A 438,836-nucleotide genomic window follows, 5' to 3' on the forward strand; every position below is an offset into this window, starting at 1 on the left:
GGTCGCTGATCTCGGCATCCGGCGCGAGCATGCCGCGCTTGATCGCCTTGCGCCGCACCGCTTCCAGTGGCACCCCGGCGCCGTCATCGCGAATGTCGAAAACGATGTCGCCGCCCTCGCGGGACAGGTCCAGGCTTATCGTGCCCTGCGCCGGTTTGCCCGCCGCCAGCCGCACCTCGGCGGACTCCAGACCATGATCGACGGCATTGCGCAGCATGTGTTCCAGCGGCGCAGCCATGCGCTCCAGCACATTGCGATCCATCTCGCCTTCGGCGTTGCCGACGACAAACGCGACGTCTTTGTTCAGCTCTTCAGCGACCTGGCGGACGATGCGTTTCAGGCGCGGCAACATGCGCTCGAACGGCACCATGCGCGTACGCATCAGGCCTTCCTGCAATTCGGTGTTGATGCGGCCCTGTTGCTGCAACAGGTTCTCGGCGTCGTGATTACGGCGGTCGAGGGTTTCCTTGAGGTCGAGCAAGTCAGAGGCGGATTCGAACAGCGCCCGCGACAGTTGCTGCAACTGCGAATGGCGGTCCATTTCCAGCGGATCGAATTCTTCATAGCCGAGACGTTCGGCATCGACTTGCTGGCGGCTGAGAATCCGCCCCTGAGTTTCAGTGTCGAGGCGGCGCAACTGATTGCGCATCCGTTCGATGGTGGTTTCCATCTCGTTCAGCGCGATCTGCGCGTCGTTGACCTGCTGTTCGATACGGCCACGGAAGATCGAGGTTTCCCCGGCCAGATTGACCAACTCATCGAGCAGTTCGGCGGAGACTTTGACCATGTCCGCGCCAGCGTCGGCAGCTGGCGGCGCAACGTCAGTCTTGACCGGCACAGGTAGCACTGGCGGCGTTTCTACCGTCACCGGATGGCTGAAATTCTGGATCGCATTGATCAGCCGATCAGCCGGCGGACACGGTTGCCCGGCGCGCACGCCATCGAGCATTTGCGCCAAGCGATCATGCCCGCGCTGCACCAGCGCAAACAGCTCCGCCGACGGCTGCAAAGCGCCGCTGGAAAGACTTTCGTAAAGGTATTCCAGCTCATGCGCGAGGTCGCCGATCGGGCCGATCTCGACCATCCGCGCGCCACCCTTGAGGGTGTGCAGATCGCGCAGCAGGGTTTCCACTTCCTGACGATTGCCCGGCTCGGCCTGCCAGCGCAGCAGCGCGGCGCCGGAGTTTTCGATGATGTCGAAACCTTCTTCGAGGAAGATTTCCAGCAACTCGGGATCGTGGCCAGCGCTGTCGTGCCCGGCTGTTGCTGGCGGAGTTTCGGCAACATTCTGGCCTTGGCGGACCTGACGGATAACGTCGATCAGATCCTGTGCCGGGGTCAGTGGCTGATGCTGTTGCAGTTGTTCAAGCAGCAGCGCCAAACGCTCATGACTCTTGAGCAACAAGCGCCCCAAGCTTTCGCTGTAGTTGTAGCGACGATCCACCAAGCCTTCGTAAAAGCTTTCCAGCTCCTGAGCCAGATCGCCAATGGCCTCGACTTCGGCCATCCGCGCGCCGCCCTTGAGGGTGTGCAAATCGCGCTGCAACGAGGACAGCGGCGCGGCATTGTCCGGGTCGCTCAACCAGCGCTGCAAGGCCTGGCCTGAGCTGTCGAGAATATCGACCGCTTCTTCAAGGAAGATCCCGACAATCTCGTCATCGTGTTCAAGCGCCGTTGCCTTTTGCTGCAACTCAGCGGTGGCGCTGCCCAGTTCACGGATGCTCAGGGTGCGGCTGCCATCGCTGCGAATCAGGCCCATGGACGATGGGTCGAGGCTCTGATCGAGCAGATCATGCAACGCCCGAATCCGCTCTGGCTGCGGCGTGACTTCCTGCCCGGCGGCCAGTTCGTCGAGCATGTTGATCAGCGCTTCGTGGGCGTTCTGCGCTTCCTGGAAAAACTGCTCGCTGACCGCCAGGCTGCTTTCTTCCACGGCGCCGTAGAGATCGAGCAAGGCTTCGCACAACACATCCACCGGCAGCAAATCCGCCAAATGCGCGCCTTCGCCAAGGGTGGTCAGTTCATCCAGCAAGGCGCTGAGTTCCTGACGCTCGCCGGGGTGTTGCTGCCAGCGCTGTAGCAGGCTCTCAGCATCCAGCAGGATGTCCATGCCTTGAGCGAGGAAGTTATTGATCAGTTGCGGATCGCGCTTGATCCGCAGGCCGGTATTGGGCGCATCGAGGATCGAGGCCAGACGCTCGGCGAGCAGGGTTTCCGAGCGCTTGATCAGCGACTGCGCACCGACAATCGGCGCCAGCGGATCATGCTTGAGCTGACGCAGGCCGACACGGAACAGGCCCTCGGCTTCAAGTAGCAACTCCACTTCGTCGAGGTCCAGCGGCAACTGGTGCGCCTTGAACTCGCGGGCCAGTTGATCGAGCGGTGCAGCGAGTTCGGCAATCGGCAATACGCCGGCCATCGACGCACTGCCCTTGAGCGTGTGCAAAGCGCGCTGCAGTTCGTCGCTGGCCTGCAGCGGCACATGCTCGGCGGCCTGATCGAGAAAGCGGTTGAGGCTGGCGAGGTGGGTCTCGGCTTCTTTGCGGAAGATTTCCAGCAACAGCGGATCGAGCGCCGCGACATCGTCCACGTCTTCGGCGGCCAATGGCTCGTCACCTTTGGCCAAGGCGTGAGCACGGGCCGCGAGCTGATCGACATCGCCGCGCTGGCGCTGGTTACTAGTGGCGAATTCGCTGATCAACTCGGGCAGCAACAGCACGGTGTCGGTCAGCACTTGCTGCACCACTGAGCCCGGTTCGACACTTTGTTCGAGCACACGGTTGAGCAGGTTTTCCACCGCCCAGGCCAGTTCACCGAGGATCAGCGCGCGGACCATGCGCCCGCTGCCTTTCAAGGTGTGGAAGGCGCGGCGCAGTTCGGTCAGCGCATCACGATCCTGCGGATTGGCCGACCAGCGCGGCAGGTATTCGTGGAGAACTTCGAGGACCTCGTCGGTCTCTTCGAGGAACACCTCGCGCAGCTCATCGTCGACCGGTTCTTCATCGGCCGGCGGCGGCATCAGGCTGCCGGGGGTGATCAGCGCTGGCGGGTTGAGCGCCGAAACCGGGCTGGCCAGAACATCGGCCAGCGACTGCACGGTTTCCGGGTCATCGAGCGCTTGCATGTCCTGCATCACCAGCGCTTCGCTGGGGCTGAGCACGTCTTCGAGCACGGGCACATGCGGCTCATTTGGAATGAAACCCAGACTCGCAAGGGACTTCTGCGCGACATCCAGCAACTGCTCGCTCGGCGCCTGCGGATCGTCGCTCAGACGTTCGAGGTAATACTCGAGGCTGCTGATGACATCGGCCAGATGATCCAGCTCTTCCCAACCCGGTTCGTGCGGATCAAGCAACAGATGCTCACGGATAAACCCGTTGCACGCCTCGACCAGACTTGCCGCGCGGCTCAACGGAATCATCGCCAGTGCCCCGCGCACCTGGGTCAGCAGCGCCGGCAACGGTTGCAGATGCTGGCGATCCCAATCGGCGTCGATGTAGTCGACGATCATGTCCTTGGCCTGTTGCAGGCAGATGCGCGCTTCCTTGATCACGATCTGATGGATCTGCGTCAGGTCGGTGGTCGGCAGGCGCGAATCTTCCGGGCTTTCCGGCTCGACGGTGCCGACCATCCCGGCCAGCGTCGCTTCGACGTAAAGCAGCGCACCGGCAACGTCCATGAGGATCGCGTCATTCGGTTCGCGCTGGCCCTGGGCGAGGCTTAGCACGACAGCTAATTGATCGATGATCACTTTGCGCGGCTGGCCGAAACCGAGCACCGCGAGGGTGTCGGCAATCTGTCGCAGCGGTGCGAGCAGGCTTTCCAGATCCGAGGTGTGCTGACGGTCGCTACGCACGAACAGGTCGAGGCGCTCCTTGACCCGCACCAGTTCTTCACACAACGCCGACAGCACCGAGCGCATCGCATCGCGGTCGGGGCCGGCCAGGCGCGCGCGTTCTTCGTCGACCATCGCGCTGTCGGGCAACGCGTCGTCCAGGGAGTAGCGATCTTTCATGGTCAGCATCTGCCCGGTGGGATGTTCGGCTTTGGCAATATAGAACAACAGGCTTTTCAGCAGCTCGGCAGGCGCCGGCTGATTGAGGCCAGCCATGCCCTGATCGAGCAGGCGTTTGAGTTCTTTGTCGGCGTCCTTGAACAGGCTGCGCAGCGCCGGGCTGTTGGCGATCACGCCCTCGCGCATGCCTTCGACCAGCGCCGAGGCGACTTGCCACAGCGGGCTCAGCGGCGAATCACCGCTCAGCGCTTCGAGGCGGGTGAAGACTTTGGCCAGATAACCGAGGTGGGTCTGGTCATCCTGTTCACGCAGCAAACCGACCAAAGCCATTTGCAGCATCTGGCGTAATTTGCGCAGTACGTTCGGCAGTTCTGCCGGCTCCAGCAGTGCCAACGCTTCTGCGTTTAGCGGTGCCAGTTCGGGCAATTGCGGGCTGAACAGGCTGGTTTCCGAGAGCAGGCTTTCGCCACGGGCGCTGCGCAGATCGTTGATCAGCGGCAGCACCACCAACGGCAAATCTCTCCGGGCGCTCTGCACGCGGTCGAGGTAAATCGGCAATTGCCCAAGGGCTTGCAGCAACAGGTGCAGGGCTTCGTCGCGATGGCTGACGCGCTCGTGCTGCAAGGCTTCGACCAGATGTTCCATTTCTTCGGCGAGCAAGGCTGCGCCGTAGAACTCGACCATCTGCAAACTGCCGTGGACCTGATGGATGTAATCCAGGCACTCGTCCAGCCCGGGAAAGGCTTGCGGGTCGTCGAGCACGGCTTCAATTGCTTGATGCGCCTGTTTCAGCGTTTCGGCAATTTCGCCTTTGACCCATTCGAGGGCCACATAGTCGTGCCGATCACCCATAACCACTCCACTCACGCTTTATCTGTCGCCGCCGGCAAGGTGAAACCGGACACCGAACGCCGTAGCTGACTGGCCATTTTCGTCAGGTTGCCGATGCTCTCGGCGGTGGCCGTGGAGCCGGACGAGGTCTGCGAGGTGATCTGCTGGATCACGTTCATCGTCAGCGAGATCTGCCCGGCCGAAGTCGTCTGCTGCTGCGCTGCGTTGGAGATGCTTTGAATCAGCGCCGCGAGGGTCTTCGACACGCCTTCGATTTCTTCCAGGGCCACACCGGCATCCTGCGCCAGTCGCGCGCCACGCACCACCTCGGTAGTGGTTTGTTCCATCGAGATGACCGCTTCGTTGGTGTCGGTCTGAATCGCCCGCACCAGGGTTTCGATCTGCCGTGTGGCGGCGGACGAGCGTTCGGCCAGCCGCTGCACTTCATCGGCGACCACGGCGAAACCGCGCCCGGCATCACCGGCCATCGACGCCTGAATCGCCGCGTTGAGGGCGAGGATGTTGGTCTGGTCGGCGATGTCGTCGATCAGGCTGACGATGTCACCGATTTCCTGCGACGACTCGCCGAGACGCTTGATGCGTTTGGCGGTGTCCTGAATCTGTTCGCGAATGTTGTCCATGCCGTGGATGGTGTTGTGCACCACCTCGTTGCCCTTGTTGGCGATTTCCACCGAACGCTCCGCTACCGCAGAAGACTCGGCGGCGTTGGCCGAGACCTGATCGATGGATTCGGCCATGTCGCTGATCGCGGTCGAGGCTTCGGAAATCTGCTGGGCCTGATGCTCCGAAGCCTGGGCCAGATGCATGGCGGTGGCCTGGGTTTCCTGCACCGCTGCGGCGACCTGGCCGGCGGTAAGGTTGATGGTGGCGACCAGATCGCGCAACTGATCGACGGAATAGTTGATCGAGTCGGCGATGGTGCCGGTGAAGTCTTCCGTCACCGAAGCGGTCACGGTGAGGTCGCCGTCGGCGAGGTCTTCGATTTCATCGAGCAGACGCATGATCGCGTTCTGGTTGCGCTCGTTCTTCTCGGCGGTTTCGCGCAACTGGCGATTTGTTTCGCGAACCATGACCAGACCGATGAGGATGATTGAGGCCAGCGCCAGCAAACCGAGGACGTAACCGCCGATGGTGTCAGTATTGCGCCCACCGGCAAGGTTCTCGAAGCGAGTGGCCAAGTGCGAGGCTTCGTCGAGCAGGGTTTGCGAGAGGCTGAAGATATTGCTCGCCGATTCACGGACCTTGAACAGCTCCGGCGATGTTTCGAGGATTTCATCCACCGAGCCGGAGACAAACTGGAACAGTTCGGAAATCTCACTCAGACGCGCGCGGGCGTCGCGGTCTTCGACCTGGCTGATTTTCAGGGTCGGGTTGCCTTGCAGCATGCCATTGAGCACTTGGCCGAAGCGGGTGGCGTCGCGGCCAAAGGCATCGGCGGCTTGCTGGGAGTTTTCGTCGCCGGCGAGCACGGTGTTGACCGCGCCGAGGATACGTTCGGCGAGCAGCGATTGACGCTGGGCCATCGCCACTTGCGTGGCTGGGGCGCCACGCTGGAGGAGGATTTCGACGACTTTTTCGTATTCGATCTGCAACTGCGGCACGGTTTCGGCCAGCGTCGCGGCGACCTGATGCAGCGACAGCACGGTCTGCTCGCTGGAAAGAATCGCGTCGGTGTTTTTCAGCAGGCGCTCCCAGTCGAGCTGCACGGCGCGCATTTCCGGGCGCACGGTGGCCGGGGCGGGAGGCAGGCCGGTGGCCGGGTCGCCCTTTTTCAGGTAACCCCAGCGCTGGGCGAAATCGTTGCGCGCATCGCTGAGCAACTTGAACGCGGCAGCCTTGCCAGCGGCGGCTTCGGTGGCGTTCTTGGCAATGCGTTGCGAGAGCACGCGCAGCTCACCGGCGTGGCCGATGTACTGTTTGTCGTAGTTCGCTTGGGTGTTGAGGTACGCGAAGTTGGCGAACAGCAGCATGATGAACACGATCAGTGCGATGAACAGCACGATGATCTGCGAGCGACTGCGCGATCCTTCCGCCGGCTTGCCTGTTTTTGCTTTTGTCATCGGTCCTCGCCCTTAACCCACACCTTTGAGGCCTGCTGCAATCCCTGTGGGAGCGAGCCTGCTCGCGAAAGCGCTGGGTCAGCCAATATTTATCTTGCCTGACACGCCCTCTTCGCGAGCAGGCTCGCTCCCACAGGGGACGGTGTTGAATCTGTTATATCGCAACGCTCATGAACACCGGGGATTTGGCCAGCGCAAACAGGCTGAACACCCGCCAGTTCTGCTCGCGCCGGAAATAGCCTTTGACGAACTCGGCCTTCGAGCCCTGGCGTTTGCTGATCGATAGCGGTTCAAAGCTGTTCTGCTCAAAGTGCTGCAGGCCGATGACTTCATCGACCATCAGCCCGGCAAACACATCGCCATGCTCGACCACCAATACCCGCCGCTGTTTACGCAACGGCGACAGTTCATGGCCGAAGAAACCGCACAGATCCATGATCGGCAGCAACCGCCCGCGCAGGTTAGCCACGCCTTTGACCCACGGCTTGACCCCGGGTAACTGGGTAAATCGCGGTTCATGCAGCACTTCGCTGACTTCGCCCATCGGCGCCACATACCAATGCTCGCCGAGGCGAAAGCCGATGCCGCTCCAGCGATCCTGGCGCGCCGGTTGCGACGGCAGGTCCGCCGCCAGCAAGCGGCAGCGCTGGTCGATCTGCCAGAGCAGTTCGAACGCGGTCAGCGATTCGCTCATGGTTGCGCGATCAGCCTTTGAGCACGTTGTTCAGGGTCTTGATCAGGGTGTCTTCGTCGACCGGTTTGGTCAGGTAATCCTTGGCGCCCTGGCGGGTGCCCCAGACCTTGTCGGTTTCCTGATCCTTGGTGGTAATGATGATCACCGGGATATGTCCGGTTTCCGGGTCTTTGGTCAGCTGACGGGTCGCCTGGAAACCATTGAGGCCGGGCATGACGATGTCCATCAGTACCGCGTCGGGTTTTTCCTGCCGAGCCAGAGCCACGCCGTCGGCGCCGTTTTCGGCCTTCAACACTTCATGGCCGTGCTTTTCGAGCATGCCGGTGAGTTTGTACATTTCAGTCGGCGAATCATCGACGATCAGGATACGTGCCATGGTTTTCCCCATTTTCTTGTCGACGCGCGGCCCGCTGGCCGCGTATCTCTGTACGTGTCTTACTGCGGCAAAACGGCGGCGAAGCCCGGAACATGGGCCTGAATCGCGTTGAGCAGTTCTTCCTTGCTGAAAGGCTTGGTCAAAAATTGATCAGAACCGACAATCCGCCCCTTGGCCTTGTCGAACAGCCCGTCACGCGATGACAGCATGATCACCGGTGTGGCCTTGAACGCGCTGTTGTTCTTGATTAAAGCGCAGGTCTGATAACCATCCAGACGCGGCATCATGATGTCGACAAAAATGATCCCGGGATGGTTGTCGGCGATCTTCGCCAGAGCGTCGAAACCGTCGATCGCCGTGATCACTTCGCAACCGACATTCTTCAACAATGTTTCGGCGGTGCGACGAATCGTTTTCGAGTCGTCGATCACCATGACCTTCAAGGCGCTGGACTGCTGTTCCATAAGAGGGCTCTACCGTCGCCTTTGCGAATCAATTTGTCCGTTTTGCGGTTATCAATGGCTCGAAACCCTTGATGCTCAAGGGCCAGCACGCTACGCCAGCCTTTTTAGCACAGTCTCCAGATGCAATCTATCGACGGGTTTTTCCTTGACCGAAAACCCGCCCGGCGCCACTCTGGCGGCACTTTTTCAATACCGATCCGGTAGCCAATTTTCGAGGAAAACCCAATGAGCGTTCGCGTCGGGATTGTCATGGACCCTATCGCCAGCATCTCCTATAAAAAGGATAGCTCGCTGGCCATGCTGCTGGCCGCGCAGAAGCGTGGCTGGGAACTGTTCTATATGGAGCAGCGCGACCTGTATCAGGGCGAAGGTCAGGCCCGGGCGCGCATGAAGCCGCTGAAAGTCTTTGCCAACCCGGAAAAATGGTTCGAACTGGACGCCGAACAGGACAACCTGCTGAGCGATCTGGACGTGATCCTGATGCGCAAGGATCCGCCGTTCGACATGGAGTTCGTCTACTCCACCTACCTGCTCGAACAGGCCGAAACCGCTGGCGTGCTGGTGGTGAACAAACCGCAGAGCCTGCGCGACTGCAATGAAAAACTGTTCGCCACGCTGTTCCCGCAGTGCACGCCGCCAACCATCGTCAGCCGTCGCGCTGACGTGCTGCGTGAGTTCGCCGCGAAACACGGTGACGTGATCCTCAAGCCGCTGGACGGCATGGGCGGTACTTCGATTTTCCGTCACCGTGCCGGTGACCCGAACCTGTCGGTGATTCTGGAAACCCTGACCGCCCTCGGTGGCCAGCAGATCATGGGCCAGGCCTACCTGCCGGCGATCAAGGACGGTGACAAACGCATCCTGATGATCGACGGCGAGCCGGTGGATTACTGCCTGGCACGGATTCCGGCGCAGGGCGAAACCCGTGGCAACCTGGCTGCCGGTGGCCGTGGTGAAGCGCGCCCGCTGACCGACAAGGATCGCTGGATCGCCGCGCAGGTCGGCCCGACGTTGCGTGAGAAAGGCCTGCTGTTCGTTGGCCTCGATGTGATCGGCGAAAGCCTCACCGAAATCAACGTCACCAGCCCGACCTGCATCCGTGAAATCGACAATGCGTTTGGCACTGATATCGGCGGCATGCTGATGGACGCCATCGCCAAGAAGCTGCAAGCCGCCGGCAAAAAGCCACAAGCTTGATGCACGTCACATGCAGTCTGTCGCTTGAAGCGTGAAGCCCAAGGCGTGAAACCAACATTGCGTTATCATGCGCAGCCTCTGAAAAACGCGATGTTGGTTTTCTTGTCATGACCCTCCCGTCCGATCTGCCCGCAGAACTCGCCCACCGTGGCGTGCGCCCGGCCGATCGCCTCGGTTTTACCCTGTTTCTCGCGGCGCTGATCCATTTGGCGCTGCTGCTCGGCGTCGGCTTCACGATGGTCGAGCCCAAGCAAATCAGCAAAACCCTGGAAATCACCCTCGCCACCTTCAAGAGCGAAAAGAAGCCGGAGAAGGCTGACTTTCTCGCTCAACAGCATCAGGAAGGCAGCGGCACGCTGGACAAGAAGGCGATTCCGAAGACCACTGAGGTGGCGCCGTTCCAGGACAATCAGGTCAAAAAAGTCACCCCGCCACCGGCCGCCAAACCGCAAGTGCAGGAAGCCGCACCCAAAGCTGCGGTGACCACCGTCGCGCCGAAACCTAAAAAAGCGCCGACCAAGAAAGAAGAAGCCAAAACCGAAGTCAAACCGACAGTCGACGCGCCGGAGTTCGACAGCTCACAGCTGTCCAGCGACATCGCCAGTCTTGAAGCCGAACTGGCCAAGGAACAACAGCTGTACGCCAAGCGCCCGCGCATCCACCGTTTGAGCGCGGCGTCGACCATGCGCGACAAGGGCGCCTGGTACAAAGACGACTGGCGCAAGAAGGTCGAGCGCATCGGCAACCTCAATTACCCCGAAGAAGCACGGCGCAAGCAGATCTACGGCAATCTGCGCCTGATGGTTTCGATCAATCGCGACGGTTCGCTGTATGAAGTGCTGGTGCTGGAATCGTCCGGCCAGCCACTGCTGGATCAGGCGGCGCAGCGCATTGTCCGACTGGCGGCACCGTTTGCGCCGTTTACCGGGGACTTGTCGGATATCGATCGTCTGGAAATCATTCGCACCTGGAAATTTGCCCGGGGCGACAAGCTCTCAAGCAACTGACACTCCTACAATGGATCTGTGTTGCTGTCAGCATCTCCAGCTTGTCAGTTTGCCCCCGAACGCCACACTAGCGCACATGAAAAACGTCAGCCCCAGCTACCTCAAGCATCAATTCCTGATCGCCATGCCACACATGGCCGACCCGAACTTTGCCCACACCTTGACCTACATCGTCGAGCACACGGCCAATGGCGCTATGGGGATTGTGGTCAACCGGCCGCAAGAGCTGAATCTGGCCGACATCCTTGAGCAATTACGTCCGGACATTGACCCGCCAGCACTCTGCCAGCATGTGCCGATCTTCATTGGCGGCCCGGTGCAGACCGATCGCGGTTTTGTTCTGCACCCGGCGGGCAAGACCTTTCTGGCCACCGCGCAATTGGAGGGTGATCTGGCCCTCTCGACCTCGCAGGACGTGCTGTTCGCCATCGCTGACGGCGTCGGCCCAGCAAAAAGCCTGATTGCCCTCGGTTACGCCGGTTGGGAAGCCGGGCAACTGGAAGCGGAACTCGCCGACAACGCCTGGCTGAACTGCCCGTATGACGCCGACATCCTGTTCAATACCAGCAGCGAATTGCGTCTGGAAGCGGCGGCCCGGCACCTGGGGATCAACCTCAGCCTGCTGACCAGCCAGGCAGGTCACGCCTGATGGCCCTGCGCCTGATTCTCGGCTTCGACTACGGCACCAAACAGATCGGCGTCGCGGTCGGCCAGGTGATTACCGGCCAGGCTCGTGAGCTGTGCACCTTGAAGGCACAGAACGGCGTGCCGGACTGGAACCAGGTCGAAGCCCTTATAAAAGAATGGAAACCCGATGCCGTTGTTGTCGGACTGCCGCTGAACATGGACGGCACCCCGAGCGACATGTGCGTACGCGCGGAAAAGTTTGCCCGCCGCCTCAATGGCCGCTTCAATCTGCCCTTCTATACCCACGACGAACGCCTGACCACGTTTGAAGCCAAAGGCGAGCGACTGGCCCGTGGCGGTCAGAAAGGCAGTTACCGCGACAACCCGGTGGACGCCATCGCCGCCGCTCTGCTGTTGCAGGGCTGGCTCGATGAAAACACTGCATTGTTTGAATCCTGACAAGCGCTTCGGCGCTTTTCTTTTGAGTGAAAAACCGAGTCGCGTCCGAGGACCCGACTCGCCCCCAACAAGGAGCAACCATGAGCCTGCCAAATCCCGCCGATCTGATCAGCCAGATGGCGACCCGCCTCAAGGCGCACCTTGCCCAGCGTGAAATCACTGAACCGCGTTACATCGGCATTCGCACCGGCGGCATCTGGGTCGCGCAGGCCTTGCTCAAGGAACTGGGCAGCGATGCGCCACTGGGCACGCTGGATGTGTCCTTTTACCGCGACGACTTCAGCCAGAACGGCCTGCACCCGCAAGTGCGCCCGTCCGCCCTGCCCTTCGAGATCGAAGGCCAGCATCTGGTGCTGATCGACGACGTATTGATGAGCGGCCGCACCATCCGCGCCGCCATGAACGAATTGTTCGACTACGGCCGCCCGGCCAGCGTGACCCTGGTCTGCCTGCTGGACCTCGACGCCGGCGAGCTGCCGATCCGCCCGAACGTGGTTGGCGCGACGCTGTCGCTGGCCGCACATGAACGGGTGAAGCTGTCCGGCCCCGAGCCGCTGACGCTCGAACTGCAAGACTTCAACCTTTAATCCGCCCTATTGAGAGTCCCCTTCGCGATGACGCCTCTAGATACCAAGCGCCCGCTGCAGCTCAATGATCAGGGCCAGCTGCGCCACTTCCTCTCGCTCGACGGCCTGCGCCGCGAGTTGCTGACGGAAATCCTCGACACCGCCGACTCGTTCCTCGAAGTCGGTGCCCGGGCGGTGAAGAAAGTCCCGTTGCTGCGCGGCAAAACCGTGTGCAACGTGTTCTTCGAAAACTCCACGCGCACCCGCACCACCTTCGAACTGGCGGCCCAGCGGCTGTCGGCAGACGTAATTACCCTGAACGTGTCGACCTCGTCGGCGAGTAAAGGTGAAACCCTACTCGACACCCTGCGCAACCTCGAAGCCATGGCCGCCGACATGTTCGTCGTACGCCACGGTGATTCCGGCGCCGCGCACTTCATCGCCGAACATGTATGCCCGCAAGTGGCAATCATCAACGGCGGCGACGGCCGTCACGCCCACCCGACGCAGGGCATGCTCGACATGCTCACCATCCGTCGGCACAAGGGCGGTTTCGAAAACCTCTCGGTGGCCATCGTTGGCGACATCCTGCACTCGCGGGTTGCGCGCTCGAACATGCTCGCGCTGAAGACCCTCGGCTGCCCGGACATCCGCGTGATTGCGCCGAAGACCCTGCTGCCGATCGGCATCGAGCAATACGGCGTGAAGGTCTACACCGACATGACCGAAGGCCTGAAAGACGTCGACGTGGTGATCATGTTGCGCCTGCAGCGTGAACGCATGACCGGCGGCCTGTTGCCGAGCGAAGGTGAGTTCTACCGACTGTTCGGCCTGACCACCGCGCGTCTGGCCGGGGCCAAACCCGATTGCATCGTCATGCACCCGGGGCCGATCAACCGGGGGGTGGAAATCGAGTCCGCAGTGGCCGACGGCCCGCACTCGGTGATCCTCAATCAGGTGACCTACGGCATCGCAATTCGTATGGCTGTGTTGTCCATGGCCATGAGCGGGCAAACCGCGCAGCGTCAATTCGAGCAGGAGAACGCCCAGTGAAGCTCAGCATTCTCGGCGCACGCGTCATCGATCCAAGCAGCGGCCTGGATCAAATCACCGACATTCACGTTGAAGCCTGCAAGATCGTCGCCCTCGGCGCGGCCCCGGCCGGTTTCAGCGCAGTAGAAACCATCGACGCCCAAGGCCTCGTCGCCGCTCCAGGCCTCGTCGACCTCAACGTTGCCCTGCGCGAGCCGGGCTACAGCCGCAAAGGTTCGATCATCAGCGAAACCCGCGCTGCTGCGGCCGGTGGCGTGACCAGCCTGTGCTGCCCGCCAAAGACCAAACCGGTGCTCGACACCTCGGCCGTGGCCGAGCTGATCCTCGATCGCGCTCGCGAGGCCGGCAACACCAAGGTGTTCCCGATCGGCGCGCTGAGCAAAGGCCTGGACGGCGAGCAACTGGCCGAACTGGTGGCGCTGCGCGACGCTGGTTGCGTGGCGTTCGGCAACGGTCTGGAGAGCTTCCGCAACACCCGCACCCTGTGCCGAGCACTGGAATACGCGGCGACCTTCGACCTGACGGTGATCTTCAATTCGCAGGATCACGACTTGGCTGAAGGTGGCTTGGCTCACGAAGGCGCTGTCGCCAGTTTCCTCGGCTTACCGGGGATTCCAGAAACCGCTGAAACCGTGGCCCTTGCCCGTGACCTGCTGCTGGTTGAGCAGACCGGCGTACGTGCGCATTTCAGTCAGTTGACCAGTGCTCGCGGTGTTGCCCTGATTGCTCAGGCTCAGGCCCGTGGTTTGAAGGTGACGGCGGATGTCGCGCTGTATCAGTTGATTCTGACTGATGAAGCGCTGATCGACTTCAGCAGCCTGTACCACGTGCAACCGCCGCTGCGTACGCGTGCTGACCGTGATGGCCTGCGTGCAGCGGTGAAGTCCGGTGTGGTCTCGGCGATTTCCAGCCATCACCAGCCGCACGAACGCGACGCCAAACTGGCGCCGTTCGGCGCGACCGAGCCGGGCATCAGCAGTGTTGAACTGTTGCTGCCGCTGGCGATGACGCTGGTTGAGGATGGGTTGCTGGATCTGCCGACCTTGCTGGCGCGTCTGAGTGCAGGCCCGGCTGAAGCGTTGCGTCTGCCGGCCGGCAAACTGGCGGTAGGTGGTGCGGCGGATATCGTGTTGTTCGATCCGCAGGCTTCGACGGTGGCCGGTGAGAACTGGTTGTCGAAGGGTGAGAACTGCCCGTTCATTGGGCACACTTTGCCGGGTGTGGTTCGTTACACCTTGGTGGATGGGCGGATCAGCCACCAGGCTTGATACCGGGTTGCCCCCAATCGCTGGCAAGCCAGCTCCCACAAGGTCTTGCGCTATCTTTGGGTTAGCGCAAAAACCTGTGGGAGCTGGCTTGCCAGCGATGGCTTACTGGAAGGCGCCTCTGCCTTCGGCGTTGCGTACGGATACCTGATCATTCAGCGTCCAGAAGTCATACAGCACCCCCAGAAAGAACAACCCGCCTGTCAGCAGATAGATCAGTCCACTGATCCACTTGCCCTGATACATCCGGTGCACGCCCAGCGCGCCAAGGAACGTCAGCAGAATCCACGCCACGTTGTACTCGATCGGCCCTGCGGTAAAACGCAGATCCGCCTCGCGATCCATTGCCGGGATCAAGAACAGATCGATCAGCCAGCCAATACCCAGCAAACCGAAGGTGAAAAACCAGATCGTCCCGGTCACCGGCTTGCCGTAATAGAAGCGGTGAGCACCGGTAAAACCGAAAATCCACAGCAGATAACCGATGATTTTGCTGTGCGTATCTTGCTGCTGAACAAATTGTTGATAGGGGTTCATGAAGACCTCGATTCACACGATAGATAAATATTCTTGAATTCTTTGTGACTTTTTTACAGGTAGCCGACGTACGGCAAATGTTACCGTTGCTACCGTCAAAGCCTTATAGCACCTGACTTCTGTCCGACAATTGCGTCCATTTGCCGCTTATTTGGTTCCGTTGGCCTCCAACTGAATCGACCAACGGACTCGGAATGAAAAAAAACTCTGTTATAAAGTTGCGCGCTATCACTAAAGAGCCACGCCTAATGCGACCATTTTTCAAGACATGGCTAACCATCTGCCTATTAATGCCACTGGCCGCCCACGCCACCAATCGTGAGCAACGTCTTCCCAACGTTAACGGCTTTACCCCTAAATCCCATGCTTCGGCTCCATCGAGCAAAAGCAGCAAAAGCAAAACCACCACGCTGAGCAGCAAGAGCCACAGCAAGCTGGTGCCACCGATGGCGAGCAAGGAAAGCAGCAATGTGCTGAGCCGTGCGGTGAACGTCCTCGGTACCCCTTATCGTTGGGGCGGCAGCAGCCCAAGTAAAGGTTTTGATTGCAGCGGTCTGGTGAAATACGCGTTCAACGACGCTACGTTCGACCTGCCACGCACCTCCAACGCCATGGCCAGCGGTCACGGCGAGAAAGTCGAGCGCAAGGATCTGAAGCCGGGCGACCTGATTTTCTTCAACATCAAGAGCCGTCGGGTCAACCATGTAGCCATCTACTTGGGCAACGACCGCTTTATCCACGCGCCACGTCGTGGCAAAGCGGTGAGCATCGATACGCTGAACAAGCCGTACTGGCAGCAGCATTACGTGGTTGCCAAGCGTGTGTTGCCGAAAGAGCAAAACCAGATGCGCGTGGTTCAGCGCTAACACCATACCGATCGTTCCCATTCTCCGCGTGGGAACGATCACTCCCTCAGAAATTATCCGGCGTCCGCGCCTTCTCCCGCGCATGCTCGCGGCTGATCAAGCCCTTGGTCAGCAGATCCTTCAGGCACATGTCCAGTGTCTGCATGCCCAACGACCCACCCGTCTGAATCGCCGAATACATCTGCGCCACCTTGTCCTCACGGATCAGGTTACGGATCGCCGACGTGCCCAGCATGATCTCGTGCGCCGCCACCCGCCCGCCGCCGATCTTCTTGATCAACGTCTGCGAGACCACCGCCAGCAACGACTCGGACAGCATCGAACGCACCATCGACTTCTCGTCACCGGGGAACACGTCGACCACGCGGTCGATGGTTTTCGCCGCCGAGGTGGTGTGCAGCGTGCCGAATACCAAGTGCCCGGTTTCGGCAGCGGTCAGCGCCAGGCGAATGGTTTCCAGGTCACGCATCTCGCCGACCAGAATCACGTCCGGGTCTTCACGCAGTGCCGAGCGCAACGCAGTGGCGAAACTGCGGGTATCACGGTGGACTTCACGCTGATTGATCAGGCATTTGCGCGATTCGTGAACAAACTCGATCGGATCTTCGATAGTCAGGATGTGGTGATGCCGGTGGGTATTGAGGTAATCGATCATCGCCGCCAGCGTGGTTGATTTGCCGGAACCGGTCGGCCCGGTGACCAGCACCAGACCGCGCGGCGCATCGGTAATCTTGCGGAAGACGTCGCCCATGGCGAGGTCTTCCATGCTCAGCACTTTCGACGGAATGGTACGGAATACGGCGCCTGCGCCACGGTTCTGGTTGAAAGCGTTGACGCGGAAACGCGCCACACCCGGCACTTCGAAGGAAAAGTCGGTTTCCAGATGTTTCTCGAAGTCGACCCGCTGGGTGTCGTTCATGATGTCGTAGATCAGTTCGTGCACTTGCTTGTGATCCAGCGCCGGCAGATTGATCCGCCGCACATCGCCATCGACACGGATCATCGGCGGCAGACCGGCCGACAGGTGCAGGTCGGAAGCGCCTTGTTTGGCGCTGAAGGCCAGCAGTTCAGTGATATCCATAGCGCTCCTCAATTCCAGTAGAATGCCGCGAACCTTCCGACCGCTGGCGCCTCTTGATGTCCACGATAGCAGACAACATCCAACTGGTTAGTTCGCGCATCCAGGCAGCGGTAACAGCTGCAAACCGCGCTGAAAACAGCGTCCAGTTGCTCGCGGTCAGCAAGACCAAACCCGCCCAGGCCCTGCGCGAAGCATATGCCGCCGGCCTGCGTGACTTTGGCGAGAACTACCTGCAGGAAGCCTTGGGCAAACAGCTCGAACTGGCTGACCTGCCCTTGATCTGGCACTTCATCGGCCCCATTCAATCGAACAAGACTCGCGCCATCGCCGAGCATTTCGACTGGGTGCATTCCGTGGATCGCCTGAAAATCGCTCAACGCTTGTCCGAACAGCGCCCGGCTGAACTGCCGCCGCTGAACATCTGCGTTCAGGTCAATGTCAGCGGCGAAGCCAGTAAATCCGGCTGCACTCCGGCTGACCTGCCGGCATTGGCCGCCGCGATCAGCGCACTGCCGCGCCTGAAACTGCGCGGCCTGATGGCGATTCCCGAGCCGACCGACGACCGCGCCGAGCAAGACGCGGCCTTCGCCGCCGTGCAGAAATTGCAGGCGAGCCTTGATCTGCCGCTCGACACACTTTCCATGGGCATGAGCCACGACCTTGAGTCGGCCATCGCCCAAGGCGCCACCTGGGTTCGTATCGGTACGGCCCTGTTTGGCGCCCGCGACTATTCCCAATCTTGAACGTTTCCAGATAAGGACCACACATGAGCAACACACGTATTGCGTTTATCGGTGCGGGCAACATGGCGGCCAGTCTGATTGGCGGCCTGCGCGCCAAGGGGCTGGAAGCCGGGCAGATCCGTGCCAGCGACCCGGGTGAAGAAACCCGCGCCAAGGTCAGTGCCGAACACGGCATCGAAACCTTCGCCGATAACGCTCAGGCCATCGACGGCGTCGATGTGATCGTACTGGCGGTCAAGCCGCAGGCAATGAAAACCGTGTGCGAAGCGATTCGCCCAAGCCTGAAACCCAATCAATTGGTGGTTTCGATTGCTGCCGGTATCACCTGCGCCAGCATGACTGCGTGGCTCGGCGAGCAGCCGATCGTGCGCTGCATGCCCAACACCCCGGCGCTGCTGCGCCAAGGCGTCAGCGGTTTGTACGCGACCAGCGAAGTGACCGCCGAGCAACGCCAGCAAGCCGAAGAGCTGCTGTCCGCCGTCGGCATCGCCTTGTGGCTGAAGGAAGAACAGCAACTGGACGCCGTGACCGCTGTGTCAGGTTCCGGCCCTGCCTATTTCTTCCTGCTGATCGAAGCCATGACCGCCGCCGGCGTCAAACTCGGCCTGCCGAAAGACATCGCAGAACAACTGACCCTGCAGACCGCACTGGGCGCCGCGCATATGGCCGTCTCCAGCGACGTTGACGCCGCCGAACTGCGCCGCCGCGTGACTTCGCCAAACGGCACCACGGAAGCTGCAATCAAATCATTCCAGGCCAATGGCTTTGAAGCACTGGTCGAAACCGCACTCGGCGCCGCCGCGCACCGCTCGGCCGAAATGGCCGAACAACTGGGCAAATAAGGAGCCTTACATGATTGGATTGAATACCGCAGCGGTTTACGTGCTGCAAACCCTCGGCAGTCTGTACCTGCTGATCGTGCTGCTGCGTTTCGTACTGCAACTGGTGCGGGCGAACTTCTACAACCCGCTGTGCCAGTTCATCGTCAAAGCGACCCAGCCACTGCTCAAACCACTGCGCCGGATCATTCCGAGCCTGTTTGGTCTGGACATGTCGTCGCTGGTGCTGGCGATTCTGGTGCAACTGGCGCTGATGGCGTTGACCCTGCTGCTGACTTACGGCACCACCGGTAACCCGCTGCAACTGTTTATCTGGTCGCTGATCGGCGTGACCGCGCTGTTCCTGAAGATCTTCTTCTTCGCCCTGATCATCAGCGTGATTCTGTCGTGGGTTGCACCGGGCAGCCACAATCCGGGTGCTGAGCTGGTCAACCAGATCTGCGAGCCGGCGCTGGCGCCGTTCCGCAAAATCCTGCCAAACCTTGGCGGTCTGGATCTGTCGCCGATCTTCGCCTTCCTCGCGCTGAAGCTGATCGACATGCTGGTGATCAACAATCTGGCGGCGATGACGATGATGCCGGAAATCCTCCGTCTGCTGATGTGAGCTGGTTTCGATGGGACGGTGACGACTTGATCCTCGAGTGTCACCTGCAACCGGCAGCCCGCAGCGATGACTTCGCCGGGCTGCATGGGGATCGCCTGAAGATTCGTCTGACTGCACCGCCGGTTGAGGGCAAGGCCAATGCTTATCTGATGGGCTTTCTGGCCAAGGCGTTTGGGGTGTCCAAAAGCCAAGTCAGTTTGCTCAGTGGCGAGTTGAACCGGCAGAAGCGAGTGAAGATCTGCTCGCCGAAGAAGTTGCCGGATTTGCCTGACCTAATGCGCTGATCGTTCCCACGCTCCGCGTGGGAATGCATCCCGGGACGCTCCGCGTCCCCTGCCGAAGCGGACGCCGAGCGTCCAATGAGGCATTCCCACGCAGAGCGTGGGAACGAGCGCAGGTAGTTGCTTGCCGCTAACCCCCCCGGTCTTTAGACTTACGCCTCATTTCAACGAGAGCAGGGTCGATGCCAGCTGCCTTTCCCCCGATTCTGTTGGTCTGGTGACGCCGCAAACGGCGCACTTCAGCGAACCTCTGGCCTTGGCCTGTGGCCGTTCGCTGCCCGCTTATGACCTGATCTACGAAACCTACGGCACGCTCAACGCACAGGCGAGCAACGCCGTGCTGATCTGCCACGCCTTGTCCGGCCATCACCACGCCGCCGGCTATCACAGCCCCGACGACCGCAAACCCGGTTGGTGGGACAGTTGCATCGGCCCCGGCAAACCGATCGACACCAGCAAGTTCTTCGTGGTTAGTCTGAATAATCTGGGCGGCTGCAACGGCTCCACCGGCCCCAGCAGCATTAACCCGGAGACCGGCAAGCCATTCGGTGCCGACTTCCCGGTGCTGACCGTGGAGGACTGGGTACACAGCCAGGCGCGCCTGGCCGACCTGCTCGGCATCGGCCAGTGGGCGGCCGTCATCGGCGGTAGCCTCGGCGGCATGCAGGCATTGCAATGGACCATCACTTACCCGGACCGCGTGCGCCATTGTCTGGCTATCGCCTCGGCGCCAAAACTGTCGGCGCAGAACATCGCCTTCAACGAAGTTGCGCGTCAGGCGATCCTCACCGACCCGGAATTCCACGGCGGTTCGTTCCAGGAAGCCGGCGTGATCCCCAAACGCGGCTTGATGCTGGCGCGCATGGTCGGGCACATCACTTATCTGTCCGACGATTCCATGGGCGAGAAATTCGGCCGTGGCCTCAAGAGCGAGAAGCTCAACTACGACTTCCACAGCGTCGAGTTCCAGGTCGAAAGCTACCTGCGTTATCAGGGCGAAGAGTTCTCCGGACGCTTCGACGCCAACACCTATCTGTTGATGACCAAGGCGCTGGATTACTTCGATCCGGCAGCGAACTTCGACGATAACCTGGCGAAAACCTTTGAAAACGCCACGGCCAAGTTCTGCGTGATGTCGTTCACCACCGACTGGCGCTTCTCCCCTGCCCGCTCGCGGGAACTGGTGGATGCACTGATGGCGGCGCGCAAAGACGTCAGCTATCTGGAAATCGACGCACCGCAGGGCCACGACGCCTTCCTGATTCCGATCCCGCGCTATTTGCAGGCGTTCGGCAATTACATGAACCGCATCACGCTGTGAGAAAGCCATGAGAGCAGATCTGGAAATCATCCAGGAATGGATCCCCGCCGGCAGCCGCGTCCTCGACCTCGGTTGCGGTGACGGCGAGCTGCTGACCTGGCTGCGCGACAACAAGAACGTCACCGGTTATGGCCTGGAAAACGACTCCGACAACATCGCCCAGTGCGTGGCCAAAGGCGTCAACGTCATCGAACAGGATCTGGACAAGGGGCTGGGCAACTTCGCCAGCAACAGTTTCGACATCGTCGTCATGACCCAGGCCCTGCAAGCTGTGCATTACCCGGACAAGATCCTCGACGAAATGCTCCGGGTCGGCCGTCAGTGCATCATCACCTTCCCGAACTTCGGGCACTGGCGCTGCCGCTGGTACCTGGCAAGCAAAGGCCGCATGCCGGTGTCCGAGTTTCTGCCGTACACCTGGTACAACACACCGAACATTCACTTCTGCACCTTCGAAGACTTTGAAGAACTTTGCCGCGAACGTGATGCGAAGGTCATTGATCGGCTTGCCGTGGATCAACAGCACCGCCACGGGTGGGCCAGTAAGCTATGGCCTAATCTGTTAGGTGAGATCGGTATCTACCGCGTCAGCAGCCCGCAGCTTGCAGACCACAAAGTCGCGGTCTGAATCCCGTCATTTCGAGGAGCACGATCATGGGTCGTTTAGCGTTGTTGTTATTGACTGCCTGCCTGAGCGCCAGCGCCATGGCGGCCGACGTCATCAAGGGCGAACGCAAGGAAACCTTCGGCGATGTCACGGTGCACTACAACACTTTCAACTCGACGTTTCTGACGCCGGACATCGCCAAGGCGGCTGAACTGATTCGCAGCAAAAATCAGGGCGTGATCAATGTCTCGGTGATCAAGGACGGCAAACCGCTGGTCGCCAATGTCACCGGCACGGTCAAAGACCTGACCAGCCAGAGCGTGCCGCTGAATTTCAAGCAAGTCACCGAGCAGGGTGCGATCTACTACATCGCCCAGTACCCGGTGCCTCAGCAGGAAACCCGCACCTTTGAAATCAAGGTGCAGAACGGCGACAAGATCAACACCATCAATTTCAACCAAGAACTCTTTCCCGGCGAATGATGAACATCAAGCAGCTCGTACTGGCCAGCCATAACGCCGGCAAACTCAAAGAACTCCAGGCCATGCTCGGCGAATCGGTGCAACTGCGCTCGATTGGCGAGTGGAGCAAGGTCGAGCCGGAAGAAACCGGTCTGTCGTTCGTCGAGAACGCGATCCTCAAGGCACGCAACGCCGCACGCATTTCCGGGTTGCCGGCGCTGGCCGACGATTCCGGTCTGGCGGTGGATTTCCTTGGCGGTGCGCCAGGCATCTATTCGGCGCGCTATGCCGACGGCAAGGGCGATGCGGCGAACAATGCCAAATTGCTCGATGCACTGAAAGATGTACCGGAAGCCGAGCGCGGTGCGCAGTTCGTTTGCGTGCTGGCGCTGGTGCGTCACGCTGACGATCCGTTGCCGATTCTCTGCGAAGGCCTGTGGCACGGACGGATACTGAGCGCTGCCAGCGGCGAGCACGGTTTCGGTTATGACCCGCTGTTCTGGGTGCCGGAGCGTGATGTGTCCAGCGCCGAACTGAGTCCGGCCGACAAGAACCAGATCAGCCACCGCGCCCGTGCAATGGATCTGCTGCGCCAGCGTCTGGGCCTGAAATGACCGGTGATTCTTCTGCGTCGTCGCTGATTGTCGGCGGCGCCGCCTCTTCGCCTCGGGCGCCGTTGCCGACGCTGCCGCCCCTGGCGCTGTACATCCACATCCCGTGGTGTGTGCGCAAATGTCCGTATTGCGATTTCAACTCACACACCGCCAGCCCGGTTTTGCCGGAGCAGGAATACGTTGATGCGCTGTTGGCCGATCTCGATCAGGACCTGCACGCCGTGTACGGTCGTGAAATCAGTTCGATCTTCTTTGGTGGCGGCACGCCGAGCCTGTTCAGCGCCGAAGCCCTCGGGCGGCTGCTGGAAGGCGTCGAACAGCGCATTCCGTTTGCCCACGACATCGAAATCACTCTGGAAGCCAACCCCGGGACCTTCGAGCAAGAGAAGTTCGTCGCCTACCGCAAGCTGGGGATCAATCGCCTGTCGATCGGCATCCAGAGCTTCCAGCAAGAAAAGCTCAAGGCGCTGGGGCGGATTCACAACGGTGACGAAGCGGTGCGTGCGGCCGGCATGGCACGTCAGGCCGGGTTCGATAACTTCAATCTCGACTTGATGCACGGTTTGCCCGACCAGTCGCTGGACGATGCCTTGAGCGACCTGCGCCAGGCCATCGCACTGAATCCGACGCACATTTCCTGGTATCAACTGACGCTGGAGCCGAACACCGTGTTCTGGAACCAGCCGCCGGTGCTGCCGGAAGATGACACGCTGTGGGACATTCAAGAGGCCGGGCAAGCGCTGCTGGCGGAACACGGTTATGCGCAATACGAAGTGTCGGCTTATGCCCAGGCGGGCCGGCCGGCGCGGCACAACCTCAATTACTGGAGTTTTGGCGACTTCATCGGCATTGGCGCGGGTGCGCATGGCAAGCTCAGCCACCCGGACGGACGCATCGTTCGCACCTGGAAAACCCGTTTGCCGAAGGACTATCTCAACCCGGCAAAAAGCTTTCAAGCCGGCGAGAAAGCGCTGACCAACGACGAGATGCCGTTCGAGTTTCTGATGAACGCTTTGCGCCTGACCGCAGGCGTCGAATCGCACCTGTATCCTGAGCGCACCGGGCTGTCGCTGGAAAGCCTCGCTGAAGGCCGGGCCGCGGCAGAACAAAGCGGTCTGTTGCAGGTCGAACCGTCACGTCTGGCGGCCACCGAGCGCGGACAGTTGTTCCTCAACGACTTGCTGCAACAATTTCTGAACTGACTTCAGTGCTAAGGGAAAACGCATGGATTTGATACTCGACCTGCTCGCCACCGTCTCCCGCTGGAGCCGCAGCAACCTATCGGAAATCGCTCTGGCCCTGGTGGGCTGCCTGCTGGTGCTGTTCGGCGCCGACTTCAAAGGCTGGGTCGAGCAACGCCTGGGCAGCATCGCCGGCGCCCTGCGCGTGCCACTGATGGCCCTACTGTGCGTGATCGGCAGCGGCGCCGCGCTGATCTACGCCACGCCGTGGGTGATCAAGGGTTTGAGCCAGTTCAACAACTACAGCCTGGCGCCTGTGTTGCTGGTAGTCCTCGTCCTCATCGGCGTAGTCGCCGACCGCCGCTGACTCCGCAAACGCCCCAAAACAACTGTGGGAGCGAGCCTGCTCGCGAAGGCGTCTTAACATCCAACAACATCGTTGATTGTCAGACCGCTTTCGCGAGCAGGCTCGCTCCCACTATTGGGCCTTGGTTCAATGATTCTTCGATAAGCGGCTCTGCGCCTGAAGGATCGCCTTGAGGCCAACGGAATCCTTGCAGCCCAGCGCTATCGCTTTATCGAAGTGTTCGATATTGCCGCTGTCGCGCATATCGCTGCCGTTCACACGAGTCAACGCGAGTATGTAGTAGGCCTCAGCCCGAAACTGGTCTTCGGACAATACCAAGCCAGCTGCGCGGGCTCGCATGGCGGCCATCGGCCCGACCTTGCCGGCAGGCGCCCCGTTTTCTTCGAAACACAGCGAACGTTTGGCCTGCAACGGATAGTCGTCAGCATGCGCATCAGGCTTGAGCAGCAACTGCTCGAGAGACTGCAAGAATTTCAAATGATCAGGATTTTGCGCATCAAATCGTTCATACGCTTTGTCGCACAAATGGTAATAGCCCACCGCAGCCGCTAACACCCCATCATCCATGGCCTGCTGATAAAGACCACAGGTCTGTAAGCGCGTCTGCTCGGAAAACATCGGGTTGTCCTGCAGGCTGGCCAAAAAATAGGTGGCCAGCGTGTGCCCGCCGCCCGACGCATGCTTGAGGTTGTCCACAAGAGCCTCGAGATCACCTTCGGCAACGCGCAACTGTTCAGGGGTGTATTGCACGCTTTCCCCGGCGGCCTCACGCTTGATCCGGTCATTGGCGTCGCGCTCGATCTTTGCCGCCGTTCTCTGCGCACTCGCGAAGTATTCCTCGGGACTGACTACCCGTTCGCACGCTGCGCAACAAATGAGACCCAGAACCAGCGTGCAGGCAAAAATGGCTTTCAAGATTTGTCTTCCTTTACAAATGGGGGCCTCGAGCTGTCGGCGGATCATAGCCAAACTTGAGCAAACTCCAGAAACAACTGAGCTGCGGCACGCTGCGATCTTTGATCTTCAAAATCAAGATCAAAGATCGCAGCGTGCCGCAGCTCCTACAGGGGTGTTGCGTGATGCTTAAGCGAGTTTTTCGAACTTCAGGTCCCACACGCCATGGCCCAGTCGTTCGCCGCGGCGTTCGAACTTGGTGATCGGGCGTTCGGCCGGGCGTGGTACGCACTTGCCGTCTTCGGCGAGGTTGCGGTAGCCCGGGGCGACGTTCATCACTTCCAGCATGTACTCGGCGTACGGTTCCCAGTCGGTGGCCATGTGCAGAATGCCGCCAACCTTCAACTTGCTGCGCACTAGCTCAGCGAACGAGGCCTGAACGATACGGCGCTTGTGGTGACGGCTCTTGTGCCACGGATCCGGGAAGAACAGCATCAGGCGATCGAGACTGTTGTCGGCGATGCAGCGGTTGAGCACTTCGATCGCGTCGCAATCATAGACCCGCAGGTTGGTCAGGCCCTGAGTCAGCACGCCATTGAGCAGCGCGCCAACACCCGGACGGTGAACCTCAACGCCGATGAAGTCCTGATCCGGCGCGGCCGCAGCCATTTCCAGCAGCGAGTGGCCCATGCCGAAACCGATCTCCAGCGAGCGCGGTGCCGAACGGCCGAACACTTGATCGTAATCCACCGGGGTGTCGGCCAGCGGCAGCACGTAAAGCGGCGCGCCCTGATCCAGGCCGCGTTGCTGGCCTTCGGTCATGCGCCCGGCGCGCATCACGAAGCTCTTGATGCGGCGGTGTTGGCGCTCGTCGCCCTCTTCCGTCTGGACAGGCGTGTCGTTCGATTCAGTCATCAATGGCTCTTACTTGATCAGACCATCCAGCGGCGAAGAGGCGCTGGCATAGAGTTTTTTCGGCATACGGCCAGCGAGGTAGGCCAGACGGCCTGCAACGATGGCGTGTTTCATGGCTTCAGCCATCATCACCGGCTGCTGGGCGTGGGCGATGGCCGAGTTCATCAGCACCGCATCGCAACCCAGTTCCATGGCGATGGTCGCATCGGACGCAGTGCCGACACCGGCATCGACCAGCACAGGGATTTTGGCTTCTTCGAGGATGATCTGCAGGTTGTACGGGTTGCAGATCCCCAGACCGGAACCGATCAGACCGGCCAGCGGCATGACCGCGATGCAGCCGATTTCCGCCAGTTGGCGGGCGATGATCGGGTCATCGCTGGTGTACACCATCACGTCGAAGCCTTCCTTGACCAGCGTTTCCGCGGCCTTGAGGGTTTCGATGACGTTAGGGAACAGGGTCTTCTGGTCGGCCAGTACTTCCAGCTTCACCAGGTTGTGGCCATCGAGCAGCTCACGGGCCAGGCGGCAGGTGCGCACAGCTTCGATGGCGTCGTAACAACCGGCGGTGTTCGGCAGGAAGGTGTAGCGCTCCGGCGACAGCACGTCGAGCAGGTTCGGCTCGCCTTCGATCTGGCCCAGGTTGGTGCGGCGCACGGCGAAGGTGACGACCTCGGCACCCGAGGCTTCGATGGCCTGACGGGTTTCTTCCATGTCACGGTACTTGCCGGTACCGACCAGCAAACGCGACTGGTAAGTACGACCGGCCAGCACAAAAGGCTTGTCGCTACGAACGATGCTCATGGGGAATCCTCTTTAGGAGTGAGGGTCTTGCAGAATTCTGTGCCCTTGCGGGGCGGGCGATCAGCCGCCGCCGATGGCGTGCACCACTTCAACGTTGTCGCCGTCGTTGAGCGTGGTGTCGGCATGCTGGCTGCGCGGGACGATATCCAGATTGAGTTCGACTGCCACCCGGCGTCCGGTCAGTTCCAGACGGGTGATCAGGCCCGCAACGGTTTCACCGTCGGGCAGTTCAAGGGATTCACCGTTCAACTGAATGCGCATGCGTAACGCCGCCATCATTTTTAGGGGCTGGCATTCTAGCCCGATCATGACCTAAAGGTCAGCACCAAGCGTCAAGCGGTTGGTTGCAAGCGCCAGGCGGCGAGGCCCAGGCATAGCCAGCCAATCAGGAACGCCAGGCCACCAAACGGGGTGATGATGCCGAGCTTGCTGATGCCGGTGGTGGTCAGCACGTACAGGCTGCCGGAGAACAGCAGGATGCCAATGGTGAATGACACGCCGGCCCAAGTGACCAGTCGACCCTGAATCTGTGTGGCCAGCAGCGCCACACCAAACAGCGCCAAGGTGTGCACCAATTGATAGGTGACGCCGGTATGGAAGATCGCCAGATACTCGGGTGTCAGACGGTTTTTCAGGCCATGGGCGGCGAATGCACCCAAGGCGACCCCGGTGAAACCGAAAAAAGCGGCCAGCATCAAAAAGCCACGCAGCATTGGGAACTCCAGTCAGACGCGATCGGCAGGGTCTGTATAATGGCCCGCTCCACCGGTTCGGCCAAGCCATCTCTATGCTGCGTACTATTTTCCGTCGTCTCACGAAGGCCCTGCTCTGGTTCGCCGGCGGCAGCGTCTTGCTGGTGCTGGTGTTTCGCTTCGTGCCGCCGCCGGGTACGGCGTTGATGGTCGAACGCAAGATCGAGTCCTGGGTCGACGGTGAGCCAATTGACCTGCAACGCACGTGGAAGCCGTGGGACGAGATCTCCGACGACCTCAAAGTCGCGGTCATGGCCGGTGAGGATCAGAAGTTTCCCGAGCATTGGGGTTTTGATTTCAGTGCGATCCAGGCTGCATTGGCCCACAACGAGCTTGGCGGCTCGATTCGCGGCGCCAGCACTTTGAGCCAGCAGGTGTCGAAAAACCTGTTTCTGTGGGCCGGTCGCAGCTATCTGCGTAAAGGCCTGGAGGCGTGGTTTACTGCGCTGATCGAGGTGTTCTGGCCCAAGCAGCGGATTCTTGAGGTGTATCTCAACAGCGTCGAGTGGGATGACGGGGTGTTTGGCGCCGAAGCCGCAGCCCGCCATCACTTTGGTGTGAGCGCGAAGTCGTTGTCACGGCAGCAGGCGAGTTATCTGGCGGCTGTTCTGCCCAATCCGCGTGTCTGGAGTGCCAGCCATCCGACCGCTTATGTCTCGCGGCGGGCCGGGTGGATTCGGCAGCAGATGAGTCAGTTGGGTGGGGATAATTATCTGTTGGGGCTCAACGATTCGCGCCGGGCACCGTGGTCGCGATAACACCGAGGATCTAAATGTAGGAGTGAGCCTGCTCGCGATAGCGGTACATCAGTGACGGCAATGCTGACTGTCACACCGCTATCGCGAGCAGGCTCACTCCTACATTGGTTTTGTGTGAAGCCAGAAATGAAAACGCCCCGATCATCGCTGATCGGGGCGTTTTTTATTGCCTGCTCGCCGGTTATGCGGCGATCGACAACTTGAGCTTGTTCATCGCGCTCTTCTCGAGTTGACGGATCCGCTCGGCCGACACGTTGTACTTCTGCGCCAGATCATGCAGCGTGGCTTTCTCTTCTGCCAGCCAGCGCTGGTAGAGGATGTCGCGGCTACGTTCGTCCAGCACTTCCAGCGCTTCGTGCAGGTTGTGGTTGGAGTTGTCGCTCCAATCGGCATCTTCCAGTTGACGCGCCGGGTCGTACCGGTGGTCTTCCAGGTAGTTGGCCGGCGATTGAAAAGCGCTGTCATCGTCGGCTTCAGCAGCCGGGTCGAAGGCCATGTCGTGGCCGGTCAGGCGACTTTCCATCTCGCGCACTTCACGCGGTTCAACGCCGAGGCTTTCCGCCACACGGTGGACTTCCTCGTTGTTCAGCCACGCCAGACGTTTCTTCTGGCTGCGCAGGTTGAAGAACAGCTTGCGCTGGGCCTTGGTGGTCGCGACTTTCACAATGCGCCAGTTGCGCAGGATGAACTCGTGAATTTCCGCCTTGATCCAGTGCACAGCGAACGACACCAGACGCACACCCATTTCCGGGTTGAAGCGCTTCACGGCCTTCATCAGGCCGACGTTACCTTCCTGGATCAGGTCAGCCTGAGCCAGACCGTAGCCGGAATAACTACGGGCGATATGTACAACAAAACGCAGGTGGGCGAGCACCATCTGCCGAGCCGCCCCCAAATCCTGCTCATAGTAGAGACTCTCGGCCAGTTCACGCTCCTGCTCCGGCGTCAGCAATGGAATGCTGTTGACGGTGTGCACGTAGGCTTCCAGGTTCGCACCCGGAACCAACGCATACGCAGGTTGCAAAGAATTGGTCATGCGAAAAAACCTCCCACTTACATACTCGTGCTTCTCAGCACTGCGAAAAATTGACCGGGAACTCAAATACAAGTTCCCAAAAAACCGCGAGGTCAATCACGCGCAAAAAAGATTCTACTTCGGCGCCAGCTCCCTGAGATGGCGTGCGACTGCAATCCATGCACCGATATAACCCAACAGCACCGCGCCAAGCAAGAGCGACAGACCGTCGGCAACTGGCACTCCGGCCAGAGCGAAATCACTGCCGTACAAACCGGCCAGCCCAACCACCGCATCGTTCAGCCAGTTCAGGCCGAACGCCAAGACGCCCCAGGACAATAGCCCCGCACCGAAGCCATACAACGCCCCCATATAAAGGAAAGGGCGACGCACATAACTGTCAGTGCCGCCGACGAGTTTAATCACTTCTATCTCGGTGCGGCGGTTTTCAATATGAAGACGAATGGTATTGCCTATCACCAAAAGTAATGCAGAAACCAAAAGCACCGTCAGACCGAAGACAAAACGATCGCCAAGCTTGAGGATGGCGGCCAGACGCTCGACCCAGACTAGATCAAGTTGCGCCTGTTGTACCTTGGGCAATTCGGAAAGTTTTTGTCTTAATGCTTCCAGCGTCGGCTTGTCGACCTCATTCGGGGTGACCAGCACCACGCCCGGCAACGGGTTCTCCGGCAGCTCGCGTAGGGCTTCACCCAACCCGGATTGCTGCTGAAACTCTTCCAGCGCCTGATCGCGGCCGACATATTCAGCATCCGCTACGCCGGGCATGCCTTTGATCTGCTCGCGCAACGACTCGCCCTGCTGCGGACTGGCGTCGAGTTGCAGATACAGCGAAATCTGCGCTGCACGCTGCCACGAACCGCCAAGACGCTCGACGTTGTTGAGCAACAGGGACAAGCCCATTGGCAGACTCAGCGCGACCGCCATCACCATGCAGGTGAAGAAGCTGCCGATCGGCTGCTTGCCGAGACGACGCAGGCTGTCGAGCAGACTGGCGCGATGGCTTTCGACCCAGGCACGGAACAGTGTGGCGAAGTCCGGGCCATCGTCTTCGTCGTGTTTTTTCTTCTTCGGTGGTTGCGGATCGGCGGCTTTCGGCGCCACACGTTCGGAAACCTTCGGACTGCGTGTCGCACTCATTCTCCGGCCTCCCCGTCGCCGATCAATCGGCCGCGTTGCAGGGTCAGCATGCGGTGACGCATGCGCGCGATCAGCGCCAGGTCGTGACTGGCGATCAGCACACTGGTGCCCAGACGATTGATGTCTTCGAACACGCCCATGATTTCAGCCGCCAGACGCGGGTCGAGGTTACCGGTGGGTTCGTCCGCCAGCAGCAAGGCCGGACGGTGCACGATGGCGCGAGCAATGCCGACACGCTGTTGCTGACCGGTGGACAGGTCGCCCGGATACAGATCGGTTTTATCCGACAGCGCCACGCGCTCCAGCGCCGAATCGACACGCTTGGCGATTTCGACCTTGGACAAGCCAAGAATCTGCAGCGGCAAGGCGACGTTGTTGAACACCGTGCGATCAAACAGCAACTGGTGGTTCTGGAACACCACGCCGATCTGCCGACGCAGGAACGGAATCTGCGCGTTGCTGATGGTGCTCAGGTCTTGCCCAGCCAGCAGCAGTTTGCCGCTGGTCGGACGCTCCATCGCCAGCAACAGGCGCAACAACGTGGATTTACCGGCGCCGGAGTGACCGGTGACAAACAAGAACTCGCCACGACGGACTCGAAAGCTCAGCTCATGCAAGCCGACGTGACCGTTCGGGTAGCGTTTACCGACCTGTTCGAAACGAATCATGAACGCTCCCGCTCGGCAAACAGTGCCTGGACAAAGGGTTCGGCTTCAAAAGTGCGTAAGTCGTCGATGCCTTCACCGACGCCGATGTAGCGGATCGGCAAGCCGAACTGCTTGGCCAGGGCGAAAATCACGCCGCCCTTGGCAGTGCCGTCGAGCTTGGTCAGCGCCAGACCGGTCAGTTCGACGGTCTGGTTGAATTGCTTGGCCTGGTTGATCGCGTTCTGGCCAGTACCGGCGTCGAGCACCAGCAGCACTTCGTGCGGCGCGTCGGCGTCGAGCTTGCCAATGACGCGGCGAACCTTTTTCAGTTCTTCCATCAGGTTGTCTTTGGTGTGCAGACGACCGGCGGTGTCGGCGATCAATACGTCAATGCCACGGGCCTTGGCAGCCTGCACGGCGTCGAAAATCACCGAGGCCGAGTCGGCGCCGGTGTGCTGGGCGATGACCGGAATCTTGTTGCGCTCGCCCCAGACCTGCAATTGCTCCACGGCAGCGGCGCGGAAGGTGTCACCGGCGGCGAGCATGACTTTCTTGCCTTCCAGTTGCAGCTTCTTCGCCAGTTTGCCGATGGTGGTGGTCTTGCCGGCGCCGTTGACGCCAACCACCAGAATCACGAACGGCTTGTTCTGCGAAACGATTTTCAGCGGTTGTTCGACCGGCTTGAGCATCGCTGCCAGTTCGGCCTGCAGGGATTTGTACAGCGCGTCGGCGTCGGCCAGCTCTTTGCGGGCGACCTTCTGGGTCAGGCGCTGGATGATCTGCGTGGTAGCTTCGACGCCGACGTCAGCGGTGAGCAGACGGGTTTCGAGGTCATCGAGCAGGTCGTCATCAATGGTTTTGCGGCCGAGGAACAAGCTGGCCATGCCCTCGCCGATGCTGGCGCTGGTTTTCGACAGGCCTTGTTTGAGACGGGCGAAGAAACCGGCTTTGGTTTCTTCGGTGCGCGGGGCTTCGACTGGGGACTCGGTAACCACTTCAACCGGCACAACTGGCGCAGCGACGACCGGTGCAGGTGCAGGCTGTTGAACGACCGGAGCAACAAACGCCGGCGCAACAGGCTCAGCAACAACCGGCGCAGGCTCGACAACCGGCTCAACCACAGGCGCCCGAGCCACTTCGGGCACCAACGCAGCAGGCGCTGGAATTTCCGGGGTGATGTGTGGCGCAGCTTCTTCAACCAACGCCACCGGCTCTTCCGCCACCGGCAAGGTCAGCCACGGTTCAGCTGCAGGAGTCAGCGGTAGTTCAGCCGCCACAGGCGCTTCAGGCTCTGGCTCAGGCTCAACCGGTTGCAACACCGGCTCGGCAATCGGCAGCACAATCGGTGCCGGCTCTTCTTCTATGACTGGAGCCGGCGCCGGCGCAGGCGCTGGCTCAGGAATCACCGGCGGCTGTTCGACGACGGGTTCCTGCGGTTTCTTACGCAGCCATCCGAACAGGCTTTTCTTCTCGCCAGCCGCAGCTGGGGTCTTCTTGTCGTCGTTGGAACCAAACATGGAGGACGGCTATCTCACGGTAGCGACGCGCCATAAGGGCGCCCCGGCAAATAAATATTCGATGCAGAACAGACTGTGTTTCATCCAGCTTGTTCACGCGCAACATTTTGTCGAGGCGCCAGCGGCACCTCAAAGAATCGTATAAACGAAGGACTAAACCGGCAAATTCGGCGAAAAAGCGAAGTTTAGTCGATAAACTGTAGCTTTCTGCCGCAAACCCATTCAGCCAGATCAGGTCTGAAAACCTGATAGGCGTGGTCGCCGGTAAAACGGATCAGTATCCTAGCACCCTCTCGCCCGCCGACGCTAAGACCAAGCGGGCAGCCCAACAGGTTAAAAAACGAATGAATGCTCTAGCCCGCCGCGCTGCAGGCCTGCTGCTCAGCACAGTCTGCCTGCCCCTTTCGGCCCTGGCGGCCGACCCGCAACCGACCCACGAATTCACCCTCGACAACGGCCTCAAGGTCGTCGTGCGCGAAGACCATCGCGCACCGGTGGTGGTGTCGCAGGTCTGGTACAAGGTCGGCTCCAGCTACGAAACCCCGGGCCAGACCGGTCTGTCCCACGCGCTTGAGCACATGATGTTCAAGGGCAGTGAAAAAGTCGGTCCCGGCGAAGCCTCGCTGATCCTGCGTGACCTCGGCGCCGAAGAGAACGCCTTCACCAGCGACGATTTCACCGCTTATTACCAGGTACTGGCCCGCGACCGTCTGGGCGTCGCCTTCGAACTGGAAGCCGACCGCATGGCCAATCTGCGCCTGCCGGCCGACGAGTTCGCCAAGGAGATCGAAGTCATCAAGGAAGAGCGCCGCTTGCGCACCGATGACAAGCCGATGTCCAAGGCCTACGAGCGCTACAAGGCCATGGCTTACCCGGCCAGCGGCTACCACACGCCAACCATTGGCTGGATGGCCGACCTCGACCGCATGAAGGTTGAAGAGCTGCGCCACTGGTACCAATCCTGGTACGTGCCGAACAACGCCACACTCGTCGTAGTCGGCGACGTGACCCCGGACGAAGTGAAAACCCTCGCCCAACGCTACTTCGGCCCAATCGCCAAACGCGACGTGCCGCCCGCGAAAAAACCGCTGGAGCTGGCCGAACCCGGCGAACGCCAGATCACCCTGCACGTGCAGACGCAATTGCCTAGCATGATGCTCGGTTTCAACGTACCAAGCATTGCCACGGCTGAAGACAAACGCTCGGTCAACGCCTTGCGCCTGATCTCGGCGTTGCTCGACGGCGGTTACAGCGGGCGCATCCCGACGCAACTGGAGCGCGGCGAAGAGCTGGTCTCCGGCGGTTCGTCGAGCTACGACGCCTATACCCGTGGCGACAGTCTGTTCACCCTGTCGGCAACCCCGAACACCCAGAAGAAAAAGACTATCGCGCAAGCCGAGGCCGGTCTGTGGAAACTGCTGGAACAGCTGAAAACCACCGCGCCGTCCGCTGAAGAACTGGAGCGCGTGCGAGCACAAGTGATTGCCGGTCTGGTCTTCGAACGTGACTCGATCACCAGTCAGGCCACCGCCATCGGTCAACTCGAGACCGTCGGTCTGTCGTGGAAACTGATGGACACCGAACTGGCCGATCTGGAAAGCGTGACCCCGCAAGACATTCAGAACGCCGCCAAGCTGTATTTCACCCGCGAACGTCTCAGCGTCGCCCACGTCCTGCCACTGGAGACGACTCATGAGTAAGCGCAAATCCCCACGCCTGCTACTCGGCCTGATTGCCGTGGCGGTGATCGGCTCTGCCGCGCTCTACCTGTCGCCTGGCGCTGACAGCAATGCCAGCGAAGCCCTCGACAACGCCAAGACCAGCCAGAAGCTGCAATCACTGACCGAACTCGACGGCAAGGCCCCGGCCAGCCGCAAACTCGACGTGCAAACCTGGAACACCGCCGAAGGCGCCAAAGTATTGTTCGTCGAAGCCCATGAGCTGCCGATGTTCGACATGCGCCTGATCTTCGCCGCTGGCAGCAGCCAGGACGGCAGCGCTTCGGGCTTGGCAGTGCTGACCAACGCCATGCTCAACGAAGGTGTCGCCGGCAAAGACGTCGGCGCCATCGCGCAAGGCTTCGAAGGCCTCGGTGCGGATTTCGGCAACGGTGCTTTCAAGGACATGGCGCTGGCTTCTCTACGCAGCTTGAGTGCCACCGACAAGCGTGAACCGGCGCTGAAGCTGTTTTCGGAAGTGGTTGGCAAACCGACCTTCCCGGCCGATTCGTTCGCACGCATCAAGAACCAGCTGCTCGCCGGTTTCGAATACCAGAAACAGAACCCCGGCAAACTCGCCAGCCTTGAGCTGATGAAGCGCTTGTACGGCGATCACCCGTACGCGCATTCGAGTGACGGTAACCCGCAGAGCGTGCCGAAGATCACCCTCGCGCAGTTGCGTGAGTTCCACGCCAAGGCCTACGCCGCTGGCAACGTGGTGATCGCGCTGGTCGGCGACCTGTCGCGGGCGGATGCCGAGGCGATTGCCAATCAGGTCTCTTCTGCCCTGCCCAAAGGCCCGGCGCTGGCGAAAATCGCTCAGCCGCAGGAACCGAAGGCCAGCATCAACCACATCGAATTCCCGTCGAAGCAGACCAACCTGATGCTCGCGCAACTGGGCATCGACCGTGATGACCCGGATTACGCGGCGCTGTCGATGGGCAACCAGATCCTCGGTGGCGGCGGTTTCGGCACACGCCTGATGAGCGAAGTGCGTGAAAAACGTGGCCTGACTTACGGCGTATATTCGGGTTTCAGCCCGATGCAGGCTCGTGGCCCGTTCATGATCAATCTGCAGACTCGCGCGGAAATGAGCGAAGGCACCCTGAAACTGGTGCAGGACGTGCTTGCCGATTACCTGAAAACCGGGCCGACGCAGAAGGAACTCGACGACGCCAAACGCGAACTGGCCGGCAGTTTCCCGCTGTCCACCGCGAGCAACGCCGATATCGTCGGCCAACTCGGCGCGATGGGCTTCTATAATCTGCCGCTGAGCTATCTGGACGACTTCATGCGTCAGTCGCAAAGCCTGACCGTGGAACAAGTCCGCGACGCCCTGAACAAACACCTGAGCACGGACAAAATGGTCATCGTCACCGCTGGCCCGACCGTGCCGCAAAAGCCGTTACCGGCCCCATCTGATAAACCTGCCGAGCAACCGCTCGGGGTTCCGGAGCACTAATGGCTACCCGATCGCCTAAAAAACCTGCGCAAAACGTCCATAACGGTGTGAACCAGTTGCGCATCATTGGCGGCCAATGGCGCAGCCGCAAGCTGAGCTTCCCCGACGCACCGGGCCTGCGCCCGACGCCGGATCGCGTGCGTGAAACCTTGTTCAACTGGCTCGCACCGTACGTTGAAGGGGCCAAGGTGCTTGATCCGTTCGCCGGCAGTGGCGCGCTGTTTCTCGAAGCGCTGTCCCGTGGCGCGGCCATGGGTCAGGCGCTGGATGCCAGCAACATTGCCGTGTCCAGCCTGAAAGAACACCTCGGCACCCTGCGCTGCACCAACGGCCAGGTACAGACCGCCGACGCCCTGCGTTATCTGGAAACCCAGACCGCAACTCCGTTCGATCTGGTATTCCTCGACCCGCCGTTCAACCAGAACCTGCTGCCTGCCGTCTGCACCTTGCTCGAAGAGCGCCAGTGGCTGGCGCCGGACTCGTGGATCTACACTGAAAGCGAAACGGCGCCATCGACGCTGGGCCTGCCGGGCAACTGGCGCCTGCATCGCGAGCAGAAATCCGGCCGGGTTTACTACGCGCTGTGGCAACGTACGGCAGAGATCGCCGGTTAACCGACCGGTCTGAATAAGCGGCGCCCCTTCCAACAGGGTCGCCGCTCTGCATCGAGAACCATCGTGTCCACCTCTTCAGAACGCTTCAACCCCGCCTTCGGCCTCGGCAATCCGCACCTGCAAACCTTGTGGGGGCCGCTGTGGCGCAAAACCGTACATATCGAGCGTGAACGCGAACGCCTGTGGCTTGAGGATGGCGACTTTCTCGATCTCGACTGGCACGGCCCGCACACCGCCGATGCACCACTGGTGCTGGTATTGCACGGTCTGACCGGGTCCTCCAATTCGCCTTATGTAGCGGGCATCCAGAAGTCACTGGCTGATCAAGGCTGGGCCAGTGTTGCGTTGAACTGGCGCGGCTGCTCTGGCGAACCGAATTTGCTGCCGCGCAGCTATCACTCCGGCGCCAGCGAAGACCTCGCCGAAACCATCAGACATCTGCGCGCCAAACGACCGCTGGCACCGCTGTATGCCGTCGGCTACTCCCTGGGCGGCAACGTGCTGCTCAAACACCTCGGGGAAACCGGCAGCGCCAGCGGCGTGCTCGGCGCCGTAGCGGTATCAGTGCCGTTTCGCCTCGATCAATGCGCCGACCGCATCGGCCAGGGATTTTCCAAGGTCTATCAGGCGCACTTCATGCGCGAGATGGTCGCCTACATCAAGAACAAGCAGCGGCAGTTTCAACACGACGGGCGTGAAGAAGGACTCGCCGCGCTGGCCGCCCTCGGCTCGCTGGAAAACATGCGCACCTTTTGGGATTTCGATGGCCGGGTAACCGCGCCGTTGCACGGGTTCGAGGATGCCGAGGATTACTATCGTCGCGCCTCAAGCCGCTATTTCCTCGGCGAGATCCGCACGCAGACCCTGATCATTCAGGCGGCGGACGATCCGTTCGTGTTCCCCCACAGTTTGCCGCAGGTCAATGAGCTGTCGCCGTCGACCGCTTTCGAACTGCAGGCGCGTGGTGGGCATGTCGGCTTTGTCGACGGCTCGCTGCGTCAGCCCGGCTACTATCTGGAACGACGCATCCCGCAGTGGCTGGCGCGCGTGCCCGCATGAGCGATCAGGGCGAGTCGATCCGCTTCTGGCAAACCGCGCCGCTGGCCGGGGTCGAGTTGCTGTCGGCGCGCTACATCGAGCATCGCTTCGCCCCGCATGTGCATGACGGCTATGTGATCGGCATGATCATGGCCGGCGCCCAGCGTTATCGCTATCGCGGCGCCGAGCACCTGGCGGGCAGCGGCACGCTGGTACTGATCAATCCGGACGAGCTGCACACCGGGCACAAGGGCACCGAGGACGGCTGGCTGTACCGGGCGTTTTATCCCGATACCGCGCAAATCGTTTCGCTGCTGGATGAGCTGGAGCTGTCCACCAGCAACCTGCCGGCGTTCGGCGCCACGTTGTATCGCGATGCGGATCTGGTCAACGGCTTTGCGCAGTTGCACCGCTTGCTCGAAAGCCCGACCACCGCGTTGCAACAGCAGACGGTGTGGCGCGAGATGATGTTGCGGCTGTTGCAGCGCCATGCGGCAGTGCCGGTGCCCGGTCGAGCGGGTAAAGAACACCGCGCGGTGCGGTTGGGCAAAGAACTGCTGCACGCGCAACTGGCGGCGCCGCCATCGCTGGAAGAGCTCGCAGCGGCGGTGAATCTGTCGCCCTTCCATTTCGCCCGAGTATTCCGTCGCGCCACCGGCATGCCGCCGCACACATGGCTGATGCAGCAACGCATCGCCCAGGCTCGCGCACTTCTGCAACACGGCTGCTTGCCGGTGGAAGTCGCCACGCAACTGGGATTTGCCGATCAGAGCCATTTGAGCCGGCAGTTCAAGCAGGCTTATGGTGTCGGGCCCGCCGCTTACCGTAGCGCCCGGATGGAAAGCTAAAAGATCGCAGCCTTCGGCAGCTCCTACAGGGAAATGCATTCCAATGTAGGAGCTGCCGAAGGCTGCGATCTTTTGATCTTATTCGCCGGTGGCGATGCCGCGAGCCGGTTCGTTGATCCACTCACTCCACGACCCGGCGTACAACGCCGCCAACGGATAACCCGCCAGACACAACGCAAACAGGTTGTGACACGCCGTCACGCCGGATCCGCAATACGCAACCAGATCCGCTGGCGAACGCTCACCGATCTTGGCGGCAAAACGCTGCTTGAGTTGATCCGCCGGCAGGAATCGCCCATCGCTGCCGAGGTTGTCGGTGAACACCGCGCATTGCGCACCGGGAATATGCCCGGCAACCGGATCAATCGGCTCGACCTCACCTTTGAAACGCGGCAAAGCCCGGGCATCGATCAACGTCAGCGCCGGTTGACCAAGCCGCTGTTGCAGTTGCTCGGCGCTGAGCAGCAGGCGGGTGTCCGGCTGGCCAATGAAATTGCCACGGGTATCCGTCGGCGCATCCAGGCTCAGCGGCAGCCCCGCCGCATGCCACGCCTTGAGCCCACCATCGAGAATGAACACGCCATCGCGCTTACCCAGCCACGCCAGCAACCACCAGGCCCGCGCCGCGTAGGCACCGGGACCGTCGTCGTACAAAACCACGTCGCTGTCGTTGTTGATGCCCCAAGCCTGCAGCCGCTCAATAAACGCCGCCGGCTCGGGCAACGGGTGACGGCCAGTCACGCCTTTGACCACTTTACCGCTGAGGTCACGCTCAAGATCGGCAAAGCTCGCCCCGGCAATGTGCCCCTCGGCATAGCTGCGCTGACCGTAGACCGAGTCTTCGAGGGCAAAACGACAATCGAGAATCACCAGCCCTGGCTGCCCCTTGCGGGCATCCAGTGCTTCGGGGCTGATCAGTTGCGCAATCGGCATAACAGGCTCCTGGGGGATTTCAACAGAACGGTTTATTTCACGTCTTCGAGGGCCTGGGCCAGCGGCACGTAGAACTCCTCGAACAACGCATTGACCTCGTCACGCGCCTGCTCGGTGACAAACCCGGCTTCCAGCACCAGCACCTGATACACGCCACGTTTAATGGCTTGCTCACTGAGGTGGTTGGAGTTTTCGCGGGTGGTGCACAGGAAGCGCACCCAGGACGTCAGGATGATCCAGGCATTGAGGGTCAGGGATTCGATCTGCACGCGATCCATATCAAGGATCCCGGCGGCAACAAAACCTTCGTAAATCGCCGCGCCTTGAATCACGCAGCGCTGGGAAAAGCGCCGATAGCGGGCGGCCAGTTCCGGATCGCTGTCGAGCAGATGCTCCAGATCGCGGTGCAGAAAGCGGTAGCGCCACATCGCCGAGAGCAATTCCTTGAGATAGAAACGCTTGTCCTCGACCGTCGCCGCGCGCCCCTGCGGCGGGCGCAGAAAGCTGTCCACGAGGCTTTCGTACTCACTGAACAACACGGCGATGATCGCCTGCTTGTTGGGGAAGTGGTAGTACAGGTTGCCCGGAGAAATCTCCATGTGGGCGGCAATATGATTGGTGCTGATGCTGCGCTCGCCCTGCTGATTGAACAGTTCAAGGCTGTTCAGCACGATACGCTCGCTGGTTTTTATTCGTGGGGCCATGGCTTGAGCTTTAATTCAGAGTGCGTTGGGGAGCATCTTACGACCTAACCGGAAATGGATAAAACACTGCCGTGCAAGGAAGTCATTTGACTTTCTAGAGCATAGACTCTAAAAAGTTCATCACTACAATAAATCCGGAGCAGACCATGACTGCCGACGTTGCTTACCTGCAAACGCTGCAACAACCGCTGGCCGAACTGGACCGGTTGTTCGAGGCGCAGCGGGCTGCGTATGCCGCCACTCCGATGCCGCCCGCCGCCCAGCGCCAGCAATGGCTCAAGGCCCTGAGTGATTTGCTCAGCAACGAGCGTAAGGCCTTGATCGAGGCGATCAGCTCCGATTTCAGCCATCGCAGTGCCGACGAAACCTTACTCGCCGAACTGATGCCGAGCCTGCACGGCATTCATTACGCCAGCCGCCACCTCAAGGGCTGGATGAAAGCCTCGCGGCGCAAGGTTGGTGTGGCGTTCCAGCCGGCCTCGGCGAAAGTGGTCTATCAACCATTGGGCGTGGTCGGCGTCATCGTGCCGTGGAACTACCCGTTGTATCTGGCCGTCGGCCCACTGGTCGGCGCCTTGGCGGCGGGTAACCGGGTGATGCTCAAACTCAGTGAATCAACCCCAGCCACCGGCTTGCTGATGAAAGAGTTGCTGGCGCGAATTTTCCCCGAAGACCTGGTCTGCGTGGTGCTCGGTGAAGCCGACATCGGCGTGGCGTTTTCCCGTTTGCGCTTCGATCACTTGCTGTTCACCGGCGCCACCAGCATCGGCAAACACGTGATGCGCGCCGCCGCCGAAAACCTCACCCCGGTGACACTGGAACTGGGCGGCAAATCGCCGGCCATCGTCTCCCGCGACGTACCGCTCAAGGATGCCGCCGAGCGCATCGCCTTCGGCAAAACCCTCAACGCCGGCCAGACCTGCGTTGCCCCGGATTACGTGCTGGTGCCGGAAGACCGGGTCGGTGCTTTTGTCGAAGCCTATCGCCAGGCGGTGCAGGGTTTTTACCCGACACTCACCGACAATCCGGACTACACGGCGATCATCAACGAACGCCAACTGGCGCGGCTCAACGGCTATGTAAGCGACGCCACCAGCAAGGGCGCGCTGTTGATTCCGCTGTTCGAGCAGGGCCAGGGCCGACGCATGCCGCACAGTGTGCTGCTGAATGTCAGCGATGAGATGACGGTGATGCAGGACGAAATCTTCGGCCCGCTGCTGCCGATCGTGCCGTATCAGGATCTGGAGCAGGCATTTGCTTACATCAATCAGCGGCCACGTCCTCTGGCTCTTTACTACTTTGGCTACGACAAACGCGAACAGAACCGTGTGCTGCACGAAACCCATTCCGGCGGCGTGTGCCTGAACGACACGCTGCTGCATGTGGCTCAGGACGATATGCCGTTCGGCGGCATCGGCGCTTCCGGCATGGGCCACTACCACGGTCACGAAGGCTTCCTGACCTTCAGCAAAGCCAAAGGCGTGTTGATTAAACAGCGCTTCAACGCGGCCAGGCTAATTTATCCGCCCTACGGCAAATCGATTCAGAAACTGATCCAGAAGCTGTTCATTCGCTAAACCTTCGTCACCGCCGGGTAATAAAAATAATGCACCCAAGCCTGACCGAAACACCTGCACTGTCGCGCCGTGGCCTGCTGAAATTCAGCCTCGGCGCCACGGTGTTTCTCGCCACCGCCGGACTCGGCGCCAGCCTCAGCGGCTGTTCGTCGAGCGTCGCGGCCAACGGTTTTGTGTCGTTGCGTGACGGCGACCTGCTTTTTCTGCGCGCGCTGATTCCGGTGATGCTCGACGGCGCCGTGGCAACCGAGAGGATGCCGAGCGCGGTTGATGGCACGCTCAAGTCGCTGGACTACAGCCTCGATCACCTGTCGCCAGAAATGCTCAAGCTCACCCGGCAACTGTTCGACGTCCTCGGCATGGCGGTGACGCGCGGGCCACTCACCGGGATCTGGGGCAGTTGGGAAAATGCCAGTCCCGAAGCGATGCGGCATTTTCTTGATCGTTGGGAGAACAGCTCGTTAAGCCTGCTGCGCATGGGGCATAGCTCGTTGCAGCAGATGGTGATGATGGCTTGGTATACCCGCGCAGAATCGTGGGCGCATTGCGGTTATCCCGGCCCGCCTACCGTTTGAGGTCCGCGTCGCGCCCTTCGCGAGCAGGTTCGCTCCCACAGGGAAATGCATTTCAAATGTGAGAGCGAGCCTGCTCGCGAAGAGGTCGGCCGCCACACCGCCGCATCCAAAAAAAATAAAGAGAACCTGATCGATGCCCGTACCCGACCCGTTCCGCGAAGGCCTCGCCCGAGGCTGGAAAACCTACAACGGCGCACAGCTGAGCGACGACCTCACCCTTGAAGCCGACGTCGCTATCATCGGCAGCGGCGCCGGTGGCGGCACCACGGCAGAAATCCTCAGCGCCGCCGGCTACAAAGTGTTGCTGATCGAAGAAGGCCCGCTGAAAACCAGCTCCGACTTCAAAATGCTCGAAGACAAGGCCTACAGCAGCCTTTATCAGGAAGGCATCGGGCGCATGAGCAAGGACGGCGCGATCACCATTCTTCAGGGCCGCGCTGTCGGCGGCACAACGCTGATCAACTGGACCTCGAGCTTTCGCACCCCAGAGCCGACCCTCGAGCACTGGGCCAAGGAACACAACGTCAAAGGTCACAGCCCTGCCGAGATGGCGCCGTGGTTCGAGAAAATGGAGCAGCGCCTCGGCGTCGCCCCGTGGATGGTGCCACCCAACGCCAACAACGACGTGATCCGTAAAGGCTGCGAGCAACTTGGCTATAGCTGGCACGTGATCCCACGTAACGTGCGCGGCTGCTGGAACCTCGGCTATTGCGGCATGGGCTGTCCGACCAATGCCAAACAATCGATGATGGTTACGACCATTCCGGCGACATTGGAAATGGGCGGCGAACTGCTTTATCTGGCCCGCGCGGAGAAGCTGCTGATCAACGGCGACAAGGTCACTGGCCTGCAATGCGTGGCGATGGACGAACGTTGCGTCGCGCCGACCGGACGCAAAATCACGGTCAAGGCGCGGCATTACGTGCTGGCCGGCGGCGGCATCAACAGCCCGGCGCTGCTGCTGCGTTCGGATGCTGCGGACCCACATAAAACCCTGGGAAAACGTACCTTCCTGCACCCGGTGAACATGTCCGCAGCGCGCTTCGACGAAGTCATCAACCCGTTTTACGGGGCACCGCAGTCGATCTACTCCGACCATTTCCAGTGGAAGGACGGCACCAGCGGGCCGATGGCCTTCAAACTCGAAGTGCCGCCGTTGCACCCGGCCTTGGCTGCCACCTTGCTCGGCGGTTTTGGCGCAGAGAGCGCGCAACATATGGCAGACCTGCCGCACACCCACGCCATGCTGGCCTTGCTGCGTGACGGTTTTCACCCGGACAGCACGGGCGGCACCGTCGAGTTGCGTGGCGATGGTTCGCCGGTGCTCGACTATCAGGTTTCACCTTACGCCTGGGAAGGCCTGCGCCGGGCCTTTCACGTCATGGCCGAAATCCAGTTTGCCGGCGGTGCAAATGCGGTGATGCCGATGCACGCCGACGCCCGTTACGTGAAAACCCTGGCCGAGGCCCGCACGCTGATCGATGGTTTGAGCCTTGAGCTGTACCGCACGCGTCTGGGCAGCGCGCATGTCATGGGCGGTTGCGCGATGGGCGAAGAGCCGAAAAGCGCAGTCACCGACAGTCTCGGCCGGCATCATCAACTGGCTAATCTGTCGATTCACGACGGCTCGCTGTTCCCTACCAGCATCGGCGCCAACCCGCAGCTATCGGTGTATGGCCTGACCGCGCAACTGGCGACTTCCCTCGCCGATCGGCTGAGAAATCCGTGAAAAAACCAATTAATTGCCTCGTCTATAGTGCTTTCTTACCCAACAGGCGACTTGGCCGACCGGGACGGCTGCGATACCATCCGACTCCCCAACGGACTCCCGCCAGGACGACGCGATGAACCGAGTGTTGTACCCAGGTACCTTCGACCCTATTACCAAGGGCCATGGCGATCTGGTCGAACGCGCCTCGCGCCTGTTCGACCACGTGATTATTGCAGTCGCTGCCAGCCCGAAGAAAAACCCGCTGTTCCCGCTGGAACAACGGGTAGAACTGGCTCGCGAAGTCACCAAACACCTGCCGAACGTGGAAGTGGTCGGTTTCTCGACACTGCTGGCGCATTTCGCCAAAGAGCAGAACGCCAACGTGTTCCTGCGCGGTCTGCGTGCGGTGTCGGACTTCGAATACGAATTCCAGCTGGCCAACATGAACCGTCAGTTGGCCCCGGATGTGGAGAGCCTGTTTCTCACGCCGTCCGAGCGTTATTCGTTCATTTCCTCGACGCTCGTGCGGGAAATTGCCGCGCTGGGCGGCGATATCAGCAAGTTCGTCCACCCGGCCGTGGCTGATGCGTTGACCCTACGCTTCAAGAAGTAGGAGCTGCCGAAGGCTGTGATCTTTTGCTTTTAAAAGATTGCAGTCTCGTGCCCTTGATCGCAGCCGCGTGCACTGCGCTCGCCAATGCGGCACAATTGCGCGCATTGATTTATAGCGCCCGGGCCTGCCGCCCCGGCTGGAGTTAGCATGTCCCTGATCATCACCGACGATTGCATCAACTGCGACGTCTGCGAACCCGAGTGCCCGAACGCCGCCATCTCCCAAGGCGAAGAGATCTACGTGATCGACCCGAACCTGTGCACCCAGTGCGTCGGCCACTACGACGAACCACAATGCCAGCAGGTCTGTCCGGTGGATTGCATTCCGCTGGACGAGGCGCATCCGGAGACTGAAGAACAGTTGATGGAGAAATACCGCAAGATTACCGGCAAGGCCTGATTCGATAGTTTTATAGCGATCTTTCGGGCCTCTTCGCGAGCAGGCTCGCTCCCACATTGGATTTGCGTCGCTCACAAATCCCCTGTGGGAGCGAGCCTGCTCGCGAAAGGGCCATTAGCTGCTCCGCAAATCCCTGATCAGCTTACTCGCGCTGCTCAAAACCCTCCCCGATACACCCCAGGCACCGCACAAAAGCGGCTTTAGCCGGATCAACTACCAGCGCCTGCCCGGCATCGCCCACCCCGCCGCCCAGTGCGGTAAACGGCAACGACACGACGAACGCCCCCGCACCGATCACCGTCGCCACCACCAATAAAGGTCGGGCAATCAGCAAGTCGCCGATCATCGCGTAGGCCGGTGGATTCTGGATGGTGTAACGCGGATCGCCGCTGCCGTTTTCCGTGGCCTGAACCGCCAGACTGGAACACAGCAGCAGCGTAATAACGAGGGTTTGCAAGGATTTCATGGCACGATCCTTCGGGCTAAACAGTGAGACCACTCACTATAGACCGTAGGACTTTTTCAGCCTGTTGCCTCAGGTCTGGCAGCGCGGGCAGAACACACTGGCACGCTGGCCGAGCTTCACCTCACGCAAACCGGTACCGCAGACCTTGCAGTGTTCACCGCCACGGCCGTAGACAAACAGTTCCTGCTGGAAATACCCCGGTTGGCCGTCGCCGCCAATGAAATCGCGCAGCGTCGTACCTCCGCGCTCGATGGCAGCGGCCAGAATGCGTTTGATCTCGATCGCCAGCTTCAGATAGCGCCCCCGGGAAATGCCTCCGGCCTCGCGGCGCGGATCGATCCCGGCGGCGAACAGCGCTTCGGTCGCGTAGATATTGCCGACCCCGACCACCACCGCGTTGTCCATGATGAACGGTTTGACCGCCATCGAACGTCCCCGCGACAGCTGAAACAAACGCTCGCCATCGAACAGATCAGTCAGCGGCTCCGGGCCGAGGCGAATCAGCAGTTCGTGATTGAGTGGATCATTGCTCCACAACATCGCGCCGAACCGTCGCGGGTCGGTGTAACGCAGCGCCAGCCCTGACTCCAGCTCGATGTCGACGTGTTCGTGTTTGAGCGCCGGCAAACCGGCTTCGACCAGACGCAAATTGCCCGACATGCCCAAATGGCTGATCAACGTACCGACCTCGGCGTTGATCAGCAGGTACTTGGCGCGGCGCTCGACCAGCACGATGCGCTGCCCCGACAGGCGCACATCGAGGTCTTCGGGGATCGGCCAGCGCAACCTCCGATCGCGAACAATCACCCGACTGACACGTTGGCCTTCCAGGTGCGGGGCAATCCCGCGACGGGTGGTTTCGACTTCTGGCAGTTCAGGCATAGCGTCCTCGAATCAATGCGCGCCGAGGTCGCGGATCGTTTGTTTGAGGGTTTCGAAGTCGTAATCCGACAGTCCTACGTAATCGAGTACCAACGGCCCGACGGCGTTCCATTCGGAATCTTCTGTCTGGTTGCCCAGCACGCGGTAAGACGCACAAATGTGCTCGGCCATCTTCAGGATCGCCAGCAGGTTTTTCAGCTGACTGTTGCGCGACGACTCATCGCTGAAGATCGCCAGGGCATTGTGGTGGTTGGCGATCGCCGCGCTGACATGCTCCGGCAGGCGCCAGGACTTGGCGGTGTAGTAGCCGACCACTGCATGGTTGGTATTGAACTCGCTGTTTTCCGTGTCCACTACGCGACATTCGGCGCTAGCGTTGGCGTAAGCCTTTTCCAGAACCGTCATGTAATTGGGGAACCGTTGCAGCATCAACGGCACGCCGCAATCGTGGAACAGACCCAAGGCATACGCCTCATCGCCGGCCTGAGTGCCGATACGCTTGGCCAGCGTCAGGCACGTCATCGCCACGTCCTGGGCGGTGTCCCAGAAACGGTTGAGCGTAACGATGGTGTCGTCGTTCATCTCGCCTTTGATCGACTGCGCGTTGATCAGGTTGATGATCGAGCGGCTGCCCAACAGATTCACCGCGCGTTGAATCGAGGTGATCTTGTTGCTCAGACCGTAATACGGCGAGTTGACGATTTTCAGCAGCGAGCCGGACAGACCGGGATCCTGAGCGATCAGCTTGGCGATCACCTCCAGGTCCGGGTCGGGCATGTACTGCTCCATTTGCAGATCCACCATGATCTGCGGTTGCGCCGGCACGCTGATGCCTTGCAGCGATTGTTGAATCTGTTCGGTGGTCAGCTCTTGGGACATAAGTACACACTCTGGGACAGGCGGCGATTCTAACCTCTAAAAACCGCGAGACGACACACCAGTGGGCAATTGTCAGGAACTTTCATTAACGCCCAGGCTTCGGAATCTGTAATGCCCAACGGGTCACACCGGCCCATTGCGGCGGCAAACTCCCACAGACTCAGGAGCTTATCGATGGCCACTTCCCTCAACGGCAAACGCGTCGCCATTTTGGTAACAGACGGTTTCGAACAGGTCGAACTGACCGGTCCCAAGCAGGCACTGGAGCAAGCCGGCGCGCAAGTCGACATCCTTTCCGCCGAGGCCGGCAAGGTCAGAGGCTGGAACCACGATAAACCGGCGGATGACTTCAAGGTCGACCAGACCTTCCAGGGCGCCAGCAGCGAGCAGTACGACGCGATCGTCCTGCCGGGCGGCGTACAGAACTCCGATACCATCCGCATCGATCAGGATGCCCAGCATCTGGTCAAGACCGGCGCCTCTGCCGGCAAACCGATTGCGGTGATCTGCCATGGCGGATGGCTGCTGATTTCCGCCGGGCTGGTCAACGGCAAGACCATGACCAGCTACAAGACACTCAAGGATGACCTGGTGAATGCCGGGGCCAACTGGGTCGATAAAGAAGTGGTCAAGGATGGTCACCTGATCAGCAGCCGTCAGCCGGATGATATTCCGGCGTTCAGCAAGGAGTTGATCAACGCACTGTCTGCGTAGCATTCACAACTGCCTTCGCAAGCAAGTCGAATCGTCGCTCCCACATTGATCTTGTGTCAGTCACAAATCCCCTGTGGGAGCGGGCCTGCTCGCGAAGAGGCCATCAGCGTTTCATCGCTCATCAAACCCGGCACAAGTCGCAACACGCTATACTCCCGCTCTTTTTTCCGGAGCGACGTCATGTCCCTGCCTAGCTTGCGCCTCAAAGCCAACGCCGACCGTCGCCTGCGCGCCGGTCACCTGTGGGTCTACAGCAACGAAATCGATGTAGCCGCCACCCCGCTGCACGGCTTCAATGCCGGCGACCAGGCCATCCTCGAAGCCGCTGGCGGCAAGCCGTTGGGCATCGTGGCGATGAGCCCGAACAACCTGATCTGCGCCCGCCTGCTGTCGCGCGATATTAAAGTTGCGCTGGACAAATCGCTGCTGGTGCACCGTCTGAACGTGGCCCTGTCACTGCGCGAGCGCCTGTTCGACAAACCGTTCTACCGTCTGGTCTACGGCGACTCCGACCTGTTGCCAGGCCTGGTCGTTGACCGTTTCGGTGACATTCTTGTGGTGCAGATCGCCTCGGCGACCATGGAAGCGCACAAAGATGACGTGATCGCGGCCCTGACCCAAGTGCTCAAGCCAAGCGGCATCCTGTTCAAGAACGACTCCGCAGCCCGTGATGCCGAAGGCCTCAACCGCTACGTCGAAACCGTGTTCGGCCTGGTGCCGGAGTGGGTGGCGCTGGAAGAGAACGGCGTGAAGTTCGAAGCCCCGGTCATTCAGGGTCAGAAAACCGGCTGGTTCTACGACCACCGCATGAACCGTGCACGCCTGGCCCCTTACGCCAAAGGCAAACGCGTCCTCGACCTCTATAGCTACATCGGTGGCTGGGGCGTGCAGGCTGCTGCGTTCGGCGCCAGCGAAGTGTTCTGCGTCGACGCCTCGGCTTTCGCCCTCGACGGCGTTGAGCGCAATGCCGCGCTGAATGGTTTCGCCGACAAGATGACCTGCATCGAAGGCGACGTCTTCGAAGCCTTGAAAGAGCTGAAAGCCAGCGAAGAGCGCTTCGACGTGATCGTGGCCGACCCGCCAGCGTTCATCAAACGCAAGAAAGACATGAAAAACGGCGAAGGCGCCTACCGTCGCCTGAACGAGCAAGCCATGCGCCTGCTCAACAAGGACGGCATCCTGGTCAGCGCGTCGTGCTCGATGCACCTGCCGGAAGATGACCTGCAGAACATCCTGCTGACCAGCGCCCGTCACCTGGATCGCAACATCCAGTTGCTCGAGCGGGGCGGCCAGGGTCCGGATCACCCGGTGCACCCTGCCATCGCCGAAACGCGCTACATCAAGAGCATCACCTGCCGCCTGCTGCCCAACAGCTGATTTTTTGCGGATAACGGGGAGCCAGCAGGCTCCCCGTTTTGGTTTCTGGCATCGCCCTTCCCTTCGCTATCTCCCTGGACTTCCTACAATTATATTCCCGCAGACATGCAGGACATTTCCTTACGCCTTTTAATTACTGAAACTTACCCTACAAGTTTATTTCCAGCTAAAGATTGCTCCGACAAAATTACTGGAAATTTCCTACCTAATATCCCCTTGCCAATCATCCATTACAAACTATTATGAAGTTGTCACCACGAGGTGACTTCAACTATCAATGAACAAGGAGTTCACATCATGAAAAGTATTTCTCTGGAAAGTAAAAAAATCGCAAACCTGGCTTTTCTGGTTGCCCCTAAAGCCCGCTAAGTAAGTCAGGACGCTGGGGAGTGCCGGCAACCCAGCGTCCTTTTGACTTCTTCCAGAGTGAAACGATTAATATGCACATCAATCCTTACTTGTTTATATTGCCGCGCCCGACCGGACAAGTTGTATGGAATTACAAAAACCATACACAACACGAGCTTGACCTGAACTATGCAACTCGCCTTGCGCAACTAATCAACAACCCTCAACTGTTCGACGCGCACAACATAATAGACACACAACTATTGTGCGCAGACATTCTTACCGTTTCAAAAATAGACAATCCGCCATGGGGCTGGGATGAGCTGTCGAAGATTTATCACATCGGCACACAAAATATTCCCTGCGAACATACCCCACAGAATATTCACGAGTGGTCCAGGCAATATCTGGCGCACTGCAACGAAGTACTGGCCACCCCACAGCCTGCTACAGACCGCCCGACGCCAGCACCCGAACAGCGTATCGCCCTGCCTGCGCCGTGCGCTTTGAACAACGACAGTTTGGGAAATGTTCTGCTCCAGCGCAAAACCTGCCGTTCCTATACAGGTGCAGCGATAACGCTGAAGGACGTCGGCACCCTGCTTTACCTTTCCCTCGGTTATCTCCATGAACGAGACAATGATCGCGACGACAGCATCGCCCAAGGACTAAGCGCACGGCGAAGCAGTCCTTCCGCGGGGGGCCTGAACGCTTGCGAAGGCTTCCTCCTGGTGCAGAACGTCGATGGCCTGGAACCGGGCATCTATGCCTATCATCCGGCCGACCACACCCTGAGCCGGATCAATCCGCTGCCTCAACCAGCGCTGGGCCAATTGCTCGGCGGTCAGCACTTCATCAACAACCTGCCGCTGGGATTGTTCATCACCGCCCGTTTTGACCGGCTCTGGTGGAAGTACGAACACTCGCGGGCCTATCGCATGGCCTTCGTTGAAGCGGGCCACTTGTCGCAAACCTTTCAACTGGTCGCCACGGCACTGGGTCTCAACACCTGGCTGACCGGCGCATTTGCCGACCAGCAGGTCGAAGCACTGCTCAATCTCGAGGGCAGCGCTGAACAACCGCTGTTCTTTGTTGGCTGTGGACAAAGCGACGGGCAAGTGATGTGCCACGAAATGCGCGAGCTGTTGCGCGAGGGACAGGCATGACCCTGTCGATGGCCGACCCTGATCAAGCGCCGGTGTCCTGGGCGCTCAAATTTACCTTGGGAGACTGGGAAAGCCGGGCCTCGGTGCGCAGCAGTACCCATGACTATCAATTGCCCGACGATGTGCCGCTGCAACTGCAAACCCGCCACTGGTTCCCGCCGGCATTTCTGCCTTATCTGGCACATCCGGCCATCCAAGCGGCGGGGTGCGACGTACAGCATCGACTGGCAGCCAACCATCTGGTGCATTTTCTCGATTACACCACCTTGCTTGAACACCGCATCGTCAATCGTGCAGTGGAAGTCATCGTGCACCGGGAACTGCCCCTTTACGTGCCTCTGCCGATGAAGCACGCCGCGCTGCAGCTCTACACCGACGAGGGTTATCACGCGCTGTTCTCCAATCGTCTCGCCGAACAGATCGCCGCGTTCTACGGGTTCACCGGACGTCCGACGATTCCGAAGCGTATCAGCCGCCTCAACGCACTGATCGCCCGCACCCCGGAAAACAATCGGCCACTGGCATGGTTTCTGCTCGGCTTCGTCTCGGAAACCATCATTGCCCGCGAGCTGCTGGACGTCTGCCGCGACAGCCTGGTGTCCAGCGTCAACGACATGCTGCGCGACCACCTGACTGACGAAGCCCGCCACAGCCGCTACTTCAGCGAGGTGTTCCATTATTTCTGGCTGTCGATGAACAGCCGCCAGCGTGCGTTTGTGAGCCGGACACTGCTGGAGATCATCGGGATTTTTTTCGAGGCCGACGAACGTTGGCTGCAACAGAGCCTGCGAGGGGCAGGCATCGCCGACAGTGACGTGAAACAAATCGTCGGCGGCATGGCAACGGTGCAAGCCAACCGGGCCCGTGCACGATCAGGCGCCATCGCAACGCTGGACGCACTACGCAAGGCCGGTTTTTTCGCACTTCCCCAGAACCAGAAACTTTTCGCCAAGGCAGGACTGATCGATGGATAAAGGACAATCCGTGGCAACCACAAGGCAGCGCCGCGCCGCTGTCAGCCTATTGCTGGCCATGGTGCTGCTGGGTGTGTTTCCACTGGACGTGCTGCTGCCCTCCTTCCCGGCAATGGCGACGCACTTTCTCCGTTCACCGGCAGACATCGCACTGTCCATCAGCCTGTTCGCCGTGGGGATCGCGTTTGCCCAGCTCTTGATCGGCCCCCTCTCGGACGTGATCGGGCGCAAGGGCCTGTTACTCGCCGGCATGAGCGTATCGATGCTGGGTGCGTTCGGTTGCGTGATGACCTCCGATTACACGCTATTCCTGGTATTTCGGGTGATGCAGGCCTTGGGCTGTGGATGTTTCGTGCTGTCGCAGGCACTGGTGCAGGATCTGTTCGAAGGTGAAGAGCGCGACCGGTTACGGATCCTGATGGTCACGGCGACCGGGATATTCATTTCGGTATCGCCGCTGGCCGGGACTTTTCTCCAGGCGACACTTGGTTGGCGCGGCAGCTTCTGGGTCTTTTGCGCACTGTCCGCCATGGTGCTGATCAAGGCCTGGCTGTTTTTACCGAGCAGCCGTCCGGCCTCAGGTGGTTCGCCGACCGGCTTCTTTCAATCCTACCGACGCGTGTTGGGCGACTTCGAGTTTGTCGGCTACTGGCTGATTTCGGCGTTTGCCTTCGCCTGCCACTTCTCGTTCATCGTGATTTCGCCGCTGATTTTCATGGACCAACTGCAACTCGCGCCTTACGACTTTTCGCTGATCCTGCTGGTTTACGGTGCGGCGTATGTTGTCGGCGGGATCATCGCCGCGGTACTCAATCGACGCATCACGCCGGTTCAGCAAATCTTCACCGGGCTGAGCCTGATACTGCTGTCGGGACTGGCAATGCTGTACCTGGCAGCCAATCATGTGTTGGCACCGGCCACGGTGTTGATCCCGATGCTGATTTGCACCGCTGGCACCACCATTGCCCGCCCCGCCGCTACCTCTCGGGCCATGGGCCTGTTTCCTGAAAACGCCGGCACATCGGCCTCGGCGGGCAGTACGATCATCTTTATTTGTGGCGGCCTGATCAGCGCATTGATCAGCCTCAGTCCGGCCAATCTGCAATTGACGCTGGGCTACAGCTTTGTCCTGCTGAGCGCGATCGCGCTGGTGCTCAACAACCGGCTCAGCCGTCGCGCGAAAAACCTTGAAGGCAACGTCATGGCGCAGACCGGCGGTGATTAAACCCGCCAGTCGTCATCCCATACACGCCGTCTGCACTGGAACAACGCTTTGCGCCATTCCCTCCAGACGCCAGCGGTGTAGAATCGGCTGATTCATCGCCATTCATCCCCCGGCGGGTTTATGAGCTCAGGCTGAGACCAGCGGCGATCCCGCAACGTCATCGGCAACTTCACGAACACACGGCCATTTCTGAGTGTTCCAGACGTCAATAGAAGCTCACTCCCCTTTGATACCTGATTAGCCGCCCGGAGTGCTCCATGCCAGATTACCGCTCGAAAACATCCACCCACGGCCGCAACATGGCCGGTGCCCGCGCACTGTGGCGCGCCACGGGGATGAAAGATGACGACTTCAAAAAGCCGATCATCGCCATTGCCAACTCATTTACCCAGTTCGTACCGGGCCACGTGCACCTGAAGGACCTCGGTCAACTGGTCGCCCGTGAAATCGAACGCGCCGGTGGCGTGGCCAAGGAATTCAACACCATCGCCGTGGATGACGGCATCGCCATGGGCCACGACGGCATGCTGTATTCGCTGCCGAGTCGCGAAATCATCGCCGACTCCGTCGAGTACATGGTCAACGCCCACTGCGCCGACGCCATCGTCTGCATCTCCAACTGCGACAAGATCACCCCGGGCATGCTGATGGCTGCCTTGCGCCTGAACATTCCGGTGATCTTCGTTTCCGGCGGCCCGATGGAAGCCGGCAAGACCAAACTCGCTTCCCACGGCCTCGACCTTGTCGATGCCATGGTGATCGCCGCCGACGCCAGCGCTTCTGACGAGAAAGTCGCTGAGTACGAGCGCAGCGCCTGTCCGACCTGCGGTTCGTGCTCCGGCATGTTCACCGCCAACTCGATGAACTGCCTGACCGAAGCACTGGGTCTGGCATTGCCCGGCAACGGTTCGACCCTCGCCACCCACAGCGACCGCGAACAACTGTTCCTGCAGGCCGGCCGCACCATCGTCGAGCTGTGCAAACGCTACTACGGCGAGAACGATGAGTCGGTATTGCCGCGCAACATCGCCAACTTCAAGGCGTTCGAGAACGCGATGATGCTCGACATCGCCATGGGCGGTTCGACCAATACCATCCTGCACTTGCTCGCTGCCGCTCAGGAAGCCGAGATCGATTTCGACCTGCGCGACATCGACCGTCTCTCGCGCAGCGTTCCGCAACTGTGCAAAGTGGCGCCGAACATCCAGAAGTACCACATGGAAGACGTGCACCGCGCTGGCGGTATCTTCAGCATCCTCGGTTCGCTGGCCCGTGGTGGTCTGCTGCACACCGACCTGCCGACTGTGCACAGCCGCAGCATGGAAGAAGCCATCGCCAAGTGGGACATCACCCAGACCGACGATGAAGCCGTGCACCACTTCTTCAAGGCCGGCCCTGCCGGTATTCCGACACAGACGGCGTTCAGCCAGTCGACCCGTTGGGAAACCCTCGATGACGACCGTGAGAACGGCTGCATCCGCAGCTTCGAGCACGCCTATTCGCAAGAAGGTGGCCTGGCCGTGCTGTACGGCAACATCGCCCTCGACGGCTGTGTGGTGAAAACTGCCGGTGTCGATGAGTCGATCCACGTCTTCGAAGGCAACGCGAAGATCTTTGAAAGCCAGGACAGCGCCGTACGCGGCATCCTCGCGGACGAAGTGAAGGCAGGCGACATCGTCATCATTCGCTACGAAGGCCCGAAAGGCGGCCCGGGCATGCAGGAAATGCTCTACCCGACGTCGTACCTGAAATCCAAAGGCCTGGGCAAAGCCTGCGCACTGCTCACCGACGGTCGTTTCTCCGGCGGCACGTCGGGTCTGTCCATCGGCCACGCTTCGCCAGAAGCAGCAGCCGGCGGCGCGATCGGCCTGGTACAGGACGGCGACAAGGTGCTGATCGACATTCCGAACCGCTCGATCAACCTGTTGGTCAGCGACGAAGAACTGGCTGCACGCCGCGCCGAGCAGGACAAGAAAGGCTGGAAACCGGTCGAGATCCGTCCACGCAAAGTGACCACCGCTCTCAAGGCCTACGCCCTGCTGGCGACCAGTGCCGACAAGGGTGCTGTGCGTAACAAAGCGATGCTCGACGGGCTGTAAGCGTCAAATCGCGGCAACAAAAATGCCCCGCCAAGTGCGGGGCATTTTTTGATCGTTCCCACGCTCTGCGTGGGAATGTCTCAAGGGACGCGGAGCGTCCAGTGACGCGGAGCGTCACGGGCTGCATTCCCACGCAGAGCATGGGAACGATCAACTAACACTACGCTTTCGCGAGCAGGCTCGCTCCCACATTGGATCGGTGTGGCTTACTGAATCTCTTCTGGCTTAACGATCACCCAGTTCTTGTCCGCCGTCACCGGCAACCCTTCTTTCGCCTGCGCCGCCGCATGCTTGGCCATCATGCCGTTGATTTGCGTCATGTACTTGTCCTTGCGGTTGACCCACAAGTGAATCCCGCCCTTGGCCACATCGACATCGTGAAACAGCATGTAACCGTCGCTGGTCGGCGTATCGCCACCGACCAATACCGGTTTTTTCCACTCGTCGATGTAAGTGAGGATCGCCGCGTGCTTGCCGGCCATCCACGTTGCCGGGGTCCACAGATACGGGGTCAGTTCGAGGCCAAGGTTGGCCTTCTCGTCATATTTGCCGGCGGTGATCTGCTTGCGTGCAGTGGTCAGTTCGTTGGTCTCGCGGTTCTTCAGCAGGGTGGTCACGCCGATGACGTTTTGCGGTTTGACGTTGTAGCCATACTTCGGATCCGCCGCGACCATGCGCACCAGCTCTTCAGAGGCGGCGGTCATCACGTAGACCTCAATGCCGTTCTCCATCAGCTTGTTGTACAGCTCTTGCTGGCCGGTGAAGATCTTCGGCGGATTGACGTCGAGTTTCTTGACCACATCGCCTTCGTAATAAGTCGCTGGCACCGGCTTGCCCGAAGCCATCAGCTCATCGACGTAGCCTTTGAGTTCCTTGAGGGTGAAACCGGAGAACACCTGCGCCACCCACGGGTAGCAGACCATGTCGTCGACTTCGCAGAGGCGGTAGTAGTAACTGAACAGGCTTTCCTTGTGGTCGGCGGTGTCCTTGAACGGCATCAGTTTCAGGGAAGGGTCGAGTTTGTCGCGGGTGATCAGGCCCTTGTTTTCCATGAACGGCAGCAACGACTCTTCGAGATCGTAGCGGTAACTGGTGTTGTCCATGTCGAACACCGCGTAGTTACCTTTGTTGGCATTGGCGGCGATCATCGCATCCAGCGCTTTGGCCTGATCGGCCGGCCAGTGTTTCAGGTCGGTGGCGAACGCCTGAGTGGCCAGACCCATGCCCACAGCCAGTGCGACAGCCAGAAATTTCGGTGCGAACTTCATAAGCCTCTTCTCCCTGATTCAAAGAAATCGACGCTAACAAATATGTGTGACAGTACTCGTCTGTCAGCGACCGCCCGCGTCCCTGTTTGCGCCAGATGCATTGCCGAGAGCGACACGGGCTTATTCCAAAAACGACGGACGCCCTAAGATTTCGGTATTAAATCATTGCAAATCAAGCTGTTAGGCTTGCCGGTTCGCAGCAGCCCCGGAAGGCTGTTGGCACAGTCTTTCCTGGAGATCTCATGAATCTACCGTTGATTCTCAACCTGCTGGTGTTCCTCGCCCTGCTCTTCGGTCTGGCGCAAACCCGCCACACCACGTGGAGTCTGGCGAAAAAAGTCCTGCTCGCACTGGTGCTCGGCGTGGCGTTCGGCGTAGCTCTGCACACCGTTTACGGTGCCGGTAACCCGGTGCTGAAAGCGTCGATCGGCTGGTTCGATCTGGTCGGCAACGGCTACGTGCAGTTGCTGCAAATGATCGTCATCCCGCTGGTGTTCGCCTCGATCCTCAGCGCCGTGGCGCGTCTGCACAACGCCTCGTCGCTGGGCAAGATCAGCTTCCTGACCATCGGTACCCTGCTGTTCACCACCGCGATTGCGGCGCTGATCGGCATCGGCCTGACCAACCTGTTCGGCCTTACCGCTGAAGGTCTGGTCGCTGGCACTCAGGAAATGGCCCGTCTGCAAACCATTCAGACCGACTACGCCGGCAAGGTCGCCGACCTGAATGTGCCGCAACTGCTGCTGTCGTTCATCCCGCAAAACCCGTTTGCCGACCTGGCGCGGGCCAAGCCGACCTCGATCATCAGCGTGGTGATTTTCGCCGCGTTCCTCGGGGTCGCAGCGCTGCAACTGCTCAAGGATGACGTCGAGAAAGGTCAGAAAGTGATCAATGCCATCGACACCCTGCAAGCCTGGGTGATGCGTCTGGTGCGTCTGGTGATGAAACTGACCCCGTACGGCGTGCTGGCGCTGATGACCAAAGTGGTCGCCGGTTCCAACCTGCAAGACATCATCAAACTCGGCAGTTTCGTCGTAGTCTCGTACCTCGGTCTGGGCCTGATGTTTGTCGTGCACGGTTTGCTGGTATCGGCGGCCGGGATCAACCCGCTGCGTTTCTTCCGCAAGATCTGGCCGGTGCTGACGTTCGCGTTCACCAGCCGCTCCAGCGCGGCGAGCATTCCGCTGAGCATTGAAGCGCAGACCCGGCGTCTGGGGATTCCGCAATCGGTGGCGAGTTTTGCCGCATCGTTCGGTGCGACGATTGGCCAAAACGGCTGCGCCGGTCTGTACCCGGCGATGTTGGCGGTGATGGTTGCGCCGACCGTTGGCATCAACCCGCTGGATCCGCTGTGGATCGCGACGCTGGTGGCGATTGTAACGTTGAGTTCGGCGGGTGTGGCCGGTGTGGGTGGCGGCGCGACGTTCGCGGCGCTGATCGTGCTGCCGGCGATGGGCTTGCCGGTTTCGCTGGTGGCGTTGCTGATTTCGGTTGAGCCACTGATTGATATGGGCCGCACGGCGCTGAACGTGAGTGGTTCGATTACCGCTGGGGCGATTACCAGTCAGGTGATGCAGCAGACCGATAAAGAACTGCTGGATGCTGATGAGCATGCGGAGCTAGCTCAGGCCTGATTAGCGCCTGAAGGACCGCTATCGCTGGCAAGCCAGCTCCCACAATGTTTTGTGGTGAACACAGATTTTGTGAACACCTCAAGACCTGTGGGAGCTGGCTTGCCAGCGATGCTTTTAAGCCTTTTCCCAGACTTCGAAGTTGTATGCGGGTTTATCTTCAACCGCCGGGTTTTCAACGTTCGACACCAGTTTCCACTGGTTCAAATCAAACTCCGGAAACCACGCATCACCCTCCGGGCTCAACGCCACGCGAGTCAGATACAGACGATCCGCCTGCGCCAGCCCTTGCGCATACAACTGCGCACCACCGATCAGCATCAGCTCATCGACGCCCTGCTCCTTCGCCCATTCTTCGGCGCGAACCACGGCCGCTTCCAGCGACGGATAAACTTCCGCACCTTCGAGCACCAGATTGGCCTGACGGCTGACCACGATGTTCAAGCGCCCCGGCAGTGGCCTGCCGAGCGAATCCCAGGTCTTGCGACCCATGATGATCGGCTTGCCCAAGGTCGTAGCCTTGAAGTATTTGAAGTCCCCCGGCAGGTGCCAGGGCATGCTGTTGTCGACGCCGATCACGCGGTTTTCACCGAGGGCTGCGATCAGGCTGAGGGGGAGTGATTTAGTCATGCCGGCGAGGATACCAGAGCCGCGCTTACCCCGATAAGCGCCACAGCGGTTATGCTCAGCGCTCATTTAAGCGACGGGACGCCGCGTGACTGAACTGACTCCACTGCAAAACCTCTGGCTGACCGAGACCGTGCGCCTGCGCGAAGAACACGCAGGCCCCTTGGAAGATCTGGAAGCCAACCGACTGGCGCGCACGGCCGGCGGCGATCTGCCGAGCCGCATTCAACGCCGGGCTTTATGGCTGGCCGAGCGTGACGGGCTGACGGCAGCCCTCAAACACTGGCTGCAAGGCGCGCGTCTGGCGCTGGTGCTAATGGCGCTACTGGCCTGCGTCACTGGCGCAGGCATGGCATTTTCTGCGCTCGGCGACGGCACACGAGCGGTCAATATTTTCTGGGCGCTGGGCACCTTGCTCGGGGTCAATCTGATCCTCCTGCTGAGCTGGGCGCTGGGTCTGCTTTTCGCTGGCGAACACGGAGCAGCGCTCGGCCGCCTGTGGCTGTGGCTCAGCGAAAAATTTGCCCGGGACGCCAAGGCCGCGCAGTTACCCCCCGCATTACTGGTCTTGCTGCAACGCCACAAACTCAATCGCTGGGCGATTGGCACGCTGGTCAATGGCCTGTGGCTGCTGATCATGTTCAGCGCGCTAAGCATGCTGATATTGATGATGGCCACTCGGCAATATGACTTCATCTGGGAAAGCACGCTGCTGGGCGCAGACTTCTTCGCGGCACTGACTGATGCGTTGACGGTCATTCCCCATGCGCTGGGCTGGAGTGCGCCGAGCGTGGACATGATTCGCGTGACGCTGGACACCGATTACAACCGCGTCCTGGTTCGCCAGATGTGGGCGATATGGCTGGTCGGCGCGGTGCTGATCTATGGCGTGCTACCCCGTCTGCTGCTGATGCTGTTCTGCCGTTGGCGCTGGAAGCGTGGTCGGGATCGCTTGCGTCTGGACTTGAACCTGCCCGGCTACGCGCAACTGCGCGAACGTCTGATGCCAACCAGCGAACGCCTCGGCGTCAACGATCCGGAGCCGGCACAATTGCACCGCGTCGAAAGCGCCGTCGGCGAATTCGCCAGTGAAGGCGCATTGCTGGTGGCCATCGAACTTGACGAACAACGCCCATGGCCGCCCGCGCTGCCAAAGAATGTCAGCAACGCCGGCATCCTCGACAGCCGCGAATCACGCCACAAACTCCTCGATCAACTCAGCCGTTTTCCACCGGCACGTCTGGCGATTGCCTGCGACCCACGGCGCTCGCCGGATCGCGGCAGCCTCGCCTTGATCGCTGAACTAGCGCGCAGCGCGGGCGAGACTCGCGTGTGGCTGCTGCAAGCGCCGCCGGGCGAAGCACTGGATGCCGAGCGCCTCGGCGACTGGCACACCGCGCTGCAACAGCTGGATCTGCCGTTTGCCGATTGCGCGCCGTTGAACTGGCTGGAGAGTGGCCATGACTGATGCCTGGAAAGCGCCGCTGAAACTCGCGGTGGTCGGCCACACCAACGTCGGCAAAACCTCGCTGCTACGCACGCTGACCCGCGATGTCGGCTTCGGCGAAGTCTCCCATCGCCCGAGCACCACGCGGCATGTCGAAGGTGCGCGGTTGTCGGTGGACGGCGAGCCGTTACTCGACCTCTACGACACGCCTGGCCTGGAAGATGCGATCGCTCTGCTGGATTTTCTCGAACGACTGGAGCGGCCCGGCGAACGCCTCGATGGCCCGGCGCGGCTGGCGCGGTTTCTCGACGGCAGCGAAGCGCGCCAGCGTTTCGAGCAGGAGGCGAAAGTGCTACGGCAACTGCTTGCTTCCGACGCCGGTTTGTATGTGATCGACGCCCGCGAACCGGTGTTGGCCAAGTATCGCGATGAGCTGGAAGTACTCGCCAGTTGCGGCAAACCGCTGCTGCCGGTACTGAATTTTGTCAGCAGCGCCAACCATCGCGAGCCGGATTGGCGTGAGGCTTTGGCGCGGCTCGGACTGCATGCGCTTGTGCGTTTCGACAGTGTGGCGCCGCCGGAGGATGGCGAGCGACGGCTGTACGAAAGTCTCGCGTTGTTGCTGGAGAATGCTCGGCCACAATTGGAGCGGTTGATTGCCGATCAGCAGGCTCAGCGCCTTGCCCGTCAGCAAAGTGCGGCGCGATTGATTGCTGAATTGTTGATCGACTGCGCCGCGTGTCGGCGCAGTGTGGTCAGTGAAGCCGAGCAGGAACAGCAGGCGATCAGTGAACTGCGCAAAGCTGTGCGCCAGCGTGAGCAGAAGTGTGTTGAGGCGCTGCTCAAGCTGTATGCGTTCCGCCCGCAAGATGCGGCGGCGAGTGATTTGCCGCTGCTGGATGGACGTTGGGGCGATGATTTGTTCAACCCTGAGACCTTAAAGCAACTCGGCGTGCGCGTGGGTGGCGGCATTGCTGCCGGTGCGGCGGCGGGGGCTGGCGTGGATTTGCTGGTTGGCGGGATTACCCTCGGCGCTGCGGCGTTGGCTGGGGCGATTGCCGGTGGTGCGCTGCAGACGGCGCGTAGTTATGGCAGTCGCTTGCTGGGCAAGATCAAAGGGCAGCGTGAGCTGACGGTGGATGACGGGGTGTTGCGGCTGCTGGCGTTGCGTCAGCGGCAGTTGGTGTTGGCGCTGGATCAGCGTGGGCATGCGGCGATGGACAGCATTCAGGTGGCAACACCGCAGGACAAGACCTGGCGCGAGGGCAAGTTGCCGGAGGCATTGAGCAAGGCGCGGGCGCATCCGCAGTGGTCGTCGCTCAATCCGCAGGCGAAATTGAATCAAGCGGAAAGGCAGGAGCAGATTGAGGCGTTGGTGGGGAAGGTGCTTGAGCTGTAGACGCCGACCCTCACCCCAGCCCTCTCCCAGAGGGAAAGGGAGCTGACCGTGTTGTTCTTCCGTCATACGTCGACCTGAGATATCCAGTCGAACTCAGGTTTGAAAGGCATGAAAATCGGCTCCCTCTCCCTCCGGGAGAGGGCTGGGGTGAGGGCGACAATCACACAGTAGACAACAATCTCGCAGCCTTACGCTTCAAAACCCCAAGATCCATCACCGGCACCGCCATCTCCTTGGCCAGCTCATCCCACTGGCGCATCCGCAGACTGACCGCACACAACGGATCCCGCGCAAACTCATCAGCCTCAGCCTCCGTCATCACCCCGCCCTGATACGCCAGCGTCCGCCGACTCGCCTCACTCAGCCGATCAAAATACCCCGGCTCACGCAACGTCAGATACCGCTTGGCCTGCACGTGATATTCCACCAGCCGCGCCATGCGCTCGCTGAACCCGGCCTCACGCAAATAGTCCGCACCCAGCCGTTCATGACTGACCACGCCATACCCGCCCATGTTTTCCGCGCCCTCGGCACACAGGTGGCCGATGTCATGGAAGAACGCCGCCAGCACCACTTCGTCATCGAAGCCTTCGGCCATCGCCAACTCAGCGGCCTGGGACATGTGCTCGATCTGCGACACCGGCTCGCCGATGTAATCGCTAGTGCCATAGCGTTCATACAAGCCGAACACCCGGGCGACGACTTGCTCGTGACCTGTCATCAATCTTCCTCCAGCAACTGCGCGATATTGCGCTCCGCCAACGCCGGGCCGACGCTCATGCCGACGCCGGTGTGCATCAGCGCCACACTCAACCCGGGTGCCGGGCGCAGGAACGAGAACGGCCCCGGCCCCCGGGAACCATAGACGCCCTGCCAGCGCTCGACCACTTGCACCTTGCAGCCCAGCGTCTGCTCGGCCAGTTCGAGCATCCAGTTGTCCACTTGCTCGGCGTTGAACGGGGAAGGATCGCTGCCGTAATGGTGCGAGTCGCCGATGATCAGCTCGCCGTACGGCGTCGGGCTGATCAGCAGGTGAATACCGTTGTCGTGCAGGTGCGGTTGCTCATGGAGGATTTGCGCCTGCACCGCCGCCGCTTCCGGCAGATCGGCGAAGGCGCCGTAATGCACGCAGCTGAGGCCGGTGAGCAAGGCGTGTTGCAGATTCAGTTCGGTCTGCGGTTTGGCGCGGAGCATTTGCAGGCGGCAGATTTGCGGGTCGAGTGCGGCAATCGGCTCGGCCAGCAAAGTCTGATAATCGTGGCCGGAGCAGACGATAATCTGCTTCGCCGTGAAGCTGCCGACGGTGCTGTGCAGACGCCCCGGTTCGACGTCGCGCACCAGCGTGGAGAAATGAAACTCCACACCAAGGTCGCGGCGCAGATAATCGATCAGTGCCGGAATCGCTTCGCGCGAATACAGCTGTTGATCGTCCATGCCGTGCAAAGCGGCACGGTGGTGGCTGAACTGACCGTGATACAGATCGCGCAAGGCAGCGCCGCGCAGCAACTGAATGTTGTAACCGTGTTCCACGGCGCGACCGTTGCAGAAGGCTTCGAGCAGATGTTCTTCGGCTTCAGTGCGGGCGAGCAGATAGGAACCGTTGCGCTTGATTTGCAAACCGGCGAGCTGCGCCCAGCCACCCCATATTTCGCGACTGGCTTTGGCCAGCTCGAGCATTGGGCCCGGCGGTTGGCCGGTGACCAAGGCTTGGCCGAAGTTGCGCACCGAGGCGCCCAGCGGCGTGGCGGTGCGTTCGAAGACGGCGACCTTGAGACCGCGTTTGGCGGCGGCGTAGGCGTGGGACAGGCCCAGAATGCCGGCGCCGACGATCAGCAAGTCTTGTTGTTGTGTCATGAAGCTACCTCAATGATCGTTCCCACGCTCTGCGTGGGAATGCAGCCAAGGACGCTCTGCGTCCATAGTGACGCGGAGCGTCACGGGATTCATTCCCACGCGGAGCGTGGGAACGATCGGCAACGGTTACTTGGCGGCGACTTTCTCGGACTTGCCGTCATAGCGCTTGCGCCATTCAGTGAGGATCTCGTCGCGATTCTTCGACGCCCAGGCAAAGTCGTTCTTGATCAGGCGCTGCTCGTAATCCGCCGGCAATTCGGTCTGCGGCTTGGCGATCCCTGGCTGCGCGAGGACAGCGAAGTTCTCCTTGTACAGATCCATCGCCTCAGCACTCGCCGAGAAGTCAGCCAGCTTCTTGGCTGCCTCTTCATGCGGCGTACCTTTGATCACCGCCGTCGCTTCGATCTCCCAACCCAGGCCTTCCTTCGGCAGGATGATGTCCAGCGGTGCGCCCTGACGCTTGAGCTGTACCGCCGGGTATTCAAAGGAAATACCAATCGGGAATTCCCCCGCCGCTGCCAGTTTGCAAGGCTTGGAACCGGAGTGAACGTACTGGCCGATGTTCTGGTGCAGACCGTCCATATAGGCCCAGCCCTGCTTCTCGCCGAAGGTTTGCAGCCAGGCGCTGACGTCGAGGAAACCGGTGCCGGACGACGCCGGGTTGGGCATGACGATCTTGCCCTTGTACTCAGGCTTGGTCAGATCCTGCCAGCTCACGGGCTTGCTCAGGCCCTGCTTCTCGGCCTCGACGGTGTTGAAGCAAATGGTCGCGGCCCAGACGTCCATGCCGACCCAGGCTGGCGGGTTAGCGGCGTCACGGTAGTTCGCGCCGATCTTGCCGAGGTCCTTTGGCGCGTAGCTCTGCAGCATGCCTTGCTGATCGAGGATCGCCAGACTGGAAGCCGCCAGGCCCCAAACCGCGTCAGCCTGCGGACGGGCCTTTTCGGCGAGCAGTTTGGCGGTGATGATCCCGGTGGAATCACGCACCCATTTGATCTCGACGTCCGGGTTGGCCTTTTCGAAGGCTTCTTTGTAGGACTTCAGTTGCTCGGCCTCGAGGGCGGTGTACACCGTCAACTCGGTTTTTGCCGCGAAGGCATTCAGGCTAAAAGTAGCGAGCACAGCAGCGGCCAGGGCCATAGGCTTGAACATGATCGTTTTCCTGTAAGTGAGTTGAATCAGTGACCGGGCGCGGTTTGCCGCCAGGCTTGAGAACGGCGCAGCAAGCCGCGCGAAGCCCACGCCAGCAGCAAGGACACGCCCGCCGAGGTGAACAGAATCAGGGTCGACATCGCCGCCGCACCGCCAACGTTGCCGGCGTCATCCATGTTCAGCACCGCGACCGCCGCGAGGATGGTGTCGGGGCTGTAAAGGAAGATCGCCGCCGACACGGTGGTCATCGCCGAGACGAACAGGTAGCGCACAATGTCCAGCAGCGCCGGCAGGCAGATCGGCAGGGTGACGCGCAGGTAGTGGCGATACAGCGGCGCCTTCAGCGACAGCGCTGCCGCCTCGAACTCGGCGTCGAGTTGGCGCAGCGCGGTGGTCGCGGTCATTTGTGCGGTGGTCAGGTAGTGCGCAATCGTGCAGACGATCAGCAGCGTCATCGTCCCGTAGAGCACATGCAGAGGGTTACCCGTGAGGTTGAAGAAGAAGACGTAACCCAGACCGAGCACCAGCCCTGGCACCGCCATCGGCACAAAACTGAGCATGCGCAAGGTCAGATTGAGGCCTCGCTGAGTGCGGGTTTTCTCCATCAGGTAAGCGCCGGTGAAAATCAGCACGCTGCCGATCAACGCCGTGCCCAAAGCCATCTTCAAACTGTTGCTGTAGGCCAGCCAGCCACCGCCAGCGGTTTCGTTGAACTGGTAATGGTTGAGTGACAGCGACAGGTTGTACGGCCAGAACTTCACCAGCGAGGAAAACACCGCCATGCCGAACACCAGAATCAACGCGGCGCTGATCAGCAAAACAATCGCCAGATAGCAGCCATCGCGCACTTTCGACGGTGCCGGTTTGAACACCTGTGCACGCCCGCTCATGGAATCGCCGTGTCGCCGACGCAACCACGCATCGACGCCGAAGCTGAACAGCGCCGGCAGCAACAGCACCATGCCAATCAACGCGCCGCGACCGAACTGCTGTTGGCCGACCACGGCTTTGTAAGCTTCCAGCGCCAGCACTTGATAGTCGCCACCGACCACCACCGGCACGCCGAAATCGGTGATGGTCAGGGTGAACACCAGACAGAACGCGGCAAACACCGCTTGGCGAGTGGCCGGCCAGGTGATGCTGCGGAAAGCCTTGGCGGGACTGGCGCCCATGCTCGACGCCGCATCGAACAAGCGCGCATCGGCCAGCGACAATGCCGAGAGCAGAATCATCAGCGCATGCGGGAAGGTGTAAATCACCTCACCCAGCACAATCCCCCAGAATCCATAGATGTTGTCCGAGAGCAGCCCGCGCAACATGCCTTGGTTGCCGAACAGATAGACCAGCGCAATCCCCGGCAGCATCGACGGCGCCATCAGCGGCAGCAGGGAAATCCCGCGCCAGATGCCTTTCGCCGGAATCAGCGTGCGTTGCAGCGCGTAGGCAAACAGGTAGGCCAGCGGTACGACGATGGCCGCGACGCTGAGGGAAACTTTCAGGCTGTTGCCGAGCAGCCAGTGGAAATTCTCGCTGCTCACCAACTCCTTCGCCGCGAGCCAGCCACCGCCCTGCCCGGCTTCACTGCTGAAGCCGCGCCAGAAGATCGCCAGCAACGGCAGCAACACCGCGACGCCGAGCAACAGCAGCAAGACAACTTTGCCGCCGACGACAAAAATGCGGTCGCCGATCTCGGCTTTCGAAGTCTGGCGCACCTGCTTGTGCGGTAGCGGCAGCGCGAGATTGCTGTTCATCAGGCAAACACCTGCAGGCTGCGCGGCGGCAAGGCGACCATGATTTGCTGGGCGCCGAGGCGCGGCATGGCTTCCGGGGCGAGTTCGGCGAGCAAGGCGTGGCCGGGCAACTGATCGAGTTCGAAGCTCATGCGGCAGCGGTTGCCGAGGAAGGTGATCTCGCGGACTTTGGCCGGGAACAGGTTTTCCTCATGCACCAGCGGATTGACGTTGATCGCTTCCGGGCGGCAGAACAGTCGGCCCGAGGCGCCGCTCACACTGCCATCCGCCAGACGCACATCCATCCCGCCAACCCTGGCGTGGCTGGCGCTGCTGCGCTGGAACGGCAGCCAGTTACCCTGGCCGACAAACTCGGCCACGAACGGCGTGGCCGGGCGGTTGTAGATTTCCTGCGGCGTGGCGTACTGCTCGACGCGGCCGTTGTTCATCACGGCGATGCGGTCGGCCATCAGCATGGCTTCGTCCTGATTGTGCGTGACCATCAGCGTGGTGATGCCGAGGTTGCGTTGCAGTTGGCGCAGCTCGGTGCACAGATGCTCGCGGACGCGGGCGTCGAGGGCGGACATCGGTTCGTCGAGCAACAGCAGCGACGGTGCCGGCGCCAGAGCGCGGGCCAGCGCGACGCGTTGCTGCTGGCCGCCGGACAATTGGCCGGGGTACTTTTTCTCGCTGCCGGTGAGGCCGACCAGTTCGAGCATCTGGCCGACGCGCTGGCGCACTTCGTCGCGCCCGCTGCCAGCAAGGCCGTAGGCAATATTCGCCTCGACGGTCAGATTGGGGAACAGTGCGTAGGACTGGAACAGAATCCCGTAGTCGCGGGCTTGCGGGGCGAGGTGCGAGACATCGCGATCGCCGAGGTACAACTCGCCGCTGTCCTGCTTTTCCAGACCGGCGATGCAACGCAGCAACGTGGTCTTGCCGCAGCCCGACGGGCCGAGCAGGCACACCAACTCACCGGCGGCGACGTCGAGGGACACATTATCCAGCGCGGTGAAAGCGCCGAAGCGTTTCTGTACGCCGCGCACTTTCATCGGCGCACCGGGGTTGGTCAGGGCAGTTGCGATGGCAGGATTCATGGACAGACCTCATCAAGCAGATGAGGCCAATCCTAGAGTTGTAATGCGTCCGTCATGTGGCAGTGAGGCAAAAACTGGTGATAGTGGTATTCGGGGATTTTGGTTCACTACCGATCGTTCCCACGCTCTGCGTGGGAATGCCTCATCGGACGCTCCGCGTTCGGCTCTTGGGACGCAGAGCGTCCCGGGCTGCATTCCCACGCTGAGCGTGGGAACGATCATTACGCAGGGGACATTTCCTGCGCCAACCCAAGAAACGCCGCCGGCAACCGCGCGCCCTTGCGCTCTTTCAGGCAATAGAGATATTCGGGAATTTGCGGCGCATTTTCGATCGTCAGCACGCGCAACTGCGGGTCATGCGGCACTTCCTGGCGGGCAATGATACTGATGCCGATATTGCGCAACACCGCCTCACGGATAGACTCACGACTACCAATCTCCAGCAACGGCCCGAAGCTCACCCCGGCACTCGCGAGCAACTCTTCCGTCAGCCGCCGTGTGGTTGAACCGGATTCACGCATCAACAACGTATGCCCGGCCAGCGCACTCAACGCCACATGCTCCTGCGCCGCCAGCGGATGATTGCGATGCACCGCCAGCACCAGCGGATCAGTGCCCAACACCCGACGAATCAACCGCGCGTCATCGAGCAATTGCGACGACGCGGCGATGTCCACGCGGTAATCCTCCAGCGCTTCCAGCACTTGCTGCGAGTTGCCGATTTCCACCGACACTTCCACTTGCGGCAGGCGCTCGCGAAAGGTCTTCACCAGATCGAGGATGTAATACGGTGCCGTCGCCGCGATGCGCAAAGTGCCCTGCACCTGACCGCTGTTGCGCAGGAAGAACTCGATGTCGGCCTCCTGCTGCAACAGTGTTTTGACCATCGGCAGCAACCGCGCGCCTTCATCACTGACACTCAGGCGTCGACCGCCGCGATAAAACAACTCCACCGAATACTGGCTCTCCAGATTGCGGATCTGCGTGGTCACGGTCGGTTGGCTGAGGCCGAGTTTTTTCGCCGCCAGCGTGATGCTGCCCAGGCGAGCGACCATGTAAAACGCTTTCAGCTCGGCACTCAGCACAACCTTTCCTCATCTATTTGCGCAGCAGGCGCAAACCGTTGAACACCACCAACAGGCTCACGCCCATGTCGGCGAACACCGCCATCCACATGGTGGCGACTCCGGCGAAGGTTACCCCAAGAAAGATAGCTTTGATCACCAGTGCCAACGCGATGTTCTGTTTCAGGATGCTCGCGGTATTGCGCGACAGGCTGATGAACGCCGGGATTTTGCGCAGATCGTCGTCCATCAGGGCGACATCGGCGGTTTCGATAGCAGTGTCGGTACCAGCAGCGGCCATGGCGAAACCGATCTCGGCGCGGGCCAGTGCCGGCGCGTCATTGATGCCGTCGCCGACCATGCCAACTCGCCGGCCTTGTGCATAAAGGTCTTCGATGGCTTGCAGTTTGTCGGTCGGCAGCAAGTCGCCACGGGCCTCGTCGATGCCGACCTGCGCAGCAATCGCCTGGGCGGTGTGAACGTTGTCGCCGGTGAGCATCAGGGTTTTCACCCCAAGTTCGTGCAACTGACGGATCGCTTCGCGGCTGGATTCCTTGACGGTATCGGCCACAGCGAACAGAGCCAGTGGGCCAGAGCCGTCAAGCAGCAACACCACTGACTTACCCTGTTTCTCCAGCGCGAAGAGTTTTTCTTCCAGTGCGGGCGAGCATAGGCCCAACTCTTCGACCAAGCGATGGTTGCCCAAGTGGTAGGTCTGACCGTTGATTTCACCTTTGACGCCACGCCCGCCCAGTGCTTCGAAGTTATCCACACTCAGCGCAGCGAAGTTTTTATCCACAGCGGCATTGGCGATGGCCAGCGACACCGGGTGATCGGAACGACCGGCCAACGCCGCGGCGATGGCCGGCGCCGTGGCATCGGCAGTTGGATCGAGGGACAGGTAATCGGTCTGCACCGGTTTGCCGTGGGTAATCGTCCCGGTTTTATCCAGCGCCAGATAATCGAGCTTGAAACCGCCCTCCAGGTACACGCCGCCCTTGACCAGAATGCCTTTGCGCGCCGCTGCCGCGAGGCCGCTGACGATGGTCACCGGGGTGGAAATCACCAGTGCACATGGGCACGCGACCACCAGCAACACCAACGCGCGGTAGATCCAGTCGAACCACACGGCGCCCATGAACAGCGGCGGAATGATCGCCACGGCCAAGGCAAACACGAACACCACGGGCGTGTAGATTTTCGAAAATTGATCGACGAAGCGCTGGGTCGGTGCGCGCGCACCTTGGGCCTGTTCGACGGCGTGAATGATGCGCGCCAGAGTCGAATTGTTCGCCGCTGCGGTCACCGTGTATTCCAGCGAACCGGCCTGATTGATGGTGCCAGCAAAGACTTTGTCACCGACGGTTTTCTCTACCGGCAGGCTCTCACCGGTGATCGGCGCTTGATCGATGGTCGAACTGCCGCTGGCCACTTCGCCGTCCAGCGCAATGCGCTCGCCCGGCTTCACCCGCACGCGGGCGCCGAGTTCGACGCTTTTCACGTCCTGCTCAATCCAGCTGCCGTCAGCCTGCAACACCGTGGCTTGCTCCGGCGTCATCTGCATCAAACCGCTGATCGCATTGCGCGCACGGTCCAGCGAGCGCGCTTCGATCAGCTCGGCGACGGTGAACAGGAACATCACCATCGCCGCTTCCGGCCACTGGCCGATGAGGATCGCACCGGTCACGGCGATGCTCATCAGTGCGTTGATGTTGAGGTTGCGGTTCTTCAGGGCGATCCAGCCCTTTTTATAGGTGGTCAGGCCACCGCTGAGGATCGACACCAGCGCGATGATCGCCACCACCCAGGTTGGTGCGGCGTTGGTGAAGTGGATGACTTCGGCGGCAAGCGCGCCGACACCGGACAACGCCAGCGGCCACCAGTGTTTTTTCACTGGCGCCGGGGCTGGCGCTTCGACGCCCGCCTCCAACGGCTCGGCGTGCATGCCGAGGGATTTGATCGCCTCGGTGATGGGCTCGGTGCCCGGCAGATTGTGAGTCACGCCGAGCACACGGTTGATCAGGTTGAATTCCAGTTGCTGCACACCGGCGAGTTTGCCGAGCTTGTTCTGAATCAGCGTCTGCTCGGTCGGGCAGTCCATCGCCTCGATGCGGAAACTGCTCAGTCGCGCATCGGCGCTGGTTTTCTCGCTCAGTTGCACCAACGCAGGCGCGGCAGCTGTCGACGAGCAGCAGGAATCTTCGTGCGAATGAACCGGTGCCGGGGCTGCAACTTTCGGCCCGCAGCATGAATCGCCGCCATGGGAATGTTTATGCACAGGCTGCAATTTATGACTGTGATCGTGTCCGTCGCCGGGCTTGTGGGTGTGCTGGGAATCGCTCATTGGTCGCGTCCATGAAGGTGCCTGTTGCCAAGTAAAGACCCTGTAGCCACTATAGGGTCAAGCACCCTTTTGGAGATTGTCGTCATGAAGATCGGAGAACTGGCCAAACTCACCGACTGCGCCGTGGAAACCATCCGCTACTACGAGCGCGAAAACCTCCTGCCGGAACCGGCTCGCAGCGACGGCAACTACCGCGTCTACACCCAGGCCCACGCCGAACGCCTGACCTTCATCCGCAACTGCCGCACCCTCGACATGACCCTCGAAGAAATCCGCAGCCTGCTCGCCTTGCGCGACAGTCCGCAAGACCAGTGCGAAAGCGTCAATGCGCTGATCGACGAGCACATTCAGCATGTGAAGGCGCGGATTGATGGGTTGCTGGCGTTGCAGACGCAACTGCTCGACCTGCGCCAACGTTGTGGAGAAGGGCCGATGGCCGATCAATGCGGGATTTTGCAGCGGCTGGAAGTGAGTGGCGGGGTTGTCGCGACGGAAGTTGAACACTCCCACGTAGGCCGCAGCCACGGCCACTGACGTTGGCGCTCGTTCCCATGCTCCGCGTGGGAATGCCGCCATGGACGCTCCGCGTCCTAAGTGACGCGGAGCGTCACGGGATTCATTCCCACGCAGAGCGTGGGAACGATCCTGCTGACTAGACCGCCATTGGCGCGGTCATCGGCGCGTGATGCTCATAGCCTTCCAGCGAGAAATCGCTCGGCTCGACCATCTCCAGCCATTCCGGCTGATACACGCCAGTCTTGGCAAACTCCGGCACACGATCCGAGATCTTCAGCTTAGGCATGGCGAACGGCTCGCGCTTGAGCTGTTCGTTGAGCATGTCCAGGTGATTCTCGTAGACGTGCGCATCACCGATGAAATAGGTGAACCAGCGCGGCGTGTAGCCGGTCAGGCGACCGATCAGGCTCAGCAGCGCGGCGCCTTCGGTGAGGTTGAACGGCGTGCCCAGACCCAGGTCGTTGGAGCGGATATACAGGGTCAGGGAGATCTCTTTGGTCTCGACATTCGGATGGAACTGGTACAGCAGGTGGCACGGCGGCAGGGCCATTTCATCCAGCTGCGCGACGTTCCAGCCGTGGAACAGAATACGGCGGCTACCCGGATCGTTGATGATCGTATCGACGCACTGGCGCACCTGGTCGATGGCTTTGTACAGCACCACGTAGGCCTGGCCGTCTTCTTCGCCCTGAGCAATCTGCTTGTAGCCGTTGCTCAGCGTTTGTTCGATGGCGGCGGTGTTGCTCAGCGGGATCTGCTTGTACGCCGGCCACTTGCGCCATTGCACGCCGTAGATTTCGCCGAGGTCGTCGTCGCCCTGGCGGAACGGGTTGGCCAGCCACTGCGCGTTTTCGTTGGCGTTCTGGTCCCAGACCTTGCAGCCCAGCGCCCGGAATTCAGCGGCGTTGTTCACGCCACGCAAAAATCCGCACATCTCGCCGATGGCCGATTTGAAGGCCATTTTGCGCGTGGTGATCGCCGGAAAACCTTCCTGCAGATCGAAACGCAGCATCGCACCCGGGAAGCTGATGGTGTTGATACCGGTGCGGTTGGCCTGTTTGGTGCCGTTCTGAATGACGTGCGAGACCAGTTCGAGATATTGCTTCATGAGTTACCTGTGTCCTTTGAGCCCCGGCGTCGCGCGCCGGGGTTCGTAGTTTAAGCCGTCGGTGCGAGCGGTGCTGCCGGCGCGCGACGATAGGCCAGCCAGATCAGGAACAGCCCGCCAACGATCATCGGCACGCAGAGCACCTGGCCCATGGTCAGCCAGTTCCAGGCCAAGTAGCCCAGTTGCGCATCCGGCACGCGGACGAACTCGACGATGAAACGGAAGATGCCGTAGAACAGCGCGAACATGCCGGAAACGGCCATGGTCGGACGCGGTTTGCGCGAGAAAATCCACAGGATCAGGAACAGCGCCACGCCTTCCAGCGCGAACTGATACAGCTGCGACGGGTGACGCGGCAGTTGCGCCGGATCGCTGAACGGCGGGAAGACCATCGCCCACGGCACGTCGGTGGCTTTACCCCACAACTCGGCGTTGATGAAGTTACCGATGCGCCCAGCACCCAGGCCGATCGGCACCATTGGTGCGACGAAGTCCATCAACTGGAAGAACGACTTGCCGTTACGCTTGCCGAACCACAAGGCTGCGAGCATTACGCCAATGAACCCGCCGTGGAACGACATGCCGCCCTTCCACACTTCGAAAATCAGCGTCGGGTTGGCCAGGTAGGCACTCAGATCGTAGAACAGCACGTAACCCAGACGTCCGCCGACGATCACGCCCATCGACATCCAGAAGACCATGTCGGAGAGTTTCTCCTTGGTCCAGGTCGGGTCGAAACGGTTGAGCCGGCGCGACGCCAGCAGCCACGCACCGCCGATGCCGATCAGGTACATCAGACCGTACCAGTGGATTTTCAGCGGACCGATGGCCAGGGCCACCGGGTCGATCTGCGGGTAAGGCAGCATTGCGACTCCTCGTTAGAGTTGAAACCAAAATTCCCGGGCGACGCTGCCACCTCAGGATTAAGCCAGGATTGCGACGCGGTTAAAGCAGGAAGCTCAGACCCACGCTGAACAGCAAAGCGGCGAACAGCCGTTTCAGCAAGCGCGGCGACAATCTGTGCGCCAAACGCGCGCCGATGCGGGCGAAGACCATGCTGGTCAGGGCGATGCCCAGCAGCGCCGGTAAATAAACAAAACCGAGACTATGCGGTGGCAACAACGGATCGTGCCACCCCAGAATCATGAAACTTAATGCACTGACAAGGGCGATCGGCAGACCGCAGGCCGATGAGGTTGCCACGGCTTGCTGCATCGGCACGCTGCGCCAGGTCAGGAACGGCACGGTCAGCGAACCGCCGCCCACGCCAAAAATCGCCGAGGCCCAACCGATCACACTGCCGGCCACGGTCAGACCGAGTTTACCCGGCACCGTTCGGCTGGCCTTGGGTTTAATGTCCAGCGCCAGTTGCACCGAGATGATCAAGGCAAACACGCCGATGATCTTTTGCAGGTGCGGCCCGGAAATCGCTTCCGCAGTCAGCGCGCCGAAACCTGCACCGAGCAGAATGCCGACGGCCATCCACATGAAGATCGGCCAGCGCACTGCGCCTCGACGGTGATGCTCACGCACGGCGTTGACCGAGGTGAAGATGATCGTCGCCAGCGACGTCCCGACCGCCAGATGGGTGAGGATCGACTGATCAAAGCCCTGCAAGGTGAAACTGAACACCAGCACCGGCACGATGATGATCCCGCCGCCAACCCCGAACAGCCCGGCCAGCACGCCCGCACAGGCGCCCAGCGCCAGATAGAGCAGAAATTCCATGACCGTCTCCCCAGACCGCATCCGCAAAACCGGAGCGGCATGGTAACGGATGCACACCCTTTGGCTCCACTGGCGATGGATGCACGGACGCCGGATGCGTAGAGTGAGCAAAACACACACAAGGACCACCTTATGTGCCTGATTGTTTTCGCCTGGCGCCCGGGCCATGCCCAGCCGCTGATCGTCGCGGCCAACCGTGACGAGTTCTACGCCCGGCCAAGCCTGCCACTGGCGCCATGGCCAGAAGCGCCGCATGTGCATGCCGGACGTGATCTTGAGGCCGGCGGGAGTTGGCTGGGGATTGGCGCCAACGGACGCTTTGCCGCGCTGACCAATATCCGCGATCCGCATCAACCGCCAGCGCGCAAGTCACGGGGTGAGTTGGTGGCGCGATTTCTCACCGACGATGCGTCGATTGATGATTATTTGAGCGATGTGGTCGGACGTGCGCCGGAATATGCCGGGTTTAATCTGCTGCTCGGCAACAGCCATGAGCTGTGGCACTTCAATGCGCGGATGTCGGAACCAGTAATGCTGGATTCAGGTGTTTACGGACTGTCGAATGCCGGGCTGGATACGCCGTGGCCGAAGTTGCTCAAGGCCAAGGCTGCGTTGAGTGCAGTGCTGGATGATCCGCAGCCTGAGCGCTTGATGGAGCTGCTGGGCGATGCGCAGACCGCGCCGTTTGCCGAGTTGCCGGATACTGGGGTGGGTCTGGCGACGGAGTCATTGTTATCGAGCGTGTTTATCGCCAGCCAGAGTTACGGGACGCGGGCGAGTACGGCGTTGATTGTGCAGGCGGATGGGGCGCGGCGGATGGTGGAGCGGAGTTTTGGGCCGTATGGCGGGCATTTGGGTGAAGTGGAAATAACAGCTTAAAAGCCAACCCTCACCCCAGCCCTCTCCCAAAGGGAGAGGGGGCCGACCGAGGTGTCTTGAGCCATGCATCGACCTGAAAGACCGAGTTGATTATGGATTCAACACGCACTTTCAAGTCGGTGTGAATCGATTATGGATTCAACACAGCACTTCCAGCCCGGTGCGGTTCGATTATGGATTCAGCACAACACCTCAAGTCGGTTTGAATCGATTATGGATCCAGCAAAGCACTTTCAGGTCGGCGGAGTTCTGCAGCATCCCCCAATCAGTCCCCTCTCCCTCCGGGAGAGGGCTAGGGTGAGTGATCTGGTCAAACGATACTGGACACGGTTATAGGGTTTAGGTCATTTCTCATGCTGCCAAGGCTTCCATTGCTACCGGAGTCCGATATCCGTTGTAACTGTGCAGCCTGATCCGATTGTAATAGTGGGTCAGGTAGCGCAACACATCGGTGCTGGCTTCGTCTTCGTTTCGGTAACCAGCCTTGGGTATCCATTCAGATTTCAAACTGCCAAAGAAACGTTCCATCGGAGCGTTATCCCAGCAGTTTCCCCGTCGACTCATGCTTTGTTTTATGCGCATGTCCGCCAGCGTTTCACGAAACACTTTACTGCTGTAATGACAGCCCTGATCCGAATGGAACATTAGGTTTTCAGGGCGTCCTCGCGACTCGAAAGCCATCTTTAACGCTCGACAGGTCAGAGCTGAATCCGGACTTCTGGACATCGCCCAGCCGACGATGCGGCGGGCATGCAGATCAAGTACAGCAGCCAGATAAACCCAGTAAGTACCGGCCCAAATGTAAGTCACGTCGCCACACCACACTCGATTGGGGGCCTCGACATTGAATTTACGCTCCAAATGATTGGGGGCGTATTGCGCCTCCGCACCGCTGGGTTTGTACCGATGCCTGCGCCGTTGCTGGCTCTTCAAACCGAGCTCGCGCATCAGGCTACGAGCCATGTAACGACCTACCGACTCTTTTTCGTTACACAGCGCTTTTGACAGGCTGCGCGCGCCCATTGAGCCGCGACTTTGCTCATGTAATTCGGCAGCCTTGATCTTTAGGCGATCGCGCCCGACATGCACTTTCGCCCGCTGTTTCAGACGCTCGTAATAACTGCTGCGGTTGATGCCAAACACGCCACACAACTCGGATCTTGGATATTGCTCGCTTAACTCCTCGACCAGCCTTACCGATCGAGGGAATCCGACATCAAGAGAGCTGTAGCCTTTTTTAAAATTTCCTTCTCGCGCTCAATCCGTCGAATTGTTGCTTCCAGTTCTTGGATGCGTTGTTGGTCAACGGTCATGGCCTTGGACTTCTCAGGCGTCTTGCCGCTGCGCTCCGCACGCAGTTGTTCAACCCAGCGGCGCAGAGCTGTAGGGCCCACGCCCATTGCTTCACAGGCTTCACTCACCGAATAGTCTTTATCCAAAACCAGGCAAGCCGCATCCCGTTTGAAATCTGTTGAAAAATATCGTCTGGTCAAATCACACCTCATCGTTGGGCGTAGATTAACGCCCTTTAGGGGTGTCCAGAATCATTAAGCCAGATCAGAGGGGCTTTTGATCTTCAGAGGGCCTTGACCACCGCCGGCGGATGCATCTTCGACAACCCAAGGTTCTTCAGCGCCAATTGCAGCGAGCTGTGGATAACTTGCGGATTGTCGATGGTCATCAGCTCCGCCAGCAATTCCTGAGCCTTGCTCAGATTGACCTGACGCAGCATCCACTTCACCTTCGGCAAGTTGGTGGCGTTCATCGACAAACTGTCAAAACCCATCGCCATCAACAGCACTGCCGCCGCCGGATCACCGGCCATTTCGCCGCAGATACTCACCGGTTTACCTTCGGCATGGGCATCGCGTACCACGGTTTGCAGGGCTTGCAGCACCGCCGGATGCAGGTAGTCGTAGAGATCGGCCACACGCGGGTTGTTACGGTCGACCGCCAGCAAATACTGGGTCAAGTCGTTGGAACCGACGGACAGGAAGTCGACCATCCGCGCCAGCTCCTTGGTCTGGTACACCGCTGCCGGGATCTCGATCATCACGCCGATCGGCGGCATCGGCACGTCGGTGCCTTCGTCGCGCACTTCACCCCAGGCCCGGTGGATCAGGTGCAGGGCTTCTTCGAGTTCGTGGGTGCCGGAGATCATCGGCAGCAGAATCCGCAGGTTGTTCAGGCCTTCGCTGGCCTTGAGCATCGCGCGGGTCTGCACCAGGAAGATTTCAGGGTGGTCGAGAGTCACACGAATGCCGCGCCAGCCGAGGAACGGGTTGTCTTCCTTGATCGGGAAGTACGACAGCGACTTGTCACCGCCGATGTCGAGGCTGCGCATGGTCACCGGTTGCGGGTGGAACGCGGCGAGTTGCTCGCGGTAGATCGCCAGTTGTTCCTTCTCGCTCGGGAAGCGCTGGTTGATCATGAACGGCACTTCGGTGCGGTACAGGCCGACACCTTCGGCGCCACGCTTCTGCGCCCGCGCCACATCGGCCAGCAGGCCGGTGTTGACCCACAGCGGCATGCGGTGGCCATCGAGGGTCACGCACGGTAGGTCGCGCAGGGTGTCGAGGCCCAGCGCCAGTTGTTTCTCTTCTTCGACGACTTCGGCGAACTGCTTGCGCAGCACTTCGCTCGGGTTGGTGTAGACCTCGCCGCGTGTGCCATCGACGATCATTTCGATGCCGTCGACCTTGGCGTACGGCAGGTCGACCAGACCCATCACCGTCGGAATGCCCATGGCCCGGGCGAGAATCGCGACGTGCGAGTTACCCGAGCCGAGTACCGAAACCAGACCGACCAGCGTGCCTTCCGGCACCTCGCCGAGCATCGCCGGCGTCAGCTCTTCGCTGACCAGAATGGTTTTTTCCGGATAGACCAGGTTCTGCTGTCGCTCTTCCTGCAAGTAGGCGAGCAGGCGGCGACCGAGGTCTTTGACGTCCGACGCACGCTCACGCAGGTAGGCGTCGTCCATCAGTTCGAAACGGTTGACGTGCTCAGTGACCACCTGACGCAGCGCGCCCTGCGCCCACTGGCCAGTCTTGATCACGGTGGTGATTTCGCTGCCCAGCGAGGCATCGTCGAGCATCATCAGGTAGACGTCGAACAGTGCGCGCTCTTCCGGACGCAGTTGGGTCGCGAGTTTGGCGGACAACGCGCGCATGTCGGCGCGCACGCCTTCGATGGCGGTCTTGAACAGCGCCAGTTCGGCATTGATGTCGGTGATGGTCTTGTCCGGCACCACGTCGAGATCGGCCGGCGGCAGCATGACCACCGCAGTACCGACTGCGGCCCCCGGCGAACCCGGCACGCCGACGAACTTGGCTTCCTGAATGCCTTTGCCCTGACGGCCCAGACCACGGATCGAACCGGTGGCTTCGGCGTGGGCGATAACGCCTGCAAGCTGTGCGCTCATGGTCACGAGGAAGGCTTCTTCACCTTCGTCGAACTGGCGGCGTTCTTTTTGTTGGATAACCAACACGCCGACGACGCGGCGGTGGTGAATGATCGGTGCACCGAGGAACGAGGCGTAACGTTCTTCACCGGTTTCGGCGAAGTAACGGTAGCGCGGATGATCCGCAGCGTTTTCGAGGTTCAGGGGTTCTTCACGCGTGCCGACCAGACCGACCAGACCTTCGTTGGGTGCCATGCTGACCTTGCCGATCGAGCGCTTGTTCAAGCCCTCGGTGGCCATCAGGACGAAGCGGTTGGTCTCGGGATCAAGCAGGTAGACCGAGCAGACCTGGCTGCCCATGGCCTCTTTGACGCGCAACACAATAATCCCCAACGCCGCCTTGAGATCCTTGGCGGAGTTAACTTCCTGGACGATCTTGCGCAGCGTATTGAGCATGGCTCGGGGTCGAACTCCGTCGTCAGTCGCGCGCTAAAAGGCGCGGGGCAAGCTCTTTGAGGGCGCGGCGATACACCTCGCGCTTGAATGTCACCACCTGGCCCAACGGATACCAATAGCTGACCCAGCGCCAGCCATCGAACTCCGGTTTACCGGTCAAATCCATCCGCACCCGCTGCTCGTTGGAGATCAGGCGCAGGAGAAACCATTTCTGTTTCTGGCCGATGCACAGCGGTTGGCTGTGCGTACGCACCAGACGTTGCGGCAAACGATAGCGCAACCAGCCCCGGGTACAGGCCAGTATTTCAACATCTTCACGTTCCAGGCCAACTTCTTCGTTCAGCTCGCGGTACAAGGCGTCTTCCGGCGTCTCTTCAGGGTTGATTCCCCCTTGCGGAAACTGCCAGGCATCTTGATTGATACGGCGAGCCCATAGCACCTGGCCGGCGTCATTCGTCAGAATGATCCCGACATTGGGGCGGAAACCATCGGGGTCGATCACGGCAACAACCTCGCAAACGCATGTCGCCGCATTGTTCCACAAAGGTTGATAAGGCGGCAACGAGGCTTCCTACCTTATGTGCACTCTTGTGAAAAGACCGTATTCTTGTCGCCTTTTTACTGACTTTTCAGCGGGTAACTGCAATGCGCCTGGCTCTATTCGATTTGGACAACACCCTTCTGGGCGGCGACAGCGATCACGCCTGGGGCGACTATCTGTGTGAACGCGGCTTCCTCGACCCAATTGCGTACAAGGCTCGCAACGACGAGTTTTATCAGGATTACCTGGCCGGCAAACTGGATAACGCCGCGTACCTGAACTTCTGCCTGGAGATCCTCGGCCGCACCGAAATGGCCGTGCTTGAGCAATGGCACAACGATTACATGCGCGACTGCATTGAGCCGATCGTATTGCCGAAGGCGCTGGAACTGCTGAAAAAACACCGGGACGCCGGCGACAAACTGGTGATCATCACCGCGACCAACCGCTTCGTCACCGCGCCGATTGCTGTGCGCCTGGGCGTTGAAACCCTGATCGCAACCGAGTGTGAAATGGTTGATGGCCGTTATAGCGGGCGCAGCACCGACATTCCGTGCTTTCGCGAGGGCAAGGTGACGCGGCTGAATCGTTGGCTGGAAGAGACCGGGTATTCGCTGGAAGGCAGCTATTTCTATAGCGATTCGATGAATGATTTGCCGTTGCTGGAGCAGGTGGCGAATCCGGTCGCGGTTGATCCGGATCCGAATTTGCGCGCTGAAGCCGAAAAACGCGGCTGGCCGGTAATGACTCTGCGCGACTGATGACGCCATCGCTGGCAAGCCAGCTCCCACAGGTTTCTCGGTCGTCCACATAATCTGTGTTCACCGAAAATCCCTGTGGGAGCTGGCTTGCCAGCGATTTGGGTCGACTCGGCCTCAAGCCTTAAACAGGCTTGGCCCCCATCAACCCCGCAATGGCAAGAAACCCGACGCCGCTGACAATCGCCAGGGCCAGATTGAATTTCCAGTTGCCAACCCCCGTTGTCCACAGCCGATTAAGCCGCACCAGCAGCCAGACCGCACTGAACGTGGCCACGGCATAAATCACGCTGGACCCCAAAATCCACAACTGCCCCAATGGCCAGCCAATCAGGTGCACCAGCCACCAGCCGGTGAAAGGCATGCTGAGCATACCGATCAGCATCAAACACCAGATAAACAGCCAGGGACGCTGCATCGTGCTGGCCGGCCCTTCGCTGCGATTACGCCAGGTCAGGGCGGCAAGCCCCAGCCCGCTCGCGAGTATGACCACGGTCGCCGCGACGTGAAGGACTTTCAGGGTGGTCAGGGTTTCCATGTATTTCTCTTCCTTGGGCCATGCCCATCAGCGTAGCCGCTCAGCCAAGAAACAGCTGATAGGCCGGGTTTTCGCTTTCATCCCAGTACGGGTAACCGATTTCCTCAAGCGCCGCCGGCACCAGATGACGCTCGTCGTGCGGTACTTGCAGACCGGCGACCACGCGACCATCGGCAGCGCCGTGGTTGCGGTAGTGGAACATCGAGATGTTCCAGCGCCCACCGAGCTTATTGAGGAAATTGAACAGCGCGCCCGGACGCTCCGGGAACTCGAAGCGGAACACCACTTCATCAATCACGTGCGCCGCGTGGCCGCCGACCATGTGGCGGATGTGCAGCTTGGCCAGTTCGTTGTCGGTCAGGTCGAGCACCGGGAAACCCTGCTCGGTCAGGCTCGCCAGCAATGCGCTGCGCGGGTCGTTTTCCGGGTGGGTCTGCACACCAACGAAGATGTGCGCTTCGCTACCGGTGTTATAGCGATAGTTGAATTCAGTGATCTGGCGCTTGCCGATCGCTTCGCAGAACGCCTTGAAGCTGCCGGCCTTCTCGGGGATGGTCACGGCGATTATCGCTTCGCGGCCTTCACCCAGCTCGGCGCGTTCGGCGACGTGGCGCAAGCGATCGAAGTTGACGTTGGCGCCGGAGTCGATGGCCACGAAGGTCTGGCCGCTGACGCCACGCAACTCGACGTATTTCTTGATCCCGGCCACGCCCAATGCGCCGGCAGGTTCGGTGATCGAGCGGGTATCGTCGTAGATATCCTTGATAGCCGCACAGATCTCGTCAGTGCTGACGGTGATCACTTCATCGACGTAGTCTTTGCAGATATCGAAGGTGTGCTGGCCGATCTGCGCCACCGCCACGCCGTCGGCGAAGATGCCCACGGTCGGCAGCACCACACGCTCACCGGCGGCCATCGCCGCTTGCAGGCAGTTGGAGTCGTCCGGCTCGACACCGATGACTTTGATGTCCGGGCGCAGGTATTTCACGTAGGCAGCGATGCCGGCGATCAGGCCGCCGCCGCCGACCGGAACGAAAATCGCGTCCAGTGGCTGCGGGTGCTGGCGCAGAATTTCCATCGCCACGGTGCCCTGCCCGGCAATGGTGTGCGGATCATCGTACGGGTGGATGTAGACGTAGCCTTTTTCATCGACCAGTTTCAGCGAGTACGCCAGAGCTTCCGGGAACGAGTCACCGTGCAGCACTACTTTGCCGCCACGCGAGCGCACGCCTTCGACTTTGATCTCGGGGGTGGTCTTGGGCATGACGATGGTGGCTTTGACGCCCAGCACTTTCGCCGCCAGGGCCAGACCTTGCGCATGGTTGCCCGCCGACGCAGTGACCACGCCACGGGCACGCTCTTCGTCAGTCAGCTGGGTGAGTTTGTTGTAGGCGCCGCGAATCTTGAACGAGAACACTGGCTGCAAGTCTTCGCGCTTGAGCCAGATGTCATTGCCCAGCCGCTCGGAGAGCTGGCGAGCGTTCTGCAACGGGGTTTCTACGGCAACGTCATAAACGCGCGAGGTGAGGATCTTTTTGACGTACTGTTCGAGCATCGGAAAGCATCACTGGCGATTGGGCGGGACCAACGAGTCTAACCCGGCTTTCAGCCGGACGACCACACGAATCCAGAGGTTTTAGCCTCGCTTGCGGCTATAATGCCGGCCTTTCCGTTCTCACCTTGCCCGCTTCCGGAGCCCGCATGACCCAGGATCAACTCAAACAGGCAGTGGCTCAGGCCGCCGTCGACTTCATCCTTCCGAAACTCGACGACAAGAGCATCGTCGGGGTCGGCACCGGCTCCACCGCCAACTGCTTCATCGACGCCCTGGCCCAGCACAAGGGCGCCTTCGATGGCGCGGTGGCCAGTTCCGAAGCCACTGCCGCGCGCCTCAAGGGTCACGGGATTCCGGTGTATGAGCTGAACACCGTCAGCGACCTGGAGTTCTACGTCGACGGCGCCGATGAAAGCGACGCGCACCTGAACCTGATCAAGGGCGGCGGCGCAGCGCTGACCCGCGAGAAGATCGTTGCAGCCGTGGCCAAGACCTTCATCTGCATCGCCGACGCCAGCAAACTGGTGCCGGTGCTGGGCGAGTTCCCGCTGCCGGTCGAAGTGATCCCGATGGCCCGCAGCCACGTCGCGCGCCAATTGGTGAAACTGGGCGGCGACCCGGTGTACCGCGAAGGCGTTTTGACCGATAACGGCAACATCATTCTGGATGTGTTCAACCTGCAGATCACCAACCCGGTGGAGCTGGAAGCGCAGATCAATGCGATTGTCGGTGTGGTCACCAACGGCTTGTTCGCGGCGCGTCCGGCGGACCTGTTGCTGCTGGGTACTAGCGAAGGCGTGAAAACCCTGAAGGCTGAGTAATCCCAGACTGCCCGCAATTAATGGGCAGACGAATAAACCTGTGGGAGCGAGCCTGCTCGCGAAAGCGCCAGTTCAGCCAACATTTTCATTGGCTGACACGACGCCTTCGCGAGCAGGCTCGCTCCCACAGTGTTTTGTGGTGTTGGTTAGTTCGGGGTTGGCTTTTTGAAGACGTAAAACAGGTTCGGCTCGCTCACCAGATACAACGTCCCGTCATCATCCATCGCAATGCCTTCGGCCTGCGGCACGGTTTTCTTCAAACCCTGCCGGCCGCCACTGATGGACATCGTACTCAACGGGCGCCCGCCGACATCGAGCTCCAGAATCAGCCGCGACTCATCCGACAGTGCCAGCAAATGCCCGCTGCGCTCGTCGTACTGCAAACTCGACAGATCGCGCACAAACATCCCGGCGTCACGCTTGGGATCGTTGATCACATGCACCGCGTAGGACTTCTCCGGATTGAAGTGCGGAAAGCCGTGCACTTCGTAGATCAGCATCGGATTGCGCTCTTTCGCGACAAACAGGCGCTTGCCCACCGAGTCATACGCCAGGCCTTCAAAACCTTTGTTGCTGGCCATATGCACACCGAGGGTCATCTGCTCGGCGTCCGCCGCGTCGAGGAATGTGGTGCCTGCCTCCAAGTGAATCTTGATCAGCCGCTGCTGACGCTCATCAGTGATCACGTAGGTGTCGGCGCTGATGTACTCGACGGCTTCGGGATCGCCAAAACCAATCAGGGCAATGCGCCGCAGGATCTTGCCTTCAAGCGACAGTTCGACCAGCTCGGAATTCTTGTTGGTCACAGTGAACAGGCTTTTGCGCACTGGATCGAAGGTCAGCGCCGAAACATCGTCGTCCAGCCCGTCAATCACCCGCGCCTCAATCTCGACGCGATACTGATCCAGCCCAATCGACTCGCTACTCTGCGGTTGCCACAGAGTGTGCAAGTTGAACCAGGCGCGCTCGAACAGCCGCATGTATTGGCCGATCGCGAGCAATGCGATCAGGGCAATCACCGACAGGATGATAATCAGGGGTTTGGGACGGGCAAGTCGACGCATTCGGATGAGCTCGGGATCAAAACAGGCGGATGAAATATCACGCCCGTCTGAACTGAAGCTTAATGGCCACTTGCCTCAAACCACAAGCCAACCCGTGTAGGAGCTGCCGCAGGCTGCGATCTTTTGATCTTGCTGTTCATAAGATCAAGAGATCGCAGCCTTCGGCAGCTCCTACATTGGAATCTGTAAAGGCTGCTATTTCTGTTTCTCGAAGCGATAGAACAGGTTGGGCTCGCTGACCATATACAACGTGCCCGCCTCGTCCATGGTCACGCCTTCGGCGCGCGGGATGGTGTTTTTCAGACCGTTGAAGCCGCCAAGCAGGGTCATGAAGCTGACCTGCTCGCCCTTCTCGTCCAGCTCCAGCAGCAGATGCGAGTCGGCGGACAGCACGAGTGTGTGTTGAGTGCGCGGGTCAATCGCCAAAGCCGAGAGGTTGCGAATATCCAGTTCATCACTGACGAGTTTTTGCTTGTCGCCCTTGAGGGTCTGGCTGCCATCGCTTTTCCAGGTGAACAGCGCTGGTGGCCGCTCCTCGCCCAGCAACAGCTGCTGATTGCGAGCGTCCCAAGTGATGGCTTCGAAGGCTTTGTTCTGGTCTTTCGACGGACCTAGATCGTATTTCGGGAAATCTGCGATGTTCAATTCGCGGGTATCGGCGTCGACCTTGACGATCGACAGCATGTGCTGACGCTCATCGACGATGGCCATCAGGCCGTTTTCCATCATCGTCAGGCCTTCCGGATTGCTCCAGCCCACCAGCGGCATCTTGCGCAGCACATCACCTTGCAAGGTCAGTTCGGCGAGAAACGGGTTTTTACCCATCACCGAAAACAGCGTTTTGGTCTGCGGGTTGTACGCCAGATCCGAAGCCTCGTCCTTCTCCATCCCTTTTAGCGGTTTGGCATCGATGACCACCCGATAGTCCGGCAGCCAGATACTTTCCTTCTGCCCGGCCTGGCTTTCGAAACGCTCTTGCAGCCAGAGCACACCGCGATCATCCCAATGCATGGCAAACGCCACGGCATAAGCGGCGGCAATCACCAGCAACAGCCAGACATACCAACGCAAGGCAAAACGTGAACGGCGGGTGGGTTTGAGCTGAGTTTGAGATGACATCGAGGGACGCGTTCCGAAAATTCAGGCTATGGGTAATAGCACAAAGAGGCCGGCTCAGACGCCAGAATGAGAGGAATTATCCGTACAGGATGTGAAAAAAACGGCAAATGGCGGGATTGCCCTGCGCCATTGTGGGAGAGATCACAAAACCCTGTAGGAGTGAGCCTGCTCGCGATGGCGTCAGGTCAGTCGAAACAATCGCTGACTGACAGACCGCTATCGCGAGCAGGCTCACTCCTACAAGGGGACCGCGTTAAATCAGCGCACGCTGCTGTTGAAGCTGCTCGCGCCGACCAGTTCGAGGACGATGTCATCGCCAACGTTCAGCGGGCCGACGCCCACTGGCGTGCCGGTGAGGATCACGTCACCGGCCTGCAGCGAGAAGCAGCCGGCCATGTGCTGGATCATCGGCACGATCGGGTTGAGCATCGCGCTGCTGTTGCCGTCCTGACGCACTTCGCCGTTGATGGTCAGGCGAATGCCGATGTCGGTCAGGTCAGCAAAGGTGCTGCCGACCACGAACGGGGCGATCACCGCCGCACCGTCGAACGATTTGGCGATTTCCCACGGCAAACCCTTGGCTTTCAGCTCGGCCTGTTTGTCGCGCAGGGTCAGATCGAGCGCCGGGGCGAAACCGGAAATGGCATCGAGCACTTCTTCACGGCTCGGTTTGGTCGACAACGGTTTGCCGATCAACACGGCGATTTCCGCTTCGTAGTGCACCGAACCGCGTTCGGTCGGAATGCTGAAACCGCCTTCCAGCGGCACCACACAACTGCCCGGCTTGATGAACAGCAACGGCTCGGTAGGCACCGGATTGTCCAGTTCCTTGGCGTGTTCGGCGTAATTGCGGCCAATGCACACGACTTTCCCGATCGGGAAGTGAATGCGCGTACCGTCGACGTACTGGTGCTGATAGCTCATTTACCGACTCCTGCCTTCATTGATTCAAGGGATTGCCAATCAAACCGCGAAGATCTTGCCCGGGTTCATGATGCCGTTCGGGTCGAACACCGCTTTCACCGCTTTCATGTACTCGATCTCGACCGGAGAGCGGCTGTAGGTCAAGTAATCGCGCTTTGTCATGCCCACGCCGTGCTCGGCGGAGATCGAACCGTTGTACTTCTCGACGGTTTCGAACACCCACTTGTTGACGGTCGCGCATTTGGCGAAGAACTCGTCCTTGCTCAGGTTATCCGGCTTGAGAATGTTCAAGTGCAGGTTGCCGTCGCCGATGTGGCCGAACCAGACGATTTCGAAGTCCGGATAGTGTTCGCCGACGATCGCGTCGATTTCCTTCAGGAACGCTGGCACTTTCGACACGGTGACCGAGATGTCGTTCTTGTACGGCGTCCAGTGCGAGATGGTTTCGGAGATGTACTCGCGCAGCTTCCACAGATTCTGCAGCTGGGTTTCACTCTGGCTCATCACACCGTCCAGCACCCAGCCCTGTTCGACGCAGTGTTCGAAGGTTTCCAGTGCGCTGTTGGCCACTTCTTCGGTGGTAGCTTCGAATTCCAGCAATGCATAGAACGGGCAGTCGGTCTCGAACGGCGCCGGCACGTCGCCACGGCCCATGACTTTGGCCAGGGCCTTGTCGGAGAAGAATTCGAACGCGGTCAGGTCGAGCTTGCCCTGGAAAGCGTGTAGCACCGGCATGATCGAGTCGAAATCGGCGGTGCCGAGGACCATCGCGGTGAGGTTTTTCGGCGCACGATCCAGACGCATGGTCGCTTCGACGACGAAACCGAGGGTGCCTTCAGCGCCGATGAACAGCTGACGCAGGTCGTAACCGGTGGCGTTCTTGATCAGGTCTTTGTTCAGTTCCAGCACATCGCCCTTGCCGGTGACGACTTTCATGCCGGCCACCCAGTTGCGTGTCATGCCGTAGCGAATCACCTTGATTCCGCCGGCATTGGTGCCGATATTGCCGCCAATCTGACTGGAACCTGCCGAGGCGAAGTCGACCGGGTAGTACAAGCCTTTTTCTTCGGCAACGTTCTGCAAATGCTCGGTGACCACGCCCGGCTGACACACGGCAGTGCGATCGGTGAGGTTCACGTCGAGAATCTGATTCATGTAGTCGAAGGAGACGACCACTTCGCCGTTGGCCGCCACCGCAGCGGCGGAAAGCCCGGTGCGCCCGCCCGACGGCACCAGCGCAATCTTGTGGGTGTTGGCCCAACGCACCACGGCCTGCACTTGCTCGATGGTCTTGGGAAACACGATGGCGCTTGGCGCCGGGGCGAAGTGCTTGGTCCAATCCTTGCCGTACGCATTCAGGGAGTCGGCGTCGGTCAGGACCTTGCCAGGCTCGACCAGGGTCTTCAGTTCATCAATCAGGGCAGGATTGGTCATCGACAGAACTCTCGAACAATTCATGGTCATCCTGAGAACGCTTCACGTCGCAGGAATGAGTGTTTAGCGGGGAGGCTATGCTAGCATACCGACCCCGCAGGCCAGTGCCCAAGGCCAGTTCTGCGGTAACGGCTTTCCTGCCGTTTGGGTCAGCTCCAGGCTGCTCCCCTCCCTGCCATTTTTCTCCGGGATACAGGTTTACGCAGATGAGCAAGACTTCTCTCGATAAGAGCAAGATCAAGTTCCTTCTTCTCGAAGGCGTCCACCAATCGGCTGTCGACGTCCTCAAGGCGGCGGGCTACACCAGCATCGAATACCTGACAGGTTCCTTGCCGGAAGCCCAGCTCAAGGAAAAGATCGCTGACGCTCACTTCATCGGCATTCGTTCGCGCACCCAACTGACCGAAGAGATCTTCGATCACGCGAAGAAGCTGGTAGCGGTCGGCTGTTTCTGCATCGGCACCAACCAGGTTGACCTGAGTGCTGCCCGCGAGCGCGGTATCGCCGTGTTCAACGCGCCATACTCCAACACCCGCTCCGTTGCCGAGCTGGTGCTGGCCGAAGCGATCCTGCTGCTGCGCGGCATCCCTGAGAAAAACGCTTCCTGCCACCGTGGCGGCTGGATCAAGTCCGCAGCCAACTCCTTCGAGATCCGTGGCAAGAAACTCGGCATCGTCGGCTACGGCTCGATCGGTACGCAGCTGTCGGTTCTGGCTGAAGGTCTGGGCATGCAGGTGTATTTCTACGACACCGTGACCAAGCTGCCGCTGGGCAACGCGACTCAGATCGGTAGCCTGACCGAGCTGCTGGGCATGTCCGACATCGTCACCCTGCACGTTCCGGAAACCGCTGCGACCCAGTGGATGATCGGCGAGAAGGAAATCCGCGCCATCAAGAAGGGCGGCATCCTGATCAACGCGGCGCGCGGCACCGTGGTCGAACTGGAAGCCCTGGCGGACGCGATCAAGGACAAGCACCTGATCGGCGCGGCCATCGACGTGTTCCCGGTGGAGCCACGCTCCAACGACGAAGAGTTCGAAAGCCCGCTGCGTGGCCTCGACAACGTGATCCTGACCCCGCACATCGGTGGTTCGACCGCCGAAGCGCAAGCCAACATTGGTCTGGAAGTGGCAGAGAAACTGGTCAAGTACAGCGACAACGGTACCTCCGTTTCGTCGGTGAACTTCCCGGAAGTGGCCCTGCCGGCTCACCCTGGCAAGCACCGCCTGCTGCACATCCACGAGAACATCCCGGGTGTGATGAGCGAGATCAACAAGGTCTTCGCCGAAAACGGCATCAACATTTCCGGTCAGTTCCTGCAGACCAACGAGAAGGTTGGCTACGTGGTGATCGACGTCGACGCCGAGTACTCGGATCTGGCGCAAGAGAAGCTGCAGCACATCAACGGCACTATCCGTAGCCGCGTGTTGTTCTGATCAAGCGTTGAGCGACAAAAAAAGGGAGCCTTCGGGCTCCCTTTTTCATGCACGCCGAAACGTTATTCGACGTTGACGGTGATTTTCTTCGAGACGATTGGCGGATCGAATGCCATGTGGCCGCTGTCGCCAAGTTCCAACTGCAAGGTGTGTTTGCCCGGGGCGAGCTTGATGTCAGCCTGGGTCTGCGCCTTGCCGAAGTGCATATGGTTGGCATCGGTAGGGACGACCGAACCGGCAGGAACAATTTCCTTGGCGTCGATCAGCAGGTGATGGTGACCGGTGTTCTTGGTGACGTCACCGGCCGGCGCCAGTGCGATGCCCTTGGTACCGAATTTGACGGTGAAGGTCTGCGAAACCGTGGCCCCGTCTTCGGGAGAAACGATGAACACTTCGGCGCCCTTCGGGGCCGGAGTAGCCGCACTGGCCAGCACCGAAACACCCATCAGCACACCCGCCAGCGCTGCACGTGACATAAAGCTTTTCATTTTCTTCTCCAGTTTTTCCGTAAAATCCGCAGGGTCATGACAACTTCATGACCATTCGTTGTCGAAGGCACTCGACAACCATAGCAAAGCGAGCCTCACTCAGAGCGTCGCGATAATGATTTCAAAGGAGTGACCATGCGCTTTCTGCCTGGCCTGATCTGCCTGCTACCCCTTCTGAGCCCTTTGGCTCATGCCGAACTGATTGATGACGTCAACGACCGTGGCGAGCTGCGCATAGCCCTTGAGGCTAATACACCGCCCTTCAATTTCAAGGAAGGCGACACACTCACGGGGTTCGAGGTCGAGCTTGGGCAACTGCTGGCCCGGGAGTTGGATGTACGCGCCGATTTCATCGTCACCGACGAGGCTGACCTGCTCCAGGGTGTTGAAAGCGGCAAGTACGACGTTGCGCTCAACCACATAGCACTGACACCCGAACTCAAGGATCGTTTCGACTTCAGCGAGCCTTACGGCAACGTCGATTCACAGTTGCTGGCGAAGAAGGATGAGCAGCCACGGCCGATGGTGCTGGTGCAGGCGTTGACGGAAGAGAAGCCGAAAGCGGCAGCGCCGGTGGATTTGGCGATTCCGTTCCAGAAGGGTAATCCGGCGTTTCAGGCCAGTCTTGCGAGCGCGATGGAGCGGATCAAGGCGGATGGACGTTTGGCGGCGCTGACTGAGAAGTGGTTGAAACCTTAAAGCCCCTCACCCTGGCCCTCTCCCAGAAAGAGAGGGGACTGATTGGGGGATGCTTTAGAGGTACGCCGACCTGGGATTGCTATACCGAATCCGAAATCGACTGGTCATGGCTTTGTCGAAGCCATAATCGATCAGTCATGGCTGTGTCGAATCCATAGTCGATAAGGTCTTTCAGGTCGATGAATAACGCCAGACACTTCGGTCGGCCCCCTCTCCCTCGGGGAGAGGGCTGGGGTGAGGGCAACGATTCAGGATCAATCCAAAGCAGCCAGAGCCACCGCCGCTAGCGGCAGTTCAACTTCACTGAAGACCTGCACACCATGACGCTTGAGCAATGCTGCCGTCACGCCTTCGCCACTGACCTTCACGCCACTGAACGTCCCGTCGTAAGTCAGCAAATTCCCGCAAGAAGGACTATTGGCCTTGAGCACCGCCACCCGAATGCCATGCTTCTGAACTAACGCCAGCGCCTGCCACGCGCCATCCAGAAACTGCGCACTGACATCCTCGCCTTCGGTGGTCATGACCGAGGCAATGCCATCCAGCACTTCACCACCCTGCCCCCCCGGAATCTCCGCCGCCGCCCGTGGCGTCGGCAAACCGCCCGCAACCTCAGGACACAACGGCACCACACGCCCTTCAACAATCCACTGCTCGAGCAAATCAAACGGCCCGCTCGCGCCACCGTCGTAACGCACACGATGGCCCAACAGGCAGCGGCTGACCAGAATCTTTTCCATCTCAGAACGGCTCGTTGCCACGGCGGCGGAACCAGCCGGTCAGCGACAAGCGCTCGCGGTGCGCTGGCAGCACTTCATGAGGTACCTCACCAGAGAGAAACACCACCAGACACCCGCCAGTAGGCTGCACGTCGTGCACGCGCTCATCATTCAGGTACATGCGCAACTGACCGCCATCCTCCGGCAGCCACGCGTCATTGAGGTAGACCACCACCGAGACCATGCGCTTGTCATCGTCGCGAAAACGGTCGACATGCCTGCGATAAAAAGCGCCAGGCGGATACAAGGCAAAGTGGCACTCAAAGTCCTCAAGACCAAGAAACAGGCCTCGGTTGAGCGCCTCGCGCAGGCTCTCCATCAGGTTCAGATAACGGTCGCTGGCATCGGCCTGCCCCGGATCGATCCACTGGATGTGGTCACCACGAATCCCCTCGCGGATCTCCGAAAACGGCCCACGCCCCACCGCCGCCGGCGCCAGTTCACCCTCGGCCTCACGTTTGCGGCACTCGGCCGCCAGCTCGCGGGTCAAACCGGCGGGCAGGAATATGTTCTGCTGCGACCAGCCGTGTTCGGCCAGGTCATCGACAATGCGTAACAGCAGTGGGTGTTCAGAGGATATTTGCATGGCGCGCATAGTATGTCGGCGGCAAGAAATCCGACAGAGCCACGCGGCGGCTTGCTACGAATTCTCGACAAGTACCGGCACCGCACGGAGAATAGTCCGCTGCTGACAGGAGTCCCTATGCGCCGTTTGCTTTTTTCACTGTTGATGTTCTGCGTTTTGCCCGCCTGGGCGGACGGCCACGATCAGTTGTACAAGGTCGCCGGCTGGCCAGATCAACGTGCGCATTTCAACGATGCCCTGACGGCCGCACAGCAGCGCTATCAGAACAGCCTGCCGCCCGCGGTGTTCCAGGCCTTGGTCAACAACAGCAACCAGCGCTTTGCTCCGCAGGCCGTGGATCAACGTGCCGAAGCGCAGTTACGGCAGAAACTCGCCGACCCTAAACCGGCCCTGACCTTCTTCCAATCACCACTGGGCAAGAAAATCGTCGCTGCCGAACTGCTCGCGACCCGCCGCGATCAATTGGCGAAAAATGCCAAGGGTCTGCCAAAGATGCAGGCCAGCGACAGCCGCCTGCTGATCATCGGTCACCTCGCGCAAGCCTTGCCGGCGCGAGAAGCCGGCGCCGAAGTCAGCCTGGCGATTGCTGGTGTGGCGGCGGACAGCTTGAGTTCGATGATCCCGGGGCTGCTCGGTGGTGGTCAGGCGCAAGGCATGCTCAATGGTCAGCGCCAGCGCTTGATGGATCAGATTGGCGCGGACATCAACAACACGTTGCTCTACGTCTATCGCGACTTATCGGATGAAGAACTGGAAGAGTTTGCGACGTTTGCTGAATCGGCTGAGGGCAAGGCGTATTACCAGGCGGCGCTGGCGGCGATTCGGGCAGGACTTGCGGTCGGGCAATGATCTTTAGCGCCTGACCGGCCGCCTTCGTCGGAACGCCGCCCGGAGCCGGCTCGCGAAGAGGCCCTCACAGGCGCTAAAGATTCCGGCCTCTGATCCGCTTGCTCAAGAACTCGAAATACTCCTCACGCATCTCCGCCGTTTCATTCGCCAGATGATGCCGCGCCTCGGCCAATAGCAGAATCTGCGGTCGATCAAACTTCCACTTCATCACCTGCAAATTGTGTTGCCAGTCCACCGTCATATCCGCCTGCCCCTGAATGATCAGCGGCCGTCGCGGACTTTTTTTCGCGTGCTCGACGCGGATGATCCAGCGTGACAGCGCGCCCACCCATTTGGTCGGCAAGCGCCGTGGCTGCAACGGATCGGCCTGGAGAAACGGCAGGAAATCCGGGTCATTGGAATTTTCGCTGAAGCGTCGCGTGACGCCTCTGACAAACGGCCTGAGCAGGTAATAACTCAGCTGCGACCAACCCCACGCCCGAGGCCGCACCAGTGGCGCCATCAAAATCACCTGGCCTTGCGCCGGGCTGTTTTCGCCATGGTTGAGCAAGTGATCGACGACAATTGCCCCGCCGGTGCTCTGCCCAAACAAATGCCACGGCTGCGGCAACGCGATCGACTGCGCCTCGGCGAACAACGCTTGCAGGACATCCTGGTACTCAGAGAAATCGCGAATGCTCGCGCGCGGCCCGCTCGACAAGCCATGACCCGGCAAGTCGCAGGCGATCACGGCGAAATCCTGGTCCAGCGCCCACTCGATTACATGCCGGTACAGCCCGACGTGATCGTAGTAACCGTGCAGCAGAAACAGCGTCGCCTTGACCTTTTCCGGCCACCAGCAATGGCTGACCACTTCATAGCCATCGACCTCGAAACGGCCCATGCCACGCCAGACATCACGATGGGGAAAGTCGGTCTGGTAGAAGCGCTGGTAGGCCTTGCCCTCGTCCGACAACGGCTGCCACTCGGCCAAAGGCTTGAGGCTGGCGCGGATTTGATCGGGGTCGAAAGTGGCAGGCATGCGGGAATTCCAAAGCGGTAAACAGACTTTATCGGCCTGCGATATTCATCTGTCGGAGCAAGCATGGCAAGCTAGCCCACCTCTTCTGGAACGAAAACCATGCGTTCGCCCTACCGCACCGCACTGTTTGCCAGCCTGCTCGCGCTGATTTGCGCCGGGGTGCTGTGGGCGGCGTATGACTGGTTTCAGGGGCGTTATCTGCGTGCGTTCAGCGAACACACGGCGGTGTTTTCCGGTGATCCGCTGCGCCTGCCGGACAACCTCGCCGGTCCCGGCAAGATTCGCCTGGTACATTTCTGGGACCCGGCCTGCCCGTGCAACGTCGGCAATCAACAGCACCTGACCGAGATGGTCGAGCGGTTTGGCGCTAAAGGCGTGGAGTTCTTCGCCGTGCAGAAAACCGGCAGTCACGGTCAGTTGCCCGCGACCCTCAGCAGTCTGAAAACCATCACGATATTGCCCGGCTCCGAACAGGTTCCGGCCAGCCCGGCCGTGGCGATCTGGGATCGCAGCGGCAAACTGGCGTACTTCGGCCCGTACAGTGAAGGCCTGACCTGCAATTCCAGCAACAGCTTTATCGAACCGATTTTGAATGCCCTGACGGAGGATCGCCCGGTCAATGCCACGCACACCCTGGCGGTCGGTTGTTATTGCCCGTGGCCGGTGGAAACGCCGTAAGGCATTCCGGACTTTTCAAGGACAGCGCTGCACGGCACAGAAGGTCTGTGCTAATTGTTTGCAGCCCGACGGGCGGCATTCCCGCATGCACAAGGAGTCACCATGAAGCGCGTGTTCACCGTACTTGGCTTGCTCATCGTTGTTCTGCTTGCCGGCGTCGGCTGGTATGTCTACAGCAAACAACCCACACGCCAGGGCCAGGTTGAACTGCGCAACCTGCAAGGTTCGGTGATCGTGCGCTATGACGAGCGGGGCGTGCCACACCTGCGCGCCGAGAACGAAACCGACCTCTACCGCGCCCTCGGCTATGTGCATGCCCAGGATCGCCTGTTCCAGATGGAAGCCATGCGCCGCCTCGCCCGTGGCGAACTGGCCGAAGTGCTCGGGCCGAAACTGCTCGACACCGACAAACTCTTCCGCAGCCTGCGCATCCGCGAACGCGCGGCCAGTTACGTCGCCAGTCTCGATAAACAGTCACCGGCGTGGAAGGGCCTGCAAGCCTATCTGGATGGCATTAACCAATATCAGGACACCCACGCCGCACCGATCGAGTTTGACGTGCTGGGCATCCCCAAACGACCGTTCACGGCAGAAGACAGCATCAGCGTCGCCGGCTATATGGCCTACAGCTTTGCGGCGGCGTTTCGCACCGAGCCGTTGCTGACCTATGTGCGCGATCAACTCGGCGCTGATTACCTCAAGGTCTTCGATCTCGACTGGCAACCAAACGGTGTGCTGGCCAACGGTCACGCCAAACCTGCGCCGGTCCTCGCCGCCGGCGACTGGAAAGACCTCAACGCCCTCGCCCGCCTCAGCGAACAGGCGCTGATCGACCAAGGCCTGCCGCAGTTCGAAGGCAGCAACGCCTGGGTCATCGCCGGCAGCCGCAGCCAGAGTGGCAAGCCACTGCTGGCGGGTGATCCGCACATTCGCTTTTCGGTGCCGTCTGTGTGGTACGAGGCGCATTTGTCGGCGCCGGGCTTCGAGCTGTACGGCCATCATCAGGCGCTGGTGCCGTTCGCGTTTCTGGGACACAACCTGGATTTCGGCTGGAGCCTGACCATGTTCCAGAACGACGATCTGGACCTGATCGCCGAGAAGGTCAATCCGGATAACCCGAATCAGGTCTGGTATCGCGGCCAGTGGACCGACATGGTCGTCACCCAACAGCAGATCAATGTAAAGGGCCAGCCGCCGGTCACCCTCACCCTGCGCCAATCGCCCCACGGCCCGATCGTCAATGATGCCCTCGGCACCGCTGCCGGCAAAACGCCGATCGCCATGTGGTGGGCCTTCCTCGAAACGCCGAACCCGATCCTCGAAGGCTTCTACCAGCTCAACCGCGCCGACACCCTGGCCAAGGCCCGCACCGCTGCCGCGAAAGTGCAGGCACCGGGGCTGAACCTGGTTTACGCCAACGCCAAGGGCGATATCGCCTGGTGGGCCTCGGCGCTGCTGCCCAAGCGCCCCGCTGGGGTGAGGCCGGAATTCATTCTCGACGGCAGCAGCAATCAGGCGGACAAGGACGGGTTCTACCCGTTCAGCGCCAACCCGCAGGAAGAGAACCCGGCACGCGGCTACATCGTCTCGGCCAACTTCCAGCCGCTGTCGCCGACCGGCATGGAGATTCCCGGTTACTACAACCTTGCCGATCGCGGGCAGCAACTCAATCGCCAGCTCAGCGACAAGAGCGTGAAGTGGACCAACGAGGCCAATCAGAAACTGCAATTGGGCACGGCGACCGGTTATGGCCCGCGCTTGCTCGCTCCGTTGCTGCCAGTATTGCGTGAAGTCGTCAGCGATCCGGCGCAGTTGAAACTGGTCGAGCAACTGACGCAGTGGCCGGGCGACTATCCGCTGGATTCGGTCAGTGCGACGGTGTTCAACCAGTTCCTCTACGACCTGGCCGATGCGGCGATGCGTGATGAGTTGGGCAATGATTTTTTCGACACGCTGCTGGCGACGCGAGTGATCGATGCGGCGCTGCCGAAGCTGGCGGCGAACGCCGATTCACCGTGGTGGGATAACCGCAACACGCCGAACAAGGAGACCCGCGCCGATGTCGTGCGCGCGGCGTGGCAGGCGAGCATGCAGCACCTGAAGCTGACCCTCGGCGATAACTCTGCCGAGTGGAAATGGGGCACTGCGCACACGCTGACTCACGGCCATCCGTTGGGACAGCAGAAGCCGTTGGAGCGGATTTTCAATGTCGGGCCGTTTGCGGCGCCGGGCAGTCATGAAGTGCCGAACAACCTGTCGGCGAAGATCGGGCCTGCGCCTTGGCCGGTGACTTATGGGCCGTCGACGCGGCGCTTGGTGGATTTTGCCGATCCTGCACACGGCCTGACGATCAACCCGGTCGGGCAGAGCGGTGTGCCGTTCGACAGCCACTATGACGATCAGGCTGAGGCGTATGTCGACGGGATTTATGTGCAGGCGCATTTCAATGCCGAAGAGGTGACGGCGAATACGCGCAGTACGTTGAAGCTGTTGCCGATGCGGGCACCTTAAAAGCCCCTCACCCTAGCCCTCCCGAAACGTCGGACCGCCCAGAGGTAGAGGGGACTGATTGGGGGATGCTCAAGGCTTACAGCGACCTGACACTGCTTTACCGAATCCATAATCGCTAAGGTCTTTCAGGTCGATGTATCACGCCAGACACTGCGGTCGGCCCCCTCCCCCTCTGGGAGAGGGCTGGGGTGAGGGTGAGGGTCAAACCATCACCGCAAAATTCAGCCGAAACTGCTGCGGCGTAACCCCCAGCCGGCGATTGAACACACTGCGCATGTGCTGCGCATCGCGAAACCCGCACTGATACGCCACAGTCTTCAACGGTGCCGCCGTGCTTTCCAGCATCACCCGCGCCGCATCCACTCGCGCCCGTTCGACAAACTCCGCCGGGGTGACCTTGGCTTCCCGGGCAAACACCCGCGAGAAATTGCGCGCACTCATGCTCGCCGCATTGGCCAGATCGGCAATCGTCAGATCGCCCGTGAGATTGGCCAGCACATACAACTGCACCAGCGCCACCGCCGAGGTCGGCTCCGCGTGCGGTGTGAGGAACGGGCTGAACTGCGATTGCCCACCGGAACGCTGGGTGAACACCACCAGACGCTTGGCCACGCTCAGCGCCACTTCAGCGCCATGATCCCGCGCCAGCAGGTACAGCGACAGATCAATCCCCGCCGTGACCCCGGCCGAGGTGTAGAGCGTGCCGTCCTCGACATACAAGCGATCCGCTTCGACCTGCGTCGTCGGACACAACTGCGCCAACGCGACGGCGTCGTTCCAGTGCGTGGTGACGGTGCGCCCGTCCAGCAAACCGGCCCGGGCCAGCATGAACGCGCCGTTGCAGATCGAACCGAAGCGCTGCGCCCGTGCACAGGCCTCACGCAGCCAACCGTCGAACGTCGCGCCGAAATCCATGAAGGGTAATTGCGGCCCACCGGCGACCAGCAGCAGATCGTAGGCGTCGAGTGCTTCGCTGAAATGCCGATGGGCATTCAGGGTCAAACCGTTGGAACAGGCCATCGGCCCTTGCTCGATGCCGATTACTTCGAGCCGATAGTGATTCTCGGGCGCCAGGAAGCGATTGGCCTCGGCGAACACATCCATCGGGCCGCTGACGTCCAGCGACTGCACGCCTGCGAACACCACAATGGCGACGGTTTTGCTCATGGAGGTGAAGCTCCTTTGGGTCTCTGAGCCGAGTTGGCACGATTTGCAGGTGGATTGGCAAGGATCGCTGCCATGCATCGATTGTCCGCTTCCAGCGCCGGGAACAGACTTTCCCCATCAGCGCCACAACGGCGTTTCAGTGAGGAAACTTGCCATGACCACAACCATCGCCGGCATCAAAATCCCTGACAGCGCCCTCGCCCGGGCCACCACCGAATACATCCGCGACATCGAATCCGACCTGCTCTACCACCACTCGCGCCGGGTATTTCTGTTCGGCGCGTTGAGCGGCGAGCGCCAGCAACTGGCTTATAACCCGGAGCTGCTGTACGTCGGCGCAATGTTCCATGACCTCGGTCTGGTCGAAGGTCACCGCAGTGATGATGAGCGCTTCGAAGTGGACGGTGCCAACGCAGCGGCGGCGTTTCTCAAACCGTACGGGTTGAGCGATGACGACATCGAACAGGTGTGGCTGTCGATTGCCCTGCACACCACGCCGGGCGTGCCGAAGCATCTGCGCCCGACCGTAGCGCTGGTCACCGCTGGTGTGGAAATGGATGTACTGGGGATGGATTACGCAGCGTTCAGCACTGTGCAGCGCGAAGCGGTGGTGCATGCGCACCCGCGTGGGGACGGTTTCAAGGAGTGCATTATCTGCGCGTTTGCCGATGGCTTGCGGCATCGTCCGCAGACGACGTTTGGCAATGTGAAGACTGATGTCCTGAAGGATCAGCAGCCGGGGTTCAAGCCGATGAACTTTGTTGAAGTCATCCGCCAATCTCCCTGGACGGCATAAATCCCATTGTAGGAGTGAGCCTGCTCGCGATAGCGGTGTGTCAGCTGAAAACTTCCTGGCCGATACACCGCTATCGCGAGCACGCTCACTCCTACATTTGAATTTGGGTTGGCCTCTAGGTGGAGGCCAACCCGATATTGCTTACGCCGCTTCCGGCGCCGGGGCGCGACGCACGTCCGGCTGCTTCCACGAATCGGCTGCGCTTTCTTCGATGGCTTGCTGGATGGCTTTCTTGCGCGCTTCTTCGGCACGGCGGCTGAAGAACCAGACCATGAAGGTCACGATCGATACCGCGAGCAAAATCAGGCTCGCCACGGCGTTGATCTCAGGCTTCACACCCAGACGCACTGCCGAGAACACTTCCATCGGCAAGGTCGTCGAACCAGGACCCGAGACGAAGCTCGCCAGTACCAGGTCATCCAGCGACAGCGCGAACGACATCATGCCGCCCGCCGCCAGCGATGGCGCGATCATCGGGATGGTGATCAGGAAGAACACCTTCCACGGTCGTGCACCGAGGTCCATGGCCGCTTCTTCGATCGACAGGTCCAGCTCACGCAGACGCGCCGACACCACCACCGCCACATACGCCGCACAGAACGTGGTGTGAGCGATCCAGATGGTGACGATGCCACGTTCCTGCGGCCAGCCGATCATCTGCGCCATGGCCACGAACAGCAGCAACAGCGACAGACCGGTGATCACTTCCGGCATCACCAACGGCGCTGTGACCAGACCGCCGAACAGCGTGCGGCCCTTGAAGCGGGTGATACGGGTCAGCACGAACGCTGCCAGCGTACCCAGCGCCACCGCGGCGACCGCGGTGTAGCAGGCGATTTCCAGCGAGCGCAGCACCGAGCCCATCAGTTGCGTGTTGTCGAGCAGGCCGACGTACCACTTGATCGACCAGCCGCCCCACACCGTCACCAATTTCGAGGCGTTGAACGAGTAGATCACCAGGATCAGCATCGGCAGGTAGATAAACAACAAACCCAGAACCAGCATCAGGCTGGAGAAACGGAAGCGCTTCATTCTTTACCCTCCATTTCCTTGGCCTGACTGCGGTTGAACAGGATGATCGGCACAATCAGGATCGCCAGCATCACCACCGCCAGCGCGGACGCCACCGGCCAGTCACGGTTGTTGAAGAACTCTTGCCACAGCACCTTGCCGATCATCAGGGTTTCCGGACCGCCAAGCAGTTCCGGGATCACGAACTCACCGACCACGGGGATAAACACCAGCATGCAGCCGGCAATGATGCCGTTCTTGGACAGCGGAATAGTGATCTTCCAGAAGCTGTTGAAAGTACTCGAGCCGAGGTCCGAAGCCGCTTCGAGCAGACTGTTGTCGTGCTTCACCAGATTGGCGTACAGCGGCAGGATCATGAACGGCAGGTACGAATAAACGACGCCGATGTACACCGCGAGGTTGGTGTTGAGGATCTGCAGCGGCTCGTCGATCAAGCCCATGCTCATCAGGAAACCGTTGAGCAGACCGTTGTTGCTGAGGATGCCCATCCACGCGTAAACGCGGATCAGGATTGCGGTCCAGGTCGGCATCATGATCAGCAATACCAACACCGTTTGCAGCTCTTTACGGGCGGTGGCGATGGCGTAGGCCATCGGGTAGCCGATCAGCAGACAGAGGACGGTGCTGATGAACGCCATCTTCAACGAGCCGAGGTAAGCGGCGATGTACAACTCGTCGCCCGCCAGCATCGCGTAGTTGCCCAGGTTCAGCAGCAGTTGCAGCTTCTGCTCGGCGTAGGTGTAAATCTCGGTGTACGGCGGAATGGCCACGTCGGCTTCGGCGAAACTGATCTTCAGGACGATGAAGAACGGCAGCATGAAGAACAGAAAAAGCCAGATGAACGGAACCCCGATGACCAGTTGCCGGCCATTGGGGATTATTCGGTTGATGCGGCGTTTGAATTTGCGCATGTTCATGAGCGGAGTACCACGCCGCTGTCGTCTTCCCACCACACGTAGACCTGATCGCCCCAGGTCGGACGCGCGCCGCGACGTTCGGCGTTGGCGACGAACGACTGCACCAGTTTGCCGCTCGGCAATTCGACGTAGAACACCGAGTGCCCGCCGAGGTAGGCGATGTCGTGCACCTTGCCGCTGGACCAGTTGTACTCGCAGGTCGGCTGGTCGGCGGTGACCAGCAGCTTCTCCGGACGGATCGCGTAGGTCACGGACTTGTCTTGCACCGAGGTGCTGATGCCATGGCCAACGTAGATCTGCCGATCGAGATCCTTACAGGTGATGGTCGCGTGGCCTTCGGCGTCGTCGATCACTTCACCTTCGAAGATGTTGACGTTACCGATGAATTCGCAGACCAGACGGCTGGTCGGGGTTTCGTAGATGTCGATCGGGCTGCCGATCTGGGCGATCCAGCCCAGGTGCATGATCGCGATGCGCTCGGCCATGGTCATGGCCTCTTCCTGGTCGTGGGTCACCATCACGCAAGTCACGCCGACGCGCTCGATGATTTCCACCAGTTCCAGCTGCATCTGCGAACGCAGTTTCTTGTCCAGTGCGCCCATCGGCTCATCGAGCAGCAGCAACTTCGGCCGCTTGGCCAGCGAACGTGCCAGCGCCACACGCTGACGCTGACCGCCCGACAATTGATGCGGCTTGCGCTTGGCGTACTGGCTCATCTGCACCAGCTTGAGCATCTCGGCTACACGGTCGTCGACCTCGGTCTTGTGAATCTTGTCCTGCTGCAGGCCGAAGGCGATGTTCTGCGCCACGGTCATGTGCGGGAACAAGGCGTACGACTGGAACATCATGTTGATCGGACGTTCGTACGGTGGCATGTCGGTGATGTCGACGCCGTCGAGGAAAATCCGCCCCTCCGTGGGCCGTTCGAACCCTGCCAGCATCCGCAGCAGAGTGGATTTGCCCGATCCCGAACCGCCGAGCAAGGCGAAGATCTCGCCCTTCTTGATTTCCAGGGACACATCGTCCACGGCAATCGTCTCGTCGAACTTCTTCGTGACCCGGTCGATTTTGACCAACACCTGTTTCGGTGTCTGGTCGCCCTCGAGGGCTTTCTTATAGGCGCCGGAGGCAACTGCCATTTACGAAACTCCCAGAAAAAAACAATGCAGTTCGCCCCGCAAGGCGAACCCAGGATAGTGTGTGCCTTACATCCCCGACTTGACCTTGGTCCAGCTGCGGGTCATCAGACGCTGAATGTTCGGTGGCAACTCGGTCGATACGTAGGCCTTGTCGATAACGGCCTGCGGTGGATACACCGACGCATCGGTGCGGATGGATTGCTCCATCAACTTGTCCGAACCCGGGTTGGGGTTGGCGTAACCGACGTAATCACTGACCTGAGCGATCACCTCAGGTTTCAGCAGATAGTTGATGAAGGCATGGGCCTGCTTCACGTTCGACGAATCCTTGGGGATTGCCAGCATGTCGAACCACAATGCGCCACCCTCTTTCGGCACCGTGTAGGCGATGTTCACGCCCTTCTTGGCTTCGGCTGCGCGGTTCTTCGCCTGGAAGATATCGCCGGAGAAACCGATGGCCACACAGATGTCGCCGTTGGCCAGATCACCGATGTATTTCGACGAGTGGAAGTAGGTCACGTAAGGACGCACCGCGAGCAATTTGTCGGTGGCTTTTTCGTAGTCCTTCGGATTGGTGCTGTTGGCATTCAGGCCCAGATAGTTGAGCACGGTCGGCATCATTTCATCCGCCGAATCGAGGAATGCCACGCCGCAGCTTTGCAGCTTCTTGATGTTCTCAGGCTCGAACAAAACGCCCCACGAATCGATCTTGTCGACACCCAGTACAGCCTTCACTTTATCGACGTTGTAACCAATGCCGTTGGTGCCCCACAGGTACGGCACGGCGTACAGGTTGCCCGGATCGTTCTGCTCCAGACGCTTGAGCAGCGCCGGGTCGAGATTGGCGTAGTTCGGCAGTTGCGCACGGTCAAGCTTCTGGAACGCCCCCGCCTTGATCTGCTTGCCGAGGAAGTGGTTCGACGGCACGACCACGTCGTAACCGGTACGCCCGGCCAGTAGCTTGCCTTCCAGGGTTTCGTTGGAATCGAAGACGTCGTAGACCGGTTTGATCCCGGTTTCTTTCTGGAAATCGGCCAGCGTGGTCTCGCCGATGTAATCGGACCAGTTATAAATATGCACCGTACCGGCGGCCTGGGCTCCGACAGCGATCGTCAGGCCGGCAGTGGCCAGCAGGGCTTTGCGCAAAGAAGAAAAAATAGGCAAGTGGAGGTCCTCTAAATTAGTTGGGCCCAAGTTGCCCCGCGCTGCATGACAGCCATGGCTGCCCGGCAACAAAACCGGCGCGCAACTTACCCTCGAAAAACCGTTCCTGCAAAACTTCCTGTCATTTAATTAATCCGCTGGCCGCCCTCGCGGGGACGACGGCCAGCGGTTGTTGCGTCAAACCGGCTTATTTACCGGATTTGATCTTGGTCCAGCTGCGAGTGATCAGGCGCAGGGTCGCTGCATCCAGATCGCTGATCGCGTAGAGCTGTTTCTTCACTTCAGCCGACGGGTAGATGCTCGGATCGCTGGTGATGTCCTTGTCCACCAGTGGCGTGGCAGCTTTGTTGCCGTTCGGGAAACGCACGGCGTTGGTGATGCCGGCCATCACTTGCGGCTCAAGCAGGTAGTTCATGAACTTGTAGGCGGCTTCGACGTTTTCGGCATCCTTGGGAATGGCGACCATGTCGTAGAACGTGCCAGCACCTTCTTTTGGAATGGTGTAGGCCAGCTTGACCTTGTCTCCGGCTTCCTGGGCGCGGGTCTTGGATTGTTCTAGGTCACCCGAGTAACCGACGGCAACGCAGATGTTGCCGTTGGCCAGGTCGGAGATGTACTTGGAGGAATGGAAGTAGGCAACCGAAGGACGAATCTTCAGGAACAAGTCTTCGGCGGCTTTCAGGTCAGCCTTGTCCTTGCTGTTGGTCGGCTTGCCCAGATAGTGCAACGCCGCCGGAATCATTTCGGTCGGTGCGTCGAGGAAGCTTACGCCGCAGCTTTTGAGCTTCTCGATGTTTTCAGGCTTGAACACCACGTCCCAGGAATCGATTTTGTCGATGCCCAGCGCTGCCTTGACCTTGGCCGGGTTGTAGCCGATGCCGATCGAGCCCCACATGTACGGGAACGCGTGCTTGTTGCCTTGGTCGCTGGCATCGCCAACAGCCTTGAGCAGGTCTTCGTCGAGGTTCTTCCAGTTTGGCAGCTTGGACTTGTCCAGCTCCTGGTAAACACCGGCCTTGATCTGCTTGGCGAGGAAGTTATTGGAAGGCACCACAATGTCGTAACCGGACTTGCCGGCCAGCAGCTTGGCTTCCAGGGTTTCGTTGCTGTCGAAGACGTCATAGACGACTTTGATCCCGGTGGCTTTTTCGAAGTTGGCCACAGTGTCCGGGGCGATGTAGTCGGACCAGTTGTAGACGTGCAACACCTTGTCGTCCGCCTGAGCCGCAGCCGCCATGACTCCCATCAGGGACATGGCGAGCAGAGTCTTGCCAGCGAGCTTTTTGCCTAATGCCTTCATGCGTTAATGCTCCAAATTTTTCTTTTTTGAACCACTTTGTTCAGCGGCCGAACCCGGACAACTGGAACCGCGGCTAGTCTGGCAAGATCCGAGGCGGTCTTTCAAGAAAAGACCAGCCTTTCTGACAGCTTTGAGCGCGAGCGCCACGGCTCCCCCGCTCAAAGCCTAGCACTTAGCCCTGCAACGCACTGAGGGTCAGGTCCAGACACTTGCGTGCCTTTGTAACCAGCTCATCGATCTCGGCTTTGCTGATCACCAGCGGCGGCGCGATGATCATGGTGTCGCCCACAGCGCGCATGATCAGGCCGTTGTCGAAGCAGAACTGGCGGCAGATCATGCCGACGCCCTTGCCTTCATAACGCTTGCGCGTGGCCTTGTCCTGCACCAGCTCGATCGCGCCCAACAGACCGACTCCGCGAACTTCACCCACCAACGGGTGATCGTTCAGTTCCCGCAGACGTTTCTGCAAATACGGTGCCGTTTCGTTGTGCGCGTTCTCGATAATTTTTTCGTCGCGCAGGATGCGGATGTTTTCCAGGCCCACTGCTGCTGCCACCGGGTGACCGGAGTAGGTGAAGCCGTGGTTGAAATCGCCACCTTCGTTGAGCACCGCAACAACGGAGTCACGGACAATCAGGCCGCCCATCGGGATATAACCGGAGGTCAGGCCTTTGGCGATGGTCATCATGTCGGGCGCAAGGTCGTAGAAATCGCTACCGAACCACTCACCGGTACGGCCGAAACCGCAAATCACTTCGTCTGCCACGAACAGGATGTCGTACTTGGCGAGGATTTCCTTGATGCGCGGCCAGTAGCTGTCTGGCGGAATGATCACGCCGCCGGCGCCCTGGATCGGCTCGGCAATAAAGGCACCGACGTTGTCGACGCCGACTTCGAGAATCTTTTCTTCCAGCTGGTTGGCCGCCCAGATACCGAACTCTTCCGGGGACATGTCGCCACCCTCGGCGAACCAGTACGGCTGCGCGATATGAACGATGCCCGGGATCGGCAAGTCGCCTTGTTCGTGCATATAAGTCATGCCACCGAGACTCGCGCCGGCCACGGTCGAACCGTGATAACCGTTCTTGCGGCTGATGATGACTTTCTTGTTTGGCTGGCCTTTGATCGCCCAGTAGTGGCGGACCATGCGCAGCATGGTGTCGTTGCCTTCGGAGCCGGAACCGGTGAAGAACACATGGTTCATGCCTTCCGGCGCCACGTCGGCGATTGCCTTGGCCAGTTCCAGCGCTGGCGGGTGCGCGGTCTGGAAGAACAGGTTGTAGTACGGCAGTTCGCGCATCTGTTTGGCGGCCGCGTCGGCCAGCTCATCGCGACCATAACCGATGGCCACACACCACAGACCGGCCATGCCGTCGAGAATCTTGTTGCCTTCGCTGTCCCACAGGTAAACGCCCTTGGCGTTGGTGATGATCCGCGGGCCTTTCTCTTTCAGCTGCTTGAAGTCGCTGAACGGGGCCAGGTGGTGATCATTGCTGAGTGCTTGCCACTCGCGGGTTTGCGGGTTGTTGCTGGTCATGCCAATTCTCCTTGTTATCGGTGAAGGCGCGGCTGCTGCCAGCCGCGCCTGGCGTATCAGACGGCGAAGAGCAGGTACTCACGCTCCCAGGAACTGATCACGCGCTTGAAGTTTTCATGCTCGGCCCGTTTTACCGCGACGTAGCCAGTGATGAAGGTTTTGCCCAGGTACTTCTCGATGGTCGCGCTGTTTTCCATACGTTCCAGCGCGTCTTCGATGGTCAGTGGCAGGCGCAGGTTGCGGCGCTCATAACCACGGCCCACCACCGGCGCGCTCGGGTTGAGGCCTTCGACCATGCCGATGTAGCCGCAGAGCAGGCTCGCGGCAATCGCCAGGTACGGGTTGGCGTCCGCGCCCGGCAAGCGGTTTTCCACACGGCGGTTCTGCGGGCCGGCATCCGGTACGCGCAGGCCAACGGTGCGGTTCTCTTCGCCCCACTCCACGTTCACCGGTGCCGAGGTATCCGGCAGAAAGCGGCGGAACGAGTTGACGTTCGGCGCGAACAGCGGCAGCAATTCCGGGATCAATTTCTGCAAACCACCGATGTGGTGCAGGAACAACTGGCTCATGGTCCCGTCTTCATTAGAGAAGACGTTTTTGCCGGTCTCGATGTCAATGATGCTCTGGTGCAAGTGCATCGCACTGCCCGGCTCGCCGGTCATCGGCTTGGCCATAAAGGTGGCGGCCACGTCGTGCTTGAGCGCGGCTTCGCGCATGGTGCGCTTGAACACCAGGATCTGGTCGGCCAGCGACAGTGCGTCACCGTGACGGAAGTTGATTTCCATCTGCGCCGTGCCGTCTTCGTGGATCAGCGTGTCGAGGTCCAGCTCCTGCAGTTCGCACCAGTCGTAGACGTCTTCGAACAGCGGATCGAATTCGTTCGCCGCTTCAATGGAGAACGACTGACGACCGATTTCCGGACGGCCCGAACGGCCAATCGGCGGCTGCAACGGATAATCAGGGTCGTCGCTGCGCTTGGTCAGGTAGAACTCCATTTCCGGCGCGACGATCGGCTGCCAGCCCTTGTCGGCATAGAGCTTCAGAACTTTCTTGAGGACGTTGCGCGGCGACAGCTCGATCGGGTTGCCTTGCTTGTCGTAGGTGTCGTGGATCACTTGAGCAGTTGGCTCGATGGCCCACGGCACCAGGTACACGGCGTTCTGGTCGGGACGGCAGATCATGTCGATGTCGGCCGGGTCGAGCAGTTCGTAATAGATGTCGTCTTCGACGTAGTCGCCGGTCACTGTCTGCAACAGCACGCTCTCGGGCAGGCGCATGCCTTTTTCGGCGATGAACTTGTTGGTCGGCGAGATCTTGCCCCGGGTGATACCGGTCAAGTCGGCGATCATGCATTCGACTTCTGTGATCTTGTGGTCTTTCAACCAATCGGTGAGCTGGTCGAGGTTGTTACTCATAAATGCCTCTGGGCTGAGTCTCCTGACAGGATGTCAGGCAAAGTTTGACGCTTTGAGCGTCGCGTTAAAGGGGGGCTTGCTCGCGCAGTGCCGGCTTACGCCTGGCACCGCGCATAGACAATGAAAGAGGAGCTTACCTGCCCTTTACGCTGGCGTTGCATTTCCTGTGCACACTCAAGGCGTGCAGAATCACGAGCACGGCTGGGGAAGCCGCACAGGCTTTGGAAGTGAAAGCGATCTATATTGAAAGGAGACGCCATAAACAGGATGCTTTCCCATACGTCCAGAATATCGGACGCTGGCACTTGAACGGCCATGGACGGGAACATCGTCGCTAACGGGCGAACCATGCTGGCTGCGCTACCGACGGATTGGTCGCCACTGATGTGATGAGCATGCAGACCGGACTGTTGCGAGCAGTCGGTGATGCCGATTAACGGCAGGCGAGACATGAAGCACCCCGGTATTATTGCTGTTATGGGTTTGATCGGAGCTTAGCCTTGTTCATTTTTTTACACAACACCCCGTAAAAAATACAACACGGCCTGCTCAAGCCCGCGGGTGCCAAGCGCCACAAGGACTAAAAACCGCCCAAAAGTGCCCCATAAATGCCCTTGCAGCGCTTTTTTAGGGCAAAAAAGGCCTCGCTTGACTTCGGCAGGCCGTTCGGGTTGACTGAAACCAGAAAAGATCAATGATTGATATTTTTAACAACAAAGGTGTTGCATCATGTCGGTACCCCCGCGTGCCGTTCAGCTTAACGAAGCGAACGCGTTCCTTAAGGAACATCCTGAGGTTCTGTACGTTGACCTTCTGATTGCGGATATGAATGGTGTGGTGCGCGGCAAGCGCATTGAACGCACCAGCCTCCACAAGGTTTACGAGAAAGGCATCAACCTGCCGGCCTCTCTATTTGCTCTGGATATCAACGGTTCGACGGTGGAAAGCACCGGCCTGGGCCTGGACATCGGCGACGCCGATCGCATCTGCTATCCAATCCCCGATACCCTGTGCAACGAGCCATGGCAAAAGCGCCCGACCGCGCAACTGTTGATGACCATGCACGAACTCGAAGGCGACCCGTTCTTCGCCGATCCGCGCGAAGTGCTCCGTCAAGTTGTTGCAAAGTTTGACGAACTGGGCCTGACCATTTGCGCCGCATTTGAACTCGAGTTCTACCTGATCGACCAGGAAAACGTGAACGGCCGTCCTCAGCCGCCACGCTCGCCGATCTCCGGCAAACGCCCGCACTCGACGCAGGTCTACCTGATCGACGACCTCGACGAATACGTCGACTGCCTCCAGGACATTCTGGAAGGCGCCAAAGAGCAAGGCATTCCGGCCGACGCCATCGTCAAGGAAAGTGCCCCGGCGCAGTTCGAAGTGAACCTGCACCACGTAGCCGACCCGATCAAGGCCTGCGACTACGCGGTACTGCTCAAGCGCCTGATCAAGAACATCGCCTACGACCATGAAATGGACACCACCTTCATGGCCAAGCCGTACCCGGGCCAGGCAGGTAATGGTCTGCACGTACACATCTCGATTCTGGATAAAGAAGGCAAAAACATTTTTGCCAGCGAGGATCCCGAGCAGAACGCCGCGCTGCGTCACGCGATCGGCGGTGTGCTCGAGACCCTGCCCGCGCAGATGGCTTTCCTCTGCCCGAACGTCAACTCGTACCGTCGTTTCGGCGCACAGTTCTACGTGCCGAACTCGCCGTGCTGGGGTCTGGACAACCGCACCGTGGCGATTCGCGTACCGACCGGCTCGTCCGATGCCGTACGTATCGAGCACCGCGTCGCCGGTGCCGACGCCAACCCGTACCTGTTAATGGCTTCTGTATTGGCCGGTGTGCATCACGGTCTGACCAACAAGATCGAACCGGGTGCGCCTGTCGAAGGCAACAGCTACGAGCAGAACGAACAAAGCCTGCCGAACAACTTGCGCGATGCCCTGCGTGAGCTGGACGACAGCGAGGTGATGGCCAAGTACATCGATCCGAAATACATCGATATCTTCGTCGCCTGCAAGGAAAGCGAGCTGGAGGAGTTCGAACACTCCATCTCTGACCTTGAGTACAACTGGTATCTGCATACCGTTTAAGCGGTTGTAGCTTCAGGGAAAACGCCGTTGGCTAATTCAGTCAACGGCGTTTTTTTATGGCCGCCTGCGGCGGTTCGCGAGCAGGCTCGCTCCCACAGTTGATCTCCAGTGAACATGAATGCTGTGTATACAAAGCTCCCCTGTGGGAGCGAGCTTGCTCCGGGCGGCGTTCCGACGAAAGCGGTCGACAAGACAACACACAAGCCGGCTCGTACAATGCCCGCTGCCCCGCAGGAGACTTCCATGACGCGACCCGCCCCCGTCCGCAAACCCCGTGCCCGCAGTCAGGCGCGCATCGATTCGATACTCGACGCCGCGCGCACGCTGCTGGCCGCCGAGGGTGTGGCGAGTCTGTCGATCTACAGCGTCGCCGAGCGCGCGCAGATTCCGCCCTCCTCCGTGTACCACTTCTTCGCCAGCGTCCCGGCATTGCTCGAAGCGCTGACGGCAGATGTCCACGCCGCGTTTCGCGCCTGCCTGCAAGCGCCGATCGATCACGAAGCTTTGCGTGACTGGCGTGATCTGTCGCGGTTGGTCGAGCAGCGGATGCTGGAGATCTACGACGAAGACGCCGCCGCACGGCAGTTGATCCTCGCGCAGCACGGCCTGACCGAAGTCACCCAGGCTGACCGTCAGCACGACATCGAACTGGGCGACCTGATGCACAAGCTGTTCGATCATCACTTCGAATTGCCGAGGCTGCCGGAAGATGTCGATGTGTTTGCTTTAGCGATGGAGTTGGGTGACCGGGTTTATGCGCGTTCGGTGCAGCAGCACGGGCAGATCACGCCGCGCATGGCCGAGGAAGGGATGCGCGTGTTTGATGCTTATATCGGCCTGTATCTGCCACCGTATCTTCCCAAGCGCTGAGCCATGATCGTTCCCACGCTCTGCGTGGGAATGCAGCCCGTGACGCTCCGCGTCACTGGACGCGGAGCGTCCCAAGAGGCATTCCCACGCGGAGCATGGGAACGATCGCCAGGCACAAAAAACCCCGAAGGGCTCACGCTCTCCGGGGTTGTTTTTTACTCACCGACTTACAGCTTGGCGATCGACACCTCGGTGGATTTCACAAAGGCGATCACTTCGCTGCCGACCACCAGTTCCAGCTCCTTGACCGAGCGGGTGGTGATCACCGAAGTGACGATGCCGGAAGCGGTCTGCACGTCGATTTCCGACAGCACGTCACCGAGGACGATTTCCTTGATCGAGCCTTTGAACTGGTTACGGACGTTGATGGCTTTGATAGTCATGGCAATGATTCCTGTCGTTTGCTTGAGTTATTGAGCCCAACGCAGTTGCGTAGGCAGTGGTGAAACAGGTTCCGGCGCCGGCGGTTCGCCGGGCAGGGAGAGAACACGGTTAAGCACTTCGGTTTCCAGCGCCGCCAGTCGGTGCGAACCACGCACTCGCGGCCGCGGCAGTTCGACATGCAGATCGAGGCCCACTTCGCCGTCCTCGATCAGAATCACCCGGTCGGCAATCGCCACCGCTTCACTGACGTCGTGGGTCACCAGCAGCACGGTGAAGCCGTGTTGCTGCCAGAGACGCTCGATCAGTTGCTGCATTTCAATGCGGGTCAGTGCGTCCAGTGCGCCGAGCGGTTCGTCGAGCAGCAGCAGACGCGGTTGATGGATCAGCGCCCGCGCCAGTGCAACGCGCTGCTTCTGTCCGCCAGATAACGCTGCCGGCCACTCATTGGCACGATCCGCCAGACCCACCGCTTCCAGCGCCTCTAACGCTTGCGGGCGCCAGTTGCCTTTAAGACCGAGACCAACGTTGTCGATGATCTTTTTCCACGGCAGCAGACGTGCTTCCTGGAACATCAATCGGGTGTCTTCCCGCGCATCGCTGAGCGGCGCAGAACCGGCCAGCAAGTCGCCGCCAGTCGGCTGATCAAGCCCAGCGAGCAAACGCAGCAAGGTACTTTTGCCACAGCCACTGCGCCCGACCACGGCGACAAACTGCCCAGCCGGAATATGCAGATCGATGTCACGCAACACCTTCCGCGGGCCGAAGGTTTTCTGCAGGTTGCGCACCGCCAGCGGAATCCCGCGCAGCAGGCGTGGAGGTTGTTGAGCGGTCATGCCGCACCTCCTTTGGCAACCTGATACGCCGGGTGCCAGCGCAACCACACACGCTCAAGTCCTCGGGCCGCAAGGTCAGCGAGTTTGCCGAGCACCGCGTAAAGCAGGATCGCCAGCACCACCACGTCGGTCTGCAGGAACTCGCGAGCGTTCATCGCCAGATAGCCGATGCCCGAGCTGGCCGAAATGGTTTCGGCGACGATCAGCGTCAGCCACATAAAGCCCAGGGCGAAGCGCACGCCGACCAGAATCGAAGGCAGCGCACCCGGCAGAATCACCTGCCAGAACAGGCTGAAACCGCTCAGGCCATAACTGTGCGCCATCTCCACCAGCGCCGGATCGACGTTGCGGATGCCGTGATAGGTATTCAGGTAAATCGGGAACAACGTGCCCAGCGCCACCAGAAAAATCTTCGCCGACTCGTCGATGCCGAACCAGAGGATCACCAGCGGAATCAGTGCCAGGTGCGGCACGTTGCGGATCATCTGCACCGAACTGTCGAGCAGGCGTTCGCCCCACTTCGACAGACCGGTGATGAAACCCAAGGCAAGACCGATGCTGCCGCCGATGGTGAAACCGAGGGCCGCGCGCCAGCCGCTGATGGCCAGGTGCGTCCAGATTTCACCGCTGCGCACCAGACTCACGCCGGCTTCGATCACCGCCACCGGTGCCGGCAGGATCCGTGTCGACAACCAACCAGCCGACACCGACAACTGCCACACCGCCAGCAACAACACCGGCAACGCCCAGGGCGCGAGGCTGTGGATGATTTTCTTCATGGCGCGCCTCAGCTCTGCGACGCGGCTTTGGGAAGAATGTCGTTGGCGACCATCTCGCCGAACGGGCTGACATAACCGGCGCTTTTCGGTAGTTCCGGACGCTCGATGTCGAGGTGCGGGAACAGCAGTTCGGCGACGCGATACGACTCTTCGAGGTGTGGATAACCGGAGAAGATGAAGGTATCGATACCCAGATCGGCGTATTCCTTCACGCGTGCGGCCACGGTCGGGCCATCGCCAACCAACGCGGTACCGGCACCGCCGCGCACCAGACCGACGCCGGCCCACAGGTTAGGGCTGACTTCGAGGTTGTCGCGACTGCCGCCGTGCAATGCGGCCATGCGTTGCTGGCCGACCGAATCAAATCGCGCCAGGGAAGCCTGGGCACGAGCAATGGTGTCGTCGTCCAGATGCGAGATCAGCCGATCCGCCGCTTGCCAGGCTTCAGCATTGGTTTCGCGAACGATCACATGCAGACGAATGCCGAAGCGCACGGTGCGTCCGAGCTTGGCGGCTTTGGCACGTACCTGTTCGATTTTCTCTGCCACTGCTGCGGGCGGCTCGCCCCACGTCAGAACCATTTCAACCTGTTCGGCAGCGAGATCCTGCGCCGCTTCCGAGGAGCCACCAAAGTACAGCGGCGGACGCGGTTGCTGGATCGGCGGATAGAGCAACTTCGCGCCTTTCACGCTGATGTGCTGACCGTCGTAATCCACGGTTTCGCCTTCCAGCACACGACGCCAGATGCGGGTGAATTCCACCGAAGCCTGATAGCGTTCTTCGTGGCTGAGGAACAGACCGTCGCCGGCCAATTCTTCCGGGTCACCACCAGTGACCAGATTGAACAGCGCACGCCCGCCGGACAGACGATCCAGCGTGGCTGCCTGTCGCGCCGCCACCGTCGGGGAAATGATCCCGGGGCGCAGAGCCACGAGGAACTTCAGACGCTGGGTCACCGGGATCAGCGACGCTGCCACCAGCCACGAGTCTTCGCAAGAGCGGCCGGTGGGGATCAGCACACCGCCAAAGCCCAGACGATCCGCCGCTTGCGCGACCTGTTGCAGATAACCGTGGTCGACGGCGCGAGCGCCTTCGGCGGTGCCAAGGTAATGGCCGTCGCCGTGGGTAGGCAGGAACCAGAAGATATTGAGGCTCATGGAGTGGTCTCCTTAGGAATTCGAATTACTGCGCTTTAGCCACAGCGGCCGGCGGTGTCCAGATCACATCCTTGATGCTCAGCGGCTTGGGAATCAGCTTGAGCTGGAAGAACGTGTCCGCGATTTTCTGCTGCGCGGCGACCACTTCCGGGGTCAGGAACAGCGCGCCGTAGCCCTGGCGCTTGACCGAGGTCAGGGTGATGTCCGCCGGCAGACCGAGCAGTGGCGCAACCTGTTGGGTCACGTCTTCAGGGTTGGCTTTGGACCACTCGCCAACGGCGCGCACTTCTTCCACGAGGGTCTTGATCACCTCGGGATTTTTCTGTGCGTAAGGCTTGGTCGCGAGGTAGAACTGGTGGTTGTCGACGATGCCTTTGCCGTCACGCAGGGTGTGCGCTTGCAGTTGTTTCTCGGCCGCAGCCTGATACGGATCCCAGATGACCCAGGCGTCGACGCTGCCACGTTCGAACGCAGCGCGAGCATCGGCCGGCGGTAGGAATACGGTTTGAATGTCGGTGTATTTGAGGCCGGCGTCTTCCAGTGCGCGCACCAGCAGGTAGTGCACGTTGGAACCTTTGTTCAGGGCGACTTTCTTGCCCTTGAGATCAGCTACCGATTTGATCGGCGAGTCTTTCGGCACAAGGATCGCTTCGCTGTTCGGCGCTGGCGGTTCGTAGGCAACGTAAAGCAGATCGGCGCCGGCCGCCTGAGCGAAGACGGGCGGGGTTTCGCCGGTGACACCGAAGTCGATCGAGCCGACGTTCAGGCCTTCCAACAGTTGCGGGCCACCGGGGAACTCAGTCCATTGCACGTCGACGCCTTGAGCGGCCAGACGTTTTTCCAAAGTGCCCTTGGCTTTGAGCAGCACCAGCGTGCCGTATTTCTGATAACCGATGCGAAGGGTCTCGGCTTGAGCTTGAGTGATGGCGCCGAAGGTGACAGCCGCAGCAAACAGAGCGACCAGACCACGACGCAAAAATACAGTGCGCATAGCGCTCTCCTTTTTGCTGTTGGGTTTTGGCTGCACCTGCTTGACCGTTAGCGGCGAAGTAAGGTGAGTTACATCAAATGCGGGTGTGGCTTAAATGCTCCAGCGAGCACTCAACAAACGTTCGTTCAACAGGCCCGGTTCCAGCGGTTTCGGCCGGCGGGCCATGGCGCCGACAAACTGATCCAGCGCTTCATGCAGTCGCTGCTCCAGCGCCGGTGCCAGTTGTGCTGCGGCACTGCCTTCGCCGTAAGCGATCTGGCTGTCCTCGGCGAAAATCCCTTGGAGCATTTCCTGGGCTTTCAGCGCGGACAACACAGGCTTGAGCGCGTAATCGACCACCAGCATGTGGGCGATGCTGCCGCCGGTGGCCATTGGCAAAACAATCTTGTGGTTCAGGGCACGCTCCGGGAGCAGATCCAGCAACGTCTTCAACGCGCCGGAAAACGAAGCCTTGTACACCGGCGTGGCGATCAACAGGCCGTCGGCGTTTTCGATCTGTTGCAGCAGGTCGAGCACCTTCGGGCTGTCGAAGCGGGCGTGAAGCAAATCTTCGGCCGGGAAGTCCCGCACCTGATAACTCACCACTTCCACCCCTTGCGCCTGCAACCAGCGTTGCGAGCGTTCCAGCAGCACCCCGGAACGGGAGCGCAGGCTGGGACTGCCACCGAGTGAGACGACCAGCATTGAGACAATTCCTTAAGCGTTTCAGGCGATTCGCGGGTTGCAATCTCGCTTCGATGGAGTGACCTTACCAGCTGATTTATATATCCATAAATCATATTTATTCATTTGGTTATGCATTTTGGAGATATGCGATTCGCTTTGTTTCGGGCGAAAAAAAAGGCCGTCGAAACGGCCTGAAATCCCCTGCTTAGTAGCTACCACTGATCGTTCCCACGCTCTGCGTGGGAATGAATCCATGGACGCTCCGCGTCCACTGTGACGCGGAGCGTCACGGGCGGCATTCCCACGCAGAGCGTGGGAACGATCTGCCCGGTGAGATCACTTGTTCGGCTGCGGCGTCAGGCGCAGGTACGGTTTCACCGCGCGATAACCCTTCGGAAAGCGCTGCTTGATCTCTTCCTCATCCTTGAGCGACGGCACGATCACCACCTCCTCACCGTCCTGCCAGTTGGCCGGGGTGGCTACCTTGTAGTTGTCGGTGAGCTGCAGCGAATCGATCACCCGCAGAATCTCGTGGAAATTACGCCCGGTGCTTGCCGGGTAGGTGATGGTCAGGCGAATCTTCTTGTTCGGATCGATCACGAACAGCGAACGCACGGTCAGCGTGTCGTTTGCGTTCGGATGGATCAGGTCATACAGATCCGAAACCTTGCGATCGGCATCGGCGAGGATCGGGAAGTTGACGATGGTGTTCTGGGTTTCGTTGATGTCTTCGATCCACTTGTGGTGCGAATCCACCGGGTCGACCGACAGCGCGATGGCTTTGACGCCGCGCTTGCTGAACTCATCCTTGAGCTTGGCGGTGAAGCCCAGCTCAGTGGTGCACACCGGAGTAAAGTCCGCCGGGTGGGAGAACAGCACGCCCCAGCTATCGCCCAGCCATTCGTGGAAACGAATCTTGCCGGCGCTGGAATCCTGTTCGAAATCGGGGGCGATGTCGCCGAGTCTGAGGCTCATGGTGCTGCTCCTGATGAGTTGTTCGAGACCTCAACTGTAGCCCGTGATTTGCCATCATGAAAAAGAATAAATAATGAGATATCTAGATCATAAGTGAATATTAAACATCTGTTCACTGGACGCTGGCAGGCATCCCGACGAATATCGGTCGCAAGGTTCGAGAAGGCCTTGAGTTGCTGTAAAGAGGGAAATCGGGGATGGCTTACGGGGGTGGGCCTGACTCGAAAACGCAAAAGCCCCGTCCGGCGCGATGCCGGACGGGGCTTTTTTACATCAGCGAATCGAGGCGCGCTATTACAGCAGCGGGATCGAGTAGCTGACGATCAGGCGGTTTTCATCCTGGTCGCGCTGACCTGGGATGTCGTTGCGCCACATGGCGTTTTTCCACATCACGCCAACGTTTTTCAGCGGGCCTTCTGGTACGACGTAACCGATGGTCAGGTCGCGTTCCCACTCGGAACGGCCGGTCGCGTTGGTGCTGACTTGGCGGTCGCCGACTTTACCGGTGGTGTCGATGTTATCGCCACGCAGGTAAACCACACCGGCGGTCAGGCCAGGTACGCCAACTTTGGCGAAGTCGTACGAGTAGCGAGCTTGCCAGGTACGCTCGCCAGCGCGGGCGAATTTGGCAATCTGCATGTCGGTAGTGATGTAAGCCGACGAGCCGTCACCCTGGTTCAGCCAAGGGAAGTCGCTGTTGCCGTTGCTGACCTGATAACCGCCACCGAAGGTGTGACCTTCAACGGTGTACAGGAACAAGCCGCTGTACAGGTTGTTGTCGACTTTACCTTTGGTGATGCCAGTGCCGTAGTCACCGGTGGTGTAATAGGCAGGGTCGTTACCGTTGGCGCCATCGTCACGGCTGTTGAAGTAACGGAAGTCAGACTTCAACACACCCGGGCCGATTGCCCAGTTGTGCACCAGACCGAGGAAGTGCTGCTTGTAGTAATCCTGCAAGTTGCCGTAGTAGTACTGGGCAGTCAGGTCTTTGGTGATTTTGTAGTCACCACCACCGTAGATGAACTTGTTGCTGTCACGACCGGCAGCGGTGTGAGCGTTGGAGCCAGCAATCGACAACTCTTCGTTGTTGCTGGAGTTACGGCCCTTGGCGTGCTCGATTTGACCAGCAACCAGCGTCAGATCCTTGATCTCATTGGAAGTGATCTGGCCACCCTGGAAGGTTTGCGGCAGAAGACGACCGTCGTTGGTCACGATAACCGGCAGTTTTGGCTGCAGAGTGCCGAGCTTCAGTTCAGTCTGGGAGATCTTGGCTTTGGCCGTCAGACCCAGGCTGGAGAAGTCATTAACCGCTTTACCGTTGGATTCGCTTGGGAAAACGGTGCCGCCGTAGGAGGTCTTCGAGGCGCCGTTGGTGCCGCCACCCGAATCCAGACGCACGCCCAACAGACCGATAGCGTCGATACCGAAGCCTACGGTGCCTTGGGTGTAGCCGGAGATGAAGCGCAGATCGAAGCCTTGGCCCCATTCTTCTTGCTTGTTCTGAGCGCCGGCAGCCTTGGTATCGCCATCACGGTTGTCAGTGTTGATGTAGAAGTTACGCAGCCCCAAAGTAGCTTTGCTGTCTTCGATGAAACCGGCGGCGCCTGCCTGCTGCGCCATAACCCCTACGGCCACAGCCAGGGCCAAGGTGGACTTGTTCATGTAAAGCTCCTCTCGTTTCTAATTCTTGTGTTCCTGGCCCTGGGTCTGATGCCCTGGGTCCTAAGATGCGCGATTAGCGCCAGACCGTGACTGACAAGTCAATCGTAACCTTGTGTGTCTACGACCAAGGTCTAATCGCAGTGATTTGGTCCGTGCAGAGTAAAGATTTCCTGATAAACCCAAAAAGAATTTATTCATTCTTTTTCATACCATTTCGGAATATGGCCAGTATCTTGCCACCTCCGCCGGGAAACAGCGTATCGGCGACTAAGCTCATTCCTAAATGGTATTTGTTGGCCTTTTTTTATATCGATTAGCTTTGGCGCAACCGCAATTCGTCAAACCCTATCGAAAAGGCGACGCCATGATGGCCAAACGCGCACTATCTAGTCAATTTGTTACAGTTTGTGTGTCGGCGATGATTAGTTTTTCCGCCCATGCCGCCAACCTCACCGTCGGCTATCAAACCGGTATCGACCCGAGCAAAGTCCCCCAAGCCGACGGCGTCTACGAGAAAACCATCGGCGAGAAAATCGACTGGCGCCGCTTCAACAGTGGCCCGGAAGTTGTGACAGCCATTGCTTCCGGTGATGTGCAGATCGGCAACCTTGGCTCCAGCCCGTTGGCCGCTGCCGCTTCGCGCAATCTGCCGATTGTGGCGTTCATCGTTTCGGCACAGATCAATGCCGCCGAAGCCTTGGTGGTGCGCAATGGCAGCGGCATTAACACACCGCAGGATCTGGTCGGCAAAACCATCGCCACACCTTTCGTCTCCACCTCACACTACAGCTTGCTCGGCGCCCTCAAGCACTGGGGCCTGGACGCCTCGAAAGTCAAAGTGGTGAACCTGCAACCTGCAGAAATCGCTGCCGCGTGGAAACGTGGGGATATCGATGGTGCGTTTGTCTGGTCGCCGGCGCTTGGGGAAATTCGCAAGACCGGCAAGACCCTGACCGATGCGGCGCAAGTGGGCCAATGGGGCGCGCCGACCTTCGAGGTCTGGGTCGCGCGCAAGGACTTCGCCGAGAAGCATCCTGACGTTGTCGCGAAGTTCGCCAAGGTTACGCTGGATTCATTTGCCGATTACGCGGCGCATAAAGACAGCTGGACGGCTGACTCGGTGCCGGTACAGAAAATCGCCAAACTGACCGGTGCCAATGCCGCTGATGTGCCGGAATTGCTCGCAGGGTCGGCGTTCCCGGACGCCAAGGCGCAGCAAACCACGGCGCTGCTGGATGGCGGCACGGCGAAAGCGATTGGCGAGACGGCGAAGTTTTTGAAGGAGCAGGGCAAGGTTGAAACGGTGCTGCCGGATTATTCGCCGTATGTCAGCGCGAAGTTTGTGGCGCAATAAAAGCTTCGCGAGCAGGTCGAATCGTCGCACCGTCGCTCCCACAGGAGTGGGAGCGAGCCTGCTCGCGAATGGAGCAACTCGGTTAAAGGGTTTTTTCGAAGATTTTCGAATTGCGCTGGAAGTTGTACAACGAAGCCCGCGCCGCTGGTAGGCGTTCAACGCTGCTTGGCTCGAACCCACGCTCACGGAACCAGTGCGCGGTGCGTGTGGTGAGGACGAACAGCGTCTTCAAACCTTGCGCCCGCGCACGGGTTTCAATGCGCTCCAGCAGTTCATCACCGCGACCGCCATGGCGGTACTCCGGGTTCACCGCCAGGCACGCCAGCTCACCGGCATCGGAATCGGCAATCTGATACAGCGCCGCGCAGGCGATGATCATGCCTTCACGCTCGACCACGCTGAACTGCTCGATCTCACGCTCCAGCACTTCGCGCGAACGACGCACCAGAATCCCCTGCTCTTCCAGCGGGCTGATCAAGTCGAGCAAACCGCCGACGTCTTCAATCGCCGCCTCACGCACCAGTTCGAATTGCTCTTGCGCGACCAGCGTACCGCCACCGTCACGGGTGAACAGCTCGGTCAGCAGCGCGCCGTCTTCGGCGTAACTGACGATATGGCTGCGCGCCACGCCGCCACGGCAAGCCTCGGCAGCGGCATCCAGAAGCTCTGCCTGATAGTTGCTGCTGCCCAGACGCTGTAAATGCGCCGGCACTTGCTGTGGACGCAACTCACGCACCAGTTTGCCGTTCTCGTCGATCAGACCGAGATCAGCACCGAACAGCAGCAGCTTGTCAGCGCCCAGGTCGATAGCGGCGCGGGTGGCGACGTCTTCGCAGGCGAGGTTGAAGATTTCACCGGTCGGCGAGTAGCCCAAAGGCGACAGCAACACGATCGAACGCTCGTCGAGCAGGCGATTGATGCCCTTGCGGTCGACCCGGCGCACTTCGCCGGTGTGGTGATAGTCGACGCCTTCCAGCACACCGATCGGCCGCGCGGTAACGAGGTTGCCGCTGGCCACGCGCAGACGCGAGCCCTGCATCGGCGACGAAGCCATGTCCATCGACAGGCGCGCTTCGATGGCAATGCGCAATTGGCCGACTGCATCGATCACACATTCCAGGGTTGCGGCATCGGTGATGCGCATGCCGTGGTGGTAATGCGGGGTCAGGCCACGGGCGGCGAGGCGGGTTTCAATCTGCGGGCGCGAACCGTGCACCAGCACCAGGCGCACGCCGAGGCTGTGCAGCAGGACGATGTCGTGGACGATGTTGCCGAAATTCGGATGCTCCACGCCGTCGCCAGGCAGCATGACGACGAAGGTGCAGTCGCGGTGGGCATTGATGTAAGGAGACGCGTGACGAAGCCAATTGACGTATTCGGGCATGAACCTGGGCCTGTAATAAATAGCAGCCGAAAAAGGGGCGAAACGGAAAACGCACAGCGGGCTGATGGTTATCGTCGGAACAGGCTTGGCGACACGCGTGCTCTCCTCATGAATACGGGTTGGATTCCCACTAATTTAACGACTTGCCCCTGTAGGAGTTGCCGCAGGCTGCGATCTTTTGATCTTCTGAAACAAAAGCAAAAGATCGCAGCCTTCGGCAGCTCCTACAAGGGATGCGTTCAATTCTTCAGGCAGTAATGTTCAATCAGTTGCCGTAATAGATGCACGGTAGGCTGCAAACGTGACATTTCAAGGTACTCGCCGGGCTGATGCGCACAGGCAATGTCACCGGGGCCAAGCACGATGGTTTCGCAACCAAGGCGCTGAAGATAAGGCGCTTCGGTGCCGAACGCTACTGCTTCGGCGCAGTGGCCGGTGAGCTTTTCGGCGATGCGCACCAGTTCGGCATCTTCAGACTGCTCGAACGACGGCACTTCCGGGAACAAAGGTTTGTAGTCGATCTTCACCTGATGCCGCTCAGCCACCGGGTTGAGTTTGCGCAGAATCTCCGCACGCAGGACTTTCGGGTCCATACCCGGCAATGGCCGCAGATCGAACTCCAGCGAACACTGGCCGCAGATACGGTTGGGATTGTCGCCGCCGTGGATGCAGCCGAAGTTCATCGTCGGTTGCGGCACGCTGAACTGCGGATTGTTGAATTCACGCTGCCACAGCAGACGCAGGCCGCGCAGTTCGCCGATCGCATCGTGCATGGCTTCGAGCGCGCTATGGCCCAGACGCGGATCCGACGAATGGCCGCTCTGCCCGAGAATGTCGATGCGCTCCATCATGATGCCTTTGTGCATGCGGATCGGTTTGAGCCCGGTCGGCTCGCCGATCACCGCTGCGCGGCCGATTGGACGCCCGGCCTCGGCCAATGCGCGGGCACCGGACATCGAGCTTTCTTCATCGCAAGTGGCGAGGATCAACAGCGGTTGTTTGAACGGTTGCTCAAGCAGCGGTTGCACCGCTTCGATGATCAACGCGAAGAAGCCCTTCATGTCGCAACTGCCCAAGCCGACCCAACGGCCATCGACTTCAGTCAGCTTCAGCGGATTGGTCTGCCACAACGCATCGTCGTACGGCACCGTGTCGCTGTGTCCGGCCAGCACCAGCCCGCCGGGGCCGCTGCCGAAACTGGCGAGCAGATTGAATTTGCCGGGGCTGACCTGCTGGATATCGCAATTGAAACCCAGGTCGCCCAGCCAGCCGGCGAGCAAATCGATCACCGCGCGGTTGGATTGGTCGAGGTTCGGTTGGGTACAGCTGACCGATGGCGCGGCGATCAGCGCAGCGAACTGGTCTTGCATGGACGGCAAAGGCATCGCTGACTCCAACTCCCGATTTGAAGTCCATCATAGAACCATCCGGCGTCAGGAATAAACCGTCGCAGGGCGTAGGACGAATCAGTCCTGTACACTGCACGGCCTTGGCAGCCACATATTCCCCGGCTGCGCTCCCGATCCTGGATTTTCCGGCCATGCAGAAAGAAACCGAAATCAAACTCCGCGTCAGCCGCGAAACCCTCGCCGCCCTGCGCGAGCACCCGTTACTGAAAAAACGCAACAAAAGTGGCTGGGAACGCCGTGAGTTGATGAACCAGTACTTCGACACCCCCGAGCGCGATCTGGCCCAGGCCAAAGTCGCCCTGCGCCTGCGCAAGGACGGTGACGAAGTGATTCAGACCCTCAAGACCCGAGGCCAGAGCGTTGCTGGTCTGTCCGAACGCAATGAATACGACTGGAAGTTGCCGAAAGCCAAGCTCGACGTGAAAAAACTCGACGGCGAATGCTGGCCCGAGTCGCTGGCCGAGCTGGACAAGAAAACCCTGAAGCCGATCTTCACCACCGACTTCGTCCGCGAGCGCGCCGAAATCGCCTGGGGCCGTGGCAAGACCAAAGTGGTCATCGAAGCCGCGCTGGATCTCGGTCACGTTGTGGTAGGCAAGCAGAAAGAAGAAATCTGCGAGCTGGAACTGGAGCTGCGCGAAGGCGAGCCTGCCGCGCTGCTGGAACTGGCCGCCGAACTGGCTGAAACCCTGGCGTTGATGCCGTGTGACATCAGCAAGGCTGAGCGCGGCTACCGTCTATACGACGCCAACAGCTACTCGTTGAGCCTGCCGGCGCCGGAGCTGACCCCGGAAACCCAACTCGACGACGCCTTCGCCGCGCTGAGCTGGCATTTGCTCGGCAGCAGCCAGCGTCTGGCCGAACAGTACCGTTTCAACGGCCACTGGCGCCTGTTGCTCGACTGGGTCGAGAACCTCGCGGAAATGCGCGCCCTGCTCAGCAGCCTCGGCCAGGCCGCGCCGCGTCAGTCGACTCACGATTTGCGCGTCGCGCTTGATGCATTGCTGGAAGACTGGCGTCCGCTGGTACAGGCCGGCATCGAAGATGAAGACGTACGCAAGGCTGCGCCGGAGCAGTTCCTCGAAGAACTGGAAGATCCGCGCTGGGGTCTGTTCTCGCTGAGCACGTCACGCTGGTTGCTGGCCCGTACCTGGACCGCCGACCGCAACGTTCGCGGCAATCGTCAGGGCGGTGCGCAGTTGCATAGCTGGTTGCCGCGCCTGTTGGGCGAAGAAGCTACGGCCCTGCAATTGCAGCGCTATCAGCAGCAGCCGGAAGATCTGGCTGAACAACTGCCGCGTATCGAGCGCATTCAGGTCTGGCTGCACCACGCGCGCAACGTGCTGGAAATCCCGGAAATGGATCGTCTGTACGGCGAGCTGAACAAGTTGGCGCAACTGGCCAACGAGCCGACGATCACTGACGAACTGCTCGACGCGCGCAAGCAACAGGCGATTGCGGTTTACCAGAATCGCGCATGGAAAATGCTCCTGCGTATGTGATGACCCTGTGGCGGGGGGCTGCCCCCGTTGATGATCGTTCCCACGCTCCGCGTGGGAACGATCAGGGTCAGACAGGCAAACTGGTGGTGGACTTGATCTCCGACAACGCCACAATCGAATTCACTTCCTGAATCCCCGGCACCAGCGACAGCTTCTCGAAAAAGAATCGCTCATACGCCTCGATGTCCGCCGCAACAATCCGCAGCAAAAAATCCACCGCCCCCATCAGCACATAACATTCCAGCACTTCCGGAAAGCCACGAATCGCTTCGGTGAACTCAGTGAAGTTCGAACGCCCGTGCGCGTTGAGTTTGATCTCGGCGAAGATCTGCGTGTTCAGGCCAATCTTCTTGCGATCGAGCAAGGTCACCTGGCCACGAATGATGCCCTCCTCCTTCATCCGCTGAATCCGTCGCCAGCACGGTGATTGCGACAGGCCGACCTGCTCGGCGATCTGCGCGCTCGACAGTGAAGCGTCCTCTTGCAGCAAGGCGAGAATCTTGCGGTCGTAGCTGTCCAGCTCACTGTGCATAGAAAAACCTCGATTACGTAATTCCGCGAATTGATCATTTCGATCAATCGCCAATAACGCCGATCATAGCCAAGAAATACCCCGCGACGAATGTAAAAATTCCTCCAGAGATTTTGGAGACTCGTCATGCCGCACCTCGAAGCCGTCACCACCGTGCCAACCCGCGCCGATGTCTGGAACGTCAACAACGCCCATTGCCTGGCGCAGTATCAGATCCTCGCCGAAGCCGAGCCCGACTTGCTGGTGCGGGTGCTCAACCTGTTCGCCCTGCAATTCCTCACACCGGAGCAGGTCAATGTGCAGCGCATGGATGATCTGCTGTCGATCGACCTGGTCATGGGCGGTCTCAGTTGGCATCGCGCGCAAGTGATCGCGGAAAAACTTCGTAACCTGATCAGCGTCTGCTCGGTCAATCTGCAAAACGCCGACAGCGCTTGGGATGCGCGGACGCAAGCGGCCGGCTGACAAGTTCGGCAACGGCTTCGTCGGGTAGTGGCCCAACGGTCTGCGGGGCCGCGACTATCCTTTTGCGCACTGTCGCTCAAAAGGAAGCCCGCATGTCCGTTCAACTTGCCACTCAGGACCGCTGGCTGGAACTCAACGAAGTGCTGCGTGAACTGGTCGCCCAAGGGTTTATTTGCCAGGACGCGGCCGAGCAGGCGCTGAATGCCCGCCGCCGTCTCGCGGCTCATGCTCAGATGCATCCGCTGGAGTTCATCGCCAGCCAGCAACTCGACGACCTCAGCCGGCCAGGCAAACACCTCGACCTGGAAAGCCTGACCCTGTGGCTGGCGCAACAGGCCGGCCAGCCGTACTTGCGTATTGACCCGTTGAAGATCAACGTCGCCGCGATCACACCGTTGATGTCCTACGCCTTCGCACAACGGCACAAGATTCTCGCCGTGGCGGTCGACCGCGATTCGGTGACCGTGGCCAGTGCCCAGCCTTATGTCACCGGCTGGGAGGCCGATCTCACCCACGTATTGAAGCTGCCGATCAAACGGGTGGTGGCCAACCCGGCGGATATCCAGCGCTTCAGCGTCGAGTTCTTCCGCTTGGCCAAATCGGTCAGCGGCGCCAGCAATGCCGATCAGCAGAGCGGTAACCTCGGCAACTTCGAACAACTGCTCAACCTCGGCGCCAGCGATCAGGAGCCGGATGCCAACGATGCGCACATCGTCAACATCGTCGACTGGCTGTTCCAGTACGCCTTCCAGCAGCGCGCCAGCGATATCCACATCGAGCCTCGGCGTGAACAAGGCACGGTGCGCTTTCGCATCGACGGCGTGCTGCACAACGTCTATCAATTCCCGCCGCAGGTGACCATGGCAATTGTCAGTCGCCTGAAAAGCCTCGGGCGGATGAACGTCGCCGAGAAGCGCAAACCCCAGGACGGCCGGGTCAAGACCAAGACCCCGGACGGCGGTGAAGTGGAGCTGCGCCTTTCGACGCTGCCCACCGCGTTCGGCGAAAAAATGGTCATGCGGATTTTCGACCCGGAAGTGCTGCTCAAGGATTTCGACCAGCTGGGTTTCAGTGCCGACGATTTGCGCCGCTGGCAAGACATGACCCGCCAGCCCAACGGCATCATTCTGGTCACCGGGCCGACCGGTTCGGGCAAGACCACCACGCTGTACACCACGCTGAAAAAACTGGCGACGCCGGAAGTGAACCTCTGCACCATCGAAGACCCGATCGAAATGGTCGAGCCGGCGTTCAACCAAATGCAGGTGCAGCACAACATCGACCTGAGCTTCGCCGCCGGGGTGCGTGCGCTGATGCGGCAAGACCCGGACATCATCATGATCGGCGAGATCCGTGACCTTGAAACCGCTGAAATGGCGATTCAGGCGGCGCTCACCGGACACTTGGTGCTGTCGACCCTGCACACCAACGACGCCCCCAGCGCGATCAGTCGTCTGCTCGAACTCGGCGTGCCGCACTACCTGATCAAAGCCACCGTGCTCGGGGTCATGGCCCAGCGCCTGGTGCGGACCTTGTGCCCGCATTGCAAGGCACCGCTGACGCTGGCAGAGGAAGACTGGCAAACCCTGACCCGCCCGTGGCAGGCGCCGCTGCCGGGCAATGCACAACGTGCCATTGGTTGCGTGGAATGCCGCGACACCGGTTATCACGGCCGCGCCGGGGTCTACGAGATCATGCAACTGAGCGACAGCCTCAAGGCGTTCATCACCCCGGACGCCGACCTCACGGCGATTCGTCGGCAGGCGTTCAAGGAAGGCATGCGCAGTTTGCGTCTGTCCGGGGCACAGAAAGTCGCAGCAGGGCTGACGACGGTGGAAGAAGTGCTGCGGGTGACGCCGCAGAGCGAGCAGAAATAAGCCGCCACGGAACCGGATCAGGGAATGGCGATCCAAGGCCCTAGTTAACCCCCTGGAGTCATCTCATCATGCGTCTCAAACTTGCTGTCGCCACTCTGGCCTTGCTGTCCCTTCCCGTTGGTTCGGCCATGGCGGACAGCTTTTGGCGTAACGTCATCTCGTCCGGTGCCACTACCGGTTCGACCTACCTGACCTTCAAGGATCACAAGCTGATCATCGCCGCACAGGACGATGCCGGCAGCTTCGTTGCCAGTGATGGCGGCATTCGCGGACCGTATCTGGAAGCGGCGATGCAGAAAGTCCGCGCCGACAATCCGGGCCTTCAGGCGACCGATATGGAATTGGCGAATGCGATCCTGGCGAAGAACGCCGTGGCTTCCGAGTAAGCCGTTCGCCGAAGCAAAAATGCCGCTCAACAGAGCGGCATTTTTTTGCCCGGATTTCAGGCTTACCACAATCCCTTGTAGGAGTGAGCCTGCTCGCGATAGCGGTGAATCAGTCACCGGAGAATTTGCCTGATACACCGCTATCGCGAGCAGGCTCACTCCTACAGGGGAACTGTGTGAACCTACATATCAGCGGTAATCATCCACCGGTACGCAGGCGCAGAACAGGTTGCGATCGCCGTAAACGTTATCCACCCGATTCACCGCCGGCCAATACTTGTGCGCCTTGGTGTGCGCATCCGGGGTGATGCCCTGCTCGATGCTGTAGGGTCTCTCCCAAACCCCGGTGACATCCGCCAGGGTATGCGGCGCCCGTTTCAACGGGTTGTCCTCGGCCGGCCAGTTGCCGTTTTGCACTTCAGTGATTTCTGCACGAATGCTCAGCATCGCACCGATAAAACGATCCAGTTCAGCCTTCGATTCGCTCTCGGTCGGCTCGACCATCAACGTGCCCGGCACCGGGAAGGACATGGTCGGCGCATGGAAGCCGTAATCCATCAGGCGCTTGGCGACGTCTTCTTCGCTGATCCCGGTCAGCGCCTTTAAGGGCCGCAGGTCGAGAATGCATTCGTGAGCGACCCGCCCGTTGCGCCCGGTGTACAACACCGGGAATGCGCCGGATAAATGCTGCGCCAGATAGTTCGCCGCCAGAATCGCCACCTCGCTGGCATCCGCCAATTGCGGGCCCATCATGGCGATGTACATCCAGCTGATCGGCAGAATGCTCGCGCTGCCCCAGGGCGCCGCGCTGACCGCGCCGTTCTGCGCCAGCGGCCCTTCAATTGGCACCACCGGGTGATTGGCGACAAACGGTGCCAGATGCGCGCGAATGCCGATCGGCCCCATGCCCGGCCCACCGCCGCCGTGAGGGATGCAGAAGGTCTTGTGCAAATTCATGTGCGACACGTCGGCGCCGATGTCCGCCGGCCGCGCCAGCCCGACCTGCGCATTGAGGTTGGCGCCGTCCATGTAGACCTGACCGCCGTACTTGTGGATAACCTCGCAGATCTCGCTGATGCCCTCCTCGTACACACCGTGGGTCGACGGATAGGTCGCCATCAGGCACGACAACTTATCCCCAGCCTCGGCGGCTTTCGCTTTCAGATCCTCCAGATCGACGTTGCCCGCCTCGTCGCACTCGACGATCACTACGCGCATCCCGGCCATTTGCGCCGAGGCCGGGTTGGTGCCATGGGCCGAGGACGGAATCAGGCAGATCTCCCGCGCCCCCTGCTGACGGCTTTCGTGGTATTTGCGGATCGCTAGCAACCCGGCGTACTCGCCCTGAGCGCCGGAGTTGGGCTGCATGCAGATCGCATCGAACCCGGTGATTGCGCACAGCCAGCGCTCCAGCTCCTCGATCATCAGCGTATAACCGACCGCCTGCTCACGCGGCACGAACGGATGCAGGTCGGCGAATTGCGGCCAGGTAATCGGGATCATTTCGCTGGTGGCGTTGAGTTTCATCGTGCACGAGCCCAGCGGGATCATCGACTGATTGAGCGCCAGATCCTTGTTCTCCAGTTGCTTGAGATAACGCAGCATCTCGGTTTCGCTGTGATGGGCGTTGAACACCGGGTGACGCAGGTAAGGGGTGTTGCGCTGGAGATTGTCGGGGATACCGGAATAAAGGGTTTCGGCGTCGAGTTCCTCGACGTTCAACCCATGATCGGCACCGAGCAGCACATCGAACAAATTCGCCACGGTGCGTTCATCGCAGGTCTCATCGAGACTCAACCCGACCCGACCGCGCCCGAGAATCCGCAGATTTATCTGCGCAGCCTGGGCACTCTCGATGATCGCCGTTTGCGCACCGCCGACGTCCAGCGTCAGCGTGTCGAAGAATTGTGCGTTGACCCGACTGATGCCCTTGCGCTCAAGCCCAGCCGCCAAAATGCAGGTCAGTCGATGCGTGCGCTGGGCGATGCGCTTCAAGCCTTCCGGGCCGTGATAGACCGCGTAGAAACTGGCAATGTTGGCCAGCAGGACTTGTGCGGTACAGATGTTCGAATTGGCCTTCTCACGACGAATATGTTGTTCGCGGGTTTGCAGCGCCATGCGCAATGCGACGTTACCCCGAGCGTCCTTCGACACGCCGATGATCCGCCCGGGAATCGCCCGTTTGTATTCCTCGCGGCTAGCAAAGAATGCTGCGTGCGGCCCGCCGTATCCCATCGGCACGCCGAATCGCTGGGAGGAACCGAACACTACATCGGCACCCAACTCGCCCGGCGGCGTCAGCAACAGCAGACTCAATAAATCCGTCGCGACACAAGCCAGCGCCTGTTGCGCATGCAGGTGGTCGATCAATGGCCGCAGATCGTGAATCTCGCCGTGGGTGTCGGGATACTGCAGCAATGCGCCGAACACCTGATGTTGTTTCAAGTTATCCACAGCGTCGATGATCAGCTCGAAACCGAAGCCTTCGGCACGGGTCTGCACCACGGAAATGGTTTGCGGGTGGCAGTTCTCATCGACGAAAAACAGATTGCTCTTCGACTTCGCCACACGCTTGGCGAGTGCCATGGCTTCGGCAGCCGCCGTCGCTTCATCGAGCAGCGAAGCGTTGGCCAACTCGAGGCCGGTGAGGTCGATGGTCAGTTGCTGGAAATTCAACAGCGCTTCGAGCCGGCCTTGAGCGATCTCCGGTTGATACGGCGTGTACGCGGTGTACCAGCCGGGATTTTCCAGCACATTGCGCAGGATGACGGTTGGCGTCAGGGTGCCGTGGTAGCCCATACCGATCAGGCTGGTCCAGACCTGATTCTGCTCGGCGTAACTGCGCAGCTTGGCCAGCGCGGCTTGTTCATCCAGCGCGGGTGGCAGCTCGAGCGCGCGATTGAAGCGAATGCCTGGCGGCACCGTTTGCTCGATCAGTTCAATTCGACTACCGAGGCCAAGGCTGTCGAGCATCGCCTGTTGCTCGGCTGCATCGGGGCCGAGGTGACGGCGCAGGAAGGCATCGGGATCGCGTAACTGGCTCAGGGACGGCAACTGGGACATGACGGGCTCTCTCTTGGCTGGCGCTCGGCGTCAATGCAACACGGTCAAACCAGCATAGCAGCCGATGTGGCAACCCATTTTCAGTGCACCCCGTCCCCCTGTAGGAGTGAGCCTGCTCGCGATTGCGGTGTGTCAATCGCATTAATGAGTCTGAAAGAACGCTATCGCGAGCAGGCTCACTCCTACAGGAGATTTGTATCGTGCATAAAAAAGCCCCGACAAGTCGGGGCTTTGGGTATTGCTTAGAACTTACTCGCCGATAGCAGCCTTGTAAGCGGCAGCATCCAGAAGCTTGTCCAGCTCAGCCTTATCGCTTGGCTTGAGCTTGAAGATCCATGCGCCGTACGGATCGGAGTTCAGCAGCTCTGGCGAACCGCCCAGCTCTTCGTTGATCGCGATGACTTCACCGCTGATCGGCGAGTAGATGTCGGAAGCAGCTTTCACCGATTCAACGACGCCAGCCTGATCTTCAGCGGCGAACACCTTGCCTACTTCGGTCAGCTCAACGAACACCACATCGCCCAGCGCTTCCTGCGCGTGATCGCTGATGCCCACGGTGACGGTGCCGTCGGCTTCCAGACGTGCCCATTCATGACTTTCGGCAAAACGCAGTTCAGCGGGAATATTGCTCATCTTCGGTGTCCTCTGGAATTGGGTCAGCGGTCATGCCCGCCGGAAAAAGGTTAGATCAAAGTTTTGCCATGGCGTACGAAGGTCGGTTTGACCACCCGTACCGGGTACCACTTGCCACGGATTTCCACTTCGGCGCGGTCGGCGGTGGCCATCGGAACACGCGCCAGGGCAATCGATTTGCTCAGCGTAGGAGAGAAACTACCACTGGTGATCTCCCCTTCGCCAACATCGGCGATGCGAACCACTTGATGAGCGCGCAAAACACCACGTTCTTCCAGGACCAGACCAACCAGTTTGTGCGCAATGCCGGCAGCTTTTTCCGCCTCCAGCGCAGCACGGCCGATGAACTGGCGGGTGGCCGGTTCCCAGGCAATGCTCCAGGCCATGTTCGAGGCCAATGGCGAAACGTCTTGGTGAATGTCCTGACCGTAGAGGTTCATACCGGCTTCAACCCGCAGGGTATCGCGGGCACCGAGGCCGATCGGGGAAATGCCGGCACCGACCAGATCGTTGAAGAACCCCGGCGCCTGATTGGCCGGCAGGCAGATTTCCAGGCCATCTTCACCGGTATAACCGGTACGCGCGATGAACCAGTCACCGTCGGTATAGCCTTCGAAGGGTTTGAGGTGCTGGATCAGCGTGGCGCGCGACTGGGTCACCAGTTCGGCAATCTTGTGCCGGGCCTGTGGGCCTTGGATGGCGAGCATCGCCAGCTCGGAGCGCTCGTGCAGCTGCACGTCGTAATCGCCGCGCTGCGCGCTCATCCAGGCCAGATCCTGATCGCGGGTCGAAGCGTTGAACACCAGTCGATAAGCGTCGTCGAGGCGGTAGACGATCATGTCGTCGACGATGCCGCCACGCTCGTTGAGCATGGTGCTGTACAACGCACGGCCGGGGCGGTGCAGGCGGTCGACATCATTGGCCAGCAAATGCTGCAGCCAGGCCTTGGCCTGGGTGCCGGTGACATCGATCACGGTCATGTGGGAAACATCGAACACCCCGCAATCGCGGCGCACTTCGTGGTGCTCCTCGACCTGCGAGCCGTAATGCAGTGGCATGTCCCAACCGCCAAAATCGACCATCTTCGCGCCGAGGGCGAGATGCAGGTCATACAGAGGCGTACGCTGTCCCATGGGTTTCTCCTTCCGGGCGTGGCGAAGGTGCGGACAGCCGCTGTACGGGGTGAAAGCCGCGAAATAGAAGGCTTTCAGCCGATTTCAGCGAACGGGTCTGTCAGACGAACCGCACCGAATGCCGCGCATTGTAGCCGCATGATTCAGGACTGACGACTAAGTGTTTCGGTGTGCCGAGCGGCGGATCAGTCCGATGACCGGCAATAGACCGACCAGAACCAGGGTCAGCGCTGGCAAAGACGCCCTCGCCCATTCACCTTCACTGGTCATTTCAAAGATCCGCACCGCCAGCGTGTCCCAGCCAAACGGGCGCATCAGCAGGGTCGCGGGCATTTCCTTGAGCACATCGACGAACACCAGCAGCGCCGCGCTCAGCGCGCCGGGCAGCAACAGCGGCAGATACACTTTGAAAAACAGTCGCGGCCCACTGACACCCAGGCTACGTGCTGCTTCGGGCAAAGAGGGCCGTATACGCGCCAGACTGCTTTCCAACGGCCCGTACGCCACCGCAATAAAACGCACCAGATAGGCCATCAGCAACGCCGCCAGACTGCCAAGCAGCAGCGGTTTGCCCGCGCCGCCGAGCCAACCGGAGAGTGGAATCACCAGCTCGCGATCCAAATAACTGAACGCCAGCATGATCGACACGGCCAACACCGAACCCGGCAAGGCGTAGCCCAGGTTGGCCAGACCAACACCAGAGTTGATCGCCTGCGTCGGCGCCAGCCGCCGGGCAAACGCCAACAACAGCGCAACACTGACGGTAATCAGCGCCGCCATGCCGCCCAAATACAAGGTGTGCAGGATCAGCCCCGCGTAGCGCTCGTCCAGATCGAAACGGCCGCGCTGCCAGAACCAGACGATCAGTTGCAGCAGCGGAATGACGAAGGCGCAGGCGAACACCAGTGCGCACCAGCTCATCGCCGCGAACGCCTTGAGCCCGCGCAAGTGATACAGGGCTTTCACCCGTGGCCGCTCGTTGCCCGCCCGATTGGCGCCACGCGCGCGACGTTCGCCGTAGAGCACCAGCATCACCACCAGCAGCAACAGACTGGCCAGCTGCGCCGCACTCGACAGGCTGAAGAAGCCGTACCATGTCTTGTAGATGGCGGTGGTGAAGGTGTCGAAGTTGAACACCGACACTGCGCCGAAATCCGCCAGGGTTTCCATCAGCGCCAGTGCCACGCCGGCGCCAATCGCAGGACGCGCCATTGGCAACGCCACTCGCCAGAAAGCTAGCCACGGCGACTGACCGAGTACTCGCGCGGCTTCCATCAGGCCTTTGCCCTGCGCGAGAAACGCGGTGCGCGCCAACAAGTAAACGTAGGGATAGAAGACCAGCACCAGCACGATGATCACCCCGCCGGTGGAGCGCACGCGCGGCAGCCGCAGGCCGCTGCCGAACCATTCGCGCAGCAGGCTCTGTACGGGACCGGCGAAGTCGAGCAGGCCTACGAAAACGAAGGCCAGTACGTACGCGGGGATGGCGAACGGCAGCATCAGCGCCCAGTCGAGCCAGCGCCGGCCGGGAAATTCGCAGAGGCTGGTGAGCCAGGCGAGGCTGACACCCAGCAGCGTCACACCGACACCGACGCCAACGACCAGCGTCAGGGTATTGCCCAGCAGGCGCGGCATCTGGGTTTGCCACAGGTGCGACCAGATCTGTTGATCGATGGTCTGCCAGGAGAGCAGCAGAACGCTCAGGGGCAACAGCACCAGCGCGGCGATGGCGAAAACGATGGGATACCAGCGGCGTTGGGCAGGGTGGGCCAAGGAAACAGTCTCGTTCAAATGATTGTGCCCACGCTCTGCGTGGGCACACATCCTGTGACGCTCTGCGTCACGCTGTCGGCGGCACGACGCAGAGCGTCGATGGATGCATTCCCACGCAGAGCGTGGGAACGATCACAAGTCTATCGAAAAAGCCTCAATTCCAACCCGCCCGATCCATCATCCGGATCGCTTCAGCCTGACGCTTGCCCGCCACTTCCACCGGCAAGGTGTCAGCGACAAACTTGCCCCACGCCGCCACTTCTTCCGAAGGCGCCACCGCCGGGTTGGCCGGGAACTCCTGGTTCACGTCAGCAAAGATCTTCTGCGCCTCAGGTGTGGTCATCCACTCAACCAAAGCCTTGGCCGCTTCCGGGTGCGGCGCATGCTTGGTCAAGCCAATGCCCGACAGGTTCACGTGCACGCCACGATCCGCCTGGTTCGGCCAGAACAGTTTCACCGGCAGCTCGGGCTTCTGCTTGTGCAGGCGGCCGTAGTAGTAAGTGTTGACGATGCCGACATCGCATTGCCCGGCGTTGATCGCTTCGAGCACCGCGACATCATCGGAGAACACGTCGGTGGAGAGGTTGTTGACCCAGCCCTTGAGGATCTTTTCGGTCTTCTCGGCGCCATGGACTTCGATCATGGTCGCGGTCAGCGACTGGTTGTAGACCTTCTTCGCCGTACGCAGGCACAGGCGCCCTTCCCAGTTCTTGTCGGCCAGTGCTTCGTAGGTGGTCAGCTCGCCCGGCTTCACGCGTTCAGTGGAGTAGGCGATGGTCCGCGCGCGCAGGCTCAGGCCAGTCCAGGCGTGAGTAGACGAGCGATATTGCAGCGGAATGTTGGTATCGATGACTTTCGAAGTGAACGGCTGGAGGATGCCCATCTGCTCGGCTTGCCAGAGGTTGCCGGCGTCAACGGTGAGCAGCAGGTCGGCGGTGGCGTTCTCACCTTCGGCCTTGATGCGCTGCATCAGCGGCGCTTCCTTGTCGGTGATGAACTTGATCTTCACCCCGGTCTTGGCGGTGTAGGCATCGAAGACCGGTTTGATCAGCTCATCGATGCGCGACGAGTAAACCACCACCTCATCAGCGGCCTGGGCCGTTGTGCTGCCGATCAGGGTCAGGGCCAGTGCGGTCAGAAGACGCTTGGGTGCCAACATGGGAGTGGTCTCTCGGTCGGGAAATGTGGGCCAAATGATAAGGACTCACATTTACCACCTCAATCGAACTCTTTTTGAAGGAGTTACCAGATGTTGCACAGTTTGAAAATTGTGGTGCCTGGCCGGGCGCCATTGCGAGCAGGCTCACTCCTACAGTTGGAATGCGTTCCCCTGTAGGAGTGAGCCTGCTCGCGATGAGGCCATCAGCAGCAACGAAGAGATCAGGGTTTGGCGAGGGCCGGAAGATCCCCGGTCAACCCAAGGGCTTCACGCACAAACAGCGCCTTCGCTTCCGGCATCTGCTCCACCAGCTTCAACCCGGCATTACGCAACCACCTGACCGGCAACGGATCCGCCTGGAACAACCGCTCAAAGCCTTCCATCGCCGCCATCAGCGCCAGGTTGTGCGGCATGCGCCGACGCTCGTAACGGCTCAGCACCTTCGCATCCGCCAAACGCTCGCCACGCTCGGCCGCCTGCAATAGCACTTCGGCCAACACCGCCGCATCGAGGAAGCCAAGGTTCACACCCTGCCCCGCCAACGGGTGAATGGTGTGCGCCGCATCGCCGATCAACGCCAGGCCTTCAGCCACGTAACGTTTGGCATGACGCTGACGCAGCGGCACGCACAGTCGCGGATCGGCACTGATGACTGCGCCGAGGCGGCCTTCAAAGGCACGCTCCAGCTCTTGGCAGAACGCCGCTTCATCCAGCGCCATCAAGCGCTCGGCTTCGCTCGGCGTGGTCGACCAGACGATCGAACACCAATCCTGCTGCCCGTCACGCTCCAGCGGCAGAAACGCCAATGGCCCGTGATCGGTAAAGCGCTGCCACGCGGTCATCCGGTGCGACTTGCTGCTGCGCACGCTGGTGACGATGGCGTGGTGCATGTAATCCCACTCGCGCGTGGCCATCCCGGTGAGGCGGCGAACGGCCGAGTTGGCACCGTCAGCGGCAATCACCAATGGCGCGCGCAACTGACGACCGTCAGCCAGCGTCAGCAACCAGTCATCGCCCGAGCGGCGCATCTGTTCCAGCCGCGCATTAGCGAGCATGCCCAGATCGCAATCGTGCAAACGGTCGAGCAAGGCGTCCTGCACCACACGGTTTTCGACGATATGACCCAGCACCTCGGCGTGCACACTGCTCGCCGAGAAATGGATCTGCCCGGTGCCGCTGCCGTCCCAGACGTGCATGTCGGTGTACGGGCTGCTGCGGCGCTTGGCGATGCCGTCCCACACGCCGAGGCGTTCGAGGATGCGTTGGCTGGCTGCCGACAGCGCGCTCACACGCGGTTCAAATGCCGCGCCGGCATCGAACGGCTTGACGCTCAGCGGGCTGCCATCGAGCAGCAGAACTTCCAGCCCGCTGTCCTGCAACGCCAACGCCAGGGCGCTGCCGACCATTCCGGCTCCGACAATCAGCAGATCTGCGCGCATTTCCATGCTTTAAGCCTGTCTCGCTTGCGGCTTGAGCCGCACGTAAAGGGTTTTACCGACCCGCGCCACCAGATTGCCGGCGCCGTCATGAATGTCGACCTGCAACTGCGGCAGGTATTTCTCGCCATTGGCGGTTTGCCGGCGAATCTCGGCGAGCAAGGTCTCGTCGATATTGAAGCGGGCGAATACCGGGCCTTTGCCCGGTGCAATGAAATCGATGTCGGCAGCCTTGTCCCAGACAATGTACTTCGAGCCGAGGTTTTCCATGAGCATCAGCATGAAGAACGGGTCGACCATCGAATACAGACTGCCGCCAAACTGAGTGCCGACGTAGTTGCGGTTGTACCAGCCCAGCCCCATCGACACCTGAACGTCGCGGAAATCATCGCTGATATGCCGAACCCGTACACCGGCGCCAAGATACGGCGGGTAGAACGTCATCACCCAACGCATCAACCGCGCCTTGCCGAATTTAGCGGTCAACCACTTAAGCATCCGGACGTGTTCCCAAACCCATGGCCTGACGGGCAAACCAGCGCTTGGCCGGCGGCAACAGATCAAGGCCGAGCAGGCCGATGTTACGGCCCAACGAAACCAATGGCTGCGTGCTGCCGAACAGGCGTGTGACCTGATCGGAAAAACCGACGGTGAGATCCTGATCGAGACGTTGACGCTCGCGATAAGCCTGCAATGTGGCGAAGTCGCCCAGCGGCTTTTCACTGGACAACAATGCGGCGGCCAAGGCATCGGCATCACGCAGTGACAAGTTGAAACCCTGACCGGCAATCGGGTGCAGGCTGTGCGCCGCGTTGCCGAGCACAGCCAGATGCGAGCGCACCTGTTCTTCGGCCTCGACCAGCGTCAGCGGATAAAGATGCCGCGCGCCAACCTGTTTCAACGTGCCGAGGCGATATCCGAACACGCCCTGCAATTCGCTGAGGAAATCGCGCTCGCTCAAATCGGCCAGGCGCTGCGCGTCCATGCCCAAACGGGTCCAGACCAGAGCACAGCGGTTTTCCGGCAGCGGCAGCAAGGCCATCGGCCCTTCGTCGGTGAAACGCTCGAAGGCCATGCCGTTGTGCGCTTCGCTCGGGGTGATGTTGGCGATCAGCGCGCTCTGGTTGTACGGACGCTTGCGCACGTTGATGCCCAACTGCTCGCGCAGACCGGAGCGACCGCCATCGGCGAGCACCGCGAGGTCGCATTCAAGGGTGGTTTCATCATTGAGGGTCAGGCGATAGCCATCGGGCAGCGGTTCCATACGCGTGACTTCCGCCGGGCAGCGCCAACTGATCACGTCTTTATCGATGTGCTGCCACAGGCACTGGCCGAGCCAGGCGTTTTCCACCACATAACCGAGCGCTGGCACACCCTCTTCCATCGCCGACAAGCGCGCGGTAGAGAAACGGCCACGATCGGAGACGTGAATCTGTTTGATCGGCTCGGCGCGACGGGAGATTTCCTGCCACACGCCCAGCCGTTGATAAATCTGCCGCGAGCCGAAGGACAGCGCCGACGAACGTGCGTCGTAGCTCGGCTGCCAACTGTCGCCGGGAGCGAACGGCTCGATCAGGACGATCTTCCAGCCACGCGCCTTGGCCCCGGCCTGCAAGGCCAACGCCAGACTGGCGCCGACCAGACCGCCACCGATGATTGCCAGATTGACTCGACTCATGCCGCGTGGGTCCTTGCTTGCGCCATCAGCGCTTCGATTTCAGCGACGGTTTTCGGCACGCCGCTGGTGAGGATTTCACAACCGGTTCTGGTCACCACCACGTCGTCCTCGATACGTACACCAATGCCGCGCCATTTCTTCGCGACGTTCTGATTGTCCGGGGCGATGTAGATGCCCGGCTCTACGGTCAGCGCCATGCCGACCTCGAGCACTCGCCATTCGCCGCCGACCTTGTACTCACCAACGTCATGCACATCCATACCCAGCCAGTGGCCGGCGCGGTGCATGTAAAAAGCTTTATAGGCTTCGCTGGCGATCAACTCGTCGACCTCGCCATGCAGCAATCCCAGTTTCACCAGCCCCGTGGTAATCACTCGAACCGTGGCTTCGTGCGCTTGATTCCAGTGCTTGTTCGGGGCGATTTCGGCGAACGCGGCTTCCTGCGAGGCCAGCACCAACTCATAGATCGCTTTCTGCTCGGGCGAAAACTTGCCGTTGACCGGCCAGGTGCGGGTGATGTCGCTGGCGTAGCAGTCAATCTCGCAACCGGCATCAATCAATACCAGGTCGCCGTCCTTGAGCAGCGCGTCATTCTGCTGGTAATGCAGGATGCAGCTATTGCGCCCGGCGGCGACGATCGAACCATAAGCCGGCATTTTCGCCCCGCCCTTGCGGAATTCGTAGTCGAGTTCGGCTTCGAGGCTGTACTCGTAGAGCCCGGCCCGACTGGCCTGCATCGCGCGGATGTGGGCTTGCGCCGAGATCCGTGCGGCTTCGCGCATCACCTTCACTTCTGCCGCCGATTTATACAGACGCATGTCGTGCAGCAGATGATCCAGGGCAACGAATTCGTTCGGCGGCTGGGCGCCGAGGTGCGCCTTGGAGCGGATCACGTTGATCCAGTCCATCAGGTGACGGTCGAATTCAGGGTTGCTGCCCATCGCCGAATACACCCGGTCGCGGCCTTCGATCAGGCCGGGGAGGATGTCGTCGATGTCGGTAATAGGGAAAGCGTCGTCGGCACCGAAGTCGCGGATCGCGCCCTCTTGCCCGGCGCGCAAACCGTCCCACAATTCGCGTTCGGCGTTGCGCTCACGGCAGAACAGCACGTATTCGCCATGTTCACGGCCGGGCATCAAAACGATGACGGCTTGCGGCTCGGGAAATCCGCTGAGGTACTGGAAGTCGCTGTCCTGACGGTAGACATGCTCGACGTCGCGGTTGCGAATGGCGACCGCGGCGGCGGGCAGGATCGCGATGCTGTTGGGTTCCATCTGCGCCATCAGGGCCTTGCGGCGACGGCTGTATTCCGCTTTCGGGATATGGGTCATGGGCAGATGGCTTTCCCTGGCACGCGATTAATGCAGCGACGGCTTGGCGGCTGGCGGCACGTCGGCTTTCTTGGTTTCCGAGAACAGCAGCAACGGCGCAACGCGCAGGTACTCCATGACTTCCATGTAGTCGGTTTCGCCGTCTTCGGATTCTTCGAGAGCATCCTGCACTTGGGAAATGGCGGCCAGATCCTGCAGCACTTCGGTGGCTTCAGTGCTGAGCATGCTGCTGTCGCGGCAGTTCAGGCCGAAACCGCTGAGGAAGCCCTGGCACCATTGGCCCAGTGCAGCGGCGCGGTCAGCCAGCGGTGCGTCATCGGTCGGCAGCAGCAGAACGACAGTGACGTCGTCGCCGGTCAGCTCGCCTTTGACCATCTCTTGCAGGCCGATGAGGGCGTTACGGACGTTGTCCTGGATATCGCCTTCGAGCAGTTCGGCGGCGTCGATCAACCAGCCTTCGTTATCGAAGCCGGCACCGGCGCAACTGCGCCCGAGCAGCACGCCGTGCAGTTCGGCAGGCGAAACGTTGTGGCCGCTGGAAGTCAGCAGGGTGGCAAAGGCTTGGTACGGGGAATTCGCATTGGTCATGGGCAGCTAGGCGCCAGACGGCGCTATGTCTAGAATGAAGGCCTTGTATCCTACATCGACAGACTCGCCAAGACTATTAAAGGCTGTCCGCCAGCTACCCCCCATCAGACGAACACGTGGACACAATGGAAGACACCGACCTGCAAGCGCTGATGGCCAGACTCGAACTGTTGATTGGCCGAGTCGAGCAACTAAAGAGTCAAAATGCACTCTTACTAGCTCAGGAAAAGACCTGGCGCGAGGAACGCGCTCACCTCATTGAAAAAAACGAAATCGCCCGGCGTAAGGTCGAATCGATGATTTCGCGCCTCAAGGCCCTGGAGCAAGACTCATGAGTTCAAGCAATAGCGTCACCGTGCAGATCCTCGATAAAGAATATTCGATCATCTGCCCGCAGGAAGAACGCAGCAATCTGGTCAGTGCCGCGCGCTATCTGGATGGCAAGATGCGTGAGATCCGCAGCAGCGGCAAAGTCATCGGTGCCGACCGTATCGCCGTGATGGCCGCGCTGAACATCACCCATGACCTCTTGCACAAAGAAGAGCGTCCGGACATCCAGGCCAGCGGTTCGACCCGTGAACAGGTGCGTGACTTGCTCGATCGTGTCGATCTGGTGCTCGCCGACGATCAGAACACCAGCAAGGGCTGATTCAACTGGCCGCTTGCGGTATACTCGCGGCACTCCCTGGGGTGCTTGCCAGTTGACGATGTCCCTGAGCCGATTCGCACTACCCTGGAAGTTGCACGTTGGGCTGGTGTGCATGTCCGCTAGACGGAAAGCCTTAAAGTCTACTGCATCTTCCACCTTGAACTTTCGGGTTCAAGGGCTAAGTTGACAGCGGTTCATCCGGGGAGCCTGATTCGAATCCGATGTCGGTGAAAACCGCCATCGGATTTTTTATGCGTACGTTTTCGTCCAACCTGCCGAAGCCGAACCATGACCGAACCCGCGCTGCTGCCCCGCCCGCAACTCCGCCGCCTGCTGCGCAAGGCGCGTCGTGCGCTGACCAAGAGCGAACAACGCCAGGCCGCCAAGGGCCTGTACCGGCAACTGGCGCAAGACCCGCACTTTCGCCGGGCCAGACATATCTCTTTGTATTTGCCCACCGATGGTGAAATCGATCCGCGCCTTCTGCTGCGCGAAGCCCAACGTCGGGGTAAATCGACTTATCTGCCGGTGCTCAGCGCCTGGCCACGCACCAAGATGGTTTTCCAACGCATTCGTCCCGGCGAGAAACTTAAACCCAATCGCTTCCGCATTCTCGAGCCGCGAGCCAATCTGGCACAGCAACGCAAGGTCTGGGCACTGGATCTGGTGTTATTGCCGTTGGTAGGGTTTGACGATGTCGGCGGGCGACTGGGGATGGGCGGCGGTTTCTATGATCGCAGCCTGGCGTATCTGGCTCGGCGAAAAAGCTGGCGCAAGCCTACGCTACTGGGCCTGGCCCATGAATGTCAGAAAGTCGAACGCTTGGCGCAGGCAAGCTGGGATGTACCGTTACAAGGCACGGTCAGCGACAAGGCGTGGTATTTCGCGGGATAGGACGCCGCGCAGATCAGCGGCGTCGAGAAAGCCGTTTCAGCGTTTGAAGGCTGTCGACTGTTGCACCTGTTGCGCGACTTCAATCGGCGCGTCGGCCTTGTTCGACCACAAGCTCTGCGCATAACCGGTGGTTACGACGCCCAAGCCAAACAAAATTACCAAAGTCCATAGTAGATCCGGTTTGCGTTTCATCGATTGCCCCCCTCAAGGCACATCATCACGATGACAGCAGCGGTTTCCGTTCGTAGGCCGTGCAGCAGCGTCAAGCTTTAAAGGCCGGCATTTTGCGACAACGTGAACCTGCGCGCAAACGCTGACGTCAACCGACTGTCGGTTTGTCATAAAATTGCCCGACAACCTGCCCAATGACCGTTTCAGGAGCAAAAACCATGGCCTATTGGCTGATGAAGTCCGAGCCCGACGAACTCTCTATCAAAGGTCTGGAAAAGCTCGGCACAGCGCGCTGGGACGGAGTTCGCAACTATCAGGCGCGTAACTTCCTGCGCTCGATGGCCGTGGGTGACGAGTTCTTTTTCTACCATTCCAGCTGCCCGGAGCCGGGGATTGCAGGGATTGGCAAGATTATCGAAGCGGCGTACCCGGATCCCACCGCACTGGAGCCGCAGAGTCATTACTTCGATGCGAAAGCTACACCCGAGAAAAACGCCTGGAGCGCGATTGATGTTGCCCACGTAGAGACGTTCGCCCGGGTATTGAAGCTGGATTACCTCAAGCAGCAAACCGCGCTGGCCGACATGCCACTGGTGCAAAAAGGCAGTCGCCTGTCGGTCATGCCCGTGACGGCCGAACAGTGGGCCGCCGTGCTCGGCTTGCGCTGAGAACTGCCCGGTCACGGTTATTAGCCGAAAAAGGGGCTAGGCTTGGCGCTCGGTTGACTGACATCAAGCGACTGCAACGCTTGAACAGTCAGACTGCACGCCACAGCCGCAGGATGCCCCCATGTCGACGCACAGCCGCTCTTCACTTTTATACGCCGGGTCGCTTCTGGTGTTACTCGCCGCCGCCGGCGGGCTCGGTTACTGGATGTCGATCAGCAGCCGTCTGGTCGAAGGGCTGTCGATGGGCAACGGGCGGCTGGAAGCCACCGAAGTGCAGATCGCCAGCAAGACACCCGGACGCCTGGCCGAGGTGCTGGTCGATGAAGGCGACAAGGTCAACAAGGGCCAACTGCTCGCGCGCATGGATACCCGCACCCTCGAAGCCCAGCGCACTCAAGCCGAAGCCGAAGTCTTGCGCGCCCGGGAAAACCTCAACGCCGCCGAGGCCAATGTGCAATTGCGCCAGAGTGAATTGCTGCTGGCCCAGCAGGAACTCGGGCGCTCTCAGTCGCTGTTCAAGCACGGTTTCGTCAGCGCCCAGGTTATCGATCAATTGCAGTCGCGTATCGGCACCGGCAATGCTGCCGTGACGGCGGCCCGCGCCCAAGTGTCGGCGGTCGCTGCAGCGATCGGCGCGGCGCAGGCACAGGTCGCTCAACTGACCAGCGAAATCGACGACAGCAGCCTGCGCGCGCCGATTGATGGGGTGATCCAGTTGCGCATGGCCGAACCCGGCGAAGTGCTGGGGGCCGGTGGCCGCGTCCTGCTGTTGATTGATCCCAACGATCAGTACATGAACCTCTACCTGTCTGCCTCGGTGGCCGGGCGTCTGGCCGTAGGCGATGAAGCCCGGGTGCTGCTCGATGCCCTGCCCGACAAACCCTTGCCGGCGAAGATCAGTTTCGTCGCCGGCAAATCGCAGTTCACCCCCAAAGAGGTCGAGACCCGTGACGAGCGGCAAAAACTGGTGTTCCGCGTCAAGCTGCGCCTGACCCAACCCAGCGCCGTGCCGCAAGCCAAGCCCGGCATGCCCGGCGCCGGTTATGTGCGCACCGCGCCGATTGCCTGGCCGGCCAATCTGCAATGAACAGCCTCGCGGTTCAGGCGAACGCTATCGCGCACCGCTACGGCAAACAGCAAGCACTGAGCGCTATCACCTTCAGCCTGCCAGCCGGCACCCGTTGCGGGCTGATCGGCCCCGATGGCGCGGGCAAGTCCAGCCTGCTCGGGCTGATCGCCGGCGTGAAGGCCTTGCAGCAAGGGCAACTGGACGTCCTCGGCGGGCCGATCCAGCAGCGCCGCCACCGCGACACGCTGTATGCGCGCATCGCCTTCATGCCCCAGGGCTTGGGCGGCAACCTGTATCCCGAGTTGTCGATCCGCGAAAACATCCAGTTCTTTGCCACGCTGTTCGGCCTGTCGAAAGCCGACAGCGAGCAACGCATGCACAATCTGCTGCTCGCCACCGACCTGCTAAAGTTCGCCGAGCGCCCTGCAGGCAAGTTGTCCGGCGGCATGAAACAGAAGCTGGGCCTGTGCTGCGCGCTGATCCATGAGCCGGATCTGTTGATTCTCGATGAGCCGACCACCGGCGTCGACCCGCTCTCACGCCGACGCTTCTGGGAGCTGATCGACGATGTACGGCGCGAGCGCCCGCAATTGACCCTGCTGGTCGCCACTGCGTATATGGAAGAAGCTGAACAGTTCGAGCATTGCCTGATGCTCGACAACGGCCAGTTGATTGCCACCGGTCTTAGTCGCGAGCTAGCGGCCGTCACCCCCAGCGGCAAACTCGATGAAGCCTTCACACACTTCCAGGGCGACAGTCATCACGACGCTCAGCCGTTGGTCATTCCGCCGCGTACTGGCGGTACCACCGACATTGCCATCGAAGCCCACGACCTGACGCTGCGCTTCGGCGACTTCACTGCGGTGGATCACGTCAGCTTCGCCATCGGTCGCGGCGAGATTTTCGGTTTTCTCGGCTCCAACGGCTGCGGCAAGACCACGACCATGAAAGTCCTGACCGGGCTGATGCCGGCCAGCGAAGGCAGCGCGACACTGCTGGGCAATCCGGTGAACGCCAAGGATCTGGCCACGCGCAAGCGGGTCGGCTTCATGTCCCAGAGCTTTTCGCTGTATGGCGAACTCAGCGTGCGGCAGAACCTTGAGCTGCACGCCCGTCTGTTCGACTTGCCCAAGTCCGAAAGCGCGCAACGCATCGACGCATTGATTCAGCGCTTCAACCTGCTCAGCGTCGCCGATCAGCCGTCCGGTGCCCTGCCTCTCGGGCTGCGTCAACGCCTGTCGCTGGCGGTCGCGGTGTTGCATCGTCCGGAAGTGCTGATCCTCGATGAGCCGACCTCCGGCGTCGACCCGGCAGCCCGTGATGACTTCTGGCGACTGCTGATCGAACTGTCCCGCGAGCAAGGCGTGACGATTTTTCTCTCCACCCACTTCATGAACGAAGCCCAGCGCTGCGACCGCATTTCGCTGATGCACGCCGGCAAAGTCCTCGCTTGCGACACCCCGGCAGCGCTGCAGCGTCAGTTTGCCGGAGAGACGCTGGAAGCCGCTTTCGTGACGTGTCTGGAACAGGCCCAAGGCACTGCCCCATCGCCTCCCGCGAGTGAATCGCCGACAGCGCCATCAGCGCCAGCCGCCGCGCCGCCAGACCAGCAACGCGGTTTCAGCCTCGGTCGCCTGCTAGCCGTGGCCAGTCGCGAAGGCAAGGAGCTGCTGCGCGACAAAGTGCGCATGGCTTTTGCGCTGGCGGGGGCGATTTTCATGATGGTGATTTTCGGCTATGGAATTTCCCTCGACGTAGAGAACCTCGCGTTCGCCGTTTACGATCAGGATCAAACCCCGCAGAGCCGAACCTATCTGGAAGCCTTTCGCGGCTCGCGCTACTTCGATGAACGGCCAGCCATCCACGACGCTCAAGAGCTGCACCGCCGCCTGCAACGCTCGGAAATCAAACTGGCGCTGGAAATCCCGCCCGGATTTGGCCGCGACCTGTACGCCGGACGCCAGCCTGCGGTGGCGGCGTGGCTGGACGGCGGCATGCCGTTTCGCGCCGAGACCAGCCGCAATTATGTCGAAGCAGTGCACCTGGCCAACCTGCAGCAGTTGGCCGAACAGAGCAGCCCCGCCATCAACCACCAGACGGGTGCCAGCCTGGAAACGCGCTTTCGCTACAACCAGGATGTGGTCAGCGTCAACGCTATTGGCCCCGGGGTCATGGCGCTGATTCTGGCGTTCATTCCGGCGATGCTCACCGCACTCGGCATCGTGCGCGAAAAAGAACTCGGCTCGATCACCAACTTCTACGCCACGCCCCTGACCCGCCTGGAGTTTCTGCTGGGCAAACAGGCGCCATACCTGCTGGTCAGTCTGGTCAATCTCGCGCTGCTGGTGGCGATGAACCGCTGGCTGTTTGGCGTGCCGTTCAAGGGCAGCCTGCTGACGCTGGCGTTTGGCGGCCTGCTGTATGTGCTAGCGACCACTAGCATGGGCCTGCTGATCTCGGCGTTCACCCGCACGCAAATCGCCGCGATCCTCGGCACCATGATCATTACCAGCCTGCCGACCATCCAGTTCTCCGGACTGATCGTGCCGCGTTCTTCACTGGAAGGAGCGGCTGCGGTGATGGGCATGCTGTTTCCGGCAGGACACTTTCTCGACATTGCCGTGGGGACGTTCACCAAAGCGCTGGACCTGCGGCAGCTGTGGCCGCAGTGCCTGGCGCTGTTCGGGTTCTTTGTCGGGTTCACCGGGCTGAGCCTGATCATGCTGAAAAAGCAGGAGGCCTGATGCACAAGTTCGCGCACATCCTGCGCCTGGGGCTCAAGGAACTGACCAGCCTGCGCCACGACAGCGTGTTGCTGCTGTTCCTGTTCTACGCCTTCACCGTGGCGATCTACATGCCTGCCGCCGGCTCGGTGATCGGCGTGCACAACGCCAGCGTGGCGATCGTCGACGAAGACCACAGCGCCCTCTCGCGCCAGTTGGCCCAGGCCCTGCAACCGCCGGAATTCCAGACGCCAGTGCTGCTCCCCTACCCGCAACTGGACCAGGTCATGGACAGCGGCCAGTACACTTTCGTGATCAACATTCCGGCGGGGTTTCAAACCGATCTGCTGGCGGCGCGGCAACCGGCCATTCAGGTCAACGTCGATGCCACCGCGATGAGCCAGGCGTTCATGGGCGCTGGCTACATCAGCCGGATTTTCCAGCGCGAGCTGCAGGCCTATGGCGACCAGGGCGATGCCGCGAGCAAAACGCCGATTCAACTGACCACCCGCGCGCTGTTCAACACCAACCTGGAGGGTGGCTGGTTTCTGGCGGTGATTCAGATCGTCAACAACATCACCATTCTGGCAATCATCCTCACGGGCACGGCGCTGCTGCGCGAACGCGAGCACGGCACGCTTGACCATTTGCTGGTGCTGCCGCTGACGGCGCTGGAAATCATGCTGGCGAAAATCTGGAGCAACCTGCTGGTGGTGGTGCTGTGCACCTGGCTGTCGCTGGAGGTGGTGGTCAAAGGCGCACTCGGCGTGCCGCTGTCCGGCTCGATGAGCCTGTTTTTGCTGGTGACTGCGGTTTATCTGTTTGCCAGTACCGCGTTGGGGATCTTTCTGGCGACACTCGCACGCTCGACACCGCAGTTCGGCTTGCTGGCGATTCCGGTGATCATCCCGATGTTGCTGCTGTCGGGTGGCAGCACGCCATTGGACAGCATGCCGCAATGGCTGCAGTGGGTCATGCAGGGCTCGCCGTCCACACATTTTGTCAGCCTCAGCGCCGCGATTCTGTTTCGCGACGCCGGGCTGAGCGTGGTCTGGCCGGACTTGCTGGCGCTGACGGCCATCGGCCTGCTGTTCTTCGTCATCGCGCTGGCGCGCTTTCGCAAAAGCCTGGCGTCCTGAACAGCAGCCAACGCACTTACTGAATGATCAGGTTATTGAACAACAGATCCTCAACCACCGGCTTGCCGGTCTCGTCATTCATCACTTGCTGGGTCTGCTTCAACGCTTCCTGACGCAGCTTCTCTTTACCCTCGATGCTGCCCATCGCCTCGGTGGTCTGCTGGGTGAACAGTGCCACCAGCTGATTACGGATCAGCGGCTCGTTGGCCTTGACCAGTTTGGTCGCCTCCTCACCGGTCACGCGCAATGCCACATCGGCCTTGTAAACCTTAAGCTTCGGCGTGCCGTCCAACCCGTAGTTGCCCACGAACGGCGGGCTCAGGGTGATGTAGTTGACCTTCGGCGCCTCGCCTTCTTTAGCTTCTTCGGCCAGCGCTGCCACAGGCAGAGACAGGGCCAGCAACAACATGATCCACGCTTTCACAATTCGCTCCTTATCCGGTTTGCGGCCTAGCATAACGACCCGCCACGCAAGCACAAGCTTATGGCTGACTATCAGGGCCGGGCATGCTCGTTGACCCGTTGACTGACACACCTACACTTATCGGCCATCACTCCCAAAGGAATAGCCCTGATGAAAGCCGTGCTGTGCAAAGCCTTCGGCCCTGCCGAATCGCTGGTGCTGGAAGACGTCGCCAGCCCTGTCGCGAAGAAGAACGAAATCCTCCTGGAGGTGCACGCCGCCGGGGTCAACTTCCCGGACACGCTGATCATCGAGGGCAAGTACCAGTTCAAGCCACCCTTCCCGTTCTCGCCGGGTGGTGAAGCGGCTGGCGTGGTCACGGAGGTCGGGGAAAAGATCAGCCACCTCAAGGTCGGCGACCGGGTCATGGCCCTGACCGGTTGGGGCAGCTTCGCTGAACAGGTCGCGGTGCCGGGCTACAACGTGCTGCCGATTCCACCGTCGATGGATTTCAACACCGCCGCCGCGTTCAGCATGACCTACGGCACCTCGATGCACGCCCTTAAACAACGCGCCAACCTGCAAGCGGGGGAAACCCTGCTGGTACTCGGTGCATCCGGCGGCGTCGGCCTGGCGGCGGTGGAAATCGGCAAAGCCATGGGCGCCCGCGTCATCGCTGCCGCCAGCAGCGCGGAGAAGCTCGCCGTGGCCAAGGCTGCCGGCGCCGATGAGCTGATCAACTACAGCGAAACCAGCCTCAAGGACGAAATCAAACGCCTCACCGACGGCCAGGGCGCCGACGTGATTTACGACCCGGTCGGCGGTGATCTGTTCGACCAAGCCATCCGCGCCATCGCCTGGAATGGTCGCCTGCTGGTGGTGGGCTTCGCCAGCGGGCGCATTCCGGAACTGCCGGTAAACCTCGCCCTGCTCAAAGGCGCGGCGGTACTCGGCGTATTCTGGGGTTCCTTCGCCCAGCGCCAGCCGCAGGACAACGCGGCGAACTTCCAGCAGTTGTTCGGCTGGTTTGCCGAGGGCAAGTTGAAACCGCTGGTATCGCAGGTGTATCCGCTAAGCAATGCGGCGCAGGCGATCAATGATCTTGGCCAGCGCAAGGCCGTGGGCAAGGTTGTAGTGCAAGTGCGCTGAGTAATCTTTCGATGCAGGCCAGAATGCCCGGTTCGGTCGTTCTGGCCTGTGTTATCAAAGCAACTCACGAATCTCCGCTGGTAACAGGCTTATGAATTTACGCGTCGGACTCTGCCGACAAGCCCTGACGATCTTTTCAACCTGCCGATTCATCTTGGCAATCATCGCCAGACGTTGTGCGTCCGGTAGCTGAGTTTTATGGAAGACGTTCGAGAGATAGGCGCGGGTTTGAGCAAATACCGCCGAATCGATCCATGAGTACTCTGCAATGTTGGCGAGGTTCTCGTTAACCGTACGGCATCGCAAGGCTTTCAGTTGCTGATTGACGTGAATGGGCAGATCCAGATCGAGCCTGAAAATCATTGGCGCGATGATTTCCTGCTGTTCAGGTTTATTCCCTTCAACCGTCCAAGGCTTGAAACGCCACTGCGCTATAGCGTCTCGAACCGCATCGGCCAAGTCAGGATGAGTGCTCTCTCGAATGCTGATTTCGCTGACTGAACCATCCGCACTGGCAATGAAACTAACCTTCACCTCGCCCGTTACACCCGCCCTTTGCAGCTCCAGCGGGTAAATCGGCTGGGGATTGTTTTCCGGTATCAAAAACACTTCTGAGGCCAGCGCAGAACCGCCGATTACCAACAAAAGCCCAGCAAAAATCCAGCGCATGATCCTGCCCCTCCCTAGTGAGTTGCCCCCTCCGGCAACAACACAAAGGTTACTGAGCAGTGACTTTTAACTGAATGGCGCACCTTCGCCGCTGCATGCAGGACGTTTCCCTGATCCCCTCGGGAAACCGGGAAAATCCGCTGCGCGAATAGTCGCAGGTAATTTTTCCGACGGATGTTTAGCTGCCGTTTGCGCCTGCAACGTCACCGGGCATCAACTGTTCCTGAACCTTCCGACTACGAGATTGGACCAACTGCCCCTTGTCATCGAAGCGCAGAACAATCAGCCAGTCATACACATCCACTGGCCATTTCGCCTGACCGATCAGCGCCGGGCCATCGCCGCCGAAAGCTGCAATCAGTTTGTTGATATGGCCGTGGTGCCAGGCAATCAGCACGGTTTTTGCCTGATTGTGCTTGCGCAGCCGAGTGACCAGCTCGTCGACCTGGTTATTGGCGCAGGGCTGTTCGATGGGCAGTTGCAGGCGCTGGGACAGCGGGATCAGTGTCTGCCGTGGCCGCATACTTTCCGGGCTGTCGGCGGTAGCGATCAGACGCTGAGGGGTGAGCGCCTGGCCATCCAGTTTCAACGGCGTGAAATAGTCGGCATAAGCCGCAGCGCGTTGTTCGCCCCGGGCATTCAGTTCACGGCCTACATCAGGCTTTTCCGCATGACGAACGATCAACACGGTGACATTGCGCAGGCCTGGCGCCGCAGAACCTTGGGCGAAGCTCAGTGCCAACACTGAAACAGTCACCACTGCGACCATCAACAGTCTGGGCAATAGCCTGCGAACTTTCGGGGTCATCGTTTATCTCGCGAAATCAGTCGATCCATAGATCGCGAGTCTAAGACACAACATTCCAGGCGCGACAAAAACGCCCTGTTCTTACAGCTGAGCGACAGGTTCGTAAAGGAACGCGCGACTTCCAACATTTTCCGCTATTTGCTCGATGCGAACCGGTGCTATTTTCGGTAACGAAACTGTAACATTCGCATCCGCAGTCAAAACAAGAAATCTGGAGCTCTTGAATGTTTGCTTTCTTTCGTCCTGCCGCACATCAGGCTCCATTGCCTGAAGAAAAAATAGACAGCACGTACCGACGCCTGCGCTGGCAGATCTTCGCCGGTATCTTCTTTGGCTACGCGGGTTACTACCTGCTGCGCAAAAACTTCTCGCTGGCCATGCCGTACCTGATCGACGAAGGCTACAGCCGTGGCGATCTGGGCCTGGCGATGTCGGCGATTGCCATCGCCTACGGCCTGTCGAAATTCCTCATGGGCCTGGTGTCCGACCGTTCCAACCCGCGCTACTTCCTGCCGTTCGGCCTGCTGGTCTCGGCTGGGGTGATGTTCATTTTCGGTTTCGCGCCTTGGGCAACGTCCAGCGTGACCATGATGTTCATCCTGCTGTTCATCAACGGCTGGGCCCAGGGCATGGGCTGGCCGCCAAGTGGCCGGACCATGGTGCACTGGTGGTCGCAGAAGGAACGCGGTGGCGTGGTATCCGTGTGGAACGTGGCGCATAACGTTGGCGGCGGCCTGATCGGCCCGCTGTTCCTGCTCGGCATGGGCTTGTTCAACGACTGGCACGCGGCGTTTTACGTACCGGCAGCAGTGGCGCTGGGCGTGGCGGTATTTGCCTTCATCACCATGCGCGACACCCCGCAATCGGTCGGCCTGCCGCCCATCGAGAAGTACAAGAACGATTACCCGGAAGGGTACGACGCCAGCCACGAAGACGAATTCAGTGCCAAGGAAATCTTCGTCAAATACGTGCTGCGCAACAAAATGCTCTGGTACATCGCCATGGCTAACGTCTTCGTTTACCTGCTGCGCTACGGCGTACTGGACTGGGCGCCGACCTACCTGAAAGAAGCCAAGGGTTTCACCGTCGATAAAACTTCGTGGGCTTACTTCTTCTACGAGTGGGCGGGCATTCCGGGCACGCTGCTGTGCGGCTGGATGTCGGACAAGATCTTCCGTGGCAACCGTGGCCTGACCGGTATGGTGTTCATGGCGCTGGTGACCGTGGCGACCCTGGTTTACTGGCTGAACCCGGCCGGTAACCCGACCGTCGACATGATCGCGCTGTTTTCGATCGGCTTCCTGATCTACGGCCCGGTGATGTTGATCGGTCTGCAGGCGCTGGAACTGGCGCCGAAGAAAGCCGCCGGCACGGCTGCGGGTTTCACCGGCCTGTTCGGCTATCTGGGTGGTTCGGTCGCGGCCAGTGCGGCGATGGGCTACACCGTTGACCATTTTGGCTGGGACGGCGGTTTCGTCCTGCTGGTGGGCGCTTGCCTGCTGGCGATGGCCTTCCTGGCCCCGACGCTATGGCACAAGCAAGTCGCCAGTCAGAGCCGTGAAGCAGTCGCTTGATCGCTTTGTGATTTACAGCGCTTGAGCCGCGCCTCCAGATTACGGTCTGGCATGGCGTGGCTGCGCAGGGCGTGGGCGGTCTGCTCGACATAATCGCGAGTGGTGCCGTAACGCCCGCAAGCGCTTGCGAACACTTGGCTCAGCACGTGATCCGGCAAGTTGCCGGCATAGCTGGGCAGGTGTCGCTCCAAAACGAATCCCAACGCCTGAACCTGACTGCCATCTTCGAGCCGGCAGTTGAGCCAGTGTGGCCGGTAGGAAGGCACTGGCATCTCGCGTTTCCACAAGGCGTACAGCGCCGCGTCGAGATTATCTTCCGGCAAGCGATAGGCGAAGCCACTGCACGAACCGCCGCGATCCAGACCAAACACCAGACCGGGCATTTCCGGCGTGCCGCGATGCTCGTGCGACCACAGGTACAAACCGCGATGGTAACCATGCACGCGTCCGCGCAGCCGCTCCACCGCCGAGCATTCAGGCCGCCAGATCAGTGAGCCATACGCGAACAGCCACACCGGCCCGCCCTTGTGGCGCGCCATGGTTGATTGCATGGAAGCGAGAAGTTGTTCGTGCGTCAGCTGCGGCCCAAGATCGAGCCGCGGAGGGTAATTCAAATTCAGAAAAGCGTTTTCAATGGCGCTCATGGCGAATAGCGTTCAGCTCCCCGCGGGTGAAGAATTACTTAATAGAACGCACCGCTGTAACAATAAGGCACATATGTTTTAAGGCAATTTGAGTGCCATGGCACAGTTCTTAATTGATTGCCTGATTGATATATAACCTAGCGGTATTTATGCGATTACATAAATACCGATCGGCTATATAGCGAGTTATAACGAATCAGGAGCGGGGGGCGTAAGCGAACACGTCGGCGCGCATTTGATGGGCGTCCATGCCCGCTTCAACCAGTGCGTCCAGAGTGCCGTAGACCATGGCCGGCGAGCCGCTGGCGTAGACGTGCAGCGGTTTCAGATCCGGGAAATCTTCACAGACTGCCTCGTGCAGCATGCCGCAGCGCCCTTCCCAACCGCATTGATCGCTGACGACTTTATGCAGGAACAGATTGGGTAATTTCAGCCACTCGTCCCAATGTTCGATCTCATAGAAATCTTCCGGACGGCGCACGCCCCAGTACAGATGCACCGGGTGTTTGAAGCCTTTAGCGCGGCAGTGTTCGATCAGGGCGTGAATCTGGCCCATGCCGGTGCCGGCGGCAACCAACACCAGCGGCCCGTCGGGCAGCTCGGCCAGATGCGTATCGCCGAACGGCAACTCGACCCGCACCATCGCGTTGCGTTGCAGCTGTTCGATCAGGCTCAGTGCACTGGCTTCGCGCGCCAGCACGTGGATTTCAAGATCACGCCCGCCGTGCGGTGCCGAGGCCATGGAGAACGCTGACTTCTCACCGTTCTCGCGCTCGATCATCAAATACTGCCCGGCGTGATAACGCGGTGGCTTGCCCGCCGGAGCGCGCAGCCGCACACGCCAGGTGTCGCCACCCACGTCGCGGCATTCGATGACCTGACATGACAGGCTGCGCACCGGCAGTTCTCCCAGCGCGAGCACGCCATCCCACAGCAGGATGCAGTCTTCCAGCGGCTCGGCTATGCAAGTGTAGAACTCGCCGTGGTCGTGCACTTTGCCATCCTGCGCGACGCGGCCTTCAACCAGCAACGCCGCACACACATGACAATTACCGTTGCGGCAGCTTTGCGGGCATTCGTAGCCCAGACGCCGCGCGCCGTCGAGAATCCGCTCACCGGGCTGTATCTCAAGCACTGCTCCGGAGGGCTGCAGGGTTACACGCATCAATCTATTCCTAACTGATTCCAGATGGCATCGATCCGTTGGGTGACGGCGTCGTCCTTGACGATCACACGGCCCCACTCGCGAGTGGTTTCGCCCGGCCACTTGTGGGTGGCATCGAGGCCCATTTTCGAACCTAACCCTGAGATCGGCGAGGCGAAGTCGAGGTAGTCGATCGGCGTGTTATCGATCATCACAGTGTCGCGCTTGGGGTCCATGCGCGTAGTGATGGCCCAGATCACGTCGTTCCAGTCACGGGCGTTGATATCGTCGTCAGTGACGATAACGAACTTGGTGTACATAAACTGTCGCAAAAACGACCAGACACCGAGCATCACGCGCTTGGCGTGCCCCGGATACGACTTCTTCATCGTCACCACAGCCATGCGGTACGAACAGCCTTCCGGCGGCAGGTAGAAGTCGGTGATCTCCGGGAACTGCTTCTGCAGGATCGGCACGAACACTTCGTTCAACGCAACGCCGAGGATCGCCGGCTCATCTGGCGGACGACCGGTGTAGGTGCTGTGGTAGATCGGTTTGATCCGGTGGGTGATGCGCTCGACGGTGAACACCGGGAAGCTGTCGACTTCGTTGTAGTAACCGGTGTGATCGCCGTAAGGACCTTCGTCAGCCATCTCGCCCGGGTGGATTACGCCTTCGAGGATGATTTCGGCGGTGGCCGGCACTTGCAGGTCGTTACCACGGCACTTGACCAGTTCGGTGCGGTTACCGCGCAAGAGCCCGGCGAAAGCGTATTCGGACAGGCTGTCCGGCACTGGCGTCACGGCGCCGAGAATGGTCGCCGGATCCGCACCCAGGGCGACGGACACCGGGAACGGCTGGCCCGGATGCTTCTCGCACCACTCGCGGAAGTCGAGAGCGCCGCCACGGTGGCTGAGCCAGCGCATGATCACCTTGTTGCGGCCAATCACTTGCTGACGGTAGATACCGAGGTTCTGGCGATCCTTGTTCGGGCCTTTGGTGACGGTCAGACCCCAGGTGATCAGCGGGCCGACGTCGCCGGGCCAGCAGGTCTGCACCGGCAGCATGGCCAGATCGACGTCGTCGCCTTCGATGACCACTTCCTGGCACACCGCGTCTTTGACGACTTTCGGCGCCATCGAGATGATCTTGCGGAAGATCGGCAGTTTCGACCATGCGTCTTTCAAGCCCTTCGGTGGCTCCGGCTCCTTGAGGAACGCTAGCAGCTTGCCGATTTCGCGCAGCTCGCTGACCGATTCGGCGCCCATGCCCATCGCCACCCGTTCAGGCGTGCCGAACAGGTTGCCGAGCACCGGGATGTCGTAGCCGGTGGGTTTCTCGAACAGCAACGCCGGGCCCTTGGCCCGCAGCGTGCGATCGCACACCTCGGTCATTTCCAGCACCGGCGAGACGGGAATCTGGATGCGTTTCAACTCTCCGCGCTGCTCAAGCTGCTGCACGAAATCCCGAAGATCCTTGAATTTCATTGACGATGGCACCCTCAAAATAGGCGTACATCCTACCTGCTCTGACGGGCAAACAGCAGCCCGTCAGAGCCTGGCATCAATCAATTGTCGCTGGTACCCAGCATCAATGGCGCAAACAACGGGCTCAGTCTGGCGCTGCCAACGTCCGAAAGATGATCGGCATCCTTGTATTGCGAGTGGCCATCGACATCGATGGCGCACAAGCCGTCCTTGCACATCAGCGGCGTCGGATCGATGACATGAATGCCGGAATCAGCGGCGCTCATCGAGCCGAACAACGAAGTGAAAAACTGCTGGCGAGCCAAATGTTCGTTGAGCGGGCGACCGAGACCTTCTGCCGAACGGCCGATGCGCGCCAGACTGGTCAGACGGTCGATGAAGCTCTTGTGTTGCAGTGGCACTTCCTTGAACAGCCAGACTTGCACACCCGCTTCACGCAACTCGGCCACTTGCGCCTTGAGGGCGGCAGCCATGCGCTGCTCTGCCTGGCGCGGGTTGTCCTTGCGATCAAGCAGGAACTGTATATCGCCATCGCCGTCTTCACGACCATAAACGTACAGGCTCCAGTTCGCCGCCAACACCACGTCCTTGATCCCCAGACTCCTGACGCGGTCCATGTTGCGCTGGTTGAAGTCTTTGCACTGAGGGCGTAAGTGGTCATCGATGATCGGCGGGCACCCGGTCAAGCTGTACAGCCACACCGGCTGCACGTTGCGCCCGGCATTGCCTTCGATGGCTGGCAACAACGCGGCGGCGTGACTGTCGCCCCAGAACATTTTCGTCGCCGTTATATGTTGATCACCACCCACAAGGCAGGATTTGGTCAGTGCCTTGTCCGTGCTCAAGTGCATGCAGTTCGACTGCCCCGCATTCCACTCGCGCGATTGCGCATATTCCAGTGCCTTGCCGGTCAGGCGCTGCGGCACGCCGTCTGCCGAACGAATGGCCGAACCGGTAATCGCCAGCACGGCGATCGACACCAAACCTCCTATCAACACTGAGTTACGGCTGGCGAATACACGCTTTTCACGGAAGGGTAGTTCGATATAGCGCAGGCTCAGCCAGGCCAGCGCCAATGCCAGGGCCATCCAACCGAGCGCTTCCAGCGGCTGGATACCGTCGATGGAGATCGCATTGGCATACACGTAAACCGGCCAATGCCACAGATACAGCGAATAGGAGAGCAAGCCGATCCACACCAGAACCCGGATACTCAACAACCGGCCCGCCCACGTTGGGCCCTGTGCACCCGACCAGATCAGCGCCGTCGTGCCCAATACCGGCAACAGCGCCGCCCAACCCGGGAACACTGTGGTTTTGTCGAAGGTAAACACCGCCACCAGCACCGCCGCAAGCCCGACAAGGCCAACGGACTGCCGCAGCCATGGCCGCGCAACATGCTTAGGCACGGGTATTACCGCCAGCATGGCCCCGCAGAGCAGCTCCCACGCGCGGGTCGGCAACGAGAAAAAGGCAAACTCCGGCCGGCGTTCGATGTAGATGATGTTCAGGCCGAACGACACCAGCAGCACGGCGAACAGCATCCAGCGCCAATGACGGAGGTAGCGCATCAGCAAGACCATCATCAACGGGAAGAAGATGTAGTACTGCTCTTCCACCGCCAGCGACCAGGTATGCAGCAACGGCTTGAGTTCCGACGCCGGCGCAAAGTAGCCGTCTTCACGCATGAACAGGATGTTGGAAATGAACAGCGACTGGTAACGAATCGTTCGCCCCAGTTCGGCAAGGTCCTTGGCCGTCAGCAACAGCCAGCCTAATGCCAGCGTCACCACCACAACCACAGTCAACGCCGGCAGGATGCGTCGGGCGCGACGCCCCCAGAAGTCGAGGAAGCTGAAGCGCTGCGCGCTGATTTCACGAAACAGGATTGAAGTGATCAGAAAACCGGAAATGACGAAGAACACATCAACGCCGACAAAGCCGCCGCTGAATGTGTTGAATCCGAAATGAAACAGGACGACGGGAATAACCGCCAGCGCCCGTAATCCGTCGATATCACGGCGATTGCCAAACGTGTGCATAACCTTTCTTATCCTTGTAGGTACAAACCGCTCCAGACAAGGACAGTAGCGCGTTACGAAAGTTATGCGGCGCGTACGCAAAAAAAACGCCCCCTTTCGGGAGCGTTCTTTTTTACAGCGTGTGTATTACTTACGCTTCATCGACAAGAAGAACTCGTCGTTGGTCTTGGTCGTCTTCAGCTTGTCGACCAGGAACTCGATGGCAGCCACTTCGTCCATCGGGTGCAGCAGCTTGCGCAGGATCCACATACGCTGCAGTTCGTCGTCGGCGGTCAGCAACTCTTCGCGGCGGGTGCCGGAGCGGTTGATGTTGATGGCCGGGAACACACGCTTCTCGGCGATCTTACGATCCAGAGGCAGTTCCATGTTGCCGGTACCCTTGAACTCTTCGTAGATCACTTCGTCCATCTTCGAGCCGGTTTCAACCAGCGCGGTGGCGATAATGGTCAGCGAGCCGCCTTCTTCGATGTTACGCGCGGCACCGAAGAAACGCTTTGGCTTCTCGAGGGCGTGGGCATCGACACCTCCGGTCAATACCTTGCCGGAGCTCGGGATCACGGTGTTGTAGGCACGGGCCAGACGGGTGATGGAGTCGAGCAGGATCACCACGTCTTTCTTGTGCTCGACCAGGCGCTTGGCCTTCTCGATCACCATTTCGGCTACCTGTACGTGACGGGTCGGCGGCTCGTCGAAGGTCGAGGCAACCACTTCGCCGCGCACGGTGCGCTGCATTTCGGTTACTTCTTCCGGACGTTCGTCGATCAGCAGCACGATCAGGTGAACTTCAGGGTTGTTACGGGCGATGTTCGCGGCGATGTTCTGCAGCATGATCGTTTTACCGGCTTTCGGCGGTGCAACGATCAGACCACGCTGGCCTTTGCCGATCGGGGCGCACAGGTCGATGACACGACCGGTCAAGTCTTCGGTGGAGCCGTTACCGGCTTCCATCTTCATGCGCACGGTCGGGAACAGCGGAGTCAGGTTCTCGAAGAGAATCTTGTTTTTCGCGTTCTCGGGACGATCGAAGTTGATCGTGTCGACCTTGAGCAGGGCGAAATACCGCTCGCCTTCCTTCGGAGGGCGGATCTTGCCAACGATGGTGTCACCGGTGCGCAAGTTGAAACGGCGGATCTGGCTTGGCGAGACGTAGATATCGTCCGGGCCGGCCAGGTAGGAAGCGTCAGCGGAGCGCAGGAAGCCGAAGCCGTCCTGGAGAATCTCCAGCACGCCATCACCGGAGATTTCCTCGCCGCTTTTCGCGTGCTTTTTCAGCAGGGAGAAAATCACGTCCTGCTTGCGCGAACGGGCCATATTTTCTATGCCCATCTGTTCGGCCAATTCGAGCAGTTCGGTAATCGGCTTTTGCTTGAGTTCAGTCAGATTCATATAGGAATGACGTAATCATTTATGGAGGGGGGAAATTAAGCTTTTGGCTTAATGAGGCCGCGCCGCGGAGAAGGCGACAGGATCGCGAACTAATTCGAAAAGGAGTGCGTCGGCGACGGCTAGCAGGGGGCAATGGAGAAACCAGTGCGGGGCCGAATGTACCACCTGAGTTTCGGAGCGTCTAGCCCTGAATACGCAAAAAGCCCCGCTAATTTGCGGGGCTTTTTTTCAGGCACTTTACAGCGACGCTTAGATGTTGGCGTCGAGGAAAGCCGCCAGTTGCGACTTCGACAGGGCGCCGACTTTGGTCGCTTCAACGTTGCCGTTCTTGAACAGCATCAGGGTCGGGATACCACGCACGCCGTGCTTGGCCGGGGTTTCCTGGTTTTCGTCGATGTTCAGTTTGGCAACGGTCAGCTTGCCTTTGTAAGTCTCGGCAATCTCGTCCAGAACCGGAGCGATCATTTTGCAAGGACCGCACCATTCAGCCCAGTAATCGACCAGGACAGCGCCTTCGGCCTTGAGTACGTCGGCTTCGAAGCTAGCGTCGCTAACGTGTTTGATAAGATCGCTGCTCATGGAATTCTCCAGGTTGTAAGCAAAAAAACGTGGCCCATCATAGCCGCCCTTCCCCTGTTCAGGAAGCCGCAGTTGATTGAGTCTTGCTATGGCACTCGATGAGTTTGGGTATAGCTCAAGTCACGTCGTGGCGGGGGCAATGAAAGCAATTCCGGTACGCAGGGCGGCGTTGCGCACGTGTTCCTGCATGGCTTTTTGTGCAGCACCGGAGGCGCGGCGTGTAAGGGCCCGGAGGATCTTGCGGTGTTCCTGCCAGGTTTCCATGGCGCGTTCGGTGCGGATGAACGGTAGTTTCTGGCTCTCGAGAAAGATCTCGGCGCTGGCAGTGAGGATGCTCAACATCGCCTGATTGCCGCTGGCCAAGAGGATTCGGCGGTGGAATTCGAAGTCCAGTTTTGCTGCTGCCTCAAAGTCACCAGCCCTCAATTGGTCACGCATGGCCGCAACGTTGTCTTCGAGCGCATCCAGATCGAACGTGCTTAACGTGACCGCCGCCAGCCCTGCGGCGAAGCCTTCCAGCGCATAGCGCAACTGAAAGATATCCAGCGGTGACGCTTGCGCCGCAAATGGCCAGCCCGGTGCCTGCGCGCCACGCGGCAACTCTACGGGCGACTGCACGAACACGCCTTTGCCCGGCTGAATACTGACCACACCCAGCGCACTCAGCGAGGACAACGCCTCACGCAACGACGCCCGGCTGACGCCCAGTTGCAGCGCCAGGTCCCGTTGCGACGGCAACGCATCGCCCGCACCGAAACCCTGCTCAGTGATCAGTTTGCGGATCGCTTGCAGCGCCACTTCGGGTACCGCACGGGAAATCGAGTTCATGGTTTTTCAGACGCGCCAGGCCAATGTGCGGCTAGTTGTAAAGCTATTCGCCGAGTCCGGCAAGTCGTGCCCCAGCAGGGTTCGGCGAACCACACCGGTGCGCCATGGCAGTGCGAAAAACAACCTGACTGTTCAGACCAGTAAGACCGAACAAAGCCGCTGAAACCGCGGTCTGCCGCGTCGAAACCGGTGTATTGGCACGGCCCATGCTCTGTCCGATCGCAGAAATCACTTCCCGCCGATCCGGAGATTGTCCATGACCAAGCGTTACAGCGCCCTCCTCGCCGCTCTGTTTTCCAGCCTGTTGCTCAGCCAGGCCCCCGCGCACGCCGACGGTCTCGACGACGTGGTCAAACGCGGCACGCTGAAAGTCGCCGTGCCCCAGGACTTCCCGCCATTCGGCTCGGTCGGCCCGGACATGAAACCGCGCGGCCTCGATATCGACACGGCAAAACTGCTGGCGGACCAGCTCAAGGTCAAACTCGAACTGACCCCGGTGAATAGCACCAACCGCATCCCGTTCCTGACCACCGGCAAAGTCGATCTGGTGATCTCCAGCCTCGGCAAAAACCCTGAGCGCGAAAAAGTCATCGACTTCTCCCGTGCTTATGCGCCGTTCTACCTCGCCGTGTTCGGCCCGCCAGATGCAGCCATCGCCAGCCTCGACGACCTCAAGGGCAAGACCATCAGCGTCACCCGTGGCGCCATCGAAGACATCGAACTGACCAAGGTAGCCCCCGAAGGCGTGACCATCAAGCGCTTCGAAGATAACAACTCGACCATCGCCGCCTACCTCGCCGGCCAGGTTGATCTGATCGCCAGCGGCAACGTGGTGATGGTCGCGATCAGCGAAAAGAACCCGAAACGCGTCCCTGCGCTGAAAGTGAAGCTCAAGGATTCGCCGGTCTACGTTGGCGTGAACAAGAACGAAGCGGCGCTGCTGGCCAAGGTCAACGACATCCTGACCACCGCCAAGGCTGACGGCGCACTGGAAAAGAACTCGCAGACCTGGCTGAAAGAGCCGCTGCCGGCCGATCTCTGATCGACTGCGCGGGAGACCTTCATGGCTTATCAGTTCGATTTCATGCCGGTGGTGGAAAACACCGACCTGTTGCTGCGCGGGGCGCTGTTCACCCTTGAGCTGACGGCCATCGGTGCGCTGCTCGGGGTCGGTGTCGGAGTTGTCGGGGCTTTGGTGCGGGCGTGGAACATCCGCCCGTTCTCGGCAATCTTCGGCGTCTACGTCGAGTTGATCCGCAACACGCCGTTTCTGGTGCAGTTGTTCTTTATCTTCTTCGGCCTGCCGTCGCTGGGCGTGCAGATTTCCGAGTGGCAAGCGGCGGTGCTGGCGATGGTGATCAACCTCGGTGCTTATTCGACGGAAATTATTCGCGCCGGCATTCAGGCAATCCCGCGCGGACAGCTGGAAGCCGCAGCGGCATTGGCGATGACGCGTTTCGAGGCGTTCCGCCACGTGGTGCTGCTGCCGGCACTGGGCAAGGTCTGGCCGGCCCTGAGCAGCCAGATCATCATCGTCATGCTCGGCTCGGCGGTGTGTTCGCAAATCGCCACCGAAGAGCTGAGTTTTGCCGCCAACTTCATTCAGTCGCGCAACTTCCGCGCCTTTGAAACCTATGCGCTGACCACGCTGATCTACCTGTGCATGGCGCTGCTGATTCGCCAGTTGCTGAACTGGATTGGCCGACGCTATATCAGTCGAAGCGGGAGCCGCGCATGAGCGATTTCACCTTTTGGGACATCCTGCGCAACCTGCTCACCGGCCTGCAATGGACACTGGCGCTGTCGCTGGTGGCGTTCATTGGTGGCGGGATCGTCGGGCTGCTGATCCTGGTCATGCGCATCTCGAAAAACTCTGTGCCGAGCAGCATCGCCCGCACCTGGATCGAGCTGTTTCAGGGCACGCCGCTGTTGATGCAGTTGTTTCTGGTGTTCTTCGGCGTGGCGCTGGCCGGGATCGAAATCTCGCCGTGGATGGCCGCAGCGATTGCCCTGACCTTGTTTACCAGCGCTTATCTGGCGGAGATCTGGCGCGGCTGCGTCGAGTCGATCGCCCATGGCCAGTGGGAAGCCTCGGCGAGTCTGGCGCTGAATCCGCTGGAACAACTGCGCTACGTGATCCTGCCGCAAGCACTGCGCATCGCTGTGGCGCCGACCGTGGGCTTCTCGGTGCAAGTGGTCAAGGGCACCGCCGTGACCTCGATCATCGGCTTCACCGAACTGACCAAGACCGGCGGCATGCTCGCCAACGCCACGTTTGAACCGTTCATGGTCTACGGCCTCGTCGCCCTCGGCTACTTCCTGCTCTGCTACCCCTTGTCCCTCAGTGCGCGCTACCTGGAAAGGAGACTGCATGCCTCTGCTTAGAATTTCCGCCCTGCATAAATATTACGGCGATCACCACGTGCTCAAAGGCATCGACCTCAGTGTCGAAGAAGGCCAAGTGGTGGCGATCATCGGCCGCAGCGGCTCGGGCAAATCCACCCTGCTGCGCACCCTCAATGGTCTGGAATCGATCAATGACGGCGTGATCGAAGTCGACGGGGAATACCTCGACGCCGCCCGCGCCGATCTGCGCAGCCTGCGGCAGAAAGTCGGCATGGTGTTTCAGCAGTTCAACCTGTTCCCGCACCTGACCGTGGGCGAAAACGTCATGCTCGCGCCGCAGGTGGTACAGAAAGTGCCGAAAGCCAAGGCTGCGGAGCTGGCCAGGGAGATGCTGGAGCGCGTGGGGCTCGGGGAAAAGTTCGATGCCTTCCCGGATCGGTTGTCTGGGGGCCAGCAACAGCGTGTGGCGATTGCCCGGGCGCTGGCGATGTCGCCAAAAGTGTTGCTTTGCGATGAAATCACCTCGGCGCTCGACCCGGAACTGGTCAATGAAGTGCTCAGCGTGGTGCGGCAACTGGCCAAGGAAGGTATGACGCTGATCATGGTCACCCATGAAATGCGCTTTGCCCGCGAGGTCGGCGACAAACTCGTGTTCATGCATCATGGCAAAGTCCATGAGGTGGGGGATCCGAAGGTGTTGTTTGCCCATCCGCAGACGGCAGAGCTGGCGAACTTTATTGGCACGGTGGAAGCGACAGCCTGAATCTGCCTCATCCTGATCGTTCCCACGCTCCGCGTGGGAATACAGCCAGGGACGCTCCGCGTCCCAAAAGCGGACGCAGAGCGTCCGGTGAGGCATTCCCACGCAGAGCGTGGGAACGATCAGGTTCGGGGTGCGCGCTCCGGCGGTTTGAACCATGCGCGTTGGCGCCAGCGTTTGATCGTGGCACGATGACGGGGTTATCGACCGAGACCCCCTGACCATGCCGCAATCCCAAGCCAAGAATCTGTCCCTGATCGCCGCAATCGACCTGGGCTCGAACAGCTTTCACATGGTCGTGGCCAAGGCCCAGAACGGTGAAATCCGCATTCTCGAACGCCTCGGCGAGAAGGTTCAACTTGCCGCCGGCATCGACGATGAGCGCCATCTCAACGAAGAATCGATGCAACGCGGCCTCGATTGCCTCAAGCGTTTTGCCCAACTGATCAACGGTATGCCGCTGGGCGCCGTGCGCATCGTCGGCACCAACGCCCTGCGTGAAGCGCGCAACCGCCTCGAATTCATCCACCGCGCCGAAGAAATCCTAGGTCATCCGGTGGAAGTCATTTCCGGCCGTGAAGAAGCGCGCCTGATTTATCTGGGCGTGTCGCACACCCTCGCCGACACCCCGGGCAAACGTTTGGTCGCCGATATCGGCGGCGGCAGTACCGAATTCATCATTGGCCAGCGCTTTGAGCCATTGTTGCGCGAAAGCCTGCAAATGGGCTGTGTCAGCTTCACTCAACGCTACTTCAAGGACGGCAAGATCACCCCGGCCCGCTACGCCCAGGCGTATACCGCGGCGCGGCTGGAGATCATGAGCATCGAACACGCCCTGCATCGCCTGACCTGGGATGAAGCCATCGGCTCCTCGGGCACCATCCGTGCCATCGGCCTGGCGCTGAAGGCCGGCGGTCACGGCACTGGCGAAGTGAATGCCGAAGGCCTGGCGTGGCTCAAGCGCCGCCTGTTCAAGCTCGGTGACGTCGACAAGATCGATTTCGAAGGCATCAAGCCTGATCGCCGGACAATCTTCCCGGCGGGTCTGGCGATTCTCGAAGCGATTTTCGACGCCCTCGAACTGCAACGCATGGACCACTGCGACGGCGCTCTGCGTGAAGGCGTGCTCTACGACCTGCTCGGCCGTCATCATCATGAAGACGTGCGCGAGCGCACCCTGACCTCGCTGATGGAGCGTTACCACGTCGACCTGGAACAGGCGGCGCGGGTTGAGCGCAAAGCCTTGCACGCGTTTGACCAGGTGGCAGTGGACTGGGAGCTGGACGACGGCATCTGGCGCGAACTCCTCGGTTGGGCAGCGAAAGTGCACGAAGTCGGTCTCGACATCGCGCACTATCACTACCACAAACACGGTGCTTACCTGATCGAACACTCGGACCTCGCCGGGTTCTCCCGCGAAGACCAACAGATGCTCGCGCTATTGGTGCGTGGTCATCGCCGCAACATTCCCAAGGACAAGTTTGCCGATTTCGGCGACGACGGCGACAAGCTGATTCGCCTCTGTGTGCTGCTGCGCTTTGCGATCCTGTTCCACCACATTCGCGGTACTCAGGCGATGCCGCAGGTGGTGCTGCATGCCAAGGGCAACACCCTCGATGTGGAATTCCCGGAGAACTGGCTGGATGAGAACCAGCTGACTCAGGCGGATTTCGGGCTTGAGGCGGATTGGCTGACGCGGGTTGGTATCGTCCTTACCGTCCACTGAGTCGGGCAGGCACAAAAAAGGCGATCCACAGGGATCGCCTTTTTTATTGGGTTCGGCTTGAAATTGGAGGTGGGCCTTCCCCCTCACCCCAGCCCTCTCCCGAGGGAGAGGGAGCCGATCTCCGTTGGCTTCAAGGCCTGAGTTCGACTCGGTAGTTCAGGTCGGCGTAACTCGCCCATCCAACCCGGTCAGTCCCCTCTCCCTCTGGGAGAGGGTTAGGGTGAGGGGCTTTTGACCTTCAAGGCCTCAACTGCTCACCGGCAAGATCGGGCTACCCAACCGCTCCAGCAACGTCGCCTGCGCACTGCGCGGGTTCTGGTTGCCGGTCGGCGTGTTGCGAATATAACGACCATCCGACTGCAAACTCCAGCTGTGGGTATTGTCAGTCAAATACAGCTCCAGTTCTTTCTTCACCCGGGTCAGCAGCTTCTTGCCTTCTACCGGGAAGCAAGTCTCGACGCGCTTGTCGAGGTTGCGCTCCATCCAGTCGGCGCTGGAGAGGAACATCTGCTCATCGCCGCCATTGAGGAAGTAGAACACGCGGGTGTGTTCCAGGAATCGGCCGATGATCGAGCGCACATGGATGTTGTGCGAAACACCGGCGATGCCCGGACGCAGGCAGCACATGCCGCGCACCACCAGATCGATGCGCACGCCGGACTGGCTGGCCTTGTACAGCGCGCGGATGATCTTCGGATCGGTCAGCGAGTTGAACTTGGCGATGATGTGCGCCGGTTTGCCGTCGAGCGCAAATTGCGTCTCGCGGGTGATCATGTCGAGCATGCCCTTCTTCAGGGTGAAGGGCGCATGCAGCAGCTTCTTCATGCGCAGGGTTTTACCCATGCCGATCAACTGGCTGAACAGTTTGCCGACGTCTTCGCACAAGGCATCGTCGGAGGTCAGCAGGCTGTAGTCGGTGTAGAGCTTGGCGTTACCGGCGTGATAGTTCCCGGTGCCGAGGTGCGCGTAACGGACGATCTCGCCGGCCTCGCGACGCAGGATCAGCATCATCTTGGCGTGGGTCTTGAAGCCGACCACGCCGTAGATCACCACCGCACCGGCCGCTTGCAGACGGCTGGCCAGTTGCAGGTTGGACTCTTCGTCGAACCGTGCACGCAGCTCGATGACTGCCGTCACTTCCTTGCCGTTACGCGCGGCATCCACCAGCGCATCGACGATCTCGGAGTTGGCACCGGAGCGGTACAGCGTCTGGCGCACAGCGAGCACGTGCGGGTCTTTCGCCGCCTGACGCAGGAGGTCGACCACCGGGGTGAACGACTCGAACGGGTGCAGCAGCAGGATGTCCTGCTTGCTGACCACGCTGAAAATGTTTTCGCTGTTCTGCAGCAGTTTCGGGATCTGCGGGGTGAACGGCGTGTATTGCAGCTCCGGATGACTGTCCAGACCGGTGATGCTGAACAGCCGCGTCAGGTTGACCGGGCCGTTGACCTGATACAGCTCGCTCTCGCTCAGGTTGAACTGCTTGAGCAGGTAGTCCGAGAGGTGTTTCGGGCAGGTGTCAGCGACTTCCAGACGCACCGCGTCACCGTAACGACGCGAGAACAGCTCGCCACGCAGGGCGCGGGCCAGGTCTTCGACGTCTTCGGAATCGAGCGCCAGGTCGGCATTTCGGGTCAGGCGGAACTGATAGCAGCCTTTTACCTTCATGCCCTGGAACAGGTCATCGGCGTGGGCGTGGATCATCGACGACAGGAACACATAGTTGTCACCCGGGCCGCCGACTTCTTCCGGCACCTTGATGATTCGTGGCAGCAAACGCGGTGCCGGGATGATCGCCAGACCGGAATCGCGACCGAAGGCATCGATGCCTTCGAGCTCGACGATGAAGTTCAGACTCTTGTTCACCAGCAACGGGAACGGGTGCGTCGGGTCGAGGCCGATCGGGGTGATGATCGGCGCGATCTCGTCGCGGAAATAGCGGCGCACCCAGGTTTTGATCTTGGTCGTCCAGTGGCGGCGACGAATAAAGCGCACCTGATGCTTTTCCAGCTCCGGCAACAGGATGTCGTTGAGGATCGCGTACTGACGGTCAACGTGACCGTGAACCAGCTCGCTGATCCGCGCCAGCGCTTGATGCGGCTGCAAGCCGTCAGCACCGGCTTGTTCACGGGCGAAGGTAATCTGCTTCTTCAGGCCGGCGACGCGAATTTCAAAGAATTCGTCAAGGTTGCTGGAGAAAATCAGCAGGAACTTCAGGCGTTCCAGCAACGGATAGGACTCGTCCAGCGCCTGTTCCAGCACGCGGATATTGAATTGCAGTTGCGAAAGCTCACGGTGGATGTACAGGCTGCTGTCATCCAGGCCCGGTATCGCAATCACTGGTGCCGCCGCGACAGGTTCAGCGACCGGCGCGGGTGGCGCAGGCTCCAGTTCCGGCGGGGTCTCGGTGATTTGCTCGACCACCGGTTGAGCTTCTTTTACTGCAACTTCCGTGAGTCCTTCGGTATTCATTGAATGTTCCTGGGAGGGCTATTTCTGCTCTCGTAACAATTGAGCGGCGCGGACAGCAAAGTAAGTCAGGATGCCATCAGCGCCGGCACGTTTAAAGGCGGTCAGTGATTCGAGAATCACCGCCTCGCTCAACCAGCCATTCTGGATCGCCGCCATGTGCATGGCGTATTCGCCGCTAACCTGATAGACGAAGGTCGGCACTTTGAAGGCATCTTTTACCCGGAAAAGAATGTCCAGATACGGCATGCCGGGCTTGACCATGACCATGTCCGCGCCTTCAGACAAGTCGGCGCCGACTTCGTGCAGCGCTTCGTCGCTGTTGGCCGGGTCCATCTGATAAGAGGCCTTGTTGGCCTTGCCGAGGTTCGACGCCGAACCGACAGCATCGCGGAACGGGCCGTAATAGGCGCTGGCGTACTTGGCCGAATAAGCCATGATCCGCACGTTGACGTGGCCGGCGATTTCCAGCGCTTCGCGGATTGCCTGAATGCGACCGTCCATCATGTCCGACGGCGCCACCACCTGCGCGCCAGCTTCAGCATGGGACAACGCCTGACGGACCAGTGCATCGACGGTGATGTCGTTCTGTACGTAGCCTTCTTCGTCGAGAATGCCGTCCTGGCCGTGGGTGGTGAATGGATCGAGCGCGACGTCGGTGATCACTCCCAGCTCAGGGAAACGCTCACGCAGAGCGCGGGTGGCGCGCTGGGCGATGCCTTGAGGGTTCCAGGCTTCTGCGGCGTCGAGGGATTTAAGTTCAGGAGGGGTGACCGGGAACAGCGCCAGCGCCGGAATCCCCAACTCGACCCACTTGGCCGCTTCTTCGAGCAGAAGATCGATAGTCAGCCGCTCTACCCCAGGCATCGAGGCCACGGCTTCGCGGCGGTTTTCACCGTCGAGCACGAACACCGGCAGGATCAGGTCATCGACTGTCAGCACATTTTCCCGCACCAGCCGACGCGAAAAATCATCACGACGGTTGCGACGCAGGCGAGTGGCAGGGAACAGACGATTGGCAGGGGTAAAGCTCACGGCGGACTCCTGAGCCCGCGCAAACGGGCGAGCGTGACAGTTATAGACGGCCATTATGACGAACAGATGACAGTTATGTGTGCCCCGTGACATGTAGCCGCATTCCATTGTCAGTGTAGGAATTGTTCACGTCGAGACACATTTGGACACTTTCATGAATGTGTCCGAAGGGTTAGGCTGCGCGTTCATTTCGCCAGCACCCAGACAATGCTCCAACAATTTCTGCATGACTTTGGCTACTTTGCCTTGTTCCTCGGCACGTTCTTCGAAGGCGAAACCATTCTGGTGCTCGCGGGCTTCCTCGCGTTTCGTGGATACATGGACATCAACCTGGTGGTGGTCGTGGCGTTCTTCGGCAGCTATGCCGGCGATCAGCTGTGGTACTTCCTCGGCCGCAAGCACGGGCGCAAATTACTCGCGCGCAAACCGCGCTGGCAGCTGATGGGCGACCGCGCGCTGGAGCACATTCGTAAGCATCCTGACATCTGGGTACTGAGTTTCCGTTTCGTTTACGGTCTGCGCACAGTGATGCCGGTGGCGATCGGTCTGTCGGGGTATCCGCCGGGACGTTATCTGCTGCTCAACGGCATCGGTGCGGCGATCTGGGCGACCGCACTGGCTGCCGCCGCTTACCACTTCGGTGCGGTACTGGAAGGCATGCTCGGCAGCATCAAGAAGTACGAGTTGTGGGTACTCGGGGCGCTGCTGATTCTTGGCGTTGGCCTGTGGCTGCGCCGCCGCTTCAAGAATGCGCGGCTGGCCAAACAGGTTTACGCCGACGAGCAAGCCGCGAAAGCTGCACTGCTGAATCAAGCCGAAGAACCCAAGCCTGCCGCACCGAAGACGCCAGCCGAATAACTCGCTGGCGACTTGCTACAGCCCGCCGGCACTGAGCGGGCTGGCCGACCCTTTCAGTCAGACGGATCACTTTTATCCTCGCTACTCTGGGGCATTCAAGTTCGCCAGCGGCGTTGTCACGCCAAAAATCTCCCGCTCGTTACGCCGCAGGCAACCCCAAATAATGAACACCCCGCCGTCGTTGCGATCCATGTAGAAAGCGCTCCATGCAGGTGCAGCCGCCACTTGGGCCTATGGCAACGCGCGACAATTTAGTGGACATTTAGCGCCATGAATCTGGAGAGAAACCCATGAGCAAAAAAGTTGCAGTGATCCTGTCCGGCAGTGGCGTGTACGACGGCGCCGAGATCCATGAAAGCGTCATCACCCTGCTGCGTCTCGACCAACGCGGTGCGCAGGTGCAGTGCTTCGCCCCGAACATCGCGCAATTGCACGTGATCAATCACCTGACCGGCGAAGAAATGCCCGAGTCGCGCAACGTTCTGGTGGAATCGGCGCGCATTGCCCGCGGCAACATCAAGGACATCCGCGAAGCCGACGTCGATGACTTCGATGCGCTGATCGTGCCGGGAGGTTTCGGGGCGGCGAAAAACCTGTCGAACTTTGCTGTTGAAGGCGCTGGCTGCAGCGTGCAGCCGGAAGTACTGGCGCTGGCCGAGGCATTTGCCGAAGCGGGCAAACCGGTCGGTCTGATGTGCATCTCGCCGGCACTGGCGGCGAAGATCTACGGCCCGGGCGTAACCTGCACCATCGGCAACGACGCCGACACCGCCAGGGCGCTGAACAAGATGGGCGCCACCCACGAAGACTGTGCGGTGACGGAAATCATCGAAGACAAGGCGCGCAAACTGGTGACGACCCCGGCTTACATGCTGGCACAGAACATCAGTGAGGCGGCTTCGGGGATCAACAAACTGGTCGACCGCGTGCTCGAACTGACCCACGAAAACGACGCCTGATACGGTCTACTGTAGGAGTGAGCCTGCTCGCGATGTCGGTGTATCAGGCAACATATCTGTTGAATGACCGGCCGCTATCGCGAGCAGGCTCACTCCTACAAGGGGATTTGTGCAAGGCTTAAGGTTTGCGGGTCAGGCGCGTGAGAATGCGATCCAGCGCATTGGCAAACGCCTGCTTCTCACGATCGCCAAACGGTGCGGGCCCGCCGCTCATCTGGCCTTGCTCGCGCAGATCGGTGAACAGGTTGCGCACGGCCAGGCGCTCGCCCATGTTCTGCGCGTCAAACTCCTTGCCGCGCGGATCCAGCGCCGCGACGCCCTTCTTCACCAAACGATCGGCCAGCGGGATATCGCTGCAAATCACCAGCTCACCGGGCACTGCGTGTTCGACCAGATAATCGTCTGCCGCATCCGGACCGCTCGGCACCACGATCAGTTTGACGATGGCCAGTCCCGGCTTGATCTGCGGCTGCCCGGCCACCAGCACTACTTCGAACTGGCGCTTGAGGGCGAATTTCACCACCAGATCCTTCGCCGCCCTTGGGCAGGCGTCGGCATCGATCCATACACGCATTTTTCCAACCTCCAAAAACAATTCGCGAGCAAGTCGAATCGTCGCACCGTCACTCCCACAGGTTACGCGTAAACCCTGTGAGAGCGAGCCTGCTCGCGAATGTCAGCGCAGCGAATGCTTTTCAGGCGACTACCCGCCGCTTTTCCGCCACCCAACTACGCCCATACAACACAGCAATCGCCAGAATCGCCACCGCCTGCGCCGTCAGCGAATAGGCATCGGCATGAATCCCCAGCCAATCAAACTCGAAGAACGCCACCGGCCGCGTGCCGAAGATCCCGGCTTCCTGCAACGCCTTCACGCCATGCCCGGCAAACACCACCGACAATGCGCAGAGCAGCGCCGCGTTGATGCTGAAGAACAGCGTCAGAGGCAGCTTCGCCGAACCGCGCAGAATCACCCACGCCAGACCGACCAGCAGCACCAGCGCCGTGGCGCCACCCGCGAGCACCGCGTCATGCCCGGCCGGGCCGGCTTGCAGCCACAGGGTTTCGTAGAACAGGATCACTTCGAACAGCTCGCGGTACACCGAGAAGAACGCCAGAATCGCGAAGCCGAAACGCCCGCCGCCGCCAACCAGGCTGCTCTTGATGTAATCCTGCCAAGCTGCGGCATGGCGACGGTCGTGCATCCACACGCCCAGCCACAAGACCATGACACTGGCGAACAGCGCCGTCGCACCTTCGAGCAGTTCACGCTGCGAACCGCTGACGTCGATCACATACGCCGCCAGCGCCCAGGTGCCGAGGCCGGCCAGCAACGCCAAGCCCCAACCGACGTTGACGCTGCGCACCGCCGATTGCTGGCCGGTATTGCGCAGGAAAGCGAGGATAGCTGCCAGCACCAGAATCGCTTCCAGACCTTCACGCAGCAGAATCAGCAAACCGGAGATGTAGCTCAGCGACCAGCTCAAGCCATCACTGCCGAGCAACCCGGCGGACTCTTTCAACTTCGCCTTGGCCGCGTCCAGGCGCTGCTCGGCCTGCTCGACCGACAAACCGTCCTGCAACGATTGCCGATACGCCATCAGTGATTTTTCGGTGTCCTTGCGCACATTGGCGTCAACGTTATCCAGCGAGCTTTCGACCAGCTCAAAGCCTTCCAGATACGCCGCCACCGACAGGTCGTAAGCCTGATCGTGTTCACCGGCGCGATAGGCGGCAAGGCTCTTGTCCAGCGTTGCGGCGGTGTAGTCGAGCAACTGCGCCGGGCCACGCTTGACCTGCGGCGGCTGCGCGCGTTGTGCACGGAACGTCGCTGCAGCTTGCGGACCATCGGCGGCCTGCACTTCGGCCGGTGTCTGGCGCGCCAGATCGGCGATGTTGTAGGTTTTCTCGGCTTTGGCCGCCGCCGGATCAGCGCTGAACCCGGCGATGTAGGTCGCCAGATCCCAACGCTGCCGATCATCGAGCTGATCGGCAAACGCCGGCATGTCGGTGCCTTCGACGCCTTGGCCGAGGGTGTTGTAGATCGCGTACAGACTCAGGTGATCCAGCCGCGCCGCATCACGCAGATTGGCCGGTGCCGGGGTCATGCCGAGGCCCGCCGGGCCGTCACCGGCGCCACTGTCGCCGTGGCACACCGAGCAATTCTGCGCATAGAGCGGCGCACCCCGGGTGGGATCGGGGGTGATGATCGGCGCTTGGCTGACCTCATACGCCACCGCCAGTTGCGCGCCCAGTTGCCGTGCCTGCCGGGCCACTTCGGCGCCATCCTGCCTGGCAGTGATTGCCGCGTGCAAAGCGCTGACACCCTGCTCCAGCGCAACCTTTTCAGGCTTGGCCGGCATGCCGGCGATCAAGCCTTGCAGCGCCCGCGTGAACTCCAGTTGCTCGCGGTATTCGGAATCATCGACAACCTTGCCCGCCGCTACCGTCGGCGGGTAGTCGGCGCTGATGTAATCGAGCAGGTGCAGCGCTTGCGGCGCGCCTTCCACGGTATCGGCCAGCAGATTAAAGCTGCTCAGGGCAAACAACGGGAACACCAGCCAAGCCAGAAAACGGGACGAGGCAGTCATGAATGAGTCTCAAATGGAAATGCGAAGTTACATATTGTTCACTTCGAACGCGTTTCCCTCAAGCTTTGTCGACGTAACGCCACACAAGACGCGAGCCATCGGCCTGCAAAAACGCCACATCACTTAGCCACTATTGCACCCTATACTGCGCGACCTGTCGCATTTCCCGCTCAAGGATGAACCGCTTTCATGCGCCACCGCTTGCACTTGCCCCTGTTGATCGCCGCCGTTGTGCAACTGAGCGGCTGCGGTGCATATCGCAACTACGATCTGGAACTGCAACAGACCACCGACCCGTTAAAGGCCGGCAACATCAACAGCGCCCTGGCCGTGATCGAAGCGAACAATCCGGCTGCGGAAAAAGACCTGCTCTACTATTTCGAAAAGGGCGCCGTACTGAGTGCGGGCGGCGAGTTTGCGCAGAGCCAGACAACCTGGCGCAGCGCCGAGCAGATGATCATCGAGCGCCAGGACACGATCCAGACCACCGGCGACAAGTTGCTCGCTGCCATGGGCGATCACTGGGGCAGCATCATCAATGACAAGCTGCGCCGTTACGATGGCTACGACTACGAAAAAGTCATGCTGACCACGCAAATGGCCCTCAACCAACTGGCCATGAATGATTTTGACGGCGCCCGTGCCGACATCAAGAAAACCCACGAGCGCGAAGCGCTTATAGCCCGACAGCGGGAGCTGGAATACGAGCGTGTCGAAGCAGCGGCCAAGGCCCAGGGCGCGCGCGTGCATTACAAGGACCTGCAAGGTTACCCCGTGGTGATGCTCGAATCGCCTGCGGTGATTGCGCTGAAAAACGGCTACCAAAGTGCATTCAGTCACTATCTCGCCGGCTTCACCTACGAAGCACTGGGCGAGAAAGATCTGGCAGCGCCCGGCTATCGTCAGGCAATTGAACTGCGTCCGGACATGGCGTTTTTCCAACAGGCACTGCGCGACCTCGACAGCCCTGGTCTGAAGGCAGATGAAAGCGATGTGCTGATCATCGTACAAAGCGGCCTGGCGCCGGCCCGCAGCTCCGTGCGTGTGCCCTACCCGGTGAAGCTCGCGGACGGTCAGGTCATCGTCGCCAATATCTCGTTCCCCATAATGGTGCCCGACACCTCGACGCCTTCATTCAACCAACTGAGCATCGATGGTCGTCAAAAAAAGCTGATTGCGGTCAACAGCATTGCCGACATGTCCTTGCGCACCCTGCGTGACGACATGCCGGGCATTATTCAGCGCACAACCTATCGGGCATTTCTGGCAGCCGATGTTCAGGCCAGGGACAATCGACGCGATCCGAGCAAAGCCTCCTACGTCACCCACTGGGATGCTTTCGAGCATGCCGACACGCGCACTTGGCGCACCTTGCCCAACCTCACCCAAGTCGTGCGCCTGCGCCTGAAAAAAGGTGAGCACCTGATCAGCCTGCCCAACGCTCCCGGCGCTACGCCCATGAAAATCCGCATCGACCAGAGCCGCCAGGTCATCGGCCTGCGGGCTTTGGGTGAGCGAGTGTTTGCCAATGGCAGCGCATTCCAGCCCAGCGGAGCGCCGACCGGCAGTGCGGTATCCGACCTGAAATAAGTAATGGCACCAAACTAACAAGTGCAATTAAAAAGATATTACATAGCCACCACCGCCCGCCTATAATGCCGCGCCCTCGCTATCGCGAAACGGCATTAAAGCTCCTCAGGTTATGAGGAATTGGCAGGAGGCCAGCGCCACTGTCGATGGGTCACACCAGCCCGACCAGCATTCGCGGCTGTATTACTCCAGGGAAGAAGTACCCCCATGGCATTCCGCGCTCCCACTCTGATTGCGCTCAGCGCCGTCACTCTGCTGTCCGGCTGTTCGGCGTTTCGCAACTACGACTCCGAACTCGCCCAGACCAATCAGCAACTGGCCACCGGCAATGTTGACGCCGCGCTGACTCTGCTGGAAAAGAACAACACCGGCCCGGACAAAGACCTGCTCTATTACTTCGAGAAAGGTGAATTGCTGCGCGCCAAGGGCGACCTGTCCGGCAGCCAGAACGCCTGGACCAGCGCTGATCAGGTGGTGGGCAAGTGGGAAGATTCGGTCAAGCTCGACACCGACAAATATCTGGCCCAGTTCGGCAGTTTCCTGGTCAACGACAAGGTGCGTCGCTACGAAGGCTACGACTACGAAAAAGTCATGCTGACCACACAGATGGCCCTGAACCTGCTGGCGGTTAATGACTTCGACGGCGCGCGTACCGCGATCAAGAAGACTCACGAGCGCGAAGCGGTGATCGCCGAGCTGCGTGACAAGGAATACCTCAAGAGCGAAGAAGAGGCCGAGAAAGAAGGCATCAAGACGCAGTACAAAGACTTGCAGGGTTATCCGGTCGCCAGCCTCGACGCACCGGAGGTGGTCGGCCTGAAGAACAGCTACCAGAGTGCTTTCAGCCATTACCTGTCCGGGTTCGTCTATGAAGCCTTGGGCGAAAAAGGCCTGGCTGCACCGGGCTACCGCAAGGCTGCCGAATTGCGTCCGAACACGCCGCTGCTGGAACAGGCGCTGGTCAACCTCGACAAGCCGGGCAAATCCGACGACAGCGACATTCTCATCGTCGTCCAGAGTGGTCTGGCGCCAGCCCGCGACTCGATCCGCGTGCCGCTGCCATTGCCGATCTCAAACAATGTGGTGATTACGCCGCTGTCGTTCCCGATCATCAAGCCAGACACCTCCACCGCGCCGTTCGCGCAGATCGGTGTCGATGGCCAGCAGGTCGATCTGACCGCCCTCAACAGCACCACCGCGATGTCCCGCCGCGCCCTGCGTGACGACATGCCGGGGATCATCCTGCGCACCACCGTGCGGGCAATCACCAAGGGTGTTGCGCAGAAGCAGATCAACGAAACCAACCCGCTGGCAGGTCTCGCCGTCGGTATCTCTTCAGCTGTGCTCGAAGGTGCCGATACCCGTACGTGGCGCACCCTGCCGGACAACACCCAAGTGGTGCGTCTGCGTCTGAAAAAGGGTGAGCATCAGGTTACCCTGCCAAGCGCCGTGGGCGGTTCGGTGGTCAAGGTCACCGTCGATCAGCGTTATCAAGTGATCACTCTGCGCGCCGTGGGCAACCAGGTGTTCGCCGGTGGCCTCGCCGCCCACGTCATCCCGAGCGCCAGCGCGACCAACGTCGCCAGCCTCAAACAACCTTAAGAACGGAGTCTTTGCATGCGCTTCAAACTCATCGCCGTCGCCGCCCTCGCCTTGCTGGCGAGCGGCTGCGCCACCCCGCCACCGCCAGAGCCGGGCAGCGCCGCGAGCAAAGTCGTGGCCATGGGTCCACAGAAACACATTGTCGTCGGCGCCATGCGCGTGGCCCGCGAAAACGGCTTCATGACGGTCAACGTGCAGTTGAGCAACACCCTCAACAGCAACAAGATTTTCTACTACCGCTTCGCCTGGCTCGGCGCGGAAGGCTTCCCGATTGCCGAAGAAGAAGTGTGGAAAAGCCAAATGATGTACGGCGCCCAGACCAGCTTCATCCAAGGCATCGCCCCGACCCCGAAAGCCGTGGACTTCCGTCTGGAAATCAAGACGCCGTAAGCCTGTCACCCTATTCCTGTTTTAGAGAGCATTCCCATGTTTGCACGCTTTTCCTGCATCGCTGTTATCGCCCTACTGGCCTCCGGTTGCGCCAACACCTCGCCGACCCTGGGCAGCAAGAACATCAGCTACGGCGACACCAAAGCGGTTGAAACCGTGACCAACGAATTCGGTTCGACCGACCTGCAAATGATCGCCGAGTCGATGACCCGCTCGCTGGCCCAGTCCGGCATTCTGCAGGGCCGTCCGGTGGTTCAGGTCTACGACGTGAAGAACAAGACCAGCGAATACATCGACACCCGCGAAATCACCACCAGCATCAAGACGCAGCTGATGAAAACCGGCGTGGCCCGCTTCGCCAGCGACAACAACGCCATGCAGAGCCAGGTTGACCAGCTCAAGCTGCAAAACCAGAGCGGCCTGTACAAGAAGAGCACCGTGGCCAAGACTGGCAACATGGTTGCCGCCAAGTACCGCATCGAAGGCTCGATCAGCTCGATCGTCAAGCGCAGCAGCGATTACAAGGACGTCTTCTACAAATTCAGCCTGCAACTGATCGACGTTGAAAGCGGTCTGGCCGAGTGGATGGACGAAAAAGAGATCCGCAAAACCACGGAGCGTTAATTGATGCGCGCATGGATTGGCATGATGGCCCTGGCTTGCGCGTTCAGCGTGCAGGCGGCCCCGAAAGTCGCGGTGACGGATCTGGCCTATCAGGAGCGTGTGGAGCAATACATCCACATCGTTTCGGCCCAGAGCAATCATCGCGAGGGTTACTACAGCTCCAGCGGCTCTTCGAGCTATAACGAGATCGAAGCGAGCACCAGCTACATCGAGCAAGGCGAGTTGCGCAAATTCACCGGCGACATCAAGGGTGAAATTTTGCGCACCGGCATGTTCCAGCTAGTGCAAGGCACGCCGTACACCGCGTCGTCCAAGGGTGACGTCTACGACGTGATCAAGCGCATCAAGGCCGGCAACTTCAAGGGCGCCGACTATGTGCTGTTTGGTACGGTGTCGGACATCGACTTCACTCAGGACATCAACGAACTGGCGCACACCGACAGCTATTCGGCGGTACTGGGCCTGACGCTGGTGGCGGATTTCAGCCTGATCAACACCAAGACCTTCGAAATCACCTCGGCCTTCACGGCGATGGGCGAAGCGCAGGACACCAAACTGGTGAACCACCGCGACATCAAGATCTCGCTGAACCGCCCACGGGTGGTGCGTGACGTGTCGAAGGCGCTGGGTGAGGACGTGGCCGGGCAACTGAGCATGCAGCTCGGTGGCGGCGGTTACGAGCAGCCGCGCGAAGCACCACAGCGCAACAATCTGCCGCGTGATACTGCGCCGGTGATTTTGCGCTGATGACTGGCGCCTGATCGTCCCCGTGCTCGACGTGGGAATGCATCCCGGGACGCTCTGCGTCCCAGCCACAAAAAAGGCGACCCGCAAAGGTCGCCTTTTTTGTGCTCGCGAGGTTTACGCCGCCGCTTTACGCAACGTCGCCATAAACGCCGCCGCACCGATGAACAGTCCGGCAAACGTGCGGTTCATACGCTTCTGCTGCTGCGGGGTGCGTAGCAAACGCAGCACCTTCGACGCCAGACCGGTGTAGCCCGCCATGACAATCAGGTCGACGAAGATCATCGTTACACCGATTACTACATACTGAATCAGCAACGGCGCATGCGGGTTGATGAACTGCGGCAGCACCGCGAGCATGAACACCAAAGCCTTGGGGTTGCTGATGTTCACCAGAAAGCCGCGGAACACCAGCGCCAGCGGCTTGCCGATCGGTCGTACCGCCGCGTCGTCGCTCATGTCCATGGGCAGCGCGCGCCATTGCTTGATGGCCAGATAAACAAGATAAGCCACACCGAACCACTTGATAGCGTGGAAGGCGGTGGCCGAGGCGGTCAGGATCGCGCCAACACCGGCGCCGACGATCGCGATTTGCACCGCCAGGCCAATCTGCAGGCCGAGGGCGTTCCAGTAACCGCGCCAGAAACCGTATTGCAGGCCGCTGGACATCGACGCAATGGCGCCAGCACCCGGGGACAGACTGATCACCCAGCAGGCGGCAAAAAATGCCAGCCATGTTTGAAGCTCCATCGCACACCTCGCATCTGAATCGTGACAGACGCTCAAGCTAATGCGGATTGGGCCTAAAAGCAAAAGATCGCAGCCTCCGGCAGCTCCTACTTTGGAATGCGATCCCTGTAGGAGCTGCCGAAGGCTCGGGCCGCGATCGGACGATCTTTTGATCTTGTTGTAAGACTTACTTCTCAAACCCGCTGGAAGGAAACACATCAGTCCTGCGCCAACGTCGCACCGAGCGCTGGAAAAACAAGCTGTTCGGCACCTGCACCATCGCGCTGCCAGTCCCCAACTCTTCCGCCTCGATCAACGTGGTGTAAAGCAGATTGATCGCCACCACGCGGCCTTTGACGCCAGGCTTGTCCGTGGTGTCCACCAGCTCAACGATATCGCCCAGCCGGAACGGCCCAACCGTGAAGATCAGAATCGCGCAGAGCAGATTCGACAGCACACTCCACATCGCGAAGAACGCCACCGCCGCCACGGCGACGAACCCTGACAGCGCCGTCCACAGCACCGTGGCCGAGACACCGAGGCGTTCCAGAACAAAGATCAGCGCACTGCCCATGATCAGCCAGCGCAACACGCCGCGCAGTGGCATCAGCAACTGCGGCGGGAATGGATAGCGCTCACCCAGGCGGGTCAGGGCTTTGGCGACGAAGCGCTGGGTGAGATAACCGGCCAGCAGGATCAGCAGAATCTGCACCGCGAACCAGATCGGCTCGACCCACTCCGCCGGCAGCGGCAGCTTGAACGCTTCCATCAGGACAGCGCCTCCAGCTCCGCCTGCATGCTTTCCAGCACCTCTAGGGCTTCCATCCACGCTTCTTCCAGCTCGCCTTCGCGAACCTTCAATTTGGCCTGCTCAGCGAGCAGATCACGCAGTTCGTTCTTACGCGCCGGCTCGTAAATGTCGCTGTCGCCAAGGCTGGCGTCGACCTTGGCCAGTTTCTCGTGAAGCTTGCCCAGCTCGGCTTCAAGCTTGTCGGCTTCACGCTTGTGCGGGGCCAGTTGCTGACGCAACGCAGCAGCAGCCTGACGCTGGGCCTTTTTGTCGGCCTTGTCCGGATTCACCGGGGTGGTGCTGACCGGCGCGTTGCGCTGGCGGTATTCCACCAGCCAGCGCGCGTAGTCTTCGAGGTCGCCATCGAACTCTTCGACCTTGCCATCAGCGACCAGGTAGAAGTTGTCGGTGGTGCTCTTGAGCAAGTGACGATCGTGAGACACCACCAGCACCGCGCCGCTGAATTCCTGCAGCGCCATGGTCAGCGCCAGGCGCATTTCCAGGTCGAGGTGGTTGGTCGGTTCGTCGAGCAGCAACAGGTTCGGGCGTTCCCAGGCGATCAACGCCAGGGCCAGACGCGCTTTTTCACCACCGGAGAAATTCAGTACCGGCTCATCAATGCGCGCGCCACGGAAGTCGAAACCGCCGAGGAAGTCACGCAGAGTCTGCTCGCGCTCGGTCGGCGCCAGACGCTGCAAGTGCAACAACGGGCTGGCCTTGGAATCCAGCGAATCGAGCTGATGCTGGGCGAAGTAGCCAACCACGGTGTTTTCGCCACGGGTCAGGCGCCCGGCGATCGGTGACAGCTCGCCGGCGAGGTTTTTGATCAGCGTCGACTTACCTGCGCCGTTCGGGCCGAGCAGGCCGATCCGCGCGCCCGGGGTCAGTTGCAGCTTGACCTTCTCCAGGATGGTTTTGTCGCCATAGCCCAGACGCGCATCCGACAGGTCGATCAGCGGGCTGGAGATCTTGGTCGACTCGCGGAAGACGAAGTCGAATGGCGAATCGACGTGGGCCGCCGATAGCTCTTCCATCCGCTCCAGGGCTTTGATCCGGCTCTGCGCCTGACGCGCCTTGGTCGCTTGCGCCTTGAAGCGGGCGATGTAGCTTTCCATGTGCGCACGTTGCGCCTGCTGCTTCTCGTAGGCCTGTTGCTGCTGGGCCAGACGCTCGGCACGGGCGCGTTCGAACGCGGTATAGCCGCCGCGATACAGGGTGATTTTGCGCTGATCGACGTGGGCCACGTGATCGACGACTTCATCGAGGAAATCACGGTCGTGGGAGATCAGCAGCAAGGTGCCCGGGTAGCTTTTCAGCCACTCTTCGAGCCAGATGATCGCGTCGAGGTCCAAGTGGTTGGTCGGTTCGTCGAGCAACAACAGGTCGGACGGGCACATCAATGCCTGCGCCAGATTCAGACGCATCCGCCAGCCACCGGAGAAATCTCCTACCTGGCGATCCATCTGCTCGTTGGTGAAGCCGAGACCGGCGAGCAATTTGCGCGCCCGCGCGTCGGCGGTGTAGCCGTCGGCGCTGTCGAGTTCCGAGTGCAGGCGGGCCTGAGCGGCACCGTCGTGCGCCGCTTCGGCGGCGGCGAGGTCACGTTGCACCTCGCGTAGACGTAAATCGCCATCGAGCACATAGTCGACGGCAAGACGCTCAAGGGTCTCGATCTCCTGGCGCATGTGGGCGATGCGCCAGTCAGCCGGCAGGAAGCAATCACCCGAGTCGGGGTGCAGTTCGCCCCGAATCAAGGCGAACAGGCTCGATTTGCCGGCGCCGTTGGCACCGATGAGGCCGGCTTTGTGGCCGGCGTGCAGGGTCAGCTCGGCGTCTTCTAGCAGACGTTGCGGGCCACGCTGTAAAGTTAGGTTCTGAAGTCGGATCATAATGGCGGCGGAGTCTACCAGCTTCGCTCACAACTGGCGCGAGTAGCACGATGTCCTCTGACCTGTGGAGCTTTTCCCTTGCCACCTACGCCCGCCCGGGCGTGGAAGATGCCTGCCTGCGACTGCAAACGGCGGGCGCCAATGTGTGCCTGCTGCTGTGCGGTTTATGGCTCGAACAACGCGGGGTGATCTGTGATGAACAACGTGTAAGCCAGCTTCAGACGCTGACCGAGCCTTGGGATACCGAGGTGGTACAGCCGCTGCGCTCCCTGCGGATGCTATGGAAAGTACGGGCCGTTGATGATGCGGTGCTGAAAGGCATGCGCGAGCAGATCAAATCACTGGAGCTTGAGGCTGAGCGAGCGTTGCTGTCACGGCTTGAAGGGGTGGCGCAGGAATGGGCGCTAAACGATGCAGGCTCGAAGACCTGGCTTGAAGGATTGGCCGGCATGGCGGCCAGCCCGAACCGCGACGCGCTGCAAGTGCTGCGCGTCGCGGCAACCGGCACTTAGGAAGCGCTGGTCGGGTTGTTGCTGACGCTCGACGCAGCGGCTGGCGATGGCGCAGTCGAAGGAGTCGAGGTGGCGGCGGCTGGAGCAGCGGCGGCTGGCGTGGCCGGAGTGGCTGGCACGGCAGGCTTGGCAGCTGGAGTGGTAGCCGGTTTGGCGGCAGCTGGTTTGGCAGCGGCAGGCTTTTTCACGGCTGGTTTGGCAGTTGGTTTGGCGGCCGGTTTTGCAGCAGCAGGCTTGGCAGCAGTGGTCGCTGGTTTTGCAGCCGGCTTGGCGGCAGGTTTTGCGGCAGGTTTTGCGGCAGGTTTTGCGGCGGTTTTTACAGCGGGTTTAGCAGCAGCCGGTTTAGCGGCTGGCTTGGCAGCGGCGGTTTTGGCAGCAGGTTTTGCGGCTGGTTTCGCCACAGCTTTCGCCGCAGGTTTAGCGGCCGGTTTGGCAGCTGCAGCTTTCGCCGGAGCAGCTTTGCTCGCGGCTGGTTTTGCAGCCGGTTTGGCGGCGGCCGTTCTAGCGGCTGGCTTGGCAACAGCTGGTTTTGCAGCAGTGGTTTTAGCCGCCGGTTTGGCAGCGCTCGCCGCAGCCGGTTTTTTCGCCGCAGGTTTTGCCGCGGTTTTGGCAGCTGGCTTGGTCGCCGCTTTCACCGGTGCCTTGGCAGCAGGTTTGGCCGCCGTTTTTGCCGCAGGTTTAACCGCTGCGGTTTTCGCTGCAGGCTTGGCTGCAGCCGGTTTGGCAGCCGCTTTCTTCGCCGGTGCCGCTGCCGGTTTGGCGGCGCGGGTGGACAGTACTTTGCCCACGGCTTCTTGAACGCGACCCACACCCTGGGCCAGTTTCAGGCTTTCCTGTGCATCGCGCTTGAGTTGCAGAATGTAGCTGCGAGTGTCGGACTGACGATCCTTCAAGGCATCGAGCAGGTCTTCCAGTTCTTTCACTGCGGCCTTGGCTTTGTTCTGTGCCTTGGTTTTACCGGCAGTGGCTGCGTCCTGCAATTTGGTGCGGGATTTGTGCAGTTTTTCTTGCGCCTTGCCGCGTTGCTTTTCCAGTTTGGCGAGCAGTTTTTCAGCATCAGCCAAGGCTTGGGAGCAAGCGTTTTCCAGATGCTCGAGCAGGCTGCCCGAGAGTTGTTGGAGTAAGTGCAACGGAGTATTTACAGGCTTCTTGGTGGCCGACATGGTTTACCTCCTGGCTGACGTGAGTGCGGCTCATACTAGACCTCTGCAGTTACCGCCGCTAGGGCATCTTGACAGTATCGATTGCGTTGCGTTGCACCGAATCGAAAATGTTCTGCGCGAAGTCAAAAGCAGTTCACCGTTGCAGACGTTCGCGCTGGCATAATCCACCGCATCTCAGGACGGAGTGTGCCCATGTCGCGCTACTTTTTTTTATCCCTCTGCATGGTTTTTTCGGCCGTTCACGCTGACGAAAAAAACACCGCGAACGATGCTCACGATCTGGCCTACAGCCTCGGTGCCAGCCTCGGTGAACGACTGCGTCAGGAAGTCCCGCAACTGCAGATTCAGGCGCTGGTCGATGGCTTGCAGCAAGCCTACCAAGGCAAGCCGCTGGCGCTGAGCGAAGCACGCATCGAGCAGATTCTGGCTGATCATGAAGCGCAAAACGCCGAGCACTCTGCACAGCCTTCAAGTGATGCGGCGATGGAAAACGAGCAACGCTTTCTCATCGCTGAAAAAGCCAAACCGGGTGTTAAGGAACTGGCTGACGGCATCCTGCTCACCGAGCTGACACCGGGCACTGGCGGCAAGGCTGGCCCCGATGGAAAAGTGCAGGTGCTGTATGTCGGACGGCTGCCGGATGGCACCGTGTTCGATCAGAACACTCAGCCACAATGGTTCAACCTCGACAGCGTGATTGCCGGCTGGCGCACCGCGTTGCAGAACATGCCGGTAGGCGCGAAATGGCGCCTGGTGATTCCATCGGATCAGGCCTATGGCGCTGACGGTGCCGGTGACCTGATTGCGCCGTTCACACCGCTGGTGTTTGAAGTGGAATTGCGTGGAGCGACGAGTTGATCGGGCAATAAAAAACGGTGCGCTTTCGGGCGCACCGTTTTTTTTGATCAGGGTTCGGGATCAGGCCTGAACCGGATCTTCTTCCTTGTGTGCTGTGTGCAGCACTTCAATCAGGCAGTCTTCAAGTTCGAAGCGTTCGTGGAGCAGGCCACCTAGCTCTTTGAACTTCTCTGCAACGCATTTGCCTTCATCGCACAGGTCGTTGAAGGCTAGAAGCTTCTCGGTGATGACATCGATGCGCGGATAGATCGTCTCGGCGAGTTCGAGGCCGCGCTTGTCGTTGAACGCCTTGGCTTCGCCAGTCAGCTGTTCGTAGATTTCGAAGTGCCCGGCCGACACGTAATCGACCAACACGCCGCAGAACTCCTGCAAGGGCTTGCGGCTCTCGGACAGCGAATCAGGCTCTGCGCCGAGCTTGTCGTAGGCACCGATCAGCTCTTCACGCTCTTGCAACCAGCGGTCGATCAGCAGATGAACCCCACCCCAACGTTCCTGAGCATTCTGACAACTTTCGAGCATGGCGATCTCTCTTCCCTTGTGGGTCATGCTGCTCTACACCCGCGCCCCTCTTTTGATTCTGGCTTGGGGGTCGGCCGGGCAGAGCGTCATCGAGCAACATAAATCCAATGACACGTGCGGGCCAGATTATGCCCGCACGCCTATGGCTTCAAGGTACGCAGGAGATAAAGTTCATACAAGTGTTTAATCCCGCAACAGCACCGGGTGCGACGCTTGGCCGCTGAGCGGGCGTTGCAGAGCACTCCATACCAGCCGCAACAATTGATACACCGCCAGAATCGATACCGCGACAAAGAACAGCAGGCTCCACTCCGGGACACTCAGGTCGAACAGCGTCCAGGATATTTCCGCACAATCGGTACCGCCGCTAAACATTGTTTGCAGGGCACAGATCCATGGCAGACCACTGAACAAGGCCTCGGGAGCAGGCGAGCAATTGAGCAGGTGCAGCATCGGATCGCTCTGTATCAGTACCTGCCGCCAGGCCGCCGTGGTCCCACCCAGGCTGGCGCCCAGGGTCAACAGCCAGTAGAACCACAAACCGACACGTTTGGGACCGTGCACCGCCGCCAGACCACTGACTACGCACAGCAGCGTAAGGAACAGGCGCTGCACCAGACACAGGCTGCACGGCGTCAGGCCGACTGCATATTCAAGATAATAGGAAGCTCCCAGAGCAAAGGCCCCCGCAGTGAAAGCCATGAAGAACAAGGAGCGTGAGCAGGCCAACGACATGGCTTTTCCGTAACAGTAGAGACAGACGGTTACGGTAGAGGAAAGCGTGTCAGCCTTTCAAGGCAAGGCCCTGCCGACAGTTCACCAGAGGTGTAGGGAAAACCCGACAGGATCGAGAGGAATTGGTGTAGACCGCTGTAGGAATTTGCCTCAAGCGCTCAACGAAGTGGAAAATTCAGCCACAAAAGGTAAGCGAGGGAGCGAACTCCCTCGCCACTTCAGACATGGGCCGGAACCGGCAACGGCGCAGCCAGCAGGCGCTCGTCCAGCAGACCAAGGCCTTCCTGGAACAACTGATTGCTGCGCTCGGTATCGCCCAACTGGGCGAGCAGGCGCGCCAGCTCCGCACAGGCCTCGGGATTGCGCTGCACACGCAGACTGCTTTCCAGGTAATCCCGTGCCTTGCCCCACAGACTGGTTTGCAGACACAGTCGGCCGAGGGTCAACAGCAGGCTTGGATCGTTCGGATGCTCCTTCAGCCAGCCTTCGGCGGTTTGCAACTGGCGGGCCGGATCGCTGCCGCGCACCAGCCCGTAGAGACGGGCCAGATGGCTGTCGTACTTGCGTTTGAGGGCAGTGCGCAGCACTTCTTCCGCTTCGACCTGGGCGCCCAACTGCCGCAACTGTTCGGCGTACGCCAACACCAGCGGCGGCTCCTGCCGTTGCGCCGAAGTGAGCTGCTCCCAGGCGCGCGTGAGCGACTGCAAACCCACGCTGCCATCCTCTTCCCGTTGCGCAGCCAGCGAGAGGTTTTCACCCCAGGCGCGGCGCTCGAGTTCAGCCAGTTCGGCGCGCGGCAGGACTTTGTCCTTGCGCAATTCCGGCAGCAAACGAATCACCGCCGACCATTCGCCGCGCTGCTGATACAAGCGCTGCAACTGACGCAACGTCTGCGCATTGTGTGGATGGCGATCGTGCATCGCTTGCAGCGTCACCAAGGCACCGTCGGTGTCGCCACGGTCAGTCTGCAACTGCGCATGACTCAAAGCGATGGCCAGCTCCGCCTGGGGCTGACGCTCAAGCGCCCGCTCCAGCAAACGATCGCACTCTTCGTAAAGACCTTGCTCGTTGGCTGCGCGAGCAGCACCGAGGTAGTACAGCAATGGCTGGCGCTCGGCTTCAGCCGCTCGAGACAGGTGACGCTGAGCGCTGGCCCAGCGACCTTCGGCCAGATCCAGTTGACCGTGCTCGATCGCCACCTGCACGCGCCGACTGCGGTTGCGGCGCGACCATGGGTTGACTACGCCACTGGAGGCCATGACCAATTCGACCAGTGCCTTGATCCCCCAGATCAGCAGCCACAACACCGCGATGACCGCCAGCGTCGCCCACAGGCTGGACTCGTAGCGGAAGCTTTTGTAGGCCACCAGCACGTAACCGGAATGCTCGGCAATCGCCAGACCCAGCGCCGCTGTCGCAGCGATCACCAGAAACACGATCACATACAGGCGTTTCATGGCGTGATCTCCTGCGCGGTGTTGGCGGCAGGCTTGGCGAAGGGTTTCACCGACTCTTCGGCGTTAACGTTGCGCCGCTCAAGGTAGGCTTGCACCGCACTCAGCGTGCCGGCCAGATCAGGCGTCGTGACCGTGACCGGTTCCTTGCTCAACTCACCGACCTGTTCGAGCATCACTTTGCTTTGCGGATTGTCCGGGTTGAAATTGCCCTTGAGCACATCGCGCGCTTCGGCCAGCGCCTGGGTATAGACCGGCGCCTGACCGTTGAGGGCTGCCCACTGCGCCTGCTCAAGCGCAAGGCTCAGGGCCAGACGCACCTGACTCAGGCTCTGCCCGGCCAGCAGCGGCCGCACATTCTTGTCGGCATTGAAATCGATACGGATATAGCGCGAGACCTGATCCCACCACTGCGCCCAACGACTGGCGCCGTCACCGTCAGCAGTCAGGCCCAGCAGCGATTCGCCACGATCCTTGTACTCCGGCGCAAGCTCGGTGAGGTCGATGACTTGATCACGCAGCGCACCGAGGCGCAGGAACAGACCGGTGCGATCCGGTTGCGAAGTACTGCGCAGCGCCACCAGGGTTTTCGCCACTTGCTCGCGGGCGGCGAAAGAGCCTGGATCGTTTTGCTCACGGAGGATTTCGTCAGCGCCTTGGACCAGCGCCTGAGCGCTGCTGATGTCCTGCAACGCCGAAAGACGCAGACTGGCTAGACGCAGCAAATGCTCAGCCTCAGCCAGACGCCAATCCTTGCGGCTGGCGCCAAGAACGGTTTCCAGACGCTGATTTAGGCGCTGTTGATCACCTTGAAGCTGGGTCACCAGACGCTGGCGCTCGGCAAGTTCGTCAGCACCCGGCAGTTGCGCGAGGCGCTCGGTCAGACGCTGTTCATTGAGCTTCAGGCTCTGCGCCTGATCGTTCAATGCCTGCACTTCACCGGACTGCTGTTGAGTGTTGGTCTGCAGGTGACGAACCTGCCAGACACCCCAGCCGCCGATCGCGACACCGGCGGCGCCGAGCAACAAGGCGACGATGGCCAATCCATTGCCTCGGCGCGGCTCTGTGGCCGGCGGTGGAGTTTCAACCTGGGGTTCAATCACAGGCTGGACGTCATCTTTTGGCAAGGCTGTTTCGCTCACGTATCCATCCTTTGCATTAGAAAACGGGTTCGGGATACTCCCGCAACGCCGTCAGCAAAGCCGCGGCACTCGCGCCGCGGCAATCCACAACTGTTTGAGCCCCGGCGGCACGTGCCAGCTCGGCGACCCTTGGGCTTGGTACAAACAACGGCAACGACGCGATGGCCGGCCAGGTATTACCGGCCATTTGGCGCAGGTGCTCGAAACCCTGTCCACTGCTGACCACCAGCCCGTTCAAGCGTTCCGCTTCGATCCGCCGTGGCAGCTCATCCGGGGCATAGGCTGGCAGGTCGCGTCGATACAATTCCAGATACTCGACACTAGCACCTAGCTCACGCAAGCGCTCGGCGAGCAGTTCACGCCCACCCTCCCCGCGCAAGATCAACACCTGCGCTCCGGGCTGGCTGACCGCCTCACGCAGACGCGGCAATTGCAGCAAGGCTTCGCTGTCATCGCCGGTGGCCGGGAAGCTCGCGTCCAGACCGTGATCCAGCAAAATCTGCGCAGTCGCCGCGCCGACACTGAACCACGGCATCGTCAGCGCAGATGCACCTTCGAGCAGATCCAGCGCAATACGCGCCGCCGGTTTGCTGACGACAATCACTGCATTGCAACGCGGCAACCGCGCAATCGCCTGACGAATTTTCTCAGAGACTGGCAGCGGGACAATGTCCAGAAGCGGCAAACAGCTACTGAAAACGCCCTGCCCAGCCAACGTCTGCGCCAGCGCCGCACAGTCTTCCGCGGGGCGCGTCAGCAGCAGGCGCCAACCGGTCACTCGTGACCTGCCTCGCCGTAAACCGCTTTGAGAATGTCGTCGGCGCCCTGGCTCAGCAGGTCTTCGGCGACCTTCACCCCCAGTGCTTCGGCATCGGCCCGTGGCGCGCGCGCTTGGGCGCTGAGCAGCTTGCCGCCGCTTGGCTCACCGACCAGACCACGCAACCACAACTGCTCGCCTTCGAGCACGGCATAGCAGGCGATCGGCACTTGGCAGCCGCCATTCAAATGTTTGTTGAGAGCACGCTCGGCAGTCACACGCGACGAGGTGTCGGCGTGATGCAGCGGTGCGAGCAAGGCGTGGATTTCGGTGTCGGCGCTGCGGCATTCGATGCCGACTGCACCTTGGCCACCGGCCGGCAGGCTGTCATCAACACTGATCGCCGAAGTGATGCGATCTTCGAAGCCGAGGCGGATCAGGCCGGCGGCGGCGAGGATGATCGCGTCGTACTCACCGGCATCGAGTTTGGCCAGGCGGGTGTTGACGTTGCCGCGCAGAAAGCGGATCTGCAGATCCGGACGACGGGTGAGCAACTGTGCCTGACGACGCAGACTCGACGTACCGACAATGCTGCCGGCAGGCAATGCTTCCAGGCTGGCATAAGTATTGGAAACGAAGGCATCACGCGGATCTTCACGCTCGCAGATGCAGAACAGGCCGAGGCCTTCCGGGAAGTCCATCGGCACATCTTTCATCGAGTGGACGGCGATGTCGGCTTGGTTTTCCAGCAGCGCAGTTTCCAGTTCCTTGACGAACAGGCCCTTGCCACCGATTTTCGACAGTGGCGAATCGAGCAGTTTGTCGCCGCGACTGACCATGGGCACCAGCGTCACCAGCAGGCCCGGGTGGGCCGCTTCAAGACGGGCTTTGACGTATTCGGCCTGCCAGAGGGCAAGCGCACTTTTACGGGTGGCGATGCGGATTTCGCGAGAGGACATGGATCAATCCGTACTGAATAGATACGGCGGATAATAACAGCTCAGCCAAATCCACTTTGACTTGAATCAGAGTCGGCGCGGCCTCCCTGGCCCGCAGTGCCTGGTAAAAAGGAGCTGGAGCTGTCCGGAATGACCGGGTTACAGGCCCTGCATCATCTTGCGCACACCGGCCACGTGCCGACGACTGACGATCAGCGCGTCACCATTTAGACCCTTGAGAAACAGCTGGAAATGCCCCAGCGGCGTACGCTGCAGACGTTCGATGCGGTCGCGGGCGACCAGCGCGTTGCGATGGATACGCACAAAGCGCTCGCCGAATTCGTCTTCGAGGGCTTTGAGCGGCTCATCCAACAGCACTTCACCGGCCTCGTGGCGCAGGGTCACGTACTTGTGGTCGGCGATAAAGTAGACCACCTGATCCAGCGGGATCAGTTCGATGCCTTTGCGGGTTCGGGCGCTGATATGGCTGCGCGGGCCGTTGCCACTTTCGGCAGCGGGACGGGTCAGGGCTGAGAGTTGCGCCCGATTGGGACGTTCAGCCCGTTTCAGGGCGTCATGCAGATGTTCGGTTCGCACGGGTTTCACCACATAGCCCACGGCGCTGGCCTGCAGGGCTTCCACGGCAAATTCATCGGGGCTGGTGCAAAACACCACGGCCGGCGGCGTTTCACGTTCGCACAGACGGGCAGCAACCTGCAGGCCATCGAGACCCGGCATGCGAATATCGAGCAGCACGATATCCGGCTTGTGGCTGTCGATCAGTGCCAACGCCTCTTCGCCATTCGTGGCGCCGGGCTCCAGAACTGTATAACCCTCGAGCTCGCTCACCATTCGGCTGAGGCGCTCGCGAGCCAGTGGTTCGTCATCAACGATCAGGACATTCATATTGCGCTGGATTCCTGCGTGAGTCTCGCACAAGGATAGCGTAGACAGGTGAAGTGACGTCCGTCACCGCGATCCACGCTAAGACTAGCCCGAGCGCCAAAAAGTGCCGTACGTCGGCCAGCAATATTTGCCAGTGTCCGGGTCGTACTGCTCAAAGCCCGCTGTTTCCTGCGTTTCTCACGGGGTTTGCCGAAGGACAAAACACCCACCCCCTCTTCTTATAGTCGCCGGCCAGACCTTTGCGCGATCCAGAGCCGCGTCGACCCTTATGTCCAACTGTAGACGCTCGCCGGGCCGATATTGCTCAATCGAAAAATATCCTTGTGCAAATCTCCCAGCACCAGCGGCCACTATGGCTGACGCAATGAGAAAAAAACGTATCGACCAGTGTCAGCGACAGTATTGGCAACCCTGTTATTATCCGCGCCAGCGTTTCACGCCTTCTTTCTTCAAGCCGATACGAGCGAATTCATGAGCACTGACAAGACCAATCAGTCCTGGGGCGGCCGCTTCAGTGAACCCGTCGACGCCTTCGTCGCCCGCTTCACCGCCTCCGTCACTTTCGACCAGCGCCTGTATTGCCACGACATCATGGGCTCGATCGCCCACGCCACCATGCTGGCCAAGGTCGGCGTGCTGACCGATGCCGAGCGCGACAGCATCATCGACGGCCTGAAGACCATTCAGGGCGAAATCGAGGCCGGCCAGTTCGACTGGCGTGTCGACCTCGAAGACGTGCACATGAACATCGAAGCACGCCTGACCGACCGCATCGGCGTTACCGGTAAAAAGCTGCACACCGGCCGTAGCCGTAACGACCAGGTCGCCACCGACATCCGCCTGTGGCTGCGTGACGAAATCGACCTGATCCTCGCCGAGATCACCCGCCTGCAGAAAGGCCTGCTGGAGCAAGCCGAGCGCGAAGCCGCGAGCATCATGCCGGGCTTCACCCACCTGCAGACCGCGCAGCCAGTGACCTTCGGGCACCACATGCTGGCCTGGTTCGAAATGCTCAGCCGCGACTACGAGCGTCTGGTCGACTGCCGCAAGCGCACCAACCGCATGCCACTGGGCAGCGCCGCGCTGGCCGGCACCACCTACCCGATCGACCGCGAATACACCGCGCAACTGCTGGGCTTCGACGCAGTTGGCGGCAACTCGCTGGACAACGTCTCCGATCGCGACTTCGCCATCGAATTCTGCTCGGCCGCGAGCATCGCGATGATGCACTTGTCGCGCTTCTCCGAAGAGCTGGTGCTGTGGACCAGTGCGCAGTTCCAGTTCATTGATCTGCCGGACCGCTTCTGCACCGGCAGCTCAATCATGCCGCAAAAGAAAAACCCTGACGTACCGGAGCTGGTGCGTGGCAAGACCGGCCGTGTGTTCGGTGCACTGATGGGTTTGCTGACCCTGATGAAAGGCCAACCGCTGGCCTACAACAAGGACAACCAGGAAGACAAAGAGCCGCTGTTCGACGCCGCCGACACACTGCGCGATTCGCTGCGTGCCTTTGCCGACATGATCCCGGCGATCAAACCGAAACACGCGATCATGCGTGAAGCGGCGCTGCGCGGTTTCTCCACCGCGACCGACCTGGCAGATTATCTGGTGCGCCGTGGTCTGCCGTTCCGTGATTGCCACGAAATCGTCGGTCACGCGGTGAAGTACGGCGTCGACACTGGCAAGGATCTGGCCGAGATGAGCCTGGAAGAACTGCGTCAGTTCAGTGATCAGATCGAGCAGGACGTGTTTGCCGTGCTGACCCTGGAAGGCTCGGTGAATGCCCGTGATCATATCGGCGGCACTGCGCCGGCGCAGGTCAAGGCAGCGGTGGTGCGCGGTCAGGCGCTGATCGCTAGCCGCTAAAGGCCAAAAGCCAAAAGCTTCGCGAGCAGGCTCGCTCCCACAGGGGATTTTTGTCGGCCACAAATTTTGTGTTCAACAAAAATCCAAATGTGGGGGCGAGCCTGCTCGCGAAGGCTTCCTTCAGAGCGCTATAAAACTCACTTCTTGGCAGCGATCATCGCCAAAAACGCCGGCATCGCAGCTTCCTTGTCTGCCGCGATCTTCTGCACATGCGGATTCTGCTCCAACCGCTCCAGCAGCGCCTTCGCCTGCGGCATCTCCGCCAGCAAATCAATCCCGAACAGCTTCTGCCCGACCGCATAGGCCAGCGGCACGCTGTAGAGGAAATACAAATCGGCAATGCTCATACTGTCGCCCGCCACGTACGGAGAAAATTTTCCGTGTCGTCCCAGCGCGGCGAAACCCAGCTGCAATTCAGTCTTGGTCTTTTCCTTGATCGCCTCCGGCAGGGTCATGCCGAAGAACGCCTCGCCGTAACAAGCGCGTCCCGGCAACTCGATGTACAGCTCGATTTCCTTGGCAATCGCCAGCACCTGCGCGCGCTGGAACGGATCGCTCGGCAGCAGCGGCGTGCCTTTCTGGGTCTGTTCGAGGTATTCGAGGATGATCGCGGTTTCGTTGATAAAACCATCGTCTACACCCAGCACCGGCACTTTGCCGCGCGGGCTGATGGCCAGAGACTCCGGTGTCTGCGTCGGGTAGAACGTGACCTCTTCGAACGGCAGGCCTTTTTCCAGCAGTGCCAGTTTGACCATGTTGTAGTAGTTGCTGACTGAGAATCCGTAGAGCTTGAACATCACATAGCCTCCAGGCCGTGCGGGGTGGGCAGTGCCTGTTTATAGATCGCTCAAGCCTTTCCCGCCAGCAGCATCACGCCACTGAATGCGGGTAAACTGGCGCCTTTCCATGAGGAGCCTGCCATGAGCGAGCCGACAGACATCGACAATGACAACGACGAAGAAGAGTTCACCGAAGCGACGTTGATCGAAGCCATCGAAAACCAGATCGAAAGCGACAATCCGCCGGCCGCCAAAGCGACGTTCAACAAGCTGACCCTGGTGGGTGTCGAGCGCGAAGAAATCCTCAATCTGATGGCTCACGTGCTGGCTTACGAAATCGACGCGATGCTCGATGAAGACCGTGCGTTCAATACCGAATGGTACGAAGCGGCGCTGCGCGCCTTGCCGGAATTACCGCCAGAAAAGCAGTAAGCCAAACACATCCCCTTGCTCGCGAATGCCGTGCATCAGCAAAAACAACGCTAAATGACACACCGCTTTCGCGAGCAGGCTCGCTCCCACACAATTTGTCACCCATCCATCCAGCCAACTCCCGCCTCCCGACTACACTGCAATCCGCCTCAAGACAAAATCCCTGATCTGAGCACTGGACATGCCGCAAAAGCGGGTTCACCTTAGGGACGCTGTCGTCCAATTCCTAGAAAGTCTGGAGTCCTTATGTCGCTTACCCCTGAGTTGGTTGCCGAACTGGAAGTCCTCGCACTCTTCAACCTGGACAGTTCCCAGGAAGGTCTGAAAATTCATCAGACCGCTGCCCCGAAACACATCGCCGCCGCCAAACGCCTCTTTGAAAAAGAACTGACCGACCAGCCCGATGGCGGGTATCTGACCAGCCTCGGTCGCGATGCCGCACAAAGTGTGCAAACCGTGCTGACCATTCTGAGAGAGCAGGAAACCGCCTGATTCCCCCTGACTTCGCCCACGGGAACTCCTGCCACGGGATTTCCGCGGGCTTGCCCGGCCATCCGCGATAGAAATCTGACGTCAAAAAACAAATTCAGCTTAAAAGTCCCGCTGCGCAAAGGCTAAACTGCCTCCCATTCCGAGACCCTCTTCGTCCGAGCTTGCGAGCCGGTTTGAGCTGACATGACGCGCACCCACGAAATCCGCCCCGACCTGGACGAAGGCATCGACCGCAAGGTACTCAGCCAGCTGCGCGCGCGTTTTCTCAAACTCAATGAAGGCCGCCTCGGTCGTGCCCTTGAAGGGCTGTCGACACGCCAGCAAAGCGTACTGACGCTGTTGCCGCTGTTCTTTCATGTTAATCACCCGCTGCTGCCGGGCTACGTGTCGGGCAGCACGCCGGCCGGCCTGTCGAATTACGAGCCCGACGCCAACGTGCTGACCGAAGCACAGCGTCTGACTCGTTCGTTTTCGTACAAACCGCGTCACGGCAGCAATCCGCCGCGACCGATTCACGGCCTGTTCCTGATGGGCAGCCTTGGTACGCTGGCGCAAGCCGATCAGAGTGACATGGACGTGTGGGTCTGCCACGCGCCGGACTTGAACGAAAGCGAGCTTGCCGAACTGCGCAAAAAATGCCAGCTGCTGGAAGCCTGGGCGGCGAGTCAGGGCGCCGAAGCGCATTTTTTCCTGATCGACCCGGAGCGCTTCGTCAAAGGCGAACGCGACACCCAGCTCAGCTCGGAAAACTGCGGCAGCACTCAGCACTATCTGCTGCTCGACGAGTTTTATCGCACTGCAATCTGGCTGGCAGGGCGCACACCGATCTGGTGGCTGGTGCCGGTTTACGAAGAAACTGCGTACGACCTTTACACCCACACCCTGCTGTCCAAGCGTTTTATCCGCGCCGACGAAACCCTCGACCTTGGTCATCTGGCGCGGATTCCGCCGGGCGAGTTCATCGGCGCCGGATTGTGGCAGTTGTTCAAGGGCATCGAGTCACCCTATAAATCGGTGCTCAAGCTGCTGCTGACCGAGGTCTACGCCAGCGAACACCCGCAGGTGCAGTGCCTGAGCCTGCGCTTCAAAAAAGCCGTGTTCGCCAACCAGCTGGATCTGGATGAACTGGATCCGTACATGGTCGTGTACCGGCGTATCGAGGAATACCTCACCGCGCGCAACGAGCCGGAACGGCTGGAGCTGGTTCGTCGCGCGTTGTACCTGAAGGTCAACCGCAAGCTCACTGGCAACAGCCGCACCCAGAGCTGGCAACGCACGTTGCTGGAACGACTGGCCAGCGAATGGCATTGGGATCAGCGACAACTGACGCTGCTCGACAGCCGCAGCCAGTGGAAAGTCCGCCAGGTCAGCGCCGAGCGTCGCGCACTGGTCAATGAGCTGAACTACAGCTACCGCTTCCTGACCCAGTTCGCCCGCACAGAACAAACCGTCAGCCTGATCAATAAACGCGATCTCAATGTGCTGGGGCGCCGGCTCTACGCAGCCTTCGAACGCAAGGCCGACAAGGTCGAGTTCATCAACCCCGGCATCGCCCCGGATCTGGCCGAAGACACCCTGACCCTGGTGCAGTCGCGCAACAAGAAGGAACCGGGACAAACCCAGTGGGGCTTGTATAACGGCAGCCTGACCGCACTGGAGTGGGAACACTTCGCACCGATCAAGCGCAGCCGCGAGTTACTGGAGCTGCTGACCTGGTGCCACCGCAACGGCGTGATCGACAGCAGCACCCGCCTGGCCCTGCATCCCGGCACCAGCGACCTGAGCGAGTTCGAGCTGTTCAACCTGCTCGGCAGCCTGCAACAGTGCATCGCCCTGCCCTTGCCCACCGTCGCGGAAGAACCGTTGCTGCGTGCAGCGGTGCCAAGCGAAGTGCTGATTCTGGTCAACGTCGGCGTCGACCCGCTCAAGCATCACCGCGACCTGAATATCCTGATGACCACCGAGCGTACCGACTCGCTGAGTTACGCCGGAGTGCGCGAAAACCTCGTGCTGACGCTGGATCAGGTCACGCTCAATAGCTGGAACGAAGTACTGGTCAACCGCTTCGACGGCCCGCATGCCCTGCTCGACTGCCTACGCGATTACCTCAACAACCTGCCGCGCGGGCCGTTGCAGCCGTCATTGAAGGTACGCTGCTTCTGCCACAACCGCGCGCAGTTCATTGCCCGTCGCGTTGAAGAAATCATCGACACCGCGCAGAACCTGTTGCTCAGCGAGTTGAACCATCGCTACCTGATTCAGGTGCAGCAGCATTATCACGTGCTGGAATTGGTGCCGGGCCAGGTCAACCATGTGGCGCTTGCCACCCTTCCGGCCCTGCTCGATTACCTTGGCGAAGAACAGCCGCGCTACAGTCCGCTGCACCTGGATCCCATGGCACTGGAAGATCACGACCTTGCACTGATCCTGCCGATGGGCCAGCCGGAGTGCATTCAAGTGTTCTATCGGATCACCGAGCAGCAGGCCGAGCTGTACGTGCTGGATGAGTTCAACGCGCTGTGGCAGCAACATTTGCCCTATCACGACGAGCAGAGTCTGTTGGTGCCGTTGCAGCGCTTCCTGCAATCGATTCTGTTTCGCCGCGAAGCCGTGCTGCCGATGGACGCCGGTCCCGACGGCCGTCTCGACACTTTGTATTACCAGCTATTGCCTTCAGGTCCGGGGCGCGCGCGCCGGGTCGAAGCGCGGCCGGCACCGCAGACGCCAGTGAACAAGCCGTTCTACGACGTGCAAGCGATCGTCGGCAAAGCCGCACCGGGCGAAGTGCAGGTCACCCTGTATTGCAATCAACGGGAATTCAGCGAACTGGAACATGGCGACCAGCTGTTCAGCGTGGTCGCCCGGGAGATCGTCGAGCAGCGCCGCGAGAGCGAACGCTATCGCTGCTACATCACCGACCTCGACCTTTCGGGCCTGCTCGGTGACGGCAGAGTTCAAGCAATCTGTATCTGCGCTACAAGGCTGATCTGGAGCGCGCCCTGAACGAGGCACTCGAACAGGTCTGAGGCGGGTTACTCGGGAAACGCGCCACCGTTGGCCGGTTGCGATTCGACTTCCAGCAAAGTCAGTTTGAGGGTCTTGCCACCGGGTGCCGGCCAGTCAATGTGCTGACCGACTTTCAGGCCCAGCAACGCGCTGCCGACCGGAGCCAGGATCGAGATCTTGCCTTCATCGGCGTTGGCGTCCTTCGGATAGACCAGCGTCAGGTGGTAATCCTTGCCACTGCCTTCTTCGCGGCAATGCACACGGGAATTCATCGTCACGACATCGGCGGGCACTTCATCGTGACCGACCACGGTGTCGGCGCGATCCAGCTCGGTTTGCAGCGCAATCACGCCCTGCAGCGTGTCATCCAGGCTGTCGATCAGGCGCTCCAGACGTTGCACGTCCAGACGGGTAAGGGTGATGGAAGGTGCGGTCATGATCCGGGCAGACTCCTTTCTTCTGCACACAAAAAAAGCAAAACCCCGCCAAAAAAGACGGGGTTTTCACCAGGCCTCGATGGGTTGAGGCGTGTTCGGACACTATCACAGCTCAAAAAATATACAAGTCACGCCCCGCCGCACTGTTTGCGCTGAGACGCCTGCGCGCAAATCACACGTCGCCGGTCATCGTCTGCCGAGCGCCATTCGCGAATGTCTTCGACATGGCGGAAGCAGCCGAGGCAGACCTTCTGCTCATCCAATCGGCAAACGCCGCTGCACGGCGAAGGCACGGCCGGGCTGATGTTGCTGTACAGCGGCTTCGGTGGACGAACGGGAGCGGTGTCAGTCACGGAATCACAGACCTTCGAAATCGAATTCAGCGCCAGCCTGCTGCTTGACGATGCGCTCTAGCATTTCGCCCAGTTGCTCTTCGCTCTTGTCGCACATCCAGCGCTCGCTTTCTTCGTCGTAATCGAAGTGGAAACCACCGGACACCGCTGCCAGCCACAGCTGACGCAGCGGCTCCTGGCGGCTGAAGATCAGCTGCGAGCCGTTTTCGAACTTGACGGTCAGCACACCGGCCGAACTTTCCAGATCGATGTCCAGGTCGCTCTCGTCAAAGATGTCTTCCAGTTTTTCCTGGGTTTCATCGACCAGATCGTGGAAACGGGCTTCGGACAAACTCATTGCGGCAACCTCAAAAAATGTCTGATCAGGCTCAAGCGCCGAAAGATACGGACGCTGCCGGCCGATTGCAAAGATTAACGACCAAGCACCGGTCAGGGCATCGAACACCCAACCCTGTGGGAGCGAGCCTGCTCGCGAATGGCCGGCACATTCAACATTATTGTTGCCTGACACACCGCCATCGCGAGCAGGCTCGCTCACACAGGGTTACCAGTGCTCACGGGCAAGCCCCGCCGGACGGGAAGGCCATCACATAGGCAAGCCGCCGGGTGGCCGGTATACTCCGGCGCAATTAACGCATTTTCAAGGATTTCGCCATGAAGCGCCTGATCTCTTCCCTTGCTGCGCTCGTCGCGGTTGCCTGCCTCGTTTCGGCCTGTGGTCAAAAAGGCCCGCTGTACCTGCCGGATGACGATCAGGACCCGGCCGAGCAAGCCCAGTCTTCGCAGAAGCAACCGTCCAAAGCACATAAGCACGACGTTTACCAATAAGGGATCGCCATGGACGCTTTTAACTACCGTGGCGGGGAACTGTTCGCGGAAGGTGTGGCGCTGTCCGCCATCGCCGATCGTTTCGGTACGCCTACTTATGTGTACTCGCGCGCGCATATCGAAGCTCAGTATCTGGCTTACGCCGATGCTTTGGCCGGCATGCCGCACCTGGTCTGCTTTGCGGTCAAGGCCAACTCCAACCTCGGCGTACTGAATGTCCTGGCCCGTCTCGGTGCCGGTTTCGACATCGTTTCCCGTGGCGAGCTGGAACGCGTTCTGGCCGCTGGCGGCAGCGCTGACAAGATCGTCTTCTCCGGTGTCGGCAAGACCCGTGACGACATGCGTCGCGCCCTCGAAGTCGGCGTGCACTGCTTCAACGTCGAATCCACCGACGAGCTGGAGCGCCTGCAAGTGGTCGCCGCCGAGCTGGGCGTTCGCGCCCCGGTTTCGCTGCGCGTGAACCCGGACGTCGATGCCGGCACCCACCCGTACATTTCTACCGGTCTCAAAGAGAACAAGTTCGGTATCGCCATCGCCGACGCCGAAGACGTGTACGTGCGCGCCGCGCATCTGCCGAACCTGGAAGTGGTCGGTGTCGACTGCCACATCGGTTCGCAACTGACCACCCTGCCACCGTTCCTTGATGCGCTCGATCGCCTGCTGGATCTGGTCGACCGTCTGGGCGACTGCGGCATTCACCTGCGCCACATCGATCTCGGTGGTGGTTTGGGCGTGCGCTATCGCGATGAAGAGCCGCCATTGGCTGCCGACTACATCAAGGCTGTGCGCGAGCGCTTGAACGGACGTGACCTGGCGCTGGTGTTCGAGCCGGGCCGTTTCATCGTCGCCAATGCCGGCGTGCTGCTGACGCAGGTCGAGTACCTCAAGCACACCGAACATAAGGACTTCGCCATCGTCGACGCGGCGATGAACGACCTGATCCGCCCGGCGCTGTATCAGGCGTGGATGGACGTCACCGCAGTCAAACCGCGTGACACCGCTGCGCGCAAATACGACATCGTCGGCCCGATCTGCGAAACCGGCGATTTCCTCGCCAAGGACCGTGAATTGGCCCTGGCCGAAGGCGATCTGCTGGCCGTGCATTCGGCCGGCGCCTACGGTTTTGTGATGAGTTCCAACTACAACACCCGTGGCCGTGCTGCCGAAGTGTTGGTAGACGGTGCTCAGGTTTTTGAAGTGCGCCGCCGCGAAACCGTGGCCGAGCTGTTTGCCGGCGAAAGCCTGCTGCCGGAGTAACCCATGCTGCTGCGTTTTACTAAAATGCACGGCTTGGGCAATGACTTCATGGTTCTCGACCTGGTCAGCCAGCACGCGCATATTCAGCCAAAGCACGCCAAGCAGTGGGGCGACCGCCACACCGGCATCGGTTTCGACCAGTTGCTGATCGTTGAGGCACCGAGCAATCCGGACGTGGATTTCCGTTACCGGATCTTCAATTCCGATGGCTCGGAAGTCGAGCAGTGCGGCAACGGTGCGCGCTGCTTTGCACGCTTCGTGCTCGACAAGCGTCTGACCGCCAAACGGCAGATTCGCGTCGAGACCAAGGGCGGCATCATCGAACTGGACGTGCGTAACGACGGCCAGATCGGCGTGAACATGGGCGCCCCGCGTCTGGTGCCAGCGGACATTCCGTTCGAAGCGCCAGCGCAAGCGACCAGCTATCAGCTGGAAGTCGACGGCACCACGGTCGAACTGGCCGCAGTGTCGATGGGCAACCCGCACGCCGTGTTGCGCGTGCAGGACATCAACAGTGCACCGGTGCATGAGCTGGGGCCGAAAATCGAACACCATCCGCGCTTCCCCGCGCGAGTGAATGTCGGTTTTCTCCAGGTCATCGACCGTAACCGTGCGCAGTTGCGCGTGTGGGAACGCGGTGCCGGGGAAACCCAAGCCTGCGGTACCGGCGCCTGTGCAGCGGCTGTCGCTGCGATCAGCCAGGGGTGGATGGATTCGCCGCTATTGATCGACCTGCCCGGCGGGCGTCTGTCCATTGAATGGGCAGGCCCTGGCCAACCGGTGCTGATGACCGGTCCGGCAGTGCGTGTATACGAAGGACAAGTACGTCTTTGAGTGAGCAGAAATCATGACCGATAAGCCTCAGGTACCCGCCCGACAGTCCGACGAATCAGCGTCCGAGAGCCTGGAGGCGGCAGCGGTTGCCGCATACCTCGAGGCTCATCCGGACTTCTTCGTCGAGCACGAAGAACTGCTGCCCGCCCTGCGTATTCCCCACCAGCGTGGCGATACCGTTTCGCTGGTCGAGCGGCAGATGACCATTCTGCGCGACCGCAACATCGAGATGCGCCATCGCCTCTCGCAGTTGATGGACGTCGCCCGCGACAACGATCGCCTGTTCGACAAGACCCGCCGTCTCATACTGTCCCTGATGGACGCCGCCAGCCTCGAAGACGTGGTGATCAGCGTCGAAGACAGCCTGCGCCAGGATTTTCAGGTGCCCTTTGTCAGCCTGATCCTGCTCGGTGACAACCCGGCGCCGGTCGGTCGCTGGGTCACTCACGCTGACGCCCAAGTCGCCATCGGCGGCTTGCTTACCGAAGGCAAAAGCGTCAGCGGCAGCCTGCGTGAGCATGAACTGGACTTCCTCTTCGGCGAAGAACAACGCAAGCAGATCGGTTCCACTGCCGTCGTCGCGGTCAGCCATCAAGGCATCCACGGCATTCTGGCGATCGCCAGCCGTGACCCGCAGCACTACAAGAGTTCGGTCGGCACGCTGTTCCTCAGCTACATCGCCGAAGTCATGGGCCGTGTGCTGCCACGGGTCAATAGCTCCCTGCGCTCGGTACGCTGAGCATGGAACGGCAACTGGACGCTTACTTCGAACACCTGCGCAGTGAGCGACAGGTGTCGCCGCACACGCTCTCGGCCTATCGCCGCGACCTCGATAAAGTCCTTGGCTGGTGCGTCAAACAGAATATCGGCAGCTGGGCGGCGCTGGACATTCAGCGCCTGCGCAGCCTGATCGCCCGTCTGCATGCGCAGGGGCAATCCTCGCGCAGCCTCGCGCGGCTGCTCTCGGCAGTACGCGGGCTCTATCACTATCTGAATCGCGAAGGTCTTTGCGACCACGACCCGGCGACGGGTCTGGCACCGCCAAAAGGCGAGCGCCGACTGCCGAAAACCCTCGATACTGATCGCGCACTGCAACTGCTTGAAGGGGCGGTCGAGGATGATTTTCTCGCGCGGCGCGATCAGGCGATTCTTGAGTTGTTCTATTCTTCCGGCCTGCGCCTTTCCGAACTGACCGGACTCAATCTCGATCAACTCGACCTCGCCGATGGCATGGTTCAAGTCCTCGGCAAGGGCAGTAAAACCCGGCTGCTGCCGGTGGGCAAAAAGGCCCGCGAAGCCCTCGAACAATGGCTGCCTCTGCGGGCCATGACCAACCCCGCAGACGACGCCGTATTCGTCAGCCAGCAAGGCCGACGCCTCGGTCCACGGGCGATTCAGGTGCGAGTGAAACTCGCCGGCGAACGCGAACTGGGGCAGAACTTGCACCCGCACATGCTGCGCCACTCCTTCGCCAGCCACCTGCTCGAATCCTCGCAGGATCTGCGCGCGGTGCAGGAATTGCTCGGCCACTCGGACATCAAGACCACGCAGATCTACACCCACCTGGACTTCCAGCACCTGGCGGCGGTCTACGACAGCGCCCACCCCCGGGCCAAACGCATGAAAGGCGATGATTCATGAGCATCCAGTTGATCACCTTCGACCTTGACGACACCTTGTGGGACACCGCTCCGGTGATCGTCAGCGCCGAAGCGATATTGCGCGAATGGCTGAGCGAACATGCGCCGAATCTGGGTGCGGTGCCGGTGGAGCATTTGTGGGGGATTCGTGAGCGGGTGCTGGCCAATGAGCCGGGGCTAAAACATCGCATCAGCGCGCTGCGCCGGCGGGTGTTGTTCCATGCACTGGAAGAAGCCGGGTACGCCCATGACGAGGCGTCGACGCTGGCGGACAAGAGTTTTGAAGTGTTTCTGCATGCTCGGCATCAGATCGAAGTGTTCCCTGAAGTCGAACCAGTACTGGAGATTCTCGCCAATCATTACTCGCTTGGCGTAGTCACCAATGGCAATGCCGATGTGCGTCGGCTGGGTTTGGCGGACTACTTCAAGTTTGCGTTGTGCGCGGAAGACATCGGCATCGCCAAACCGGATGCCCGGTTGTTTCATGAGGCGTTGCAGCGTGGTGGTGCTACAGCCGAAACTGCCGTGCATATTGGTGATCATCCGGGCGATGACATTGCCGGCGCGCAGCAGGCCGGGTTGCGGGCGATCTGGTTCAACCCGGCGGGGAAAGTCTGGGAAGCGGATCGCCTGCCGGATGCTGAAATCCGTAGCCTCACGGATCTGCCAGCCGTACTCGCGCGCTGGAATGCCACCTCAAACTGATCTACTACCCCCTGTGGGAGCGAGCCTGCTCGCGAAGGCATTCTGTCATTCAATACTGATGTTGACTGACCCACCGCTTTCGCGAGCAGGCTCGCTCCCACAGGGAATTGCATTCGTTTCGATAGCTTTATTCCAGGCATGAAAAAGCCCGCAGCGACGGCGGGCCTTTTCAGCAAGCCAGCGGCACGCCTCAGATAGGGCGGCTGCCGTACTTGTTGTCCGGCTTTTTCGGAGGATCGGCGACCACGTTGGCCTCCACTTCCTGAACCTTGCCGCCACGCGACAGGAACTCTTCCATGGCCTTGGCCAGGGCGTCGCGTTCCTTGTTCTTGGCTTCAATGCTCGGCAACTCATCTACCGACACCGCAGCCTTGGCTTTGCCTTTGGCAGCCGGGGCCGGCGTATCGCCGCCATCGTCTTCAGCAGCGTCGTCCGCTACTGCTTCCAGACCTTCCTCGGCCTCGTCTTCGTCGCCTACTTCGAGGTCGTCGTTTTCCAGATCATCGTCGCTCATGTTCTACCTCATGACTTGCGAAAAGCAGATTAGTTATAGACCAGCTTTGGCAACTGTCGAAAGTCGCCGTTAAAAAATCGGTAACCATTGGTGACCAACGGTTTATGCCCCGTCACCGTGCAAGGTGGCGAGGACTTTTCGGGCACCGCCATGATCACGGTGCTCGCCCAGATAAACGCCTTGCCAGGTCCCCAGTGCCAGACGACCTGCCGAAACCGGCAGACTGATCTGGCAACCAAGCACGCTGGCCTTGAAGTGCGCCGGGAGGTCGTCCAGGCCTTCGTCGTTATGCTCATAGCCGTCTGTTCCTTGTGGGATCAGACGATTGAAAAATCGTTCGAAGTCGCGACGTACCGCCGGATCGGCGTTCTCGTTGATGGTCAACGACGCCGAGGTATGCTGCAGCCACAAATGCAACAGACCGACCCGACACTGCCTGAGTTCAGGCAGCCCGGCGAGTAACTCGTCCGTTACCAGATGAAAGCCCCGGGGCCGCGCCCGCAGGGTTATCAGAGTCTGTTGCCACATACAGTTCTCCGCACGTTCGGGGCGCATTCTAGCGCGCTCTGGGAAAAAACAAAGGCCCTAATATTCCTGCAATGATGTAAGCCATTGGCCGCAGAAAAACGCTCGTCGTAAACACGACCAAAGCCGTACGAAAAATCCTTTCAGCTATTCTCTCTGCGACAAATTCCAGACAAAAAAATGCCCGGCGAACCGGGCAAGTTTTTTAGTGCGCGTACTTACAGGTTGTAGCCGCGTTCGTTGTGTTGTGCCAGATCGAGGCCCACCGACTCTTCTTCCTCGGTCACACGCAGACCCATGACGGCGTCCAGGACCTTGAGGATGATGAAGGTGACGATCGCGGTGTAGATCACCGTGAAGCCCACGCCTTTGACCTGAATCCAGACTTGCGCACCGATATCGGTAACGGTGCCGAAGCCACCCAGCGCCGGCGCAGCGAACACACCGGTGAGGATCGCGCCGAGGATACCGCCGATACCGTGCACGCCGAACGCGTCCAGGGAATCGTCATAACCGAGTTTGCGTTTCAGGGTTGTGGCGCAGAAGAAGCACACCACGCCTGCGGCCAGACCAATCACCAGTGCGCCCATCGGGCCCACGGTGCCAGCAGCCGGAGTAATCGCTACCAGACCGGCAACCACACCCGATGCGATACCCAGTGCGCTTGGCTTGCCGTGGGTGACCCACTCGGCAAACATCCAGCCCAGTGCCGCAGCAGCGGTAGCAATCTGAGTGACCAGCATCGCCATGCCGGCAGTGCCGTTGGCCGCTGCAGCGGAGCCGGCGTTGAAGCCGAACCAGCCGACCCACAGCATCGCCGCGCCCATCAGGGTGTAACCGAGGTTGTGCGGCGCCATCGGGGTGGTCGGGAAGCCTTTGCGCTTGCCCAATACCAGGCAGGCAATCAGACCAGCCACACCGGCGTTGATGTGCACCACGGTGCCGCCGGCGAAGTCGAGCACGCCCCAGTCCCACATCAGGCCGCCGTTGCCGGACCAGACCATGTGCGCGATCGGTGCATAAACCAGGGTGAACCAGATAGCCATGAAGATCAGCATCGCGGAGAACTTCATCCGCTCAGCGAACGCACCGACGATCAGCGCCGGGGTGATGATCGCGAAGGTCATCTGGAAGGTGATGAACACCGCCTCAGGGAACAAAGCCGCTGGGCCGGTCAGGCTCGAAGGCGTGACACCGGCGAGGAACGCCTTGCCCATGCCGCCGAAGAACGAGTTGAAGTTGACGACGCCCTGCTCCATGCCGGTGGTGTCGAACGCAATGCTGTAGCCATAAATGACCCACAGGATGCTGATCAGACCGGTAATGGCGAAGCACTGCATCATCACGGAAAGAATGTTTTTCGAGCGAACCATGCCGCCGTAGAACAGCGCCAGGCCGGGGATGGTCATGAACAGCACGAGGGCTGTCGAGGTGAGCATCCAGGCAGTGTCGCCGGAATTGAGGACCGGGGCCGCCACTTCGTCTGCCGCCATTGCAAGGCTTGGCATTACGATGGACAACAGGGCTCCTAGCCCTGCGAATTTACGCAGAGTCATATTGTTTTCTCCTGGGGCGTTGGGGTTTGTGGCGGCGCTTAGATCGCGTCGGTATCGGTTTCGCCGGTACGGATGCGGATCGCCTGTTCCAGATTGACCACGAAGATCTTGCCGTCACCGATCTTGCCGGTGTTGGCCGCTTTGGTTATCGCCTCGATAACCCGATCCAGATCCTTGTCGTCGATGGCCACGTCGATTTTCACCTTGGGCAGAAAATCGACCACATATTCCGCGCCGCGATACAGCTCGGTGTGACCCTTCTGCCGGCCGAAGCCTTTGACTTCAGTAACGGTAATGCCCTGCACGCCGATTTCGGACAGCGACTCGCGCACGTCGTCCAACTTGAACGGCTTGATGATGGCAGTGACTAGCTTCATGAAACTCTCTCCCGAATTGGTGGACTTGCCCCAGGAAAACAAACCCGACTCAAGTCTAAGCGCAGTGCCTGGCTTTGTAACGCATCGTCGGCCTTACCTGCCCGACTGACGCCAGCTAACCGCTGCTGACGAAACTCCCCGCTCCGTCTGCCGCACTGCATTCGTCACAGCGACTGCATCAGTGCATGGGTCGAAGGTGACTAAGCAGAAACCTTGCCATCTCGCCAAAATCCCCTGATTTCAATCCCTTGGCCGCTGCCGCAAGCCATCCCGTGCAGAAGGCACAGCGGATACGCACAACAACGGTGCGTCGCCGTCCGTCCGCCTGCGCGAAAAGCGTGCATCCCTGACCACGAGATTGACTATAGACACTGCGTGATACACTGCCGGCTATTGTTTCCAGGACATCCACCATGCTCGCGCCCAAAGACTTCCTCGACGCCCTGAGCGGCACCGCTTCCCGCCTGTTCAACGGCGACACCCCGCTGCCAAAAGCCGAAATCGAAAGCCAGTTCAAGATGCTGCTGCAGAGTGCGTTCAGCAAACTCGACCTGGTGAGCCGTGAAGAATTTGATAGTCAGATGGTTGTGTTGGCGCGTACTCGCGCTCGACTTGAAAGCCTCGAAGCCAAAGTTGCCGAGATGGAAGCGAAGCTGACGCCGTCTGCTGAATAATCCGCGCCCCCTGTAGGAGCTGCCGAAGGCTGCGATCTTTTGATCTCCAGCCCTTCAACCATCCCGGCAACGTCCTACAACCTGCACCACCGCCGTCCGATTGCGCCGAAAAGCCCAGGTTTCTAAGCTCACCCGATGCTGAATGTTCAGCACCGGGTTTGGCGACCTGGATCGAATTTGACGCAATGCAACTAAACTCACACAGAGGTTTTTTCTCTCAACGAGTTATGGCGGCTTTGCGTGGGAGACCTCAGGGTCTGCCGGTTTCGAATTCACCGGTTCGCCAACCCGCGCATAGCTGCCACCCTTTTCGTTTGGCGACGAACAGAAGCAGTTTTCTTCACTTGAATTCGAGAACTGAACCATGGACGAAAACCACCTGACACCTAGCATCTTCACCCGCCACAAACTCCCCCTCAACGCCCTCCTAATCCAGAACCAACCCTGGTTCTGCGCCCGAGACCTGAGCCGCCTGCTGCACATCTACCTCAACGAACGCATGCTGCGAAAACTCGACCCCGACCAATACCAAACCCGCAAAACCCTGATCCACAACCAGATCGAAAACACCCTGCTGATCAGCGAATCAGGCATCTACGCCCTCCTCGTCTACCACTACTGCCCCGAATACCGAGCCCTGCGCGAATGGCTCACCCACCAGGTCATCCCCACCCTGCGCGACGCCCAACACCCCAGCACAAGCGAACGCCCACACCTCAGCTTGCTCAGTTGGCCGGACATGTCTTTGAGTTTGTTGCACTGGAATAACCAGCCGTGGATACGGTTACAAGATGTGCCGCTGATGATGGTGGAACGGGAACAGACCAAGCGCCCAATGACGGGGCCATGGTGGAAAAGAGCTTCGCGGATGCTGCAATCGCTATAAGCCCGCATGCCGGAGCTGGGCCCTGCGCAAATCGTAAGTCGACTGAAGATTCATCCAGAACTCAGGCGTAGTGTTGAGCTGAATGGCAAGGCTGATTGCCAGATCGGCGCAGATCCTTAGCTGGCATTTCACAAGCTTTTCGATCTCACTTTCGGGCAGTTGGTGGGCATGGCCAGATCCATGACGGTCATGCCCAACGGCTCCATGAATTCCTTATTCAGAACCTCGCCCGGATGAATCGGGCGCATACCATTGCGGTTCATTTTTCGCCTCCAGAGGCTGCGTTGAGTGGCCAAACTGGAGCATCCGACTCCCGGATACAAGATCTTCACCCCCCCCCTTTCGCCGGCGTCCTACAACTATTAGGGCATGGCCCTACAAACATCAGCGTCTGCGCCCAGTTACGCAGCCCTTACGCATGTCATTACATTGGCAAACGAAATACGCCCATCATGATGGAGGTATCTGTGAAGGATAAGAAGAGGAAGGAAAAGCTATTTCAGATTGTTGATTTGCACCTCGAAGCACTCCGTTTGGCTGGGGATATGTCAGCCAACCAACGGCGATTTATTGAAGTTGCTGTTACATGTGGGCCAGCGCTTGAGCCAAGCGGCGCGCTGGCCGGTAGAAGGTCCTGAGTGAAAAATAAAAAAGGCGTCCATAGGACGCCTTTTTTGTGTTCGGAGGAGTAGTCGCAGCGATTCTTTAGCTCCCGACTTCACGGCCTTGGGTTCAGAATCCGACAGGCTAGCCCGTCGTCACTACTTCAGAGAAACCAGCTTTCTCTGCTGCCAAAAATGCGGGGGAGCTTTGCTGGTGCCCAGTCCCGACGAATGCGCAGTTGCAGTCCTCGAGCGTGAGGATCCTTCAGTACCGCTCAGGAGTCAAAGCTCATTTACGATCGAGAGCAGCGCAAAACCCTCATCCATGCCAGTATAAAGTATTGCCTCTCCGCCCTCTCACACCCTGAACTGGCCATCTCCAACGTCCTTCACTAACGCAAGCACAGTCCTACGAGGACCGTCCCCTACGTCTGATTACGTAAGCATCAATGCCTTCGATATCGTCTGCAGATTGATCCCACAGAACAAGACGATGCGAAGAAAAGGCAAAGGTACCGAACTTCGAAATCAGACACTCAAATCTGAATCCCGAAAACTGGCACATCAAACAATGTCCATGGACCCAGAAGCCCTGGCGGCTGGAGTTGATGCTCTATCACTCAGGATCGATCCGATTACTCCAGTAGCAATCAACGCATTCCACCAGTGGACCGGCCCCGTTGGGTATCCCTGGGACGCTGTTTTGGACTGGAAGACCAAAGATGCAAAAGGGCTGGACTTGGCGTTCTGGTACGAAGAAGAACTGTGCGGACTGTGCTACGCAACGCCGCGAAGAAGCACGATCTGCATGAAAATCGTCCTTTTGCAGGGACACACCTGCAAGACGAATACCTTGCGGGGCTGGATCGCTCCGATGGCATTGCTGACAACAGAGTTCTACGCCCGGAAGCTGGGGTGCACGCAAATCGAAGTACAAGAGCCAGACTCAGGCGCCATCCCTTACTATCAAACGCTGGGATTTTATTTTGATACAACCGGTCGCCTTGTCTTTCCATTGGACGACCAATAAGATCGAATCAAGCATCCCGGCACGTGAGGTGTTTATGAAGCAGAAGAAGCAGCAAACCCAACCGGCACGGGTTTCCAAACCGGGTACCGAGGCACTCGGTCTGCCGGACAGAGTTTCAGCCAGTCAGCGGCATTTTCTGAAAGTGGCCGCGACCTATGGCAAGGAAATGGAGCCCGATGGTTGGCTTGCCGGTGGTGGAACCTGAGTACCGCAAAAATGACCGCCTAACAGGCGGTTTTTTTATGCCTGAGGATTAGTGCCTTCAGCAACATCCAGTGAAAGTTCGCCCTTAAAACTGTCCGACCAACGCCCTCTCCCCAGACTACCCTTCAAAAACCCGCAGGAAGCGGCCCCCGATTCAGCTCAAGGAACGACCATGTCCCTTTCCATCTTCCACACCAGCAATCCAATATTTTTCTTCATTATCTGCAAATCATTAGAAACGCCGAACTATGCTCTGTTGACGTTGCGGGTCCGTTATCTGTCCGGGTCATAGAGCCATGTATATCTCGCCTAAGCAGCATCGACCTGCTCGCTACGTACGAATTTGATAGTAAGGATTGGATCACGACCCATAGTGGCGCAAGGCCTTCTTGACGAGTATTCTCAAAAAAGGCTATCCGATCATCGTTGGAAAAATGGCTTTTCATAGTTTCGTAACAAGTTAACGAATCCCAAATACCTGGGTAAGCATTCAATGAGCACCTGCTGATCACATCGTCGGGTGTCTTTCAGAATGGGTCAGGAGGCGCGTTGAAATGTTGCTAGACCCTGATTGAAGCTCCGATTAGAGGTTTCGATGGACCGTGAGAAAAACCTTTCAAAAAAGACGCCGGTAGCAGCCATTAAAGATATCTGGGCGGCCAAAACACTTGTCGAACTCGACGGTAGACTCACCGCGAGTATGGCCCAGCAACAGATTCAAGCGCTGATCAAAGAGGAACGCCTTAATACGATTCTCAAGAAGGTAACGGAGCTCGCTAACACCGAGGCAGAATCAGAAAATGCCGGGCTGCTGGTGTTGGCGTTGCTTGGGAGACTTTCTGCCGTAGCGCGAGGCCGTGAAAATGAAATTGCTAAAACGTTGCCGATGCTGGTTCCTGCAGGAAGCTTGCCGCCCTTGGAAGCCTCCACATTAGACGGTGATGGCAAGTTTTACGCAGCACAGAGCCTCTCTCAGATGAGCAGCGCCATTTGGGCGCCCTATGCATTTGAAGAATCAGTGAACGTCGATACTGCGGAGAAAGCCCGCAAGTCCCTGATTGAGTTTGCGCTGAACAGTTGCCCCACCGCAGCTGAAGCACTGGTCACTCACTGTTCAGCGCTCGAAAACCTTTCAGGCATCTCCAACGCCGAATCGAGACTTCGCAAAGCTAGGCGAATAAGCTCTGGCTGGGCGGAAGTCATGCGTGGTCGCAGTCAAGATTTGGGGGAAAGGCCAGGCGAAGCTCTGGCTAAGTGGGTTGCAGCCCTTCTTGCCGGTGACATCAGAGACGTTGATGAAACGCTACTGTTCAATATCGTGGATGACGGTATAGACATTCTTCTGCGCTTCATTGAGCTACGGTTTTCGCACGCCATGCTTACTGAAACCTATCAAATGCTGAGCCGCGCAAAAGTGGTCCTCGGCCGGGCGCGTTGGATTCATTTCCTACCGTTCTCAAAAAACCGCCAAGCGCTCACCATGTGCCTACGTGAATCAGCACTTGTGCTCGCCAGACAAGGAAAGACTGACAAAACGCTGCTCGAATTGATTCAACTCATGTATCAATCGAAGGCTCAAATGTTAAACGACATGGAGCGTCATTTCGGTAAAGCTTTAGAACTCGACCCCGACATTCGTCAATGGTGGCTTGCGGGCGGATCAGTAAGCAACAGCCGTCAGACGACCCATAAAGTTGGCAATAACGAAGACCAAATGATCGGAGAACTTCTGATTGAGGTGGAAAGCGCCAAACCTTTCATGCTTTTCCTTCAGCACTCGATCGTTCCCATGATCGATATTTCCGATTCTGTTATGTCAACCAACGGCATAAAAGCAGCCGCTGGATATTCGGAAATCGCCCGGAAAGTGGGCCTATTAGCAAGGATGCGCAAACTTAGCACTACTGATTTGAAGGGAATGGTCGTCGAGTTCAACCCGCTTCAGCATGAGCTGCTAAGCGATACAACTCACGGCGTGCGCGAGGTGAAGGTAACTCGCGATGGCGTACTTAAAGATTTCGGTGGAAACATAAAAACACTCGTCAAACCGCGAGTTGAACCTTTGAGCTGATATAAGGAAGAGAAACGATGGACCGTACCGAAGCGAAGATCCTTCTCAAGAATTTGCTGCGCCGTATCAAGCCCAAAGACGCCGAGCAATTTGAGCTAACCGGCGTCATCACCGATGGGGAGCTTGCCGCACTGCACTTTGCGCTGGCACTCCTCGAGGGTAATAACCCTGCTCAAGTCCATCCGACCTCCCTGCCAGTCCTTCCTGTATCCCCGGCGCCGAACCCAGTCGACCCTGCTGAGCAAATGGTTGAGCAAGAGGACTTCCCGATTGAGCTTGACTTGAGCATTTTTGATTTGCCAAAGCCTTCGTCCAAGGAGCGGCTATGCCTAGATTTCGGTACGGCGATGTCAAAAGCCACGCTGGTCATGAACGATCTTGATGACGACGATATAGAAGAGATTCATGTTCTTGAGCTGGGCATACCGGGTGATCAGCATGAAGTGAGCGACACCATGCTCATCTCCTCGTTGTACATCGATAACGAAGGCCTCCTCTGGTTCGGCAACAAAGCCGTAGAGCACTCCGCCGTTGAGGGTAGAAACGGCGAAAGAAGACGCATCGACAATGTGAAGCGGTACCTGTCTGAAAGCGCGATTCAAACAACGCTTACTCCCATTTTTAACCCCACGCCTCTACCACTCACAGGCGGCGATGTCCTTTTGGCATATTTGATGTTCATGACCTGGACCGTGAATCAGGTCGCATCAAAACATGGCGTATTACGCAATATAGAACGACGATTTGCTATGCCATGCTTCGAAAAAACTCAGAGCCGAGAGGTCGAGCGCGAGCTTCGAAGACTATTAGGTGAAGCGCAGGTCCTCGCAGATACATTTGCTCTTAGTGTGCACACGGGCCTACCAGTCAAAGACTTTACCCAGGCCGTGAGACAACTACGCGAGACTTCGAGGCAATATGATTTCGTCACCCAAGCTCTGACCGAACCTTTAGGAGTCGCTAATGCATTGTTGAGTAGTGAGAGCAACATTCGCCGGCTCACACTCATTGTTGATATTGGCGCAGGAACAAGTGACGTTAGCCTGTATCGATTGCATGCTGATGCCGAGGCAGGTATTCGGCAGGCCGTAGAGGCTAAAGGCGCAGCTAGGGGCATTCCTTTGGCGGGCAACTATCTGGATCGCGCATTGACCGAACTGATCATGCTTAAGGCAGGCATCAAGCACGATAATCCTCGTAATGTTTCCATCCGCAGCAACCTTGCCCTCTCGATTCGCGAATACAAAGAGTCGTTATTCAACAGTGAGTCCTTGACCGTCGTCTTGCTTGACGGACAGGCCGTGGACATCAAAGTGCATGAGCTTGATGAGCTGGAGCCGGTAAAAAGCTTCAAATCAGAGTTGCGCAAGTGCGTAACAGAAATGTTGGAAGAGATTGATGACAGCTGGGTGGGCGCAGCCAGTCACGATGACTTGGCAGTGATCCTGACAGGAGGCGGCTCAAACTTGCGGATGGTTCAGGAGCTTATGTCAGGCGAGATCGAGGTGAAGGGAAAAACTATACGACTCATTCGCACCGCGGCATTCCCGGGATGGCTCAAAGAACTGGATCCCGCCTTGGAAGATGACTTCCCTCGCATCGCAGTCTCCCTTGGCGGCGGTCGACTTAGCCTTATCAGTTCCACTATCGCCCAAGTGACCGCCGGCGATGTTCGGGGAGAACCCACTCTTCCAAGATTTTAACAAGCACCGGCACGCGAGGTGTCTATGAAGCAGAAAAAATTAATAGCACAACCGGCACCCGCTTCAAAAACGGGTGCATAAGTACTTAGTTTGCCGGACAAAGTTAGCCCGTCAGCGGCACTTTTTGAACGCGGCTGCGACCGCTGGCAAAGAAATGGAGTCCGATGGTTGGATGGCCGATGGTGGAACCTGCCTACCGAACAAATGACCGCCCGATGGGCGGTTTTTTACGCTTGGACGTTACTGTCTCCTGCAACATCCAGTGAAAATTCGATCTCAAAACCATCCCACCAACGCCCTCTCCCAAGACTACCCTTCAAAGACCCGCAGGAAGCGGCTCCCCGATTCAGCTCAAGGAACGACCATGTCCCTCTCCATCGTCCACAGTCGCGCCCAGATTGGCGTGGAAGCCCCCGCTGTCACCGTCGAAGTCCATCTGGCCAACGGTCTGCCGTCGCTGACCATGGTCGGGCTGCCCGAGGCGGCGGTGAAGGAGAGCAAGGATCGGGTGCGCAGCGCGATCATCAATTCCGGGCTGCAGTTTCCGGCGCGGCGGATCACCTTGAATCTGGCGCCGGCGGATCTGCCCAAGGATGGCGGGCGGTTTGACCTGGCGATTGCCTTGGGAATTCTATCGGCGAGTGTGCAGGTGCCGTGTCTGACGCTGGATGATGTGGAATGTCTGGGCGAGTTGGCGTTGTCCGGCGCCGTACGAGCGGTGCGTGGGGTGTTGCCGGCAGCGTTGGCGGCGCGCAAGGCGGGTCGTGCACTGGTGGTGCCGCGAGCGAATGCCGAGGAGGCGTGTCTGGCTTCGGGATTGAAGGTGTTTGCGGTGGATCATTTGCTGGAGGCGGTGGCGCATTTCAATGGGCATACGCCGGTTGAGCCCTATGTCTCCGACGGACTGATGCACGCCAGCAAACCTTATCCCGACTTGAATGAAGTGCAGGGGCAAGTGGCGGCGAAACGAGCGTTGCTGATTGCTGCTGCGGGGGCCCATAACTTGCTGTTCAGCGGGCCGCCTGGGACGGGTAAGACATTGCTGGCGAGTCGCCTGCCGGGACTGTTGCCGCCGCTGGCCGAGAGTGAAGCGCTGGAGGTCGCAGCGATTCAGTCAGTCGCCAGTGGTGCACCGCTAACCCATTGGCCGCAGCGTCCCTTCCGTCAACCGCACCACTCGGCCTCCGGGCCGGCACTGGTCGGTGGCAGCTCAAAACCGCAACCCGGTGAGATCACCCTCGCCCACCACGGCGTGCTGTTTCTCGATGAGCTGCCGGAGTTTGATCGCAAGGTGCTGGAGGTGCTGCGCGAGCCGCTGGAGTCCGGGCATATCGTGATTGCCCGGGCCAAGGATCGCGTGCGTTTCCCGGCGCGATTTCAGTTGGTGGCGGCGATGAACCCGTGTCCCTGTGGATATCTTGGCGAGCCGAGTGGCAAGTGTTCCTGCACGCCGGACATGGTGCAGCGCTATCGCAACAAACTGTCGGGGCCGTTGCTGGACCGGATCGACTTGCACCTGACAGTGGCGCGGGAAGCGACGGCATTGAACCCGCAGGTGAAGCCGGGAGAGGACAGCGCCAGCGCTGCGGCGTTGGTAGCCGAGGCTCGCGAACGACAGCAGAAGCGTCAGGGCTGTGCCAATGCGTTTCTCGATCTGCCGGGATTGAAGCGGCACTGCAAGTTATCCACAGCCGATGAGAAATGGCTGGAATCAGCCTGTGAACGGCTGACGCTTTCGCTGCGCTCGGCCCATCGCCTGCTCAAGGTCGCCCGCACTCTGGCAGACCTCGAGCAAGTCGATGCAATCAAACGTGAACACTTGGCCGAGGCACTGCAATACCGGCCGGCGACACCTTAATGCTCGGTCAGATCAACCAGCGGCGTCTGCCGCACTTCGGTTTCGCGCCCGGCCTGAATCTCAGTCACGCGCTTCAAGGCGTTATCCACAGCACCTTTGTCCGCGAGCAGGCTGTAGCTGATCTGGAACTGTTTGTGTTCCTTGGGTGCAATGGTCGGCACCAGATTCAGCGGACGCTGATAGCGACGGTTGTAGGAAAAACTGGTGCCCGGCTCCAGCCCGGTGACATAGCCCTGGCCTTGAGTGTCGGTATTTTTCCACAGGGAGAACACCGGCAACTGCTGGGTATTGAAGCCAACAGAAACACCGAGGCTGCCAGCCTTGTTGTGCAAAACAGTGAGGGTTTCGCCTTTGGCGTCAGCATAGGGCACGACGTTGTAGACGGTTTCGTCATAGTCCTTGGTCGGCGCGCGATAGGTCTGCCAGTCGGCCAGATCACCCTTGGCCTTGTCGTTGAACGGCGACACCTGTTTTACCGGCGCAGCAAATCGTGCGCCTTGCTCGAGGAACGGCGTACTGAAGTTGCTGTGATACAGCGCCTGGTATTCCTTCGGATAGTCGCCGTTGTTGGTCAGCGTATCGTTGAGTGCAAAGCGCACGCTGCCAGGCTCGGTGACCAGTTCAGTAACGACCGAGAAGTCGACTTTCTTGAAGGCTTGCTCTTGCAGCTCGCCACGCAGACTGATGGCGTAGGGCGGCTTTTCATCGATGTGCAGCGTGACGGTGCTGGCCGGAATGTTGGCGGCGCGGCCATGCAAGGTCAGCAGTTCGCCATTGTCGATGCCGGGATGGCCGACCCATTCGTAACCGCAGCGGGCGACCAGTTCATTGAAGCCCTCCAGCCAACCCAGCCCACCACGCCCGTTGAGCTCGATAAAGGCCGGGTTGACCACGTCCTTGACCGGCGAATCCCAACCCATCCGCACGTTGCCGACAGAAGCCTGCAAGACGTTCATGCCTCGGGTGGGCACCACCGAGAGTTTCATTGTGCCGTTATCGATATCAACGATGCTGACGCCTTCCTGCCGCCCACCGTGCAAGGTACGCAGGCTCACGGAGAAGGGTTTGGCGGTTTTCACGCCAAGTTGCTCACTGGTGATGGTCCAGTTTTGTGCGGGCTTGTTGGTATCGAGGAGGACGTAATCCCAGGCCATGGCGTGGGAAGCAGCAGAGAATGCGCCGAGGGCGACGGCGAGTTTGAGCGGGGTCATGGCAGCAGCCTTTATTGGAGTTGTGTCATTTTTATAGCGCTGCGGAAACGTTTCAGCAAGTGTATTAGATCGACAGATTGCAGGTTCAGCCGAAGATCTGCAGTGTTGCATTCGCAAGCAGGCTCACTCCTACAGGGGATCCGGGTCTTCACAAAATCTGTGATTCGCACCGGACACTGTGGGAGCGAGCCTGCTCGCGAAAGCTATATCAAGGCTGTATCAACGAAAGCGATCAACCTCGGAACGCAGATCCGCCGCCAGCTTCTCAAGCTCCTTGGCGGTAACAGCCAGGTTCGACACAACCTCACGCTGCTCACTGTTGGCCAGTGCGATGCTCTGCAAATTGCTGCTCAACAGAGTCGCGGTGCTGCTCTGCTCCTGAGTGGCCGTGGTAATCGCGGCAAACTGCTGCCCCGCCGAACGGCTCTGTTCATCGATTCGCGCCAGCGCCGACGCGACGTTGGCGTTGCGCGACAAACCTTCCTGCATCAGCACATTGCCCTGCTCCATGGTGCTGATCGCGTTACCGGTTTCCTGCTGGATGCTGTGGATCATGCTGGAAATTTCATCCGTCGCCTGACGGGTGCGCGAGGCCAGGCTGCGCACCTCATCGGCCACCACAGCAAAGCCACGACCCTGCTCACCAGCACGGGCAGCTTCGATTGCTGCGTTAAGTGCCAGAAGGTTGGTCTGCTCGGCGATCGAGGTGATCACACCCACGATGCCGCCAATTTCCTGCGAGCGCTGACCGAGGGTGTTGATCACGGTGGCGGTGCTGTTCAGGGCGCCAGCGATTTGCTCCAGCGAGGACGACGCTTCTTCCATCGAGCTGCGGCCAATCTGCGTTTGCTGGGCGTTTTCCTGCGCCAGACGCTGGGTTGCGCCCATGTTGTCGGCAATGTTCAGCGACGTTGCGCTGAACTCTTCCACCGCGCCGGCCATGCTGGTGATTTCGCCAGATTGTTGCTCCATGCCTTCATAGGCACCGCCGGACAAACCGGACAGGGCCTGGGCACGGCTGTTGACCTCTTCCGAAGAGCGGCGGATGTGCTCGACCATGGTCGACAGCGCCTGGCTCATCTGGTTGAACGCGCGAGACAGCTGACCGATTTCGTCGTTGCTCGATACGTTCAGGCGCACGCTCAGATCACCGGCGCCCAAGGCCTCGGCCTGACGCACCAGATCCCCCAGAGGCGCCAGTTTGCTGCGCAGCAGCCAGACCACAGATCCGACCGCCAGCAGCATCGCCAACAGACTGCCAATGGCCAGTTGCGTACCCACGCTCCAGGTCACCGCGCGGATCTCAGCTTTCGGCATGCTCGCCACGACCGACCATGGTCCGCCATCGAACGGCACGGCAATGCTGTAGAAATCTTCCGAGGTGTCGCTCCAGAACTCACCCTTGCCCGGCTTTGCAGCCAAACCTTTGATCACCGGAACGGCTTGATCCAGCGCCTGCACCCCCGCTGGCGCGACCAGCCATTTGTTTTGCTCGTCGAGCAACGCCAGCGAACCGCTCTGGCCAATGCGGAAGCGCTTGAGGTTATCGAACTGGATGTTCTGCGCGTCGGTGTAATCGAAGCCGACGAACAGCACCGCAATCACCTTGCCGCTGCCATCACGCACCGGGGTGTATTGGGTCATGTAGGAGCGATCGAACAGCAAGGCGCGACCGACGTAACCCTGCCCCGCCATCAACTTCGCGTAGGCCGGGTGCGCGTGATCGAGCAAGGTGCCGATGGCACGGGTGCCATCCTGTTTGGTCAGCGAAGTGCTGACGCGGATGAAGTCTTCGCCGCTGCGCACGAACAGGGTGGCGACGCCGGCGGTCATCTGCTTGAACTCGTCGACTTCCTTGAAGTTGTTGTTCAGCACTTCGCTGCCCAGATGCAGACCCGGGGTCTGGGTGCCGGCAACATTCACCGGCTCACTCGGGTGAATGCTCAGACCTGCGCTGAAACGCTTCTCGAACAGCCCGCTCAGGCGCTGGGTGCTTTCACGCAGCGTGCCGTGGAAGGTGCTCAGTTGGTCGGCCAGCAGCCGCGCCTCACTGGCCAGATGCTCTTCACGAGTGGCGAGGTTGGCGGAGTCCAGCGAACGCAAGGCGAACACCGTACTGCCACTGATAACTATCGCCAGTATTACAGCGAGCGCGAGGCCCAGCTGCGAGGCGATCCGAGCGCGAGGTTGAGACATGGACAGCTCCTGGCCGAGCCACGGGATCCTCCTTGATCTCGACTCGGAAATTTTTCTGGTTGTGGGGGTGAATCGTGGATACCGGCACGACGGTTCCACAAGCACGTATTCGGCGGTGGATCCAAATACTTGAGCGGAAAACAAGGTTATGGCACAAGGCCGGCATTGTGGCGGCTCTAACGTTTCAGCTCAAGCGCGCGACCGCCGGCAACTCCATGGCGCGGACTTCGCTTTGCAGAAAGTCGCTGAGACGGCGCAAACGTTCACCTCCCGGGCGGGTCTTTGGCCACACAAGGTAGTAATTCAAACCGCTGGCGACCGCGGTTGGCCACGGCAGGCTCAGCCTTCCCTGCGCCACATCTTCGGCGACCATTAACAGGTCGCCCATCGACACACCGTACCCGCGCGCCGCCGCGATCATGCCCAATTCGAGGGTATCGAACACTTGCCCACCCTTGAGTGACACCTGATCGGACAGCCCCATGTGTTCCAGCCAACTGCGCCAATCGCGACGGTCCGGCGTCGGGTGAAGTAATTCGGTGCAAGCCAGTCGAGCCAGATCCCACGGCTGATCATTCAGCAGGTTTGGCGCCCCCACCGGAATCAGCTCTTCGGGAAACAATAAACTCGCCTCCCAATCCGGCGGAAAATGCCCGTCACTCAACAAAACAGCGCAGTCGAAAGGCTCATCGTTGAAATCCACCGAATCGACGTCCATCCACGCACTGGTCAGTTGCACTTCGTTGCCAGGCTGCAAATGGCGGAAGCGACTCAGGCGCGCGAGCAACCAGCGCATAGTCAGGGTCGAGGGCGCTTTCATGCGCAAAATGTCGTCCTCGGCACGCAAGGTATTGCAGGCCCGCTCCAGCGCACTGAAGCCTTCGCGGATCCCGGGCAGCAGCAACCGCGCCGCTTCGGTCAGCTGCAGATTGCGACCGCTGCGATGAAACAGCCGACAGGCGAAGTGTTCTTCGAGGGTCCGAATATGCCGACTTACCGCACTCTGGGTGATCGACAGTTCCTCGGCAGCCCGGGTGAACGAACTATGTCGCGCCGCCGCTTCAAATGCGCGCAGGGCATACAAGGGAGGAAGACGACGAGACATGCAGAAAGCTCCGATAGCGGGATAAAGCCAATCTTAAACCGTTTATCCAGGATGAGTTTTAATCATGCCACCCATCCTTTTTATCCCTTTGTGCAAAGCCCGCCAAGCGCCGAGAATCGACGGTCTCCTGTTCCCTCTGAAATTGAGTGGTGATGACCATGCAGCATCCTGTGCGTACCGAACTCTGGGCCATTCTGCGGCTGGCAGGGCCGTTGATTGCTTCACAGTTGGCGCACATGTTGATGGTGCTGACTGACACGTTGATGATGGCGCGCCTGAGTCCTGAAGCGCTCGCGGGCGGCGGTCTCGGTGCGGCGACTTATTCGTTCGTGTCGATTTTCTGCATCGGCGTGATTGCAGCGGTCGGCACATTGGTGGCGATTCGCAAGGGCGCCGGCGACATCATTGGCGCTGCGCGTCTGACCCAGGCCGGATTGTGGCTGGCGTGGCTGATGGCGCTGGGCGCCGGGTTGCTGCTGTGGAACCTGAAACCGGTGTTGCTGCTGTTCGGCCAGACCGAAACCAACGTCAACGCGGCCGGGCAATTCCTGATTGCCCTGCCCTTCGCCCTGCCCGGCTACCTCAGTTTCATGGCCCTGCGCGGTTTCACCAGTGCAATCGGCCGGGCGACACCGGTGATGGTCATCAGCCTGGCCGGCACGGTGGCGAATTTCCTGCTCAATTACGCGCTGATCACCGGCATGTTCGGTCTGCCGAAAATGGGCCTGACGGGCATCGGCCTGGTCACAGCGATTGTCGCCAATTGCATGGCGTTGGCGCTGGCCTGGCACATCCGCCGGCATCCGGCCTATGACGCGTACCCGCTGCGCGCGGGCCTGTCGCGGCCGAACCGGCAGTACCTGAAAGAGTTGTGGCGCCTCGGCCTGCCAATCGGCGGCACGTATGCGGTGGAAGTCGGTTTGTTCGCGTTCGCAGCTCTGTGCATGGGCACCATGGGTAGCACGCAGTTGGGCGCGCACCAGATTGCCCTGCAAATTGTCTCGGTGGCGTTCATGGTGCCGGCGGGGATGTCGTACGCGATCACCATGCGCGTCGGCCAGCATTACGGCGCCGGGCAACTGAGTGATGCGCGGATGTCCGGACGGGTCGGGATCGTCTTTGGCGCGGTGGTGATGTTGGGATTCGCGATGGTGTTCTGGCTGTTGCCCAACCAGTTGGTCGGGTTGTTCCTCGATCACAACGATCCGGCGTTTGCCGAGGTGATTCGCCTGGCGGTGAGCCTGCTAGCAGTGGCGGCGTGGTTCGAGCTGTTCGACGGCACGCAGACGATTGCCATGGGCTGCATCCGTGGACTCAAGGATGCGAAGACCACGTTTCTGGTCGGGCTCGCTTGCTATTGGCTGATTGGCGCACCGGCGGCGTGGTGGATGGCGTTCCACCTCAATTGGGGGCCGACGGGCGTCTGGTGGGGATTGGCGTTGGGCCTGGCGTGTGCGGCGGTGAGTTTGACGCTGGCGTTCGAGTGGAAAATGAAGCGGATGATTCGGCTGGAGCCTGCGTCATCAAGTCAGTTTACGGTCCCGCAGACCGACTGAGATCCCTTGTAGGAGTGAGCCTGCTCGCGATTGCGGTGTGTCAGTCGAAGCAAATGTTGACTGGTAGATTGCTATCGCGAGCAGGCTCACTCCTACAGGGGTTATGTGTTCAGCTTACGATCTCGAGGGCTGGCTGCTGGCTTGAGCCGAAGGTGAGATATTCAACCAATTCCGCCAAGGGCAACGGCCGGCTGATCAGATAACCCTGCACCTGATCGCAACCAAACCCGCGCAACAGTTCTAGCTGTTCAGGGGTTTCCACCCCCTCCGCCACCACTTCCAGATGCAGGTTGTGCGCGAGATTGATCATCGCGTGCACCAGTTTGCGGTTCTCTTCGCGCTGCTCCATGCCGCCGACAAAGCTTTTGTCGATCTTCAGCAAGGTGATCGGCAGGCTGTTGAGGTGCACGAACGACGAGAACCCGGTGCCAAAGTCATCCAGCGAGAAGCGCACACCGAGACGGCCGAGAGCGTCCATGGTCTGCTTGACCAGATCGCTACGGCGCATCACGGCGGTTTCTGTCAGTTCGAATTCCAGCCACTGCGCCTCAACGCCACGCTCGGCAATCAACCGGCTCAGCGTCGGCAACAACTGACTGTCTTGAAACTGGCGGAATGACAGGTTGATCGCCATGTGCAGCGCCGGCAGCCCGCGCTCGCGCAACGCCTGCATGTCACGCAAGGCCCGGGAAATCACCCAGTAACCCAGCGGCACGATCAAACCGCTCTGCTCGGCCAAAGGGACAAATTCACTCGGCGGCAGCAAACCGCGCTCGCCATGACGCCAGCGCACCAACGCTTCGAGGCCGACAATCTGGCCATCCTCAAGATTCAGGCGTGGCTGGTAATGCAATTCCAGCTCATCGCGACGCAACGCTCGGCGCAACTCGCTTTCGAGGTCGGCCATGCTCCGCGCATTGCGGTTGATGCGTTCGTTGAAGATATGGAAGGTGCAGCCCTGGGTGCTCTTGGCCTGCTGCATGGCGATGTGGGCGTGCCACATCAGCGGATCGGCGCCGCCCTGCGCACGGGCGTGGGCGATGCCGAGACTGGAGCCGATCAGCAGGCTTTCGCCATCGACCCAATACGGTTCGGCGAGCGCTTCGGTGATGCGTTCGGCCATCCACTCGGCGCGCTGCGGTGCACGGCGGGTGTCGATCAGCAGGGCAAACTCATCGCTGCCCAGCCGCGCCAGTTGATCACCGGCTTCGAGCTGACTTTTCAGCCGTGCGACCACTTGCAGGATCAAGCGATCGCCCGCCTGATGGCCAAGCGCATCGTTGGCGTGGCGGAAGTTGTCGAGATCGAGATGCCCGAGGGCCAGGCCGCGACCGTCGTTTTCCGCGAGGCGCGCAGCAAGCAAGGTCTGGAAACCCTGACGGTTGGCGATGCCGGTCAGCGGATCCTGCTCGGCGAGGCGTTGCAGGGTGTTTTCGAGAACGCCGCGTTCGCGCACATGGCGCAGGCAGCGGCGCAGCATGCCGGCGTCGAGGGCGTCGAACACCAGCCAGTCACTGACGCCAACCGGCGCGGTGTCCGGTTCATGTTCCAGCAGCAAGACCGTCGGCAGGCTGCAACGGCCCGGTGCCGGTTGCAATGCCGGAAGGGTCAACAACACCGCATGGCGGTTGTCTTCGAACAAACTGCTGACCGAATCCCAGCTCGGCGCGCTGATCAGCACCGCCGCGCTCCCCATCGGAGCCAGACACTCACGCAATAACGCTGTCCACGCTGGCTCTTCGGCCAGTAGCAGCAAACGCAAGGGTTCGACAGGCGTAGACAAGCTAGCTCCCTAGACTCTGCAATGATGTGGGCGGGGCATTATGCCGTTGCGCCGTTCAATGACCAAATGACAACGGTTATCAAAACGTTATTTTGTGTCACGAATGAGAACATTAGCCGCAAAATCACCGCGCATCCTCCGCGAAAGTAACAAAACCGGCAAATTTGAATCGCGTGGTACGTCACAAGTCGGAGAGAGCAGCACAAATCGCTGAGCCTGTTAAAATGCCGGCCCATTTCGTCAACGACTCCCGAATTTTCGTATGTCCCGACTCAATCCCCGGCAGCAAGAAGCCGTGAACTACGTCGGCGGCCCTCTATTGGTGCTCGCCGGTGCTGGCTCCGGCAAGACCAGCGTGATCACGCGCAAAATCGCGCACCTGATCCAGAACTGCGGCATCCGTGCCCAGTACATCGTCGCCATGACCTTTACCAACAAGGCCGCGCGCGAGATGAAAGAGCGGGTCGGCACCCTGCTGCGGGCCGGCGAAGGTCGCGGCCTGACCGTCTGCACGTTCCACAACCTCGGTCTGAACATCATCCGCAAGGAACACGTGCGGCTGGGCTACAAACCCGGTTTCTCGATCTTCGACGAGACCGACGTCAAAGCCCTGATGACCGACATCATGCAGAAGGAGTACGCGGGAGACGACGGCGTCGACGAGATCAAGAACATGATCGGCGCCTGGAAAAACGACCTGATTCTGCCGCCTCAGGCGCTGGAGAACGCGCGCAATCCCAAGGAACAGACCGCCGCCATCGTCTACACCCACTACCAGCGGACGCTGAAAGCGTTCAACGCGGTGGACTTCGACGACCTGATCCTGCTGCCGGTAAAACTCTTCGAAGAACATGCCGACATCCTCGAAAAGTGGCAGAACAAGGTGCGTTACCTGCTGGTCGACGAATACCAGGACACCAACGCCAGCCAATACCTGCTGGTAAAAATGCTCATCGGCAAGCGCAACCAGTTCACCGTGGTTGGCGACGACGACCAGTCGATCTACGCCTGGCGCGGCGCGCGGCCGGAAAACCTGATGCTGCTCAAGGACGACTATCCGTCCCTGAAAGTGGTGATGCTCGAGCAGAACTACCGCTCCACCAGCCGCATCCTGCGCTGCGCCAACGTGCTGATCTCGAACAACCCGCACGAATTCGAAAAGCAGCTGTGGAGCGAGATGGGCCACGGCGACGAGATCCGCGTGATCCGCTGCCGCAACGAGGACGCCGAAGCCGAGCGCGTGGCCATGGAAATCCTCAGCCTGCACTTGCGCACCGACCGTCCGTACAGCGATTTCGCCATCCTTTATCGCGGCAACTACCAGGCCAAGCTGATCGAACTGAAGCTGCAGCACCACCAGGTGCCGTACCGCCTGAGCGGCGGCAACAGCTTCTTCGGCCGCCAGGAAGTGAAAGACCTGATGGCCTACTTCCGCCTGATCGTCAACCCGGATGACGACAACGCCTTCCTGCGCGTGATCAACGTGCCACGCCGCGAAATCGGCTCGACCACCCTGGAAAAACTCGGCAACTACGCCACCGAACGCAAAATTTCGATGTACGCCGCCACCGACGAAATCGGTCTGGGCGAACATCTGGACAGCCGCTTCACCGATCGCCTGTCGCGCTTCAAACGCTTCATGGACAAGGTCCGTGAGCAGTGCGCCGGCGAGGATCCGATCTCGGCGCTGCGCAGCATGGTCATGGACATCGACTATGAGAACTGGCTGCGCACCAACAGCTCCAGCGACAAGGCGGCCGATTACCGGATGAGCAACGTCTGGTTCCTGATCGAGGCGTTGAAAAACACCCTTGAAAAGGACGAAGAAGGCGAAATGACCGTCGAGGACGCCATCGGCAAACTGGTCCTGCGCGACATGCTCGAACGTCAGCAGGAAGAGGAAGACGGCGCCGAAGGCGTGCAGATGATGACGCTGCATGCGTCCAAGGGTCTGGAATTCCCTTACGTGTTCATCATGGGCATGGAAGAGGAAATCCTCCCGCACCGCTCCAGCATCGAAGCCGACACCATCGAAGAAGAACGCCGACTGGCCTACGTGGGCATCACCCGCGCGCGCCAGACCCTGGCCTTCACCTTCGCCGCCAAGCGCAAGCAGTACGGCGAGATCATCGACTGCGCGCCGAGCCGCTTCCTCGATGAGCTACCGCCGGACGATCTGGCCTGGGAAGGCAACGACGACACACCGACCGAAGTCAAAGTCGTGCGTGGCAATAGCGCATTGGCTGATATACGCGCGATGTTAAAGCGCTAGAATTGACCACTTTTTTTACTAGACCTTCGGCGCACAAAGCGCCAAAAGAGGACAGCTTCATGGAAGCATTGCACCAGAAAATCCGCGAACAAGGCATTGTGCTTTCCGACCAGGTCCTGAAGGTCGACGCCTTCCTGAACCACCAGATCGACCCGGCCCTGATGAAGCTGATCGGCGACGAATTCGCCTCGCTGTTCAAGGACTCGGGCATCACCAAGATCGTCACCATCGAAGCCTCAGGGATAGCCCCGGCGATCATGACCGGTCTGAACCTCGGCGTGCCGGTGATCTTCGCCCGCAAGCAACAGTCCCTGACCCTGACCGAAAACCTGCTGTCGGCGACCGTTTACTCCTTCACCAAAAAGACCGAAAGCACCGTGGCGATCTCTCCGCGCCACCTGACCAGCAGCGACCGCGTGCTGATCATCGACGACTTCCTGGCCAACGGTAAGGCGTCACAAGCGCTGATCTCGATCATCAAGCAGGCGGGCGCAACCGTTGCCGGTCTGGGCATCGTGATCGAGAAGTCGTTCCAGGGCGGCCGCGCCGAGCTGGATTCGCAGGGCTACCGCGTTGAATCGCTGGCTCGGGTGAAATCGCTGAAGGATGGCGTGGTCACTTTCATCGAATAAAGCCACACCGCAGCCCCCCTGTAGGAGTGAGCCTGCTCGCGATAGCGTAGTGTCAGTCGATATATTCGTCGGTTGAAACACCGCTATCGCGAGCAGGCTCACTCCTACAGTTGTTTTGGGTCAGGCAGTTATTGGGTGGTGGCTTTGAGGCCGGTGAGCAGCAGGCGTTGGAAGAGGTCTTTTTTCAGGCCTTCCGGGTTTGTCAGCTGCATGCGTTCGAGGTGTTCGGGGTATAGCGATGCCTCGGGCGCATCGAGGGCTGCTTTGCCGAGATCGAGGATTTCGGTGAGTTTGAATTTGCTCTTCAGCCAGTTCAGCGCCCGCAGCAAATCCCGTTCGATCGCAGTGAAATCACAGCCCAGCGGATACTCCGGAAACAGGTTCGGATGCCGTGCGGCGATCGCCTGCAGACGCTGCGGTGTGTTATCGGCAAAGCGTGGGTCGAGGCGGAAATCCTTTGGCAGCTTGCCGACCTTTTGCGCTTGCTCGATCAGCCCCTGCTGGAAGCGCGAGTCACTAATGTTCAGCAGCGACTCGATCACTACTGCGTCGGCTTTGCCGCGCAGATCAGCGATGCCGTACTCGGTCACGACGATGTCGCGCAGATGCCGTGGGATCGTGCAATGGCCGTATTCCCAGACGATGTTGGAACTGACGTCACCACCGGATTCGCGCCAGCTACGCAGGATCAGAATCGATCGGGCATCGTGCAGCGCGTGGCCCTGCGCGACGAAGTTGTACTGCCCGCCGACACCGCTGAGTACCCGTCCATCCTCCAGTTGATCCGCCACACCGGCACCGAGCAAAGTCATGGTGAACACGGTGTTGATGAATCGCGCGTCAAGACGCTGCAAGCGCTTGAGCTCTTCCTGCCCATACAACTCGTTGATGTAACTGATGCGGGTCATGTTGAATTCGAGGCGTTTGCTCTGCGGTAACTCACGCAGGCGCTCGTAGAAACTGCGCGGGCCAAGGAAGAAACCGCCGTGCACCGAGATGCCGTCAGTCTGCGCCGCCTCGTCGAGGGTGCCGGCGTTGGCCTGTTCCTGCGTTGGCACATCGGGGTAGACCTTGCGGCGGATGATCCCGGCATCCGCCAGCACCAGCAGGCCGTTGACGAACATTTCGCTGCAACCGTACAGGCCTTTGGCGAACGGCCCCGTGCCGCCCTCGCGTTCGATCAATTGCGCCCACTGGCTGAGGTTGATGTCATTGAGTAACGCTGTGTATCCGGCGTTATCTGCCTGACGGGCGAGCAGAGCGGCGGTCAGGGCATCGCCCATCGAGCCGATGCCGATCTGCAATGTACCGCCGTCGCGCACCAGCGTGCTGGCGTGCAAGCCAATGAAATGATCCTGAAAGCCCACCGGCATGTTCGGCGTGGAAAACAGCGTGCTGCTGTCCTTCGCGTCGATCAGCAGGTCGAAGGTGTCGATATCGACTTCGGCATCACCGGGCATGTACGGCAGATCGGTGTGCACCTGACCGACCAGCAAAATGGTCTCCCCGGCGTGGCGGCGCTTGGCGATCATCGGCAACAGGTCGAGGGTAATGTCGGGATTGCAACTCAGGCTCAGTCGATCGGGATGCTCGCTGCTGCTGGCCAGTAATTGCGCCACCAGATTGAGCCCGGCGGCGTTGATGTCGCGGGCGGCGTGGCTGTAATTGCTGCTGACGTAATCCTGCTGGGCCGGCGCGCTGTTGAGCAGGCTGCCGGGCTGCATGAAGAACTGTTCGATGCGGATGTTGGCGGGCAGGCTGTCGCGGTGCAGGTCGGCGAGGAAATCGAATTCCGGATAGTCACCGAAGACGCGTTCGACGAAGGGTTCGATGAAGCGTTTTTGCAAACCATCGCCCAGGTTCGGCCGGCCGAGGCACAGCGCGGTGTAGATCGTCAGTTGCCGCTCGGGCAGGCCTTTGATCCGCCGGTACAGCGCGTTGACGAAGTGATTGGGCTTGCCCAACCCCAGCGGCATGCCCATGTGGATATGCGCCGGCAACCGCGCCAGCACGTCGTCCACCGCCTGTTCGATCGAACACAACTGCACCATCTGAAGCCTCCTGCCCGTTCCGTGAATAGGGGTAGACCGAGCTTGCCTTGAGTTTGCTGCAAAGGACAGCCCAAAGTCCTGGACGATTGTCGGCACGGGAGTTTTTATGACTGGAGATCGCTTACCCTCACCCTAGCCCTCTCCCGGAGGGAGAGGGGACAGATTGGGGGATATTGGGGAGGTACGCCGACGTGAAAGTGATGTGCTGAATCCATAATCGCTAAGGTCTCTCAGGTCGATGGATAGCGAAAGACACCTCGGTCGGCCCCCTCTCCCTCTGGGAGAGGGCTGGGGTGAGGGCTACTGAATCGCAGGCACAAAAAAACCGTCCGAAGACGGTTTTTTTCGTCAGAAGTGCGCCTTACTTCAGGCCAGACATCTTCTGGATCGCGCCCTTCAACTCATCATCCGAGCAATCGGCGCAGGTGCCTTTCGGCGGCATGGCATTGATGCCGGTAATGGCCTTGGCCAGGATGCCGTCGAGGCCACCCTGATGATCAGCACGCTCTTTCCACGCTGCGGTGTCACCGATCTTCGGCGCGCCCAACAACCCGGTACCGTGGCAAGCATTGCAATGCTTGGCAATCACCTCATCCGGGGTTTTCGCCCCGCCACCGCCGCCTGCGGAAGCGGCAACTTCCATCCCCTTGCATTCCTGACCTTGTACACACACCTGGCCAACCGGCTCCAGGCGTTTGGCAATGTCGTCATTCGTCGCAGCTTGAGCGCTGACAGCCCAGAGGGCCAGTACGGTTGCTGGTGCGGCCAGCATTTTCATAATTAGGTTCACGCGTTCACCCTCAATGGTGGCTATTCACGCCTGCGGCCACGGTTCGCAGGCGGGCGGAAGTATAGCGGGTAGCCCGCCACACTGAAACAACCCCATAGTCGAAGGGGTTATACCGCACGGTAGATAAACGGTCCGGATGCCTTTGCCATCATGGCTTGGCACCTCTTTGTTAAAAATTCGCCGGCGTGGCTGCGCTGATTAGTCGCGCAGGCGCGTCAAACGGATTACGAAAACGGTGCGGCTTGGTACTTTCAAAGTAGTAGCTGTCGCCGGCTTCGAGAATAAAAGTTTCCAGACCCACCACCAGTTCCAGACGACCTTCCACCAGAATCCCGGTTTCTTCGCCTTCATGGGTGAGCATTTCTTCGCCGGTGTCGGCACCCGGTGGGTAGATTTCGTTGAGGAAGGCGATGGCGCGGCTGGGGTGCGCGCGGCCGACCAGTTTCATGGTCACGGCGCCGTCGGAAATGTCGATCAGCTCGTTGGCCTTGTAGACGATCTGGGTCGGGACTTCCTGCAGGATTTCTTCGGAAAAGAACTCGACCATGGACATGGGAATCCCGCCCAGTACCTTCCTCAGCGAACTGATCGAAGGGCTGACGCTGTTCTTTTCGATCATCGAAATGGTGCTGTTGGTGACGCCCGCGCGTTTGGCGAGTTCACGCTGGGAAAGCCCTTTGAGCTTGCGGATCGATTGCAGTCGTTCACCGACGTCCAAGGCGGGAGCCTCCTGATGTTGTAAGAATATTGAGCGTTATCATGGCGACAGCGTTCAGTATTTACAACACTTGGCCCCCGCAGCGGCGTCAACCTTCGGAATAGAGCCTTGGCACTCGGCGCAGATTGCAAAAGATCTGGTACGGAATGGTGTCGGCCCACTGCGCCACTTCGCTGGCGAGGATGTTTTTGCCCCACAGCTCAACGCTCGAACCGAGGCCAGCTTCAGGCACATCGGTGAGGTCGATGCAGAGCATGTCCATCGACACGCGACCGAGAATCCGGCTGCGTTTACCCGCCACCAGTACCGGCGTTCCGGTCGGCGCCTGACGCGGGTAGCCGTCGGCGTAACCCATGGCGACCACGCCGATGCGCATCGGTTTGTCGGTGATGAATTTGGCGCCGTAGCCGATCGGCTCGCCAGCGGGCAGTTCACGGACGCAGATGACTTTCGACTCCAGGGTCATCACCGGTTGCAGGCGATCAGCCACGGCGTTGGCCTCCTCGAACGGGGTCGCGCCGTAGAGCATGATGCCCGGGCGCACCCAATCGCTGTGAATCTGCGGCCAACCGAGCACAGCCGGCGAGTTGCGCAAGCTGACTTCCGCCGCCAGGCCCTGACGCGCCGCTTCAAACACCGCGACTTGTTCGGTGCTGCTCTGCGCGTGCAGTTCATCGGCACGGGCGAAGTGGCTCATCAACACGATCTTCGCCACTTTGCCGCTGGCCAGCAGCCGTTGGTAGGCTGCCGGGTAATCCTTGGGATGCAGACCAACGCGGTGCATGCCCGAATCAAGCTTCAGCCACACGGTGATCGGCTTGCTCAGTGTCGCCTGCTCGATCGCTTCGAGCTGCCACAGCGAATGCACCACGGTCCAGAAATCATGCTCGACAACCAGCGCCAGCTCATCGGCTTCGAAGATGCCTTCGAGCAACAACACCGGGGCCTTGATGCCGGCCGCGCGCAACTCCAGCGCTTCTTCGATGCAGGCGACGGCAAAACCGTCGGCCTCGGCTTCCAGTGCCTGGGCGCAACGCACCGCGCCATGGCCGTAGGCGTCCGCCTTGATCACCGCAAGCGCCTTGGCGCCAGTGACTTCGCGGGCAATTCGGTAGTTGTGGCGCAGGGCTTCTAGGTCGATCAGGGCACGGGCAGGACGCATGGCGGCAGACTTCTAGGCGGTCATGGGAAGAAAAACCGGCGCCGACTGACGACGTGAACCGCCAACAGCGCCGGGAGAGGGATCTTTACAACGGCTACGGCAGCGCGGCGACGATGGAAATTTCCACCAGAATGCTCGGCTTGGCCATTTTCGCTTCGACGGTGGCGCGGGCCGGGGCGGCGCCTTTGGGCAGCCACTGGTCCCACACCGAGTTCATCCCGGCAAAGTGGGCTTCGATATCGTTCAGGTAGATCGTCGCCGACAGCAGATGCTGTTTGTCGGTGCCGGCCAGATCGAGCAAGCGCTCGATATTGGCCAGTACCTCGCGAGTCTGCTGTTCAATCCCGGCGTCGAAGTCGTCGCCGACCTGCCCGGCCAGATACACGGTGCCGTTGTGGCTGACGATCTGACTCATGCGCTCATTGGTGAGCTGGCGCTGGATTGCCATGTTTTGCGGACTCCTGGGTCTTGTTGCCGTAACGGGAAATATCGAGGCCTTCGGCGCTGATCTGCGGCTTTTTCTTCGCCATCAGATCGGCCAGCAAACGACCGGAGCCGCACGCCATGGTCCAACCGAGCGTGCCGTGACCGGTGTTGAGGAACAGGTTCTTGAACGGCGTGGCGCCAACGATCGGCGTGCCGTCCGGGGTGGTCGGACGCAGGCCGGTCCAGAAGCTCGCCTCGGCCAGATTGCCGCCCTGAGGATAAAGGTCGTTGACGATCATCTCCAGGGTTTCACGGCGACGCGGGTTCAGCGACAGGTCAAAACCGGCGATCTCGGCCATGCCGCCCACACGGATACGGTTATCGAAACGGGTGATCGCGACCTTGTAGGTCTCGTCGAGAATAGTCGAAGTCGGGGCCATCGCCGGGTTGGTGATCGGCACGGTCAGCGAGTAACCCTTGAGCGGATACACCGGCGCCTTGATGCCCAGCGGTTTGAGCAGTTGCGGCGAGTAGCTGCCGAGCGCCAGTACGTAGCGGTCAGCGGTTTCCAGCTTGCCGTCGATCCACACACCGTTGATGCGATCACCGGCGTAGTCGAGTTTCTGAATGTCCTGGCCAAAGCGGAATTCGACACCGAGTTTCACGGCCATTTCGGCGAGGCGCGTGGTGAAGATCTGGCAGTCGCCGGTCTGGTCATTCGGCAGGCGCAGGGCACCGGCGAGGATGTCAGTGACACCCGCCAGGGCCGGCTCTACGCGGGCAATGCCGGCGCGGTCGAGGACTTCAAACGGCACGCCGGATTCTTTCAGCACGGCGATGTCTTTGGCGGCGTTATCCAGTTGTGCCTGGGTGCGGAACAATTGAGTCGTACCGAGGCTGCGGCCTTCGTAGGCGATGCCGGTTTCGGCGCGCAATTCATCGAGGCAGTCGCGGCTGTACTCGGACAGACGCACCATGCGCTCCTTGTTCACCGCGTAACGGCTGGCGGTGCAGTTGCGCAGCATCTGCGCCATCCACAGGTACTGGTCGATGTCGGCGGTGGCTTTTATCGCGAGAGGGGCGTGGCGCTGCAACAGCCACTTGATCGCCTTCAGCGGCACGCCCGGCGCGGCCCACGGCGAGGCGTAGCCCGGCGAGACCTGGCCGGCGTTGGCGAAACTGGTCTCCATGGCCGCGGCTGGCTGTCGGTCGACCACCACCACTTCAAACCCGGCACGGGCCAGATAGTAAGCACTGGCGGTACCGATGACGCCGCTACCCAAGACCATTACGCGCATTTTTGTATCCCTCATCGCGGCGGGGCCGCGTACGTCTGTTGTTAGAGCAATGATGCGCGCAGTGTAAAAAAGAAATGCCAGTGCTTTTCACTATATAAGCGCCTATATTTGGCGACAATTCTCGGCAAAAACCCTTTTCACGGAGGCGCATCCCCTATGCGTACCAACACTCAGACCAAACGTGAGCTGGACAAGATCGACCGCAATATCTTGCGGATCCTGCAGGCGGACGGGCGGATTTCCTTTACCGAACTTGGGGAAAAGGTCGGCCTCTCTACCACGCCCTGCACCGAACGAGTACGGCGTCTGGAGCGCGAAGGAATCATCATGGGCTACAACGCCCGGCTGAATCCGCAGCATTTGAAGGGTAGCTTGCTGGTGTTCGTCGAGATCAGCCTCGACTACAAATCCGGCGACACTTTCGAGGAGTTCCGACGCGCGGTGCTGAAGTTGCCGCACGTGCTGGAGTGTCATCTGGTGTCGGGGGATTTCGACTATCTGGTGAAGGCGCGGATTTCCGAGATGGCGTCTTACCGCAAGCTGCTCGGCGACATTCTGCTGAAGCTGCCGCATGTGCGCGAGTCGAAGAGCTATATCGTGATGGAAGAGGTGAAGGAGAGCTTGAGCTTACCTATTCCAGATTGAAGATCGCTGGCGCTCCACTCGCGAGCAGGCTCGCTCCCACAGGGGGAACGCATTCCAAATGTGGGAGCGAGCCTGCTCGCGATGGCGTCGACTCGGTTCCGAGTGAACGCGCTAAACCAAAACCTGCCGATTCGCCGCCATGTACTCGAATATCTGCTTCTCCACTCTCGGATGAATCAGCTCCACCGGGCGCCGCTCATTCGGGCAAGGCAAGGTCTTGGTCGTGCCGAACAAACGGCAAATCAACGGCCGCTCTTCATACACCGTGCAGCCGTTCGGCCCCAGGTGCACACAGTTCAGCTCTTCCATCGCCGCATCCTGCTCGGCGCGGGTCTTGCGTGGCAGGCGGGCCATTTCTTCCGGCGAAGTGGTCACCGGGCCGCAGCAATCGTGGCAGCCGGGCACGCACTCGAACGAGGGTATCTGCTGGCGCAAGGTGCGGATTTTCTGGCTGTTGCAGCTCATTGCAGCGATGACCGAGGAGGAATAGGCGGCAATTGTGCCGCAAAAGCCGAGATCCAGACACCGCAGGCCGACCAATGTTGCCCACATTCGGGCGTGCGGCTTATGCTCCGTCAAATTTTCTCGACACTTAGCCGTTGGATGACGCCCATGACTGCCCGCGCCTTTACCTCCGCGAGCCAACCCCACGTTGCCTCTTACTACGCCGCCAGCAGCCTGCCGCAGCCCGATCACCCGGTGTTGCAAGGTGACGTGCTGGCCGACGTCTGTGTGGTCGGCGGCGGCTTTTCCGGGTTGAACACGGCGCTGGAACTGGCCGAACGCGGCCTCAGCGTGGTGTTGCTGGAAGCGCACAAGATCGGTTGGGGCGCCAGCGGTCGCAACGGCGGGCAGCTTATTCGCGGCGTCGGTCACGGCCTCGATCAGTTCACCAACGTCATCGGTGCCGACGGCGTGCGCGAGATGAAACTGATGGGCCTGGAAGCAGTGGAAATCGTTCGCCAGCGCGTCGAGCGTTTTCAGATTGCCTGCGACCTGACCTGGGGCTATTGCGACCTCGCCAACAAACCGTCCGACCTCGAAGGCTTTGCCGAAGACGCCGAAGAACTGCGTGGCCTTGGCTATCGCTACGAAACCCGCTTGCTGCAAGCCCACGACATGCACACGGTGGTCGGTTCCAAACGCTATGTCGGCGGCTTGATCGACATGGGCTCCGGGCATCTGCATCCGCTGAACCTGGCCTTGGGCGAAGCAGCAGCAGCGCAGCAACTGGGCGTTAAACTGTTTGAACACTCGGCAGTGACGCGTATCGATTACGGCCCTGAAGTCAAAGTCCATACAGCTCAAGGTTCGGTGCGCGCCAAGACCCTCGTGCTTGGCTGCAACGCGTATCTCAGTGATCTGAATCCGCAACTCAGCGGCAAGGTCCTGCCCGCGGGCAGCTACATCATCGCCACCGAGCCGTTGAGCGAAGAACAGGCGCATAACCTGCTGCCGCAGAACATGGCGGTCTGCGACCAACGTGTCGCGCTGGATTATTACCGACTCTCGGCGGATCGTCGTTTGCTGTTCGGCGGCGCCTGCCACTATTCGGGACGCGATCCAAAGGATATCGGCGCCTACATGCAGCCGAAGATGCTCGAAGTGTTCCCGCAACTCGCTGGCGTGAAAATCGACTATCAGTGGGGCGGCATGATCGGTATCGGCGCGAACCGCTTGCCGCAGATTGGCCGGCTCGCGGACCAGCCGAACGTGTATTACGCCCAGGCCTATTCAGGCCACGGGGTGAATGCCACGCACCTGGCGGGCAAGTTATTGGCCGAAGCGATCAGCGGGCAGCAAAGCGGGGGCTTTGATCTGTTTGCCAAGGTGCCGCACATCACCTTCCCGGGCGGCAAGCATTTGCGTTCGCCGTTGTTGGCGTTGGGGATGTTGTGGCATCGCCTTAAAGAGTTGGTCTGAGTGATCGTTCCCACGCTCTGCGTGGGAATGCATCCAGTGAAGCTCTGCGTCACAGCGGACGCGGAGCGTCCGGCGCGGCGCTCCCACGCAGAGCGTGGGGGCGATCAGTGGTTGTCAGATCCGCCAGAACGGCTTCAACCCCTCCTCCTGCGCCTGCTCACGCGTCAGCCCGATGTCCTTGAGCTGATCCGCCGTCAGCGCCAGCAACGCCTTGCGCGTGTGCAGACGATGCCACAACAGACTCCAGCGACTCAGGCCGGACGGCGCATTGCGCATGATCTCATTGCGCGCACTGTCCTTCTGCCCTGCCGCCAGTTCCTGACCGTGTAACGTCAACCGCACATCGCTCAAGCCGTTCATTTTCAATGCTCCTGTTTACTTGGGTAGCCAGAGATTCCATGATGCGCGGGCGAGCAAAACCATTACAGATTCAAAGACACTGTATTAACTCCATACAGATTTGCCGCTTTGTCGACTGAATTGTCGATTTTTGCGAGATCTGTACTGGTTTATCGAATCACCGCACCGAGGCAGCGCCATGACCCTTTATGTAAACCTCGCCGAATTGCTCGGCACGCGCATCGAAAACGGCTTCTATCGCCCAGGTGACCGGCTGCCATCGGTGCGCGCCTTGAGCGTCGAACACGGGGTCAGTCTGAGCACGGTGCAACAGGCCTATCGCGTGCTCGAAGACAGCGGCCTGGCCACGCCGAAACCCAAGTCCGGCTACTTTGTGCCGGTCGGCCGCGAACTGCCGGAGCTGCCTGCCGTCGGCCGTCCGGCGCAGCGCCCGGTGGAGATTTCGCAGTGGGATCAAGTGCTGGAGTTGATTCGTGCGGTGCCGCGCAAGGATGTCGTGCAACTGGGTCGTGGCATGCCGGACATCAGCTCGCCGACGATGAAGCCTTTGCTGCGTGGGCTGGCGCGGATCAGCCGCCGTCAGGACATGCCCGGTCTGTATTACGACAACATCCACGGCACCCTAGAACTGCGCGAACAGATCGCTCGACTGATGCTCGACTCCGGCTGCCAGTTGAGCGCGAGCGATCTGGTGATCACCACCGGTTGCCACGAAGCGCTGTCTACCAGCATCCACGCGATCTGCGAACCGGGCGACATTGTCGCGGTGGACTCGCCAAGCTTTCATGGCGCCATGCAGACCCTCAAAGGCCTGGGCATGAAAGCCCTGGAAATTCCCACCGACCCGCTCACCGGGATCAGCCTCGAAGCGCTGGAACTGGCACTGGAACAATGGCCGATCAAGGTCATCCAGCTCACGCCCAACTGCAATAACCCGCTCGGCTACATCATGCCGGAGTCGCGCAAACGCGCCCTGCTCAACCTCGCGCAGCGCTTCGACGTAGCGATCATCGAGGACGACGTGTATGGCGAACTGTCCTACACCTACCCGCGCCCTCGCACGATCAAATCCTTCGACGAAGACGGCCGTGTGCTGTTGTGCAGTTCGTTTTCCAAGACCCTTGCGCCGGGGCTGCGCATTGGCTGGGTCGCGCCGGGTCGATACCTTGAGCGGGTGTTGCACATGAAATACATCAGCACCGGCTCGACCGCGCCGCAGCCGCAGATCGCTATCGCCGAATTTCTCAAGGCTGGCCATTTCGAACCGCATTTGCGGCGCATGCGCACGCAATACCAGCGCAGTCGCGACCTGATGATCGATTGGGTGACCCGCTACTTTCCGGCGGGCACCCGCGCCAGCCGGCCGCAAGGCAGCTTTATGCTGTGGGTCGAGTTGCCGGAAGGTTTCGACACCCTGAAACTCAATCGCGAGTTGCTTGACCAAGGCGTACAGATTGCCGTCGGCAGCATCTTTTCCGCCTCAGGCAAGTACCGCAATTGCCTGCGGATGAACTACGCTGCCAAACCGACAGCGCAGATCGAAGAGGCGGTGCGCAAGGTCGGCGAGACCGCTGTCAGATTGCTGGCGGAAGCCGACTGACCTTTTTCCAGAGAACCGCGTCCATATGCCGACCCTTGCCGCCAACCGGAATGATCCTACGTGAGCTTCAGACAGCCCCTACTCGCTTCGCTGTTACTCGCCTCGTTCCTGAGCGGCTGTGCCAGTCTCGATGTCCCGCGCGAGCCAAGTCAGGCGTTGCCGGCATCCGATTCCAGCTTCGGTCGTTCGATTCAGGCGCAAGCGGCGCCCTACCATGGCCGCTCAGGGTTTCGCCTGCTGTCCAACAGCAGCGAGGCGTTCACCGCCCGCGCCGAACTGATCCGCAACGCCCAGACCAGCCTTGATCTGCAGTACTACATCGTCCATGACGGCATCAGCACGCGAATGCTGGTGGAGGAACTGCTCAAGGCTGCCGATCGCGGCGTGCGCGTGCGCATTCTGCTCGACGACACCACCAGCGACGGTCTGGACCAGATCATCGCCACGCTGGCGGCGCATCCGCAGATCCAGATTCGTCTGTTCAACCCGCTGCATCTGGGCCGCAGCACCGGCGTCACCCGCGCGGCAGGCCGCTTGTTCAACCTGTCGCTGCAACACCGGCGCATGCACAACAAGTTGTGGCTGGCGGATAACAGCGTGGCCATCGTCGGCGGGCGCAATCTCGGTGACGAATATTTCGACGCCGAGCCAAACCTGAATTTCACCGACATCGATATGCTCAGTGTCGGGCCGGTGGCCGAGCAGCTCGGGCACAGTTTCGACCAGTACTGGAACAGCGCCCTGAGCAAACCGATCGACGAATTCCTTACCAGCCAACCGACCGTCAAGGACCTGGAGAACACCCGCACACGCCTGGAAGAATCGCTGGAGGAAACCCGCAAACAGAATCACGCGCTGTACCAGCAGTTGATGACGTTCAAGACCGCACCGCGCATGGACATCTGGCGCAAAGAGCTGATCTGGGCATGGAATCAGGCGCTGTGGGATGCGCCGAGCAAGGTCTTGGCCAAGGGTGAGCCGGATCCGCAATTGCTGTTAACCACGCAGTTGGGTCCGGAGCTGCGCGGCGTCAGCAAAGAACTGATCATGATTTCGGCGTATTTCGTGCCGGGCCAGCCAGGGCTGGTTTACCTGACCGGTCGTGCCGATGCCGGCGTCTCGGTAAGCCTTCTGACCAACTCGCTGGAAGCCACCGATGTGCCAGCGGTACACGGCGGCTATGCGCCGTATCGCAAAGCGTTGCTGGAGCATGGCGTGAAACTGTATGAACTGCGCCGTCAGCCTGGGGATAACTACGGCAGTGGCCCGCATGTTTTTTACAGCAAATCGTTTCGCGGCTCTGATTCAAGCTTGCACAGCAAAGCGATGATCTTTGATCGGCAGAAGTCGTTTATCGGCTCGTTCAACTTCGACCCGCGTTCGGTGTTGTGGAACACCGAGGTTGGGGTCTTGGTCGACAGTCCGGAGTTGGCCGAGCATGTGCGTGAGCTGGCCTTGCAGGGGATGGCGCCGGCGCTGAGTTACGAGGCGAAGTTACAGGATGGCCAGATCGTCTGGATCACTGAGGACAACGGCCAGATGCACACCCTGACCAAGGAGCCGGGGAGTTGGTGGCGGCGGTTCAATGCGTGGTTCAGCACCACGGTAGGGCTTGAGCGAATGCTTTAAAAAAGCAAAGGATCGCAGCCTTCGGCAGCTCCTACAGTTGAAGTGTATTCCTCCTGTAGGAGCTGCCGAAGGCTGCGATCTTTTGATGTCAGGCAGGCTCAGTAACTGCGCCAAATGCACCTTGGCGCAACAGCAATATCACCAACCCGAACGCTCCGATCGCCATCAACAACGGCAACGCATGCCCACTGATCCACTGGCTGCCCGCCCCCGCGGCCAGCGGCCCGACCAGACAACCGACACCCCACAACTGCGCAATGTGCGCATTCGCCCGCACCAGCGCATCGTCACGATAACGCTCGCCAATCAGAATCAGCGACAGAGTGAACAAACCACCGGCACTCGCCCCGAACAATACCCACAATGGCCAGATCAGTAGCGTGTCGAGCAACAGCGGAATCGCCAGACTCGACACCATCAACACCACCGCACAACCGGCGAATAGCGTACGCCGTGACAGATAATCGGCCAGCGCACCAATCGGCAGTTGCAGCAGCGCATCACCCACCACCACCGTGCTGACCATCGCCAGCGCAATCTCGGCAGTGAAGCCCTGTTGCAGGCAATACACCGGCAGTAACGTCAGGATCATCGCCTCGAATGCGGCGAACAACGACACCGCCCAGGCAATCGCCGGCAACTCACGGGCGAAGCCCCACAATTCCTTGAACGTTACGCTGCTGGCTTCACTGCTCGGCGCACCGCTGCGACCCAGCAAGAGCAATGGCGACAGCAACAGCAAAGCGACACCGACCCAGAAACCGTAATCATGCTCGGTACCCAGCGCGCCCAACAGCAACGGACCCGACAGTTGGCTCAACGCATAGCTGCTGCCATACAGCGCCACCAGTCGCCCGCGCCAGTTCTCGACCACCAGTTGATTGATCCAGCTCTCGCCGAGGATGAACACGATGGTCAGGATCACCCCGATCATCAGCCGTAGCACCAGCCAGATCGGGTAGCTCGGCAGCAACGCCAACAGACCGATCGACAGCGCCCCGGCCCACAGGCACAGGCGCATCAGGTTCGCCGTGCCGAAACGTGCCGCCAGATGACTGGAAATCTTCGCGCCCAACAACACGCCAATTGCTGGCATCGCTGCCATTACACCAATGGCGAAGGAGCCGTAGCCCCAACCTTCGAGGCGCAACGACACCAACGGCATGCTGACCCCCAGGGCCAGGCCGACACTCAAGACAGACGCCAACACGGCGAAATACGTCGCCCACCGCATGTTCCACGCTCCTGTGGATTATTTTTTTAGAGGCCACATCAAACAAATGTGGGAGCGAGCCTGCTCGCGAATGCGGCTGCACATTCAGCACATGGGCTGACTGATACACCGCTTTCGCGAGCAGGCTCGCTCCCACAGGGATCTGCCTCGTCTGGAGGATCTGCTCTTGCGAACAGACCCTCCTAACGGCTTACAGCTTGATCCACGTCGCTTTCAGCTCGGTGTACTTGTCGAACGCGTGCAGCGATTTGTCGCGACCGTTACCCGACTGCTTGAAGCCGCCGAACGGTGCGGTCATATCACCACCATCGTACTGGTTAACCCACACGCTGCCGGCGCGCAGTGCCTTGGCGGTCAAATGCGCCTTGGAGATGTCCTGGGTCCATACCGCAGCGGCCAAGCCATACGGCGTGTCGTTGGCGATCTGGATCGCTTCTTCAGCCGTATCGAAAGCGATGACCGACAGCACCGGGCCGAAGATCTCTTCCTGAGCGATCTTCATCGCGTTGCTCACGCCATCGAAAATGGTCGGCTCAACGTAAGTGCCGCCGGTTTCCTGAAGAATGCGCTTACCGCCAGCCACCAGTTTGGCGCCATCGGTATGACCGGATTCGATGTACGACAGCACGGTGTTCATCTGCTGGGTATCGACCAGCGCACCGACGTTGGTCGCCGGGTCCAGCGGATTGCCCGGTTTCCAGGTTTTCAGCGCCTCGATCACCATCGGCAGGAATGTGTCCTTGATCGAACGCTCGACCAGCAGACGCGAACCGGCGGTGCAGACTTCGCCCTGGTTGAACGCGATGGCGCTGGCAGCGGATTCGGCAGCCGCTTGCAGATCCGGCGCATCGGCAAAGACGATGTTCGGGCTCTTGCCGCCGGCTTCCAGCCAGACGCGTTTCATGTTCGATTCGCCGGAGTAGATCATCAGTTGCTTGGCGATTTTGGTCGAACCGGTGAACACCAGCGTGTCGACATCGTTGTGCAGGGCCAGCGCCTTGCCGACGGTGTGACCGTAGCCCGGCAGCACGTTGAGCACGCCTTTCGGAATACCGGCTTCAACAGCCAGCGCAGCGATACGGATGGCGGTCAGCGGGGATTTTTCCGATGGCTTGAGGATCACCGAGTTACCGGTCGACAGCGCCGGGCCGAGTTTCCAGCAGGCCATCATCAGCGGGAAGTTCCACGGCACGATGGCGCCGACCACGCCTACCGGCTCGCGGGTTACCAGACCCAGCTGGTCGTGCGGCGTAGCGGCGACTTCGTCGTAGATCTTGTCGATCGCTTCACCGCTCCAGCTCAGCGCTTGCGCCGCACCCGGAACGTCGATGTACAGCGAATCGCTGATCGGCTTGCCCATGTCGAGGGTTTCGAGCAGGGCCAGTTCTTCGGCGTGCTGCTTAAGCAGGCCGGCAAAACGAATCATGGTGGCTTTGCGTTTGGTCGGCGCCAGGCGCGACCAGACGCCGGAATTGAAAGTAGCGCGGGCGTTTTCCACGGCGCGCTGGGCGTCGGCGGCGTCACAGCTGGCGATCTTGCCAAGCAGACGGCCATCGACCGGACTGATGCACTCGAAGGTCTCGCCGGAGACGGCGTCGGTGTATTCGCCATTGAGGTAGGCGCGGCCTTCGATTTTCAGGTCGCGGGCGCGTTGTTCCCAGTCGGCACGAGTCAGGGTGGTCATTTCGAGTGTCCTCCGCTTGTTGAATACGAGCGCCGCGCGATCTTCGCCAGCGTCCTCAGGAATTCTGCCCGGCCAGCCGGTTTTTCGGCCAGAGGCACCCGCCACCCTAAACCAGCGGCCGGGGTTGTTTCAATATATTTGACATAAGGTGGTCATACGGCCTTGCGGTGTTGATTTTAATCAACATAGACTTTGACCCTTTCCAGCCAATCGCGCCGTATTCACGGGGGATAACAACAATGAACATCCAGAACGTCGTCGACATCAGCCTGACCAGCAGCGAAGCCGAACGCTATCGCCCGGACCCGGCGAAGGTGCTGAAGGGAGATCCTGAGCAAGCGGTGTTCCATCAGTACGAAAGCCCCTGTGGGCAGATGGGCGTTGGCGTTTGGGAAGGTGCGATCGGGCAGTGGACGGTGAATTACACCGAGCATGAGTACTGCGAAATCCTGCAGGGGGTCTCGGTGCTGCGTGACGGCGAGGGCAATGCCAAGACGTTACGCGTTGGCGACCGGTTTGTGATTCCGGCAGGGTTTCGGGGCACTTGGGAAGTGCTTGAGGCTTGCCGCAAGATCTATGTGATCTTTGAACAGAAGGCTTGAGGATTTTCGCTGGCTGATCCGGCCCTATCGCGAGCAGGCTCACTCCTACAGGTGACCGCATTCCAATTTAGGAGTGAGCCTGCTCGCGATAGGGCCAGAACAGGAAACACAAAATCCGAGGCAACAAAAAAGGCCCGTATCGTGAGATACGGGCCTTTTTCGTAAGTCGGGAAAAATCAATTACTTGATTTTGCCTTCCTTGTAGATCACGTGCTTGCGAACAACCGGATCATATTTCTTGATCTCGATTTTGTCCGGGGTAGTACGCTTGTTCTTGTCGGTAGTGTAGAAGTGACCAGTACCGGCGCTCGAGATCAAACGAATCAATTCACGCATGATTAGCTCCCTTAAATCTTGCCATCGCGGCGAAGTTCGGCGAGCACGACAGTGATGCCACGCTTGTCGATGATACGCATGCCTTTGGCAGATACGCGCAGACGCACAAAACGTTTCTCTTCTTCAACCCAGAAGCGGTGATGCTGCAGGTTCGGCAGGAAACGACGACGGGTTTTGTTGTTTGCGTGGGAAATGTTATTCCCAGTCACCGGACCCTTACCGGTAACTTGACATACTCTCGACATGCCTCAGCCCTCTAAAACCACATGCCCAACCCGGCATGGGTTGGCCGCTTAATCTCTCAGTCATTTGGCGCCAGGCGCCGCGTTTCTTTAGAGGTCTTACCGGCTACACCTACAGTGAAGGAACCGGGCCCCTAGAAAAGAGCGCTGCTTTATACCAGAAAGACTTCAGAGCAACAACATTCGGTGTGCAAACAATCCACAAAAAGGCGCTTTTTCAGCCTGCGAACGGCTTGGATAAAGGCTGGCATCGATTTTTACCACTCGTCGCAGAAAACCACCCTTGCGGGCGATTCAGACTTTTTACCGCGCACCGCGGTCTGAAAAACCGCCATCACTGTGCCCCGAAAATGCAAAAAGGGGATAGTCATTTGTAATCCAGACCTCTAGGGTAGGCCTTTTCCAGACTGCACTTGCAGATGGGCCTTCGATCTGTAAAAGGAAACCGACCATGCGCCTCGCTGCCCTACCCCTGTTGCTCGCCCCGCTCCTGCTGAGCCCCCTGGCCCAGGCCGCCGCGCTGAGCGTCTGCACCGAGGCCAGCCCTGAAGGGTTCGACGTGGTGCAGTACAACTCGCTGACCACCACCAACGCCTCGGCCGACGTGCTGATGAACCGTCTCGTTGAATTCGACACCGCCAGCGGCAAAGTCGTGCCGAGCCTGGCCGACAGCTGGGAAGTCAGCACCGATGGCCTGACGTATGTCTTCAAGCTACACCCGCAGGTGAAGTTTCATACGACTGACTACTTCAGGCCGAGCCGTGAGCTGACCGCAGAAGACGTCAAATTCAGCTTCGACCGCATGCTCGACCCGGCCAACCCGTGGCACAAAGTCGCCCAAAGCGGCTTCCCCCATGCGCAATCGATGCAGTTGCCAGCGCTGATCAAGAAGATCGACGCGCTCGATCCGCTGACCGTGCGTTTCACCCTTGATCACCCGGACTCGACCTTCCTGGCGACACTGAGCATGGGCTTCGCCTCGATCTACTCCGCCGAATACGCCGACAAATTGATGAAGGCCAACGCCACGGACAAGCTCAACAGCCAGCCGATCGGTACCGGCCCGTTTGTGTTCAACCGCTTCCAGAAAGACGCGGCGATTCGCTACAAGGCCAACCCGGATTACTTTGGCGGCAAGCCTTCGGTAGACCCGTTGATCTTCGCCATCACCCCGGACGCCAACGTGCGCCTGCAAAAGCTACGGCGCAACGAATGCCAGATCGCCCTGTCGCCAAAACCTTTGGACGTACAGGCCGCGCTGAAAGAGCCGACACTAAAAGTCGAAAAGACTGACGCCTTCATGACCTCTTTCGTTGGCATCAACAGCCAGCATCCGCCGCTGGACAAGCCAGAGGTGCGTCAGGCCATCAACCTCGCCTTCGACAAGGCCAACTACATCAAAGCGGTGTTCGAAGACACCGCCGAAGCGGCCAATGGCCCTTACCCACCGAACACCTGGAGTTATGCGAAGAACCTGCCGGGTTACCCGCATGACGTGGCCAAAGCCAAGGCGCTGATGGCCAAGGCCGGTTTGAAAGACGGCTTCCAGACCACCATCTGGACGCGTCCATCAGGCAGCCTGCTCAACCCGAACCCAAGCCTCGGTGCACAGTTGTTGCAATCGGATCTGGCGGAAATCGGTATTCAGGCGGAAATCCGCGTGATCGAGTGGGGCGAACTGATTCGCCGCGCCAAGGCGGGCGAGCATGACCTGCTGTTCATGGGCTGGGCCGGCGACAACGGCGACCCGGACAATTTCCTGACACCGCAGTTTTCCTGCGCCGCGGTCAAATCGGGCACCAACTTCGCGCGCTACTGCAATGCCGATCTGGACAAGCTGATCAGCGCCGGCAAGACCACCAGCGAACAAGGTGTACGCACCAAGCTGTACGAGCAGGCGCAGGCGCAGATTCAGCAGCAGGCGTTGTGGTTGCCGCTGGCGCATCCGACCGCTTATGCGCTGACACGTAAGGACGTGCAGGGTTACTCGGTAAGCCCCTTTGGCCGCCAGGACTATTCGAAGGTAAACCTGAAATAACCTGCCCTGCACATAACGTGTAGGAGTGAGCCTGCTCGCGATGGCGTCATTTCAGTCAACCCATTCGGTGACTGGAAAATTGCTATCGCGAGCAGGCTCACTCCTACAGGGGTTTAGCGTTTTTCCCCTGAACTTTACATCCAGCCACACTCAGCCATCGACAACGGCTCACCATCGCCGACGATGAAGTGATCGAGCACCCGCACATCAATCAGCTCCAGTGCCTTTTGCAGTCGCTTGGTCAGCAGCCGATCTGCCTGACTGGGGTCAGTGTTCCCCGATGGATGGTTGTGGCACAGGATCAACGCAGCGGCGTTATTGGCCAAACATCGCTTCACAACCTCGCGTGGATGCACGCTGGTGTTGTCGATTGAGCCGCGAAACAGTATCTCGAAATTCAGTACTTGATGTTTGGAGTCGAGAAACAGGCAACCAAACACCTCATGCGGTTCGTGACGCAGCATCGATTTCAGATAATCGCGAACGACCTGAGGGTTTTCCAGGGCTGGTTTCTGCCGTGATTTCTCAGCCAGATGCCGCCTGTTCATTTCCTGAGCAGCTTGCAGTTGCGCAAACTTCGCCGGCCCGAGCCCCAATTGTTTACTGAATTCGTCCTGATCGGCCTCAAGCAGCAAACGCAGACTACCGAATTGAGTCAACAGATTGCGCGCCAGATCCACAGCACTTAGTCCGGGCAATCCGGTGCGCAGAAAAATCGCCAGTAACTCAGCGTCCGAAAGGCTCGCTGCCCCGTGCTCCAACAACCTTTCCCGCGGACGTTCCGCCGCAGGCCAATCGCGAATACTCATAGCACTTCCCTGTCTGTGGGCGCCGCTGTTCCGTAGCGGTCGCTGTGATATCGTAGCCCATCTTTTTTGCGGGCGAATTCACCCTGGGGAGGGGGTTTCGCCACGTATGTCACCCACGAAATGAAAGGCAGACCTATGCAGCGGCTGTATCGGAAACGCATCGTGCTCGGCGTCGGCGGCGGCATCGCGGCCTACAAGAGCGCCGATCTGGTTCGTCGCCTGATCGATCAGGGTGCCGAAGTACGCGTGGTCATGACCCATGGCGGCGCCGAGTTCATCACCCCGCTGACAATGCAAGCGCTGTCCGGCCACCCAGTCCACCTCGACTTGCTCGACCCGGCTGCCGAAGCCGCGATGGGCCACATCGAGCTGGCGAAATGGGCCGATCTGGTACTGATCGCCCCGGCCACCGCCGACCTGATCGCCCGCCTGGCCCAAGGCATCGCCAACGATTTGCTGACCACCCTGGTGCTGGCCACCGACGCCGTTGTGGCAGTCGCGCCGGCAATGAATCAGGCGATGTGGCGTGATCCGGCGACCCAGGCCAACCTGCAACTCCTGGAAAGTCGTGGCCTGAAGACCTTCGGCCCGGCCTCGGGTAGCCAGGCCTGCGGCGACGTCGGCATGGGCCGCATGATGGAGGCCACCGACCTCGCACAATGCGCGGCGGACTGCTTCCAGCGCCAGGCGCTGACCGGCAAACACGTCGTCATCACCGCCGGCCCGACTCAGGAAAACATCGACCCGGTTCGCTACATCACTAACCACAGCTCCGGCAAAATGGGCTTCGCCCTCGCTGAAGCCGCAGTTGAGGCCGGCGCCCGCGTCACGCTGATCAGCGGCCCGGTGCACCTGCCGACACCGGATCGCGTCACGCGTATCGACGTGGTCAGCGCCCGCGACATGCTCGCGGCTTGCGAGTCGGCGATCCCGTGCGATGTGTTCATCGCCTCGGCAGCCGTTGCGGACTACCGCCCGGAAGTCGTCGCCCCGCAAAAACTCAAGAAAGATCCTACGAGCGGTGACGGCTTCGTCCTGCAAATGGTGCGTAACCCGGACATCCTGGCCACCATCGCGACGCGTCCCGACCGTCCGTTCAGTGTCGGTTTCGCCGCCGAGACCGAACACCTGCTCGACTACGCTGCACGCAAGCTGAAGGACAAGAATCTCGATTTGATCGTCGCCAACGACGTCGCCAACCCGAGCATCGGTTTCAACAGCGAAGAAAACGCCTGCAGCGTGATTGACCGTGCGCTGCACGCCACGGTTTTCGCCCAGACCAGCAAGAGCAAGATCGCTCGCCAACTGGTCACCTTTATCGCCGAACGTCTGAACCAGGTTTAATTTACATGCACGCTTTGCAAGCCAAGATCCTCGACCCACGCATCGGCACCGAATTCCCGCTGCCGCAATACGCCACCCCGGGTTCCGCCGGCCTCGACCTGCGCGCCATGCTGGATCAGGACATCGTGATCAAGCCGGGTGAAACCGTGCTGATCCCCACCGGTCTGTCGGTTTACATCGGCGACCCGAACCTCGCCGCGCTGATCCTGCCGCGCTCGGGCATGGGCCATAAGCACGGCATCGTGCTGGGCAACCTCGTGGGTCTGATTGACTCGGATTATCAGGGCCCGCTGATGGTGTCTTGCTGGAACCGTGGCCAGACCGACTTCACCATGACCGTCGGCGAACGTCTGGCGCAACTGGTGCTGGTACCGGTGGTACAGGCGCATTTCGAAATGGTTGAAGAGTTCGTCGAAACCGAACGCGGCACTGGCGGATTTGGCCATACCGGCACCAAATAACCGGAGCCATCTTCTGTAGGAGCTGCCGCAGGCTGCGATCTTTTGATTTTTAAGATCAAGATCAATAGATCGCAGCCTGCGGCAGCTCCTACAGGGGGAAGTTTCAGCAGATCAGCTGAAAGGTTTAACACCGAAAATCAAGGTTTTGCCGGCCGAAAGCCACGCCCGCCGAGGCATCATGGCCCTTTCATACCACGAACTCTCCGTGGAAAACGCCGTCATACCCTTCAGTTTGAGCCTGCCGTCGAACGATTCGTCGGTCTGTCCCGCCACTTTCGAGATGGAGCATTTCCGTAGATGAGCACCCCAGCCAAGATCGCCCCGAAGCTGCCCGACAGCATTTTCCGCGCCTATGACATTCGCGGCACCGTGCCGGAATTCCTCAATGCCGAAACCGCTTACTGGATCGGCCGCGCCATCGGTTCGCAGAGCCTGGCCCAAGGTGAGCCGAACGTTTCCGTCGGTCGCGACGGCCGCCTGTCCGGCCCGGAGCTGGTTGCAGAACTGATTCGCGGCATCGCCGAAAGCGGCTGCCACGTCAGCGATGTCGGCCTGGTGCCAACGCCCGCGCTGTACTACGCCGCCAACGTCCTGGCCGGCAAATCCGGGGTGATGCTCACCGGCAGCCACAACCCGTCGAACTACAACGGTTTCAAGATCGTCATCGCCGGCGACACCCTCGCCAACGAACAGATCCAGGCCCTGCACGAGCGCCTCAAGACCAACAACTTGAGCAGCGGCACCGGCAGTGTCACTCAGGTCGAGATCCTCGACCGCTACAACACCGAAATCGTCCAGGACATCAAACTGGCGCGGCGCATGAAGGTCGTGGTCGACTGCGGCAACGGCGCGGCCGGTGTGATCGCCCCGCAACTGATCGAAGCGCTGAATTGCGAAGTCATCCCGCTGTTCTGCGAGGTCGATGGCAACTTCCCGAACCACCACCCGGATCCGGGCAAGCCTGAAAACCTCGTCGATCTGATCGCCAAAGTCAAAGAAACCAACGCCGACATCGGCCTGGCTTTCGACGGCGACGGCGACCGTGTCGGCGTGGTGACCAACACCGGCAGCATCGTTTACCCCGATCGCCTGCTGATGCTGTTCGCCCGTGACGTGGTCGCGCGCAACCCGGACGCGGAAATCATCTTCGACGTCAAATGCACCCGCCGCCTGGTGCCGCTGATCAAGGAATACGGTGGTCGTCCGCTAATGTGGAAGACCGGTCATTCGTTGATCAAAAAGAAAATGAAACAATCCGGTGCACTATTGGCCGGTGAAATGAGCGGGCACATCTTCTTCAAGGAGCGCTGGTTCGGTTTCGACGACGGCATCTACAGCGCCGCACGGCTGCTGGAGATCCTCAGCAAGGAAAAATCCACCGCGGAAGAGCTGTTTGCGACCTTCCCGAACGATATTTCTACGCCGGAAATCAATATCCATGTGACCGAAGAGAGCAAATTCAGCATCATTGATGCACTGCACGACGCACAGTGGGGCGCAGGCGCTGACCTGACCACCATCGACGGCGTGCGAGTCGATTACGCCAAAGGCTGGGGCCTGGTGCGCGCGTCCAACACCACACCGGTGCTGGTGCTGCGCTTCGAGGCCGATGACGAGGCAGAACTTGCGCGTATCAAGGACGTATTCCACGCCCAATTGAAACGTGTTGCACCTGATCTCCAACTACCGTTCTGATCCACCCGGAGCCCTGAATGACCCTCGAACGCGAAGCCGCCGCCCATACCGCCCAGGTCCTGTCCGAAGCGTTGCCTTACATCCGACGTTATGTCGGCAAGACCCTGGTGATCAAATACGGCGGCAACGCGATGGAAAGTGAGGAGCTGAAAACCGGCTTTGCGCGCGACATCGTCTTGATGAAAGCCGTGGGCATCAACCCGGTCGTGGTTCACGGTGGCGGCCCGCAGATCGGCGATCTGCTCAAGCGTCTGTCGATCGAAAGCCACTTCGTCGATGGTATGCGCGTCACCGACGCCGCGACCATGGATGTGGTGGAAATGGTCCTTGGCGGCCAGGTCAACAAAAGCATCGTCAACCTGATCAACCGTCACGGCGGCAGCGCCATCGGCCTGACCGGTAAAGACGCCGGGCTGATTCGTGCGAAGAAGCTCACCGTCACCCGTCAGACCCCGGAGATGACCCAGCCGGAAATCATCGACATCGGTCAGGTCGGCGAAGTGGTTGGGATCAACACCGAACTGCTGAACCTGCTGGTCAAAGGCAACTTCATTCCGGTGATTGCGCCGATTGGCGTGGGTGAGAACGGCGAGTCGTACAACATCAACGCGGATCTGGTGGCTGGTAAAGTCGCCGAGGCACTGAAAGCCGAGAAGCTGATGTTGCTGACCAATATTGCCGGCCTGATGGACAAGTCGGGCACCGTGTTGACCGGCCTGAGCACGCAGCAGGTCGACGACCTGATCGCCGACGGCACTATCTACGGCGGTATGCTGCCGAAGATCCGTTGTGCACTGGAAGCGGTTCAGGGCGGCGTGGGCAGCTCGCTGATCATCGACGGCCGCGTGCCGAACGCGATCCTGCTGGAAATCTTCACCGACACCGGTGTGGGCACGCTGATCAGCAATCGCAAGCGCCCATAAGCGCTGACGTAAACAAAAAGACCCCGCTCAGCCTGGCTGAGCGGGGTCTTTTTTTGCACCACATTCCCTGTGGGAGCGAGCCTGCTCGCGAAAGCGGTCTTTGCCTCACATTAATATTGAATGTGAAGCCTTCTTCGCGAGCAGGCTCGCTCCCACAGTGCTCTGCGGTTAAACGCCGAACTGGGCGCGGTAGGCTTCTACGGCTGGCAGGTGTTGCTTGAGCTGCGGATCATCGGCAAGGAATTCCAGCACCTGATTCAGCGAAACAATGCTGATCACCGGGATACCGAAATCACGCTCGACTTCTTGAATGGCCGACAATTCACCGTTGCCACGTTCCTGACGGTTCAGCGCAATCAGCACGCCCGCAGCCTTGGCACCGTCCTGGGAAGCGATGATCTGCATCACTTCGCGGATTGCTGTACCGGCCGTGATTACGTCATCAATGATCAGCACATCGCCAGTCAGTGGCGCGCCGACCAGACTACCGCCCTCGCCGTGGGCCTTGGCTTCCTTGCGGTTGAAACACCACGGCAGATCACGGTCGTGGTGCTCGGCCAACGCGACAGCTGTGGTCGCTGCCAACGGGATGCCTTTGTAGGCCGGTCCAAACAGAACGTCGAAGGGAATACCGCTTTCGGCAATGGCTGCAGCGTAGAAACGCCCCAACTGCGCCAGGGCCGAACCCGAGTTGAACAGGCCGGCGTTGAAGAAGTAAGGACTGGTGCGCCCGGACTTCAGGGTGAACTCACCGAAGCGCAAAACGCCGCGATCGATGGCAAAACGAATGAAATCGCGCTGATACGCTTGCATGAAAAAAACCCCAAATACCACGGATTTAGCTAATTAGCTTGACGCCGTGTATCATACACGCACGCGATTTTTGGGGCCATTTATGCGGATCATCAGTGTGAACGTCAATGGTATTCAGGCTGCAGTCGAGCGTGGTTTGCTCAGTTGGCTGCAAGCACAGAATGCCGACGTCATCTGCCTGCAGGACACCCGTGCCTCCGCCTTTGAACTGGATGACCCAGCCTTCCAACTGGATGGCTACTTCCTTTATGCCTGCGATGCTGAAGTCCCTGCCCAAGGCGGCGTGGCTTTGTATTCGCGGTTGCAACCGAAGGCTGTCATCAGCGGTCTCGGTTTCGAGACGGCCGACCGCTACGGGCGCTACCTGCAAGCAGATTTCGACAAAGTCAGTATTGCCACCTTGCTGCTTCCTTCGGGGATGAACGGCGATGAGGACTTGAACCAGAAGTTCAAGCTCATGGACGACTTCGGCAAGTACCTGGACAAACAGCGGCGCAAACGTCGCGAGTACATTTATTGTGGCTCGCTGTACGTGGCGCAGCAGAAGCTCGACATCAAGAACTGGCGCGACAGCCAGCAATCCCCGGGCTTCCTGGCGCCAGAACGCGCCTGGATGGACGAGATTGTCGGCAACATGGGCTATGTCGATGCCCTGCGCGAAGTCAGCCGCGAAGGTGACCAGTACAGCTGGTGGCCGGACAACGAACAGGCCGAGATGCTCAATCTCGGCTGGCGGTTTGACTACCAGATCCTGACCCCGGGCCTGCGGCGCTTCGTGCGCAGTGCTCGCCTGCCGCGTCAACCACGGTTCTCGCAGCACGCACCGCTGATCGTCGACTACGACTGGACGCTGACCATCTAAGCGTCGTTTCGCAGTTAAAAATGCCCGTATCGCAAGATACGGGCATTTTTTGTGCGTCAGTGCCAAGCCGATTCGGACTCAGACAGCGGCGAAGAACGGTAAGGCCAGGTAGAGCTTGATCACGACGACATTAATGATATCGATGAAAAACGCTCCGACCATCGGCACCACCAGAAAGGCAATCTGCGACGGCCCATAACGCTGCGTCACTGCCTGCATATTGGCAATCGCCGTCGGCGTCGCACCCAATCCGAAACCGCAATGCCCTGCCGCCAGCACGGCCGCGTCGTAGTTGCGCCCCATCATCCGGAATGTCACGAAAATCGCGAACAACGCCATGACCAGCGCCTGTACAGCCAGAATGATGAAAATCGGCAACGCCAGTGCGGCCAGATCCCACAACTTGAGCGACATCAGGGCAATCGCCAGAAACAGCGACAAGCTGACATTACCCAGCACCGACACCTCACGCTCGAACACCTGATACAGACCCAACGCCGAAAGCCCGTTGCGCAAGACCACGCCAACAAACAGAACACAAACGAACGTCGGCAACTCGAATGAAGTACCGTGCAGCCAGCCATTCAGAAGATTGCCCGCCAACAAGCTGACTGCAATCAGGGCGAGTGTTTCTATAAACGAAAACGGGGTAATCGAGCGTTCTTTGTTTGGTTGCTCGAAGCCTCTTGGCAACCGCGGCGTTTGCTGATTCTGACAACCGGGCACCTGCACTCGCTTGATGAGCAACCGTGCAACCGGTCCACCAATCAAACCACCCAGCACCAGACCAAACGTCGCGGAGGCGATCGCCAGCTCGGAGGCAGAGGCCAGACCGTATTTCTCACTGAATACCGTACCCCACGCAGCCCCAGTGCCGTGACCGCCCGCCAAGGTGATCGATCCGGTCAGCAGTCCCATCAATGGATCGAGCCCGAGCATTGTTGCCAGCCCGATCCCCATCGCATTTTGCACCACCAACAATCCGGTGACTGCCAACAGAAATATCCCGACAACGCGCCCGCCTTTCTTCAAGCTGGCAAAGTCTGCACTTAGACCAATGGTGGCAAAAAAGGCCAGCATCAAAGGTGTCTGCAGCGAAGTATCGAAACGAATTTCAATATTTAGCGTTCGCAGCAGCAACAAGATCAAGGCAACTACCAGGCCACCCGCGACCGGTTCAGGGATATTGTAACTGCGCATGAAGCCAACACGCATAACTAGCCCGCGCCCTAGCAAAAGAACTAAGGAGGCGGCCACAAGTGTTCCGTAAAAATCGAGCTGAATCATTGGGATTATTCTTGGCTATATATTCAGAGACGTGCTTTTTACCTGCGCCCGCCTCATGAACCGGCTGATTGTCTCAACACTGATTACTCGGAAATTCAATAGCCTTCGATGGCTTGAATATATCTTAATATTTCAGGAGAAATATTATCCGAGCAACTTTAACAATCGTCGCCTTTGATTCCAAGGCCATGAATCCGAACTAAGCCGATGCAGTTGTGACTAAAAGTGTATATACAGAAAGAGTATCGACCGATCATCGCGATCAGATCATTCCTACCCATAATAGCGATTAATTTTGTTGCATTAATAAAATGCCCTGACAGGTCAGGGCATTTGTTTTAAAACTTTTCGAGCGCCTTATTTGATCAGCCGCCAGGTAAACGGATATCGGTAAGGAAAACCTTCATTGGCCTTCACACCGGCGATGATGGTCAAAACGAGCGCACCGATAGCCAGTATCCCCAACAGGAAGAACCCGATGATCAGCACCATCAGCAGGAAACAGATCAACGAGGCGATGGCGACGGTGATCTGAAAATTCAGCGCCTCCTTGCCTTGAGCGTCGATGAACGGGTCCGTTTCGCGCTTCATCTGCCAGAGGATCAACGGCCCGATCAGATTGCCGAACGGAATCCAGATCCCCAGCAAGGCCGACAAATGACAAAACATCGCCCACTGGCGAACCTCCTGGCTCGGTTTGGGCAGCAACTCTTGTTCGTCACTCATCGCGTCCTCCTTGCGGTTATGAACCTGCTCAGTCGGCCAGTGCTGCCTTTTGCAGTTCGAAGATTTCGTTCATGCCTTGCTTGGCCAGTTCCAGCATGGCGTTCAAGTCTTCAGGCTGGAACGGCGCGCCTTCAGCCGTACCCTGCACCTCGATGAAACCACCGGTGCTGGTCATCACCACGTTGAGGTCAGTCTCGGCGGCGGAATCTTCAAGATAGTCCAGATCCAGCACAGCCTCACCCTGATACATGCCGACCGACACGGCACCGATCATCTGCTTGAGCGGATCGCCACCCTTCAGGCCGCCACGCTTCTTGATTACTTTCAGCGCATCAACCAGTGCAACCATGGCGCCGGTGATCGAAGCCGTGCGAGTACCACCGTCGGCCTGGATCACGTCGCAGTCGACGTACAGGGTCACATCGCCCAGCTTGGACATGTCCAGCGCAGCGCGCAGGGAACGGCCGATCAGGCGCTGGATTTCCAGGGTGCGGCCGCCCTGCTTGCCACGGCTCGCTTCACGCTGGTTACGCTCGCCAGTGGCGCGCGGCAGCATGCCGTATTCGGCGGTCAACCAACCCTGGCCCTGGCCTTTGAGGAAGCGCGGCACACCGTTTTCGACGCTGACGGTGCAGATGACTTTGGTATCACCGAATTCGACCAGTACGGATCCCTCGGCGTGTTTGGTGTAGTTGCGGGTAATGCGGATCGAGCGGAGCTGATCGGCAGCGCGACCACTTGGACGTTTCATAGGGAATACCTGTACTGGGGACGGAAAACTGCCGAGCATTATAGAGCGCTGCACCGCGCGTGGGCACTCGTTAAAAATCCAGCCCGACGATCGAAGGCCCTGAAACACCCGTTACCGACGGGATGCAGCCCTTTGTCACACCGTGTGTTTGGGCGCATTCGCCGCACTGCGCTACAATCCTGCGCCTTTGCTGCCAGTCGGCTTAAATTCATACATATCGCGCCTGCGGAACACAGGTTTCGCGCCGATCTGCATTTGCGAGGTCACCGCCATGGTGCACAGCATGACCGCCTTCGCCCGCGTCGAAAAAGCCGGCGCACAGGGCACCCTGAGCTGGGAACTGCGCTCGGTGAACAGCCGCTATCTGGAACCCCACCTGCGCCTGCCGGAGTCGTTTCGCGACCTCGAAGGCGCGGTGCGTGAAGCGCTGCGTCAGGGCCTGTCGCGGGGCAAACTCGAATGCACCCTGCGTTTCACCGAAGAAAGCACCGGCAAAACCCTGCAAGTCGATCGCGAGCGCGCCGCGCAGCTGGTTGCTGCAGCCGAGACCGTTGCCGGGCTGATCAAAAACCCTGCCGCACTCAACCCGCTGGAAGTGCTGGCCTGGCCCGGCGTACTGGTGGGCGATGCGAGCGACCCGCAGGCGCTGAATGCCGACGCACTGGCGCTTTTCAATCAAGGCCTGAAAGAGCTGAAGGCCGGCCGCGAGCGCGAAGGCGCGGAGCTGGCACGCCTGATCAACGAGCGTCTGACCTCCATCGAAGAAGACGTCGTGACCCTGCGCGAACTGGTGCCGCAGATGCTCGCGACCCAGCGTCAGAAAGTCCTCGATCGCTTCGCTGACATGAAGGCCGAGCTGGATCCGCAGCGCCTGGAACAGGAAATGGTCATCCTCGCGCAAAAGAGCGACGTGGCCGAAGAACTGGATCGCCTGAGCACCCACATCATCGAAGTTCGCCGGGTGCTCAAGTCCGGCGGTGCCGCTGGTCGGCGCCTGGACTTCCTGATGCAGGAACTCAACCGCGAAGCCAACACACTGGGCTCCAAGGCCTTCGACCCGCGCAGCACCCAAGCCGCCGTCAACCTCAAGGTGTTGATCGAGCAGATGCGCGAACAAGTGCAGAATATTGAGTAAGGCTACCCCGACATGACCCACAGCACCGGCACCCTGTACATCATTTCCGCGCCATCGGGCGCGGGCAAGAGCAGTCTGGTCAAGGCGTTGACCGATGCCATACCGGAAATTCGCGTTTCGGTTTCCCACACCACCCGCGCCATGCGTCCGGGTGAAGTGGACGGCGTGAACTATCACTTCGTGACCCGCGAAGAGTTCGTGAAGATGGGCGAGCATGGCGACTTCCTCGAACGCGCCGAAGTCTTCGGCAACTTCTACGGCACCTCGCAAAGCCGCCTGCAGCAGACGCTGGACGAAGGTCACGACCTGATTCTGGAAATCGACTGGCAAGGCGCCGAGCAAGTGCGCAAGCTGATGCCGCAAGCACGCTCGATCTTTATCCTGCCGCCGTCGCTTCAGGCCCTGCACCAACGCCTGACCAATCGCGGTCAGGACAGCGACGAGATCATTGACGGGCGGATGCGCGAAGCGGTCAGCGAGATGAGTCACTATGTCGAATACGACTACCTGATCATCAACGACGATTTTGCTCACGCACTGGACGATCTGAAGGCGATTTTCCGCGCCAATCAACTCCAGCAGAAACGCCAGCAAGTACGTTTCGGCAAATTGCTGGCCGAATTGCTCGGATAATCAGCACTTCCCAAAACAGCTGCAAGCGCTTTACATTGGTGCTTGCAGCGCGTTGAAGGGCTTGGTCAAAAAATCAGCGCTTCCCTATTCGCTGGTGATTTTTTAAACTGTTGAGTCCGCTCGCCCAACCGGGCAGCGCGCATATTGCATTCGCTCCGAGGAATACCATGGCCCGCGTAACCGTTGAAGACTGCCTAGAACACGTGGAAAACCGCTTTGAGCTGGTCATGCTCTCTACCAAGCGTGCCCGTCAACTGGCCACCGGCGGCAAAGAGCCATTGGTCCAGTGGGAAAACGACAAGCCGACTGTTGTCGCACTGCGTGAAATCGCTGAAGGCCTGATGAGCTACGAGTTCATCGCCGAGCAGGAAATCGTCCAGGATGAGCCGCTGTTTGCAGCGTTCGAGGACGAGTCCAACGAGGCCGTCTAAGCCTATGCCTGGTCGACGTAGCACGGCGCGGGATCACAGCTTACGGCAGGAATTATCATGCCGAGCATAGACGCCCTCGCCGATCGCTTATCGACCTACCTCGGCAACGACCAGGTCAACCTGGTCCGCCGAGCGTATTTCTACGCCGAACAAGCCCATGACGGTCAACGCCGTCGCAGCGGCGAGGCGTACGTCACGCATCCCCTTGCCGTGGCCAATATTCTTGCCGACATGCACATGGACCATCAGAGCCTGATGGCGGCGATGCTGCATGACGTGATCGAAGACACCGGTATCGCCAAAGAAGCGCTGCAAGCGCAGTTCGGTGAAACCGTGGCCGAACTGGTCGACGGGGTCAGCAAACTGACCCAGATGAACTTCGAGACCAAGGCCGAAGCCCAAGCCGAAAACTTCCAGAAAATGGCCATGGCCATGGCACGCGACATTCGCGTGATCCTGGTCAAACTCGCCGACCGCCTGCACAACATGCGCACGCTGGAAGTGCTGTCCGGCGAAAAGCGCCGACGCATCGCCAAGGAAACCCTGGAAATCTACGCGCCCATCGCCAACCGGCTGGGCATGCATGCCATTCGTATCGAATTTGAAGACCTTGGCTTCAAGGCCATGCACCCGATGCGTTCCGCGCGGATCTACCAAGCGGTCAAACGCGCCCGGGGCAACCGCAAGGAAATCGTCAACAAGATCGAAGAATCCCTCGGTCACTGCCTTGCCATCGACGGCATCCAGGGCGAAGTCAGCGGTCGTCAGAAACACCTCTACGGCATCTACAAGAAAATGCGCGGCAAGCGTCGGGCCTTCAACGAGATCATGGACGTCTATGCGTTCCGGATCATCGTCGACAAGGTCGATACCTGTTACCGCGTGCTGGGTGCTGTGCATAATTTGTACAAACCGTTGCCAGGGCGCTTCAAGGATTACATCGCGATTCCCAAGGCCAACGGCTATCAGTCGCTGCACACCACGCTGTTCGGCATGCATGGCGTGCCGATCGAAATCCAGATCCGCACCCGCGAAATGGAAGAGATGGCCAACAACGGCATCGCCGCCCATTGGCTGTACAAATCCAGCGGTGACGAGCAGCCAAAAGGCACTCACGCCCGCGCCCGTCAGTGGGTCAAAGGCGTGCTGGAGATGCAGCAACGTGCCGGCAACTCGCTGGAATTCATCGAGAGCGTGAAGATCGACCTGTTCCCGGACGAGGTCTACGTGTTCACGCCAAAAGGCCGGATCATGGAGCTGCCGAAAGGCTCCACGGCGGTCGACTTTGCCTACGCGGTGCACACCGATGTCGGCAACAGCTGCATAGCCTGCCGGATCAACCGCCGTCTCGCACCGCTGTCCGAACCACTGCAAAGCGGCTCCACAGTCGAGATCGTCAGCGCCCCGGGCGCACGGCCAAACCCGGCGTGGCTCAATTTCGTCGTCACCGGCAAGGCACGCACGCACATCCGCCATGCGCTGAAACTGCAACGTCGCTCCGAGTCCATCAGCCTCGGCGAACGCCTGCTGAACAAGGTGCTCAACGGTTTCGACAGTTCGCTGGAGAAGATCCCGGCCGAACGCGTCAAGGCGATGCTCACCGAGTACCGCCTCGAACTGATCGAAGACCTGCTCGAAGACATCGGCCTCGGCAACCGCATGGCCTATGTGGTCGCCCGCCGCCTGCTCGGCGAAGGCGAACAGTTGCCAAGCCCGGAAGGTCCGCTGGCGATTCGCGGCACCGAAGGTCTGGTGCTGAGCTACGCCAAGTGCTGCACGCCGATCCCAGGCGACCCGATCGTCGGGCACCTGTCGGCGGGCAAAGGCATGGTCGTGCACCTGGACAACTGCCGCAACATCAGTGAAATCAGGCACAACCCGGAAAAATGCATCCAGCTCTCGTGGGCCAAGGATGTCACCGGCGAATTCAACGTCGAACTGCGCGTCGAGCTGGAACACCAGCGCGGCCTGATTGCCCTGCTGGCCAGCAGCGTCAACGCAGCCGACGGCAATATCGAGAAAATCAGCATGGACGAACGCGATGGTCGCATCAGCGTGGTCCAGTTGGTGGTCAGCGTTCACGACCGTGTGCACCTGGCCCGCGTGATCAAGAAACTGCGCGCCTTGACCGGGGTGATCCGCATCACCCGCATGCGTGCATAACCTGCCTATTACAAGGAGTCATATATGACCAAAACCGTAATCACCAGCGACAAGGCCCCGGCCGCCATCGGTACTTACTCCCAGGCGATCAAGGCAGGCAACACCGTTTACATGTCGGGCCAGATTCCTCTGGACCCAAAAACCATGGAACTGGTTGAAGGCTTCGAAGCCCAGACCGTCCAGGTGTTCGAGAACCTCAAAGCCGTGGCTGAAGCCGCTGGCGGCTCGTTCAAGGACATCGTCAAACTGAATATCTTCCTCACCGACCTGAGCCACTTCGCCAAGGTCAACGAGATCATGGGCAAGTACTTCGACCAGCCATACCCGGCCCGCGCCGCCATCGGCGTGGCTGCCCTGCCAAAGGGTTCGCAGGTTGAAATGGATGCCATTCTGGTCATCGAGTGATGCGCACGGCGCGGCCTCCAAAGCCGCGCCGACTGCTCTGCAAGAAAAGGTTTTGAAAGGATTCCACCATGCGCAAAGCGCTAGCTCTCCCGCTGCTCGCCATTTTCCTCGGCGGCTGCGCCAGCAACCCTGCCGACCGTGACATCAGTGGCACCTGGATCAATCAGGTGGCGATCGATGCCGCAGCCAAGGGCGGCCCCCTGCGCGAAGCGCTTCAGGCCTACGGCCCGAACCTGGAATGGGACGTCAACACCAAGGCCAGTCAGGCCCGCTACACCAACGGTTTTGAGAACGTCGAAGGACGGCTGCTGGGTGAACAGTCCGGCGCCTGGAAAGTCGACTTCTATGGCAGCTCCGCCAGTGAGCTGAAACGCGACGGCGGGCAACTGCAGCAAGCCGCCAGCGATAACGAACCGGAGCAGGTTTTCGACCGTGCACAGATTCCGGTGCCGGAAGGCGCACCGATCGGTGCCAGTTTCGAACGTGCACTGTATTCCGCCTACATGGGCGGCAACTGGACAATCGCCAGCGGTCAGGGCGAAGGCGGCACCGTGCAGTTTCAGGCTGACGGCCAGGTCTCCGGGCTGCCAGGAGCCGACCGTTATGCCTTGTGCCTGGCAGGTGATTGCGCGTCGATGAGTAGCACCAACGACAACATGTGGTTGCAGCTCAACGGTCAGGGCAATGCCTACATCTTTGCGCGCAAGGGCAAGGAACTGGAGATTTTCCAGGCCGTGAACACGGCGCTGGCAGATGAAATGCCGCAGTACACGCCGGGCGAGCGCAAGTGGTTGCTGGAGAAGCAGTAACCCGCTTCTGAAACCGCTGAAGATCAAATGTGGGAGCGAGCCTGCTCGCGAAAGCAGTGTGTCAGTCAAAATAATATTGCCTGATACACCGCTTTCGCGAGCAGGCTCGCTCCCACAGTTGTTTTGTGTTGTTAGAAAGTCAGCATTTACCTTCGAGGATCGCGGCATAGCCCTCGCGGTAACTTGGGTACGTTGGCGTCCAGCCCAACGCTTTAGCCCGGGCATTGCTGCAACGCTTGCTGCCCGTGCGCCGAACGCTCGCGTCTTCCGACCATTCGGTAACGCCCAGATACTCACGCAACCAGCCCACTACCTCGGCCAAGGGTGCCGGCGCGTCGTCGACGCCGATGTAGAAATCCTCCAGCTTCACGCCCTGCCGATCTCTCTCCAACAGGAACGCCAGCAACCCTGCCGCGTCGTCAGCATGAATCCGGTTGCCATACAGCGGCGGCTCGACCGCCACGCGATAGCCGCGACGCACTTGAGTCAGCAGCCACTCGCGGCCCGGTCCATAGATCCCGGTCAAACGCAGAATGCTTGCCGGAATACCGCTGTTGAGCGCGACCTGCTCAGCCTCCAGCATCAATCGCCCGGAATAACCGGCAGCGATGGTCTCTGAGTTCTCATCGACCCACTCACCCTCCTGCTGCCCATACACACTGCTGCTGGAGACGAAGATCAGCCGCTCAGGCACCTGCCCATAGTCGTCGAGCCAGCTCAGGACATTCTGCAAACCCTGCACATAAGCCGCGCGATAACCGGCCTCATCGTGATCAGTCGCTGCAGCGCAATACACCAGATAGTCCACGGCACCCACCGGCCAGGTCGCCGGGCAGTCCTCATTGAACAAGTCGCCGGCAACGCCAATCACCCCGTCGGGCAGCTTCGAAACATCCCGGCGCAAGCCATGAACTTCCCAACCAGCCGCCAGCAATTGCCTGGCCAGACGACTGCCGACATCACCACAACCGGCAATCAAAACAGAAGGCGCGGACATCAAAAAACTCCTATCGGAAAGACACAGACTAGCGCTGGCAAAGGACGGGCGGCTAGCAATGAAGGAAAAAAAGATACTCTATTACTTTTGTTAACAAGAATTACTTGCAATAATGCACCTCACTTTTGTTCTCGGCCTCACGAGGCCTGGAAGAGCATCAACGTTTTTCTATCTCAGGTCCGGCCAGCATGACACGCAATCAAATCCCCGCTTCGCCAACCAATCGACCTCGCGCCTGGAGCGCGCTGGCGGCTCTGCTGCTCAGCATGATGCTGGCACCGACCGCCGCGTTCGCCGACGCACAAGCGCCAGCTACCCCGGCCGCGACCGAACAGCACGCAGCGGCCGCCAACGCGCCTGCCGCTGCTCCCGCTGCCACTGATCCAGTGCAAGCGGTAGACGCTGCCGACGTACCTGAAGTTCTCGAAGCCGACAACAGCCTGGGCATGGCCCACGACCTGTCGCCGTGGGGCATGTACCAGAACGCCGACATCATCGTGAAAATCGTGATGATCGGTCTGGCCATCGCTTCCATCATCACCTGGACCATCTGGATCGCCAAAGGCTTCGAGCTGATGGGCGCCAAGCGTCGCCTGCGTGGCGAGATCGCCGCCCTGAAGAAAGCCACCACCCTTAAAGAAGCCAGTACCACTGCCGGCAAGGAAGGCACCCTCGCCAACCTGCTGGTGCACGACGCCCTCGAAGAGATGCGCCTGTCGGTCAACAGCCGCGAGAAGGAAGGCATCAAGGAACGCGTCAGCTTCCGCCTCGAGCGTCTGGTAGCTGCCTGCGGTCGCAACATGAGCAGCGGCACTGGCGTCCTCGCCACCATCGGTTCCACCGCGCCGTTCGTCGGCCTGTTCGGTACCGTGTGGGGCATCATGAACTCCTTTATCGGCATCGCCAAAACCCAGACCACCAACCTTGCTGTCGTAGCGCCCGGTATTGCTGAAGCACTGCTGGCCACTGCATTGGGCCTGGTTGCGGCGATTCCTGCGGTAGTGATCTACAACGTCTTCGCCCGTTCCATCGCCGGTTACAAGGCGCAGGTTTCCGACGCGTCGGCAGAAGTTCTGCTGCTGGTCAGCCGCGACCTCGATCACCAGCCTGAGCGCAGCTCGCAACCGCACATGGTGAAAGTGGGGTAATCGGCCATGGGCCTGCATTTGAAAGAAGGCGCAGACGACGATCTGGCCGAGAACCACGAAATCAACGTCACGCCGTTCATCGACGTGATGCTGGTGCTGTTGATCATCTTCATGGTGGCCGCTCCATTGGCCACCGTGGACATCAAAGTCGACCTGCCCGCCTCGACCGCCAAACCGGCGCCGCGGCCAGAGAAACCGGTGTTCCTCAGCGTCAAGGCTGACCAGCGCCTGTTCCTCGGCGAAGACGAAGTGAAGCCCGAAGCACTGGGCGCCACCCTCGACGCCAGAACCAAGGGCAAGAAAGACACCACCATCTTCTTCCAGGCCGATAAAGGCGTGGATTACGGCGACCTGATGAGCGTGATGGATAACCTGCGCTCCGCCGGTTACCTGAAGGTCGGTCTGGTCGGACTTGAGACGGCAGCCAAGAAATGATCACGACGCGCCATAAGCTGACGCGTTACAGCGGTAGCCTGGCCGTGGTGCTGGGCGTTCACGCGCTGGCCATCGCGCTGGCGCTGAACTGGACCGCCCGCCCGCCCATCGAATTGCCGCCGCAGGCAATGATGGTCGAGCTGGCCCCGGTTCCGGCCCCGCCACCGCCTGCTCCGCCGAAAGTCGTCACACCGCCGCAGCCACCGGCTCCGGTGGAAGAGTTGCCGATTCCGAAGCTGGCCGAAGCACCGAAAGCTGAAATCGCGGTGCAGAAACCCAAGCCGAAGCCAAAGCCTAAACCGCCGAAGCCGGTTGAGAAGAAGCTGCCCGATCCACCGAAGGAAAAACCTTCCGAGGAGAAACCGGCTGACACTCAACCGACTCAGGCACCGACGGAGAAATCCGCCCAGCCTGCACCGGGTCCGTCGCCGGCACAGTTGGCAGCCAAGGCCAGCTGGCAAGGCACCCTGCTCGCGCATTTGGCCAAGTACAAAAAGTACCCGCAAAGTGCACAGGCACGGGGCAAGGAAGGCTTGAACCGCCTGCGCTTCGTAGTGGATGCCGAAGGTAATGTGCTGTCGTTCGAACTGGTGGGCCGCTCGGGCAACGCCGATCTGGACCGGGCCACCCTGGAAATGATCCGCCGCGCGCAGCCGCTGCCCAAGCCACCGGCCGACATGCTGAACAATGGCTCGATTGAAATTGTGGCGCCGTTTGTTTACTCCCTCGAACGCCGCCGCTAAGTAGCAAGATCAAAAGATCGCAGCCTCCGGCAGCTCCTACAAAGGATCGCATTCCAATGTAGGAGCTGCCGAAGGCTGCGATCTTTTGCTTTTTGCCATAGTCGCATTCCACACTCAGTCTGATAACGTGCGTCTATCGATTGCAGCCGGTATGCTTGGCCCGCATCTTCATGGACGCTTGCTATGACCCTCACAGAATTACGCTACATCGTTACCCTCGCCCAAGAGCAGCATTTCGGCCACGCCGCCGAACGTTGCCACGTCAGCCAGCCGACCTTGTCGGTGGGCGTGAAAAAGCTTGAAGACGAACTCGGTGTGCTGATTTTCGAGCGCAGCAAAAGCGCCGTGCGCCTGACCCCGGTCGGCGAAGGCATCGTCGCCCAGGCGCAGAAAGTCCTCGAGCAAGCGCAAGGCATCCGCGAACTGGCCCAGGCCGGCAAGAACCAGCTGACCGCGCCGCTGAAAGTCGGCGCGATCTACACCGTCGGCCCGTACCTGTTCCCACACCTGATTCCGCAACTGCACCGGGTCGCCCCGCAGATGCCGTTGTACATCGAAGAAAACTTCACCCACGTGCTGCGCGACAAACTGCGCAACGGCGAGCTCGACGCGATCATCATCGCCCTGCCGTTCAACGAAGCCGACGTGCTGACCCTGCCGCTCTACGACGAGCCGTTCTACGTCTTGATGCCGGCCCAGCACCCGTGGACGCAAAAAGAAACCATCGACGCCGGCCTGCTCAACGACAAGAGCCTGCTGCTGCTCGGCGAAGGCCACTGCTTCCGCGACCAAGTGCTGGAAGCCTGCCCGACCCTGACCAAGGGCAACGATGGCGCCAAGCACACCACGGTTGAATCCAGCTCGCTGGAAACCATCCGCCACATGGTCGCGTCCGGTCTGGGCATCTCGATCCTGCCGCTGTCGGCGGTCGACAGCCATCACTACGCCCCCGGCGTGATCGAAGTGCGCCCACTGTCGCCGCCGGTGCCGTTCCGCACCGTGGCCATTGCCTGGCGCGCGAGCTTCCCACGGCCGAAAGCCATCGAGATCCTCGCCGACTCCATTCGCCTGTGTTCGGTGGCCAAGCCAGCGGCACCGGTTACAGCCGGTTAAGCGAGCGTCATGACGGAGCTGTCGCAAGTGTCGGTGACGGCACTCAAGGGTGTCGGCGAAGCCATGGCCGAGAAACTGGCCAAGGTCGGTCTTGAGAACCTTCAGGACGTGCTGTTTCACCTGCCGCTGCGTTATCAGGATCGCACCCGCGTGGTGCCGATCGGCGCGCTGCGGCCGGGGCAGGACGCCGTGGTCGAAGGCACCGTCAGCGGCGCCGACGTGGTCATGGGCCGCCGGCGCAGCCTCGTCGTGCGTTTGCAGGACGGCACCGGCGGTCTCAGTCTGCGCTTCTACCATTTCAGCAACGCGCAGAAAGAAGGCCTCAAGCGCGGCACGCGGGTTCGCTGCTACGGCGAAGCCCGGCCCGGTGCGTCCGGCCTGGAAATCTACCACCCGGAGTACCGCGCCATCACCGGTGACGAACCGCCGCCAGTAGATGAAACCCTGACCCCGGTCTACCCGCTCACCGAAGGCCTGACCCAAGCGCGTCTGCGCCAGTTGTGCCTGCAGACGCTGACAATGCTTAAGCCAGACACCTTGCCCGACTGGCTGCCAACCGAACTGGCCCGCGACTACCAACTGGCGCCACTGGCCGATGCGATCCGCTACCTGCACAACCCGCCCGCCGATGCCGACGTCGACGAACTCGCCCTCGGCCATCACTGGGCCCAGCATCGTCTGGCCTTCGAAGAACTGCTGACGCACCAACTGTCGCAACAACGCCTGCGCGAAAGCATGCGTTCGCTGCGCGCGCCAGCGATGCCGAAAGCGAAAAAGCTGCCGCCGAAATACCTGGCCAACCTCGGTTTCAACCCGACCGGCGCGCAACAGCGCGTCGGTAACGAAATCGCCTACGACCTCAGCCAGCACGAACCGATGCTGCGGTTGATTCAGGGCGACGTCGGCGCGGGTAAAACTGTGGTCGCGGCTCTCGCTGCATTACAGGCGCTGGAGGCCGGTTATCAAGTCGCGCTGATGGCGCCGACCGAGATCCTCGCCGAACAGCACTTCATCACCTTCAAGCGCTGGCTCGAACCGCTGGGCATTGAAGTCGCGTGGCTGGCCGGCAAGCTCAAGGGCAAGAACCGCGTCGCCGCGCTGGAGCAGATCGCCAGCGGCACGCCGATGGTGGTCGGTACCCACGCGCTGTTCCAGGACGAAGTGCAGTTCAAGAACCTCGCGCTGGTGATCATCGACGAACAACACCGCTTCGGCGTGCAGCAGCGTCTGGCGCTGCGGCAGAAAGGCGTCGGCGGGCGCATGTGCCCGCATCAACTGATCATGACTGCCACGCCGATTCCGCGGACGCTGGCGATGAGCGCCTACGCCGACCTCGACACCTCGATCCTCGACGAACTGCCACCCGGACGAACGCCGGTTAACACCGTGCTGGTCACCGACACCCGTCGCGTCGAAGTCATCGAACGCGTGCGCGGTGCCTGCGCCGAGGGCCGTCAGGCCTATTGGGTGTGCACGCTGATTGAAGAATCCGAAGAGCTGACCTGTCAGGCCGCCGAAACCACGTTTGAAGACCTCACACTTGCCCTCGGCGAACTGAAAGTCGGGCTGATTCACGGGCGCATGAAGCCCGTCGAGAAGGCCGCCGTCATGGCCGAGTTCAAGGCCGGCAACCTGCAACTGCTGGTCGCCACCACGGTGATCGAAGTCGGCGTCGACGTGCCCAACGCCAGCCTGATGATCATCGAAAACCCCGAGCGCCTCGGTCTCGCGCAACTGCACCAGTTGCGCGGCCGCGTTGGCCGGGGCAGCGCCGCCAGCCATTGCGTGCTCCTCTACCATCCGCCGCTGTCGCAGATCGGTCGCCAGCGCCTGGGCATCATGCGCGAAACCAACGACGGTTTCGTCATCGCCGAAAAAGACCTCGAACTGCGCGGCCCCGGGGAAATGCTCGGCACCCGCCAGACCGGTCTGCTGCAATTCAAAGTCGCCGACCTGATGCGCGACGCCGACCTGCTGCCCGCCGTCCGCGACGCCGCGCAAGCCTTGCTGGAACGCTGGCCAACCCACGTCAGCCCATTACTCGATCGCTGGTTGCGTCACGGGCAGCAATACGGCCAAGTGTGAGCACCGTCGCAGTTTCTGAACCCTCGTTCCAACCAAGCTGGTTATACTCCTGCCATTGTTTCAAAAACGGATACAGACCATGACCGAAGCTGCTCTCGCCCCCGAATCTCCGCACGCTCCGTCTGTTATTCGGCTGCTGCTCAACAAGCTGGGCGTTGCCTACGAAGAAGTGCTCGACCACCATGGCCTCAATGCTTCGCGCAAAGTGCAAGCCGTGTTGCTGGACGACGCGGTCGGTGCGCTGATGGTGCTGTTTCCTCAGAGCCAGTTGCTGGATCTCAATCGCCTCGCCGAACTGACTGGCCGTCGTCTGACCGCCGTCTCGACCGAGCGCCTGGAAAAGATGCTCGGCAAACACAGCCTGAGCCTGCTGCCAGGCCTGCCGGCGCTGACCAGTTCGCCGTGCCTCTACGAAGAAAGCCTGCTGCGCGAGCCGAAGTTGCTGATCAACTCCGGCGAGCCGGGCCTGCTGCTGGAAATCGCCAGCGAAGACTTCAAGACCATGCTGACCAAGGCCAGCGCCGCCAACTTCGGCGAAGCCCTGAGCAGCATCCGCCCGAACCTCGACCGCCCGGACGATGACCGCGAGGAAATCACCCAGGCCGTGCAAGCGTTCACCGCGCGGCGCATTCAGCAGCGTCTGGAAGCGACCATCGAGATTCCGCCGCTGGCCGAAACCGCGCAAAAAATCATCAAACTGCGCGTCGACCCCAACGCCACCATCGACGACATCACTGGCGTCGTGGAAACCGACCCGGCGCTGGCCGCGCAAGTGGTGAGCTGGGCGGCATCGCCGTACTACGCCTCGCCGGGCAAGATCCGTTCGGTGGAAGACGCGATCGTTCGCGTACTCGGCTTCGATCTGGTGATCAACCTCGCGCTGGGCCTGGCCCTCGGCAAGACCCTGAGCCTGCCGAAAGACCATCCGCAGCAAACCACGCCGTACTGGCAGCAGTCGATCTACACCGCCGCCGTCATCGAAGGTCTGACCCGTGCCATGCCGCGCGCCCAGCGCCCGGAAGCCGGCCTGACGTATCTGGCCGGTCTGCTGCATAACTTCGGTTACCTGCTGCTGGCCCACGTCTTTCCGCCGCACTTCTCGCTGATCTGCCGCCACCTGGAGGTCAACCCGCACCTGTGCCACAGCTACATCGAGCAACATCTGCTCGGTATCAGCCGTGAACAGATCGGCTCGTGGCTGATGCGCTACTGGGACATGCCGGATGAGCTGGCCACCGCCCTGCGCTTCCAGCACGACCCAAGCTACGACGGCGCCTACGCCGAATACCCGAACCTCGTCTGCCTGGCCGTGCGCTTGCTGCGCAGCCGCGGGATTGGCTCTGGCCCGGATGAAGATATTCCGGATGCGTTGCTTGAACGTGTGGGCCTGACTCGCGACAAAGCCAACGACGTCGTCAGCAAAGTCCTCGAAGCCGAAGTGCTGCTGCGTGAACTGGCCTCGCAGTTCAGCCAGGCCTGAATGCAAAGCGGGCAAGCGACCTCCAGTTGGAGCGACGCTTGCCCGCGATGGGCCAACCTGCGGCTTAAGCCGACTTGTCCAGGTAACGGATCACCCAGCCTTTATCGTACCCAGAGTCGGTGAAATACACTCCGCCCACCACGATGCGCCCATCGTCCATTACCGCCATGCCGTGGGGGTATTCGAAACCCGCGCTTTCATTGAAAACGGTAAATCCCGAACCAAAGAAAGAGGAGTCTGGAGAACCATCCGCCAGAAAGCGTGCGGTGACCGCGCTGAGATTCTCATCAAGCGCGCCAGTGCCACTGTTACCGCAAACGATGACTGAACCGTCCGTACGCGGCACGCAATGCAACCATCTGACGCCTTGGGACACAGGTGACGAAATCAGTGGTTGACCATCATTGAACACCCGATTGTAGGAGCCGCTGAGATTGAGCACCGCAATCAAGCCCTGAGAGACGCCCTCCACCGCCGCACCGCCGGCCACAACAATCTTGTCGTCGACGATTGCCGCAACGTCCAGGCTTATCCATTGATCGTGGGGCACGTCCACCGCGCCTTTGATTCCAAAACCTGTGTCAACCTTACCCGTAGCGTTGAAACGAGTAACGAAGGCGCCATGCGCACTCACCGCAAAGTAATTGCCGCAGATCACCACGGCGCCGTCAGCCTGGGTCGCGGCCGCTTGCGCAACGATGTCCAAAGGCGAAATATCTGCAAGCTCTACGAACGCAAAGCCCGTGTCGTTGAAGGTCGTATCGGGTGAGCCATTCGGCTCGAACCTCAGAACGATACCTTTTGTCCGGCCGGAAGCATCCTCAACGTTACTGACCACGACGATTTTTTCGTCCAGTTGTTGAGCGACCATCCCTGCTGCGCCAGCCCCTGCGGCACCGCTGGCAGACGCTTGCACCACCCCGGTATATCCGCCGCCGCCCATCTTCGCGTAGGGAAGATAGAGCACACCTTGTTCCCCGAAAGACGTCTGCAGTTGGCCGTCCTCGCGCTGTCTGACCAGCACCAGACCCGTCGAGTTATTCGCGCCCTCTTCCGTGTACTGAGCACGAACCAGCCAGCCGCCATCGCTCAGCGGTGTAAACCCGAGGATCCGGCTCATGTAAAAATTTTCTTTCAGCCTGATCTCGACGTAGCCGGAGCCTTCTCCACCGAAAGCTGAGTCGAGAACACCGTCTTCAAGCAGACGAACGATCCGCGTAGGCGCACCGGGCGTTGAAAGGCGAACGGCAACCAACAATTTGTTTTGCGGCAGCGCCAGCAGCGCCCTGACGTCATATCCCGAGAATTCCGGGAATGGAAATCTGAGGATGCCACCGTCGCCGAAGGTCGGATCGTTATTCAAGGATGGCGTGCCCGCCAGATAGCGCACGAAACGCCCAGGGACGTTGGGAAGATCAGAATGGACGGAGAGTTCGATGCACACCACGATCCGGCTGTCCCCCATGACGGCCAAACCTCGCGCAAAGGCTTCCCCTGCGCTGTCTTCAAACAGCGCATGCCCCGTACCGTTGAAAGCCGTATCCGGTTTTCCATCAGCAAGGAAGCGCGCCGTCACCATGGCTGATTCACCCTGACCGACAACAACGATCGAACCACCCACCTGTGAGGTGTGCGTCCATGCCAACCCTTTTAGTAACGGCGAAAACAGCGGCTTGCCACCATTGAACACAAGGTTGGCCGCGCCGCTGGTCGTGAATGCAGCGATCAACCCACCGTCGAGACCATTACGCAGAGCTTGGCCCGCGACGATAATCCTGCCATCGCCTTCACGTACCGAAATCGATTGCAGAAAACTCTCGCCTTCATCATCGGGCATCAACACGGCCACACCGTTGTTGAATTGACTGTCCGGCGCGCCACTTGCGTCCAGACGCGCCAGAAAAACTCCACGACCTCCCGATCCGTCCTGGTATGAACCGCAGACCAGCACCTTGCCATCGGCTTGAATGGTGATGCCGTAGACGTTATTCGATGTGGCGACATCCACAACCACATAGCCCGAACCGTTGAATGATTGATCGAGTGACCCATCCGCTAGCAGACGAATCACAACACCCGCCGGCAGTGGTGCATCATCAAAAAACACGAAATGGAGCAGGACGATTTTGCCATCCACCTGCCGGGCCGTTGATCGTGATGGGACGCGGGCAGTCTGTGAGGATCCGGTGTTCGGGTGACTTGCCTCACGCGGCACGCTAGCGGGATGGGGATTGCCGTAATGGGAGATAAACCGCATGCCGTTGGTGCCGAACGCGTCGTTCAGTTCACCGGTATTTTTCAGGCGGACCAGTGCAAGGCCAACGTCATTGGAGGTAGTCGAGGAATATTGAAGGTGTATCAGCCAACCATCATCCTCAAGCGCATCGAGACCGGATACATAGCTGATCCGAGCCCCTTCCAGCGCTATTTCAACAAAACCTCTGCGCGCCGGACCGAAGGTTTCGTCCAGCGAACCGTCGTCATTCAGCCTCGCAATGGCAACCGGGGCATTCGCTCCCGTTAAAGGTATCGCAACGAGTAATTTTGCATCGGGGAGCGCCAGGACCGCCGCCGCTTCGTCGCCCGCGATACCAGGTATCGGTAAGGTCAGCACGCCATCCTGAGCAAATGTCGGATCGAGAGACCTAGGGATCGAAATACTGTGTGTCTGCGTCATGAGCTTGCTCCATCAAGTCAGTTAAGTCCCTTAATGCCGGAACTGGAACTTGAGTAGAGCATCGCGCCTGTGCACGAAACACCTGATAGAAATGACAGTTCGGCTGTCTTTGCGAGCCTGAGTAATGGCCTTACAAGACAAGCGCACCGTTATTCAGTGCGCGTGCATGGATTTGTTCAAGTCAACGACTTCTTAAGCTTTAGCCTTCGCCTTTCTTGGTTTCAAATACTTCATCAACCCTTGAAACCACATCACTAGCGCAGGGTTGCCCTTAAGCTGGATCGACTTGTCCTGAATGCCCTGCATAAACGCCAACTGCTTGTTCTTCGCCTGCATCGTCGCAAAGCCATAACCGGCATCTTTAAACGCAATCGCAAACGCCGGCTCCGCCACCACGCCAGACTTGCTGGTGATGCGCTGATCCTTGACCACGAAATGCCGCGCCACTTTCCCATCCAGCGTCTGCAGCTGAAACACCAGATCCTTGTCACCCAACTGCTGCTGGAACGCAGGATTTGTCCGGCTGGCCTTACCCATCAACAAACCCATCATCCACAGAAGAAAACGAAATTTCATGCGCACAGCCTCAAAAGGAAAATGAACGGCCGGGGCAGTGTAAGGGATTCGGACGATAACGCCAGTATCTGACTCTGTTGGAGGATGATGCAGACTATTTCCCGCACGATGACCGCCAAGTCACGATTCAGCGCTCGCCGACTGATCGTCCCCACGCTCCGCGTGGGAATGCATCCCGAGACGCTCCGCGTCTCACCACTCACCTTTCCTACACCTGTTGAAACACATCCCTGTAGGAGCTGGCGAAGCCTGCGATCTTTTGATCTTCCGCCCCGCGAATCTATGGGAAATTTCCTGCAAAGTGCGGTGCTGCCCATGAACTAGGCGAGTTGGCTGGCTATAGATAGGCTTTGTGTGTCGCCGCAAAATCGGTGGCCGGATGTGCAAGTCCGAACTCGGGGAAATCAATTAACTGCTCAGGATTTACACCGATGACCGATGAAACATTCAGCGCGGAAGCAACCTCGCCCTACGAATCCCCCAATTCGAAGAAATTCCACGAAGCCGCCGAGCGCGCCCTCGACCACCATTTCAAACCAGCCGTCGATCCACACCCCAAACGCGAGAACGGCCTCTTCAAACTCTCCCCCGGCACCGACGCCGAAGCCCTCATGGCCAACGCCTCCGAAGACCTCCTGTCCATCAGCGTCATCGCCTGCGACCTCGCCGACGACCTCCACGGCTCCCGCCGCTCGGTGGCGCTGGCCCTGAGCAGAATGGCGGACGGGGTGAGATTGATGGTGGAAGGGACGCTCGACCAGATAGAAGTGCGAAGCGTGGCGGCCAAGCCGTAGCGGGATTTGCGGATGAAAAAAGGGGACGTTAAGTCCCCTTTTTGCAGCCGTCTTCGCTATCTAAAATCTTCAGCGCTTTTAGGTAGTGCCTCTATACCCTGCCGGGCAACCCGACTAACAAATGAATAACCACCCGCGCTGCAAGACTGCCGGAACACTACGCTGTCATCCTTGAGCACAGTCAGAAAACTCACAAACGCCTGATTAACGAGGTAGGTATACGGGCCCTTTTTGAATTTGATGTTGTTCAGGTTAACGCTGCCTTCCGACGCATCCACTACGAAGAACTTGCCCTTGGGAGGCACGTTTTTCTGCGGATAGAGCATTTCTATCTTTCCCGGAACACCGTAACGGTATTGAACATATCCCGCAGTGGGCTTGTTGTTCCCTTGCGCGCAAACAGAAACCGTTTTACCCCCCGTCAAAGGACAGCTGAAGTAGATGTCTTCTTCGGCGGAGCACAACGTTCCATCCTGCCCGCCCTGCAATGGCGCTGTTTCTTGCGAAACGCGTTCTGGTACTTGATTGGCGTCGGCGCAATTGGACAAACAAACCAGCTTTGAAAGATCCGGAACATCGCTTTCAGTAAACAGGTACGTCGCTGAACCGTCACGGTTGCGGGCGTGATAAACGGGAACACTGACGGCCAGCCCTTTGGCAGACACCGGCACCTCGGTGTCCCGACCGGAGACGACCCAGCCTTCGGCGTCCCCGCACAACGCCTCTAAAGCAGTTTCACTGAATGCGTCTTTCGTTGGCACTGCAAACGGATTGGCATCACCTCGGCATTCATAGCCATGCCAATACGCCTCCATTTCGGCAATGTGAATAGAAAAAATATATGCGCCGTGGAGCACCACTTTGCCGCTGTCATAGGTAAAAACCAGCCAACGACGCGACTTCGCCCGGGAGTAGTTTTCATTCTCCAGGATGTACCGGTCTCCATCTCGATACAGCCAGAAACCACTCATCACCCCTGCCGGCTCCGCCTCCTCGGAGAGACTTCGGCCGGACTTTGCGTCCACCAGAAAGTTGTCTTTCAGCGCCAACGCGCAACCGCTGTCGGCCTCCATGCAGGACTTGAGGGACGGAAACATTGGCGCCGCAGCCACAGAGAAAGAACACAGCAATAACGCGATCAAGACTATTTTTTTCAACTTGCCTCCCTGCATATGATTTACGGGCCTAATTGAATATGAAAAAAGGGACGTTAAGTTCCCCCTTCCTGAATATTCTCTGCCTCACCATTGGCAACCTATTTCAGGTTTCGAATCCATGTTGTAATCGTTTTCAAACGAATACTTCTTTGCGGATTTGTAATTCGTATACGACATCGCATCAACCCGGCCACCCTGAGTGACCATCTGATACTCACCTGTCAGTGCGCCATCAACTACTTCAACCCAAGTTGTCGTGTACTGGTAGGGCCGGCCATAGACCAGTTCCTCTTGTTCAGTATTGCGATGAACCAGGGTGATGGCCTTCTTCGACTTGCTGTACTTGACGCCAGCACCGCTCCACTTGGCGACAGAATCGTAATAGGTTCTGAACTCAAAATTTATGGGCTTGCCTTCGTGGGAGCGGAAGCAAAAAACTTCGGTCGTGACCTCGCTATGAGCCGCCAGAGGAACGAAAACGAGCAACGCGGAAAACAATGCAGTCGAAAATTTCAAACCGAACATTCCTTTAGCGGTTCATGGGTACAGAACACACAGTTACAGCAACTCAACGAGCTCTTGTCACGCCTCGGGCGCCACAGCGCTGCGCTCACCCACCCTCGCCGGGATTTTCGAAGCTTTTCCCGCTTCAGACATTCGCGATGCGTATTGCTTGTACGCCGCCACCGCCCGCTCTTTATCGTTCACGGCCCAATAACTGTCAGCGAGATTCAGGTAAGCAACCGTCCTGTTTGGGTGGTTGGCAATCACTGCATTGAGCAACTCAATCGACTCAGCGTAGTAACCCGCTTCGCCGAGTAGAAACCCGAGGTCGTTGGACCAGCCGGGACGCTGCGGGTAGTAGTACTTTGCGACGATATAGCTATCCGGGGGACAAGTGTCATGCGAGCCACCGCCCATCAACGCGTAGCTCATCGTATCCTTGAAGGAAGAGTCATCACCCTTTCGGTAGGCTGCCAGCGCCATATCCAGCAAATCAGCCGAATTGACGGTCATCAATTTCTTTCTAACGCCCTCAATACTGCCAGTACGAGCAACCCGCAGCTTCTGCAGCGCTTCACGCCCATCGAAAGAGGCGAGGGTGATCGGGCCCAATGTCTGCACCGGCAACTGCACTACGCTGACAAGCGACCGGTCACAGGAGTCGTTGTTCGCCACTTCCAGCAGAGCTTTCAGCTCAAACTGCTTTGAACCTCTGTTGAAGGCGAACAACAGGTTGAAGTTGTAAACCGCGTTATCTTCCTCGCTGGTTACCAGCGCGATGTAATCCCCTGCCGCAACGAACGGCTGCTTGACCACAGCTTCCTCAGCCTGCGGATCAATGACAGTCATGACGCCAGGGCGACCTCTGAGTACATGGACGCTGAATACACCCTGAAGCGCAGACGAGTACTGACTCTTGATCAGAGGCAGCGCCTTCGACGTATCGAGCAAGATGTCCTCGTCACGCGCTTGTTCCGGCGCAATCAACAACCGGTTGGAGGCCTCGTCCGCATCCCCTGCCAGAACAAATACGTTTTGCCGTGATGCATCACCCAGCAAGCTAGCCGGAATTTCCTTCAGGACTTGTGGGGCAGCGAGTGCGTATGAAGTGGTTAGCAGCCCAAGGCTCAACACGATAAAGCGGAAGAACATATTCACTGTTTCAGTCCCTGAATTTCAGATCGCTCAACGACGCGTTGCGGAATCTTCTGCGCTTTACCGGCGGCACTCATCGCGTCGCGGTACTCGCGGTAATAACGCTGCGCTTCTTCTTGCCGAGACATTGGTAGCGCTGAACAAACTGCCGATCATCAACACCCACTTAAGGCTGGCCATAGACGATCCTCTTCACCGCCGGGCTTTCTGACATTAACTGTCTCTTCGTAACGCCATAGGCCTTGATCAGTTCTTCCCGAGATCCCTTCGAGCCAAACGAGCGCTGGTTATTATCGAAGCTGTATTGCTCCAATCGCCCTGCTGTCGAGTAATACCCATGCCACTCCGCGCAGGCACCACAACCGCCATATCCGCCTATGGAAACAAGGCTGCCCTGGGTGCCTTCCACGCAATCCATCGCCACAACAACATTGCTCAGCATCTTCGTCTTCGCACCGTCGGAAGTGAGTTGTGAAACTTTGCTGATATCGCGACGAAGCACTTTGCCGCCGATGTTGATGGTTTGGTCAGAGCAAACCGGGATGACGTGGGTTTCCGCATCATCCACCGTCACCGATCGGCAAGACGACACCAACACCACTTCAACACCGCCACACTGCATGACATCGCGTTGGGTGTAAGCATCCGTCGGCGTGGCGAAGGCTGGGGAAGAGAACAACCATGCCAGGCTCCCGGCGAACAAAAGCTGATTCATTGAGAAATCCTTTTCGCCGTTAGCCGGCCTGTTGTTCCGCCAAGCACTTCGCATAGCCGTCCGCAAACTTGGCATCGAATGACAATGCCACTGGCTCCTCCAACTCCGCCGAGCTATTGAGCAATACACGGGTAGCCGGGGTGTATTTGATCCAGCCGATCGTGCCGGTGCCGTCGGTGTCGAAGAACAACTGAGCGCGCACTACTTCACCGTCGTCCTCGTCGATCAGCAGGTTGATCTTGTCCTTGCCGACATAACGAAACGGAAAATCGCTGCTCCTGACAAGCTCAGTAAGGTAGCCGTAGCAACTCCCTTCACTGGCAATCGCGGGCAGTGAATGAGGTAAAAGCGAAAGCGCAATCAGCACAGGCCGAATGAAAAACCGGTTCATCCACTCACTCCTCATCCATCGGCGACGATTCCACGTCGGTCATGCTCAGCAGCCGAAACTCATTGTTCACAAACTCGTAGTAACGATCCCGGTTACCACTTGCCAACGCATTCCCCTGCGCATCTTCTTCGCCGTCGAGCGTGATGCCGGAGACGATGATCAAGCGGCTGTCGGGCTGGTAGACCATGCCGAAGGTGCTGCCGTCGTAAGCATTCGGCAGACCGCCAACGACTTCCCCAGTCTGAGCGTCCAGCACTTCGCCACAAATCGCGCTGGCGCCACAGCCGAGCCTGTGCAGGATGTAATGGCCGGCGAAGTTGACCTTGCCTTTCAGGGCTTGCACCCGTGCCTGATCCATCATTGGGCTGCTGTTCTCTTGCGGCACCAGCTTATGGTTGGGGCCGGTGAAAACCGGCGTGACGGTGTAATCCTTGAAGGTTGGATCGGCAGCGAATGCCATGGATGCGGCAGCCAATATCAAGCTGCCGAGAAGAACTGAGAATCCTTTCACGTAGTAACTCCGTAAATGCAGTGGGGACCGTCGGCTTACTCAGACTGCCCTTCATAACGCTGTGTCTGCGGGTTGAATTGCCACAGATGTGGCCGGGTCATGGCCTTTTCACCCTTGTAGCGAATCCGCCCGCGCTTGTCCCTGATGTAGGAGTAGATCTCGATGTCCTTGAACTCACCTCCCCCCTTGGGTGGGCCGTCCAGAACTTTGACCCCGGCGAAGTAATCGCCGCCCGAATACCTCAAATAACCACGGCACTGGATCAGGAAGGCGAATGTGCTATCCATTGATGAGCCAATGCCGACGCGGGAATTGAAGATGAAGTCTTCGATGCCATCGCCATTTAGATCGCCGCGAAAAACCACGTGTCCCGGATCGATAGAAAATTCTTTTCCATCGAGACTGGAAAGTATGTCTTCCGGATGTTCACTGCTCTGCGACCATTGCGATAAGAAATATTTTGAGTCAGCTTCCTGATTGCAAACATCTGCTGCCATAACCGCTATCGGCAACCAGCTCACACATAACACCAGCAATCGTTTCACTTCGTATCCTTCGAATTGATCAACTCTAACCCACCATCCCGATACAACACCTCACACCCCAACCACGCCTGATCAACCTGCGGTATCACCGCCGAAGGCTTGCGCAGCTCCCGCAACAACGTCGAGCCATGCGACAAGCGTCCACCCATCCGTGCAATCACCGCCCGCGCGGTTTGGTAATGCGCATGCCGCCCGGGATCGAGGGTGTCTTCGAGCAAAATATCCTCGCCCAGAATGCCCTGCACTTGCCCCGGATAAATCATGAACCCGGTCGCCTGCTCCGCACCTTCGCGACCGTCCTGCCAGAAGCTGCCGTCGCGGGTGCGCACATCAGGATGCGGCGCAAACCAATGCTCGCGGTCCGCCAGTGGCATGGCGTGATGAAGCCGGAAGAAGATGCGCATGAGGTTGTCGCGATACCACTCGCGCACTTGCAGGTAGTAACCACGCAGGCCCGGCAGGCCTGTCGAATGGGCAAGACGGATCAGTCCTGACCATTGCGGGAATGGCTGTAGCGGCAGTTCGCTCGACGCGGGTCGAGGCGTGGCCGGATCGGTTTCCCAGGGCAATCGATGTGGACTGTTTTCCAGATTGTCGTAAGCGGTCGGCGGGCGACCCAGCCAATCACCGCCACTGCTAGCCAGCGCCGTGGCAATGCACAGATTGCCTTGCACCACGAATACGTAAAACCGGGTGAACCAGTCCGCGAGTTGTTGGCCATCGGCACCTTGGGCGACAAGTTCAGCCAGCTCCCGATCGAAGCGCTGCAAGCCATTTTCAAGGTTCAGCAAATGGCCGCAAGCCTTGCGTTGCATACGCCAAAACAACGGCAACGAACGCAACATCCTCAGCGGTTGCCACGGCAGATGCGGAGTCGCCCCGCCAACTTCACCGGCGTAGTTGCTGGCGCTGATGCCCCAGTCGGCCAGCCTAGCGAGAAACAAGTCATTGTTGATGTAGGACGCGCCGCCGAACACGGCAGTGAACGGCTCGTTGTCCTGCAACACCCGCGCATCCCAACGCGCCATGATTGCCGGGATACTCGCTGCCGCGCGGCGCTGGGCGTATTCCACCAGCACGCTCGGTTGCGGCGGCAGGATCTCGGCGATGTTGGCGGCAGTCAGGTGCCGGCGCCAGCCGTAGTCGCTGATCGGCCGGTATTGCAGCAGCCACAGTTGTGAGCCGTCCCAGGCCCATTCGACGTCGCCGGGCACGTAGTGGAACACGCGCAGTACGTCTTGCAGAAAACGCCAGAGCAGGTCTTCGGTCAAACCGTGGGACGGCGTGAACGTGCCGCTGCGCCAAGCATCACCGAGCCGCGAAAGCGTTGCTCGCGAGGGGCTGACGTGACCGTCGGCGAGCGATTCGAGATGGCCTTCCACCCACTCCAGTTCTACCGAGAGATGTCGCACGAAAGCTATCCCGGACACTACCGGCGTGATGAAGCGTTGCACCACCACTTCCTCGACGCCTTCGGCCGTCAGTTCGGCGATGCGTTTCGGCACATTGGCGGTCGGCTCGCGCAGATAGGTGGTGCTCAAACCGGCATTCGCCGAATCGGCCTGATCCTCGCCATAACTGGAGGAGCGCACCGCCCAGGTCACATCAGGTTGGGCGGCGAGAAACGTCGGCAGACGCGGATCGCTGCAATCGTTGAGCGTCAGTGCCGCCGGCACCGGTTGCCGCGCCAGTTCAGCCAGGCGCAAACGCCCGCCCTTGGTGTGCGCGACAAACCCGCGCTCGCCCGACTCCAGCCACTGCGCGAACTGCACGGGCGAGTCGATCCACGGGTAATGACCCCAACCAGGTTTCAGGCTGATGGTCAGATCAGCGCGGGCTAGAATCGCCGACCACGCCGCCGCTTGCTCGATGCCGAGCACCGCGTCCTGATCGCCCCAAACCAGCTCGACCGGATCGCTGATCCACTCCAGCAGTGGCAACGCGGTATCGGCGCGAATCAGATCCCAATGTGGCACAAACGCACGGCAGCGCGCATAGCCGGCGCCCATGCGCTGGTACTGCGCAGGCGTCCAGGTCTGGTTGGAAAACTTGCGCGCGAACAGCGTGGGCTTGTTCGACAGCAGCCAGTGGATGGTCTTGCGGATCGGCAGCGGTGACATCAGCGCCGGCAATCGACGCTGCCACAAAAATGCCCCAACCGGCGCCAACAGAACACTGCGCGAAAAGTGCCCGGGCCGACGTTGCAACGCGTGCAGCACCAGCAACGCATTGACCCCGACCGCCATGATCGCGCTGCCCTGCTGCGTCATCGCCAACAAGGTCTGCGCGTAGTCCGCCAGATCCTCGCAGGGTGGCAGCGGATTGGCGCCGAAGCCCGGCAGCTCCAGCGGCACCACGTCGTAGCGCTGGAAGTGCGGCAGTGCGTCGTCCCACCAATCGGCAGCGCTGCCATTGCCGGCCAGCAGGTACATCAACGGCTTGCTCATGGACGATCCTCAGGTCAGATCGCGCAGAGCGGCGTCGAGAGTTGGATAACGGAATGTGTAGCCGGCCTCGGTCAAACGCTGCGGTACCACGCGCTGACCGTCGAAGAACAACTGCGCCATCTCGCCTGCCAATGCGCGCACTGGCGCGGCGGGAATGTGCAACCACACCGGACGCTTGAGGACCTTACCGGCATGGGCGGCGAACGCCGCCTGACTAACCGTTTCGGGCGCGACCATGTTGTAGGTGCCACGCAGAGTGTCGTCGTCGAAAGCCCGCGCGATCACCTGAAGCACATCGTCGCGATGCACCCAGCTCATGATCTGCCGACCATCGCCCATGCGTCCGCCGAAGCCCAGGCGAAACGGAATCAGCAACGGCGTCAACGCACCGCCCGGGCCGAAGACCACGCCGAGGCGCAGCACCACCTGACGCACGCCAAATTCCGTAGCCGGTTGCGCGGCGGCTTCCCAGCGCGCGCAGAGTTCGGCCATGAAGCCGTCGCCCTTGCTGGCGTGTTCGTCGAGGCTTTCGCTGGCACCGCGTACGCCGTAGAAGCCGATGGCCGAGGCTTGAATCCACAGTGCTGGTTTTTGCTTTGTGTTCTTCAACCAAGTCATCAACGCTTCGGTGGTGCCGACTCGGCTGGCGAACAGTTGCGCTTGCCGCTTGGCATTCCAACGCGGGCCGGCGACGGGGGCGCCGGCGAGATTGATCACTACGTCGAAGGCTTCGTCATGACTGAGTTCGCTGAGCGAATGCACACAGCGGACGCGGCCGTTGAATAGATTGGCCGCGCTCAACGGATCGCGCGTCAGTACGCTGACCGAGTGGCCGGCGTCGAGTAATTGATTGACCAAGGCTTCACCGATAAAACCGGTGCCGCCGGTGATTAGCACTCGCTTGTAGGCGCCATCGGCAAACGGGTTGGATTGGCTCGGTGTCTTTACTGCAGGAGGCTTCCGGCGGTCATGCCGATACAGCCAGAACAACGGAGGCAACAACACCAGCAACGCAAAACCGTCGAGCCACAGGTGCGACCAGACCTGTTGTTGCGCTGAGAGCCACATGTCCTGCGGCGCCCATAACAGGATGCCGGCGATCAACCATCCCCACACTGCTGGAGCTTTCAAGCGATTGCCCAAGTGCACCAGCGCGAGCATGTACAACGAATAACTTTGCAGCGTCGCGCCGAACAGTGCGAGCCACCAGACTTGTTGTTCGTGGCCGGCGGCGGGTACTGCGTCGGCGCCCCAGAATGCCAATTCGAGAACTTGCAGATAGCCGTCGAGTAAACCGGAATGCCCGGCCCAGGTCAGGGTGAGTCCGGCGAGTATGTGCACGACTGCGGCGGCGTATAGCCAGAGCACTAACGCGGGGCGAAGCGAGGTCGAGGGGGCTGGCATTCCGTGTCCTGAGCGCATTCCTTGGGGGTGGGGAGTTTAAAGGAAAATCGCAGTCGTCAGACGCTCAAAAACTAAACGTTTTACCGGACGTATTCAGACTCAACGACTGCGAAAACGCATCAGACATGACCCGGCATTTCAGATGCAGTGACTGGCCTTGATAGGTTCAGCGCCCCGCGATCCCAATCGCCCCACGTTGAAGATGCCCAACTGATTACCTTTGTCAGCCGCCATCTGATAACAGGCTAACGCCCGCGACATATCCTTCGTTCCAAACTCGCCACCTTCAAAGGTCGAGGCCAGATAATTCATCGCATCAGCTGAGCCCATGGAAATAGCACGAATAACCTGCTCTTTTGCCTGCTCGGGATGGAGGCAAGGGCCGTTATAGTCAGTGGAGTTTCCTGAACAAAGAAACGTGGCATAGGCCAACGCGCCACTCGGTATTTTCGAGGCCGCTTTGAACAGCGCCTCAACCTTAGCGGTTTCCAACTGAGACGCCATTTGCGAAAGGCTTAGGCTTGCCGCCGACAGGCTCGCCTGTGCATCACCCGATTCTGCAGCACACACAAAATTTTCCAGCGACGCTTCAATCAACTCCACCGTCAGCGGGTATTGTTCAAGAAACCCCAGCCCACCCAACGCTTCGGCACGCTGATAACAGAAGTTCTCGGCGCGGCTCATTCCCGGGTTCTCTGTTGCGACAAGATCCTTCTCACTGATCGACCAATCCTCAATCCCCTCAAGCACCCAGCACGCCTGACGAGAGAAGTTGAAGATTTTCACATTGCTGTTACCCGCCCGTTTATCCACAACGTTGACGTGACTGTCGTCGACCTCTTCGATCTCGACTCCAGGTGTCTTGCCGGGCGTGATGGCGGCCATCAGCGGATAGTTGAAAGTAGCTCCACTGACTCCCGAGGTCGAAGGCTCAAAGGTACTTCGATCCTTTCCTGCTACCGGTTTCAACACCAGCGACTTGACCGTCATCGCAGTCAGACGGCGTTGTGATTCGCTGTTGGCGGAAAACGCAGTCAGAAAAGGCGCGAACTCCTCCGAGGGGCAAGCGTCGCTGGTGGGAGCCGTCGAAGCGCTCTCATCGGATGCAAGCGCAGGGACGATCTTGTCCAGATACGCCGAGCGCTCGCGACTCATTCTGGCGATGCACAAGTTGCTGACCGCCACGTAAGCAGGCTTACCCACCTCGATCTCGAATGCCTCCAATGGACAGTTCGCGTCGCGCAATTTCAACCACGCCCGTTGCGACTCTTTGACCTTCGCAGCGTACTCCGCGCCTAACGCCGGATCTGTTCGATAGTCAGACTCAAGCCGCGACATCAACTGCTTGTAGCTGACATTCAACTGCGCATCGGCAGCCTTCTTCGACGCCTCCGAGCAGGGCACCATTTCCAGGCTTGAGGTGACATTGCGGCAGTCGTCCTGCGCGTAGGCGGCTGAAGCCGGCAGCAGTACGGCCAGAAGGGTTAAAACAAAACGGTTCACTGTGTTCATCCTTGAGTCATTCAGGTTTTGCGTTTGGTGAATCGGGTGATGCATTGCTTGGGTATGTTCATTTCCCAGTAAGTGCTGAGCAACGCCTTACGTTTTTTGTCGACGCGCAGGTTAACGAAGCCATCGCCGCAGTCCGGCTGCAACTCTTCGAACACGCCGGTTTTGGCTTGATAAATGAACACTCGGTAGTAGTCATAAGTGCCCATGCCGTCATCGAGCTGCCAGATCGCGAAATCCTTGTCGCCGTCGAAATTGAAATCGTCGAACTGCATGTGGAGTTTATTCTCGGCTTCAAAATCGATTGTTCGCGACTCGCTGTGCGTTTCACTTTTTACTGCGATGTTCAGCTTGGAGCCTTCGAGAACCAGCGTCGCTTCGACGCCTTTGGTTGGGCTGAACGTGGTGGTTTCGGCTAACGCCGGGATCGTCCACATCAGGCCGAGTAGTGATAACGCTAGAGTTTTGAATTGCATGTACTGCCCTACTCCCACTTGCATCCGGACTCGAGAGAGGAGTCGATGCTGGTGCTGATTCCGAAGCTATAAGCCTTACCGTTGGACTGCTTTGTGTAAGACATCGAGACGATCTGCGAGCCTTGCGTCATCAACTCATAAGTCCCCGTGACCTTGCCGTTGACGATTTCGGACCAGATTCTGGTGTGCTGCCAAGGCGCGTCCGGATCGAGGATTTCGTTCTGGGAATCCGTCAACACAATGAAAATGGGTTCGCTGGATTTGGCGTACTTCACGAAACCACCGGACCATTTGCTGGCTTCGTCGTAGTAGGTACGGAGTTCGAACTTTACCGGGCTCGATTGGGATAATTCGAAGCAAAGTGATTCGGTGGTGACTGCGCTTTGAGCGCCTAAAGGAAATAGCGCAAAAAAGAGAAAGAAAAGTTTGTTCATGCTCATCCAAGTCGACGCTTTCGCGCGAATGCTCCGACTTGTCCGTTTCAACGTCTGCTCTTGTCCGGTGCCAAAGCCAATTGGCGAGCACGCTCTATCGTCGCGCGAATCAGGCAGGCATCGGACCACTCACCGAAAACTGATTTATGCAATTTCGGGTCGGCCTGGCACTCCGCATCTCGAAATTTCATCCAGGCTCTTTGAGTTTCCCTCAGTGCTTTCTGACCGCTTTCGTCCAGCCGACTCATACGATCCCGATATACAGAATTCAGCAATGCATCCGCGTCAGGAACCATCAGATCAAGAACACCATTTCCCGAGGGAAACCACTCAACGTCCGCCAATGCCTGTTCGCTCTCATTGTTCCAATTGTAGAGGCCGTTTTCTTCGATCTTTAGTGTGGCGGATCGTTGATGGTGATTCGTCGGATCGCTCACGCTGACCTCCGAGCGATAAACAATTTCCAAATAGATAGGGTCGGTTGTGCGCTGAGGATCATTCAATAGCGTTTGCCGAACAATGGCCCGTTGCTTTTTGCTCTCAGTGATCTCTATCGAAAAGCACGGATCCGGCCCAGGACGTTCTGCGGACGCCTTCCTCTCCAGGCATTGATTACGAACCGCCATGGAAGGGGTATCCGAACCACCACCCACATCAACCACTCTGACAAGCAACCGGACTTCCGGGTCTTTGGAAAAGTCGGCCTGAAGGATGGTGGCAATCATCGTGCCCTCAGCCATGACCACAGGCGACAGTATTGAAACTAAAAAAATGAGGCTGAATCGGAAAATCTGCATTCCTTGGCGTCCGTAAAAAAATTCAGTGATCCGTTCAATTCTGAACGGGCTCGCGACAGAAGACAGAGTCAGAACCGACAAACGGGCCAGATCTATTTAAGTTCTCAACCAAATTCAAAGCGATCGAACGCAACAAATAAATCCGTCCCCTTTTCCTCAGTCCCCTCCGCTATATATAAATAGCAAAAGCAGCAAGAGTCGGATCATTTGTGTATATCTCAAAATAAATAAACTAGCAAAAAATGGAAAATAAGGAACGCCGTAGTCAGGCCACGTTTTTTGGTCATTACTAAAACGTGGCCTCTCCTAATTTCACTGATCATTAGGCGCAGAGAATGAAGTAATTTGTAAGCCCCCTCATGAACAGCCATTTTTTCGAACAATTACTAACCTATTACCTACCCATTTCGCCTATGCAGCCAGTCTATAAAAGACTGGCTCTTTTCATAAGTAAAACGATCACTATGCCTCATATCACCCCACCTACTTCAATCGTTCTGCAACTCGCGCGGGCATTTTCCCCAGCAGGCCTTTCTTTGCCATCGCCGAACGATAATCAACGTAATAGCCCATTGCTTCTTCGTGTTTACCAAGCGCCCAGAGCGAATCTGCCACATTAAGCTTCAACGGTACCCTATTCGCTGCAAGAGGAAGTAGACGCTCATAAATTTGCATTGCTAATAGGTGCTCACCACCCTGCGCAAAGTAGAACGCAACATCGTTATATGCTGGAATACTTTTTTCCGGTGGGTAACATGCCATATATGAAGGAACCCCCATAAAAACATAATCTTTTAATGCACTAGCACGAGATTCGCTTCCAGTAACTCCAGCCACGTTAGAAATCAATCGACTTGGTGGAACCCCTCCTGTAGCAGCATCAAAAACATCTCCTGTAGAGTCCTTCCACCGTTCATCCTGCCAAGCACCATCACACTGCTGCACTGAACCAATATTTTTAACACAACCCGTTTCTAGCGATATCACGTCGCAGTACGCTTGAGAGGAAATTTTTTTATTACCATCCCCATCAATAACTTCCCCAGCATTGGTTCTTTGAACGATCAAATATTTTTTCTGAGGAGACATCATGCTCACATCAGAACTGGCCACAACTCCTTCTTCTAAATTATCAGCCTTAGTAGGAATCGCGTAAATCTTGAATTCAGCTTTAGAGTTTTTAAACTCAACCTCACTCCACCCTCCAAATTTTTCGTTATACCCCGTAAAGCTTAGCTTGCTATTGTTTATGCCAAGCAATCCTAAACTTGAATTCTCAGCATAACTAGGCTCAATAGCGAACAACGCCAAAACCGCGAACAAGAAATTATTGAACATTAACCGCCGCCTTCAACTTTTCATATCGATCTGATGGGTCCGTCATACCGACCCGATTAGGTCCATAAATATCGGTAATTTTTCGCTCATAGAGTGCGTGATTACTACCCCAGGTTGCCAAATCTTTACTTATAGTAGGGTTCTGTAAAAAAAACTTATTTAACGCACTTTTCAAATTTGCCCCCACGTTACCAGGCCGATTGACGTGCTCATCTAAAACCGTAGCTAAGCCAAGTGTTGACAGAAATAGCTGCCCAACATTAAAGCTATACGTACTTATCGACTTGACACGAACATCTCTCAAGCGCTCAACAAATTCTGAGATTTGAAGCTCTACATATTCAGGCGATCCTACTGCACAAGACAAAACAGCTACTGGCTTACACTGAATTACATGTCCAAAATTAAACTCACCGCAGCCTTCCCTTAATTTATTCTTCAACGCCTCCCGCTCAAATTTTTCACCGTTTGAAAACTCAGCATCTTGATAGTATAGCCTAGGTTTATCTGAACTCAGGTCCAAGTGCCAGCCTTGATTTTCGAATAATTCTACATACTCTTCAGGATAGAGTTTTTTGAAATTTTTGATTTGAATCGGAAGCTCGCCCTCGCCATCGATATTGACAGTTTTTTGCATTGCGCCTGCAGATATTATTTCACTATCATACGCTTGAACAGTATTCACCTTCCCCTCATTTTCACACATGACGGAAATAACTTTTTTCTCAAAAGCTGATACGTTACTAGCGGCCTCTACAGCGCTCCATTGAGGAGCGTCCCCCAATTTTCCATTCCCCCAAGCTGCTGGACCATAACGACCATGGTATCTGGTAACTTTCACAACAGCATTGCAAGCACATTGTTTTTTTCGATCAAAATTAGCTATCAGAGCAACAACGTGTACGTGCCAAATTTTTCCATCTGAATTAAGGCTTACCTTTGCAGCAACTTCTTTCCACCAAGACAACGAATTGATTCGCTGCTTTTGCGCAACCCAATCTAAGTTCGGACGATCCGCTGAATGCCCCATTAGTTCATCTAGGGCATCCCATTTCGCCGCATCATAGAACCACTCACTTTCGCACTTAGTGATAAGCTGGGATATAGATTGTGCAAACCAAGGCTTAGCAAGTGCTGCTTGGATTTCAGTAGATGTCAGTTTGTCGTTTTTATCAGAATCAATAATGTCGTACAACCCTTCCTTTACCGGGCCTTTAGTAGATTTACTAGCTAGAGGAACGAAGGTAGCTTTTTCTTCCTCGGTAAGCATATCGCGATCGTGAAGAAACGAAGAAAAGTGATCGGCATTACTGCCGGTCTCTTCAATAAATTTAAACCCGACCCATTCCCACGGTTTATGGCGAGTGGTCATCAAATCCTTATCGCACACCCATCCGCTGATAGGATTTCCTTGGCCGTCACCCAGTATCCCTTCGAGGTGCCACCATCTAGTCGTACTTGTAGTTGCGGGAGCGTTGCCTGTGCTGGGGGTAGTGGTAGATTGTTTGATTTTTTTGAATCCGGCAGGGCCTCTAAAACACTTGAGGGAACAACCAGATCATATCCAATCACCACACCGGCGTCGTTGGCTTGTGGTGGATTGGTCGCACTTATATCTGGGCGATGAGTAATTAGCTTCGTATCTTTGTGAATCTTTAACAGATTTTTTTGATCGTCTGGTAAAGCAGCAGCTGCACCTTGGCTAAGAGAAACAAATTTCTCAATGTCATCGCACGTGAATACTTCCACATGCACTAGGTTGCGAGGTGCTCCTTCATCGTGCTCTTGATAATGACCTGCAAATCCAACCAACGCACCAGCCTTAATGGTCACTGGTTCATCGAGCAAAACGACCTTCCCCATATCCTTTGGTTCAGTCTTAGTTTCAAGGGAGGGAAACCATACATAACCTCCAACATTGCCAGCTTCATCAGTAGCAAGTGCAGGAATTGGATTTCCACTCACAACTTTTACTAACTTTCGGTAGTTACCAACTGCACCCTCTTGGCTAATCTCAATCTGAGTGCCAGCAGGCAGTATCGACATAACCTCTCCGGTGGTCGAACCGCTCCTACGCACCCTCAACCCCTTGGCTTGATTAGCAGGAATGTTTTTCGCCAGCTCGCCAATCAAGTACTGATTTCCGCCTTTACTGTTCATTTGGGCTTTGAATACCCATCCGCCTATAGCCGCGGACTGATCAGCTTCAGGCGTCACACTCACAACTTTTAGCCATTTCCCATCTGTGCTCGCCTCTCCAGTGGTCACCGTGGTTCCACGGGGCAAAGTCGTCAGAATATTGCTGTAATCCGCGGATCCGGGAAGCCCTGCGCGCGCATTCAGGCCCTCAACGGGATCCTTCACATCCGCTTTTACTTGGTAGCCTCCATTAACCCAATATGACGGCCGCTCCAACATAGGCGTTTTCGTCCTGTAGCCATCCATGTCCAACAGATGCATATACAGGCTATAAAACGTCAATATCGGTCCCGCAGCTGGAGCAGGTGGCGGAGGTCCACCTGCTCCAGCAGGTGGTGCTGGAGGGGACGGCACCTCCAAGGCATGCTTAATCAGCACAAACCCTGTCGAAGCAAAAGCGGTACGGTCGGTATATACCGTGGCTGGATAAGTGTCATCGATTCGATAGGCAACTACTTGCCCATCAGCGATGCAACGAACCTCGCTCTGTGCCGAGACTAATCCGGAAGCCTCATCAAAATGCACGCCGCCATGCCACAAGCCATTGCTGCCAAGTGGGTAATAACCATCCTGCGCCTTCGCTAATGCCGCGTAATACTGCTGTGGATCTGTGCCACCCGCACCACCAATCTTTATTGGGTAAGACCACTTTTTAACTTTCACTGGCTCTGTCATTTGTACTTTTACCTAATCCTTTTTGATCCGTTGGCGGTCAACCAGAGAACCTGATCATTCGCATTGGTCGACGGTCAGCTTTCTGAGGCACCGCATTCCCCAACGCCTGATCCATCAAACTCCCCGCCTTATCCTTATCCGCCGCCCCCGGCAGCACCGGCGGTTTAATCCCGATGCCAGTCCCCGACCCAGCCGAGCCACCGGCATTAATTTTGATCACCGGCCCAACCACCGTCACCCCACCGCCATCCAGCTTGATAAAGCTCCCACCCCCAAGAATGGTCAGCTCTGTCCCCGCCTCGATAACAATCTTGTCCCCAGCCTTGAGGTGAATCTCTTTCCCCACGCTGGTGAGCTGCGCAGTCCCCAGCTTCACATGCTGGTTCTGCCCAACCGTGAGGTGGTCATCCAGCTTCGCCTCAATCTTGCGGTCGGAGATCGTGGTGCGGTGTTCTTCAGCCTTCAGCTCTGTGTAGGTGTTCTTAACTACCGTGTCGTGACGTTCATTACCGACCCGAATCTTCTGGTCATGCTCAACGTTTTCATCCCAATCACGCTGGGCATGAATGTAGATCTGCTCCGCACCTTTCTTGTCTTCAATACGCAGTTCGTTGTACCCACCACCACCCGGCGAGCTAAGGGTTTTGAACACGCTGCGAGTCTTGTTCGCCGGCAAGGCGTACGGCACCGGATTTTCCTTGTGGTACAGGCAGCCGGTGACCAGCGGTTGGTCGGGGTCGCCTTCGAGGAAGGTGACGAGGACTTCCATGCCGATGCGCGGGATGCTGATGGCGCCGTAGCGGTCGCCGGCCCAGGAGCTGGAGACGCGCAGCCAGCAGCTGGTTTTGTCGTCGGCCTGGCCTTCGCGGTCCCAGTGGAACTGGACTTTGATGCGGCCGTACTGGTCGCAGTGGATTTCCTCGCCTTTGGGGCCGGTGACCATGGCGGTCTGGCTGCCGAGGACGCGCGGTTTCGGGTGTTCGAGGGCCGGGCGGTAGAACACGTCCCACGGGGTGGCGAGGAAGGTGTTGCGGTAGCCCTGGTGGAAGTCGTCCTTGTTGTCAGTGGTGTCGCTGGTCACGCCTTCTTCGAGCACTTGCGGCTGTTTGCCTTCGTGGAAGAGTTCGGTGAGCAGCCACAGGTCGTTCCACTCGCTGCGCGGGTGGTCGGACAGTTCCATGAAGTGGCCGCTGACCAGTTTGGTCTGGTCGCCGCGACCTTCGGCCTGCCGGTAGTCGGCGCGATGGCGTTCTAGGGCGCGTTGGCTGAGGAACTTGCCACGGGCGCGGTCGATGAAGCGGCCCGGGTAGTCGTAGTCTTCGAGATCCGGCTCAGTGCTCTCGCCTTCGGGTTTGTAGGCGGCTTCCATTTGCAGGCGCGGTTTTTCGAAGTCGTAGTCGCGGCGTGTGGTGCGGCTGGTGCGGGTTTCCAGGCGCAGTTTGAAGCCTTTGATCACCGGTTCTTCGGCGACCATGCCGCTGCCCTGCACATACGCGGTAGGCTGACCGAGTTTGCGGAACACGGTCTGGTCGTCGCCGAACACCAGCAGGTGGCCTTTGTCGCTGTGCTGGAAGTGGTAGTGAATGCCTTCCTCTTCGCACAGGCGCTGGACGAAGTGCAGGTCGGTTTCGTCGTACTGCACGCAGTAGTCGCGGTCCGGGCACGGCTGGCTGAGCTGGAAGTTGTAAGCGTTGCCCTTGATGCCGTGTTCTTCGAGGATCAGCGCAATGATTTTCGGCGCCGACATCTGCTGGTAGATGCGCTGGTTGGTGCGGTGATGCAGGTATTGCAGTTGCGGCACCATCGACACTTTGTAGCGGGTCAGGCGTTTGCCGGCATCGCCCTGAGCGACGCGGTAGATCTGGCCGTGGATGCCCGAGCCTTGTGGATCGAATGCGAGAAACGCCTGCTTGTGCAGCAGTTGTTCGAGGTCCAGATCCGGGTTTTCGCTGACCAGTTCGAGGTCGAAGCGATACGGCTGGCTGATGCCTTCGGTGCCGGTGAACGACAGCACTTGCAGGTCGCCGACGTAGTCTTCGACCTTGAGGCTGAAGTGGGTTTCGTTAGCTGGGTTGAACATAAAGTGCTCCCTGTTCGAATGTCATCCGTTACGCCCGAAGTCGCAGACGTTGCAGCCAGGACGAAGTGGCGCCCAAGGCGTCACGCAATTGTTGGGCAGTGATGGTGCGTGCTGCAGGGTCGAAGCTCAGCGCGGTTCGCAGCGCTGGCCAGCCGTGTTTCGGTAAGTTCGCCGGCGCTTGCAGCTCGCGCTCCAGGTGCTCGTCGCGGGCCTGGGTCGAGGGCAAGCGGCGGAACGGGTGTTTGCCGCCCGCCAGTTCGTAGATCACGCAGGCCACGCCGTACACGTCCGCGCTGGCCGACAAAGGTTGGCCCTCAAGCAGTTCGGGGGCGGCGTAGCCCGGGGTCCAGGCGTTGAAGCGTTCGCGACTCAGATGCGGCAGGCCGGGCATCACACCCTCCTCTGCCTGACCGAGGCCGAAGTCAAAGAGGCGCAAGCCGTCTTCGCTGAGCATGACGTTGCTCGGTTTCATGTCACCGTGCAGCACGCCGCGACCGTGGGCGTAGGCCAGCGTGTCGAGCAGCGGCAGGACGATGTCGCGCAGTTCGTGCCACGGCAGGCCGAGGGGCCGCTCGCAGAGCAATTTGTCCAGGGTCAGGCCACGCATGTACTCCATGGTGATGAAGGCCCGCTGGCAGTCGGTGTCGACTTCAAAAGTGTGTGCACGCACGACGTTGTCGTGGCGCAGGCGTCGGGTCAGGGCGAACTCGCTGTAGAGCAAGGCACTGGCGTCCGGCGATTCGGCAAATTCTTCGCTGAGGATTTTCAGCGCGATGTAAGGATCGGGATCACCGAACTGTTCGTGCAGCAGATCCCGCGCCCGGTAAACGGCGCCCATGCCACCGGCCCCGAGCAGACGCTCGAGGTGGTAGCGACCGGCGAGTACATCCGGCAGTGCACCGATGCTGGCCTTGGTCGGCGCCAGCAAAGGTGCTGCTTTGTTCTCCTTGGCGAAGGCGAAGTAGGTCAGGTTGTTGGCCTGTTCTTCGCTCATCAGCAAGTCATCGACTGAGGATTCGATTTCAGTCATTGGCGGATCACCACGGCTGTCAGGTTGTCGCGCGCGGCGCCACGCAGGGCGCCGTCGAACAAACGTTCCAGCGCCACGTGCGGCGCGCTGAGGCTGAGGGCGTTGCCGAGGGCATCGCTGCTCAGGCCCTGATACAAACCATCGCTGCAGAGCAAAAATGCATCGCCCGGATAGACCTCGAGTTCCAGTACATCCAGGGTCAGTGTTTCGGCCGCGCCAACAGCTCGGGTCAACGCCTGAGCCGCCGGGTGTGCCGCCGCTTGTTCGACGCTCATTTGCTGTTCGTCGATCAATTGCTGTTGCAGCGAATGGTCCTTGGACAGCTGATACAGCCGCTGTCCGCGCCACATGTAACAACGGCTGTCGCCGGCCCAGATGCAGGCCGCGCGATTGCCTTCCACCAGCAGCGCCACGACGGTGCTGCCCATGATGCTGTCGTGACGTCCGGCGGTGACCGTCAACTCCTGCCCCAAACGCCGGTTCAACCAGTGCAGGCACTGGCGAATGGCTTTGAGGCGTTCGTCGAAGTCCTCGTGTTGCGGCAGTTCAGCCAGGCTGGCGACGATCAACTGGCTGGCGATGTCGCCACCCTGATGACCGCCCATGCCGTCCGCGACCACCCACAGCCCCTGCTGCGGCGAGTCGAGGAAAGCATCTTCGTTGCGCGCCCGCACCTTGCCCGGGTCGGTACGCGCCGCGCTGCGCCAGGCACTGGCCACCAGCATCAGAGCTGCACCGGCATACGGAAGGTGCGCAGCACGCCCATGTCGAACGGGTTCGGCGTGCGCTGGCTGGTCAGCAGGTAGTTGGCGCGCAGGCCACCTACGTCGGCTTTCAGCACCAGCACGTCGCGACCGCTCAGGTACTCGGTCTGCATCAGGTCGAACAGACGGAACAGCGACCATGGACCGGAGTTCTTCTCGATGCCGATCGGACGCCCGGCCATTTTGTCCATGACCAGGCTGGTGCGACCGTCTTCAGCATCGGTCGGCCATTTGAACGACATTGGCAGGATCGGACCGTGGCGGTATTCCATGGTCTTGTCGCCGAACTTGAACTCGGAACGGCTGACGGCCGGGTCGAGGGTGTACGGCTCCAGTTTGAACTGCACGGTCGGCTCGGCCGGGTTGATCGAGAAGAAGCTCTGACGAATCGTCAGCGCTGCCGCCATCTGGTCCAGGTACATCTTCGATACCGGCAGGCTGTGACCGTCGACGCTGCGCATGCGGTAGTTGCCCGGATCGCCGCTGACGAACGGACGCAGGTAGCTGTCGAAGAAACGGTCGACGGTGCCTTGAGCGCGGAAGAACTCGCGGAAATCGCTGATCGCTACGTCGCTGGTGCTGCTGGCGCTGAACGGATAACGCTTGCTGATGGTTTTGCCATACACGCTGTACAGCTCGTTTTGATAACGACCGTTCAGGTATTGGTAAGCATCGTTAAGCACCAGACGCCAAGAGTCTTCGGCCAGCACGTTGAACCACACGCTGAGCGGACGCGGCAGACGGCCAGACGCATTGCGCAGGTTGGTCAGCGCATCACGCTGGCCGCTCATGCGGGTTTTCGCCATTTCGAACGCGGCTTGTTCCGGCGTGCTGGAACGGGCCAGACCGGCCAGTTGCAGTTGCAGGTCGTTGAGCGCGCTCAGTGCAGGCGTCAGGTCCGCAGCCGGGCCGTTGTTGTCATCGAGCAAACGATGCAACGGTTCGAAGCGGCGTTGCAGCGACTTCTTCGCGGTGTCCGGCAGGGTCTTCGCCACGTTCAGGGCCGAAGCCTTGTCCGCGGCGGCGGCGGCAAGTTTGCCAACCTTACCCAGTTTGCCTTTCTGCCCAGCCAGCGCATCAGCAGCGTCGCCAGCTTCTTCGACAGGGTCTGCAGCGGCCTGGAAGCGGGTGTTCTCACGCACTTCAGTGAGCAATGCCAGCACCGGCGAGTTGGCCGAGGTCAGGCCCGCCAGTTGCTCGGCGCCTTCACCGGCGTCGCTGATCGGCGGCAGGGCAACCTGGCCAACCGCTTCGCTCCAATAGTTGGCGTAGTCGCGGAAGTACAGCTGCTCCAACTCGACCATCAGGCGACGCAAGTCCATGTCGCTGATGCCCGCGCCTTCGCCGAGCACCCAGTTGTCACGCAGGATGTCGGTAACCAGCGCCGAACCCTGTACCGAGAAATACTGCTGATAACCGGTTTGCGTGTAGAACCCCGGGATCACGTATTCGGTGCCGATAAACAGCGAGCCTTGTGGGCCGAGGTGTTGGCTGAAACGATAGTCCGGCAGGTTGCGCGCCTGCTCGCGGAGCATGCGGTAAACCACGGTGGCCAGCGATTCGCTGCGCAATACCTGACGCGCCTGAGTGACCAATTGGTCGTTCAGCGGGTAGATAAACGGCTGCTTCAGCAGGCGATCGAGGTGCGCACTCAAACCGTTCTGTACGGCGGTGTTGCCGGTATAGCGCGTCGACCAGTCAGTAGCGACCCAGTCCTTGAGCCACGCGGCATCGCGACGATCCTTCATGTTCAACATCAGGTACGCGCGCAGGCTGTTGAGCAGGCGGTCGCGGTCCTTCATATTGGCGCGGATCTGCCCTTCGAGCATGGTCGCCACCCGTGGCAGCAGTTGCTTTTCAAGCTCGCGCTCGTAAGCCTCTTTGACCACTGGATTGACGTCTTCGCCCTGATACAGACCACCACGTTCGTGATACGAAACGTCGCCCTTCTTCGGGAACACCTGTGTCGCGGCGTAGCTGCTGTCGAGGGTTTTCAGCACGCCCATGGCGTCATCACGCGGCGAAAGTGCCGTGCGCTGCTGCGTCCAGTTCTGCGCCAGATTGCGCAGGTTTTCCAGGCGCTCGTAGTTGGCCGAGAAACCACCGGCCCAGAGCATGCCGAACAGCGCCAGCGAAGCGAGTGCGCCGACGTACAGCGCACGCTGGCCCCAATGGATGCGGCTGCGTTCGCGTTTGTCCAGACCGGCCAGATCGGCTTCGGGGAAAATCACTTGGCTGAACAAGTGATGGATGAAACGCGAACGGCCGCTGCGCAGGGTCGGCAGCACGCCGGCGCTCATGCCGAGACTGGCGCCGATGCCGGCGGTGGTGGCATCCATCTCTTGGGTCAGGTGCGGCGCGCTGGTCAGGTAGAAACCGCGCAGTTGCGTGGCACGCTGATAACGGTTGCCAGTGAACGCCATGTCGACGAACAGGCACAGGCGCTCGCCGATCTGCCCGAGTTGATGCGGGAAGTCGAGGATGCGGCCACGGCGCTGGGTATCGCGCTCGGAGTGCATGCGCATGATCACTTGGCTGTTGAGGCGACGCAGCAGTTCTTCGAACTCGTTGCGCAGCACAGCGACGTCGGTGCCGACCTGGTCCTTGCGGAAACTGGTGCCGAGCACTTGATCGCTTTCTTCGCGGGTCAATTGATCGAAGAACTCGTCGAAGCCGAGCAGCTTGTCAGCCTTGCTCAGGACCAGATACACCGGCACGTCGACGTGCAGTTTCTGATGCACGTCTTGCAGACGGCCGCGAATCTGGCGCGCGAGGGTGTCGATGTCCTGCTCACTGCCACCGAGCAGGGTTTCCACCGGAATGGTCACCAGCACGCCGTTCAACGGACGCCCGCGACGACGCTTGCGCAGCAGCTCCAGCAACGTCGTCCAGGCACCGCCGTCGACTTCCACATCCGGTTGCGTGGTGTAACGCCCGGCGGTGTCGATCAGCACACCGTGGTCGGCGAAGTACCAGTCGCAATGACGGGTGCCGAGGGTGTCGCGGGTCAGCTTGCGGTCGATCTTGTTGATCGGGAATTCCAGACCGGAAAAGTCCAGCAGACTGGTTTTGCCCGAGGCCTGCGGACCGATCAGCAGGTACCACGGCAAGTCGCTGCGCCAGCGCTCGCTGCGGCCGCGATACAGGCTCGAGGTCTTCAGGGTTTTCAGCGCATCTTTGAAGCGCGCCTTCAACTCTTTCTGCTCTTCGTCGATCAACTCTTCACGGCGAATACGGTCCTGGCCGTCCTCGCTTTCTTCCTCGGCTTTCTTGCGAATACCCGAGCGCCAGCTGACGAAGACCATGGTCAGGCCCCAGATCAGGAACAGCACAGCGATGGTCAGCAAGCGAGAGGTCGAGCTCTCCCAGAACTTGTAATCATCAACCGCCAACAACGGGCCGACGAACCACACCAGCAGCGCCACGAACAGCACCAGCAGCAAGGTCCAGACCCAGGTCTGGCGCAGGAAGGCGCCGACTTTCTTGAAAAACTTTTTCATCACACGTCCCTGTTTACGGCTGCGACTGCGGTTGCACCGCGGCCGGATCAAGCGGCTGATATGGTTGCAGAACGGTGTCGCGCTGCTCGCCCAAGACCCAGGCGAAGCCCGAATACATCACCACCAGACAGACGAAAGTGAACAACACCACCATCCACGCCGGCACGATGCGCACCAGGTTACGGCGCTGATCGTTCAAGCCTTCCCAGTGCGGCGACAACTCGCGCGGCACGTCGCCACGCAACTGACGGATCTGCCGATACAGAGCATCGCGGATGCCTTCGAGTTCGAGCATGCCGCGTGCCTGTACGCGGTACTTGCCCTCGAAACCGAGGGACAGGCACAGGTACATCAGTTCGAGCATCGGCAGATGCTTGACCGGGTTTTTCGACAGTCGATCGAGCAACTGGAAGAACTTCTCGCCACCGAAGGTTTCGTTGTGGAAGCTGCTCAGCAGACTCATCTGCGACCATTCGCTTTCGTTGCCCCACGGCGTGGTCACGACAGCTTCGTCGACCACGGTGCAGAGCACGTAACGCGCGGCCATCACCTGGCTGCTTTCGGCGCCATTGTGCAGGGCACGCACTTCAAACAGCTTGAGCCCGGCGGTCAGGCGCTCGTTGAGCGCGTACAAATCTTCGCGGGTTTCGCTGTGCTTGAGGCGCACCACTTCCGAAAGCAGTTCGGACGAAGCAGCGACCAGCGAATTGAGGCTGATGTTGAACGCTTCTGCCGGGCGCAGGCGCGCGGCGTAGATCATGCGTTCTTCCAGTTGCTCGAAACGCGGCGGCGCGGCGAAGTCGGTCAGCGGACTCGATGCCGGTCCGTGGCCTTGACGATCGAGCAGGACGGTTTTGTCGTCCTGGTTGTAATCCGTTTCCTTGATCATGTCGGTCAGTTCCTGATGGCCCAGAATTTCAGTTCAAGCTCGGCGAATTCGCCGGACACATGGAACGCGAAACCGCCGGAGCGCTCGAGTTGTGCCAGGTCTTCGGAACTGAGTTCGAGGATGAAATAGGTTTTGTTCGAATGGAACGCGATCTGCCGCGGGGCCACCGGCAACGGTTTGACCTTGATCCCCGGCAAGTGCAGGTTGACCAGTTGGCGGATACGCTCCACCGGGCCGACCTTGAGGTGCGCCGGCAAGCGGTGGCGCAGTTCTTCGGAGTCGCAGTTGGCACTGGCTGCCAGCACGAACGACGCCGAGCCGAGCAGTTTGTGGTCGTGCAACGGCGAGACGATGATGCCGTACTGACGCGCTTGCAGGATCAGTTCGATGGCGTGCTGTTCGAGCACCATCGACAGCACCTGACGAATCGCTTCCATCAGTTTGCGGAAGCTCCCACCCTGGTCAGCGTGGGAGTAGCGGCTGTCCAGGCGCGGGCGTTTGCTCTCGCCGGAAAAGGTCGCCAGATCGCCGAGCATGGTCAGCAGCGTGCGGTACAACTCTTCCGGGTGCACTTGCTCCAGGCCGAGGTAGTGGCGCAGCAGCAGTTCGGTGCGGTTGATCAGTTGCAGCATCATGAAGTCCCCGACCTCAGCACCGCCGACCTTGCCGTTGGAGCGAATCCGCTCGGCAATCGTGTCGCCACGGTGGTTGAGCATGCTGATGACTTCTTTCAGGCACGACAGCAGATAGCTGGAGGCGTGGGCCTGAATGTAGGTCGGCACGAAGTCCGGGTCGAGGCTGATCACGCCGTCCGGCGTGGTGTCGAGCACGTCGCAGATCTTCAGCTTGACGTAGGCCTGATCGCTCTGCTGCTCGCCGAGCAACAGTTTGAAGTCCGGGCGACCGCAGCTGACCTGGCTGGCGGAATCGTCGCCGGCGTTGGAGTCGGCCACTTCGGCGTCGTACGCGGTGTAACGCGCGAGCACGTCGGATTGCTCCGGACGGCGCGACTCGATGTGGTTGCCGGTGACCAGCGGCAGCGCCAGGTAGATCGGTGTGTTGCCGGTGTTCGGCGGTACGTCCAGCGCCAGCGGCTCGGTGTTGCCACCGAGTTCGAACAGGCTGCCGTCCGGCAGAATCCCCGAGGCTTCACTGATCACCAGTTTGCCCATGTTGAGGAACTGCAAGTCGATCTCCAGATTGAGGAAACCCCAGGTGTAACCACCCAACAATTGGGTGCGGGTTTTCATCTGGTGATCGTAATAACGATCGTTGTGCTGGAAGTGCTGCGGCCGCAGCAGCATGCCTTCCTGCCAAATGACTTTATGGGTATTCATGATCAGTCATCCGCCTTGGCGAGCACTTGATTGGTGTTACGGATGCCGGTCTGGTCCAGAGTCAGATCGACTTCGGTGACTTCCAGCGGAGTGATCTGAACGGTGTGGCGCCATTGGGTTTCCGGCAAGTCGCGGTAAGCGGCGAGAACGCCAACATAAAGGCTGCCCTCTTCCACCTTGAGCTTCATCTCCACGGTTTCACCCGGGCGTAGTTCGAGCTCTTCGCTGGCCACCAGATCCGGGTTGAGGGATTCCTTGGCGCGTTCGTAAAGGCTGAAGAAATCAGCGTTCTCGAAGGTCACCGGGTGCTTGAGTTCGAACAGGCGCACGACGATCGGCGACGGCCGACCGTTGAGGTCCGGGTTGAGCTGATCGCTGCCGGTCAGCTTCAGGTTGATCTTGGTCACTTTCGAGTACGGCGACAGCGACGAGCAACCGGCGAGCAGCACCAGCACGGTGAGCGCAGTCAGCGTCTTGAAAAAAGCGGTCGAGCGGCGAGACATGCGCATCATCCTTGGTGGTCGGTGTGGAGGGTGGAGATCAGGCGGATCTGTTCTTCGTAGGCCTGGGCGAAGTCGCGGGCCAGCAGACGCTCGCTCCAGTCATCGTCCTGACGCAGCGCCTGGTGATAGCGGCCGAACGCTCTCCAGCGCCCGCCCGATGTCGCGATCAACGGCTTGTTGTCACGCTCGAAACGCAGGGTCAGTTGCTCCGGCGAGAAGTGCTCCAGGGTGCCGCGTACGGCGGCGCGGCTGGCGGTCAGCAGTGCGACTTGATGCGCCTGCAGATCGCGGAACGCGCGGGAAATCGCTTGCTCGGCCGGCAGATGGCCGGGCTTGCTTGGCTGCAACAGAATCTGCAGCGCTTCGCTCGGATCGACGGCGAATTTCAGCGGATTCTTGTTGGTGCCTTGCACGGTGGTCTGGGCCAGACGCAGTTCGTTTTTCAGCTCCGAACGGGTGCGCAGGCTCTGCTGCAAACCGCCGATGCTTTGGCGCAGCAAGCGCGCCGCGTTCAACGCCAGGGCTTCGCGTTCGTCGTGGCTGAGGCCTTTGACGTCGACACCCAGCGCCGCACCGAAATGATCCCAGAAACCTTCGCTCTGGCGCTCAACGGCTTTCGGTGCCGGAGCGGGCTCAGGTTCGACGGGGGCTGCAATCAGCTCCGGCACCATCAGGCTTTCCATGTCGATGCGCGCGTAGTCGGCACGCTGACGGGAGTCTTCAGGTTTGGTGTTCGGCGCCAGCAGTTCGTCGATTTCCGAGTAAACACGCTCTTGCTGTTCAAGGGCATTGAGCGGGTCGAGATCGAGGAACGCGTCGTCCGGGATGATGCTGCCGGCAGCGCGTGGACGGCCGACTTCACCGTCGAAGGTCGCCGGGTCACGCACCAGGCGCGCGCGAATCTCGAAGTCACCCAGTACGTAGGTGCTGCCGTGTTCGATGCGCACCGGTTCGCCTTTGTGCAGGCGTGCGCCGCTCTCGCCGTCCTGGACACCGTTGCTGCTGGTGTCGGTGAGGAAGAACGTGCCCTCGCGGTAACTGACAATCGCGTGGTGATTGGACAGATGACGCTTGCGGTCAGGGATGATCCAGTCGCAGTCCTCGCCCCGCCCGATCACGCCGCCGGCCTGTTTAAAGGTCTTCTGGCACAACTCGGTGGGCACGAACTGCTTGGTGTTCAGCATTTCGAAAACCAATTCCATGTTTGATGCTCCTTGCGGTCACTTGCCGCGATTGACCGCTTGCGGATCACCCAACGGGCGATAGTCGTTGTCGTTGAATTTGTAATTGCCGCTACAGCCGCCAAGGCCGCATAGAACGACGAGGGTCAGCAGGACAGCGTGCCAGTGACGAACAGACATCAGAGGGTCTCCAGGTGTAGACAAAGCACAAAGCGCCGACCCTTGCGGGCGGCGCTGAAATTGGTTTTTGTGGGGATTTCGATGAAGTTTTGCCTACCCATCGAAATCTCCCAGATTGATGTTCAAACGGCCGAGCCGATACAGCAGCGTGCGTCGCGGCAAGCCCAGTTCACGGGCGGCGAGGGTCTGGTTGCCGTCGTTTTTGCGCAGGCAATCGAGCAATAACGTGCGTTCGACCTGCTCCAGACGTTCGCGCAAATTCAAGTGGCTGTTGTCTTCCGGCATCGGCTCCATGCGCAGGGAGAAATGCTCGGCGAGCAACTCGCCGCCTTCGCACAACAGCACCGCACGTTCGACCAATGCCTTGAGTTCACGCACGTTGCCGGGGAAGTTGTAGCCGGACAGGTGTTCCAGCGCCGCACTCGACCAGCGCACCGGATCGCGTTGCAAATACGTGCAGGTCTTCTCGGCGAAGTGCTGGGCCAGTTCGAGGATGTCGCCTTCACGCTGACGCAGCGCCGGCAGCTCGATCGGGAATTGCGCGAGGCGGTAGTACAAGTCCTCGCGGAATTTGCCTTCGCTGACCAGCGTCGACAGATCGCGGTGCGTTGCGGCGATGATGCGTACATCGATTTTGTGCGTGTCGTTGGAGCCCAGCGGACGGATCTCGCCTTCCTGCAACACGCGCAAGATCTTCGCCTGCAACGACAACGGCATGTCGCCGATCTCGTCGAGCAACAACGTGCCGCCATTGGCCGCATCGAACAGGCCGGCGCGGTCGCGATCGGCACCGGTGAACGCGCCTTTGCGATAGCCGAACAGCTCGCTTTCCAGCAGATTTTCCGGAACCGCCGCGCAGTTCTGCACGATAAACGCCTGGGAACGGCGCGGGCCGCAATCGTGAATCGCCCGCGCAACGACTTCCTTGCCGGTGCCGGTTTCGCCGCGCAACAACACGGTGTACGGGCTGTGCAGGACTTTGCTGATCAGCGAATGGGTCTGACGCATCGCCGCGCTTTTGCCGATCAAACCATAACCACTGATGCTCGGCACGCTGCGCGCCACTGTTGCCGATTCCGCCAGTGGCTGGCGCAGACGTTGCAGCAAATGCAACTGGCCAAGCACGAACGAGCCGAGCTGGCCGAGGGAATCGGCGAAGCCTTGCAGGTTGGTACGACGACGGCTGGCGCACAACAGCAAACCTTCAACAGCTTTGTGCTGATTGACCAGTGGCACGCACAACAGCGACTGCCACGGCGAGGTCGCCGCTGGCAGGAAACTGGTTTCGTGCAGGCTGCCGCTCAAGTCGTCGAGGCACACCACGCGGTTCTGGCACAGGGCGAATTGCAGCAGTTGCTCACCGTTGTAATCCGCCGGCAGGCTCGCCGCTTCACGCGGTTGCAAGGCGCCGTCGAGGTATTCGGCATTCATCCCCAGGCACGTGTGGGTGGCGTCGAGCAGATACAGCTGCGTCAATTCGCAACCGCTCAACTCGGCCAACCCACGCACGAAGTCACCCAGCAACGCAGCACCGTCCGCCGCCCGCGACAGACTGGCGAACTGCGCCAGCAACGCTTCGGCATAGACCAGTGGCTGCGGCACCTGAGTGAACATCACACCCACCTCAGGCGAACTCGCACGTCACGCTGGACTCGCCGTCGAGCGTGGCATGCACACGCTTGAGGCTTTCACCGGTGGCCATGGCGTCGAGCAGACGATCCGCAACCAGCGGCAAAACGTGCTGGTCGAGCAAATGGTCGATCAGGCGCGCACCGCTTTCGCTTTGCGTGCAACGCTCGGACAGGTGATCGACGAGGTTCTGGCACCAGCTGAAATCCAGCTGACGACGGTTGAGGCGCTCGCCGAGACGACCGAGTTTGATCTCGATCAGCTCGCGCAATACCGGGCCGCCGACCGGGTAGTACGGCACCACTTTCATCCGCGCCAGCAGCGCCGGTTTGAAGTGTTTGCTGAGTACCGGGCGAATGGTTTCTTCGAGGACTTCAGCGGTCGGGCGTGCGCCGTTTTCGCAGAGGTCGCTGATCTTGTCGCTACCGAGGTTCGAGGTCATCAGGATCAACGTATTGCGGAAGTCGATCTCGCGACCCTCGCCGTCGTTGGCCACGCCTTTGTCGAAGATTTGGTAGAACAGGTTGAGCACGTCCGGGTCAGCCTTTTCGACTTCATCGAGCAACACCACCGAGTACGGTTTCTGGCGTACGGCTTCGGTGAGCATGCCGCCCTCGCCGTAACCGACGTAGCCTGGTGGTGCGCCGATCAGACGGGAGACGGTGTGCTTCTCCTGGAACTCGGACATGTTGATGGTGGTGATGAAACGATCACCGCCGTACAGCAAGTCAGCCAGGGCCAGCGCGGTTTCGGTTTTACCGACGCCGCTCGGGCCGACCAGCAGGAACACACCGACCGGCGCGTCAGGCTTGTTCAGACCGGCAGCGGTGGCGCGCATCGAGCGATCCAGTGCGTGCACGGCCTGTTCCTGACCACGGATGCGCGTGCGCAGGTCAGTGGCGAAACTGGCGACTTTGGCGTTGTGCTCACGGGCCAGTTGCGCCAATGGCACGCCGGTCCAGGCGCTGATCACTTCGGCGACCAGACGCGGGCAGACTTCGAAGCTGACCAGACGCTCTTTGACTTGGGCGGCGGTCAGGGCGCTGTGGGTTTCGTTGAGTTGGGCTTCAAGCGCCTCGACGCTTTGGCCTTCTTCGACTTCGGCAGCGACGGTTTCGATCACCGTGCCTTCGGCGTCTTCTTCGACGCTGACGGTCGGCTCGACGGCGGCGGCTTCGCGAGCCTTGGCCAGTTGCTGACGCAGTTCCAACAGGCGCTCGGCCAATTGCTTCTGTTCAGTCCACAGGGTTTCCAGCGCGACCATTTCAGTTTCGGCTTCGTCGAGACGCGCTTCCAGTGCCTCCAGCGCTTCGTGGTCGATCAGCAGACCGGCTTCGGCATCGCGGCGCAGGGCCTGACGCTGACGGCCACCTTCAGCCAGTTCGCCACGCAGGCGCTCAAGGCTTTCCGGGGCGGCGGCGAGGCTGATGCGTACGCGGGCACAAGCAGTGTCGAGAACGTCGACAGCTTTGTCCGGCAACTGCCGACCGGCCAGATAACGTGCGGACAATTCAGCCGCCGAAACCACCGCGTCATCGCGCAGGTAAATGCCGTGGCTCTTCTCGTAAACCTGGGCCAGACCACGGAGGATGGTCACCGCTTCACTGACGGTCGGTTCGTGCAGTTGCACCGGTTGGAAACGACGGGCCAGCGCCGGGTCTTTCTCGAAGTATTTCTTGTACTCGGCCCAAGTGGTCGCAGCGATGGTGCGCAGTTCGCCACGGGCCAGTGCCGGCTTCAGCAGGTTGGCCGCGTCGGAACCGCCCGCGTTGCCGCCCGCGCCGATCAGGGTGTGGGCTTCGTCGATGAACAGAATGATCGGTTTTGGCGAGGCTTTGACTTCGTCGATCACGCCTTTAAGACGACGTTCGAACTCACCTTTGACGCTGGCGCCAGCCTGCAGCAGGCCCATGTCCAGCGACAGCAGTTCTACGCCTTTGAGCACTTGCGGCACTTCACCGGCGGCGATTCGCGACGCCAGACCTTCGACGATGGCGGTCTTGCCGACACCGGCCTCACCGACGACGATCGGGTTGTTCTTGCGGCGACGGGCGAGGATGTCGACCATCTGCCGAATCGCGCCGTCACGGCACAGCACCGGGTCGAGTTTGCCGTCGCGGGCCTGTTGGGTCAGGTTGTGGGTGAAGCGCTGCAGCAGCGATTCGCCCTGCGCCGCTGGTTTGCCGTTGGCCGCCGGTTGCTCCTGTTGCGACAGGGCAAATTCCTTCAGGCGATCAATGTTCAGCTTGGCGAGCAGCGGCTGATAACGGCTGCCGGCGTAGCGCATCGGATTACGCAGCAGCGCGAGGATCAGCGCGGCGTCTTCGACCTGGGTCTGGCCCAGTTCGAGATTGGCCACCAGCAGCGCGTCTTGCAGCCACTGCACCAGTTCCGGGGCGAACACAGGGTTACGCGAAGCGCTGTGTTCGACCCGCGATTGCAGCGCGGCGCTGAGTTCACCGGCGTCGACGTCTGCATCCTGCAGTGCGCGCGACAACAAGCCATTCGGGCGCTCGAGCAGGCCGAGCATCAAATCTTCGACGAGGATCTTGCTGCCACCACGGGCCACGCAACGCTCGGCAGAACGTTCCAGATCACGACGGGTTTCGGCGTCCAGCGCCTGGATGAGTTGTTGCAGGTCTACGTTGATCATGGCTCACGTCCTTAATGAATTTTGCTGCCCAGGGTCACCACGCCGTCCGCTTTCTCGCGGCCCAGCCAACTGGTCCAACCGAGGCGACAGGCGTTCTGCTCACCGATGCGCAGTTCGCGGATTTCTTCCTGGCGCAGGACCAGGCGAATGTCGTAATCGAGCGGGTCACGCAGGGTGAACCGCACCAGCGCGCAGAGCGGCTGGTAACCGAAACCGATCGGCAGGAATTCATGGAATCGCTGCCAGTCGAGTTCGGTGATGTGAATGCGGAATTTGCCGCTGCGGTCGCGCACGTGTTCGCCGAGCACCAGGTCTTCACCGAGCATGCTGTTGGCACGACCCAAACGATTGCGCTGCTCTTCGAGAATTTCTACGCGGCGCTCGATGCACTGCTCGATGACCAGGTCTTCGTGCTTGAAGTAGTAACGCAGTACGGCTTCGATCAGCGCCGCCGAGTGCGCCCGCAAGCTGAGCAGGCCGAGGTACGGCAGCAGGCGTTTCCAGTTGAGTTCCTTGGCCTTGCGGATCTCGTCGCCGCCCAGACCGATCAGGGCGAACAGCTGCGAGGAGAACGGGTCAATCGCGCCACTCTGGAAGCTTGCGCGATAGCGGTATTTGCGCCAGATCGGCAGCATCAGCCGTTGCAGGCGATGGTGGAACAGGTCGAGGAAGTTACGTGTCGGGTTGCCGTCCTCGCTGTCGCCCAGGGCTTGTTCGCCATAGAACGCCGGCAGCGGCGAGCCGGAACCGACCAGGCCGATCAGGTTGAAACGCATGCGCGCGCGCATCTGCCCGTGTTCTTCGAAAAACTCGACGCGATCGACGTCGCTGCGCGGAAAGCCCAGGCTCGGGTTGGCCTGGAACTCCACGTGGTCGTACAGATCGTCTTCGCTCAGGTACGGGTGTGCTTCGCGCAGCCGGTCGATCACCAGCAGCACGGCCTGAAACAGCGAGTACTCGCGTATTACCTTGGTCAGCCCGCTTAAAGCAGGGGCTGCAGGCCCATACGTGGTGTCCATTGGTACACCTCTCCCTGTGTGCTTTTTACGCGCAGCTCATGGAATGAATTGAGACTGGCGTAAAGCGCGAAAAACTCGTTAAGAACCGAAGCGAAGACGAACAGGTCGCCTTCGCCGATGTACCCTTCCGGGTCGATGGTCAGTTCGGTGCGCAAACCGCGCACCGGCAACCCACGGTGCAAGCGGTCGACGTGGTGATGCTTGATGTGCTTGAGGCCGCCGAGCAAGCGTTTGCTGACCTTCTCCGCGTGCTGGTCGTAGTAGCGCGGCAAGTCGTAGGTTTCGAGAATCACCTTCAACGCATTGACGTCGGCCAGCGACAGATAGTTAAGCGACATGTTGCTGATCAGCTTCCACAGGAAGTCACGGTTCAGCGGTGGCGCGAAGCTGGAAGTGGCCGGGGTAATGTTGCGGAAGCTCAAGAACTCCGGCGTCTCTTCACTGGCCATGCAGATGTCGCCGAGCTTGAGCTTGCGCGGCAGGTTCTGGTTGGTGCACATCAGCTCGATCGACAGGGTTTCGTGGGCTTCGGTATGGCGAATACCGAAGCTCAGGTAGGTGTCGAGGCCGTCGTGCAGCAAGGACGAACGCTGGCGGATGCTGTAATGCGGACGGCTGTTGGGCACGTCGAAACTCGGGTCGTGCTCGAAGGATTCGAACGGCACGTATTCCTGATAACCGAGGCCGCCGGGCTTCCAGCCGGTCACGGTTTCCACCGAGAACACACCGCAGTTTTCCAGATCGTATTCCGCCGGCAGCAACAGGTATTCATCCTGCTTGCCGTCGAGGCGAATCGGCAGTGCGTCGTGGGCGAACAGGTTGGCAATCGGCGTGCAGAACAGCTTCACGTTATCAAGCGTCGGGCGCATGCGCATGATGCCGCTCTTGCGGATATCGAAGCGCAGTTCGAGGCCACGCATCTGCTTGAGGGTGTCTTCCGGCAGCGCGTTGATGATGTCCAGGCCGTTGACGTCGACGAACAGGAACTTGTCCTGGAAGGCGAAGTATTCCTGCAGGTAGCGATAGCCGCGGAAGGTGTTCAGCGGATACGGGATCAACGCTTCTTCTTCGGCAAAGCCCACCGGTTTGACCCGATCACCGGGAATCTTGAACGCCATCGGCTTGCCGCTGACGCCATCGATCGGTTTGCCGGCACCGTCGAGCGGGATCAGTTCGATACCTTCGAGGTTGCGCAGCAGGCTCAGGTAGAGCATCTGACTGATATAGCGCTCACCGGCAAAGTGCAGACGCAGTTTGCTCAGTTCCAACTCACCGAGGTGGCCGTCGGCGCTCATTTCCAGGCGCAGGCTGAGCAGCGAGCCGTCGCCCTTCACCGAGTAATTCAGCGCGGCCAGATCCAGCGGCAACACTTCGGTCGGGTAGCAGGTGCGGAAGCGGCAACGCACGTCTTCGATCGGCTTGCTTTCAATCGGCGTATCACGCTCGACGCGCAACGCCGGCCCGGAACGCTTGAGCGGATCGAACTGCAAAATGCTGAACGCCGGCAGCGGGCGCATATAGTTCGGCCACAGCAGCTGCATCAGCGAATGGCTGAGTTCCGGCAGCTCGTCATCGAGCTTCTGGCGCAGACGCCCGGTCAGAAACGCAAAGCCTTCGAGCAACCGCTCCACATCCGGATCCCGCCCTGCCTGGCCCAGATACGGCGCCAACGCCGGACTACGCTCGGCGAAACGGCGACCGAGTTGGCGCAGTGCGGTGAGTTCGCTTTGGTAGTAGTGGTTAAATGACACGGGTTACCTGCCTGGTAGTGGAACTCATCAAAAAAATATCCTGTAGAGCGCGACCGTCACGCCGGCACAGACGTAACCGCCAATCAGGAGAAACGGCACAATCGAGATCCAGCCGTACGCCATGTAGGCATCACTGAGCTGACCGACGGCCAGACTGAGCAAGCCATACAGCATCCATGGCACGGCATAGAACGGGATGAACTTCACCGGCGCCCACCAAACCATCCGCAATGCCTGCTGCTCGTTTCGGCTCTGCGCCGATCGGGACATCCACAGCGAGAAACCCAGAAGCCCGGGAATTCCCCACCACAACAGGTACTGCCAATAAATCCCGGACGACTCGGGTGTTGAATACTTGCCATTCCACAGGTCATAGGAACTGATCGCCAACACCGCCAGCAGTGGCAGCCACAATGCAGCCATGAAGAAGCTGAGTTGCGCACGACCCAGCATGAGCATCTCGCTTGACGAGTCGGTCACGCGCCCGTCTCCTGCCCCGGGGTCGCTGGCACGTATTTATTCATCGCTGCGCAACTCCCTGTTTTTGCGGCGTGATCGCGACACCCGTATAGACATAGAGTTCTTCACCGCCGTAGCCACCAATGGCTGCAGCACTAAGTGGATGGCTGTCCCTGGTGCCATATCGAACCCAGCCCTCAGTCCACATCCCACCACTTTCGTGGCGAATCTCCACGTAATAATCCGGTGCTTCGTACTTAGTAATCTCGACGAATACCCCACCATCCTCGGCGCCAATCCACAACGCGTGGGGATGAGCGAACAGCTTTGGTTCGGTCGAGCTTTCCATCCGCAACAGCAGCGCGAAGCCGACCAGAATCACCAGCAAACCAACCGAGCCGAGAAAAGCGACAAGACATTGCCAGGCTCTGAGTTTCATTGAGCCGACCCGAACATGTGCGTCATGGACAGAACGCCCCGCTATCGACTGTCCATGAACGAACAACGCCACTCAGGTGTTTCTTAGTCATCAGCTCGACCCTGGCGAATTGCCGACAATCACCGTTCCGGAACCTGCCGTGACCTTGTTGCCGTGAATACCAACCGAACCCACGGTCGCGGCCGCTTTGCCGTTGATCAAAACCGTGGTCGCCAGATCGCCGACCATCGCACCACCACACGCCGAGGCATCGCCTTGGCGGGCGGCCGCGAGGCCGTCGAAGAACACGTCGCCGGAACCGGCGGCGATCGGGTTGGTACCGTGGCCTGGAAGTGGGCAAGCGGTAGGGTCGGATACGCGTGCTGCTGGTTTGCCAGACATCGGGGATCTCCTTAGGTGACCTTCACTTGTCCGCTGCCATCCAGGCGCGCGGAAAAACTGACCTGACGCTTGAACCCTTCAACTTCCAGCAGGCCTTCGATGCTGAAGGCGAGGCGAAGTTGATCGTGGTCACGCGGCAGGGAAATGACACGCACGTTGCTCAGGCGCGGCTCGTAGGCTTCGATGAAATTCTCGATGGCCAGACGGGCCTGACTCAGGGAGTCGTGCAGGCTCAGACGCATGTCATTGAGATCGGGCAACCCGTAGTCGGCCAGCGTTTGCACGCTGCCGGCCCGGGTGCTGAGCATTTTGGCCAGATGGGCAGCCACTGACGCCATGGCACAAGCCTCAAGGCTGTTGCCCTTGCGTAGTTGCGCGTCGCCGTTAAGGCGCTCGAACAGGCTGCCGTATCCGTCCATGAGTCGCTCTTACTCTTTGTCCAGCTTGCCAACCAGCGACAGGGTGAAATCGGCACCCATGTACTTGAAGTGCGGACGCACGTTCAAGCTCACGCGGTACCAGCCCGGCTCGCCTTCAACGTCGCTGACGATCACTTGCGCAGCGCGCAGCGGACGACGGCCACGCACTTCGGCGCTCGGGTTTTCCTGGTCGGCAACGTACTGACGGATCCACTTGTTCAGTTCCAGCTCGAGGTCGGTACGCTCTTTCCACGAACCGAGTTGCTCGCGCTGCAGCACTTTCAAGTAGTGAGCCAGACGGTTGACGATCATCATGTACGGCAGTTGGGTGCCGAGCTTGTAGTTCAGCTCTGCGGCCTTGCCTTCTGCGCTGATGCCGAAGAACTTCGGCTTCTGCACTGAGCTTGCGGAGAAGAACGCCGCGTTGTCGGAGCCTTTACGCATGGTCAGGGAGATGAAGCCTTCCTCGGCCAGTTCGTATTCACGACGGTCGGAAACCAGAACCTCAGTAGGGATCTTGGTTTCGATTTCGCCCATGCTTTCGAAATGGTGCAACGGCAGGTCTTCAACCGCGCCACCGCTCTGCGGGCCGATGATGTTCGGGCACCAGCGGAATTTGGCGAAGCTGTCGGTCAGCTTGGTGCCGAACGCGTAAGCCGTGTTGCCCCACAGGTAGTGCTCGTGGCTGTTGGCAACGGTTTCCTTGTACACGAACGATTTGACCGGGTTTTCTTCCGGATCGTACGGGTTACGCAGCAGGAAACGCGGCACGGTCAGGCCAACATAACGAGAGTCTTCCGAAGTACGGAAGCTCTGCCATTTGGCGAATTGCGGGCCTTCGAAGTGGTCTTTCAGATCTTTCAGATCCGGCAGGCCGGTGAAGCTTTCCAGACCGAAGAATTTCGGGCCGGCGGCAGCGATGAACGGCGCGTGCGACATGCACGAAACGCTGGCCACGTACTGCATCAGCTTGACGTCTGGCGAGCTTGGCGACATGTAGTAGTTAGCGATGATCGCGCCCACAGGCTGACCACCGAACTGGCCGTATTCAGCGGTGTAGATGTGCTTGTACAGGCCCGACTGCATGACTTCCGGCGAATCTTCGAAATCGTCCAGCAGGTCTCCTTTCGAGACGTTGAGGATTTCGATTTTGATGTTTTCGCGGAAGTTGGTGCGATCGACCAGCAACTGCAGGCCACGCCACGACGATTCCAGTGCCTGGAAATCCGGGTGGTGCAGGATTTCGTCCATCTGACGGCTGAGCTTGGCATCGATCTCGGCGATCATGCGGTCAACCATGGCCTTCTTGACCGGCTCACCGTTGTTCTGCGGCTTGAGCAGTTCTTCGATGAAGGCCGACACACCGCGCTTGGCGATGTCGTAGGCTTCGTCGTCCGGAGTCAGACGGGTTTCGGCGATGATGCTGTCGAGAATGCTGTATTCGCCGCTGGCGGCGCTCTTCTCTTGTGCTGCGCTAGTGCTCATTGTGTTGGCTTCCTTGGCTGGAGTCTCAGGCGTCCGGGGCTGCGGCGTTCAGGCCCAGCTCACCGAGTACGCGACCACGGGATTCGTCGTCGGCGAGCACGCCTTCGATCGCTTTACGGAACGCAGGTGCGTTACCCAGCGGGCCTTTGAGGGCCACCAGCGCATCGCGCAGTTCCATCAGTTTTTTCAGCTCAGGCACTTGCTCGACCAGGCTGGCCGGGTTGAAGTCCTTCATCGAATTGACGCGCAGTTGCACAGCCAGCTCGTCGGCCTCGCCATCTTCCTGCAGACGGTTCGGCACGCTCAGCGTCAGACCCAGTTCTTGCTTGGCCAACACTTCGTCGAAGGTCATCTTGTCGATGCTGATCGGCTTGCGATCTTCGATTTTGCGATCGTCCTTGCGGTGGGTGTAGTCACCGATTGCCAGCAGCTTCAGCGGCAGTTCAATCTCTTCCTGAGCACCGCCGGTGGCGGGTTTGAAGGTGACGTTGATGCGTTCCTTGGGGGCTACCGAGCCTTCTTTGGCCATGGCTTTTCTCCTTGCGGTTGTGGCCCTGGGGCCTATTCGAGTACCACTTCGAGGTCGAGGTGGCACAGCCTGCGATAAATCTCTTCCTTGCGTTCACGTACGGCATGGTTCTGCGGCAACAACTCGCAGCAACTGTGCAGCAGGTGCAGCACTTCCAATGCAAGATCGGGCTCCCAGGCGTGCAGGCCTGAGTCCTGTAATGTCTGATCGAGGGTTTCCAGCTGGTTCTTGGCCAGTTCGTATTTCTTGGCCATGAAGCACAGCCGCGCGAGGGCGAACTGCCAGAAGAAACGTTCGCGTCCGCCGTGGGCGGATTGCAAACCCTGCTTGAGGGTCTGCACGGCCGGCTTCAGGCCTTCCTTGCGCAGCAGCGGCAGAACTTCTTCGAGGGCTTTTTCCCAGGCTGGCTGGGTTTCGACGTTTTCGCTTTCGACCTTGCGCGGCGCGCTGGCGCTTTGCAGGTGCGGCATGACATTGGCGGCGATCCACGCCCGGGTGGACGGATCGGCAAACGGCGCGCCGTCATGGAAGCGCAACTCGACAATGCCGGGCAGCCGTTGAATCAAAAGCGCGAAGTGGATTTCCACTTCGCGCATTGCCAACTCGGCGTTGAGGTTCTGGAGACACTCCCAGACCATCCTCTGCCCATCGAACCAGAACGGCGCCTTCGCCAGGCTCGCCTCCAGTTCCACCAGCAGGTCAGCGTATTTGCCTTGATCGAAACGGTCTTGGTAGAGCTTGAGTTTTTCCAGTGGCAGGCCGCGCAACACGGTGATCTGTTCGGCGTTGCGCTCGGGTACTGCGTCGATGGTCATCCACAGCAACGTGCGATTCAGGCGCAGGGCGCGCAGGTCAGTAGCCTTCTGCTTGAGCCACCAGGCGCACAGCGGGCGCGCGCTTTCCTGTTGGGCGCGCAGGGCTTTGTGTGCATCTCGTTCGTTGTCGATCGGTGCGCCGGGGGTGAGCAACTGGCTCGCCGCCTGCTTGACCTGCGCCACCGCCGCACCGACCACACCGGGGGCCGGCTGATTGTCGGCCGCGCGCTGGATCATGGTTTTCAGGCGACGGGAGATCGGCAGCAGCAATGGCGAATCATCGCCCAGGTGCTCAGCACACGCCGCTTCAAGGCCGGACAGGTGCTCGGAGAGCTGCCGGAACATCGGCAACTGCTCTTTGATCGCAATGTTTTCGGTGATGACTTGCTCGAGACGCGGTACCAGCCAGCCGATGGCGGCGGCACGAGTACGGGGTTTGAGCGGGTGAACGTCGGCCCAGTTGTTTTCCGACAGATGGTGCAGCAGACCGAGACCGGCCAGCAGCCCGGGGAAGGATTCGCGCTGGTACAGCGACCAGGTCAGCCAGGCGCCGACACGTAAATCCTTGGATTGGGTACGCAGCAGATTTTCGCTGTTTTCGCGAATTTTCAGCCAGTCGATCTGCCCGCTTTCGTGCATCGACGAGGCTTTGGCGAGCTCACTTTCCAAGGCCTCGAATTCGCTCGAAAAACGAACGTCTTCGCCCGCGAAATTCTCTTTGGAAACAGAGACTTTAGCGAGTTCGAGGTAATGGGCGGAAAGTTTGCTTGAGTAGGACATCCATGGCCTTTATTAAGGATTACAGTCAGGCGCCTATTGGAGTTACCGCGGCGCGGGACAGTATCGAAGAGCGGTGAAGCGACTCATCCAATTGAGATGTGCTCTTTCAAGTGGGCGCATCGTAATCACTATGATGGCCACTAGCAAGCATCTGATTAAACAACAAGACGAACTGTTCTTTGTTTGTTGTAGGAGGTTTCCCTATATTTAGTCAGGGAATCCCCGATGCCGTCTTCATATATACGCAGCCGCACGAAACACCTGAAAACCCTGATTTAGAGCGATCGTTCCAATCTGCCGTGATCACCGAAAACAGGGGCCGACGACAATGGCGCGGAGCATGACGGGTTTTGAAAAAAACGGATGTAGGATGATTCCGAAAGATTTCAGTGTTGTTTCAACAATTCACAGCGAGACAACCAACAATGGCAAAAGTGCCATCACTATGATGGCTTTTATATATAGGGTATTGATTTAAGTGTGAGGCAGATCGATCGCCAACCAATGCAATTGGTTACGTGGCTTTATTATTGCTGCAGTGCATAACAAATAGGCAGGCATAAAAAATGGGCACCCGACCGCAATCGGTGTGCCCATTTTTTCAGCGGTTCTCCCCGTTATTCGAGGAGTTCGCCGCAATTAAGGATTTACGCTGTCTTTCAACGATTTGCCTGGCTTGAACGCAACAGTGTTGCTGGCCTTGATTTTAACCGGCTCGCCGGTTTGCGGGTTTTTGCCGGTGCGGGCGCCGCGGTGGCGTTGCAGGAAGGTGCCGAAGCCGACCAGCGTCACGCTGTCCTTGCGGTGCAGAGCGCCGGTGATTTCTTCGAGAACGGCGTTGAGTACGCGGTTGGCCTGTTCTTTGGTCAGATCTGCTTTTTCAGCGATTGCAGCGGCGAGTTCTGGTTTACGCATTAGTGAAGCCCCTTTGACGGTTTTTTGTTGTTATGTCCGTGCTGTTCTCGTTGGAACAGCGCCCAAGGCGCCGCAGGCTCTACTCTGCGGCAGACGGGAGTGAGAATGGCACGCGGATACCGGCGGCGCCAGTCTCCACGCGACCTTTGTAGGGGCAAAAGCGGGGTGATTCCGACAGAACGACCGGTATTTACGCCAGCAGGGCCGGAAGCTGTTTGTTGAGGGCGAGTTTTTCCATCACGGCTGCACCGGTTAGCGCGTAACCGAGCAATTGGCCGTCGGCGCTGTGGCACAGCGCCTTGATGTCGGCGCCCTGGCCTTCGACGGTCCAGACACCTTCGCTGCCCCGTGGTGGCGGCGATACGACCAGCGGACACACCGGGGTTTTCACGGTGATCGGCATCGGGCCGTAGCTCACGGCGGTCGGGTTTCCGGCGAGGGTTTGTGCCAGTGCTCGCGCACAACTCATCAGGGGCATCACGTACAGCAGATTCAATCCGTCGACCTCGGCGCAGTCGCCCAGGGCGTAAATATTGGCGTGGGAGGTTTTCAGGTGCCGGTCGACCACGACGCCGCGGTTGACCTGCACGCCGGCAGCCGCCGCCAGATCGATACGCGGGCGCAGGCCGATGGCCGAAACCACTACGTCGCAAGGAATGACCTGGCCGTCGGACAGGTGCGCTTCCAGGCCGTCGGCGACTTTTTGCAGGCGGGTCAGTACCGGGCCGAGGTGGAATTTCGCACCGAGGCTTTCCAGCCCGGCCCGCACCGCCGCCGCAGCGGCCGGGTGCAGCAGCATCGGCATGACTTGTTCACAGGGTGCAACCAGTTGCACTTCGTAGCCGCCAAGTATCAGGTCGTTGGCAAACTCACAGCCGATCAGGCCAGCGCCGAGCAGTAGCACCCGACGCTTGCCCGCCGCAGCGGCGCGGAAACGCGCATAGTCTTCGAGATCATTGATCGGGAACACCAGATCGCTGCCATCGCCTTCAATCGGCACACGCACGGTTTCCGCGCCCCAGGCGAGAATCAGGTCGCGATAGCTGACCGCCTCCTCGCCAATCCACAGGCGCTTGTGGCCAGCGTCGATGCCGCTGATGCGCGTGTGTGTGCGCACTTCGGCCTTCAACTGCTCGGCCATGGTGCCCGGCTCGGCCATGCTCAGGCCGTCGGCGTCCTTGTTCTTGCCGAAACCGGTGGAGAGCATCGGCTTGGAGTAAGAGCGGCCGTCATCAGCGGTGATCAGCAGCAACGGGGTTTCGCTGTCGAGCTTGCGAAACTCGCGGGCCAGGTTGTAGCCCGCCAGGCCAGTGCCAACGATGACGACAGGTGCGCTCATGCCTTACTCCTTTGTTTTTCTTGCTTAGTTGATTTCGATCATTTCGAAGTCCGTCTTGCCGACGCCGCAGTCCGGGCACAGCCAGTCTGCCGGTACATCCTGCCAAGCGGTGCCCGGCGCAATGCCGTCATCCGGCCAACCCTCGGCTTCGTTGTAGATCAGGCCACAGACGATGCATTGCCACTTTTTCATTCAGGTACTTCCTCAGGGTTCAGGCGTGGTGCCGGCGCGGACGGTCGATGGGTGTTGCGCTGCCATCCGGCTCAGGGCGTTTTGTACTGATGGAGCCGGGCAGATGCAAGCCTGTTCGGCGCAACGGCGACCCGGATCAATCAATATCGGCGGCCACCATGTTAAGCTCGCCGCCTCATTTGCGGCCAATAATGACTCATTGTGCAACATTCAAATGCCTGCCCGGCCCCGCTCTGGCTGACTCAAAGCCGACTGACGCCCCTCCCCGATTCGTTGACCCTCGACTGGCTGTTCGACGAAGGCTCCCTCACCCGCCGACTGACCCGGCTGTCCGATGATGGCTTCAGCGTCACGCCGTTGTTCGAAGGCTGGGACACTCTGCGCGCCGATGAATGCGCGGCGCTGGATCTGGCCGAGAGCAGCGAAGGCTGGGTGCGCGAGGTGTATTTGCGCGGTCACGGCGAGGCGTGGGTGTTTGCCCGCAGCGTCGCGTCGCGCGCCGCCTTGCAAGGCGACGGCTTGCACATGGATGAACTGGGCAGCCGTTCGCTGGGCGAATTGCTGTTTTGCGATCAGGCGTTCCAGCGTCGCGCCCTCGAAGTTTGTCACTACCCTGAACAATGGTTGCCGCCAGACGTGAAGGCGCCTGAGCTGTGGGGTCGGCGTTCGCGTTTCGACCGTGGCGCTTTGAGCGTACTGGTCGCGGAAATCTTCCTGCCGAGCCTGTGGCGCACCGCTCGCGCCCATCCGGAGAACTGCTGATGTATCAGAGCCTGCTCAAGTCCCTGAACCGCTTGAACCCGCGCGCCTGGGATTTCATTCAGTTGACGCGGATGGACAAGCCGATCGGCATCTACCTGCTGCTGTGGCCGACCCTGTGGGCGTTGTGGATTGCTGGCAAAGGCTCGCCGTCGCTGGCCAATATCGTGATTTTTGTCCTCGGCGTGGTACTGACCCGCGCCGGCGGCTGCGTGATCAACGACTGGGCGGATCGCAAGGTCGACGGCCACGTTAAACGCACCGCGCAACGGCCCTTGGCGGCAGGCAGGATCAGCTCGAAAGAAGCGCTGGTGTTCTTCGCCCTGTTGATGGGCGTGAGTTTTCTGCTGGTGCTGTGCACCAATGCACCGACGATCTGGCTGTCGCTCGGTGGTCTGGCGTTGGCCTTCACTTATCCGTTCATGAAGCGCTACACCTATTACCCGCAAGTGGTGCTGGGCGCGGCGTTTTCGTGGGGCATGCCGATGGCGTTCACGGCCGAGACCGGTGAACTGCCGGCGGCAGCGTGGCTGCTGTGGATCGCCAACCTACTGTGGACGGTGGGTTACGACACCTATTACGCGATGACCGATCGGGATGACGATTTGAAGATTGGCGTGAAATCCACGGCGATTCTGTTTGGCGAGGCGGACCGGGTGATCATCCTGAGTTTGCAGGCATTGTCGCTGGGCTGCCTGATGCTGGCGGGATCCAAATTTGAGCTGGGAATCTGGTTCCATCTTGGCTTGCTGGTGGCTGCGGGCTGTTATGCGTGGGAGTTCTGGTACACCCGCGATCGCGACCGCATGCGTTGTTTCAAGGCGTTTTTGCACAACCATTGGGCTGGATTGGCGATTTTCGTCGGGATCGTGCTGGATTACGCGTTGCGCTAAACGCAAATCAATGTAGGAGTGAGCCTGCTCGCGATAGCGGTGTATCAGTTAACGAAAATGCCGACTGATACACCGCTATCGCGAGCAGGCTCACTCCTACAAGGGACCGCGTTTATTTGGCTTTGGCGACTTTCCAGGCGCCGTCCATTTTGCCGTCACCGGTCATGTCACCGGCCTTCTTGTCCATCACGAAGGTGTACAGCGGCATGCCTTGATAGGCCCACTGCATTGAGCCGTCGTCGCGCTTGATGACAGTCCAGTCACCCATCGACTTGTCACCCGCCGTCGCCATCAACGGAGGCCAGTTCGTTGCGCACTTGTCGTTGCACATCGACTTGCCGCCCGAGTCCTTGGCGAAGGTGTACAGAGTCATGCCCTTGTGATCGGTGTACATGCCGTCCTTCTCCATCGCAGGATCCGCGGCCAGTACAAATCCAGGCAGAGTCAGGGCAGCAGCCATCAGCATGGCTTTGAAAGAAACAGTCATTTGAGTCATGGAAACCTTCTTTTGTGGTTGTCAGGATTCGGACTTAGAGCTTAGTTGAGGATTTGCACAATCGCCGCCGGACTAAAATACTGTCACACGACTGCAATAATTCCGTTATCTAATGCGGCGCAAGACAGTTAAATGACAAGAGGATTAAGGCATGGTTGGCAGGAGCATTCTGATCGTCGACGACGAAGCGCCCATTCGCGAAATGATCGCCGTTGCGTTGGAAATGGCCGGCTATGACTGCCTCGAGGCAGAGAACTCGCAGCAGGCCCACGCCATCATCGTCGACCGCAAGCCGGACCTGATCCTGCTCGACTGGATGCTGCCCGGCACCTCCGGCATCGAACTGGCCCGTCGTCTCAAGCGTGACGAGCTGACCGGGGACATCCCGATCATCATGCTCACCGCCAAGGGCGAAGAGGACAACAAGATCCAGGGTCTTGAAGTCGGCGCCGACGACTACATCACCAAACCGTTTTCCCCGCGCGAACTGGTCGCCCGCCTCAAAGCCGTGCTGCGCCGCGCCGGCCCGACCGACGGCGAAGCGCCGATCGAAGTCGGCGGCCTGCTGCTCGACCCGATCAGCCACCGCGTGACCATCGACGGCAAACCCGCCGAAATGGGCCCGACCGAATACCGTCTGCTGCAATTCTTCATGACCCACCAGGAACGCGCCTACACCCGTGGCCAGTTGCTGGATCAGGTCTGGGGCGGCAACGTCTATGTTGAAGAGCGCACCGTCGACGTGCACATCCGGCGCCTGCGCAAGGCGCTCGGCGACGCCTACGAAAATCTGGTACAAACCGTGCGCGGCACCGGCTACCGGTTTTCCACCAAGGCCTGATCCGACCGCCAGACTCGCTGACAAGGACCGTATTTTCCGTGAATCAAAACTGGCATGGCACCCTGATTCGCCACATGCTGCTGTTGGTCACCGCCTGCCTGGTGATCGGCCTGATCACCGGCTATTACGGCTGGAGCCTCGCCGCGGGCCTGGGGATTTATCTGGCCTGGACGCTCAAGCAATTGCTGCGTCTGCACGAATGGCTGCGCCAGCATCAACCCGACGAAGCACCGCCCGATGGCTATGGCCTGTGGGGCGAAGTGTTCGACAGCATCTACCATTTGCAACGCCGCGATCAGCGCGTGCGCGGGCGCCTGCAAGCGGTGATCGACCGGGTGCAGGAATCCACCGCTGCGCTGAAAGACGCGGTGATCATGCTCGACAGCGACGGCAATCTGGAATGGTGGAACCGCGCCGCCGAAACCTTGCTTGGCCTCAAGACCCCCCAGGACAGCGGCCAACCGGTGACCAACCTGGTGCGCCATCCGCGTTTCAAGGAGTACTTCGAGCAGGAGAGCTACGCCGAGCCGCTGGAAATCCCCTCGCCAACCAACGATCGCGTGCGCATTCAGCTGTACCTGACCCGCTACGGCAACAACGAACACTTGATGCTGGTGCGCGACGTCACGCGTATCCATCAGCTGGAACAGATGCGCAAAGATTTCATTGCCAACGTCTCCCACGAATTGCGCACGCCGCTGACAGTGATCTGCGGCTACCTGGAAACCCTGCTCGACAACGTCGAGGAAGTGAATCCGCGCTGGAGTCGCGCGCTGCAGCAGATGCAGCAACAGGGCGGACGCATGCAGACGCTGCTCAATGATTTGTTGTTGCTGGCGAAACTCGAAGCCACCGATTACCCGTCGGACAACCAGCCAGTGCAGATCGACACCCTGCTGCAATCGATCAAGAGCGATGCGCAGCAATTGTCCGGCGCGAAGAAACAGCGCATCAGCCTCGAAGCCGATGCCGGCCTGTTGCTCAAGGGCAGCGAGGCGGAGTTGCGCAGTGCGTTTTCCAATCTGGTGTTCAACGCGGTGAAGTACACCCCGGCCGAGGGCAACATCCGCATTCGCTGGTGGGGTGACGATCAAGGCGCACACCTGAGCGTGCAGGATTCCGGCATCGGCATCGACAGCAAACACCTGCCGCGCCTGACCGAACGGTTCTACCGCGTCGACTCCAGCCGCAACTCCAATACCGGCGGCACCGGGCTTGGCCTGGCCATCGTCAAACACGTGTTGCTGCGCCACCGCGCGCGCATGGAGATCAGCAGCGTGCCCGGTCACGGCAGCACGTTCACCTGCCATTTCGCCCCGGCTCAGGTGGCTCAGGCGCGAGCCATCAGCGCCGCCGAGTAAGACCGACCGGCACTCGCCACTAGGCAATCGCCATGTCAGCCGCTACATTGGCTGACTTGTGCCTGCCTTTCAGGCGCGACTTTTCTCTCTTTTGAATCACACGGAACCCGCAAAACTCCATCATGGACCCTTCCCCTGGCTTGTCCCTCGCTACAATTTTCGCCGACTTCGGCATGATCCTTTTCGCTCTGATCCTGGTTTTGCTCAACGGCTTTTTCGTTGCGGCGGAATTTGCCATGGTCAAACTGCGCTCGACCCGGGTCGAGGCCATCGCTGATCAGAACGGCTGGCGCGGGCACATCCTGCGCACCGTACACAGTCAGCTCGATGCGTATCTCTCGGCGTGTCAGCTCGGTATTACCCTCGCCTCCCTTGGCCTGGGCTGGGTCGGTGAGCCGGCCTTCGCGCACATTCTCGAGCCGCTGCTGAGCGCGGTCGGCGTGCAGTCGCCTGAGATTGTCAAAGGCGTGTCGTTCTTCACCGCGTTCTTCATCATTTCGTACCTGCACATCGTGGTCGGTGAGCTGGCCCCGAAGTCGTGGGCGATCCGCAAACCCGAGTTGCTGTCGCTGTGGACGGCGGTGCCGCTGTACCTGTTCTACTGGGCGATGTACCCGGCGATTTACCTGCTCAACGCCAGCGCCAACGCGATTCTGCGTATCGCAGGGCAAGGCGAACCCGGTCCGCACCATGAACACCATTACAGCCGCGAAGAACTGAAACTGATCCTGCACTCCAGCCGTGGCCAGGATCCGAGCGATCAGGGCATGCGCGTTCTGGCGTCGGCGGTGGAAATGGGCGAGCTGGAAGTGGTCGACTGGGCCAACTCCCGCGAAGACCTGATCACGCTTGAATTCAACGCGCCGCTGAAAGAAATCCTCGCGATGTTCCGTCGTCACAAGTTCAGCCGTTACCCGGTGTACGACAGTGAGCGCCAGGAGTTCGTCGGCCTGCTGCACATCAAGGATCTGCTGCTGGAACTGGCGGCGCTGGACCACATTCCCGAGTCGTTCAACCTGGCTGAGCTGACCCGTCCCCTGGAGCGCGTGTCGCGGCACATGCCGCTGTCGCAGTTGCTGGAGCAGTTCCGCAAGGGCGGCTCGCACTTCGCCGTGGTCGAGGAGGCTGACGGCAACATCATCGGCTACCTGACCATGGAAGACGTGCTGGAAGTGCTGGTCGGCGACATTCAGGACGAACACCGCAAGGCTGAGCGCGGGATCCTCGCCTATCAGCCGGGCAAGCTCTTGGTGCGTGGTGACACGCCGCTGTTCAAGGTGGAACGCCTGCTGGGCATCGACCTTGATCACATCGAAGCGGAAACCCTCGCCGGGCTGGTCTACGAAACCCTGAAACGGGTGCCGGAAGAGGAAGAAGTGCTGGAAGTCGAAGGCCTGCGCATCATCATCAAGAAGATGAAAGGGCCGAAGATTGTGCTGGCGAAGGTGTTGATGCTGGATTGAGTGCAATGCGGGAAACCGCGTTGCCTGCTAAAAGATCGCAGCCTGCGGCAGCTCCTACATGGGAATGTGAACCCCCTGTAGGAGCTGCCGCAGGCTGCGATCTTTTGCTTTTAGAGGCTTATTGCTTGCCCAACGCAAAGTTGGGCAACGCCCCCAGCGGCTGGATGAACTGATACGGAATCGACACCAGCCCCTCGCTAGTATTGCGCTGCACCACAAAGTGCAGGTGCGGGCCGCTGCTGTTGCCGGTGTTGCCCGACAAGGCCAGCGAACTGCCCACCGCCACCCGTTGCCCTTCGCGTACGCTCACCGAGCCTTGCTTGAGGTGCAGGTACACGCCCATGGTGCCGTCGTCATGCAGCACGCGCACGAAATTGCCGGACGCATCCGAACCGCGCCCGCTCTGCGAGTTTTCGGTCTTCACCACCACCCCGGCCCGCGCGGCAATGATCGGCGTGCCCACCGGCATGGCGATGTCCATCGCATAGCGATTCTTCGGCCCATAGTGACTGTACTGACCGTTGGCGCCCTGACTCAGACGAAACGGCCCGCCACGCCATGGCAGTGGATAGCGATAGCCCTGCGCGATGCCTGTGGGGTCGCCGAGGGAGTAATGGAACTGCGGCGTATACACCAGCGGCTGCTTGCCGGATATCGCCGTCAGCAACGCCAACCGCGTGTTGCTGCGCGCCGGCAGCACCCGGTGGATGGTTTGCGCCGGCGCACCGCGCACATTGCTCAGCCCGGTGAATGCCAAGGCAATTTTGACCGGCGCATACAGATCGTTGCGCACGAAGACCACGTCAGTGCCCTTCTGCTTCTTGATGTCGAGGTACACCTGCCGCTCCAGGCGCTCGACCATGCGGTCTTGAAAGACGAACACCTGCGCGCCTTTGCTCGGCCGGTCACTGTAGGAGACCACGCCGTTGGCATCGGTGGATTTGTAAATGGTCATGGCCACAGCCGATGTGGAGGCCACGAAGAGACCACAGAAAAACAGCAGGCGTGCGAGCATGGGCAAGAGTCTGTCGAAGTAAGGCCTGGGAATGAGCCTAGCAGGTGAAGCAGACCAGGCTAGTCGACAGATGTTTCAAATGATCGTCCCCACGCTCTGCGTGGGAATGCAGCCCGGGACGCTCTGCGTCCCATGCGAGAGGACGCGGAGCGTCCGGTTGAGGCATTCCCACGCAGAGCGTGGGAACGATCAGTGTAAAGCTGTGATCACGCGCCGGGAACGAAGTGCTTCTGCGCCGTGCCGCGGGCGATCAGGCGCGAGATGTAGTCGAGTTTCTGCGCGTCCTGATCGACGAAACGGAAGGTCAGTTGCAGCCAGTCGCTGTCCGGTTTCGGCTCAAAAGCGACAACCGCGTGCAAATAGCCATTGAGACGGGCGATTTCAGCGTTGTCACCCTGCTCCAGATCGAGCACGGCGCTGTCGAGGATCTGCGGCAGGGTGTCGGTGCGTTTCACCACCAACAACGCTTCCTTGATGCTCAGAGCCTTGATCACGCATTGCTGAGTACCGCTTGGCAGACGCAATTGGCCCTGACCGCGACCACTGGCCGGAGCGGATGCGGCGGCTGGAGCCTTGACCGGAGGGCTGTTGAGCAGGCCACGGGATGGCGCAGCAGCCGGCGCTGGTGCGGCAGCAGCCGGTTTGGCGAACGGGTTGACCGCCGCAGCTGCCGGGGCGCCGCCGACCACGGCAGGCTTGCCACCGGTCAAGGCGCTGAGGGAATCGTTGCCGAACGCCGAGTTCATTTTGGTTGGCGCGCTGTTCATCAGGGTGTCGAGCTTGCCGACCTTGTTCAGCGCCTGTTTGACCTTGGTCAGCAGTTGCTCGTTGGTGAACGGCTTGCTGACGTAGCCGGAAACGCCGGCCTGAATCGCCTGCACGACGTTTTCCTTGTCGCCACGGCTGGTGACCATGACGAATGGCATGGTCTTGAGGTTGTCTTGCTCGCGGCACCAGGTCAGCAGTTCGAGCCCGGACATTTCCGGCATTTCCCAGTCGCACAGGACCAGGTCGAATGCTTCCCTGGCCAGCATAGCCTGAGCCTTTTTACCGTTGACGGCGTCCTCGGTGCGGATCCCCGGGAAGTAATTACGCAGGCACTTTTTCACCAGGTCACGAATGAACGAAGCATCGTCCACGACCAACACACTGATCTTGCTCATCCAACACCCCTATTAAAATCCCGGCAAGCATAACGCTGGCTGATGGCACATTGCCAAAACTCTTCAGTCACGCCGGGACTTTTCGTTCGCGGGTGCTGCTTTTTAATCGAATCTGCCCATGAAAAGCACAAACAAAAACGCCCGGCCAAAGGGCCGGGCGCTTTTCTCAGGCAATCTTACTTATCGTCAGCATTGCCCGGAACATTAGCGGTTTCGCCGCTTGTGCCTTCAACTTCTTCTTTCATGCGCTTGAGGCCCATGTGGCGCACGTCGGTGCCGCGCACCAGGTAGATGACCAGTTCGGAGATGTTGCGCGCGTGATCGCCGATGCGTTCCAGCGAACGCAGCACCCAGATAATGCTCAAGACCCGCGAGATAGAGCGCGGGTCTTCCATCATGTAGGTCGCCAGCTCACGCAGGGCGGTCTTGTATTCGCGGTCGATGATCTTGTCGTACTGCGCCACCGACAACGCCAGATCGGCGTCGAAACGGGCGAACGCGTCCAGCGCATCGCGAACCATGTTGCGCACCTGGTCGCCGATATGGCGAACCTCGACGTAACCGCGCGGCGCTTCACCTTCTTCGCACAGCTGAATGGCGCGGCGAGCGATCTTGGTCGCTTCGTCACCGATGCGCTCCAGGTCGATCACCGACTTGGAAATGCTGATGATCAAACGCAAGTCGGACGCCGCCGGCTGACGACGGGCGAGAATGCGCAGGCATTCTTCGTCGATGTTGCGCTCCATCTGGTTGATCTGGTCATCGATCTCGCGCACTTGCTGAGCCAGACCGGAGTCGGCTTCGATCAGTGCGGTGACCGCGTCGTTGACCTGCTTCTCGACCAGCCCGCCCATGGCCAGGAGGTGGCTGCGCACTTCCTCAAGCTCAGCGTTGAACTGCGCGGAGATGTGGTGGGTAAGGCCTTCTTTACTAATCATGTTGGCGTCCTTGGAGCGTCCGGTAAGGTGCGGTGGGCCGCAGCGTCAATTCTGTGAATAACCCGCAACTGTCAGCCATAACGACCGGTGATGTAGTCTTCGGTCTGCTTCTTCGCCGGATTGGTGAACAGGGTATCGGTGTCGCCAAATTCCACCAGTTTGCCCATGTACATGAACGCCGTGTAGTCGGACACCCGCGCGGCCTGTTGCATGTTGTGCGTAACGATAACGATGGTGAACTTGGACTTCAGCTCGTAGATCAGCTCTTCGACTTTCAGCGTCGAGATCGGGTCGAGGGCCGAGCACGGTTCGTCGAGCAGCAGCACTTCCGGCTCAACCGCGATGGTGCGGGCGATGACCAGACGCTGCTGCTGACCACCGGACAGGCCGAGTGCCGATTCATGCAGGCGGTCTTTGACTTCGTCCCACAACGCCGCGCCCTTCAACGCCCACTCGACCGCTTCGTCGAGGACGCGCTTCTTGTTGATGCCCTGGATGCGCAGACCGTAAACGACGTTTTCGTAGATGGTCTTCGGGAACGGGTTGGGCTTCTGGAACACCATGCCGACGCGACGACGCAGCTCGGCAACGTCTTCGCCCTTGCGATAGATGTTGTTGCCATACAGGTTGATCGCGCCTTCTACGCGGCAGCCGTCAACCAGGTCGTTCATGCGGTTGAAAGTGCGCAGCAAGGTCGACTTACCGCAGCCGGACGGGCCGATGAACGCGGTCACGCGCTGCTTCGGGATGTTCATGCTGACGTCGAACAGCGCTTGTTTCTCGCCGTAGTACAGGCTCAGGCCGGGTACTTCGATGGCCACGGTTTCCTGCGCCAGATTGAGGCTCTGCTTGTCGCGGCCCAGGGCGGACATGTTGATGCCGTGGGTATGTGTTTCGTGCTGCATGGGAGGCTCCCTGTGCTAACAAATTCGGTTTGTTGAACCGCTGGCCAAACCAGCGGGTAACGCAAATTCAGTTTTTGTCGCGGTCCCTGTGGGAGCTGGCTTGCCAGCGATGGCATCACTGCGGTGTAACTGAAACACCGCGTCGCCTGCATCGCTGGCAAGCCAGCTCCCACAGGGTTTGTGTTAACTGTCCAAAGCTTTGTATTTTTCGCGCAGGTGGTTACGGATATACACCGCCGACAGGTTCAACGTCGCGATCACCAGCACCAGCAACAGCGCCGTGGCGTACACCAGCGGACGCGCCGCTTCGACGTTCGGGCTCTGGAAGCCGACGTCATAGATGTGGAAGCCCAAGTGCATGATCTTCTGATCCAGGTGCAGGTACGGGTAGTTGCCGTCCACCGGCAGCGACGGCGCCAGTTTCACCACACCCACCAGCATCAGCGGCGCCACTTCACCGGCGGCGCGGGCCACGGCGAGGATCATGCCAGTCATCATTGCCGGGCTGGCCATCGGGATGACGATCTTCCACAAGGTTTCAGCCTTGGTCGCGCCCAGTGCCAGCGAACCTTCACGCACGGTGCGCGGAATACGTGCCAGACCTTCTTCAGTCGCGACGATCACCACCGGCACCGCCAGCAGCGCCAGCGTCAGCGAGGCCCAGAGCAGACCCGGTGTACCGAAGGTCGGTGCCGGCAGTGCTTCGGGGAAGAACAAGCGGTCGACCGAACCACCGAGTACGTAAACGAAGAAGCCCAGACCGAACACGCCGTAAACGATCGCCGGAACGCCAGCGAGGTTGTTCACCGCGATACGGATGATCCGCGTCAGGGTGTTCTGTTTGGCGTATTCACGCAGGTACACCGCCGCCAGCACACCGAACGGGGTGACGATCATCGCCATGATCAGCGTCATCATCACGGTGCCAAAGATCGCCGGGAAAATCCCGCCTTCGGTGTTGGCTTCACGCGGGTCGTCCGAAAGGAATTCCCAGATCTTGCTGAAGTAGAAACCGACCTTGGTGAAGGTGCTCATCGCGTTTGGCTGGTAGGCGTGAACCACTTTGCCCAGACCGATTTCAATCTCTTTGCCGTTGGCATCGCGAGCGGTCAAGGCATCGCGATTGAACTGTGCATGCAGATCGGCAAGCCGCGCTTCGATGTCCTGATAACGCGCATTCAGCTCGGCACGCTCAGATTCCATGTCCGCTTGCGCGGTGGCGTCGAGCTTGCCTTCCAGTTCCAGTTTGCGACCGTGCAGACGGATGCGCTCCAGCCCTGCGTTGATTGCACCGATGTCGGTCTTTTCCAGCGACTTCAGTTGCGCCGCCAGACCGTTCACACGGTTGATCCGCGCTTGCAGCTCTGGCCACGCAGCCTCGCCTTCGGCGATGACCTTGCCGTCCTGTTTGACGTTGACCAGATAGCCGTAGAAGTTGCCCCACTCGCGACGTTCGATCGCCATCAACTCGGGCGGCGTAGTCTGGTTGGTCAGCCACTCACCGACGACCCAGGTGAAGTCGTTGCCATTCAGATCCCGGTTGCCGACCTTGATCAGCTCGCGGGTCATGAATTCCGGGCCGACGTCAGGCACCGGCAATCCGGCGCTCTTCAGGCGAGCACGCGGCACTTCTTCTTTCTGTACCACTTCGCCGACCACAAGATGCTGGGCCTGGCCCGGCACGTCGTAGCTGGCATGCACCAGATCCGCCGGCCAGAAGTGACCCAGACCGCGCACGGCAATCACCGCCAGCAGGCCAATGGTCATGATGACCGCGATGGACACCGCGCCACCGCTGATCCAGACGCCCGGGGCGCCGCTCTTGAACCATCCTTTCAGGGAGTTCTGTTTCACAGACTTCTACCTTTGCTTAAAGCGACGAGTATTTCTTGCGCAGACGCTGACGAATCAGTTCTGCCAGGGTGTTCATGACGAAGGTGAACAACAGCAGCACCAGCGCCGAGAGGAACAGCACGCGGTAGTGGCTGCCGCCGACTTCCGACTCGGGCATTTCCACCGCGACGTTGGCCGCCAGAGTGCGCAGGCCTTCGAACAGGTTCATTTCCATGACCGGGGTGTTACCGGTGGCCATCAACACGATCATGGTTTCGCCGACCGCACGGCCCATGCCGATCATCAGCGCCGAGAAGATCCCCGGGCTGGCGGTCAGGATCACCACGCGGGTCATGGTCTGCCACGGCGTGGCACCCAGCGCCAGCGAGCCGAGGGTCAGGCCACGCGGCACACTGAACACGGCGTCTTCAGCGATCGAGTAGATGTTCGGGATCACCGCGAAACCCATGGCCAGACCGACCACCAGAGCGTTGCGCTGGTCGTAGGTAATACCCAGGTCGTGAGAGATCCACATGCGCATGTCACCGCCGAAGAACCAGTTCTCCATGAACGGACTCATGTACAGCGACAACCAGCCCACAAACAGGATCACCGGAATCAGCAGCGCACTTTCCCAGCCATCCGGGACTTTCAGACGGATCGATTCAGGCAGGCGGCTGAAGGTGAAGCCGGCGACCAGGATGCCGATCGGCAGTAACATCAGCAGGCTGAAGATGCCCGGCAGATGCCCTTCTACATAAGGCGCGAGGAACAGACCGGCGAAGAAACCGAGGATCACCGTCGGCATCGCTTCCATCAGCTCGATCACCGGCTTGACCTTGCGGCGCATGCCCGGGGCCATGAAGTACGCGGTGTAGATCGCAGCGGCAACGGCCAGTGGAGCAGCGAGCAGCATGGCGTAGAACGCAGCTTTCAGAGTGCCGAAGGTCAGTGGCGACAGGCTCAGTTTCGGTTCGAAATCGGTGTTGGCGGCGGTCGATTGCCAGACGTATTTTGGCTCGTCGTAGTTCTCGTACCAGACCTTGCTCCACAGCGCGCTCCAGGAAACTTCCGGGTGCGGGTTGTCGAGCAGAAGCGGTTGCAGCTTGCCGTCGGCTTCGACGATGACACGGTTGGCACGTGGCGAAAGACCGAACACGCCCTGGCCTTCTACCACTTGATCGACCAGCAAGGTGCGATGCGCGGTGCTGTGGAACACGCCAAGCTTGCCGCTAGCATCCAGAGCAAGGAAGCCCTTGCGACGCTCTTCGGCGGTGATTTCAACGATCGGCGTGGTGCCCATCTGGAAAGTGCGGATCTGCTTCAGGCGCAGCTCACCATCGGTGTCACGGGCCATGAACCACTGGGCCAGACCACCCTTGGAGTCACCGACGATCAGCGAGATACCACCGACCAGTTGCGTGGTCGCGGTGACTTCGGCGTCAGCGTTTTCCAGCAGTTTGTAGCGACCGTTGAGGCTCTTGTCGCGCAGGCTGAACACATCGGCCTGAGCGCGACCGTTGACCACGTACAGCCACTGCTGGCGCGGGTCGACGAAGATGTTTTTCACCGGCTCAGTCATTTGCGGCAGATCGATACGCTTCTGCTCGTTGGTGACTTCGCCAGTCATCATGTTTTCTTCGCTGGTCAGCGACAGCACATTGAGTTGCGAACCGGTCGAACCGACCAGCATCAACGTCGTGTCGGTGGCGTTCAGGCTGACATGCTCCAGCGCGCCGCCGGCTTCGTTCAGCGCGATCGGCGTCTCGCCATACGGATACTCGATGGCCGGGCTGATGGTTTTCTTGCCATCGGGGTAGCTGACTTTATAGGTGTGGCGGAACACCAGCGCCTGACCGTTGGACAGACCCACGGCTACCAGCGGATGGCCCGGCTGGTCTTCACCAATCGAGGTCACGGTTGCGCCGGCAGGCACTGGCAGATCGACGCGCTTCAGTTCAGCGCCACTGTCGATATCAAAGAACAATGCCTGGCCTTTGTCGGAAACGCGCATGGCCACCTGATTCTGCTCTTCGAGCGAAATCATCAGTGGCTTGCCGGCGTCCTGCATCCAGGCCGGGGTGATCGAGTCTTTCGCGGTGAGGTCGGCACCCTGAAACAGCGGCGCGACCACGTAGGCGAGGAAGAAAAAGATCAGGGTAATGGCTGCCAGCACCGCGAGACCGCCAACGAGGACGTACCAGCGGGTGAAGCGATCCTTGAGCGCACGAATGCGGCGCTTGCGTTGCAGCTCAGGCGTATTGAAGTCAATGCGCTTGGGAGGATTAGTAGTCATTTGGGAATTGGCCAGATCATTCATGCGCTCACCCTAGCGATCCTGTATGACAGAAAGATGACAATGCAGTGACGCAGCAAATCCACCGCCAGCGGGACTGGCAGAGGATCAAAAATTTGAGGTGTGTAAAAGGCCGGCCTGCGCGCAGGTCCGGCCTTTTACCTGAGTCCGGTGGGGTTCACCCTGGACTCAATTTGTTACTTCTTTGCGACAGCGCCGCCTTCCTGCAGACCCAGGTCAGCCAGTGCTTTTGCAGCAACCTTGGCTGGCAACGGGATGTAACCGTCTTTCACCACAACTTCCTGGCCCTGTTTCGACAGCACCAGCTTCACGAACTCAGCTTCCAGCGGAGCCAGAGGCTTGTTCGGGGCTTTGTTGACGTAAACGTAGAGGAAACGCGACAGCGGGTACTTGCCGTTCAGGGCGTTTTCTTCGGTGTCTTCGATGAAGTCAGTGCTGCCTTTCTTGGCCAATGGCACGGTTTTCACGCTGGCGGTCTTGTAACCGATACCCGAGTAACCGATGCCGTTCAGCGAGGAGCTGATCGACTGCACCACCGACGCCGAACCTGGTTGTTCGTTGACGTTTGGTTTGTAGTCGCCTTTGCACAGGGCTTCTTCTTTGAAGTAGCCATAGGTGCCGGATACCGAGTTACGACCGAACAGTTGTACTGGCTTGTTGGCCAGGTCGCCGGTCACGCCCAGGTCACCCCAGGTTTTCACGTCGGCTTTGGCGCCGCACAGACGGGTGGACGAGAAGATCGCATCAACCTGTTCCATGGTCAGGTGCTGGATCGGGTTGTCCTTGTGCACGAACACAGCCAGGGCGTCCACGGCAACCGGGATAGCGGTTGGCTTGTAGCCGTACTTCTGCTCGAAGGCCGCCAGTTCGGTGTCCTTCATCTTGCGGCTCATCGGGCCCAGGTTGGAGGTGCCTTCAGTCAGCGCAGGTGGCGCAGTGGCGGAGCCAGCGGCCTGAATCTGGATGTTTACGTTCGGGTATTCTTTTTTGTAGTTCTCAGCCCACAGGGTCATGAGGTTGGCCAGGGTATCGGAGCCGACGCTGGACAGGTTGCCCGACACACCAGTGGTCTTGGTGTAGCTCGGGATAGCAGGGTCAACAGCGGCGAACGCGTTGGCAGTCGCAACGCCAGCAGCGACAAAAGTCATTGCCGCCATCAAACGCTTCAGTTTCATGCCTTACTCCTAGCAGATAGGGTGTGTTAAGTCGGGGCCAAGTATCAGCAGGCCGTGTGAACACTCTATGGCTGAAATATGACAATTGGATGAAAGGCCAGCATGTCGCGACAGATCGTTCCCACGCTCTGCGTGGGAACGCCGCCATGGACGCTCTGCGTCCGCATTTGAGAGGTGACGCGGAGCGTCACAGGATGCATTCCCACGCGGAGCGTGGGAACGATCAGGCGGGAGAGAAAATCAGCGCCCTTTCTTCCAGAGCCACGCCCCGACCAGAATCCCCATCGCACACAGCACTGCCACGTAGTAGGCCGGGCCCATCGCGCTTTCTTTCAGCAGCAGACTCACCACCATCGGCGTCAACCCACCGAAAATCGCATAAGCCACGTTGTACGAGAACGACAACCCGCTGAAACGCACCACCGGTGGAAACGCTTTAACCATCACATATGGCACCGCACCGATGGTGCCGACCAGAAAACCGGTCAACGCGTACAGCGGGAACAACCAGTTCGGGTGATCGGCAAGGCTGTGATAGAAGGTCCACGAGCTGATCAGCAAGCCCAGGCAGCCAAACACAAACACGCGACCGGCACCAAAGCGATCCGCCAGTGCACCGGAAATGATGCAGCCGATGCTCAGGAACACAATCGCCAGACTGTTCGATTGCAACGACTCGGTCGGCGTGAAGTGATAGACCGTTTGCAGCACGGTCGGGGTCATCAGGATCACCACAACGATGCCGGCCGACAGCAACCAGGTCAGCAGCATTGAAATCGCAATCGCGCCGCGATGATCACGCAGCACCGCGCGCAGCGGCACTTCTTCGGCCAGCGCCTTGCGCAATTGCAGTTCGGCGAACACCGGGGTTTCGTGCAGCCAGCGACGCAGGTAGACCGAGAACAGGCCGAACACGCCACCGAGCAGGAACGGGATCCGCCACGCGTAATCGGCAACCTCGACAGGCGTATAAATGCTGTTGATCGCGGTGGCGACCAGCGAGCCGAGCAAAATGCCGGCGGTCAGGCCGCTGGTGAGGGTGCCACAGGCGTAACCCATGTGCTTTTGCGGTACGTGTTCGGAAACGAAGACCCACGCGCCCGGCACTTCACCGCCAATTGCCGCGCCTTGAATCACCCGCATCAATAGAAGAAGGATTGGCGCCCACAGGCCGATCTGCGCGTAGGTTGGCAGCAGACCCATGATCAGGGTCGGCACGGCCATCATGAAAATGCTCAGGGTGAACATCTTCTTGCGCCCCAGCAGGTCGCCGAAGTGCGCCATGACGATGCCGCCCAGCGGTCGCGCCAGATAGCCGGCGGCGAAAATGCCGAAGGTCTGCATCAGGCGCAGCCACTCGGGCATGTCGGCGGGGAAGAACAGCTTGCCGACCACAGTGGCGAAGAAGACGAAGATGATGAAATCGTAGAATTCCAGCGCGCCGCCAAGGGCGGACAGCGATAGAGTCTTGTAGTCATTGCGGGTCAACGGTCGTGCGGGTTGCTCGGGCTGCGCGAGGCTCGAAGGCGCTGTGGTCATGGCAAGGGCTTCTCTTATAGTCGGATCTGCCGCCACAACAACGCTGGCGGTGGCTTGGGCAGGTTCGGCACCATAGCAAATTGTTCGAAAAAGCACATAGAGGTGCGTATTTGACGGTCAAAATCAGAACCGGATGGTCGTCGTGGAGTCTACCGACCGATATACTCGCAACCTGCTCCGGTTTGTAGGGGGTTGCTGTGCGAAAACGTCGTTGGCCCGGCCTTTGCTCGGGATTAGCCGGTTTCGCAGAGTTTCTCCTTAGGCGCCTGATGGAAAACGTGACGAACGTAGTATGTTCGGTGCTGAATCGTTTTTCCCGAAGACGGCTACCACCAGCAATACCAACGAAGAGTCACGGGTCAGAGGCACCCCCGGCATGATAGAGCTCGAACAAGAAGATCCAATCCCGCAAGGCGACCTGGCCCTGCAAATCACCGCACTCCCTCGCGAAACCAACGGCTTTGGCGATATTTTCGGCGGTTGGCTGGTAGCACAGATGGATTTGGCCGGCACCGCAATGGCCAGCCGTGTCGCTGGCGGACGCGTCGCCACCGTCGCCATCGACCGCATGGCGTTCCTTGTGCCTGTGGCTGTCGGCGCGCAATTGTCCTTTTATACCCAGACCCTGGAAATCGGCCGCAGCTCGATCCAGATGATGGTCGAAGTGTGGAGCGACGACCCGTTGTCCAGCGAGTGGCGTAAAGTCACCGAAGCGGTCTTCGTCTTCGTCGCCATCGACGGCAGCGGCCGCACTCGCTCGGTTCCACCACGCGCGCGTTAAACATCGTGGCCGTTTTACGGTCGATAGTTGTCCTTGTTACTGATCGAGAGCTGTCCCATGAACACGCCCAACGTTGAAGCCGTGAAACTGGATGAACTGAACTGCTGGCGCATCCGCCACGGTCAGGCCGAAGTGCTGGTGGCCCAGCAAGGCGCGCACATCCTCAGTTATCAGATCGATGGCCAGCCGCCGATCATCTGGCTCAACGACAAGGCCGAGTTCAAGACCGGCAAAAGCATCCGCGCCGGTGTACCGGTGTGCTGGCCGTGGTTCGGCAAGTTCGAGCGCAACCCGCAGAGCGTGCAGGCCATGTATACCGGTGAGCAACCGGCACCCGCGCACGGTCTGGTGCGGGCGATGGATTGGGAGTTGGGCGGCATCGAATCAGAGGCTGACGGCGTCAAGGTCGAATTCAAGCTGCCTTACCCCGAAGGTGGCCTGCCGGGCTGGCCGCATCAGGTCGATCTGACCCTGACCCTGCATTTGTCCGAGCAACTGAGTTTCAGCCTGACCAGCCATAACCGTGGCAGTGACAGCGTCAGCCTGAGCCAGGCGCTGCACACTTACTTCGCGGTCAGTGACGTGCGCAATGTGCATGTCGATGGCGTGGATGGTTTGAATTACATCGAGACGCTGGACGACTGGAAAACCCACAGTCAGCAAGGCGACCTGCATTTTGCCGGTGAAACCGACCGCATCTATCTCGATGCTCCACCACAACTGAGCATCATCGACCTGGCCTGGGAACGACGCATTGTGCTGACGGCTACCGGCTCACGCACGGCGGTGATCTGGAACCCGTGGATCGACCGCGCCGCCGCGCTGGCCGACATGGATAACGATGGCTGGCAGCGCATGCTGTGCATTGAGACGGCGAATGTGATGGATGACATCGTCACGCTGGCGCCGGGGGCGAGCCATACCATGGGCGTCAGCGTCGCCAGCAAACCGCTCTAACCAGCACCGCAATACAAAATGTGGGAGCGAGCCTGCTCGCGAAGGCGTTGTATCAGTCAACATTCAAATGTCTGATACACCGCTTTCGCGAGCAGGCTCGCTCCCACAGTTGCTTCGTGGTGATTGTTAGAGATCAGATTCCTGCACCACCCGCACCTTGTCGGCTTCCAGCGCATACGCCGCATCGGCCAGATCATTGCTGACCTTCTCGACCTTCAGCGTGCCGGTCACCCACAGCGGTGTGTAGATATCATCCAGCTTCAAGCCTTTCGGATAACGCACCAGCACCAGTTGATTCGGCGGCGGTGGCGGCACGTGGATACATGCGCCCGGATACGGCACGAGGAAGAACAGCGTGCTGCGACCCTTGGCGTCGGATTCCAGCGGCACCGGGTAACCACCGATGCGGATGTGCTTGTCGTTCATCGACGCCACGGTTTTGGTCGAATACATCACCGCCGGCAGACCTTTGGCCTGCTTCATCCCGCCCTTCTCAGTGAAGGTACCGGTGGCTTCCGGGGAGTTGTGGTCGATTTCAGGCATGGCCTCGAGGGCCTTTTGGTCCGACTTGGGCATCAATTCGAGCCAGTCGGTTTCCGGCAGTTCGCCGGCGTGGGCCAAACCGCTGCCCAGGAAAAGGAGAGTCAACAGAAGACGGCGCATGAAGGTGCTCGGTATAGAAAGGAAAGAACAGTAAATCGCCGAGCATTCTAGCCCTCCCGGCCACTTTGGCAGAGAGGGCTTTGTCGCTTTGGATCAGTTCTTTTTGATCAGGCCGTAGATCACCAGCAACACGATAGCGCCGACCAGTGCGCCGATGAAACCTGCGCCCTCGCCTGCGTGATAGATGCCCAGAGCCTGGCCGCCGTAGGTGGCTGCCAGCGAACCGCCGATACCGAGCAGGATGGTCATGATCCAGCCCATGCTGTCATCGCCCGGTTTCAGGAACCGCGCCAACAGGCCGACGATCAAGCCGATAAAGATGGTTCCGATAATTCCCATGGCATTTCCCTCTGAATAGTAGATATGCGAAGCCTAGTCAGACTTTGGCATCCTGCAATCAGAGAACGGCGGCCCCTGAATGGTTCCGCCGCTGCCAAATGAAACTGTCGTTACTCGGCGATCAGCGCTTCGACCTTGACGATCTGCGCCTGCAGCGTAGCCATGTCGGCGCAACGCAGATTGGCGTGACCGACCTTGCGCCCGGCCTTGAAGGCCTTGCCGTAGTGATGCAGATGGCAGTCTTCGATAGCGATGACTTTCTCAACCGGCGGTACAACACCGATGAAGTTAAGCATCGCGCTCTCGCCGACTTTGGCCGTCGAACCCAGCGGCAGGCCGGCAACGGCGCGCAGATGGTTTTCGAACTGACTGCACTCGGCGCCTTCAGTGGTCCAGTGCCCGGAGTTGTGCACGCGCGGGGCGATTTCGTTGGCCTTGAGGCCACCGTCGACTTCAAAGAACTCGAACGCCATGACGCCGACGTAGTCGAGTTGCTTGAGCACGCGGCTCGAGTAGTCTTCGGCCAGCGCCTGCAATGGGTGATCGGTACTGGCCACCGACAGCTTGAGGATGCCGCTGTCGTGGGTGTTGTGCACCAGCGGATAGAACTTCGTTTCACCATCGCGGGCACGCACGGCGATCAGCGAGACTTCACCGGTGAACGGCACGAAGCCTTCCAGCAGGCAGGACACGCTGCCCAGTTCGGCGAAGGTGCCAACCACGTCTTCCGGCTTGCGCAGGACTTTCTGGCCCTTGCCGTCATAACCCAGGGTGCGGGTTTTCAGCACGGCCGGCAGACCGATCGAAGCGACGGCGGCATCCAGATCGGCTTGCGATTGAATGTCGGCGAAGGCCGGCGTCGGGATGCCCAGATCCTTGAACATGCTCTTTTCGAACCAGCGGTCGCGCGCGATGCGCAGGGCTTCGGCGCTCGGGTAGACCGGAACGAATTGCGAGAGGAATGCCACGGTTTCGGCCGGGACGCTTTCGAACTCGAAGGTCACCAGATCGACTTCATCGGCGAGTTGGCGCAGATGATCCTGATCGCCGTAATCGGCCCGCAGGTGTTCGCCCAGCGCAGCGGCACAAGCGTCCGGCGCAGGGTCGAGAAAAGCGAAGTTCATGCCCAGCGGCGTACCCGCCAGAGCCAACATGCGACCCAACTGGCCGCCACCGATTACACCGATCTTCATCTCAACAACCTCAGGCAATACGTGGGTCTGGATTGTCCAGGACGCTGTCTGTCTGCTCGGCACGGAAGGTTTTCAGTACCGCGTGGAACTGTGGATGCTTGGCGCCGAGGATGCTCGCCGAGAGCAGGGCAGCGTTGATCGCGCCGGCCTTGCCGATGGCCAGGGTGGCGACCGGAATGCCCGCTGGCATCTGCACGATCGACAGCAGCGAGTCAACGCCCGAGAGCATGGCCGACTGCACCGGCACACCCAGCACCGGCAGGTGGGTCTTGGCCGCACACATGCCTGGCAAGTGGGCTGCGCCACCGGCACCGGCGATGATCACCTCGATGCCACGACCTTCAGCCTCTTCGGCGTACTGGAACAGCAGATCCGGGGTGCGGTGGGCAGAGACCACTTTGACCTCGTACGGGATGCCGAGCTTTTCCAGCATATCGGCGGTGTGGCTAAGGGTGGACCAATCGGACTTGGAGCCCATGATCACGCCAACCAGTGCACTCATCGTCGCGCCTCTTCTCTCTGGAGCGCCCGCAGGCGCGTCATAAAACAACAAGCCACGCAGGTTGCGTGGCTTGATTGTACGAAAAATGGCCGGACGTGCCGGCCGAAGGCCGCGCAGTATACCGCAAAGAAAGCAATAAACAGCCCCCGAAACGACCATCTGTCAAATGAGCGAAAGGCCCGGTTTTATTGACCTGAAGGTCAGAGCATAGACATCACACGATCCCTGTGGGAGCTGGCTTGCCAGCGATGGCGTCGCATCAGCAAACAGAGTCGGTGTCTGACCCACCGCCATCGCTGGCAAGCCAGCTCCCACAGGGTTTTTCATCAACCTCAGGTTACGGTCGTACCTTGTGCGGCGCCGCCTTCTAGTTTTCGCCAAAGCAGGCGCACGTTGGCTTTGCGCACCAGTGCGCAGCGATACAGGCGAATTTCCAGCGGCACATGCCATTGCGGGCCGCCGCAGACCACCAACTCACCACGCGCCAGTTCCGCGCGCACGCTCAGTTGCGGTACCCAGGCAATGCCCAGCCCTTCCAGCGCCATGCTTTTCAGGCTGTCCGCCATCGCGGTTTCATAAATGGTGGTGAAACGCAGCTGACGCTGACGCAGCAAACCATTCACCGAACGTCCGAGAAACGCACCGGCGCTATACGCCAGCAACGGCACGCTCGCATCTCCTTCCAGATCGAACAACGGCTTGCCCTCGGCATCCGCCGCACACACAGGGAGCATTTCCGTCTGGCCCAAATGCAATGAAGGGAAAATCTCCGGGTCCATCTGCATTGCCGCATCCGGATCGTAGAACGCCAGCATCAAATCACAGCCACCTTCGCGCAACGCATGCACCGCATCGCCGACGTTGGTTGCAACCAATCGGGTGGCGATGTTCAGCCCTTCATTACGCAACTGAGCGATCCAGCGCGGGAAGAAACCCAGCGCCAAGGAGTGAGCGGCAGCGACCTGCATCACTTCGCCCTGCCCGCCTTCCAGATGATGCAGATGGCGCAGCACTTCACCGAGCTGTTCGACCACGGTGCGCGCGGTCACCAGAAACAACTGCCCCGCCGCCGTCAGTTCAACCGGCGTACGCGAGCGATTGACCAAGGTCAGCCCCAGCGCAGCCTCCAGACTGCGAATCCGTCGGCTGAACGCCGGCTGGGTAACGAAGCGCCGTTCGGCCGCCTGCGAAAAGCTGCGGGTGGCGGCCAGAGCACTGAAGTCCTCGAGCCATTTGCTTTCCAGATTCATCACGTCCTCCAGGACACGCACCAAAACAGGTCACACGTCTGCCGCGCACGCGGCGTCACACGGGCATTATGCCGAATGTGCATAGGGCAGTGCTGAACAGCATTGGCCCAAAATTTCCCACAAGCCTAGCATTCGCAGCGTTCCGGCACAGACCGGGTCCATATCGAGATGATTTCTATCATGTCCTCCGCTGCATCTTTCCGCACAGAAAACGACCTGCTTGGCGCCCTCGAAGTACCGGCTCAAGCGTATTACGGCATCCAGACCCTGCGAGCGGTGAACAACTTCCGTCTCTCCGGCGTTCCGATTTCGCATTACCCGAAACTGGTTGTCGGCCTGGCGATGGTCAAACAGGCCGCCGCTGACGCCAACCGCGAGTTGGGTCACCTGAGCGAAGCCAAGCACGCTGCCATCAGCGAAGCCTGTGCCCGATTGATCCGCGGTGATTTCCACGAAGAGTTCGTGGTCGACATGATTCAAGGTGGCGCCGGTACTTCCACCAACATGAACGCCAACGAAGTGATCGCCAACATTGCGCTCGAAGCAATGGGTCACCAGAAAGGCGAGTACCAGTACCTGCACCCGAACGACGACGTCAACATGGCGCAGTCGACCAACGACGCCTACCCAACGGCGATCCGCCTGGGTCTGCTGCTCGGTCACGACACCCTGCTGGCCAGCCTCGACAGCCTGATTCAGGCGTTCGCGGCCAAGGGCAAAGAATTCGATCACGTCCTGAAAATGGGCCGTACCCAGCTGCAAGACGCCGTGCCGATGACCCTCGGCCAGGAATTCCGCGCGTTCGCCACCACCATGGGCGAAGACCTGGCGCGTCTGAAGTCGCTGGCCCCGGAACTGCTGACTGAAGTGAACCTGGGCGGCACCGCGATCGGTACCGGCATCAACGCCGACCCGCGTTATCAAGCGCTGGCGGTACAGCGTCTGGCCCTGATCAGCGGTCAACCGGTAGTGCCGGCGGCCGACCTGATCGAAGCGACTTCCGACATGGGCGCCTTCGTGCTGTTCTCCGGCATGCTCAAGCGCACCGCAGTCAAGCTGTCGAAGATCTGCAACGACCTGCGCCTGCTGTCCAGCGGCCCACGCACCGGCATCAACGAAATCAACCTGCCAGCGCGTCAACCAGGCAGCTCGATCATGCCCGGCAAGGTCAACCCGGTGATCCCGGAAGCCGTTAACCAGGTGGCGTTCCAAGTCATCGGTAACGACCTGGCGCTGACCATGGCAGCCGAAGGCGGCCAACTGCAGCTGAACGTGATGGAGCCGCTGATCGCCTTCAAGATCTTCGACTCGATCCGTCTGCTGCAACGCGCCATGGACATGCTGCGCGAGCACTGCATCGTCGGCATCACCGCCAACGAAGCGCGCTGCCGCGAACTGGTCGAGCACTCGATCGGTCTGGTCACCGCACTGAACCCGTACATCGGCTACAAAAACGCCACCCGTATCGCCGGCCTCGCGCTTGAAAGCGGCCGCGGCGTACTGGAACTGGTACGCGAAGAAGGTCTGCTCGACGAAGCCATGCTCGCCGACATCCTGCGCCCGGAAAACATGATTGCTCCGCGTCTGGTTCCGCTTAAAGCCTGAGCCGACGCGTAATTTGTAGCACCGCTCACCAGGTCGAGGGACTAGACACCTCTCACCTTTTGAGGGCTTGGGGATTTGTCCCCAAGCCCTTTTTTTTAACTTTCTGACCCTGAGACCCGTATGTCTGGGGACTGAACAATGTGGGAGCGAGCCTGCTCGCGAAGACGGCGGCACATTCAAAAGCAATGTGTCTGCAATACCGCTTTCGCGAGCCGGCTCGCTCCCACACAGAGCAGTTCCTGCACAAGCCCGGCGCCGGTAACGCCGGGTGTTTCACAGCTTCGTTTCGTCGCTTGCACCACTACCGTGCAGACGGGCGCGTCACTGATCGGTATAGTGCCGCCCCTCTTCGCGTGAGCGGTCGTCGGTAACGAGGCCATAACCCATGCGAAACCCGAACTAATAACAAACCCGCGAAATGGATCCGGGACGAAACCATCGCCTCACCTGTCGTGCCGCGCACACACCGGTGTAACACGATATTTCTACCATCCAGCATTTGCTCACACAAAAAACAGCGAGGAAAAATCCATGCTCGAAGTCATCAACGACTTCCTCTCAGGGAAAGTACTGATCGTGCTCATTGTCGGGCTCGGTAGCTACTTCACGATTCGCTCGCGTTTCGTTCAATTGCGGCACTTCTTCCACATGTTCGCGGTGTTCCGCGACAGCCTCAAAGGCAGCGCCGGGCAACTCAGCTCGTTCCAGGCCCTGATGCTCAGCCTTGCCGGCCGTGTCGGTGCAGGCAACATCGCCGGTGTCGGCATCGCCGTGACCCTGGGTGGTCCAGGTGCGGTCTTCTGGATGTGGGTGACCGCACTGGTCGGCATGTCCAGCAGCTTCTTCGAATGCACCCTGGCCCAAGTCTACAAGCGCGCCGATGGCGACGGCCTGTACCGTGGCGGTCCGGCTTACTACATCCAGCACGGCCTGAAACTCAAAGGCATGGCGGTGGTGTTCTCGGTCCTGCTGCTGGTCACCTACGGCTTTGCCTTCATTGGCCTGCAGTCCTACACCGTGACTCACTCGCTGCAGAACGCCTTTGAATTCAACCCACAACACACCGGTATCGTCCTGGCAGTGTTGCTCGCCATCACCTTCATCGGCGGCATCAAGCGCATTGCCTCGGTGTCCGACCTGCTCGTACCGATCAAGACCCTGGCCTATATCGGCGTGACCCTGTACGTGATCGGTACCCAGATCGAACACGTACCAGCCATGCTGGAAACCATCTTCAAGAGCGCCTTCGGCCTCGACCCGGCCTTTGGTGGCCTGCTCGGCAGCGCCATTGTCATGGGCGTGAAGCGTGGCGTGTTCGCCAACGAAGCGGGCCTGGGCAGTGCGCCGAACGTCGCCGCTGTGGCTGCCGTGAAGCACCCGGGCGCCCAGGGCGTGGTTCAGGCCTTCAGCGTGTTCCTCGACACCTTCGTGATTTGCACCTGCACCGCGCTGCTGATTCTGCTGTCGGGCTTCTACACCCCGGGCTTCGAAGGTGACGGCATCGTCCTGACCCAGAACTCGCTGGCCGCTGTGGTCGGTGACTGGGGTCGCATGTTCGTCAGCGTCGCGTTGTCGCTGTTCGTCTTCACTTGCATCCTCTACAACTACTACCTGGGCGAAAACAGCCTGCAGTTCCTCACCCGCAACCGCGCCGCGCTGATGATTTTCCGCGGCCTGGTGCTGGCGCTGGTGGTATGGGGTTCGATGCAGGACCTGTCGACCGTGTTCGCCTTCGCCGACATCACCATGACCTGTCTGGCCTTCGTCAACCTGGTGGCCTTGGCCATGCTGTTCAAGGTCGGCATGCGCGTAATGCGCGACTACGACGAGCAGCGCCGTGCCGGCGTTAAACAGCCCGTGTTCGACTCAAGCAAATTTACCGATCTGGATCTCGACCTGAAGGCCTGGCCGACCAACCCGTCTGCCGCTGCCGACAAGACCGAAGCCGAGCCGCAAGGCGTACCTGCAGCGCAACGCTGACAGGTGAATGACGGGCGCATCCTCTGCGCCCGTCAGTTATTGTGATGCAATAACTTGTAGGAGTGAGCCTGCTCGCGATAGCTGTCTTTCAGCCAACATCAATGTTGAATGATGAACCGCTATCGCGAGCAGGCTCACTCCTACAATGTCATCTCTTGTGGAGACCCTCAGATGATTGCCAATTCCTACCCCGCCGCCCAACACGTCATGGTGCTCTACACCGGTGGCACCATCGGCATGCAGGCCAGCGCCAATGGCCTGGCCCCGGCGTCCGGTTTCGAAGCGCGGATGCGCGACTACCTGCACAGTCAGCCTGAGCTCGTTGTGCCGCAGTGGCGCTTCCGGGAAATGTCGCCGCTGATCGACAGCGCCAACATGACCCCGGCCTATTGGCAGCAACTGCGTGAAGCGGTGGTCGATGCCGTGGATGTGCAAGGTTGCGACAGCGTGCTGATCCTGCACGGCACCGACACCCTGGCTTACAGTGCGGCGGCGATGAGCTTCCAGTTACTGGGGCTGAATGCTCGCGTGTGTTTCACCGGCTCCATGCTGCCGGCCGGTGTTACCGACAGCGATGCCTGGGAAAACCTCGGCGGCGCACTGGTCGCCCTCGGCCAAGGCCTGGCGCCCGGTGTGCATCTGTACTTCCACGGTGAGCTACTGGCGCCAACCCGTTGCGCGAAGGTGCGCAGCTTCGGCCGTCATCCGTTCAAACGACTTGAGCGTCAGGGCGGCGGCGTAAAAGCGCCTTCGATTCCAGCGTCGTTGAACTACAACCAACCGAAGCAACTGGCCAAGGTTGCCGTGCTGCCACTGTTCCCCGGCATCAGCGCCGAAGTCCTTGATGGTCTGCTCGCCAGCGGCATTCAGGGTCTGGTGCTGGAGTGCTACGGCAGCGGTACAGGGCCGAGCGACAACCCTGAGTTTCTGGCAAGCCTTGGCCGTGCGCGGGATAACGGCGTAGTCGTTGTGGCGGTCACGCAATGCCATGAAGGCGGCGTTGAGTTGGATGTTTACGAGGCTGGCAGTCGATTGCGCGGTGTAGGCGTGTTGTCCGGTGGTGGCATGACTCGTGAGGCGGCGTTCGGCAAGTTGCATGGGGTGCTCGGTGCGGGGCTGGAAACTCAAGAAGTGCGTCGGCTGATCGAACTGGATCTGTGTGGTGAGCTGCTCTGAGCACGACTCAGGATCGGCCCTCACCCTAGCCCTCTCCCGAAGGGAGAGGGAACTGACCGAGTTGTTTTTCGCTGTCCGTCGACCTGATAAATCGCGTCGATTGTGGATTCGGCAGAGATGTATCACCTCGGTGCATCTCGCCAATATCCCCCAATCGGCCCCCTCTACCTTTGGGAGAGGGTTGGGGTGAGGGGCTGCTGCGGCATGCAATTTGCTGCGTTCCAGCCATCCTCAGGCTGGAAGATCTTATGCTGCACTCCCACCTCACCACCCTCAACGCCGTCTCGCTAATCCTCAACACCTTCAAAGCCGAAGGCCTGTCGAGCGAAGCGTTGCTGGCCGGCAGCGGCATCAGTGCGGCGGATCTCAGCCGGGCCGACACGCGCATCACCACCAATCAGGAGATGCAGGTCTGCGCCAATGCAGTCGCGCTTAAGCACGACATCGGCCTGGAGCTGGGCCGGCGCATGCACGTTTCCTGCTACGGCATCCTTGGCTATGCCTTGCTGACCTGTGCCACCTTCGGTGACGCTTTACGTCTGGCGATTCGCTATCCGGCGCTGTTGGGAACACTTTTCGAATTGAGTCTGGAAGACGATGGCGAACGCGTCTGGTTCGTCGCGGCCGATTATCGCGAGAGCCCGGCGATGGCGGTGTTCAATGCCGAGTTCTGCCTGGTGTCGCTGAAAGTCATTTGTGATGACCTGCTCGGGCATCCGCTGCCCTTGCTCGCCACGCGCTTCGAACACGCCGCACCGGATTACCGTGACAGTTATGCCGAGCACTTCGACAGCCCGCTGCACTTCGCCGCCAAGGACAATGCCTTCGCCTTCGACCGTCACTGGCTCGATCAACCGCTGCCGCTGGCCGATGTCATCACCCATCAAGCCATGGCCGAACGCTGCCGCAAGCAGAACCTTGAGTTCACCGGACGCCAAGCGTGGCTCGGGCGCATCCGCCAGTTGCTCAGCGCCCAACTGAACGCCGCGCCGGGGCTGGAAGGCCTGGCGCAACAGATGAAGTGCTCGCCACGCACTCTGCGCCGGCATCTCAAGGACATGGGCTGCAGCTATCAGGAATTGCTCGATGAACTGCGCTTCGAGCGAGCCAAGCAGATGTTGTGTGAGGATCAGTTGCCGATCTACCGCATCGCCGAGACCCTTGGCTTCAGTGAGACTGCGAGCTTTCGTCACGCCTTCGTGCGCTGGAGCGGCGTGGCGCCGAGCCAATTCCGGGCCTGAGGGGCGAATTGCGGTCAGTGTTTTTGGCCATATCCATCCCCTTTTGGCCTTTCCTGCCGTTTTCCGATTCACCTCGCGCCGCAACACTGGGAGCAACCGAATCAGCCCTGCGGAGAACAACAAATGCTGACGATCTACTCGGACGATCACCACCTGCACCATGGCCGCTGCGAACTCATCGATGGCCAACTGAAGCCGTGCTTCGAGATGCCGTCGCGCGCCGACCATGTGCTGCAGCGCGTTAAAAACCAGAACCTCGGCCCGGTCGAGGCGCCGAAGGATTTCGGTCTGGAGCCGATCGCCCGCATCCACAGCCGTGACTACCTCGACTTTTTCAAAGGCGCGTGGCCGCGCTGGACTGAATTCAATACCGACGGCGATCTGCTGCCCTACACCTGGCCGGCGCGCACTCTGCGTGCAATCAAACCGACCAGCCTGCACGGCCAGCTCGGCTATTACAGCTTCGATGGCGGCGCACCGATCACCGCCGGCACCTGGCAAGCGGCGTACAGCGCGGCGCAAGTTGCCCTGACCGCGCAAGCAGAAATCCAGCGTGGCGCGCGCGCTGCCTTCGCGTTGTGCCGGCCACCGGGACACCACGCTGCCAGCGACTTGATGGGGGGTTATTGCTACCTCAATAACGCTGCGATCGCCGCGCAGGCGTTCCTCGATCAGGGCCACAAGAAGGTCGCGATCCTCGACGTCGACTATCACCACGGCAACGGCACGCAATCGATTTTCTACGCGCGCAGCGACGTGCTGTTCACCTCGATCCACGGCCACCCGGAAGCAGAATTTCCGTTTTTCCTCGGCTACGACGATGAGCGTGGCGAAGGTGCCGGTGAAGGCTTCAACTTCAACTACCCGCTACCCGCAGGCTCCGGCTGGGACGTGTGGAGTGCGGCGCTGGATCAGGCCTGCGACGAGATCGATCGCTACGGCGCCGACGTCATTGTCGTATCGCTCGGCGTCGACACCTTCAAGGATGACCCGATTTCGCAGTTCAAACTCGACAGCCCCGATTACCTGGCGATGGGCAAGCGCATCGCTGCACTCGGCAAACCGACATTGTTCGTCATGGAGGGCGGTTACGCGGTGGAGGAAATCGGCATCAACGCGGTGAACGTATTGGAAGGCTTCGAACGATAACCAGATTCTCGTCGCAACCGTAAACACCAGACCCGCCCAGGCGGGTCTTTTTTTGCCCGCAATATGTATGTACCGCACGTGCGCCGCCGCTCGCCGCTACCTTGCCCGGAACCGCCGCCCTTGGGCGCGCCCATCAGAGCAGGAGTTGCCCATGCCCGAAATCCCCTCGCCCAGCGCCGTCGATGTCGTGACTCAACTGGTGACCGGCCCTTCACTGCGAGAAGTTGCGTCGAAAACGCTGCGCCCCGCGCTCAGGACGCTGTATCCCGACCTCGATCTCGACCCGCAGCTGGCCATGGTCGTAAGACCGACCTGGGTCATTGAAGATGATCGGGTCGTCCCGGGTCGCCACCTGATCGAATCGCTGACCGACACCCTGGTACGCCTGGGCCTCTCCGGCACGACTGTGGCGTATCTCGACGGTGAGCATTATCTGACCTTGCAGCCCGACCTGCCGTCCGCCATCCAGCTGCCGGTGAAAATCAGCGCGATCGGTAAGCTGCTCAATGAGCTGGCACCGTTGCTGTTCATCGCCTACAAGGAACACCAGGTCAATTACTGGGATGATTTCACCTACCCAGGGCAGCCGCGCTGGCAGCAGATGTCACAGGCCCTGCGCAATTTGTGGAAGGTCGACGCGAACCCTGGCTGGGATGCCGACCAGCGCGCCATGGCCGAAGCGCTTTATAAATACCCGGACAAACACCAGCGACTGCCCACCGACAAATACAAGACCCGCGCCTGCCTGATTGATCTTGACCGCGGCGAGGGTGACGAGCAGAAGCATGTGACCCTGCTCGATACCGCGGTACTGATCGGCACCGACGACAAGCGCACGTTGATCATGACCCACTCGGTGCTGCAGGGCTTCGAGAGTTTTCAATCGCTGGAAAAACTCGGCGAAGCCCTGCCGCGTCGTTATTGGCAAGGTGCCTCCGGTGCCGGGTTGAAATGGCGACTGGTCGAACCACAGGGCCATTTCTTCGACTATCAAGCCTGCACACTGGTCGCCCTGGAAGCCGAGGCGCTGGGCGCGATCAATTATTTTCAGGGTTCGAGTTCCAGCGAGCTATATCCGCACACCGGGACTGTCGGCAATCCGCGAGAGCCGACACCGCGCCTCAAACCTCATATCGCTCGCCTGCGTCCGATGCTGCCAGAATGGCTCGACAGCGCCTCTCCCGCCGATCAAACCCGTTACAGCCGGCATCTGCTGGATCTGACGATGGTGCAGCACACGAACAAGGGAAAATCATTTCAAAGCGAAGTCATCAGCCTGCAAGCGTTCACCCGTGATGCCCTGAAACAACAGATAGCCAAGGATCATCCGCAAGCCGGCGAGGTGAGGATCGATGACATCGAGATCAGCATCACCAGCCTGGTGGTCTGGGGCACATTTGTCTTGCCGGGTAACACGCAGACCAAGACGCTGTCGCTCATTGAACTCGCGCTGCAGAACCTCGCGGGGCAGCCAGCCGGCAACAAAACCGCACGTTACAAGGATGGCGGCGTGTTGCCTGAGTGGATGACCGCAAGCTACCTGCAACAACTGGTCAGCAGCGTCGATATCGGCCAGACCTACCCCGCGTACCTGCAAAACCTGCTGATTGACAACAATGAGCAGGCGTCGGCACTGCAAGCACTTTATGCCAGCCAGTTGCCCATCGAACTGCCGCTGCTGGCGTTGCAGCACAAAATACAGGGCAAGACCGGCATCACTGAACAGGGTTACCGCTATGTGGTTGCCGCGCTGGCAAACACCGGCGATGAGCGTCATGTCGATCGCGATGAAATCGTCATTCGCCCGCTGGGGTTCGTGGCCCATCGCAGTCGATCACAGGCCGATATCGTCAACAACATGTTCGTCATCGGCCCGCGCGAGGCGGACAAAGGGCCGTGCCTGCTTTATCGACCGCTGTTCGAAACGGCACTGATGCAATTTCCCTCACACGCCAACCTGTTTTACGAGATCCAGCACTCACAGGAGCTGCGCGAATCGGTCCTGGCCTGGTTGCCGGACGATGTGCGCTTCAACTACAGCCAGTTCGTCTTCACCGCCCGATTGCCTTCAGTCTGGACTATCCCGCAATTGCTGGTGAACCCCTTCACCGCCCTCGACATGTCCGGCCCCGTTGCGCTGGCGACCGCAACGATTGAACACGATGTACTGGCGACCCTGCATAACAGCAACGTGCAGGCTGTCATCACCCAGGCCGATCGGCAATCGGTCTCTGATGCAGAAGCACGCTGGGCAACGCTCAAACACGGCGGCTGGATGCTGTTCAACGCGGCTTTGCCATTCCTCGGGCGCAGCGTCGGCACGGCAGCGTGGATCTGGCAGATCATGGACGACCTGCAAGAGATCAGCGACGTGGCCAATGAGCAATCCGGCAAGCTTGCCTGGACAGCCCTCACCGACATTCTCCTGGCCTTGGGCATGGTGCTCGCCCATCGCGCAGCGGTCGGCGACAAGCCATTCAGCGAGTCGATCCCGCAGGAAGAACCCACCGCCACCGTCACCACCGAACTCGTCGTCAGCAAACCGTTGCAGTTGCCGGACGTCTCCAGCACTGCACTGCCCATTGCGCATGAGATGGTGGTCAACCCCTTCACGGCGCTGAAACGATCCCCGGTCGCACTCGCAGCGCTGCTCGACAGTTTTCAGATCGCCAAACCCAAAGGCATCGGCGATGCCGCCACCGAGGGCACGCACAGGCATCTTTATTCCCGTCAACAACAGCGGTTCGCTCCCGTCGGCCAGCGCTGGTTCGAAGTCATGCTCAATGAGCACGCCGAGGTGCAGATCATCGACTCGCGCCAGCAACCGCCGCGCAACGGGCCGCAACTGACCCGCACGGCCAACGGCCAATGGGTGGTCGACCTTCGCTTGCGCCTGCGAGGCGGCGGACTTGACAGCGCACTTGAGGCAGTTCAGGACGTGAGCAAAATGGACGCCAGGCAACTGACTGCCGAAATCAGTGCGTTCGACGCAACGATGAAAGCCAAGCAGATTCAGCGTGATGCTGACCACAAAGCCTTCAACGATGCGGACGGGCAAGCACGAGGACCGGCACGCGAGCACTATCTGGCAACGCTAGGCGCACAGCTCAAGGCGTACGGCGCGAATATTGAACAGATCAAGGCGTTGAATCAGAAAGAGCCGATTCCGAACTACCGGACCGTCATGATTGAGCGACTGCAAATGCAGCTGTTTCTCGGGCAGGAATGGCTCGACCTGCATTCCGCCGTATTTCAGACTGACCTGAAGGCCATGCAGACAATGCTTGCCGATGAAGCCGGTTTCATCGCGCAGGCGTTTGTTCAGACCTTTGAAAGAATGACCCTCCAGACCCAGGCCATCATTGAAAAAACAGAGTTGGCCAATAGCCGTTTTGACGAACTGATGTTGTTGGGAAAAGATGCCGTCAAAATTATTCCAACCTACCGCAAGGCATTGCCGAAATATGATCTGAACGACCTCAAGCTTTTGCAGATCAGTCTTGGCCAGGAAATTTGCATCAAGGCCGGTACGACAGCGGACGTCGCCAATGCCTATCAGGCACTCGCCAGTCTCGTCGAAGACGCCGCGTTGAGTATCCAGAGCACGCTGAATCTGACCGAGGATGAAAGCCTCGACAACCTGCGCGAACGCATCGATGTCCTGAGCAATGTGGCCGAACAGTTTTCCGCCATCGATCAGCGCTTTGGTGATCTGCTCATCGACTACCCCGAACAGATCAACACTGAGCGACTGCAGCATGTGCGTAAACGGGTAAACGGGTTCAGGGCGCGCACGGATGTAAAACTGGCCGAGTTGCTGCACTTCAAGCACTTGCTGGGACCGACATCGGGGCCTTCGAAGGCGAGATCATCAACGCGCCAGATCATCAAAACCCAATCCAGAGGCACGGTAGTCGGCAATCGAAAAAAACGCATCAAGGGGCAAAAATCCGACCAGGTGGAAGTACGAACCACCCTGACGGGTGTCATCGCCACATTCCAGGAAGAGTCACCCGGTGTCTGGGTAGAACAGCGCACGGCAAAGACCCGCCAACCCAAGGCCCATTCTTCCGTGAGTGCCAGCAGCCGTGCCGGCCAGGCGCTGATCGACGGCCTGGATGCATTCCACCAACGTATCGAGGCTCACCTCAAACGAGGGCGGCGGATACCTGTCGAGGTCGAGGAGGAATACCACAAGCATGCCGCTGTCTTGCGCGAAGCCAATGCGGCGATTGATGAAGCATTGACCGCCAGTAATCTGACCGCAGACTTCAAAAAGCCGACCGAAGAAATCAGCCACAAGCTTGACGAGGCCGCTAACGCCCTTGACGAAAAAGGCACCAGCATTCGCATCGGACTGGTCAAACAACAACCACCGACTGCGGCGGGGGTGCAGTGGCTCAAAGAAAAAGGTGAAGTAACGGTTTCCAAAACCATTACCCGTCGCCGGCTCAAAGGCCACTCAAGGGGTTTTCTCGACGAATACGAAGTACGCGATGCCCACACCGGCAAGGTGCTGTGTTACGCACACTTCCACTACAGCAGTGTCGACGCTCCCGTCGCTTCGTTCACCGCCGGTCATATGAAAACAGTCGCGCAACGACACATCGGCGGTTCCCACGAGCCGAGCGATCCCACCAGTTCGCAGCTCCTCGAAATCCATCGCAGCGAGATTTCACGACAGTCAGCCGAGCATCTGTTCTTCACGCCTGCCAAACCTGCCGCAAGCGCTTCAGTGCCGCTGTAATGTCAGGTTCAGGGACGGCGGCAAAGCCCAGGACCAGCCCGGCGCGCTGGTCCAGCGGTGCAGTGGAGTCCGGCAGCCAGTAACTGCTCAAGCCGTTGATCTCCACGTCAACGCCTGCTGCCTGCGCAATCAACTGCTGCTCGCGCTCGATGCTTGTTACGGCCACCGTCAGGTGCAGCCCGGCGGAAACGGCGGGCAAATCTCCAACACCGGCAATGGCGGTCGGCCAACCGTGGAGCAAGGTATTGCGACGACTCAGGGCGGCGCGGCGCATGCGCCGGATATGCCGCTGGAAATGCCCGGCCGCCATGAACTCGGCCATCACCGCTTGGGTACTGACCTCGGAATGGCGGACATCCACCGCGCGGCGTTGCGAGAAGGCATCGACCAGCGCCGGCGGCAGCACCAGATAACCGAGGCGCAATGCCGGAAAGGCAACTTTGCCGAAAGTGCCGACATACAGCACTCGCCCCTGTCGATCGAGTGCCGCCAACGGCGCCAGCGGCGCACCGGTGTAGCGGTATTCGCCATCGTAGTCGTCCTCGACGATCCAGCCTTGGTTGCGCTCGGCCCAGGCGAGCAGTTCGAGGCGCCGGGCAAGACTCATCACCACGCCTGTCGGGTACTGATGAGAGGGCGTCACATACGCCACACGACAATCCCCGGTGGCCGACAACGCCGAGCAGTCCATGCCCTCCTCGTCCACGGCAATCCCGTGCAAACGAGCGCCCGCCACCGCGAACGCATGACCGGCCGCGCGGTAGCCCGGATTCTCGATCGCCACACCATCGCCCGGCTCCACCAGCAGCTGTGCACAAAGGCTAATGCCTTGCTGTGCGCCGCTGGTGATCACAATTTGCTCAGGCGAGCACTGCATGCCGCGCGAACTACGCAAATAGGCAGCGATCATTGCACGCAGGCGCGCGTCGCCTGACGGGTCGCCGTAACACAACTGCTCCAGATCCGGTTTACGCCAGAAAGCCGCATTCAGCTTGGCCCACACCTCGAATGGGAACAGATCAAACGCCGGAACCCCGACGCGAAAGGCTCGCGGTGGACCGCTCGGTGGCTTGGACAAATGGTTGTTTTCAATGCGCGAAAAACCACCGCTGTGGATAACTTTACTGGATGAAACCACAGGTAAATCCAGCCAATTTGTGGATAAGGCTGTGGGTAAGCCTGTTGAAAACCCTGTGGATACTTTTGTGGATAGTTTTTTTGCCGAGGCCGTTACTGGCATCAATTGTGCGACGTAGGTTCCGTCCCCCACTCGCCCTTCAATAAAACCCTCGGCATAGAGTTGATCGTAGGCGCGCACAACGCTGTTACGCGAAATCCCCAGCGCCGCCGCCAGATCGCGACTGGCTGGCAACCGCGTGCCACTCGCCAGCCGTCCATCCAGTACGCGCAGGCGCAAAGCCTGATACAGCTGACGGCTCAAACCCTGACGGCGATCAAGCTCGATCCCGGCAGGGTTGAACGGCATGGATAACAGCGGCGAATCGGGCATGGCAATGGACCTATGAAATTGGTCATCAATGGCTCTTACAACAGACCAATAGCCTGCCTAGGATGCTGGCATTCGCCAAGGAAAATCTGCCCATGTACACGCCACGCGCCTTTGCCATCGAAGAGTTGTCCCAACTGCACGAACTGATTCTCGCCACCCGCCTCGCCATTCTGGTGAGTCATGGCGAAAGTGGCTTGCAGGCCAGCCATGTGCCGGTACTGCTGCATTGCGAACAAGGCGAGTACGGCACGCTCTACGGGCACCTGGCCCGCGCCAACCCACAGTGGAAAGACCTGCGTGACGGCGCCGAAGCCATGCTGATCTTCGCCGGCGCCGATGCCTACGTCAGCCCGGGCTTTTACCCGAGCAAAGCTGAACACGGCAAAGTCGTGCCGACCTGGAACTACATCGCCGTGCACGCTTATGGCCACGCCGAAACCTTCAGCGATGGCGGACGCCTGCTCGACATCGTCAGCACCCTCACCGACCGGCATGAGGCCGGCCGCGCCCAACCGTGGTCAGTCGCCGACGCGCCCGCCGATTACATCGACGGCATGCTCAAGGCGATTGTCGGTTTCGCCATTCCCATTGACCGTCTCGAAGGCAAGCGCAAGCTCAGCCAGAACCGCAGCGCCGAAGACATTGCCGGCGTGCGCGAAGGCCTGGCCGCCAGCCCGGACATCAATGATCAAACCCTCGCCCGATTGATGCGCTAAGGAAATCCCCCATGAGTCAGATCGACATTCGCCCGGTCAGCGCCGACGACCACGCCGCCTGGCTGCCGCTATGGCAGGCCTACCTGCGTTTCTACAACACCGAACTGCCGGACGCTGTGACGCACAGCACCTGGCAGCGTTTTCTCGACCCGAACGAATCGACCCACGCCGCCCTCGCCTGGGCTGGCGGTAAAGCGGTAGGCATGGTGCATTACATCTATCATCGTTCGAACTGGAGCATTGAAAACTCCTGCTACCTGCAGGACTTGCTGGTGGTCCCGCAGATCCGGGGCACCGGCGTCGGCCGCCGGTTGATCGAACACGTCTACGCCACCGCCAAGGCTGACGGCTGCTGCAAGGTTCATTGGTTGACCCACGAAACCAACGCCACCGCGATCCAGCTCTACGAGCGTATCGCCGAACGCCCGGGCTTCATCCAGTTTCGCCAAGCCCTTTAAGGAGACGCACGCATGACCGCTTCACTCGCTGACTGGAAAGGCGTCGCCGCCCCCACCGCCACCTTGCTTGAAGGGCGTTTTATTCGTCTGGAAAGACTCGACCCGGCGCGCCACGGTGACCAGCTGTTCGCCGCACTCGAAGGCCCCGGTGCCGACCCGAAACTGTGGGATTATTTGCCCTACGGCCCGTTCCCGGAACGCAGCGTTTTCGACGCTTGGCTGAACAACCACGCGGCCGCCAGCGACCCGTATTTCTTCAGCGTCGTCGATCGCGCCAGCGGTCAGGTACAAGGCATCCTCAGCCTGATGTCGATTGTCCCGGCCCAGGGCCGTATCGAAATCGGCCACGTCACCTTCGGCGCGCCGATGCAGCGCTCGCCGAGAAGCACCGAGGCGGTGTACCTGTTGGCCAAATATTCCTTCGAACTCGGCTACCGCCGCCTCGAATGGAAATGCAACAACGGCAACGCCCGCTCGAAATACGCCGCCGAACGTCTGGGTTTCAGCTTCGAAGGCGTGTTCCGCCAGCACATGGTGGTCAAGGGCCAGAATCGAGATACCGCGTGGTACTCGATTCTGGATGGCGAGTGGCCGGCAATTGCGGCAGGTTTCGAGCGGTGGCTGTCGGATGAAAATCAGACGCCCGACGGGCAGGTGAAAGGGTTGGTCGAGTGCCGTTCCTGATTATCTGAAAAGCAAAAGATCGCAGCCTGCGGCAGCTCCTACACGGTGAATTTAAATCCCATGCAGGAGTGGCCGCAGGCTGCGATCTTTTGATCTGCGGCTACTCCAGTTTTTGCGCCAGCACCGCAATGTGCTCTGGCCCGATCCCGCAGCAACCGCCCAAATGGCTCGCACCGCGCTGCTGCCAGTCAATCGCCCAGTGCAAGTAACCCGGCGGATCCAGGTCATCGCGCAGCGGATCAAGTCCGTCATTGGCCGTAGCTTCTTTTGGCTGCGGCGGAAACGCATTGGCGTAAGCACCAATGTGAATTTTCGCCCCCAAACGCTCGAAGGTGTCACGCGCGGCATCAATCGCGGCACCGATCACTTCCGGCTGACTGCAATTGAACAACAACGTCTCGACGCCCAACTCAGCCGCCACCGCAGCCGCCTCGGCGACTGGCTCACCAGAGCGCAGGCGCGGTACTTCATCGGTGTCTTCGTCCTTTAAGGTGAACGACAACCAGAACGGTTTGCCATCCTTCGGCAACCCGGCGTGAATGGCACGCGCCTCGATGATCGAGCTTTGGGTTTCCGCCAGCCACAGATCAACGTGCGGGGCCAGGCCATTGACCAAGGGCGCCAGCAACTCGGTCACTCGGTCGGCGTTGAACAGATCCGGACGATAGGAGCCAAACAGCGGCGGCAATGAGCCAGCCACTCGCACGGATTTCCCCGAGGCCTGCACCGCACGTCGCGCCAGCTCACCGGCCAACGCGGCCAGCGCCTGCCCTTCAGCGGCGAAGCGCTCTTCGCCAATATGGAACGGCACCACGGCATAACTGTTGGTGGTAATCACATTGGCGCCACTGGCGATATAAGCGCCATGCACCCCCTCAACCGCTTGCGGCGCCTCGCTCAACGCCAGCGCCGACCACTCGGGCTGACGAAATGGCGCACCCGCGCGCTGCAACTCACGGCCCATGCCGCCATCGAGAATAATCGTGCTGCCTGCGCCCATATGCTTTTCACTCATATGCTTATGAAAATAACTCACTATCAGAGTCGTTCTTATAACTATTTAATACGCACCATTCCGTTAAAAACAACCTCTTTTTTACCCAGGGATCGACTGTGAAATTTCAACCGCTAATGGCCTTGGGCCTGACCATTCTGGTCGCCTCCACGCAAGCCTTTGGTGGCACGACGCTGGACCGTATCGAGCAAAAGAAAGAACTGGTCGGCGTGCTGATGGAAAGCTACCCACCGTTCTCGTTTCTCAATGACCAGAATCAGCTTGATGGCTTCGATGTGGACGTCGCTAAGGCCGTGGCTGACAAGTTAGGCGTGAAGTTGCGACTGGAGACACCGTCCTGGGACGTCATTGCCGCCGGCCGCTGGAGCGGGCGCTACGATATCTGCATCTGCTCGATGACGCCGAGCAAGGCCCGCGCCGAAGTGTTCGACTTCCCGGTCGAGTACTACGCCTCGCCAGCGGTGATCGTGGTCAACGCCAAGGATGAGCGGATCCACGACGCCAAGGATCTGAGCGGCAAAAAAGTCGGCCTCACCAGCGCGTCCAGTTACGAAAGCTATCTGAACAAGAACCTGGTCATCGAAGGTGCCGAAGACAAGCAGTTGCAGTACCCGTTCGAAGATGTGCAGATCGCGCCGTACGATACCGATAACGTCGCCTTCCAGGATTTGGGCCTGGGCGCCGGCGTGCGCCTGGATGCAATCCTCACCAACCTCGTCACCGCGCAGCCACGCCTGAACGAAGACAAACGCTTCAAACTGGCCGGCGCGCCGCTGTACTCGGAGCCGAATTCGGTGGCCATCGAAAAGGGTGATGCGCAATGGGACGCCAAGGTGCGTGAAGTCTTCGCGCAACTGAAGCAGGAGGGCACCCTGAGCAAGCTGTCACAAAAATGGATCGGCGCTGATATAAGCCAATGACTTCTTTCCCGACACCTCCACAGCCACCACAACCGGTGGCTGAATCACGCCTGCAACGCCTGTTCGGTTTTCGTACGCGGCTGTACCTGACATGGGCGGCGCTGTTCTGCCTGTTCGCCGGGTTCTTCCTGAGCTTCGACCTGAAGTTCTCGATCATCCTCGACAAACTGCCCAACCTGGTCGGCTTGCACCTGGCGCCCAACGGCTTTCTGCAAGGCGCGGCGCTGACGCTTTTCCTGTGTATGTGCTCGATTGTCGCCTCGTCCCTGCTGGGCTTCATCACGGCATTGGCGCGCCTGTCGAAAAGCGCCGTGGCGTTCGGCATCGCCAGTTTCTACACCTCGTTCTTTCGCGGCACGCCACTGCTCATTCAGATCCTGTTGATCTACCTGGGCTTGCCACAACTGGGCATCGTGCCTGGCGCCATCGTCGCGGGCATCATTGCCCTGTCGTTGAACTACGGCGCCTATCTCAGCGAAATCTTCCGCGCCGGCATCCTCGGTGTCGACCACGGCCAGCGCGAAGCTTCGCTGGCACTGGGTATGCGCGAGACGGTGATTTTCTGGCGCATCACCCTGCCGCAAGCCATGCGCACGATCATCCCGCCCACCACCAACCAGTTCATCTCGATGCTCAAGGACTCGTCGCTGATTTCGGTAATGGGCGTCTGGGAAGTGATGTTTCTCGCCCAGTCCTATGGACGCTCAAGCTACCGCTATATCGAAATGCTGACGACGGCGGCGATCATTTACTGGCTGATGTCGATTGGACTGGAATTGATTCAGGCGAAAATGGAACGCCATTATGGAAAGGCATATGTGCGGCGTAGCTAGGGCGATCAGCACATTGCGGGCTGCGTCGGGTTTTAATGGGGCTCTCGGCGTATCCGCACGACGCCCATTTTCAGGCCAAACAATCGGAATATTGAGTCCAACGACCTCAACGTCTGATTACCCTCAGCGTGCTCTATGTGTATCAACGTGCGGACCGAAATTTTGCACATCTTAGCGAATTGGATTTGATGCAGCCCTGTCACCTCCACTCGTAAACGGCGGACGGCTTCGCTGATGTCCAATGTCCCGTCGGCCAGCGCTTCTTGGATGCTTTCGATGAGCGCCATGCGCTCAGCTACCGTCAGGCTCATTGCAGATCCCACGCTTTCATTTCCTCTACTTTTAAATACATTTCAACAGAGCCTTCATTGATGCCGGATGCAATGTAGTGCATTCAAAGCCTGATAGAACGCCAAAATCTGCAACAAAATGCAGATTTACTCCTGACAAGCGAAATCTGAATGCAAAACAATGCAGATCAGCAACCGACATCATTCTGTAAAAACCCTTCGCTATACAGGACGGCCCGTCTTATAACAAAAAGGCCGTCCGACCATGCCGTTCCCGCCCCAGCGTCTGTCTCTCGCCATTGCCCTGTTGATCACCGCCACGGCAGCCCACGGCAAAACCGTGCAGATCGACACCGCCACCACGGCAGCGCAAACGCTGGGAGGCAGCGATACGCTGACGATTTCCGCACCGGGCAGCATCACCAACAGCGGCAAGGCCGTGAGCCTGAAAGACAAGACCAGTAGTGAAGGTGTGGTGATCGATAACGCCGGCAAAATCGTTTCCAGCGGTGGCCGGGCCATCGACAGCAGCGGTGACCTGACCCAGGCGCGCAACTACACGATTTACAACCGCAGCGGCGGGCAGATTCTCGGCGCCAACGATGCTTTGCGCATCGACAGCAACTTTGTCAGCGGCAGTCTGTTGATCGACAACAGCGGCGTGATTCGCTCCACCACCGGCCAGGGACTGGACCTCGATGCGCTACGCAGTGCCGGCGTGAAAACCACCATTATCAACCGCGTCGGCGGGCTGATTCGCGGCGACGCCAGTGACGGCATGAAGACCGGCGCGAATGCGATGATCAGCAACTATGGCGAGATTTCCACCGGCGATTCGCACAATGCCGACGAGAAATTCGACGGCATCGATATCGATTCCGCGAGCGGCGTCAGTGTGACCAACTACGGGGTGATTTCCGGTGGCCGCCATGGCATCACCACCGACCTTGGCGCGACGCTGATCAACTACGGGCAGATCACCGGCCGTAATGGTTCCGGCTTCGGTTCCGACGGCGATGGCACGGTGATCAACCACGGCACCATCACCGGGGCTTACTCAGGCTTGCAAGCGAACGGTGACGGCGACGGCGTGGACATCGACAAGATCGCCCACATCGAAAACTACGGGACCATTCAGGGCGTCGGTGCGGGCGGTGTGGACAAGGGTGGTTTCGCCAACGGCAGCGAGGGTATCGCGCTGGGTGGCGGTTCCATCCTCAACGCCAGCAACGCTTTGATCAGCGGTGCCGACAGCGCCATTCTGGTCGACGATGGCAGCGGCGGCTCGGGACTGGCGGCGACCACGCTGGAAAACTTCGGCACCATTCAAGGCCTCAACGGTTTTGGCGTGAAGTTCGTCGGTGATTTCGCCGACAACGTCATCAACGGCGGCACGATCAGCGGCAGCAATGGCCTGGCGCTGGATCTGGGTGGCGGTAACGACAGCCTGACCTTGCGCAACGGCAGTCGCTTTGTCGGCGTGGTGGATGGCGGCAGCGGTTACGACCGGGTGGTGATGGACGATGCGGCCGGTGGCAGCTTCGGCGCCAGTCGCAACTTCGAATGGCTGGAGGTCAAGCAAGGCGCGTGGACGCTGTCGGGCAGTGGCGATTTCAGCGACGGCGGCGCGGTGCGCAACGGCGCAACGCTGATCAATCAGGGCAGCATCGCTGGCAACCTGACCGTCGACGCGGGCGGTGTGTATGCCGGTGGCGGCTCGGTGGGCAATCTTAACGTTAACGGCATTTTGCACACGGACACCGGACTCGGCCGCGCCACGATTGTTCGCGATTTGACCATGGGCAGCACCGCCACTCTCGCCTACGGTGTCAACGCCGACGGCAGCAGCGCGCCCGTGCAGGTTGGCGGCATCGCCAATCTCAACGGCGCAACCCTCGCGGTGAATCCCGGCAGCGGCACCTATCCATGGCAGAGCCACTACACCGTGCTGCAAGCGGCGCAGGTCAACGGCACTTTCGGCAAGGTCAGCAGCGACTATGCGTTCCTGACGCCGACCCTCGCCTACACGCCAACCCAGGTCGACCTGACCTACACCCGCAATGACGTGGCGTTCAATGAGTTCGCCACGACCGGCAACGGCAGCAACGCCGCCAACAGCCTCGCCTCAATCGGCAAAGACAACGCCTTGTACAACGCCTTGCTCAATACCAGCCAAAGCAGCGCCGGCGCGGCGATCGAGCAACTGGCAGGTGCCAGCAACGCCAACCTGACCAGCGCCACCCTCGGCGCCAGCAGTCAGGTCGGCAACAGCATGCTCTCGGCGATGCAGCAAATGGGCGGCAGCCCGGGACTGCTGGTCGGCCTCGATCAACGCGACACGCCCGTGCTGGCGGCCAACGGCGTGCCGACCGAGGCGCGCAACCTGAATGATCCGAACGCTCGCGGCCGGCTCTGGCTGCAAGGCATCGGCGGCTACGGCAAGCTCGATGGCGAACACGGCAGCAGTGGTCTGGAGCAACGCACCAAGGGCAGCGTGCTAGGCGCCGACTGGGCACTGAATCCGGCGTGGCGTCTGGGCGTACTGGGCGGCTATTCGAAAACCGATCTGGACGCGACCGGCGTCGACGGCAACGTCGAGAGCTGGCACGCCGGCGTCTACGCGCTGCACCAGAACGGCCCGATCGCTTTGCGCCTCGGCGCGGCGTACAGCGGCCATCAGGGCGAAAGCAAACGCACCATCGCCTTCAATGGTTTCAGCGACCGCCCGAAAGGCGACTACGACGCCGATAGCCAGCAAGCCTTCGCCGAACTCGGCTATGCCATGGGCAGCGGGCGCCTCAGCGCCGAACCATTCGCCAGCCTCGGCTATCAGCGCTACCACCGCGACGGCTACCAGGAAAAAGGTGGCGCCGCCGCACTGCAAGTCGACAGCCAGACCCAAGACAACTTCAGCAGCACCTTCGGCCTGCGCCTAGCGCACCTGAGCAGCCTGGACAACGGCATGAGCGTGACCCCGCGCATGGCCGCTGGCTGGAAACACACCTATGGCGATGTCAGCAGCTCGACTCGTCAGGCCTTTATAACCGGCGGCACGGCGTTCAGTGTCGATGGCAGCTCGCTGGATCGCGACAGCCTGGTGCTGGAAGCCGGGCTGGATGTGGGGATCTCGGCGCGGCACACGCTGGGTGTGGGATACAGCGGTGAGATCGGCAGCAACAGCCGCAATCACGGTTTGATCGGGCAGTGGCAGATGAGTTTTTGAGGTTGAACAGTCGGCGGGGGCTGGATTGATTGTAGGAAAAAGGACCGCAGCAGCCGAGTAAAAGTCTTGGTTGCGAATCTCGCGGTCATTTTCTACAAAATGATGCGATGTCGCCTGCAAGCCTACGGGAAGCAGCCGACATCGGATTTTCGGGTGCATCAATAGAGTTGGGTCTTCTTCCAAAGAAAGGCCCAACCCGATGCCCACTCAACACATATTCAAACCAAAACACTTGGCTTTGGCCATTTCGCTGGCGCTGGGTTGCGTAGCGGTCGCCAACGCTCAGCAACCCTCTGAAGTCGCTGATTCACCCGCAATAATGGATGCTGCAGAATCGTCCGAAACCAGCCATAAAGAAATGGCGCTTGAACGACTCAGGGCATTTCTCACTGCCCCAAGTACGGTGCCCATCGCTTTTGAAACCCCTGAAAAGACTTTTAAAGGTACCGCTGTAAACGATCTGATCACGCTCACGGACGGCGCAAGCTTTACGGGCCTGCTGGATGGTGGCGAGGGGGATAACGTCCTCTTTTTGAATGCCGCTGAAGGCGGAGAGTTGAAAGACACACGTAACTTCAACGGTCTATTTCTCGCTCGAGGAGCCTGGACGTCGAGTTCCAAGGGAGACTTCAAGGAAGGTGTGCTGGTGAACAGTGGTACCGCTCTGACCAACTTGGGAAGCATCAAGGGCGACGTGTATGTCGAGAGCGGTGGCAGCTTTGCCGGTAAAGGTGTGGTGGGAAGCCTGGAGGTCGCCGGCCTGCTCACCGTCAATGAGGTGCTAGGCAGCCCGCGCGTGAAAGGCGACTTGCGCTTGTCCCCGACCGCCGAACTGGCTTACGAGGTAACCCCCGGTGGCAGTCAAACGATCAAGGTTGATGGCACCGCCAAGCTGGAAGGCGCCACCCTGAAAGTCGTTGCGGCTCCGGGAGAATATCCGCAAAGCAGACAGTACAAAATCCTCGAAGCCGGCAAGGTAGAAGGCGAATTCGGTACGGTCGTTAGCGACCTCGCCTTCATGACAGCCACTGCGCAATACAACAAAAAGTCCGTCGGGCTGACTTACGCCCGTAACGGTGAGCCGCTTTCGAGCGCTGCCACGACGGACAACGCTCGTGCCGCTGCCGAGGGCATTGTCGATCCAACAGCACCTGCGCCATCAGCGACACCAACGCCATTGACGGCGTCTGCACCAGCTCCAATTTCTGTTCCTGTTCCGACTTCAGCGCCGACTCCCATTGCAGAGTCCGTCCCATCGCCAATGCCGGACGAACCTCTTACTGCGCAAGTTAACGAGTCCGCCGAACAGCCCGCACCTGCGCCAATAAAACCTGCAAACGCAGCAGTCGCCGCGCTTCTGACCAGCGACAAAACCACCGCACCGGTCGCCCTCGAACAACTCGCCGCCGGCAGCAACGCCAACCTCGCCAAAGCCACGCTGAGCAGCATCACTCCGGTGAGCGCGAGCATGCTTTCGGCCATGCAGCAACTGAATAGCCGTTACGGTTCTGCCTACAGTTCCGGCAACTCGCCGCGTCAGGCCGCCGGCGCTGCCGATTCCGGGCGCGTGTGGATTCAGGCGCTTGGCCATGGTGGCAAAGTCGACCGCAACTTCGACAGCACCCTCAAACACGCTACCCAAGGCCTGGTCATGGGCGCCGACTGGCGGCTCAACGAGCAATGGCATGTCGGCCTGGTCGGCGGTAAATCGCAGACCAGACTCGATGCCCGGCAATACGATGGCGAACTCGACAGCTGGCACCTCGGTGCCTACGCCGCACGTCAGGACGGCCCCTTCTCACTGCGTCTCGGGGCGACCTACGCCAGTCATGACGGCGCCAGCAAACGTCGCGTGGCCTTCAACGGCTTCAGCGATCGCCTCAAGGGCAACTATGACGCCAACACCCAACAAGCCTTTGCCGAACTGGCGGTCAACATTGGCCGGCACAACGCGACGCTCGAACCGTTTGCCAGCGTCGGCTATCAGCGCTATCAACGCGACAGCTACCGTGAAAACGGTGGGGATGCGGCGCTGGAAGTCTTCGGACAAACCCGCGACAACCTCAGCAGTACGTTTGGCCTGCGCACGGCGAAAATCAATCGGCTGGACAACGGCATGACGCTGACACCGCGATTCAGTGCCGGCTGGAAACACACCTTTGGCGAGATCGAAAGCGACACCCGCCAGCAACTGGTCAAGGGCGGCAAACGCTTTGAAATTGCCGGTGCCGCGCTGGATCGCAACAGCCTTTCGGTGGATGCAGGCCTCGATCTCGGGCTGTCTGCCAATCACACGGTCGGTGTGGGTCTCACGGGTGAAATGGCCACTGACAGCCGCACTCATGGCGTAATGGGCCAATGGCGCATGGCGTTCTGACTGACACAACATTCTTTGTAGGAGCTGCCGAAGGCTGCGATCTCTTGATCTTGTTTTATGAACGCCAAACAACATCAAAAGATCGCAGCCTTCGGCAGCTCCTACAGGATCAAAATACGCAAAAAAAAGGGGAGCACATGCCCCCCGAGGTTTAAAGCGTTGGATCGCGGCCGTTATCTCAGCCTTCGATCTCGATCAGAATTTCACCCGGATTCACCCGATCACCCTTGGCCACATGAATCGCGGTGACTTTGCCCGCGACCGCAGCCTGGACTTCGGTTTCCATCTTCATCGCTTCGGTGATCAGCACAGCCTGGCCGGCCTTGACGGTATCGCCCTCCTTGACCAGGACATCGACGATGTTGCCTGGCATGGTGGTGCTGACGTGGCCCGGCGCCGACGCCTGCTTGCGTTTGCTGCTGCCTCCGCTGACAAATTCGTTGAGCGGTTCGAACACCACTTCTTCCGGCATGCCGTCGATGGACAGGTAGAAGTGACGCTTGCCTTCGGCCTTCACACCGACACCAGTGATGTCGACGCGATAGGTTTCGCCGTGAACGTCGATGACGAACTCGGTCGGCACGCCTTCGCCGCCCGCTTTTGTCACACCGCCCGCTTCAGGAATTGGCAGCAGCACTTCCGGGGTGAGGGTGCCGGCGGCACGCTCTTCGAGGAACTTGCGGCCGATGTCCGGGAACATGGCAAAGGTCAGCACGTCTTCTTCCGACTTGGCTAAGGCGCCGATGTCAGCACGCAGCTTGGTCATTTCCGGCTTGAGCAGATCGGCCGGACGCACGTCGATGACTTCTTCACTGCCGATCGCCTGGCGACGCAGCTTCTCGTCGACCACGCCCGGCGCTTTGCCGTAACCGCCTTGCAGATACAGCTTCACTTCGTTGGTGATGGTCTTGTAGCGCTCGCCGGCCAGCACATTGAAGAACGCCTGGGTGCCGACGATTTGCGAGGTCGGGGTCACCAGCGGCGGAAAGCCAAGGTCCTCACGCACGCGCGGGATTTCCGCCAGCACTTCGGCCATGCGGTTAAGAGCGCCCTGCTCTTTCAACTGATTGGCGAGGTTGGAGATCATCCCGCCCGGCACCTGGTTGACCTGCACACGGGTGTCGACGGCAGTGAATTCGCTTTCGAACTGGTGGTATTTTTTGCGCACGGCGTAGAAGTACAGACCGATCTCTTGCAGCAGTTCCAGGTTCAGGCCGGTGTCGTACTCGGTGCCCTTGAGCGCTGCGACCATCGACTCGGTGCCCGGGTGGCTGGTGCCCGAAGCGAAGCTGGAGATCGCGGTGTCGATATGATCGGCGCCGTTTTCGATCGCCTTGAGCTGGCACATGGTCGCCAGACCGGCAGTGTCGTGGGAGTGGATGAACACCGGCAGCGATTGCTCGGCCTTCAACGCGCGAACCAGTTCACCGGTGGCGTACGGGGTCAACAATCCAGCCATGTCCTTGATCGCCACCGAGTCGCAACCCATGGCTTCCATCTGCTTGGCCTGAGTGACGAACGCATCGATGGTGTGCACCGGGCTGGTGGTGTAAGCGATGGTGCCCTGTGCATGTTTGCCGGCAGCCTTCACCGCTTCGATGGCCACACGCAGGTTCCGCACGTCGTTCATCGCGTCGAAGATACGAAACACATCGATGCCGTTTACCGCAGCTTTAGCGACGAAGGCTTTTACTACGTCGTCGCTGTAGTGGCGGTAGCCCAGCAGGTTCTGCCCGCGCAAGAGCATTTGCAGACGAGTGTTAGGCAGCGCCGCGCGCAGTTGGCGCAGACGCTCCCACGGGTCTTCTTTCAGAAACCGTACGCAGGCGTCGAACGTCGCCCCGCCCCAGCACTCCAGCGACCAGTAGCCGACTTTGTCGAGCTTGTCGCAGATCGGCAGCATGTCTTCGGTGCGCATGCGGGTGGCGAGCAGCGATTGGTGAGCGTCGCGCAGGATGGTATCGGTGACAAAGATCTTCTTGGACATTGTTGTATTCCTCACAGGCCTGCGTGGGCGGCGATGGCGGCGGCGATGGCCAGGGCCAGCTCTTCGGGTTTGCGCTTGATCGAGTAGTTAGTCAGTTCAGGGTGGCTTTCAACGAAGCTGGTATTGAACTGGCCGCTGCGGAATTCCGGGTTGCGCAGAATTTCCTGGTAGTACGCGGCGGTGGTCTTCACACCTTGCAGACGCATGTCGTCGAGGGCACGCAGGCCACGGTCCATCGCCTCTTCCCAGGTCAGCGCCCAGACCACAAGCTTCAGGCACATCGAGTCGTAGAACGGCGGAATGGTGTAGCCGGTGTAGATCGCTGTGTCGGTGCGCACACCCGGGCCGCCGGGGGCGTAGTAACGGGTGATCTTGCCGAAGCTCGGCAGGAAGTTGTTCTTCGGGTCTTCGGCGTTGATACGGAACTGCAAGGCGAAACCACGGTGCTGAATGTCTTCCTGCTTCACCGACAACGGCAGGCCGGAGGCGATGCGAATCTGCTCGCGGACGATGTCGATCCCGGTGATTTCTTCAGTGATGGTGTGCTCCACCTGCACCCGGGTGTTCATCTCCATGAAGTACACCTCGCCCTCGGCGAGCAGGAACTCCACGGTACCGGCGTTCTCGTAGCCCACCGCCTTGGCCGCTCGCACCGACAGGTCGCCGATGTAGGCGCGCTGTTCCGGGGTCAGTTGCGGGCTTGGGGCGATTTCGATGAGCTTCTGGTTACGGCGCTGGATCGAGCAATCACGCTCGAACAGGTGCACGACGTTGCCGAAGCTGTCGCCGAGGATCTGCGCTTCGATGTGCTTGGGATTGACGATGCATTTTTCCAGGAACACTTCGGCAGAACCGAAGGCCTTGGTTGCTTCGGAAATCACCCGAGGGAAATTCTGTTCGAGTTCTTCGCGGCTGTTGCAGCGACGGATACCGCGACCGCCACCACCGGAAGTGGCTTTGAGCATCACCGGGTAACCGATGCGGTCGCCCTCGGCCAAGGCTTCTTCGATGTCCGCTACGTTACCTTCGGTGCCCGGCGTCACCGGTACACCGGCCTTGATCATGCTGCGCCGGGCTTCGGTCTTGTCGCCCATGCGGCGAATGACTTCCGCCGACGGGCCAATGAATTTGATGCCGCGCTCGGCGCAGATGTCTGCCAGCTCGGCATTTTCCGAAAGGAAACCGTAACCGGGGTGCAACGCATCGCAGCCGGTTTCAACCGCCAGGTTCACCAGCTTGCGCGGGTTCAGGTAACCGGCCAGTGGCTCGGCACCGATGCTGTGGGCCTCGTCCGCGCGCTTCACATGCAGCGCATGGCGGTCGGCGTCGGAAAAAATCGCAACCGAGCGAATGCCCATTTCGGCGCAGGCTCGCACGATTCGTACGGCAATCTCACCACGGTTGGCGATCAGGATCTTTGTTATCACTTGGAGGTTCCCTTGAGCCGGTGGTACCACGACCTGCTAGACCCAGGTCGACGCGTGACCAAATGTTTCAATTCAGTCGCAGGTCCACACTAGCGCTCATGAGGGATTAACAAAAATGAATAAAAATTGGGCTAGCCATAAGTAAAGACTTATAGTTAAACAATCAGCCTGCCGACAGAGCCTATAAGAAATGCGTAAGTCATTGATGCGTATGACATTGCGTCAGTTGCAGATCTTCAACGAAGTGTGTGATTTACGCTCTTACAGCCGCGCAGCCGAGGAAATGTCGCTCACGCAACCGGCCGTCAGCCTACAGATTCGTCAGCTCGAAGAGCTGATCGGGCAGCCATTATTCGATTACGTCGGCAAAAAACTCTACATGACCGAAGCCGCCGAAGCACTTCAGCGCGCCAGCCGGGACATCTTCGGGCGTCTGGAAAACCTCGATATGCAACTGTCCGACATGCAGGGTTCGCTGCAGGGCCAATTGAAACTGGCGGTGGAATCCAGCGCCAAATACTTCGTGCCGCACCTGTTCGCCGCGTTCAAGCGTCAGCACCCGGAAGTGAATCTGCAACTGACCGTGGTCAACCGTGGCCAGGTGATTCGCAGGCTGTCCGACAACCGCGACGATCTGGTGATCATGTCGATGGTGCCGCAGGACATGGGTCTGGATTTCCTGCCGTTCCTCAACAACCCGATTGTTGCCGTGGCGCGCCCGGATCACCCGCTGGCACACATGGGCCCGCTGCGGTTGCAGGATCTGGAACCCTACACGCTGCTGATCCGCGAGCCCGGCTCGGGCACACGACTGGCCTGCGAAGAGTACTTCAAAGAGAAACGCGTGCACTTCACCCAGACTCAGGAAGTGGCCTCGGCCGAAGCTCAGCGTGAATGTGTTCAGGCGGGTCTGGGCCTGGCGCTGTTGACGCGCCACGCCCTGAACCTGGAACTGGCGACCGGCGGGCTCGTCGAGCTGCCGGTCGAGGAATTGCCGCTATTCCGTAGCTGGTGTCTGGTGCAAGCCAAAGCCAAACGCTTGTCACCGGTGGCGCACGCCTTCCTGGCGTTTATCCGTAGCGAGCGCGTGCAGATCAGCGCGCTGGTTGAGCGCTTCGACGGGAAGCTGCGGGTGCTGCCTGCCAGTGAGTGATCTCGGGAAAGTCGCCGATTTCGGCTTGAAGCTGACGGAGTTCGAAGCGATCTTCGATAGCGCGGCGAAACTCCATGCGGCGCTGGTCTTCCTGCTGACGACGGGTTTTCGCGGCGCTGTTGCGTTCTTCGTAGGGCTGAGCCATTTCGAGTCTCCCAAGGCGATGACGGGAGTTTCACGATAGGCGGCGGGGATGACGGTTTGGCTGCGTGTCGATGACAGTGCGATGAAACTTGCGCAGGGTTGTGGTGTTTTTGAGGACGCCTTCGCGAGCAGGCTCGCTCCCACACTTGATCTCGGTATGACACAGAATTTGTGTACCCCGAAGATCCCCTGTGGGAGCGAGCCTGCTCGCGATTAAGGTCGGAACGACCTTAGATGACTTCAGTCATCCAGCGCTTTCACGGCTTTCGGCGACAAGCGCAAGCTGCGCAGACTGCGCTTCACGCTCTTCAGGTGATTGACCAGACTCGGCCCACGCGCCATCGCCACGCCCATCGCCAGCACGTCAATCACTACCAGGTGAGCAATACGCGAAGTCAGCGGCGTATAGATTTCGGTGTCTTCGTGCACATCGATTGCCAGATTGACGGTCGACAATTCGGCCAACGGCGTCTGGCTCGGGCACAAGGTAATCAGCGAAGCGCCGCTCTCACGCACCAGATTGGCGGTGATCAGCAGATCCTTGGAACGCCCGGACTGCGAAATACAGATCGCCACATCGGTCGGTTTCAACGTCACCGCCGACATCGCCTGCATGTGCGGATCGGAATACGCCGCTGCAGTCAGCAGCAAACGGAAGAACTTGTGCTGCGCATCCGCCGCCACTGCACCCGATGCGCCGAAGCCATAGAACTCGACCCGCTGCGCCTGCGACATCAGTGTCACCGCACGCTGCAACTCAACCGGATCGAGCTTCTCGCGAACCTCCATCAAGGTGTGCAACGTGGTGTCGAAGATCTTCAGGCTGTAGTCGGCGACCGAGTCGTCTTCATGGATCGCGAACTGGCCGAAGCTGGCACCGGCCGCGAGGCTTTGCGCTAACTTCAGTTTGAGATCCTGAAAACCGGAGCAACCGATGGCGCGACAGAAGCGCACGATGGTCGGCTCGCTGATGCCAACGCTGTGGGCCAGGTCGGCCATGGAACTGTGCATCACCGCCGCAGGGTCAAGCAGCACGTGGTCGGCGACCTTGAGCTCCGACTTGCGTAACAGGTGACGTGACTGGGCGATGTGTTGCAGCAGATTCAAGGGGCTGGACTCTTCTTATGGGCAAGGATGTAGCACGCTTGTAGTTATACTACATGAATTGGCTTTTTGCCTGCTCAATGCGTAACTCCATGTCCCCATATCAGGCGCGATGGGGTGTATGTAGCCCTTAAAACGGTTTTTCCTGTTCGCGCAAAAGCCCGGCCAGACCGCTCGCCTCCACCGGCCGGCTGATCAGATAACCCTGCACTTCATCGCAACGCTCAGCGCGTAAAAATTCCAGCTGCTCCTGGCGCTCGACACCTTCGGCGACCACTTTCAGTGACAGCCCATGGGCCATGGCAATGATCGCGCGAGTGATCGCCGCATCTTCACTGCCCTCCCCCAAACCGCGAATGAATGCCTGATCGATCTTCACGTAATCCACCGGAATGCGCTTGAGGTAACTCAGCGACGAATACCCGGTGCCAAAATCATCGATGGCCAGTTTCACCCCCAGATCGCGCAGTTGCTGGAAGGTCGCGATGATGTGCTCGACGCTGTCGAGCAACTGGCTCTCGGTCAGTTCCAGTTCGAGGTAGTGCGACGCCAGGCCAGTTTCCTCCAGCACCTGCCGCACCAGACTGACCAGTTTGCCCTGACGCAGTTGATGCACCGACAGGTTCACCGAAACACGAATCGGCTCCAGCCCCTGACGCTGCCATTCGCAGGCCTGCCAGCACGCCTGACGCAGGACGAATTCGCCGATCGGCCCGATCAGACCGGTTTCCTCGGCCAGCCCGATGAAGTCCCCCGGCGGCACCTGGCCCATGGTTGGATGATCCCAGCGCACCAGTGCCTCTGCCGCATTCAAACGCCCGGTTTGCAGGCACAGCTTCGGTTGATAGAACACTTTCAGCTGCTTGTCTTCGATGGCCTTGCGCAGATGGTTTTCCAGCTGCAAGCGCTCAAGGGTGCTGGCCTGCAGGCTGTCGGTGTAGAACTGGAAGTTGTTCCCGCCCAGATGCTTGGCATGTTGCATGGCCATGTTCGACTGGCTGACCAGTGCGGAGATTTCCCGGGCGTTGTCCGGCAGCATGCTGATGCCCATCGAGGCGCTGACCACCAGCTCATGCCCTTCGACCGTCAGTGGCAGGCGCAACTTGCTCGACAGGCGCGTGGCGACCCGGGCCAGACTTGAGAGATTGCCGTAGGCATCGAACAGTACGGCGAACTCGTCACCGGACAAGCGGGCGATGGTATCCGCTTCCGGTAAGGCGTTGACCAGCCGGCGCGCCATTTTCTGCAGTAACTGGTCAGCAATCTCATGGCCGAGACTGTCGTTGAGCAATTTGAAGCGATCCAGATTGATGTGCAGCAACGCCAGACTGCGTCGTCCCTGACGCGAACGTTGATGCGCTTCATGCAAGCGCTCGCGGAACAGCGAGCGGTTGGCCAACCCGGTGAGCTCGTCGTAATGGGTCAGATAGCGCATGCGCTCTTCGGATTCGCGGCGTGCTGACAGATCGGCGAAGAAGCCGACGATATGGCTGACATTTCCCCGACCATCACGCACTGCATTCAGTTGCAGCCACTGCGGATACAGCTCGCCGTTCTTGCGGGTTTCAACCAGTTCGCCCTGCCAACTGCCGTGTTGCTCAAGTGCATGACGGATGGCGACGTAATGGCGGCGGGCATCACGGCTGCACGGCAGCTCGACGACGTTGCGCCCGAGCATGTCCTCGATGTCGTAACCGGTAACCCGGCTGAACGCCTGATTGATCGCGATCAGCGCATAGTTCGGGTCGAGAATCACGATGCCTTCACTGGCCGCTTCGAATACGGTCGCCGCCAAGCGCTGCTGCTCTTCGAGGCTTTTGCTGGCGCTGATGTCGCGGCGGGTACCGACCATGCGGATCACCCGGCCGCTGTCGCTGCGCTCTACGGCGCGGCCTCGGTCTTCGATCCACACCCAATGGCCATCGCCGTGACGTACGCGGTATTCGATCTGATAGTCCTCGGTGCGCCCCTTCAAGTGCTCGATCAACGCGTATTTCAGCGTCGGCACATCGTCTGGATGCAGACGTGGCTTGAGGTCGCGCAAAAGCGCCGTGACGTATTCCGGAGCGAGGCCGAACAGCTCCTGAATCTGCGTGTGGTGAACCTCGTCGGTTTGCAGGTTCCAGTCCCACAGACCCAACTCACTGGCCTTCAACGCCAGCGCCAGCCGCGCTTCGCTTTTGCGAAGGGCCTGATTGGCCGCGTCCAGTTCAAGGCTGCGCTGGGCAACGCGGTCTTCAAGTTCGACCTGCGCTTCACGCAATTTGCCCTCGGCGCAGCGGCGCTGGTCGATTTCTTTGGCCAGTTCCTGATTGAGCTGTTCGCTGCGCGACTGCGTCTGTTGCAGGTGCTCGATCAGATGCTGATTCTGGAAGCGCCGCAGCAAGCCCCGATCAATCAGCCGATTGACCTGCCACGCGACCACGCTCAGCGAACCGAGCAGGATCAGACCGAGCCAGCCCCAACCGCGCGCCTGCTCGTCACCGCCCCAGAACAGATAACCGATCGCCGGCAACAGGCAGGGCAAGGTAAACGACAGAAACGCCGGCAGGCTCACCGCGTAGGCGACGCTAGCCGAGAGGGTTGCGGCGCCGATCAGGCCGAATACCCAGGCCTGCTGAATGAAGTTGTCGGCGGGCACCAGGGCGATGCCGGCACCGGCCAGGGTCAGACCGGTCATGGTCGACCCGAGCAGAAACATCCGCCGCCAGATCGGTTGCGCCTGACGATCAGGGATCGCCGAATCGAACGCCGCCACCTGAATCACCCGCAACGCCACCAGTGACAGCAACCACACCAGCCAGACGCTGACCACGAAATAGCGCTGCGGGCTCCAGAGCAAAGCGGCGCAGACCAGACCATTGATCAACATGAACAGCGTGGGCAACAACGAGCCCTGATACAGCAGACGCGTGCGCTCGACCGCCATCTCGACGGCATAGTGCTTGCGGATAACCCGGGGATCCACGGAGGGGCCCGACAGTTCGGAGCTGAGGGTCATGGGCAACGTTCTTGTTCTTATAAGGAGGGCGTGCGCCCGAAACGTGGACGGAGCATACACAAGCAGATCCCGTTGCCAAACTGCTCAAGATCATAATTTCACTTAAACTTTTCCGTCCTTTGCCACCGGCCAAACCCTGGGAACGCGGCGGGCCAATGCCTGTAGCCAGTGACCGACCGGTCGTCATCGACAGGAGTTTCATCGGCTAATGCAAAGCTCGGTTTGCCCGGGCCTGCGGCGCACCCTAGAATGCCCCGATGCGCGATGATCTCTCCCTTCTGCTGAACTCCCTCAACGATGCCCAACGCCAGGCCGTAGCAGCCCCCGTTGGCCGTCAGTTGGTCCTGGCCGGTGCTGGCTCCGGTAAAACCCGAGTGCTGGTGCACCGTATCGCCTGGTTGATCCAGGTCGAAAACGCCTCGCCCCACTCCATTCTGTCGGTGACCTTCACCAACAAGGCCGCTGCGGAGATGCGTCATCGCATCGAGCAGTTGCTGGGGATCAACCCGGCCGGCATGTGGGTCGGCACCTTCCACGGCCTTGCGCACCGCTTGCTGCGGGCACACTGGCAGGAAGCAGGCCTGAGCCAGACTTTCCAGATTCTCGACAGCGATGACCAGCAACGGCTGGTAAAACGGGTAATCCGCGAGCTCGGCCTCGACGAGCAACGCTGGCCGGCGCGTCAGGCGCAGTGGTTCATCAATGGCCAGAAAGACGAAGGCCTGCGTCCGCAACACATTCAGGCCAGTGGCGATTTGTACCTGGCGACCATGCGCGGCATCTATGAGGCCTATGAGGCGGCGTGCCAGCGTGCCGGCGTCATCGATTTCTCCGAACTGCTGCTGCGTGCCCTCGACCTGTGGCGCGATCACCCGGGCCTGCTCGCGCATTATCAAAAACGCTTCCGGCATATTCTGGTGGACGAGTTCCAGGACACCAACGCCGTGCAGTACGCCTGGTTGCGCTTGCTTGGCAAGGGTGGCGACAGCCTGATGGTGGTCGGCGACGACGACCAGTCGATCTACGGCTGGCGCGGCGCGAAAATCGAGAACATTCATCAGTATTCTTCCGATTTCCCGGATTCGGTGACCATTCGTCTGGAGCAAAACTACCGCTCCACCGCCGGCATCCTCAAGGCCGCCAACGCCTTGATCGCCAACAACACCGGGCGTCTGGGCAAAGAGCTGTGGACCGACGGCGGCGACGGCGAAGCGATCAATCTGTACGCCGCGTTCAACGAGCACGACGAAGCACGCTATGTTGTCGAAACCATCGAAAGCGCGCTGAAAACCGGCTTGGCCCGCAGCGATATCGCGATTCTGTACCGCTCCAACGCCCAGTCGCGCGTTCTCGAAGAAGCCTTGTTGCGTGAGCGCATTCCCTACCGCATTTATGGTGGCCAGCGCTTCTTCGAACGTGCCGAAATCAAGAACGCCATGGCCTATCTGCGTTTGCTTGAAGGTCGTGGCAACGATGCGGCGCTGGAGCGGGTAATCAACGTTCCAGCCCGTGGCATCGGTGAAAAAACAGTCGAAGCTATTCGCGACCATGCACGCCACAGCGATGTGTCGATGTGGGAAGCGATGCGCCAACTGGTCGCCAACAAAGGCCTGACCGGTCGCGCCGCCGGTGCGCTGGGTGCGTTTATCGAGTTGATCGAAAATCTCGCCGCCAAGTGCATGGAAATGCCGCTGCATTTGATGACGCAAACCGTCATCGAGCAATCCGGTCTGATCGCTTATCACGAGGCGGAAAAAGGCGAGAAAGGCCAGGCCCGGGTAGAAAACCTTGAGGAACTGGTCAGCGCCGCGCGCAACTTCGAGAACACCGAAGAGGACGAAGAGCTGACGCCACTGGCGGCGTTCCTCGGCCATGCGTCGCTGGAAGCCGGGGACACTCAGGCCGACGAACACGAAGACAGCATTCAGCTGATGACCCTGCACAGCGCCAAAGGCCTGGAATTCCCTTACGTGTTCCTCGTGGGCATGGAAGAAGGCCTGTTCCCGCACAAGATGAGCCTGGAAGAACCGGGGCGTCTTGAAGAAGAACGGCGTCTGGCTTACGTGGGCATTACCCGGGCGATGCAGAATCTGGTGATGACCTATGCTGAAACCCGACGCCTGTACGGCAGCGAGACCTACAACAAGGTTTCGCGCTTCGTGCGCGAAGTACCGAAAGGCCTGATTCAGGAAGTGCGCTTGTCGAACAGCGTCAGCCGACCGTTCGGCGGCAATCAGTCGATGAGCGGCAGCAATCTGTTCAGCGGCAGCGAGATTCCGGAAACGGGTTTCAGCCTCGGTCAGGCGGTACGCCATTCGATCTTTGGTGACGGGGTGATCCTCAACTTCGAAGGCGCCGGCGCCCAGGCACGGGTGCAGGTGAACTTCAGCGAAGGCAGCAAATGGCTGATGCTCGGTTATGCCAAGCTGGAAGCAATCTGATACCAGTTTTGCTGTTTTTGTGGGAGCGAGCCTGCTCGCGAATGAAATCGCTGCGGTTTATCTGATAGACCGCGGTGCGGCTTTCGCGAGCAGGCTCGCTCCCACAGGGTTTGGTGTTCTGACCAACAATCCTGCGGAACCTATCTCCTTTTCCTACAGCCAAAAGTACACGCTCTTATTGCCTCGCGAAGCTGAACGCGACCTGTCAGGCAAAAGCCCGAAACACTCTCTCGCTAGCCAGTAACACTTCAGCTGTGCAACATGGCGCGCGTGTCTCCACAAACGGGAATTCCCTTTATGAAACGTTTTCTTAGCATCGCCATGGCGTTGTGCATCGGCCTGACGATGAGCCTCGACGCCAACGCCAAGCGCTTTGGTGGTGGCAAAAGCGCCGGCGCTGCGCCGACGCACCAGACCAGCCAGATGGCTCCTTCTTCTCCAGGTGTCGGCGGCGCTGCGGCGACCGCAGGTGCTGCCGGTGCCGCTGGCGCTGCTGCCAAGGCCGGCGGTGCTTCGAAATGGCTCGGCCCTCTGGCCGGTATCGCCGCCGGTGGCCTGCTCGCGTCCATGTTCATGGGCGGCGGCTTCCAGGGCATGCAGATCTTCGACATCCTGATCATGGCCGTGATCGCGTTCGTGATCTTCCGCTTCATCGCCGCGCGTCGCCGCAAGCAGCAAGAGCAATTCGCTCCGGCCGGCGCGCCGATGCAGCGTGAAGTGTTCGAGCAAAAGCCTGCCGCCATGGGTTCGATCTTCGGTGGTTCGGCTGCACCTGCTGCCGCCCGTCCGGTGATCAACGCGCCGGCCTGGTTCAACGAGCAGAACTTCCTTGAAGCTGCACGCAGCCACTTCCAGTCGCTGCAGCAGCACTGGGACGCCAACGAAATGGACAAGATCGCCGAGTTCGTGACCCCGCAAATGCTTGAGTTCCTCAAGCGTGAGCGTGCGGATCTGGGCGACGCGTTCCAGTCGACCTACATCGACAACCTCCAGGTACAACTGGACGGCGTGGATGACCGTGCCGACAAGACCATCGCCACTCTGACCTTCAGCGGTGTGTCGAAAACCTCGCGCTTCGACCAGGGCGAAGTGTTCAGCGAAAGCTGGAACATGGAACGTCCGCAGGGCGAGAACCAGCCTTGGCTGGTGGCCGGTATCCGCCAGAACGGCTGATCCCTTCCAGGCTTCACTTGCCGTAATAAAAAACCCCAGTCTCGGCTGGGGTTTTCTATTTCGCGGTTGCATCTATAGCGAGCTACTGTATAAACCGGCCCATATAAACCGCGCCATTCAAGCAAGAGGATCCCGGACGTGGAAGAAATCATCGAACAACTGCGTGAAGCCAACGAACCCGTGCCGGTTCCATTGGAGTTGCCTGACGAAGATCTGCTGGTCGAAATCGAAGAACAGCTGTTCATCGACATTCCGTTTGTCTTCAGAGAGTTTTTGCTGACCGTCAGCGACGTGGTTTACGGTAGCCTGGAGCCGGTAACTGTCACCGACCCGCAATCGCACACCTACTTGCCGGATGTCGCCGCCAACGCTTGGGATGCCGGCGTGGATCGCAGCCTGATTCCAATCTGTCAGGACGGCGATGACTACTACTGTGTCGAAGAGGATGGCACGGTGGTGTTGTGGCAGGCCGAAGAAGAGTTGATTGCCGAGGAAACCTGGGAATCGGTGTGGCACTGGGCGCGGGACGTCTGGCTGGAAAGCTGATCAGCCAGCCGCCCCGGCAGGTCAGTGCCCCGACGACTCCTTGTGGTTGTCGAGGGTTTCCAGCAGCGCCACCTGCATCCGCGTGTGCACGCGGATGAACCAGCGCCAGAGCAGCGCCGCCACGGCGGCCGCGACCACGGCGATCAGTACCAGCAACTTGTTGGTCGGCAAGATACTGGCCGACAAGGCTGCCAGCAGCAGGAAAATCACCAGCAGTGAGAGAATCGGGATCACTTCGGAGATCACCCGGCGCACTCGCTGCGTGTGACGCCCGGCCATCTCCGGCTTCACACCCATCTCCGCCAGCAGCATCGACAACGCCTTGAGCTTGCGATAAGCGGCGATCAGGAACGGCAACGACACCAACAAGGCACCGCCCCAGATCAACGCCTTCTGCCAGCTCGGATCGCTGATCCAGTCTTGCAGCCACAGCGAGATGCGTTCAGCGAAATACGCGCCGGCGAAGAAGATCGCGATCACCAGCGCCAGGTTGACGCCGACTTGCAGCAAGATCTTGCGAATGATTGACGCCAGCATTGCACCCTCGCCTTGCGGCTGAATGCTGCGCAGCCATTCGCCATACATGCCCAGCACGCGGCCGAGAGGCTTGGGCACAGCCGCGGACAACTTGATCGACAGCGGATCAGCCGCGCGGATCAGATACGGCGTCAGCAAAGTGGTAATCACCGACACCGCCACGGCAACCGGGTAGAGGAAGTTACTGGTCACCTGCAACGTCATCCCGAGAGCGGCGATGATGAAGGAAAATTCGCCAATCTGTGACAGGCCCATCCCCACGCGCAGTGAGGTGCGTCCGTCATTGCCGGCGATAAAGGCACCGAGGCCGCAGGACAGCATTTTGCCGAGCACCACGGCCACGGTGATCACCGCAATCGGCCACGCGTATTCGAGCAGAATCATCGGGTCGAGCATCAGCCCGATGGCGACGAAGAAGATTGCGCTGAACAGATCACGAACCGGCTCGATCAGCCGCTCGATCTTCAGCAACTGCCGCGACTCGGCCATGATCGCGCCGATCAGGAACGCGCCGAGCACCATGCTGTATTCGAGCTTGACTACCAGCAGGCAGAAGCCGAAACACAGGCCGAGCACGGTGATCAGCAGCATCTCGTTGCTTTCGAATTTGGCCACATAGGCCAGCAATCGCGGCACCAGCAGAATGCCGATGACCAGCGCGACGATCATGAACAGCGACAGTTTGCCAACCGTGGAAAACACTTCTCCGGAACTGACCGTGCCGCTGACGGCGATGCTTGAAAGCAGTGCGATGATGCCGATGCCGAGGATGTCTTCGACGATCAGCACGCCGAAGATCAACTGCGCAAAGCGCTCGTTTTTCATCTTCAGATCATTGAGGGCCTTGACGATGATGGTGGTCGAGGAAATCGCCAGAATCGCGCCGAGGAACAGCGAGTCCATGGTGTTCCAGTCGAACCAGCGACCGATTTCGTAGCCGATCCAGATCATCAGGACGATCTCGAGGAACGCCGCGATAAACGCTGTGGCGCCGACCTTGAACAGCTTGCGCAGGCTGAACTCCAGACCCAGGCAGAACATCAGGAAAATCACCCCGAGTTCGGCGAGGGTCTTGATGGTTTCTTCGTCGTGGATCAGACCGAACGGCGGGGTGTGCGGGCCGATGATGAAGCCGGCGACGATGTAACCGAGCACCACCGGCTGTTTGAAGCGATGAAACAACACGGTCACCACACCTGCGACCAACATGATCACTGCCAGGTCTTGAATAAAACTGATGGCATGCATGGCGTGGGCTCCTTGAATGACGAGGCTCGCCGGCAGACGTCAGAAATGTCTGGGCGAGCGAAGTAAAAATCCGCTTTTCGTGTGGGAATTGCCTTTGTAAGGGGCTTTTGCAGGTTAACACCGCGACTTGTGGCTGGAAGGCGGTGCAATATATGGAAACAGATCGATTCCGGCGTGACGGCGGCCAGTCGCCCGGCGTCCCGATAACGGTGCTTTTGAAAAGCGACCAGGCACCCGCAGAGGTGCTTCCAGTAACCAGCCTTGATCCGTGAGAACGTTATGGAACCCGGAAACGCCCAGCTGTCGATGACGGTACTGATGACCCCCGACATGGCCAACTTCTCTGGCAATGTCCACGGCGGCACCCTGCTCAAATACCTCGACGAAGTGGCTTATGCCTGCGCGAGCCGCTATGCCGGCCGCTACGTGGTGACCCTGTCGGTGGATCAGGTGATTTTCCGCGAGCCGATTCATGTCGGCGAACTGGTGACCTTCCTCGCCTCGGTCAACTACACCGGCAACACCTCGATGGAAGTCGGCATCAAAGTCGTCACCGAGAACATCCGCGAACGCTCGGTGCGCCACACCAACAGCTGCTTCTTCACCATGGTCGCGGTGGATGATCAGCGCAAACCGGCCGCCGTGCCGCCGCTGCAACCGCAGAACAGTGAAGACAAGCGTCGTTATATGCAGGCGCAGCAGCGTCGGCAGATTCGCCAGGAGCTGGAGAAGCGGTATCAGGAGATCAAGGGCGACGCCTGAGATTTGTAGCGTTAAGAAATCGCTATCGCGAGCAGGCTCACTCCTACATTGGAATGCGTTTCCCTGTAGGAGTGAGCCTGCTCGCGATTGGATTCAACGCGGTCTTAAAGACTGATCGCCGTCGCCTCGAACTTAACCCGAGGATGCGCAATCCGGTCCTGCGCCCGCACCAGCTGCAACTCATAACTGGCGCACGCCTGAGTTTCCAGCAACACCTCATGCACCGCCGCCGCCGTGAATTCAAACGCGGCTACCAAGCTGTCACCCAGCAGCACCCGCGCCAGAAACAGGCCAGACGTCAGATCGCCCACGCCCACCGGCTGACGCGGAAACGCCAACAACGGACGACGCAGATGCCAGCTGCCTTCAGCCGTCACCAGTAACATTTCAAAGCCATCGGCCGGTTTGCCCGGATAATCCAGATGCTTGACCAGTACTACTTTCGGCCCGCGCGCCAGCAAGGCCCGCGCCATTGCCAGGCAATCGAACAGCGACTGCGGCTTGCGCCCGGAAAAACTGTCCAGCTCCAACTGGTTCGGACACATGATGTCCGCCACGGCCGCCGCCTCTTCCAGCAGGAAATCGCTGACCTCGGTCGGTACGCTGCAGCCCTTCTCCGGATGGCCCATCACCGGATCGCACAGATACAGCGCCTTCGGATTGACCGATTTGATGCGCTCGACGCCGCTGAGAATCGCCCGGCCCTGCGCCGCGCTGCCGAGGTAACCGGACAGCACCGCATCGCAATTGCCCAGCTCGCCAATCGCGGCGATCCCTTCGACCAGCTCGGGAATCTGCTGCGGCGCCAGCACTTCGCCGGCCCACTGACCGTACTGGGTGTGGTTGGAAAACTGCACGGTGTTAAGCGGCCAGACATTGACCCCGACCCGCTGCATCGGAAAAACCGCGGCGCTGTTGCCGGCGTGGCCGAACACCACGTGAGACTGAATGGCGAGCAGATGAGGCGTACGTTTCATTCGGGTCATTCCGTAAAACGATTGAAATTCAAGCCGCGCAGTATGCGACGAAACGCAGCCTGTACGACAGACCGGCGACGCAGTTAAGCTGACGCTATCTTTTGGAGTTCGATGTTGATGCTGACCCTGGAAAACATCTTCGTGCTGATACTGTTCGCCGCTGCCGGCGCGTGGCTATGGCACAACCACGGCTTGCGCGAACGAGCGCTGGAGCGGGTCAAGCAGCATTGCCTGAACGTGCGGGTCGAACTGCTCGATGGCAACGTCGCCCTGAAGAAAATCGGTTTCATCAAGGACGCCAACGGTCGCCGACGACTGGCGCGGGTGTACAACTTTGAATTCACCGTGACCGGCGAAACCCGGCATAACGGCACCATCACCCAGTTTGGCGCGCACAGTGCGCAGATCGAACTAGCGCCCTACCCGGCACCGTTCGACGACACGCCGCCAGTAGTGGAAGTGCACAAGCCGCGGGCGGAAGTGATCGAGTTGAGCCAGTGGCGGCAAGAACATACCAAGTGGAAGCCTTAAAAATCAAAAGATCGCAGCCTTCGGCTGCTCCTACAGGGAATCCCATGTAGGAGCTGCCGAAAGCTGCGATCTTTTGATCTAACTTTCCCGACACCCCGACAAACCCTGCTGCAGCTCATCAATGTTTTGCGGATCGACGAAGATCAGCTCAATCCGCGAATCCTTTCGCCACTCACTGACCTGCCAAATCAACTCGGCATTATCCAAAGCATTCGCAGACACCCAACCCTCCGAGCTGTGGATAACCAGTTTCGCCCGCTGCCAATTGAGGCTGGCTAGCCAGTCAGCAATGTGCCGCTTGTCGAACGTCTGCCCCGGATGCCAACGCCAACCAATACTCCAGCCCCCTTCCTGCACCTGACTCAGGCAAATCGGCAGCGTCGGATCAGTCCAGACGGCCGGCATTTGTCCTAATCCCTTGGGTACGGCCAAGTTATCCAAACCGTTGACCGCTTTTGCGGCTAGGCCCGGCAGTTCGCCCAGGTTTAGTTGCGCCTCTTGAGTCCAGACCAACGGCACTGCCGGCAACTGGCTGGCGATTTTTTCCCTGGCCCTGTCATCAAGGTTTTCAGCCTTGTTCAACAACAGCAGGCCAGCGGCTTCCAAGGCTTCTTGTTGCGCTGCGGGCAAGGCTTTCCCCGCCTGCAGCGCCTGAGCATCCAGCACCAGCACACACGGCTGCACCGCCAGCACACCTCGCCACGGCGCCTCATTCAACTGGCTAATCAGCTGCGCCGGATGCCCCAGCCCGGACGGTTCGATAAACAACCGATCTGGCTTCGCCTTGCGCAGCAACCGCCCCAGGCCAATCTGAAACGGCGCGCCGTTGACGCAACACAGGCAACCGCCGGCCACTTCGCCCAGTGCGATACCCTCGGCGTCACTCGTCAACAGGGCGGCGTCGATGCCGATCTGGCCGAACTCGTTGATCAGCACCGCCCAGCGCTCGCCAGCCGGCCGCTGAGCCATCAGTTGACGAATCAGGCTGGTCTTGCCGGCGCCCAAAGGGCCAGCAATGACATGGGTAGGAATGTTCTGCAACATGGCCGGAAGCTTTCTTGGGAGATTCAAAGATGCGTTGGATGGGATGGTCGTTGCTGTTGACGCTACTGTCGAGTGAAGCGTGGGCTCAGGCCTGCGTGGTGCACAGTCAGGGCGAGCGGCTCGACGTCAAAGTCTGTCAGCAGAACCGCAATATCCCGGAGAAACTGTTCAACGACGGTTTCTGCCAGCCGACGCTGGCCGGACAGAAAGTCGAAGTGCAGTACGTCGACCAGTGCCCGAGCGGTGCATTTGGCGTATGCAGCAACGCACAAGTCGCCAATATGCCTTATCGCCAGGATATCCACTATTACGGCGTCGCCACCGATGCCGCGTATCTGAAGCCGTACTGCGAAGGCCAGAGCCAGGGTTCTTGGCTCAAGCCTTGACGCATTAGCCAAGCCAGTCGAGGGTCAGGATCAAGCGGCGCTGGCCCGCGGCGGGTTGCGGCGAGCGGTGAATCAGGCCGAAGCCTTCATTGCCATGCCATTTCTCGCCTTTCAACAGCGCTACATCGCCGCTGTCGAGTTGCTGGATTTGCACGTGGGGCTCCGCGTTCGCCTGCCCCAGCTGACTGCGATCCATCACACCCTCCTTGAGCCATTGGCTGCCGACACCCGCATAAGTCGTGATCAGTCGCACCGGCACGTGATCGACATGGAAGCGTGGACACATGGCTTTATCGAGCACCCGCAGGCGCAGACCTACACGCTTTGCCCCCAGTAAGCAGGCGAATGCGCTGACCAGCCATTTCAGGTCGGCGATAAAACCCTCGTAACCTTCCAGATCACGGAAGCCTGATGCCAGGCCGGTGAGATCGGGTTCGGCGTCCTCATCCGGCAACTCAAGGCACAACGATTCCGCCAAGGGCTCATTGAGCGACAGCAGCAGGTGAGCGAACTCGCTGATGTGCAACGGCAGTTGGCGTTGCCAGACGGCGAGGTTGGTGTCGTCTTCGAGGATTCGCGTCAACGCTTTCGGTGTCGGACCTTGATGCTGATGGCGCGTACGGTTCTGCAGCAGCTTTGGCGCGAGCATCAGGCAGCCTCTTCGTGCCAAGGGCCGAACGGATCTGGCAACAATCGCCAGCCTTCGACACCGAGCGCCATTTCTTCATCGGTGAGCAGGCAGGCATCCAGTTCGGCTGAGAGCTGCAGGAAATCAATGTTCTGACCGATAAACACCAGTTCCTGACGGCAGTCTCCTACGCTCGACAGCCAGTTTTCCATGATCGCGGCGGTGCTTTCCTGATCTTGTGGCCACTGCTCCTTTGGCACGAAACGCCACCAGCGCCCGGCAAAACCGTGGCGCATCAAACCACCGGCCTGCGACCAACTGCCGGCGTCGGTGGGTTTGCTCGCGAGCCAGAAGAAACCTTTGGAGCGCAGCAATTTCCCGTTCAGCCAAGGACGATCGATAAAGCTGAAAAAGCGTTGCGGGTGAAAGGGCCGACGGGCGCGATAGGCTGTGGAGGCGATGCCGTACTCATCGGTTTCCGGCACGTGTTCGCCGCGTAATTCCTGCAGCCAACCCGGTGCCTGTGCGGCTTTCTCGAAGTCGAAACGTCCGGTATTGAGGATTTTCTCCAGCGGCACCTCACCCATCACCATCGGGATGATTTCCGCTTGGGCGTTGAGACGCTGGAGGATCGCGATCAACTCCTCACGCTCGCGCTGGCTGATCAAGTCGATCTTGCTGATCAACAGCACATCGGCGAACTCGATCTGTTCGATCAACAGATCCGTGATGGAGCGCTCGTCTTCCTCGCCCAGGATCTCGCCACGGGAGGCGAGGCTTTCCGCTGCCTGGTAGTCCGGCAGGAAGTTCACACCGTCGACTACAGTGACCATGGTGTCCAGACGCGCGATGTCGGAGAGACTCTGGCCGTGCTCATCGCGAAAGGTAAACGTCTCTGCCACGGGCAACGGCTCGGAAATCCCGGTGGATTCGATCAGGAGATAATCGAAGCGATTTTCACGGGCCAGCTTGCTGACCTCTTCCAGCAGGTCTTCGCGTAACGTACAGCAGATACAACCATTACTCATTTCGACTATTCTTTCTTCTGCACGATTCAGGCTGACATCACGCTGGACTTCGCTGCCATCAATGTTGATTTCGCTCATATCATTAACGATAACAGCCACGCGCAAACCCTCTCTATTACGTAGTACGTAATTCAAAAGTGTACTTTTTCCGGCGCCGAGAAATCCTGAAAGTACGGTGACGGGCAATTCTGCTGACATTGGATAATCCTCTTCAGAAGACAGCCAATTGGCGCTTTTACTGGCGCATGGCGTTTTTGCGCTTCCTACGGTGGCTCACGTAGAAAACCAACGCCTTGAAATCGGGCTGCCCAAGCTTAATTCAAACCAATGTTATAGTATAACAATAAAAAGAAACCAGCCTTCTCTTGTCTTGATCGACAAACAACAGGAAGCTTCGCCAATCCCGCACCCGGAAATCGCCATGAGAAATGCGCTGAAATGCTCGATGTTGAGCCTTGGGTTGTTGCTGGGCGGCAATGCCTGCGCGCAATTGCCGGCACTCGCCAGCTGCACACGCAGCGCCAACTTGCTGGCTTGTGTCGACGCCGATGGCAACGCTTATAGCGTCAATACCGTCGGCAACACCCTTTATCTGCGCGGTTTTGAAAAGACTGGCCGGCGTTATTGGGCGCAGACCAACAGCCGTTTCGGGCAATTGACGTTCTTCACCGGGGTCGCCTCTGATGGCGAAGCCTGGGTTGGTTACACCAGACGTGTCGGCTGGACGACCATCAATCGTTTCTCCAGCTCGGGCGGCAGCAGCGCAAAATTCACCTGCAGCCGCATTACCGGCTGTTAAACCTGGTTGTTTTTCTGCGCCTGCTGCCAGGCAAGGTAGCTGTCGATGGGCGGATTCTTTGCAAAATAACGCTGCAATCCTTCAAACAACCCGTTGGCCACGGCCTGCTGATGTCGCGCAGTAACCAGCCGTTGACTGTCGCGCGCATTGGAAATGAAGCCGGTCTCCACCAGAATTGAAGGTACATCTGGCGATTTCAGAACCGCGAATCCTGCCTGTTCCACACGCTTCTGATGCAGCGTAGTGATGCCGGCCAGACTGCCAAGTACCGTGCTGCCCAACTGCAGACTGGCAGCGATCGTCGCGTTCATCGACATGTCGAGAATCACCCCCGCCAGCATCGGATCCTTACCTTTCAGGTTGAGCAGACTGGTGGCGCCGAGCAGATCCGCACCATTCTCCCGCTGCGCCATGAAGCGTGCCGTCGCCGATGTCGCACCGCCCTCAGACAGGCAATATACCGACGCGCCGGAAGCAGTCAGACGCGGCGCTGCATCGGCATGCACTGAGATAAACATGTCCGCCTTATGCTGACGCGCGATTTCCACGCGTTTGCGCAACGGCACGAAAAAGTCGTCATTGCGCACCAGTTTTACATCGAAGTCCCTCTCTTTTTTCAGGCGTTTGGCGAGCAGTTGCGCAATGGCAAGCACCACATCCTTTTCCCTTTCGCCCTTGGCACCGACAGCACCGGGATCCTTTCCACCGTGCCCTGGGTCAACGACAACAATGATGTCTCGTCTTGGATGCGCGTTCAGCGCAGGTGTTTCACGTGGAACCATTGGCGTATTTGGAGTGGATTTGGCGCTAACCAGATCCAGAACCAAGCGATGGCCCTGGCCGTCCTGCGGCGCCAGAAGGAAGCTGTTTAATAGCACCGGATTGCTCAGATCCAGAACAATCCGCGTGTCACCGTGACCAAAAGGCCCGGAGCGAATCGAACGAATCACCGTTCCATTTAGCGCGAGCTGACGGAAATCTGCGCCAACGCTCGCACTGGACACATCAATTATCAGACGTTCCGGGGCCGTTAGCGTGAAGGTTTTATAGCGCACCGGGCCGCTTAGATCGAACACCAATCGCAGCTTTTCATCCGAGCGCCATAGGCGCGCATTACGAATTTGCGTAGCTGAAACTCTGAAAGGGAGAGCGAGGGCCGCGCTGGCCAGGATCAGATTAAGCAAGTGGCGTCTGTGCATATGAAAGCCTGTTCATGAAAAAGGCATCGTGATTTGAATTGTTATAATGTAACATTCAATTCAATCAACACGACGGTCCCGAACATGAATTCGATGACACTTCCGGATATCGCCGCGCAGGTCGCACGCCAAACTTTGCCACTCGAATGGGTGGGCATGCGCGGCATTGCGTTACCTGTTTTGTTAGAGGGTCAGCGCTTGAGCGCCAAGGCTGATGCGGGTGTCAGTCTTGATGATGGCGAGGCGCGTGGCATTCACATGTCGCGGCTGTATCTGGCCTTGGAAGCACTCGAACAGAAGAACCTGTCCCCAGCGCTACTGCATCAGGTGCTCAAGGATTTCCTGCAAAGCCACGAAGGTTTATCCAACCGCGCCTACCTGAATATCCACACCGATTTGCTGCTAAAGAGGTCAGCGCTGATCAGCCCATTGGCCGGCTGGAAGTCTTATCCCGCGAGCATTTTCGCCAGCCTGATAAATGAAGTGTTCCACGTGGAACTCAAAATCGAAGTGCCCTACTCCTCAACTTGCCCTTGCTCAGCAGCCTTGGCGCGACAGTTGATCCAGCAGAAATTCATCGCCGACTTCGCCAACAACGCTCTACAACACGCCGACGTTCTGGCATGGCTTGGCTCGACCCAAGGCATCCTTGCCACGCCTCACAGCCAACGCAGCACAGCACAATTGCACCTTCACCTCGACGACTTCATTGATGAGTTTCCTCTTAGCGTGATCATCAATGACGCTGAAGCTGCCCTCGGCACCGCCGTACAAACCGCCGTGAAACGCGCAGACGAACAAGCCTTCGCCCTCGCCAACGGGCAGAACCTGATGTTCTGCGAAGACGCGGCACGCCGCCTGAATCTGGCCCTGCGACGTACTCCCGGTATCAGCGCATTTCAACTGCGAGTGATCCACGCCGAAAGTCTTCACGCTCACGACGCCGTCGCCGAAAGCCATTGGCAGCGTGAGCAAGCATGATCCGCTGCCAATCCCTGAGTTGGGGTGCGCCCGGCCAACCACTGACCGTGCCCCTGGACCTTGAACTCGACAGCGGCAGCCTGACGGCAATCATCGGTGCCAACGGCTGTGGCAAAAGCAGCCTGCTGAAAGTGATCGCTGGGCTACAAAAGCCATTGGCAGGCAATGTCGGGCTGAGTGTCCCACGTCAAAGCGGATTGTCCTTTCTGCCCCAGCAACAGCATCTGGATCGCCAATTCCCCATCAGCCTCGAAGATCTGGTCGCCGCCGGTTTCTGGGGACGCAGGCTCTCGACTCAACTACGAAGCCAGCGCTTGAAAGACGCACTGGCGAACTGGCACCTGAGCGGACTCGAGCAACGCCCACTCATGGCCCTGTCCGGTGGCGAACTGCAACGCGCCCTGCTCGCTCGACTGAGCCTGACCGACGCGCCCGTGCTGCTGCTCGACGAGCCCCACGCCGCACTCGATGAACTCGGTCAGCAGTTGCTCTGGCAGCACATCCACGGCTGGCACGGCGAAGGTCGGACACTGGTCGTGGTGTGTCACGACCTCGCCGCCGTACGCCAACACATCCCCAAAACGTTGCTGATCAAAAACCGCGACTGCGTGTTTGGTGCGAGCGCAGAACTCATTCAGCAAACACCTCACACACAGGTGGCCTGATGCTCACCGTCGCCCACCTCTGGCAACCATTTAATGAGTTCGTGTTCATGCGCCGTGCCCTGCTCGGCGGACTGGTATTGGCGTGCAGCACCGCTCCCCTCGGCGTGTTCTTGATCCTGCGACGGATGAGCCTGATCGGTGACGCCGTGGCCCACGGTATCCTTCCCGGCGCGGCATTGGGTTTCTGGTTTGCCGGACTGAGCCTGCCCGCGCTAACGCTGGGAGGCTTGGGCGCCGGTTTGAGCATGGCTGGCCTCGCCGCCTGGATCACCCGCCGCACGGGCCTGCGCGAAGACGCCAGTCTCGCTGCGATCTATCCAATCTCGCTGGCCAGTGGCGTACTCATCCTCGGCATCACCGGCAAACGCCTCGACCTGTTGCACCTGCTGTTCGGCTCAGCACTGGCCGTCGATGGTCCGACCCTCACCGGCATGTTGTGGGTTTCGGGATTCAGCCTGATCGCCATGGCGCTGATCTACAAACCGCTGCTGCTCGACACCCTCGACCCGTTGTTCTTGAGAACCGTCAGCCGCCTCGGCCCACTCGCCCATGGCGTGTTCCTGACGCTGGTCGTACTCAATCTGGTGATCGGTTTCCAGGCCATCGGCGCGCTGATGGTAGTCGGCCTGATGATGCTTCCCGCTGCGGCTTCGCGATTCTGGAGCCGCCGGCTGCCGACCCTGATTGCCATCGCGGCCGTCATCGGTTGCCTCTCGGTCTGGTTCGGCTTGCTGCTGTCGTTCTACTACTCGCTGCCGAGCGGCCCGGCCATCGTCCTGATCGCCGGCCTTGGCTATCTGTTGTCCGTGGTGTTCGGGCCGGTGCACGGTCTGTTGCGCCGCCCGCCTTTGCTCACATCCCAATGAGGTGTTTCCCGATGCGCGCTCTACTCGTGCTGTTCAGCCTGATGCTGTCGATGTCATTGTCGGCCGCGGAAAAACTGCCCGTGGTCACCAGCTTCAGCATCCTCGCCGACATGGTCCATCAGGTCGGCGGCGAACATGTCCAGATCACCAACATGGTTGGACCGGACGCTGACGCTCACACTTACGAGCCGACGCCAGACGATGCCAAAGCCCTTCTGAAGGCCAAACTGATCGTCAAGAATGGCTTGGGTTTCGAGCCATGGCTGGATCGTCTGGTCACCAGTACCGAGACCAAAACCACGGTCATCAGTGCCAGTCACGGCGTGATTCCACGCTCGCTGGATGAAGACGGCGAAACCGTTCCCGACCCGCATGCCTGGCACAATCTGGCGAACGCCGAGTTGTACGTCGCCAATATCACCAAAGCACTGATCGCTGCGGATCCCGCGAACAAAGCCGATTACGAACGCAACAGCAAAACCTACCTGAAGCAGATCTACGCCCTGCTCGCCGAAGCCAAAGCCAAACTCGGTGCGCTGCCACCGGGCAACCGCAAGATCGTTACCAGCCATGATGCTTTCGGATATCTCGGTCAGGCCTACGGTATCGACTTCATGGCACCGCAAGGCCTGTCCACCGAACGCGACCCCTCGGCTGCCGAAGTCGCCGCGCTGATCACCCAGATTCGCCATGCCCACGTCAAAGCGGTGTTCATGGAAAACATCAAGGACGCACGCCTGCTCAAACAGATCGCTGACGAAAGCGGCGCGCACATTGGCGGCACTCTGTACTCGGATGCCCTCGCCGCCAGCGGTCCCGCCAGTACCTTCACCGGTCTGTTCGAATACAACCTCAACACTCTTTACGACGCACTGAGCCAACCATGATCCGCAAGAATCCTTCAGGTGATTTGCCCCACATTGCCGAGTCGGCCTACGTCGATAAAACCGCGATTATCTGCGGCAAAGTGGTGATCGGCGAGAACGTCTTCGTTGGCCCCTACGCAGTCATTCGCGCCGACGAAGTGGACGCCTCAGGCGAGATGGAGCCGATCATCATCGGCGCCAATTCGAATATCCAGGACGGCGTGGTCATCCATTCCAAATCCGGCGCGGCTGTGACCATCGGTGAGTACAGTTCCATCGCCCACCGCTCGATCGTGCACGGCCCCTGCGTCGTCGGCGATCGAGTGTTCATCGGTTTCAACAGTGTCCTGTTCAACTGCGTCGTCGGCAACGGTTGTGTGGTGCGGCACAACTCGGTGGTCGACGGTCGGGATTTGCCGGACGCTTTCTATGTGCCCTCGACGACTCGCATCGGCCCGAACACCGACCTCTCGCAATTTCCACCGGTGAGCGTCAGCGCCTCGGAGTTTTCTGAAGACGTGGCGCGCACCAACGTCGACCTGGTGCGCGGCTACAAAGCCTTGCAGAACGAGTTCTGAACCCATGAGCAGCGTGCTGATTCGCAACGCAAGGCTGGTCAACGAAGGACGCGAGTTCGACGGCGATCTGTTGGTCAGCAATGGGCGCATCGTCAAGATTGCCCGCAGCATCGAAGGCGAAAACGCCAAGGTGGAAATCGACGCGAAGGGCCAATGGCTGCTGCCGGGGATGATCGACGACCAAGTGCATTTTCGTGAGCCTGGTACGCCAGCCAAGGGCAGCATTCATACCGAGTCGCGGGCGGCGGTCGCCGGTGGCATCACCAGTTTTATGGACATGCCGAATACAAACCCGGCCACTCTCACCCTCGAAGCGTTGGCGGATAAAAAGCGCCGGGCTGCGATCAACTCCGTGGCCAACTACGGGTTTCACTTTGGCGTGAGCCAGGACAACCTCGATACAGTGGCGGCGCTCAGTCCGTGTGAAGTCGCCGGGGTGAAAGTGTTCATGGGCGCATCGACCGGCAATATGCTGGTGGACGATCCGAAGATCCTCGAGCGACTGTTCGCCGAGGTGCCGACGATCCTCTTGGCTCACTGCGAGCACACGCCCAGCATCAACGCCAATGCCGCCAACTTGCATGAGCTGTTCGGTGATCGTTTGCCCCCGGCTGCCCATGCGTTGATCCGTAATGCCGAGACCTGTTATCGCTGTTCTTCAATGGCGGTTGATCTGGCGAAACGTCACGGCACGCGCCTGCATGTTTTGCACCTGACCACGGCGCGTGAACTGGCGTTGTTCGAGGACAGACCGCTGGCGCAAAAACACATCACGGCGGAAGTTTGCCTGCACCATTTGCTGTTTGATGATCGCGACTATCCCCACCTCGGCAACCTGATCAAATGCAATCCGGCGATCAAAACCCAATCCGATCGCGATGCACTACGCGCGGCACTGAACAGCAATCGACTCGATGTGATCGGCAGTGACCATGCACCGCATACCTGGGCTGAAAAACAGCGACCTTATGCGCAGGCACCTGCGGGTTTGCCTTTAGTGCAGCACGCGTTACCGGCACTGCTAGAGTTGGTGGCGGACGATGTGCTGCCAATCACTACGCTGGTGGCGAAGACCAGCCACAGAGTCGCGGATCTTTTTGCGATTCCCGATCGTGGGTATCTACGTGAGGGCTACTGGGCGGATCTGGTATTGGTTGAACCGCAAGCCCTGGAGGTAAATCGGCAACCCATTCTGTCGCAGTGCGGATGGACACCGTTTGCCGGGCGCAGCTTTCGGCATCGGGTGAATGCGACGATGGTGTCGGGGCAGATTGCCTGGCGGGAGGGTCGGGTGAACGAGGGATGTCGGGGGCTGGCGCTGAGGTTTATGCGCTGAATACGAAGACGCTTTCGCGAGCAGGTCGAATCGTCGCACCGTCGCTCCCACATTAGACTGCATTTCAAAGGTGGGAGCGACGGTGCGACCTGCTCGCGAAGCTTTTAAGCTCTTGGCTTCACAGCGCCGCAGTCCTGACCCAACCAAACCGCGCGAGTCTCCAGACTGCCCTTCTGATTGATCCCGATTGCATTGAACGTGCCGTTGGCCACGGTGGTGAATTCACGATCACTGAGGAACGTCGCCACCCCGGTACCCTGCGCTTTCGGGCAACTGAAACGGAATTTCCACTGGTTGCCGGTGCGATCGGTAATCTGCTGTTTGCAGCCCGATTGCGGGTCGGCCAATGGAATATCGTTGGTCGCCACCTGCTCCGGCGTCAGACAGGCACGAATGCCCTTGCCGCCGATATTGATCCCGTTCTTCTCCAGCGCAGCACGCTGTTGCGGGGTCATCTGGCCTTGCAACTGGCCGAGGATCGATTGCACATCCATCGGCTGGTCATCGACCTTGACGTTGCTCGATGTCATTTCCCACAGCCCCGGCTGCAGCATCTGCGCCTGCGCAACCACCGGCAAAGCCAAACCCAGGCCCAGCGCCAAACCCAGCAGACGAACGTTCATCGAAAAACTCCTGATCAGTAGTGGCCGTTAGACGTCGGCCGATTGCTTCGGTTCATGCACCAATTAAATAGCGACATTCGCGGCAGAACATGGTCTGTTAAGCATTGAATCTTCCGGAGCAAGGCTGCCCCATGGATTATTTTGGACCGCACATTTTCGGTTATCTGATCGCCCTGATACACACACTCGGCTTGATCGCCGCAATTCACGCGGTGCTCACCGTGCGCACGGCTCAAGGCTCGATCGCCTGGGCATTGTCGCTGATCTTCATTCCCTACCTCACGCTAATTCCGTACCTGGTATTTGGGCGCAGCACCTTTGATGGTTACATCAAGGCACGACGCCAGGCCAACGAACAGATGCGGCAGGCCATCTCCGAGTTGAACTGGCGTCCGTGGGTGGAAGAAGCGCTGACTGCACGCGCCTCGAATGCCTATGCCTCGTTACGTGCGATGCCCAAACTGGGACGTATGCCTTGCCTGGCGAATAACGAAGTGCAATTGCTGGTAAACGGCACGGCCACCTTCGACGCTATATTTCAGGCCATCGATCAAGCTAAAGAAGCGGTGCTGATTCAGTTTTTCATCATCCACGATGATCGGCTCGGTCAGCGTTTGCGTGATCTGCTACTGAAGAAGGCTGCTGAAGGCGTATCAATCCATCTGCTTTACGACCGCATCGGCAGCCACGCCCTGCCCCACAGCTATGTGCAGACGTTGCGTGATGGCGGCGTCGAGGTCAAAGCCTTCGCCACACGCAGTGGCTGGCTCAATCGTTTTCAGGTCAACTTCCGTAATCACCGCAAGATCGTCGTGGTCGATGGAGTGGTCGGGTTTGTCGGCGGGCATAACGTTGGCGATGAATACATGGGTGAAAAACCACCGCTGGCACCCTGGCGCGATACGCATGTGAAAGTGCGTGGCCCGGTCGTCGCCTGTATGCAGGAATCCTTTGCCGAAGACTGGTTCTGGGCCGCGCGTACCCTGCCGCCGCTGATCCTGCCCGACGAATACCCGGATGACGGCGTGCTCTGCCAATTGCTCGCCAGCGGCCCGGCAGATGCTTACGAAACCTGCTCGCTGTTCTTTGTTGAGGCGATCCACGCGGCGACCGAACGGGTGTGGATCACCAGCCCGTATTTCATCCCGGATGAAGCTGTATTCGCCGCCCTAAGATTGGCTGTGTTGCGGGGCGTCGATGTGCGATTGCTGCTGCCGTCGCGTCCCGATCACCGCATCGTTTACGCCGCGTCCAGTCTCTACGCCTTTGAAGCCGTGCGCGCCGGCGTACGGGTATTCCGCTACGAACCCGGTTTCCTGCATCAGAAAGTGGTGTTGATCGACAGCGAGATCAGCGCGATCGGCAGCGCCAATCTGGACAACCGTTCGTTCCGGCTGAATTTCGAAGTGATGCTGCTGACCGTCGACAGTGACTTCGCCGCCAGCGTGGAGAACATGCTTAGCGCCGATTTCGCGCAAGCCTACGAAGTCGCCAAAGAAGAAAGCCGGGAGATCCACCGCCTGCAACAGGTCGGCATGCGGATCGCCCGGCTTATTTCACCGATTCTATGAAAGCCCTCACCGGTAAGAAAAGGACTGCTTAGCGGTTAAGGGTTGTAGATATCGTCGCGCGTCCACGGCAGTTCATGGCTGCCATCCGCATGCGCCTTCACCGCGAGGATCTGGTGCAGATTGATCCAGCCGCGCGCAAACGCATAAGCGCAACCGGCCAGATACAGACGCCAGATACGCAGCGCTTGATCCGGCACCAGTTTGCCAGCGGCTTCCAGGTTGTCCTCCAGCCGCTCACTCCAGTGGTCCAGCGTGCGCGCGTAGTGCAGGCGCAGGCTTTCGACGTCGACAATCTCCAGACCGGCTTCGCTGATCTCGGCCGAGATCATCGCCAGGTGCGGTAATTCGCCGTTGGGGAAGACGTACTTCTCAATGAAATCCCCGGCACCACGTCCCACCGGACGGCCGTCGGTGTGCTTGGCGGTGATGCCATGGTTCATCACCAGACCGCCCTCCTTCACCGCGCCAAACAGGGTTTTGCAGTACTCGGCCAGGTTGGCATGGCCAACGTGTTCGAACATGCCGACGCTGACTACCTTGTCGAAACGCCCGTCCTGAGGCAGGTCGCGATAGTCGAGCAATTGCAGTTCGACCTGGTCTTCCAGGCCTTCGGCTTTGACCCGTTCGCGGGCCAGTTCCAGCTGTTCCTTGCTCAGGGTGATGCCGAACACTTTCGCACCGAACTCCCGCGCGGCATACCTGGCCAGCCCACCCCAGCCGCAACCGACATCCAGCAGATAGTCACCCGGCTGCAAACGCAGCTTGCGGCACAGGTGGCGGAATTTGGCTTGTTGCGCCTGCTCGAGGGATTCGCTGCCGGTTTCGAAATACGCGCAGGAGTAGGCCATGTCGCTGTCCAGCCAGAGCTGGTAGAACGCATTCGACAGGTCGTAATGGTAGGAAATGGCTTTGGCGTCGGTTTCCTTGTCGTGCAAGGTACGCACTGGCTGACTGTCGTCATCTTCGCCGAGCAGAGCGTTGCTCAATTCGTCGCAGACCCGGATGACCTCGCTGATCGAGCCCTCCAGTTCCAGCTTGCCTTCAACGAATGCCGCTCCGAGCGCATCAAGGCTTGGATGGGTGAACTGGCTGACCATCGTCGGGTCCTTGACCACGATGGTGACGCTGGGCGCCGGCCCCAGATTGAACTCATGGCCATCCCAGAGTCGCAGGCGCAGCGGAAGCTGCAAATTCTGTAAGGCCGGTGGAAGTTGCGCGAGCATGGAAAATCCCCCCTTGTTTCAGACGTCAGATCTGAGGGTAGACCATCCCGGAAAAATAGCAGGCTATCGATTTGATTAGCCTTGTCTATCGTTGCAGACGCTCCAGCAAACCTTCCTGAATCCAGTGTTTAAGCCAGGTCACGGCTTGAAGTGGCGCGCCCTCACCATAAGTGACTGCTAACTCGGCGCACAGTTCGGCGAAATTCCAGCCACCGTTGAGTATGCCCTTGAGAGCTGAAGCTTCGGCTGGATCCAGGCTGCGGTAACTGCAGATCAACTGGTTGCGCCAGATCAGACAGATCTGTGGGATTTCGAACGGCATGTTGCCAGGGAATTCCGATTCCTCCTTTACCGAACGCCATAAAGAAAGGCTGTTGAAACGGCACTCCAGCCATTGCATGGACGGTACCGCTCTGACGCGCAATTCGGGCCACTCCTCCGGAGCCAAAGCCGCCATGGCCTCAATTGTCAGCGGCTCAGCGGCAGGTGCATCGAAAGCCAGGGTGAAGGCCCATTCGAGCGCAATCAACTCAGCCAGCGGCGCGCTCTGTTCCGGCACCAGATGCTCGCGGACGAAGCCTTCGAAGCCTTTGCCCAACCAGCTCAGGCTGAAGTGCGCAGACGGATACCGTTGGATGTAAGCCATTGCGAGGCGGTCGAATTCCTCATCGCCCAGCCAGTGCAGGCTCGTCGGAAAGTCATTGCGCAACACGTCCAGCAAACGCGCCTTGTAAGCATTGTGGTAGATCGCCAGTCCCGTGCCGACATCCAGTGTCGGGCCACCGATCAGGCTCTCGCTCAACGTCGGATTCGCGTTGGGGTCTTCTTCGAGCAGAAACGCTTCAAACGCCAGTTGCCACTCTTTCAGGAGCATGGCTGCCTCCGCGCAAGAATATTGTTCCCGAGCTGACGGGCCGTTTGCAGTTCATCAAGCAGCGCTTCGAAGGGCGGAAAATGATCGTCGCGTTCCAGCAACGTCGCCACCGGGCCGAAATGTTCGAGTGTGCGTTGATAGAGCGCCCAGACCGGATCGCTCACCGGATGGTCGTGGGTGTCGATCACGTAATCGCCGTAATCGCTGTGCCCCGCCAGATGCAGTTGGCGGACTTTATCAACGGGCAGGCTGCTGATGAAGGCCCACGGATCGAAGCCATGATTACGTGAACTGACGTAGACATTGTTCACGTCCAGCAGTAATTCGCAGCCGCTCACATGGCTGAGCAAAGCGAGAAACTCCCACTCGGTGAATTCGTCCGAGGCGCCGCGCACGTAACTGGAGACGTTTTCCAGCACCAACGGGCGCTGCAGAATATCCTGAACCTGCATCACCCGAGCAGCAATGTAAACCAGGCTTTCTTCGGTGTAAGGCAACGGCAGCAAGTCGTGTAGCTGATGGGCATTGCCGCGGCTCCAACACAGGTGATCAGAGATCCATGCCGGTCGGACGCGTTCGGCCAATTGTTTGAGTTGTTTGAGGTAGTCAGGATCGAGGGCATGCGGCCCGCCGATGGACAACGATACGCCGTGCATCACCAACGGATAGCGCTCGGCGACGGCATCGAGGTAATACAGAGCCTTGCCGCCCTGCACCATGAAGTTTTCCGAGACCACTTCGAACCAGTCGACATCCGGCGACTGCTCAAGGATCTGTTGATAATAAGCACTGCGTAAACCCAGGCCATAACCCAGAAAAGGAAAAGAGGCGGACATGTGCGGACTCCTGATAAAAAGTGGCCGCAGTGGCGCAAACCACTGCGGCAACACTTGCCGGTCAGTTATTCGCCGACCTTGCCACCGGCTTTTTCACACGCCGCCTGAGTCATTGCCTTGAAGCCCTGGCCTTTGCAGGCGCCCATGCCTTTACAGGCGTGGTCTTTGGTTTTGCAGTCGTTCTGGCCTTTGCAAGAGGTCACGCCGTAGCAGTGAACGTTGGCATCGGCGGCCATCGCGTTGGAGGCAACACCGGCAAACATTGTGGCGGCAGCCAAAGCGAGAGCGGCACCAGCAGCAGCGGTCTTGATGGTCATTTTTCTTATCCTCGGTAATCGTCAGGGGTGTCGGCTGGAAGGTTGTTCAGTCCCGACATAGCACTAGAGAGAGCGGCCCCGACGGCGTTACAGAGGATCGAAAAATAATTTCAAAGATCGTTCTTGAGCTTGAGCAACGGCTCCTGAAAGCGCAGCAAGCGCCCGGCATTCCCGAGGACCAGCAACGTGCTGAGGTTGTGCAGCAGCGCGGCGATCATCGCCCCGGCGGCACCCAGCCAACCGAAAGCGGCAAACACGACAATGGCCAGCGTCCAGCCCAGGCCGATAATCACATTGACCTGCAACGTCCTGCGGCACTGGCGGCTAAGCCGCACACATGTACCGAGACGGCGCAGGTCACTGCCGATCAAGACGATGTCGGCCGAGGCCAGCGCGATGTCCGCTCCGCCCGCGCCCATCGCTACACCGACCACGCCCGCCTTCAGTGCGAGGGAATCGTTGATACCGTCACCGACTACCATCGGCCGAAAACCATTGTTGATTTCCTTGAGTACGTGATTGAGTTTGTCCTCGGGCAGGGCTTGGGCTTGCACCTCATGCAAGCCGACCTCGCTGGCCAGCGATTGCGCCACGCTTTGGCGATCGCCGGTTAGCAGCAATTGCCGGCCAAGACCCAACTCGCGCAATTCGTCGAGGGCAAAACGGGCTTCCGGTTTAACGGTGTCGGCGAGCAACAACCAGGCGAGGAATGCACCGTTCAATGCCAACCCGGCGATGGGACCGTCGTGATCGGGAACCGTCGTCGTGGTGATGCCCAGTTGCGCGAACAACTCCGGTCGGCCCAACGCGGCTTCGCCTTGCGCGGTCATGGCCACCACACCGAGGCCCTGACGTTCGTGGATATCACTGAGTGCCAAACATTCTTCCTGACTGACCAACCCTGCGAGCGCACGACTGACCGGATGACTGCTTGCCGCGCCAAGGCTGGCGGCAAGCGCGATGATCACGGACGAATCTGCACACGGATTATTGATCGACTGTAGGCGCAGGGTGCCGAAAGTCAGGGTGCCGGTCTTGTCGACCACCAGCGAAGTCAGGTCGGCCAGTTCTTCAAGGAACGCCGAACTGCGGATCAGTATGCCGTGACGTGCGGCCACCGCCACACCGGCAATCGCCGTGGCCGGAGCCGACAGCACCAACGCACACGGACAAGCGGCGACCAATACCGCAAGCATCGCTTGCGCATCGTGAGTGATAAACCAGGTCACTGCCGCCAGCAGCAAGACCAGCACCATATAGCTGCCAGCGTAACGTTCGAGCAACCGGGTGATTGGCGGTTTCGAGCGCTCGGCGTTCTGCATCAACGCGATGACCTTGCCCAGTGTCGACTCGCCACCGGTGCGCGTCACTTCAATACGCAACAGACCGTCGAGGTTGATCGCACCGCCGAACACCGACATACCGACACCCGCCTCGACCGGCACCGATTCACCGGTAATCGATGCAGTGTCGAGACTGGCCTGACCGGATAACACTCGACCATCTGCGGGAATCCGATCACCGGCGCGCACTTCAACGGTGTCGCCGGCTTTCAACGTGCCGTTGTCCACTTCGATGATCGAGCCATCCACTTGCACCTTGCGCGCATGGCTGCGCGTCAGTTGGCCAAGGGCATGGATCGCCTCTTGCGAGCCGATGACGCTGCGCTCCTCCAGCACATGGCCGAAGATCATGATGATCGGCAGCAACGCCGCTGTCAGCAAGTCACCAGTCGCCCATGCACCGAGCATAGCCAGGGCAATCAGTTGATCGGTGATGCCGTGCAAGCTCGGATAGCGCAGGCTGTACCACGCCGAGCGCATTACCGGCACGCCAACCAATAAAGATGCAAACCCAAGCAGCAACTGACTGACACCGGTTTGCTCAGGCATCTGCCAGCGCCAGATCAGACCCAGACCAAGCAGGCCCAGCGCAAGCATGGCCAAGGTCAGTTGCCGTGCAGCACGGCGTTGTTCGGCCGAAGACAACAGGCTCGGTGCGGCGGTCGTCGCAGTCATTTACTGGCTCCCTGAATGATCAGGCGGGAATCGTCTTTCGGGTCGACCGTGGTCACCGATCCGGCCTGACCGAGAATCTTCGGTATGCGCTCGCGGTACAAGCGCAGGAGCATTTGCGGGTCGGTAGTTTTGGCCAGACTCGACACCGTGGCCGTATCGGCAGAGGCTTTGGCCAAGCGCTCGCCAGCCTGCGCGTGAGCGACTTGTAGCGTGCGGTCGGCCTGTTCATTGGCGGTCTGGGTGAGTTTCTCGGCGTCGGTGCGTGCATTGGCCACAGCTTTGTCGGCTTGCTGACTAGCGGTCAATACCGCGTTGAAAGCACTGACCGCCGGATCGGGCAGACTCGATTGCACATCGACTCGCGCCACTTCGATACCGATACCCTGCCCGCTTGCCTTCAAATTGGCCAAGCGTTTGTTGATGCCTTGCACCAGATCGCCACGCAGTTTTTCACGACGTTCTGCGGCTTGATTGTCGGCACCGATCAACTCCGGGCGGGCGACCAGGATGGTGTCCAGATCGCGTGCGGCCGTCAGCGCCACCGCGCTGCGTGTCACCAGACGATCCAGCGCCGGCAAGACATGTTCGCCCTGCAACACGAAGTCGTAAGGGTCAGTGACTTTGTAGAACATCCGCACATCCAGTTGCACCACGCCGGCATCACCGGTCAATAAATAACCGGATCCGGCCAGCGCATCACTCAGGGGGGTGGCAAAGGAAGCGACCCGATCGGCCTTCAGCGCCTCATTACTGCGCAACAGATTCTCGACACGACGCTCGATCACCCGATCGGCTGCCGGCAGCAAAATCACCTGTTCGAATGGCTGCGGCCAAGCCAATAGCAGACCGGCATTCTGGATGCGATCCAGCGCGCCGAAATGCAAAACCACGGCACGATTTTGCGGATCAATTTGCCGCACATTGGAAAACACCCAGACCAATGCAGCCAGGATCGTCACCGCGTACAAGGCAAAAAATGCCAAACGCCCCGCCTGAATCCATGGACTGTTCAGCGAAGATGTTCCACGTGGAACTTCATCATTCATGGCTGCGATCCGGATTTGCTGTCGAGTGTCGGCGGGCCGTCGACCAATACTCGAAATGGCGCGGTGTCGGTGCGCAGAATCAGTTTGGTGTCCGGCGTAACGATGGTGCCGAGGGTGTCGAGCGAGCGCAGCAAGTTGTAAAGCTGCGGTGAACTGGCGTAAGCACGGCCATAAATCTGCGCCGCTTCGACACGAGACTGCGCTTCGATCTCTGCCGCTTTTACCGTCGCGTCAGCCTGCACAATTCGCGCATCGCGCTCAGCTGCGGAACGGATTTGCGCGGCCTCACGTTTGCCGATCGCCGTGCGTTCAGTGGCAATTGTTTCACGCTCGGCGCGCATGCGATCGACCGTGGCAGTGAGTGTCACCGACGGCAAGGTCAAACGCTCGATGCCGACTTGCACAACCCGCACGCCATACGTCGCGAGCAATTGCTGATCGATCTGCTGGCGCAACTGCGCTTCGAAATCGGCGATACGCACCTGACTGGCATCGGTGTTCACCAGATTCGCCAGATCAAAACTGCTCGCGGTGGTTTCCAGCGCCGAGCCGACAAAGGTACGAATCTGCCGCGCCGCTTCGTCCGGCTGATTCTGCACCGCACGCATGAAACGCTGCACATTGTCCGCATCGCCCTGCACCTGCCACGCCACGTAGGCCTGCACAATGATGCGCAAGCCGTCACGGGTGCCGACATCCTGCAAGCCACTGGACGTCGTGCGCAAACGCAAGTCAACCGGAATCGCCGCCTCGAACGGTGCCGGCCAACGCCAGCTCAAACCCGGATCAAGCAACACCCGCGCAGGGTTACCAAAACGCGTGATGACCGTGGCCTCGCCCGAGCGCACTTGCACCAGGCTTGCCGCCGCGATGGCGAACGCCACCAGCAATAGGGCCCAACTCATGCGTCGCCACGGGAAAGGCCCTGCCTCTTCCGGCGCACCGTGGTGATGGTGATGATGCCCATGATGATGGTGATGTCCGCCGTTGCCATGATCGTGGCCGCTGTGATCATGCGGTTCGTGAGTATGCGACTGGCTCAATGGGCGACTCCTGGTTGAGCGGTGGTACGCGCGGGCGTCGGGTCAGCCGGCAGCGTGAAGGTCCGCAAGTCGATGGTCGGCGCATTGCTGCTGCCCCCGAGACGATGGTCGAGTACCAGCAACTTGGCCTTGCTCAGCCCTTGGCTGAGCTGACCGAGATATTGCTCCAGCACGAAAGCTTGGCCGGCACTGGCGTAAGCTTTTTGCTCGGCGCTGAATTTCAGATCCGCCGCCTGCGCCGTAGCATTGATTTCCCGCGCATTGGCGCTGGCCTGATCGCGAGCCAGGCTGGCCTGCAATTGCGCCTGATTACTCGCTTCAGTTGCCGCGCCACGCTCGCGGGAGATCAATGCCTGCGCGCCGATCTGCGCGGCTTGCACGCTGTGATAGGCATTGGCGGCACCGGCCGGCGGGTGAATGGCTTCGACGACCGTGGCGAGAATCTCCACGCCACTGTTGAGTGTTTGTAGATCATGCTGCACCGCGCGACCAATCTCATCGCCCAGCCCTACCCTGTCTTGACCAAGTAAGCCGTCCAGCGTGCGCGAGGCAAAGTCGTGCACCAGAATCCGGCTGGCGGTGCTGCGAATCAGCGTTGGCACATCCGCAATGTTATACGTCGCCGCCAGTGCGGCCTGATCGCTGAGGCCTATGCGATAGACGAAGCGCACATCCATGTTGACGATCTGAAAGCTCTGCTGATCGCCACGGCTGCTGGCGATCACTTGCGATTTGTCGTTGACGTGGCTGGCGTCCCACAAACGGTTGGCGGTCATCGGTGCCGGACCCTCAGCAGGGTTGGCTTGCAGCGGGACCGGGTTTTCGCCGACGCTGGTGGCCAGTTCATGCACCACGCCGTTTTCGATGATCCGCACCCGCCCCAGCGGCCAAGGTAAGCCGCTGTGCAAACCTGGGCCGAATACCTGCACCGGTTTGCCAAAGCGCTCATAAATACCGCGTCCCTGTAGCGGAATTTCATGGATCCCGGTGAGCAACCAACCCACTGCGGCTACTAGCACCAGCACTGGTAGAAAAGCACGGCGCATGTAGCTGAACGCCCAGATCTGGCGCAGATCGATGCCAAAACGGTTGTGCAATTCATGCTGCAACGCGAGTAAAGGTTGTGGCGGCCAGCGCAGCATCTCGGCGACAAAACTGCGCGCCAGCAGGCGCGGCTCAAGCTGTTCGCGACGAGGGCTGAACACTGAAAGAACGGCGCGCAATAACAACTCGATCGCGACCAATCCCGGCAAGATACCGATCAGGACAGCGACGCGAATTGGCCACACGGCATTCTCGCCAGCGAACAACAAACACAGTGCGCCCAGCACCAGGCTGATGATCGCCACACGCGTCAGTTGCGCGAGTGAAACCGCTTCGGGCCATTGCGCCGGGTTTTCCTGGGCCAGTTGCCGCTCCAGCACCAGCAGACCGAACGCCAACAACAATGCCAACGCTGCGCCCACCGTTGCCGATAAACCCACCGCAGCAGGCGGCAAAGTCAGATTCCAAACCTGCTCGATGCTCAGCACCGCCAGCAGCGCCCAGCCACCCAACCACAGCGTCGCCGCGCCGATCTGGCCAAGCAGATGCAGACTGCGCTCACTCAACCGGTCCAGCAGCCGCTCATACCACCCTAGCGGCGGGGATTGTTCCTCCCCAGCAAGCGGCGCCAGCACCACCGGATTGATCACCCGTGCGCGCCACTGTGTCACCCACCACGCCGATTGCAGCCCGGCAACCAGCACCAGCAGCGCGGCGCTCTGATTGACCAGCAGCGGCAGCCACAATGATTGCGCGGCAAACAGCCCGACAAAGAACGCCAGCACCCAGCCTGCCCCGGCCAATCCGCCGAAACCGATCGCCCAGCGGCGCAGACGCCGGCTCTGCACGGCCGCCTGTTGAAAGCGCGGCAGTGCGGTCACTTGCGTGCCATCCACCTCCAGATCGACTTGCATATCACCCCAATTCATTAGCCAACACTGCATATCGTTACGATATAACGAAAAGCGTGAAATATTCGTACACAATTACGCTTATTCAAAGATGCCCAACCTGTCGCTTGGCTGAAGCCTTGACCGAAATGTCCGCAAACGCACATATTACGTTCGTAATTTTTATCCGAAACTACCGTTAGCGATCTGCATCCATCCATCAGGAGCAAGCACATGAGCAACTATGACGTAGTGATTCTGGGCGGCGGCCCGGGTGGTTATAACGCGGCGATCCGCGCCGGCCAGTTGGGCCTCAAGGCCGCTTGCGTCGAAGGCCGGGCAACCCTCGGCGGCACCTGCCTGAACGTTGGTTGCATGCCGTCCAAAGCCTTGCTGCATGCATCAGAGCTTTACGATGCGGCGATGGGTGCGGAATTCGCCAACCTCGGCATCGAGGTCAAACCGACGCTAAATCTTGTGCAAATGATGAAACAGAAAGACGAAAGCGTGGCTGGCCTGACCAAAGGCATCGAATTTCTGTTTCGCAAGAACAAGGTCGACTGGATCAAGGGCTGGGGCCACATCGACGGCCCCGGCAAGGTCACGGTGACCGACGATCATGGCGGCAAAGTCGAACTGACCGCCAAGGACATCATCATCGCCACCGGTTCCGAGCCCACTCCCCTGCCCGGTGTCGAGATCGACAACAAACGTATCCTTGATTCGACCGGTGCGCTTTCCCTGAGTGAAGTGCCCAAACACCTGGTGGTGATCGGTGCCGGTGTGATCGGTCTGGAGTTGGGCTCGGTATGGCGGCGGCTCGGCGCGCAGGTCACCGTGGTCGAATACCTCGACCGCATCTGCCCGGGCGTCGATGGCGAGGCCGGCAAAACCCTGCAACGCTCGCTGAGCAAACAGGGCATCGCGTTCAAGTTGAGTTCGAAAGTCACCAGCGCCACCGCTTCCGCCAACGGTGTGCAACTCAGCGTCGAGCCGGCCGCTGGCGGCACTGCCGAGTTGCTGGAAGCCGATTACGTGCTGGTGGCCATAGGTCGTCGCCCGTACACCCAGGGCCTCGGTCTGGAGAACGTCGGCCTGAGCACCGACAAACGCGGCATGCTCGCCAACAAACAGCACCGCACCGAAGCCGCCGGAGTCTGGGTGATCGGCGATGTGACCTCCGGGCCGATGCTCGCGCACAAGGCTGAAGACGAAGCGATGGCCTGCGTCGAGCAGATCCATGGCAAGGCCGGCGAGGTCAATTACGACTTGATCCCCAACGTGATCTACACCAAACCGGAACTGGCCAGCGTCGGCAAAACCGAAGAACAGCTCAAGGCTGAAGGACGCGCCTACAAGGTCGGCAAATTCCCGTTCACCGCCAACAGCCGGGCGAAGATCAACCATGAGACCGAGGGGTTTGCCAAAGTCATCGCCGACGAGCGCACTGATGAAGTACTCGGCGTACACCTGGTCGGTCCGAGCGTGAGTGAAATGATTGGCGAGTTTTGCGTGGCGATGGAGTTCAGTGCTTCGGCTGAGGACATCGCACTGACTTGCCATCCACATCCAACGCGATCGGAAGCGTTGCGCCAGGCGGCGATGAATGTCGAGGGGATGGCGACGCAGATGTAAGCAAAAAATTATCCGGTGACTGGGCGTCTGCTATCGCGAGCAGGCTCACTCCTACAGTTGATCGCGTTTGTTCAGAAGCACCGCGATCAATGTAGGAGTGAGCCTGCTCGCGATTGGGGACAACTTGGTCTCAGGCAGGAAGATGCCCCAGCGGCAACGCCCCCGGCGTCTTCACCGTGTGAATCGCAAAGTTGCTGCGGATGTCACTCACCCCCGGCAGTTTCAACAGGCAGCCGCTGAGAAAACGGTCATACGCACGCAAATCCGGCACCACCACTTGCAGCAAAAAGTCCGATTCCCCAGACACCAGAAATGCTGAAATCACCTCCGGCAATGCCGTCACTGCGGTGTAAAACGCCTCGGCCTGTGCATCGTTGTGGCGCTCGACCTTGACCCCGACAAACACCGTCAGTCCCAGCCCGACTTCATCGCGATCGAGACTGGCCTGATAACCGCGAATCACCCCGGCCTCCTCGAGCATCCGCACCCGGCGCAGACACGGTGAGGCCGACAAGCCGATTTCGTCCGCCAGCTCGACATTGCTCAGGCGTCCATTGCGTTGCAGGGCCGTGAGAATCTTGCGATCAAAGGCGTCGAGTTTCATGTTTGGCAGATCCTGATAGTCGTTACGGTGAAAACCAGCAGGTTATGCCAAAGCAGCAAGCTTTTGAAGCGGACTACGCAAGCACCTGCCCCACCTTTCGGGCCTAGACTTGGCTCACCGAATCGACAACGAAAGGGGTGTAGCGTGGCGAGTCTCTGGCTGTTTTTCCTGGCATTGGCGGTGGTCTATCTGTTGCCCGGCCCGGACATGATCCTGCTGCTGCAAACCGGCGCTCGGCAGGGACGCGGCGCGGCGCTGGCCACCGCTGTCGGTCTGGGCATCGCCCGTGGTTGTCACGTGGCCCTGGCGGCGTTGGGGCTGGCGGCGCTGTTCAAAGCGGCGCCATGGACATTCGAGGTGGTGCGATTGGCGGGGGCGGCGTATCTGCTGTGGATCGGCATTCAGTGCCTGCGCAGCACCCTGCTGCCGAACCTGAATACCGGTGAAGCTGACGACGCACACGGGCAATGGCGCGAAGCCGTCCGACGCGGTTTGCTGACCAACCTGCTCAATCCCAAAGCGCTGCTGTTCTGTTCGGTGTTGCTGCCGCAATTCATCGTCAATGACGGCGCACCAGTACTGAGCCAATTCGCCGTGCTCGGCGTGCTGCTGGTCGGCGTCGGCCTGCTGTTCGACAGCGCTTACGCGCTGACCGGCGCCGCGCTGGGTCGTTGGCTGCAACACAGTCCAACGGCCCAACGCGTACAACAATGGTTGTTCGGCAGCTTGCTGATCGGTTTCGCCGTGCGCCTGACCTTCGTCCAGCAAGCTTAGCCTTTACGGACCTTGCGCTGGCGACGGCTGATCAACAGCAACGCGGCGGCTGCGACCAACGCGACCGCGCCGATCTGCACCGGCCACTTATACGGCCGCAGCGACGAGCGCACAGCATCGGTGACCTGGGTGACGTAACGCTTGTTGGCGTTTTCGAAATCCGGGTACGGGCACTGATTGCCGAAATCCACCGCCCACGGCACAAACGGACCTTCCTTGATGTAACGCTGATACAGCGCGCTCTGATCTTCCAGGCTACTGTTCCAGCCAGCGGCGTTGCACAGCACTGCGGCAAACGCCTGACTGGTGTGCGGCAGGTTGTCAGCGGCGCGCCCGGCCAGCGCGGTGGCGACGAAACGGTAGTGATAGCGCTGATCCGGTTTCGCTTCGCTGGCGACCTGACGTTGCACTTCGGCTTCGCTCACCAGCGGACCGACTTTCAGCTCGGTACTTTCCAGACTGTAGTTGCCACCGAACGTGGCGTAGTCCGGCGCCATCTCGTAACCGAGAATATCCATGCCCCACTCGCGGGCTGTCCACGCCGCGTTGTACAAGGCACTGGCGCGTTTGGTCGGCCACCACGCGGCATCGGCCTTCAGCCGTTGTTCGCCGTAGAGTCGGGCCTTGTTTTGCAGGTCGGGATTGTCGAAATAAGCCACCGCGTCGGCGTAATGCCCTTCGCGCAACAAGCGTCGACCAAGCAGATTGCGCAGGCTGGCGGCGACCGGCAGCGGCACGTAGTTGTCACGCTCCTGCTGGGGCAACGCCGGCGGCGCCGGGACGTTGTCGTCGACGTATTTTTTCAGTTCTTCGACCGTCAGCACGCGTTCGGCCACGGTCGCAGCGTCGAACCAATAGGTGCTGTTGCTGCGATACAACTGCACGAAGGCTTGCAGGTATTCGCCGCGCTGCAAGGCGAGAATCGCGCTTTCGCCCTCGACCCGGCACTTCGGCTGAACGGCTTCATACGCCCAGTCCGGGGTGCGCCGGTAACCCCAGTCTTCGCTCTGCGGGAAGGCCTGCGCGGCTTTCGAATAGGCGGCGGCCGCGGCATTTTTATCGCCGTCACGCACCGCCAGTTTCGCCCGTAGCCACCACGCCAATCCGTCGTCGCCGGCGTTCTCGAGAAAAGCCTTGGCCCCAGCGTAATCACCCTGTTGATAACTCATTGCCGCCAGACGATCAGCGTTGTCGAGGCTGCCACGGGTGCTGTTTTGCAGCAGCTTGACCAGTTTCTTCTCGTTCGGCGGCTCATCGCCAAACGACCAGCCTTGGCGGCTGACCAGCGATGCCGTGACCAGTTGCTGCACGGTTTTGTGTTGCAGCAGCTCGGCCAGTTCGGCCTCGGGCAACTCCGCCAGTTCATTCATCAATTGCTTGAGCGAGGTGTAACCCACGGCCGAACCGTGCAGATTCTGTGCTTCATACAATTCGATGGCGCCGCTCCAGTCGCCTGCCGAGCGCAACACCCGCGCCTCTTCACCGAGGCTGGCAACACCCAACTCCAGCGGATCGCTGAAACCGTCGATGCTCAGTTGCCGGGCCTGGCGGAACGCATCACGCGATTGTTCCAGCGCCTCGACCGCATCCCCTCCTTCGCTGCTCATCGCAAACCAGGTACGGCCCATCGAATACGCCGCCCACGTGCTGCGCAACGGACGCTGATCTGCCGGCAGCGCCAGCAGCTTGTTGAAATACTCGACGGCGAGTTGATGATCGCCTGTGGCAAACGCCACCGCACCGGCCACGTACAAACGGATTTCCGTCGGCAGACTGGCGCCCAGCACCTCGACCTGACGCGCATCGGTCAGGCCACGCAGTTGTTTGACCAACGCTTGCTGCTCGGCGCTCAGTCCGGCCTGCTCGGCCTTCTCCCGTGCCTCGGCGGCCGCGTTTTCCTCGCCGTACATATCGTTCGGATTGTGCGTTGCCGCGGTGACATTCTTCAGCCCGGCGATGGCTTTGCCGAGACGACTGAGTTCGAAGTTGAAGTTGCCCTCAGGCAGATCCGCGAGGGTTTGCCCGCGATTGTCGAGCAGGCGCATGGGGAAGTCCGGTCCGCAGGCCAGCGCCGAACCCAGCGGCAGGCAGAGGCTCAGGCAGAGCAGATGGCGGGGCCAGTTACGGGTCAACATGCGAACCTCCTTGATCAATATTGGCGCAACGCGCCCAACCGATGGCGCGTTGCCCACCCGCCGGCAAACGGCCGTCGCGCAGGCGGGTGAAGGTAAGCAGATCCGGGCCTTGTTGCAACGAGTAACCGGCGAGCGCATCGGCGCCTTCACAGCTTTGCGCCTTCAAGGTGATTTGCGCAGGCCAGGCACTGTCGAGGTTACCGGGGTTTTCGAGTTTGATGTCGTAGAGACCGTCGTGTTCGCTGAACGTCACGCCGAGCTGGCTGACGAGTTGATCACCCCGGGCCACCGCGCGCAGGGTGGTCAGGCTCCATGCGCGGCGGTCATTAGCCAGCGGCAGGCGAAACCAGATCAATCCGGCCAGATGCGCCGGCGGGTCTTCGCGCAAGGCCTTGCCGAGTTGGCTCAATTGCAGCGGATCAGCCAGCAACTCGCGGCGCTCACCATCCCGTTCAAGTTGCACCTCGCTCTCCACCACCGGCGCCCCGCCGTCATCCGGCAGCAGCGCCACGCCGTAAGCCGGCAGCGCGAGATAGAACGGTTTTTCGGTGATGCGCGCCCAGGCCTTGGCCCATTTCAACGCCTGATCAGGATCGAACAAACCCCGGCGTGGATCGCTGACGGCATGCACTTGCAGCACGCTGCTGTCGACGGTTTGCAGAAGTTCGGGCAATTGCACACTGCCGAGCCAGGCCGGTAGTGCCGTGATGCTCAAGGGCAGATTCGTCGGTAAGGCCGAGCGCAGATGTCTGAGAAATTCAGCATACGCCGGCAACCGCGCATTGCCCGCGTCGTGGTCGATTTCGACACCGCTCAGCGTCAGGCCTTGCGCCTGCCAATCGGCGAGCACCTGCAGAATCTGCGCGGTGACCTGATCCTGATCCAGCGACTTGAGCTGGCCGTCGAGACGAATCACCGCAATCAACGGACGACCATCGGCTTTCAATAAGTGCGCATCGATCCGCGCCCGACTCCATCCCGCGTTCGGAAAGGCCTGCAGCGCCAGCACCCGCAGCGTCGAGAAGTCATCGCGGCTGTCATGTAGCGCTGCCGTGTGGGCCGGAGTCCACTGACGTTGCCAGATATAGAGCTGTTGGTCGAGGGATGGCGCGTCCTGCTGCTTGCAAGCAGACAGCACGATCAAAGCAAACAGACCGACGATAAACCGCATACCTTCCAGATCCCTGACACCACAAGGCTGCAAGGTTACACAAATCCGCGTGGGGGCGAGCCTGATCGCGAAGGCGGTGTATTAGCCGAAAGCTGTGTGACTGACCCGGCCTCTTCGCGAGGAGGCTCGCTCCCACACGTCGATCAAGAGGTCACTTCAGAGGGCGCTACCTTCGCTCGGGACGTTGCGAGGCGTTTCACCAGTGCGGTGCCACGGTCGCGCATCGGCATTTCGATGAAGCGATAATTCAGTTCGCTGAGCAATACGATCAGACCGAATGCCAACAGCAAGGTAACGATCGGGTGTCCCGCCGGGCTCGGCAGTCCTGCTCCCTGCAAACGGAAAATCACTTCGCGCACCAGGAAGTACGCCGGAATGTGGATCAGGTAGATGCCGTAGGAACGACTGCCCACCCACGCCATCAACCGCTGCAAGCGTCCGGCCGGCAACAGATAATCCCGGTTGTAGGAGGCGATCCACACCAACAAGGCACTGAGTATCGCGATAGCGCCGATGCGATAGTGACTGGCAGAAAAAGGGTCGGTGGCCAGGTAACTCATCAGTAATCCGATGACGATCAGTGCTGAAGTCCCGACCCAGGGACGCCGCAGAAAAGTCGGTTGAAAGCGTTGATAGCTCGGTTGAACACTCCACATTGCCAATAACACGCCAAGGGCAAGCGCGTCGGTTCGCACGACCATCAGCAACGGCGTACGCACCAGCAACAGTTGCACGGCCACCAGCGCCAGCAATACCCACACCAGGTGTTTGCGACAGAGCAGAATCAGCAGCGGAAACAGCAGGTAGAACTGTTCCTCCAGCGCCAGACTCCAGTAGACGAAACTGCTGCCGTACTCATAACGAAAGAAGGCGTCGGCAAAGCGGAAATTGGCGTACTGCAATACCCCCGCGAGCGTGGCCTGCAGGTTGGCCTGTACCGTTCCGAATGCCCCGGAGCGGTTGAAAAACATGCACAGCAATAACACCAGTGCCAGCCATAACCAGGCCGATGGCAACAGGCGAAAGACTCGACGCAACCAGAAGTTACGCGTTTGCTCCCAGCACTCCTGACGGTTGCTGCAACCGCGCAGCGCAGGAATCAGACTACGGGCGATGACAAATCCGGAAATCGCGAAAAAAAGATCGACCCCCCACCACGGCTGCGCCCAGGCGTGAATGGATTCGAGCAGCGGCACAGGATCCTGGAACAGATTGCCGGACAGGTGATGAAACAGCACCCCGAGCACTGCAATGGCGCGCAGCACCTCGATATCCATGATGCGTTTACTGATCATCCGGTCTCCCCGCATCCAGTGGTTTACGGGCAATGATCACCTGGCTCTTGGGCATGAACTGGTCGAGGATCTGTTTGATCGCAAGCCCGTCGGGCCGGTCGAGCATCTCTTCCCAGGTTCTCGCCCACCCGCCCATCAAATGCGGGAACGGTGCCTGAATGCGATCGCGCACCGCACCGCCCGGATCCTTGCCGGCAGCCTTTTCGCTGGCCCAGAAGAAAATCATCCCCATCACCCAGAAGAACCCGGTGGCTTGCCGATGTTCGATGACCAACCCGGCATCCTCGACCATCGCCTCGAAGCGCTCCGGGGTGAAAATCTGTACATGATTGGGAGACTGGTAATAACTCGCGGGGGCGATACCTTTCTGCAGATGCTCGCCAACCGGTGCCGGCACGCTGAGCAGATACAACGCACCGGGCCGCCCCATACGCGCCAGTTCGGCCATGAACGACTCAGGCTCGTCGACGTGCTCCAACACCTCCATACACACCACTCGGCTCGCGCAACCGTCCGCCAGAGGCAAGGGCAAGCTGTTGCTGACCAGCCCCAGACTCGGCCTGGAACTCTTAGCTTCAACCTGACGCGCCAGCTCGCTCACTTTGTCGTGCTCACTGTCGGTGAAGATCACCGATGCGCCCTGACGTACCGCAAACAAAGTCGCGGCACCCTCGCCACAACCGACATCAAGCAAGGTGTCTTCAGGCGTTATGGCGAAGCCCTTGAGCAATTCGCCGCTGTCATTGAGAAACCAGCCGTCCAGAACCGCATCACGCAAACCGACGTCGCGCGGCGACCAGGTGAACAAGGGCTCCGGTTCGGATTCAGGTGTCGGATCAACCACGGGTTCGTCGACGGGTTCAACGGCTTGCGGCGCTTGCGGCTCGGCTAAAAATCGCTGGAACAATCGACGTATCATGCTCCGGCAGCCTCCATGGCAAGTTCAGCGCGGCGCTCGAACAGTTGCGCAAAAAATGCCTGCAAGCGCTGTTCAGCCACAGCCTGACTGCAAAACCCTCGCAGACTCTCCACGGCTTGCGCCGAAAGGTGCGCGTAACGCTGCGGATCGTTTTTGGCCACCGCGTAGCTGGCTCGGTAGGCCGCGCAAATCGACGCCCAATTGGCCGCGTAGCGCAGGGTCCGGTAGGCCGAGCGCGGATCGTGCGGCCAGGCCGTAAACTCCTCGGTCGCCTCGATCAGAAACGCGTTATCGATATTGAGATAGTCGATCATCGCCGTCGTGCACGGCGCCACGGCCGGTTTGCCGCAAGACATGAACTCCATCAGCGGCAGGCACTGGCCTTCGCCGTAGGACGTATTGACGACGTAACGGGTCGCCTGCACCAGCCGTTCGTAATCCGCGTCCGCCAGATAGCCATAGACCAGCACGATACGGCAGCGATAAGGCTGGTTTTTGTAGAGGTGATGAAGGATATCGGTGAGCGCCTCTTCGGCATCGTGGTGAGTGAGTTTGAGCACCAGCGTTGCGTCATCGTTCTCGCGAAAAGTCGCACAGAAGGCACTGATCATGTCCTCCCAGTTCTTGCGGCCGTCGCGCGGATTGAACACCGAGGTGTAGACCACGCCTTCGAGCAACAACGTCTGCTCGGTGACCGGTGCGAGGAAGTCGATACCCGGGCCACTGCGCAGATGAACCGGACCAAAGGCATCCAGATCGACCTCACGGCTGTCGACCACCAGCCCTTTGATCGTCAAACGTACCGAATCGACCACAGGTTGCCCCTGCAACTGAACGCCACGCGCGGCGAATCGATCCCAGACCGGGGCGGGTACGGCAACAATCGGGTAACCGATGCTCATCGCTTCGCGCACCGCATCGACCGTGTAAGTGGAATGGGTGATCGCCGCACCGCAGGCCTTGAGTGCAGTGCGCCAGTCGTTCAACGGATCGCCGGCAAATGGCTCGTTGGGGATGGTGCTGAATTCCCAGGCAAAGACAGGCAACGTCGGGCAGGCCAGATGCACCGGCGTGCGGTGCGGTGGCGAGAACGAGAGAAATACACACGGCTCGTCACGGGACTGGCAGTCGGCGTACAACGCATCGACTTCAGTGTTCGGGTCCATGACCTCGATCACCCGCCCGAGTCGCTCCAGGACCGGCCGATACTCCTTGAGAACGAAGTAATAGCTGTACTCCGAACGCCCGAGGTTACGGCTGATGGTGTGCTGGTTGGTTTCCGAATGGATGATGATCAGCATGAGGCGTTATCCGTAATCGGGGCAACGTTGTCGACCGGTGATGCCAGCCCGAAAAAATCGGCGACACGCTTTTGCAACGCCGGTTGCGCGCAGTAATCGTGCATGCGTTCGATCGCCGCCAGCGACATGCGCTGATACTCCTGGGGTTGTGTCTTGGCCATCCGATAGCTGTTTTCGTAGGCCTTCTTCAATGACCCCCAGTCCGGTCGATGCCGTTGTGCGCGAAACAGCATTCGCGGGTCATGGGGCCAGGTGCAAGCCTCTACGCTGGAGCCGACCACGAACGCCACAGACTCATCGATATAATCCTGCATCGCCGTGTGATCGGGAGCGATCACCGGTTTGCCGCTCGCCATGAACTCCATCAGCGGCAGGCACAGGCCTTCGCAATGCGAAGCGTTGACGTAAAAATTTGCGGACTGGTAAAGCCGTGCGTATTCGGCATCGTCCAGATAGCCGTGAATCATCACGACCCGGCAGGAGAATGGTGCCAGTTGCGCCAGCGGTGTCATCAAGTGTGCGTACACCGCCGCCAGATCACTCTGGGTAAATTTCATCACCAGTGTGGCGTCGGGGGTGTCACGAAACGCTGCGCAAAAGGCCGTCAGGATCTGTAGCCAGTTCTTGCGCCCGTCATCGGGGCGGAACACCGTCACGTAGACCACACCGTCCACACGGGTTTGCACCGTTAATGAACTGTCCGGCATATCTCGCGGTGGCGGTTGGACGGCTACCGGTAAAGGCTGTGGGCCTGCGATGTTTGGCAGACGTTTGCCGAGCCAGTCATGCAAAGTCTCTGGAACCAGATCGCGAATCCCTTCCCAGTACCAGTTCTGCAGAAACCTCACGCGTGGCACTGGCGGCTCCTGCTCGTGGCCCAGATTCAGCAACCACAACCGCAGGAAATGTCGGGCAATGATAAAGCGCCGCTTCAAGGTCAGCGGTGGTGGACGCAAGGCCTCCAGCTGTGCCTCGATTTCGGCCAGCTCTTCGGGGGTCAGCGGCTCGGGCAGCAGATTATCCGGATGCAGGTTCATTTGGCGAGAATCAAAGATGCAACCTTTGACCGTCAATGTCGTACCCGCATTGACCGGCGCGCTAACGTGTTGCTCACGAATCGCTGCAAAGTGCTCCCACAGCGGGGCTGGCAAGACCAACACCGGAAAGTCTTCGCCCATGGTGCGCTGGATCGCTCGGGCGGTGTAGCTGGACAGTGTGATCACGCGGCCATGTTTGGCCAGCATGCGCGTCCAGTCCTGGCGTGGATCGTTGCCCCACTGCTCGTTGGGGATGGAGTCGTACTCCCACGTCACAACACAAACGGTCGGGCATTGGAGATCGGTCAGGGTTTTCTGCGGCCGGGTGAACGAGAGGAAAACACTCTCCTGGCCAGCGGCGAGCAACTGTCGGTAGAGCGGATCTACCTCTGTCACAGCACTGACCACGTGCACTCGCCCGAGCGTTTCGAGCAACGGCACATAGGCCTTCAGCACAAAGTAGTGACTGGCATCGGGATGCCCAAGATTCTGGCTGATTGAACTGTCGTTGATGTCCGAATAAAGAATGAAATTCATGGCATTCCACAATGAAACTGCCATCCCGGCAGCCTCACACTATTACGGCAAAGCGTTGGATCGGATCAATATCCGTCCTCCGTCTTCGGTCCCGTCTTGTTCTTGTTTTAGTGGTCAGTTTCACCTTTTTTCACGACGATGCCGACGAGCCCGGCCAATCGTGACAAGGCGCATTCTAAACACATCCGCGAAGGGTTCGTGAACCGCCCGGCGAGAATTAATCGACTACGCTGACGAGAACTGACCGGTCACGGTTTGCCCTGTTGAAATTGCTGCGCAATTGGCACAGATTGGTCACAAACAACTACAACAACTGACTTCGCCTGCCTTTCACCCGGTTTTTCTTTCGGTCTGACAGACTTTTCCTCAAGGCCTGTGGGAAGGAGGCGCAAGTTCAAGACCAAGGGGTCGCTGTTTGAAAAAGCGTCTGTTCGTCACGGATCCGAGTGGATGCGTTGGACAACATATCCGGTCGCGTCTGGCATCGTCGGGTTGGTCGTGGGATTTGCTGCCTGCCGCGTCGACCTGCGAACTTATCCATTCGCTTAGCCACACCAATCTGTGGTCGCCACTGCCTGACGCAGTCATTCAATTGGCCGGGCAGCCCCTCGCCTCCGAAGCCTTCCGCGATCCGGCACGTACGCCCGAGATCAATCTGCTCGGTACGCTCACCCTGTTGCAGCGCCCCAAAACGCGCGGCCGTGCCGGCACATTCCTGTCTGCCAGTTCCGCTGACGCCTGCGTCCAGAACGGCTCATATCTGGCCAATTCCAAATCGACCTTCATCGCCGCCGGCCACAAGCATCGCCAGGAAAACTCCCATGTGATCGGTGTATCGAGCATAGGAATACGAGGCGGCGAATACCGGGGAGAGGACAACGTCGTCCGCTTCAAAAAACCATACAGCAGGACGACTTAAATGCTGCTTTCCGTTTATCGATCACTGCATGACTACCGAGGTTTCATCCTCGGCAGCGTGCAGAGAGAGTTCCAGGCGCGTTATCGCAATTCACTGTTCGGCGCCCTGTGGCCGATCTTCAATCCGCTGTCGATGATCGTCATCTACACCGTGATCTTTTCCCACATCATGCACACCCGCTTACCGGGCGTGGACGACAGCATGGCCTACAGCATTTATCTATGCGCAGGTCTACTGGCGTGGGGGCTGTTTGCCGAAATCACGCTGCGCAGCCAGAACATGTTTCTGGACAACGCGAATCTGCTGAAGAAGATCAGTTTTCCGAAGGTCTGTTTGCCGGTGATCGTGCTACTCAATGCGGCGATAAATTTCGCCATCATCATCGGCTTGTTTCTGGGTTTTCTGCTCATTACCGGACGCTGGCCGGGTATGGCATTGCTGGCGCTGGTACCACTGGTTGCCCTGCAAATGATGCTCTGCGCAGGACTCGGCATGATGTTGGGCGTACTCAACGTATTCTTCCGCGATGTCGGCCAACTGTTCGGTATCTGTCTCCAGTTCTGGTTCTGGCTGACCCCGATCATTTACCCCATCACCATATTGCCGGAGCGGCTGCAGAGCCTGCTGCAATTCAACCCTCTGACCAGCCTGATGGCTAGCTACCAGAATGTGTTCGTGTACGGCCAATGGCCAATCTGGAGTTCGCTGCTTCCGACCTTCGTGATTGGCGCCGCGTTCTGCGCAATCGGTCTGTGTCTGTTTCGCCGTCAGGTCGGTGCAATGGAGGATGAGCTCTGATGGGACATATTCGTGTGACCGGGCTAGGTAAAGCCTTCAAGCAATACCCCAGTCGCTGGAGCCGTCTGGCCGAATGGATGACTCCTTTTTCAACGCTTCATCACCGCCAGCATTGGGTACTCAAGGACCTCACGTTCGAGATTCCTGCCGGCCAAGCCGTGGGCATCGTCGGGGTTAATGGCGCTGGCAAGAGTACGCTGCTGAAGATGATCACCGGCACCAATCGCCAGACTTGCGGCACCATTGAGCTTTCGGGTCGGGTGGCTGCACTACTTGAGCTGGGCATGGGATTTCACCCAGACTTTACTGGCCGGCAAAACGCTGTGATGGCTGGGCAGTTGCTCGGCTTGCATCTCGAGGAAATCAACGCATTGATGCCACAGATCGAGAGCTTCGCTGAAATCGGCGAGGCGATTGATCATCCAGTGCGCACCTACTCCAGTGGCATGCAGATGCGGCTGGCGTTCAGCGTCGCCACCGCACGCCGACCCGATATTCTGATCGTCGACGAAGCGTTGTCCGTGGGCGATGCCTACTTCCAGCATAAGAGTTTTGAACGCATCCGCGGCTTCCGCGCGGCCGGCACCACCCTGCTGATCGTGTCCCACGACCGCTCGGCGATTCAATCGATCTGCGATTCGGCGATTCTGCTCGATGGTGGCCGCATGGCCATGCACGACACGCCCGAAGCAGTGATGGATTACTACAACGCCTTGCTCGCTGAACGTGAGGGCCAGACCGTTCGCCAGGAAATACTCAGCGGCGGCCAGGTACAAACTGTGTCGGGCACCGGTGAGGCCGGCATTCTGCGCGTGCGCCTGCTGGATGAATCCGACCGTTCCATCGAAGTCGCCGAAGTCGGCCAACCCGTAGTACTGGCTGTGGATGTCGAAGTGCGTCAGGACCTCGAACGTCTGGTCCTGGGGTTCATGATCAAGGATCGCCTCGGCCAGCCCATGTACGGCATCAACACCCATCGCCAGAACCAGGCACTGGAAAACGTGCGGGCCGGCGAGCGCATCACCTATCGCTTCGCGTTTGTCATGGGGCTGGGCAAAGGCAACTACTCCGTGGCCCTTAGCCTGTCGCGGCTCGACTCGCACCTGGACCGCAATTACGAATGGCGGGATCTTGGTCTGGTGTTTCATGTCATCAACAATCGACGCGAAGATTTCGTTGGTTGCTCGTGGCTCAATGCTCAGACCACGATCAACCGGCATACCGAAGTCAGCCTGCTCGAGCGCACACCATGAACCGCTTGCTAGTGGAATGCACCCATGTGTTTAAACACCCGATGGTCAACTCGGGTATTCAGCGTGTAGTGCGAAACGTCATTAATCAATTGCCCGCCAGCACCGAAGGCATCGAATGCATGCCGGTGGTGTTGCTCAATGGCCAACTCTATCGCGTGCTGCAACTCGCACCGCTCAATACGCCATTCTTCAATAAACTTGAAAACTTCGGAGAACGCCTGGAGCGCCTGGCCCATCGCCTCTGCCAATGGCATGAGCGGCGCGATGCACAATGCACCTCGAAACTGACGCGACGGATTTTGTATGTCGGCTACCGGCTGACCAGCTTCGGCGCGTTCGGCCTGCAACTGCGCCTGATTCGACGGATCAATCGCTCGCAATTGCTTAAACGTTGCACCCCGCTCCAACACCAGCCGGGGGATCAACTGCTGTTGCTGGACTCGTCCTGGCACTCGGACTTTTTCGCCCAGGTCGAGCGAATCAAACGCGACGGCGTCGGCGTGATTGCGGTGATCTACGACCTCATTCCGCTGACTCATCCACAGTTTTACGAATCCCGGCTGGTTGGGGTTTTCAGCGAGTGGTTCGACTGGATCACCCGCACGGCCGATGGCTACATGGCGATTTCCGCAACGGTACGCGATCAACTGCGTGAGGAGTTGAAGTACCGAATCGGTACCGAACGGACCGACAAATGTTGGTTCGATTTTTTTCACCTTGGCTCCGAACTTGATCTGCGAAACACCGAAGGAACCGTCGAGCCGCGCCTGAAGAAGTTGTTTATGACAACCGATCCGGTGTTCCTGATGGTGAGCACCATTGAGCCGCGCAAGAACCATGCGTATCTGCTCGACGCCTTAGAACGCGCCTGGGCCGCCGGTTCCACGGCACGGTTGTGTATCGCCGGGCAGGTCGGCTGGAAGTGCGATGCCCTGCTTGCCCGTGTGAGCAATCATCCAGAGCTTAACCGGCGCCTGTTCATGTTCAACGACCTCAGCGACACCAGCCTCGAACATGCCTACGCCCACGCCAGCGCGTTGGTGTTCCCCTCGTTCGTTGAAGGCTTTGGTTTGCCGCTGGTGGAAGCCATGCAACGCGGCCTGCCGGCGATGGGCAGCGATATTGCAGTGTTCCGCGAAATTGCCGGCGAGTTCATGGCGTATTTCGACTTGCAGGATCCGCAAAGCCTTGCCGACCTGATCAATGGCTTCCAACGCAGCGGGAAGTTCCCCGCCGCCCGCAATATTGCCGACTGGCAGTGGATCAATTGGCGTGAGGCCAGCCTGCAACTGGTCGAACGCAGCGTGCGAAATATCGTGGGAGCTCGTGCGAAGCCAACAAGACGCCGAGCACGGGCATAGGCCATTACGGAGACGAACTGCTCAACTCCTCTCGCAGCGAAGCCGTCGGCGAAAGCGTCGCTCCCCGACTGATGCCGGGATTCAACGCTGGCGGAAGCTGCCTGCAAGGCTATCGGCAATTGATGCCACTGCTGCGACAGATTCCAGATGCCTGTCAGTGGTGAAAACGACTGATTCGAAATCCGCAAAAATTCGTCGCAGGAAAGTAGCTACAGATCCAGTACCAGCGGCTGATTGCTTTGTGCCGGAACGGCACAGCAAATCAGCACATGCCCCGCTTCCGGAATATCCGCCGGCACCTGTGGATAATTCACCGCACCACTGACCAGTCGGGTCTTGCAGGTACCGCACGAACCACCCCGGCAACTGAACTCCGGACGCAATCCGCGGCTTTCCGCCAACTCCAGCAAACTCCCGCCATCGGGCTGCCAGCGCGCCTCTTTTGCCGAACGCTCGAACACCACCGGCACCGAAGTGGTCGCCGCAGGCGGTTGTTCGATGACAATCGCGTCCGGATCGGCCTGACGTTTCAGCGTCGACGGGCCAAAGGTTTCCGCGTGAATCTGCGCGTCGCGCACATCCAGTTCGCGCAGGGTGTCGTACAACCCTTGGGTAAAACCACCAGGGCCACAGAGCACAAAGTCGAGCTGATCGAAATCCTCGGCCTCCAGCAGGTTCCTCAGCACCGCGCCGTCGATGCGCCCATGCACATCGAAATCCTCGCCCTCTTGCAGATCGGCTTCCGGCTGGCTGAGCAAACGCAGCACTCGTACAGAATCGCCTGCGGTTTCGAGCAAACGATCCAGCTCCTTTCGAAATGGCTGATCCGCCAGACTGCGCGAACTCTGCAGCAACAACGTCGGACGAATCCCCCGCGTGCGCAAGCCCTGGTACACAACCTCGCGCAACATCGACAGCAACGGCGTGATGCCGACCCCGGCAGCCAGCAGCACCAACGGTCGCTGTTCCAGCGGCGCCACGGTGAAATGCCCCTGCGGCGCCCGCGCCTCGAGCACATCACCAACGCGAATCTGCTCATGCAGGTGCGAGGAAATCAGCCCTTCGCGCTTCACGCTGATCCGGTAGAAACCATCCGATGGCGCACTCGAAAGACTGTAGGTGCGGATATGCACCTCGCCATCAATAGTGAAACGCACTGGCAAATGCTGACCCGCGAGAAACACTGGCAACCCGGCGCCATCGGTTGGCTCCAGATAGATTGAACGGATGCTGCGACTTTCTGCTTCGATCTTCGCCACGCGCAACGGCCGCCATTGATTACCCAGTGCCTGCGCCTGCAAACGCGCGTCCGCCTCGGCCCAATTGCCGGTCAGCAGGCTGGTCGGCGACATGCCGTCGAAGCGCCAGCGTAACGCCAGAGCGGCCGGACGCCGCACCAGTTTTTCCACCTCAAATGTCCACAGCCGTTCCGCACCTTGAAAGGCTTCAATCTGCGGGTCATCGAGAAGGATCTCGGTACGCCCGCTGAGTTGCAGCAGATCACCTGTGGAAAAGTCGATGAACAGCAAGCCAGCCTTGGGATTGAGCAGCAGATTGCCGAGGGTGTTGAAATGCAGATTGCCGGCAAAGTCAGGGATGGTAAGACGATTGCCTTTCACACGGACGAAACCGGCCTGGCCACCCCGGTGGGAAACATCCACCGCACGCTGGCCGTCGACATCCACATAACTGGCAACAAAAAACGTATCGGCGCCAGTGATCAGCGCAACGGCCGCGTCATCGAGGCCGTGCAGATGCTCAGCCGGACGTGTCTGCGGATCTGTCAGCGGCACCCGCTGAAACTGACGCAGTTGAATGTATTGCGGGCAGTTGCCGAAGGCCTGATCCACGCTTACTTCAAAACCATCAGCGCTCAGATTGCCGACATGGCCGTTGAGGCGATTGCGCCGGCGGGTATGCAATTCGATGCCGAGTAAACCGATCGGCTCGCCATTGCGCAGTTGCGCCGGGTCATCGGCAGCAGGCTGGCTGGCGAAATGCAAATGCTCGGGATCCGGCGAACGGGCAAACCCCGGCGCACCTTCGAGCACACTGGCCCACGGCATCCCCTGCGCATCAACTGCGCCGTACAGCATGAAAGGCAGTTGCTGATAGAACTCTCGGTGCTGATCCGGCATCCAGGTGCGAATCACCTTACGCCCGAAGGCTTCCATACGATCGGCAACGCCGACATGGGCCTGCAATTGCTGTTCGCCAGCGTGCCACGGTGAACGTTCCATCACGACCTCTCCCCTGCACCGTCGGCGCAGTGTCGATTGCGAAAATCAGGCAGTGGTTTGCAGACCGGCAACCGTACGCGGCATGCCGACGAAACCAGGCAAGGCTTCAACCCGCGCCAGCCAGGCGCGGACGTTGCCGTAATCGTCCAGTGACACGTTGCCTTCCGGTGCGTGGGCGATGTAACTGTAGGCAGAAACGTCGGCAATGGTCGGTTCGTCGCCGGCCAGGTACGCGGTTTTGCCCAACTCGATGTCCATCACGTTGAGCAGGTTGTGCGCCCGGGTGATTGCCTCGTCCGCATTCAGTTGTGCGCCAAACACCGTGACCAGTCGCGCTGCAGCGGGCCCGAAAGCGATCGGTCCGGCTGCGGCCGACAACCAGCGCTGCACACGTGCGGCGCCGACAGGATCCGTTGGCAACCAACGGCCGTTGCCGTATTTCTGCGCCAGGTACACCAGAATCGCGTTGGAGTCGGCCAGCACCACACCGTCGTCATCGATGGCCGGCACCTGGCCGAAACTGTTGATCGCCAGATACGCCGGCTGCTTGTGCTCACCTTTGGCCAGATCGACGAAGATCAGCTCGGTCGGCAGTTGCAACAGGGACAACATCAGCTCGACACGGTGGGCGTGGCCGGAACGTGGAAAGTTGTAGAGTTTGATCGCTTGCATGGTCGACTCCGCTGAACAGTGGCGCCGCTGCGAGGATGAGAGCGCCGATGGAGGCCATCTTGCGCTGATCGCGAAAACAACAGAATCACCAGCAACTGCAATCGATTATTTCATCGGGTGCAATAACGCAGCGCCTTTCAAAGCAGGATGTTCGCGCAAAGCGTTGGCGGTGAAATCGACAAAACTGCGGATCCGCGCCGGCGCCTTGCGCCCTCCCTGATACACCACATGGATCGGCAATGTCGGCAGTTCAAATTCAGCGAGGACGATTTCCAGCTCACCGGTCACGATTTTGCTGGCAACTTGATAAGACAGCACCCGAGTCAAGCCCAGCCCCATGCAGGCTGCGGTAATCGCTGCCTGATTGGCGGTCACGATCAGACGCGGCTCAGGACGCACGCTAAGCGGTTCACCCGCGTCGAGAAACGGCCAACTGCGTTGCTGGCCAATCGCTGAAGTCGCCACCACTGGCGCGCCCGCCAACGCGTGGGGATGAGCCGGTCGGCCATATTTGGCAAAGTAGTCCGGCGAGCCGCAAATGACCCTACGCACCTCACCCACGCGAACAGCATGCTGACTGCTGTCCGGCAGATCACCGATGCGCACCGCCACATCGATGCCCTCCTCGACCATGTTGACGATCCGATCAACCAGTACCGCATTGATCGTGACATCCGGATACTGCGCCAGATAACGCGCCATCAGCGGCGTCACAAACAAATCACCGAACAACACCGGCGCTGTGACCGTCAGTTGCCCACGCGGCTCGGCATGACTGCCCGCTGCCGAATCCTCGGCTTCCTGCACCTCAGCGAGAATCCTCCGACAATCCTCCAGATAACGCTGCCCGGCTTCGCTCAAATGCACACTGCGCGTAGTACGAATCAGCAACTGCGTGCCGATGCGCAACTCCAACGCCGCCACCGCACGCGTGACGCTGGCCGCTGACAAACCCAGACGCCGCGCGGCAGAGGAAAAGCCTTGCTCTTGGGCGACGGTGGTGAAGATGTGCATTTCCTGGAAGCGATCCATGGTGCCTCTCGAGTCAGATACAAAAATCGCAGCCGAAGCTGCGATTTTTTGTGCGTAGGTCAGCTGTGGATAACTTATTCCACCGTCACCGACTTCGCCAGGTTACGCGGCTGATCGACGTCCGTGCCCTTGAGTACCGCCACGTAGTACGACAGCAACTGCAGCGGAATCGTGTAGAGGATCGGCGAGAGGATGTCGTGGATGTGCGGCATCTGCACCACGTGGGTGCCTTCGCCGTTGGTCATCCCGGCTTTCTCATCGGCGAATACGATCAGTTCACCGCCACGGGCACGGACTTCCTGCAGGTTGGATTTGAGCTTTTCCAGCAGTTCGTTGTTCGGCGCGACGGTAACCACCGGCATATCGTTATCCACAAGCGCCAGCGGGCCGTGTTTCAGTTCGCCGGCCGGGTAGGCTTCGGCGTGGATGTAGGAGATTTCCTTGAGTTTCAAGGCGCCTTCCATTGCTACCGGGAATTGCGCACCACGACCGAGAAATAGCGTGTGGTTCTTCTCGGCGAACAGCTCGGCGATTTTTTCCACGGTGCTGTCCATGGCCAATGCTTCACCGAGACGGGTTGGCAGACGACGCAGTTCCTCGACCAGACGCGCTTCAACGCCCTCGGCTAACGTCCCGCGTACTTGACCCAGCGACAGAGTCAGCAGCAACAGGCCGACCAGTTGCGTGGTGAAGGCTTTAGTCGAGGCGACGCCGATTTCGCGGCCGGCCTGGGTCAGCAGGGTCAGGTCGGATTCGCGCACCAGCGAGCTGATGCCAACGTTGCAGATGGCCAGGCTGGCGAGGAAGCCCAGTTCCTTGGCATTGCGCAGCGCCGCCAGGGTGTCGGCGGTTTCGCCGGACTGCGAGATGGTCACGAATAAGGTGTCCGGCTGCACCACCACTTTGCGGTAGCGGAATTCGCTGGCGACTTCGACTTGGCACGGAATGCCGGCCAATTCTTCGAGCCAGTACCGCGCGACCATACCCGCGTGATAACTGGTGCCGCACGCGACGATCTGCACGTTGCGGACTTTGGCGAACAGTTCGGCCGCTTGTGGGCCGAACGCTTGCACCAGCACCTGATCGTTGCTCAGGCGACCTTCGAGGGTTCGTTGTACAACGGCCGGTTGCTCGTGGATTTCCTTGAGCATGTAGTGGCGGTATTCACCTTTGTCGGCAGCTTCAGCACCATCGCTGTACTGCACGGTCTGGCGCTCGACGGCATTGCCGTTGATGTCCCAGATCTGCACGTTATCGCGGCGAATTTCGGCGATATCGCCTTCTTCCAGATACATGAACCGGTCGGTGACCTGACGCAGGGCCAATTGGTCAGAGGCGAGGAAATTCTCGCCCAGACCCAGACCGATCACCAATGGGCTGCCACTGCGCGCGGCGACCAGACGATCAGGCTGTTTGGCATTGATCACCGCCAGACCATAAGCACCGTGCAATTCCTTGACCGTCGCTTTAAGCGCAACGCTCAGGTCTGGCTGATCCTTGAGCTTGTGGTTGAGCAGATGGGCGATAACTTCGGTGTCGGTATCCGAAGTAAACACGTAACCCAGCGCTTTCAGTTGTTCACGCAGGGCTTCGTGGTTTTCGATGATGCCGTTGTGCACCACCGCGATGTCGCCGGAGAAATGCGGGTGCGCGTTACGCTCGCACGGTGCGCCGTGGGTGGCCCAGCGGGTGTGAGCAATGCCGAGACGGCCAACCAACGGATGCTCGGCCAATGCGGCTTCGAGTTCGCTGACCTTGCCCGGACGACGCATGCGCTCGAGGGTTTCGTCGTTGGTAAAGACCGCGACACCGGCGCTGTCGTAGCCGCGGTATTCAAGGCGCTTGAGGCCTTCGAGCAGGATGGCGGTGATATTACGTTCAGCAACTGCGCCGACAATTCCACACATGCTTATTTCTCCTGACTGACAGCCGCGCAAATCACGGTGATACCGCGGGCCTGTATCTGATCGCGCGCTTCGATAGGCAGGCGATCATCGGTAATGAGGGTATGGACGCTGCTCCACGGCAGTTCCAGATTGGGAATCTTGCGACCGATCTTGTCGGCCTCGACCATGACGATGACTTCTCGCGCCACCTCGGCCATGACCCGGCTAAGTCCCAGCAATTCATTGAAAGTCGTCGTGCCGCGCACCAGATCGATACCGTCGGCGCCAATGAACAACTGGTCGAAGTCGTAAGAGCGTAGTACCTGCTCGGCGACCTGGCCCTGAAAGGATTCCGAATGCGGATCCCAGGTGCCGCCAGTCATCAACAGCACAGGCTCGTGTTCGAGTTCGCTCAAGGCATTGGCGACGTGCAGGGAATTGGTCATCACCACCAAACCCGGCTGCTGGCCAAGTTCGGGGATCATCGCGGCAGTGGTGCTGCCGCTGTCTATGATGATGCGCGCGTGCTCGCGGATGCGTTTCACCGCCGCGCGGGCGATGGCCTGTTTGTACTTGGAAACGCTCTGCGCGGTTTCCGCGACCAGTTCCTGCGGCATGGTGATCGCCCCGCCGTAGCGGCGCAGCAACAGACCGTGGCTTTCCAGCGCGGCGAGATCCTTGCGAATCGTAACTTCCGAGGTTTCGAAGCGCTTGGCCAGTTCATCCACACTGACTTCGCCCTGCTCGTTGAGCAAGGCGAGGATGTTGTGGCGGCGTTGCGGCGTGTTGCGTTTCGACATGGCGACTTAAGTTTCGTTTCGAAAGATAACGGAAGCAATCAAAACCTATCGGCTCTAAATCGTCAAGCTGTCACCCAAAAAAAATCGCAGCCTTCAACATTCCCGTAGGAGCTGCCGAAGGCTGCGATCTCTTGATCTTCAAAAAACCGCTGTGGATAACTCAGCTCTTCTTGATCTTCTCCGGCCGCTTCCAGCCGTCGATATTTCTCTGCCGCGCTCGGCCCACGGCCAACTGCGCGTTATCCACATTCTGCGTAATCGTCGAGCCGGCCGCCGTGGATGCACCGTCGGAGATATCCACAGGCGCGACCAGCGAATTATTGGAACCGATGAACACATCTGCACCCAGCACGGTTTTCCACTTGTTGGCGCCATCGTAGTTGCAGGTGATGGTGCCGGCGCCGATGTTGGTACGCGCACCGATCTCTGCATCGCCCAGATAAGTCAGGTGTCCCGCCTTGGCGCCTTCGCCCATGCGGGCATTTTTCAGCTCAACGAAGTTACCCACATGTGCGCCCGCTTCAAGCACGGTGCCTGGACGCAGACGCGCGAACGGGCCGGCATCACTGCCCTCGCCCAGTACGGCACCTTCGATATGACTGTTGGCTTTGATGACCACGCCTTTGCGCAGGGTGCTGTCCTTGATCACGCAGTTCGGGCCGATCACCACGTCATCTTCGATGACAACGTTGCCTTCGAGGATCACGTTGATGTCAATCAGCACATCGCGACCGACGGTCACTTCACCACGCACGTCAAAGCGCGCCGGGTCACGCAGGGTGACGCCTTGCGTCATCAACCGACGACCAGCGCGCAACTGGTAATGACGCTCCAGCTCAGACAGTTGCTTGCGATCGTTGGCGCCCTGCACTTCCATTGGGTCGTGCGGTTGCTCGGTGGCGACCACCAGACCATCACTGACAGCCATCTCGATCACGTCGGTCAGGTAGTACTCGCCCTGCGCATTGTTGTTCGACAGACGGCTCATCCAGTCAGCCAGACGATTGGCCGGGACAGCAAGAATGCCGGTGTTGCCTTCAGTAATTGCGCGTTGCGCTTCGCTGGCATCTTTGTGCTCAACGATTGCGGCCACCTTACCGTCGATATCGCGCACGATGCGGCCGTAACCGGTCGGGTCATCCAGCTCGACGGTGAGCAAGCCCATCTGTCCAGGCACGACGTGCTTGAGCAGACGCTGCAGGGTTTCGACTTCGATCAGCGGCACGTCCCCGTAGAGGATCAGCACGGTGTCGGCAGTAATGAACGGCACCGCTTGAGCGGTGGCGTGGCCGGTGCCGAGTTGCTTGTCCTGCAGGACGAAATTCAGATCGTCGGCAGCCAGTCGCTCGCGCACCACGTCGGCGCCGTGACCGATCACCACATGAATGCGTTGCGGATCAAGTTGCCGGGCGCTGTGGATAACATGACCCAGCATGGAGTTGCCGGCAATCGGATGCAGCACTTTCGGCAGTGCCGAACGCATACGAGTGCCTTGACCGGCCGCGAGGATAACGATTTCAAGAGACATGACTGGCTACCAATCCTGGGTGGTCAGCAACTGCGACCGGGTTTCGGGAATTCGGAAAAGAAAAAAGGGTAGCCGAGGCTACCCTTTTTTATCAATCGCACAACAAGCGGCTGACGGATTAACCGCCAAACTTCTTGCGGATCTGCTGGACGGTGCGCAGCTGAGCTGCAGCCTCGGCCAGACGTGCGGACGCAGCTCCGTAGTCGAAATCTGCGCTCTTCTCGTGCAGAGCAGCTTCGGCAGCCTTGAGAGCTGCCTGGGCTTGAGCTTCATCCAGGTCGGCGGCGCGTTGCACGGTATCGGCAAGCACCTTGACCATGTTCGGCTGAACCTCGAGGAAACCACCGGAGATGTAGAACACCTCGGCTTCCCCGCCTTGCTTGATCAGGCGGATCGGACCTGGCTTCAGATTAGTGATCAGCGGCGCGTGACCCAGAGCGATACCAAGATCACCCAGTGCACCGTGCGCAATCACCATCTCGACCAGGCCGGAAAAGATTTCCCCTTCCGCGCTGACGATATCGCAATGGACTGTCATAGCCATCTGATTGCCTCAACCTAAATTAGCGCCCGTTGCCGGGCGCCGGGATTACAGTTTCTTGGCTTTCTCGATCGCTTCTTCGATGCCGCCAACCATGTAGAACGCTTGTTCTGGCAGGTGGTCGTAGTCACCGTTGAGGATGCCTTTGAAGCCAGCAATAGTGTCTTTCAGGGAAACGTATTTACCCGAAGCACCGGTGAAGACTTCAGCCACGAAGAACGGCTGCGACAAGAAGCGCTGGATCTTACGAGCACGGTTTACCAACTGCTTGTCGGCTTCCGACAGCTCGTCCATACCCAGGATCGCGATGATGTCCTTCAGCTCTTTGTAACGTTGCAGAACGTACTGAACGCCGCGAGCGGTGTCGTAGTGGTCCTGGCCGATTACGTTCGGGTCCAGCTGGCGCGAAGTCGAATCCAGTGGATCTACCGCTGGGTAGATACCCAGGGAAGCGATGTCACGGGACAGAACGACGGTGGCGTCCAAGTGGGCGAAGGTGGTCGCTGGCGACGGGTCGGTCAAGTCATCCGCAGGTACGTATACCGCTTGGATCGAAGTGATCGAACCTTCCTTGGTCGAAGTGATACGTTCTTGCAGAACGCCCATCTCTTCAGCCAGGGTCGGCTGGTAACCTACTGCCGAAGGCATACGGCCCAGCAGTGCGGATACTTCAGTACCGGCCAGGGTGTAACGATAGATGTTGTCGACGAACAGCAGAACGTCGTTACCTTCGTCACGGAACTTCTCGGCCATGGTCAGGCCGGTCAGTGCTACGCGCAGACGGTTACCCGGCGGCTCGTTCATTTGACCGTAAACCAGTGCCACTTTGTCCAGAACGTTGGAATCCTTCATCTCGTGGTAGAAGTCGTTACCCTCACGAGTACGCTCACCCACACCGGCGAACACGGAATAACCGCTGTGCTCGATGGCGATGTTACGGATCAGTTCCATCATGTTTACGGTTTTGCCTACACCGGCACCACCGAACAGACCGACTTTACCGCCTTTGGCAAACGGGCAAACCAGGTCGATAACCTTGATGCCGGTTTCCAGCAGGTCGTTGCCGCCTGCTTGCTCAGCGAACGAAGGCGCTGGACGGTGAATGCCCCAACGCTCTTCGGTGTCGATCGGGCCAGCTTCGTCGATCGGGTTACCGAGGACGTCCATGATCCGGCCCAGGGTCGCTTTACCGACCGGTACGGAGATGGCTGCGCCAGAGTCGGTAACTTCCAGACCGCGCTTCAAGCCCTCGGTGGAACCCATCGCAATGGTGCGAACCACGCCGTCGCCCAGCTGTTGCTGAACTTCCAGAGTGGTTTCAGCCGCGCTCACTACTTTCAGCGCGTTGTAGATGCTCGGTACGCTGTCGCGTGGAAATTCCACGTCGATAACGGCGCCGATGATTTGAACGATACGTCCGCTACTCATAGCTGGATCCTCTGAATATTTGAACCGTTAAACCGCGGCAGCGCCGCCGACGATTTCCGAGATCTCTTGGGTGATCGCAGCCTGACGCGCCTTGTTGTAGATCAGCTGCAAATCGCTGATCAAATCACCGGCGTTGTCGGTAGCGTTCTTCATCGCGATCATCCGCGCAGCTTGTTCAGCCGCGTTGTTCTCGACCACCGCCTGGTAGACCTGCGACTCAACGTAGCGGACCATCAAGCCGTCAAGCAGCTCTTTGGCATCCGGTTCGTAGAGATAGTCCCAGTGGTGCTTGAGATCCTGATCCGGGGTTGCCACCAGTGGAATCAACTGCTCCACGGTAGGCTGTTGCGTCATGGTGTTGATGAACTTGTTGGACACCACGGACAGGCGGTCAATACGGCCGTCCAGGTAGGCATCCAGCATCACCTTGACGCTGCCGATCAGATCATTGATCGACGGCTCTTCACCCAGGTGGCTGATAGCTGCAACGACGTTACCGCCGAAGTTGCGGAAAAAGGCCGCACCCTTGCTACCAACGACACACAGATCAATCTCGACGCCGTTTTCGCGGTTTACCGCCATGTCCTTGACCAGGGCCTTGAACAGGTTGGTGTTCAAGCCGCCGCACAGACCACGGTCACTGCTCACCACAACATAACCAACGCGCTTGATTTCGCGGTCGATCATGAACGGGTGGCGGTATTCCGGGTTGGCGTTGGCCAGATGCCCAATAACCTGGCGGATACGCTCCGCATAAGGACGGCTAGCAGCCATGCGCATTTGTGCCTTGCGCATTTTGCTGACCGCCACTTTTTCCATGGCGCTGGTAATCTTTTGCGTGCTTTTGATGCTCGCAATCTTACTGCGAATCTCTTTTGCGCCTGCCATGTAACACCTATCAGGTTAGCAAGCGGGAGCCTCGCGGCTCCCGCTGCGGCTTACCAGGTTTGGGTGGCCTTGAACTTCTCGATACCGGCTTTCATGCCAGCGTCGATTTCGTCATTGAAGTCACCTTTAACGTTGATCTTGGCCATCAAATCGGCGTGATCGCGGTTGAAGAAAGCAATCAGCGCTTGTTCGAAGCTGCCGATCTTGGCGATTTCAATGTCAGTCAGGAACCCACGCTCAGCGGCATACAGCGACAGCGCCATGTCAGCGATCGACATTGGTGCGTATTGCTTCTGCTTCATCAGCTCGGTAACGCGCTGACCATGCTCAAGTTGCTTACGGGTCGCTTCGTCCAGGTCAGAAGCGAACTGGGCGAATGCCGCCAGTTCACGGTACTGAGCCAGAGCGGTACGGATACCACCGGAGAGCTTCTTGATGATCTTGGTCTGAGCGGCACCACCCACACGGGATACCGAAACACCGGCGTTCACTGCAGGGCGGATGCCCGAGTTGAACATGGCCGATTCCAGGAAGATCTGACCGTCGGTGATGGAAATCACGTTGGTCGGAACGAACGCGGAAACGTCGCCAGCCTGGGTTTCGATGATCGGCAGTGCGGTCAGGGAACCGGTTTTGCCGGTCACTGCGCCGTTGGTGAACTTCTCTACGTATTCTTCCGAAACGCGGGATGCGCGCTCCAGCAGACGGGAGTGGAGATAGAACACGTCGCCTGGGTAAGCCTCACGGCCTGGTGGACGGCGCAGCAGCAGGGAAATCTGGCGGTAAGCCACTGCTTGCTTGGACAGATCGTCATAAACGATCAGCGCGTCTTCACCGCGGTCGCGGAAGAATTCACCCATGGTGCAACCGGAGTACGGTGCCAGGAATTGCAGCGCAGGAGATTCCGAAGCACTGGCAGCCACGATGATCGTGTTGGCCAGGGCGCCGTTTTCTTCCAGCTTGCGAACCACGTTGGCGATGGTCGATTGCTTCTGACCGATAGCTACGTAGACGCAGAAAATGCCGCTGTCTTTCTGGTTGATGATCGCGTCGATCGCCAGAGCGGTTTTACCGATCTGACGGTCACCGATGATCAGCTCACGCTGGCCACGGCCGACAGGGATCATGGCATCGACAGCCTTGTAGCCAGTCTGTACAGGCTGGTCTACCGACTTACGCCAGATCACGCCCGGTGCAACTTTCTCGACCGCGTCGGTCTCGGTGTTGCCCAGTGGACCTTTGCCGTCAACAGGGTTACCCAGTGCGTCGACTACGCGACCCAGCAGTTCCTTACCAACCGGAACTTCGAGGATGCGGCCAGTGCACTTGGCGCTCATGCCTTCAGCCAGAGACTGGTAAGCGCCCAGTACAACGGCACCTACGGAGTCTTGCTCCAGGTTGAGGGCCATACCGTAGACGCCGCCCGGAAACTCGATCATCTCGCCGTACATAACGTCGGCCAGACCGTGAATCCGCACGATGCCGTCAGATACGCTGACGACAGTGCCTTCGTTACGGGCTTGGGAGGTCACATCGAGCTTGTCGATGCGGCCCTTGATAATTTCACTTATTTCGGAAGGATTGAGTTGCTGCATTGCTCTGCTGCCCCTTCAAACTCAAGATTTCAATGCTTCGGCAAGTTTCGCGATTTTGCCGCGAATCGAGCCATCGATAACCAGGTCGCCGGCGCGGATAACGACACCACCTATTAGGGCAGCATCCTCCGCAACTTGCAGGCGCACTTCCCGGTTGAGTCGTGCACTGAGAACCTTGGCGAGTTTGTCTTGCTGTTCTTGGTTCAATGCAAAAGCACTGGTCACTTCAACGTCTACCGACTTCTCTTGTTCGGCCTTGTACAGGTCGAAAAGAGCGGCAATCTCCGGCAGAAGCGGGAGACGGTCGTTTTCGGCAACGACATTGATGAAGTTCTGTGCCTTGGCATCAAACTTGTCGCCGCACACGTCAATAAACGTGGCGGCCTTTTCTGCGCTCGTCAGTCGCGGGGCCTTGAGCACGCGCTGCATGGTGTCGTCTTGCGACACCGCTGCAGCCAGGCCGAGCATGGCTGACCAATTGGCCAGTTGCTGGTGGGCCTGAGCGTGCTCGAAGGCCGCCTTAGCGTAAGGTCGGGCCAACGTGGTCAGTTCTGCCATGATCGCCCTCGCTTAGATTTCAGCAGCCAGTTGGTTAACCAGCTCTGCGTGCGCGTTTTGATCGATTGTGGCACCCAGGATCTTCTCGGCGCCGCCGACAGCCAGCAAGCCCACTTGGGCACGCAGCTTGTCTTTGACACTGTTCAGTTCCTGTTCGATCTCGGCTTGAGCCTGAACCTTCACACGGTCAGCGTCGACACGGGCCTTTTCAACGGCCTCTTCGACAATCTGGTTACCGCGTTTCTTGGCTTGCTCGATGATTTCAGCTGCCTGAGCTTTCGCTTCGCGCAGTTGCTGACCCGCTTTTTCTTGGGCCAACTCCAGGTCGCGAGCTGCACGGCTGGCAGCGTCCAGACCATCAGCGATCTTCTTTTGACGTTCGTGCAGAGCAGCGATGACCGGAGGCCATACATACTTCATGCAGAACAGTACAAAAATCAGGAACGCAACGGACTGGCCAATCAGGGTCGCATTAATGTTCACGCCAACACCTCGCAGTTACGTTGTCCATCACATCAAATTACTCGGAAGAATCCGGGTAATTAGCCAGCGATCTGACCAACGAACGGGTTCGCAAAGGTGAAGAACAGAGCGATACCAACACCGATCATGGTTACGGCGTCGAGCAGACCGGCAACGATGAACATTTTAACTTGCAGCATTGGAACCATTTCTGGCTGACGCGCTGCGCCTTCCAGGAACTTGCCGCCCAGCAGGCCGAAACCAATTGCGGTACCCAGTGCGCCCAGGCCGATCAACAGTGCAACAGCGATAGCGGTTAGACCAACTACAGTTTCCATCTTTCCTCCCGACTTTTACGTCGTATGGTTTAGGTTTTTTAGATTAAAGCGGTAAAACAAATCGTTTCAGGTGCCCTGTGAAGAGCCCCTTCCCGTTTGACCGGGAAGGACATCAGACTAGTCGAGACTGGCCTTAATGGTTTTCTTCGTGCGCCATCGACAAGTAGACGATGGTCAGCATCATGAAGATGAACGCCTGCAGCGTGATGATCAGGATGTGGAACACAGCCCACGCCCACTGCAGAACAACGCCCAGGCCGCTCAGCCAGAGCAGGCCGCTGCCGAACATCACAGCGATCAGAATGAACACCAGCTCGCCGGCATACATGTTGCCGAACAGACGCAGAGCCAGAGAGATCGGCTTGGCGATCAGGGTCACGAATTCCAGCAGGAAGTTCACCGGGATCAGCAGGGCTTGAACGAAGATGTTCTTGCTGCCGAACGGGTGCAGGGTCAGTTCGCCGATGAAGCCGCCGAAGCCCTTGACCTTGATGCTATAGAAAATGATCAGTGCGAAAACCGAGAACGCCATGCCCAGGGTCGCGTTCGGGTCGGTGGTCGACACGGCGCGGAACGGGATGTGGTGGTCACCGGAGATCAGGATGGCCAGCTGAGGAATCCAGTCGACCGGTACCAGGTCGACGGCGTTCATCAGGAACACCCAGACGAAGATGGTCAGTGCCAGCGGAGCAATCACCGGGCTACGGCCATGGAAGCTGTCTTTCACGCTGCCATCGACGAATTCGACCAATACTTCAACGAAGTTCTGCAAAGCACCCGGCTGACCCGAAGTCGCTTTCTTTGCCGCCATGCGGAAAAGAAGTACGAAGATCAGACCCAACGCGACCGACCAGCCGAGAGTATCGACGTGGAAAGCCCAGAAGCCCATTTCTTTGGCTTCTGCTGCGGTATGGGCAAAGCCCCAGCCGCCGTTAGGTAGCTGACCGAAGGTCAGGTTCTGCAAGTGGTGCTGGATATAGCCCGAAGCGGTTGTTTCTGCCATGGTTGCCTCAAACGCCCTAAGGTCTCGAAAGTCTTGTTCTCATCAGCAGGGGAGCGAACCAGCTGACCGACTGAGTCAGCACGAACGCGCCGAATACAGCTATCGGCGCCAATGGCTTCACACCTGCAAACACCAGTGCAAAGAGCACTGCCGTCAAAATCAGTTTGCCTGCCTCGCCGGCGTAAAAGGACCGGACGATGGACTGGGCTGCTCGGGCGCCGGAAAACCGAAATGCCTTGTGAGCGAAATAAACATTGGGCAGCAAGGCTATCAGGCCTCCGCAAAGTCCCGAGTATCCGGCAACGACTCCGTGCCATTGCCAGAGCGCCAAAGCGGCAATGAGCAAAATGACAAATTGAGCCATTAACACCGGAAAAACCGCCAGGCGATGGAACGGCAGGCGGTTTGGCTTGCGGGTTTCCATCACGTTTGCTCTCCAATGGTCGGCTGCCAGAATTCAATAACTTGGCATAATTTGTGCCGACAAAATGCGCGCAGAGTATAGGGGCGGTTCTGCCCCTATTCAACTGTCAGGTAGTGATTTCCGACTGCGCGCTACATGAGGAAATGTTTCAGCGGATGTGTGCGAGCACACCTTGAAGCTCATCGAGGGAGTTGTAACCGATCACCAACTGGCCCTTTCCCTTCTTCCCATGGCGAATCTGCACCGCAGAGCCTAGGCGCTCGGCCAGACGCTGTTCGAGGCGGGCGATATCCGGGTCGGGTTTGGTCGCTTCCACAGGCTCCGGTTTGCCACTCAACCACTGGCGAACCAGTGCCTCAGTTTGGCGCACAGTGAGACCGCGTGCGACAACATGTCGCGCCCCTTCCACCTGCTGATTTTCCGGCAGACCGAGCAATGCACGGGCGTGACCCATTTCCAGGTCGCCATGGGACAGCATGGTCTTGATGACTTCCGGCAGCGCAATAAGCCGCAACAGGTTAGCCACAGTGACGCGGGACTTACCCACAGCTTCGGCGACCTGTTGCTGAGTGAGCTGGAACTCCTGCTGCAAACGCTGCAGGGCCACCGCTTCTTCGATCGGATTGAGGTCTTCGCGCTGGATGTTCTCGATCAGCGCAATAGCGATTGCGGTTTCATCCGGCACATCGCGGACCATCGCCGGGATGGTTTCCTGCCCGGCTTGCTGACTCGCGCGCCAGCGACGTTCACCAGCGATGATCTCGAAGCGGCCACCGCCAATCGGGCGCACCACGATCGGCTGCATCACGCCTTGCGCCTTGATCGACGCTGCCAGTTCTTCCAGCGCCTGCGGATCCATGTCGCGGCGCGGCTGGTATTTGCCGCGCTGCAGCAGATCCAACGGCAAGTGCTGCAGTTCGCGGGTGTCAGCTTGCGCCGCTTGTTCTTCCAGCGCGCTGACGGTCGGACCACTCAGCAGTGCATCCAGTCCACGTCCGAGACCTCGTTTCTTGACGGCCATGGGGATTCCTTAAGTTGCCTGAGCGGCGGCGATGCGTGAGTTTTTGCGCTGACGGCGAACCATCTCGCCGGCCAGGGCCAGATAAGCCAGGGCGCCGCGCGATTGCTTGTCGTAGGCAAGCGCCGGCATGCCGTAGCTCGGCGCTTCGGCCAGGCGGATGTTGCGCGGGATCACCGTGTCGTACAGCTGATCGCCGAAGTGTTCCTTGAGCTGCGCCGAAACGTCGTTCATCAGGCTCAGGCGCGGGTCATACATGGTCCGCAGTAACCCTTCGACTTTCAGGTTCGGATTCAGCAGTTCGGCGATGCGCTTGATGTTATCCACAAGGTCGCTCAAGCCTTCGAGCGCAAAGTACTCACACTGCATGGGGATAATGACCCCATCAGCGGCGACCAGTGCGTTCAGCGTAAGCATCGACAGCGACGGCGGGCAGTCGATCAGAATGTAATCGTAGTTTTCGCGGATCGGCGCCAGCGCGCTGCGCAGACGGCTTTCCTTCATCTGCATTTCCAGCAGCACCACTTCGGCCGCGGTCAGGTCGCGGTTGGCCGGCAGCAGTTGGTAACCGCCATGTTCGGAATAGTGCATGGCCTGGGCCAGATCGCATTCGCCGATCAGCAGGTCGTAGACCGAATTTTCCAGGCCGTGTTTATCCACACCGCTACCCATGGTGGCGTTGCCCTGTGGATCGAGATCGATCAACAGCACCCGGCGCTTGGTCGCGACCAGCGATGCTGCGAGGTTGATGCAGGTGGTGGTCTTGCCCACACCACCCTTTTGGTTCGCTATCGCGAATACCTTAGCCATTCTTGCTTGTGTTCCCAATCATGCCGTGCGGCGCAGTATCAGCAGATGGCGTTGGCCTTGGCAACCGGGTACGGCCAGGGCGTGTTCGCTATCGAGTTTGAAGTCTGCCGGCAATGCTACCAGCTCATCGGCCGGATGAACGCCCTTCATTGCCAGCCAACGTGTATCGGCGTCGCCTAAGTGGCGAGTCCAGTTGGTGAAGTTTTCCATGCTGCTGAACGCCCGGGAAATGATCCCATTGAACGGTTGAGCAGGCTGGAAGGCTTCGACACGACTGTGGATAACTTGCAGGTTATCCAGTTTGAGTTCGAGTTTGACCTGAGTCAGAAAGCGGGTTTTCTTGCCGTTGCTGTCCAGACAGGTCACTTGCGAGTCCGGATACAGGATCGCCAACGGGATCCCCGGCATGCCGCCACCACTGCCGACGTCGAGCCAGCGACCGTTTTCGATGAACGACATCACGCTCAGACTATCGAGCAAGTGTCGCGAAACCATTTCGTCCGGATCGCGCACCGCAGTCAGGTTGTAGGCCTGGTTCCATTTGATCAACAGGGCCAAATAACCCAGCAGCAATTCGTGCTGGGTTTCAGTGAGATGGACACCGAGCTCGCGGGCTCCTGTGGATAACTCTTCGGCGTGTTGCGAAGTGACCTTAGAACTCAAGCGCTTTGCTCCAACTGACGGCCCGCGCCGCGTTTTTTCAAATGAATCATCAACAGCGAAATCGCTGCCGGGGTCACCCCCGGGATCCGCGAAGCCTGACCCAGCGTCTCTGGACGCGTGGCACCGAGCTTGCTCTGAATCTCCTTGGAGAGACCGGAAATGTTGGTGTAATCGATATCCACAGGCAATTTCGTGTCTTCACTGGCGCGCAGACGGGCGATTTCGTCCTGTTGACGGTCGATGTAACCGGCGTATTTGGTCTTGATTTCAACCTGCTCGGCGACCTGAGGATCTTCGGCGCCGTTGCCGGTCACTTCGACCAGACCAGCGTAGTCGATTTCCGGACGGCTCAAGAGGTTGAGCAAGTTGTATTCGTGGGTCAGCGGCGTGCCGAATTTTTCCGCGATCGCATCGCCCTGCTGCGTATTCGGGCGAACCCAAGTGCTTTTCAGGCGCTGTTCTTCGAGTTCGATGCTTTCGCGTTTCTTGCAGAAGGCTGCCCAACGTGCGTCATCGACCAAACCGAGCTCGCGACCTTTTTCGGTCAAACGCAGGTCGGCGTTGTCCTCCCGCAGGATCAGGCGGTATTCGGCACGGGAAGTGAACATGCGGTACGGCTCTTGGGTACCGAGGGTGATCAGGTCGTCGACCAACACACCGATGTACGCTTCATCGCGACGCGGACACCAGGCTTCTTTGCCCTTGGCGCGCAGTGCGGCGTTGGCCCCGGCCAGCAAACCTTGGGCGCCAGCTTCTTCGTAACCGGTGGTGCCGTTGATTTGCCCGGCGAAGAACAGACCGCCGATGACTTTGGTCTCGAGGCTGTACTTCAGGTCACGTGGATCGAAGTAGTCGTACTCGATCGCATAACCCGGACGCACGATGTGCGCGTTTTCCATGCCGCGAATCGATTGCACGATCTGCAATTGCACGTCGAACGGCAGGCTTGTGGATATTCCGTTCGGGTACAGCTCATGGGTGGTCAAACCTTCCGGTTCGATAAACACCTGATGGCTTTCCTTGTCGGCAAAGCGGTGGATCTTGTCTTCGATCGACGGGCAGTAGCGCGGGCCAATGCCTTCGATCTCACCGGCAGCGGAATACATCGGCGAACGATCGAGGTTCGCGGCAATGATTTCGTGGGTGCGGGCGTTGGTGTGAGTAATCCAGCAACTGACCTGACGTGGATGCTGTTCTTTGGTGCCCATGAACGACATCACCGGGATCGGCGTATCGCCTGGTTGCTCGGTCATTACCGAGAAATCCACAGACTTGCCGTCGATACGCGGCGGTGTGCCGGTTTTCAGGCGACCGACACGCAGCGGTAGTTCACGCAGACGGTGAGCCAGTGCGATGGACGGCGGATCACCGGCGCGACCGCCGGAAAAATTCTGCAAACCGATGTGGATAAGTCCGCCGAGGAACGTACCGGTGGTCAACACCACGGAATCGGCGAGAAAACGCAGACCCATTTGCGTGACAACACCACGGACTTGTTCCTGCTCGACGATCAGGTCGTCAGCAGCTTGTTGAAATATCCACAGGTTCGGCTGGTTTTCCAGAATTTCGCGGACAGCGGCTTTGTACAGAATCCGGTCAGCTTGCGCACGGGTCGCCCGAACGGCGGGGCCTTTGCGGCTGTTCAACACGCGAAACTGGATGCCACCGAAATCGGTAGCGGTGGCCATCGCGCCGCCGAGGGCATCGATTTCCTTGACCAGATGGCTTTTGCCAATGCCACCAATGGCCGGGTTGCAACTCATGGCACCGAGGGTTTCCACGTTATGCGTCAGCAACAGGGTTTTTGCCCCCATACGTGCTGAGGCCAGTGCTGCCTCGGTACCGGCATGACCGCCGCCGATGACGATCACTTCAAAACGGGAAGGGAAATCCACCACGCACCTCGTGCCTGCTTAAGTAGGTAATTCAGGAATAGTTTGAGATCAGGTTTCTGAACCTGGTCGACAAGTATAGGGACTTCGCCCTTCCTAAAGAACCCTTTGCACAAAATTTAACCAGCTGTGGAGAACTCGAGGTTAAAAGAATAAAAAAGAGAGAAATTTATAAAACCTTTGTTTTTATGTTTATTTCTACTGAGGCTACTTTCTGTGGATAGATTTATACAGGCCTTTATATTCAATGTGTACAGAGATTCAAAACCCTGTGACCATGTGCCAATGAGAGCCTTGGATAACTGGTTTAAGCCTGTGGATTAAAGGGTTGGTTATCCACAGAGGGGGTTATATCCAGTTTTCAGGCCCTGTTATCAACTGCCCTTAGTGGCAGTTATTCACAGGGCTTAATCCACAGAAATACGGTGAATGAAGAAATAACAGGCGCGAGAAGTCCGCTCAGGGAGACGAAATCTGCCCGGCACTGGAGAAAGGTTTGAGAAAGAGGAGGCGCAGACAGGTCGCGAATGGACCTGTCTGTGGAAAGCGGAGGGGTTATTTACCGATACAGAAGCTGGAAAAGATCCGTCCCAGCAGATCATCAGAGCTGAATGCCCCGGTGATTTCCCCTAGAGAGTGCTGAGCCTGACGCAGGTCTTCGGCCAGCAACTCGCCCGCACCCGCCAGAGTCAGTTGTGCACGACCGTGTTCAAGGGCTGCACTGGCATGGCGCAACGCTTCCAGATGGCGACGACGAGCACTGAAGCTGCTTTCCGAAGTCTGCTCGTAGCCCATACAGGCCTTGAGGTGATCACGCAGGAGTTCCAGACCATCACCTGCAGATTTGGCGCTCAGGCTGATCGTCACGTGGCTATCTTCACTGACTTCCAGGGAAATGGATTCACCAGTCAGGTCTGCTTTGTTACGAATCAACGTAACCTTGGCCGGATCCGGGCGGGTTTCGAGGAATTCAGGCCACAAGGCAAACGGATCCAGTGCTTCCGGAGCGGTTGCATCGACCACCAGCAGGACGCGATCCGCTTCGCCGATGGCTTTCAGTGCGCGTTCAACGCCAATCTTTTCCACCTGGTCTTCGGTATCACGCAAACCTGCGGTATCCACAACGTGCAACGGCATACCGTCGATGTGGATATGTTCACGCAAAATATCGCGGGTGGTGCCGGCAATCTCGGTGACGATCGCCGCTTCCCGACCGGCTAACGCATTCAACAGGCTGGACTTGCCGGCATTCGGACGACCGGCAATCACCACGGTCATGCCATCGCGCAACAACGCGCCCTGTCCGGCTTCACGCAGTACTGTGGATAATTCATCACGGACCTTGTCCAGCATGCTCAGCACGTGGCCATCGGCAAGAAAGTCGATTTCCTCTTCCGGGAAGTCGATGGCGGCTTCGACGTAGATGCGCAGACCTATCAGTTGTTCGGTCAAGTTATGCACACGCTGGGAAAACGCGCCTTGCAAAGAACGCAGGGCATTGCGCGCCGCCTGTGCAGAACTCGCCTCGATCAAATCGGCAATCGCCTCGGCCTGGGCCAGGTCGAGTTTGTCATTGAGGAACGCGCGTTCGCTGAACTCCCCCGGACGCGCCAGACGGCAGCCCAGTTCCAGGCAGCGTTTGAGCAGCATGTCCAGAACGATCGGCCCACCGTGGCCCTGCAATTCCAGAACGTCTTCGCCGGTGAACGAGTTTGGCCCCGGGAAATATAGCGCCAGACCTTCATCGAGCACTTGCTGGTCATCACTGAAAAATGGCCCGTAATGGGCGTAACGCGGTTTCAGTTCGCGGCCGCTTATAGCTTTGGCTGCAACGCTGGCCAGCGGCCCGGAAATACGAACAATGCCCACACCGCCGCGACCCTGAGCGGTGGCGACGGCGGCGATGGTTTCACGAGGTGTGCTCATAAACCGGAATCCAGACAAAAGTGGCAGATAGCAAAACGCCCCACTAGGGGGCGTTTTGAGTGGTGTTATCCACAGTGCAAGTTACGCCTCGGCTTTTTTCGTCGCCGCTTCGATCTTACGCGTGATGTACCACTGTTGTGCAATCGACAGGCAGTTGTTCACAACCCAGTACAGCACCAGACCAGCTGGGAACCACAGGAAGAAGAAGGTGAAGATGATTGGCATCATTTTCATGACCTTCGCCTGCATCGGATCCGGCGGAGTCGGGTTCAGCTGCTGCTGGATGAACATGGTTGCGCCCATGATGATCGGCAGAATGAAGAACGGATCCTTGATCGACAGGTCAGTGATCCACAGCATGAACGGCGCCTGGCGCATTTCCACGCTTTCCAGCAGCACCCAGTACAGCGAAAGGAAAACCGGCATCTGTACGAGGATCGGCAAGCAGCCGCCCAGCGGGTTGATCTTCTCTTTCTTGTACAGTTCCATCATGGCTTGCGACATTTTCTGCCGGTCATCGCCATGTTGCTCTTTCAGAGCAGCCAGTTTCGGCGCGACAGCACGCATGCGCGCCATCGATTTGTAGCTGGCAGCCGACAGAGGGAAGAAAATACCCTTGATCAGCATGGTCAGGAAGATGATCGACCAGCCCCAGTTACCGACAATGGCGTGGATGTGTTGCAGCAGCCAGAAGATTGGCTGGGCAATGAACCAAAGAATGCCGTAGTCGACGGTCAGTTCCAGACCTGGGGACAATTCTTTCAATACAGCCTGGCTTTTCGGACCGGCGTACAGCACAGCGCTGGTTTCAACTTTGGCACCCGGTGCAGCGGTCAATGTAGGACCGGTGTAACCGATGATGTAGTTGCCTTTGCTGTCTTTACGGGTCTGGACGATGTTGTTTTCGCCCTTGGCCGGAATCCACGCGGTCACGAAGTAGTGTTGCAGCCAGGCTACCCAACCACCGGTGACGGTTTCTTTCAACTGCGCCTTGTCCATGTCCTTCATGGACACTTTCTTGTACGGCTCCGAACTTGTCCACAGGGCGGCGCCCAGGTAAGTCGCGGTGCCAGTAGCAGTAGTGGACGAAGGATCAGCGCTGTTGTCGCGTTTCAACTGAGCAAACATTGCGCCGTTCCAGGGCTGAGCGCTCTGGTTATCCACAATGTAGGAAACGGCTACGTCATACAGGCCGCGTTTCAGGGTGAAACGCTTGATGTAATTGACGCCGTCCTTGCTGAACTTCAGGTCGACGACCAGTTGGTCCTGACCTTCAGCCAGTTGATAAGTCTTCTTCTCCGAAGAGTAGACCGGACGACCGGCCGGATTTGCATCCGGGCCATTGGTGCCGATCAGACCGCTTTGGGCCAGATAAACACGTTCGCCGCCGTTATCGAACAGCTGGAACGGTACATCAGGACGATCCTGACGACGTGGATACAAAGGCAAGGTCAGTTGAGCAACATCACCACCTTGTGGATCGATCGCGAGATCGAGCACGTCGGTTTTGATCTGGATCAGATCCTTGCTGGCGGCTACCGGAGTTTCGGCAGGTGCACTGGTATCGCTAGCGGCGCGCGGAATATCGTCACTGGCGGCAGCATTATTGCCAGTGGCGGTGTCCGGCAAACCGGATGTAGTCGTACTGGAAGCAACATTCTGAGTCGGCAGGGCAGCCTGGCCATAGTCCTGGTTCCATTTAAGAACCATAACGTAGGACACGATTGCCAGGGCGACGATCAGGATCGTGCGTTTGATATCCATGATTACTCGGCCATCGAAGAAGAACGGGAGGTAGGGATAGGTGGAACCGGGTCATAACCACCGGGATTCCACGGATGACAGCGACCTAAACGACGAAAGGTCAGCCAGCCACCGCGCAGAAGGCCATGATTTTCGATGGCTTCATACGCGTAGCAGGAACAACTGGGGTAGAAACGACAGTGGCTGGCCATCAAAGGACTAATGGCATAGCGATAAAACTGGATCGGAACGAGGGCCAGTTTACGCATCGGTACTGTCTACCCCTACAGTTTCGGTTTTGACTTCTGGAACTGGCTTGCTACGTGCCAGACGCTTCCAGAGCTTGCCGAAATGCTGAATCAATTCGGGGTTTTCTACATCGCCCAGACCTTTGCGCGCGACGATAACGATATCCCAGCCGACCAGTGAATCCTGGTGCAGACGAAATGATTCGCGCATCAAACGTTTGAGGCGATTGCGCTCAACGGAGAGCTTTACGCTCTTTTTCCCGATAACCAGCCCGAGACGGGGGTGATCAAGATCGTTGTTGCGTGCAAGGAGCAGGAGATTTTTCCCCGGAACCTTGCCGGTAGGGGAGTCAAAGACTGCCTTGAAATGCCGGGGAGTAAGCAGACGCTTTTCCCGACTGAAGTCCTGACTCACCTCCAGTACCGGATTATCAAACTGCCAGACGCGCACGACCTTTGGCGCGGCGACGCGACAGGACAGCACGGCCGTTCTTGGTAGCCATGCGAGCACGGAAACCGTGGGTACGGGCGCGTTTGATAGTGCTTGGTTGGAAAGTACGTTTCATGTCGTGTTACCTGGTTCGTCCACAACGGGCCGGAATGGCCCCCGTTTTAAGAGACCGGGGATTCTAGAGAAAGCAAGCCTTCAGGTCAATTTCCAACCAGCGTTTCCTTATAAATAGATCTCTAGGTGTTCTTTGCCTGATCACCTGCTTGCCATACATAAAAATAAAGAAGGGAATTATTTAAAGCTTTTCTGTAAAGCTTATAAAAGCTAGGCACACCTTCTTCTGTGGATAAGTAGCATTAGGCCTTGTCTGACGTGATGTACAGAGAATGACAACTACAGTGGAAAACCGTGTTCAGCCTGTGCTGCGCTGTCGGATAACCTGTGTGTGGAATGGCCTGTTATCCACAGGCAGGTTATCCACCGAGTTCAACCCCCAGTTGTCCAGTGCCCTTAGAGGCGGTTATCCACAGAGCTTATTCACACACCGTTGGTCGCCTTTTTCCGATTTAACGCATTGATAAATCATGGTCACCGGGCAACCTGCATGTGGATAAGTGGACGGCTCGCCGCTACAATGGCCGCTTGTTTTTGCCTCACCGGCTTTCAACTTAGGGGATATCC

General features: G+C 59.6%; 402 protein-coding genes, 1 other RNA gene and 6 pseudogenes (1 of these 409 running past the window's edge). 165 read left to right on the forward strand and 244 right to left on the reverse strand.

Features of this window, described 5'->3' with window-relative positions:
- From LOY43_RS26665 to pilG, 5 genes are all read right to left on the reverse strand, one after another.
- On the reverse strand, positions 1-4,867 hold the 5' portion of the coding sequence (locus tag LOY43_RS26665; RefSeq protein WP_258708936.1) for an Hpt domain-containing protein. The gene continues 1,031 nt to the left of window position 1, outside the view; 4,867 of the gene's 5,898 nt are visible here — the first part of the coding sequence; it begins with the start codon at positions 4,865-4,867; its stop codon lies beyond the left edge, outside the window.
- An 11-nt stretch (positions 4,868-4,878) separates the two neighbouring features.
- The gene (locus tag LOY43_RS26670; RefSeq protein WP_258708937.1) at positions 4,879-6,927 is read right to left on the reverse strand and encodes a methyl-accepting chemotaxis protein; all 2,049 of its coding nucleotides are present in this window, start codon (positions 6,925-6,927) and stop codon (positions 4,879-4,881) included.
- 154 nt (positions 6,928-7,081) lie between these two features.
- Positions 7,082-7,621 (reverse strand): chemotaxis protein CheW, encoded by a 540-nt coding sequence (locus LOY43_RS26675; RefSeq protein ID WP_095049470.1) that lies wholly within the window; start codon positions 7,619-7,621, stop codon positions 7,082-7,084.
- 10 nt (positions 7,622-7,631) lie between these two features.
- Positions 7,632-7,997, reverse strand: coding sequence for a twitching motility response regulator PilH (gene pilH, locus LOY43_RS26680; protein WP_026000666.1), 366 nt, complete (start codon positions 7,995-7,997; stop codon positions 7,632-7,634).
- 59 nt (positions 7,998-8,056) lie between these two features.
- On the reverse strand, positions 8,057-8,461 hold the full coding sequence (gene pilG, locus LOY43_RS26685; protein WP_007913673.1) for a twitching motility response regulator PilG: 405 nt from the start codon (positions 8,459-8,461) through the stop codon (positions 8,057-8,059).
- A 225-nt stretch (positions 8,462-8,686) separates the two neighbouring features.
- Between pilG and gshB the strand changes: the two genes are divergently transcribed.
- The 7 genes from gshB (at position 8,687) to LOY43_RS26720 (ending at position 14,638) form a co-directional block, all read left to right on the forward strand.
- Entirely contained in the window at positions 8,687-9,658 is a 972-nt protein-coding gene (gene gshB, locus LOY43_RS26690) for a glutathione synthase (RefSeq protein ID WP_007913671.1), read from the forward strand.
- Positions 9,659-9,765: 107 nt separating this feature from the next.
- On the forward strand, positions 9,766-10,665 hold the full coding sequence (locus tag LOY43_RS26695; protein WP_093429840.1) for an energy transducer TonB: 900 nt from the start codon (positions 9,766-9,768) through the stop codon (positions 10,663-10,665).
- Between the two features lie 76 nt (positions 10,666-10,741).
- Complete coding sequence (locus LOY43_RS26700) at positions 10,742-11,314, forward strand: YqgE/AlgH family protein (protein ID WP_095049468.1); 573 nt, start codon at positions 10,742-10,744, stop codon at positions 11,312-11,314.
- On the forward strand, positions 11,314-11,751 hold the full coding sequence (gene ruvX / locus LOY43_RS26705) for a Holliday junction resolvase RuvX (RefSeq protein WP_064589634.1): 438 nt from the start codon (positions 11,314-11,316) through the stop codon (positions 11,749-11,751). The genes LOY43_RS26700 and ruvX overlap by 1 nt, the downstream gene beginning before the upstream one ends.
- A gap of 80 nt (positions 11,752-11,831) precedes the next feature.
- The gene (pyrR, locus tag LOY43_RS26710; RefSeq protein WP_034153653.1) at positions 11,832-12,338 is read left to right on the forward strand and encodes a bifunctional pyr operon transcriptional regulator/uracil phosphoribosyltransferase PyrR; all 507 of its coding nucleotides are present in this window, start codon (positions 11,832-11,834) and stop codon (positions 12,336-12,338) included.
- A 27-nt stretch (positions 12,339-12,365) separates the two neighbouring features.
- On the forward strand, positions 12,366-13,370 hold the full coding sequence (locus LOY43_RS26715) for an aspartate carbamoyltransferase catalytic subunit (protein ID WP_007913665.1): 1,005 nt from the start codon (positions 12,366-12,368) through the stop codon (positions 13,368-13,370).
- Positions 13,367-14,638: a dihydroorotase gene (locus LOY43_RS26720; protein WP_095125844.1), complete on the forward strand. Its 1,272-nt coding sequence runs from the start codon at positions 13,367-13,369 to the stop codon at positions 14,636-14,638. The genes LOY43_RS26715 and LOY43_RS26720 overlap by 4 nt, the downstream gene beginning before the upstream one ends.
- A gap of 102 nt (positions 14,639-14,740) precedes the next feature.
- Here LOY43_RS26720 and LOY43_RS26725 read toward each other — a convergent pair whose 3' ends face one another.
- The gene (locus LOY43_RS26725) at positions 14,741-15,172 is read right to left on the reverse strand and encodes a TM2 domain-containing protein (RefSeq protein WP_007913651.1); all 432 of its coding nucleotides are present in this window, start codon (positions 15,170-15,172) and stop codon (positions 14,741-14,743) included.
- A gap of 248 nt (positions 15,173-15,420) precedes the next feature.
- Between LOY43_RS26725 and LOY43_RS26730 the strand changes: the two genes are divergently transcribed.
- Positions 15,421-16,038: a C40 family peptidase gene (locus LOY43_RS26730; RefSeq protein ID WP_095049466.1), complete on the forward strand. Its 618-nt coding sequence runs from the start codon at positions 15,421-15,423 to the stop codon at positions 16,036-16,038.
- Between the two features lie 46 nt (positions 16,039-16,084).
- Here LOY43_RS26730 and LOY43_RS26735 read toward each other — a convergent pair whose 3' ends face one another.
- Positions 16,085-17,119, reverse strand: a complete 1,035-nt coding sequence (locus LOY43_RS26735; RefSeq protein WP_095049465.1) for a type IV pilus twitching motility protein PilT — start codon at positions 17,117-17,119, stop codon at positions 16,085-16,087.
- A gap of 56 nt (positions 17,120-17,175) precedes the next feature.
- Here LOY43_RS26735 and LOY43_RS26740 point away from each other — a divergent pair, with 56 nt between their 5' ends.
- The 10 genes and pseudogenes from LOY43_RS26740 (at position 17,176) to LOY43_RS26785 (ending at position 24,137) form a co-directional block, all read left to right on the forward strand.
- Entirely contained in the window at positions 17,176-17,862 is a 687-nt protein-coding gene (locus LOY43_RS26740; RefSeq protein WP_095125843.1) for a YggS family pyridoxal phosphate-dependent enzyme, read from the forward strand.
- Positions 17,863-17,885: 23 nt separating this feature from the next.
- Complete coding sequence (gene proC, locus LOY43_RS26745) at positions 17,886-18,704, forward strand: pyrroline-5-carboxylate reductase (protein ID WP_095125842.1); 819 nt, start codon at positions 17,886-17,888, stop codon at positions 18,702-18,704.
- 10 nt (positions 18,705-18,714) lie between these two features.
- Positions 18,715-19,305, forward strand: a complete 591-nt coding sequence (locus LOY43_RS26750; RefSeq protein ID WP_095049462.1) for a YggT family protein — start codon at positions 18,715-18,717, stop codon at positions 19,303-19,305.
- Positions 19,302-19,589 (forward strand): DUF167 domain-containing protein, encoded by a 288-nt coding sequence (locus LOY43_RS26755; protein ID WP_095049461.1) that lies wholly within the window; start codon positions 19,302-19,304, stop codon positions 19,587-19,589. Before LOY43_RS26750 ends, LOY43_RS26755 begins: the two co-directional genes overlap by 4 nt.
- A gap of 179 nt (positions 19,590-19,768) precedes the next feature.
- Positions 19,769-20,907: pseudogene (locus LOY43_RS26760) on the forward strand (homoserine O-acetyltransferase).
- A 7-nt stretch (positions 20,908-20,914) separates the two neighbouring features.
- Positions 20,915-21,535: a methionine biosynthesis protein MetW gene (gene metW, locus LOY43_RS26765; protein ID WP_258708938.1), complete on the forward strand. Its 621-nt coding sequence runs from the start codon at positions 20,915-20,917 to the stop codon at positions 21,533-21,535.
- A 26-nt stretch (positions 21,536-21,561) separates the two neighbouring features.
- A complete protein-coding gene (locus tag LOY43_RS26770) occupies positions 21,562-21,996 on the forward strand; it encodes a DUF4426 domain-containing protein (RefSeq protein WP_095049459.1) in 435 nt (144 codons plus the stop codon).
- Positions 21,993-22,589: an RdgB/HAM1 family non-canonical purine NTP pyrophosphatase gene (gene rdgB / locus LOY43_RS26775; protein WP_095125841.1), complete on the forward strand. Its 597-nt coding sequence runs from the start codon at positions 21,993-21,995 to the stop codon at positions 22,587-22,589. Before LOY43_RS26770 ends, rdgB begins: the two co-directional genes overlap by 4 nt.
- Positions 22,586-23,791 carry a radical SAM family heme chaperone HemW gene (gene hemW / locus LOY43_RS26780; protein WP_095049457.1) on the forward strand — a complete coding sequence of 402 codons (1,206 nt, stop codon included), beginning with the start codon at positions 22,586-22,588 and terminating at the stop codon, positions 23,789-23,791. Before rdgB ends, hemW begins: the two co-directional genes overlap by 4 nt.
- 22 nt (positions 23,792-23,813) lie before the next feature.
- Positions 23,814-24,137, forward strand: a complete 324-nt coding sequence (locus tag LOY43_RS26785) for a DUF3392 domain-containing protein (RefSeq protein ID WP_007913629.1) — start codon at positions 23,814-23,816, stop codon at positions 24,135-24,137.
- 126 nt (positions 24,138-24,263) lie between these two features.
- On the opposite strand, the gene LOY43_RS26790 is transcribed toward LOY43_RS26785, so the two are convergent.
- The 5 genes from LOY43_RS26790 to LOY43_RS26810 form a co-directional block, all read right to left on the reverse strand.
- Entirely contained in the window at positions 24,264-25,052 is a 789-nt protein-coding gene (locus tag LOY43_RS26790) for a hypothetical protein (RefSeq protein WP_258708939.1), read from the reverse strand.
- Positions 25,053-25,220: 168 nt separating this feature from the next.
- Positions 25,221-25,946, reverse strand: a complete 726-nt coding sequence (gene trmB, locus LOY43_RS26795; RefSeq protein WP_095049455.1) for a tRNA (guanosine(46)-N7)-methyltransferase TrmB — start codon at positions 25,944-25,946, stop codon at positions 25,221-25,223.
- Positions 25,947-25,955: 9 nt separating this feature from the next.
- Entirely contained in the window at positions 25,956-26,750 is a 795-nt protein-coding gene (locus LOY43_RS26800; RefSeq protein WP_258708940.1) for a thiazole synthase, read from the reverse strand.
- 60 nt (positions 26,751-26,810) lie between these two features.
- Positions 26,811-27,011 carry a sulfur carrier protein ThiS gene (gene thiS / locus LOY43_RS26805; protein WP_167359915.1) on the reverse strand — a complete coding sequence of 67 codons (201 nt, stop codon included), beginning with the start codon at positions 27,009-27,011 and terminating at the stop codon, positions 26,811-26,813.
- A 71-nt stretch (positions 27,012-27,082) separates the two neighbouring features.
- Positions 27,083-27,463: a DUF423 domain-containing protein gene (locus LOY43_RS26810; RefSeq protein ID WP_095049454.1), complete on the reverse strand. Its 381-nt coding sequence runs from the start codon at positions 27,461-27,463 to the stop codon at positions 27,083-27,085.
- Between the two features lie 74 nt (positions 27,464-27,537).
- On the opposite strand from LOY43_RS26810, the gene mtgA reads away from it, so the two are divergent.
- Positions 27,538-28,260: a monofunctional biosynthetic peptidoglycan transglycosylase gene (mtgA, locus tag LOY43_RS26815; RefSeq protein WP_258708941.1), complete on the forward strand. Its 723-nt coding sequence runs from the start codon at positions 27,538-27,540 to the stop codon at positions 28,258-28,260.
- A 181-nt stretch (positions 28,261-28,441) separates the two neighbouring features.
- Here mtgA and rpoH read toward each other — a convergent pair whose 3' ends face one another.
- The 4 genes from rpoH to ftsY form a co-directional block, all read right to left on the reverse strand.
- A complete protein-coding gene (gene rpoH, locus LOY43_RS26820) occupies positions 28,442-29,296 on the reverse strand; it encodes an RNA polymerase sigma factor RpoH (RefSeq protein ID WP_003229146.1) in 855 nt (284 codons plus the stop codon).
- 114 nt (positions 29,297-29,410) lie between these two features.
- The gene (gene ftsX / locus LOY43_RS26825; protein WP_095049452.1) at positions 29,411-30,436 is read right to left on the reverse strand and encodes a permease-like cell division protein FtsX; all 1,026 of its coding nucleotides are present in this window, start codon (positions 30,434-30,436) and stop codon (positions 29,411-29,413) included.
- Positions 30,433-31,104: a cell division ATP-binding protein FtsE gene (gene ftsE / locus LOY43_RS26830; RefSeq protein WP_220557122.1), complete on the reverse strand. Its 672-nt coding sequence runs from the start codon at positions 31,102-31,104 to the stop codon at positions 30,433-30,435. The genes ftsX and ftsE overlap by 4 nt, the downstream gene beginning before the upstream one ends.
- Positions 31,101-32,600, reverse strand: coding sequence for a signal recognition particle-docking protein FtsY (gene ftsY, locus LOY43_RS26835; RefSeq protein WP_095049451.1), 1,500 nt, complete (start codon positions 32,598-32,600; stop codon positions 31,101-31,103). Before ftsY ends, ftsE begins: the two co-directional genes overlap by 4 nt.
- Positions 32,601-32,944: 344 nt before the next feature.
- On the opposite strand from ftsY, the gene LOY43_RS26840 reads away from it, so the two are divergent.
- The 5 genes from LOY43_RS26840 to LOY43_RS26860 all read left to right on the forward strand — a co-directional run bounded on the left by LOY43_RS26840 (position 32,945) and on the right by LOY43_RS26860 (position 38,280).
- A complete protein-coding gene (locus tag LOY43_RS26840) occupies positions 32,945-34,300 on the forward strand; it encodes a pitrilysin family protein (protein ID WP_258708942.1) in 1,356 nt (451 codons plus the stop codon).
- A complete protein-coding gene (locus LOY43_RS26845) occupies positions 34,293-35,780 on the forward strand; it encodes a pitrilysin family protein (protein WP_258708943.1) in 1,488 nt (495 codons plus the stop codon). The genes LOY43_RS26840 and LOY43_RS26845 overlap by 8 nt, the downstream gene beginning before the upstream one ends.
- The gene (rsmD, locus tag LOY43_RS26850) at positions 35,780-36,394 is read left to right on the forward strand and encodes a 16S rRNA (guanine(966)-N(2))-methyltransferase RsmD (RefSeq protein ID WP_038358861.1); all 615 of its coding nucleotides are present in this window, start codon (positions 35,780-35,782) and stop codon (positions 36,392-36,394) included. Before LOY43_RS26845 ends, rsmD begins: the two co-directional genes overlap by 1 nt.
- Before the next feature lie 63 nt (positions 36,395-36,457).
- The gene (locus LOY43_RS26855; protein WP_095049448.1) at positions 36,458-37,453 is read left to right on the forward strand and encodes a hydrolase; all 996 of its coding nucleotides are present in this window, start codon (positions 36,458-36,460) and stop codon (positions 37,451-37,453) included.
- Positions 37,450-38,280 (forward strand): AraC family transcriptional regulator, encoded by an 831-nt coding sequence (locus tag LOY43_RS26860; protein WP_095049503.1) that lies wholly within the window; start codon positions 37,450-37,452, stop codon positions 38,278-38,280. Before LOY43_RS26855 ends, LOY43_RS26860 begins: the two co-directional genes overlap by 4 nt.
- Positions 38,281-38,358: 78 nt before the next feature.
- Here the strand turns inward: LOY43_RS26860 and LOY43_RS26865 are convergent, their stop codons facing one another.
- Positions 38,359-39,213, reverse strand: coding sequence for a sulfurtransferase (locus LOY43_RS26865; RefSeq protein ID WP_258708944.1), 855 nt, complete (start codon positions 39,211-39,213; stop codon positions 38,359-38,361).
- Between the two features lie 32 nt (positions 39,214-39,245).
- Positions 39,246-39,917 carry a TetR/AcrR family transcriptional regulator gene (locus LOY43_RS26870; RefSeq protein WP_007913599.1) on the reverse strand — a complete coding sequence of 224 codons (672 nt, stop codon included), beginning with the start codon at positions 39,915-39,917 and terminating at the stop codon, positions 39,246-39,248.
- Between the two features lie 146 nt (positions 39,918-40,063).
- Here LOY43_RS26870 and LOY43_RS26875 point away from each other — a divergent pair, with 146 nt between their 5' ends.
- From LOY43_RS26875 to LOY43_RS26895, 5 genes are all read left to right on the forward strand, one after another.
- Positions 40,064-41,494, forward strand: a complete 1,431-nt coding sequence (locus LOY43_RS26875) for a coniferyl aldehyde dehydrogenase (RefSeq protein ID WP_095125837.1) — start codon at positions 40,064-40,066, stop codon at positions 41,492-41,494.
- A 29-nt stretch (positions 41,495-41,523) separates the two neighbouring features.
- Entirely contained in the window at positions 41,524-42,069 is a 546-nt protein-coding gene (locus LOY43_RS26880; RefSeq protein WP_258708945.1) for a twin-arginine translocation pathway signal protein, read from the forward strand.
- Between the two features lie 133 nt (positions 42,070-42,202).
- On the forward strand, positions 42,203-43,798 hold the full coding sequence (locus LOY43_RS26885; RefSeq protein WP_258708946.1) for a GMC family oxidoreductase: 1,596 nt from the start codon (positions 42,203-42,205) through the stop codon (positions 43,796-43,798).
- 115 nt (positions 43,799-43,913) lie between these two features.
- Positions 43,914-44,393 (forward strand): pantetheine-phosphate adenylyltransferase, encoded by a 480-nt coding sequence (coaD, locus tag LOY43_RS26890; RefSeq protein WP_003229157.1) that lies wholly within the window; start codon positions 43,914-43,916, stop codon positions 44,391-44,393.
- Positions 44,394-44,540: 147 nt separating this feature from the next.
- Complete coding sequence (locus tag LOY43_RS26895; RefSeq protein WP_003195146.1) at positions 44,541-44,792, forward strand: YfhL family 4Fe-4S dicluster ferredoxin; 252 nt, start codon at positions 44,541-44,543, stop codon at positions 44,790-44,792.
- Positions 44,793-44,934: 142 nt separating this feature from the next.
- Here LOY43_RS26895 and LOY43_RS26900 read toward each other — a convergent pair whose 3' ends face one another.
- The 3 genes from LOY43_RS26900 to LOY43_RS26910 form a co-directional block, all read right to left on the reverse strand.
- Complete coding sequence (locus tag LOY43_RS26900; protein WP_095049443.1) at positions 44,935-45,258, reverse strand: multidrug transporter; 324 nt, start codon at positions 45,256-45,258, stop codon at positions 44,935-44,937.
- Between the two features lie 69 nt (positions 45,259-45,327).
- The gene (gene mutM / locus LOY43_RS26905) at positions 45,328-46,140 is read right to left on the reverse strand and encodes a bifunctional DNA-formamidopyrimidine glycosylase/DNA-(apurinic or apyrimidinic site) lyase (RefSeq protein WP_095125836.1); all 813 of its coding nucleotides are present in this window, start codon (positions 46,138-46,140) and stop codon (positions 45,328-45,330) included.
- Positions 46,141-46,152: 12 nt separating this feature from the next.
- Complete coding sequence (locus tag LOY43_RS26910) at positions 46,153-46,965, reverse strand: HDOD domain-containing protein (RefSeq protein ID WP_175559546.1); 813 nt, start codon at positions 46,963-46,965, stop codon at positions 46,153-46,155.
- A 228-nt stretch (positions 46,966-47,193) separates the two neighbouring features.
- Here LOY43_RS26910 and LOY43_RS26915 point away from each other — a divergent pair, with 228 nt between their 5' ends.
- The 6 genes from LOY43_RS26915 to ilvD all read left to right on the forward strand — a co-directional run bounded on the left by LOY43_RS26915 (position 47,194) and on the right by ilvD (position 54,922).
- Entirely contained in the window at positions 47,194-47,733 is a 540-nt protein-coding gene (locus LOY43_RS26915; RefSeq protein WP_095049442.1) for a type 1 glutamine amidotransferase domain-containing protein, read from the forward strand.
- Between the two features lie 180 nt (positions 47,734-47,913).
- The gene (locus LOY43_RS26920; protein ID WP_093429813.1) at positions 47,914-49,110 is read left to right on the forward strand and encodes a class I SAM-dependent rRNA methyltransferase; all 1,197 of its coding nucleotides are present in this window, start codon (positions 47,914-47,916) and stop codon (positions 49,108-49,110) included.
- A gap of 440 nt (positions 49,111-49,550) precedes the next feature.
- Complete coding sequence (locus tag LOY43_RS26925) at positions 49,551-50,624, forward strand: SagB family peptide dehydrogenase (RefSeq protein ID WP_258709948.1); 1,074 nt, start codon at positions 49,551-49,553, stop codon at positions 50,622-50,624.
- Positions 50,621-51,598, forward strand: a complete 978-nt coding sequence (locus LOY43_RS26930) for a diiron oxygenase (RefSeq protein ID WP_258708947.1) — start codon at positions 50,621-50,623, stop codon at positions 51,596-51,598. Before LOY43_RS26925 ends, LOY43_RS26930 begins: the two co-directional genes overlap by 4 nt.
- The gene (locus LOY43_RS26935; RefSeq protein ID WP_093429810.1) at positions 51,591-52,823 is read left to right on the forward strand and encodes a multidrug effflux MFS transporter; all 1,233 of its coding nucleotides are present in this window, start codon (positions 51,591-51,593) and stop codon (positions 52,821-52,823) included. Before LOY43_RS26930 ends, LOY43_RS26935 begins: the two co-directional genes overlap by 8 nt.
- A gap of 257 nt (positions 52,824-53,080) precedes the next feature.
- Positions 53,081-54,922: a dihydroxy-acid dehydratase gene (ilvD, locus tag LOY43_RS26940; RefSeq protein ID WP_095049439.1), complete on the forward strand. Its 1,842-nt coding sequence runs from the start codon at positions 53,081-53,083 to the stop codon at positions 54,920-54,922.
- 206 nt (positions 54,923-55,128) lie between these two features.
- On the opposite strand, the gene LOY43_RS26945 is transcribed toward ilvD, so the two are convergent.
- On the reverse strand, positions 55,129-56,190 hold the full coding sequence (locus LOY43_RS26945; protein WP_093429808.1) for a phosphorylcholine phosphatase: 1,062 nt from the start codon (positions 56,188-56,190) through the stop codon (positions 55,129-55,131).
- A 242-nt stretch (positions 56,191-56,432) separates the two neighbouring features.
- On the opposite strand from LOY43_RS26945, the gene LOY43_RS26950 reads away from it, so the two are divergent.
- A complete protein-coding gene (locus LOY43_RS26950) occupies positions 56,433-57,824 on the forward strand; it encodes an L-cystine transporter (RefSeq protein ID WP_095049438.1) in 1,392 nt (463 codons plus the stop codon).
- A gap of 114 nt (positions 57,825-57,938) precedes the next feature.
- Here the strand turns inward: LOY43_RS26950 and LOY43_RS26955 are convergent, their stop codons facing one another.
- Positions 57,939-58,451 (reverse strand): dihydrofolate reductase, encoded by a 513-nt coding sequence (locus LOY43_RS26955; protein ID WP_095049502.1) that lies wholly within the window; start codon positions 58,449-58,451, stop codon positions 57,939-57,941.
- 85 nt (positions 58,452-58,536) lie between these two features.
- Here LOY43_RS26955 and LOY43_RS26960 point away from each other — a divergent pair, with 85 nt between their 5' ends.
- Positions 58,537-59,916, forward strand: a complete 1,380-nt coding sequence (locus tag LOY43_RS26960) for a DUF2868 domain-containing protein (protein ID WP_258708948.1) — start codon at positions 58,537-58,539, stop codon at positions 59,914-59,916.
- The gene (locus tag LOY43_RS26965) at positions 59,909-61,294 is read left to right on the forward strand and encodes a GTPase/DUF3482 domain-containing protein (protein WP_095049436.1); all 1,386 of its coding nucleotides are present in this window, start codon (positions 59,909-59,911) and stop codon (positions 61,292-61,294) included. The genes LOY43_RS26960 and LOY43_RS26965 overlap by 8 nt, the downstream gene beginning before the upstream one ends.
- A gap of 160 nt (positions 61,295-61,454) precedes the next feature.
- On the opposite strand, the gene LOY43_RS26970 is transcribed toward LOY43_RS26965, so the two are convergent.
- The 7 genes from LOY43_RS26970 to LOY43_RS27000 all read right to left on the reverse strand — a co-directional run bounded on the left by LOY43_RS26970 (position 61,455) and on the right by LOY43_RS27000 (position 70,535).
- Positions 61,455-62,015 carry a phosphonate degradation HD-domain oxygenase gene (locus LOY43_RS26970; protein WP_095049435.1) on the reverse strand — a complete coding sequence of 187 codons (561 nt, stop codon included), beginning with the start codon at positions 62,013-62,015 and terminating at the stop codon, positions 61,455-61,457.
- Positions 62,015-63,148 (reverse strand): TIGR03364 family FAD-dependent oxidoreductase, encoded by a 1,134-nt coding sequence (locus tag LOY43_RS26975; protein ID WP_258708949.1) that lies wholly within the window; start codon positions 63,146-63,148, stop codon positions 62,015-62,017. The genes LOY43_RS26970 and LOY43_RS26975 overlap by 1 nt, the downstream gene beginning before the upstream one ends.
- Before the next feature lie 126 nt (positions 63,149-63,274).
- Positions 63,275-64,300: a putative 2-aminoethylphosphonate ABC transporter substrate-binding protein gene (locus LOY43_RS26980; RefSeq protein WP_034153698.1), complete on the reverse strand. Its 1,026-nt coding sequence runs from the start codon at positions 64,298-64,300 to the stop codon at positions 63,275-63,277.
- A 26-nt stretch (positions 64,301-64,326) separates the two neighbouring features.
- Complete coding sequence (locus tag LOY43_RS26985) at positions 64,327-66,051, reverse strand: putative 2-aminoethylphosphonate ABC transporter permease subunit (RefSeq protein WP_258708950.1); 1,725 nt, start codon at positions 66,049-66,051, stop codon at positions 64,327-64,329.
- Positions 66,051-67,127 carry a putative 2-aminoethylphosphonate ABC transporter ATP-binding protein gene (locus tag LOY43_RS26990; RefSeq protein WP_095049431.1) on the reverse strand — a complete coding sequence of 359 codons (1,077 nt, stop codon included), beginning with the start codon at positions 67,125-67,127 and terminating at the stop codon, positions 66,051-66,053. The genes LOY43_RS26985 and LOY43_RS26990 overlap by 1 nt, the downstream gene beginning before the upstream one ends.
- 221 nt (positions 67,128-67,348) lie before the next feature.
- The gene (locus LOY43_RS26995) at positions 67,349-68,212 is read right to left on the reverse strand and encodes a LysR family transcriptional regulator (RefSeq protein WP_064116303.1); all 864 of its coding nucleotides are present in this window, start codon (positions 68,210-68,212) and stop codon (positions 67,349-67,351) included.
- Positions 68,213-68,225: 13 nt separating this feature from the next.
- Positions 68,226-70,535 (reverse strand): heavy metal translocating P-type ATPase, encoded by a 2,310-nt coding sequence (locus LOY43_RS27000; protein ID WP_258708951.1) that lies wholly within the window; start codon positions 70,533-70,535, stop codon positions 68,226-68,228.
- 84 nt (positions 70,536-70,619) lie between these two features.
- On the opposite strand from LOY43_RS27000, the gene cadR reads away from it, so the two are divergent.
- Entirely contained in the window at positions 70,620-71,069 is a 450-nt protein-coding gene (gene cadR / locus LOY43_RS27005; RefSeq protein ID WP_007912999.1) for a Cd(II)/Pb(II)-responsive transcriptional regulator, read from the forward strand.
- Positions 71,070-71,187: 118 nt separating this feature from the next.
- Here cadR and LOY43_RS27010 read toward each other — a convergent pair whose 3' ends face one another.
- The 3 genes from LOY43_RS27010 to LOY43_RS27020 form a co-directional block, all read right to left on the reverse strand.
- Positions 71,188-72,159 carry a thymidylate synthase gene (locus tag LOY43_RS27010; RefSeq protein ID WP_258708952.1) on the reverse strand — a complete coding sequence of 324 codons (972 nt, stop codon included), beginning with the start codon at positions 72,157-72,159 and terminating at the stop codon, positions 71,188-71,190.
- Between the two features lie 50 nt (positions 72,160-72,209).
- A complete protein-coding gene (gene lgt / locus LOY43_RS27015; protein WP_007913003.1) occupies positions 72,210-73,025 on the reverse strand; it encodes a prolipoprotein diacylglyceryl transferase in 816 nt (271 codons plus the stop codon).
- Between the two features lie 79 nt (positions 73,026-73,104).
- Positions 73,105-73,887 (reverse strand): sulfite exporter TauE/SafE family protein, encoded by a 783-nt coding sequence (locus LOY43_RS27020; protein ID WP_016983201.1) that lies wholly within the window; start codon positions 73,885-73,887, stop codon positions 73,105-73,107.
- 132 nt (positions 73,888-74,019) lie between these two features.
- Here LOY43_RS27020 and LOY43_RS27025 point away from each other — a divergent pair, with 132 nt between their 5' ends.
- Entirely contained in the window at positions 74,020-74,766 is a 747-nt protein-coding gene (locus LOY43_RS27025; protein WP_258708953.1) for an NRDE family protein, read from the forward strand.
- 351 nt (positions 74,767-75,117) lie between these two features.
- Here LOY43_RS27025 and LOY43_RS27030 read toward each other — a convergent pair.
- The 3 genes from LOY43_RS27030 to LOY43_RS27040 all read right to left on the reverse strand — a co-directional run bounded on the left by LOY43_RS27030 (position 75,118) and on the right by LOY43_RS27040 (position 79,124).
- Positions 75,118-76,271, reverse strand: a protein-coding gene (locus tag LOY43_RS27030; protein WP_320413737.1) for an IS3 family transposase whose coding sequence is annotated in 2 segments (ribosomal slippage) — positions 75,118-75,998 and positions 75,998-76,271 — 1,155 coding nt in all. Because the reading frame shifts where the segments join, the coding sequence is not laid out codon by codon here.
- A gap of 71 nt (positions 76,272-76,342) precedes the next feature.
- Positions 76,343-78,622, reverse strand: a complete 2,280-nt coding sequence (gene ptsP, locus LOY43_RS27035; protein WP_007913900.1) for a phosphoenolpyruvate--protein phosphotransferase — start codon at positions 78,620-78,622, stop codon at positions 76,343-76,345.
- A gap of 22 nt (positions 78,623-78,644) precedes the next feature.
- Entirely contained in the window at positions 78,645-79,124 is a 480-nt protein-coding gene (locus LOY43_RS27040; protein WP_003229203.1) for an RNA pyrophosphohydrolase, read from the reverse strand.
- A 143-nt stretch (positions 79,125-79,267) separates the two neighbouring features.
- On the opposite strand from LOY43_RS27040, the gene LOY43_RS27045 reads away from it, so the two are divergent.
- Positions 79,268-79,924, forward strand: coding sequence for an HAD family phosphatase (locus LOY43_RS27045; RefSeq protein WP_258708954.1), 657 nt, complete (start codon positions 79,268-79,270; stop codon positions 79,922-79,924).
- Positions 79,925-80,045: 121 nt separating this feature from the next.
- Here LOY43_RS27045 and LOY43_RS27050 read toward each other — a convergent pair whose 3' ends face one another.
- A complete protein-coding gene (locus LOY43_RS27050) occupies positions 80,046-80,459 on the reverse strand; it encodes a DUF2269 family protein (RefSeq protein ID WP_095049427.1) in 414 nt (137 codons plus the stop codon).
- 40 nt (positions 80,460-80,499) lie between these two features.
- On the reverse strand, positions 80,500-82,014 hold the full coding sequence (gene ilvA, locus LOY43_RS27055; protein WP_041072159.1) for a threonine ammonia-lyase, biosynthetic: 1,515 nt from the start codon (positions 82,012-82,014) through the stop codon (positions 80,500-80,502).
- Between the two features lie 146 nt (positions 82,015-82,160).
- On the opposite strand from ilvA, the gene rpiA reads away from it, so the two are divergent.
- Positions 82,161-82,835 carry a ribose-5-phosphate isomerase RpiA gene (gene rpiA, locus LOY43_RS27060; protein WP_007913886.1) on the forward strand — a complete coding sequence of 225 codons (675 nt, stop codon included), beginning with the start codon at positions 82,161-82,163 and terminating at the stop codon, positions 82,833-82,835.
- A gap of 146 nt (positions 82,836-82,981) precedes the next feature.
- On the opposite strand, the gene LOY43_RS27065 is transcribed toward rpiA, so the two are convergent.
- From LOY43_RS27065 to LOY43_RS27080, 4 genes are all read right to left on the reverse strand, one after another.
- Complete coding sequence (locus LOY43_RS27065) at positions 82,982-83,899, reverse strand: SdiA-regulated domain-containing protein (protein ID WP_095125830.1); 918 nt, start codon at positions 83,897-83,899, stop codon at positions 82,982-82,984.
- Between the two features lie 195 nt (positions 83,900-84,094).
- Positions 84,095-85,018: an SdiA-regulated domain-containing protein gene (locus LOY43_RS27070; protein WP_095049425.1), complete on the reverse strand. Its 924-nt coding sequence runs from the start codon at positions 85,016-85,018 to the stop codon at positions 84,095-84,097.
- Positions 85,019-85,276: 258 nt separating this feature from the next.
- Positions 85,277-85,942: a fumarylacetoacetate hydrolase family protein gene (locus tag LOY43_RS27075; RefSeq protein ID WP_093429791.1), complete on the reverse strand. Its 666-nt coding sequence runs from the start codon at positions 85,940-85,942 to the stop codon at positions 85,277-85,279.
- A gap of 39 nt (positions 85,943-85,981) precedes the next feature.
- Positions 85,982-87,376 carry an FAD-binding oxidoreductase gene (locus LOY43_RS27080; RefSeq protein WP_026000500.1) on the reverse strand — a complete coding sequence of 465 codons (1,395 nt, stop codon included), beginning with the start codon at positions 87,374-87,376 and terminating at the stop codon, positions 85,982-85,984.
- A gap of 206 nt (positions 87,377-87,582) precedes the next feature.
- Between LOY43_RS27080 and serA the strand changes: the two genes are divergently transcribed.
- The gene (gene serA / locus LOY43_RS27085; protein ID WP_258708955.1) at positions 87,583-88,812 is read left to right on the forward strand and encodes a phosphoglycerate dehydrogenase; all 1,230 of its coding nucleotides are present in this window, start codon (positions 87,583-87,585) and stop codon (positions 88,810-88,812) included.
- Between the two features lie 62 nt (positions 88,813-88,874).
- On the opposite strand, the gene LOY43_RS27090 is transcribed toward serA, so the two are convergent.
- Positions 88,875-89,300, reverse strand: coding sequence for a DUF4399 domain-containing protein (locus LOY43_RS27090; protein ID WP_095049424.1), 426 nt, complete (start codon positions 89,298-89,300; stop codon positions 88,875-88,877).
- A gap of 135 nt (positions 89,301-89,435) precedes the next feature.
- On the opposite strand from LOY43_RS27090, the gene LOY43_RS27095 reads away from it, so the two are divergent.
- Positions 89,436-89,999 carry a transporter substrate-binding domain-containing protein gene (locus LOY43_RS27095; protein WP_258708956.1) on the forward strand — a complete coding sequence of 188 codons (564 nt, stop codon included), beginning with the start codon at positions 89,436-89,438 and terminating at the stop codon, positions 89,997-89,999.
- 254 nt (positions 90,000-90,253) lie between these two features.
- On the opposite strand, the gene LOY43_RS27100 is transcribed toward LOY43_RS27095, so the two are convergent.
- A complete protein-coding gene (locus tag LOY43_RS27100; RefSeq protein ID WP_095049422.1) occupies positions 90,254-90,739 on the reverse strand; it encodes a DUF523 domain-containing protein in 486 nt (161 codons plus the stop codon).
- Position 90,740: 1 nt separating this feature from the next.
- Positions 90,741-91,373 carry a 2OG-Fe(II) oxygenase gene (locus LOY43_RS27105; RefSeq protein WP_095049421.1) on the reverse strand — a complete coding sequence of 211 codons (633 nt, stop codon included), beginning with the start codon at positions 91,371-91,373 and terminating at the stop codon, positions 90,741-90,743.
- Positions 91,374-91,481: 108 nt separating this feature from the next.
- Here LOY43_RS27105 and LOY43_RS27110 point away from each other — a divergent pair, with 108 nt between their 5' ends.
- Positions 91,482-92,213: a DUF2059 domain-containing protein gene (locus LOY43_RS27110; RefSeq protein WP_095049420.1), complete on the forward strand. Its 732-nt coding sequence runs from the start codon at positions 91,482-91,484 to the stop codon at positions 92,211-92,213.
- Positions 92,214-92,286: 73 nt separating this feature from the next.
- Here the strand turns inward: LOY43_RS27110 and LOY43_RS27115 are convergent, their stop codons facing one another.
- Entirely contained in the window at positions 92,287-93,234 is a 948-nt protein-coding gene (locus LOY43_RS27115; RefSeq protein ID WP_220557142.1) for an alpha/beta hydrolase, read from the reverse strand.
- A 99-nt stretch (positions 93,235-93,333) separates the two neighbouring features.
- On the opposite strand from LOY43_RS27115, the gene LOY43_RS27120 reads away from it, so the two are divergent.
- Together LOY43_RS27120 and LOY43_RS27125 are read left to right on the forward strand one after the other, a co-directional pair.
- The gene (locus tag LOY43_RS27120) at positions 93,334-93,912 is read left to right on the forward strand and encodes a DUF6436 domain-containing protein (RefSeq protein ID WP_095049418.1); all 579 of its coding nucleotides are present in this window, start codon (positions 93,334-93,336) and stop codon (positions 93,910-93,912) included.
- 102 nt (positions 93,913-94,014) lie between these two features.
- Positions 94,015-96,423 (forward strand): penicillin acylase family protein, encoded by a 2,409-nt coding sequence (locus LOY43_RS27125; protein WP_258708957.1) that lies wholly within the window; start codon positions 94,015-94,017, stop codon positions 96,421-96,423.
- 201 nt (positions 96,424-96,624) lie between these two features.
- On the opposite strand, the gene LOY43_RS27130 is transcribed toward LOY43_RS27125, so the two are convergent.
- On the reverse strand, positions 96,625-97,590 hold the full coding sequence (locus tag LOY43_RS27130; RefSeq protein WP_258708958.1) for a GlxA family transcriptional regulator: 966 nt from the start codon (positions 97,588-97,590) through the stop codon (positions 96,625-96,627).
- Positions 97,591-97,744: 154 nt separating this feature from the next.
- On the opposite strand from LOY43_RS27130, the gene LOY43_RS27135 reads away from it, so the two are divergent.
- Positions 97,745-98,386 (forward strand): HD domain-containing protein, encoded by a 642-nt coding sequence (locus LOY43_RS27135; RefSeq protein WP_095049415.1) that lies wholly within the window; start codon positions 97,745-97,747, stop codon positions 98,384-98,386.
- Positions 98,387-98,527: 141 nt separating this feature from the next.
- On the opposite strand, the gene LOY43_RS27140 is transcribed toward LOY43_RS27135, so the two are convergent.
- The 8 genes from LOY43_RS27140 to LOY43_RS27175 all read right to left on the reverse strand — a co-directional run bounded on the left by LOY43_RS27140 (position 98,528) and on the right by LOY43_RS27175 (position 107,342).
- Positions 98,528-99,418, reverse strand: coding sequence for an ABC transporter permease subunit (locus LOY43_RS27140; protein ID WP_093429780.1), 891 nt, complete (start codon positions 99,416-99,418; stop codon positions 98,528-98,530).
- Entirely contained in the window at positions 99,415-100,296 is an 882-nt protein-coding gene (locus LOY43_RS27145; RefSeq protein WP_176471306.1) for an ABC transporter permease subunit, read from the reverse strand. Before LOY43_RS27145 ends, LOY43_RS27140 begins: the two co-directional genes overlap by 4 nt.
- Positions 100,297-100,331: 35 nt before the next feature.
- The gene (locus LOY43_RS27150) at positions 100,332-101,474 is read right to left on the reverse strand and encodes an ABC transporter ATP-binding protein (RefSeq protein ID WP_095049413.1); all 1,143 of its coding nucleotides are present in this window, start codon (positions 101,472-101,474) and stop codon (positions 100,332-100,334) included.
- A gap of 66 nt (positions 101,475-101,540) precedes the next feature.
- Positions 101,541-102,638, reverse strand: coding sequence for a polyamine ABC transporter substrate-binding protein (locus tag LOY43_RS27155; protein ID WP_095125825.1), 1,098 nt, complete (start codon positions 102,636-102,638; stop codon positions 101,541-101,543).
- 187 nt (positions 102,639-102,825) lie between these two features.
- On the reverse strand, positions 102,826-103,938 hold the full coding sequence (locus LOY43_RS27160) for a polyamine ABC transporter substrate-binding protein (protein WP_007913851.1): 1,113 nt from the start codon (positions 103,936-103,938) through the stop codon (positions 102,826-102,828).
- 172 nt (positions 103,939-104,110) lie between these two features.
- Complete coding sequence (locus LOY43_RS27165) at positions 104,111-105,475, reverse strand: aspartate aminotransferase family protein (RefSeq protein ID WP_095049411.1); 1,365 nt, start codon at positions 105,473-105,475, stop codon at positions 104,111-104,113.
- A gap of 56 nt (positions 105,476-105,531) precedes the next feature.
- On the reverse strand, positions 105,532-106,890 hold the full coding sequence (locus tag LOY43_RS27170; RefSeq protein ID WP_034151968.1) for a glutamine synthetase family protein: 1,359 nt from the start codon (positions 106,888-106,890) through the stop codon (positions 105,532-105,534).
- 95 nt (positions 106,891-106,985) lie between these two features.
- On the reverse strand, positions 106,986-107,342 hold the full coding sequence (locus tag LOY43_RS27175; RefSeq protein WP_095049410.1) for a glutamine amidotransferase: 357 nt from the start codon (positions 107,340-107,342) through the stop codon (positions 106,986-106,988).
- A 277-nt stretch (positions 107,343-107,619) separates the two neighbouring features.
- On the opposite strand from LOY43_RS27175, the gene LOY43_RS27180 reads away from it, so the two are divergent.
- Together LOY43_RS27180 and LOY43_RS27185 are read left to right on the forward strand one after the other, a co-directional pair.
- Positions 107,620-108,996, forward strand: coding sequence for a glutamine synthetase family protein (locus tag LOY43_RS27180; RefSeq protein ID WP_007913842.1), 1,377 nt, complete (start codon positions 107,620-107,622; stop codon positions 108,994-108,996).
- 243 nt (positions 108,997-109,239) lie between these two features.
- Positions 109,240-109,866 (forward strand): TetR/AcrR family transcriptional regulator, encoded by a 627-nt coding sequence (locus tag LOY43_RS27185; RefSeq protein ID WP_034151970.1) that lies wholly within the window; start codon positions 109,240-109,242, stop codon positions 109,864-109,866.
- A 167-nt stretch (positions 109,867-110,033) separates the two neighbouring features.
- On the opposite strand, the gene LOY43_RS27190 is transcribed toward LOY43_RS27185, so the two are convergent.
- The 8 genes from LOY43_RS27190 to LOY43_RS27225 form a co-directional block, all read right to left on the reverse strand.
- Positions 110,034-110,249 carry a molybdopterin-binding protein gene (locus LOY43_RS27190; protein ID WP_003229256.1) on the reverse strand — a complete coding sequence of 72 codons (216 nt, stop codon included), beginning with the start codon at positions 110,247-110,249 and terminating at the stop codon, positions 110,034-110,036.
- A gap of 27 nt (positions 110,250-110,276) precedes the next feature.
- Positions 110,277-111,083: an aliphatic sulfonates ABC transporter ATP-binding protein gene (gene ssuB, locus LOY43_RS27195; RefSeq protein ID WP_258708959.1), complete on the reverse strand. Its 807-nt coding sequence runs from the start codon at positions 111,081-111,083 to the stop codon at positions 110,277-110,279.
- Entirely contained in the window at positions 111,080-111,862 is a 783-nt protein-coding gene (ssuC, locus tag LOY43_RS27200) for an aliphatic sulfonate ABC transporter permease SsuC (RefSeq protein WP_095049408.1), read from the reverse strand. Before ssuC ends, ssuB begins: the two co-directional genes overlap by 4 nt.
- A gap of 8 nt (positions 111,863-111,870) precedes the next feature.
- Positions 111,871-113,019 (reverse strand): FMNH2-dependent alkanesulfonate monooxygenase, encoded by a 1,149-nt coding sequence (gene ssuD, locus LOY43_RS27205; protein WP_007939251.1) that lies wholly within the window; start codon positions 113,017-113,019, stop codon positions 111,871-111,873.
- Positions 113,020-113,044: 25 nt separating this feature from the next.
- Entirely contained in the window at positions 113,045-114,010 is a 966-nt protein-coding gene (locus LOY43_RS27210) for a sulfonate ABC transporter substrate-binding protein (RefSeq protein WP_038358995.1), read from the reverse strand.
- Between the two features lie 90 nt (positions 114,011-114,100).
- Positions 114,101-114,694, reverse strand: a complete 594-nt coding sequence (gene ssuE / locus LOY43_RS27215; RefSeq protein ID WP_007913832.1) for an NADPH-dependent FMN reductase — start codon at positions 114,692-114,694, stop codon at positions 114,101-114,103.
- A gap of 318 nt (positions 114,695-115,012) precedes the next feature.
- Positions 115,013-115,651, reverse strand: a complete 639-nt coding sequence (locus LOY43_RS27220; RefSeq protein WP_077574963.1) for a peroxiredoxin — start codon at positions 115,649-115,651, stop codon at positions 115,013-115,015.
- A 294-nt stretch (positions 115,652-115,945) separates the two neighbouring features.
- A complete protein-coding gene (locus LOY43_RS27225; RefSeq protein WP_220557146.1) occupies positions 115,946-117,313 on the reverse strand; it encodes an OprD family porin in 1,368 nt (455 codons plus the stop codon).
- Positions 117,314-117,731: 418 nt separating this feature from the next.
- On the opposite strand from LOY43_RS27225, the gene tauA reads away from it, so the two are divergent.
- The gene (gene tauA, locus LOY43_RS27230) at positions 117,732-118,667 is read left to right on the forward strand and encodes a taurine ABC transporter substrate-binding protein (RefSeq protein WP_371857752.1); all 936 of its coding nucleotides are present in this window, start codon (positions 117,732-117,734) and stop codon (positions 118,665-118,667) included.
- 82 nt (positions 118,668-118,749) lie between these two features.
- Here tauA and argA read toward each other — a convergent pair whose 3' ends face one another.
- Together argA and argE are read right to left on the reverse strand one after the other, a co-directional pair.
- On the reverse strand, positions 118,750-120,051 hold the full coding sequence (argA, locus tag LOY43_RS27235) for an amino-acid N-acetyltransferase (RefSeq protein WP_064116338.1): 1,302 nt from the start codon (positions 120,049-120,051) through the stop codon (positions 118,750-118,752).
- Positions 120,052-120,290: 239 nt separating this feature from the next.
- Positions 120,291-121,436 (reverse strand): acetylornithine deacetylase, encoded by a 1,146-nt coding sequence (argE, locus tag LOY43_RS27240; RefSeq protein WP_258708960.1) that lies wholly within the window; start codon positions 121,434-121,436, stop codon positions 120,291-120,293.
- A gap of 155 nt (positions 121,437-121,591) precedes the next feature.
- On the opposite strand from argE, the gene LOY43_RS27245 reads away from it, so the two are divergent.
- Positions 121,592-122,962: an inorganic triphosphatase gene (locus tag LOY43_RS27245; RefSeq protein WP_220557148.1), complete on the forward strand. Its 1,371-nt coding sequence runs from the start codon at positions 121,592-121,594 to the stop codon at positions 122,960-122,962.
- Between the two features lie 67 nt (positions 122,963-123,029).
- Here the strand turns inward: LOY43_RS27245 and LOY43_RS27250 are convergent, their stop codons facing one another.
- On the reverse strand, positions 123,030-123,494 hold the full coding sequence (locus tag LOY43_RS27250) for an Lrp/AsnC family transcriptional regulator (RefSeq protein WP_016983809.1): 465 nt from the start codon (positions 123,492-123,494) through the stop codon (positions 123,030-123,032).
- Positions 123,495-123,620: 126 nt separating this feature from the next.
- Here LOY43_RS27250 and LOY43_RS27255 point away from each other — a divergent pair, with 126 nt between their 5' ends.
- From LOY43_RS27255 to LOY43_RS27265, 3 genes are all read left to right on the forward strand, one after another.
- Positions 123,621-123,959: a hypothetical protein gene (locus LOY43_RS27255; RefSeq protein ID WP_095049401.1), complete on the forward strand. Its 339-nt coding sequence runs from the start codon at positions 123,621-123,623 to the stop codon at positions 123,957-123,959.
- Positions 123,960-124,051: 92 nt separating this feature from the next.
- On the forward strand, positions 124,052-125,836 hold the full coding sequence (locus tag LOY43_RS27260; RefSeq protein ID WP_095049400.1) for a GspE/PulE family protein: 1,785 nt from the start codon (positions 124,052-124,054) through the stop codon (positions 125,834-125,836).
- A gap of 65 nt (positions 125,837-125,901) precedes the next feature.
- A complete protein-coding gene (locus LOY43_RS27265) occupies positions 125,902-126,222 on the forward strand; it encodes a DUF2388 domain-containing protein (protein WP_171057234.1) in 321 nt (106 codons plus the stop codon).
- Positions 126,223-126,411: 189 nt separating this feature from the next.
- On the opposite strand, the gene gcvP is transcribed toward LOY43_RS27265, so the two are convergent.
- From gcvP to LOY43_RS27315, 10 genes are all read right to left on the reverse strand, one after another.
- Complete coding sequence (gene gcvP / locus LOY43_RS27270; RefSeq protein ID WP_220557149.1) at positions 126,412-129,285, reverse strand: aminomethyl-transferring glycine dehydrogenase; 2,874 nt, start codon at positions 129,283-129,285, stop codon at positions 126,412-126,414.
- Positions 129,286-129,534: 249 nt separating this feature from the next.
- Positions 129,535-129,918, reverse strand: a complete 384-nt coding sequence (gene gcvH / locus LOY43_RS27275; protein ID WP_122596654.1) for a glycine cleavage system protein GcvH — start codon at positions 129,916-129,918, stop codon at positions 129,535-129,537.
- Between the two features lie 50 nt (positions 129,919-129,968).
- Positions 129,969-131,051: a glycine cleavage system aminomethyltransferase GcvT gene (gene gcvT, locus LOY43_RS27280; RefSeq protein ID WP_095049397.1), complete on the reverse strand. Its 1,083-nt coding sequence runs from the start codon at positions 131,049-131,051 to the stop codon at positions 129,969-129,971.
- A 156-nt stretch (positions 131,052-131,207) separates the two neighbouring features.
- On the reverse strand, positions 131,208-132,824 hold the full coding sequence (locus LOY43_RS27285; RefSeq protein ID WP_220557150.1) for an iron ABC transporter permease: 1,617 nt from the start codon (positions 132,822-132,824) through the stop codon (positions 131,208-131,210).
- A 154-nt stretch (positions 132,825-132,978) separates the two neighbouring features.
- Entirely contained in the window at positions 132,979-133,983 is a 1,005-nt protein-coding gene (locus tag LOY43_RS27290; protein ID WP_095125816.1) for an extracellular solute-binding protein, read from the reverse strand.
- A gap of 221 nt (positions 133,984-134,204) precedes the next feature.
- On the reverse strand, positions 134,205-135,422 hold the full coding sequence (locus LOY43_RS27295; RefSeq protein ID WP_258709949.1) for a 2-octaprenyl-3-methyl-6-methoxy-1,4-benzoquinol hydroxylase: 1,218 nt from the start codon (positions 135,420-135,422) through the stop codon (positions 134,205-134,207).
- Between the two features lie 9 nt (positions 135,423-135,431).
- Positions 135,432-135,917, reverse strand: coding sequence for a DUF4442 domain-containing protein (locus LOY43_RS27300; protein ID WP_095049393.1), 486 nt, complete (start codon positions 135,915-135,917; stop codon positions 135,432-135,434).
- Complete coding sequence (gene ubiH, locus LOY43_RS27305) at positions 135,910-137,097, reverse strand: 2-octaprenyl-6-methoxyphenyl hydroxylase (protein WP_095049392.1); 1,188 nt, start codon at positions 137,095-137,097, stop codon at positions 135,910-135,912. The genes LOY43_RS27300 and ubiH overlap by 8 nt, the downstream gene beginning before the upstream one ends.
- Complete coding sequence (pepP, locus tag LOY43_RS27310) at positions 137,094-138,428, reverse strand: Xaa-Pro aminopeptidase (protein ID WP_095049391.1); 1,335 nt, start codon at positions 138,426-138,428, stop codon at positions 137,094-137,096. Before pepP ends, ubiH begins: the two co-directional genes overlap by 4 nt.
- A gap of 27 nt (positions 138,429-138,455) precedes the next feature.
- On the reverse strand, positions 138,456-139,016 hold the full coding sequence (locus LOY43_RS27315) for a YecA family protein (RefSeq protein WP_095049390.1): 561 nt from the start codon (positions 139,014-139,016) through the stop codon (positions 138,456-138,458).
- 125 nt (positions 139,017-139,141) lie between these two features.
- Between LOY43_RS27315 and LOY43_RS27320 the strand changes: the two genes are divergently transcribed.
- From LOY43_RS27320 to LOY43_RS27335, 4 genes are all read left to right on the forward strand, one after another.
- Positions 139,142-139,351: a TIGR02449 family protein gene (locus tag LOY43_RS27320; protein WP_007911197.1), complete on the forward strand. Its 210-nt coding sequence runs from the start codon at positions 139,142-139,144 to the stop codon at positions 139,349-139,351.
- Complete coding sequence (locus tag LOY43_RS27325; RefSeq protein ID WP_093429754.1) at positions 139,348-139,665, forward strand: cell division protein ZapA; 318 nt, start codon at positions 139,348-139,350, stop codon at positions 139,663-139,665. The genes LOY43_RS27320 and LOY43_RS27325 overlap by 4 nt, the downstream gene beginning before the upstream one ends.
- Before the next feature lie 30 nt (positions 139,666-139,695).
- A non-coding RNA gene (gene ssrS / locus LOY43_RS27330) (6S RNA) lies at positions 139,696-139,874 on the forward strand.
- Between the two features lie 79 nt (positions 139,875-139,953).
- On the forward strand, positions 139,954-140,559 hold the full coding sequence (locus LOY43_RS27335) for a 5-formyltetrahydrofolate cyclo-ligase (RefSeq protein WP_093429753.1): 606 nt from the start codon (positions 139,954-139,956) through the stop codon (positions 140,557-140,559).
- 36 nt (positions 140,560-140,595) lie between these two features.
- On the opposite strand, the gene LOY43_RS27340 is transcribed toward LOY43_RS27335, so the two are convergent.
- The gene (locus tag LOY43_RS27340) at positions 140,596-140,751 is read right to left on the reverse strand and encodes a hypothetical protein (protein ID WP_016985917.1); all 156 of its coding nucleotides are present in this window, start codon (positions 140,749-140,751) and stop codon (positions 140,596-140,598) included.
- 197 nt (positions 140,752-140,948) lie between these two features.
- Between LOY43_RS27340 and LOY43_RS27345 the strand changes: the two genes are divergently transcribed.
- The 4 genes from LOY43_RS27345 (at position 140,949) to LOY43_RS27360 (ending at position 146,329) form a co-directional block, all read left to right on the forward strand.
- Positions 140,949-141,398 (forward strand): EVE domain-containing protein, encoded by a 450-nt coding sequence (locus LOY43_RS27345; RefSeq protein ID WP_095049389.1) that lies wholly within the window; start codon positions 140,949-140,951, stop codon positions 141,396-141,398.
- A 121-nt stretch (positions 141,399-141,519) separates the two neighbouring features.
- Positions 141,520-142,485: an HlyD family secretion protein gene (locus tag LOY43_RS27350; protein ID WP_095049388.1), complete on the forward strand. Its 966-nt coding sequence runs from the start codon at positions 141,520-141,522 to the stop codon at positions 142,483-142,485.
- On the forward strand, positions 142,482-145,211 hold the full coding sequence (gene rbbA / locus LOY43_RS27355) for a ribosome-associated ATPase/putative transporter RbbA (RefSeq protein WP_258708961.1): 2,730 nt from the start codon (positions 142,482-142,484) through the stop codon (positions 145,209-145,211). The genes LOY43_RS27350 and rbbA overlap by 4 nt, the downstream gene beginning before the upstream one ends.
- Positions 145,211-146,329 (forward strand): ABC transporter permease, encoded by a 1,119-nt coding sequence (locus LOY43_RS27360; RefSeq protein ID WP_095049386.1) that lies wholly within the window; start codon positions 145,211-145,213, stop codon positions 146,327-146,329. Before rbbA ends, LOY43_RS27360 begins: the two co-directional genes overlap by 1 nt.
- A 16-nt stretch (positions 146,330-146,345) precedes the next feature.
- Here the strand turns inward: LOY43_RS27360 and LOY43_RS27365 are convergent, their stop codons facing one another.
- A complete protein-coding gene (locus LOY43_RS27365) occupies positions 146,346-146,753 on the reverse strand; it encodes a flagellar basal body-associated protein FliL (protein ID WP_027610485.1) in 408 nt (135 codons plus the stop codon).
- Positions 146,754-146,903: 150 nt separating this feature from the next.
- Here LOY43_RS27365 and LOY43_RS27370 point away from each other — a divergent pair, with 150 nt between their 5' ends.
- On the forward strand, positions 146,904-147,881 hold the full coding sequence (locus LOY43_RS27370; RefSeq protein WP_095049385.1) for an NADPH:quinone oxidoreductase family protein: 978 nt from the start codon (positions 146,904-146,906) through the stop codon (positions 147,879-147,881).
- A gap of 54 nt (positions 147,882-147,935) precedes the next feature.
- Here the strand turns inward: LOY43_RS27370 and LOY43_RS27375 are convergent, their stop codons facing one another.
- Positions 147,936-148,550 carry an energy transducer TonB gene (locus LOY43_RS27375; protein WP_220557152.1) on the reverse strand — a complete coding sequence of 205 codons (615 nt, stop codon included), beginning with the start codon at positions 148,548-148,550 and terminating at the stop codon, positions 147,936-147,938.
- A gap of 178 nt (positions 148,551-148,728) precedes the next feature.
- The gene (locus tag LOY43_RS27380; RefSeq protein WP_258708962.1) at positions 148,729-149,358 is read right to left on the reverse strand and encodes a flagellar basal body-associated protein FliL; all 630 of its coding nucleotides are present in this window, start codon (positions 149,356-149,358) and stop codon (positions 148,729-148,731) included.
- A 224-nt stretch (positions 149,359-149,582) separates the two neighbouring features.
- Between LOY43_RS27380 and glpT the strand changes: the two genes are divergently transcribed.
- The gene (glpT, locus tag LOY43_RS27385; protein ID WP_016985912.1) at positions 149,583-150,932 is read left to right on the forward strand and encodes a glycerol-3-phosphate transporter; all 1,350 of its coding nucleotides are present in this window, start codon (positions 149,583-149,585) and stop codon (positions 150,930-150,932) included.
- On the opposite strand, the gene LOY43_RS27390 is transcribed toward glpT, so the two are convergent.
- The 7 genes from LOY43_RS27390 to LOY43_RS27420 form a co-directional block, all read right to left on the reverse strand.
- On the reverse strand, positions 150,908-151,576 hold the full coding sequence (locus LOY43_RS27390) for a gamma-glutamylcyclotransferase (RefSeq protein WP_099757479.1): 669 nt from the start codon (positions 151,574-151,576) through the stop codon (positions 150,908-150,910). The two genes, glpT and LOY43_RS27390, sit on opposite strands and share 25 nt — an antisense overlap.
- 196 nt (positions 151,577-151,772) lie before the next feature.
- Positions 151,773-152,741, reverse strand: a complete 969-nt coding sequence (locus LOY43_RS27395; protein WP_095049381.1) for a CDP-6-deoxy-delta-3,4-glucoseen reductase — start codon at positions 152,739-152,741, stop codon at positions 151,773-151,775.
- The gene (gene ubiD, locus LOY43_RS27400; RefSeq protein WP_095049380.1) at positions 152,741-154,207 is read right to left on the reverse strand and encodes a 4-hydroxy-3-polyprenylbenzoate decarboxylase; all 1,467 of its coding nucleotides are present in this window, start codon (positions 154,205-154,207) and stop codon (positions 152,741-152,743) included. Before ubiD ends, LOY43_RS27395 begins: the two co-directional genes overlap by 1 nt.
- An 80-nt stretch (positions 154,208-154,287) precedes the next feature.
- Positions 154,288-156,249, reverse strand: a complete 1,962-nt coding sequence (locus LOY43_RS27405; protein ID WP_258708963.1) for an acyltransferase family protein — start codon at positions 156,247-156,249, stop codon at positions 154,288-154,290.
- A gap of 126 nt (positions 156,250-156,375) precedes the next feature.
- Positions 156,376-157,635: a transcription termination factor Rho gene (rho, locus tag LOY43_RS27410; RefSeq protein ID WP_003229334.1), complete on the reverse strand. Its 1,260-nt coding sequence runs from the start codon at positions 157,633-157,635 to the stop codon at positions 156,376-156,378.
- Positions 157,636-157,884: 249 nt separating this feature from the next.
- On the reverse strand, positions 157,885-158,214 hold the full coding sequence (trxA, locus tag LOY43_RS27415; RefSeq protein WP_003206727.1) for a thioredoxin TrxA: 330 nt from the start codon (positions 158,212-158,214) through the stop codon (positions 157,885-157,887).
- A gap of 120 nt (positions 158,215-158,334) precedes the next feature.
- Positions 158,335-159,042 (reverse strand): FadR/GntR family transcriptional regulator, encoded by a 708-nt coding sequence (locus tag LOY43_RS27420; protein WP_095049378.1) that lies wholly within the window; start codon positions 159,040-159,042, stop codon positions 158,335-158,337.
- A 256-nt stretch (positions 159,043-159,298) separates the two neighbouring features.
- On the opposite strand from LOY43_RS27420, the gene LOY43_RS27425 reads away from it, so the two are divergent.
- From LOY43_RS27425 to ppx, 5 genes are all read left to right on the forward strand, one after another.
- Positions 159,299-160,084, forward strand: a complete 786-nt coding sequence (locus LOY43_RS27425) for a transporter substrate-binding domain-containing protein (protein WP_007911166.1) — start codon at positions 159,299-159,301, stop codon at positions 160,082-160,084.
- Positions 160,085-160,105: 21 nt separating this feature from the next.
- Positions 160,106-160,780, forward strand: a complete 675-nt coding sequence (locus LOY43_RS27430) for an amino acid ABC transporter permease (protein WP_095125810.1) — start codon at positions 160,106-160,108, stop codon at positions 160,778-160,780.
- Positions 160,777-161,427 carry an amino acid ABC transporter permease gene (locus LOY43_RS27435; protein WP_095049376.1) on the forward strand — a complete coding sequence of 217 codons (651 nt, stop codon included), beginning with the start codon at positions 160,777-160,779 and terminating at the stop codon, positions 161,425-161,427. The genes LOY43_RS27430 and LOY43_RS27435 overlap by 4 nt, the downstream gene beginning before the upstream one ends.
- Positions 161,414-162,151 carry an amino acid ABC transporter ATP-binding protein gene (locus LOY43_RS27440; protein ID WP_095049375.1) on the forward strand — a complete coding sequence of 246 codons (738 nt, stop codon included), beginning with the start codon at positions 161,414-161,416 and terminating at the stop codon, positions 162,149-162,151. The genes LOY43_RS27435 and LOY43_RS27440 overlap by 14 nt, the downstream gene beginning before the upstream one ends.
- A 220-nt stretch (positions 162,152-162,371) precedes the next feature.
- Positions 162,372-163,874 carry an exopolyphosphatase gene (gene ppx, locus LOY43_RS27445; protein ID WP_093429742.1) on the forward strand — a complete coding sequence of 501 codons (1,503 nt, stop codon included), beginning with the start codon at positions 162,372-162,374 and terminating at the stop codon, positions 163,872-163,874.
- 246 nt (positions 163,875-164,120) lie between these two features.
- Here the strand turns inward: ppx and ppk1 are convergent, their stop codons facing one another.
- Both ppk1 and hemB read right to left on the reverse strand, forming a co-directional pair.
- On the reverse strand, positions 164,121-166,346 hold the full coding sequence (ppk1, locus tag LOY43_RS27450; RefSeq protein WP_093429741.1) for a polyphosphate kinase 1: 2,226 nt from the start codon (positions 166,344-166,346) through the stop codon (positions 164,121-164,123).
- 18 nt (positions 166,347-166,364) lie between these two features.
- On the reverse strand, positions 166,365-167,378 hold the full coding sequence (gene hemB / locus LOY43_RS27455; protein WP_186620114.1) for a porphobilinogen synthase: 1,014 nt from the start codon (positions 167,376-167,378) through the stop codon (positions 166,365-166,367).
- Positions 167,379-167,585: 207 nt separating this feature from the next.
- Here hemB and LOY43_RS27460 point away from each other — a divergent pair, with 207 nt between their 5' ends.
- Both LOY43_RS27460 and elbB read left to right on the forward strand, forming a co-directional pair.
- A complete protein-coding gene (locus tag LOY43_RS27460) occupies positions 167,586-168,236 on the forward strand; it encodes a DedA family protein (protein ID WP_095049373.1) in 651 nt (216 codons plus the stop codon).
- A gap of 290 nt (positions 168,237-168,526) precedes the next feature.
- The gene (gene elbB / locus LOY43_RS27465) at positions 168,527-169,195 is read left to right on the forward strand and encodes an isoprenoid biosynthesis glyoxalase ElbB (protein ID WP_258708964.1); all 669 of its coding nucleotides are present in this window, start codon (positions 168,527-168,529) and stop codon (positions 169,193-169,195) included.
- A 118-nt stretch (positions 169,196-169,313) separates the two neighbouring features.
- On the opposite strand, the gene LOY43_RS27470 is transcribed toward elbB, so the two are convergent.
- Positions 169,314-169,769 (reverse strand): YaiI/YqxD family protein, encoded by a 456-nt coding sequence (locus tag LOY43_RS27470; protein WP_007911138.1) that lies wholly within the window; start codon positions 169,767-169,769, stop codon positions 169,314-169,316.
- A 121-nt stretch (positions 169,770-169,890) separates the two neighbouring features.
- Positions 169,891-171,786: an FTR1 family protein gene (locus LOY43_RS27475; protein WP_258708965.1), complete on the reverse strand. Its 1,896-nt coding sequence runs from the start codon at positions 171,784-171,786 to the stop codon at positions 169,891-169,893.
- Between the two features lie 189 nt (positions 171,787-171,975).
- Here LOY43_RS27475 and LOY43_RS27480 point away from each other — a divergent pair, with 189 nt between their 5' ends.
- From LOY43_RS27480 to LOY43_RS27500, 5 genes are all read left to right on the forward strand, one after another.
- Positions 171,976-173,376, forward strand: a complete 1,401-nt coding sequence (locus tag LOY43_RS27480) for a COG3014 family protein (protein WP_258708966.1) — start codon at positions 171,976-171,978, stop codon at positions 173,374-173,376.
- Positions 173,377-173,583: 207 nt separating this feature from the next.
- Positions 173,584-174,978: a COG3014 family protein gene (locus LOY43_RS27485; RefSeq protein ID WP_095049369.1), complete on the forward strand. Its 1,395-nt coding sequence runs from the start codon at positions 173,584-173,586 to the stop codon at positions 174,976-174,978.
- A 15-nt stretch (positions 174,979-174,993) separates the two neighbouring features.
- Positions 174,994-175,368 carry a YcfL family protein gene (locus LOY43_RS27490; protein ID WP_007911131.1) on the forward strand — a complete coding sequence of 125 codons (375 nt, stop codon included), beginning with the start codon at positions 174,994-174,996 and terminating at the stop codon, positions 175,366-175,368.
- Positions 175,369-175,404: 36 nt separating this feature from the next.
- Positions 175,405-175,992, forward strand: a complete 588-nt coding sequence (gene lpoB / locus LOY43_RS27495) for a penicillin-binding protein activator LpoB (RefSeq protein WP_016772610.1) — start codon at positions 175,405-175,407, stop codon at positions 175,990-175,992.
- 3 nt (positions 175,993-175,995) lie between these two features.
- A complete protein-coding gene (locus LOY43_RS27500) occupies positions 175,996-176,739 on the forward strand; it encodes a penicillin-binding protein activator LpoB (protein WP_095125000.1) in 744 nt (247 codons plus the stop codon).
- Positions 176,740-176,853: 114 nt separating this feature from the next.
- Here LOY43_RS27500 and LOY43_RS27505 read toward each other — a convergent pair whose 3' ends face one another.
- The 3 genes from LOY43_RS27505 to LOY43_RS27515 all read right to left on the reverse strand — a co-directional run bounded on the left by LOY43_RS27505 (position 176,854) and on the right by LOY43_RS27515 (position 180,144).
- On the reverse strand, positions 176,854-177,486 hold the full coding sequence (locus LOY43_RS27505; RefSeq protein WP_095049367.1) for a LysE family transporter: 633 nt from the start codon (positions 177,484-177,486) through the stop codon (positions 176,854-176,856).
- A 166-nt stretch (positions 177,487-177,652) separates the two neighbouring features.
- Positions 177,653-178,234: a mechanosensitive ion channel family protein gene (locus LOY43_RS27510; RefSeq protein ID WP_258708967.1), complete on the reverse strand. Its 582-nt coding sequence runs from the start codon at positions 178,232-178,234 to the stop codon at positions 177,653-177,655.
- The gene (locus LOY43_RS27515) at positions 178,234-180,144 is read right to left on the reverse strand and encodes an ATP-binding cassette domain-containing protein (RefSeq protein WP_258708968.1); all 1,911 of its coding nucleotides are present in this window, start codon (positions 180,142-180,144) and stop codon (positions 178,234-178,236) included. Before LOY43_RS27515 ends, LOY43_RS27510 begins: the two co-directional genes overlap by 1 nt.
- Before the next feature lie 50 nt (positions 180,145-180,194).
- Between LOY43_RS27515 and LOY43_RS27520 the strand changes: the two genes are divergently transcribed.
- Positions 180,195-180,656 (forward strand): TIGR02444 family protein, encoded by a 462-nt coding sequence (locus tag LOY43_RS27520; RefSeq protein WP_095125002.1) that lies wholly within the window; start codon positions 180,195-180,197, stop codon positions 180,654-180,656.
- Here the strand turns inward: LOY43_RS27520 and LOY43_RS27525 are convergent.
- Entirely contained in the window at positions 180,653-181,819 is a 1,167-nt protein-coding gene (locus LOY43_RS27525) for an AlgP family protein (protein ID WP_258708969.1), read from the reverse strand. The genes LOY43_RS27520 and LOY43_RS27525 overlap by 4 nt on opposite strands.
- Positions 181,820-182,011: 192 nt before the next feature.
- Between LOY43_RS27525 and LOY43_RS27530 the strand changes: the two genes are divergently transcribed.
- The gene (locus LOY43_RS27530) at positions 182,012-182,677 is read left to right on the forward strand and encodes an FKBP-type peptidyl-prolyl cis-trans isomerase (RefSeq protein WP_095049362.1); all 666 of its coding nucleotides are present in this window, start codon (positions 182,012-182,014) and stop codon (positions 182,675-182,677) included.
- Positions 182,678-182,737: 60 nt separating this feature from the next.
- Here LOY43_RS27530 and rsd read toward each other — a convergent pair whose 3' ends face one another.
- The 8 genes and pseudogenes from rsd to LOY43_RS28975 form a co-directional block, all read right to left on the reverse strand.
- On the reverse strand, positions 182,738-183,196 hold the full coding sequence (gene rsd / locus LOY43_RS27535; RefSeq protein ID WP_095049361.1) for a sigma D regulator: 459 nt from the start codon (positions 183,194-183,196) through the stop codon (positions 182,738-182,740).
- 183 nt (positions 183,197-183,379) lie between these two features.
- Complete coding sequence (locus LOY43_RS27540; RefSeq protein ID WP_095125006.1) at positions 183,380-183,931, reverse strand: disulfide bond formation protein B; 552 nt, start codon at positions 183,929-183,931, stop codon at positions 183,380-183,382.
- A 218-nt stretch (positions 183,932-184,149) separates the two neighbouring features.
- The gene (locus LOY43_RS27545) at positions 184,150-185,388 is read right to left on the reverse strand and encodes a heme biosynthesis protein HemY (RefSeq protein WP_095049359.1); all 1,239 of its coding nucleotides are present in this window, start codon (positions 185,386-185,388) and stop codon (positions 184,150-184,152) included.
- Positions 185,385-186,527, reverse strand: coding sequence for a uroporphyrinogen-III C-methyltransferase (locus LOY43_RS27550; RefSeq protein ID WP_095049358.1), 1,143 nt, complete (start codon positions 186,525-186,527; stop codon positions 185,385-185,387). The genes LOY43_RS27545 and LOY43_RS27550 overlap by 4 nt, the downstream gene beginning before the upstream one ends.
- A gap of 16 nt (positions 186,528-186,543) precedes the next feature.
- Positions 186,544-187,305, reverse strand: coding sequence for a uroporphyrinogen-III synthase (locus LOY43_RS27555; protein ID WP_258708970.1), 762 nt, complete (start codon positions 187,303-187,305; stop codon positions 186,544-186,546).
- Positions 187,302-188,243 carry a hydroxymethylbilane synthase gene (hemC, locus tag LOY43_RS27560; protein WP_093429722.1) on the reverse strand — a complete coding sequence of 314 codons (942 nt, stop codon included), beginning with the start codon at positions 188,241-188,243 and terminating at the stop codon, positions 187,302-187,304. Before hemC ends, LOY43_RS27555 begins: the two co-directional genes overlap by 4 nt.
- Positions 188,244-188,381: 138 nt before the next feature.
- The gene (locus tag LOY43_RS27565) at positions 188,382-189,128 is read right to left on the reverse strand and encodes a LytTR family DNA-binding domain-containing protein (RefSeq protein WP_093429721.1); all 747 of its coding nucleotides are present in this window, start codon (positions 189,126-189,128) and stop codon (positions 188,382-188,384) included.
- Positions 189,125-189,265, reverse strand: a pseudogene (locus tag LOY43_RS28975) (sensor histidine kinase); the annotation flags it as partial. The pseudogene LOY43_RS28975 and the gene LOY43_RS27565, both read right to left, overlap by 4 nt.
- A gap of 334 nt (positions 189,266-189,599) precedes the next feature.
- Here LOY43_RS28975 and argH point away from each other — a divergent pair.
- A complete protein-coding gene (gene argH / locus LOY43_RS27570) occupies positions 189,600-190,994 on the forward strand; it encodes an argininosuccinate lyase (RefSeq protein WP_258708971.1) in 1,395 nt (464 codons plus the stop codon).
- 137 nt (positions 190,995-191,131) lie between these two features.
- On the opposite strand, the gene LOY43_RS27575 is transcribed toward argH, so the two are convergent.
- Positions 191,132-191,791 carry a glutathione S-transferase family protein gene (locus LOY43_RS27575; RefSeq protein ID WP_095049355.1) on the reverse strand — a complete coding sequence of 220 codons (660 nt, stop codon included), beginning with the start codon at positions 191,789-191,791 and terminating at the stop codon, positions 191,132-191,134.
- A 123-nt stretch (positions 191,792-191,914) separates the two neighbouring features.
- On the opposite strand from LOY43_RS27575, the gene LOY43_RS27580 reads away from it, so the two are divergent.
- The 3 genes and pseudogenes from LOY43_RS27580 to LOY43_RS27590 all read left to right on the forward strand — a co-directional run bounded on the left by LOY43_RS27580 (position 191,915) and on the right by LOY43_RS27590 (position 195,723).
- Positions 191,915-192,205: a hypothetical protein gene (locus LOY43_RS27580; RefSeq protein ID WP_093429718.1), complete on the forward strand. Its 291-nt coding sequence runs from the start codon at positions 191,915-191,917 to the stop codon at positions 192,203-192,205.
- Between the two features lie 246 nt (positions 192,206-192,451).
- A complete protein-coding gene (locus tag LOY43_RS27585) occupies positions 192,452-192,697 on the forward strand; it encodes a TIGR02647 family protein (protein WP_047596728.1) in 246 nt (81 codons plus the stop codon).
- Between the two features lie 183 nt (positions 192,698-192,880).
- Positions 192,881-195,723, forward strand: a pseudogene (locus tag LOY43_RS27590) (class I adenylate cyclase).
- Between the two features lie 6 nt (positions 195,724-195,729).
- On the opposite strand, the gene rnk reads toward LOY43_RS27590, so the two are convergent.
- The 3 genes from rnk to cyaY all read right to left on the reverse strand — a co-directional run bounded on the left by rnk (position 195,730) and on the right by cyaY (position 196,830).
- Complete coding sequence (gene rnk, locus LOY43_RS27595; protein ID WP_258708972.1) at positions 195,730-196,140, reverse strand: nucleoside diphosphate kinase regulator; 411 nt, start codon at positions 196,138-196,140, stop codon at positions 195,730-195,732.
- A gap of 128 nt (positions 196,141-196,268) precedes the next feature.
- Positions 196,269-196,493, reverse strand: coding sequence for a DUF1289 domain-containing protein (locus LOY43_RS27600; protein ID WP_093429716.1), 225 nt, complete (start codon positions 196,491-196,493; stop codon positions 196,269-196,271).
- A gap of 4 nt (positions 196,494-196,497) precedes the next feature.
- Positions 196,498-196,830 (reverse strand): iron donor protein CyaY, encoded by a 333-nt coding sequence (gene cyaY, locus LOY43_RS27605; protein WP_077575013.1) that lies wholly within the window; start codon positions 196,828-196,830, stop codon positions 196,498-196,500.
- A gap of 317 nt (positions 196,831-197,147) precedes the next feature.
- Here cyaY and lptM point away from each other — a divergent pair, with 317 nt between their 5' ends.
- From lptM to LOY43_RS27635, 6 genes are read left to right on the forward strand one after another with little or no spacing between them, the layout of a single operon-like run.
- A complete protein-coding gene (lptM, locus tag LOY43_RS27610; RefSeq protein ID WP_007911098.1) occupies positions 197,148-197,321 on the forward strand; it encodes an LPS translocon maturation chaperone LptM in 174 nt (57 codons plus the stop codon).
- A 9-nt stretch (positions 197,322-197,330) separates the two neighbouring features.
- Positions 197,331-198,578: a diaminopimelate decarboxylase gene (gene lysA, locus LOY43_RS27615; protein WP_095049352.1), complete on the forward strand. Its 1,248-nt coding sequence runs from the start codon at positions 197,331-197,333 to the stop codon at positions 198,576-198,578.
- A gap of 3 nt (positions 198,579-198,581) precedes the next feature.
- Positions 198,582-199,412, forward strand: coding sequence for a diaminopimelate epimerase (gene dapF, locus LOY43_RS27620; RefSeq protein ID WP_007911094.1), 831 nt, complete (start codon positions 198,582-198,584; stop codon positions 199,410-199,412).
- 13 nt (positions 199,413-199,425) lie between these two features.
- Positions 199,426-200,151 (forward strand): DUF484 family protein, encoded by a 726-nt coding sequence (locus LOY43_RS27625; protein WP_064116398.1) that lies wholly within the window; start codon positions 199,426-199,428, stop codon positions 200,149-200,151.
- Between the two features lie 2 nt (positions 200,152-200,153).
- Entirely contained in the window at positions 200,154-201,053 is a 900-nt protein-coding gene (xerC, locus tag LOY43_RS27630; protein ID WP_258708973.1) for a tyrosine recombinase XerC, read from the forward strand.
- Entirely contained in the window at positions 201,050-201,757 is a 708-nt protein-coding gene (locus LOY43_RS27635; protein ID WP_220557160.1) for an HAD family hydrolase, read from the forward strand. The genes xerC and LOY43_RS27635 overlap by 4 nt, the downstream gene beginning before the upstream one ends.
- Positions 201,758-201,947: 190 nt before the next feature.
- On the opposite strand, the gene sutA is transcribed toward LOY43_RS27635, so the two are convergent.
- From sutA to glnK, 4 genes are all read right to left on the reverse strand, one after another.
- Positions 201,948-202,271 carry a transcriptional regulator SutA gene (gene sutA / locus LOY43_RS27640; RefSeq protein WP_258708974.1) on the reverse strand — a complete coding sequence of 108 codons (324 nt, stop codon included), beginning with the start codon at positions 202,269-202,271 and terminating at the stop codon, positions 201,948-201,950.
- Between the two features lie 102 nt (positions 202,272-202,373).
- Entirely contained in the window at positions 202,374-202,799 is a 426-nt protein-coding gene (locus LOY43_RS27645; protein WP_258708975.1) for a secondary thiamine-phosphate synthase enzyme YjbQ, read from the reverse strand.
- Between the two features lie 215 nt (positions 202,800-203,014).
- On the reverse strand, positions 203,015-204,352 hold the full coding sequence (locus LOY43_RS27650) for an ammonium transporter (RefSeq protein WP_038359173.1): 1,338 nt from the start codon (positions 204,350-204,352) through the stop codon (positions 203,015-203,017).
- Between the two features lie 38 nt (positions 204,353-204,390).
- Positions 204,391-204,729: a P-II family nitrogen regulator gene (glnK, locus tag LOY43_RS27655; protein ID WP_002555808.1), complete on the reverse strand. Its 339-nt coding sequence runs from the start codon at positions 204,727-204,729 to the stop codon at positions 204,391-204,393.
- Positions 204,730-205,142: 413 nt separating this feature from the next.
- Here glnK and LOY43_RS27660 point away from each other — a divergent pair, with 413 nt between their 5' ends.
- A complete protein-coding gene (locus tag LOY43_RS27660) occupies positions 205,143-205,403 on the forward strand; it encodes an accessory factor UbiK family protein (RefSeq protein ID WP_095049348.1) in 261 nt (86 codons plus the stop codon).
- Positions 205,404-205,767: 364 nt separating this feature from the next.
- Positions 205,768-206,289 carry a Bro-N domain-containing protein gene (locus tag LOY43_RS27665; protein WP_258708976.1) on the forward strand — a complete coding sequence of 174 codons (522 nt, stop codon included), beginning with the start codon at positions 205,768-205,770 and terminating at the stop codon, positions 206,287-206,289.
- 128 nt (positions 206,290-206,417) lie between these two features.
- Here the strand turns inward: LOY43_RS27665 and LOY43_RS28750 are convergent, their stop codons facing one another.
- Positions 206,418-206,552, reverse strand: a complete 135-nt coding sequence (locus tag LOY43_RS28750) for a hypothetical protein (RefSeq protein ID WP_309475304.1) — start codon at positions 206,550-206,552, stop codon at positions 206,418-206,420.
- A 916-nt stretch (positions 206,553-207,468) separates the two neighbouring features.
- Here LOY43_RS28750 and LOY43_RS27675 point away from each other — a divergent pair.
- From LOY43_RS27675 to LOY43_RS27695, 5 genes are all read left to right on the forward strand, one after another.
- Entirely contained in the window at positions 207,469-207,921 is a 453-nt protein-coding gene (locus LOY43_RS27675) for an N-acetyltransferase (RefSeq protein WP_224794712.1), read from the forward strand.
- 34 nt (positions 207,922-207,955) lie between these two features.
- Complete coding sequence (locus LOY43_RS27680) at positions 207,956-208,126, forward strand: hypothetical protein (protein WP_172828102.1); 171 nt, start codon at positions 207,956-207,958, stop codon at positions 208,124-208,126.
- 594 nt (positions 208,127-208,720) lie between these two features.
- Positions 208,721-210,196 carry a hypothetical protein gene (locus tag LOY43_RS27685; RefSeq protein WP_258708977.1) on the forward strand — a complete coding sequence of 492 codons (1,476 nt, stop codon included), beginning with the start codon at positions 208,721-208,723 and terminating at the stop codon, positions 210,194-210,196.
- Between the two features lie 17 nt (positions 210,197-210,213).
- Positions 210,214-211,899 carry a rod shape-determining protein gene (locus LOY43_RS27690; RefSeq protein WP_258708978.1) on the forward strand — a complete coding sequence of 562 codons (1,686 nt, stop codon included), beginning with the start codon at positions 210,214-210,216 and terminating at the stop codon, positions 211,897-211,899.
- Between the two features lie 364 nt (positions 211,900-212,263).
- Positions 212,264-213,757, forward strand: coding sequence for a YifB family Mg chelatase-like AAA ATPase (locus LOY43_RS27695; protein ID WP_258708979.1), 1,494 nt, complete (start codon positions 212,264-212,266; stop codon positions 213,755-213,757).
- Here LOY43_RS27695 and LOY43_RS27700 read toward each other — a convergent pair.
- The 3 genes from LOY43_RS27700 to LOY43_RS27710 form a co-directional block, all read right to left on the reverse strand.
- A complete protein-coding gene (locus LOY43_RS27700) occupies positions 213,754-214,968 on the reverse strand; it encodes an aldose 1-epimerase family protein (protein WP_258708980.1) in 1,215 nt (404 codons plus the stop codon). The two genes, LOY43_RS27695 and LOY43_RS27700, sit on opposite strands and share 4 nt — an antisense overlap.
- A 219-nt stretch (positions 214,969-215,187) precedes the next feature.
- Positions 215,188-217,164 carry a methyl-accepting chemotaxis protein gene (locus LOY43_RS27705; RefSeq protein WP_007920409.1) on the reverse strand — a complete coding sequence of 659 codons (1,977 nt, stop codon included), beginning with the start codon at positions 217,162-217,164 and terminating at the stop codon, positions 215,188-215,190.
- A gap of 184 nt (positions 217,165-217,348) precedes the next feature.
- Positions 217,349-218,269, reverse strand: a complete 921-nt coding sequence (locus LOY43_RS27710; protein WP_095049341.1) for a LysR substrate-binding domain-containing protein — start codon at positions 218,267-218,269, stop codon at positions 217,349-217,351.
- A gap of 158 nt (positions 218,270-218,427) precedes the next feature.
- Between LOY43_RS27710 and LOY43_RS27715 the strand changes: the two genes are divergently transcribed.
- Positions 218,428-219,825, forward strand: a complete 1,398-nt coding sequence (locus tag LOY43_RS27715; protein ID WP_095049340.1) for a NorM family multidrug efflux MATE transporter — start codon at positions 218,428-218,430, stop codon at positions 219,823-219,825.
- Positions 219,826-219,934: 109 nt separating this feature from the next.
- Here the strand turns inward: LOY43_RS27715 and LOY43_RS27720 are convergent, their stop codons facing one another.
- The gene (locus tag LOY43_RS27720) at positions 219,935-221,608 is read right to left on the reverse strand and encodes a bifunctional diguanylate cyclase/phosphodiesterase (RefSeq protein WP_095049339.1); all 1,674 of its coding nucleotides are present in this window, start codon (positions 221,606-221,608) and stop codon (positions 219,935-219,937) included.
- A 262-nt stretch (positions 221,609-221,870) separates the two neighbouring features.
- On the opposite strand from LOY43_RS27720, the gene rep reads away from it, so the two are divergent.
- On the forward strand, positions 221,871-223,880 hold the full coding sequence (rep, locus tag LOY43_RS27725) for a DNA helicase Rep (protein WP_220557163.1): 2,010 nt from the start codon (positions 221,871-221,873) through the stop codon (positions 223,878-223,880).
- A gap of 59 nt (positions 223,881-223,939) precedes the next feature.
- Complete coding sequence (locus tag LOY43_RS27730; RefSeq protein WP_007920398.1) at positions 223,940-224,512, forward strand: xanthine phosphoribosyltransferase; 573 nt, start codon at positions 223,940-223,942, stop codon at positions 224,510-224,512.
- Between the two features lie 128 nt (positions 224,513-224,640).
- Here the strand turns inward: LOY43_RS27730 and LOY43_RS27735 are convergent, their stop codons facing one another.
- From LOY43_RS27735 to dadA, 6 genes are all read right to left on the reverse strand, one after another.
- A complete protein-coding gene (locus LOY43_RS27735) occupies positions 224,641-226,563 on the reverse strand; it encodes an acetyl-CoA hydrolase/transferase C-terminal domain-containing protein (protein WP_258708981.1) in 1,923 nt (640 codons plus the stop codon).
- Between the two features lie 361 nt (positions 226,564-226,924).
- Positions 226,925-227,341, reverse strand: coding sequence for a cytochrome c5 family protein (locus tag LOY43_RS27740; protein WP_095049336.1), 417 nt, complete (start codon positions 227,339-227,341; stop codon positions 226,925-226,927).
- Between the two features lie 181 nt (positions 227,342-227,522).
- On the reverse strand, positions 227,523-228,071 hold the full coding sequence (locus LOY43_RS27745) for a cupin domain-containing protein (protein WP_007920393.1): 549 nt from the start codon (positions 228,069-228,071) through the stop codon (positions 227,523-227,525).
- 88 nt (positions 228,072-228,159) lie between these two features.
- A complete protein-coding gene (gene alr / locus LOY43_RS27750) occupies positions 228,160-229,233 on the reverse strand; it encodes an alanine racemase (RefSeq protein ID WP_095049335.1) in 1,074 nt (357 codons plus the stop codon).
- A 94-nt stretch (positions 229,234-229,327) separates the two neighbouring features.
- Positions 229,328-229,681: a RidA family protein gene (locus LOY43_RS27755; RefSeq protein ID WP_042561737.1), complete on the reverse strand. Its 354-nt coding sequence runs from the start codon at positions 229,679-229,681 to the stop codon at positions 229,328-229,330.
- Positions 229,653-230,957, reverse strand: a complete 1,305-nt coding sequence (gene dadA / locus LOY43_RS27760) for a D-amino acid dehydrogenase (RefSeq protein ID WP_095049334.1) — start codon at positions 230,955-230,957, stop codon at positions 229,653-229,655. The genes LOY43_RS27755 and dadA overlap by 29 nt, the downstream gene beginning before the upstream one ends.
- A 156-nt stretch (positions 230,958-231,113) precedes the next feature.
- On the opposite strand from dadA, the gene LOY43_RS27765 reads away from it, so the two are divergent.
- Positions 231,114-231,602, forward strand: coding sequence for an Lrp/AsnC ligand binding domain-containing protein (locus LOY43_RS27765; protein ID WP_003177284.1), 489 nt, complete (start codon positions 231,114-231,116; stop codon positions 231,600-231,602).
- Positions 231,603-231,713: 111 nt separating this feature from the next.
- Here the strand turns inward: LOY43_RS27765 and LOY43_RS27770 are convergent, their stop codons facing one another.
- Positions 231,714-232,067 carry a YkgJ family cysteine cluster protein gene (locus tag LOY43_RS27770; RefSeq protein WP_064389779.1) on the reverse strand — a complete coding sequence of 118 codons (354 nt, stop codon included), beginning with the start codon at positions 232,065-232,067 and terminating at the stop codon, positions 231,714-231,716.
- A gap of 147 nt (positions 232,068-232,214) precedes the next feature.
- On the opposite strand from LOY43_RS27770, the gene LOY43_RS27775 reads away from it, so the two are divergent.
- Positions 232,215-233,525: an FAD-binding oxidoreductase gene (locus LOY43_RS27775; protein ID WP_095049333.1), complete on the forward strand. Its 1,311-nt coding sequence runs from the start codon at positions 232,215-232,217 to the stop codon at positions 233,523-233,525.
- Positions 233,526-233,639: 114 nt separating this feature from the next.
- Here the strand turns inward: LOY43_RS27775 and LOY43_RS27780 are convergent, their stop codons facing one another.
- Positions 233,640-233,885 carry a DUF1127 domain-containing protein gene (locus LOY43_RS27780; RefSeq protein ID WP_095049332.1) on the reverse strand — a complete coding sequence of 82 codons (246 nt, stop codon included), beginning with the start codon at positions 233,883-233,885 and terminating at the stop codon, positions 233,640-233,642.
- Between the two features lie 178 nt (positions 233,886-234,063).
- Here LOY43_RS27780 and LOY43_RS27785 point away from each other — a divergent pair, with 178 nt between their 5' ends.
- Both LOY43_RS27785 and LOY43_RS27790 read left to right on the forward strand, forming a co-directional pair.
- Positions 234,064-235,485: a PLP-dependent aminotransferase family protein gene (locus LOY43_RS27785; RefSeq protein WP_095049331.1), complete on the forward strand. Its 1,422-nt coding sequence runs from the start codon at positions 234,064-234,066 to the stop codon at positions 235,483-235,485.
- Positions 235,486-235,545: 60 nt separating this feature from the next.
- Entirely contained in the window at positions 235,546-237,114 is a 1,569-nt protein-coding gene (locus LOY43_RS27790; RefSeq protein WP_095049330.1) for a phospholipase D family protein, read from the forward strand.
- Between the two features lie 88 nt (positions 237,115-237,202).
- Here LOY43_RS27790 and LOY43_RS27795 read toward each other — a convergent pair whose 3' ends face one another.
- A complete protein-coding gene (locus LOY43_RS27795; RefSeq protein WP_095125019.1) occupies positions 237,203-238,348 on the reverse strand; it encodes an MFS transporter in 1,146 nt (381 codons plus the stop codon).
- Positions 238,349-238,538: 190 nt separating this feature from the next.
- On the reverse strand, positions 238,539-240,032 hold the full coding sequence (locus LOY43_RS27800; RefSeq protein ID WP_016985821.1) for an aldehyde dehydrogenase: 1,494 nt from the start codon (positions 240,030-240,032) through the stop codon (positions 238,539-238,541).
- A gap of 239 nt (positions 240,033-240,271) precedes the next feature.
- Between LOY43_RS27800 and LOY43_RS27805 the strand changes: the two genes are divergently transcribed.
- A complete protein-coding gene (locus LOY43_RS27805) occupies positions 240,272-240,634 on the forward strand; it encodes a cupin domain-containing protein (protein WP_095049328.1) in 363 nt (120 codons plus the stop codon).
- 180 nt (positions 240,635-240,814) lie between these two features.
- Here the strand turns inward: LOY43_RS27805 and rpmG are convergent, their stop codons facing one another.
- Together rpmG and rpmB are read right to left on the reverse strand one after the other, a co-directional pair.
- The gene (gene rpmG, locus LOY43_RS27810) at positions 240,815-240,970 is read right to left on the reverse strand and encodes a 50S ribosomal protein L33 (protein ID WP_003177274.1); all 156 of its coding nucleotides are present in this window, start codon (positions 240,968-240,970) and stop codon (positions 240,815-240,817) included.
- A gap of 11 nt (positions 240,971-240,981) precedes the next feature.
- Complete coding sequence (gene rpmB, locus LOY43_RS27815; RefSeq protein WP_007920377.1) at positions 240,982-241,215, reverse strand: 50S ribosomal protein L28; 234 nt, start codon at positions 241,213-241,215, stop codon at positions 240,982-240,984.
- Between the two features lie 448 nt (positions 241,216-241,663).
- On the opposite strand from rpmB, the gene LOY43_RS27820 reads away from it, so the two are divergent.
- Positions 241,664-243,250: an ABC transporter substrate-binding protein gene (locus LOY43_RS27820; RefSeq protein WP_095049327.1), complete on the forward strand. Its 1,587-nt coding sequence runs from the start codon at positions 241,664-241,666 to the stop codon at positions 243,248-243,250.
- Between the two features lie 134 nt (positions 243,251-243,384).
- On the opposite strand, the gene radC is transcribed toward LOY43_RS27820, so the two are convergent.
- Positions 243,385-244,059 carry a RadC family protein gene (gene radC, locus LOY43_RS27825; protein WP_093429665.1) on the reverse strand — a complete coding sequence of 225 codons (675 nt, stop codon included), beginning with the start codon at positions 244,057-244,059 and terminating at the stop codon, positions 243,385-243,387.
- A gap of 135 nt (positions 244,060-244,194) precedes the next feature.
- Here radC and coaBC point away from each other — a divergent pair, with 135 nt between their 5' ends.
- The 4 genes and pseudogenes from coaBC (at position 244,195) to argB (ending at position 248,482) form a co-directional block, all read left to right on the forward strand.
- Positions 244,195-245,403 carry a bifunctional phosphopantothenoylcysteine decarboxylase/phosphopantothenate--cysteine ligase CoaBC gene (gene coaBC / locus LOY43_RS27830; protein WP_007920365.1) on the forward strand — a complete coding sequence of 403 codons (1,209 nt, stop codon included), beginning with the start codon at positions 244,195-244,197 and terminating at the stop codon, positions 245,401-245,403.
- A 5-nt stretch (positions 245,404-245,408) separates the two neighbouring features.
- Positions 245,409-245,864 (forward strand): dUTP diphosphatase, encoded by a 456-nt coding sequence (gene dut, locus LOY43_RS27835; RefSeq protein ID WP_095049326.1) that lies wholly within the window; start codon positions 245,409-245,411, stop codon positions 245,862-245,864.
- A gap of 318 nt (positions 245,865-246,182) precedes the next feature.
- A pseudogene (locus LOY43_RS27840) lies at positions 246,183-247,559 on the forward strand (phosphomannomutase/phosphoglucomutase); the annotation flags it as partial.
- A gap of 17 nt (positions 247,560-247,576) precedes the next feature.
- The gene (gene argB, locus LOY43_RS27845) at positions 247,577-248,482 is read left to right on the forward strand and encodes an acetylglutamate kinase (RefSeq protein WP_003229488.1); all 906 of its coding nucleotides are present in this window, start codon (positions 247,577-247,579) and stop codon (positions 248,480-248,482) included.
- A gap of 168 nt (positions 248,483-248,650) precedes the next feature.
- Here argB and pyrE read toward each other — a convergent pair whose 3' ends face one another.
- Positions 248,651-249,295 carry an orotate phosphoribosyltransferase gene (gene pyrE / locus LOY43_RS27850; protein WP_008078597.1) on the reverse strand — a complete coding sequence of 215 codons (645 nt, stop codon included), beginning with the start codon at positions 249,293-249,295 and terminating at the stop codon, positions 248,651-248,653.
- A gap of 82 nt (positions 249,296-249,377) precedes the next feature.
- Here pyrE and LOY43_RS27855 point away from each other — a divergent pair, with 82 nt between their 5' ends.
- Complete coding sequence (locus LOY43_RS27855; RefSeq protein WP_007920349.1) at positions 249,378-250,157, forward strand: exodeoxyribonuclease III; 780 nt, start codon at positions 249,378-249,380, stop codon at positions 250,155-250,157.
- Positions 250,158-250,235: 78 nt separating this feature from the next.
- On the opposite strand, the gene gltS is transcribed toward LOY43_RS27855, so the two are convergent.
- The 3 genes from gltS to rph form a co-directional block, all read right to left on the reverse strand.
- Positions 250,236-251,444: a sodium/glutamate symporter gene (gene gltS / locus LOY43_RS27860; RefSeq protein ID WP_258708982.1), complete on the reverse strand. Its 1,209-nt coding sequence runs from the start codon at positions 251,442-251,444 to the stop codon at positions 250,236-250,238.
- A 357-nt stretch (positions 251,445-251,801) separates the two neighbouring features.
- Entirely contained in the window at positions 251,802-252,170 is a 369-nt protein-coding gene (locus LOY43_RS27865; protein ID WP_007920344.1) for a DUF4870 domain-containing protein, read from the reverse strand.
- Positions 252,171-252,198: 28 nt separating this feature from the next.
- Positions 252,199-252,921 carry a ribonuclease PH gene (gene rph, locus LOY43_RS27870; RefSeq protein WP_016985814.1) on the reverse strand — a complete coding sequence of 241 codons (723 nt, stop codon included), beginning with the start codon at positions 252,919-252,921 and terminating at the stop codon, positions 252,199-252,201.
- 271 nt (positions 252,922-253,192) lie between these two features.
- Here rph and LOY43_RS27875 point away from each other — a divergent pair, with 271 nt between their 5' ends.
- From LOY43_RS27875 to LOY43_RS27900, 6 genes are all read left to right on the forward strand, one after another.
- Positions 253,193-254,056, forward strand: a complete 864-nt coding sequence (locus LOY43_RS27875) for a YicC/YloC family endoribonuclease (RefSeq protein WP_093429970.1) — start codon at positions 253,193-253,195, stop codon at positions 254,054-254,056.
- 12 nt (positions 254,057-254,068) lie between these two features.
- Positions 254,069-254,689: a guanylate kinase gene (gene gmk, locus LOY43_RS27880; RefSeq protein ID WP_008078609.1), complete on the forward strand. Its 621-nt coding sequence runs from the start codon at positions 254,069-254,071 to the stop codon at positions 254,687-254,689.
- Positions 254,690-254,856: 167 nt separating this feature from the next.
- Positions 254,857-255,120 carry a DNA-directed RNA polymerase subunit omega gene (rpoZ, locus tag LOY43_RS27885; protein ID WP_008030604.1) on the forward strand — a complete coding sequence of 88 codons (264 nt, stop codon included), beginning with the start codon at positions 254,857-254,859 and terminating at the stop codon, positions 255,118-255,120.
- Positions 255,121-255,177: 57 nt separating this feature from the next.
- Positions 255,178-257,283: a bifunctional GTP diphosphokinase/guanosine-3',5'-bis pyrophosphate 3'-pyrophosphohydrolase gene (gene spoT / locus LOY43_RS27890; protein WP_007920338.1), complete on the forward strand. Its 2,106-nt coding sequence runs from the start codon at positions 255,178-255,180 to the stop codon at positions 257,281-257,283.
- Between the two features lie 24 nt (positions 257,284-257,307).
- Complete coding sequence (locus LOY43_RS27895) at positions 257,308-257,688, forward strand: RidA family protein (RefSeq protein ID WP_003229509.1); 381 nt, start codon at positions 257,308-257,310, stop codon at positions 257,686-257,688.
- A gap of 68 nt (positions 257,689-257,756) precedes the next feature.
- Positions 257,757-258,497 (forward strand): hypothetical protein, encoded by a 741-nt coding sequence (locus LOY43_RS27900; RefSeq protein WP_095049323.1) that lies wholly within the window; start codon positions 257,757-257,759, stop codon positions 258,495-258,497.
- Between the two features lie 139 nt (positions 258,498-258,636).
- Here the strand turns inward: LOY43_RS27900 and LOY43_RS27905 are convergent, their stop codons facing one another.
- Complete coding sequence (locus tag LOY43_RS27905) at positions 258,637-259,494, reverse strand: SDR family oxidoreductase (protein ID WP_258708983.1); 858 nt, start codon at positions 259,492-259,494, stop codon at positions 258,637-258,639.
- Between the two features lie 188 nt (positions 259,495-259,682).
- Here LOY43_RS27905 and exbB point away from each other — a divergent pair, with 188 nt between their 5' ends.
- From exbB to LOY43_RS27935, 6 genes are all read left to right on the forward strand, one after another.
- On the forward strand, positions 259,683-260,642 hold the full coding sequence (gene exbB, locus LOY43_RS27910) for a tonB-system energizer ExbB (protein ID WP_095049321.1): 960 nt from the start codon (positions 259,683-259,685) through the stop codon (positions 260,640-260,642).
- 6 nt (positions 260,643-260,648) lie between these two features.
- On the forward strand, positions 260,649-261,077 hold the full coding sequence (gene exbD / locus LOY43_RS27915) for a TonB system transport protein ExbD (protein WP_053125060.1): 429 nt from the start codon (positions 260,649-260,651) through the stop codon (positions 261,075-261,077).
- Entirely contained in the window at positions 261,074-261,820 is a 747-nt protein-coding gene (locus LOY43_RS27920) for an energy transducer TonB (protein WP_127930238.1), read from the forward strand. The genes exbD and LOY43_RS27920 overlap by 4 nt, the downstream gene beginning before the upstream one ends.
- A gap of 183 nt (positions 261,821-262,003) precedes the next feature.
- Entirely contained in the window at positions 262,004-262,933 is a 930-nt protein-coding gene (locus tag LOY43_RS27925) for a hydrogen peroxide-inducible genes activator (protein WP_007920331.1), read from the forward strand.
- Between the two features lie 9 nt (positions 262,934-262,942).
- Positions 262,943-265,018 carry an ATP-dependent DNA helicase RecG gene (recG, locus tag LOY43_RS27930; RefSeq protein ID WP_016985805.1) on the forward strand — a complete coding sequence of 692 codons (2,076 nt, stop codon included), beginning with the start codon at positions 262,943-262,945 and terminating at the stop codon, positions 265,016-265,018.
- A gap of 79 nt (positions 265,019-265,097) precedes the next feature.
- Positions 265,098-266,498 carry an aminoacyl-tRNA deacylase and HDOD domain-containing protein gene (locus LOY43_RS27935; RefSeq protein ID WP_123454661.1) on the forward strand — a complete coding sequence of 467 codons (1,401 nt, stop codon included), beginning with the start codon at positions 265,098-265,100 and terminating at the stop codon, positions 266,496-266,498.
- 64 nt (positions 266,499-266,562) lie between these two features.
- Here the strand turns inward: LOY43_RS27935 and LOY43_RS27940 are convergent, their stop codons facing one another.
- Both LOY43_RS27940 and LOY43_RS27945 read right to left on the reverse strand, forming a co-directional pair.
- Positions 266,563-269,175 carry a hypothetical protein gene (locus LOY43_RS27940; RefSeq protein WP_258708984.1) on the reverse strand — a complete coding sequence of 871 codons (2,613 nt, stop codon included), beginning with the start codon at positions 269,173-269,175 and terminating at the stop codon, positions 266,563-266,565.
- Between the two features lie 192 nt (positions 269,176-269,367).
- Positions 269,368-269,751, reverse strand: a complete 384-nt coding sequence (locus LOY43_RS27945) for a hypothetical protein (protein ID WP_007920327.1) — start codon at positions 269,749-269,751, stop codon at positions 269,368-269,370.
- Between the two features lie 431 nt (positions 269,752-270,182).
- Here LOY43_RS27945 and LOY43_RS27950 point away from each other — a divergent pair, with 431 nt between their 5' ends.
- Positions 270,183-270,545 carry a DUF6124 family protein gene (locus tag LOY43_RS27950; protein WP_093429654.1) on the forward strand — a complete coding sequence of 121 codons (363 nt, stop codon included), beginning with the start codon at positions 270,183-270,185 and terminating at the stop codon, positions 270,543-270,545.
- Positions 270,546-270,601: 56 nt separating this feature from the next.
- On the opposite strand, the gene LOY43_RS27955 is transcribed toward LOY43_RS27950, so the two are convergent.
- The 40 genes and pseudogenes from LOY43_RS27955 to LOY43_RS28150 all read right to left on the reverse strand — a co-directional run bounded on the left by LOY43_RS27955 (position 270,602) and on the right by LOY43_RS28150 (position 313,071).
- Positions 270,602-271,702, reverse strand: a complete 1,101-nt coding sequence (locus tag LOY43_RS27955; RefSeq protein ID WP_258708985.1) for a hypothetical protein — start codon at positions 271,700-271,702, stop codon at positions 270,602-270,604.
- 84 nt (positions 271,703-271,786) lie between these two features.
- Positions 271,787-272,218, reverse strand: coding sequence for a hypothetical protein (locus LOY43_RS27960; RefSeq protein WP_258708986.1), 432 nt, complete (start codon positions 272,216-272,218; stop codon positions 271,787-271,789).
- Between the two features lie 66 nt (positions 272,219-272,284).
- Complete coding sequence (locus LOY43_RS27965) at positions 272,285-273,358, reverse strand: M48 family metallopeptidase (protein WP_258709950.1); 1,074 nt, start codon at positions 273,356-273,358, stop codon at positions 272,285-272,287.
- A 2-nt stretch (positions 273,359-273,360) separates the two neighbouring features.
- Positions 273,361-273,489: a hypothetical protein gene (locus LOY43_RS27970; protein WP_256586220.1), complete on the reverse strand. Its 129-nt coding sequence runs from the start codon at positions 273,487-273,489 to the stop codon at positions 273,361-273,363.
- 38 nt (positions 273,490-273,527) lie between these two features.
- Complete coding sequence (locus LOY43_RS27975) at positions 273,528-274,076, reverse strand: hypothetical protein (RefSeq protein WP_093429652.1); 549 nt, start codon at positions 274,074-274,076, stop codon at positions 273,528-273,530.
- Positions 274,077-274,095: 19 nt separating this feature from the next.
- Complete coding sequence (locus tag LOY43_RS27980) at positions 274,096-274,467, reverse strand: hypothetical protein (protein WP_093429651.1); 372 nt, start codon at positions 274,465-274,467, stop codon at positions 274,096-274,098.
- A 4-nt stretch (positions 274,468-274,471) separates the two neighbouring features.
- Positions 274,472-274,927: a hypothetical protein gene (locus tag LOY43_RS27985; protein WP_258709951.1), complete on the reverse strand. Its 456-nt coding sequence runs from the start codon at positions 274,925-274,927 to the stop codon at positions 274,472-274,474.
- An 86-nt stretch (positions 274,928-275,013) separates the two neighbouring features.
- A complete protein-coding gene (locus LOY43_RS27990) occupies positions 275,014-275,523 on the reverse strand; it encodes a hypothetical protein (RefSeq protein ID WP_258708987.1) in 510 nt (169 codons plus the stop codon).
- Positions 275,520-277,970, reverse strand: a complete 2,451-nt coding sequence (locus LOY43_RS27995) for an alpha/beta fold hydrolase (protein ID WP_258708988.1) — start codon at positions 277,968-277,970, stop codon at positions 275,520-275,522. The genes LOY43_RS27990 and LOY43_RS27995 overlap by 4 nt, the downstream gene beginning before the upstream one ends.
- Positions 277,971-277,979: 9 nt before the next feature.
- Entirely contained in the window at positions 277,980-279,374 is a 1,395-nt protein-coding gene (locus LOY43_RS28000; RefSeq protein WP_258708989.1) for a TIGR01777 family oxidoreductase, read from the reverse strand.
- Between the two features lie 138 nt (positions 279,375-279,512).
- The gene (locus LOY43_RS28005; RefSeq protein WP_258708990.1) at positions 279,513-280,877 is read right to left on the reverse strand and encodes a lysozyme inhibitor LprI family protein; all 1,365 of its coding nucleotides are present in this window, start codon (positions 280,875-280,877) and stop codon (positions 279,513-279,515) included.
- Positions 280,878-280,897: 20 nt separating this feature from the next.
- Positions 280,898-281,359 carry an XAC2610-related protein gene (locus LOY43_RS28010; RefSeq protein ID WP_258708991.1) on the reverse strand — a complete coding sequence of 154 codons (462 nt, stop codon included), beginning with the start codon at positions 281,357-281,359 and terminating at the stop codon, positions 280,898-280,900.
- A gap of 8 nt (positions 281,360-281,367) precedes the next feature.
- Entirely contained in the window at positions 281,368-281,793 is a 426-nt protein-coding gene (locus LOY43_RS28015) for a hypothetical protein (RefSeq protein WP_258708992.1), read from the reverse strand.
- 47 nt (positions 281,794-281,840) lie between these two features.
- Entirely contained in the window at positions 281,841-282,671 is an 831-nt protein-coding gene (locus LOY43_RS28020; protein ID WP_258708993.1) for a lysozyme inhibitor LprI family protein, read from the reverse strand.
- Positions 282,672-283,073: 402 nt separating this feature from the next.
- Positions 283,074-283,928, reverse strand: a complete 855-nt coding sequence (locus tag LOY43_RS28025; RefSeq protein WP_130926258.1) for a type IV pilus biogenesis/stability protein PilW — start codon at positions 283,926-283,928, stop codon at positions 283,074-283,076.
- A complete protein-coding gene (locus tag LOY43_RS28030) occupies positions 283,918-285,300 on the reverse strand; it encodes a hypothetical protein (protein WP_258708994.1) in 1,383 nt (460 codons plus the stop codon). Before LOY43_RS28030 ends, LOY43_RS28025 begins: the two co-directional genes overlap by 11 nt.
- Positions 285,300-286,802, reverse strand: coding sequence for a hypothetical protein (locus tag LOY43_RS28035; protein ID WP_258708995.1), 1,503 nt, complete (start codon positions 286,800-286,802; stop codon positions 285,300-285,302). Before LOY43_RS28035 ends, LOY43_RS28030 begins: the two co-directional genes overlap by 1 nt.
- Positions 286,803-286,839: 37 nt before the next feature.
- Positions 286,840-288,882 (reverse strand): type VI secretion system tip protein VgrG, encoded by a 2,043-nt coding sequence (locus LOY43_RS28040; RefSeq protein ID WP_258708996.1) that lies wholly within the window; start codon positions 288,880-288,882, stop codon positions 286,840-286,842.
- Between the two features lie 28 nt (positions 288,883-288,910).
- The gene (locus LOY43_RS28045) at positions 288,911-289,912 is read right to left on the reverse strand and encodes a serine/threonine-protein kinase (RefSeq protein WP_258708997.1); all 1,002 of its coding nucleotides are present in this window, start codon (positions 289,910-289,912) and stop codon (positions 288,911-288,913) included.
- A complete protein-coding gene (locus tag LOY43_RS28050) occupies positions 289,909-290,637 on the reverse strand; it encodes a PP2C family serine/threonine-protein phosphatase (RefSeq protein ID WP_007920303.1) in 729 nt (242 codons plus the stop codon). Before LOY43_RS28050 ends, LOY43_RS28045 begins: the two co-directional genes overlap by 4 nt.
- Positions 290,637-294,176, reverse strand: coding sequence for a type VI secretion system membrane subunit TssM (tssM, locus tag LOY43_RS28055; RefSeq protein ID WP_258708998.1), 3,540 nt, complete (start codon positions 294,174-294,176; stop codon positions 290,637-290,639). Before tssM ends, LOY43_RS28050 begins: the two co-directional genes overlap by 1 nt.
- Positions 294,177-294,189: 13 nt before the next feature.
- Positions 294,190-295,065, reverse strand: a complete 876-nt coding sequence (gene icmH, locus LOY43_RS28060; protein WP_016985783.1) for a type IVB secretion system protein IcmH/DotU — start codon at positions 295,063-295,065, stop codon at positions 294,190-294,192.
- Positions 295,066-295,070: 5 nt separating this feature from the next.
- On the reverse strand, positions 295,071-296,402 hold the full coding sequence (gene tssK / locus LOY43_RS28065; RefSeq protein WP_007920300.1) for a type VI secretion system baseplate subunit TssK: 1,332 nt from the start codon (positions 296,400-296,402) through the stop codon (positions 295,071-295,073).
- A gap of 2 nt (positions 296,403-296,404) precedes the next feature.
- Positions 296,405-296,905: a type VI secretion system lipoprotein TssJ gene (gene tssJ, locus LOY43_RS28070; protein WP_166221888.1), complete on the reverse strand. Its 501-nt coding sequence runs from the start codon at positions 296,903-296,905 to the stop codon at positions 296,405-296,407.
- A gap of 5 nt (positions 296,906-296,910) precedes the next feature.
- On the reverse strand, positions 296,911-298,107 hold the full coding sequence (tagH, locus tag LOY43_RS28075; RefSeq protein ID WP_034152083.1) for a type VI secretion system-associated FHA domain protein TagH: 1,197 nt from the start codon (positions 298,105-298,107) through the stop codon (positions 296,911-296,913).
- 18 nt (positions 298,108-298,125) lie between these two features.
- A complete protein-coding gene (locus LOY43_RS28080; protein WP_003229566.1) occupies positions 298,126-298,266 on the reverse strand; it encodes a hypothetical protein in 141 nt (46 codons plus the stop codon).
- A 93-nt stretch (positions 298,267-298,359) separates the two neighbouring features.
- Positions 298,360-299,880 carry a sigma-54-dependent Fis family transcriptional regulator gene (locus LOY43_RS28085; RefSeq protein ID WP_095049659.1) on the reverse strand — a complete coding sequence of 507 codons (1,521 nt, stop codon included), beginning with the start codon at positions 299,878-299,880 and terminating at the stop codon, positions 298,360-298,362.
- Positions 299,881-299,890: 10 nt separating this feature from the next.
- Positions 299,891-302,548: a type VI secretion system ATPase TssH gene (tssH, locus tag LOY43_RS28090; RefSeq protein ID WP_258708999.1), complete on the reverse strand. Its 2,658-nt coding sequence runs from the start codon at positions 302,546-302,548 to the stop codon at positions 299,891-299,893.
- Positions 302,549-302,559: 11 nt separating this feature from the next.
- The gene (gene tssG, locus LOY43_RS28095) at positions 302,560-303,567 is read right to left on the reverse strand and encodes a type VI secretion system baseplate subunit TssG (RefSeq protein WP_095049657.1); all 1,008 of its coding nucleotides are present in this window, start codon (positions 303,565-303,567) and stop codon (positions 302,560-302,562) included.
- Positions 303,531-305,318 (reverse strand): type VI secretion system baseplate subunit TssF, encoded by a 1,788-nt coding sequence (gene tssF / locus LOY43_RS28100; RefSeq protein WP_016985778.1) that lies wholly within the window; start codon positions 305,316-305,318, stop codon positions 303,531-303,533. Before tssF ends, tssG begins: the two co-directional genes overlap by 37 nt.
- A gap of 27 nt (positions 305,319-305,345) precedes the next feature.
- On the reverse strand, positions 305,346-305,798 hold the full coding sequence (locus LOY43_RS28105) for a hypothetical protein (protein WP_258709000.1): 453 nt from the start codon (positions 305,796-305,798) through the stop codon (positions 305,346-305,348).
- Positions 305,799-305,838: 40 nt separating this feature from the next.
- A complete protein-coding gene (locus LOY43_RS28110; protein ID WP_258709001.1) occupies positions 305,839-306,216 on the reverse strand; it encodes a hypothetical protein in 378 nt (125 codons plus the stop codon).
- 105 nt (positions 306,217-306,321) lie between these two features.
- A pseudogene (locus LOY43_RS28115) lies at positions 306,322-306,597 on the reverse strand (PAAR domain-containing protein); the annotation flags it as partial.
- Between the two features lie 11 nt (positions 306,598-306,608).
- Entirely contained in the window at positions 306,609-307,016 is a 408-nt protein-coding gene (gene tssE / locus LOY43_RS28120) for a type VI secretion system baseplate subunit TssE (RefSeq protein WP_007920274.1), read from the reverse strand.
- Positions 307,017-307,025: 9 nt separating this feature from the next.
- On the reverse strand, positions 307,026-308,501 hold the full coding sequence (gene tssC, locus LOY43_RS28125) for a type VI secretion system contractile sheath large subunit (protein ID WP_258709002.1): 1,476 nt from the start codon (positions 308,499-308,501) through the stop codon (positions 307,026-307,028).
- A 25-nt stretch (positions 308,502-308,526) separates the two neighbouring features.
- On the reverse strand, positions 308,527-309,030 hold the full coding sequence (gene tssB / locus LOY43_RS28130) for a type VI secretion system contractile sheath small subunit (protein WP_003229587.1): 504 nt from the start codon (positions 309,028-309,030) through the stop codon (positions 308,527-308,529).
- A gap of 32 nt (positions 309,031-309,062) precedes the next feature.
- Positions 309,063-310,625 (reverse strand): type VI secretion system protein TssA, encoded by a 1,563-nt coding sequence (gene tssA / locus LOY43_RS28135; RefSeq protein ID WP_095049653.1) that lies wholly within the window; start codon positions 310,623-310,625, stop codon positions 309,063-309,065.
- A 639-nt stretch (positions 310,626-311,264) separates the two neighbouring features.
- Positions 311,265-311,540 (reverse strand): HU family DNA-binding protein, encoded by a 276-nt coding sequence (locus tag LOY43_RS28140; protein WP_003213368.1) that lies wholly within the window; start codon positions 311,538-311,540, stop codon positions 311,265-311,267.
- A gap of 190 nt (positions 311,541-311,730) precedes the next feature.
- The gene (locus tag LOY43_RS28145; protein ID WP_220557188.1) at positions 311,731-312,879 is read right to left on the reverse strand and encodes an NAD(P)/FAD-dependent oxidoreductase; all 1,149 of its coding nucleotides are present in this window, start codon (positions 312,877-312,879) and stop codon (positions 311,731-311,733) included.
- A gap of 24 nt (positions 312,880-312,903) precedes the next feature.
- A complete protein-coding gene (locus LOY43_RS28150; protein ID WP_095049651.1) occupies positions 312,904-313,071 on the reverse strand; it encodes a rubredoxin in 168 nt (55 codons plus the stop codon).
- Positions 313,072-313,272: 201 nt separating this feature from the next.
- Here LOY43_RS28150 and LOY43_RS28155 point away from each other — a divergent pair, with 201 nt between their 5' ends.
- Entirely contained in the window at positions 313,273-313,833 is a 561-nt protein-coding gene (locus LOY43_RS28155; protein WP_220557189.1) for a chorismate lyase, read from the forward strand.
- Positions 313,833-314,723, forward strand: coding sequence for a 4-hydroxybenzoate octaprenyltransferase (gene ubiA / locus LOY43_RS28160; protein ID WP_095049649.1), 891 nt, complete (start codon positions 313,833-313,835; stop codon positions 314,721-314,723). The genes LOY43_RS28155 and ubiA overlap by 1 nt, the downstream gene beginning before the upstream one ends.
- Before the next feature lie 112 nt (positions 314,724-314,835).
- On the opposite strand, the gene LOY43_RS28165 is transcribed toward ubiA, so the two are convergent.
- On the reverse strand, positions 314,836-315,219 hold the full coding sequence (locus tag LOY43_RS28165) for a hypothetical protein (protein ID WP_095049648.1): 384 nt from the start codon (positions 315,217-315,219) through the stop codon (positions 314,836-314,838).
- 151 nt (positions 315,220-315,370) lie between these two features.
- Here LOY43_RS28165 and phoB point away from each other — a divergent pair, with 151 nt between their 5' ends.
- The 3 genes from phoB to LOY43_RS28180 all read left to right on the forward strand — a co-directional run bounded on the left by phoB (position 315,371) and on the right by LOY43_RS28180 (position 318,884).
- On the forward strand, positions 315,371-316,060 hold the full coding sequence (gene phoB / locus LOY43_RS28170; RefSeq protein ID WP_007896474.1) for a phosphate regulon transcriptional regulator PhoB: 690 nt from the start codon (positions 315,371-315,373) through the stop codon (positions 316,058-316,060).
- A gap of 74 nt (positions 316,061-316,134) precedes the next feature.
- Positions 316,135-317,421, forward strand: a complete 1,287-nt coding sequence (gene phoR / locus LOY43_RS28175) for a phosphate regulon sensor histidine kinase PhoR (protein ID WP_258709952.1) — start codon at positions 316,135-316,137, stop codon at positions 317,419-317,421.
- Positions 317,422-317,543: 122 nt separating this feature from the next.
- Entirely contained in the window at positions 317,544-318,884 is a 1,341-nt protein-coding gene (locus tag LOY43_RS28180) for a hemolysin family protein (RefSeq protein ID WP_007920256.1), read from the forward strand.
- 118 nt (positions 318,885-319,002) lie between these two features.
- Here the strand turns inward: LOY43_RS28180 and LOY43_RS28185 are convergent, their stop codons facing one another.
- From LOY43_RS28185 to LOY43_RS28220, 8 genes are all read right to left on the reverse strand, one after another.
- Positions 319,003-319,899: a M23 family metallopeptidase gene (locus tag LOY43_RS28185; RefSeq protein ID WP_095049646.1), complete on the reverse strand. Its 897-nt coding sequence runs from the start codon at positions 319,897-319,899 to the stop codon at positions 319,003-319,005.
- Between the two features lie 206 nt (positions 319,900-320,105).
- The gene (locus LOY43_RS28190; RefSeq protein WP_095049645.1) at positions 320,106-321,062 is read right to left on the reverse strand and encodes a response regulator; all 957 of its coding nucleotides are present in this window, start codon (positions 321,060-321,062) and stop codon (positions 320,106-320,108) included.
- 176 nt (positions 321,063-321,238) lie between these two features.
- Positions 321,239-322,000 (reverse strand): phosphate signaling complex protein PhoU, encoded by a 762-nt coding sequence (gene phoU, locus LOY43_RS28195; RefSeq protein WP_016985766.1) that lies wholly within the window; start codon positions 321,998-322,000, stop codon positions 321,239-321,241.
- A gap of 71 nt (positions 322,001-322,071) precedes the next feature.
- The gene (gene pstB / locus LOY43_RS28200) at positions 322,072-322,905 is read right to left on the reverse strand and encodes a phosphate ABC transporter ATP-binding protein PstB (protein ID WP_095049644.1); all 834 of its coding nucleotides are present in this window, start codon (positions 322,903-322,905) and stop codon (positions 322,072-322,074) included.
- A gap of 183 nt (positions 322,906-323,088) precedes the next feature.
- A complete protein-coding gene (gene pstA / locus LOY43_RS28205) occupies positions 323,089-324,759 on the reverse strand; it encodes a phosphate ABC transporter permease PstA (protein WP_095049643.1) in 1,671 nt (556 codons plus the stop codon).
- A gap of 16 nt (positions 324,760-324,775) precedes the next feature.
- Positions 324,776-326,809 (reverse strand): ABC transporter permease subunit, encoded by a 2,034-nt coding sequence (locus tag LOY43_RS28210; protein WP_176471262.1) that lies wholly within the window; start codon positions 326,807-326,809, stop codon positions 324,776-324,778.
- A gap of 422 nt (positions 326,810-327,231) precedes the next feature.
- Positions 327,232-328,230, reverse strand: coding sequence for a phosphate ABC transporter substrate-binding protein PstS (locus LOY43_RS28215; RefSeq protein WP_038359380.1), 999 nt, complete (start codon positions 328,228-328,230; stop codon positions 327,232-327,234).
- Positions 328,231-328,470: 240 nt separating this feature from the next.
- Positions 328,471-329,769 carry an MFS transporter gene (locus tag LOY43_RS28220; protein WP_095049641.1) on the reverse strand — a complete coding sequence of 433 codons (1,299 nt, stop codon included), beginning with the start codon at positions 329,767-329,769 and terminating at the stop codon, positions 328,471-328,473.
- A gap of 376 nt (positions 329,770-330,145) precedes the next feature.
- Between LOY43_RS28220 and LOY43_RS28225 the strand changes: the two genes are divergently transcribed.
- Positions 330,146-330,550 carry an acyl-CoA thioesterase gene (locus LOY43_RS28225; protein ID WP_003229628.1) on the forward strand — a complete coding sequence of 135 codons (405 nt, stop codon included), beginning with the start codon at positions 330,146-330,148 and terminating at the stop codon, positions 330,548-330,550.
- A gap of 57 nt (positions 330,551-330,607) precedes the next feature.
- On the forward strand, positions 330,608-331,507 hold the full coding sequence (locus tag LOY43_RS28230; RefSeq protein ID WP_095049640.1) for a D-hexose-6-phosphate mutarotase: 900 nt from the start codon (positions 330,608-330,610) through the stop codon (positions 331,505-331,507).
- A 126-nt stretch (positions 331,508-331,633) separates the two neighbouring features.
- Here the strand turns inward: LOY43_RS28230 and LOY43_RS28235 are convergent, their stop codons facing one another.
- The 5 genes from LOY43_RS28235 to LOY43_RS28255 form a co-directional block, all read right to left on the reverse strand.
- Entirely contained in the window at positions 331,634-332,170 is a 537-nt protein-coding gene (locus LOY43_RS28235; protein WP_007920225.1) for a DUF3299 domain-containing protein, read from the reverse strand.
- A gap of 93 nt (positions 332,171-332,263) precedes the next feature.
- Positions 332,264-332,509: a GlsB/YeaQ/YmgE family stress response membrane protein gene (locus LOY43_RS28240; RefSeq protein ID WP_007920223.1), complete on the reverse strand. Its 246-nt coding sequence runs from the start codon at positions 332,507-332,509 to the stop codon at positions 332,264-332,266.
- Between the two features lie 110 nt (positions 332,510-332,619).
- Complete coding sequence (locus LOY43_RS28245) at positions 332,620-333,702, reverse strand: 5-(carboxyamino)imidazole ribonucleotide synthase (RefSeq protein WP_007920221.1); 1,083 nt, start codon at positions 333,700-333,702, stop codon at positions 332,620-332,622.
- 10 nt (positions 333,703-333,712) lie between these two features.
- Positions 333,713-334,204, reverse strand: a complete 492-nt coding sequence (gene purE, locus LOY43_RS28250) for a 5-(carboxyamino)imidazole ribonucleotide mutase (protein WP_007954291.1) — start codon at positions 334,202-334,204, stop codon at positions 333,713-333,715.
- Between the two features lie 332 nt (positions 334,205-334,536).
- Positions 334,537-335,454, reverse strand: a complete 918-nt coding sequence (locus LOY43_RS28255; protein WP_095049639.1) for a LysR substrate-binding domain-containing protein — start codon at positions 335,452-335,454, stop codon at positions 334,537-334,539.
- A 180-nt stretch (positions 335,455-335,634) separates the two neighbouring features.
- Between LOY43_RS28255 and aspA the strand changes: the two genes are divergently transcribed.
- From aspA to LOY43_RS28285, 6 genes are all read left to right on the forward strand, one after another.
- Positions 335,635-337,059, forward strand: coding sequence for an aspartate ammonia-lyase (aspA, locus tag LOY43_RS28260; RefSeq protein WP_095049638.1), 1,425 nt, complete (start codon positions 335,635-335,637; stop codon positions 337,057-337,059).
- A gap of 531 nt (positions 337,060-337,590) precedes the next feature.
- Positions 337,591-339,039, forward strand: a complete 1,449-nt coding sequence (locus LOY43_RS28265; protein WP_095049637.1) for a sodium:alanine symporter family protein — start codon at positions 337,591-337,593, stop codon at positions 339,037-339,039.
- 171 nt (positions 339,040-339,210) lie between these two features.
- On the forward strand, positions 339,211-340,215 hold the full coding sequence (locus LOY43_RS28270; protein WP_095049636.1) for an asparaginase: 1,005 nt from the start codon (positions 339,211-339,213) through the stop codon (positions 340,213-340,215).
- A 248-nt stretch (positions 340,216-340,463) separates the two neighbouring features.
- Positions 340,464-341,456, forward strand: a complete 993-nt coding sequence (locus LOY43_RS28275; protein WP_095125050.1) for an AraC family transcriptional regulator — start codon at positions 340,464-340,466, stop codon at positions 341,454-341,456.
- A gap of 123 nt (positions 341,457-341,579) precedes the next feature.
- Entirely contained in the window at positions 341,580-342,605 is a 1,026-nt protein-coding gene (locus tag LOY43_RS28280; RefSeq protein WP_095049634.1) for a histone deacetylase family protein, read from the forward strand.
- 151 nt (positions 342,606-342,756) lie between these two features.
- Positions 342,757-347,352 carry a dermonecrotic toxin domain-containing protein gene (locus LOY43_RS28285; RefSeq protein WP_258709003.1) on the forward strand — a complete coding sequence of 1,532 codons (4,596 nt, stop codon included), beginning with the start codon at positions 342,757-342,759 and terminating at the stop codon, positions 347,350-347,352.
- Here LOY43_RS28285 and LOY43_RS28290 read toward each other — a convergent pair.
- On the reverse strand, positions 347,309-348,862 hold the full coding sequence (locus LOY43_RS28290; RefSeq protein ID WP_220557194.1) for a PLP-dependent aminotransferase family protein: 1,554 nt from the start codon (positions 348,860-348,862) through the stop codon (positions 347,309-347,311). The two genes, LOY43_RS28285 and LOY43_RS28290, sit on opposite strands and share 44 nt — an antisense overlap.
- A 92-nt stretch (positions 348,863-348,954) precedes the next feature.
- Here LOY43_RS28290 and LOY43_RS28295 point away from each other — a divergent pair, with 92 nt between their 5' ends.
- Genes LOY43_RS28295 through LOY43_RS28305 form a run of 3 tightly spaced genes read left to right on the forward strand, consistent with a single transcriptional unit; the run spans position 348,955 to position 350,720 of the window.
- Positions 348,955-349,578 (forward strand): FMN-binding negative transcriptional regulator, encoded by a 624-nt coding sequence (locus tag LOY43_RS28295; protein ID WP_093429613.1) that lies wholly within the window; start codon positions 348,955-348,957, stop codon positions 349,576-349,578.
- 11 nt (positions 349,579-349,589) lie between these two features.
- Complete coding sequence (locus LOY43_RS28300; RefSeq protein WP_258709004.1) at positions 349,590-350,036, forward strand: GNAT family N-acetyltransferase; 447 nt, start codon at positions 349,590-349,592, stop codon at positions 350,034-350,036.
- 12 nt (positions 350,037-350,048) lie between these two features.
- Positions 350,049-350,720 carry a GNAT family N-acetyltransferase gene (locus tag LOY43_RS28305; protein WP_095125053.1) on the forward strand — a complete coding sequence of 224 codons (672 nt, stop codon included), beginning with the start codon at positions 350,049-350,051 and terminating at the stop codon, positions 350,718-350,720.
- Between the two features lie 100 nt (positions 350,721-350,820).
- Here LOY43_RS28305 and LOY43_RS28310 read toward each other — a convergent pair whose 3' ends face one another.
- On the reverse strand, positions 350,821-351,720 hold the full coding sequence (locus LOY43_RS28310; protein ID WP_258709005.1) for a homocysteine S-methyltransferase family protein: 900 nt from the start codon (positions 351,718-351,720) through the stop codon (positions 350,821-350,823).
- Between the two features lie 113 nt (positions 351,721-351,833).
- Between LOY43_RS28310 and LOY43_RS28315 the strand changes: the two genes are divergently transcribed.
- Together LOY43_RS28315 and LOY43_RS28320 are read left to right on the forward strand one after the other, a co-directional pair.
- Positions 351,834-352,655 carry an ABC transporter substrate-binding protein gene (locus tag LOY43_RS28315; RefSeq protein ID WP_258709006.1) on the forward strand — a complete coding sequence of 274 codons (822 nt, stop codon included), beginning with the start codon at positions 351,834-351,836 and terminating at the stop codon, positions 352,653-352,655.
- Complete coding sequence (locus LOY43_RS28320; RefSeq protein WP_095125055.1) at positions 352,652-353,488, forward strand: amino acid ABC transporter permease; 837 nt, start codon at positions 352,652-352,654, stop codon at positions 353,486-353,488. Before LOY43_RS28315 ends, LOY43_RS28320 begins: the two co-directional genes overlap by 4 nt.
- 32 nt (positions 353,489-353,520) lie before the next feature.
- On the opposite strand, the gene LOY43_RS28325 is transcribed toward LOY43_RS28320, so the two are convergent.
- A complete protein-coding gene (locus tag LOY43_RS28325; protein ID WP_095049626.1) occupies positions 353,521-353,799 on the reverse strand; it encodes a helix-turn-helix transcriptional regulator in 279 nt (92 codons plus the stop codon).
- Positions 353,800-354,043: 244 nt separating this feature from the next.
- On the opposite strand from LOY43_RS28325, the gene LOY43_RS28330 reads away from it, so the two are divergent.
- A complete protein-coding gene (locus tag LOY43_RS28330; RefSeq protein WP_258709007.1) occupies positions 354,044-357,001 on the forward strand; it encodes an autotransporter domain-containing protein in 2,958 nt (985 codons plus the stop codon).
- 199 nt (positions 357,002-357,200) lie between these two features.
- Positions 357,201-359,378, forward strand: a complete 2,178-nt coding sequence (locus LOY43_RS28335; protein WP_258709008.1) for an autotransporter domain-containing protein — start codon at positions 357,201-357,203, stop codon at positions 359,376-359,378.
- Between the two features lie 178 nt (positions 359,379-359,556).
- Here the strand turns inward: LOY43_RS28335 and oadA are convergent, their stop codons facing one another.
- Both oadA and LOY43_RS28345 read right to left on the reverse strand, forming a co-directional pair.
- Positions 359,557-361,365, reverse strand: coding sequence for a sodium-extruding oxaloacetate decarboxylase subunit alpha (gene oadA, locus LOY43_RS28340; protein ID WP_095049623.1), 1,809 nt, complete (start codon positions 361,363-361,365; stop codon positions 359,557-359,559).
- Positions 361,366-361,376: 11 nt separating this feature from the next.
- Positions 361,377-362,792, reverse strand: coding sequence for an acetyl-CoA carboxylase biotin carboxylase subunit (locus tag LOY43_RS28345; protein ID WP_025112637.1), 1,416 nt, complete (start codon positions 362,790-362,792; stop codon positions 361,377-361,379).
- Between the two features lie 190 nt (positions 362,793-362,982).
- Here LOY43_RS28345 and LOY43_RS28350 point away from each other — a divergent pair, with 190 nt between their 5' ends.
- Positions 362,983-363,945 carry a LysR family transcriptional regulator gene (locus LOY43_RS28350; protein WP_095049622.1) on the forward strand — a complete coding sequence of 321 codons (963 nt, stop codon included), beginning with the start codon at positions 362,983-362,985 and terminating at the stop codon, positions 363,943-363,945.
- Here LOY43_RS28350 and LOY43_RS28355 read toward each other — a convergent pair.
- The 3 genes from LOY43_RS28355 to LOY43_RS28365 all read right to left on the reverse strand — a co-directional run bounded on the left by LOY43_RS28355 (position 363,887) and on the right by LOY43_RS28365 (position 368,194).
- A complete protein-coding gene (locus tag LOY43_RS28355; RefSeq protein WP_008078845.1) occupies positions 363,887-364,090 on the reverse strand; it encodes a PA3496 family putative envelope integrity protein in 204 nt (67 codons plus the stop codon). The genes LOY43_RS28350 and LOY43_RS28355 overlap by 59 nt on opposite strands.
- 239 nt (positions 364,091-364,329) lie before the next feature.
- Entirely contained in the window at positions 364,330-365,196 is an 867-nt protein-coding gene (gene hexR, locus LOY43_RS28360; RefSeq protein WP_007962240.1) for a transcriptional regulator HexR, read from the reverse strand.
- A gap of 127 nt (positions 365,197-365,323) precedes the next feature.
- The gene (locus LOY43_RS28365; protein ID WP_095049621.1) at positions 365,324-368,194 is read right to left on the reverse strand and encodes a GGDEF domain-containing phosphodiesterase; all 2,871 of its coding nucleotides are present in this window, start codon (positions 368,192-368,194) and stop codon (positions 365,324-365,326) included.
- Between the two features lie 257 nt (positions 368,195-368,451).
- Between LOY43_RS28365 and uvrD the strand changes: the two genes are divergently transcribed.
- The 3 genes from uvrD to LOY43_RS28380 all read left to right on the forward strand — a co-directional run bounded on the left by uvrD (position 368,452) and on the right by LOY43_RS28380 (position 372,354).
- Positions 368,452-370,635: a DNA helicase II gene (gene uvrD, locus LOY43_RS28370; protein WP_003229685.1), complete on the forward strand. Its 2,184-nt coding sequence runs from the start codon at positions 368,452-368,454 to the stop codon at positions 370,633-370,635.
- A gap of 297 nt (positions 370,636-370,932) precedes the next feature.
- Entirely contained in the window at positions 370,933-371,808 is an 876-nt protein-coding gene (locus tag LOY43_RS28375; RefSeq protein ID WP_038359440.1) for a Tim44 domain-containing protein, read from the forward strand.
- Between the two features lie 138 nt (positions 371,809-371,946).
- On the forward strand, positions 371,947-372,354 hold the full coding sequence (locus tag LOY43_RS28380) for an SMI1/KNR4 family protein (RefSeq protein WP_003187120.1): 408 nt from the start codon (positions 371,947-371,949) through the stop codon (positions 372,352-372,354).
- Between the two features lie 21 nt (positions 372,355-372,375).
- On the opposite strand, the gene LOY43_RS28385 is transcribed toward LOY43_RS28380, so the two are convergent.
- Positions 372,376-374,139, reverse strand: coding sequence for a cation:proton antiporter (locus tag LOY43_RS28385; protein ID WP_007912064.1), 1,764 nt, complete (start codon positions 374,137-374,139; stop codon positions 372,376-372,378).
- Between the two features lie 279 nt (positions 374,140-374,418).
- Here LOY43_RS28385 and LOY43_RS28390 point away from each other — a divergent pair, with 279 nt between their 5' ends.
- On the forward strand, positions 374,419-374,901 hold the full coding sequence (locus LOY43_RS28390) for an acyl-CoA thioesterase (RefSeq protein WP_003229693.1): 483 nt from the start codon (positions 374,419-374,421) through the stop codon (positions 374,899-374,901).
- Positions 374,902-375,005: 104 nt separating this feature from the next.
- On the opposite strand, the gene pdxY is transcribed toward LOY43_RS28390, so the two are convergent.
- Positions 375,006-375,878, reverse strand: a complete 873-nt coding sequence (gene pdxY, locus LOY43_RS28395) for a pyridoxal kinase PdxY (RefSeq protein WP_095049617.1) — start codon at positions 375,876-375,878, stop codon at positions 375,006-375,008.
- A gap of 117 nt (positions 375,879-375,995) precedes the next feature.
- Here pdxY and LOY43_RS28400 point away from each other — a divergent pair, with 117 nt between their 5' ends.
- Entirely contained in the window at positions 375,996-376,409 is a 414-nt protein-coding gene (locus LOY43_RS28400) for a DUF3301 domain-containing protein (protein WP_026000521.1), read from the forward strand.
- Between the two features lie 78 nt (positions 376,410-376,487).
- On the opposite strand, the gene LOY43_RS28405 is transcribed toward LOY43_RS28400, so the two are convergent.
- A complete protein-coding gene (locus LOY43_RS28405) occupies positions 376,488-377,453 on the reverse strand; it encodes a GTP-binding protein (RefSeq protein ID WP_095049616.1) in 966 nt (321 codons plus the stop codon).
- Between the two features lie 29 nt (positions 377,454-377,482).
- Here LOY43_RS28405 and LOY43_RS28410 point away from each other — a divergent pair, with 29 nt between their 5' ends.
- Positions 377,483-377,839, forward strand: a complete 357-nt coding sequence (locus LOY43_RS28410; RefSeq protein ID WP_016984020.1) for a hypothetical protein — start codon at positions 377,483-377,485, stop codon at positions 377,837-377,839.
- Between the two features lie 4 nt (positions 377,840-377,843).
- Here LOY43_RS28410 and LOY43_RS28415 read toward each other — a convergent pair whose 3' ends face one another.
- Positions 377,844-378,488 carry a DUF1826 domain-containing protein gene (locus LOY43_RS28415; RefSeq protein ID WP_258709009.1) on the reverse strand — a complete coding sequence of 215 codons (645 nt, stop codon included), beginning with the start codon at positions 378,486-378,488 and terminating at the stop codon, positions 377,844-377,846.
- A complete protein-coding gene (gene zigA, locus LOY43_RS28420) occupies positions 378,488-379,693 on the reverse strand; it encodes a zinc metallochaperone GTPase ZigA (protein WP_258709010.1) in 1,206 nt (401 codons plus the stop codon). Before zigA ends, LOY43_RS28415 begins: the two co-directional genes overlap by 1 nt.
- A gap of 223 nt (positions 379,694-379,916) precedes the next feature.
- Here zigA and LOY43_RS28425 point away from each other — a divergent pair, with 223 nt between their 5' ends.
- Complete coding sequence (locus tag LOY43_RS28425; RefSeq protein ID WP_095049678.1) at positions 379,917-380,294, forward strand: glutamine synthetase; 378 nt, start codon at positions 379,917-379,919, stop codon at positions 380,292-380,294.
- Here LOY43_RS28425 and LOY43_RS28430 read toward each other — a convergent pair.
- Positions 380,291-381,493: an N-acetylmuramoyl-L-alanine amidase gene (locus LOY43_RS28430; RefSeq protein WP_258709011.1), complete on the reverse strand. Its 1,203-nt coding sequence runs from the start codon at positions 381,491-381,493 to the stop codon at positions 380,291-380,293. The two genes, LOY43_RS28425 and LOY43_RS28430, sit on opposite strands and share 4 nt — an antisense overlap.
- Before the next feature lie 84 nt (positions 381,494-381,577).
- Between LOY43_RS28430 and folE2 the strand changes: the two genes are divergently transcribed.
- Genes folE2 through LOY43_RS28460 form a run of 6 tightly spaced genes read left to right on the forward strand, consistent with a single transcriptional unit; the run spans position 381,578 to position 386,785 of the window.
- Complete coding sequence (folE2, locus tag LOY43_RS28435; protein ID WP_095049612.1) at positions 381,578-382,474, forward strand: GTP cyclohydrolase FolE2; 897 nt, start codon at positions 381,578-381,580, stop codon at positions 382,472-382,474.
- The gene (locus LOY43_RS28440) at positions 382,471-383,139 is read left to right on the forward strand and encodes a metal ABC transporter ATP-binding protein (protein WP_093429590.1); all 669 of its coding nucleotides are present in this window, start codon (positions 382,471-382,473) and stop codon (positions 383,137-383,139) included. Before folE2 ends, LOY43_RS28440 begins: the two co-directional genes overlap by 4 nt.
- Positions 383,139-384,005: a metal ABC transporter permease gene (locus LOY43_RS28445; RefSeq protein ID WP_258709012.1), complete on the forward strand. Its 867-nt coding sequence runs from the start codon at positions 383,139-383,141 to the stop codon at positions 384,003-384,005. Before LOY43_RS28440 ends, LOY43_RS28445 begins: the two co-directional genes overlap by 1 nt.
- An 11-nt stretch (positions 384,006-384,016) precedes the next feature.
- Positions 384,017-384,892 (forward strand): metal ABC transporter substrate-binding protein, encoded by an 876-nt coding sequence (locus LOY43_RS28450; protein WP_258709013.1) that lies wholly within the window; start codon positions 384,017-384,019, stop codon positions 384,890-384,892.
- Entirely contained in the window at positions 384,889-385,449 is a 561-nt protein-coding gene (locus LOY43_RS28455; protein ID WP_093429587.1) for a carbonate dehydratase, read from the forward strand. The genes LOY43_RS28450 and LOY43_RS28455 overlap by 4 nt, the downstream gene beginning before the upstream one ends.
- Positions 385,450-385,453: 4 nt before the next feature.
- The gene (locus LOY43_RS28460) at positions 385,454-386,785 is read left to right on the forward strand and encodes a dihydroorotase (RefSeq protein WP_258709014.1); all 1,332 of its coding nucleotides are present in this window, start codon (positions 385,454-385,456) and stop codon (positions 386,783-386,785) included.
- A gap of 104 nt (positions 386,786-386,889) precedes the next feature.
- Here LOY43_RS28460 and LOY43_RS28465 read toward each other — a convergent pair whose 3' ends face one another.
- Positions 386,890-387,408 carry a DUF3617 domain-containing protein gene (locus LOY43_RS28465; protein WP_034152149.1) on the reverse strand — a complete coding sequence of 173 codons (519 nt, stop codon included), beginning with the start codon at positions 387,406-387,408 and terminating at the stop codon, positions 386,890-386,892.
- Positions 387,409-387,539: 131 nt separating this feature from the next.
- Between LOY43_RS28465 and cls the strand changes: the two genes are divergently transcribed.
- Positions 387,540-388,979, forward strand: a complete 1,440-nt coding sequence (gene cls / locus LOY43_RS28470) for a cardiolipin synthase (protein ID WP_095049609.1) — start codon at positions 387,540-387,542, stop codon at positions 388,977-388,979.
- 35 nt (positions 388,980-389,014) lie between these two features.
- Here the strand turns inward: cls and cfaB are convergent, their stop codons facing one another.
- The 8 genes from cfaB to hflK (LOY43_RS28510) form a co-directional block, all read right to left on the reverse strand.
- Positions 389,015-390,202 (reverse strand): C17 cyclopropane fatty acid synthase CfaB, encoded by a 1,188-nt coding sequence (gene cfaB / locus LOY43_RS28475; protein ID WP_095125068.1) that lies wholly within the window; start codon positions 390,200-390,202, stop codon positions 389,015-389,017.
- An 85-nt stretch (positions 390,203-390,287) separates the two neighbouring features.
- The gene (locus LOY43_RS28480) at positions 390,288-391,076 is read right to left on the reverse strand and encodes a DNA-binding domain-containing protein (RefSeq protein ID WP_258709015.1); all 789 of its coding nucleotides are present in this window, start codon (positions 391,074-391,076) and stop codon (positions 390,288-390,290) included.
- Positions 391,067-391,912, reverse strand: a complete 846-nt coding sequence (locus tag LOY43_RS28485) for a DUF692 domain-containing protein (RefSeq protein WP_258709016.1) — start codon at positions 391,910-391,912, stop codon at positions 391,067-391,069. Before LOY43_RS28485 ends, LOY43_RS28480 begins: the two co-directional genes overlap by 10 nt.
- A gap of 65 nt (positions 391,913-391,977) precedes the next feature.
- Positions 391,978-392,229 (reverse strand): hypothetical protein, encoded by a 252-nt coding sequence (locus LOY43_RS28490; RefSeq protein WP_095049605.1) that lies wholly within the window; start codon positions 392,227-392,229, stop codon positions 391,978-391,980.
- A gap of 110 nt (positions 392,230-392,339) precedes the next feature.
- The gene (locus LOY43_RS28495) at positions 392,340-394,247 is read right to left on the reverse strand and encodes a heavy metal translocating P-type ATPase (protein ID WP_095049604.1); all 1,908 of its coding nucleotides are present in this window, start codon (positions 394,245-394,247) and stop codon (positions 392,340-392,342) included.
- A complete protein-coding gene (gene hflK / locus LOY43_RS28500; protein WP_258709017.1) occupies positions 394,244-395,293 on the reverse strand; it encodes a protease modulator HflK in 1,050 nt (349 codons plus the stop codon). The genes LOY43_RS28495 and hflK (LOY43_RS28500) overlap by 4 nt, the downstream gene beginning before the upstream one ends.
- Entirely contained in the window at positions 395,290-396,336 is a 1,047-nt protein-coding gene (hflC, locus tag LOY43_RS28505) for a protease modulator HflC (protein WP_258709018.1), read from the reverse strand. Before hflC ends, hflK (LOY43_RS28500) begins: the two co-directional genes overlap by 4 nt.
- Positions 396,333-398,294 (reverse strand): protease modulator HflK, encoded by a 1,962-nt coding sequence (hflK, locus tag LOY43_RS28510; protein WP_258709019.1) that lies wholly within the window; start codon positions 398,292-398,294, stop codon positions 396,333-396,335. The genes hflC and hflK (LOY43_RS28510) overlap by 4 nt, the downstream gene beginning before the upstream one ends.
- Before the next feature lie 210 nt (positions 398,295-398,504).
- On the opposite strand from hflK (LOY43_RS28510), the gene lpdA reads away from it, so the two are divergent.
- Positions 398,505-399,905 (forward strand): dihydrolipoyl dehydrogenase, encoded by a 1,401-nt coding sequence (gene lpdA / locus LOY43_RS28515; protein WP_258709020.1) that lies wholly within the window; start codon positions 398,505-398,507, stop codon positions 399,903-399,905.
- A gap of 130 nt (positions 399,906-400,035) precedes the next feature.
- On the opposite strand, the gene LOY43_RS28520 is transcribed toward lpdA, so the two are convergent.
- The gene (locus LOY43_RS28520; RefSeq protein ID WP_258709021.1) at positions 400,036-400,509 is read right to left on the reverse strand and encodes an Lrp/AsnC family transcriptional regulator; all 474 of its coding nucleotides are present in this window, start codon (positions 400,507-400,509) and stop codon (positions 400,036-400,038) included.
- 144 nt (positions 400,510-400,653) lie between these two features.
- Between LOY43_RS28520 and LOY43_RS28525 the strand changes: the two genes are divergently transcribed.
- Entirely contained in the window at positions 400,654-401,283 is a 630-nt protein-coding gene (locus tag LOY43_RS28525) for a LysE family translocator (protein ID WP_095125074.1), read from the forward strand.
- Here LOY43_RS28525 and LOY43_RS28530 read toward each other — a convergent pair.
- The 6 genes from LOY43_RS28530 to LOY43_RS28555 all read right to left on the reverse strand — a co-directional run bounded on the left by LOY43_RS28530 (position 401,280) and on the right by LOY43_RS28555 (position 409,678).
- The gene (locus tag LOY43_RS28530; protein WP_258709022.1) at positions 401,280-403,418 is read right to left on the reverse strand and encodes a hypothetical protein; all 2,139 of its coding nucleotides are present in this window, start codon (positions 403,416-403,418) and stop codon (positions 401,280-401,282) included. The two genes, LOY43_RS28525 and LOY43_RS28530, sit on opposite strands and share 4 nt — an antisense overlap.
- The gene (locus tag LOY43_RS28535) at positions 403,405-404,589 is read right to left on the reverse strand and encodes a DUF3142 domain-containing protein (protein WP_095125076.1); all 1,185 of its coding nucleotides are present in this window, start codon (positions 404,587-404,589) and stop codon (positions 403,405-403,407) included. The genes LOY43_RS28530 and LOY43_RS28535 overlap by 14 nt, the downstream gene beginning before the upstream one ends.
- A gap of 143 nt (positions 404,590-404,732) precedes the next feature.
- A complete protein-coding gene (locus tag LOY43_RS28540) occupies positions 404,733-405,884 on the reverse strand; it encodes an acyltransferase (RefSeq protein ID WP_095125077.1) in 1,152 nt (383 codons plus the stop codon).
- On the reverse strand, positions 405,874-406,803 hold the full coding sequence (locus LOY43_RS28545; protein ID WP_095049594.1) for a class I SAM-dependent methyltransferase: 930 nt from the start codon (positions 406,801-406,803) through the stop codon (positions 405,874-405,876). Before LOY43_RS28545 ends, LOY43_RS28540 begins: the two co-directional genes overlap by 11 nt.
- Positions 406,800-408,104, reverse strand: coding sequence for a glycosyltransferase (locus LOY43_RS28550; protein WP_258709023.1), 1,305 nt, complete (start codon positions 408,102-408,104; stop codon positions 406,800-406,802). Before LOY43_RS28550 ends, LOY43_RS28545 begins: the two co-directional genes overlap by 4 nt.
- On the reverse strand, positions 408,098-409,678 hold the full coding sequence (locus LOY43_RS28555) for a glycosyltransferase (RefSeq protein ID WP_258709024.1): 1,581 nt from the start codon (positions 409,676-409,678) through the stop codon (positions 408,098-408,100). Before LOY43_RS28555 ends, LOY43_RS28550 begins: the two co-directional genes overlap by 7 nt.
- Positions 409,679-410,093: 415 nt before the next feature.
- Between LOY43_RS28555 and LOY43_RS28980 the strand changes: the two are divergent.
- The 5 genes and pseudogenes from LOY43_RS28980 to LOY43_RS28575 form a co-directional block, all read left to right on the forward strand.
- Positions 410,094-410,414 (forward strand): annotated as a pseudogene (locus LOY43_RS28980) (NAD-dependent epimerase/dehydratase family protein); the annotation flags it as partial.
- Between the two features lie 24 nt (positions 410,415-410,438).
- Complete coding sequence (locus tag LOY43_RS28985) at positions 410,439-410,597, forward strand: hypothetical protein (RefSeq protein ID WP_371857735.1); 159 nt, start codon at positions 410,439-410,441, stop codon at positions 410,595-410,597.
- Complete coding sequence (locus LOY43_RS28565; protein ID WP_095049590.1) at positions 410,598-411,395, forward strand: ABC transporter permease; 798 nt, start codon at positions 410,598-410,600, stop codon at positions 411,393-411,395. It abuts the gene before it with no gap.
- Entirely contained in the window at positions 411,395-412,648 is a 1,254-nt protein-coding gene (locus tag LOY43_RS28570; protein ID WP_095049589.1) for an ABC transporter ATP-binding protein, read from the forward strand. The genes LOY43_RS28565 and LOY43_RS28570 overlap by 1 nt, the downstream gene beginning before the upstream one ends.
- Positions 412,645-414,009, forward strand: a complete 1,365-nt coding sequence (locus LOY43_RS28575) for a glycosyltransferase family 1 protein (protein WP_095049588.1) — start codon at positions 412,645-412,647, stop codon at positions 414,007-414,009. The genes LOY43_RS28570 and LOY43_RS28575 overlap by 4 nt, the downstream gene beginning before the upstream one ends.
- A 209-nt stretch (positions 414,010-414,218) precedes the next feature.
- Here LOY43_RS28575 and LOY43_RS28580 read toward each other — a convergent pair whose 3' ends face one another.
- From LOY43_RS28580 to rpmH, 24 genes are all read right to left on the reverse strand, one after another.
- A complete protein-coding gene (locus tag LOY43_RS28580; RefSeq protein WP_258709026.1) occupies positions 414,219-416,249 on the reverse strand; it encodes a pyridoxamine 5'-phosphate oxidase family protein in 2,031 nt (676 codons plus the stop codon).
- A 45-nt stretch (positions 416,250-416,294) separates the two neighbouring features.
- Positions 416,295-416,921, reverse strand: coding sequence for a glutathione S-transferase family protein (locus LOY43_RS28585; RefSeq protein ID WP_095049586.1), 627 nt, complete (start codon positions 416,919-416,921; stop codon positions 416,295-416,297).
- Positions 416,922-417,026: 105 nt separating this feature from the next.
- The gene (locus LOY43_RS28590) at positions 417,027-417,953 is read right to left on the reverse strand and encodes a LysR family transcriptional regulator (RefSeq protein WP_258709027.1); all 927 of its coding nucleotides are present in this window, start codon (positions 417,951-417,953) and stop codon (positions 417,027-417,029) included.
- A 74-nt stretch (positions 417,954-418,027) separates the two neighbouring features.
- A complete protein-coding gene (gene glmS / locus LOY43_RS28595) occupies positions 418,028-419,860 on the reverse strand; it encodes a glutamine--fructose-6-phosphate transaminase (isomerizing) (protein ID WP_095049585.1) in 1,833 nt (610 codons plus the stop codon).
- 2 nt (positions 419,861-419,862) lie between these two features.
- Positions 419,863-420,639: a DeoR/GlpR family DNA-binding transcription regulator gene (locus tag LOY43_RS28600; RefSeq protein WP_007911964.1), complete on the reverse strand. Its 777-nt coding sequence runs from the start codon at positions 420,637-420,639 to the stop codon at positions 419,863-419,865.
- Positions 420,640-420,799: 160 nt separating this feature from the next.
- Complete coding sequence (gene glmU, locus LOY43_RS28605; protein ID WP_095125081.1) at positions 420,800-422,167, reverse strand: bifunctional UDP-N-acetylglucosamine diphosphorylase/glucosamine-1-phosphate N-acetyltransferase GlmU; 1,368 nt, start codon at positions 422,165-422,167, stop codon at positions 420,800-420,802.
- 118 nt (positions 422,168-422,285) lie between these two features.
- Entirely contained in the window at positions 422,286-422,711 is a 426-nt protein-coding gene (locus LOY43_RS28610; RefSeq protein ID WP_007954164.1) for a F0F1 ATP synthase subunit epsilon, read from the reverse strand.
- A gap of 45 nt (positions 422,712-422,756) precedes the next feature.
- The gene (atpD, locus tag LOY43_RS28615; protein ID WP_007911961.1) at positions 422,757-424,136 is read right to left on the reverse strand and encodes a F0F1 ATP synthase subunit beta; all 1,380 of its coding nucleotides are present in this window, start codon (positions 424,134-424,136) and stop codon (positions 422,757-422,759) included.
- A gap of 27 nt (positions 424,137-424,163) precedes the next feature.
- On the reverse strand, positions 424,164-425,024 hold the full coding sequence (atpG, locus tag LOY43_RS28620; protein ID WP_007911960.1) for a F0F1 ATP synthase subunit gamma: 861 nt from the start codon (positions 425,022-425,024) through the stop codon (positions 424,164-424,166).
- Between the two features lie 50 nt (positions 425,025-425,074).
- The gene (atpA, locus tag LOY43_RS28625; RefSeq protein WP_016984064.1) at positions 425,075-426,619 is read right to left on the reverse strand and encodes a F0F1 ATP synthase subunit alpha; all 1,545 of its coding nucleotides are present in this window, start codon (positions 426,617-426,619) and stop codon (positions 425,075-425,077) included.
- 21 nt (positions 426,620-426,640) lie between these two features.
- Positions 426,641-427,177, reverse strand: a complete 537-nt coding sequence (locus LOY43_RS28630; protein WP_007911956.1) for a F0F1 ATP synthase subunit delta — start codon at positions 427,175-427,177, stop codon at positions 426,641-426,643.
- A 12-nt stretch (positions 427,178-427,189) separates the two neighbouring features.
- A complete protein-coding gene (locus LOY43_RS28635) occupies positions 427,190-427,660 on the reverse strand; it encodes a F0F1 ATP synthase subunit B (RefSeq protein WP_003229781.1) in 471 nt (156 codons plus the stop codon).
- Between the two features lie 59 nt (positions 427,661-427,719).
- Positions 427,720-427,977 carry a F0F1 ATP synthase subunit C gene (atpE, locus tag LOY43_RS28640; protein ID WP_003097235.1) on the reverse strand — a complete coding sequence of 86 codons (258 nt, stop codon included), beginning with the start codon at positions 427,975-427,977 and terminating at the stop codon, positions 427,720-427,722.
- A gap of 133 nt (positions 427,978-428,110) precedes the next feature.
- The gene (atpB, locus tag LOY43_RS28645) at positions 428,111-428,980 is read right to left on the reverse strand and encodes a F0F1 ATP synthase subunit A (protein ID WP_007911917.1); all 870 of its coding nucleotides are present in this window, start codon (positions 428,978-428,980) and stop codon (positions 428,111-428,113) included.
- 16 nt (positions 428,981-428,996) lie between these two features.
- A complete protein-coding gene (locus LOY43_RS28650; protein WP_003229783.1) occupies positions 428,997-429,404 on the reverse strand; it encodes a F0F1 ATP synthase subunit I in 408 nt (135 codons plus the stop codon).
- Positions 429,405-429,552: 148 nt separating this feature from the next.
- Positions 429,553-430,425 carry a ParB/RepB/Spo0J family partition protein gene (locus LOY43_RS28655; RefSeq protein ID WP_007911911.1) on the reverse strand — a complete coding sequence of 291 codons (873 nt, stop codon included), beginning with the start codon at positions 430,423-430,425 and terminating at the stop codon, positions 429,553-429,555.
- A 9-nt stretch (positions 430,426-430,434) separates the two neighbouring features.
- The gene (locus tag LOY43_RS28660; RefSeq protein WP_008084406.1) at positions 430,435-431,232 is read right to left on the reverse strand and encodes a ParA family protein; all 798 of its coding nucleotides are present in this window, start codon (positions 431,230-431,232) and stop codon (positions 430,435-430,437) included.
- A gap of 18 nt (positions 431,233-431,250) precedes the next feature.
- Entirely contained in the window at positions 431,251-431,895 is a 645-nt protein-coding gene (gene rsmG / locus LOY43_RS28665) for a 16S rRNA (guanine(527)-N(7))-methyltransferase RsmG (protein WP_064116544.1), read from the reverse strand.
- Entirely contained in the window at positions 431,892-433,790 is a 1,899-nt protein-coding gene (gene mnmG / locus LOY43_RS28670) for a tRNA uridine-5-carboxymethylaminomethyl(34) synthesis enzyme MnmG (protein WP_258709028.1), read from the reverse strand. The genes rsmG and mnmG overlap by 4 nt, the downstream gene beginning before the upstream one ends.
- A gap of 552 nt (positions 433,791-434,342) precedes the next feature.
- Positions 434,343-435,713 (reverse strand): tRNA uridine-5-carboxymethylaminomethyl(34) synthesis GTPase MnmE, encoded by a 1,371-nt coding sequence (mnmE, locus tag LOY43_RS28675; RefSeq protein ID WP_093429551.1) that lies wholly within the window; start codon positions 435,711-435,713, stop codon positions 434,343-434,345.
- Positions 435,714-435,794: 81 nt separating this feature from the next.
- Positions 435,795-437,477, reverse strand: coding sequence for a membrane protein insertase YidC (gene yidC / locus LOY43_RS28680; RefSeq protein WP_258709029.1), 1,683 nt, complete (start codon positions 437,475-437,477; stop codon positions 435,795-435,797).
- Between the two features lie 2 nt (positions 437,478-437,479).
- Positions 437,480-437,725: a membrane protein insertion efficiency factor YidD gene (gene yidD / locus LOY43_RS28685; protein WP_010465488.1), complete on the reverse strand. Its 246-nt coding sequence runs from the start codon at positions 437,723-437,725 to the stop codon at positions 437,480-437,482.
- The gene (gene rnpA / locus LOY43_RS28690) at positions 437,718-438,119 is read right to left on the reverse strand and encodes a ribonuclease P protein component (protein WP_016984072.1); all 402 of its coding nucleotides are present in this window, start codon (positions 438,117-438,119) and stop codon (positions 437,718-437,720) included. Before rnpA ends, yidD begins: the two co-directional genes overlap by 8 nt.
- 16 nt (positions 438,120-438,135) lie before the next feature.
- On the reverse strand, positions 438,136-438,270 hold the full coding sequence (rpmH, locus tag LOY43_RS28695; protein ID WP_003213577.1) for a 50S ribosomal protein L34: 135 nt from the start codon (positions 438,268-438,270) through the stop codon (positions 438,136-438,138).
- Between the last annotated feature and the right edge of the window lie 566 nt (positions 438,271-438,836).

The sequence above is a fragment of the Pseudomonas sp. B21-041 genome (genome assembly GCF_024748675.1).
Lineage (GTDB): Bacteria > Pseudomonadota > Gammaproteobacteria > Pseudomonadales > Pseudomonadaceae > Aquipseudomonas > Aquipseudomonas neuropathica.

Bases quoted from the DNA above. Each gene is read 5' to 3' on its own strand.
- LOY43_RS26670 (WP_258708937.1), bottom strand. From the start codon at position 6,927: ATGACAAAAGCAAAAACAGGCAAGCCGGCGGAAGGATCGCGCAGTCGC.
- LOY43_RS26675 (WP_095049470.1), bottom strand. From the start codon at position 7,621: ATGAGCGAATCGCTGACCGCGTTCGAACTGCTCTGGCAGATCGACCAG.
- pilH (WP_026000666.1), bottom strand. From the start codon at position 7,997: ATGGCACGTATCCTGATCGTCGATGATTCGCCGACTGAAATGTACAAA.
- pilG (WP_007913673.1), bottom strand. From the start codon at position 8,461: ATGGAACAGCAGTCCAGCGCCTTGAAGGTCATGGTGATCGACGACTCG.
- gshB (WP_007913671.1), top strand. From the start codon at position 8,687: ATGAGCGTTCGCGTCGGGATTGTCATGGACCCTATCGCCAGCATCTCC.
- LOY43_RS26695 (WP_093429840.1), top strand. From the start codon at position 9,766: ATGACCCTCCCGTCCGATCTGCCCGCAGAACTCGCCCACCGTGGCGTG.
- LOY43_RS26700 (WP_095049468.1), top strand. From the start codon at position 10,742: ATGAAAAACGTCAGCCCCAGCTACCTCAAGCATCAATTCCTGATCGCC.
- ruvX (WP_064589634.1), top strand. From the start codon at position 11,314: ATGGCCCTGCGCCTGATTCTCGGCTTCGACTACGGCACCAAACAGATC.
- pyrR (WP_034153653.1), top strand. From the start codon at position 11,832: ATGAGCCTGCCAAATCCCGCCGATCTGATCAGCCAGATGGCGACCCGC.
- LOY43_RS26715 (WP_007913665.1), top strand. From the start codon at position 12,366: ATGACGCCTCTAGATACCAAGCGCCCGCTGCAGCTCAATGATCAGGGC.
- LOY43_RS26725 (WP_007913651.1), bottom strand. From the start codon at position 15,172: ATGAACCCCTATCAACAATTTGTTCAGCAGCAAGATACGCACAGCAAA.
- LOY43_RS26730 (WP_095049466.1), top strand. From the start codon at position 15,421: ATGCGACCATTTTTCAAGACATGGCTAACCATCTGCCTATTAATGCCA.
- LOY43_RS26735 (WP_095049465.1), bottom strand. From the start codon at position 17,119: ATGGATATCACTGAACTGCTGGCCTTCAGCGCCAAACAAGGCGCTTCC.
- LOY43_RS26740 (WP_095125843.1), top strand. From the start codon at position 17,176: ATGTCCACGATAGCAGACAACATCCAACTGGTTAGTTCGCGCATCCAG.
- proC (WP_095125842.1), top strand. From the start codon at position 17,886: ATGAGCAACACACGTATTGCGTTTATCGGTGCGGGCAACATGGCGGCC.
- LOY43_RS26750 (WP_095049462.1), top strand. From the start codon at position 18,715: ATGATTGGATTGAATACCGCAGCGGTTTACGTGCTGCAAACCCTCGGC.
- metW (WP_258708938.1), top strand. From the start codon at position 20,915: ATGAGAGCAGATCTGGAAATCATCCAGGAATGGATCCCCGCCGGCAGC.
- LOY43_RS26770 (WP_095049459.1), top strand. From the start codon at position 21,562: ATGGGTCGTTTAGCGTTGTTGTTATTGACTGCCTGCCTGAGCGCCAGC.
- rdgB (WP_095125841.1), top strand. From the start codon at position 21,993: ATGATGAACATCAAGCAGCTCGTACTGGCCAGCCATAACGCCGGCAAA.
- hemW (WP_095049457.1), top strand. From the start codon at position 22,586: ATGACCGGTGATTCTTCTGCGTCGTCGCTGATTGTCGGCGGCGCCGCC.
- LOY43_RS26785 (WP_007913629.1), top strand. From the start codon at position 23,814: ATGGATTTGATACTCGACCTGCTCGCCACCGTCTCCCGCTGGAGCCGC.
- trmB (WP_095049455.1), bottom strand. From the start codon at position 25,946: ATGACTGAATCGAACGACACGCCTGTCCAGACGGAAGAGGGCGACGAG.
- LOY43_RS26800 (WP_258708940.1), bottom strand. From the start codon at position 26,750: ATGAGCATCGTTCGTAGCGACAAGCCTTTTGTGCTGGCCGGTCGTACT.
- thiS (WP_167359915.1), bottom strand. From the start codon at position 27,011: ATGCGCATTCAGTTGAACGGTGAATCCCTTGAACTGCCCGACGGTGAA.
- LOY43_RS26810 (WP_095049454.1), bottom strand. From the start codon at position 27,463: ATGCTGCGTGGCTTTTTGATGCTGGCCGCTTTTTTCGGTTTCACCGGG.
- mtgA (WP_258708941.1), top strand. From the start codon at position 27,538: ATGCTGCGTACTATTTTCCGTCGTCTCACGAAGGCCCTGCTCTGGTTC.
- rpoH (WP_003229146.1), bottom strand. From the start codon at position 29,296: ATGACCAATTCTTTGCAACCTGCGTATGCGTTGGTTCCGGGTGCGAAC.
- ftsX (WP_095049452.1), bottom strand. From the start codon at position 30,436: ATGAGTGCGACACGCAGTCCGAAGGTTTCCGAACGTGTGGCGCCGAAA.
- ftsE (WP_220557122.1), bottom strand. From the start codon at position 31,104: ATGATTCGTTTCGAACAGGTCGGTAAACGCTACCCGAACGGTCACGTC.
- ftsY (WP_095049451.1), bottom strand. From the start codon at position 32,600: ATGTTTGGTTCCAACGACGACAAGAAGACCCCAGCTGCGGCTGGCGAG.
- LOY43_RS26840 (WP_258708942.1), top strand. From the start codon at position 32,945: ATGAATGCTCTAGCCCGCCGCGCTGCAGGCCTGCTGCTCAGCACAGTC.
- LOY43_RS26845 (WP_258708943.1), top strand. From the start codon at position 34,293: ATGAGTAAGCGCAAATCCCCACGCCTGCTACTCGGCCTGATTGCCGTG.
- rsmD (WP_038358861.1), top strand. From the start codon at position 35,780: ATGGCTACCCGATCGCCTAAAAAACCTGCGCAAAACGTCCATAACGGT.
- LOY43_RS26860 (WP_095049503.1), top strand. From the start codon at position 37,450: ATGAGCGATCAGGGCGAGTCGATCCGCTTCTGGCAAACCGCGCCGCTG.
- LOY43_RS26865 (WP_258708944.1), bottom strand. From the start codon at position 39,213: ATGCCGATTGCGCAACTGATCAGCCCCGAAGCACTGGATGCCCGCAAG.
- LOY43_RS26870 (WP_007913599.1), bottom strand. From the start codon at position 39,917: ATGGCCCCACGAATAAAAACCAGCGAGCGTATCGTGCTGAACAGCCTT.
- LOY43_RS26875 (WP_095125837.1), top strand. From the start codon at position 40,064: ATGACTGCCGACGTTGCTTACCTGCAAACGCTGCAACAACCGCTGGCC.
- LOY43_RS26880 (WP_258708945.1), top strand. From the start codon at position 41,524: ATGCACCCAAGCCTGACCGAAACACCTGCACTGTCGCGCCGTGGCCTG.
- LOY43_RS26885 (WP_258708946.1), top strand. From the start codon at position 42,203: ATGCCCGTACCCGACCCGTTCCGCGAAGGCCTCGCCCGAGGCTGGAAA.
- coaD (WP_003229157.1), top strand. From the start codon at position 43,914: ATGAACCGAGTGTTGTACCCAGGTACCTTCGACCCTATTACCAAGGGC.
- LOY43_RS26895 (WP_003195146.1), top strand. From the start codon at position 44,541: ATGTCCCTGATCATCACCGACGATTGCATCAACTGCGACGTCTGCGAA.
- LOY43_RS26900 (WP_095049443.1), bottom strand. From the start codon at position 45,258: ATGAAATCCTTGCAAACCCTCGTTATTACGCTGCTGCTGTGTTCCAGT.
- mutM (WP_095125836.1), bottom strand. From the start codon at position 46,140: ATGCCTGAACTGCCAGAAGTCGAAACCACCCGTCGCGGGATTGCCCCG.
- LOY43_RS26915 (WP_095049442.1), top strand. From the start codon at position 47,194: ATGGCCACTTCCCTCAACGGCAAACGCGTCGCCATTTTGGTAACAGAC.
- LOY43_RS26920 (WP_093429813.1), top strand. From the start codon at position 47,914: ATGTCCCTGCCTAGCTTGCGCCTCAAAGCCAACGCCGACCGTCGCCTG.
- LOY43_RS26925 (WP_258709948.1), top strand. From the start codon at position 49,551: ATGCACATCAATCCTTACTTGTTTATATTGCCGCGCCCGACCGGACAA.
- LOY43_RS26930 (WP_258708947.1), top strand. From the start codon at position 50,621: ATGACCCTGTCGATGGCCGACCCTGATCAAGCGCCGGTGTCCTGGGCG.
- LOY43_RS26935 (WP_093429810.1), top strand. From the start codon at position 51,591: ATGGATAAAGGACAATCCGTGGCAACCACAAGGCAGCGCCGCGCCGCT.
- ilvD (WP_095049439.1), top strand. From the start codon at position 53,081: ATGCCAGATTACCGCTCGAAAACATCCACCCACGGCCGCAACATGGCC.
- LOY43_RS26945 (WP_093429808.1), bottom strand. From the start codon at position 56,190: ATGAAGTTCGCACCGAAATTTCTGGCTGTCGCACTGGCTGTGGGCATG.
- LOY43_RS26950 (WP_095049438.1), top strand. From the start codon at position 56,433: ATGAATCTACCGTTGATTCTCAACCTGCTGGTGTTCCTCGCCCTGCTC.
- LOY43_RS26955 (WP_095049502.1), bottom strand. From the start codon at position 58,451: ATGACTAAATCACTCCCCCTCAGCCTGATCGCAGCCCTCGGTGAAAAC.
- LOY43_RS26965 (WP_095049436.1), top strand. From the start codon at position 59,909: ATGACTGATGCCTGGAAAGCGCCGCTGAAACTCGCGGTGGTCGGCCAC.
- LOY43_RS26970 (WP_095049435.1), bottom strand. From the start codon at position 62,015: ATGACAGGTCACGAGCAAGTCGTCGCCCGGGTGTTCGGCTTGTATGAA.
- LOY43_RS26975 (WP_258708949.1), bottom strand. From the start codon at position 63,148: ATGACACAACAACAAGACTTGCTGATCGTCGGCGCCGGCATTCTGGGC.
- LOY43_RS26980 (WP_034153698.1), bottom strand. From the start codon at position 64,300: ATGTTCAAGCCTATGGCCCTGGCCGCTGCTGTGCTCGCTACTTTTAGC.
- LOY43_RS26985 (WP_258708950.1), bottom strand. From the start codon at position 66,051: ATGAACAGCAATCTCGCGCTGCCGCTACCGCACAAGCAGGTGCGCCAG.
- LOY43_RS26990 (WP_095049431.1), bottom strand. From the start codon at position 67,127: ATGAATCCTGCCATCGCAACTGCCCTGACCAACCCCGGTGCGCCGATG.
- LOY43_RS27000 (WP_258708951.1), bottom strand. From the start codon at position 70,535: ATGAGCGATTCCCAGCACACCCACAAGCCCGGCGACGGACACGATCAC.
- cadR (WP_007912999.1), top strand. From the start codon at position 70,620: ATGAAGATCGGAGAACTGGCCAAACTCACCGACTGCGCCGTGGAAACC.
- LOY43_RS27010 (WP_258708952.1), bottom strand. From the start codon at position 72,159: ATGAAGCAATATCTCGAACTGGTCTCGCACGTCATTCAGAACGGCACC.
- lgt (WP_007913003.1), bottom strand. From the start codon at position 73,025: ATGCTGCCTTACCCGCAGATCGACCCGGTGGCCCTGGCCATCGGTCCG.
- LOY43_RS27020 (WP_016983201.1), bottom strand. From the start codon at position 73,887: ATGGAATTTCTGCTCTATCTGGCGCTGGGCGCCTGTGCGGGCGTGCTG.
- LOY43_RS27025 (WP_258708953.1), top strand. From the start codon at position 74,020: ATGTGCCTGATTGTTTTCGCCTGGCGCCCGGGCCATGCCCAGCCGCTG.
- ptsP (WP_007913900.1), bottom strand. From the start codon at position 78,622: ATGCTCAATACGCTGCGCAAGATCGTCCAGGAAGTTAACTCCGCCAAG.
- LOY43_RS27045 (WP_258708954.1), top strand. From the start codon at position 79,268: ATGCGCCTGGCTCTATTCGATTTGGACAACACCCTTCTGGGCGGCGAC.
- LOY43_RS27050 (WP_095049427.1), bottom strand. From the start codon at position 80,459: ATGGAAACCCTGACCACCCTGAAAGTCCTTCACGTCGCGGCGACCGTG.
- ilvA (WP_041072159.1), bottom strand. From the start codon at position 82,014: ATGCTCGAACAGTACGTCAAAAAGATCCTCACCTCGCGCGTTTATGAC.
- rpiA (WP_007913886.1), top strand. From the start codon at position 82,161: ATGACCCAGGATCAACTCAAACAGGCAGTGGCTCAGGCCGCCGTCGAC.
- LOY43_RS27065 (WP_095125830.1), bottom strand. From the start codon at position 83,899: ATGCGTCGACTTGCCCGTCCCAAACCCCTGATTATCATCCTGTCGGTG.
- LOY43_RS27070 (WP_095049425.1), bottom strand. From the start codon at position 85,018: ATGTCATCTCAAACTCAGCTCAAACCCACCCGCCGTTCACGTTTTGCC.
- LOY43_RS27075 (WP_093429791.1), bottom strand. From the start codon at position 85,942: ATGAGCTATCAGCACCAGTACGTCGACGGTACGCGCATTCACTTCCCG.
- LOY43_RS27080 (WP_026000500.1), bottom strand. From the start codon at position 87,376: ATGACCAATCCTGCCCTGATTGATGAACTGAAGACCCTGGTCGAGCCT.
- serA (WP_258708955.1), top strand. From the start codon at position 87,583: ATGAGCAAGACTTCTCTCGATAAGAGCAAGATCAAGTTCCTTCTTCTC.
- LOY43_RS27090 (WP_095049424.1), bottom strand. From the start codon at position 89,300: ATGAAAAGCTTTATGTCACGTGCAGCGCTGGCGGGTGTGCTGATGGGT.
- LOY43_RS27095 (WP_258708956.1), top strand. From the start codon at position 89,436: ATGCGCTTTCTGCCTGGCCTGATCTGCCTGCTACCCCTTCTGAGCCCT.
- LOY43_RS27100 (WP_095049422.1), bottom strand. From the start codon at position 90,739: ATGGAAAAGATTCTGGTCAGCCGCTGCCTGTTGGGCCATCGTGTGCGT.
- LOY43_RS27105 (WP_095049421.1), bottom strand. From the start codon at position 91,373: ATGCGCGCCATGCAAATATCCTCTGAACACCCACTGCTGTTACGCATT.
- LOY43_RS27110 (WP_095049420.1), top strand. From the start codon at position 91,482: ATGCGCCGTTTGCTTTTTTCACTGTTGATGTTCTGCGTTTTGCCCGCC.
- LOY43_RS27115 (WP_220557142.1), bottom strand. From the start codon at position 93,234: ATGCCTGCCACTTTCGACCCCGATCAAATCCGCGCCAGCCTCAAGCCT.
- LOY43_RS27120 (WP_095049418.1), top strand. From the start codon at position 93,334: ATGCGTTCGCCCTACCGCACCGCACTGTTTGCCAGCCTGCTCGCGCTG.
- LOY43_RS27125 (WP_258708957.1), top strand. From the start codon at position 94,015: ATGAAGCGCGTGTTCACCGTACTTGGCTTGCTCATCGTTGTTCTGCTT.
- LOY43_RS27130 (WP_258708958.1), bottom strand. From the start codon at position 97,590: ATGAGCAAAACCGTCGCCATTGTGGTGTTCGCAGGCGTGCAGTCGCTG.
- LOY43_RS27135 (WP_095049415.1), top strand. From the start codon at position 97,745: ATGACCACAACCATCGCCGGCATCAAAATCCCTGACAGCGCCCTCGCC.
- LOY43_RS27140 (WP_093429780.1), bottom strand. From the start codon at position 99,418: ATGAAGCGCTTCCGTTTCTCCAGCCTGATGCTGGTTCTGGGTTTGTTG.
- LOY43_RS27150 (WP_095049413.1), bottom strand. From the start codon at position 101,474: ATGGCAGTTGCCTCCGGCGCCTATAAGAAAGCCCTCGAGGGCGACCAG.
- LOY43_RS27160 (WP_007913851.1), bottom strand. From the start codon at position 103,938: ATGAAGGCATTAGGCAAAAAGCTCGCTGGCAAGACTCTGCTCGCCATG.
- LOY43_RS27165 (WP_095049411.1), bottom strand. From the start codon at position 105,475: ATGACCAGCAACAACCCGCAAACCCGCGAGTGGCAAGCACTCAGCAAT.
- LOY43_RS27170 (WP_034151968.1), bottom strand. From the start codon at position 106,890: ATGAGTAACAACCTCGACCAGCTCACCGATTGGTTGAAAGACCACAAG.
- LOY43_RS27175 (WP_095049410.1), bottom strand. From the start codon at position 107,342: ATGTCTCGCCTGCCGTTAATCGGCATCACCGACTGCTCGCAACAGTCC.
- LOY43_RS27180 (WP_007913842.1), top strand. From the start codon at position 107,620: ATGTCGGTACCCCCGCGTGCCGTTCAGCTTAACGAAGCGAACGCGTTC.
- LOY43_RS27185 (WP_034151970.1), top strand. From the start codon at position 109,240: ATGACGCGACCCGCCCCCGTCCGCAAACCCCGTGCCCGCAGTCAGGCG.
- LOY43_RS27190 (WP_003229256.1), bottom strand. From the start codon at position 110,249: ATGACTATCAAAGCCATCAACGTCCGTAACCAGTTCAAAGGCTCGATC.
- ssuB (WP_258708959.1), bottom strand. From the start codon at position 111,083: ATGACCGCTCAACAACCTCCACGCCTGCTGCGCGGGATTCCGCTGGCG.
- ssuC (WP_095049408.1), bottom strand. From the start codon at position 111,862: ATGAAGAAAATCATCCACAGCCTCGCGCCCTGGGCGTTGCCGGTGTTG.
- ssuD (WP_007939251.1), bottom strand. From the start codon at position 113,019: ATGAGCCTCAATATCTTCTGGTTCCTGCCTACCCACGGCGACGGCCAT.
- LOY43_RS27210 (WP_038358995.1), bottom strand. From the start codon at position 114,010: ATGCGCACTGTATTTTTGCGTCGTGGTCTGGTCGCTCTGTTTGCTGCG.
- ssuE (WP_007913832.1), bottom strand. From the start codon at position 114,694: ATGCTGGTCGTCTCACTCGGTGGCAGTCCCAGCCTGCGCTCCCGTTCC.
- LOY43_RS27220 (WP_077574963.1), bottom strand. From the start codon at position 115,651: ATGAGCCTCAGACTCGGCGACATCGCCCCCGATTTCGAACAGGATTCC.
- LOY43_RS27225 (WP_220557146.1), bottom strand. From the start codon at position 117,313: ATGAACAAGTCCACCTTGGCCCTGGCTGTGGCCGTAGGGGTTATGGCG.
- tauA (WP_371857752.1), top strand. From the start codon at position 117,732: ATGATTAGTTTTTCCGCCCATGCCGCCAACCTCACCGTCGGCTATCAA.
- argA (WP_064116338.1), bottom strand. From the start codon at position 120,051: ATGCCCGAATACGTCAATTGGCTTCGTCACGCGTCTCCTTACATCAAT.
- argE (WP_258708960.1), bottom strand. From the start codon at position 121,436: ATGCCTTTGCCGTCCATGCAAGACCAGTTCGCTGCGCTGATCGCCGCG.
- LOY43_RS27245 (WP_220557148.1), top strand. From the start codon at position 121,592: ATGCAGAAAGAAACCGAAATCAAACTCCGCGTCAGCCGCGAAACCCTC.
- LOY43_RS27250 (WP_016983809.1), bottom strand. From the start codon at position 123,494: ATGCACAGTGAGCTGGACAGCTACGACCGCAAGATTCTCGCCTTGCTG.
- LOY43_RS27255 (WP_095049401.1), top strand. From the start codon at position 123,621: ATGCCGCACCTCGAAGCCGTCACCACCGTGCCAACCCGCGCCGATGTC.
- LOY43_RS27260 (WP_095049400.1), top strand. From the start codon at position 124,052: ATGTCCGTTCAACTTGCCACTCAGGACCGCTGGCTGGAACTCAACGAA.
- gcvP (WP_220557149.1), bottom strand. From the start codon at position 129,285: ATGTCCCAGTTGCCGTCCCTGAGCCAGTTACGCGATCCCGATGCCTTC.
- gcvH (WP_122596654.1), bottom strand. From the start codon at position 129,918: ATGAGCAATATTCCCGCTGAACTGCGTTTTGCCGAAAGTCATGAATGG.
- gcvT (WP_095049397.1), bottom strand. From the start codon at position 131,051: ATGGGACAGCGTACGCCTCTGTATGACCTGCATCTCGCCCTCGGCGCG.
- LOY43_RS27290 (WP_095125816.1), bottom strand. From the start codon at position 133,983: ATGTTGGCACCCAAGCGTCTTCTGACCGCACTGGCCCTGACCCTGATC.
- LOY43_RS27295 (WP_258709949.1), bottom strand. From the start codon at position 135,422: ATGCGCGCAGATCTGCTGATTGTCGGAGCCGGAATGGTCGGCAGCGCC.
- LOY43_RS27300 (WP_095049393.1), bottom strand. From the start codon at position 135,917: ATGCTTAAGTGGTTGACCGCTAAATTCGGCAAGGCGCGGTTGATGCGT.
- ubiH (WP_095049392.1), bottom strand. From the start codon at position 137,097: ATGAGTCGAGTCAATCTGGCAATCATCGGTGGCGGTCTGGTCGGCGCC.
- pepP (WP_095049391.1), bottom strand. From the start codon at position 138,428: ATGACCCATATCCCGAAAGCGGAATACAGCCGTCGCCGCAAGGCCCTG.
- LOY43_RS27315 (WP_095049390.1), bottom strand. From the start codon at position 139,016: ATGACCAATGCGAATTCCCCGTACCAAGCCTTTGCCACCCTGCTGACT.
- LOY43_RS27320 (WP_007911197.1), top strand. From the start codon at position 139,142: ATGGAAGACACCGACCTGCAAGCGCTGATGGCCAGACTCGAACTGTTG.
- LOY43_RS27325 (WP_093429754.1), top strand. From the start codon at position 139,348: ATGAGTTCAAGCAATAGCGTCACCGTGCAGATCCTCGATAAAGAATAT.
- LOY43_RS27335 (WP_093429753.1), top strand. From the start codon at position 139,954: ATGACCGAACCCGCGCTGCTGCCCCGCCCGCAACTCCGCCGCCTGCTG.
- LOY43_RS27340 (WP_016985917.1), bottom strand. From the start codon at position 140,751: ATGAAACGCAAACCGGATCTACTATGGACTTTGGTAATTTTGTTTGGC.
- LOY43_RS27345 (WP_095049389.1), top strand. From the start codon at position 140,949: ATGGCCTATTGGCTGATGAAGTCCGAGCCCGACGAACTCTCTATCAAA.
- LOY43_RS27350 (WP_095049388.1), top strand. From the start codon at position 141,520: ATGTCGACGCACAGCCGCTCTTCACTTTTATACGCCGGGTCGCTTCTG.
- rbbA (WP_258708961.1), top strand. From the start codon at position 142,482: ATGAACAGCCTCGCGGTTCAGGCGAACGCTATCGCGCACCGCTACGGC.
- LOY43_RS27360 (WP_095049386.1), top strand. From the start codon at position 145,211: ATGCACAAGTTCGCGCACATCCTGCGCCTGGGGCTCAAGGAACTGACC.
- LOY43_RS27370 (WP_095049385.1), top strand. From the start codon at position 146,904: ATGAAAGCCGTGCTGTGCAAAGCCTTCGGCCCTGCCGAATCGCTGGTG.
- LOY43_RS27375 (WP_220557152.1), bottom strand. From the start codon at position 148,550: ATGCGCTGGATTTTTGCTGGGCTTTTGTTGGTAATCGGCGGTTCTGCG.
- LOY43_RS27380 (WP_258708962.1), bottom strand. From the start codon at position 149,358: ATGACCCCGAAAGTTCGCAGGCTATTGCCCAGACTGTTGATGGTCGCA.
- glpT (WP_016985912.1), top strand. From the start codon at position 149,583: ATGTTTGCTTTCTTTCGTCCTGCCGCACATCAGGCTCCATTGCCTGAA.
- LOY43_RS27390 (WP_099757479.1), bottom strand. From the start codon at position 151,576: ATGAGCGCCATTGAAAACGCTTTTCTGAATTTGAATTACCCTCCGCGG.
- LOY43_RS27395 (WP_095049381.1), bottom strand. From the start codon at position 152,741: ATGCGTGTAACCCTGCAGCCCTCCGGAGCAGTGCTTGAGATACAGCCC.
- ubiD (WP_095049380.1), bottom strand. From the start codon at position 154,207: ATGAAATTCAAGGATCTTCGGGATTTCGTGCAGCAGCTTGAGCAGCGC.
- LOY43_RS27405 (WP_258708963.1), bottom strand. From the start codon at position 156,249: ATGCACACGTTTGGCAATCGCCGTGATATCGACGGATTACGGGCGCTG.
- rho (WP_003229334.1), bottom strand. From the start codon at position 157,635: ATGAATCTGACTGAACTCAAGCAAAAGCCGATTACCGAACTGCTCGAA.
- trxA (WP_003206727.1), bottom strand. From the start codon at position 158,214: ATGAGCAGCGATCTTATCAAACACGTTAGCGACGCTAGCTTCGAAGCC.
- LOY43_RS27420 (WP_095049378.1), bottom strand. From the start codon at position 159,042: ATGAACTCGATTTCCCGTGCGGTACCCGAAGTGGCGCTGCAAGCGATC.
- LOY43_RS27425 (WP_007911166.1), top strand. From the start codon at position 159,299: ATGACCAAGCGTTACAGCGCCCTCCTCGCCGCTCTGTTTTCCAGCCTG.
- LOY43_RS27430 (WP_095125810.1), top strand. From the start codon at position 160,106: ATGGCTTATCAGTTCGATTTCATGCCGGTGGTGGAAAACACCGACCTG.
- LOY43_RS27435 (WP_095049376.1), top strand. From the start codon at position 160,777: ATGAGCGATTTCACCTTTTGGGACATCCTGCGCAACCTGCTCACCGGC.
- LOY43_RS27440 (WP_095049375.1), top strand. From the start codon at position 161,414: ATGCCTCTGCTTAGAATTTCCGCCCTGCATAAATATTACGGCGATCAC.
- ppx (WP_093429742.1), top strand. From the start codon at position 162,372: ATGCCGCAATCCCAAGCCAAGAATCTGTCCCTGATCGCCGCAATCGAC.
- ppk1 (WP_093429741.1), bottom strand. From the start codon at position 166,346: ATGAATACCGAAGGACTCACGGAAGTTGCAGTAAAAGAAGCTCAACCG.
- LOY43_RS27460 (WP_095049373.1), top strand. From the start codon at position 167,586: ATGCTCCAACAATTTCTGCATGACTTTGGCTACTTTGCCTTGTTCCTC.
- elbB (WP_258708964.1), top strand. From the start codon at position 168,527: ATGAGCAAAAAAGTTGCAGTGATCCTGTCCGGCAGTGGCGTGTACGAC.
- LOY43_RS27470 (WP_007911138.1), bottom strand. From the start codon at position 169,769: ATGCGTGTATGGATCGATGCCGACGCCTGCCCAAGGGCGGCGAAGGAT.
- LOY43_RS27475 (WP_258708965.1), bottom strand. From the start codon at position 171,786: ATGACTGCCTCGTCCCGTTTTCTGGCTTGGCTGGTGTTCCCGTTGTTT.
- LOY43_RS27480 (WP_258708966.1), top strand. From the start codon at position 171,976: ATGCGCCACCGCTTGCACTTGCCCCTGTTGATCGCCGCCGTTGTGCAA.
- LOY43_RS27485 (WP_095049369.1), top strand. From the start codon at position 173,584: ATGGCATTCCGCGCTCCCACTCTGATTGCGCTCAGCGCCGTCACTCTG.
- LOY43_RS27490 (WP_007911131.1), top strand. From the start codon at position 174,994: ATGCGCTTCAAACTCATCGCCGTCGCCGCCCTCGCCTTGCTGGCGAGC.
- lpoB (WP_016772610.1), top strand. From the start codon at position 175,405: ATGTTTGCACGCTTTTCCTGCATCGCTGTTATCGCCCTACTGGCCTCC.
- LOY43_RS27500 (WP_095125000.1), top strand. From the start codon at position 175,996: ATGCGCGCATGGATTGGCATGATGGCCCTGGCTTGCGCGTTCAGCGTG.
- LOY43_RS27505 (WP_095049367.1), bottom strand. From the start codon at position 177,486: ATGGAGCTTCAAACATGGCTGGCATTTTTTGCCGCCTGCTGGGTGATC.
- LOY43_RS27510 (WP_258708967.1), bottom strand. From the start codon at position 178,234: ATGGAAGCGTTCAAGCTGCCGCTGCCGGCGGAGTGGGTCGAGCCGATC.
- LOY43_RS27515 (WP_258708968.1), bottom strand. From the start codon at position 180,144: ATGATCCGACTTCAGAACCTAACTTTACAGCGTGGCCCGCAACGTCTG.
- LOY43_RS27520 (WP_095125002.1), top strand. From the start codon at position 180,195: ATGTCCTCTGACCTGTGGAGCTTTTCCCTTGCCACCTACGCCCGCCCG.
- LOY43_RS27525 (WP_258708969.1), bottom strand. From the start codon at position 181,819: ATGTCGGCCACCAAGAAGCCTGTAAATACTCCGTTGCACTTACTCCAA.
- LOY43_RS27530 (WP_095049362.1), top strand. From the start codon at position 182,012: ATGTCGCGCTACTTTTTTTTATCCCTCTGCATGGTTTTTTCGGCCGTT.
- rsd (WP_095049361.1), bottom strand. From the start codon at position 183,196: ATGCTCGAAAGTTGTCAGAATGCTCAGGAACGTTGGGGTGGGGTTCAT.
- LOY43_RS27540 (WP_095125006.1), bottom strand. From the start codon at position 183,931: ATGTCGTTGGCCTGCTCACGCTCCTTGTTCTTCATGGCTTTCACTGCG.
- LOY43_RS27545 (WP_095049359.1), bottom strand. From the start codon at position 185,388: ATGAAACGCCTGTATGTGATCGTGTTTCTGGTGATCGCTGCGACAGCG.
- hemC (WP_093429722.1), bottom strand. From the start codon at position 188,243: ATGTCCTCTCGCGAAATCCGCATCGCCACCCGTAAAAGTGCGCTTGCC.
- LOY43_RS27565 (WP_093429721.1), bottom strand. From the start codon at position 189,128: ATGAATGTCCTGATCGTTGATGACGAACCACTGGCTCGCGAGCGCCTC.
- argH (WP_258708971.1), top strand. From the start codon at position 189,600: ATGAGCACTGACAAGACCAATCAGTCCTGGGGCGGCCGCTTCAGTGAA.
- LOY43_RS27575 (WP_095049355.1), bottom strand. From the start codon at position 191,791: ATGTTCAAGCTCTACGGATTCTCAGTCAGCAACTACTACAACATGGTC.
- LOY43_RS27580 (WP_093429718.1), top strand. From the start codon at position 191,915: ATGAGCGAGCCGACAGACATCGACAATGACAACGACGAAGAAGAGTTC.
- LOY43_RS27585 (WP_047596728.1), top strand. From the start codon at position 192,452: ATGTCGCTTACCCCTGAGTTGGTTGCCGAACTGGAAGTCCTCGCACTC.
- rnk (WP_258708972.1), bottom strand. From the start codon at position 196,140: ATGACCGCACCTTCCATCACCCTTACCCGTCTGGACGTGCAACGTCTG.
- cyaY (WP_077575013.1), bottom strand. From the start codon at position 196,830: ATGAGTTTGTCCGAAGCCCGTTTCCACGATCTGGTCGATGAAACCCAG.
- lptM (WP_007911098.1), top strand. From the start codon at position 197,148: ATGAAGCGCCTGATCTCTTCCCTTGCTGCGCTCGTCGCGGTTGCCTGC.
- lysA (WP_095049352.1), top strand. From the start codon at position 197,331: ATGGACGCTTTTAACTACCGTGGCGGGGAACTGTTCGCGGAAGGTGTG.
- dapF (WP_007911094.1), top strand. From the start codon at position 198,582: ATGCTGCTGCGTTTTACTAAAATGCACGGCTTGGGCAATGACTTCATG.
- LOY43_RS27625 (WP_064116398.1), top strand. From the start codon at position 199,426: ATGACCGATAAGCCTCAGGTACCCGCCCGACAGTCCGACGAATCAGCG.
- xerC (WP_258708973.1), top strand. From the start codon at position 200,154: ATGGAACGGCAACTGGACGCTTACTTCGAACACCTGCGCAGTGAGCGA.
- LOY43_RS27635 (WP_220557160.1), top strand. From the start codon at position 201,050: ATGAGCATCCAGTTGATCACCTTCGACCTTGACGACACCTTGTGGGAC.
- sutA (WP_258708974.1), bottom strand. From the start codon at position 202,271: ATGAGCGACGATGATCTGGAAAACGACGACCTCGAAGTAGGCGACGAA.
- LOY43_RS27645 (WP_258708975.1), bottom strand. From the start codon at position 202,799: ATGTGGCAACAGACTCTGATAACCCTGCGGGCGCGGCCCCGGGGCTTT.
- LOY43_RS27650 (WP_038359173.1), bottom strand. From the start codon at position 204,352: ATGACTCTGCGTAAATTCGCAGGGCTAGGAGCCCTGTTGTCCATCGTA.
- glnK (WP_002555808.1), bottom strand. From the start codon at position 204,729: ATGAAGCTAGTCACTGCCATCATCAAGCCGTTCAAGTTGGACGACGTG.
- LOY43_RS27660 (WP_095049348.1), top strand. From the start codon at position 205,143: ATGCTCGCGCCCAAAGACTTCCTCGACGCCCTGAGCGGCACCGCTTCC.
- LOY43_RS27665 (WP_258708976.1), top strand. From the start codon at position 205,768: ATGGACGAAAACCACCTGACACCTAGCATCTTCACCCGCCACAAACTC.
- LOY43_RS28750 (WP_309475304.1), bottom strand. From the start codon at position 206,552: ATGAACCGCAATGGTATGCGCCCGATTCATCCGGGCGAGGTTCTGAAT.
- LOY43_RS27675 (WP_224794712.1), top strand. From the start codon at position 207,469: ATGGACCCAGAAGCCCTGGCGGCTGGAGTTGATGCTCTATCACTCAGG.
- LOY43_RS27680 (WP_172828102.1), top strand. From the start codon at position 207,956: ATGAAGCAGAAGAAGCAGCAAACCCAACCGGCACGGGTTTCCAAACCG.
- LOY43_RS27685 (WP_258708977.1), top strand. From the start codon at position 208,721: ATGGACCGTGAGAAAAACCTTTCAAAAAAGACGCCGGTAGCAGCCATT.
- LOY43_RS27690 (WP_258708978.1), top strand. From the start codon at position 210,214: ATGGACCGTACCGAAGCGAAGATCCTTCTCAAGAATTTGCTGCGCCGT.
- LOY43_RS27695 (WP_258708979.1), top strand. From the start codon at position 212,264: ATGTCCCTCTCCATCGTCCACAGTCGCGCCCAGATTGGCGTGGAAGCC.
- LOY43_RS27700 (WP_258708980.1), bottom strand. From the start codon at position 214,968: ATGACCCCGCTCAAACTCGCCGTCGCCCTCGGCGCATTCTCTGCTGCT.
- LOY43_RS27705 (WP_007920409.1), bottom strand. From the start codon at position 217,164: ATGTCTCAACCTCGCGCTCGGATCGCCTCGCAGCTGGGCCTCGCGCTC.
- LOY43_RS27710 (WP_095049341.1), bottom strand. From the start codon at position 218,269: ATGTCTCGTCGTCTTCCTCCCTTGTATGCCCTGCGCGCATTTGAAGCG.
- LOY43_RS27715 (WP_095049340.1), top strand. From the start codon at position 218,428: ATGCAGCATCCTGTGCGTACCGAACTCTGGGCCATTCTGCGGCTGGCA.
- rep (WP_220557163.1), top strand. From the start codon at position 221,871: ATGTCCCGACTCAATCCCCGGCAGCAAGAAGCCGTGAACTACGTCGGC.
- LOY43_RS27730 (WP_007920398.1), top strand. From the start codon at position 223,940: ATGGAAGCATTGCACCAGAAAATCCGCGAACAAGGCATTGTGCTTTCC.
- LOY43_RS27735 (WP_258708981.1), bottom strand. From the start codon at position 226,563: ATGGTGCAGTTGTGTTCGATCGAACAGGCGGTGGACGACGTGCTGGCG.
- LOY43_RS27740 (WP_095049336.1), bottom strand. From the start codon at position 227,341: ATGAAAATGCTGGCCGCACCAGCAACCGTACTGGCCCTCTGGGCTGTC.
- alr (WP_095049335.1), bottom strand. From the start codon at position 229,233: ATGCGTCCTGCCCGTGCCCTGATCGACCTAGAAGCCCTGCGCCACAAC.
- LOY43_RS27755 (WP_042561737.1), bottom strand. From the start codon at position 229,681: ATGGCAATCCAGCGCCAGCTCACCAATGAGCGCATGAGTCAGATCGTC.
- dadA (WP_095049334.1), bottom strand. From the start codon at position 230,957: ATGCGCGTAATGGTCTTGGGTAGCGGCGTCATCGGTACCGCCAGTGCT.
- LOY43_RS27765 (WP_003177284.1), top strand. From the start codon at position 231,114: ATGCGTACCAACACTCAGACCAAACGTGAGCTGGACAAGATCGACCGC.
- LOY43_RS27770 (WP_064389779.1), bottom strand. From the start codon at position 232,067: ATGAGCTGCAACAGCCAGAAAATCCGCACCTTGCGCCAGCAGATACCC.
- LOY43_RS27775 (WP_095049333.1), top strand. From the start codon at position 232,215: ATGACTGCCCGCGCCTTTACCTCCGCGAGCCAACCCCACGTTGCCTCT.
- LOY43_RS27780 (WP_095049332.1), bottom strand. From the start codon at position 233,885: ATGAACGGCTTGAGCGATGTGCGGTTGACGTTACACGGTCAGGAACTG.
- LOY43_RS27785 (WP_095049331.1), top strand. From the start codon at position 234,064: ATGACCCTTTATGTAAACCTCGCCGAATTGCTCGGCACGCGCATCGAA.
- LOY43_RS27795 (WP_095125019.1), bottom strand. From the start codon at position 238,348: ATGCGGTGGGCGACGTATTTCGCCGTGTTGGCGTCTGTCTTGAGTGTC.
- LOY43_RS27800 (WP_016985821.1), bottom strand. From the start codon at position 240,032: ATGACCACCCTGACTCGTGCCGACTGGGAACAACGCGCCCGCGACCTG.
- LOY43_RS27805 (WP_095049328.1), top strand. From the start codon at position 240,272: ATGAACATCCAGAACGTCGTCGACATCAGCCTGACCAGCAGCGAAGCC.
- rpmG (WP_003177274.1), bottom strand. From the start codon at position 240,970: ATGCGTGAATTGATTCGTTTGATCTCGAGCGCCGGTACTGGTCACTTC.
- rpmB (WP_007920377.1), bottom strand. From the start codon at position 241,215: ATGTCGAGAGTATGTCAAGTTACCGGTAAGGGTCCGGTGACTGGGAAT.
- LOY43_RS27820 (WP_095049327.1), top strand. From the start codon at position 241,664: ATGCGCCTCGCTGCCCTACCCCTGTTGCTCGCCCCGCTCCTGCTGAGC.
- radC (WP_093429665.1), bottom strand. From the start codon at position 244,059: ATGAGTATTCGCGATTGGCCTGCGGCGGAACGTCCGCGGGAAAGGTTG.
- coaBC (WP_007920365.1), top strand. From the start codon at position 244,195: ATGCAGCGGCTGTATCGGAAACGCATCGTGCTCGGCGTCGGCGGCGGC.
- dut (WP_095049326.1), top strand. From the start codon at position 245,409: ATGCACGCTTTGCAAGCCAAGATCCTCGACCCACGCATCGGCACCGAA.
- argB (WP_003229488.1), top strand. From the start codon at position 247,577: ATGACCCTCGAACGCGAAGCCGCCGCCCATACCGCCCAGGTCCTGTCC.
- pyrE (WP_008078597.1), bottom strand. From the start codon at position 249,295: ATGCAAGCGTATCAGCGCGATTTCATTCGTTTTGCCATCGATCGCGGC.
- LOY43_RS27855 (WP_007920349.1), top strand. From the start codon at position 249,378: ATGCGGATCATCAGTGTGAACGTCAATGGTATTCAGGCTGCAGTCGAG.
- gltS (WP_258708982.1), bottom strand. From the start codon at position 251,444: ATGATTCAGCTCGATTTTTACGGAACACTTGTGGCCGCCTCCTTAGTT.
- LOY43_RS27865 (WP_007920344.1), bottom strand. From the start codon at position 252,170: ATGAGTGACGAACAAGAGTTGCTGCCCAAACCGAGCCAGGAGGTTCGC.
- rph (WP_016985814.1), bottom strand. From the start codon at position 252,921: ATGAAACGTCCAAGTGGTCGCGCTGCCGATCAGCTCCGCTCGATCCGC.
- LOY43_RS27875 (WP_093429970.1), top strand. From the start codon at position 253,193: ATGGTGCACAGCATGACCGCCTTCGCCCGCGTCGAAAAAGCCGGCGCA.
- gmk (WP_008078609.1), top strand. From the start codon at position 254,069: ATGACCCACAGCACCGGCACCCTGTACATCATTTCCGCGCCATCGGGC.
- rpoZ (WP_008030604.1), top strand. From the start codon at position 254,857: ATGGCCCGCGTAACCGTTGAAGACTGCCTAGAACACGTGGAAAACCGC.
- spoT (WP_007920338.1), top strand. From the start codon at position 255,178: ATGCCGAGCATAGACGCCCTCGCCGATCGCTTATCGACCTACCTCGGC.
- LOY43_RS27895 (WP_003229509.1), top strand. From the start codon at position 257,308: ATGACCAAAACCGTAATCACCAGCGACAAGGCCCCGGCCGCCATCGGT.
- LOY43_RS27900 (WP_095049323.1), top strand. From the start codon at position 257,757: ATGCGCAAAGCGCTAGCTCTCCCGCTGCTCGCCATTTTCCTCGGCGGC.
- LOY43_RS27905 (WP_258708983.1), bottom strand. From the start codon at position 259,494: ATGTCCGCGCCTTCTGTTTTGATTGCCGGTTGTGGTGATGTCGGCAGT.
- exbB (WP_095049321.1), top strand. From the start codon at position 259,683: ATGACACGCAATCAAATCCCCGCTTCGCCAACCAATCGACCTCGCGCC.
- exbD (WP_053125060.1), top strand. From the start codon at position 260,649: ATGGGCCTGCATTTGAAAGAAGGCGCAGACGACGATCTGGCCGAGAAC.
- LOY43_RS27920 (WP_127930238.1), top strand. From the start codon at position 261,074: ATGATCACGACGCGCCATAAGCTGACGCGTTACAGCGGTAGCCTGGCC.
- LOY43_RS27925 (WP_007920331.1), top strand. From the start codon at position 262,004: ATGACCCTCACAGAATTACGCTACATCGTTACCCTCGCCCAAGAGCAG.
- recG (WP_016985805.1), top strand. From the start codon at position 262,943: ATGACGGAGCTGTCGCAAGTGTCGGTGACGGCACTCAAGGGTGTCGGC.
- LOY43_RS27935 (WP_123454661.1), top strand. From the start codon at position 265,098: ATGACCGAAGCTGCTCTCGCCCCCGAATCTCCGCACGCTCCGTCTGTT.
- LOY43_RS27940 (WP_258708984.1), bottom strand. From the start codon at position 269,175: ATGACGCAGACACACAGTATTTCGATCCCTAGGTCTCTCGATCCGACA.
- LOY43_RS27945 (WP_007920327.1), bottom strand. From the start codon at position 269,751: ATGAAATTTCGTTTTCTTCTGTGGATGATGGGTTTGTTGATGGGTAAG.
- LOY43_RS27950 (WP_093429654.1), top strand. From the start codon at position 270,183: ATGACCGATGAAACATTCAGCGCGGAAGCAACCTCGCCCTACGAATCC.
- LOY43_RS27965 (WP_258709950.1), bottom strand. From the start codon at position 273,358: ATGTTCTTCCGCTTTATCGTGTTGAGCCTTGGGCTGCTAACCACTTCA.
- LOY43_RS27970 (WP_256586220.1), bottom strand. From the start codon at position 273,489: ATGTCTCGGCAAGAAGAAGCGCAGCGTTATTACCGCGAGTACCGCGAC.
- LOY43_RS27975 (WP_093429652.1), bottom strand. From the start codon at position 274,076: ATGAATCAGCTTTTGTTCGCCGGGAGCCTGGCATGGTTGTTCTCTTCC.
- LOY43_RS27980 (WP_093429651.1), bottom strand. From the start codon at position 274,467: ATGAACCGGTTTTTCATTCGGCCTGTGCTGATTGCGCTTTCGCTTTTA.
- LOY43_RS27985 (WP_258709951.1), bottom strand. From the start codon at position 274,927: ATGGCATTCGCTGCCGATCCAACCTTCAAGGATTACACCGTCACGCCG.
- LOY43_RS27995 (WP_258708988.1), bottom strand. From the start codon at position 277,970: ATGAGCAAGCCGTTGATGTACCTGCTGGCCGGCAATGGCAGCGCTGCC.
- LOY43_RS28000 (WP_258708989.1), bottom strand. From the start codon at position 279,374: ATGCCAGCCCCCTCGACCTCGCTTCGCCCCGCGTTAGTGCTCTGGCTA.
- LOY43_RS28010 (WP_258708991.1), bottom strand. From the start codon at position 281,359: ATGCAATTCAAAACTCTAGCGTTATCACTACTCGGCCTGATGTGGACG.
- LOY43_RS28015 (WP_258708992.1), bottom strand. From the start codon at position 281,793: ATGAACAAACTTTTCTTTCTCTTTTTTGCGCTATTTCCTTTAGGCGCT.
- LOY43_RS28025 (WP_130926258.1), bottom strand. From the start codon at position 283,928: ATGTTCAATAATTTCTTGTTCGCGGTTTTGGCGTTGTTCGCTATTGAG.
- LOY43_RS28030 (WP_258708994.1), bottom strand. From the start codon at position 285,300: ATGACCACTCGCCATAAACCGTGGGAATGGGTCGGGTTTAAATTTATT.
- LOY43_RS28035 (WP_258708995.1), bottom strand. From the start codon at position 286,802: ATGACAGAGCCAGTGAAAGTTAAAAAGTGGTCTTACCCAATAAAGATT.
- LOY43_RS28040 (WP_258708996.1), bottom strand. From the start codon at position 288,882: ATGTTCAACCCAGCTAACGAAACCCACTTCAGCCTCAAGGTCGAAGAC.
- LOY43_RS28045 (WP_258708997.1), bottom strand. From the start codon at position 289,912: ATGACTGAAATCGAATCCTCAGTCGATGACTTGCTGATGAGCGAAGAA.
- LOY43_RS28050 (WP_007920303.1), bottom strand. From the start codon at position 290,637: ATGCTGGTGGCCAGTGCCTGGCGCAGCGCGGCGCGTACCGACCCGGGC.
- tssM (WP_258708998.1), bottom strand. From the start codon at position 294,176: ATGAAAAAGTTTTTCAAGAAAGTCGGCGCCTTCCTGCGCCAGACCTGG.
- icmH (WP_016985783.1), bottom strand. From the start codon at position 295,065: ATGATCAAGGAAACGGATTACAACCAGGACGACAAAACCGTCCTGCTC.
- tssK (WP_007920300.1), bottom strand. From the start codon at position 296,402: ATGAATACCCATAAAGTCATTTGGCAGGAAGGCATGCTGCTGCGGCCG.
- tssJ (WP_166221888.1), bottom strand. From the start codon at position 296,905: ATGTCTCGCCGCTCGACCGCTTTTTTCAAGACGCTGACTGCGCTCACC.
- tagH (WP_034152083.1), bottom strand. From the start codon at position 298,107: ATGGAATTGGTTTTCGAAATGCTGAACACCAAGCAGTTCGTGCCCACC.
- LOY43_RS28080 (WP_003229566.1), bottom strand. From the start codon at position 298,266: ATGTCTGTTCGTCACTGGCACGCTGTCCTGCTGACCCTCGTCGTTCTA.
- LOY43_RS28085 (WP_095049659.1), bottom strand. From the start codon at position 299,880: ATGTTCACTCAGGTGCCGCAGCCACTGGTCTATGCCGAAGCGTTGCTG.
- tssH (WP_258708999.1), bottom strand. From the start codon at position 302,548: ATGATCAACGTAGACCTGCAACAACTCATCCAGGCGCTGGACGCCGAA.
- tssG (WP_095049657.1), bottom strand. From the start codon at position 303,567: ATGGACACCACGTATGGGCCTGCAGCCCCTGCTTTAAGCGGGCTGACC.
- LOY43_RS28110 (WP_258709001.1), bottom strand. From the start codon at position 306,216: ATGAAACTCAGAGCCTGGCAATGTCTTGTCGCTTTTCTCGGCTCGGTT.
- tssE (WP_007920274.1), bottom strand. From the start codon at position 307,016: ATGGACGGATACGGCAGCCTGTTCGAGCGCCTTAACGGCGACGCGCAA.
- tssC (WP_258709002.1), bottom strand. From the start codon at position 308,501: ATGAGCACTAGCGCAGCACAAGAGAAGAGCGCCGCCAGCGGCGAATAC.
- tssB (WP_003229587.1), bottom strand. From the start codon at position 309,030: ATGGCCAAAGAAGGCTCGGTAGCCCCCAAGGAACGCATCAACGTCACC.
- tssA (WP_095049653.1), bottom strand. From the start codon at position 310,625: ATGTCCTACTCAAGCAAACTTTCCGCCCATTACCTCGAACTCGCTAAA.
- LOY43_RS28140 (WP_003213368.1), bottom strand. From the start codon at position 311,540: ATGCGTAAACCAGAACTCGCCGCTGCAATCGCTGAAAAAGCAGATCTG.
- LOY43_RS28145 (WP_220557188.1), bottom strand. From the start codon at position 312,879: ATGAGCGCACCTGTCGTCATCGTTGGCACTGGCCTGGCGGGCTACAAC.
- LOY43_RS28150 (WP_095049651.1), bottom strand. From the start codon at position 313,071: ATGAAAAAGTGGCAATGCATCGTCTGTGGCCTGATCTACAACGAAGCC.
- ubiA (WP_095049649.1), top strand. From the start codon at position 313,833: ATGTATCAGAGCCTGCTCAAGTCCCTGAACCGCTTGAACCCGCGCGCC.
- LOY43_RS28165 (WP_095049648.1), bottom strand. From the start codon at position 315,219: ATGACTCAAATGACTGTTTCTTTCAAAGCCATGCTGATGGCTGCTGCC.
- phoB (WP_007896474.1), top strand. From the start codon at position 315,371: ATGGTTGGCAGGAGCATTCTGATCGTCGACGACGAAGCGCCCATTCGC.
- phoR (WP_258709952.1), top strand. From the start codon at position 316,135: ATGCTGCTGTTGGTCACCGCCTGCCTGGTGATCGGCCTGATCACCGGC.
- LOY43_RS28180 (WP_007920256.1), top strand. From the start codon at position 317,544: ATGGACCCTTCCCCTGGCTTGTCCCTCGCTACAATTTTCGCCGACTTC.
- LOY43_RS28185 (WP_095049646.1), bottom strand. From the start codon at position 319,899: ATGCTCGCACGCCTGCTGTTTTTCTGTGGTCTCTTCGTGGCCTCCACA.
- LOY43_RS28190 (WP_095049645.1), bottom strand. From the start codon at position 321,062: ATGAGCAAGATCAGTGTGTTGGTCGTGGACGATGCTTCGTTCATTCGT.
- phoU (WP_016985766.1), bottom strand. From the start codon at position 322,000: ATGATTAGTAAAGAAGGCCTTACCCACCACATCTCCGCGCAGTTCAAC.
- pstB (WP_095049644.1), bottom strand. From the start codon at position 322,905: ATGCAGCACGAAACACATACCCACGGCATCAACATGTCCGCCCTGGGC.
- LOY43_RS28210 (WP_176471262.1), bottom strand. From the start codon at position 326,809: ATGCAGGACGCCGGCAAGCCACTGATGATTTCGCTCGAAGAGCAGAAT.
- LOY43_RS28215 (WP_038359380.1), bottom strand. From the start codon at position 328,230: ATGAAACTGAAGCGTTTGATGGCGGCAATGACTTTTGTCGCTGCTGGC.
- LOY43_RS28220 (WP_095049641.1), bottom strand. From the start codon at position 329,769: ATGACCACAGCGCCTTCGAGCCTCGCGCAGCCCGAGCAACCCGCACGA.
- LOY43_RS28225 (WP_003229628.1), top strand. From the start codon at position 330,146: ATGATAGAGCTCGAACAAGAAGATCCAATCCCGCAAGGCGACCTGGCC.
- LOY43_RS28230 (WP_095049640.1), top strand. From the start codon at position 330,608: ATGAACACGCCCAACGTTGAAGCCGTGAAACTGGATGAACTGAACTGC.
- LOY43_RS28235 (WP_007920225.1), bottom strand. From the start codon at position 332,170: ATGCGCCGTCTTCTGTTGACTCTCCTTTTCCTGGGCAGCGGTTTGGCC.
- LOY43_RS28240 (WP_007920223.1), bottom strand. From the start codon at position 332,509: ATGGGAATTATCGGAACCATCTTTATCGGCTTGATCGTCGGCCTGTTG.
- LOY43_RS28245 (WP_007920221.1), bottom strand. From the start codon at position 333,702: ATGAAGATCGGTGTAATCGGTGGCGGCCAGTTGGGTCGCATGTTGGCT.
- purE (WP_007954291.1), bottom strand. From the start codon at position 334,204: ATGAGTGCACTGGTTGGCGTGATCATGGGCTCCAAGTCCGATTGGTCC.
- LOY43_RS28255 (WP_095049639.1), bottom strand. From the start codon at position 335,454: ATGAATCTGGAAAGCAAATGGCTCGAGGACTTCAGTGCTCTGGCCGCC.
- aspA (WP_095049638.1), top strand. From the start codon at position 335,635: ATGTCCTCCGCTGCATCTTTCCGCACAGAAAACGACCTGCTTGGCGCC.
- LOY43_RS28265 (WP_095049637.1), top strand. From the start codon at position 337,591: ATGCTCGAAGTCATCAACGACTTCCTCTCAGGGAAAGTACTGATCGTG.
- LOY43_RS28270 (WP_095049636.1), top strand. From the start codon at position 339,211: ATGATTGCCAATTCCTACCCCGCCGCCCAACACGTCATGGTGCTCTAC.
- LOY43_RS28275 (WP_095125050.1), top strand. From the start codon at position 340,464: ATGCTGCACTCCCACCTCACCACCCTCAACGCCGTCTCGCTAATCCTC.
- LOY43_RS28280 (WP_095049634.1), top strand. From the start codon at position 341,580: ATGCTGACGATCTACTCGGACGATCACCACCTGCACCATGGCCGCTGC.
- LOY43_RS28285 (WP_258709003.1), top strand. From the start codon at position 342,757: ATGCCCGAAATCCCCTCGCCCAGCGCCGTCGATGTCGTGACTCAACTG.
- LOY43_RS28290 (WP_220557194.1), bottom strand. From the start codon at position 348,862: ATGCCCGATTCGCCGCTGTTATCCATGCCGTTCAACCCTGCCGGGATC.
- LOY43_RS28295 (WP_093429613.1), top strand. From the start codon at position 348,955: ATGTACACGCCACGCGCCTTTGCCATCGAAGAGTTGTCCCAACTGCAC.
- LOY43_RS28300 (WP_258709004.1), top strand. From the start codon at position 349,590: ATGAGTCAGATCGACATTCGCCCGGTCAGCGCCGACGACCACGCCGCC.
- LOY43_RS28305 (WP_095125053.1), top strand. From the start codon at position 350,049: ATGACCGCTTCACTCGCTGACTGGAAAGGCGTCGCCGCCCCCACCGCC.
- LOY43_RS28310 (WP_258709005.1), bottom strand. From the start codon at position 351,720: ATGGGCGCAGGCAGCACGATTATTCTCGATGGCGGCATGGGCCGTGAG.
- LOY43_RS28320 (WP_095125055.1), top strand. From the start codon at position 352,652: ATGACTTCTTTCCCGACACCTCCACAGCCACCACAACCGGTGGCTGAA.
- LOY43_RS28325 (WP_095049626.1), bottom strand. From the start codon at position 353,799: ATGAGCCTGACGGTAGCTGAGCGCATGGCGCTCATCGAAAGCATCCAA.
- LOY43_RS28330 (WP_258709007.1), top strand. From the start codon at position 354,044: ATGCCGTTCCCGCCCCAGCGTCTGTCTCTCGCCATTGCCCTGTTGATC.
- LOY43_RS28335 (WP_258709008.1), top strand. From the start codon at position 357,201: ATGCCCACTCAACACATATTCAAACCAAAACACTTGGCTTTGGCCATT.
- oadA (WP_095049623.1), bottom strand. From the start codon at position 361,365: ATGTCCAAGAAGATCTTTGTCACCGATACCATCCTGCGCGACGCTCAC.
- LOY43_RS28350 (WP_095049622.1), top strand. From the start codon at position 362,983: ATGCGTAAGTCATTGATGCGTATGACATTGCGTCAGTTGCAGATCTTC.
- LOY43_RS28355 (WP_008078845.1), bottom strand. From the start codon at position 364,090: ATGGCTCAGCCCTACGAAGAACGCAACAGCGCCGCGAAAACCCGTCGT.
- LOY43_RS28365 (WP_095049621.1), bottom strand. From the start codon at position 368,194: ATGACCCTCAGCTCCGAACTGTCGGGCCCCTCCGTGGATCCCCGGGTT.
- uvrD (WP_003229685.1), top strand. From the start codon at position 368,452: ATGCGCGATGATCTCTCCCTTCTGCTGAACTCCCTCAACGATGCCCAA.
- LOY43_RS28375 (WP_038359440.1), top strand. From the start codon at position 370,933: ATGAAACGTTTTCTTAGCATCGCCATGGCGTTGTGCATCGGCCTGACG.
- LOY43_RS28385 (WP_007912064.1), bottom strand. From the start codon at position 374,139: ATGCATGCCATCAGTTTTATTCAAGACCTGGCAGTGATCATGTTGGTC.
- LOY43_RS28390 (WP_003229693.1), top strand. From the start codon at position 374,419: ATGGAACCCGGAAACGCCCAGCTGTCGATGACGGTACTGATGACCCCC.
- pdxY (WP_095049617.1), bottom strand. From the start codon at position 375,878: ATGAAACGTACGCCTCATCTGCTCGCCATTCAGTCTCACGTGGTGTTC.
- LOY43_RS28400 (WP_026000521.1), top strand. From the start codon at position 375,996: ATGCTGACCCTGGAAAACATCTTCGTGCTGATACTGTTCGCCGCTGCC.
- LOY43_RS28405 (WP_095049616.1), bottom strand. From the start codon at position 377,453: ATGTTGCAGAACATTCCTACCCATGTCATTGCTGGCCCTTTGGGCGCC.
- LOY43_RS28410 (WP_016984020.1), top strand. From the start codon at position 377,483: ATGCGTTGGATGGGATGGTCGTTGCTGTTGACGCTACTGTCGAGTGAA.
- LOY43_RS28415 (WP_258709009.1), bottom strand. From the start codon at position 378,488: ATGCTCGCGCCAAAGCTGCTGCAGAACCGTACGCGCCATCAGCATCAA.
- zigA (WP_258709010.1), bottom strand. From the start codon at position 379,693: ATGTCAGCAGAATTGCCCGTCACCGTACTTTCAGGATTTCTCGGCGCC.
- LOY43_RS28425 (WP_095049678.1), top strand. From the start codon at position 379,917: ATGAGAAATGCGCTGAAATGCTCGATGTTGAGCCTTGGGTTGTTGCTG.
- LOY43_RS28430 (WP_258709011.1), bottom strand. From the start codon at position 381,493: ATGCACAGACGCCACTTGCTTAATCTGATCCTGGCCAGCGCGGCCCTC.
- folE2 (WP_095049612.1), top strand. From the start codon at position 381,578: ATGAATTCGATGACACTTCCGGATATCGCCGCGCAGGTCGCACGCCAA.
- LOY43_RS28440 (WP_093429590.1), top strand. From the start codon at position 382,471: ATGATCCGCTGCCAATCCCTGAGTTGGGGTGCGCCCGGCCAACCACTG.
- LOY43_RS28445 (WP_258709012.1), top strand. From the start codon at position 383,139: ATGCTCACCGTCGCCCACCTCTGGCAACCATTTAATGAGTTCGTGTTC.
- LOY43_RS28450 (WP_258709013.1), top strand. From the start codon at position 384,017: ATGCGCGCTCTACTCGTGCTGTTCAGCCTGATGCTGTCGATGTCATTG.
- LOY43_RS28455 (WP_093429587.1), top strand. From the start codon at position 384,889: ATGATCCGCAAGAATCCTTCAGGTGATTTGCCCCACATTGCCGAGTCG.
- LOY43_RS28460 (WP_258709014.1), top strand. From the start codon at position 385,454: ATGAGCAGCGTGCTGATTCGCAACGCAAGGCTGGTCAACGAAGGACGC.
- LOY43_RS28465 (WP_034152149.1), bottom strand. From the start codon at position 387,408: ATGAACGTTCGTCTGCTGGGTTTGGCGCTGGGCCTGGGTTTGGCTTTG.
- cls (WP_095049609.1), top strand. From the start codon at position 387,540: ATGGATTATTTTGGACCGCACATTTTCGGTTATCTGATCGCCCTGATA.
- cfaB (WP_095125068.1), bottom strand. From the start codon at position 390,202: ATGCTCGCGCAACTTCCACCGGCCTTACAGAATTTGCAGCTTCCGCTG.
- LOY43_RS28480 (WP_258709015.1), bottom strand. From the start codon at position 391,076: ATGCTCCTGAAAGAGTGGCAACTGGCGTTTGAAGCGTTTCTGCTCGAA.
- LOY43_RS28485 (WP_258709016.1), bottom strand. From the start codon at position 391,912: ATGTCCGCCTCTTTTCCTTTTCTGGGTTATGGCCTGGGTTTACGCAGT.
- LOY43_RS28490 (WP_095049605.1), bottom strand. From the start codon at position 392,229: ATGACCATCAAGACCGCTGCTGCTGGTGCCGCTCTCGCTTTGGCTGCC.
- LOY43_RS28495 (WP_095049604.1), bottom strand. From the start codon at position 394,247: ATGACTGCGACGACCGCCGCACCGAGCCTGTTGTCTTCGGCCGAACAA.
- hflK (WP_258709017.1), bottom strand. From the start codon at position 395,293: ATGAATGATGAAGTTCCACGTGGAACATCTTCGCTGAACAGTCCATGG.
- hflK (WP_258709019.1), bottom strand. From the start codon at position 398,294: ATGCAAGTCGATCTGGAGGTGGATGGCACGCAAGTGACCGCACTGCCG.
- lpdA (WP_258709020.1), top strand. From the start codon at position 398,505: ATGAGCAACTATGACGTAGTGATTCTGGGCGGCGGCCCGGGTGGTTAT.
- LOY43_RS28520 (WP_258709021.1), bottom strand. From the start codon at position 400,509: ATGAAACTCGACGCCTTTGATCGCAAGATTCTCACGGCCCTGCAACGC.
- LOY43_RS28530 (WP_258709022.1), bottom strand. From the start codon at position 403,418: ATGTTGACCCGTAACTGGCCCCGCCATCTGCTCTGCCTGAGCCTCTGC.
- LOY43_RS28535 (WP_095125076.1), bottom strand. From the start codon at position 404,589: ATGCGGTTTATCGTCGGTCTGTTTGCTTTGATCGTGCTGTCTGCTTGC.
- LOY43_RS28540 (WP_095125077.1), bottom strand. From the start codon at position 405,884: ATGATCAGTAAACGCATCATGGATATCGAGGTGCTGCGCGCCATTGCA.
- LOY43_RS28545 (WP_095049594.1), bottom strand. From the start codon at position 406,803: ATGATACGTCGATTGTTCCAGCGATTTTTAGCCGAGCCGCAAGCGCCG.
- LOY43_RS28550 (WP_258709023.1), bottom strand. From the start codon at position 408,104: ATGCTGATCATCATCCATTCGGAAACCAACCAGCACACCATCAGCCGT.
- LOY43_RS28555 (WP_258709024.1), bottom strand. From the start codon at position 409,678: ATGAATTTCATTCTTTATTCGGACATCAACGACAGTTCAATCAGCCAG.
- LOY43_RS28565 (WP_095049590.1), top strand. From the start codon at position 410,598: ATGCTGCTTTCCGTTTATCGATCACTGCATGACTACCGAGGTTTCATC.
- LOY43_RS28570 (WP_095049589.1), top strand. From the start codon at position 411,395: ATGGGACATATTCGTGTGACCGGGCTAGGTAAAGCCTTCAAGCAATAC.
- LOY43_RS28575 (WP_095049588.1), top strand. From the start codon at position 412,645: ATGAACCGCTTGCTAGTGGAATGCACCCATGTGTTTAAACACCCGATG.
- LOY43_RS28580 (WP_258709026.1), bottom strand. From the start codon at position 416,249: ATGGAACGTTCACCGTGGCACGCTGGCGAACAGCAATTGCAGGCCCAT.
- LOY43_RS28585 (WP_095049586.1), bottom strand. From the start codon at position 416,921: ATGCAAGCGATCAAACTCTACAACTTTCCACGTTCCGGCCACGCCCAC.
- LOY43_RS28590 (WP_258709027.1), bottom strand. From the start codon at position 417,953: ATGGATCGCTTCCAGGAAATGCACATCTTCACCACCGTCGCCCAAGAG.
- glmS (WP_095049585.1), bottom strand. From the start codon at position 419,860: ATGTGTGGAATTGTCGGCGCAGTTGCTGAACGTAATATCACCGCCATC.
- LOY43_RS28600 (WP_007911964.1), bottom strand. From the start codon at position 420,639: ATGTCGAAACGCAACACGCCGCAACGCCGCCACAACATCCTCGCCTTG.
- glmU (WP_095125081.1), bottom strand. From the start codon at position 422,167: ATGTCTCTTGAAATCGTTATCCTCGCGGCCGGTCAAGGCACTCGTATG.
- LOY43_RS28610 (WP_007954164.1), bottom strand. From the start codon at position 422,711: ATGGCTATGACAGTCCATTGCGATATCGTCAGCGCGGAAGGGGAAATC.
- atpD (WP_007911961.1), bottom strand. From the start codon at position 424,136: ATGAGTAGCGGACGTATCGTTCAAATCATCGGCGCCGTTATCGACGTG.
- atpG (WP_007911960.1), bottom strand. From the start codon at position 425,024: ATGGCAGGCGCAAAAGAGATTCGCAGTAAGATTGCGAGCATCAAAAGC.
- atpA (WP_016984064.1), bottom strand. From the start codon at position 426,619: ATGCAGCAACTCAATCCTTCCGAAATAAGTGAAATTATCAAGGGCCGC.
- LOY43_RS28630 (WP_007911956.1), bottom strand. From the start codon at position 427,177: ATGGCAGAACTGACCACGTTGGCCCGACCTTACGCTAAGGCGGCCTTC.
- atpE (WP_003097235.1), bottom strand. From the start codon at position 427,977: ATGGAAACTGTAGTTGGTCTAACCGCTATCGCTGTTGCACTGTTGATC.
- atpB (WP_007911917.1), bottom strand. From the start codon at position 428,980: ATGGCAGAAACAACCGCTTCGGGCTATATCCAGCACCACTTGCAGAAC.
- LOY43_RS28650 (WP_003229783.1), bottom strand. From the start codon at position 429,404: ATGGAAACCCGCAAGCCAAACCGCCTGCCGTTCCATCGCCTGGCGGTT.
- LOY43_RS28655 (WP_007911911.1), bottom strand. From the start codon at position 430,425: ATGGCCGTCAAGAAACGAGGTCTCGGACGTGGACTGGATGCACTGCTG.
- LOY43_RS28660 (WP_008084406.1), bottom strand. From the start codon at position 431,232: ATGGCTAAGGTATTCGCGATAGCGAACCAAAAGGGTGGTGTGGGCAAG.
- mnmE (WP_093429551.1), bottom strand. From the start codon at position 435,713: ATGAGCACACCTCGTGAAACCATCGCCGCCGTCGCCACCGCTCAGGGT.
- yidC (WP_258709029.1), bottom strand. From the start codon at position 437,477: ATGGATATCAAACGCACGATCCTGATCGTCGCCCTGGCAATCGTGTCC.
- yidD (WP_010465488.1), bottom strand. From the start codon at position 437,725: ATGCGTAAACTGGCCCTCGTTCCGATCCAGTTTTATCGCTATGCCATT.
- rpmH (WP_003213577.1), bottom strand. From the start codon at position 438,270: ATGAAACGTACTTTCCAACCAAGCACTATCAAACGCGCCCGTACCCAC.